This window comes from Mucilaginibacter sp. A5337, from assembly GCF_059690695.1.
In genome coordinates this window covers 1-461,373 of sequence record NZ_JCAWEC010000002.1, presented here as the reverse complement: position 1 = coordinate 461,373, position 461,373 = coordinate 1, and the positions used below count along the sequence as shown (strand labels likewise).

Below are 461,373 nucleotides of genomic sequence, written 5' to 3'. Positions count from 1 at the left end.
ATATCACATCAAACACAATCAGATGTTTTAAGCTACCTTGAAATCCCTAAAAATAAGCTGAACCTTATTCACCAGGCGTTGGATCACAGGTTTGACATTAACAACAGTTTTAAAAATGATGGAGTTGATAAATTTAAGCTTAAAAAAAATGGCTATATACTTTCAGTTGGTAAGCTTTTACCAAGTAAAGGATTTGACGATTTAATTAGGGCATTTAAAATTTTTACTGAACAGTGTTTTGAAGCGGATATAACGCTCGTGATAGCTGGTATGCATATCGGTCAATATATTTTTGAAATAGAAGCGCTAATTGAAACACTTTGTTTAAAGCCCGGTTCAGTTAGGCTTCTTGGATATGTAGATAATGATGATCTTGTTTCTTTATACACCAATTGCAATATAGTTGTATCCCCCAGTCACTACGAAGGTTTTGGATTTACTGTACTTGAAGGAATGAAATTTAAAAAGCCTGTTATTGCACGTAACGCATCCAGTTTAATCGAAGTTGTCGGTGATGCGGGTTTACTTTTTAACTCGGAACAGCAACTGGCACATCAAATGGATAGCTTGCTAACTGACGATAATCTGCGTAATAATTTAATTGAAAAGGGAACTGAAAGGCTAAAGGCTTTTTCTTGGATGGAATCATCGAAAAAAACCTTGAGGGTTTATCATAAAAAGTCATCTTAAAATAATGGTTATGAAACTTAAAGAATGGTTATCAGGATTGTTTAAGTATATTTTTAAAAGTTGGCTAATGAATTGCCCGTCATTTAAGTTTCGGCGTTTTTTTTTAAAACGGGTTTTGAATACCCTGGGGGATCATACTTTTATTGCCATGGGAATAGATATAATGGGAAAAGATGGCAGAATTAGCATCGGACGCAATTGCGTTATCAATAAAAATGTAATATTAGATGCCCGGGGCGGTGATTTAATAATTGGTGATAATGTAGACATAGGCCAGGAAACAAATATCTGGACAACAGAACATGACCCTAACGATGCCAATCATGGCACGAGAGGCGCAGCTGTAATCATCGAAGATCATGTATGGATAGCCACCAGGGTTACTATATTGCCCGGCGTTAAAATTGGTCGGGGCGCTGTTGTTGCTTGTAACAGCGTAGTTACAAGAAATGTAAATGAAAAAGAAATAGTGGGTGGCGTACCTGCTAAGGTAATTGGTTTAAGGAGTAATGAATTAACGTATAATATCAATTACAGGCCTTGGTTTTTATAAAAATATGTATATGAAGTTTATATTGTTATGAGTGTTACGGGAACCGGTATTGTTATAATTCTCCTTGCGTGTTACGCACTGGTATTTCGCAAGGAACTACTTTATGAATTGACAATCTTTTTTGTTCCTTTTTCTGCAACTGCTGTTTTAAATTTTGGAGAAGAAGGTACAGGAAGTGCTGTTCAACCATTTATGTTTTTAGGAGCATTATGGTTAGCAACTTTGTTTTTTTCCAAAGTAAGGGGTATTAAAAATAGTAGTTCCATTAATAAAATTGAATTAAGGTCAATAATGATGCTTATAGGCTTTATTTTAGTTGCTTTTGTATCATTAGCAATACCAATAATTATCGACGGAGATGAAAAAGGTAATGTTACCGGTGGCTTAGGACTAAATGAAGCAATTTCATTTTCACCCAGAAATATTTCACAGTACGTTTATTTATTATTTGGTGCGATTTTTACGATCGGTATATATACCCATAACAGATTAAAAATCAATTATTTACGCACTTTAAAAATATATTCAATTTCTATATTTTTTGTCGTTATTTGGGGATTTTTAGAGTTATACTGTAATGCGGCTAACATTGATTACCCCGCTTTTTTATTTAATAATAGTTATAACGGCAACGCTGCAGGCTATAAATTTTTTGCCGACTCAACAGCAGAGTTAAAAAGAATTTCTTCTGTTGGTATTGAGCCATCGGTTATGGTACAAAGTGTAGTTGTTATTATCCCTATTTATTTGTTCTCGATCATAAAAAGAGCTTACATTTTCAATAAATGGATAGACTTAAGCTTTGTAGTTCTGCTTTATATTTTTACTATAAGAACTACATCTTCCAGTGGCATCTTATGTCTCGCCTTTTTAAGCTTTTTATCGTTATATTTCTATTTTAAAGATTTAAGTATTAAAAGAAAAGCCTTGTTATTTATTTCATCAATTGTCTTGGCGCCTGTTGCTATATTTGGTGTATACAGCTTATTTAAGGACATTATTGATAAAATGCTCTTTGAAAAAGGTGATTCTTATTCCGGGCTCGAAAGACTAAATTCTATATTAGACGCCTGGAATACATTTTTAAATCACCCCATTTTAGGTGCTGGCTGGGCGTCGGTAACATCTTTTGATTTATTTGTTAAAATTTTGTCGAATACCGGCATTGTCGGCTTCTTCTTTTTTACAGGGTTTCTAATAACGATACTTGTAAACAAATCCCGTATAAAGGCTTCAGATAACCAAACTGCGGCAATTAACACAGCTATAACCATTTCTTTTTGCACGATAGTTTTTGGCAATATGATTAACACATTTACTTTCATTTTTGGTACATTTTGGCTTATAAGCGGCCTGGCAATCATAACCACTTACAACGTAAAATCATGAAAGTATTATTAATTAGCGGTACTTTCCCTCCTGAATCCTGTGGTATTGGTGACTATACGGAAAAACTGGCTTTCGCCCTTAAAAAACTATCCGTTGAGGTTGAGGTGCTTGCTAATTTAGACTGGTCAGTCACTCAATATTTTAAAATTGTTCACCGGATTATTAATATCAATCCTGATTTTATACATATTCAATATCCTTCTGTTGGCTATGGAGCAAGCCTTGTTCCTCAATTACTAAGTTTGCGGTTTAAAACTATTGTAACAATTCATGAAGTAATACAGGCGCATATCTTAAGAAAACTTTCGTTGTTCCCTTTTTCAATAAGATCGAGTGTGATTTTTACTAACCAATTTGAAAAGCTTAAGTTCAAGAAACTTTTTCCGTGGAGTAAGTTCGAAAGAGACAATGTCATTCCTATTGGCTCTAACATTGTAAATTCAAACAAAGATTATTTGCAACCCAAAGACATAACGACCATAGTTTCATTTGGTCAAATTAGGCCAAACAAAGGGCTCGAAGATGTTTTAAAGTTGGCTGAACTTATTAAAAAAAACAGGTTGCAATACAAAGTTTTGATTGTTGGCCAGGTTCTTCCAAAGTTTGAATCATATTTTCATTCTTTATCGACCGTTTCAGCAGATTCTTTGGAGTGGCAAATCAATCTACCGGAACATGACATTAGCAATATATTATCGAGTCATTTAATTTCATACATGCCTTTCCCGGATGGTGTATCTGAGCGCAGGGGATCATTATTGGCAGCTCTGGCAAATGACATGTTAGTTTTCACAACAAAAGGGGCGCATACAACTGCCGAAATTTCGGATTTAGTTGTTTTCACGTCGTCACCTGATGAACTTATAAAGGTGCTGGATGAATCATCTAATAATGTTCTTTTACAAAAGTGGCAATCAAAAATCAGCTTATCGAAAAGCTATATAAAAAAATTAAGCTGGAGCAATATCGCAGAATTGCATAAGCACTTCTATTTAACCCACAGCAAAAGACATGATTAGTCTATAAATATATTTATTGTAATTCCCAGTTTTAAATTTACGTAACGACTAATTAATGAAAGTTGCATTAGTACACGAATGGCTTACCGTAATTGGTGGCTCTGAAAATGTTTTCAAAGAAATTGCTGCATTGTATCCCGATGCAGATATTTTCACATTGGTAGCCCGCGACGAAACTATCGCGAAGCTTGGCCTTTCCGGCCATAAAGTTACAACTTCCTTTATTCAGAAATTGCCATTCGCCAAAACCAAATACAGAGCATATTTACCTTTGTTTCCTTTGGCAATCGAACAATTTGATCTGTCGGACTATGATTTGATCATATCATCTTCGCACGCCGTTGTCAAAGGAGCTTTAACCAACTCCAACCAAATCCATGTTTGCTATTGCCATTCGCCGATACGTTATGCATGGGACTTACACCACCAGTATTTGAAAGAATCGGGGTTGGATAAAGGTTTGAAAGGATTCATAGCAAAATATCTACTGCACCGCATCAGGATATGGGATATCATAAGCACCAACCGCGTTGATCATTTCATTGCTAATTCAAATTATATAGCAAAGCGAATTAAAAAGGTTTACGGGCGGCAAAGCAGGGTTATATATCCAAATGTAGCTACTGAAGACTTTTTACCTGTTTATGAGAAAAAAGATTACTATGTTACCTGTTCGAGATTTGTTCCTTACAAAAAAATTGATCTGATTGTACAGGCATTTGCTCAAATGCCTGACAAAAAATTATATGTGATTGGTGAGGGGCCAGATTTCAAAAAGGTGAGCAAATTAGCAGCCCCAAATACAATATTACTTGGTTATCAATCCTTTGATGTGCTTAAAAAATATCTCGCCGAAGCTAAAGCCTTTGTATTTGCCGCCGAAGAAGATTTTGGTATTTTACCTGTTGAAGCCCAGGCTTGTGGCACCCCGGTGATTGCCTTTGGTAAAGGCGGCGCGTTGGAAAGCGTTGTCGAAAACAAAACAGGAATATTCTTTTATGAGCAGTCTGCAGAAGCTATTAAAGAAGCCGTCGAAACTTTCGAGGTTAACATATCATTATTTAATTATAAAGAAATCACCCGACACGCATCTTCTTTTTCAACAAATAGATTTAAAAATGAGCTAATTAGCTACATTAATCAAAAAATACAAAATAAAATATAAAATAATTAGTTTACAACTGTAGCGTTTCAGATGTAGTCCCCGTAATTAAGTTTAACAAACATTGATTTTATTTTAAAAAACAATTCGTTTTAGTAAAATTATTATATTTGCATAACTTAACCCTGATCGCAAATGCGCTACTCAAAATTACTTCAACCATTCACATTTTTATGTGACTTAATACTATTAAATATCGCACTTCAATGTGCTCATTTACTTATATTTACGTTTTATTCGTACGAAATACAGTCAACCGACTTTTTATTATTAGTTAATCTAACCTGGATCACTATTGCTTCGGTGACTAAAAACTACACTATAAAAAGGCCGCTCATATTAAGTGACAATTTAAGCAAATTCATGTCCTCTATAGTGTACCATCTTGTAATGGTTCTGGGCATAGTGTATTTCTTTAAACTTTATGAGGTAAGCAGGATGGTGATGTTTTGCACCTATCTTTTGTTTTTCATCTTCATAGTAGTACAACGATCTTTGATCTTTTTCACACTCGATTATATTCGAAAAAAAGGATATAACATTAAGCACGTTATAATTATTGGGAATGCAGACATCGTTAATAGGGTAAAAAAATCATTTTCACGGCATCCGGAATATGGATACAATTTCATCACCACTATACCTGAAGAAATGATTGAAAGCATGCCTCACGACGTATTATTCGATAAAATACTCGATGCCGGGCCTGATGAAGCATTTATATGCTACAAATTTATGGATCAGCTTTTATTGAATAAGCTGGTAAACCTGGGCGACCAGCATTCCATAAAAATCAAATTGGTATCGGATCTTGTGCTCGATAACAGCTATGCCAGCATTGTCAATTATGAAAACTTGCCGGTAATACAAATTTCTTCATCTATTGAAATCAGCCTTAAAATTATTTTATTTAAACGTTGCTTTGATATTTTGTTCTCGCTTCTTGTAATGATCCCGGGACTTCCCGTGTTCATTGTATTAGCCATAATAACCAAGCTAACTTCAAAAGGCCCGGTTTTTTATCGCCAGGAAAGAATTGGCAGGAATCACAAACCTTTCAGCATGTATAAGTTCAGAAGCATGTACGTGAACTCTGAACAGGCTGTTCCCTTACTATCAAAAGATAAAGACCCAAGGATTACTAAATGGGGCTTGTTTTTACGTAAATCCCGCTTAGATGAATTGCCACAGTTTTGGAATGTTTTAAAAGGAGACATGTCTATTGTTGGGCCAAGGCCGGAGCGGCAGTATTTTATCGAGCAGCTTATAGAAGAATCGCCTAATTATAAAAAGCTATTTAAGCTTAAGCCCGGTCTTACATCCATAGGTCAGGTAAACTACGGCTATGCAGAAAACGTTCAGGAGATGCGGGACAGAATTCGTTATGATCTTATTTATTTAAAGAACATTAACTTTAATAACGATTTAAGCATAATTTTCCAAACCATAAAGGTAATGGTGCAGCTTAAGGGCAAATAAAATACAATCTCAAACAGCTATTACGTAAATTCGGGAAAACGAATCCCGAAAACATACGAGGGTTAAAAATAAAGCAGGACGTTCCATGACATCCTGCTTTATTTTTTTAGATATGGATCAGACCTCACAAGATAAAAACCACATGTTCTATTAGGATTTATCGGAATAATGAAGTCTGCCTAAGCCATATCCCATATCGCCGCAAAACACCGTCTTGTATTACATCAGATGACATCCGCCTCTTACCTCATCACATACACAACGAAAATCCGCTGTTCAACTATTTATAAAAATCATATATTCGATTATAATCAGTGTAATTGAATTTATGACTTTTGATATAGAAATTCTGATCAGGTTTTTGCTGGCCTTGTTGTGGGGCGGACTTGTAGGCGCCGAAAGAGAATATCACGGCAAAGCGGCTGGTTTCCGTACCACCATTATGATATCTTTTGGCGCTTGTTTTTTCACATTGATGTCAACAGCTATTGGTGCGCCCAATAATGCAGACAGGATCGCTTCAAACGTTGTTACCGGTATTGGCTTCCTTGGTGCCGGTGTTATTTTCAGAGGCGAAAACCGGGTTAATGGCATAACCACGGCAGCTACTATATGGGCGGTTGCGGCAGTGGGGATGGGTATTGGCGCCGGTTACTATTTAGCGGCCGCGTGTGCCAGTATAATGATCTTGTTTATACTTGCCGTACTTCCTTTTTTTCAAAAGAAAATAGACTATTATAATCAATCCAAAACGTTTTACATTAAATGCCCGATCCCGGCAAATGGCATCATGTTATGCGAAAATATGATGAAAGCTCATAAATTGAAATTCAAGATGATTAAAAGAGTAAAAGACGGCGACTATATGTTTTTAACGTGGCAGCTTCAAGGACCTTCGGTAAAAATGGACGTATTTGTTAACTCAATTATTGATATTTCTTTTATCGAACATTTTGAGATTTCGTGATACAGTTTCTGTTTGAGGCACCCATCTGAAACCAAAGAACAACCGCATCTATTTTTCATGCTGCTTTAACCACTCCTGATATTTTTCCTTCAGCCATTGGTCCTGGTCGTGCCGGTACGCGGGAGTAGATACGGAAAAATGATCGCCCGGATAATACGCAAAGGCGATGGTGGCATTGATCTTTTTCATCTCATTTTCCAACAGATGCACAGGAAGATTTAAAGAGTAGGTATCCTCGTTACCCACCGATATCCGTATTTTATCCCGCAAGTCGTTCTTCAACCCATACCAGTTTTTTCTGAGATAAAGCGATATATCATACCGTTTCCAGTGTTCCAACACATCCAGTCGCATTTTACCTGTGGTATAGTCATATAAACGTTTTACCTGTCCATTTTTGTCGCGCGGTCCGTAAACCGCATCAAAAGAAATTCCCTGTTCGCCGCGATAAATCACTTCTTCATAATCGTATTTATAATTTTTCGTTGGCTCTCCTGCATACTTATTCACTTTTACGCATGATCGAAAATCGACTGGGTCGGGCGCACTGGCATTGATCCCGGCAAATAACTTAGGGTAATGTATTTGCAACCACAAGTATGCCCACCCGCCACTGCTATGGCCTTTAGCCAGGAAAGCGCCATTACAACGGTATTCTTTTTCGAGCAATGGAATAAATTCGCCTGTCAATGCGTCGGCCCAGGGCCCTGTATTCTCGCTGTTGGCATAAACACTGTGGCCCAAACGGCAATTACCATCCAGAAACACCTTTATGCAGGCGACAGTATCAATTGGGAAAGCAGCAAGCGTGTCGCCATTTTCTTTGGAATAATGGTGGTAATCACTACCGTAACCGTTAATCATAAACACAACAGGAAATTTTCTTTCTTTTTCGCTGAAATATTGCTTAGGCAGAATGACAGCTCCGTCAACAGTCATCGATCTGTGACTGAATTTACTCAGCAACTTAGATGGAGCCTTAAGCTCCTTTACATAAGTGCTGTTCACAAAAACAAGTTGAGGTACCACCTGATCACATACCAAACGGATTATCTGAGTTCCATCATTGTCGAAATTAACCTGCACGCTTTTGCTATACAGATTACCCGGGCTTGTTCCAATATTTCGTCCGCCCAGGTCTCTGTCCCAAACAGCCTGTACATAATAAATACCACGCTCAAGCTTACTTAAGGCACAGGGTGAGCAATAGCTATATCGTCAAAAATAACAGCTGCACCGGGTTTGATATCTTTTACAATCCGCCGGTAACAAGGTTCATATAGCTCATTCTTAGGCTCGGTTGCCTTTTTTGAAAGATACAATATAACACTACCGGTGAACGGTCCCTTGAATGCTGATGAGGAATAGCTCACTTTGAATTGTTGTGCAACTGCAAAACCAATTAGTTGATAAAACAAGAACAGTATGGTGATGATATACTTCATATTAAAATTAGTTTCTTCAAATGTAATTCTCAGAAAAGCGGGAAAATAGAACGAAATTTGCCTTATATAGCCCTGTGCTTAAAGTTTTCGGTAATGCTTTGGTATTAGTCCGGTATAATCTTTAAATTTTCGGATAAAATGGCTTTGATCCGAAAAATTGCAGGAATGTGCGACTTCAGTCAGAGAAATATTCTCATTCTTCATCATTGATAACGCACGTTCTACTCTTAGCTTACGCACATAGTTTCCAAGCGTGCATGCAAAATAATGAGGGAAATGCTTAGATATGGTGACAGGATTTACCCCGGAAATCTCCGACAATTGTTTTAGAGTATTATTTTCGTTCCATTTATCATTTAGCAATTCGTACACTATGGTAACCCATGCGGGTAGTGTCCTGGTATGGCCGGCTATCTGCGAAAGGGAAGCAAATTGTAAGAACAGCATCTTGATTGAGTTGGCTGAAAGATCATCCTGATATAATAACTCCGCATAAATCTTTAGCATCAGAAACTTAGCATCCGGAGATCTTTTGATGATATTTAAAACTGTATTCTCATCAATATTATTTTCCGCGAAAACCTCGGGTTTGATTTCAAGGGAAATATATCGTGTGGGGAAAGCGGTAAAAGTGGTCTCGTGCATCTCACCTGCATGCAAAAATGCTAAATCAGCAGCCCTTCGTTCAAAGCTTTGAAATTGTCTCTTTTCAAGGCATCTCCCCTCAAGTATAAAGACAAGGTTAGTGCACTCATGATAATGTTTTCCCGGGTTGCCGATTGCATCAACCTGTGTGGAAACACGCAGATCGAGATCCACTGCATGACTTGTAAGATCTTTAATATGTAGGGTGCTTTTCAATAATTTCAGCGTCAATATATATTACGTGAATTTAATCGTAACATCCATGCTAAAACTCTATAACATTAATAATGAGCAATATATCTTATCCCGAACGAATAATGGGCTGTTCCGCAAGCGTACACTAATAGTACGATTATGACATACTATGCTATACTACCGTACAAAAACAAACTCATCATTATTTCAAACCAAATTATGGTCCCGGCATGCAGTGGAAATCCGCCGAAAAAATATATTATGCAGGTATTTTAGGTTGGAAGACATAATTATCCATGAGCAAACATGGTATGTTTAAACAAAAACAAGCCCCTTTAAATTACTTTAAAGGGGCTTTTACCTTTTTAGTGCGGAAGAAGGGACTCGAACCCCCACGCCGTGAAGCGCCAGATCCTAAGTCTGGTGCGGCTACCAATTACGCCACTTCCGCGTTTCTGTTTTAACAGGCTGCAAAGATAGCGTTTAATATTATACTTAAAAACATAATTTTCATTTTTTTGCTATCATGCTCATTTAGTAGGGATTAATTTTTTATCACCTCATCCAACAGTTGCTTAAAGTACATTGGTGCATGCAAAAGTCTGCTGCCATACCAGGAAAACATTTCACCATCAACCAAAACCACCCTGGCATCCGGTAGCATTACCTTAAACTCCTCTATATGTTTTTGAACAAATGGATATGGCTCAGATGAAAGAAAAACAAGATCCGGCTTGGTAGCAATCAAGGTATCCGCATCAATTTCCGGATAACGCTCAGCATCGATTACATTATTCAGCCCGCATATTTGCAGCATGCAATCAATGAAGGTTCCTTTGCCGGCAAGCATATAGGGTTTACGCCAGATGAGGTAAGCAACCTTCAGCCTGATTGGAGTAAGCTGTATATCGTTAAAAAGATGACTTATTTCCTTACAGAGATCGTTTGCCAGCTCTGACCTGCCAGTAATGTCGCCAATGCTGCTAATCATTTGTAAGGCCGAATCCAGGTCAAAAATATCGCTGATCCATACCGGGCAAATATTCATTAATTCTTCTACCTGGAAGCGGTCATTCTCTTCCTTATTGGCAATTATTAAATCAGGTTTCAGCAACCGGATTTTTTCAATATCAAGTTGCTTGGTCCCTCCTATTTTGGTAACTGAATTAACCTTTTCTGCAGGATGAATGCAAAACTTAGTAACGCCAATTACCCTGGCATCTAAGCCAAGGTAAAAGAGCAATTCTGTTTGGGAGGGTACAATAGAAATGATCCGCTCAGGCACCCCGCGAAGTTTAACCTCGCGATGTAGCTGATCCCGGAATACCGGCATATTAAAACGCGTTCTTTTCGCCTTTAAACACGTTCCACACGGTTAAGAATATAATTTTCATATCCAACAGGAACGACCAGTTTTCAAGATACCAAACGTCGGCTTCAACGCGTTCAAGCATAGCCTGCGTGGTTTGGGTTTCGCCCCTTAGGCCCGACACCTGCGCCCATCCGGTAATGCCCGGTTTAAGGAAATGCCTTACCATAAAGGTATCAATGAGCTGTGAATACTGTTGAGTGTGGCTTATCATATGCGGCCTTGGCCCAACAATAGACATATTGCCCAATATTACATTAAAAAACTGCGGCAGTTCGTCGATACTGGTTTTGCGGATAAAAGCCCCAGACTTAGTTATACGTGAATCGCCGCGTGTAGCCTGTTTCTTATCCGAATCATGATTAACCCTCATGCTGCGGAATTTATAGCATTTAAAAGGCTTGTTATCCCTGCCAGAACGCTCCTGAACGAAGAATATAGGACCTTTTGATTCAAGTTTTATAATAATGGCCAGAATAGGGAAAAGCCAGCTAAAAATAAACAGAATAACAAATATCGAAAAACAAATGTCAAATAAGCGTTTGATAGAACGGTTAAGCATATTCTCCAAAGGTTCGGGCCTTACGGATATAATGGGAATATGACCAAAACTTTGTATAAACGTTGGCTTTTTAGCATAATCGTAATACTCAGGTACAAACTTGAACCTGATCAGGTTTTTATCAGCATCAAGCATCAACTGCTCTATTTTATCTGCTTCGGAATTGGGAAGAGTACAAAATATTTCGTCAACCTTGTTGTTAAGTACATAGCTTATACAATCATTGGTGCCACCTAAATAAAGATTTTTATCCAAAACAGTATCAATCCCGTCATCAAAAAAACCTACAAGGTTGTAACCACGCTCAGGGTTTTGTTTAAAGAAGCTATAAAGATCCAATCCGATCCGGCCTCCGCCAATAATGATAACCGTACGTGTATCGATAAGTGAAGAACGGTCGCTTTTACGGATGGTAAGGAATATCAACTTCCATAAACCAAGCAAAAAGCCAAACAATGCCAGCGAATAAAAGAGATATTCACGCGTTATAAAATAAGCATTGGTTCCTATTAATATAATGATAGTGAAACAGATAAAGCTTACAAACAGCAAATAGGTTTTAATTACGCCGCGATAAGTTTTTATTGAATCTTTATTAAGTACATGTTCATACAAGCCGGTAATGTTTGCTGACAGCAGCCAGATAAGGTTAAAAACCAATACAATAGGCAGGTATTTCCTGTTGTTTATCCAAAAGATGTATGACCTGTCTTCGATGAAGTAAGAAATTACCATGCTCATATTAAGTATAATATAATCGATGGTAAGGTTCACTGCTTTAATAAAAGTAGCGTATCTGTGAATCATGTATATGTGCTTATGTAGTATGCAACCCTGCTAAAATTACTATAATTATTTATAAATAACAATGTCATAATTAAATGAAGACACCGTTACGAATGTATTATTGCCACAGCCACAAAATTAAAAATTAAGAAATTTATTCAAAATGAATTCTCTGTTAACAGAGAGAAAAATATGAATTTTGTGTGAAAAAATAACTGTAAAAACAACATTTACAACCGTCCATTTACAACATCCTTGTTTAAAATGCCTTTAATGTCATAAATTACGGATGATGGTGTATGCTTTAAACCATTATAGTCGATATTATAAAACTCCTGATGTGCCACAGCCATAACAATAGCATCATAATTACCGCTTAACTCCTGATAGTTTTTCAGCGTAGAAATACCGTATTCCCTTTTTACTTCACTTGGGTCGGCCCATGGATCGTATATTTCACAAACTGCGTCAAAGCCATCAAAACCTCTGATGATATCAATTACTCTTGTGTTGCGAACGTCAGGGCAATTTTCTTTAAAAGTAAACCCGAGTACCAGGATCCTTGAGTTTTTAACCGCGATATCATTCTTTACCATCAGCTTGATAACTTCAAGGGCCACATAACTACCCATACCATCATTAAGCCTTCGCCCTGCCAGGATAATTTCCGGGTGATATCCCATTTGCTGAGCTTTTGCTGCAAGGTAATATGGATCAACTCCTGTACAGTGTCCTCCTACAAGGCCCGGTTTAAAGTTCAGAAAATTCCATTTGGTACCGGCAGCAGCTAATACAGCGTGGGTATCAATATTCATGATATTGAATATTTTAGCCAGTTCATTTACAAAGGCGATATTTATATCACGCTGTGAATTTTCTATCACCTTGCACGCTTCGGCAACTTTAATAGCCGGGGCTTTATGGGTCCCGGCTTTAACAATTGACTGATATAAACCATCAATAAAATCGGCCGCTTCGGGTGTTGAGCCCGAAGTAACTTTTAAAATATTGGTTAGCGTATGAACCTTGTCGCCGGGATTTATACGCTCTGGTGAGTAACCCACGAAAAAATCATTGTTATATTGTAAACCCGATTCTGCCTGCAAAACCGGCACACAAACTTCTTCGGTTACACCAGGGTAAACTGTCGATTCATAAATAACCACATCTCCCCTCTTTAATACACTGGCAATTGATTTACTTGCCTTAATGAGCAGGCTCAGATCAGGTCGGTTGTGCTGATCAGTAGGTGTAGGCACCGAAACGATATAAACGTTGCACGAAGTAATATCGGTCACCTGGGATGTAAAAGTTAATCCCTTACCTTCCTCCTTTAAGCTTAAAACCAACGACAACTCATCGGTACTGGTTTCAAGGGTGCGGTCAAACGCATTGTTCAGTTCATCAACCCTGCTTTGTTTAATATCAAAACCTTTTACAGGATATTTTTTGGCAAACTCAACCGCGAGGGGCAATCCCACATAGCCAAGACCTATTATTGCAATATGAATATTTGCAGGAGCCTGAAATTTATTAGTGATCGGATTTGATTGATCAGACATTTAATTTAACACGGTAGATATGATAGATACCGGTAAAGGTAATCAAATATTACCGAAATCTGATGCTTACAATGCAAACAGCAAGTGATCAAAACTAACTTGAAGCGATTTTAAGCGGTATAAATCTGATAAACTCCTGTTATTGAACGGGTATGTGCAGAACCAACCAGTAAAGTGGTTATTTTCTTTTCAAGCATTAATTGCTCGGCATAACCTACAAATTCATTCTCATCAATAATGACAGGATTAACAGTCATAATTTCGGCTATGGTTAACGTTGAGGTATCCGGGTGTTTGAGCAGGGCCCTGCGAAGATCGCCATCTGTCACTACGCCTTTGATCCGGGATGAATCGCCAACCATAACCATACCCAATCTGCCTTCAGACATGCGCAACAGCAGATCCATAAATGAAGCTTCTTCATTAATAAAAGGCAGCTTTTCAGTACGCATCAGGTCTTTTACCTTTACCAGCAATTTGCGACCGAGGCTTCCCCCGGGATGAAAACGGGCAAAATCATGTTGCTGAAAGTTTCGTGATTCCATTAATGCTATAGCCAGGGCATCGCCCATAACCAGCGCCGCGGTAGTTGACGATGTTGGCGCCAGTTCAAGCGGGCAAGCTTCCCGTTCAACTTTTATATTAAGATGATAGCTGCAATTTTTGGCAACCGTTGATAAAGGATTACCGGTAATGCCTATCATCACATTTTTATTCCATTTTAAATAAGGTATCAGTTTCAGTACCTCATCAGTTTCGCCCGAATAAGAAATCAGCAGCACAACATCATTGGCGCTTACCATACCCAAATCACCGTGAAACGCCTCGCCCGGGTGTAAAAAGAAACTCGGTGTCCCCGTGCTAGCCAGTGTTGCGGCTATCTTTTTACCGATAAGCCCCGATTTACCAATACCGATAACAACCAGCTTACCTGTTGATTTAAGCACGGCATCAACAACCCGCGCAAATTCGTCATCAATTAAACCGGCCACATACTGCAGCGATTCTATTTCAATATCAAAAACCTTTTTTGCAATGTCTTTCATAGATCCCAACACTCGTACAAAAACCTATCCTACCAACGGAGCTAAAACTTTATCCAGTTCATGTAATTTAACCATGTTAGGACCATCGCTCAGGGCATTATCAGGATCGGGATGTGTTTCTAAAAAGTAGCCATCAGCGCCAAAGGCTTTTGCGGCAAGCGCCATCATAGGCACAAATGTGCGGTCGCCACCGGTTTTGCCGCCTGCGCCGCCCGGACGCTGTACAGAATGGGTGCAATCCATACAAACCGGATGACCGAAAGCCTTCATATCGTAAATATTTCTGAAATCAACAGCCAAATTATTGTAACCATACATATTACCGCGTTCGGTTAATATTACCTGGTTATTGCCGGCTTCAATAACCTTTTGAGCAGGATAAAACATATCATGCCCGGAAAGGAACTGGGCCTTTTTTACATTGACAATTTTACCGGTTTGAGCTGCCGCAACCAATAAATCTGTTTGGCGGCATAAAAACGCAGGGATCTGTAATATATCAGCAACCTCGGCTACAATCGCTGCCTGGAAGGGTTCATGAATATCGGTAGTAACCGGCAAACCAAAACGCTGTTTAACATTCATCAGCATTTCCATGCCTTTTTCCAGACCCGGTCCGCGGTACGAGTGAATAGAAGTACGGTTAGCTTTATCAAACGATGATTTAAAAACCACCGGAACATTGTACTTCTGCCCTGCTTCGGCAACTTTTTCGGCAACAGTATATAGCAATTCCTGGTTTTCCATTACACAGGGCCCCAGAATAAAGAACGGCTTTTGGCTTATTTGTTCAAACAGCATATTGTTAGGATATATTTATCAGCCACAAAGATGATGATTTTTTTGAGAATCATGCAGGAGGGCTACTTCTCCCCCCCGGGCAAACGCGTATAAACAGGGGTTAACAGGGTTAACACTTTTCAAATAAGAAACTTGCAATATATTTATAATCAAATGTTTAATTTTAAACGGAGTTAACATTACGCTGATATTTTTGGACACTTGAGCAAGTCTGAATATTTAAATGTATTTGCCCTTCACTTCTCCCCTTCTTTATCTATAAAGAAAATATTCAGAAAAATTTGCGTAAGCGATCACTTACATATAAATTTATAAGCAATTACTTACATATCATATCGATTTAGATGAGACGAGACGTTTTCCAGGCCATTGCCGATCCAACCCGCAGGGATATCATTAACCTGATAGCTTTTAAACCTATGAACCTGAACGCTATCGCGGATAATTTTGATGTAAGCCGTCCTGCTATATCTCAACATATAAAAATCCTGACCGAATGTGGCCTTATCGCCATAAAAAAACAGGGCCGCGAAAGATATTGTGAGCCGCGCCTGAAACAGCTTGACGAAGTAGCACGATGGGTAGAACGCTACCGCAAAGTTTGGGAAGAAAAATTTGAAGCCCTTGATGACCTGCTCGAAGAACTAAAAAACAATGATAAACCTTTAAAATAATCAATTATGACAAAGCAATTCTGGATCAACCTGCCTGTAAAAGATGTAAATGTATCAAAGGAGTTTTTCAGTAAACTCGGCTTCCGGTTTAATTCGCAATTCGGTAATGGCCCAAATTCCGCAGCCATGCAGATTGGCGAAAAGGATGTTACCGTTATGCTTTTTGATGAACCTACCTTTAAAGGCTTTGTTGAAAATTGCGGCCTTGCCGATACAGCCAAAGGAGTTGAGGTATTGTTATCTATAGATGCCGAAAGCAAGGAAGAAGTTGACCAGTTGGCACAAAAAGCTATAGAAGCAGGCGGCAAAAGCAACCATAGCCCCCGCGAAATGGATGGCTGGATGTATGGCTGCCTCTTTACTGACCCTGATGGCCACAGCTGGAATGTGCTGCACATGGATATGAGCAAAATGCCACGTGGATAAAAATCAATTTGTCGCTATCGCCCCCTTATCTCGTCGTTTTTGCACACTATTGGCCATTACCGGCGCTGGTAACTTTGAAATATCAAAAGCAACAAATTTTCACCAATAACAACAGAAACCATGGCAACATTTAAAGCAACCCAGAAAGTGACCCCTTTTTTATGGTTTAACGGAAACCTTGAAGAAGCATTGAAATTTTACACCTCGGTATTTAAAAACTCAGAAAGTGAGGTAAGCTCACTTACCGATCCAGGCAACGGTCGTAAAATGATAGTCGGCACGTTCCGGATAGAAGACCAGCAATTTTTAGCGTTAGATGGCGGACCGATGTTCAATTTTTCGCCCGCTACTTCGTTTTACATTAACTGCAAAACACAGGAAGAAATTGATTACCTATGGGAAGCCTTACCTGCCGGCGGCGGCAAAACCAATCAATGCGGCTGGCTTGACGATAAGTTTGGCGTTACCTGGCAAATTGTTCCTGAAGTTATGAGCGAACTACTTTACAACAATGAGAATCCTGAAAAAGCCAAAAGGGTTATGGCAGCAATGATGCAGATGACCAAAATGAATATCAAACTTTTACAGGAAGCTTACGATAACGATTAACCAATCACCTAAATAAAAAACACCATGATCACCACAAAAAATCAAACCGGCATTAAAGCAGAACCTGGCAAACAGGAGATTTTTATAACCCGCGAATTTGAAGCACCTCGTGAACTTGTTTTCAGAGCTTTTACTGATCCTGAGCTTATTGTTAGATGGCTTGGCCCGCGTGAGCTTAAAATGCGTATAGACAAATATGATTGCCGCAGCGGAGGCTCTTACCGCTATATTCATACCGATCCGGCCGGTAATGATTACGGCTTTCATGGTGTTATCCATGATGTAACCGCACCTGAACGCATCATCCAGACCTTTGAATTTGAAGGATTGCCGGAAAGCGGCCATGTTACACTTGAAACTGCCAGATTTGAGGCGTTACCCAACAACAGAACCAGGGTAACTGTTCAGTCGGTCTTTCAATCTGTGGCCGATCGTGATGGCATGCTACAATCGGGTATGGAGCGGGGCGTAAATGATTCGCACAACCGCTTGGATGAACTATTTGAAGCAGGGAAAATTGCATGAAAGCAAAAAGCATAAAACAAGCTTTTATAATATCTTGTTAATGCTTGCCCTTTTTGATTGCTTCAAGTATCGTTCTCATTTTTTTCTGAGCCGGAGTTGTACTGATCTCCCGTTTCATAACCATCAAACAATTGCGGCAAAGGCAATCAGGGTAGGTTAAACGGATATAGTCACGCTCCTGATCGGTAAAGTTGATACCCTGGCACTGACAAAGTAAAATACTGCCAACCTTGCATTCAAAAGGCATATTACACCGCGGGCAATGTTTATTTTCATGGTTTGCCATAACATATATAAAACTGCTGTGCACTTACAAATAAGGCACAGCAGTTTATTGTTTTAAGCAGTTACATTGTTAACTACGCTTTCGCGGATGGATTTTGCAGCCTCCACCATTTCTATTAAGGCCTTTTTAGTTTCATCCCAACCGCGGGTTTTTAAACCGCAATCGGGATTTACCCAAAGCTGGGCATCAGGAATTACAGCCTGCGCACGTTTAAGCAGATAAATCATCTCCTCCCTGTTGGGTACGCGGGGCGAATGAATATCATACACACCCGGGCCAATTTCATTAGGATATTTAAAATCGGCAAAAACATCCAGTAGTTCCATTTGCGAGCGCGAGGTTTCTATCGTGATAACATCAGCGTCCATATCCGCAATATTTTTAATGATATCATTAAACTCCGAATAGCACATGTGTGTATGGATCTGCGTGCTATCCTGAACGCCGCTTGCCGAAATCCGGAAAGCTTTAACCGCCCAGTCGAGGTAATTTGCCCTGTCATCCCTGCGAAGCGGTAAGCCTTCGCGAATAGCAGGTTCATCTATCTGTATAATCTTGATGCCGGCCTTCTCCAAGTCGCATACTTCATCACGAATAGCCAAAGCTATCTGTGTACAAGTTTCAGAACGTGGCCGATCATTACGTACAAACGACCATTGCAAAATGGTTACCGGGCCGGTTAACATACCCTTCATCCATTGCGAAGTTAATGACTGCGCATAGGCCGACCATTTTACGGTCATTGCCTCTGGCCTTGATACATCGCCATAAATAATAGGCGGCTTAACACAACGGCTACCATAGCTCTGTACCCAGCCGTTTTGCGTAAAAGTAAAACCAGCCAGTTGTTCGCCAAAGTATTCAACCATGTCATTACGTTCAAACTCGCCATGCACCAGTACATCCAAACCTATTTCCTCCTGCCATTTTACCGCCTTTTCAGTTTCCTGTGCTATCAGCTCATCATATTCAACCGCTGTCAACTCTCCCTTTTTTAAACGCGCACGCCAGCTGCGCACCTCGGTTGTTTGCGGGAATGAGCCGATGGTTGTGGTAGCAAAAAGCGGCAGATCAAGCAAAAGCTGCTGTTCTTTTTTCCGATTGGCGAAAGTGCTTATACGCCGTTCGTCGCTCTCGGTAATTGTGCTTACCCTGCGCTTAACAACCTCATCATGAATAAGCGGAGATATCCGCCGGGCCTCGTTTGCCTCCCGGTTTTTAGCGAGCTGGTGCAGGCTGCTGTCGCTGACAACTTCTTCCGATAACCGACTCAGCAGCACCACTTCATTAACTTTTTGACGGGCAAAGGCCAGCCATTGTTTAATTTCGGAGGTAAGTACCCCTTCGTTGGTTTCACTTTGCAGGTCGCATGGCGAATGGATCAATGAACATGAAGGAGCAACCCAAACGCGGTCGGCGCCCAGCTTATCTTTCGCATTGTTTATAATGCCTAGCGAGTTGATAAAGTCGTTCTTCCAGATGTTGCGGCCATCAACTACGCCCAAAGAGAGGATGATTTTTTTAGGAAGATGCGCAATTACATCATCCAACTGCTGTGGGGCACGAACCAGGTCGATATGTAAAGCATCAACCGGTGATGAAGTTGTTAAAGCCGTGTTATCTCCCAATCGTTCAAAATAAGTTGCCAGTACTATCTTCAGAAAAGGAAACTCTTTCCTGAGCTGAGCGTAGGTATCTTTAAATGCCTGCTGTTGTTTTTCGCTTAAATCAAGCGCTAAAAATGGTTCATCAAACTGAACCCATTCAACACCTAAAGCTTTAAGTTTATTCAGAATATCAAAGTAAACAGGCAGTAAATTTTTGACAAGGTCTATCCTGTCAAACCCTGCTTCCTTTTCTTTGCCTAACAACAGGTAAGATACCGGGCCAAGCAATACCGGCTTACTGATGATACCCAATTGCTTAGCCTCATAAAACTCATCAATAACCTTGGTTGAGAAAAGTTTAAACTGCTGATCTTTATAAAATTCGGGCACTATGTAATGGTAATTGGTATCAAACCATTTGGTCATTTCCATAGCCACAATATCCAAACCTTCTTTTTGATAGCCACGCGCCATAGCAAAATACAAATCGAGCTCTGTATTGCCTTTTTGTTGAATTACCTCGTGATAGCGTTTGGGAATAGCACCAAATGTTAAGGAATGATCAAGCACCTGGTCATAAAACGAAAAATCATTTGACGGGATCAGGTCAATCCCGGCTTCCTTTTGCAGCAACCAGTTTTCTTCCCTAATGTATTTACCAACAGTAAGCACATTTTTTAATCCTGTTTTGCCTGCCCAGTAGTTTTCGCAGACTTTTTTTAATTCGCGCCGGCTACCAATACGCGGGTAGCCTAAATTTTGCGTTAGCATTTCTTTTAATTGATTAAATGAATAAATCGGTTAAAAGCCCTTTCAGCTAAGCTTCGCAATGTTTTGTGATATGTAAAAATGGAGAGAATATATGAGTACGCGCCCTTATAACGGGATGATCCCGAACAGGCAAGCAATCATAACCCCGACCAGAGCTTCATACCGCGAAAGCACCGTCAATTCAGTATTAGGCAGGTCTCCTGACTTGTAACATTTTTGCCGCCCTTCCCATCCCGATTTATCGGAACAGTGGGCATTATTGGCAAAAACCTTTTGTGTTACTTACAGTTGCGCGACAGTTCGTGATTTGCACACGATTCCCTATTAATCTACAATTAAGTAAAACCTATACCGGTTGATGAAGTAAAGTAAAGAACTTATCGGGGCAAATATAAGGATATGCCACCTGAATATTCAGGTTATTTTATTTGTTAAAACAGGCTCCTTTAAAAAGCACACTAACTGGCCTTACATTTAGATATTCCTGTTTCGCTATAAGTCACACAACGGTCAATAAACAATTAACCCTTACAAACCGTTGAATTGTACCATTCCCGGTGAAAAGCGTTCCTTAACTTTGGCGGCTTCTATGAGTCAGCAAACACGTACAAATACTCCGGGTTTTGGCTGGGCGGTATTAACTACCAGCCTCGCCTTCGTGGTAGCCCAGCTTGATGTTTCTATTGTTAATATAGCTTTGCCCGAAATTGCAAAAGCGTACCATGCCGGCATCAGCACTCTGCAATGGATAATTGACGCCTACACATTGGCCTTTGCCGTATTGATGCTGTCGGCAGGTAGCCTTAGCGATCTTTTGGGATCAAAAAAGATCTTCCAGATAGGCTTGATCGTTTTCGGCATCGCATCGGCGGGCTGCGGTTTGGCGCCGGATGCGCTTACGCTTATCATTTTCAGGATAGCCCAGGGAGTCGGCGCAGCTATGATGATTCCAAGCTCACTTGCACTGCTCAATCATCAATTTGCGCATACACCACAGCTACGCACACGCGCCGTAGGTTTATGGACTGCAGCCGGAAGCTCGGCCCTGGTAGCAGGTCCTACTATCGGCGGTTTATTAATAGCGTTTAGCAACTGGCGTTATATTTTTATTGTTAACATCCCCATTTGCATTATCGGCTATGTCCTGAGCTTTAAAATGGAGCAAACCGCAAAAACAAACAAAAAAAGCTTTGACGTAGCAGGGCAGCTCATCTGGATGCTATCGGTCACCACATTAATCAGCGTAATTATTGAAGTACCAAGACTCGGGTTCAGTAATGCTTTAATCTGGGGCGGACTCATATTAAGCGTGCTACTATTCGGTATTTTTTTATGGATCGAAAGCAGGGTCGCCCACCCCATGCTGCCATTTCACCTGTTTAAATCCGGGCAATTTAATGCGCTATTGGTATTGGGTGCAGTTTTAAACGGTTCATATTACGGTACTGTTTTTATACTGAGCCTTTATTTGCAAAAGGTACTGAACTATCCCTCCCTTATTGCCGGGTTCGCATTCCTGCCGCTTACAGTAGGTTTTGTTATATCAAATGTAATCAGCAGTCGCATTATTAACCGCTACGGGATTCGCAAACCCATTGTTGCCGGGTTAATTATGTTTGCAGTGGGGTTTGCCGGCTTATTTATAGCCTATGAGCATACACCTTATATTCAGCTATTCCTACCTTTTCTGAGTATTCCGATGGGAATGGGGCTTGCTGTACCGGCCATGACCAACGGAATCTTATCAAGCGTAGATAAAACATTATCGGGCACGGCTTCTGCTATTTTAAATACTTCGAGACAAACAGCCGGCGCCATCGGTGTAGCCGTTTTTGGCGCGATGGCAGCGGGAGGCAGTGTATCTATTTTAGGAGCGGTATCTAAAAGCGCAACTATTTCCATCGGATTAACTGCTTTAGCCTTGTTTTTGGTAACCAGGAGTGTGAAAAAGTAAAACCATGTTACTGCTTCGCTACGGCCTCATTGAGCAGTTGTTCTGCCTGCGCGTTAGCCGGGCCGGGGGCATCAAAGCTCAACATTTTACCTTCTTTATCAATGAGTATATATTTTGGAATAGCATTGGCCACGTACGTCTGAGCCACGGTGCCCTCATTATCGTAAAGTTGCAGCCAATCAGGCTTTTCTTCTTTGAGGGCGTTCCTCCACTCCTTTTCTCCGTCATGTACGGCAATACTTACAAAAGCCACCTGCGGATTGGTTTTAAATTTGTCGCTCAGTTTTTTATATGCGGGCATTTCCTGGCGACATGGGCCGCACCAACTGGCCCAAAGATCAATATAGATAACTTTTCCTTTAAAATCGGCCAGGCTAAAAACCTTGCCCTGATCGCTGGGTAAAGTAAACGCCGGAGCCGGTTTACCAATTTGTACCTGCATTAACTGCTGCTTCTTCTCGATAAAATTATTGGTAAGATTAGTTTTTAAAGCGGCGCTGCTAATGGCATCGATAAATGCCTGCATTTCTTTTTTTACAGCATTTAACTGTTCAACAGAGTTGGAGCCCCCAATTCTCTTTTCAACATAGCGGTTAAGGTAAAAATCCCTGACTTTTCCGGTGAAAAGCTGTTCGATTTTTCCAAGCGTATAACCAGGTTTCTTTACAGCAGCCGAATCACGCAACAAATCCAGGCGTTGCTCATAAATGTAGTAAAGTGGCAATACCCATGATTTATAATCTTCAGATAATAAATACTCATCATGCGATATGCCATTTGAGAATGCAGGCGGCGTGTTTTTCGCCACCAGTTCACGCATCTGAGCAGCATTGTATTTAACCAAATCAAGATGCTGGAGCAGCATGTAAAAGTTTAAACTTTGGTTATCTAAATCAATCATTTTCTTAAACGTATTGGAGTATTTATCCCCCACTGCGGATTTCTTAAACACTACATTTAATACTGAATCTTCCAGCATTTTTGATTTTTTAAGGAACTGTATTAATTCATCTGTCTTCAAATCATACCATGCGGTCTTGTCATTCCGTGCTACCAGGATCGAATCTAATTTCACCCGGTATCGATTGACTTCGCCGCCTACGCCGCTGATCTTTTTAGTTTTTGACAGGCTGATATAATCGGCGGCATCGCCGGTTATATGGAGATCATAACCAGGAGCCACATAGATGCGATTGATCTGCGTATTATTTTGCTGGATACTGGTTCGTTGCGGCCAGGCTATTTTGTATGTTTTTAAATAAAATTCGCCCATATCATTGAGCCTGATCGTATCGATAACAAGTTTTCCGTTAGCGTCCTCAAAAAAGATCTTTAGCATCTTTTCAGCAGAATTGGTAAGCTTTCCCTGTATAATAAAGGGCTGGACAGCGTTTTGGGCTACCCCGTTGCTGATAAAATAAAAACTGAGCAGGAGCAGGATTATTTTTTTCATAGATGTAATTGGCAGGTTTAAACAAATATAACTTTCATGAGGTGATTTCAATAAAACATTAAGATTTAGTTTGTTTTACTATCAAAACCAGGAACAGAGTTACCCTCCGTTAGCTTCAAATAAAAACACAACCACATCAACTCCTTAAACATAAAAAAAGTAAAAATTATAATAAATTGCTAAATCGATTTAATTATATTAGTCGAACCAATTTTTATTATCAAACATAAACAGGAAAAACCAGCCTGGGCCATTACCAAATAACCTATTTAATCTGCATGAAACGTTTTCTACTTTCCATTTTATCGGCAACAATCATCCTTTTAACACAAAACAGTAATGCACGAATCCTTCATCCGCCAGAAGAACGGGCATGGAACGCGCAATGGATCTCTGTACCTGGCATCACCGGGAATGAATACGGCATTTATTATTTTCGCAAAAGCATTCAGCTTGCTAATAAGCCGGCCAGCTTTATTATTAATGTATCGGCCGATAACCGGTATAAGCTCTATGTAAACGGTACATTAGTATCCCTTGGACCAGCGCGGGGCGATACCTTTTATTGGAACTACGAAACAGTAGATCTTGCACCTTACCTCACCGCCGGGAAAAACACTGTAGCCGCATTGGTATGGAACGAGGCCCAATATCGCCCGGAGGCGCAGATTAGCGTGCGTACTGCATTCATTATACAAGGTAACACAACAACCGAAGAAATCCTGAATACCAATAATACCTGGAAAAGCACACAGGACAAAGGGTATCAACCCATCTGGGGCTATTTTGCAGCCAGCACCGGCGAAATGGTAGATATGAATAAAAGCATTATGAACTGGTACTCACCCAATTTTGATGATACCACCTGGCCAAATGCAGCTAATCTTTTCGGTGGGCAATTGAAAGGACAATGGGATGGTTTCGGATGGCAATTGGTGCATTCATCAATTCCGCAACGGGAGTTGATCTATGAACGAATCCCAACCATACGTAAGGCTACCGGAATGGATGTTCCTCCAACCTTTCCGGGCAACAAAGCACCATTGACTATCCCTGCCAACACTACGGTTACCGTGCTGCTCGATCAAACGCATCTCACCAATGCCTACCCTACCATTAATTTCAGCGGCGGAAAAGATGCCGGCATTTCTCTAAGCTATGCAGAGTCTCTTTTTGATAATTTAAGTAAATACGGCATGCGGAAAGGTAACCGCAATGATGTGGCGGGTAAAGATTTTTCGGGCAGAAAGGATAGCCTCATCTCCAATGGTAGTACAGCGCAATCATATACAACACTCAATTTCCGGACTTTTCGTTACATCCGTTTAATTATACATACACAAAATGAGCCATTGGTTATCAACGATTTGTATGGCACCTTTACCGGGTATCCATTTAAACAAAGTGCTGTTTTTAATACCGATAACAAGGAGATAAAACAGATCCTTGACATTGGCTGGCGTACTGCCCGTTTGAATGCATTTGAAACTTATACCGACTGCCCCTATTACGAACAGTTACAATACATTGGCGACACCCGTATCCAGGCAATGATTTCCTATTACTACAGCGGCGATGACCGCCTTGCGCGTAATGCCATCAATCTGATGGACCATTCGCGTTTAGCCGAAGGTGTTACTCAAAGCCGCTATCCTACTCATGATACCCAAATCATTTCAACTTTTTCGTTATGGGATATAGGCATGCTGCATGACTATTGGATGTACCGGGGCGATAGTACTTTTATTAAAGATAAACTGGATGGCGAACGGGCTGTGTTAAAATTCTTCAGCCAATACCAACAAGCCGATGGTTCATTAAAAAACACCCCGTATTGGACATTTGTGGATTGGGCCAGCGGCAAAAACTGGGACGTTGGTTCGCCGCCAAAAGGTACAGATGGCAGTTCGGCCATTATTGATTTGCAGCTACTGTGGGCTTACCAATGGGCCGCCGCAATGGAAGCTAAAATGGGATTACCCGATTATGCAGCTTTGTACAATAGGCAAGCCGCTAAACTAAAACAAACCATTCAACGCAAATATTGGGATCCGGCCAAGATGTTGTATGCCGATACGAAGGATAAAGATCATTTTTCGCAGCATGCCAATTCATTGGCTATACTTACCGGCATGGTAAAAAACGCGGATCTAACTGCGTTATCTAAAAAATTATTAGCCGATACCTCCTTAACCCAATGTACCATCTATTTCAAATACTACCTGCACCAGGCATTGGTAAAGGGTGGTTTAGGAAACGACTATATGAATTGGCTTGGTATTTGGCGCGATAACATCAAAATGGGATTAACTACCTGGGCCGAATACTCCGACCTTAAATATAGCCGGTCGGACTGTCATGCATGGGGAAGCAGTCCCAATATTGAATTTTTCAGAACAGTTTTAGGCATCGACAGTTATGCCCCCGGATTTAGCAAAATAAAGATTGAACCCCGTTTAGGGACATTGACCAAAGCAGGCGGCGAGATTCCTCATCCCAATGGCAAGGTAACGGTGAGTTACGTTTTAGAAAACAACAGGTGGAAAATACGGATCAGTTTACCGCGGCACACATCAGGTGTTTTTGAATGGGAATCAAAAACATATATACTTAAAGGCGGTGAAAATGTTATGGTTATTTAAATACAAGCAGCTGAAGACTTACGAAGTTTTAAAAACTTCGTAAGTCTGGCTTCTATCATTTAAGCTTTTAATTAAGCAAATGCCGTTCGTCCTGCCTTAAAATCATTTGCTCCCGGGCGCTTAGCAGCACCATGATAAACAGTCCGAGCAAAATGCAAACAACAACACCGAAATTGGCAGTAACTATACTCGAACTTACATTTCTTTGTCCGCTTTGAAGCAAGCGGTTACTCTCGCCAACCTGTATTGCTATAAGCTGATCGAGCGATTTAAGGGCCTGGGTAAAAACATATTCGGCGTTGTTTTTGTCCGCCTCCTGTTTCCTAAGATTAGTCAGCTGAGTGCGGAAAGTCTTCCACTTTGCCGATTCTTCTTTCGTTAATTGAGTAGCTTCATATTTCTTTGCCAGTGTTTCTATAGCTGCATAATTACTGCTGATTTTGGCCTGGGCATCCGGACCTGAAGCCGCTGCAGTTAGTTTGTTTTCATAAAGCCTGTTGCTTATTTCATGTACAAAAGTAGCCGGCAGCAGGCGGTCGTTCATGATGGACGTCAGCGTTTTATCCAACGCTTTAACATTGTCCCGCCCATTCCAGTTAGCTAATAATAGCATAGCGGTAAGCACAGCTAAAGCCAAAACCATTCTCGCTTTATTTTTTATAATAAAAGCCCGTGTCATAACAGTAAATTTTTATTAAAGATAATAAAAGGATGCCCCGTTACAGAAAACCTGCCTCTGCAAGTGTATCACTTACGACTGCTAATATATGGTTCTTTTAAAATTAATCAACCTTTAAACCGTACGATGAGCCTCTGATCTGCAGATTGGTTTTAAGAATTATAGAATGCGAAGCTGTGCTAACTCCTTTTGTATTCAATTTTTTGAGCAAAACTGTGATCACATTATCAGCTATTTCATCAACCGGTTGGGCTATAGCCGTTACCGGGGGCGAATACAACTTAAAAACATCGTAATCGTCAAATGATATAACAGCCATGTCTTCCGGCACTTTAATACCAATTGTATTAAATACTTTTAATCCGCAGGTACCTACATGGTTGGTACCAAAAACTACCGCGTCAAGATCTTTATATTTTTTGAAAAAGGCAGTCATCGGTTTAATGATCATTTCTTCATCCTGGTTAAAGACTATTTCTTTAATTACCGGAACAAAACGGCTTTCCTTCAATGCATCTTTGTAGCCCTGTACACGGGCCATCATTTGTGTTTGTGTAGAAGCAAACGTAACAAAGGCAATGTTTTTATAACCTTGCTGTATCAGATGCCGGGTGGCATTATAAGTACTGAAAAGATTATCGACTTCAACATAATCCGTATTTACCTTTGGTAAATGCCTGTCAAACATCACCACCGGTAATCCGGCCTTTAGCAGCTGTTCCACATCATCTTCAATACCTTCGGGCGGAGCGATAATATAACCATCCACGTGCCTGTCGCGGAACATATTGATCAACTCCTTGGTTTTTTGTGTATCATTATCGGTACTGCAATAAATTATCTTGTACCCGTTTTTATAAGCCCTGTCCTCAATAAGCCGGGCAATGCTGGCAAAAAATGGGTTTGAAATATCTTCAACCATTAAACCAATGGTATTTGACTTGCCGGTACGCAAACTCTTAGCCAGTGAGTTAGGTTTATACCCCACCTCTTCAACGTATTTGGTAACGCGCTCCACCAGGTCCTCACCTATCCGCTTTTCCTTGGCCCGGCCATTCAGTATAAATGATACCGTGGTTTTAGAAACCTTTAATTCATTGGCTATATCAACAATCGATAGTTTTTTCACTCGGCTAAAAATTGGCTAAAATCAAATATAAAATATAATAGCTCAATAACCATAGATTATTGAGCTATTATTGGCCAAAATATAAAAATAAATCGATTAAGCTACTTTGATTATATACATTGCTTGTTAAGCTTCGGATAACTGATACCGAATAAAAATATCACCGCATAACAAATGATAGGCAGGTAATAAGCTGTAGCTACATTATGATTAGCGATTAAACCCATAATGGGCGGAAACAAGCCGCCTCCAACAACACCCATTACAATAAACGAGGACGCGTTTTGAGTTTGCGCGCCTAAGTTTTTCAACCCAAGACTAAATATGGTTGGGAACATAATGCTGAAGAAGAAGTTGATAAACAGCAAAGCCACAAACGAAACCACGCCAAAACCTTGCGCCACAATGATACACATCAGGATATTGCCCAGCGCAAATATCGCCAGCAATTTATTAGGGGCTATATAGCGCATCAGGAAGGTGCCGATAAACCGGCCAGCCATCATCATTACCATACTTAAGGAAAAATAATAACCCGCATGTTCATCAGTCAGATGCATAATTTCGTGCCCGTAGTTAATGAAAAACGCCCATGTACCTCCCTGGGCAGCCACATTAAACAACTGAGCTATGGCGGCAAATACAAAATGTTTTTTCCTGAACAGGCTTTCCTCAATATGTCCTTCGGAGGCAACCGCGTATGAATCTGCAGCTACCACGTGCGGATCCTGCAACGGGGGAACCTTTAAAAATGAAAACGCTACACCGACCAAAGCTATCACAGCACCAATTACAATATAAAGATGCTTTACTGATATCAGGTCGTTTGAATGCTCCTGCCCTCCTTTTAAAACAAAGTAACCACCCAACAACGGACCAATAACGCCACCAACTCCGTTGAAGGCCTGCGAAAAATTGATACGCTGGTCGCTGGTACGCTGATCGCCCAGAGAGGCAACGAAAGGATGAGCCACGGTTTCGAGTGTAGCGAGGCCACAGGCAAGAATAAATAATGCAATTCTGAAGAAGTCAAACGATTTAGCATCAGCCGCCGGAACAAACAGGAATGCTCCTGCAGCATAAAGGCCGAGACCTAAAAGTACGCCATTTTTATAGCCGAACTTTTTCATGAACATACCCGCCGGGATGCCCATCACCGCGTAAGCGCCAAATAATGACAGCTGTACATAAGCCGAGCGCGACTTTGATACGTGCAATACATTCTGAAAATGCTTGTTCAAAGTATCGCCAAGCGTCATGGCTATCCCCCAGAGCATAAATAACGAGGTTACAAAAATGAGTACAACAAGGAACTTACGTTCGGTAAATTTAGGTTTGGAATCCATTATGCAGGTTTGTATGTTAATTGGACCGGTAAATTAGTTTAAAACTTCAATGTACCAAAGGCTTATTATTTATTTTCTATCCTAACCGGGTTATTATATGGCTGTACCAATAATTTCAGATGATCTTTACCCAACAATGCCGCATCAAACTCTATCCTGATATCTTTTGTTTCACCTCTCATGAGCGAAAAATAATTGTCATTCATGATGGCCGGTAAGATCTGCTCGCCAGTACTTGCTTTGGTAGCCTGTATGCGAATGGCAAAAGCGGCCGACTTTGATGACGATGGGTTGCTGATCTTAGCATCTATATAGTATTTGCCATTAATTTGTTTTGTAGTTGATAATACTTTCAGGTTAACTTTTGGCAGTTGATTGAGAGCGGTGAAATCTGTGCGTTTATTACCTCTCCAGTAAAAATTATCTGATACCAGTTTCCCGCTTTTATCCACCAACTTCAGTTTAATAAAATGAACATCGGTAAAGCCGCTGCTTTTAGGTGCTCCATCGTACAATTCAAAATCCCAAAGTGAGTAGCCCCAATCCGAGCCGCGCTGCAAACCGTACATACGCACATAGCGTCCTTTTACATCATCGAAAGTGATTTGCTGCACGCCAACATGGCCGTCACGGCTTTCATAAACATCTTTCCAGCTTTTGGCATCATCAGATACCTGAATTTTGAAAGCTTTGCCATAAGCCTCTTCCCAATTCAATTTAGCGCCGTTTATTTCCAGCTCCTTCCCGAGATCAACATAAATCCACTCCGCATCGTTGGAATTACTGGCCCACCTACTGCCCGAATTACCATCAGTTACAGAACCGGCTTCGCCCGTAGTAGTTGATGACGCAAAAGCCGGTTTGTTTAATGCAAGGTTTTCGCGATTATCGGCAAAAGCCATGATAAAGCAATTTAAGGCGGTATTTGATGGTGCATCAATAGTTTTTGAGAGGCTGTATTGCTTTACGATTTGCCCGTCGCTGTTATAAACATCGGCATAAGCTGTCAACCCATTTTCATCGTTACGGGTTGTATTAATGACCTTAATGGCATTGTTTACCGGGTTCCATTGAATGTGCAGCGGCTCGCAAGCTTTTTTAGCTCCCCAGTAAGCACCGGTGAGGTCATAGTAGTAATCATAAGTTTGCCACACCAGTGATGGGTATGCGGATTGGCTCATCCAGGTCATGATGCCGGAAGCATCCTCCCAAATGTTATCTTCCCAGCCCTCGTACATAGCCTTATTGGTTTCGATGTTTAATAGCTGGGCCTTTCGGCAATAATCTTCAATACCCGAAGCCGCACCATATCTGTTTTTAATGCCGTCATCATACCTGTCGGGCCCGGCATTACCTGCCGACGGGCCGAAGAAATGCAGGTTCCACATTTCATTACGGGGCCACCACTTATCCTTCGGCATAAACTTTTTAAAGCTATCAAAATTGGTAAATACCGCTGTGCCAATCTCGCTACGTAAGCCCCAACCCTGGTTTCCGCCAAAACCATTAGGAAAACGGCTAAAATACCAGCGCGGATCAAAGTTAGTCCACGGGCCGCTGCCTGTCAGGTTACCTGCATGCGAATTGGACTGGTAGTATCTATCGTTACCATCATAAGCGCTGATATCCTCCCGAAGCCAGTTATTAAGCGGCGGCAAAGGTTCACCCTCATTATCACCGCACCAAATGGCAATTGAAGGGTGGTTCCTGAACCGTTTTATTTTTTCGATGGCATTAGCGTTAAAAGTATTTACATCATTAGGAAGGTTAGGGATAGAATTAAGCCAGAAATCATCCCAAACCATAATACCATATTTGTCGCAGGCGTCATAAAACTCTTCATCGGTAGTTGATCCAATCCAGTTGCGGATAATGTTAAAATTCATCTCTTTATGCAAACGTACTTTGGTATCATATTCATCTCCCCTGCAACGAAGCATATATTCGGCCATGCCCCAGTTACCGCCTTTCAAAAACACTTTGGTGCCGTTCACATACAAATGCAAAACATGACCAACGGTATCATAACTGTACTTCTTGATGCCAAATTTGATCTGTTTGCTATCAGATACTTCATCGCCGAGCTTCAGGCTTAAGTTACAAGTATACAGATTGGCATCACCGTAGCCATTCGGCCACCAGAGTTTTGGGCCGTTTATTATCAATTGCGAAAAATGTTTAGGATCGATTTTGATCTCGGCATTACTGTTAGCCCCAACAAATACTTTTTGGGTAAACTGAATATTTCCAGGATTAATAATGCCTGTTAACACACCTGTTTGAAAAACATCAGTATTATTTTTCACGCCAAGTGAAACAGATACTTCGGCACGAGCTGTGGTAGGCACGTCTGTACGAATCCAGGGATCATTGATGATAAAGCTTCCGGTATTGGTCAGGTATACATCATCAGTGATGCCGCTATTAAGGCCTGGAACGTAAGGCATCCAATCCCAACTGGCGCTGGGAATATAGGTTGGACTGGCATAATTCACCAATGGGTTTAGCGGGCAATACACCAAAACAGCCAATGTATTGGCACTGGTTTTATTAACCAGTTTAGTTACATCATAAATCCCACGTTGCATAAAACCGTCTAAACTGCCAATCTTTTTCCCGTTAAGGTAGATCTCGGCTTTGCGGTTTATACCCTTAAAGTTGAGCCAGATCTTTTGTTTGGTAAAATTGGCGGGGATATTAAACTCTGTACGATACCAGAAATTGCGGTCGTATTTCTTTTTATCGACTTTATAAATATTATCTCCAAAATTGGGATCCTTTTCTAAACCGGCATCTACATATGATGAGAATACCGTACCAGGAACAATGGCCTTCACCCAATCTGCGGCCGCGTAGCCGTTTTTGTAGATGTCGAGGCTGTCGGCTCCGAGATCTGCCTGTGCCATTACTTTCCAGGTTATTTGTTTGTTGGTGTTGTTCAGGTAAAATATTTCCTGTGCCGATGCCGCATTAAACAACAGTAGCATGGTTGTAATTAGCAGGGCCAGTTTCTTTAATTTGTAAATATTGATCATAAAATCGTTTTAGCGAGTGTATATTTAAAAGACGTCATTGCGAGGAACGAAGCAATCCCAAACTATACAGAGCGGCTCTGCAAATCGGGGATTGCTTCGTTCCTCGCAATGACGATTTTCATTATTCTTCTTATTTCTTTTTACTGAGATTTCGAAAGCGAAAACGGCCTGTCTTCAGGCGCTATCCCGCGGTTTGTAGCCGGCTTATCCCCCATTTCAAAGTGCAATACTCCTCCGTTCATGATATCTGCCTGGGTAATCCAGTTTTGGGTATATGGTTTGCCATTAAGTGTAGCCGATTGAATATACACATTCTCCTTGCTGTTATTATTAGCCTCAATCACGAACTTTTTGCCATTTTCCAAAGCAATAGTCATCTTTTTAAACAGCGGACTACCAATCACATATTGATCGGTGCCGGGGCAAACGCTGTAAAAGCCGGCTGCACTCAATACAAACCATGACGACATCTGACCTTCGTCCTCATCGCCGGGATAGCCGTTTTCGCCCGCGTTGTACATTTTATCCATCACGTTGCGCAGATGTTGCTGGGCTTTCCATGGCTGGCCAGCATAGTTGTACATGTAAAGCAAATGGTGAATAGGCTCGTTGCCTTGGGCGTATTGCCCCATTTTAAATTCGGCCATTTCCGTCATTTCGTGAATTACCTGTCCGTACCCTCCTACTTTGATGGTTCCCGGCTCGGTAAAAACGGAATCTATCTTGGCGGTAAAATTCTTCTCCCCGCCCATCAGGTTGATGAGCCCTTGCGTATCATGAAAAACCGACCATGTCCAGTGCCAGGCATTGCCTTCGGTATAAGGGCCGCCCCAATCCATCGGGTCAAAAGGCTCAATCCAGTTACCCTGTGCATCTTTCGAGCGCATAAAACGCGTTTTTGTGTCGAACAGATTTTTGTAGTTGTACATCTGCCTTTCAAAAACATCCTCATAAAATTTATTGCCGGTAAGCTTAGCTAATTGGTAGCCACAAAAATCGTCGTAAGCAAACTCCAGTGTCCAGGCGGTTGAACCAAGGGTTTGCGGTGTAAACGGCACATAACCATTGGTATAATATTCTTTCCAACCCGGGCGCCCGTTAGCACTACCCCATGGACCTTTGTTCGTTGCTTCGTGATAATAGGCTTCCAGGGCTTTTTTAGGATCGAAGGTGCGGATGCCTTTTACCCATGCGTCTGCCAGCAAGGATATAGAATGGTTCCCCAACATGCCACCGGTTTCAGCCGGGAATGACCACGCGGGAAGCCAGTCACACTGCTGTTGAGCATCAAGCAGCGCCTGTACCAACTGCCCCTCCATTTTAGGATGCAGCACTGTATTCAAAGGAAACTGAGCCCGGAAGGTATCCCAAAAACCATTATCGGTATACATATAACCGTCATGAATTTTACCATCATAAGGGCTGTAATAGTATGGCTTACCATCTTTACCATATTCAAAAAACTGGTGCGAAAACAGGTTAGCATGGTACATACAGGAATAAAATGTAGCCTTTTGATCTTCAGTACCGCCATCAACGGCCATACGGCCAAGCAACTGGTTCCATACCTTGTCTGCTGCTTTATGGGTATCGTCAAATGATTTAAACTTACCCAGTTCGGTATTTAGCGTAAGTTCAGCTTGTTCGGGACTGATATAGGACGAGGCTACTTTAGCCTGCACGGTTTCGCCATCTTTAAATTGGATATAAGCCCCAACACCCTCTCCCTCTACAGTTTGATTTTTTGCGGCAAGGGTATTCTTTTTATTTTCCCAGGTACCGTAATCGGCAAAAGGTTTATCAAAAACTATAACAAAGTAATTCCTGAAATCTTTTGGTGCCCAGCGGCAATTGTTCACATAACCGGTTATTTTACGTTCGGCGGGGATGATCTTCACTTCGCTCATTTTGGTGTAACCATCCAACACAAGGTATGAGGCTTTACCCTTCGGGAACGAAAACCGCAAATGTGCTCCCCTTTCGGTGGGCGACATTTCAGTGATGATATTGTTATCAAGCTTTACCTTGTAGTAACTGGGCTGAGCAATCTCGTTATCGTGACTAAATGATGCCGCTCTTTCATCTTCATTGACAACCAATTTACCGGCGACCGGCATCAGCGAAAACACCGCATAATCATTAACCCATGAGCTACATTGGTGGGATTGCTGAAAACCGCGGATGGTATGCTCAAAATACTGATACTTCCAGCCATCGCCATTTTTACCTGTCTGCGCAGTCCAGGTATTCATGCCGAAAGGTAATGAGGTAGCCGGGTAGGTATTACCGTACGAAAACTCATACTTAGTATTGGTACCCTGCCGGGTGTTCACATACTTTACAAGATTAGTTTCCTGGGCAAACAGGTTTCCGGCATAAATAAGCGCAACAGCGCAAATAAGCGAACGTATTTTCATTGGTTTATAATGGTATCGGTGGCCGATTTGTAGAATAATTAGCCTCTGAACAAAATTAACAATTAAATCGATTTAGCAAAATAACATTTTAAATAAGATTACGGCAGAAAGAATCTCCCTGAAAGTTCATTTAAAATATTGGCTATTCAAACTTTACCCTGATAAACCTTGGCCGGTACAGGTTGGGATATTTCTTCAGGTCGTTTAAAAAGTCAACGGAGTTTATGTTGTAACTGATCAGCAATTCACCGGGCTTTGATAAACTTGGATGTGCCTTGGCATTATAAACTACAAACGTTTTGGCGGTTAAATCCGGTTTGCAATCCCACAATTTAATGATCGGTCCGAATGGACCAACTGGACTTGCTCCTATCCGCATGCCTACAGATGTAGTCATCCCCCCTACCTGGAATATCAAGGCATAACGGCCATCGGGCAACGGGCTGAAGCTTAACTCATTTGATACACTGCTGGTTACATTAGCAACCTGTTCCATATCGCTTACCCAGGCTTTTCCGTCGTAGAAAGTCCACTTACTATAATTTTCAAAATCTTTGGGTAAAACACGGGCAACCATTAAGTGCTTGGCCATTCCTCTCACTCCATAAACATAAATGTAGCCATCGGGCTTGGGCGCGCCGGCCTCTTTAGTATTTACATAGATTCCTGCACCAAACGAACCACTTTCTCCCTTTTTGTCCATCAGGTAAAACGGCGTATCCATTTGCTTGAGGTCTTTGTAAGGCGGTTTGCTGTTTGCCGGAATCTTGATCAACGTATTACCAACCTCTCTGAAACCGAATGCTTCATTGCTTACATTATGAACCCGGTACCCAAAAATGTAGATATTGTTATTCAGCGCCTGGTCAACAAAGCCATCGCCAAGCCAATAGTAATCTGTAAGTCCGGTGTTAGGTGTATGCGGGATAAAAACCGACTCGGGTTCGCCTTTGGCATTCTTATCCCAATAAAATTTCATCTGCTTATCCAGAGGCTCGTTGCCTTTTAATTCGGCTACCGCATTATGGATCATTACAGCTCTGGGCGCTGTAGTATTGTCACGTACAGCGCCAATCATGCTGTCACTAAAAATAAAAAGCACTTTCTCATTGGCTTTTGCGTGGCCGGTCTCCCTGCCATTTAAGGGGATAGTATAAATACCGTCGCCGCCAAACCAGCCCGAATCACGTTTTAACAAAGCCGACCATTCAGGCGCGGCCTCAACTTTAAATTTAATATTGGTTATATCAACTGTATCAGCCTTCTGAGCAAAGGTTTTGTTTGTTAAGGTCAGGCTCAAAAAAGCTAAACAAGCAAGGATATTTTTTTTCATTTCGATATTTATAATACAGGTAAATGTTTGTGCTGATGGGTTCTGTGTTTAATAATCAGGGTAGCAAAACCTGTTAATCCCCCCAATAGCATTAAAAAGCCAATTAAGCCCGCCTGTGTAAACGGCAAGCCTAAAAAATGATACACCGGATTTATGCGGATCTGCTCTACCAAAAAGCGTTCGGTACCATTAAGCACAAGGTACAGGAAAAACATAAAGCCTGGTGTAATTATACGTTTACGAAAAGCCCACATGAGCAAGAACATCCCAATACACAATGTAGCCTCATAAAACGGTGTAGGATAAACAGGATTAGCCAGTTGATTGCAATAATTACCGATACACCCAGGTATCGGCATACCGGAATTTATAGCATTATGCGGATAGCTAAACGACCACATCCAATCGGGTAACCAATTCAACATACTGGGTTTTAAGTGCATATTAACCTTCCCCCAATCGCCATCACCGGAAAGCTGGCAACCAATACGGCCGATACAGTAAGCCAGCATCATGCCAGGCGAACCAATATCTGCAAGATGCACCAGTTTCATACGATGCCGGTAACCGATGTACAGATAAGTCAGCGCACCAAATATCAACCCGCCATAATAAGCAAACCCGTTGGCAGAAAATATAGCACCCAGCGGGTCATATCGCAACCTGCCAAAATGCTCCACAATGTCAAACAACTTAGCCCCAATAAAGCCGAAAAAGCCAACGCTAAAAACAATCAATCCCATTAATTGATAAGGATGTACCATGTACTCTGTTGTTTGCGGTTTGGGCAGCGCGAATTTCTTCCGGTCGTTATATATCCATAAAGCAAACGCTCCGCCGATAAGGATTCCGGCGGTTAAATTTCCCTGCAGCGAAAGAATATAAGCTCTTGGATTGGCTGCAAATGTCTGGTAGTTAAAAACAGCCCCGAAAAGCTTAAAACCAAATAAAAAGCCCGGCAAAAAATTAATGATCATTTCAGCAGCCGAAGCAGGCTTTCCAACAATCACCTTACGCTTAAACGCGTTGATTTTCCCAATGGCTTCATAGCGTTTAAATTCAGAAGTAAAAACCATGTAGGCAAATAAAAAGGCAAGCGCTATAAAAAAACCAAGCGTTTGGATAGGGAACCCGATCCGGATATGGAAGAGGTAAAATATCAAATCGCCGATGGTTGGAAACATATCCTAAATTAAAGTTTATCTGCCAAAACAAAAAGAGAACCGGCACCCGGGGCACCGGCCTCTCTTGTGGTTTATGTATTGGTTATTAAAAGCCTGCCTGGATACCCAGGTTAATTACACGCTGGTTAATGTACGCGTCGCCTGCTGTATTGGTGGCAATCTCCGGGTCCTGCTGGTATTTTTTATAGTTGTCAAACGTAAGCAAATTGTACGCGCTCATATAGATACGGGCATTATTGATCTTGAAAGGCAACAGTTTAGTTGGTAGCTGGTAGCCGATATCAACCGTTTTTAAACGAACGTAATGCGCGTTCAGCAACCAGTAATCAGAGAAATAGGCGGTCGGGCTGTTTACCGAAGTTGGATTGGTAGTTAACCTCGGAAAAGCCGCGTTAACCGGGTTTTCGGGCGTCCAGCGTTCCTGGTGTATCGGCTGAAACTGGCTTTGGAATGGTTCGATACCTGTACCAATAACCGCGAAACTGTAGTTGAATGATCCCTGCAAAAGCACGCTCACACTAAAACCTTTGTAAACTGCCTGTAATGACAGGCCAAGTATAGTGTTTGGCAGGTTGGGATTACCGATTGGTCTTTTATCAAATACGTTGATGACACCATCGCCATTTAAATCCTGGTATTTCAAATCGCCCGGCTGCAACGGGATCCCGTTATCAGGTACGGGAACCGATTTGCTTCCGGAATTGATCGCGGCAATATCAGCAGCGGTATAATATCCCATGAAATGATAACCATATTGCTGACCGATAGAATGGCCTGTTTGTGCCAGCCATGGATAAGCTGGTGTAGCCTCATCTTCAAACAAGATCTTGTTTTTGGCATAAGAAAACACGAAACCCACGTTGTATTGTACTTTGCCAAGGGTACTGTGGTAGCTGATCTGCCCGTCGAAGCCCTGGTTACGGGTTTTACCAATATTTACTGCCGGTAAGCCAACACCTAATATCTCAGGCACACTACCCGGGGTGATCAGCTGATTGTAACGGATATCATGGAAGTAATCGGCAGTGATGGAGATCTTATCGTTAAATAAGTTGGCATCCAAACCAATGTCAATTTTTTTGGCGCGCTCCCAAACAACCGTCGGGTTACCCAATGAACCTTCGTATATGGTAGTGTAGTTTTGGGCAGTTTCTCCAAAATTGTAGCCACCGCCCTGGTTATATACCTGGTTGTATACATAACGGTTACCCGGCGCTGCATCCGAACCAACCAAACCGTAACTTCCTCTCAGTTTCAGGAGACTGAAAACCGGCATAGCTTTTTCAAAAAACGACTCTTTTGCAATATTGTAACCAAAGCTCACAGCCGGGAAAATACCAAAGCGGTGATTGGCGGCAAAGCGGTCGGTACCGTTATAGGCTACGTTAAAATCAAACAGAAACTTCTGCTTAAAATCATAGCCAACCTTGCCCGATACGCCGCGGAATTTCTGCGGAACACCCACCTGCGCACCATCAAGCAGCGGATAGGTAAAATAGGTTTGCGATGTTTGATTGAACAATAACAATCCCGAAAAATGGTGCGAACCACGGAATGTCCTGTCGTAATTAGCGTAAAGCTGAAGGTTATAATTATTAGTGCTGATATCGGTGCTTCCCGTTAGTGCATAAGTTTGATAAACATATGTAGCGCCCGGCCTTAATGCGTATTGGTTAGTTGCAGGGTCGTAATGATAAGCCGGGATCCCGCCGTTAAAAATTTGTTTGGTAAACTGCTCTATGCTGGAATATGCTACCCTACCTGTTACCGAAAGCCCATTGGCCAAATCATCCAATCGTTGAGTAGCGCCAAAAAGCACGTTAAAATCCGTACGGCGTGAGTGCTGATAACCACCTGTAGCCAGCCTTGCATTTAGCGTTGGCAGGTGATCGGGGTTAAATGATGAATAAGCGTATGAATAGCTTCCGTTTGGATTAAGATACGGCGCGGTAAAAGGCGTTTCCTTAGTAAAATTGTATACTTCACTAACAGCGTTCTCATTGTAGGGCTGGTTCAAATCGGAGAAACGGGTGGTGATATCCAAGCGTAAGTCAAGCGTTTTGTTGGCTTTCAAATCGAGGTTTGAGCGAAAATTGTAACGCTTAAAATAGTAATTGGTATTCACCAAACTTTGCGGGTCGGCAAAGTCACGCACTAAACCATTTTGATTTAAGGCACCTCCGGAGATAAAATATTTCACCCCTGTTGTACCACCTGAGATATCAAGGTTTGCATTGGTTTGATAGGTGTACTTTTTGAAGATTTTATTATACCAATCCACATTGGGGTGCCCGTATGGGTCCGATCCGTTTTTAAACAGGTCGAGGTCCTGCTGGGTAAAGCTAAGCGGAATGCCGTCATTGTGCTGCGCCTCGTTAATTAGTACTGCTGTATTATATGAATCTAAAAACTGCGGCGTTTTAGTTGGCTGCTGTATACCGCTTTCAACACGGAGGTTTACTTTAGGTGTACCGGCCTTGCCACGGCGTGTGGTAACCACCAATACACCGTTGGCTCCCTTAATACCGTAAATTGCAGTAGTGGAGGCATCTTTTAGGATAGAAATACTTTCTATCTCATTTACGTTGATTTGTTGTAGCTGGTCATAGCTATATTCGATATCATCCACAATAATAAGCGGCTGGTTGCCTGAAGGGTTCAATGAACTTACACCACGGATATAAAAATCAGATGCATCCTTACCCGGCTGACCGGAAGCCTGTTGTGAAAAGAAACCAGGAAGCTTACCTGTCAACGCGTTTTGCACGTTGGCTGTTGGCACTGTACGAATTTCACTGGCGGAAATAGAACTTACGGCACCTGTATTAGTGATACGTTTTCTTGTTCCGTAAGCCACAACCGCAACCTCGTCCAAACCATTGGTATTGGTTTGCAGGATGATATCCATCCGGCCGGCTTCTGATACCCGGAGTTCTCTTGGAATATAACCGATAAAACGGACTATAATAGTGTTCGATTTTCCTTTAAGTACAAACCTGAATTTACCGCTCTGATCTGTAATGGCGCCGTTATTGGCAACGCTTTTTTCAATAACCGATACCCCCGGCAATACCCCGGTAATATCGCGCACAGTACCTGTTATGGTTCGGCTTTGCGCAAATGACACTGCCGGGAGCAGGATCATTAATATCTGGAAGAAAAGTATTATTTTTCTCATAAAGCTTAATTTTTTTGATTTAACTGACTCGGTTTTGAGATTACCATCCTGGATTTTGTTTCATATTCGGGTTTTTCAAAACCTCATCATAAGGTATCGGGTACAGGTACATCTTGGGCGATTCAAATTTGGTAGTGAGGGCCGTTACCACATTGTAAGTAAGACTTGAACCTATCTTCACAATGCTCATCCCCTTTTGGGCCTGGTTCATCACCGTACCGGCAATTTTCCAGCGGCGGATATCAAAATAGCGGTTCTCTTCAAAAGCCATTTCCACACGGCGCTCATTTTGAATAATGGTGCGCATCTCGTCTTTAGTCATGCCGGCTTTAAGTCCATAATTACCGGTACCCGCATCAATCCCGCCACGTTTCCTGATGCTGATCACCGCGTTATACACATCGGCAGTAGCCCCGGCCGATTCGTTAAGTGCTTCGGCGTAACCTAAAATCACATCGGCATAACGGAGTATCTGCCAGTCGATCACGTGGGCTGCGTAGGCATTGGTATTTTCGAAGTTGCCCATGAACTTGCGCATATAGTAACCGGTTTTGGTTTGCTGTAACGAGCCGTTAGGTTTGCTGATGCCACCTTCAAACAATTGCAGATAGGAGTTAAGCCATCTTGTACCGTTGTAAAGCACAGTGTATGTTAAGCGGGGATCACGGTTTATGTAAGGGTTGTCCGGGTTATAACCTGATGCGGGATCGGTAATTGCCAAACCGTTTTGCATCGGGAAGGCATCAACCAATTGCTGGGTTGGACTGGTTTGTCCCTTACCTACCGCCCCTGTAAAGCCTATCGGTCCGTTGGTGGTTTCTATCGATGATGAATTATCAGTTTGGCGAATAAAGATATTTTCCGAACTATTCTGGGTCAGGAATACATCTTTGAAACTGGGTAGTAACGAATAAACATTCAGATCCATTACTGCTTTTTCAGCAGCGGCGGCCTGCGCCCATCTATCGGCACTGAAATCGGTATAACCAGTCAGCGGATTTGAAACATCAATATTTTGCCCGTTAAACAAAGGGCTTGCCGCGTACAGTAGCACCTTTGCTTTTAAAGCCATAGCCGCGCCTTTGGTTGGGCGGTGATAGTCGGCATTAGGGTTGCTCAGCGGGGCGGTCATCAGTGTGTCTTTGATAGCATCGCATTCGCTTACAATGTATTTGATACAATCGTCAAATGAATTTCGGGGCAGGGATACGTCATCGGTTATGGTAAATACTTTATTGCCCAATAATGGTACGCCGCCATAGCGTTTAACCAGCTCAAAGTAATACAGCGCCCTTAAAAAACGGGCTTCGCCTTTCCATACATATTTCATGGAGTAACCATTGTATTTAGCCATTACCGGCACTACATCTATGTTATTTACAAACTCGTTTGCCTTGCGAATACCGGCGTAATAATATGCCCACAGATTTTCGTCAGTAGGAACAGTATAAGAGTTGTAAGCCGCCGTTGACAGTACGGTAACCTCGTTTGACGCGCCTGCAGCCGATGATATGGCATCGTCACTCGCAGCATCAAGGTAATCACCTCCAATCCTGCTATGGCCATTTTGTAATGATGCGTAAATCCCGTACAGGAACATCTGAGCATTAGTTCCCAGCGAGTCCTTTTTATCAAATACGTAGTTAATGGTCACCTTATCAACCGGGAATTGCTCGTATTTTTTACAGCCTGCCATTACAGAAATGATGCCCGCGGCCGCTAAAATTATTTTGTTGAAATTCTTCATGATCGTCATATTTTATGATGGCCAAAATCAAAGCTTAATGTTAACACCGGCATTTATCACCCTTTGAATCGGGTAAGCAGTGCCATATACTTCCGGATCGAAATCTTTATAGCCATAAAGCGTATACAGGTTTTCGCCGTTTACAAATACCCTCAAGCCAGAGAGCCTGAGTTTGTGCGCCCATTCATAAGGCAGGTTATAGCCGATCTCGGCATTTTTAAGCCTCACATAATTGCCTTTTCGTAAATACAGTGTTGAATTGGCAGTGTTATTGGCATTACCAAGTGATAACCTCGGCGCGGTAGCAGTTGCGGCGGTTTCAGGAGTCCAGCGACCTAAAATGGTTTCGTATCCCTGGCCACTGTAAGTAAGCCCCAGGAAGCCCACCCCGGCAAAACCGTTCACCTGCGAATTATTGAACATCAGCTCGCGGTTGGCCACGCCTTGTAACAGGAAACTCAGACTAAAGCCTTTGTAGTTAAAGCCACTCGATAATCCATAATAAACCAACGGACGGTTACCGCCAATGGCCGAAACATCAAACTGGTTAATGATATGATCGCCGTTAAGGTCTTTATATTTTACGTCACCCGCCTGTGCCCTGTAGCCTGTAGTTGTTGCGCTGGTTGCTGCATCCTGTGCATCTTTGAAATAACCAATAGCAGTGTAGCCGTAAATAGCTGTAGTTGAACGACCAGTATGCCTCATCCAGGGATAAGGATATGGTTCCTCATCGCTAAAAATAATTTTTGACGATTGGATAGAAGCGTTACCTGAGATAAAATAATTAAAGTTTTGAATATGATTTTGATAGGTTAAAGTAAGTTCAGCGCCTTTATAAAGATTAATACCTAAATTTTCGTAAGGATATGAAGTACCTAACAATGCAATACTATTCCCTCTAACCTGTAGCAGATCGTAATACCTGTCCCTGTAAACATCAGCGGTAATATTGAAATGATCATTAAACAGTGAAATATCTGTACCTACATCCAGTTTGCGGGCTTTTTCCCAACGGATGTAAGGGTTGGCCAGCGTATTTTCATAAAATCCTTGTACCGGGCTTTTTGAGGTACCGGTACTATACGAATAGCCGTTTGTAGCACCGTAGGTTTGTAAAAAGTTATAATAGCCGAAATTATCTACATTGTTATTACCTGTTTTACCATAGGTTGCGCGCCATTTCCATGAGTTAATCCAGTTGAAATTATCCTTGATAAAACCTTCTTTCCCCATTTGCCAGCCGATACCACCTGCATAAAACAAGCCGTACTGGTTACCGGGAGGATAACGGTTATAACCACTGCTGTTGGCGGCAGCCTCAATAAAGTACTTACCGTCATAGTTATAACCGGCTTTTAGAGCGCGGTTCGTTGTTACCTGCGAAAGGTCATAGTTTAACACCACCGAGCGCACATCATATAAAGCCATACCTGTAAAATTGCTTTTACCGAAAGTCCTGTCGTAATTAACCGATGCCTGGGCAAATGAATAGCGGGCGCTCGATACGGTACTATATGAATTGCTTTGCGCAACCGATGATCCTACCGCCGAATAAGAGCTATCCGCATTAAACGAGTAAGCATTGTTCTGCAACGAGCGGTTTAAGAAGCTTTGCGATGAAAAAGCAAGATTCCCCTTTGCTTTGGCAGATAAACCCGGAGTAATACTATTCAGGTCATAATTGAGGTCGAGGTTGGCAAGTACGTCATTACTGTTGGTACGCTGATAGCCTGAAAACTCGGTTTGTGAAAGTAAGTTATTGGTATAAGTAGTTGTACCGCCAAATGATTTGTTTGGGTTGTATAATGGATAAGCATTATTTGGCAGGCTATAAAGCGTGTTCAATATGTTTCCATACCCTGCTCCCGGCTGTGTGCTTTGCTGAACGCGGCCAAACAATTGCAGATCAACCGTAAACTTTTTTGTTACGTTAACCGCCAGATCGGAGTTGATAATATACCTGTTAAGATCGTTATTGGTGTTGTAAGGCACAGACGGATCCTGGCGGAACATCCCTGCCTGATCGAGATAATTTAATGAAACACTATAACGCGCTACTTGTGTACCACCATTTACATTAAGCTTGTAACTGGTCATGGGCGAGTTATCGCGCAATATTGTTTTGAACCAGTTGATATCCGGATGCCTTACAAGATCGGTATGGTTGCGGTAAGCATTAAAATCAGCAGCACTATAAAGAGCAGGCTTACCATCGTTCTGCAAAGCTTCGTTATATAAATAAGCATATTGATAAGCGGGCAGCGGGTTGGGTAAACCCAAAGGCTGCTGAATACCGGTTTGTGCCGTGAACGAAATATGAGGCGTACCGGCTTGTCCGCGTTTGGTGGTGATCAGCAATGTTCCGCGCGAGCTATTGATACCCAGCATAATATTTGAAAGCGCATCTTTTAAAACTGAAACGGACTCAATACTTTCAGGATCAAGCGAAGCTATCTCACGTTGAACACCATCAATAATGGTTACCGGCGCCTGTCCTCTTAAAAACAGCCCAAACTCGCTATTATCATTAGCCGAATAGTTATTGTGCTGCACTACCGCGCCAATAAAATCGTTTACGGTCTGTACACCTGTTTGGGGAGCAGCGAAACCGTTATATTGTTGGGTATATAAACCTGGCAATTGTCCGGGTAAGGCGTAAGTATATAAAGTAGAAGGTGTTGTAGTTAGCTGATTGGTATAAATAGTTGATATGGCACCTACACTTTTTGCTGTGCTAACGGTATCATAAAGTACATTGATGGTTTTGGGCTTCTGTATATAAGTATCTAAAAGCCTTACCCTGATACCTGTAGTGTTTTTCACAGCAACCTGGCGGGCGTTATAATTTGCGGCGGTAAATACCAACATATCGCCTTTGGTAGCATTAATAGCGAAAGCGCCGTCTTTACCTGTAGTTTGGGTACTATTATTTCCTTTATTGGTTACCCTAACACCCTGCAGCGGGTTGCCGTACTCGTCAAGTACGATACCGCTTGCCTGACCGGGTTGTGCAGGCACCATGGCGGTAGTATCCTGCTGCGCAACTGCATAACCGGCCGTGGCCAGCATCAGTAACAACAGTGTAATACCTGTTAAGCATCTCTTTATGTAGCAATAAGCCATATTTTTCAGGTTTAAAATTGTTGGCAATAGGTTTAAATATCGTTTTAGCAAATACACATTGGTTAAATGCATTCGCTGTTTTGTTTATCTATGGATTAACCGCATTTAAATGTGTAAGTGAACGGGGCATCGGTATTACCGTAGCCAACTTTCGTTTTACCGGTTTTATCTGTCAAGAAGTACTCCATTCTGGTAATGGTTTGTGCATCTCCTACATTAAAGAATGATCGCGGCCAAAACGTAAGCTGATACTTTTTACTGGTGGCCGTGGTTTGCTTGAGCATAGTTTTAGTGGTTTGCTCACAAACATTTATGGTTTTGCCATCGCTGGTATAAGCCGTTGCGCACAGGTAAACTTCGCTTTCTCCCTTTAAATGAGTGTCGGTAACCGTACCATCAAAGGTGAGGGTCACGAAATCGTTATCCAGTGATTTTGGCGGATCTATGGTTGTAAGTTGCGGGTTGCAAAAGTCAACCAGGTCGCCGCTGCCGCCGGTTACTTCAAAACAATTCATACCGGTCAGCACGCTGTAATAAGTACCGTTACCATCGCTCGTAAAGCCGTTACCGCTATCTGTTATGGTATAGCCCAGTTTTACCAGCATGTTATTATTATCGGCTCCTACTTTTGTTTTGATATTTAAGTCAACAATAAACTCAACTCCGCCGGTATGACTATAGGCTTTATCTGTTTGGTAAGCCACCCATTCTACATCATCAATAAGGTTGCCGCCGTTGCCGAACATTTTTTTCATATAAGCCGGCCAGGTAAGCCCACCACCATTTTTAGGCAAAGTACCGTCAGGGATTAGTGTCATATTGCCATTGCCTTGTTTACTGGTATAAGTTATGGTAGTATTTTGTGCAGCTTTCCAACCTTTAGGTACCAGGAAACCGAAGATCAGGTAGTCTGGACCACCATCGCCCGCTGTTGGGATATCGCAATGCACAGTTATAGGCACTAAAGCGCCTACGGTAGCAGTAGCAGGCTGATCGACGCTGGTGATCTGCTCGCCGCAACAGGCCAGGGCAATGCCCAACACAACCAAAGCGCACAGCTTCCACAAATTTTTACCTTTTATATGTAGTAAATATGATCTCATAATTTATCTGTTACTTTTGGTTTATTAATTGGCTTTTTCAAGCACGTACACATAGGTATTATTGGTGCAGCCGGGGCTAAAGGTTATGCTGAGCTGCCTTTTACCATTTACAATTGGATAGGTAAAAGGAGTTGAAACCGGCTTGTCGCCTGTTGCCGTAAAAGTGATCTTGTAAGGATACTTCGGATCATCAAGTGCAAAAGCGCCATCCTTGCTTACCAGGAAGGGCAGCTTGTTCACCAGCGTATAGCCTTTATCGGTAAAGTTGATCCTGAACTGACTAAAATCAATAATGGATGTCAGATCAGTACCGTTTCGGGTGGCTCTGATTACCCGCCAATTACCTGCGATGTCTTTTGGAGCCTCACTCCCGGGCACTATCTTTTCGGTTTTACATGATGTTGCCGCCAACATAACGACAGCCACAAGCACCAGGTAAATCCATTTTGCTTTGTAATTATATTTCATATCAATATTATTTATGCTGTCGGGTAATTAATAGCCTGGGTTCTGGATCAATTCGGGCGATTTAGCAACCTCACTTTGCGGAAAAGGCCACAGGTACATCGCTTTACGGAAATTGCGTTTGCGCACATCAAACTGTTTGTATGCTACCGCAGCGCCATCACGGTCAACCTCCATGCCTTTAGTAGTTATATTATCTGTTTGATCGGCGATCTTCCAGCGACGCACATCCCAGAAACGGTGCTCTTCAAAAGCCAGTTCAATGCGGCGCTCGTTTTGAATAACCGCACGCATTTCAGCCTGATTTAATCCGGTTGGCAATTGATAAGGATTTAAGCCTGCTCTTTGACGAATAGCTTCGACCGCCGAATAAACCGCTCCCGTAGGACCTTCATATTCATTAGCTGCTTCGGCATAGTTGAGCAGGATCTCGGCGTAGCGGATCAGCGGCAGACAACGATCGGTACGGTGCTCAAAATCATTTGCTACAGCAGCAGGATCAAGCATTTTATTGGTGTAATAGCCGGTAGTAGTGCCAACATGTACGGCATCAGGTCCGGTAGTGTTTCCGTTGTACTTACCTACAAAGATGTTTATTGGCGAAGTACCTGATGCGAGTCTGATTTGTAAAGGCGTTTGATCATGAATAATGCTGTAATTCAACCGTGGGTCGCGGTTGGCATATGGATCGTTGGGATTATAGCCTGATGAGGGATCAGTTATCAGCTTGCCGTTGCTCATGGGGAAGGCATCAACCAAGCCCTGCAAAGGGAATGCACCGTTTTTGCCTGTACGGGTTGGCGGCTGCCATAAGTTTTCAAGGTCAACATTGCCCGTTGGGCGCATCAGTTGAAAAATGTATTCGGTATTTACGCGCTTGGTGAAAAGCTTTTGAAAGCCGAAACCCGGAGCTGTGGCATTGTCCACATTCAAACTATACATCCCTGTTGATATCACAGCGGCAGCGGCCTGCTCCGCAAGTTGCCACCGTTTAGGATCGCTATCCGGATAGCCGGCCAAGCCAACCGTTTTACCCTCACCTATGGACTGACCATTAAATAACGGACTTGCCGCATAAAGCAACACCCTTGATTTTAAAGCCAGACAAGCCCCTTTTGAAGCCCTGCCGTAACTTACGCCCGATTGTACTGTCGGCAGATCTTGCCCGGCTGCATCGCATTCGGCAAGGATATAGTTCACACAATCCGCATAAGTATTACGGGCGGCCGGGATCTTGTCTGTATAAGTATAGATGCTGTCGCCCAATAAATGTACACCACCATAATGCTTTACCAATATGGAATAATACCAGGCACGTAAAAACCGGGCCTCTGCCTTCATTTGTGTTTTAACGAAGCTATTGATCGGTGCCTGGGGCAAGTTTTTAAGTAACTGGTTTACCGACCGGATATTGGTGTAGCAGTTTTTATAAGCATCATCCGTAACTACCGCAGCGTTAATAGTACCGGTTTCAAAAGCCAGTGCGGTTGAACCCGCTGATGCCGATACCTCAGCCTCGTCGGATGCAGCATCGAGGCCTCCATTAGGGGTTGGCGAAAGTATCGGCCCGTAAGTAAACCTGCCCGCGGCTGCACTGAAACCAACGTTGCTGTAAATATTGGCTAAAAATGATACGGTATTGGCACTATCAGTAAATACGGTGTTTTCGGTTAGGTTTGATGTTTGCGTTTGCCCCAGGAAGCCATCCTTTTTACACGAGGTAAAAAAAATAGAGCCCCCCAAAACCGAATAAGCAAGAACCTTGAAGTAAAGTTTTTTCATACTATAGGGTTAGTTAACATCAGGCATCGACAGAGAAAATATAAAATCGTTTTAGCAATTCTACATTATTAACCCGCGGAGCTAAAGTTTAAAAACTGTTTATTAATTGGTTTATAATTCAGATATCGAAATCTGTTACTAATATAGTTCATAAAAACGATTTAGCAAATTTTTTATTCGATTTTTCAATATTTTTCAAAATCGCAATTTCTTTGCTCAGATTTTAACAAATACAACATTTACAATCGGTTGAAAATGCTGTATTTGTAAGGTATGCTTTCTCCCCTATTTAATCCCGTTAAAAAAACGGCTAAAAAAAAGAGCCTGATAATTGATAGAATTGCCCCAGTACTCCCAAGTGTGCGCTCCTGGCCTCACAGTATAATCATGGGGCACCTTGCGCTCAAGCAGCTTTTTATGCAGTTCCTGGTTGGCCTGGTAAAGAAAATCATCATAACCAACATCAAATGTTATAGCAAGCGAGTTTGGTTTTAACAGATAAATCAGGTTTACAACGCTGTTTTGCTCCCATCTGTCGGGATGTTCGCTGTATTTACCCAGCACCCGTTCAATGCCGAAACTATCCGGGAAAGGCCTGATATCAACCGCACCGCTCATGCTGCCCGCCGCCCCAAACCTATCTAAATGCTTAAAAGCTAAATACAAGGCGCCATGCCCCCCCATACTCAAACCGGTTATGGCCCTCCCCTTCCTATCAGTTATAGTTGAGTAATGTTTATCAACCCAATTTACGAGTTCGGTACCCACATAGGTTTCATACTGTGATTCCTTAACGGTTGGACTATCAAAATACCAGCCCGCAAAATCGCCATCGGCACAAACTATAATAAACTGATAGGTGTCGGCAAGGTTGGCAACTGCCGGTACTTTTTTGATCCAATCACTATAATTACCGCTGAAACCGTGCAGCAGATACAATACAGGAAACTTTTTAGTATTCGAGTAGTCGGAAGGCTTAATTACTACTGCCTTGATATCCTTGTTCATCGCGGCGCTATGGGTCAGCACCGTATCAACCGTTGCAGCATTCGCTTTAAAGCAACAGACCGCAAGGCAGGTAAATAACGGAATAAATAATAGTTTTTTAATGTTCATCTGTATATAGTGATTTTATTTTGAGGCTATGATAGTAATACGATGATTCTGTGGTTTGTTTATAGCGTAGATCTGATCGGTAAGTACATCCATTTCCTTTTGCCATGCGTCGCGCAGGCTTTTGTAGCGGGCACGGGTGTAATTATCCTTGTTGCCGTTTACAAAAATGTCTTTTCTGGCATACTTGCTAATGGTATCCATGGCAGCATTGGTATCATGGAATAGCAAACCTTTACCCTTTAAAAAGTCGAACTGCATCCAAACGTACATACGGATGCGCCTTTCAATATCCCAGCGTTCCTCATTCAACTCCCGGATCTGGATAGCCTGCTGATATTGCGGCGTGGTGGTGATCTCGGCAAGGTTGATGCCAGCGCTCAATTGGTCGGCCGACCAGTTGCCCATTTTTTCGCCATCAATAAGCACATCATAATTGGCTGGTTTTAACTCTTTAATAGCAAGCAACTCCTGGTTCATCTCTTTGATAAACGGAATAACCTTAAGGGCATCAGCTTGCTTTTTGCGGTTGCCCCAGCCACGGGGAATAGTATCTATAGGATAAGGCAGTGAGTTTGCAAGATAATTGAACGATACTGAATCCATAGCAGATACTACATTGGTTATCTTGCAATTAACCGCTTTAATTGCCTTTTTACTTTTAGCATCTACAGCAACATCGGCCACCACTTTATTACTGAAACCCTGGGCTTTTAAAAACAGGTAAGCCATTACCAGGTGCCCATCATTATCGGGGTGCACCCTGTCATTAGGGGTTAAACTAAATGTTGAATCTTTGGCCTGTTCGTGCAGGTTGATCTCGGTCATAGGATGAAAAAAATCAACATACCCCCAATTATTCTTTTTAGCAGCATCGCGCTGGAAATCTATCACTTTTGAAAAAGCGGCACTTTTTTTTGGGTAGATATTCTTGGTAGTGAACTTGCTGGTTTCGTCATAAGGCGAACCGAGGATGAAGATCTTACGGATCTCCGGATGTTGCTTAAGTTTGTTTTCCAACAGTGCATAATTATCGTATGAACCCTGGATCTTTTTATCCATAAACTCCTGTGCGTCGGCACGGTACCATTCAAAATACCCTGTATCATTCATGCCCCAGGTAAGTGTTAAAACATTAGGTCTTTTAATGAACACATCATCTTCAAAACGATCGTTGATTTGACCAACTACGTCGCCACCAATCCCTGCGTTGTAACAGGTTATCCGCATGTTTGGGAAACGGGTCATGTAGTAGAGCCAGATGTATGAATGGTAGTGCCCCCCGTCGGTAATGCTGTTGCCAACAAAGACCACCCGGTCTCCGGCGCGAAAAGGCGCAATATTTTGGGCAATTACTGCTCCCCGCGCTGCTATTAGTACTAATAATAAAATCAACTTTTTCATTAACTGTTAATTATAATGTGTTCAGCAAAAAATAAATTCAAACTATAGGCCCACTAAACTATACGGAATCCTCACCGCTTTTACCTGGTAAAAGTTAGGATCCTGGTTATTGTTTACGCAGGTGGTTGTACTGCAACTGCCACCGTCACCATTATAATTTAGGCAATAGGTAACAAGCAGCTCATTATGTCCGTTAACAAATTCCGGGTGAATGGCCGGAGTATAATACTTAGCCAAATGCCCCTGATAAACATCATTAATGGTGAAAATCATTTTAGGCGCAGTGAAAGGCCCTTTCGGGCTATCGGCTGTCGAGATATAAATGTTATGACTTGCCGGGTCGCAAAAATAGCCCAGATCCATCTGCATCATCACGTATTTGTTATTCACTTTTGAGATGATCACATTTTGCTGAGTAGTATTGCCAGCACCCACAGTTATAGCTGCAGCTGAGGCAGTTGTACGGGTTGACGACCATGAAGAGCCCGTCCAAAACAACCAGTTAGCAGGATTACTTACAGGAAAACGGGCGAGGAACACGTTAGATGTATTGAAGTACACGCTCTTGCTTCCGTAAACATATACAGAATCATTGCTTACGTTTTTAACCATGCCGTTTGAAAAACCTGTTTCTGTTTGTCCTGACATGCCCGCAGGTGTGATACGGGCCGCTGTGCCCCAATTTAGTCCTGCTGTATTTTGCGTAAGATCATAAAGTACCTGGTTTTCGGGCGTAGATCCGTTGGCCGATTCAAATGTGTATAAGTAAACATGGTTGCCTGCCTCAATACCGGCTCCAGGCCAGCGGTAAGTTGAATTATGATCGCCGGGGCTTTCGATGATCTCCATACTGTTAACCGGCGAGTTATTGGTAGTGATATTGGGTGTTAGAGATTGGTCCCAACTGTGGCTGGCCGGCTGCAACAAGGCCGAATTATGATATTTAAAAAACTGGCAATATAACTGTCCGTTGCTTTGAAGTTGCGATGACTCATAGGCATCTTCGGTTATCCAAAGCACTTTTCCGTTATTGGCACCGTAGGTAAGCGGGATACTTTTTCCCTCGTCAAAGGCCACGGTGCCATTGGTACGGTGAAAAAAGTTCACCACATCATCATCGCGGTAAGCCTCAGCCGCAAGCCCGTTAAGCAGCCAGGTTTGTGCCGTATTACCGGCTACAAAAGTCTCCTGCGTTATAGGAGTGCCATTAGTGGTAGATGAACCGTGATTGGTAACAGCCAGGCCATTACCTACATTAATAATTTTATATACACCGGTGCTTACAGATTGAATATACCATTGCTGGGCGTTATTGGTATTAGCCTTATCCTGCCATAATCCTGTACCCGGATTAGTTGTTGCCAGCGGCACCTCCAGATACTTGCCACTGGCAACATTCATGATCTTGAATTTAGTGGTACTGGTTATAGCACCACTGCCTTGCTGTACAATTATCCATTTTTGATTAGGCGCTGTGGCAGTACCGCTTCCTGAGTATTGATTTTGCTGCGCGCCGGTACCGTCATTAAGCATGCCGCTGCTATTGATTTCAATAACTTTTCCGCTCAAAACATTGGTGATAAAAAAAGTACCGTAAGAACTTACCGGCGATCCGCTGGCCAATTGAATTGAATCAGTACGAACAAAGGGCTTGGGGTACTTAACGGCAGCCTGTTTGCTGCATGATGCCAGCAAGACCATAGCCGCAAAAGCACAGGTAAAAAGGTTTGTTTTCATAATTTGGTTTGGTTTATAATTTGGTTTGATGTTTGGTTAGTGTTGTAAAATCAATTATTTATAAAATCGATTTAGCAATTAAACATAAAAATCACCCCCCTTACCTTTCTTTTTTTCTTAAATTATCAGATTCCCCAGTTTTTATTCGGCGCTGCGCCCATGCTTAACTCAAGCGTGCCGCCTGCAGCGATATCCTTATAATCGATATAGCATTTGTTATAGGTTTTGCCATTAAGCTTTGCCCCCTGTATGTAAATGTTTTTTGCCGAATTATTATTGGCGATAATGGTAAACATTTTACCCTTTGCATACTTTGGGTCGAGCCTCAAGGTTACTTTATTGAATACAGGACTGGTAATCTCTTGCCTGGTATCGCCCGGACAAACAGGATGCAAACCACTGGCTGCCAATACATACCATGCCGACATCTGCCCTACATCTTCATTGCCCACCAATCCTTCTACAGAGTTTTTATATGCCCGGCGGCAGATCTCGCGGGTCCATTTCTGGGTAAGCCACGGAGCGCCCAACCTGTTATATAAAAATGGAACGTGGTGCACAGGCTCATTGGAATGATTGTAATAATCGTTCCACATCATGTTATCAGGCGTTTTTTCAAAAAGATTGTTCAAATCGGCTATTACTTTTTCGCGCCCGCCCATCAGCTTGGCCATTCCGTTAACATCCTGCGGTACAAACCAGCCTTGCTGATAAGGGTTACTCTCCACACAGCCATACCACTGTTTAATACGTCCTTCTGCAGGCCATGGCAGCCAGTTACCGGTACTATCTTTTGGGCGGAACCAACCTTTATCCGCGTCAAAGATGTTTTTAAAGGCTTCTCCCCTTTCGCCATATTTTTTCACATCTTGTGTTTTATTAAGCGCTTTTGCAAGCTGTGCAACGCACCAATCGTTATAGGCGTACTCAAGCGTATAACTTATGCCACCGCCGCCAGGAGTAAAGCCTTTATCGCCGTTACCAAATTTTTCAACGGTACTCACCGCTAATTTATAAGCATCGGGGATATTATAGTTGCGAATTCCTTTGGCATACGCATCGGCCATAACAGCTACCGCCGGGTTGCCAAGCATACAACCGCTATAAGCATTTAATAACTCCCAGCGTTCCAGGTAATCTTTATTTTTTTCGTTAGCAAGTGTCACCAGCGAATTAACCAGGTCGTTAACCAGCGAAGGATTAATAATGGTTTGTAAAGGCATCTGACTCCTGAAAACATCCCAGCCACTAAAAATAGTACGCTTTTTAAATGTTGTAGTATGATGAACCTTGCCATCGCCGCCCATATATTGCCCGGTAACATCACTAACAATACGCGGATCGATCATGGTGTGATAGAGAGCTGTATAAAACACCGTCTTTTGCTCAGCGGTACCACCCTGGATACTTACTTTTGATAAGGCGCTATTCCACAGGTTAATAGTTTTTTGATGTACTGCGTCGAAATTCCAATCTTTAATTTCGGCTTGTAAATTGGCTTTGGCACCCGCTATGCTCACAAATGAAATACCTGATTTAAGCAATACCTGTTCATTGGCCTTAGTTGCAAATTCGGTATAAAAGCCAAGATGCTTGCCTTGCTTTTCTTTCACGCCTTTCAATATTTCGGCCTTAGCTACGCGTTCCTGGTATTTATCGCTAGTTACATCATCCAGCTTACGGCTCCAGTCGTCGGGGATATCGGCACTCCAAACGCCGTAGTTTTTTAGTGGTTTGTTAAATTGTGCATAGAAATATACTGCATAATCGGCCTTGCCATCACCATTGCCCCAACCACCGCCATCCGGCGTACATTTCATAAAGCCCTCAATGGTATGATCATCAACTACTTTAACATATTGCAGTGTTGAAGTTCCACCTACCCTCCGGGCCAGATCTACCTGGATACGTGATTGTTTATTTTGAGGAAAAGTAAAGCGCAGCATACCGCTGTGAGGAGCGGCTGTAGCCTCGGCTTTGATATTATTATCGGTTAACTGCACACTATAATAACCTGCAGATGCTTTTTCACTGCTTTTATCATAAGCCGAACGGTATCCCAATCCGGTAGTACCTATTTTACCGGCACTTGTTTTTAGCGTGCCCGTTGTCGGCATTACCAAAAAGTTTCCTAAATCGCCATACCAGCCAATGCCGCTCATTTGGGTGAAAGCAAAACCTTCAATGCTTTTATGCTCATAACTGTAACCGGAACCGTTATCACCGCCGGTTATAGTATTAGGACTAAGCTGCACCAGACCATAAGGTGTAGCTGCCCCCGGAAAAGTTTTACCTAAACCATGATAAACGCCTGCCCCATCGGCACTGGTGCTGGCACCTATAAACGGATTAACGTACGACGCCGCACTTTGAGCCTTCAGCAATGTTGCTGAACCAAGTGACAAACCCGCGGTAAATACGGTTATTAAATATTTTTTTAATACTGGAAACGTAGTTGCGTTCATAATAGTAGTACCAGTATCGTTGTTTAAGATCTGGAAGGCCGAAACTGTGATTTATTATCGGGAAAAAACTTTATTTAACGTAAGTTTTTTATGACAGATAAAGCTTCAGAGTTAAAAAACGTGACCGGTATTTGTTAATTGGTTATTACGCAACCAAATTATGTAATAAAATCGATTTAGCAAATTTTTGTTGATTTTTATTTTTTGGAATAAAAAAGGGTTCATTACTCATGCTAACAATTACAATACTATAACTACAGCCACCTGGTAAACCAGTCCAGCGTCATTTCAAAATGTGCGGGTGTAGAGGTATGAAATAGCTTTGGTGTTACATCGCGCATAATCTTATTGGTTGCCCCTTTCGATCTATATGCTTGTATGGCCGAAGCGTAAGCTATATTTGCTCCGGGCAGCGGACAATTAGGGTCATTTTCTGTACCCAAAATCAGCATGGCGCGCGGCGCTATCAATCGCAGCATCGACGGACAGTCGAACTCACCGGTGATACCTGGTAATAGTTTATCCCATACGGCTTGTACATTACACTTATTTAAAACCGAATCGCCAAGATCTTTGGCAGCCTGCAGATGAGCCTCCCGGATAGTGCCTGCCCGTCCCTGCCATTTATCATTATCCAATGACCATTTGAAGCTTTGCACCGCAATATCCAGTACAATTGCTTTTATCCGCTTGTCTACCGATGCCGCAAGCCATGTTTCCATCCCGCCCATAGATATACCGCCCATTCCAAGCCGGTTGGCGTCAATGTCGGGCCTGCTTACCAGGTAATCGGTTACCCTCCACAAATCAAAAGCTGTATCAAACAAAAATGGATGGGTTTGATGGGCCTGATCCATATTTTCCCAGGCAGCTGCAACCGCGGCTACATATTCCTTTGATCCATGCGCCCCTCCGGCAATGCGTTCGCCGTGAAAGCGGGCATCAATAGCCACACCCATGATTCCTCTTTTAACCAATTGGTACAGCATCTTTCTGTTATCTTCTTTTTTACCGCCGGTGCCATGCAAAAAAATTACAGCCGGATACGGTTTTGTGCCGGTAACCGGTTTGTAAATCAGGATAGGTACCCGTTCATCCTTTTCGCTGTAAATAAAACCATGTTCTATAATAACCGAATCTGTTTTAACTATCGTGAAAGAAGGACTTAACGGCACACGGGGCCTTTCCAGCAGCTTTTTAAAATCAGCTGCTACCCTGGCAACAGGTGGATAATTTATTTGCTGCGCAAATGAAAGCATTGAACATAACGACAAGACAATGCTAAAGCAGAGCACTTTGATTTTAAACAACATAATACAAAATAATTGACCAGTACAATTTATGAAACGGCCAGTGTACCTCGTGTAACAATACTGACATGAAATAGCAAACAAGAAGGCCTGATACATTCCGTATCAGGCCTTCTTGTTGCATAGCTCTCACGAACTTATAAAAAGCCTGGTGAGCTTTTCATTAGTTTTCTTCGGTATATTTTTTGAAGTTGTTCAATATAGCCTGCCAGCCGTTTTTTTGCATTTCAAGTGGATTTTGGTCTTCCGGGTCGAACGTCACTTCAACCTCAGTTTGATTGCCATGTGCTTTGAAAGCAACGGAGGCCTGCCTGCCGTTTGGCATGGTGTAGGTAAAATTTTCGCCATCGACAACTTCATCATACGTTGCTTCGAAGTCAAAACCGAAACTTCCGTCTTTAGCCTCCATCCTTGCCGAATACTTGCCCCCTACCCGCATGTCATTTGATGCAGAAGGGCATTGCCATGAAGGATCGGCAAAATTCCATTTTGTAATATGCTCAGGATTGGTATAATAATCCCAAACTTTTTTTACACCGGCTTTTACCGTAGCGATAACCGTGATCTTGTTGCTCATTTTATTTTTTTAAGGTTAGTAATAATTGGTCCAATTTTTCGAGGGTTGCCATCATGCCTTGTTCCATACCCATCTGGATAACCGTTTCCAAATCCGAAAGCGATTTATAGGTAACAATGGTTTCCACCAAAGCGTTTTCTCCTTTATCGGTAAAGTTCACCAACCACTCGGCACGTGGCAAGTCTTTATTAATTTCTCCATCCGCATTACTAAAAGCATCTAATGCTGTATAATAATCAATTGGCTGTATTTTAACATATTCTGTTAAACCCCAGTACTCTGTACCATTGGGTTCAACCATGGCATAGTGCCAGTGACCACCCTCACTAAAATCCATCGATTTTGTTTTAGTGGTTAAAGGTGCAGGTGCAAACCATTGGTCGAGCAATTCACTTTTAGTATAACAGTCCCAAACCAGCGGTCTGTCAGCCAAAAACTCACGCTTAATGGTCAGCGTATTTTTTACCTTGTCGGCAATGAAGTCGAAATAAAGGTTGTTTTTCATTTATGTGTCTTTTTTAAGGTTGCTAAAAGATTATCGAGTTGCACAAACCGGGTTTCCCAAATCTTGCGGAATTGCTCCAGCCATTTGTCTATTTCTTTCATTTTGTCAATCTCCAATAGATAATAAATCTCCCGACCCTGATGCTCCTGTTTTACCAGTTCACATTCGGTTAAAACCTTCAGGTGCTTTGAAATCGCCTGCCGGGTAGTATCAAAATGTTCGGCTATAGCATTGGGCGTCATGGCCTGTAATGCAATTAAGGCAATAATAGCCCTCCGTGTAGGATCGGCAACAGCCTGAAAAATGTCCCTTCTCATGAGGTAGCTTTTACATACCGGTTAAATTTGGTTAACCGGTGTTTTAACAAAAAAATTATTTCCTGATCATGGGTAGGTACTTTTCCCAATTATCAATGATTACCCAAACAACAATTGCGGTCAATACCAATGCAATAGGTAAACCTGATGGGGCCATACTGATATTGGCTAACAGGATCCCCGTTAAAACAGGAACGAGCACAACAGCACCAAGTGCCCTTGTTCTTCCGAAGATCAGCAGCAAGCCACCGACGATTTCCGCGACGCCTACCAACGGCATAATCCATCCTATTTCCATATATGCCTGCATTACTTTCACCATATTTTGAGGCATATCCTTGGGCATCGGCATATAATTCAGGAATTTATTCAGGCCGGCGTTAATGAACATCAGCCCGGTTAACAGGCATAAAACAAAGAGGATTTTATTTTTCATGATTGGTTTATTTAATAATAAGAAACTGATTGGTTGCAAATATATACGCAACCAATCAGTTTCGCAAATTTATTTTGAAAAAACTCAGAATAGTAGCATCATTAAATTCAGGCCGTTAAAAATGTTTGACGGCCGGGGAAAAAGCCAATCATTCACTCCGTAAACTATCAACAGGATTTGCCAACGCTGCTCTTAGGGCCTTATAACCTACGGTGAACCAACCTATCAGGAGAGAAGTTATAATGGCGGCAACAAAAACCCAAACACCCGGCGAAATACGATAAGCGAAAGTTTGCAGCCAACCGTTCATCAGGTACCATGCAAGAGGCGCCCCAATAACGAATGCCACTACGATGAGCACTAAAAACTCCTTCGAAAACAGATATATGATGCTGCCTGTTGATGCGCCTAAAATCTTCCGTATGCCCACCTCCCGGGTACGCTGCACAGCCATAAATGATACCAGGCCGTACAAGCCAAGGCAGGAGATAAAAATCGCGATAAGCGCAAATACTTTATAAATCAGTTCGAGCTGATTCTCCTGTTCATAAAATTTGGCAATACTATCGTCAACAAAAAAGCCGGTGTAAGCATATTCGGGATACTTTTTTTCCCAGGCACTTTGTACCAATGCTGCCGTTTTTGCAAGGTTTCGGCCTTCAATTTTTATCGCTATCTGCTGCTCCGATTGTTTTGAGGGATACATCACCAGCGGCTTAATCTCCTCACGCATGGAATTTGTTTTGAAGTCGGCAACAACACCTACTATAGGCAGGTTTCCGTAACTGTCGAAAGTAAGGGTTTTACCCAAAACATCGTTGGCGTTTTTAATACCGAGTTTGTGTACCATGTTTTCATTAATCACCAGTTCGCGTGCGGTATCACTGGGAGCATAACCTCTGCCTGCTATAAACCTGAGACCAAACGTTTTGAAATAGTCTGCATCGGCTATTTTCATGAAGATATCAAAGCCCGGATCTTTTTCTGAATGATTAAAATAGAAATTGCTTGAATTGTTATGCGATGACGATGGTGCATCAGCCGAAAAACTGGCTGCTTTTACACCCGGCAATACCAGCACTTGCTGTTTAAAGCTGTTCAATCGTGATAAACCAACGCTATCGGCAGGGCATGGTACAGCCAATATGGCTTCTTTATTAAATCCAAGGTCGGCACTGTTTACAAAATCCATTTGCTTAATAGCGATAGCCGTTCCGATAATCAGTAGTTGAGAAATAGCAAACTGGGTAATTACCAGCGCACGGCGGAGCGATATACCGCCGACCGCGGCAGAATTAATTTTGTTTTTGAGCGCCTGAACAGGTTTAAACCCGGATACGATAATTGCCGGGTATATCCCCGAAAGCAGGATCACGACAATTATTACGTAAGCCAGGCAAAGCAATGTACCAGGATTGAACAGACCAATGCTATCCGGAACGCTGGCGATATGTTTGAGTAATGGCAATGCAATTTCGGCCACACATATCGCAAGCCCCGCGGAAAACAATACGATAATGGCCGTCTCGCACATTACCAGACCTATTAATTGCCCACGGCTACTGCCCAGTACTTTGCGGATACCCACCTCTTTGGAGCGACCAACGGATTGAGCAGTAGAAAGATTAATAAAGTTGATGGATGCCATAATGATGATCAGTACAGCGATCAGCGACAGGGTGCGCAGCGTGGCCCTGCTGGTTACGTGATCGCCTAATGTACCGCCAAAGCTGGTATCAAAGTGGATTGTTGATAAGGGTTGTGCTACAGCAAATCTTTTCCTGGCAGTACGTTGATTGTTATTAAATTGTTTTTGGGAAAAACTGAGCATTTGACTTTCTACGGTGCTTTGCAATACATTCGCAGGAAATTTTATATATACCTGCCAGTCACTGCTGGTTTCATCCCAGGTATATGAATAATGATAGCTTTTTGCATTCTGCTTCCAGGTGATGTACGAAATAAGTACTTTAAATGGCAGGTCGGTATTTGGCGGCACATCCTCTATCACACCTGCAACCCTCAGCTTCAGCAGGTTATCCATGCGAAGCATTTTCCCTAACGCCGATTGCCAACTGCCAAAATATTTTATGGCACTGCTCTTATCTATTACCACCGTATTGGGGTCTTTTAAAGCCGATGCACCGCCGACGAGCCAGGTTGCCTGAAAAATATCAAAAAGCTGGGGCTCGGCAAACATGATACCGGTGTTCTCAACAAACTTTTTATCGCCTGCCGGGTTACCATTAGCCGCCGGCGCCAAAATCTGGCTTCCGTAAACGGCATTGATGCCTGTAACAACAGCGTGCGGAAAATAAAGGCGAAAAGCGTCTAAAGCAGGTGTTGAAATCCCGGAACTATACCTGATATTACCTTCCCTCTCCTTTTTTGTTACGATGCGATAGGTACTTTCATAACCGGGTTGATATGTATCAAAGCTCAACTCATATTGAACAACTACAAATATGAGCAAACAGGCCGCAACGCCCACTGCAAGACCGGCTACATTAATGGCCGAATAACTTTGGTGACGGGTGATATTACGCCACGCGATTTTAAAATAATTTTTAAACATATAGCTATGGTTTAATTTCGTGGAAGACCACATGGTTGTGGCTTCATGCTTCGAAATTATCCCTGCAAACTGCGTATGTCGTCTTAAGTTATAACTTGGGAACTCTTTTTTGGGGCCGTTTTTATATTCCGCAGGGCTTTTGCCTGTCATTTGTTTAAAAATGCGATTAAAGGTTGATTTTGAATTAAACCCACACTCCAATGCAATGCCGAGCAGGGTTAAATTGGCGAAAGCAGGGTCCTGCATTTTCCGGATTACATCTGCAACGCGATATTCATTAATAAAATCGTTAAAATTTTTTTTTAGTGCCCCATTGATAATCCGGGATAGCTCATGAACAGTAATCCCAAGTTTTTCTGCAAGTGAGGTCAAATTCAGCTCTGCATCCCGATAGTACCTGTTGGCCTCTGTAGCCTTCCTAAGCCAGGCTCCTTTTTGCCTGAGCTCTGCCGAAACCGGTGTTTTGAAAACCGGAGAGGCCTGCAACATAACTGGGGTTCCCGGTTTTGAATGAACTGTCGCCGCTATCCAAATCATCATTCCGGCTAACAGCAAATACAAGGGGTAGTAAGTGTCAATACCTAAACGGTAATGGAAATAAAAATAATCTACAGCAGTATATGGCAGCCATAATAACCATAAAAGGCTAAAAGCCCTGATCAATCGGCTCAGCCAGCGCATTTGGTTGCGATAGCGGTCATTTATATTATTGAATTTTAACTGCCGGTAATAGTTTTCAATCAGCCTGAAAGAAATATACAGGTAAGCAATCGTAGAAATGAACGCGGCTATATTCAATACCGGGCCCATTTGCCGAAAAATAGGTGTATAAAAAGTTGCCGCGCCAATGCTGGTACTTTGCCAAATCTCCAATACAAAAACGCCCTGTTGCAGCAACAAAGGGATAAAGTGCAGCAAATCCCTACCACTCAATATGTAAGCGGGCCGGGTTATCTTAAGTACGTAAAAATAGATGAGCGGGCCCAGTGCCAACGAAAATTGAAGCGGTAACCAGCTCCAATACTGAAAGTAGGCACCCAAGCCGATATTTTCCCCCAACACACAGGCCATCCATAAAACAATGGTTAGCACAGCAAGGGCAAGAAAACGGTTTGCAGTGATGTTAATGTTTTTGGTAAACCATAACAGCAGGCTAAGCGTAAGGCCGATAAATATCGCAGCCAAAAACGCAAGATCATAGAGGGTGATATGGAAGGTGTATGCGGCCAAGTTGCAATATTAGTTCAAAGGCTATTCCAATTTTATAACTCACTAATATACAACAGTCAAGACTTAACAAACAGAAATCATTGTAATAAAAACGAACATTTGGTTGTACCGATTTGAGTCAATTTCGGGTTTGGTGTGCATTACCCTTTTTGTTACACAATCAAGAGAGGTAAATAATGGAAGTTAGTGAAACGCATGCACTGAATTTGAATGATTCTCGTCACTTATAATCATGTCTGAATTTGTCTAAAACTCCTGTCCATCACATTTTTCAAATTGTTCATCACATTTTACTTTCAGAAGAAAACCAGGCTTTGTACCATTGTAATAGAAAGACATAAATCTTATTTCACTAAAGGCCATGTTAAAACAATTCAATTTAAAATTTAAGGATGATGCCGTCCGGATAGAGTTTTGGATAGCAACCGGTTTTATAGTTGCAGCGGTATTGATATCTATACTGGATCTGGGACATCAAAATCAATTAAGCTCGGAAACACTGATGCCGGTGTTGTTCAGTTACCTGATAACCTTTACAATATATCTTTTACTTTGCTTTTATATGGCGCCGGCTTTTGAAAGCGAAAGCAAAGCGCCCCTGCAGGGGTCCCTGTTCCTGCTCGTTTTCATGGCGCTTGGTTACCTGGTTGGGATCATCAATATTTATTTTACAGCCTTGCTCGCCCTCAAGCTCCTGTACATTTATTTCAACCGTAACCGGCAAAACAGCGATAGTGCTCTTTACAGTGAGGCAACCCTGCTTACCGCATCCTGGATCCTGATTACCGTAGGGCTGCTTTACCTCTCTACCCCACTAATGATGCGGTTTTATGTGCTCTTTGTAGTACCTGTCGCCATCTCCCTATACTTGTACGCTGTACATGTGGTTTTGCCCACTCTTAAATCAGGAAACAGGAATATCTTTTATTATTTCCTCCGCATGTTGGTATTTATTCCGCTGTCTTGCATAGCAGTATTTTTAATCAGTTTATCATTTAAGGGCGCTAACCATGTGTTGGTAAGACCCATGGCCAACGCGGTAATGATCATTGATACCGGGGACGATAACAATACTCAATTTCTGGTGGTCCTAAACTTTTTTACGCAACTGTTATTAGTAATGCCCCTTGCGCTCAGTACCTACAGGCGGCGCAATATGAAGAATCAGGAAGAAATTAAGATGTTGAAAACTGAACTTGGGCAATCAGATGCCAATCTCAATTTTTTAAAGTCGCAGATCAACCCTCACTTTTTGTTTAACGCTTTGAATACGCTGTACGGCACCGCACTGCAGGAACAGGCTGCGCGAACTGGAGAAGGCATCCAAAAATTAGGCGAAATGATGCGCTTTATGTTGGAGGAAAATATCAAAGACACCATTACGCTTTCGCGCGACATTGAATACCTGAAGAATTATATCCTGCTTCAAAAACTGCGTAGTGCTACATCGCCCTCTATAGTGATAGAAACTGATATCGAAGAATATCAGGGGCCACTAATCATCACCCCAATGTTGCTGATCCCATTTGTGGAGAACGCATTTAAACATGGTATCAGCCTGCAAAACTCCTCACACATTAAGGTAGCCCTGCAGGTTGAAGGCACAACAGTTTATTTTGATGTTCATAACAGTATCCACAGCCGCCAGGACAACGATCCTGAAAAAGAGCGGGGCGGCATTGGCCTGGAAAACGTAAAACAAAGGCTCAATTTGCTCTATCCCAACCGTCATGAACTGGTGATGCGCGAAAATGCCAGGGAGTTTTTCGTTCACCTCTCCATACAACTGGCCGCTAATCACTAATTTTAACGTATGATAGCCATCGCCATTGATGATGAACCCATAGCACTCGACGTAGTTAGAGCGCATGCAGCTATGGTACCTTTTATCGAGTTAAGAGAAACTTTTACGAATGCCTTTGAAGCAGCAAGTTATTTACAGAAGAATAAAGCTGATCTGATTTTCCTGGACATTAAAATGCCGGATATCAGCGGCATAGATTTTTTGAACAGTATTAACAATGCACCGATGGTTATTTTTACCACAGCGTATTCCGAACATGCGGTACAAAGCTTCGAGCTGGACGCGGTCGATTATCTGCTGAAACCCTTTTCCCTCCCACGGTTCCTGAAAGCCTGCAATAAAGTATACGAACTCTATAACTTGCGAAACAAATCTCAGGCCGACGAGCTGCATCAGTCCATCTTCATCAAAGACGGCTATGAACAAATCAAAGTAAAGCTTAACGACATCCTATTTATCGAAGCGGCCGGCAACTACGCCAAAATCTTCCTGCAAGACGATACTTCGCTAAGTACACGGATCACCATAACGGATATGCAGCTCATGCTTCCTGCAAATAAATTCATCCGCACTCACCGGGCATTTATAGTTGCACGCGATAAGGTTAGCAAATTTGATAAAACACAAGTTACCATCAATGAGCACATCATTCCTATCGGTGCAACTTATGCTCAATGCATGCAAATGTTATAGATCTGCGTTAAGCGTAACCTCTTAATTTTATTTTATGCACTAACACGCCGTCGATGTTTCTAACCCGCGTTGATAAAAACAAAACCCGATCTACATATGTAAAGAGCGGGCATTGCAGATCGGCCGCTCCATAATGAATTTCTTTAAAATATCAGGAACAAAGTATATACGGGTGTATATTTCATAATTTACTTACTTGTATTTAGCAACCACCTTTGCGGGGGGCATGCTTATAAATTGTTTTACTATCTCGTTCTGCATATTCGCCCGATATTATTGGATATACATACTTGGGCGCATATGATATGCTATGGCTTTTTATAATTATTTTGTCGTTAACTTTCAGGCTATTTAGCTGCTGAGGCTCATCGTCAAACCTAAGAATATAATCATCACCATTAATCCTGGCCATCACTCCGAAACCTAATAATGAGCCTGGCGGAAGAGAAAGAGAGGTTACAACAGCCTCCATATTGGTATAATCCCTAATATACTTCCTTATTTTAGCAGCGCCGGCATACACTTTTTTACCTTCCGGAGACGCTTCCCATTCTTTGTACTTTATACCATCAGGGCTCGCCTCCCATTTTTTCAATGCAGCTCCCCTTTCAGCAGCAGAGAGGGGCTTTGAGGTTGGCTTTTTAGAAGCATCATTTTTAATTTCACGATTTGCAAATACTACTCCGCTTACCACAACCAGCGGTAAGATCAGCACATAAATACCTTTTTTCATACTTTTTGTAGGTTTTAATTAAAATAGAACTGTCTCCTGATAACAGAAGCCTTTTAAGCCCTTTTTTTCATGCCCCTTAAAGTTGGGCGTAGCAAAATTACTTTGATGCCCTTCAGCACAAGGAATTTGGATTGTAAATAAAAATGTAAACTTTGTAAATAAAATACTGACACTATGCATCTTAGCTAAAATCCCCTTTCGGGAAGTACAAAAGGATTAGCAACTGAACGCCGGGAAATAAAAAACTTAACTGAAAGGCTGGAATAACTTAAAGGGTTGCCCCCATACCCTAATGGGTAACATCGGTACCGCCACGTATACAAAATCCACAAGGTTATTTATATTCACAAAATATTTACCAACCTTTTCCCATTAATGAAAAAGCTGTTTATAATAATTACCCTATTTATACTGGCGCAAAGCGTAACAGCACAACAAAATGCGCTCAGACATATTGCTGATAGCATTTATGCAGAGGGGGAAATGCTTTATCGTTCCGAATGGGCATCGGGGCATGGTACACAAATTTTCACCTCCAGATTCGGCGAGAAGAAGCTGTTATCTGGCGGGTATTTTTCTTATGAAACCCCAAAAGGGCTTACTACTATCTTTTTTTCTAAAAATGAGGATCCAGTAGCATTAGCCACAGTTAAATTCGACTATGGCTTAGATTCGTCTAAATACAGTATAGATACAACTACAAGAAAACTTACCGAAGATGAAAAGGGCTTTTATACCATACGGTCAAAAGCCGCACAAGCTGTTTTAGGCGACACGCTTTTTAAATTTTATGAGCATACCAGTTTAAATCTTGTTCCTATTGTAAAAAATGGGGCAAAAAGAGTATATGTCATTACCGCTCAAACCCTACAGGATGAAGTATTATTAGGAAATGATTACCTGATTATCTTTGACAAAGACGATAATATAATTAAAGAAACAAAGCTTCATAACAATCTTATTCCCCTGGGAACTGGCGGTAAAGATCCGATAAAAGCATCTTCCCATCAACATTTAGGTAAAACAAGTCCATTTATAACCGCAACAGATATCTGTGCATTTAAATTATGGAGGGCAAAAACAACTTGGGTGATCAGTTTTGTTGTCTCAGCTGGATATGTATCTGCATGGCACTTTCGCGATGAGTTTTTAGAAATTCTAACCCAAGACCAATGGCAAAAAATAATGAAAAACCAATAGCCTTATCGGGTAAAATGAAGAGCAAAATAATCACAAAAAAAACGGTGGGGAAAGCCTTTCCACTCTGGTTCTTGCGCACATTAAATCTCAAAGTCTCTTTCAGTGCAGAACCCTATATGGCTCGAACCAGAATGGGCTTCAATTCCTTTAAACGTAGCTTGTAAAAAGCTGCAAAACAAAAAAAGGGCCTTTACGATATCGTAAAGGCCCTTCAGTGCGCCCACCTGGGCTCGAACCAGGGACCAAAAGATTATGAGTCTTCTACTCTAACCGACTGAGCTATAGGCGCGGTTATTTGTTTTTGTTTGCGGGTGCAATTTTACATATTTGCGGCCATATCTCAAACTCTTTTTATGGAAAATATTAAAAATATCATCTTTGATTATGGCAATGTTATTTTCAGCCTTAGCTTCGCCAGTGTACAACAAGCATGGAATCAATTAGGTATAAGCAACCCTGAAACATTTTTTGGACACAAAACTCAGGATGAAATTTTTGATAAATTTGATCGCGGAGAGGTTACCGCAGACCAATTCAGGGAGTATGTAAGGGAAAAAACCAACAATCCATCACTCAGCGATGTGCAAATCGACGCTGCATGGAATAGTATTTTAGTTGGAATTGCCGATGGCAACCATGATCTGTTACTCAAATTAAAAGATAAATACCGCACATTTTTGTTGAGTAATATCAACGCAATCCACTATGATTATATCATGAACTACCTTAAAACCGATTTCGGTTTCGACGGGAATGATCATTTGTTCGAAAAAACATATTACTCACACCTTACCGGCAAGCGCAAGCCGGAACGCGCCATCTTTGAACAAGTATTAAAGGAGAATGATCTGAAACCGGAAGAGACTCTATTTATTGACGATAGTCCGCAGCATTTGGAAGCTGCTAAAAAACTGGGCATTCAAACCTTTTTAATGACGGCTCCCGATACTATACAGGCTTTTGCAAAAAGAGCGCATTTAATTTAATAAATGCGCTCTTTTAATAGCTCAATGAATTAAGCGCTTCGGCGCTTTCTTTCTTTTGTAATCAAGCTCAGTTCGCGACTCATTTGACCGGCTATGGCCGTATTTTCCTGTGCACGACGGAACAAGTACGGCAGTACAGCTTTTACCGGCCCGTAAGGCACATATTTGGCTACATTATAATCAGCATCGGCCAGGTTAAAGCTCAAGTTATCGCTCATGCCCAGCAATTGCGAGAAATAAACATGCGGGTGCTTATGATCGATACCTTTATTATCCAGTAACTCGGCCAGTAGGCGGCAACTTTCTTCGTTATGCGTGCCTGCTATAAATGCTATTTGATCAATATGGCTTGTGCAATAATCAAGCGCCGAATCATAATCAAGGTCAGCCGATTTTTTATCAGGCTGAATTGGTGATGGATAACCTTTTTCTTCGGCGCGTCTACGTTCTTTTTCCATGTAAGCGCCGCGCACTATTTTCGCTCCCAGTATAAACCCTTCGCTTTGGGCTATTGCATGATCATTTAACATAGAAGCCAGTTTATCATGCCGGTACATTTGATAGGTATTATATACTATAGGCTTTTGCTTGTTAAACTGCGTCATCATGGTAAGCGCCAAAAGATCAATAGTATCCTGGATCCAGCTCTCTTCTGCATCTATCATTACCGGTACATTATTTTTATATGCCTTATCGCATATGGCCAGCACCCTGGCTTGTACCCTTCTCCACTCCTCCTCTTCAGCATCGTTTAGTTTAAGGCGCGCGTCAAGCTTCTCAAGCAAACCGAAACGGCCTACTCCTGTTATTTTAAATACGGTAAGCGGAATAGCATTATCTTTTGCAGCACGTTCAATGGTACGGATGATCTCATCACGGGTATTATCAAATACCGTTTCTTCTTCTTCACCTTCTACCGAGTAGTCTAAAATAGTACCTACCCTGCCACTATAAAGGTTTTTGATGGTATAATCACATTCGGCAATAGTTTCACCGCCGCAAAAATGTTTAAATATGGTAGCTTTGATGATACTTTTTATCGGTAAGCCTATCTTCATAGCAAAGTTGGTAACCGGCGGACCTATCTTTACTAAAAAGTTGACATTGATCATTCTGAACAGCCAATATGCCCGGTTCAGATCGGCGTTGGATGAATGGCGAAAAGCTATTTCTGTATTTTCGAACGAGGGCGTATTTCGTCCTTGGTTATTGTTAGTTTCAAAAGAGGTCATCTGCAAAATTATAAAATGATAACTCATAATTGCATGAATAGTTTATTTTTGCCATCCCATGATCGAATTTAAGTTAGAAGGGGACTTTATCCCCATGATCCAGCTACTCAAAGCTGCGAACTTAGTACAAACCGGCGGCGAAGCGCAAATAGTTGTAACTGAGGGACTCGTGAAGTATAACGGTGCAGTTGATTACCGTAAACGCCTTAAAGTTAAAAGAGGAGATACGGTTGAGTTCGATGGAAATAAAATTATAGTAATATAATAATGAACACTATTTTAAGCGATAATTACTCGGTTTATTTTGATAATAGCCTTGATGAGTTAGTTGATTTTATCAAAAAAGGCAACTATTCAAAATTTTTTATTTTAACCGACGAAAATACAGGCGAGCATTGCCTGCCCTTACTTACAAGCAAACTTACTGGCTTCAATAATTACGACCTGATCGAGATCTCTTCGGGTGAGGAAAGCAAAAACATTGACTTTTGCGTAGGCGTTTGGAAAATGCTGATTGATTTTGGTGCCGACCGCAAAAGTCTGATGATCAATTTAGGTGGTGGTGTCATAACAGATATGGGAGGCTTTGCTGCATCCACTTATAAAAGAGGGATTGATTTTGTGCAGGTGCCCACCACTCTCCTTTCGCAGGTTGACGCCTCTGTTGGCGGCAAAACAGGTATTGATGTTGATGGCATCAAAAACATTATTGGCACTTTCACCATGCCTAAAGCAGTATTTGTTGCACACGAGTTTTTACAAAGCCTGCCTCCGCGCCAGATCCTTTCAGGTTTGGCCGAAATGCTTAAACATGGTTTAATTGTTGATGCCGCCTACTGGAACAAGCTAAAAAACAGCGACCTTAAAAACCCATCAGTTGAATTGGTACATCGTTCAGTGGAGATCAAAAATGAAATTACCATCGAAGATCCGCACGAGAAAGGCATCCGCAAGGCGCTTAATTTTGGACACACCATTGGTCATGCTGTCGAGACATATTCATTACTTCATGACAAAGACAGCCTTTCGCACGGTGAAGCCGTAGCTATCGGCATGATCTGCGAATCATACCTCGCCCACAAAAAAGCAGGATTGTCTTCAGACGAACTTCATGAAATTGTAACGGTATTAACCGATCTTTACCCGGGATATACCATTAACGAGGACAGTTTTGATGAGCTGTTACTGAACATGAAAAAAGACAAAAAGAACGTAGGTGACGAAATTAATTGCACCTTACTGACACGTATAGGCCAGTTTAGTATTGATAATGTGTGCACTGCCGACGAACTTTGTGAAAGTTTGAGATATTACATTAACCTGTAACATGCTGCAACATTTAGATCCGCGTAATCAGGCTGCCCTTGTATTAATGGGCTTACTGGTTGTTTTAACCCTGGTTGAAATGGCCTTAAGCTATTGGGAAGACCGCAAGTATTATGAAACGCGCGATACACTTACCAATATTTATCTTACTTCGCTGGCAGTTGTTACCAACCTTTGTGTTAAGGTATTTACATTTTTTATACTTGATTACACCTACCAGCATTACAGGCTTTTTGAAATCCGAAATATTTTCTGGTATTGGCTTGTGCTGGTTATAGTTCAGGATTTTTTATATTGGGTATTGCATTATGCCGGGCATTACTGCCGCATGTTTTGGGCAATGCATGTTACTCATCACTCGTCTGAACATTTCAATTTCACAACGGGTTTCAGGTCTACAGTTTTTGAACCGCTTTACAGGGTATTCTTTTATTTACCGCTGGCCGTAATGGGTTTTACTGCTTTAGATATTTTATACGCATATTTAATAACACAGCTTTACGGTAACCTGGTACACACGCAATATAAAATCCCATTGCCCAAATGGTATGGATGGATCTTTGTAACGCCCGCACATCACCGTGTACACCATGCATCAAACATTCCTTATCTCGACAAAAACATGGGCATGGTATTGATCATTTGGGACAGGATATTTGGAACCTTCCGTGATGAAGACTTGCCCGAGCCTGTTAAATATGGTTTAACCAAACAACCTGAAGACATGGGACCGGTAAATGTTTTATTTCATGAATGGAAAGCATTGCTGCATGACGTTAGAAATGCACCCGATCTTAAATCAAAAATCGGGTACTTTATTCACCCACCAGGATGGAGCCATGATGGCAGCACCCAAACTGCACGTGTATTGCAACGGGAATATAGGGAAATGGAAGAGGCACAAAAAAAACACGAAACCGCAGCGTAACAATTCTATATTAGCATCGGTCTTAATAACCTAAGCCGATGCTTCAACTCATATCCAAACTACAACACAATACTTACGAGAAAGGCGAATATTCTGACGAGCAGCCCCGTGATTTGGATGAAACTATTCAACTCATTAAGGATTTCCCATGGGATGCCGAGCGGGCATTAACCGATATCCAGTTAACCGGTCCATCGGTAACTATTGAGGATAATGATCGAAATTCCCTTAAACTCGGGTTGTATTTCAGCGGTAAATTCTGTTTATATTATTTAGATCATTGTGATCATCTGTATGAATATCATGCCCCAACTATTGATGAGGCCTGCAGATTGGTTGATGATTTTTTCAATCAACAAATTGATTTGAAACTATTTGATAGGCATCTGTTCAATATCGGCAATAAACAACACTTTATCACAAACAGTTTTATATACCGAATAAAACCTTTTAAGGTAATTGGTATAGCGGCACTTATATCTTTTTTTGTACTGTCAAGCTTCTACTTCCGCTTATTACCAGATGAAGCTTCATCCCGATATCCCGTTGGTGCTGTTTTTGGGATTGTGGCCGCATTAGGGCTATTTATAGGTGTTATTGTATTCGCTCTCACGATGGGAAAACGTCAGTATCTGCAAATATCACGCGGTAACAGTAAGTTTTCATACGGATATAACGAAAAGCGGATTGTATTATATGACAAGCTCGACATAAAGGAGATTTCCTATTATATCGGCGCCAGGGGCGGCATGTCTCATCCCAAAATAACTTTCAAAAATGGAAGCTATATAGAACCGGAAAATTTGATCAGTGTTTCAACACTGCTTAAAAAGTTTCCTGAAAGTTTAAAAATCACCATCAAACAATATCAGCAAACATCATTAGGAAGTACTGAACGCATAGTGTCGCCAAATTAAATTTGGTTGACTATTCTTTTTTTATAAAAAATAAAATTTTCTATTGACAAACTCTTTTTTTACCGTACATTTACGGCGTAATAAAAAACAACAAATGAAATTAACAGGTGCATACTTTTTTGGTTACTACTTTTACTTTACCAGTGAGAGCCGGGACTAATATGTACTAAACAAAACATATAAAAAACACAAAAAGTCCCGGCCCAACAGCCGGGACTTTTTGCTTTAACAGGGTTTATGAAAATAGAAAGACCAAAAGTTGCAATTCAGGGTATTCGGGCTTCCTTTCACGAGGAAGCTGCAATAAGGTACTTTGGCGAAAACATCGAAACCATTGAGTGCAACTCTTTTAAGCAAACATTCGAAAGCTTAAAAAAACGAGAAGCCGATTACGTAGTAATGGCGATAGAAAACAGTATCGCGGGCAGTATCCTGCCAAACTATACCTTGCTGCTTGATTACGGCTTCCCGGTGGTTGGCGAAATTTATCTGCCTATCCAACTGCACCTGATGGCTTTGCCCGGTGTAAAGTTTGAGGACATTAAATATGTGACCTCCCACCCTATTGCCCTGCGCCAGTGTGTTGATTTTTTTGACGAATACCCGCACCTTAAAATTGTGGAAAGTAGTGATACTGCCGCCTGCGCAAAACGCATTAGGGATGAGCAATTGACCGATACCGTTGCAGTTGCCAATGCGCTGGCAGCCCAGCTTTATGGTCTGGACGTGCTGGAACGCCGTATCGAATCAAACAAAAGGAATTTCACCCGTTTCCTGATCATGACCCAGCATGACAATGTTGAGAAGAAACCGGCTAACAAAGCTTCGTTATGTTTCCAGGTGAGTAACAAAGTTGGTGCATTAGCTAAAGTGCTTAACATATTTGCCGAAGAAGGTGTAAATATGAGCAAAATTCAGTCGATGCCGATTTTGGGTAAACGTAACGAGTACAATTTTTATGTAGATGTTGAATGGGATGAACAAAAGCAATATGATACTTCAATAAGGCAGATCCTGAAGTACACCCATAACTTCAATATTCTTGGCGAATACGAAAGGCATGACGACGAACCTGGCACTACCCCAAAACCGCACCGTGCTGAAAGGAGTATCCGCAAGTATATCAACATCAGGCGCAACGTTTAAGTTGAATGTCACGGATCAAACAGAAACCAAAAAAAATTAACATAATTAAATTTATTAACTAACATTCCCGGCCATCACCGGATAAATACAAAAACAAGATGAAACTAAATTTAAACATACAGCCGCTTAGCACCTGGATTAAAACAGGCAAGGAACCTCTGGTGATTTCAGGCCCTTGCAGCGCTGAAACCGAAGAACAATTAGTAGCCACAGCTCATTTATTAGCTCAAACAGGTAAAATCTCTGCATTGCGTGCAGGTATCTGGAAACCACGTACCCGTCCGGGCGAGTTTGAAGGTATTGGCAGCATCGGTTTGGAGTGGTTAAAACGCGCCAAAGAAGAAACCGGCTTACCAACCGCTGTTGAAGTTGCTACTGCAAAACACGTTGAAGAAGCTTTAAAAGCCGGCGTTGATATCCTTTGGGTTGGCGCACGTTCAACTGCAAATCCGTTCACCGTTCAGGAAATTGCTGATGCTTTAAAAGGTGTTGACGTTCCTGTAATGGTTAAAAACCCTGTAAACCCTGATCTTTCATTATGGGTTGGTGCATTAGAGCGTATCAATAACGCAGGTATTACCAAATTAGCTGCAATTCACCGTGGTTTCTCATCTTACGAAAAATCTGCTTTCCGTAACGAACCAATGTGGGATGTTGCTATCAGCTTAAAAACATTAGCTCCTGAGTTGCCTATCATCAACGATCCAAGCCACATTACAGGTAACCGTGATTTGATCGGCTACATTTCACAAAAAGCGTTAGACCTTGATATGCAAGGCTTAATGATCGAATCACACATCGATCCAAGTGTAGCATGGACAGATGCTAAACAACAAGTTACTCCTGCCGCACTTGCTGATATCATTGATCATTTAGCGTTACGTAAACCAGAAGTTAAAAATGCTGAAGTAAGCGATAAACTGGCTGAGCTACGTAACCAAATCGACAAAATCGATGACCTGGTGATCCAAAAAATTGCTGAGCGTATGCAGATTGCCGAAAAGATCGGTCAGTACAAAAAAGATAACAACATCACCATTTTGCAAGTTGGCCGTTGGGATGAGATCCTGCAAAAACGTACCACATACGGTAAAGCGTTAAAATTAAGCGCCGAATTCACCGAAAAATTGCTTGAACTGGTTCACAACGAATCTATCCGCAGGCAAACAGAAGTAATGAACGCCGATGCCGCTCAGGGCCAGGCCGCAGAAAAACTTACACACGCTTAATTTGATAATGATGCAAAACATCATTCTTAAAAGAAACAACAAGATCGTTAACGGTACGGTTAACCTCACCGGTTCAAAAAGTGAGTGCAACCGTGCCCTGATCATCGAAGCAATAAGCGGAGGCAAGGTACATGTTGAAAACGTATCTGATGCTGCGGATGCTGTTTTACTGGCAGGTGTTTTAAGGAAGAATCAAGAGCCAAAAATCAAGAATCAAGAGATTTTGGCAGGCGATGTTTCTTCTAATTCCGAAATCGAAAATTGCAAATCCGATATCGTTGATATTGGTCCTGCAGGTACGGCTATGCGCTTTTTGACGGCTTACTATGCTATTCAGGAAGATGAAGTGATATTAACTGGTAGCAAACGCATGAAAGAGCGGCCAATAGGTATATTGGTTGATGCATTGCGTGTGCTGGGCGCCAATATTGATTATGAGGAAAATGACGGCTATCCTCCCATCAAACTAAAAGGTGGTTTTAAGCAACAAACAGGCAAAATCAGCATAAAAGGCAATATTAGCAGTCAGTACATTACCGCGCTGTTACTTATTGCCCCTGCCCTGCCTTTAGGCTTAGAGCTACATATTGAAGGTGAGTTAACGTCACGCCCCTATGTTGAAATGACTTTGGCCATGCTGGAAACTTCTGGTATCAAGCATACATGGGAAGAGAATGTTATAGCAATTGCAAACCAGGAATTTACAACAACATCATTGTACGTTGAACCTGACTGGAGCGCCGCCTCATACTGGTATGCCATTGCAGCTCTTGCTGATGAGGCCGAACTGTTTTTAACAGGATTGACACCTTATAGCTTACAGGGTGATAGCGTAATTACCGAGATCATGGCTAACTTTGGTATCACTTCGCAGTTTAAGGACGGCGGTGTTCATTTGAAGAAAGAGAACAAACCAATTTCGCGCCGCGAATTTGATCTGAAAGAATGTCCCGATCTGGCACAAACTGTAATTGTTGTTTGCGCAGCACTTGATCATGAAGCTTCATTCACCGGCTTGGAAACGTTGAAGATCAAGGAAACCGACCGCATCCTGGCACTGCAAACAGAGCTTGGCAAAATGGGTGTTAAGCTGATTGAAAAAGATGAGGTTTATACGCTTGATTGCAGCGGCAAATTCATCCCGGAGAATATCTTCATCAACACCTATCACGACCACCGCATGGCGATGGCCTTTGCGCCGCTTGCCCTCATCCTTCCTCAAATGGAGTTTGAGAACGGACCGGTGGTTGAAAAATCATATCCCGCTTTTTGGAACGATTTAGAAAAGCAAGGATTTGAAGTGGAAGAGGTTTAGGCGAAAGGATAAAGGCGAAAGCTGAAAGGTTTTTCCCGGCACATACTTTTGAAGTGCAAAGCAATCGTTAAGACTTACGAAGTTTTGAAAACTTCGTAAGTCTGGATTTTGCAATGATTTTTATAAATAAACCAATTAAAGATATTCAGATAGGATTTTCTCATATCTCATATCTAACATCTCATATCTAAAACTATGGCAGGCAATTCATTCGGGCAATTATTCAGGATAACCACTTTTGGCGAATCACATGGCGAAGCTATCGGCGTAATTATTGACGGATGCCCGGCAGGTTTACAGGTTGACCTTGATTATATACAGGGCGAACTGGATAAACGCAAACCAGGCCAGTCAAAGATCACCACGCAACGTAAAGAAAGCGATACGGTAAAGATCCTTTCGGGCACGTTTGAAGGTAAAACCACAGGTACCCCTATTGCTATGCTGATCCCCAATGAAGATCAGCGCTCAAAAGATTACAGCCATAACGTGGATGTTTTCCGCCCTTCACATGCCGATTATACTTACCAAACCAAATACGGTATCCGTGACCATCGTGGCGGCGGCCGCTCATCAGCCCGTGAAACTGCTGCCCGCGTTGCTGCAGGCGCTTTAGCAAAACTATTGCTTAAAACCCAGGGCATCGAAATTGTTGCCCATGTAAGCAGTGTAGGCAAAATCAATGCTCCCAATGTATTCATTAGCGATCCGCTTGAGTTTATTGAAGAACGCGAAAAAAACATTGTACGCTGCGCCGATCCGGCAACAGCCGAAGAAATGATCGAGTTTATTGACAGCGTACGTAAAGATGGTGATACCGTTGGTGGTAAGATCAGCTGTTACGTAAAAAACTGCCCGGTTGGTCTTGGTGAACCAGTGTTTGATAAGTTACATGCAGATTTAGGTAAAGCAATGCTAAGCATTAACGCCGTTCACGGTTTTGAGTTTGGTTCCGGCTTTGAAGGCAGTGAAATGCGTGGATCTGAACACAACGACATTTTTGTAAAATCACATTTAGGTGATATACAAACCATCACCAACTTTTCAGGCGGAATCCAGGGTGGCATAAGCAATGGTATGCCTATTGAATTTAAGGTCGCTTTTAAACCGGTAGCTACCATCATGAAAAACCAGGCTACAATTGATAGCGAGGGCAACGCTGCCGAGATCTCGGGCAAAGGCCGTCATGACCCTTGTGTGGTTCCGCGTGCAGTACCTATTGTTGAAGCTATGGCAGCACTTGTTTTAGCCGATCACTGGCTCAGAAACAGAAACGCTAAGCTGATTTAATGATGTGCAAATATGCAGATGTGCAGATTATTATATAATTCGCACATCTGTATTGATTTCATAATTTGCACATTTGCATATCCGCACATTTGCACATCATCCCCATGCTTACCTCAATTATCCAATTATACAAACAAGCCTATAGCGGACTTTCAAAAAACAGCTGGTACCTGAGCATCGTAATGCTTATTAACCGGAGTGGTACCATGGTTGTACCATTTATGACCATTTATACCATCAGGCAGCTGCATTTTACCATCGAGCAGTCGGGTTATATTATGGCCATTTTTGGTGTGGGTGCGGTATCCGGCGGTTTTATTGGCGGTAAGCTGATCAATAAGATAGGCTTTTATGATTTACAGGTTGGTGCACTGCTTACCGGCGGGTTGCTGTTCCTGGTATTAGGCTATCAGCACAGTTTTATCAGCATGGCAATCTTTACTTTTGTACTAAGTATCTGTAACGAATCATTCAGGCCTGCTAACTCAACTGCTATTGCCCATTACAGTACCGAAGAAAATAAAACACGTTCCTATTCATTGAACCGGCTTGCTACCAACCTGGGCTGGGCTTTTGGCGGTGGTTTGGGTGGACTATTGGCCTCTATAAATTATCATTTGCTTTTTTGGGTAGATGGCTGTACCAATATTGCAGCAGGCATATTGTTGCTTACATTAATGCCTCGTTCAAAAGTGGCAAAAACAATTAAAGAAGCAGTGGCCGGTTTTGATGAAGTGGTTTCATCGGCGTATAAGGACGGCGTTTACCTGCTGTTTATCTTGTTAGCTACGCTGTTTGCAACTTGCTTCTTCCAGTTTTTTATTATGCAGCCTGTGTTTTACAAAATACAGTGGCATTTTAATGAGCGCTTTATCGGTTTCCTGCTGGCGTTAAACGGTATACTTATCGTTTTAATTGAAATGATACTGATTAACTGGCTTGAAGGCAAACGCCATGCTTTAACCTATATTATCTCTGGCATTTTAGTTACCGGAGCAGGCTTTGTATTACTTAACCTGATGCCTCATGTGCCTTTGGTAGCAATACTGATTGTATGTATGGTTACTTTGGGCGAAATGCTCTCTATGCCTTTTATGAATACCTTTTGGATTAGCCGCTCCAATGCGCGTAACCGGGGCGAGTATGCCGCTTTATACAGCATGTCGTGGTCGGGCGCACAAATTATCGCCCCATTTTTAGGGAGCCAGGTTATTGCTTATGGAGGATTTGAAATGCTTTGGTGGTTGCTGGGTGGTGTTTGCATGCTTGTTGCCTGCGGTTATTTCATCATGAAGCGATCGATCCACATCAATAAACGAGTGCCTGTTTTACCTTAATTTTTGTTACCATGAAAAAAGCTATCATATTAGATCTTGATAATACCATATATCCGGTTAGTTCCATCGCTGATCATTTGTTTAATGAACTGTTCAACTTTCTTGATCAGCATATTGCTGGTGAGGGTATCGATCATATCAACAAGGCAAAAGAAGATTTAAAACGGATCCCTTATCAAAAGGTAGCAGACAAGTACCAGTTTAGTGAAATCGTAAAAAACAAAGGGCTCGAACTGCTGAATAACATTGAGTATAAACTACCCATGCAGCCTTTCGACGATTACCAGGACATCCGCGAAGCAAACATCACCAAATTCCTGGTTACAACAGGTTTCACCAAGCTGCAATGGAGCAAGGTAAAAATGCTGAATATCGAAGCTGATTTTGAAGCCATCCACATTGTGGATCCCGAGCTTTCGTCACTAACCAAAAAGGACATTTTCACATCGATATTGGAACAATACGATTACAAACCCGAAGAAGTTCTTATTATTGGCGATGATCCAGAATCGGAGATAAAGGCCGCGAGCGAATTAGATATCGACACTTTCCTGTACGATCCCGAAAATAAACACCCTGATGCCAGGGTAACCCATCGTTCGCAAAATTTGAAAGATGCAGCGATTATTGCAAATCAGTAATTAGGAGGTGCCTACGGAGCCTTAATGTTGTTTTTTTTAGGCTCCGTAGGTGCCTCCTTTCTCAAAGAAATTTCTACTATCGCCTGTGCTTAAGCACCTTTACAGTAACAATAAGCTGCCCCAAATGCCGCATGGTATGCTCCGCCGAATGAGTATACAAACCGATCACTGTTGACGGCAATTGCGCCCGTCCCACTCCTCTCCAATCGGTTAAGATAGATTCATCAGTAGCTTTTAGTTGATCAATGGCATTATCCACCTGAACATTAAACGCGTTTACCAAATCAGAAACAGCAATTTTATGCCCGCCCGGTTTGCCTTCCGCCGCCAGGTAACTTAGCTGTTCTTCGCTAAGCCCTTCTCCTTTAGCATAAGTAAAAAGTCTGTCCAATACGCCCGTTAAATGCCGCAAATGAAAACCTGGCGATGCCATCCCGGCAAGTTTTTCCCATAATAATGTTTCAGGAAAATCAGACATCAACTCATTGAGTTCTTCCCTCGCCTGTAAAAGCGCGTGTGCCACCGGTTGCAGCAAAGCGGGAACATCTGCCAGCGGGCCGCGAAGCCAAACTTCGGGTAATTTTGTTTCAGACATTAGTTTTTATTTAACAATGCTTTTACTTGTTCATGATTAAGCGTTTGAGGAAGACTATATATAGTCCTCACCCGCTCATGTGTATTATCAGTCCAAAGCCAGCTTGTCCACACCATAAACCAGGCCCATTCGGGTTGGGCTGCCAGAATTTCGGGTTTTGGCAGTTCACCGGTTTCTGTTAACGCTATGATTTTTCCATTAGCAACCTTAATCAAATCGTTATAATCCCGCTGTTCATAGTCAAAATGATAAATATCAGCTCCTAAAACATCTACATAATCAGCCCCCGGATAAAAATCTTTATAATCGTAGGCTTCATCTAAGGGCAGGTCGCGTAAACCATTAGGTCCCCATACCCAAATCAGGTTGTTTAAATGATGGTAATTAGTATACCGGTCGTACATCATTTTCCAAAGTTTGATGATCCCGTCATTCCCTTTTTTATTTCCCCACCAAAACCATACACCGTTCATTTCATGATAAGGGCGCCATAAAACAGGTACATGTGCATCTCTGAGCTGTTTTAAATAACCTGCTACTACATCAACCTGCGCCAGCCATTTTTTATTCAGTTCGGTATTGGGGGTTGTCAACTCCTTCCATTGCGCATCAGTCAATTTCCCCTGGATGCTTTGCTTCCAATCATAGGGAGGATTATCAATTGGCCGGCCCTGGTGCCACATCAATGTTACGAGATAACCATCCTGCCATTTCTGTTTGGCTTCATTAACCAGGTCCTGCCCCAGGTCCTTATCTCCCCAAAGCATGAAATCTGAACCCCACACAGCGGGGTAATGTCCTGTAATAGCTTTGGCACTGTCTGAAAAAACGTCACGGTCACTGTTGTAATTCTGTTGGCCCGACAAAATTTGTTTGCCTTTTATACTATAAAGGAAAGCAAGCAATTTATTTACCTCAGGCGATGCTTCTTTATTTACTGGTTTAAAACTCTGTGCTAATGCCATGAAAGGCAATGATATGATTAAAGTAAGCGGGAGCAGTTTTTTCATTTTAATTAAAACAGATTATTCGGGTTATTGGTTATAGGGCGCTATGTTCAAAAATAAATAAAAAGCACAGCCCTTTATGGTATGGCTATTGCTATTCATACGCAATATTTAACTATCTTTCGTGTATATGATACCTATCCCCTTTAAAAAACACTTTATCCCAATTATACTTTCCACGTGTTTTATTTTGCTGCTTGCGTTTCAAAGCTGCAAAAAAAAGCACGAAATGATTGCTGAAGATATGTTCAGGATCACCCAAAATGAGATTTTCAAAAAGGCCGATACCGAAGAATACATTCCCGTTTTTAAGAGGGTGTTTGCTAAATACAGATCTAAAACAGCCAACCCGCTTGTTATTGAATCATTTTTTAAGAAGAACGAATACCAGCCTATTTTAGTAATAAACCACTTAAACAACGGCGACCTTGAGGCTTTACCCGAATACCTTGACAGGATCAATGAGCACGGCCTTGACCCTACTGTATACCCTTCAAACGAGATCAAAAGGCTTGTTGCAAAACTGAAGGACAAGACAGCAATAAAAACAATTGATGAGGCGTATGAAACTGTTGCCAAACTTGAAATTTTAACAGCCGGGGCACTGGTAAAATATTCAAATGCATTGCAATATGGGGTCATTAATCCTAAAAAGATCTACTCAAGGTACTTTATGGCGACCCGCCGCCCTGATAGTACAACCATGCTCGCTACTTTAGAAAGGGCCGATTATAAAACATTCCTGGACAGTATCCAACCCAAAAACCCGCAATATTTAGCCTTACAAAAGGCTTACAGGGACAGCGCCACTATAGAAGGGCTATCAAGAGAAGAAAGCAAACGCTATTTATTGGTTAGCCTTGAACGCCTACGCTGGAGAAATAAACCTTACGAGCCCAAATATGTTATCGTAAATATTCCCGATTTCAGGCTTGATGTTATGGATAGCGGCAAATCGGTTTTAAACATGAAGGTGTGTGTTGGCCAGGGACGTAACATGGAAAATCAAAACACATTGGAGCATTTTGACGATACCGCCCGGGCAGATAAACCGTTCCCGCGCGAAACGCCGATATTGAACAGTGTGATTCATAGCGTTGAAGTAAACCCGGTTTGGAACATTCCGCGCAGTATCGCTACCAAAGAAATCATTGTTGAAGCTGCAGAAGACCGTTTTTACCTGGCGAATAAAAATATCGATGTGTTTAAAGATGGCAAAAGGATAGCCGATCCGGAAACGATAGATTGGACACAGGTAACCCCTGATAACCTCGAGTACGAATTTAAACAGCGCCCCGGCGAAGATAACTCATTAGGTAAGATCAAATTCCTGTTCAAAAACCGCAGCAGCGTTTACCTGCACGATACACCTAACAAAGCTGCATTCCGTAAAACGATGAGAGCAGTGAGCCATGGCTGCGTGCGCCTGGGCGATCCCCTCGGCCTGGCAAAGAATTTATTTGGCGAAGGAGCTGATATCGACACCATCGCAAATGATATGATAGTGAATAAACCGGAGCCTACTAATATTGGCCTGCCTAAAAAAACACCTATTTACATTACCTACGTAACTTGCTGGGCCGATGAAAATGGCACTATCCAATATCGCCCTGATGTTTACGGTTTGGATATTGTGCTTTATGCGCACCTTCAAAGTTTTTTGGCAAAATAACAAAAAAATAGCCCGGCGAACTTGATAGTAAGCCGGGCCTCATGATTTGGTTTATAGTTGGGATTGGATTTAAAACTTAGCAAAGTTGAACGAAGTGTCGGCACTCGCCATTAAATTAAGCGGCCCTGCTTCATCCAGATATTTTGAATAATACGAATCGTCGTTTCCGCTAATAAATATAACAGTTTTTCCGGCAATTGTATTAATTACTTTATTAATTACTTTTGGCGATACAGCCGGGCAACCAAAACTTCTTCCTATGTATCCTTGCTCATTAATAGCAGCCGGACCAACATAATTTGCACCGTGCACAACAATGCTACGCATACGGGCATTGCCATTAAAACCTTCATCCATACCATCAAGATATAACGATCGGCCGTGTTTGCCGTTATAAACTTTATCAGTAACATAAAAACCGAGACTGCTTTCATGCGAGTCGTTAGCATCTGAAAAATGGCTGGCCATTTCTTCGCCACTGCCCGAACCATGGGCTACCCAGGTATTGAGTACCAGTTGTTTGCTCAACAAATTAACGATCCACATACGCTTTTCACGGCTCGATTTGCTAAAATCAACCACTGTAAGCACATCGCTGCTTTGGGGCACCATATGCGCGAGCTTTAAATTGGTGTAACCTGTAACAGCTTTTTCAAATACATTAAAAGCTAAACCAGTTTCACTAAGATGCGCTGATTCGTATAAATTATTGACGTATTGCTCAAATAGTTCTTTTGTTGTAAACGCTGCATTTTTTTTTCTTACGCTCACTGATCTGTTTGCACCATCCGATTTCCAGCTTAAGATTGTTGCTGACAGAAAAAAAATCGACATAGTGACCCACAAAAAATGTTTCCTCATACGCTTGCCTGAGTTTAAATTAATTTTAAATAATTAGGGTATAGTAACAGGTTCTGGACGGTGTGTTAACCTGCTGTTAACAGGCCAACACAAAAATATACTTTAAAACGTAAATTCCAAATTAGTAAAACAATAATTTTTTACTTAAATGAAAATAAGTTTAAAACTAAGCAATATTTTAGGCTATTATACGAAGCAAAAAAGGAAAGGTTATGGGTTAATTTTACTTAACCCATTTAATTTTATTTTCAAGCGGAACGGTGCGTTTTCCTTCGGGGTACTGGTCGGCGTAGCCAAGGTACAATACGCCCATCACATTATCCTCATCACGCAGATTCAAAAACTCCTTGAATGCCGGTTTCAGGATAGCCCCACCAGTGCTCCAGAATGAAGCCATGTTTAAGGCGGTAGCGCCCAGCAAAATGTTTTGAATGGCACTTGATACAGCAGCAACCTCCTCAAATGGTGGTATTTTAGGCAGGTCGCCACGTTGCATAACAGCAATGATCACGTGCGAGACTTTGTTGCCAAGCGTTTTCAGGTTATTGTAGGTAGCTTCGTTAAAATCTTCGGCAGATACGCTGTTTTTATAAACTTCGGCATGTTCAGCACAAAACTGATCGGGATTTTCATAAACAATGAAGCGCCATGGTTCAGTAAAACCATGAGTTGGAGCCCAATCGGCAAGTTCAAGTAACGCGGCAATATGCCCGTTTGGTGCTTTATGACCATTCATCATGGCCGGTTTTACAGTACGGCGGGTTTTGATATTTTCGGCGACGGTTAAAAAAGTATTATCCATAGTAGATTAAAAAAACAGTTGGTGAAATTAGCAATTTATGAATTGCTAATTTCACCAGCCTGTAATTATGAGTTATTAATAAATAGCAGGGTATTTTGAAGGATTAGCCTCGTTCATCATGGCATAAACGGTTTCAACTACGTCATCAACAGACGGCTTACTGAAGTAATCGCCATCTGAGCCATAAGGTGGCCTGTGTTCTTTAGCGGTTAGCGTTTTAGGCTGTGCATCGAGTGCGTAATATCCATTTTGTGCTTCCAGTATCTTTTGCAGGATGTAGGCAGATCCGGCACCGGGCAAGTCTTCATCAACAACCAGCAACTTACTGGTTTTCTTTAACGAAGTACCACAAACATTCTCTGTATCAAATGGATACAGCGTTTGAGGATCTATTACTTCGATATGAATCCCCATACTTTCAAGCTCAACCGCAGCCTCTTGCACAACCCTCAATGTTGATCCGTATGAAACCACAGTGATATCGTCGCCTTCTTTTAAAACTTCAGCCTTGCCAAGCGGCACAGTAAAATCACCAACATTGGCCGGCAATTTTTCCTTTAAACGATAGCCATTGAGGCATTCAATTACCAAAGCAGGTTCATCACCCCTTAGCAGCGTATTGTACATACCGGCTGCCTGGGTCATGTTACGGGGCACACAAATATGGAAACCGCGCATCGACCCCAAAATAACACTCATCGGTGAGCCCGAATGCCAGATGCCCTCTAACCTGTGACCACGAGTACGAATAATAAGCGGTGCTTTTTGCCCGCCCATGGTGCGATAACTTAAACTGGCAATGTCATCACTGATGATGGTTATTGCATATATCAGGTAATCGAGATACTGGATCTCTGCAATCGGCCTTAAACCGCGCATGGCCAGCCCCATACCCTGCCCTATAATACTTGTTTCACGGATCCCGGTATCGCTGATACGTATCTCGCCATATTTAGCCTGCAAACCGGCAAATCCCTGGTTAACATCGCCTATAGCACCAAGATCTTCACCAAAGGCAACAATGCTTTTATCCCGGGCAAAGTTAGCATCGAATGCGGCATTCAGCACTTCCCTGCCATCCATTACCTTTGCATCATCACTATAAATAGCAGCTACAACAGGCACATAAAGAGGCGATTCTGGTGTTCCCGTAAACAACTTTGAGTTGTAGCGCTCGGCATTTTTCACGCCTTCCGTTTTCAGCCACGCTGATAATGCTCTTCGCTCAGCATTATCCTCATGAACGGTTAACCGTAACGCTTTACGGATAGCGGTAAAAATCTCGCGCCTGCCAGCGTCAAAACTTGTATGTAAGCTTGCTGATAAGCCCGATATTGCCTCTTTGTGCGAAGGTAATGATTCGGCAAACGCGTCTATCAGATCAGCCGCTTCCTCTATTTCGGCCTTTATAACAATGGCCAGTTCATTGGCCGCTTCCCGCTGGCATTCGCGTACATATCTTTTTGCCTCAGCCTCAAGCTCCTCCAGCTCAATTTCAGTAGTGATAGCGGAGGCAATCATCCATTCGCGCATTTTAAGCAGGCAGTCGTGTTCATCCTCCCAGGTCAGGCGCTCTTTACTTTTATAGCGCTCGTGTGAACCTGAGGTAGAGTGGCCCTGTGGTTGGGTCATTTCGGTAACGTGGATCAATACAGGTACATGTTCTTCACGGCAAATATTGATAGCCCGTTCATAAGTTTCGCAAAGGGCAATATAATCCCAGCCACGAACTTTAAAAATCTCATAACCGTTACTTCCATTTTCACGCTGAAAGCCTTTTAATACTTCCGAGATATCTTCTTTAGTAGTTTGCAAGCTGGCCGGAACCGAGATAGCATAAGCATCATCCCAAATTGAAATAGCCATAGGCACCTGCAGCACGCCTGCGGCATTAAAAGTCTCAAAAAACGATCCTTCGGAAGTTGCACCGTTACCTACGCTGCCAAAAGCTACTTCGTTACCGTTAATTGAAAACTGTTTCAGATAATCAAGTTCTTTATTTTGACGATATAGTTTTGAAGCATAGGCTAAACCTAATAAACGCGGAATCTGACCGGCAGTTGTTGAAATGTCCGACGAACTGTTCATCGTTTCAACCTGGTTAACCCAGCTTCCATCAGTGTTTACAAAACGGGTAGCGTAGTGACAGTTCATTTGCCTGCCGCCAGATGCGGGATCTTTTTCAATATCAGGATTAGCATATAGTTGAGCAAAAAACTCTTTCATATTGCTCATGCCTGTAGCAAACATAAAAGTTTGATCACGATAGTAACCCGCGCGCCAGTCGCCCGCACGAAAAGCTTTGGCCATTGCCAGCTGTGCAACCTCTTTGCCATCGCCAAAAATACCGAACTTTGCCTTGCCCGTTAGTACTTCCCTGCGGCCTATCAAACTGGCCTGGCGACTCTCATAACCAATACGATAATCATCAATAACAATCTTCTTGAAATCATCAAAACTGAGCTCGGCAGTATTAAATTTACTGGTAGCGCGTGTTGTAGTTTCAGGCATATAAAATTTTGTTTAGACGGTAAAAGTATAAAATTCTATTCTGTATTAGGCAAACTAACAGATAAAACCCGGAGTTTGAGTAATAGTTTTGTAATTACATTAAACCTTTTATATTTGTAATAATCAAATATAACGTATGAAAAAGATATTAATGATTTGCGCGGTAATATTAGGCTTTGCCTTCACCGCATCAGCACAAGATAGCGGAAAAGCTGAGTTTAAATTTAACGAAGAAAAGCATGACTTTGGTAAAATACCACAAGGCACTCCCGTTACTACCGTGTTTGAATTTACCAACGTTGGCAAAGAACCGCTTATTTTAACAGAAGTAAGGCCAACCTGCGGCTGTACAATTGCCGATTACACTAAAACTCCTGTAAAAAGCGGCGATAAAGGCACAATCAAAATCACTTACAATGCTGCTGCTGCTGCGCCATTTAACAAAACTATTGTTGTTAAATCAAACGCTGTAACACCCGAAAAATATTTGAACATTGTTGGTGAAGTTGTAGCTAAACCCGCGGCGAGCAAGTAATTATTACATGCTTGATATATCCCGTATATCAACCGGGATATTTAAAATAATATTTAAAAGACCCGAAACCGGGTCTTTTTTCGTTTACAAAGGTTTTACAAACTATAATTTTCATTTTAGTAATTTTGCAGAATGCCAAAAATATCTGAAAAGGGCCAGCGAATGCCCGCGTCACCGATACGTAAATTAACACCTTACGCTGATAAAGCTAAGCAGGATGGGAAAAAGGTGTATCATCTTAACATCGGCCAACCCGATATTGCTACGCCCGATGGCATGCTGAATGCCATTAAAAAAATTGATTTTAAAGTTTGGGCTTATACCCCAAGCGAGGGTACATTGAGCTACCGTAAAAAGCTTACTGAGTACTACAATAAACTGAGCTATAATATAACGCCCGAAGATATTATTGTTACTACCGGAGGTTCGGAAGCTATTAGTATTGCATTAATGGCATGCCTTGACCCCGGCGATGAAGTGATTATCCCGGAACCTTTTTATGCCAACTATAACGGCTTTACCAGCCAAAGCGATATTGTGGTTAAGCCTATATTATCGTACATAGACAATGGTTTTGCACTTCCTCCTATAAGCGAATTCGAAAAACTGATAACGGATAAAACCAAAGCCATCATGATTTGCAATCCAAATAACCCAACCGGGTATTTGTATTCGAAAGAAGAGATGGAGGCGCTGAAACAGTTGGTTTTAAAGCATGACCTGTACCTGTTTTCGGACGAGGCATATCGTGAGTTTTGCTATGATGGCCGTTCGTTTATATCGCCAATGCATATGAACGGACTTGAAGAAAACGTTGTGATAATGGATACGGTAAGCAAGCGCTACAGTGCCTGCGGTGCCCGTTTGGGTTGCATGATCACTAAAAACAAGGAATTACGCAACACAGCCTTGAAGTTTGCCCAGGCCCGTTTAAGTGCAGGTATGGTTGAACAAATTGCCGGCGAAGCAGCCGTTGATACGCCGGACAGCTACTTTGAAGCAGTAAATAAAGAATATACAAGCAGGCGCAATACGCTGGTAAGTGCACTGAATAAAATAGATGGTGTTTATTGTCCTAACCCCGGCGGCGCGTTTTATGTGGTTGCCAAACTGCCTATTGATAATGCCGACAAGTTTTGCCAGTGGATGCTCGAAATTTTTAGCCTCAATAACGAAACAGTAATGATGGCCCCCGCCACCGGCTTTTATAGCACGCCCGGAGCCGGATTAAATGAAGTGCGCATGGCCTATGTTTTAAACAACAACGACCTTACAAAAGCGATGACCTGCCTGGAAGAAGCATTGAAAGTTTATCCGGGCAGGACAGTCGCCAGTGAGCAGTTAGCAGTTGGCAATTAATTCATTTTACTTATTTTATCCAACACAAAGCCCGGTTCAAAAAACGGGCTTTGTTGTTTTACCCAAACTGATCAATCGCCCATAAAAAACCTTAAGTTTATTCAATGAAATTTAGCCAGACTATTAGCCTTCACAAACATCAGAATATTAACTGGATAAATAATTTAAGGCTGATAACTATGTTCGCCGTTGTGGTGCTGCACACAGCGTCTCCATTGTTGTTCCGCGTTAAAGGGGTACCTATTAACGACTGGCTTGCTGCCGATATTTACAATGCTGTGGTGCGATTTTCCGTTCCCGTTTTTGTTATGATAACAGGAGCTTTACTATTACAACGGGAGTATGAACTTAAAGATTTCTTAAAAAAGCGATTTGGCAGACTTATCCCCCCTTTTATTTTTTGGAGTTTGATTTATATCGGTTATAAACTTTACAACGAAGAGATAGAGTTATCAGACAATATATGGCTCAATATAAAACTTGTATTACAGCAACTTCAAACCGGCAGCTACTATCATTTATGGTATGTTTATCTTTTAATGGGGCTTTACCTGTTTATACCCGTAATAAGCAAATTTGTGCGTAACGCAACAGAAAAAGAGATATTGTACTTTTTAGGTATCTGGTTTTTGACAGTAATTTTAAGCCGGCCTTATTTAACTATGCTCGATCCGGGCATTGATCTCCACAACTTTACCGGCTATATTGGGTACCTTGTACTTGGCTATTACCTTGCTTATAGGCCATTAAAATTTAAAAACATAGCTTTAATTGCGGTGTTGGTATTTGTATTATGTACCCTATCAATAACTTTAGGTACGTATTTTATATCACTGAAAACCAAAAACTTAAACACTTTCTTTTACGAACCAATTAGTCCTTTTATAGCTATACTATCGTCGAGCGCGTTTTTAATGGCTAGATTTATTAAAGTCAATTTAAATCCGGTTGTAAATAACATTATAAGCAATATAGGCAAGTATACCTTAGGCTTATACCTTAGTCATGCTTTAATTTTAAACTTCCTTGAACTTAATGATATTACATATAAGATATTCAACCCGGTCTTCAGTATTCCATTAGTCGCGCTATTAACTTTTTCGTTATCCAGTCTTGTGATATTTGTGATGAGCAAACTACCGCTGCTAAAGCATGTTGCCGGATAAAATTTCGGCGCAATGACAATTAAAATCCATGAACTATTCGTCGCAACTGCAAACTAAATCCGTATATTTGTAACCGCTTATAACTGCAAACTGCCCACCGGCAACTGCGAACTCAAAAAATGGGGTCGACCGGAATTGACAGGATGGAGATAAGTAGGTAAGCATGCAGCGCGTTGGGTGAATTAGCGCTTTAATCTGAACGCTCAAACTTACAAATGGCGAAAATAACTACGCCTTAGCTGCCTAATTTAGAATTAGCATAGCTTTTGTCCCGCCGGTTTTCCGTTTCATCGGATCGGCAATCGGGGCATCGAAAGATGAAACTGGCCTGCTTAGGGTGTGATAAGCGGGTAAGATAAAGCACCTAAGGAAGACGGTACAGGTAAGCGACTGACCTTCCCCTTCCCTACAATTAAACAGAAGCTAAGCATGTAGAAAGCTTACCTTATACCATGTTTGGACGAGGGTTCGAATCCCTCCGGCTCCACTTTTACAGCCTCAAAACAGGCCAAAACGCTATAAAACCCGGTTTTATAGCGTTTTTTTTATGTTTTCTCCCTCAAAAGATATCAAAACGGCTCAACGTTCTGGAGACCTATTCGGAGACCTCGCAAGGTTTCTTACCTTAGGTCTCTCGAAATGCTTGAAGCTTCTGTTTTTCAATTGGTTACTAAGAAACAACTCATTGAAAGCAGTAGTGTTAAGGACTAATTTTTTCACCTTTAATAACACTAAAAATGACCAAGTCTTTTGCCCTTTTGTTTCTGATGAAACGAACCAAAGCGTTACCCAATGGAAACGCTCCTATTTATTTAAGAATAACTATTGACAGCGAGCGTGTTGAGCTTGCTACCAAGCGGAATGCAAATCCTGATAAGTGGAACAATGTTGCCCAAAAGGTATTGGGAAACACCGATGAAGCTCGTTCAGTAAACAGTCATTTGAAGACGCTTGAACAAAAAGCTTACGAGGTTTATCGCGAAATGATCGAACGAAAGATACCTATAACTGCACAAAGCTTTAAAGACCGAATGAACGGTATTGAAGAAGAAGTGGCTTGCCGGATGTTGATTCCAATATTTGAAGATCATAACAGGCAAGTAGAAGCATTAATTGGAAAGGAATATGCTCCTGCTACTGCTATTCGCTATCAAACCACGCTTAAACATGTCAAAAACTTTTTGAAATGGAAATATAAAGTTTCCGATATGAATATTCAGGATTTAGACCATGAGTTTGTAACCTCATTGGAGTTCTATTTACGGACTGTTAGGCATTGTAATAATAACTCAGCTGTCAAGTACATTAAAAATTTAAAAAAGATAATTCATATCTGCGTTGCCAATAACTGGCTTGTTCGAAGCCCATTCATAAATTACAAAACAAAAATCAAGGAAGTGGTTAGAGACTTTTTATCAGCAGAAGAATTAGATTGGATCAGTGAAAAATCATTCGTTTCAGAAAGATTAACACAGGTTCGAGACGTCTTTCTGTTTAGTTGTTATACGGGCCTAGCTTATGCGGATGTCAATAAGCTTAAACGCTCTGAAATTAGTACCGGCATCGACAATAAGAAATGGATAATTACAACAAGGCAAAAAACGGATACAGCTTCCAGAATTCCCCTACTGCCAGTCGCCATAAAAATCTTAAAGAAATACGAGGATTATCCGGTATGTATTAATGAAGGAAAATTATTGCCCATATTAACTAATCAAAAAATGAACGCCTATTTGAAAGAAATCGCAGATGTATGTGGTATAGAAAAAGAATTAACTTTCCATATTGCAAGGCATACTTTTGCAACTACCGTTACGCTATCGAACGGGGTCTCGATTGAAAGTGTTTCTAAAATGTTAGGGCATAAAAATATCCGTACTACCCAGCATTATGCGAAGATTTTAGATAGCCAAGTTAGCAAAGACATGGATATGCTAAGGCTAAAAATGGAATCGAGAAAGCCAGCTGTACTTAAAAAAGTTAACAACAGGTAACTTTAAGATTAATAACTTGATGTTCCGTTTTGGAACATCAAGTTCCTTTACAATTCTCAAATCCCTACTTCTTAACTTCTCCGATTATTTTTTTATGTCTAACCATTTTAGGCCTAAATGGGGCTATTATGCCTATTTTTTCTTTGTTTTTCGAATAGTCGTATACAAAAAAACACATCACCTATACCTAAGTGGTGAATTTTATAAATAGATGATTGCCAACTTTGTCAAGCAGTATTGATAAAGAAATTAATAACAAATATTAATGTAATAGTATGGCAACAGAAATAATCACAAAAGAAGATTTGCAGGAGTTCGGAGAACGACTGCTAAGTCAGATGAAAGCTTTAATTAGTGGTGGAATTCCAGAAGAACCTAAAAAATATTTAAAAAGTTACCAGGTAAAGAATCTACTTAAGATATCTGATAACACGCTTCAAAATTTGAGAGAAAATGGGACCATCCCTTTTACGAAGATTGGCGGTATTCTTTACTACAATTACGAGGACATCATCAAGGTTCTACAAGGAGGCATCAAAAGTAAGCGGATAAGTTTAGGTCGTTAGAACGTCCACAATCTTATGCCAGATTGTCACTATTGAAATTGCAATACTCCCAACTGCTGGGACGTGTTAAAGACGTTTACAAGGAAGGTCGTAGCGAAAAATAATCATATCTAGCCAAGACTACACGGAATAAAGACCAAGTAATTTAGGGCAATAAAACACAATCTCCAATTACAGCAAAATGCAATTACAGAAATAAGCAAATACATATATCTATAAATGCAGAAGTACATAATTAAATAGATACAGAATTCTTTTACTACAGACTTATGTATTTACAAACATGCAGATGTCTAAGGTTATGTATTTAAAGATTTACAGCATTATGCAATTACAGCAATATGTATTTATAACAATTTAGAATTACATAACATGGGAAAGATCATCACGGTAGCTCACCAGAAAGGTGGCGTAGGAAAGAGCACACTTGCTATGAATTTAGCAGTGTGTTTTCAGGATCAGCTAAATGTCGCATTGGTTGATACGGATTTGCAAGGCAGCCTTCTTCATATTAAAGGAGAGTTGCCCGATTTAGCAGTTGTTGGTAATGAACACTTGGAAGAAATTAAAAAGTTACAATACGATCTGATTATCGTTGATACGCCGCCTTATTTGTCAAACAAATTGCCGGAACTATTCAGCTTATCAGATTTCATATTAATACCGACCAAAGCAGGCTTTTTTGATGTGATGGCTATCCGGTCAACAATCGCTTTGGTAAAGGATGCGCAGCTTAAAAGACCGGGTATCCAGGCGGGTATCGTCATGAATATGATTAAACCTCGCTCAGGCATTACTAAAGAAGTAAGCGGGCTTTTAGAAAGTATGGAAACACCCGTTTTGACAACAATGATACACGACAGGGTAAGCATTGCCAGGTCATCAATTACCGCAGGAGTTTTGCATGGAAGCGATGCCAAAGCGATAGACGAAATCACAACGTTAGCAGAAGAGATCGTTAACCGCATTAGTGCATAATTACATAAATACAGATTTATGTAATCGTCTAAAATCATTGTGTATAGAAGTTTTAATATATAGGTATTACCATGGCAGATTACAAAGACAAGTTGGGTGGGTTAGCGGACAAGCTTAAGAAGGACACTCCTAAAACGCCCATACAGGAAGTACACCCAATTAAACAAAGTGTAGCAGTTAAAGAGCAAGAGGCGCAGTTAAATGTATGGATTCCCAGGGCGCTTTTAAAGCGCATGAAGTCTTACGGCGTTGAGCATGATCAATCTTTAAAGGACATTAGTATAGATGCTTTAAAATTCTTTTTAGATGCCAAATTGAAGAGTCAACATGATTAAGGTCTTAACTGAATGCTTGCAGGATAAAGAGGTCTTAAGGGATGAGATTGCCTCTTTTCAGCAATCAGCAAGATAAACGTTTGTATTACAAACGAAATCTTGCCCTCCCTTCCGAAGTCAGTCCGGGGCCATGGTAAAATCTTCCAAAGTCAGATTTTTATAAGACAAGAGGTATGGAAAATCAGGATGAAAACAGATCAAAAACTTTACTTACAAGGCTGAAACCTGCCGAGTACAAGTATATATATACATCATTTAAAAAGACACGGTTTAACAAATTAAGTGAGTATTGCAGAAGCATATTATTAAGCAAACCGGTAGTTGTTACATACCGCGATAAGTCGATGGATGAAATGTTAGAGGAACTTTCATTACTCCGAAAAGAGTTAAATGCAATCGGTAATAATCTTAACCAGGCAGTTCGCCAAATTAATAGTTCGCATGGAAATGCGGATAACCGTTTATGGCTAAGTCTGCTTTCCATAATTGGCAGCAGGGTCGATCCCGCAATCCATCAGATCAAAGAACGTATGCAAAGCTTTTCAGAATTATGGTCGCAAAAATTAAAACCGGGAGAAGCATCAGCGGTGCAATAAATTACAACGAACATAAAGTCAGGATTGGCAAAGCGGAGTTAGTTTCAGCCCCAGGCTATCTGAAAGATCCGGCTAATTTAAAGTTCAGTGATAAGCTGCAACGACTTACAGACCTTGCTAATCGAAATGAACGTACGCTCGTAAATGCTTTGCATGTGTCTTTGAATTTTGCAGTCGGCGAAAATCTGGAAAAAGATGTATTACAGCAAATTGCTGACGACTACATGGAGGGTTTGGGTTTTGGTAAACAGCCTTATTTGGTTTACCAACATCATGATGCCGGACACCCCCACCTGCATATTGTAACCACGAATATTGAGCCGGACGGAAAACGTATCAGCTTTCATTTACTGGCAAACAGGACATCTGAAGCTGCAAGGAAACAGGTTGAATTAACGTACAATTTGGTGAAGGCGGAAGATCAGGGTAAACAGCAAAAAATTATTAACAGACCATTAGAGCAGTTAAATTATGGCAAGTCAGAAACTAAAAGATCAATCACTAATGTAGTCAACGAAGTAGTGAAAGCCTACAAATTTACCAGTATTCCTGAACTGAATGCCGTACTAAATCAATACAATGTCACGGCTGATCGCGGCTCTAAAGATTCAAGAATGTATGAAAAGAACGGCTTAGTTTATTGGGTGCTTGATACAAAAGGTAATAAAATTGGCGTGCCGATTAAGGCAAGTAGTATCTACGGCAAGCCAACTTTGAAAGCGCTTGAAGACCGGTTTCGGTTAAATGAGGTTTTACGAAAGCCATTAAAAGAACAGTTAAAATCAAAGGTTGACAAGGTATTATTCTCACCTGTTTCAAAATCTGCGTTTCAAAACAAGTTGAAAGCAGACGGAATTCAGGTCATTTTCAGGCAAAATGAAGAAGGCCGATTGTACGGAATAACATTCGTTGATCACGGGTCTAAATCCGTGTTTAACGGCAGCGACTTAGGTAAAACTTACAGTGCCGCGTCATTAATAAATTGGTTTAAAAACGAGGAAACAACGCATAGTATATCAGTTTTCAAAAATGAAAATAGCAGCTCTCAAGCCCCCCATAACCCTGACAATTTTTCAGGCTCATACTCAACTGGTGGTGACGGTGAATCACTGCTAAACATATTATTTAAGGAAGAACAGCAGGATATGGCTGCTATCAGCAGGCTTCAACAAAATAAGCGTAAGAAGAAAAGAAAAGGTCACTCACTTTAAAATTTACCATTATGCAAACAGGTGAAAACGAACAAGCCCTTAGAAAGATAATAGACTTTACAAGGCTTTTAAGTATTGCTATTTTAATAGTACATTTTTATCTAAGTTGCTTTACAGCCTTTCAGATTATAGGTTTAACAAAACCAGTCTTAAGCCGCATTCTATTGCCCATTTCGCAAATGGGAATTTTTGCTAACGTTCTTTATGCAAAACTGTCTTCGCTTGTTTTGTTAATGATTTCGCTGGTTGGCAGCAAAGGAAAGAAGGATGAATCTATTACGCCAAAAAGGGTTGTCATTTATTGTATTGTAGGGTTATCACTATACTTTATTAGTACAGTGTTCCTTAAAATGCGTTACCCCGCGACCACAATAGCTACTTTGTATATAGGTGCAACAGTAATAGGTTACATGCTGCTTCTTTCCGGGGTTAGTTTGCTTTTCAGAATGTTAAAAATCAATCTGGGCAAAGATATATTCAATAAGGAAAATGAATCCTTCCCGCAAGAGGAAAGGCTTTTAGAAAACGAATACTCCATCAATTTACCGGCGGTATATAATCTGAAAGGAAAAAGCCGAAATAGCTGGATTAACATAATAAATCCGTTCAGAGGAACATTAATTGGTGGTAGCCCAGGTTCAGGTAAGTCGTACTTCGTTATTCGACACATCATCACTCAACATATCCAAAAAGGCTTTACCATGTTGGTGTATGATTTTAAATATGATGATTTAACCAAGATCGTGTACAATGCTTTGCTGAGATATGGCCATCTATATAAAGTACCGCCAACCCAATACATTATTAATCTTGAAAATATCATGCATCGGGCTAATCCTTTAGAACCGCATACAATGATGGATATAACTGACGCAATAGATGCAAGCCGGACGATCATGCTCGGACTTAACCGTGAATGGATAAAAAAACAAGGCGACTTTTTCGTTGAATCTCCAATAAATTTTATTACAGCGATCATGTGGTTTCTAAAGAAATATGAAGGTGGGCGCTATTGCACACTGCCTCATGTTATCGAATTAGCGCAGGTAGAATATAAGGAGTTGTTTGAACTATTGTTGCAAGAACCGGAAATAGAAGTGCTTATTAACCCCTTTGTTTCTGCCTGGCAGAATGAAGCGTACGAGCAGTTGGAAGGTCAAATTGCGAGCGCAAAGATTAGCCTGGCCCGGTTAGCATCCCCACAACTGTATTATGTATTGAGCGGCAATGACTTTTCTATGGACATCAATAATCCAGATGAACCTAAAATCGTATGCCTTGCCAACAATCCGCAAAAATCACAAGTTTACGGAGCGGTATTATCACTTTACATTAATCGGATCAACAAGCTTGTCAACCGGAAAAATCAGCAAAAGTGCAGCATGATTTACGATGAGTTTCCTACGATCTATTTTAATGGGATTGATAACTTGATTGCAACAGCCCGATCAAACAAAGTTGCTGTAACACTGGCTGTGCAGGATTACAGTCAGCTTAAAAAGGATTACGGGCGGGAACAAGCAGAGGTTATATTGAATATAGTTGGCAACATAGTATTCGGACAAGTAACGGGCGATACTGCAAAACAGCTATCGGAGAGATTCGGTAAAATTAATCAGGAGAAGGAAAGTATCTCCATCAACAGCCAGGACACATCCGTAAGTAAATCAACGCAATTGGATTATGCCATCCCTGCATCAAAAATTGCTTCATTATCCTCTGGAGAATTTGTCGGAATGGTTGCCGACGATCCCGACAAAAAGATATCCCTAAAAACATTTCACAACGAAATACAAAACGATCATGAAGCTATCAGGAACGAAGAGCAATCTTATTTAGCTATACCTAAAGTTCGGGACATAGACCAAGAAACAATTTTGAGTAATTATCAGCAAATAAAAGACGATATAAAAATTATCCTTGCCAATGTAATTGCTTATGAGAAATAATTTTTTTCAAGTTCATAAATTCGAAAGGTTGCTGATTATTAACTAAATATTACATTTCTGTTAAGTATGTTGGAACATCATATTCTTAAATTGCGTATAAATATATACCTAATTTGCCAACATCACAGATATGAGAACTTATACCGAACGCCTTTACAGTGCTTTAGAAAATCAATTAAATGAAGTTTCAATCAACGGTGACTCCATAGCCGATCAGTACAAAACGTCTATACAGCTTTGCAAAAAGGCAATGGCAAAGTTGAAAAACTACATTTCAAGTTATGCTTTCGAGAATAAGGAAGAAGAAATATACTTTTTCAAAGTTCTTAAGCCACAATTCTACAGCAAGTACATTTACTTCATAAATGTATATAAGTTCATTATGCAGGCTCCTCCGGGCGGGGAGGGTATTTTAAAAGACTTCATCAATTACGAATTAGCTGACATCAAGCGTTTTTTTGATCACAATCAAACATTTTATCAATATTATCGATCGGGATCAACTCAAATGGATGAATTATACTTCACCCGAGGAGGTTTTGATGTGCATGTTGATCTTGAAGAGTTTGAGGAAGATGAACAATATTCAACCAGCCATGATTATAAGCTATCCAAAATCATTGCCAATGAAAAGTATCAGGACTTCTTAAATCTCGAACTCCAAAAAACCTTGGAACATGACGATACACCACCAGAAATGGGTCTTGAGTTGCCCCTTACATGGACTTTCAATAAAACAGATCTTGTTGAGTTAATCTATGCGTTAGTTGCTGTGGGCGTATTCAATAACGGGAATATGGAAATAAAAACTGTAGTGAGTTTTTTTCAAACTGTCTTTCACGTTGATCTTGGTTCATATTATCATAAATACCTTGATATAGTCAAACGGAAAAAGGAACGTACTGCTTTCTTAGATAAGCTTAAACTGGCGTTATTAAGACGTATTGACGAAAAGTTAAACGAAGAAGCAACGCCGCAACAAAGGCTGAAATTTGGCTGATTACAAATGTCTGTTTATCAGAATATTACAGTCATTTAAATAAAAAAAACACCTAAGTTAGGTATAGGTGGTGAAAAAATAATTTTTTCTACTCCAACCTTTGCTTTCACAATCGCCGCATGGTGCGGTGAGGATTAAAGCAAAGCAATTATGTTGTCCTCTATTTCCTGGCAGCACTATTTCGCAGCCATTGTCATCATTACTATTTCCTATTACCTGTATGTGGTTCTCAGGTATTATCAAAAAGAAATAAGTAATTTATTTAACCGCAAGCCTCAAAAATCTGAAATCTTTTCGGTCGGTCAATCTTCTGTTATTCCTGTGATGGGCCAGGCTAAACCGGATAACGGGGTAACCATTAGCGAAATGCAAAACTTACGATTTACAGAGGTTTTGCCGGACGACCCTAAAGAAGTCGTCTTCGAACAGCCCCAAACTACCTCCATTCAAAATGACCCATCTACAGAGTTGGTAGCTGAAGCTGGTAACCTGATTGACGCTTTTAAAGAAGTGGACAACAAACAGGAGTTCTTAACCCTGGTGGGTATTCTTATTGGCTCTTATAAAAATTTTCAGGAGGACATAGACCTTCCTGCTGCAATAAACCGCGTGGTAGAAATCTCCAAAGACAAATTAAAATTCACAGTTGCCATAACAGACTTCCAGAGTAACTGGGCGTAGGCAAACTATCCATTAACATCAAAATTAAAAAGTTATGAAATCTCAAAAATCACAAATCCGTTCGAGAGCGGTAAATTTTTTAAGGCATTTAGCAGCAACAATCACCTTAATAATTATTAGCCTGAGCCTTTATGCCCAGGATGGTAACTCAGGCATAACAGCAGCCACCACGCAGGTTAAAAGTTACTTCTCTACGGGCACAAGTTTGATGTATGCTATCGGGGCGATTGTTGGACTTGTTGGTGCTATCAAAGTATTTAAAAAATGGAATGATGGTGAACACGATACTGGCAAAGTTGCCTCAAGCTGGTTTGGCAGTTGTATATTTCTGGTAGTAGTTGCGACAGTACTGAAGTCATTTTTCGGAGTATAAAACCTGTATCATGGCATTATATCAGATAAATAAGGGAATTAACAAGCCTATCGAGTTTAAAGGGCTTAAGGCGCAGTACATCGGCTACCTGGCAATTGGATTGGTGTTGTTGCTTATCGGCTTTGCAGTTATGTATATCGTAGGGGTGCCGGTCATTAGTTGCATTATGGTCATTTCTGTTTTAGGCAGCGCATTATTTTATCAGGTATTTAAATTAAGCCATAAATACGGAGAACATGGCCTGATGAAGAAAGCGGCCAAAAGGTATTTGCCCAACCATTTGAAGTTTACTACAAGAAATCTATTCTTAAAATTAAAGAAATAATCATGGCATCACACAGCAAAGCAGAACAGGTATTTCCTGTATATAAGGTGGAGCATAACTCCATGGTTTCCGCTAATGGCGATCTTACCATTGGTTATAAAGTAAACCTCCCTGAAATTTTTACCCTGTCAAATGACGAATATCTGGCCTTTCACGAGGTAATTATTAAGGCTTTAAAGCTGCTACCCAAAAACACGGTATTCCACAAGCAGGACTGGTTCATTAGTGACAGGTATGAAGCTATTTTTGCTCAAGAAGGCCATCAGCAGGTTAAGACGTTTCTTTCTCATTCCAGTGAACGCTACTTTCACGAACGCGAGTTTTTGCACCATCACTGCCATATCTTTTTAACCAAAAAACCTGATAAATTTAAACAGCATTCGAGCGCAGTAAGTTCATTAATGCGTAAACGTATTGTCCCCGTACAAACTACTTGCGACGAATTATTCAGAGACTTTCAGGATAGCGCCGGCCAGTTCGTGCGGGTGTTAGAGGATAGTGGTTTAATCACTTTATCCCGGCTAAATGATGATCAATTAGCCGGGACATTAAAACATGCAGGTGTTTTGGAACAGTATTGCTTTTTGCTTAATCCAAACGAAGCGCCAGTATTAAAGGATATCCATATCCAGGACGAGATAAGGATTGGTGATAACCATTGTCAGCTATATACCCTCAGCGATGCAGAAGACCTGCCAGCATTATGCGGCCCAAGAATCACTTACGATAAATACAGTACAGATAAAACGAAATTCAGTACAGGCTTTGCTACGCCCATTGGTACGTTGCTCAAATGCAACCATTTGTATAACCAGTATATTTTTATAGGCGATAGCCTGCAAACGATCAAAAGACTGGAAGCAAAAAAATTGCGCTTACAATCGCTCTCCGCTTATTCCAGGGAGAATGCCATAGGCCGGGATGCTACGCACGATTTTTTGAACGAAGCGATCAGCCAGCAGCGGTTACCGGTAAAGGCACATTTCAATGTTTTAGCCTGGACTGATAACCCTTCACTTCTTAAGGATCTCAAAAATAAGGTCAGTTCCTCACTGGCTCAAATGGATGCACAGCCGAAACAGGAAACCGATGGAGCTGCCCAAATCTGGTGGTCGGGCTTACCAGGTAATGAAGCCGCCTTTCCAATGAATGACACCTTCGATACATTCGTTGAACAGGCCACCTGTTTCTTAAACCTGGAAACAAATTATCAATCAAGTATCAGCCCTTGTGGTATTCGGTTAGGTGACCGCTTATCGGGCAAGCCGGTACATGTAGATATCAGCGACGACCCTATGACAAAAGGAATAACCACTAATCGCAATAAATTTATCTTAGGTCCATCTGGCAGCGGAAAGTCGTTTTTTACTAACCACCTGCTTCGCAGCTACTTTGAACAAGGCTCCCATGTGGTTTTAGTCGATGTGGGGCATAGTTATCAGGGACTTTGTGACTTCGTTGGTGGTTATTATTTCACTTATACCGAAGACGAGCCGATCAGTTTTAATCCTTTTTACATTGCTGATGGTGATTATCTGGACACTGAGAAAAAGGAAAGTATCAAAGCCATGATTCTCGCTTTATGGAAAAAGGAAGACGAAGGGGTTCAGCGTTCAGAGTATGTAGCTATATCAGACGCCTTGTATCACTACTATGAAAAATTGAAAAAGCAACCTGACATATTCCCATGTTTCGACAGTTTCTACGATTTTTTAAACGGGGACTTTTATGAAGCTATGAAGCAATCAAAAGTTAAAGATGAACGTTTTGATATAGATAACATGCTATTTGTATTGAAACCATACTATAAAGGTGGTGAATACGCTTACCTGCTGAATGCTAAAGAAAATCTTGATCTTTTGCAAAGGCGCTTTATTGTCTTCGAACTGGACAACATCAAAGACCATCCTATCTTATTTCCGGTCGTTACCTTAATTATCATGGAAACCTTCGTCTCCAAAATGCGCAAACTTGGGAAAGATGTTCGTAAAATGATTTTGATAGAAGAAGCTTGGAAAGCTATTGCACGAGAAGGGATGGCGGAATACATTAAATATCTTTTTAAAACCGTCCGCAAATATTTTGGTGAAGCGTTGGTGGTTACCCAGGACATCGAAGATATTATCAGTTCGCCGGTCGTAAAGCAAGCCATCATCAATAACAGTGATTGCAAGATCTTACTTGACCAGCGGAAGTATCAGAATGATTTTCCGAAAATACAGCAGCTATTAGGCATTACGGATAAAGAAACGGCGCTCATCATGAGCATGAACCGCAATAATGACGAGAACTTCAAATATAAGGAAGTATTCATCAGCTTAAACGGCCAGCTTTCAAAGGTATACCGCACGGAAGTAAGCCGGGAGGAATATTGGACTTACACGACTGAATCGTCGGAAAAAGCAAAAGTGCATGCTTACACAAAAAAGTTTGGAAGTGTCAAGCTGGCCATTGCCGCAATTGTTAGAGAAGAATTAGAAAAAGCAGCATAAACTAAATACTATAATTATGAAAGCATTACTGATAATAATAGCCCTTACGATTGTCACATTTATAGGGTGCAAAAGTAACTCTCAAAACAATACCCTTTCCGGAACTTTTACAAATCAGTCGAAAAGCGATTATAGTACAGCTTCAGATACGTTAATTATAACACCGTCATCTGGGACAACAAATAGCTTTCAAATTGAGCGAAGAACAGGTTTTCAGAAAATACGAAATGGTGTAACCCAGGCTAAAGAGTATAAAACGGAAAAATGGCGATCAACCTGGAATGAAGACAAACAGGTTTTAGAAGAAACCGAATATGGCCGTCAGATTATCCCAAATAAAGACGGAAATTCCTTAACGTTGAAAAATACGCAGTACCAAAGAATCAAGTAACATTTCCTATATATCATTAAATAATTCCTGTTATTACACAGGGATATGGGAGGCTTTTATGAAAAATTTACCTGTAAAAATAGCGTCGTTGGTAATGTTAATCATTTTGTTAATGCCCATACAAAAGGCAAAGGCGCAATTCGTAATTGGTGAGGTAATTAAACTTACGGTTACCAAAGTGATTAAAGCTATTGATCTGAAAGTACAGCGCATGCAGAACAAAACAATTTGGTTGCAAAACGCGCAAAAGGTCATCGAAAATCAAATGTCCAAAACGAAGCTAACGGAAATTTCGGGCTGGACGGAGCAGCAAAGACAATTATACAGTAGTTACTATACTGAATTGGGAAACATTAAAGCCACCATAGCTAAATATCAGCGGATAAAGGATATTACTTTAAAACAAGCGGCCCTGGTTAGTGAATATAAAAGAGCTTGGAGTCTTTTTCGGCAGGATAGTCATTTCAACCCTCAGGAATTAAATTATATGCAGCGAGTGTACACTGGGATATTAGATGCAAGTGTCAAAAACCTGGACGAAATTATGCTGGTAGTTAGCCCTGCTAAAACTCAAATGACGGATGAGCAGCGCCTTGAATTGATCAATAAGGCCAGTGATCATTTGGATGAAAATTATAATGACCTCCACCAGTTCAATAATCAGGGAATTCAATTAAGCCTGGCCCGCAGCAAAGATTTGAGCGACACCCAATCAATCAAGAAGCTTTATGGAATCAATTAACCAAATTAAACTCCGGGCAAATGAGCTACGGCGAAAAAGCAAAAAGTTACTGGCATTCACCGTAATGACAGTGGCCGCGTCAGCATTGGCGACTACGGTAAGGGCGCAAACCTTTGCGGAATGGTTCAGGCAAAAAAGTACCCAAAAGAAATATTTGTTACAGCAGATAGCCGCCTTGCAGGTGTATGCTGCTTATTATAAAGCAGGCAACAATATAGCTCATAATGGCCTGGGTTCAATTGCCGGATCTCTCAAATCAGAGAACGGGCTACATACTACTTACTACAACAATCTTAATAATGTTAGCCCGGTAGTAAAGAATAATAAACAGGTTAACGATATACTACAATGGCAACAAGATATTCTAAACCGTATGGCTTCGCTGGATAAAACCGCTAACCTTAACGGCGGCGAAAAAAAATACATCACTCAGGTAAAAACCGCGTTGCTCAAAGATTGTGATCAGCAGATCACCGAGCTGCAAAACGTGGTGACCGATAGCAAACTAAAAATGAGTGATGAAGAACGGTTGAAGCATATCGGGGTGATCCATTCCGCTATGCAAAACAATTACCGTTTTGCTTCAGCCTTTGCCGATCAGGTAAAAGTATTCGCCGTGCAGCGGGTACTGGAAAACAACAATGTGGTTTCTGAAAAAAAGATTTACGGAATTCAATAACATAGTAAAGTATGAAAAAGCATTTAAAGCATATGGTTATTATACCGGTATTGTTCATTTGCCTGGGTTCTGCGAATCATGCAAACGCCCAGGCTCAGGAAATGCAGCAGCTCATACTGGATATTGAAAAGCTTACCCAATTAAAAGGTATTTTAAGTGATATGAAGATGGGCTACCAAATCTATCAGCAAGGCTATGGGAGTATCTCTCAATTGTCAAAGGGTAATTTTGATCTGCACAGTGTTTACCTAAATGGATTGCTATCCATAAATCCGACAGTAAGAAATTATGGGCGGGTGGCTGATATCATTACCCAACAAGCAAGCTTAATAAGCGAATATAAAAGTGCTTACAAGCAGTTTAGACAGAGTGGTTCTTTTAGTGCCGGGGAGTTAAATTATATGAGTAATGTGTATAGTCAACTCGTTAATCAAAGCCTGCAAAATTTGGACGAACTCACTAATGTTCTTACCGCAGGTAAATTGCGGATGTCTGACGATGAACGTATGCGGGCAATCGATCGCATCTACGCCAGCAGTTCTGATAAGCTTCAATTTCTTCGGCATTTTAACCGGCAGGGAATTTTACTGAATATCCAGCGCAGCAAGGATGCAGGCGACACCAGAAAGATGAAACAGCTCTATGGTATAAATAACTAATCCCAATTTTTATGAAAAAGAAAGTTTATTTAACCGCAATTCTTGCGGTAACGGGGATAGCTTTTCCTTTGTTTTCTAAAGCAGATGGACTTGCCACCGATATTCAGGGCTTGCAGGGCACGTTAAATAGCGTTTATAACGATATGCTGCCCATGTGCAGCCAGCTCATAGGAGTTGGTAGAGCAATAGCCGGATTTGGTGCATTATGGTATATCGGCAGCCGGGTTTGGCGGCAAATAGCGAGCGCGGAACCAATAGATTTCTATCCGCTGATGCGGCCATTTGCTTTGGGTTTGGCTATACTCTTATTTCCAACTGTAATCGCTATTATTAACGGAATCATGTCGCCTACCGTAAGTGCCACGGGTGGCATGGTGCAAAATTCAGACGCTGCCATTGCCGCATTACTGAAAGCAAAAGAAGCGGCAGTTGAAAAAACCGACACTTGGCAAATGTATGTTGGTGCTGATGGTGATGGCGACCGGGATAAATGGTATAAATACACCCATCCCGACGATCCCACTGGAGCCAACGAAGGGATGCTTGCAAGCGTAGGTAACGATATGAAATTTGCTATGTCCAAAGCTTCTTACAATTTCCGCAATTCCGTTAAGCAGTGGATGTCCGAAGTATTGCAGGTGCTATATGAAGCAGCAGCATTATGTATCAATACCATCCGCACCTTTTACCTTATCATTCTTGCCATATTGGGGCCAATAGTTTTTGGTTTGGCCGTCTTCGATGGATTTCAGCATACCTTAACCGTCTGGCTGGCAAAATATATCAATGTATTCCTCTGGCTGCCAGTTGCTAATATCTTCGGTGCGATCATCGGCAAGGTACAGGAAAATATGCTGAAACTCGACATCAGCCAGGTTCAAAGTGCAGGAGACACTTTCTTCAGTTCCACCGACACCGCATATCTCATCTTTTTGATTATTGGCATCATCGGCTACTTCACCGTGCCAAGCGTAGCCAACTACATCGTTAATGCAGGCGGTGGGAATGGCTTGCTTCAGAAAGTAACTGCAATGACAAGTTCTGCTACTGTTCAGGCTGGATCTGCTACAGGCGAACGCATGATAAACGGTGCAAATAACATAGTCAATATGCCTAAAAATTTCATGGAAGGTTGGGATAGCGCTGCAAAGAGTCAACCTGCCGCCGCAAGCGGGCAAGCACAAAAAATCGCTGGTAAATAGTCATTAACCATAATTATAAAATCATGTTCACACATCTTAAAAACATCGAAACTGCTTTTAGGCATATCAAGCTATTTAGCTACTTTTTGATAGCTGCTTGCACCATTATATCCTGTTTTGCGCTTTACAAAAGCTACCAGGCAGCGAATATCGCTGGCAGCCATATCTACATATTAGCAAATGGTAAAGCATTGGAAGCTTTTGCGGCAGACCGAAAGGATAATATTCCTGTGGAAGCACGGGATCATATCCGCATGTTCCATCATTATTTTTTTACACTTGATCCTGATGAAAAGGTGATCGATGCTAATATCGGCAAAGCCTTGTACCTGGCTGATGAGAGCGCGAAAAATCAATACAATGACCTGAAGGAAAAGAGTTACTACAACAATCTGATTTCCGGCAATATCAGTCAGCAGATATTGGTTGATAGCATCCAGTTAGATATCAACCAATATCCCTATTACTTCAAATGCTTTGCTACCCAAAAGCTGATTCGTGCTACTTCGACAGCAAACCGCAGCCTGATCACGCAGGGATATTTGAGGAACGTAGCCAGGTCGGATAACAACCCGCATGGTTTTTTAATACAGCATTGGGAAACCATAGCAAATAGAGACACCATCATTCAACATTAGAAGCTATGATTTTTTCAAATAAAAAAACGTCAGCACAAGTGACCGACAAAGTTGCGGCAATGTTGGCAAACGTAATTATCAATATGAAATTTCGATTTTCAAACGGGCTTAACAAGTGGTTTAATACTTACTCTACCCGTCAAAAGAAACAGATAGCTATTGCAATCGGGCTATTAACGGCCATCTTACTGATCAGCACCTCGTTTTGCAGCTTTTATACCCTGCCGAAATTAAAGCAAAACTATCCGTCCGCCCATATCGGGCAGGCATCTGACATTCCCGATCCCCAATTTATTAAACGTCAATTAACAGATTCATTAACTAAAAAAAAGTAAAACATGAATGCAGCATTGAACAGCGGCCAATTGCCGCAGCATACTCCTGAATTTCTAAAGGAGCGTAAATTTTTAGTGGTCATACCACTGCTAATCATCCCATTTTTAACAATGGCCTTTTGGGCATTAGGTGGCGGCAGGCAATCGGCATCTGCCTTTGAAAAGACCAATTCCCACGGACTAAATGCCACGCTACCGCAGGCGCAGTTCAAAGATCAAAAAGCGCAGGATAAAATGGGTGTTTATCAAACTGCCAAAACGGATTCCGCAAGTTCAGCCAATAGCGCTGTTAGCGAAAGTTTTGTTAGATCAATGGGACTGGATGCAGCCAAAGGCGAGCATGTTGATTCTGCTACACAACGCTCTACCGCTAACCTTACTGGTGGTCCCAATATAGCCGATGTCAACGAAGCAAAAATCCAGGCTAAACTTGCAGCTATCAATCAGCAGATCAATCAACCGGAACCGGCAAATTATGGCAGCGGCGCTTCCTTGCCGCAATCCTCTGCCGATCTAAAACGGCTGGAATTAATGATGAAAGCCATGAATGGCAATGGCGGCGGCAATGATCCTGAAATGAAACAGTTAACCCAGATGCTGCAACAAATTAATGACATACAAAACCCCGGCAACGCCAATAACCGGCTGAGAAATCAATCCATGAAAAACCACGGACGCGTGTATGCAGTAACAGCATCCAATGACGATGAAGACGATAATGCCGGAAATGATAAAGCACAGATAAGCTACGCATCTTACAGTGGCGGTGGTAAAGCAAAAAAACACCGTACAACCGCAGCTGAAGCAGGAAATACCATTCAGGCGGTTGTGCATGAAGACCAAACCCTTGTAAGCGGTGCGGTGATCAAATTAAGGTTGTTGGATGGCATTTACGTAAATGGCAAAATGATCCCGAAGGGAAGTTTTGTCTATGGCACCTGCGCGTTAAACAATGAACGCCTCGATATCAAAATTGCCAGTATTCGTTATCTGAATAACATTTTGCCGGTCGCACTTACCGTTTACGACCTTGATGGTATGGAAGGATTATATGTGCCTGGTTCAATTGGCAGAGATGCTGCAAAAAACGGCGTTGGCGACGCGGTTCAATCCATGCAGATGATGTCCATGGATCAGTCTGTTGGTGCACAAGCCGCCAGTGCGGGTGTTGAAGCCGCAAAAGGGTTATTCAACCACAAGGTTAAACAGATCAAAGTCAAAGTAAAGGCCGGTTACGAAGTCCTTTTAAAGGATAGTAATGACCGCGATAATTAAACAAAATGCCATGAAAAAATCATTCATTATCTTCATTCTTGGTGCCTGGGGAACAGTTTCCCATGCACAGGACACGGCTTATGTGAGCCGTGATAAAACCACAGCCTTATTCTTTAAATCCGCGGTTAAACTAATCAGCAAGCCAACATCTGATTTTGATGTAACTCAAAAGGAAGACGCCCTGATCACTATTAAAGCACTTGATGCAAATTTTACCCCTACACGCATTAAAGTGCAGGATGTTAATACTGCCAAAGTTTATCATATCCCGGTCGAATATTCTTATGGACGTGCCGGAAGAAGGATTGATGTTGATGCAGCAACTCCAATGACTATCAGGGTAATCAAAGGTGCTGAATTTAATTACAATACCGTTATCGCACAATTAGCTACCGGAAAACGCAAAGACGTAGTAGACCACGAAAAAACCGGCGGTGTAAAAGCCTGGATCGATAAACTGTCACTTGCGGGTAACAGGATATTTTTCAGGATGGACATACGTAATAAATCCAATCTGCCTTATGAAATTGATTTTGTGCGGTTCTATATCAGGGACTTGAAAGCAGTTGCAAGGATGGCAACACACGAGCAGGAGATTGTGCCATTAATTACCACCCTGCATAAAAAGACTACAATTGGTCATAAACAAGAGATTGCCAAAGTTTTCGGCTTTCACCGCTTCTCGCTTTCGGAAGATCAGGCGCTGAATATTGAATTATACGAGCGGAATGGCAACCGGCATCTTTACCTGCAAGTCAAACAAAAAGATCTGGATGATTTAAAGACAATCACCCCGGCAGCGCAGCAGCCGGTTAATGCAATAGCTGCCAATACACTTTAATTAACCATTTATTTCATTTTTAATCTATAAGTTATGAATACTCAAAATGCTGAATTTCTAAAAAAAAGCCTGTTAAACCTGGGGTTTGGCGAGAAATTGAATACCGAACTGGACAAAGAAATGGCCGCTAAAACACCAGAATTTAAATTAGGCTTGCAACACGAGTTTAACCAAAAAACTGTTGACTATACTTTGCATTTCAAGGCTGGTGATAACCAGGACATGTATTTCTTTAACAAATACGACGCGACCATCAACCACAAGGACGATCCAGCAAAGAACATCGATCAAACCTTTTTTATTAATAAAGGCAGTGGCATTACTGCCAAAGAAGCCTTCAATCTGATGGAGGGCCGCGCGGTGCACAAACAGCTTTACAACTTGGAGGGGCAAAAGTATCAAGCGTGGTTGACGCTGGATGATAAAAATCTCACCGAGAACGGAAATAAGCGGATCAAGCATTACCATGAAAACTACGGCTATGATGTCGAAAAGGTAATTGCCGGTAAGGGTATCAAAGAGCTCGAAGATCCAAAAGCAAAGGAGGAACTACTATATTCACTTAAAAAAGGAAACGTGCAGCAGATCACTGTTAGCGGCAATGACGGTGATAAAAAGTATTTCGTCGCCGCAAACCCTCAATTTAAAACCGTTGACCTTTACGATCATCAGATGAAGAAGATAAAAAGAGAAGAATTGCTGCAGACTGAACAAAAACCGGTAAGGAATCTAAAACAACGCGAGCAGCAAAAGGAGGATGCTCCAGCAAAAAAGCAGTCGCGTAAAGCGAAGGTTCACATTTAATTGTATCATGAGGAACAGGCTATGCATAGCCTGTTCCTTAATAAAATAGACCATGGAAATTAAATTAACTCCCAGGAATCCGCTAATTTATATTGACCATTTACAATGGATAAAATTAGTGGAGCTACTTACCGAAAATGTCTTTGCATTAAATAATAGAAGACTTACACAAGTAGACAATTTATTTACTGAGGGCGGACATTATCCCGCTGTGTATTTTAGACTAACAACCTTGCCTGAAAATTCTGACGATCAAAACAAGGTAGAAGTGTCCGGTTTCGTCTTTGGGTTTAACAATGATTGGGATGATGATGTATACATTCATCCTTTATCGCCCCAGGGGTTTTGGGAGGACTGGCTGGTAAAAAATGGTATTAACACCACATTTAACTACCATGAAGTGGGGATTCGTAAACTTTATTCTTTTATCGACAAAGAAATCAAAATCTGGAGTACGATTGACTTTGCTCAAAAATCAGATATTCCGGTCAACGAATGGAGAATTTTAAAGGCTTACTGATTTATCCTAATCATCGTAAAATAAACGAGATAAGTCATTCCTCATTCTAATCTATTCTTCATTCGGCAAATTATCCAATAGATATTTAGCTCTCGCCTTTGCAAGATTTTTATGCCATTCCCTCATAACATTTCTGATAGCTTTCTCTGTCTTTGATTTGGTTTCAGGTGTACCGATACCGCCTCTTAAATTAGCTTTAACTGCATCATTGATCCGTTCGAGATAAGGTTCATTAAATTCCATTTCTTTTTCATCAAAATTTTCGTCGAGTAACTCCAAGAATAGAAACGTAGGCCATCTGCCTGTTTCATTTATATGACTATAGAAATAAGGAAAAGATATTTTATCCAAAATTGATTGAACAACAGCCGTTGGCTGCACTTGGAAAATATCACATAGTTGCTGAAAATCTTCCGGTAATTCCGATTTATATTCAAATTCCATATTATATTGCTTTAATTAGTTCTTGATAATGTTTTAAGTAAAATTGTTCCATCAACGCGCGATGTTCCTCCAAGTCGCGAACAATAAATAATTCATATTTAATTGTTTGATATTCATCTATAAAATCTTGCTGCGCTTCGCCATTTATAATTGTCGTATCCTCATTGCGTCCTAAACCGAGTGTAACTAATTCAAAAAAAGCTAAAGCAGGATTTTCATTGATTTTGTTTAGTGCGATTCTTGCGTCTCTGTCTGCAAGGGAGATCTTTGACATAAAATATTCTAAAAACTGCTTCGGTGTATATTGAAGCATTTCGCACCTAATTCGGAAGTCGTCGGATAGCTCCAAGACAGTATTTTCATCCAAATAAAATTTCGGTTTTGTTATTTGGTGGTTTAATGACTGATTTAATTGTCTCACTATGGGAATGCACTTTTTTCTTTTTTTTTCTGCGCTTATCCCATTCCTCTTAATTATTTCAATCACGTTTCGAACGCACTTTATCGTGAAATCTCTATTTTCAGCCGTAGCCGGGGAAGCACTATAATTGATATTTTCAAATGAAAATTCTGCCAATGTATTTGTCGCTTCACGATAGCCTCTCAGATAATCTGTACTTAGAGACATAAAAAACGACACGTGGTTAATAAAAGTTTGAAGTACTTTTTCTTGCTTCAAATGATAAATTACACATGCAATTTTAAAATCTAATGGCATGGTTATTCCTTGACTTTGCTCCATATTATTGATTCAATAATTTAATATCTTTCGCTAATTCTGTCTGGCAATTTTGCACTGCTAATCCAATAAACAAATTGCAACGTGATACCAATAATTCGAATTTATCTGCACTTATTGGATTGACTACATGGTATCTGACGTCAGTTATGCTTTTTGATAAAAGATTTAGTAGGTTAACAGATCCCACTTTTGTAGTTGGAAAAAACGGATACGCATCAGGCCAAAAGATTCTACAGATTTTTAGTAAATGCGATAAGCTATATATATTAGGTACATAGCCCATGTAAGTGTATAATAAGGCCAGACAGATTTGTTCGGTGCTTAAAGCAAAAAGCATCGCAGAAGTGTTTGATTCATCATCACGGATCTCGTTTGCTGCCTTGAGTAACGCCAATGAGCGTTTAAGCCGTGATGATGAATAGTAGTATTTGTCTGAAGGCTTTTTTGGGTCGCTGGATTTTAAGGCTATGAGCAATTCATTCTGTTCTGTTTTTTGATAAACCAATTGCCCTTCCGCGATGACTCTTACAAAAAATGGGTTTCCGCGTTCCAGTTTACTTAAAACCTCTTGTTTAGAATGTATTAACAAATTCGCGGTGATATCATTAAGTTTCTCAATAGCATTATTGACATTAGTTGAATGAACATTAGCTTTTGACGTTATAACTAAAAGATCATAATGAAGTATACTGTTATTTACTTCCTCAACTGTAAATAAGTTGCATTTTGTTATGTGGTTAATATTATTACCAAACACATAAATGTAATCTGGGCACAAATATTCAACTACCAGGGATAAAGCATTTTTAAATTTTCCTGATGAACCAAAAAAACGATGATCATTAGTAATATTAATAAACTGGACTTCACCGATATTGATATTACCGCTTGCCTTCGATTCACTCATTAACGCTTTTTCGTGTTCTTTATCCAACAGTTCCAGTATCATATCTATAGTCCATTTCGATATAGTCTGAAGTGTTTCCACGCGTTCAAAGAGTTTGGGAATTATTTTATCATCGACTAAATGGTTCTGCTGATATCTAACCGAAGAATATGCTTTGTTTAACTTTTTTAATATGTCATGTTCTTCGGGGACCTCTTTTTTAAACAATTTCCCCAGCTGAGGGAGGTACTGAAAAACATAATCTTGCAATTCGCCTAAATCATGCGTTTTTTTTTCCTTAATTAACAACGCACTTATTAATGATCGATATGTTAATTCTAAAACCTGATGCAGCATAAATGCAGTCAAATTCGTATCACCTTTATTGTTATAAAAATCAGCTCCAACCAAAAATGATGTGGTCTTATTAGTCCAAGCAGTAAAACGTTCACAAACTGTATGCTTCCAGTCGGTTATCTTTGCCGATAAAATTTCAGGTGTTATTTTTTTTTGAGTGCTGTCATAAATTAGATTGCTTTCAGAACAACTGATGAAAAAATATATATTACCATTCAAAATAGCCTGCCTAACTTCATCTGAACGGTATAACTTAAAAGAGACCGTATACTGATCTACTAAAACCATTTTTATAAAAGGTTCTATTTCAGCAAACTTCCTTCCCTCGCCTGGAGAAGTTAGAATCAGCAAATTTTGATAAGTAATATCGTCCTCAAAATATTCAATGCTGTAAATCTTGTCTATTCCAATCTTTAAAGCCAATTGGTTTACAACCTCTTTTAATTCAATAATTTCCATACTCACATAGATTTATTACCTATTTTGAACACTTTTTCGAAAGTCAAACCGTCCTTACCTTCCTTAGCCTTTAATTTTGGATAGGACTTCTTTTTGCACATGTCAAACAAGATTTCGCGAAGCTCATAGGGCTTCAATTCACCGTCAACAGCTATTTGACACCTATTGAAAATTGAAATAGGCTCTCTTGGTGAAAGGAAATATGTAGAAGAAAAAAGAAGATCGATAAACTTCGTTAACAACATTCGCCTGTCCTCTTGGCCTTGCAAATTTTTATGAGCCTTAACAGGATGGTTAATCTCAAAAAGCCTGAATATCAATTCTGGATCATCTTCATCAGACACTTTAAAAACTTCGTGAATAATCTGTTCAGGATATGTTATTCTAACTAACTTATAAGTTACAATTCCGTTAGCTTCAAAATCATCGAATACAATTCCGTCATTGTCATCCCGGAGTGCTCGGAGATATAAGTTGTTAGTTATAAAATCTAAGCCTAAGTTCATAAGCTCTTCGACAGATTTAATAAAATCGAAAGAATAGCCCATTAAAAAAGAAACATCTAACGAGCTGTACCCCTTCGCTATACGCTTCAACATAAAACTATACAGCAGATTAATATTCAATCTCGTCCTTTCCTCAATGTACACCTCCATTGATGGAAATACATTACTATCCGGTTTAATCATTATCTGTACTACTAATATTTATAGTTGGATTATATTTTCTTTTAAGCTTGGAGCCAAATGATTGAAATTGAACATCGTAACATTCACTTATCTGATTAAGGAATCGCTCTTGAAAATCATTGATGTGATCTTTTAGGATAGTTAATTTATAGCCAAATAATTTCAGCCAGTTGAGCAAAACTTCATCTTGAACAGAATTGACGAGATAAAAGCTGTAGTTATTTTTATCAATTACAAAGAGTGATATTTTATCAAAGTCAGTTAACCGTTCATTATTGACTTTAATTGTCGGCAACAAAGTGTAGTCCTCTTTTCGTTCTCTAAGTAGGAAGCTTATGCAAATTTTGTCGGGTGATAACTTGCATTTGTGCATGTCGGCTTTCTTAGGTTTATCCTGCCAGTATCTTAAACCAAAAAAATTATGGCATGCTACAATATTCTCTTGCTGAAGCAGCTTAGGCATTGCCTTTTGCCATAGAGACAATAAAGGAAATATTACCTCGCTCCAGTTTAGGTTTTTTAAATTACTGTCTGATTTAAAAGCGCTTTTGGATATTTCAAACATATCGAAACATCTTTCATTAAGCATTATCTGCTCATTGGACATATCCACACCATGAACAAAGTGCCTATCTCTGCGCAAATAGCGGTAGTATGATACTATTGATTTTCCGTCTTTGCTCGTCTTAGCTACGAATGGACTAAGAAAAGTATAGTGAGAACTTCGCCTGCCAGCGGACGTATATACAATAGCATAACCAAGAATTTCTTTATTTCCTACTGGTATCGTATCACTTTTCTTATTATCAAATGTTAACACATCATCAGATGAAAACCCTAAACCAATTTTGTAAAGGTTACCATATTTAATTTTAGGGGTGATGTCCACATGATGGTCATAAGCATGAACATCTATATATTTATAACCACCGTCAATTTCCTGTTGTAATTCAGGCCAGTAATAAGGTTTTAAACTCATGTCCTTGTAGTGCATAAGGTAAAAAAGACCGTAGTAGGCATGTTTACAAAGTGCATGTTCCGGCATTCCGCACTCACAAGCAATAAATAAATGAGATCGCTCTATATGTACGTATAAATTATGCTTTTTCTCCTTGGGCAAATCGACCAATAATTTATAAATGTCCTTTTCAAAACTTGCAGTCCTTACCGATGCCCTGTCTGAATACCTTTTGTCTTCCGCTGGAGGGTGGTAATGGCTAAACAACACTGATTTCTTTAATATCATCTCGTCGTTTTCCAAAGGGATTTCGTAGAAAAATGTCTCAGGCGTTATGTCCATGATCTGAAAATATCGTTTAACCCATTTTTATTCAATTAGCAACCCATCACTTCTTCTGGGATTTCTTAGGCAAAGTTCTTCGAGATAAATGGTGTATCGAACCATGAAAGGTTGTATTTTACAAATCATCGGTTGTTTTGTACATTTACCATTATTAATACTTTTGACCATGGAAGAAAGCACCTTACATCTTGGAAAGAAAATCAGTCGTATGCGTGAGCTTCGCGGCATGAAGCAGGAAACACTTGCTGCCGAATTAGGTATTAGTCAACAAGCCGTTTCTAAAATTGAGCAGAGCCCTGATGTAGAGGATGACGCTTTAGAACGAATAGCAAAAATCTTAGGAGTAACGCCAGACGCCGTGCGAAACTTTAGCGAAGAAGCCGTATTTAATTATTTTAATAATTTTAGTGATAACAGTATAAACCAGGGCCCTATCGGGGCACATAATACTTGCAATTTTAATCCTTTGGATAAAGTGGTAGAACTATATGAGCGTTTATTAAAAAGTGAACAGGAAAAACTGGAAATCCTAAAAAATAAGAGCTAATCAGGTATATAACTAATACAACGAAGCAGGTCTGGCAGCAGTCCTGCTTTTTTTGTAAATTAGTTTTGCAATCAGCACTATCAATGTTTACTTATAATGGCTTTTTTTAAAAAACATCTTGTAATGCTTAAGCTGCTATTAAGCGGATACAGCGAAAGCCATCAAAAAGATGAGCTATTTCTGCATGAGGCGCTTAGACATTCAAACTCGGAGGATGATTTCAAAAATATTTGTTTTGTCCTGGGCAAGTCCGGTGGTTTGTTTTGTGTGCCGACTTTGATGGCCTTTGCTAAGGATGAAAATCAAGCCAAAGCACTCGTAGCGATCAATACAATTGCACAAATAAGAGAAAGGGTAAAAGAACGTGATAATCCAGAAATGCAGAATTTCTTCTCCCCGTCCTTTTGGCAACTTCGCTGGAGCGGAAGTAAGGAACGATTTATAAGTTATGCTGCATGTATTGCGGGGATTTTTGATAATGGAAGCCTTTTTAAAGAAAAATTGATAGATGATATTGGTGAAAAGCTGATGCGAGAAATTTATGTTGACATTTTTCCGCACGACAGCTTTAGAGAGTTGCGCTTATGTACTTCGGGCTGGGAAGCAAAAGAAGATTTTGTGCAGGTTTTGTCGGAGATACAGGCTGATACTTTAGTGCAAAGTGTAATGTTAGACGGAACAATTGTTAAGGGTCCGGAAGCTTTGTATGAAGAAAATATGATAAATATGCGTTGCGATTATCTTCTTACAAGGTTAAAGTTCAACGTAGACTACTCAAGTTTTCATTATTTATTAAAAGTAGCAAGTAGGTTAAATGAGCCTGATTGAATCTATATTAAAACTTATCATATTTGATAACTTCAAGCGTCTCAGGATCAGCAGTCAAGTTGTGCATAGGGCAAACTAACAACCCATCTTTTTCTAACATTGAAGTACCAAAATGAGGGCAAAGTCTTCCTTCACATTTTTTTCCAACATAAGAATTATACCAATTATTATATTTTTCGACTTTGGGAATCTGCTTTTCAGTTGGATGATCAGGTATGCGAAGTCCAGTGTTTAATCGCTCGCATTTAACTTTTGTCTGCGAAATTGAAAGAAAGCTGTATGAAGCAGAACTGTTGGGAACAATAACAGCTGCGGTATATCCATCCCAGCAATTGAATTGCTGTTTCATCCGTGGCTCCATTTCAAATCGACCATCTATATGGTAATGTTCATCAGGGAAATCAAACTGCTTATCTGCATGAAGATGGTCGAAAACAGGAATATAATAAATTCTGCCATCCGGAATGATCATTATTTCCGCACATGGCCGCCAATATTCTTTGCCTATTTCAAAATCTTGCTGCATTAAAATTTAACCGTTTGCAGTTCTTGCCAATGATTGAATTGTAATTCTTCAGTATCGACAAAGGTTGTATCTATTGCTGCTAATTCGGGATATTCTAACGGTGTTACTTCGAGTGTTGTTCGATAGTTGCGATCAACGGTGCAAAATTCCAAAAATTTTGATGGAATCTGAGTACGGGCAATTTGTGAAAGACGTTCTTCGCTTGGTTTTTCCATTAGCCATTCCCAGGCCAAATCTTCTGTTAAGATTGACGGCATCCTTTTTTTGGAATTGTGTATTTGTGACATAACAGTATTGGAATCAGTAATTCCGAATGCAACCGTGTTTACAAATTGTCCAGTTTCAGGATCGAGCCACTCATTATACAATCCTGGCAGGTAAAAGTATTCTTGATCTTTTAACGAAACTTGATAAGGATACTTGATCATTTCTTTAAGTTCCTGGCCCTTCTTACCAATCTTCGGAATGTGTCGCGATTCTACTATTCCTGTGGACAGAACGAGACAACGACGGTTTTTGGCAGCATCAGCCCACATAGACCTTTTACCATCTTCCTTAACGAAAAGATTCTCAGATTTAAAATTTAGCGTTGTGTATTTTGCCCGAAAGATATTTGCTTCGGATCTGGTCTTTACGAAACCGGGGACATAGCCCCATTCCGCTTGAACAATATCGAAATCTTTGTTATTCTCTGATGGTACAAGGATGGCACATGGCGCATAATTGAATCCATTGTGTACACCAACATTTAAAAAGGGGTAATTTCTCACCGGCTTTGCCAAACTTTTTAATTCGATATACTCTGCTCTGGTTACTCGTTGACCGTTATAATAACACATACGCTTAATTTTTTTTACTTCTAATATATGCGGCAATTAGCTTGCCAACTTCTTCTGCTTCCTCCTGCCTACCTTCTGGTATAGACGTCCAAAATTTTTCGTCTCCAAGTCCTTTGCCAACGGTTATTGTTAGTACCTTCTTATCGCCTGGAAATTGAATGTAAAATATCCGTCTGTTTTTTATTTCGGCTTCTGTCACTTTAGTAACCTCGCCTTTATATTCAATTTCAAATGGTGGTTCTAATCCCCTCATTTCTTATAAAACTATAAGTTTTTTTTCAATTATAAAATCTGCTTATCAGCACTGTTGATCAGCTCTTTAGTAACCAAAAATATCTGGTTGTAAAATTAATCTAAAAAAGATTTAAAATACTAATATTTTTAGCATTAGTTTTGTACAGATTCTCATACCGGTTTTGTGGGCGTGATCTAAACGCTGGGAACAGACCGACTGAAATATTAAAATTTTATCTGATTAAATGTAATAGCAGCAGACTAACATGAACGCCGACCGCCAAATAATTCACATGGATCAGGATGCATTTTTTGTATCCGTCGAGGTTAGAAAAGACCCTCGGTTGGAAGGCAGGCCGGTAATTATTGGCAGTTTATCCGACCGTGGTGTAGTTGCATCATGCAGTTATGAGGCACGTAAATTCGGGGTGCACTCTGCCATGCCAGCGAGATTAGCGAAACGGCTTTGTCCGCATGGAATCTGGATACGTGGCAATATGGACGAATATACCAAGGCGTCACATGAAATTACCGACATCATTCAGGAAATGGTTCCTGTACTTGAAAAAGCAAGTATCGACGAGCATTATATTGACATGAGCGGAATGGATAAGCATCACGGCACGCTCAAATGCGCGAAGGAGATCAGGGCTAAAGTCATCAGGGAAACGGGATTGCCTATATCTTTTGGTTTGTCCGTCAATAAAACGGTTTCTAAAATGGCGACTAATGAGTGTAAACCTAATGGCGAACTTACTGTGGCGAAGCCAGGAGTACAACCGTTCTTAAATCCTCTGTCTATAAGAAAAATTCCTGGCTTAGGTGAAAAGACCTTTATTAAATTAAGCGATATGGGTATTAAGCGTATCCATACGCTCTCGCAGGTACACCCGGAATACATGACCAGTATTTTAGGCAAAAACGGGATTTGGCTGTTACAAAAAGCCAAAGGAATTGACGATTCGCCTGTAATTCCGCACCACGAAGCAAAAACCATAGGTACACAATCGACATTCAATCAGGATAGTATAGACGTCGAAACAATTAATCACTTGCTTACGGCTATGGTAATGGATCTCGCTTTTGAGTTGAGACAAAGTAAAAAGCAGACCGCTTGTATTACTGTGACTGTGCGTTATTCAACTTTTGAAACGGTTACCAAGCAGGCAAGAATACCCTATACAGCACTTGATGGCGTTTTGATTTCAAAAACGAAAGAACTGTTCAAACAACTTTATCAAAAGCGCCTGTTAATCCGGTTAGTTGGGGTTCGGCTCTCTAATTTGGTTAGCGGCTTTGAACAAATTGATCTTTATTCCGAATCCGAAGAACAATACAGCCTTTGCCAGGCAATGGATAAAATACGTCGACGTTTTGGGCCTGGTTCAATTAAGTTAGCCTCCGGCATTGATCTAAACTTGTAGGCTATGTATTTGAACGTTCACTCACAATACAGCCTTCGGTATGGTACGATGTCAATTCCTAATTTGGTTGAGGAAGCCGCAGCGCGCGGCATTACTCAAATGGTATTGACTGATATTAATAACTCCACTGGTATCATGGAGTTTATGCGGGAATGTGATGAACATGGAATAAAACCAATTGCCGGCATGGAGTTTCGCCGGGAAAAACACCTGCTATTTATAGGCATTGCTCAAAACAAGGAGGGCATGCGGGAACTCAACGAGTTTCTAAGCGAACATAATCTGGAAAAGAAACCATTGCCGGACACCGCACCACCGTTTAAAAATGCGTTTGTTGTTTATCCTAATAGCTATACCGCAAACCTAAAGCAAAATGAATACCTGGGCATTCGCTTTGACGAATTAAATAAGCTTTATGGTAAAGATTTGACTTTATTAAAAGATAAACTGGTGGCCTTGCAACCTGTATTTGTTTTAGATAAAATTGAATACCGTCTGCACGAATATCTGCGAAGCATTGACTTGAACACGGTATTAACTATGGTTAAGCCGGAGGAGAAATGCACGACCACTGATATGTTTTTACCCCCAGGCCAGATGGAGGCAAAATATTCGCGGTACGCTTTTATACTTGATAATACGCGAAACTTGATGAATCGCTGTATTATGGACTATCCGAAAGGCCGGGTAAACTTAAACCGCAAAACGTTTACCGGTAACAAAAAAAATGATAAGGAATTACTGGAAAAGCTCGCTATGAGCGGTCTGGAGTATCGTTATGGCAAAAGCAATAAGGAGGCACTTAAAAAGGTCAAGCATGAACTGAAGGTAATTTATGAACTGGATTTTTGCGCATACTTTTTAATCACCTGGGATATTATTCGCTATTCGTCATCACAAGGATATTATCATGTTGGTCGGGGTTCAGGGGCCAACAGCATTGTTGCTTATTGTTTGAAGATAACAGACGTAGACCCCATTGAACTTAATTTATATTTTGAACGGTTTTTGAATGCTCAGCGTACATCGCCGCCGGATTTTGATATTGATTATTCCTGGGATGAACGTGAGGATGTGCAGGATTACATTTTCAAACGTTATGGCAGCCATCATACCGCTTTGCTTGGAACGATGTCAACTTTTAAAGACAGGAGCATAATTCGTGAAATCGGCAAAGTAATGGGATTACCCAAAGCAGAAATAGACAGTTTTACCGATCCACGAAAAGCCGCTGAAAATCGCAATAACCCAACATTTAAAAAAATTACCGCTATTTACGAGCGCATGTCAAATATGCCAAACCAGCGTTCTATTCATGCAGGTGGTGTACTTATTACGGAAGACCCGATTACCTACTACACAGCTCTTGATATGCCGCCTAAAGGTATGCCCACTGTTCAGTGGGATATGTACGAGGCCGAAAAAATTGGATTTGACAAATACGACATTCTTAGTCAGCGCGGAATTGGTCACATCAAAATGGCCGTAAAGCTCATTGAACAAAACCAGCAGCGCAAAATTGATATACACCAGGTTAAGGTGTTTATGAAAGACCCCAAGGTCAATGCACAACTTAAAACGGGTGATACTATCGGCTGCTTCTATATCGAATCTCCGGCTATGCGCCAGTTGATCCGGAAATTGAATTGTGATAACTATCTCACCTTGGTTGCCGCCAGCTCCATCATTCGTCCCGGCGTGGCCAGTTCCGGCATGATGGGAACTTACATCAAATATCATCATGCGCCTCATACGGTAGATTATCTTCATTCGGTAATGAAAGAACAACTGGAAGAAACCTACGGGGTAATGGTTTATCAGGAAGATGTGATCAAAATATGTATTCACTTCGCCGGTATGGATGGTACAGATGCAGATATTCTAAGACGCGGAATGAGCGGAAAATATCGTTCAAAAAAAGAGTTCGAGCGTCTCGTCGAACGTTTTTTTGAAGAAGCAAAAAAACTGGGCCGACCTGATGACGTAGTAGCCGAAGTTTGGAGACAGGTATCTTCCTTTGCTGGCTACAGCTTCAGCAAGGCACACTCGGCCAGTTTTGCGGTAGAAAGCTATCAAAGTTTGTTTTTAAAAACTTATTACCCCAGGGAATTTATGGTCGCCGTACTCAATAATTACGGTGGTTTTTACGCCCGTTATCTATACCTGCATGAACTAAAAAAAGCCGGAGCAATAATACATCTTCCATGCGTAAACAATAGTGACAGCATTGTCAACATCAACGGCATAGATGTTTATTTAGGTTTTGTTGGAGTGCATGGATTAAATGAAACTTATATTAATCTGATTCCTGAAGAAAGGCGGGAAAATGGCGTATACCAAAGTTTAGAAGATTTAATTAAGCGCACTGGTATAGGCTTAGAACAGGCAATTATCTTGATACGTGTTGGCGCTTTGCGATTCACAGGCAAAAGCAAAAAAGCTTTGCTGTGGGAAGTTCATCTATTAATGGGTGCAAAAGTGAAAGCGACGAACGACGTTGAGCTATTCGCTATAGAAGCAAAAAACTACAGCCTGCCGGTATTAGTGAACACAACTTTGGAAGATACTTACCACGAATTGGAGCTTTTGGGATTTCCCGTTACTATGACCAGCTTCGACTTATTGCAAACTGATTATCGTGGTGAAATTTACGCAAATGACCTTATTAACCATTTAGGCCAGATGGTAAAAATGGTAGGCTGGTATGTTTGTGAAAAAACTGTCCAAACTAAAACGGGAAAATTAATGTGGTTCGGGTCATTCCTTGATGTAGAAGGTAATTTCTTTGATACTGTACATTTCCCAAATACAACAAAAGAATACCCGTTTACTGGCGCAGGCTGTTACTTAATCTATGGAAAAGTTGTAGAAGAATATGGCTTAGCCAATATTGAAGTATTAAAGTTCGCTAAACTCCCTATTCACATTAATCCTGTTATTGACTGATTTTATGGAAAGATTTAAAATTACATGCGAGATTTCACACAAGCAGGTAGAATTGCAGTTTGACATCAAAAAGATGCCAGGTGAAGTAGGGCCTTGCTATATGGTTTCCATTGACGGATTATTTAAAGGATATGTCAAAAGTAAGAAAGCAGGAACCTTTGATCAGTTAATGAGTTCTGATTTTACGGAAGAAGAAATGAGAACAATAAATTTCCATCTAAAGTCCTTTCAAATGAATGATTATAAAAGTTCCATTGATTGATGGTTTCTTAAAACTTACATTTTTTCAGACTTTGATTTTAACCGTGAAAATTCGTGTATTACGGAATTCATAAAATAAGGCAATTGGGGCTTGTCGGGTTTGGCAGACATTACCGATGCAATATATTTAAAATCATCTACCTGTTTTGTATCATAGGAGTGAGTCTTCATAGCTAATTCCTTGTCAACCATATAAAAAGCCAAAATCTCTTTTTGGGCGTGCTTAATTCTTTGCCGACTATCCTTGTCAAGATGCTTTGGATCGTAAACATACATCTCCGTCACGAAAAGCACATGGGTGATGGCATCCGCTTCAATTCGTTTGGCGATCTCGTTGAATTTGCGGTAAACCGTAGTTTTGATCGAGAAACCAAATGTTATCAACTCAAAAGTATCGTCGGCATACACAACCAGGCACGTAGGCAACAATGTCTTTTGCATTTGGAAGAAAACCAAATGCATTAATTCAAATTTGCTAAACAAGTCACCGTTGGGATAAGCCTTGTTCAGATTTTCGATAGGGCTTTTGCTTTGGCCGTGACCACCCCACATGGTAACTCTTGATCCTTTTTCAAAACGGTCTTTTTTAGCAAAAAAAACATAGTCATCTACAAAAAGGAAATCTTTAGGCACCCGGTAGAAATTCATCATCTCGATCTTGTTTTCTAACTCATCAGATAGTTTACAATGCTCATTTATAGATAGTTTTAAGGAAGCCATAAGTAGCCGCATTTGATTAATGCCGAAAATAAAGTTGTCATAAAGGTCTTCGGTCTGGCCTTGTTCATAAAAGAAGTATTCGGCTGAAAACATAACTTCAAGCTGGTGTAGGCTCAATAAGGTTACTCGCAAAGATTCGACGATGGTTGAAATTTCTACATCGTTATCAATCGTAAAAATCAATTCCGGGAACGACAACGTCGTCTCACCAGAATAGATAGTAATAACAATGCGCTTTTCCAGGTCAAACGGTTGTTGTTTTAATACTTCATTACGCTTGTCTTTAAACCATTTACCTACCTGATTAATAAGATACTCATCACGCAGTTTTTCATAGGTAGCCAAAAAGCCGGTGTGTGCCAAAGAATGTTGTAAGACAAACGTAATGTTCCTGTATTCCGAAAAAAAGTTATCCAAGTATCTGATATTATCGAAAAAGTTTGTCCCTTTTTCGAATTTCTCCAAACTACTTAAGGCGCTATAAAATTTATGCAGTGCAGGATATAGTAAGCCCCTTGAGTTGTTCATAATAATTTGCTTAGAAAATTGAATATAAGAAATCATTCTTAAGCATAAACCGCTTGCGGCAGAACCGAATCAAAAATCAAACAGTTTAATATTATTGTTGTTGAAATTAATCATCTACAAATAATTGAATTATGGCAACAAGAGGTACAAAAGTGGAAAGAAACTCCGTATCGGAGCAGCCACATGAATTAGCTTACGAAGCAAAGAAAGAAGGAACTACTGCTAAGACAGTAGAAGCCGCAAAAAAATCTACCGGATCAAATCAGCGCAAAGCGGTTGAAAGCAAACTGACAGGAAAGAAATAATTGCCGAAACGTGATAAATAGCCAAATAGAAGCCCCGATAAGGGGCTTTTTTGTCTACCTATAATATGAAGATTGCAACTTACAATATCAACGGCATTAATGGTCGTTTAGAAATACTGCTGCGCTGGTTAAAAGAAGCGCAGCCTGATATTGTATGCTTGCAGGAATTGAAATCGGAAAATCATAAATTCCCTGAAAGCGCTATTAATGAAGCCGGATACCAGGCGATCTGGCACGGCCAGAAAAGCTGGAATGGTGTAGCCATTCTGTCTAAAACTGAAATCAAGGAATTACGCAACGATTTGCCCGGCGATGATGAGGAATTTACCCATAGCCGATACATTGAAGCATTTGTAAACGGAATGGTGATCGGCTGCATATATCTGCCCAACGGCAATCCATACCCAGGGCCAAAATTTGGTTATAAGTTGCGCTGGTTCGAACGTTTAAGTGCACATGCAAAAGATTTAGTAGACCGTGATTTATCAGTTATCCTAATAGGCGATTACAACGTAATGCCAACGGAACTGGACACCTACAAACCTGAAAAGTATTTGGACAACGCACTCTTTAGACCGGAAAGCCGCAAGGCTTATAAAGACCTGGTAGACCAGGGATGGACAGATGCGATAAGGACAGTATTCCCGAACGAACGGATATACACTTTTTGGGACTACCTGCGGGATGCCTACGGTAGAAATGCAGGCTTAAGACTCGACCACTTTTTATTGAACAAAGCAGTGGCAGGCAGGTTAACTGACGGCGGTGTAGCAAAGCATGTTCGTGGCTGGAAGGGCGCCAGTGATCATGCACCGGTTTGGATTGAACTGGCTGATGAAAACACTAAAAAGCCCAAAACAAAAAAGACAAAGATCATTGAAACGGATACTAAAATAACTAAACAGCAAGGCGAAAAAACGAATTCAGAGCCTGTCGGTCTTATAGAATTATTAAAAAACACACCGGAGGTTTCTATGCCAACTGCTGTTAAACCCATGAAGGCAACGCTGGTGGATACACCCTTTGATCAGCCAGGCTGGATCTATGAAATTAAGTGGGACGGCTACCGCGCTGTTGCCATAGTTAACGAGGGCAAAGCAACATTAACTTCCAGAAGTAACCTGGTGTTTAGTCAATTCGAGCCTATCAATAAAATACTCGAATCATGGAATTTGAATGTTGTCCTGGATGGTGAAATAGTAGCGCTTCACGAAGATGGGACTGCTGATTTTGGGGCATTGCAAAATTGGCGTAATAAAAAAAACGCTCACCTCGCTTATTACGTTTTTGACATTCTATGGTATAATGGACGAGACTTGACAGGTTTGCCATTAACCACAAGGCGGGAAATTTTGGATGCGGTCCTGCCCCGTGACAACGAAATGATCCGTCCAAGCCAAACCTTTGATGTTGACGGGATCAGCTTTTTCGAGGCCGCCAAGAAAATGGGGCTTGAAGGCATTATCGCAAAGCGTGCAGACAGTTTATACACTGCGGATGAACGCTCCCGCGAATGGGTAAAGATCAAAGCCAAACGCAGGCAGGAAGTGGTTATCGCCGGATTCACCAGGAATGAAGGAACAGGCAAGAATTTCAGTGCGTTAGCCATTGGTGTTTATGACCAAAAGGGTGTGCTTCGCTATATCGGAAAGGTTGGGACAGGCTTTAACGATACTAAGCAAAAAGAAATGATAGCGCTTTTTAAGCCGCTAATTACCGATCATAGCCCCTTCGATATTGAGCCTGACGTAGATGAAATCTCACAATTCAGGCCGAGAAGATTAGGCGCGAAGGCAACCTGGCTAAAACCGGAATTGGTTTGTGAGGTGGAGTTTGCCGAGATAACAAGCGATGGAAAGGTTAGACAAGCCTCTTTTAAGGGCATGCGCACGGATAAAACACCGAAAGACGTGATAATGGAGATCGAAGCTGATACAGAGGAGATTGTTAATACAGGTGATTCCAATCCAGTTGTAGATGTAGCCCAAACTAAACCTTCAATTGCAAATAAGAAGATAGTCAAACCTAAAGGCAAGAAAAGTCCGGCTAATCTATTGATCACTTCTACAAAAGAAACGGAAGAAGTAAAAATTGATGGGCATCTGATTAAATTAACACACCTGAACAAATTGTATTGGCCGGAGGATAAGGTGACCAAAAGGGATATGTTCAATTATTACCATCAGGTCGCACCATTTATGGTTCCTTATTTAAAGGATAGGCCAATGTCCCTTAATCGTTTTCCAGGCGGCATACATGGTGAAAGTTTTTATCAGAAGAATGTTAAAGATAAAGCACCCGAATGGGCTGAAACTATGCCTCATAGAAATGGTGAAGGCGTTGATAAAGATTACCTATTGGGCAATAATGAAGCAACCCTACTTTGGATGGCATCTTTAGGTTGTATCGAAATGAACCCGTGGTTTAGCCGGGTTCAGTCGCCAGACCATCCTGACTATTGTATAATCGACCTTGATCCCGATAAACAGCATTTTGACCAGGTTATACATGCTGCGTTAGAAGTTAAAAAAGTCCTTGATTCCATTGATGTACCAAGCTTCCCAAAAACCTCAGGATCAACGGGAATGCATATTTATATTCCGCTCGGTGCCAAATACACATACGATCAAAGCCAGCTTTTTGCCAATATCGTCGTAAAAGAGGTTCAAAAACAAATTCCCGATTTCACCACCCTCGAACGGATGATTTCCAACCGAAAAGGAAAAATGTATCTTGATTTTTTACAGAACAGACCGGGCGCGACTATCGCGGGTGTTTACTCGCTGCGGCCTAAACCAGGCGCTACAGTTTCTATGCCGGTAACCTGGGATGAGGTTCGACCTGGGCTAACAATGCGGGACTTCACGATACACAATGCCACTGATCGCCTCAAAGAAACAGGTGACCTTTTTGCTGGCGTACTGGGTAAAGGTATTGACCTCGCCGTTACCGTGCAAAAAGCGCAAAGTATATTTTTATAATATTTATCGCCATTTTGAATATAATTTCATTTGACCGACCTGCCTAATTCATGCTTCTAAATTCAAGAGGTGTTTGCCCTGTCTTGTTCTTAAACAGCCGGTTAAAGTATTGCGGATACTCAAAACCTAAGCGGTAAGCGATCTCACTTGCAGAAAGTCCCGTAGTTAGCAGCAGCGTTTTCGCTTTCTCGATCACATACGCGTGAATATGCTGCTGCGTGTTCAAGCCGGTCAGGTTACGCAGCAATTCTGCCAGGTAATGGGTAGACATCGCCATTTCAGCGGCAAGGTCGCCAGCGGTAACCATTCTTTTCTGCTCCCTTTCGAAATACTCCCGTAAAACCGACTTAAAGCGTGTCACGACATCTGTCTCAACGCTGAAACGGGTACGAAACTGACGTTTGTAAAAACGTTCCGCATAGTTCAGGATCAGATCGATCTGCGAGACGATAATATCCTGGCTTTGTTCATCGATGTTGTTATTGCATTCCCTTTGCAAGTTGTCCAGCATACTTTCGATCGTTGCCCGTTCTGCATCAGACAGGTGAAGCGCCTCGTTCACCTCATAAGAGAAGAACTTGTATTTAGCGATCTTTTCACCCAGCGGGTATTTGCGGATGAAATCCGGGTGGAACACCAGCAGCCATCCCGAACTCTCGGAAAAATCGTCCGAACCGCCCCATTGCATGATCTGTCCCGGCGCAAAAAAGTTCAGCAATCCTTTGCCGAAATCGTAGGGTCGCCAGCCATAAGTGGAGGTGCAGGTAGCTCCTTTTTTAAAAACGATGGAATACAGGTTCAACTGCGCCGTTTGTTCACCAGCAGGCAGGGTATAATTGACACCTGATAACCGGTTAATACCGATCAGCGGATGGCCGGCGGAAGGAAAGCCAAAATAGGCGTTGTACTGCTCAACGGAATTGATCTGTTTAATATCAGAGCTCGGCATGAGGAAAATATGTTATAGCATGCCGCGATCAAGCGGCACGCTGTTATAAAAGTACTTTTTTTTTTCTTTATGATTTCAAGGTTGCCATATCGATCACGAAGCGGTATTTCACGTCGCCTTTCTCCAGGCGCTCGTAAGCTTCATTGATCTCATCCATGGCAATCATTTCGATATCCGAAACGATACCATGTTCGCCGCAAAAGTCGAGCATTTCCTGGCTGCCTGAACCGCCGCCATATGCGGCAGAAACTGAGCGCCGGAAAACCAAAAGGGTCGGGTCAATAGCCGGCGTCAGTTTATCTAAATAACCCACCATGACGATCGTGCCGTCGATCGCCAGGGTATTTACGTAAGGATTAATATCATGATTATAGGGTACGGTATCGATGATCAGATCAAATTTTAAGGTGGCTTCCTTCATTTGCTGCTCATCAGTAGAGATGATGACCTGGTCCGCACCTAAAGCCAGGGCGTCGTCCGTTTTGGACGGCGTACGTGAAAATAAGGCAACTTCAGCACCCATAGCTTTGGCAAACTTGATCGCGATATGTCCAAGGCCGCCCAAACCGATAACAGCTACTTTGGAACCCTTTCCTATTTTGTGCGTACGAAGTGGTGTCCATACCGTAATGCCCGCGCACAAGATCGGAGCCACGCCTGCCAGGTCCAGATTTTCAGGGACTTTAAATGTGAAATCTTCTGTTACGATGATTTTTTCGGAATAACCGCCATAGGTAGGTTTTCCGGGCATCAATTTGTCCGGAGAATTATAGGTTGCCGTCAGCCCGTTTAAACAGTACACTTCTTCATGGCGCTGACAATTCACGCAATGACCGCAGGAATCGGACAGCGGCCCAACGGCCGCAAATTCACCCGCTTTGAATTTGGTCACTTCACTGCCTACGCGGGTCACGCGGCCTGTAATCTCATGGCCGGGCACGATCGGGTAAACAGAATAACCCCAATGGTTCCTGGCCAGGTGCAGGTCGGTATGACATACCCCGCAGTACAGGATCTCTATTTCTACATCTTTGGGTTGCAGTTCCCTGCGAGGTATACTTAAGGGTGCAAGCGGCGATTCTGCCGAGGTAGCGCCGAAAGCGGCAACTTGATATGCTTCCATAATTTCGTTTGATTTTAATTTGATGCAAATCTACAGGCATTGTTCTGCTGGCGGATTATACAAAACGGGGAATGTATTATACTATACGGACTTGCGCTGATCAAACTAAATTTTTATGCTCAACTTCGTTTTATGAAAGTGATCATAACAGGAACCACCGGCATGATCGGCGAAGGCGTGATGCTGGAAGCGCTGGCAGACCCCCGGATAACAGCAGTGTTAAGTGTCAGCCGTAAACCCACCCTTCATACGCACCCCAAACTGAAAGAATATGTGGTAAAAGACTTTCTGAGTTTGCAGCCGGGGGACGAGCGGTTACAAGGCTATGATGCCTGCTTTTTTTGTGCAGGTGTCAGTTCCGTAGGCATGGACGAAGCCCAATACCGGCGCATCACGTACGACACCACCCTTCACTTTGCCAAAGTCCTGAATCCGAACCCTGCTATGTCATTCGTTTATGTTAGTGGCGGCGGTACGGACAGCAGTGAAAAAGGCCGTTTAGCCTGGGCACGTGTAAAAGGCAAAACCGAAAACGATCTTATGAAGATGCCTTTCAAACAGGCTTTCGGATTTCGAATCGGCTTTGTGAAGCCGGCAGCAGGGCAAAAATATGTAGTGAACTATTACCGGTACGTTTCCTGGCTCTTTCCTGCCATTAAACTACTAATACCCAATATGATCAACAACATGCGGCAGGTCACCGATGCGATGATCAAAGTATCACAACATGGCTATAAAAGCAATGTCATTTATGTAAAAGACATACGGCAACTGGCAACCACACCTCATGAGATATAATGATCATGCAAAAGTACAAGCGGTTAGTCCGATGGCTGACCTATACCTGTGTAACGCTTTTCTTATTATTTATTTCTGGTTGTCTGATCATGAAAACGGAACCTTTTGGCCGTGTGCCCACAGGTAAGCAGTTAGAGAAGATCAAGGCCTTACCAAACTACCGGGAAGGGCAGTTTCAGAATGAAGTGCCCACCCCGCAACTGACCGAAGGCGTCAGCCTGTGGCAGGCGTTATGGGAGTTTACGAAAAAAGAACAACCCATCAATCCACCGGTTCAGTTACCGACCGAGCATACGGATCTGAAAGCACTAAAGCCGGAGCAGAATGCACTGGTCTGGATGGGCCATTCCTCGGTCTTCGTGCAGCTTGCAGGTAAACGCTTGCTGATCGACCCGGTACTAAGTAAGTACGGCTCGCCGGTAAGCTTTATCAATAAAGCTTACCCCGGCACGAGCATCTACCAGCCGGAGGATATGCCGGAGATCGATGTGCTGCTGATCTCCCACGATCACTGGGACCACCTGGATTATCCGACTGTCAAAGCATTGCGCACAAAAGTTAAAAAAGTGGTATGCGGAATAGGCACCGGTGAGCATTTCCGCAGGTGGGGCTATTCAGAGCAGCAGATCGAAGAACGGAACTGGTATGAACAGGTGAACATTGATAGCGCATTTGCCATTACGCTGACACCTGCAAGGCACGATTCAGGCAGGGGGCTCAAACGCAAGCAGGCTCTTTGGGTATCCTTTGTTATTCAAACCCCATCCGTTAAGTTGTTCTATAGCGGCGACACCGGTTACGGAGACCATTTTAAAACCATCGGCCATCGGTATGGGCCGTTTGATCTTGCACTGATGGAATGCGGGCAGTATGATAAAAACTGGGCTTACATCCATATGCAGCCTGAGCAAAGCCTGCAAGCCGGGATTGACGTGTCGGCGAAACGGATACTGCCCGTCCACTGGGCAAAGTTTACCGAAAGCAATCATGCCTGGAACGCCCCAATCAAACGGATCAGTTTAGCTGCCGCCGAAGCCGCCATGCCGCTGGTCACACCGAAGATCGGGCAGCTGGTAGACCTGAACAGCGCGGAAACATTCCCCGCCTGGTGGGAAGAGGTACGCTGACAGTTAAACAGGATAATTATTCACCTATAACATCAATTAAAATACGATCTGCTAAACATGAAAAACAATGATCAAAAACCGATCAGCCGCAGGGCTTTTGTAACCGGTACCATAGCCACAGCCGGGGGCTTGGCAGCAACTTCAATTCTACCCGGTTTTGTTAGTTCTGCATTAGCTGTGCCTATTGCAGCTCCCGCTGTCCTACCTCAACGTAAATTGGGTCAGATCAATGTATCTGCATTGGGGCTTGGATGTATGAATATCGCTGGCGCTTATGGGCCACCGTTAGACAAGCAGCAGGCGATAAAGCTTCTTCGCACCGCTTATGAAAACGGCGTGACGCTGTTTGATACAGCGCAGCTTTACGGCCAGGGACTGAGTGAAGAACTCGTGGGCGAAGCACTGGCACCATTCCGCAAAAACGTAGTGATCGAAACCAAGTTTGGACAGGAAATTGATTTTGTAAACAAGAAATATATAGGATTGAACAGTACTCCGGAGTACATCAAATCTTCGGTTGAGGGTTCTTTAAAACGCTTGCGAACGGATGTGATCGACATCTTTTACCAGCACCGTATAGACCCAAAAGTGCCTATTGAAGACGTGGCCGGAGCCGTGCAGGATCTGATCAAGGCAGGAAAAGTACGTGAACTGGGCTTATCCGAAGCCGGGGCGGCAACCATCAGGCGTGCCCACGCCGTACAGCCGGTGGCTTCGGTACAAAACGAGTATTCTATCTGGACACGTGATCCGGAAGCAGAAGTACTGCCGGTATGTGAGGAGCTGGGCATCGGCTTTGTAGCCTGGAGCCCATTGGGCACAGGTTTCCTGACCGGTAAAGTGACGGAGGCGACAAAGTTTGACCCTAAAACAGACATCCGTGCCACCTATCATTTCCCACGCTTCACACCAGAAGCCCTGCGTGCCAATCTCCCGATCATGGAGACGGTGGCGCGTATAGCGCAGCGGCATAATGCTACACCGGCACAGGTTTCACTGGCCTGGCTGCTTGCATGCAAGCCATGGATCGTTCCTATCCCTGGTACAACGAAGGTGCAGCACTTACAGGAAAATCTGGGTGCAGTGAAAGTTCATTTGGCGAAGGAAGATATGTCCGAAATCGAAAGTGCATTTGCTAAGACCGGCGTACAGGGTGAACGTTTGCCTTTAGCAGTGTTGGAAATGAGTGATACAGGAGCCATTATGGGGACAAGTTCGGCTGGAGGTCATGGTAAATCCCCGTTGCCTCAACATAAGTAAGAACCAAAGTTTTAATGTTGTTTGCATATCGTTAATTTGACTTTATACATCCTATGGATAAAAAAATGTAATGTAAACAGCTCTTGAGCGGAATTGGTCCATCCACTTTCAGCATTTTAACGGATAAAATACATAAGTTAACATGATCAAATTTTTACCTCAACTGTTTAGAATTGTACAATCGCAAGCCCACCTAGGCATTATTTCATAACTTTACTTAATGGAAATAGAAAACCCGCCTATCATTACTTATTCACCCGCAGCAGTTTTAAACCTGTTTAATAATTCTATTTCCATTAATCAAACAAAACGAATTGTACAGCTAAAGGGAATCTACATACAGGGCAAGGGTAATCAATACAGCGGTTATTTTTACGATACCTTTCGGGACGAATCTTCTGACGCGGCTATAACTATCTTGGTGCCGCCATTGATCCGCAATGAATTGCAACCTAACAAAACCATAACAGTAAACGGTTTCGTTACCAGGCGCGTGATCAACAGCTCGGGCAGCATTCAGATACAGCTTACGGTAACTGATCTGGTTGAACAAACGCACAATAAGTATAACGAGGAAGATCTTAAAAAATTAGAATTAATGCAGCGTAAAGCTGTTTCCGGTTACCGCGATGTTTATAGCTGGCTTAAAGAGAAAATTATCCAGGAAGAACCATTTAAAATCGGCATTATCATCGGCAAGGCGGGCATTATTGATAACGATATCAAACACCAGTTACGTGAATCCATCGGCTTTTACGACCTTTCATTTCATCGCATTAACTTAAGCTCCGAAGAAGAGATCATGACAACCCTTGATCGGCTGAATAATGAAAATTATGGGGTCATTGCGGTATCGCGCGGTGGTGGTGATAACTTAGACATCTTTAACCGGTACACGATTGCCGAAAGGGCCGTTGCCTTACAGGCGCTATTCATCACAGCTATCGGCCATAAAGACGATGTGACCTTGCTTCAACGGGTTGCCGATAAATCCTTTATTACTCCTTCAGAGTTAGGCCAGTTTTTAAATGATGTTTATAACCATACCATAGAAGACCTGGAAAACTCTAAGGCTAAACTGATCGAATCGGTTAAATTGCAGCTGACAACAAGTTACCAGAAGCAGATTGACAACCAGAATGAAAAGCTGAAAGCTAACGAAGAACTGCGTTTGAAAACGGCCCGCGACCTGGAGCAGGTTTACAAAGAAAAAATGGAATTGCTTAACGGTCAGTTAGCGGGTGAACAAAAATTACAGACTGAACGCGTAAGTATCTTAAACGAGCAGATCAGCACTTATAAAAAACAAATCGCCGAATTGAATGCGAAAAGCTCCGTTAACTGGACGGTGGTCATTATTGCGATAATCATAGGTGTTATGATAGGCTACCTCCTGAAAGGTCATTGATCTGGCTGTCCCTGCGGCCAGGCTTTACACTATATCTTTTCTTTGGAAAAGGATGCCGTTGCAATCCTTGCCAGTCGGCTTCCTGAAGCTTTTAATACCAACAGATCCACTGCTGCATTTTTGCTGTGCTGCAAAATCATTCGCTTGCACGTCAATTGCCATCACCTCCGATTAAGCGCATTTTTCAGGACTTCACTTGTTTACCCGCTCCGCCGGGAAAAGCTGCGCTCGCCTTCACGCTGCCCTTAATTTACTGCTATAACATCAGATTGCGTTCAGTCGCTATTTTCCAAAGAAAACGGACAAAAGCGGCGTCAAGATCGGTCAGCCCGTTCGTACGAACGCATAATGTCCTCCGCTGCGCTGCGGCCACCCTTCGGGACTTATAGTTCTCCCGCCCGGGCTTTGCGACCGCCTTTTTGACTTTCTTTTTTACCGTTTTTTCTTTTGAAAAATAGCTTTTCAGGGAAAGTCTTCGGGAAAAAAGGGAAGTAAAAAACAAATTTTTAACCCTTTTAAATCATTTAAAAAATGAACACAGTTGAAAAAAATGCAAACGGTGTACAAGGTACAGCAGCAAAATCTGGCCAAACCGCAAACAGAGTTGAAAACCGCCCAAGCCTGACAGGAAAGGAAGCCAAAGAAGATGAAACCGCTAAAAATCAAACACCTGCCAAAACTTCGGAAGTTGAGGCAAACAAAACTGCCGAGGTTAAGACCGGTAGCCCCGCTACAGTGGATAACCAACCCGCTAACATTGCGCCTTACACCACAGGACAGGGAGTAGACAACGCACTAAAAGCCGATCCGGCAAAAAATGAAGAAGCTAAAGCCGAACCTAAAAAATTCGCTTTGAACTTAGAGCAAACTTTAAAATCGGTGGAGGGCTTGCATCGCTTAAGCATTCAGCGCATTGCGCTGTTATCCCGTATTAAAACGTTAGAAGATTTTGAAGTGAAGCTCATTGAAGAAGCCGACGAATTATCTTCTAACCATTTTTCGGGTTGTAAGCTGATTATTGAAGATGATAAGCGCAGGCAATTTGTGACCAACACGCCAAACCTGATCCGCATGGTAACACAATTCATTTTTGATGCCTGCCATGAAAAACTGGCCGAAATTGAAGCTAACATCATTTTCCCAAATGCTTAAACAAATTGTGCTCCCATCCCGAAAGCTAACGGGATGGTGAGCATTATTTATGGTTTCACAAAAACAGCAATTCCTATGTACGAGCAATTTATAGAACTGACTAACCAAATATTTTGGGACGGTTACGCCGAAACGTTGGCAAAGGAAAACCCCGCTCGTTTCCAGTTAGAATTAAGCGATTTTATGAACACTTACCAATTTTAAGACAATGGAGGATAAAGTCTTTTTACTGGTGAAAGTCACCATAAAAACCACGCATAGCAACATACACGAGGCTATACAGGAACTGCAAACCGAAACGGTTTTACAGGTAAGCAGCACCCCGAACGTGAAAGTATTACAAACAAAAATTATTGAACTGAACACTAAAAGTTAAAGTCATGGCACATCAAATAAATTTCAATCAGAAAACAGGCAAAAACAGCTTTATGAGCGTGAAAGAAAAAGCCTGGCACGGGTTAGGGCAAATCATTGACCGCTACCCAACCAGTAGCGAAGCAATACAGCACGCCGGTTTAGATTACATCGTTGAAAAACGTCCCTTATTTACTTATGATACTACCAACTATTTAGCCGAAGGAAGCGACGATATTATGATCCCTGAAATAGAAGTTGCTAATTTCTTTGCTACCGTTCGGGCGGATACCGAGCAGGTTTTAGGGGTAGTCGGCAATGATTATGAAGTCGTACAAAACCGTGATGCGTTTTCATTCTTTGACGCAATTGTAGGCGGTGGAGATGGTATTTTATACGAAACGGCAGGGGCATTAGGTAACGGTGAGCGGGTTTTTATTACCGCTAAATTACCCGACTACCTACGGGTAGGTGTCAAGGACTGGATAGAGCAATATTTGTTTTTAACCACTACTCACGATGGCTTAGGAAGCATTACGGCAGCTTTTACGCCCATTAGGATTGTTTGCAACAACACGCTTAACGCGGCCATAAACAACCATTCAGGGGCAATTAAAATACGTCATACTGCCTCCGCGGCCGAGCGATTGAAACAGGCCCATACGCTTATGGGTATCAGTAAATCGTTAGGCGGTGAAATGGAAGGTTTATTCAACCACTGGGCTAAAATTCGTATAACTGATGCCGAGGTTAAAAAGCTCATACAGATTGCAATGGCGCCTAATAAAGAAGTTTTGGAAAATTTAGCTGATGGTAAACTAGATTTGTTGTCTACCCATTATACTAACATTGTTGACAACGTTTATGAGTACGCATTAGGGAGCCAAACCCAGCAGATGGAAACTACCGCAGGAACAGTATTTGGCGCTTACAACAGCGTAACAGGTTATTTCCAAAATGTTCGCAGTTTCAAAAGTGATGAAGCCAAATTCAAATCTATTATGGACGGGACAGCCAAACAACGGGCGCAAACCGCTTTCAATCTTTGCCGTGATTTTGCGGTTCAGGGAAGCGAAGCATTGAATTATAATTAATTGCTGTTAAGGGGGAGCAATCCCCCTTATTTCTAAAACTCCCCGGCGGCGGGCTATCGCCCGCCCGAGGAACGCCCCCTGTTTTCTTATGGTTTAATGATCTTGGGTGAAAACAGGGGGCGATGAATTATTTACGATCTGTTTATTTGCGATTCTGGAATTTCAACCGCATATCGCATTGACTCCGCATAAAATTTTTCTGTACGCTCCCTTGGCTCCCCCTTCACTAAAGTCTTACCATCTTTGAGGATAAAGTGGAATATTGCACCATCGAAGATAAAAGCCTTAGTTTGAAGGAATCCTTCCGCTTTTTCCATATCAGGAAAATCAGTTCGGCAAACGAAGAAGCCGTCAGGAGAATGATAAAATACAGAATAAGTTGACATAGCCATTGATAGGTTATATGCTAAAATAAAATATTTTGTTAGCTTGCGCAATTCTTAGTCGGTCCTTACTGGCTAATTGTGATAAGGTTTAGGTTAAAAGTCCCTTGCAGCGAGTGTTAAGGGACTTTTTAGTAAACAATTTGCCGATTAAGTCTCTATATTAAACCGTAACACAAATTTAGAATGCAATTCCCAGCATTGCGGATGTCAAAAGGTACGAAGGATACTAAAACGAGCCGGTGAAGAACGATAATACTGAGCACACGTTGTGGATGTAAAAGTGATTAGTGACTGCCATTTCGTATTTTTAAAAAATGCAACCATTAATCACTTTATTAGCCGTTATTGTGGGCGGCGCAATTACGTATTTTGCCAATTACCTGCTTGAGACCCGAAAATTGGCAAATGAAAAATATCAGTATAAACGCGATAAGATTATTTCGGTCGGAGAAGATTTCTATAGGTTCAGCGCCTACGCGCTTTTGCGTTTCCAGACGCTGCTGAATAATTTTGAAACTTTGCTGAATTATGAAACATTGGAGGCCCGTAATATTCTTCAACAAACAGATATCAATCTTCAAGCACTATTAACTAAAATCGGCGAAAATAACATTACCATCACTACAGCGGATATTTTTTATGGTGTTTCTGGTATTGATGAGGCGAATTCATTTAGTCAATCTTTTAAAACAGCCCAAGCTAATCTGGAAGAATTGTTTGCTACTGGTGCACCGAGGCCAGAAATTGTTAATGCGCTTGAAATTGCTAAAAGCATCTTGCGAAAATACATTCAAATTATAGAGCATGACCGATTAACAATTGCTAACCGGATTAAAGAAGTTTTAGAATTGAATGCCAGCCACCGGCTTTGAGTTTAATATTGCGATATTTGGCTGTCAGTTATGAAAGCATTCAACGAAATACCGCTATCTCAGGCTATAGACCAAAAGAAAGAGCAGATCAAGGGCGAAATAACGCGCCAAACAAAAGATTATATTCTCGGTGTGGATGAGACGGCCTATAGAGAATATTTGCGGGAAAAATATGCATGGGAAACATTGGACGTCGATTTGCAAAATGAGCAGGTAGGTGAGCCTCTGAAAAGGAAGGAAAGCAGGGTAAGCCGCCTGCATGATGAGAAATACATGGTTGATGTTTATTATTTCACCGTCAGCTATCATTTTACCGGCTCGGCAGAAGTGTTCAAGTTACACACTAATCCATGGACAATGACCTCCTATGACATCTCCGTCAATGAAGGTAAAGGAGTGGTTTCTTTTGAATTTGGTATTGACAAACAGGATGCGGAGGAATTCAAACGGCGGAAAGCGGAGGCAAAGAACTCCGCATTTGCCAATCTGGAAAACGCAAAAAATAATGTAGCAGCCTGGAACCAAGAGCTGCCTGGGTTTATTGAGAACACATTCAAAAGTCACAAAGCCAGTTTGCTCAAAGAAAATGACTTTTTTGCAGCTATCAATTTGCAAGTAAATAAAGGCGCAGAATCGTTGGTTAGTGTTCCCATCATTCGCAAAAAAATCATTCCGCAACCGGCCGTTAATGCCAAACAAACCTTTTCTACCGTACCTTCAGTTAGCGAGGCACAGTATCAGGACCTGATCAAACTATTATTCGATATCGGCCGTGGAATGGAGCGAAAGCCCTCCCTTTACAAAGGCAAAGATGAAAATGGCATACGAGACTATTTTTTAAGCCACCTGGAATTTCGGTATGAAGGAATAACTGCCTCCGGCGAAACTTTCAATAGCGAGGGTAAAACGGACATTTGTTTGAAGAATGCGCCTGATGGTACGAATTTATTTATCGCGGAATGTAAGTTTTGGACAGGGCACTCTGGGTTTTTGGATACAATTACGCAGTTGTTTGATCGGTATTTAACCTGGCGCGATTCAAAAGTAGCGGTCATGATGTTTGTGACCAACAACGATTTTACTGCGGTTTTGAATAACATCCGTACGGAGATCAGAAATCATCCTTATTATTTACGTCCGAACGGGCAGCATGGCGACAGCTCATTCAGCTATATTTTTTGTTTAAAACAAGATCGTGCTAAAGAAGTTGAATTGGAGGTCATGGCATTTCACTTTCATCGTGGTTAATCGTATCACATCGTTTAAATAAAGAAACAATAAGGTCAAGGACAGTACTACGTATCTTGCCTATACCCGCTTGACTAATTGAAATTTTTTGGAATCCAGGCGGTCAATCGGATCTTTACCGATCATTTTCTCCTGAATCATTTCGACTAATTCTGTATCGGAAAACTCTATAAGTAGTTTGCCTTGGCGGAAAAGCGTTTGCTGCTCTTTTACAGCTGTTTCGTCCAATCCTTTCCGGCAAAATATGATTGCAAAATTACCAACGCCTTTTACGGTGTATTTTGACGTGTTAAAAAGGGTATTGGCATTTAAAGGCCCGGTGTAATTTTTGAAGTCGACGATGATGGCCGCACAATTATATTGATACTTCACCTCCGCCCAAAAGGAGCCGGCTGTACGATAATTGTTGTTAACGATCAGATCGCGCCGGTGGTTTTTTAAATTATTCTCTGATTGTATTTCGGCAAGGTAAGTCCTGAAATTATCGGCAAAAAGAAACTGGAAAACCTGCGCGCCAATTTGCTCAAATGCGGCCCATTCCTGTTCACCGGGAACGCACGCCTTTAATCTTTTAATAAGCCGCTCACCTTCAAAGGTTATCCCCGGCTGGGCGTCCGTACGTTTGATCTCCGGTAATACTGAACGGATATACAAATGGATCAACTGGCTATTTTTTTGTATAAAATGACGGTTAAATAATTCATGCAAAAGAATGGCCTCTACATTATTTTGTTTCAGCAGTTTAAAAACTTCCTCTTCCGGGCGTGAGGTAAAAATAAAAGCTAACTGCCCATTAGGCTGGGTAGCTCTCATTCGCTGGATTTTTTCGGTGACGACTTTAGTCGATCGTGGGTGCCGGTGAAAAAATTCAAAAAATTTCCATTGCGCATCTAACCGCCCCTGCAAATCAAAACGATAACCATCGGCAATAGGTTCATCCTGGATATAATATTGGTCGCATTTTAGCAGGAACTCAATAAATTTTGCAATCTCGTATTCATTACTTATCCGCAAAAAGATTTCTAATAACTCGCGGTGGATAAAGGTAATATCAAACAAGCCGCTTAGTGTGAAGGTGTCCTTTTGCAAACCCATAACTATCGCGGATACTTGCCGGTCAGTAATTTCTTCCAAATTGTAAAAATAGGATGGACAAAAATCATAGTACACGGGGACCACGTGGACACTTCGGTCACCGTCGGTAGGTTCGTAAGCATATAACCGGAATTCATATTCCTTAGCAGACATTGCCTGCGTGACATAACCCCGAACTTTTCGCCGAAAAAAAGAAAATTCGTTGGCGATTTCGGGATAATTTGAAAAAATATAATCTTGGTAGCGGCTTATTACCTGTTTAAGTGAACTTGCAACGGCTGCATAATAGCCCTTTTTCACTTTTGTGGTATCACGCTTAACTGGCCATTGTTTCAGTTGCTCCGACAGCTTTTTTAATTCCGTTAATTTTTGTTCTTCATTAACAATGTTTGTGTCGTGCGGCAAATAATAATCCTGCGGGATTTTGATTTCCGAATTTAACCGAACAATCTCCGCAACGGGTAATTGCAAAAGAATCAATTTCAATTTGAGCATATACTGCATCAATTCACCGCCATAACGCAAGCGTTTGGTATGCAGACAAGTATATAACTCATAATGCAGCTCATTTACTAAGGCTAGTTTTTCGGCTGTGAAGTCGGATAACCTGTCAGAGGATAACGATTTGACGATGTAATCGCTAAAGGTAAGCTCGAAAAGATTAAAGTTTTGGATACGGGTAATCAGATGTTGCAATTCCTGTTTTAACTTCAAATACCGGGGCACTTCATGATTTTGTATCTTAGTAAGGGTACTAAATATATCGATCAACGCCTCGTAATATTCTCTGGTTAGGGTCATGCTTGCTTTAAAGAAACCCGAAGGTAAACACTTCAAATTGAATTATCATCTTAGTTCCTCACGAGTCAGGCAACAATTTCCTTAATTCAAAAAAATAACCTATTTTAGTATTCCTACCTGAAAATCGTGCATTTGTAAAATCGTTAAATTTTAAAATCAATTTGCACATGTCAAATTTCAGAAAGTTTTTTGTGGAGTCTAACCCGCGTAATGCGGTGTCCCTGAGCGGGCGTATGAGTGATGGTTTTTATGCGGGACAACTTATTATTTTAGTTGACCGCTTTACCCGCTATAGGCGGCTGAAACTTGTAGAACGGGTGGTCGATGCCGGTGATGGCAACTGTACGCTCGATTTGAGTTTGTAAACTCAACTTGCGTAAGGCAGGCGGCGAAAGTTGCTTGCCTTTTTTATTTTGGAATTTGCCCTAAAAATAGCAGCTTGGAGTTGTTACGGGATAGGTACGGCGCATTACGGTCAGATCAGCCCACTATTTTTTTAAACTGCTGAACTGGAGCGAGACCGCATTGAATGTTGAACAGGATGGCAAAAGTTACTGTCTGGAACCGCAGGGCAACAGCTGGATCGACACTGATGAGAACGCGGAGCTTGGCCCACAACTGGCCGAAGCGGTTGGTAAGGCGATTGCCCTGCTTTACCGTATATAATTTATCAAAATTTTTATTAAAAAGTATATGGCTATACATACCCATCCTGTTTTTACGCAAATTGAACCTGAGGCCGTCCTTTGGCGTTATATGAGCTTGGAAAAATTTGAGCGCATGCTGAATGACCGTGCGCTGTTTTTTTGTCGGACAGATAAGTTTTCAGATATCTATGAAGGTTCGATACCTCGGCGCGAAGCCGAGAACCGTATCAGGGAAGCACAACGAGCCGCCGAATTTTACCAGCAGCCGTTTGATGAAGAAAATGCCTGGCAGCACATCATTGACCGCAGTGCTTTTCACCAGTCTTTTAAAACCGCGACCATTGTGAATTGCTGGCACATAAACACCAATGAGTCTGATGGAATGTGGCGGTTGTATATGGATAATAACGACGGCGTGGCGATCCAAACTACCGGCTCCAGGATGATCGGCTTAATGGATGCGGTTCCTGAATCCATAGAAATGAGCAAGGTGCGTTATATCGATTATGAAAATGACATTTGGTACCACCGGCAGGAATTTCCGCACCGGTCCTATAATATGTTGACCCCGCTCATACATAAGCGAATCGAGTTTGCGCATGAGCGGGAGTTTCGTTTGTTCCAGGTGATGGAAGAAGCTACGCGGACGGAAAATTACTGGCAGCCCGGCGAAAATGGCCTAAACTTAACTATTGACCTTGACGTGATGATTGAGCGAGTGATTATGCATCCTACAGCAACGGATGCCGCCCGCGACCGGATCATAAAACTGTTGGCGGATGCTGGTTTAAATAAGCCGGTTGATTTTTCAGGCTTAAGCTCACAGCCTTATTATTGAACAATTTTTCCGAGCTTATTAATTTTTACTTTCTTGGGTTTTGGGCAATCGAACGCCTTGAATATGGTTTTTAAGACGGTATGCATTCCCTCTAATCCTTGCGTTGAGCCTTGTCTGAGTTTGTCGCGGAAACGTTGGTGTACCAGCCCCTTATCTGCGAGTTCGCCCTGATACCGCCCGTTTTTGGCATTTAGAGCCGTCCATTGTACGGGCATTAAACCCTGCCCGCCAGTGAGAATATCCTCGCCCAGGTACAATTCAATAGCACAGGCTTTGCCGTTAATGTTCATTCTTTTTTTACCCGATGGCCCGATAGTCGGATAGTTCTTAGCTAATGCGAGATTGGGCAACTTCAACACTTTTTGGTGCAGGCCCAATTTGTTTTGCGTTGCGCGCTCGTATTCCATAACGCCGGTAGCGTCGTTATCAAACAGCGCAATCAAATGATGCCGGATATTGGCTGCGGCAAATGCGGTGATCAGTTTACCCAACATCGAAGCGTTGCTTTCCAATTTGTATTCCTCAAAGTCCATAAAATGATAATACGGATAAAGATGCGGGTACAGGATTTGTAATGACTTGCTAATAAATTCGGAATCAGTCTTACCTTCAGTCAAAATGATGATCTTCTCAGGGTTGACAGATAGTATTTCTTCACGGCTCACCCAATTATCGACAATCCAGGTCATATCATAGGCCACAACGGCATCATCGGGCATGACGCTGAAAAGGCAAGTGAGCATGCTAGCCATGGAAAAGGTTTCATACAGTACCAATTCATATTCAATTAAGTGAGCAGCCACATGATCCTCATTCATATCTTCAGGTTTACGTTTGATCTTATGATGAATGATGGTGCTAATCAGTTCAAGGTAGCGTTCAAATGAAATGTCAAAATAAAAACCCAATTCGCTTTCATCCCGGTCACGTTGTTTAGCCGCTTTGAAATTCTGTTTGGCCCGTTGCAAATTATGTCCATAAATTTCCAGCCGCTCGCGGCAGACCTTGACGGATTGTTTGTAGCCGTGAAACTCTGTGTTATCATTTTCGTCAGGTTCGGTTAAAGTTTCTTCTATGTAATCCTCTTTTAAAAAGATTAGGTCGACTATATCCTGATAGAAACCGTTCTTTGCCGTAAACAGCGGGTAACCTGCGACAATGAAATCCGAAAAAGAACCCATGAGACAAAATTAACCAAAAATAAGTTGGTCACGTTTACTCAATTCTTTTTAAATTTTAGAACCTTAAGTATTCAAAATTCCTAGTTTTTTGCTGGTATTGATGACCCTGCTAAGTAGATTGCTAATAAAGAGCCCACCCCTTCCTATTGGTCGAGGTAGGCATTAAATGTTTATTTTAAACTTAGAATGTTATGTGATTAATGCAGGCAAGTTCTGGGGTGCTACGCACTTCGTCAAAACGTACAGCATGCTCATTCCCAGCATTTTTTAGAGGCCGTTCTAGTCTAAATTTATATCCGAACTCATCCACTTTGAGCACGGTGACCGGTATCGCTTTTTTTCCTTCCCATGAGATCCACGCCTTGTCACCTGATACAAAATTTTCAATTGTTCGTTGACGATAATGAAGCGGCGTTACATTTTTCACGAATACTATCGTTCTTAGGTCGTGTTTTTTTACTTTGGGCTTTGTTAGCCGTATGTTTGAAATTGGCGACTGCTTTCTTTTCAAAAAGCCCTTATAGGCTCGCCAAGCTCTTTCTAAAGCATTCATAGCGCCGAGGGGCGGTCGGTTAGTTATTAAATATTCCTGATACTCTTCGAGGCTTTGGTAATACGGCCAATGCTCACTTTTGTCTGTAAAGCCACGTTTGCTTGCGAGATCCCCAAGCGGCGAATCCCTTTTCTTATGCTTAGCCAACCAATCGGCAAAACTAAGTTCAGGCTCTTGAAGGGACGCGACATCTTCAGCAGTATGAGGCGCACTGATTATCTCATGATACACGTCCCTCATTTTCTTTATAGCAATATCCAAAGTTTCCGCTTCCGTAGATTGGTGTTTTGCTTTCGTATAACCAATAAATCCAGCAACCCTTTTGAGGTTAAATACATCAACGACTCCACGCAACTCATTCCTACCCAACGTAAGTGTGAGTTCAGTAGCAACGTATTCGCGAAAAACTGCAATGGCTACTACGTCATTATGAAATTCTAATTTAACCCCTTGGCTTTGGATTTTCATATCCCTAAAATAAGAGGGCTTTGATCTCCAGTTTTCATCAGCAAGAGCTTTGCCTAATTCTTCAAAGGTTGGCCATATCCTGTGTAAGATCCATTTTTCGTCGTATAGCGGTAGATAAATACCTTCAGCAATATCGTATGGCAGATTTTCCGGTAGTCCATTAAGGCCCGCGCGCCTTTCCTTAATCATTGCAGTAGGCGTTAGCACAAGAAGCTCGGCCTGCCTTAAATTAGTGATTGGGAATTTAGTATCCGCTAACAATGATGCGCGTGAAGAATAGCCCATATAAGCAGCGACAAGTTCGTGCGCATGTGATGATTTTATATGGAGTCCAAAATTTTTTTGAGCAAACGTGCGCAATGAATCTGCGCAACGTTTCGTAATTTCAAGTTGCATAGCAATTTCCTGTTAAGGCTGGACTTATAATTGTTGCCGGGAGTGTTTAAAGACAACTAACGCCAGCATGTTTAACAAAAATTTGCTGTTAGTTAGGCTTGTCGATATCGAGTTAGCCTCGCGTTTCAGTCACTCACAACTGGGGCGCTCGATTCCTGAATCTAAATTAAACTGAAAAAACGTAAAAATCAAGCCCACATGATCTTGTTTTTCATTTTATTTGTATTTAGCGATACTGGCTGATCATTGAAACTTTGTAAGAAAGTCGTTCACCTACATATGTTTGAATGAAACGATGGACAAAATCAAGGTAATGATTGGATGCACCAAGATGCTGTTATGAATTCTAAAGAAAGCACTCAACTGCTAAAAAATAAAATAATTCAATTGGATGTGAATGCGAGTAACGTTATATTTAACCATAACTTTAAATCGTCGCGATAGGCATACTATTTGATATATTTGCGTTTAATTTTGTTTAAATCATGAACCAAGACCTGCTCGTGCGCTTATTCCGGTCGATAGACGGTGAACAATCCGATGATATTGTGCGGGTAGCGGGATCTATTATTGAAGACGAACGTAAAAAAGGTCATGGCAAACTTGCCTTGCGTTTACAGTCAATACTAGAGAAAAACCTTAAAACAAACCAATCATTTAAAGGTGAGTTGCGTAACATTTTTGGTAGTTCTATTTTAATTCCAACTGATAAACGGAGCAATATCCCTCTTGCTGCGCAAATCCCAAACGAACTGTTAAGACATGAAATGGTTTTGTCGGCAGAAGTTGAAGAAAAGATCGCCCGTATAGAAAAAGAGTTTCTTGCGAGAGAGCGTTTAGCACACTATGGCTTAAAACCTCGACGAAGAATATTGTTGCATGGGGCACCGGGTTGTGGTAAAACCATGAGTGCGGAACGCATAGCATGGAATATTGGCCTTCCTTTTTTAAAAGTTAAGTTCGAAGCGGTAGTTTCCTCTTATTTAGGAGAATCAGCCAGTAATCTTACTAACTTATTTGAAGCTATTAAAAATTACCCAAGCGTACTATTACTGGATGAATTTGATTTTATTGCCAAATCACGGGATGGTAAGCATGACGTTGGAGAGATGCACCGAGTTGTCAATATCTTACTTAATGTATTAGAGGATTTCAATGGCCCGGGATTGATCATTGCGACCACCAATCTTGAGGGAACAATTGATAAGGCTATTTTCAGGCGTTTCGATGATATTATCGAATTACCTAAACCTGGGCAAGATGAGATTAAGCGGATATTAAAATCAACTCTAGCGTCTATTAAATCCGATAAAAGTGTGGATTGGAACAAGATCAGTGAACAATTGAAACATTTTTCATCAGCAATGGTGGTAAAGGTCGCTACAGATGCAGCAAAATTTTCAGTTATTCAGGGAAATGGGATCATATGCCAACAGCACTTTGATCTTTCCCTGAAAGAAAATGAACTGTATTACAAAGCCTAATGCCTGAATTTCCACACCTAATCCTTAAAAGAAAAATTAACGGCCCATATCAGTTTACGGGTATCCCGATCGATAAAAAGGTCGACACCCAAACTGCAGCCAATTTAGCGAACAGGGCTGGTCATGGTACCTCCCTTACAGCCTCTGCGTCAGGACTCCAGCAAACCCATCTTCAGCACTTAGCGCAAAGAAAGGAAGAAGGTTTACCGGATGTCTTTTCAGAAAATGTTATTCCTATTTTACTGCAAGTCGATCCCTATGATTTCGATATCGAAGCCTTAAAAGGTTATGGCATTGAGATTGTTGCCGAAGAGGAAAACGGTTTTATCATCGGTGCAAACGCGGATAATTTTAGCTCGCTCGCCAATAAGATCCAGCAGTTTATTGATCAAAAAGGCAAATCGAAAGATCAGGCTGCTAAACTCTGGCAAATCATTCAAGGGGATCAATGGCGTGCAGATTACATTTTATCTCCCAGGCTGAAAGCACTTTTCCCAGACGGTATGCTGGACGGACAACAATTTAACGTTGATATCTCGGTTGCGTGTTATTTGAAGATGCCCCCGAAACCGGTTCGTGTAATGCCTGAAACGGAAGAAGAGTATCAAGAAGCCAAAACAAAATACGCAGAAAAGAACAAAGATAATCCTGAAAAAAAGGATTATCGTTCAATAAGAAAACCTGATAGTGATGAACAATATCAGCGAAAGCTAGATGATTGGGTAAGAAGAACGCAAGAGGCAGAAATTGAGCGGGATAACATTGCATCGGATCGACAGGAGTTTCTAATTAACTTCATTGAAAAAGTGTATGGCGGGGAAGTGCTAAGTACTTTCGTTGATCTGGAAGATAGCTTTGGATTTAAAGCAAAGATGAGCGGGCAGGCGCTAAAAGATCTGATTCGAAATTATGCCTACGTTTTTGAGATTGTCGAAAGCGAAGAAATTCAGATTGAAGAACCTGCAACGGATTTCGCTTTTCAACCTGTGGACATAATTGCTCCTGAAGCTGACTCGCCAGTTATTTGTGTAATCGACAGCGGCATACAGGAAAAACATATTTTCCTTGAACCAGCAATTTTAGACGCCTATTCAAAAAATTATGTCCCTGATGAAAACACTACGGCTGACCATGTTACTGATGGCGGTCATGGAACTAAAGTTGCCGGTGGAATATTATTTGGTAACGCAATACCGGAAGATGGTACTTATCAGCCCCCGTGTTTCATTGTAAATGCCCGCATTTTAGATTCCAACAACAAATTATCAGAACGAGTTTTTCCTGCGGAACTGATGGAAGACATAGCTGATGATTTTGACGGTATCAGATTGTTTAATATGTCGGTAGCAACAGTTGGGCCATGTCGATTAAATCATATTTCCACGTGGGCTGCAAAATTAGACAGCTTAATTCATCAAAGGAAGTTGCTATTTATTTTGGCCGCCGGTAATCTTAATATCAGGACTGGAATTGCGGAAAGGCCGGGGGTTACAGAGCATATCTTGGCAGGACGGGACTATCCCCGTTATTTATTGGAGGCCGCTTGCAGGATTGCTAACCCGGCACAAAGTTTATTAAGCCTAACCGTAGGTTCTGTTTGCAATGCTGATTTCGAGGATAATGACCGAAAATCATTTGGCACCAGAGGGCACATATCTGCATTTTCAAGGGTCGGACCCGGTCTATGGGGCAGCATTAAACCTGATGTAGTTGAATACGGTGGCGATTTGCTTCGTGAGAAGCAGGGCTTTTTAATAACCAGCGATGATTCAGTTTCCGTCAAAGTAATCAAAACCGGCGCAAATGGTGTCGGCTATGCTATTGGAACGTCTTTTGCAGCTCCGAAAGTTGCGCATATTATAGCGCACTTGGCTAAAAGATTTCCCGCAGAGAGTACCTTATTGTATAAAGCTTTAGTGGTTCAATCCGCCAGGTTACCAGAACATGCGTTCCATCAGCCTAACCGAAATACCATGCGTGCATTCGGATATGGCATTCCCGACTTACAGCGTGCGATTGAAAACACGCCTTATCGGATAACCTTTACCACTGAAGGAGCTGTGGCCGCTCACCAAGCCAATTTATATTCGATTAATGTGCCAGCCGAATTAACTCGCGCTGGTAATGACTATGATATTTTATTAGAGGTGACACTGGTTTATACAGCAGAACCGCGTAGGACACGTAAAAAACTCAAATCCTATTTTAGTTCTTGGCTTACCTGGGAATCATCGAAACTGGGCGAAACATTTGATGATTTTTCTGACCGTGTTTTAAAGCGGATGGAAGAGGAACAAGATGACGAAACCCCGGTCCAACAAGACGTCAATAGCATCAAATGGATTCTCTCCACCTCACCAGGATATGGTCAAATCAAAGGATTAAAGCGACAAGACAGTGCTACCCAAAAAGACTGGGCAATATTGAAATCCAACGTTCTGACAGCCGAACTTTCATTTGCAATAGTTGGGCATAAGGGCTGGGACAAAGAAATTGACAACGAAATTCCCTTTGCTTTAGCTATTAGTTTTGAAGCGGTAAGTAAAGAACATGAAATTTATAATATCATAGATGTTGCCAATAGAGTAGAAATAGAGGAAGAAGTTGTTATACCAATAGGTACTTCATAATATCAGATACCTTGAAGAGAGATATGATCACCATTTGAATGCCATCCAAATATTTAATTACTAATAAGTAAATATTCAAAAACTTTAAGGTCATGCATATGATCATTAAATATAACTATTTATTATCGGTTCTTAATAGATTATAAGCCATTTATTTCGTGACGCAGTGCGTCCTGAAATGGGCAGTATACATTATAGGTTTTAATTGTTTCCAACTTTGAACTAATATTGAACTACTCTAATTCTTCGAGGAGTTCGACATTACCGCCTAACGGATGCAGATTCCAAAATAGTTTTACTTAAGTTATTGTGAAGTCAATTGCTTATATTTGAAGTATAAAGCATAGCGTTTTTGGCATCTTTTTTTACCGAGAGACCTATTAAGAGACCTGTAAAAAATCTTTAGTGTAACACACTATATATCAAGTCGTTGAAAGTTTAAAAAAACTCCCTCCGGCTCCACCAGGGGAGATACTAAACTAAAAGTATCTCCTTTTTTTATTTTATCAACCATCTGATTAAAAGCCATTTACCAAAAAATCACACATCCAAAATAAGTATTCGAAAATTTCTTGTTAAACTCCTGCCGGTGTTTGAAAATCGCATCTGAATAATTAGTTCGATGGTCTTGGCATTCAATATCCACTTAAGTGATAAGTAATTTAACAATTTTTGCAACCATTTAGTAAAAAGAAGCTTTGTTTTGGAAAAAGAATGCTTTTAGCAATTTGCGTGATTGTTAGAAATAAAAGCACCAGGTAAAAAGAGGATAATATACGTTTCGCGCGATGTGCAAGTTCGAGTTCTAAACTATCAAATGTCAACACATTAACTTTTATCAAATGATAATTCGATCTTTCAATAACAAAACTTATCCGTATCAATTAACGACAAGCGGGCGTTATTTCTGCCAATGCTGACAATTCTAATGCTATTACTACAGTAGTTATTAAAAGACCGGAACCACAACCCGCAGGAATTTGGCGCTGTACGATACGCACAATGGCGATATCGCAAAAGAAAGATAGAACCCGCTGATCTGCTCTTTTTAACCAATTTATTAACAGTGTTTTTAATGTGGAGATATATCATATAAACCCTCACTTGCTTCACACAAAAGAGCCCCAACCAAAGTTGAGGCTCTTTAAAAACAAGTTACTTTTTCTATTTCTCCAACCAAACCCTTGCGTTCACAAATGCTTCCATCCATGGCGATACTTCGTCTTTACGCCCGGTTGGATAGTTAGCCCAGTGCCATTGGAAAAGGGAGCGCTCAATGTGTGGCATCATCACCAGGTGACGGCCGGTCTTATCGCACATCATGGCAGTGTTGTAGTCTGAGCCATTGGGGTTGGCGGGGTAGCTTTCATAGCCGTATTTGGCTACGATGCCGTACTGGTCTTCGGCATATGGTAACCGGAACTGTCCTTCACCGTGCGAGATCCAAACGCCAAGCGTTGAGCCGGCCAGCGTAGACAGCATCACCGAGTTATTTGGTTGTATGGTTAGCGAAGTAAAGCCGCTTTCGTGTTTATGGCTTTGGTTGTGCAGCATCTTCGGCTTTTCGGCATGGTCAGGGTTGATCATGCCCAACTCAATAAACAGCTGGCAACCGTTACAGATACCTACCGACAGCGTATCGTCGCGTTCAAAGAAGTTTTGAAGGGCTACCCGGGCCTTTTCATTATACATGAAAGCACCGGCCCAGCCTTTGGCTGATCCCAATACATCTGAGTTAGAGAAGCCGCCTACAGCTCCGATAAACCGGATATCTTCCAGTGTTTCCCGGCCCGAGATCAGGTCAGTCATGTGGACATCCTTCACATCGAAACCGGCAAGGTACATAGCATTAGCCAACTCGCGCTCGGAGTTACTGCCTTTCTCGCGGATTATGGCCGCTTTTGGTCGTGGCTTGCCTGCGTCTATAACCGGTTTCTTTCCGGTAAAGCCTGCCGGGAATTTATATTTTAAAACATGGTTCTTGTAATTATCAAAACGCTCCCTGGCTTTCACCGCACCGCTTTGTTTCTGATCAAGCAGGTAAGATGTTTTAGTCCACACGTCCCTCAGGTGATCAATATCAAACGACCAGCTACCGTTAGCGTTTTTCACGGTAAGCGTAGCTGCCGTTTCAACAGTACCAATCTTGCAGAAGGCAACACCATTGCGTTCCAACACCGCTTCCGCTGTTGCATCGGCCTGGAAAACGATTCCGATGTTTTCAGCAAACAGCGTTTCGATGATATCCTGATTGCCTAATGCGGAAAGGTCGATTGTTGCGCCTAAATCGCGGTCAGCGAAGCAAAGTTCTAACAAGGTAGTGATCAAGCCGCCGCTGCCGATATCATGCCCGGCCTGGATGTGGCCTGCTTTGATCAGTTGCTGCAGGGTATTAAACGTATTTTTGAAAGTGCCGGCGTCTAATACGTCAGGTGTTTCAGAACCTATTTTATTTAAAATTTGAGCAAATGATGAACCGCCCAGTTTATAGGTATCGCCCGATAGGTTGATATAATAGATCGCGCCTCCGTCTTTTTGCAGCACAGGCTCTATCACCCCGGTAATATCGTCACAATGCCCGGCTGCCGAAATGATCACAGTACCAGGGGCAATCACCTCGCCATCCTTATACTTTTGCTTCATGGAAAGCGAATCCTTCCCTGTTGGGATATTGATCCCCAGTTCAATTGCAAACTCAGAACAGGCCTTTACAGCGGCATATAAACGCGCATCCTCTCCCGCATTTTTACAAGCCCACATCCAGTTGGCCGAAAGAGACACACTCTGTAAGCCATCCTTCAAGGGAGCCCAAACAATATTAGAAAGCGATTCGGCAATGGCGTTACGACTCCCTGATGCCGGGTTAATCAACGCCGAAAGCGGCGCATGACCAATTGAAGTAGCAATACCATCCTTGCCCTGAAAATCCAGCGCCATAACACCGCAATTGTTAAGCGGTAATTGCAGCGGACCGGCACATTGCTGCTTCGCCACGCGGCCACCTACGCAACGGTCGACCTTGTTAACCAACCAGTCTTTAGACGCTACTGCTTCCAGTTGCAGTACCTGCATGAGGTAAGCCTGTAATTGAGATACGTCATAGGTTACCGGGCTATACTTTCGTTCGATTGTCTTGTCCTGCATCACCACTTTCGGTGAACTGCCAAACATATCACCCATGTCAAGGTCCATTGGCCTGGCACCCGTAGTGGCTGATTCAAATGTGAAACGATGGTCGCCGGTTACTTCGCCCACCGTATACATCGGAGAGCGCTCGCGGTCGGCAATCTTTTGCAGGATCTCTATGTTTTCCTGCCCGATCACCAGCCCCATACGTTCCTGGGATTCGTTTCCGATAATTTCTTTAGCTGAAAGGGTTGGGTCGCCAACAGGCAGTTTATCCAGGTCGATCTTGCCCCCGGTTTCCTCTACCAGTTCCGAAAGGCAATTTAAATGACCGCCTGCACCATGATCGTGAATAGAAACAATCGAATTAACATCACTTTCTACCATCCCGCGCACTGCATTTGATACTCGTTTCTGCATTTCCGGGTTTGAGCGCTGGATAGCATTCAGCTCTATGCCCGAACCTAATGCGCCGGTATCTGCCGACGAAACGGCTGCACCACCCATACCTATCCGGTAATTATCACCACCCAAAATCACCACCTTATCGCTTACCTGCGGACTGTGTTTTTTGGCTTGCGACAGCTTACCATAACCGATACCGCCAGCCTGCATAATTACCTTATCATAACCCAGGGTGCGTGAATCTTCCTCATGCTCGAAAGTGAGCAGCGAACCCGTGATCAGCGGCTGACCGAACTTGTTACCAAAATCCGATGCTCCGTTTGAGGCTTTAATTAAAATATCAACCGGCGATTGATAAAGCCATTTGCGCTCGGCAACGCCATTTTCCCAGGGACGGTCGGCTGCTAAGCGCGAAAGGGCCGTCATGTATACCGCCGTGCCGGCCAACGGAATAGAACCCTGGCCACCGGCCATCCTGTCCCTGATCTCACCACCCGATCCTGTAGCTGCACCGTTAAAAGGCTCAACAGTGGTAGGAAAGTTATGGGTTTCGGCTTTCAGGGAAATTACAGATTCAAAATCTTTGATCTCGTAGAATTCAGGTACATCCGGACGTTTGGGTGCGAATTGCTGAACTACAGGGCCCTTTAAAAAGGCTACGTTATCTTTATAAGCCGAGACAATCCCGTTCGGGTTAGCCTCAGACGTTTTGCGGATTAGCTTAAACAATGAAACAGGTTGCTCTTGTCCATCAATCACAAAAGTGCCGTTAAAAATTTTGTGACGGCAGTGCTCCGAATTCACCTGAGAAAAACCAAATACTTCGGAGTCGGTCAACTTACGACCTAATTTTTCAGAAAGACCGTTTAAGTATTGAATCTCTTCGTCACTTAAAGAGAGTCCCTCCTGCTTGTTATATTGTGCGATATCTTCAATTTCCAGAATCGGTTCCGGTTTTATGTTAATGGTGAAGATTTCCTGATTAAGCGTTGAATATTTTTGAAACAGCATCGGGTCGAAAGCCGAAAAATCAGGATCAACCGCCGCAAATTCCTCGATGCGGATAATACCTTCAATGCCCATGTTCTGTGTAATTTCAACCGCGTTAGTACTCCATGGAGTAACCATCGCCGCCCGGGGACCAACAAAAAAACCGGTCACAATTGTATCCCGGTTTAATTCCGCGCCTGCAAAAAGCCAGCTTAGTTTTGAAATATCTGTCGGATGGAGCGTTTGATTATATTGTACGGCAAACACCGTATTTGCTTTATTAAAGAAAAAGTAAATCATATCCTTGTTTCAAGGTGCAAAGGTAGCTTTTTTAAAAAAAACAGTCAACATTAAAAAAGAACCGTTTCGGATTACAACTATACTAATTACTCAAAAAGGTCACCAGAAGTTAAAAGCGTCCCCACAGTGGTGTTTTTTCGAACCAATTTATTGAAAAATTAAGACGAATTGGAAATATTGGAGAAGATCCTTTAAAAAATATCACTTAAAGATTAAATAATTATGAAATTCAAAATTTCAAACTAAGATGTATAGTTTGGGTGCTCGATAGTGGGCACTTCTCTATATAAATAGGAGAAAGGTGATTCCCTCAGGTTTTCTCTTTCTCTATTCGTCTGATTCAATGAATTGATATGTTCAAAGTGTTGCAGAACTAACGGTTCGCTATTCCGGAAGGGTGAGATCAATTGCCCCGGAATATCCAAAGAGCCACATCTATTTCTTTATCTTCACCCATACCAACTTTACTGGCCCCAACAAACCAGATGACAGCAATTTTGAATTTGCATTATAAAATGGCATGGTAGTATAGGTTACTTTTTGCTTTACATCAGGCTGTTGGTCTCCGATTAACCTGTTTACCCAAAGGTTAGTGACTTTTATTTCCAGCCTATTCTCTCCTGGTTTCAATGCGGAGTTTACATTCACGCTGAAAGGCTTTTTCCAAACAGTACCTAATAACTTTCCGTTCACCACTACCTCAGCCAAATTCTTTACATCCCCCAGATCTAAACGTATCTGGGCACCTTTCACCAATGTATTTGCAGGGATATTAATTGACTTTGTATAGGTGGCTGTACCTGAGAAGTATTTAATGCCAGGATCGGTATGCTCAGTATATGAAACCAAATTTTCAAATGAAGCTTGTAGTGGTGCGCCACGATCCGGCTGGAAAGTAACGTTCCAGGGCCCTTTAACCGTAATTATGTCTTGATCGGTTTTTGCAGGAAGGATAACCATGCTTTTTTTCGCAGGCGACAGAAACACTATAAATAATGCATCATTTGGTGTAAAGTTCAAGGAAACATTTGTATGGTTGTTTTCTATTTTATAAGAAACAGGTTCTGTTTTTCCCGTCTCGGGATGCCAGATCTGCGGAGTCTTTCCAATGACACGAAATGTCGCATCAACAACTTCATTCCGGTCGTTACGGTTATTTACCCAATAAATGTCGCCACCTGCAACTTTGCGGTGTACATAGCGTAACTGTGTATCATCGTATGGTTTGCTATATTCAAAATCAGGCCGGATGCTCAAAGAAGAAAGCACTTCAGCAATTGTCTTTCCCGTGAATACATTTTTTCTATCGGAGTTCCATACCTCATTTACCAGGCGCTGAAATTCCAGAGGGTCATCATTTAAACTTGCTGCCATTTCAGGCTTTATACCAGTGATAACAGCTCCCTCTTTTACAAGCTGAGCTATTTTACGAAGAACAGGTAAGGACATCTTCCGGGCAATACTGTCTATCACTAACATCTTGTATTTAATCCCGGAAGGTGTCACCAGTTTGCCTCCTTGTGTATACAAAAGGTTGATGAGTGCATGAGGATTAATAAAATCATAGCTGTATCCTGTTGGAACATCGGGTAGTTTGTTTCCGAACAATCCGGTAATGTTATTGTCTTCCCCGTAATAATATACAATATCAGCAACAAACTTTCCTTGCTGTAACATATAGGAACTACGGGCCAGGTAATCAGTCCACACCTTTGCCTGATTTGCCCAGGTATCATGACGGTTAAACCATTGGCCAAATACGCTTAGTCCAAGACCAGGGATCTTGTCATCAACCGGCTGATGAACGGAGGTATGGATCACAAAACGATTTACACCGCTGGCCAGCTCCAGATCGGCCGTAGGTTTTAATTTTTCAGGTGAATATGACCAGGCTCCATTAATACCAAAACCGATGGCGGTAAACGATTCAGCAGCGACCAGGTTTTGCCCGTAGATGTGTGCAACCGAAGCAGATTCAAGAATATCGGCCTGGGCCATGTTTGGCGGAGAGCCGCCGAGCCCAGGTGTCCACATAGCCGACATCGGAATAGCTGCTGTACGTTTTACATCCATGCCATCAACAATGAACAACCGACCATTCTCATGCGATTCAGAATAACGCTTCATCCCATAGTCTGTAAGAATACCGGTAAGCTGGTTATAATGATTTTCAGTTATTAATTCTGAAATGGTTTTTCGCCAGTCCCAGAGAAATTGCTCGCTGGCTTCTGCACTTTTGATAACTTGTCCGGTCAGCACCGGCATCCAGGGCAATAAACTATAACCCCGACGCTTTTGGAATTCCTCCATCATACCGGGTGTCCAAGTTTCCTGCCCCGCTTCGTAACTATCAGTTATCATGTATTGCAATCCTTTACTTCCCATCAGGCCACCAGTTGCATCTTTGTATTGGTTCAGGTAAGTCGTAAAATATTCTTTCACTGCCCTTGCGTCCATTTTGTCTACTTCCAATCCTGTTGCTTCCACTGATGCGGGATGGTTCTGTTTCCCGGTTAACGAATAGCCAAACCGTACTATTTTCCATTCTCCGCCGGTGGCTGGAGGTGTCCAGTTCAGGCTGCCCGTTGCATCCATCTTCCAGGTTAAATCAACCACATCGGCTTGTGCAATCACATCCGGGGTATTTGGTGTAGGATATTTCAATAAATCGGCAGAGGCTACAAAACCAGCCTTTTCTTCAAAGTGATTAATACGTGTAGCCGGGTATAAAACCAGTTCTGCAATGTCATTTCCAGCAGGTGGTTTGGAAGTCACTCCACCTCCAAGCATCGTTGCAATAAGGTTGGGATGTGCCTCCGGATTGTTAAATCTTAACCGAAAATACCTGGCAGTGGTTGGCGGAATGGTAATGGTTTGCTGTGAAATAACACTATGCGGAATAAAAGCCACCCTGCGAAAATTAATTCCATCATCACTTACTTCCAGACTGCGCTCTTCAGACGGCCCCGGTAAGCCAAAAGGTGACCTGCTTCCGCCTCCTGTCACGGAAACTGCCTTGATGGTTTGAGCCTGTGCAAATTCATATTGAATCCAGGAATATCCTTTTGCCGGATCAGAAGGTAGCAGGTTAGTTGTCTCCAAATTGCCGTCTGTTAGTTGTTTCAAAGTAAAACTGCCTGCATTGGAAGTGATTTTTGGAGCCAGATCAGTCAATGAAATATCTGCCGCTGGTAAGCGGTACGCTACCACTGCCACATCTTCATAATACTCCGGCGGTGCAGCTGTTTTTAAACGGATGACAGAAGTTTCCTTTGGGATAGCCAGGTTTTGGAAATCCCCTGTCGTGGCAGGCGGCCTGGGCAATGTGCCGGTAAAAGGCTGCCCTCCTTTTAATCGCACCTCGCTCCAAATCAATTTTTTCATCCCGTCTTTAGCAGCTACCCAGGGCCCTCCGCTTTCACTCCAGCCCGGCGAACCGGCAATGGCCATTTCCAATTTTAACGAATCGGCCAGTTTGGTGGCTAACCTGAAAGCATCTTTCCATTCTGGCGTCATATACAATAAGCGCTTCGCAACAACTTGCGGAGTGACAACACCTGCATCAAAATTTTGAAAGCCGCCGATCCCGCTACGCTTCATCCATAACAGATCTTTGCGAATACCATCTTTGGTAATATTGCCATTTATCCAGTGCCACCAGACGCGTGGTTTGGCGGCATTATCCGGATGTACAAAACCTTTGTAAAGGCTACTTACAGGCACTTTACTACTTTGTGCATTTGCAGAAACCGGTACTGAAAGCGCCACGCTTATGCAAACCTTAGCGGCGAGATTCCTGATATTAAATGTCATTTGCCAGTTTATTTATTAATAGTTCGTATTTAAGTGGATTGTATTTCATGGAGCAAGTCATGTTCAGTTATCGCTGCCAATCCAATAAAACTTGTTATGAAGATTATTTTTCTTCAATAATTAGTACATCCCATGGTTCAATTTCAACAACGGCTTCCTGCATTATTACCTTCCCTGTAACTAATTCAATACCAGCCGTGTATGGATAAGTAACATTCAATCTTTGTGAACTATAATTATAATAGTAATGCACTTTTTTACCGGCATCATTATTGCCGCTTTTGGTAACCAGTGGCCAATGCATCTTTTGGTCAATGGTTTTAATTCCGGCCCTATCCATTTCCTGAAGAATTAATTTTTCCTGAATGGCATCCGAGACATTGGTTGCTTCATAAAGCAGTGTTCCCTTACCAAAGGTGTTGATAGTTACCGCGGGATATTTGCCAAAGTATGGATGATCATAAAAAGCCAGCGGTTTAGCCGTTTCGGGTATAAGGTATTCTCCCCAATCATAAACTTTATTCCCGGCTGTATCGACCCGGAACGGATTGTCTTTTAATGACAACGCTTTAAAATTCGTAAATTCCTGATAATAGAATCCGCAGGCTTTACGCAGCGGGCCAGGTGCAAGCATAGGGCGCACCATGGAGTTTTCGTCGCAAAACCCGCTTTTAAACTGCATGATCACATGACCGCCACCAGCGATATAGTTATTGATCTTATCCAGCAGGGTATCACTGGCAATGTACAGGGAGGGAATAATAATCAATTTGTAATCCCCGAAATTAGTACTCTCCGGAAAAATGAAATCTGTACCCACGCTGTTCCTGAAAAGCACCTTGTGGAACTGAGCAACCAGCTCATTCCGATATATATTGGCTGGTTTTCCCGGAATGCTGACCTTCGGATCTTTGAACGGCATCACATTCAGGCCGGTATTGGCATCATGACTAAAAAGGATGGCTACATCATTTTTGATCTTCAGATTGACCAGCTTACTGCCGAATCGTTGCAGCTCGTGGGCCGTTTTTGAATACTCTGCGTAGGCGCGGTTAGGCTGAAGGTCGTGGGAAAGAATTCCTTTCCAATAGGTTTCCTGACCGTAATGAATGGAATGCCAGTGCCAGTATTCCACCATATTAGCGCCTGATCCCATGTGGGCATAAACGTTCATCCTGAGCTGACCATCATAGGGAGGCGCTTGAGACTTTGAATCCCAGCCGGTGGTTTGGGCATTAGTTTCAGTGATAAGGTAATTTTTTCTTTTTACGGACCTGAAATAATCTCCCGCAAAAGCAATCTCTTCACCGGTCAGCTTATCCTGTGAACCATGATAAACGTTAACTGCCAGCACATCCATGTTTTTGGCGCTTTCCACCTGATCAATATCCTGGACCGCCGGCATGAAACAATGGGTCACAAATTGATCAGGCCGTTTATATGCCCTTACAATTTCCGTCTGCCAGTTCAGGTAGTCGGCTACGGCCTTGCGCTTAAAGCGCTCCCATTCCAGTTTATAGCCGGTATTGGTTACACCATCCCTTTCCGGAAATTCTTCCCAGCCATTCATGGTCATTCCCCAATAATTCAATCCCCATATTTTATTAAGCCGCTCTACAGTTCCGAATTTCTTTTTCAGATAGTCAACGAAGCTGATCTGAAAATCATAATTATTGGCATTATAAGAGGTGGTTTCATTATCAACCTGAAAACCAATAATAGCAGGATTTTTGGTGTAATGTTCCATCATCTTCCCGATGACCCGCTCTGCATAAAACAAAAATGCCGGGTTAGTAATATCCATGTTCTGCCGAATGCCATAATAGGCATTAGCACCTTTTTCATACTTCAACAGCACCTCAGGGTGTTTATGCCATAACCAGGCTGGTATAGAATAAGTAGGTGTACCCAAAATTACCTTTATGCCATTTTTGTGTAAACCGTCAATAATCCTGTCCATCCATGCAAAATCAAACTCCCCTTCCCTTGGTTCAAACAGGCTCCAGCTCGATTCACCCAATCTCACAACTGACATTCCTGATGCTTTCATCAGTTTAAGATCTTCCTCCAGGCGGTCTTCCGGCATATATTCCTGGTAATAGGCTGCACCATAAAGAATATTATCCAACTTTTTTGTTTGTGCTGAAACACGTTCAGTAAATGAGCAAACGGCCAGCAGGATAATAATTAATTTTTCACGTTTCATATTTTGTTCAATTCGGGCGATAGAACCAATTTTAATTCGACAAGATAAAGAGCGTCAGATAACCACTGACGCTCCTTAAGGAGGATTAAATTTTGTCATTGGTCAGTTTTTCTACCGCTGGGATTGGAAATACGGTAGATGGCGGCAGCCTCTTGCCTGCGGCAGGAAGCTCTGTTTTATATCTGCCTGTTCTAAGCAAGTCAAACCAACGCTTATCTTCAGCGAAAAACTCATAACCTCTCTCCCTGAATACCAAATCATCAAATGTAGCTTGAGTTAAACCGCCAGGAAGATCAACTGCCGCGTTAGCCGTGTTGATGCTAACGCCGTAACCTCTTCTTCTGACCATATTGACCGCGTTGTAGGCGTCAGAGGTCGGGCCGTTAACCTTATTTTCTGCTTCAGCGAATATTAACAGCACATCTGCATAGCGGTACAGAAAGAAATCGTTACCAGCTGCAGTCTCGGCAGGTGCAAGCGGGTCCCGGAATTTTCCATACAAAAGGTCATTAGGTGCTGCCACATTAATGACTACCGTTGCACCATTGATCACCGTTTTGTTGTAAAGTGTCCAAACTTTCCTTGGATCGTTGTTGTCCCAGTTTTTGATGAACGGCAACGTGCTTGTTGTCCCAAAATTTTCATTTCCAGTCGCGGCGAAACCCTGATATTGTGTAGTGGATGCCGAATATGATGGAAGAAAATTACCCAGTCCTACGGATCTTGTAAATTTCAGCGCAAAGACCTCTTCTGAACTGGTTGCTGAAGTAGGCGAAAAAATATCAGTAAATGATGGCAGCAGCTCATAACCATAGGTAGATTTATTATCCATTACTTCTTTAGCTTTAGTTCGCGCATCACTAAATCTGCCTAACGTTAAATAGACATCAGCAAGGGCCGTTTTTGCTGCGCCGGAGGTTGCTCTCCCGTATTGGGTCGTCGTCGCAGGCAGGTTTGCTTCGGCAAATTGGAAATCACTGATAATCTGGTTATAAATATCAGCAACCTCAGCCAGCGGCTGCCCAGTATTTTGAGCATCGGTGACCGGCACAAGCCTTAAGGGCACTTTTCCAAACGCCCTCACCAGTTGATAATAGGCTATTGCCCGAACAAATCTTGCCTCGGCAATATATTTGTTGCCATTGGCAAAGCTTCCGCTTGTCACTACCTGAATTAAGGTATTTGCCCTGGAAATTGCCTGATAAAATGTCGGCCAGAAATTATCCTGGTAGGTGACCTGGGTGAAATCGTAATTTGCAAAGGCTTCCTGGGGCGCATATCTGGAATGGGAGTAATCTTCCATCAGCGTCAATGCTGTGGTGTAATGTGTTTCCCATAAGCGGCCCCTGCTGCGCGTGAATGGTTCATACACGCCTACCGTTGCTGACTCTATAGAATTCGCGTCAAAATTCCCATAGGTAAGCTGACTTACTGGTTGTTCCGTAAGAAATTTTTTGCATCCCGTGCCAAACACCAGGACGGTGAATATTGTTATCAAAAAAAGCTTTTTCATAATTTAAATTCTAAGTATTTAAAATGTTACGTTAAGGCCGAAAGTCACTGTTTTGGCTGTCGGATAGGAAAAATAATCAACGCCCTGGCGGCTGTTTGTACCGCTGAAACTATTGATCTCCGGATCATAACCTGTGTATTTGGTGAAAGTGATCAGGTTTTGCCCGCTTACGTATAGCGACAGGCCACTTAACTTAGCGGATTTCAAAGGCACTTTATAAGCCAGCTTAATGTTCTTCATCCTAAAAAAAGATGCATTTTCAACAAATTGGTCAGATTCACGCGCTACAAAGCGGTTAGACGGGCTGGGATAATAATTATAAATGGTACTTAGTTTGTTAAAGTCAATGTAAGATGTTGTTAGTGCAAAGGCTGTAAGATTGTCTATTTTAGCACCATACACCCCGGCCCAGTTGGTGGTCAGGCTGAAGTTTTTGTATTTGACATCTATATTGGCACCATAAAAGAAGTTGGGCAGCGCGGATCCGGCAATCTGGTTATCGGCGGCGTTGATTAAACCATCCTTATTCACATCTTGATATACCGGCGCTTTACTGGCATCATAACCCAGGAATTTCGGTGTATAAAATGAAAATAAAGGTTGACCAACACGGATAATCGTTAAAGCGCTTACATTGGCATTTAATGGATCGGTAATAATATCCTGGTTTTTGTTTGTCGCTTTTACCACATTGATGTTCCTTGAAAAGTTAACATCCATGTCAATGGAAAAATCTTTTTTGTTCACAAGCGTTGCGCCAAATGTGAGCTCGAACCCTTTGTTTTGAACCCTGCCCACATTAGCTGAAATGGTGCTGAACCCGGAGGACTGCGGTAACTGAACAGTAGCCAAAAGGTTTTTTGTATCTTTATCATAATAATCCAGTGACAAGCGATACTTATCCTGTTTGATGCCAAAATCAATACCGATATCTACCTGCGATGTAGTTTCCCAGGTCAGATTTCTGTTTGGTAGATTGGGAGCTAAGCCCACCCCAATGCCGCTTCCGCTACCTTGAGCCGTATTAACAACGGTTGCCAGATAAAGCGACTGATAAGGACTAATGGCCTGATTACCGGTCTGCCCCCAGCTTCCTCTTAACTTTAGATTAGAGATGTCCGTGTTCTTAAGAAATTCTTCTTCATTGATGCGCCAGCCCGCAGAAAACGAACTAAAACCTGCCCATTTGTTTAAATCTGAAAAAACCGATGCGCCATCACGTCTATAGCTGGCTGACAATAAATACTTACTGTCATAATCGAGCTGGGTCCTGCCGAAAAAAGAAGCTATTGTCGTTTTATAAGCAGTTGTAAATGGCACTGCTGATATGGTTGCCGCCTGAATGGCATTGTCCAGCAACTGGTCTGACGGAAATCCCGTCCCGGCCAGAGTGATCGAACTGAAATTATCTTGCTGGGCAGAAAAGCCGATTACCGTTTCTGTTCTTAATTTTTTAAATGTCCTGGTGTAACCGACAAAATCTTCAAAAAGATACCCTGTTTTTTTGCTTTCCACTAACTTCGCAGACTGCGGTGTTAAGATCTTTAAAACGGATGGGAAATAAGTATCACCCCTGTTACTGGTATAATTAAAGCCTAACCTGGTTGTATTGGTCAAACCCTTGATAGGATTGGCAATTAAATCAAACCCACCCTGATAATAATAGGAGGTGTTCCGGTTAAGTACCTGCAATATGGCTACCGGATTTTCGCCACCCGCACCGCTGAAACCATAAGGAGCAGCCCTTGAAAAAGAGCCGGTATTATCAAATACCGGGACTGTAGGCACGGCAAGCAAGGTTGCACCCAGCCCGCTGCCGGCCCCGCTGGTACCATTTGATCCGTCTGTATTATCAAAACCATTTTGTTCAGTCCTGCTGGCGGTTGAACGTGTTACCAGCGTCAGCCAGTTGGCTATTTTGGTATTCAGGTTTAGCCTGATGGCATATCTGCCAAAATCTGTTGCTTTGATAATCCCATCCTGTTTATTGAAATTACCCGATATATAGTACTGGTTGCCTTCTGTACCACCTGAAACACTAAGGTTATAACTTTGATTCAGTGCGCTGCGAAGTATTTCGTCTTGCCAGTCGGTGTTGGCATTTCCACCAATAGTAGCAAGCTGATTTAAATATTGGGTTACTGTAGCCGGATTTAGATTAATTGAATTATTCAGGTAACTGGTTACATAACTTTTAAATTCTGGCGCATCCATCACCGGAAGCTTCTTCCTGACGCTCTGAACCCCTAAATAAGTATCAAAAGTTACTTTCGCTGCTCCGGTTTTCCCTTTCCTGGTAGTAATCAAAACCACCCCATTAGCGGCTCTTGAACCATAAATGGAAGTGGCGGCAGCATCTTTCAATACTTCTATCGACTCAATATCATTAGGATTCAGACTGGCCAATCCGTTAGCGTTTCTGACATCTGAATTAAATTGTGGCAATCCGTCAATCACATACAACGGTTCATTTCCTCCGGCTATGGACGCAGCTCCCCTGATCTGAATACTGATACCCGCTCCCGGTTGTCCTGAAGTTTGCTTTACCTGAACACCGGAGAGCCGACCGGCCATCCCCTGTTCCAAAGAAGCAACAGGAGCCTCACCCATTACATCGCCTTTGATCGATGAGATTGCGCCTGTAACAGAAGTTTTCTTTTGCGTGCCGTAACCAATCACAACCACATCATTCAATGATTTAGGTTGCTCAATTAAAGTAACGTCGATAACCGTTTTGTTGTTAACTGCAATTTCTAATGGGTTATAGCCGATGTAAGAGAAAACAAGTGTCCCACTGGGATCAGGCAACTTGATCGTATATTTACCATCTGCTCCTGTTACCGTAGCGGTGGTGGTTCCTTTTAGTTTTACCGTAACACCTATTAATGTTTCGCCCTTAGCGTCTGTTACCATTCCGGTTACCGTGTGAGTAGCCGCAGGCGGCGGATTAGACCTTTCAGGCCCCGGCGTTGGAACTGGAAGAGGTTTAGGAATGATTACTATAGTTTTTTGGTTGATCTTATAACTGAATGGCTGATTAAAAAAGCATTGTTTTAGCGCATCTTCCAGGGATACATCTTTAACATGTAAATTTATATTTATGGCATTTTTAATCAGGTCAGCATCGTAAATGATGCTGTAACCACTTTGGTGATGAATATCGTTCAAAATCTCGCGCAGTGATGTATTATTCTTATTAATATTAATTTTTTGAGCGATGGAAGCCGCGCTCACCTGCATCAGGGAGATAAGACATAAAAATGTTGACAGTCTCATGATCAGTAACAATTTAGGGATACGGGATTGGTGCCCGCATTTCTTTGCAGTATATTTTTTATACATTTGAATGTTGGTTAATCTAAAAATTGGTTATTTGAACAGTGATCGTTTGCGGATATCTAACAACAGTTTCCATACTGTTGCCGGGGGCGGTGGTACGCTTCCGGCTATTTTGTTAGATGACCATTACGTAAGGTAAATTAGTCAGTCAATAAAATCCTCCTTCCTTCTATTTGATAATGAAAACCACCGGATTCACTCATATTATCAAGTAATTCGGTAATATTTTTATAGCGCGATATACTGCCGCCAAACTTTTTATTTTCAACGCTGCCATGGTAGCTCACTTCAACATCATACCAACGGGCTGCTATTTTCATCACATCTTTGATACTCGTATCTTCGAAAGCAAAATAGCCGTTTCTCCAGGCCATAACCTGTTCCATATTTGCTTTTTGCACGGCTATATTTTGTTGATTATTGAAAGCGACTCCTTGTAAACCCGGCGTAAGCATGGCTTTAACGGTGCCCTTATTAAGTTGTACTGAACCTTCTAAAAGTGTTGTTGTAATAGCCGCATCATCGTCGTAGGCCGTAACATTAAAATGGGTGCCTAATACTTTAACATCCAATTTATTGGTAGTGACTACAAATGGCATATGTTTATTTTTTGCAACTTCAAAATAGGCTTCTCCCTGTAGTTTAACAGCCCTGGTTTTACCGGTAAAAGCTGTAGGGTATACTATGGTAGATGCCGAGTTCAGCCAAACGTGTGACCCGTCGGGCAGTATAACCTGAAATTGTCCGCCACGGGGAGTGCTAAGTGTATTGTATTGAACTTTGCCATTACTAATGTTAGCGTCCTCGCGAGATGATTGATAAACAAGCTGGCCATCGGCTGTTTTGGATATACTGATTCCACCTGCTTTAGCCAATACGCCACTACCGGCATCTGTTAAATTAATCTTTTCGCCTCCGGGCAGCGTTAATATTGCCTTATTAGTACCCGGCTTTATAGGCCCTGTTTCTTGTTGCGCGGTCAATTGTGATTTAGCAGAATATCCCAATAGAAAATAACCACCAACAGAGAGTACCAAAAGAATGGAAGCTGCAGCTAACCATACCTTAACACTTACCTTAAATGACTTGATTTGACCACCCGGAACTTCAACCGGTAGAGCCAGACGCTCACGAAGTTCTTCAAACGATCGTTCAGCCGAAGATTTGATTTCCTCGGCATCGTCGTTAAGGTATTTTTTATTACCGGCATCATATTCATCGTACCAGCGTTCTACCTCCTGTTTTTCAGAAGGAGTACACTCGCCTGCTAAATACTTTGCGATAAGATGGCGTGGCTTATCGTTATTCATAATTGGTGCTTATAATTACATATTGCATCAAATTTGTAATCCCCCCATATGCCAAAAAAAAAATTTAATTTCCATAAAAAACCGTTGATTTGCATAACCCAAATTATCAAACTAAGTGCCGCGCTCAACAGGATTTACGGACAATCAGTTGCTCGAAATGATACGAGACGGTGATGCTGTTGCTTTTAAATTGCTTTACCTGCGTTACTTTTCAAAACTCTGTAAATCAGGGTTTCAAAAAATCCAAAATGAAAAGATCGTAGAGGAAATTGTACAGGATATTTTCTTTGATCTTTGGCGAAAGCGGCAGGAACTTGATGCCAATCAGGAAATCGCCGCCTTTTTAAACGCACTTTTGAGAAATAAGATTTTACATGAATGGCGGGCAAACTCGATAAGGACTAAGCATGTAGCATTGTATTCACAATTGAATAATTCAATCATAGATGAGAGCCTATCCGAAATGCATTCCGCACGTGAAATTCAGGAAAAATTAGACGTTGCGATCAGTAATCTATCTCCGCAATGCCGGCAGGCTTTTGAATTGAGCCGTTACGAAGATCTTTCCTACCGTGAGATCAGCGAACGGATGGCAATTTCGGTTAAAACGGTTGAAAAGCATATAGGAAAAGCCTTAAAGATATTGAAACTTCAATTCAAAGAACATAACATTGGGCAAAACACACCGAAAAACCGGTCGGATCCATCGAAGCACATCTACACCGCCCTCCAAACTGATGAATAGCAGCTTTGGCCTTCGTGTCCAACCTCATTAATAATTGGTTCATAGATTCCCTAAAAAAATATTCACCATCAGCGCCAAACGGTTCCGTGCCATATTTCCGGTCGAGTAGCCGGGCATATCCACCAATATGCCCGGCTATAAAGAAGGTGATATACCCGCACAATCTCCACAACTATCGGGTATATACTTTGAACCACTCTATTTATTCTTTTTTATATCAGGAACCTATAACAAAAGCACTTAGCGGAGCATTCCCGGTACCCCTGTAGGTAATCCTTGGGCCAGGTCTACCGAAATTTTATGTTTTCCCAGCTCCGCTTGAATGGTACCTGATGACCTGCTCGTAACGCTGAATATGACATGCTGTGCCTTCAGAAAACCTGTCTTTTTTCCTGAAACCTGAATATCTGCATCCCAGTACACCTTATGTCCATACGATCCGGTAGTTGAGGATTCACTTCCATTCAGAATAGATACACCGTCATCTGTAAAATTGAAGTATTTAATAACGCGGCGCGGCTCCCCGGGTGTTCCCTCCGCAGGTTTTACTGTGCTTATTTCTGCATAGCCCGAAACCAGGCCCTTAATTGTTCCTTGTTCAGGTACAGTCACATCAGGCCACTTAATATCTTTCAGATCGGTTGCCCACTTCATCTCCGGGCTGAATGGCACCAGGGGGATGGTAGGTTTCCTGGAGGTAAATCTGATCATCCGGAGGCGGCCACTTTGTTCTCCCGGTTTTACCTGCTTTGGGTCCTTTTGCTCCCAGAATACACCATGCGTACTGGTAGGGTCCCAGGTTAGGTTTCCAAAATGATTATACAGCGCAAAGTTATCTTTAGCAATGGTTATGTCCTGGCCGGTGTAACCATCCTCCGGCAGCCTTGCCCGGTCGCCATATTGATCAACCATGCTCAGCCCATAAAACCGCCTTGCCGGGTCAAAACCTTCAAATGCCGCATTCCGCAGTTCGGCCACCGCGGGCACCTGAGGTAAACCAGCGATAAGCGGGCGCGGAATTAATCCAAATGCATCCATTCTTGTGGTTTGCCTATGGGTCTGAAATATTACCCATTTGCCATCCGGCGAAGGATAAGTACCCTCCTCGTAGCTGAAATGCTTGGTAAGCCTGGTCACCTCACCTGTTGTAAGATCAATTTTAGCCAGGTCAAAGTTGTTGCCTTCAAATAAGGAACTGCACACAAGAGAACGTCCCCTATCTGCAAAACTTTTAACTTCGCCACTACCATGCAGGAAGGGTCTGAATGGATTAGGGTCCGCCTGATCTCCGGCTATTACTTTGGGATTTTTAAGTTCATAATGGTCGCCTTTTTCGTCAGAAACCCTGGTCAATTCACTTACCAAAACAAGCGCTCCTTTTGTAGTGATAAGCGTACCTGCAACATGAATCCCGTCCGGCGACATGTTTGAAGCTATCCGCATCAAGATACGAGAACCGGGTATGGCCGGATATACCAGTGGCAGGATCTTAGCTTCCTTACAATCCACTACTGATGGCGTGCATTCCAGTATTCCCGAAGGAGTATAAACCCGTTTTCCATCCGGAAGGGGTACCGGCATTTCGCCGCCGATCTCTTCTTTTAAGTCACAGGTCAGGCACTTAAACCCGCTCCCGTCATCCAGCATCACCCCAAGGTCAGTCTTTTTCTTTCCGGCCATGTGAATCTCCATGATCAGGTGCTTTGCATCCGGAAGATAATTGATCAAAACGGCGTCACTGACATTATCCGGAAGAGGTATTGTAGTAACCTTAAATGGTTCCGGCTTCGGAGCCGGAGGAAGTTTTGGTATAATGGAATAATTTTTGTCTTGTGCATATCCCTTAAAGGCTATAAGGAATGCTAAAATTACTACACCCGGTAGTAGCCTTTTTAACTTTTTCATAATGTTATTTTACTGGTTTTTAGTTTATAAATAATAGCCGTTGTGATTGCTTCACGACTCTTCAATTAATTGTATCAGCAGCGCATTGGCCAGGCGATAAAGCTTTGTTACTGACTGGTAATCCCATACTTTTTCATTTGCTTATTGATAAAAGAAGCTGCAGTTTTTGGACTGATCCTGTTAAAAATACCCAGGAACCTCGAATCAGAACCTACATATACCTGGTAATCATTATTTTCTATCCCCCTGACAATGATCTCCGCCGCTTTTGCCGGCGTTAGGACCTTCGATTCCGCGGATACCTGATTACTTTTTTGTGCCATGCTCATATTCATCGTGACGCCTGAATTCGCTGTGATATTGGTAGCCACAGCGCCGGGGAAAACTACAGTCACATGTACATTGGTATGTTGCAGTTCTGAGTGAAGTCCTTCTGTGAGCAACTTAACGGCTGCCTTCGTTGCGCCATAGACAGTTTGACCCGGAACCGGCAAAAATCCGCCCATACTGGAAACGTTGACAATATGTCCCTCAGCTCTGTTCAGTAAGTGTGGTAAAAAAGCCTTGGTGACAAACAGCGTTCCATATAAGTTGACATCAATTACCCTTTTAATGGTCTTATAGTCGAGATCTTTTAAATCAACAAAAGGCTGAATTATCCCGGCGTTATTGATAATAGCATCTACATAGCCATTTTTTTCAATAGCGTTCCCAACCAGTTCACCAACCGCAGCACTGTCGGTAATATCTACCGCGAATAGGCCCAGGTTGGCATCAGACGTTCCGCTAAGCGCTAAGGTTTCCTGCAATGCAGGCAAATTGATATCGACAGCAATTACCTTTGCCCCTTTTGACAGCAGATTCAACACCAGCTCCCGGCCAATGCCGCTACCACCACCGGTAACCAAAACCACCTTTCCTTTTACTTTCATATGCTCGTTATCTTATATTTATACTCAGTTAAAATTATAGGAAAGGCTTAAAAAATATGATCTTGGTTGTGTTGGCCTTGCGCCATATGTTGCGTTAGGATTCGCAGCAACCTGTGCCTTAGTTAAAGCCTCGGGCGATAAGTTACCGGGAAATCCTCCGGGAGCATACCAACCTGTCACACCAATGGAATTAAACACATTATTGATATTGAGATTAGCATAAAGCCTTGACGAAAGCTGATACCCGGCCTGGTAGTTAAATGTACTATATCCGGGTAGGGTAAATGCATTTGCAGCATTTGCAGCAGAGGAACCGACGTACCTCCATCCGAGAGAAGTCATAAATTTATTTAACCGGTACGAAGGGGTGATACTTGTCAGCACGGCAGGCGTCAGGCCTACCTTTCCGCCCCGCGTTTCCACAACCTGGTCATCGTCGGGGCCGGGCTTGCCTACATTCCAGTGCCGTTCTACCACCGAAGTTGCATGTTGCAGGGTAACAGCACCCCGGACGTTAATATGGTTGCCAATGTTAAAAACGCTTTCCATTTCTACCCCAATAGTGCGTTGTTCACTAAATACGGCCTTGGTATAATAGTAAGTATTAACCTGTACGTCCTGTGTATAGTCGAAAGTCGGTTTATTCGAAATATCACTGTAAAATGGTGTAAAATACCCGGTGAAACCTCCTTTCTGAACCTTATACCCAAGTTCGGCCTGCACAACGTGGATCGGGATAAACGATACCGCATCTGCCTGCGCCTGGGAGCTAACCGCGGTGACCGATTGCAGATCGGGCGCTTTGCGGCCTTCAGAGTAGCGTACATAGATTGCCTGTTCTTCCGAAAATTTATAATTCAGCGCTGCCGAATAGGATAAGCTTTTTACTGTTTTGTTAATGTTAAACGGCGTATTGCTTACGTAAACGTTGTTATCATAATAGGTGAGTAAGTTGTTATCATAACCGCCCGCTGCGGTTGCGTTGGCATCAATTACCGCATTATTGGACGAACCTGTAAATTGATTATAGTTATACCTGAATCCATAATCGAGCGTAAGGCGGTCTGTTAACGGGGACGACTGGCCGAAGAAAGCGTCAAACCTGTTGTTCGTAATAGCACTACTGCCGTACCCCGAGCCGTAAGCAGTAAAGCCGTTGGCGTCAGTAACCTTGGTAACCGCGCCCGAAAAGTTAGTATAGGTTAAGCCCAAAGGGTGCGGCTTATCTTCAAGGGTAGTAAAGGACTGACCGGCATAACCTTTTACAAAGCTGATATTGGAATGACCGACATAAACACCGGCATTAAAAGTTGTTTTACCCACCACCTTGCGCACGCTGAACTGCTCCATTACCTCCTTAACTTTATTATGCAGCGCATTGGCTAGTTCAAATAAAACCGGGGCCGATTGCACCTGGCCGTTGGGCAACTGGTTATAAGTCTTGGTGAAATTAATGCCTAAAAACTGGCCCGTCGGCGACAGGTTTGGGGACTGTACTACGGTAAGCATTTTTTGCCCTGTGGTAAGGTCTGTAAAATTATAGGTTCCGAATTTACCGGCTAAGCCCTGCAAGCCATAAAAGAGGATACCATCGGCAGAAAGGATGCCAAGGGGTGCAGCAGCATTCCAGGTTGCTTCCTTGTTGCTGTATTTAAAGTTATTAGTAATTGACCAGTTATTTCCCAGGCTTTGCTGATATTCCAACCCAATTGCCCTATCCAGGTTATGGATGAGGTTTGATGGCTGAAAATGGTTAACTTTTCCATCAGGCGTGTACTTAAAATCCAGCGTTTGGCTTGTCGGACCGGCCAAAGTAACGTTGTTGGAAAAATCGGCTGCCGGTTGTGGATTGATATAACCTGTAAAAGGAAGAAAGTCAAAATAGCCATTCTTATCGTCAAGGAATTTACCATATAACTTGATACGTCCCGTACCGAACTTTTTAACCATGTTAAATTTCAATTGTCCACCTTTATTCAGGGGATAGCCTGCATATCTGGCCCCATCGCTGTAGCGGTAAAATCCACCTATATCATAGGTTAGGTCGCCCGTTTTATTTAAGGGGCCGCCAATATTCAAATCGGCACGATAATAAGGATTAGAATTTCCTTCCAGTCCATATTTAACGATGGCTTCGCCTGCGAATTTAGCCCCGCCCATTTTGGAGGTATAGTTAAAAAGGCCGCCGGGGGCATCAGAGCCTGTAATTGAAGCTGATCCGCCACGTACCGCTTCTACTCTTGCAGTTGTGGCATCTGCGCGCAAAAAATAATCAGGACCATAATTAGCCCCGGTAAAATTGGTAACGGGCAGGCCATCTTCCTGCATGGATACATAGAAATAACCAATTGAGACGTCGTTCGAGGTAGGCGTACCCCTTACGGCAACCTGGTTACGGATTTCGCCGGCAGATGAATTGACATACACACCAGGAACATTCTTCAACAGATCAGCTGCGCTTTGAGGCGTTTGAATTTTTATTTGCTGGGCGCTGATTGTAGAGATGGCTATAGATGCATCGAGTCGTTTTCTTGAATCGAACACACCGGTTACAATAATCTGCTGCAGCTCGCTTACGTTATCTGTAAGCCTTATGGTTACTGAGCTGCCTGCTTTAACGGTTTGTTCGGCAGTCTTATAGCCGACCATTGAGAACATCAACACGGATGAGGGTGATGGAACTGATATGGTAAACTCACCTTTAGAATCTGTCGACGCGCTGCTTTTGCCGTCCTTTACATGGATGGTTACACCTGGCAGCGGATTGCCTTTCTCATCAGTAACTGTACCTTTTACCTGCTGTTGGGCGAAAGCAGGAAGGCAACAAAGTATCGCAAACGCTGCTTGCACAAGCACTTTTTTCGCGAGTTTACACCAAACACGTTTGTGAGTAAGTGTTTTTTTCATAATTTTAGGGAATTTTAATTAATAAAATAATCGGTTATTTGGTTGGTTAAGATATCACCGGTAATGTTTGCAGCATTACCGGTTCTTTTTTTGCGGTATTTATTTATCCATATTATCTGTTTAAGTGAATATTCTGTTACGGTTTTTTTATTATTAGCCTATAGGCTTCGTATGCTGATCTGCTCATCGAGCGCAATGCTCCCCTCATGCGTACAAATACCTCTGATAGCCAAGGCAATGGTATTTAGCAGTAAGTCGTAAGGTGATAAATTAAATGCCTTAAAATGTTCTGCACGAACAACAGCGGTATACAATACAAAAATGCTTTCAAGCACAACTTCGGGTATAATATCCTTTCTAAACAGCCCTTCCTTAATACCCCGGTTAATAACATTTAAGAACTCAGGCGTAAACCTTCCGCTGTTTGTCGCATTACTCCTGGCGGCTAAATCCGGATAATAGTAATACAGGTCATGGAAGAAAACTTTGTTGACCTGATACGAAACGTCAATTGACGTTAACCAAATATCGAAGAAGCGTGCAGCGGCATTTTGGGCCACGTTTAACTTCCTGAAATCCTGATATTGCTGGTTAAAGTACAGGTCCAGAGCATCAGCTAAAAGCTCCTCTTTGTTCTTAAAATATTTATAAAACGTTTTGGTCGAAATACCAAGGCCATCCACAATCTTTTGAACGGAGGTGTCCCGGATTCCGTATTGCAGGAATTGCCGAAGTGAAACTTCAAGAATTTCGGTTTTCATCATTATAATTGGTTGGAAAATATTTTTAGAGAAATATTTTCCATAAAGTAAAAGGAAAATATTTATAAAAACAAATTTTCCGTAGTTTTTCTTTAAAATAATCTGGCTTTTAACCTGAAGGGAATTTAAGTTGCGTCTTTATTTAAAAATACTGGTTTAATTAAAGTGAATCATCTTTTGGCTCGTGCGGCAGACAAAGACTGGTTGAAAACGTATTGACCACTGACTGATCAACCCATTCGAAAATTAAGAACCTAAATCTACTAGGATAAATCTGATTCATCCCCAGTAGATTTATAACTAAAAAAGTTGAGTAGTTTAGAGTACTACTCAACTTTTTCAGCTCCCCAGACTGGGCGGAATTCGAACCAATTAATTGAGCAAATACGCGTTTTAAGTTCATTAGAGCTTTGTTAGCAAACACTTACTGTGCGTTTTTCGAACCGTTCGTTTCAAGTTAGAGTACTGTCGGGTTTATTATTAATTACAGGAGGTTTGTCTACATACAAAAATCTATTAGCGAGCATATAATTCAATTTTATATATTCGGGAAAGACACTGAACTGCTAAAGACGATTGAAGCCATACTTATTCCATATTACCCTCTTTGACCTGGCTTTTCTGGTTGTGATCATCATTGGAATAAATTACTCCCTACTTTTAGGGTTCAGCAAGCGCGTTAATGATTCTGCTAATAAGTATTTAGCGTTAGCCTTGGGGATTATTGTGCTATGGGCAGCCCGCATTCTGGCGATTGACATAGGACTGGCAGCCATTTTTCCCGACGGGACTTATATATCGCCCCAATTCTCGATGGCGTTAGGGCCTCTGATTTACTTTTATGTCCTCAAAATAACCCGCCCGGAATTTAAGTTTGGATCCAAGGACTTTTTGCATTTCAGCTCGTTGTTGCTGGAGCTAAGTGTTCAGTTGGCATTTAAGCAACTGAGTCCGAAATTGCCGGTATTGGCGTTTATATCGGTGATGATCTACCTGTATCTGTCTATTAGATTAATAAAAAGGTATTATCAAGGTCTCAAATTTAATGTAATGAGTGACCGCTACCGGTATCAATTGCGCTGGCTGCATCGCTTGCTGACCGTTTTTGGGCTCTTATGGCTTTTGTGGATACCCTTTACAGTGGTGCATCATTATTATCCATCAGGTATAAGTATTTATTTTCCGCTGTATATCTTATTAATCGGAAACATCATCTGGATTGCGGTAGTAGCCCATTTAAGACCGGAGGCCGCAAAGAAGGAAGACGCACTGATTACGAAACCATCATTACCAATAGATCTGAGGCAAAAAGGGGCCTGGCTAAAGAGCGTAATGATGGAGAACTGCTATTACCAGGATCCGGAATTAAGTTTAGTCTCGCTGGCTGACAAACTTGATCTGACGGCGCATGAACTATCGCGGATTATCAATACCGCTCTCAAAAAAAACTTTAATGATTTCATCAATGAATATCGTGTGGCTGAGGTGGCAAAAAAAATGCAGAACCCTGCTTATAACCATTTAACACTGATGGGGCTCGCCTATGATTCCGGCTTTAACTCGCAAAGCACCTTTCACCGCATATTCAAAGAGTTGAAGGGAAAAACGCCTGCGGAATATAAAAAAGAACTCCCATTTTATAATTTGACATATCAGTCTAAATCTGCGGCGGTAATTTCGAAACATGAGACAATACCACAGTGGTCTCACAACAAGCTAAACCACAGCTATATGTTTAGAAATTATTTAAAGATCGCCTGGCGCAATATTATTCGTCATAAAACTTACTCGGCAACAAACATTGCCGGGTTAACTGTAGGTTTTGCGACATTCCTGCTTATTTTCCTTGTAGTTCATTATGAACAAAGTTTTGACCAGTTTCATGTCCATAAAAACCAGTTATTTCGTTTGATCCGCGTCCCTCGCAGCACCGAACATGAAAGCTACCGGATGGGTGTGCCGTTTCCAGTCGCCCCGAGTTTAAGGAGCAATTTTCCGCAATTGGCCAATGCAGGAGCTATTGTGCCTGATGAATTTGTGCAGGTTATTATAAATGGTAATGGTGCTGTAAAAAGATTCAGAGAAGAACGCGGAATATTTTTCGCTGAGCCACAATTTTTTGAGATGTTTAGTTTTCCGATGGTAGCAGGCGAGTACCGGAACGCTCTCAAAGTACCTGGCAACGTTTTGTTGACGAAGAGCATGGGCGATAAATATTTCGGGCATTGGCAGCAAGCTATGGGGAAATTGTTGAGGATGGATGGCGTACAAATGAGGGTGTGCGGTATTTTAAAAGACATGCCTGCCAATACCGATTTCCCGATTAAAGCGGTACTATCCTACGCTACACATCAAAATTATCCTGAACTGAAAAGGTTCATGAATGACTGGGGCTATATTGAAGAAGACAATTACTGCTTTGTACAATTGAATGAAAGCGATTCACCTGCACAATTTAAACGCCGGCTTAAGGAGTACTCAGATCAATTTATAAGGCCTGTTGACCCACGTTATTTTCTTTCGATACAGCCGCTGAACGAAATGCACTTTGATGCGCGTTACGGGACATTCGATGGCCGCGTTTTCAGCGAAAACCTGATCATTGCACTTAGCACCATCGGCATTTTTTTATTGATTGTAGCATGTGTGAATTTCATTAACCTGAGCACTGCACAAGCCGTAAACCGCGCCAGGGAAGTTGGCGTGCGTAAGGTACTGGGCAGTAGCCGCCGCCAACTGATTTTTCATTTTTTGGGTGAAACTACCCTCGTAAGCTGTTTCGCATTTTTGATGGCATTGGCGGTTACCCTGCTCTTTATGCCAGCTATCAACAGCCTGCTGGATATCCACCTTACTGCTTCCGCCTTGTACAAGGGTAATATGATCTTCTTCCTTCTGTCTGCACTGGTCGCAGTAATTCTTTTAGCCGGGTTTTACCCGGCCTTCCTGCTATCGGGCTTTAACCCGGCGCGGGTATTTAAAGGTACATTTTCCGCAGAGCAAGGCGGTATTTCACTGCGCCGCGGCCTGGTTGTTTTCCAGTTTTTTGTAGCACAGGCCCTTATCATTGTTACACTGGTAATGGTATCGCAAATGACTTATGTTAATACCGCTGATATGGGTTTTAGCAAGGAAGCTATTTTAAACGCCCAACTACCACAGGACAGCGTCGGCCTTGCCAACCAATCCGTTTTACGCAACGAATTGATAAAAATACCGGGTATAGAAAAAGTGAGCTTCGGTACAGGAGCCCCTATCGGCGGTCGTTGGTTCATGGATTTGAGAACGCCTGACAATGCAGGCAAAGCACCCGATATGGCCATTGCTTATAAAATGACCGACACTGGATTTTTTAACCTTTTTCATTTGCAGTTTATCGCGGGCCGCCCGTACGCTAACTCAGATACGAGCCGCGAATTTGTGGTAACCGAAAATGTTACCCGTAAGCTGGGCTACCGTGATCCTCAGCTCGCCATAGGAAAGAGGATTATTGTGAATGGCACTAACCGGCCAATTGTGGGTATTGTGAAAGATTTTCATGTTGCCCCCCTTCGCTTCAGCATGGTCCCCGTGGTATTAACAACCGACAAGCGGGGCTATGGCATGGTCAGCGTTAAGTTGAATTTGGCGCAGGCAAAGACTGCTATAGCCGCAATGGAAAAGCTATGGAGCAAATACTATCCCGATTTCGCGTTCACAAACAGCTTCCTCGACGATGATATCGACGCTTTTTACCGGCAGGAAACTCAAATATCACAGCTTTACAAGCTTTTCGCCTCCGTTGCCATATTCATTTCCTGTTTGGGTTTATATGGGTTAGCAACATTTATGGCCGTGCAGCGAAAAAAGGAAATTGGCGTACGCAAAGTACTCGGCGCACCTGTCAGCGCTATACTGATCCTGTTATCACGTGAGTTTACTTTACTGATCGGGATCTCGTTTCTGATCGCGTCGCCCGTCGCCTGGTATTTAATGCATAATTGGTTACAACAATATGCCTACCGGATCAGTTTAGGCCCTGCGGTGTTTTTAATAACTATAACAGGTTCAATCCTTGTAGCATGGGCAACGGTAGGCTATACGGCCATCAAAGCTGCGCTGGCAAACCCAGTACAAAGTTTGCGAAATGATTAACAATTGACTATAATCGCTTTAACCCGCTAAAAAATTTAGATTCAGAAAAAAAGAGTTCAAAAAGTTCTCAATTGGAGCTAAAGTATAACGCAGTCTAAATAAGAATTGTACTCCGACAAACTTGATCTTAAAATGTCGTCAAAGCCTTCAGATTTTGAATAAAATAGTTCGAGTTTAGTCGGATAGGGCTGAAATTAATAATTCCTGAGGCTGGGCTCGAACCAGCGACCCTCCCGACTAAGGTCGGGATGCACTAACCGAACTAAGTATTCAGAAATTTATTTCATAAAAAAAGCCCCACATTTCTGTAAGGCTTTCTATTTTTTGCTCCCGAAGTTACATATTTTTCTAGAAACCTATTTGATGATTTGAATAGAATTGCAAATTTATGGGATAATGGCTATGACATTTTTGATAATTATCACGATATTATATAATAATTTTAAGAAAATGGCAATCTTTCAAAAAAAACAGCTAATCAAGATAGCAATGTCAATAAAACCAAGCCGTATATACCTGTCTTGGTTTAGATTAAATAGTCTATGAAACGCTTTTAGTTGAACTATAATATGAATTTAAATTTCGGCGATTTAACTGCAAAGCTTTCTTGGCTTGCATTATTGTTTAGGCTCTTTTCTATTTATGAACTCTTTTCTTCTAAGGTTTAAATCATCCAGTTCATTATAGGAATAAACCCCTGAATGACAATGAATCGCCGTATTTCGCAGTGTGAAGAACTCTGCAGCGATTTTATTGCTTTTTTGAAATTGTTCGAAAGAGATTAACCGGGCTTTACCGGCCTTTTTAGATTTGGAAGATATATTTTCAGCAATTACAGTATATCCCGACATTGAGTTGTCGTCACTTTTGGAATGGAGCAGGAAACCTTCCATGATCTGCGGGGCAGCATTGGAGTTGCCTATACAAAATCGCAGATAAACCTCTTTTTTTACCCCTTTTTTCGTTACCAAATCAAAGATCACCTGTTTCCCATCCATCGTTAAACTATAGTTCCCCTCATAATCATCTTGTCTTTCAAGCCCAACCAAAAATTCAGCTTTCTTTCTCGATTTGATATGCAAATATCTAATCCCGACATCCTGCCGCTTCCTGTTAAAGTGTTTGATATGAACAATAATTTTCCAACGATTTCCGTATGGCGTAGAGAAAAAAGTTGGTTCGTCATTACTCGGTTTTCGCAGATCGTTAACGCCTAAGCCAACTATTGTTTTATTATCTACATCAAAATGAACGTGGTATTCGGTTATAATAGCGATAAGCGTTCTTCGAATTAATTTCGTACTAACAGTTGTATCTTTTTTTTCTCCATTGGCCATTGCATTTATTGTAGCTGTCGAAACATCTATCGCAAAGGCGATCTTCTTTTGATTGCAATCATCTAACTGTTCAATAATATACCGTATCACCTCGCTTGACAGATTTAAAAGCAGTTTTTTGTCTGTAATCTTTCTTAAATACTCTACAATCATAAATTTTCGTAAATTTTTGTAAATTACTATTTATTGCTAAATATCAAACACTTATATTTTCAAATATAAATATTGTTGATTAATTTTAACAAAAAACAACAACGTTATTAAAGCCTAATGATACGAGGGCTTTAGATCGATTTATCCGAGAATTAATTGTTAAAGTATTTATAAATGGCAGAATTACCTGAAATAATCAGCAAGACGGTCCGTCGGCCAGGATACACTAACGCTGATAAGCGGCATCTGGTCAGTGATATATCCCATCAGGTATATTGGGATGAGTTTTACTTGCAGTTTTATGAGTCTTATAAATTGACCGAACCTATTGGAAATTTGTCAGATAAGATTAACCCCTATTTTGGTTATTTCGGTTTTAGGTGGCACCCCATAAACTTCCAGCCAAAATACTACCATATCGGCATAGACATCACCGATATGATTGCCTGTCCAATTCAAAGTGTTTATCACGGATTGTTAGAATATTCCGGAGAAGCTAACATAAATGGTAAATACTTGATCATCAAACACCCTGACATTAGGACACGTGATGGATTTACTTTTCAATCATTGTATATGCATTGCCATACGATTGACGTAAAATTTGGATTGGCTCAAAAAATCCTAAGAGAATTTGTATCTAAATCTTTGGAGCCAGCAAATAAAGGTATTGATGCCGGCAGCAACATTGCAACACTCGGGGATACTGGCAACAAATTGGGTGTCGTACCACATTTACATTTACAATTTGAGTTTGTACGCGATAACGAACATGTCGCGATAAACCCTTTGAAATTGTTTAATAAAGCACCCTTGGAAAATTTAACTGCCGATATAAACTCGGAAATGGAGTTTAGAGATTTTTATTTAAAGCACACGAACGACCTTGCCCCATGGAAGAAATTTTGGAAAGATAAAATTTAAACTATTGATCATGAAAATTCAACGATTAGACCTCCTCAGATTTCCACACGATAAGATCAAAGCCTTATTGGCAAAGTATGATCTGGAAAATTTTTATTTAAAGTCCATTAAGTCGAATATAAACATTGATGAATTTCTGGAATTTAAGATAAATAACATCAAAAATCGTGTCAAAAATGGTGGTAAAGTTTGGCAGATCACCGATAATGACGATGATTTATTAGCAATCATCGGTTTACAAAAAAGCGAAGCCAGAAGCAGAAATTTTGGCTTAAATTATTACGAATACAATCCGTTATTCAATTTCACCGAAAAAGCATCAATAGCTCTCGAATATTTTGAAGCAGAGGTTTTGAGAGATGAAATAAAAATCAATGACATAGAATATTTAAAAGCAAAAGTCAACGCTTCGGACTACAACGGAATTTCAGCATTTTGCAAAACCAATTATCAATTTATTGGCACGAGTATGAATTTATTCCTGCAAAGAAATCATTTTAAAGAAATCAATAATTTACCTGATCACCTTGAAGTGATTCCTATGGAGGAAAACATGATTGATAAAATCAAAGAAATCCTTCTACAGCATAACCATAATGAAGATTTCTATGATGTAGAAGTTCCAGATCATAAAACACACGAGAATTTTTACAATTGGTTGGAAACATTTTATTTAACCACATCGGCACGCATAAAAAACAATACAGAAATTATTCTACTATTCGACAAGCAGGACAATGAGATCGTAGGATTTAGTTGTTATACTAAAGAAGGCGGCTTTAGTAAAAGGTTTGAACTTAGATTAATAACACGAGACCTTACTATCATCCCGGCAAAATATCATGGTAAAGGCTATGGAAACATCTTATTTAGCGAAATAATTAAACGGGAACAAAAGAACGTTGAATTAAAATTAATGTCCAATAATTATAAAGCCATACGTTTTAATCACAATAACGGCTTCAAATGCGTGAGCAGTTCACACTTTTTCCGTAAAATCTTTATAAAAGCTCGTGTTAACGCACTCATTTCTGAAGTGGAAATGGCATAAATTTGCTTCGTGTCGTCGAGTTTGAGTCATTACCGTTCCCAATAACGTGGATAGTGGTAGTAATTGAACACATGCAGCAATCCTTTCAACGCAATAAAAGTATTTAATACCTTTTTTTGCAGCGTACTGTATTGTAGAGGTGATCCGAATTAAAGCGAGAAATTGTAAGCGCCTAAGGCAGTTTTTCTATTGCAGATAAAATGTTATATTAGTTTTTATCTAAATCTGTCATAGCCGTGCCTTTTAACTATCATTCTATTTCTTTTAAGAAGCTTATTAGACCTTTTTGCGTCATAATCATAGTATGCTTGGGAGGCTTCAAAGTTTTCGCCCAAAACGACCAAATTGTCGTGCATCTAGGTTCGAAGTCTCCTTATGTGCATGCAAGTGGAGGTACTGTAGTCAAGCTTTTACGAACAAAGAATTATGAGGATGCTGACACGACACAACTTAATCAGGAAAAGAAGTTAAAGATTCATATCCCGGTGAGTATGATGGGTGTCAAAGTGAATACCTATTTTAACTTTCAAGATATTATTCTCCCGCCAACTACTATCCTAAATGTTAACACCTTTAATGAACCCGTAAACTTCAGTAACGCTGAATTTTACGGTGCGCTGCAAATATCAGGCAACACTTTTATTAGATCAGTACATTTTGACCATACACTTTTTCGGTCAAGTTTGCTGACAGATTTGAGTGGGAACAAGTTTTTGGGAGATGTCCATTTCGAATTTGCGGATCTCGGTAGTTTTTTAGACTTATCTTACACCAATTTGGGGGCAAAAAGCAACATGACCTTTATAGGCTGCAAATTGCCTGATACTTTGAATTTCTCTAATGTTAGTTCGTTGAATTCTGTGATCGACCTGACAAAAGCCGAGTTTTACAGGAATGGTGATTATGATTCTGTCAAAAAAACTTTTAAAATCCATTATATCAACCTCCGTAACAGCAATATCGCAAAGATCAGGATGGATTATGTCCATTTCAGACTGGCCTTCAATACTGGCAGGAAAGATGATCTAAGTACGGATGATGATAAGCAGGCTACTTACCGACAGCTTCTAAAAAATTTTGATGAACATGGCCAGGTAGAGAGTTATAAAACTTTGGATATAGAATATCATTTCTTTCTATTCGATAAAGTGCATCTACCATGGATCGGGACATTCTTTTATTATTGGTGGCAATTCGGCTATGCTAAGGAGCGCATATTCTCTTGGACATTCCTCTTCATCTTGATCTTTACGCTCATTGATTTTTTCATCGTAAACTTCCTGAATCAAGAGGTTTACGAAATGGACAATGTGCCAAGACTTAAAGCGATCAATTATTTCTGGAATAGTGAAAAGAGCCCCATTTTGCACAGAGCAGCGCGCTTATATGGGATAAGGAATTCCTTTATCAAATTAATTCATTTGCGAAAGCGACTATGGTACGCTTTTGTTTATACCTGCAGCACGTTTTTCAGACTAACCTTAAAAATGGAAAAGATCAAATTCTCCAATTGGAAAGGGTGTGTTTATCTGATCACCATGTATGTGTTCGGCTTACTTACGCTTGCGTATCTCGCCAATTATATACTCAACAAATAACTCGGGTAAAAAGCGTCTCGATTTGAAAACCACTAAATCAAAGATAGGCGACTATGAATTGACAGAACGGCTAAGAAAATCTTATTTAAATTAAAAACCCCTCCCCTAACTGGGCTCGAATCAATAGCTAATTTGAGCTGCGATCCAATAAGAGACTACTCTTAATTAGCTTTATAAATCGATAGATTTTGGTTTGGCTATTTAATCCCTCAATAATTAGATGTTTTATAAATAGGAAGCGCTTCATCTCACTGAGTCGCAAAAATGTAAGCGCCTGATTTATAAAAAAATTGTAGTGTTCGATAACCAAACACTACGATCACATAAAAGACCATTACTAATTAGCTTCAGAATCAGAATGATAATGGAGCAATCGCACTTTGGCCGTACGGGGTCAAGGTGTTGTGGCTTATCCACTATCAAAACCCGTTTTATAAAATTGCGTGCCCTGGCAAATACGCAAAATAGCGACGCGGTGGGTTATTCTGAAATTGATGTAATTACGGACTAATGATGGAATAAATCAGTAAACTTTTGGCACAACACACCAGATTGCTTTTATTCCAATCGGGTGAAAATACCCCATGTACAAAACACAGAGATATTAGCAGCCTTAGTACCGGATTACCGTAAAATAATCTTGCTGATCTGAATGAAAATGCAGGCTGCATAAAATTATTAACAGATACATCGTTATACCATCTGATACCCCGGCGCCATTTGGGTGCCAGGGTATTGAAGTTTTAACAGGGTATAATTATTTATCCCAAAATACAGGTGTATCCAGGTCATCGGTGCCTATGCTGGCTACGGCTGCCCGGTAATTATCAGCATTAATGGCCGACTCGGTTTGCGGGTAAGTGTACCTGCGAACGAAACTGCCTTTAATTTGCTTGCCGGGATATGTGTTTGGCGATAATGCCGGGAAACCGCTTCTCCTGAAATTAGCCCAGGTTTCAGCACCATTTCCAAATGAAGTTATCCAATACTGGGTATTGATCAGTTTCAAAGCATTGGCATCAGAATATGCAATTGTCGGGTTGTTTAAATAGGCGTTTTGTGCATCGCTGTTAATGACAGCAGTAGCGTCGTAGGTGGTAAATTGATCCATAGCCGCCTTAACACCGTTGTTGTAATAGGTACTTGCCGTACCTGTAATGTATCCCCTGAAAGCAGCCTCGGCCAACAACAACTGCGTTTGTGCATATGTTACGAAAAATTGCGGCGCCGTTATTTTACCAAATACGCTGTAATTCACCTGCGAATATTTGAATCCAGAACCGCTCACGCCGCGAAATCCCGGTGCTGTTGGTAGTGTACCGCTATCGTAGCCTATAGGCAACCCAAACTGGTTGGCTGATACTGTATCAGGCGTAAGGGACAATGCTTTTCCCGGGTCGGCATACATGGCCGAGATGTACTTCAGCCTTGGGTCGCCGGTAGATTTTAATTGTGTAATAAACGGCTCGGCAAGATAGTAGGTGTTGGTTAACTGCTGAATTTGCTGCGTAACCAGGTTAGGATATGCATTGTTGTATTTAAGGTAACAGTTATCCGCGTTAGATTGCATTACCCCCCCGGTAACCGCGGCCTGCACAATAGTTTTTGCCTTGCCTGCATCTATTTTAGAATAACGCATACCTATACGCAGCAACAGTGAATAACCCAGGCGTTTCCATTGCGAAACATCTCCTCCATAAAACACATCTCCCTTAACAAGATCTTTCGCAGGATCTAATGCTGCGGTGGCCGTTGTCAGTTCGTTTACCAGATCAGCATAAATATCCTGTTGCTTATCGTATTTGGGCAGGAAGGCAGAATTGAGGTAAGCCTGCCCCGCCTGGCTGTATGGCACATCGCCATAAGTATCTACCAGCATCATATAATTATAAGCCCGCCATATCCTGGTTTCGTTGTACAAATTAGACCGCGAAGCGTTTCCTTTTAAATCCGGCAAAATGTGTTCAAGTAATTTTATGGTATTTGGATAAGCGTTATTCCACCGCATCACCGTATAGGTTTGATTTAATACGTTGAAGTTAAATGCCGAGGTAACCCCGCCAAAAGGATCAATAAACTGCTGAACAACCGTAGGTTCAGTTTCCATTAATGCTGCATACGTTAAAACTTCCGCATTGGAAAACAAAAACACCGGGTCGAGACTGGTAGTGTTATTGGGATTAACATTTAACTCTCTGAATCCTTTATCGCAACCTGTTGCAGCAAATAGGCAGGCAGCAGACAGTATGATCTTTATATAATTTTTCATGATCGTGCTTTTTTAAAATTTGACGTTTAGGTTAAATCCATAAGTCCGCGTTGTAGGTAGCGAACTTTGCTCGTAACCGGTTAAAATATCACCACTTGAAGAGATGGCCTCCGGATCGATATTTGGTGTATACTTTTTAATGACGAGCACGTTGTGGCATACTGCAGAAAGCACCAGCCCTTTTATAAATTTAGCTTTCATCATCTTCGAAAAGTCATAGCTAACCGAAAGGTTTCTCAACTTGATAAAGTCTGATTTATAAACGAACGGATCCAGGATGCCCTGCGAGCGATAATTGGCATAAAAGTCTTCAGCGTTCACTGCGGTAGTGTTAGGCGTGCCATCGGCATTCACCGCATCAAACTTTACGCCTCCTTCCCTGCCAACCAGCGATTCTTTTGACAAACCTTCGCGCAGGAAATTCAGGTTGGAACTTGACAATATTTTACCACCTTTTTTATAATCAATATGTGCCATCAGGGTAAACCTCTTGTAAGTAAATGTATTTACCCAACCGCCTGTAGCTTTGGGCAATGCACTGCCAAAAAGCGCAGGAGATGTACTTGCCACTGGTTTACCACCCGATACAATGATTTTACCATTGGCATCCCGGCGGTAAGTTGATCCTTGTATCTGATTTAACGGCAGACCAACCTGATCGACAATGGAGCCGAAGAATTCTCCTGCACCCAGTGTCAATTGTTTTTGACCGTTAGCCAGCGCTAAAACTTTAGACGAATTTATGGCTGTATTAAATGCTGAACGCCAGGTAAAATTCGGTCTTCTGATAGGTACTAACTCCAGCAAAAACTCCATACCCCGGTTTTGCAACTCGCCAAGGTTTACAATGGTACCGGTATAGCCCGACGCGTTGGAAATAGCAACGCTTAAGATCTGGTTAGTGGTATGCTTATCATATGCAGCAATGTCCAGGTTCACCCGGCTGTTAAACATGCGCAGTTCGAGCCCGATTTCTTTTTCTTTTACGCTGTATGGTTTGATTGACTGATTTGGCGTGGTTACGTTGCTGATACTCCCCAGCGGAATACCATTGAACGCGTTTTGTGAAAGTGTGAAGGTAAGCGAATTACTGTAAGGGCTAATACCGTTAGCACTACCCACGTTGGCATAGGTCGCCCTGATTTTTCCGAACGTTAGCCATGAAGGTGGATTCTTTAAAAACTCCGAAAAAACAAAACTACCACTTACCGATGGATAAAAATAATGGTTATGTTCAGGGCTTAGCACGGAGAACCAGTCGTTACGGCCGGTTACATTTAAAAACAAATACGATTTATAGCCAAACTCGGCGGTTCCATAAAGCGAGTTTACTGTTGATTTGGAAACCGCAAAGGCCGACGTATTGGTTACACCGTTTCCAAGAGTATAAAAATCCCTGACATAGAAATTTGTGGCGGTAACTGTATATCCTTGCGATGAAGAGGGGAAGGTATTTCCACCCACCGTGGCATCAAAAGAAAATGGCCCCCATTTGTGTCCGCCGCCTAATAAGAAATCGGCATTCAGCGCGCGGTAAGTATTGTCATTTGAGTTATAGCTGCCATTATAGAGGCCAACAGGCGCAGCTGCATTTGCCAGGGTTCCGGTTGGTGCATTTTGCTCATAATATGATGTACTGTATTCCATATTCACCCGGCCCTGCAAGTAAAGCCAATCAAAAAACTGGTAGCGCAGGGTTGCAGTACCTAAAAGGTGGTCTTTAGTTTGCTTTGTAAATTGCTTGTTCATGATCCAGTACGGGTTGGTAAGGGTAGTGAAACGTGATGTGGGCGTTTCGTTCCCATTGGCATCAACCGCAGCTGCCTTCAATACATCCAAACTAACCGAGTTTGAATAACGGTAGATATAATTGGTAACAGATGATCCCTGAATACCAATTACCGGTGGGTTGTTGTTATTCTCATGATCATAATTCACATAGATTTGGGCCGACAGTTTAGGTGTGAAGTTGTAGTTGAGCCCCAGGTTGAAGATCTTTTTGTGATAATCATTATTAGGTATTATGCCTTGGGCATCCTGGTTTGAGTATGAAAACCGGAAGCTGCCCTTATCGTTACCGCCGGAGAACGCGATGGTATTTGTCCACGCGTTGGCAAGCCTGAAAAATTTGCTGATGCGGTTTTTTTCGGGCGCGTAAGGGCGTTGTACTCCATCAAACTGGAAGGTGGGGGCATTATCAAACTTCTCCCCGAAACTCCATGCACCCGAACTTTGTGCCTGACCTTGTGTTTTGGGGCGCACATTATTTTCGCCCTGTCCATATTCGTACTGAAAGTCGGTAAAATCCAGTGCCTGGTTTTGCGTAAAGTTTGAGGTGAACTCAATGCCGATTCCGCTGTTTTTATTACCGCTTTTGGTGGTGATGATCAGCGCGCCGTTACTTGCTCTCGACCCGTAAAGCGCCGCAGCTGTGGCCCCTTTTAATACCGTCATCGATTCAATATCATCGGGGTTTATTTGCTGCATATTATCCCCAAGATCTACCGATTGTGTGTAACCGTTGGTACTTGACGGGCTTTGTGATAATGGAAGACCATTTAATACAATTAATGGCGCGTTATCGCCCTGGAATGCAGACTGTCCGCGCAACCTGATCTTGGTACTGCCTCCTGGACCGCTTGCCGGTGGAGATATATCCAAACCAGCAACCTTTCCCTCGAGCGAATTTACAAAATTGGTTGACCGATTAGTGGTTATTTCGCCCACGCGTACATTTTCCGCCGCATAGCCTAATTTTTTAGATTCACGTTTGATACCTAAGGCAGTTACAACTATCTCGTTGATGGTGGTTGATTTTGGCTCCAGTGTAACATTGAGCGTGCTGCGTCCGTTGAGGGGCTCGGTTTTAGGGTTGTAGCCCACATAGCCGAATAACAAAACCGCGTTATCGGCAGCTACCTGGATCTTGTAATTGCCGTTTGCATCGGTTACTACGCCATTCTTAGTCCCTTTTTCGCTTACGCTAACGCCGGCAAGCGGGCTGCCCTTTTCGTCGAGCACTTTACCGGTAACTGTTTGTACATTAATTTCGACGCTGGTCCGAACACCGACGGCATTTCCTGCCCGTACATCCGCTGCGCACATAAGTGTAAAAAGAACACTTATTACAATGGACAGCATCATCCCAGATGCTTTGATTCTTTTTTCCATGATTTTAGGTTTAATTCAATTGGTTAATCTTAATTCAACTACCTTCTCAATAATTGGTAATGGAGAAAGAGCTTGTTCCAAGCAGCGTTTTACTGCCGTTTTTTTGATTTTAGTATAGTTTTTTCTTCATGTTTACGCAGGTTTTGGGGTTTGAAATTGGTTTATATACATTTAGTAGGTATAATCTATTTAAAGCAAAAATCTAACAGCAAAACACCCGCAAGCCCTATTACAGCTACCAGGCTTTCCATCACAGTCCAGGAGCCGAGCGTTTGCTTTACTGATAACCTGAAATATTCTTTACATAGCCAGAAAGCCGTATCGTTTACGTGTGAGCCAAACAGGCTTCCCGCCCCTATGGCCAGCACCAGCAGATTGGTGTTAATGGCGGCATGATGAGCTATCGGGAATAACACTCCCGCGGCAGTTATACCCGCAACCGTGGCCGAGCCGAGGCAAAGCCGTAAACAAGCCGTGGCAAGCCAGGCAAGTAATAAGGGATGTATAGTGCTATTCATCAGCATGCCGGCAAGGGCATCACTTAAATGGCCATCTACAAATACCTGCTTTAACGCGCCCGCGCTGCCAATAATGAGCAACACCATGGCTATATCTTTTACCGCACACACGTAGCCATCCATTATTTTTGCCAGTGGTTTGCCTTTACGCAACCCAAGCGTATAGGTGCTTATAATGATGGTTACCAACATGGCAATAATTGGCTCTGCAAGCCATGAGGCCACATTTTTCACAAAATGCGCTTCACCAAAAAGCACAGGCAGCAAATAGGCCACGCCAATCAGTACCACAGGCAAAAGGGATGAGAATATGCTGTTAAAAATACCCGGTAGCTCATCGGCAGGCAGGCTTACCAGACTATTGGCAAATTGAAAAACGTTAGGGCCTACTTTTTTTAGGGTAGCCGAAAATATCGGCCCCGCAATTATTATAGCGGGAATAGCAATGATAAGCCCGTAACCAAATGTTTTTATTACATCTGCGTGAAAAACGCTGATGAGTGTCATCGGCGAAGGATGCGGCGGTAAAAAACCATGCATTACCGATAAAGCTGTAAGCATGGGCATTCCAACATACAGCAATGGCAAACGGTAACTGTAAGCAACCGAAAAAATAATGGGCACTAACAATATGAAACCTACGTTATAATACAAAGGAATACCTACAATAAAACCCGTTAGGGCCATGGCGTAGCTTACATACCGGGCACCAAACAAATCATGCATAAAATGGGCTATGCGCTGCGCGGCACCGCTTTCGGCAACCAGTTTACCCAACATAGCTCCCAGTACAATAATGATTGCTACCGATCCTAAAGTATCGCCCAGTCCTTTGTTTATTGACGCAATAACCATTGTAAAAGGCATACCGAAGCAACAGCCTGCCACCAATGCCACAATGATAAAGGCGAGGAAAGCATTCACCTTTACCCACGTTATCAGCGCAACAAGCAGTAAAATACAAAGGATCAATACAAGTATTGTCATCGTTATCAGCTTGATTTAATGCGAATCGCGTGTTACAACAGATCCGGAGTTCCCTACCAGGAAATCGAGATCTGCCCCCTTATCGGCTTGTTGCACGTGGCGCTGGTACATGGATACATAACCCCTGTCGGTATGATAAGCAGGTTGTTTCCATAACTGCCTCCGTTTTTCCAGTTCAGCCTCATCTACAAGCAGGTCTATCCTTCGTGCGGGTACATCAAGGCGTATCAGGTCCCCGTTTTCCACAAGTGCCAGGTTACCGCCAACGGCCGATTCTGGCGACACATGAAGCACAACTGTGCCGTAGGCAGTACCGCTCATGCGTCCGTCCGAGATCCTTACCATATCTGTGATCCCTTTATCCAACAGCTTTTTGGGCAGTACCATGTTACCAACTTCAGGCATGCCGGGATACCCTACCGGGCCAACGTTTTTTAATACCATTACACAGGTTTCGTCAATATCAAGCCCAGGTTCGTCAACCCTTGCGTGGTAATCTTCAATAGTTTCAAAAACCACGGCCCTGCCGGTATGCTGCATCAGCGACGGTGTGGCTGCCGAAGGTTTGATAACCGCACCGTTAACGGCAAGGTTCCCTTTTAAAACGGCTATTCCCCCTTCGGGGATAATTGGGCTATGGTAGCCTGCAATAACCTCATTGTTATAGCAAATCCCGTCATCTTTTATATTTTCTGCATGCGATTTACCGGTTACAGTTATTGCATCCATGTCCAGTTCACTGCTTAGTTCCTTCAAAATAACCGGCATCCCTCCTGCATAGTAAAAATCTTCCATCAGGTATTTTCCCGAAGGCATCAGGTTGAGCAACAAGGGTATTTTGCTACCCAGCCTGTCGAAATCATCCAGGCTTAGGTCTACGCCGATACGCCCGGCAATTGCTGTAAGATGGATAATGAAATTGGTGGAACCTCCTATTGCCGCGTTTACTTTGATAGCGTTTTCGAAGGCGGCACGGGTAAGTATTTTCGATATCGTTAATCCCTCCTTTACCATTTCAACAATACGCCTGCCTGATAGCTGCGCCAATACTTTTTTCCTTGAATCAACCGCCGGGGTGGCCGCGGCCTGCGAAAGACACATCCCCAACGACTCGACCATGCAAGCCATTGTAGAAGCCGTACCCATGGTCATACAATGCCCCGCGCTTCTCGACATGCAGCTTTCTGCAGCAAGATATTCGTCGTTAGTTATTTTACCGATTTTGAGGTCATCAGTCAACTGCCATACTATCGTACCCGATCCGATATCAGCGCCCCGGTACTTACCATTCAGCATCGGACCACCCGGAACCACGATAGTGGGCAAGCCTACGCTTGCGGCCCCCATCAAGGTTGATGGTGTGGTTTTGTCGCATCCGGTTAGCAGCACAACCCCATCTATCGGGTTGCCGCGTATCGATTCCTCGGCATCCATACTGGCCAGGTTGCGGAAAAGCATAGCTGTAGGTTTAAGCAAAGTTTCACCTAAACTCATAATCGGAAATTCCACGGGAAAACCGCCGGCCTCATAAACTCCGCGTTTAACAGATTCCGCAAGATCGCGCAAATGTGCATTACAAGGCGTTAGCTCCGACCATGTATTGCAGATTCCGATAACAGGTCGGCCGTCGAAAAGATCGGTCGGCATGCCCTGATTTTTCATCCAGCTCCTGTATAAAAACCCCATTTTACCTGTTTTTCCAAACCAATCGGCACTTCTGAACTGTGACATTTTATATTTTTTTATATTTAATTTATTTTGTTGCTGTGTTGCAATTACCTGCCCACCTGGTTTGTAAGTGTACCTATGTTACTTATGGAAATGTCTATCACATCGCCGTAGTTAAGTGTGAAGGAATCAGGCGGAACTATGCCGGTACCGGTCATTAGATATGCACCCGCAGGGAATGACATCTCCATAAAAAGGTAATTGGCAAGTTCGTGGTGGGTACGCTTCATCCTGTTGATCAAAATCGCTTCAGCAAACACCTTATCGTCCCCTCTTCTTATTTCAATTTGAATTTCGGTGTCAGGCGAAATAGCCGTATCCGGTACATAAAGACATGGGCCAATCGCTGCCGAGCCATCGTATGATTTAGCCTGGGGAAGGTATAACGGGTTTTCTCCTTCTATATCTCTTGATGACATGTCGTTACCTATCATATATCCTTCAATGGTGCCCCCGCTGCAAATGAATAACACCAACTCCGGCTCGGGAACGTTCCATTTCGAATCTTTCCGGATGCGAACATTACCGCCAGGTCCCACGGCTCGGGAGGCCGAAGACTTGAAAAATATCTCAGGGCGTTCGGCACTGTAAACCCTTGCATAAAAATCGCCGCCGCCGGCATCTTTGGATTCTTCCATTCGGGCGTCCTTACTGCGTAGATAGGTTACGCCCGACGCCCAGATCTCCTGGCTACCAATAGGTGTGCTTATGTGTTCCAGATCGTGAGCCAGCAAAGGGTTGGCCGTAATGTTTTGGAGATCTTTTAAAACCTCGCTGTACAATGCTTCGCGATTTATAAAACTATCCCAGTTCCAATCCGGAGAACTGTAAAGCAGGCCGTTATGTTTTACAATAACTTTGTTGGTGGTTTTAAATATATGCATAGCCATTTTGCGCTACCTGCGTTTGTGCGGTAGTTACTCGTTTATTAAAAAATGTAACAAATAGGTTACTTGGTTATGTACAAAGAATGCTAAACCAAATTGCTTTGTCTTCCAAAAAAACACAGTGTTGATTTTTACACAAAAGCTTGTGGCAAAAACCCGCGCTGCATCAACGCTCAGTTGTGTTTTGCGAAGCAGCCGTTGGGCCGGGTGCCGGCTTTTTTTTATGCCAGTACGAGGCCAATAACGAGCCGGTGATATTCATAAAAGTTGAAAAGATAACCGGTGCCAGGCCCAGCGTAGCAATTTTTCCCATGCCTTTGGCAAGACCTGCGGCCATACCACCGTTTTGCATTCCAACCTCTATGGCAATGGTACGGCAGTCACGCTCTTCCATCCCCAACGCCTTTGCCGACCAAAAGCCCAGTAAATAACCGCCTATATTATGCAGCAATACCAATACAGCCAGCAGCAGGCCAACTTTAAGCAGGCTGTCCCGGCCCGCGGCAGTTATAATAATGATAATGCCAATGATACCGCCCATAGAAATAAAAGGCATTATCCTTTTTAGCCAACCACTACGTTCTTTAGCTACCGAAGAAAACACCACGCCTAAAGCAATAGGGATCATCACCATTTTAAAGATATCTGTTACCATAGCCCAGGGATCTATTTTAATAAGCGGACCGGCGAGTAAATTCATTAAAAACGGCGTTAATAACGGAGAAAGCAGCGTGGAAATACTGGTTATAGTAACCGATAAAGCCAGATTTGCCTTAGCCAGATAGGATATCACATTAGATGCCATACCATTGGGGCAGCAGCCTATCAGTACAATACCGGCTGCTATTTCGGCAGGCATTGCGGTTAATTTCACACTAAGTGTAGCTATGCTGAAGCCCAGTAAAGGCATAATGATAAAATGGCTCACCACCCCTATAATTATTCCCCCGGGCGATTTTAAAACGCCGAGAAAATCGTGATAATGCATAGAAGTGCCCATCCCAAACATAATGAGTTGGATAAGCGGAATAATAAGCGTGGCATATTTAAAATTGCCGTAACTGATAAAAAACGCAGGATAGTAAAGCGCCATGGCGGCTGCTCCAAAAATCAGCGTTGTATATGCAAAGCTTTTGGTTTTTGGCGAAGCGCAAAGACTTATGGCAAGCAGTACAAAAAACGTAAGCACATACGGCCCGGCATGCTCCAAACCCTTAGAAATCATGATCAATACGGCAACAAGCGCGGCAACGGTTAGGGTTGTGGTCACTTTATAAAAAGTTTTCATACCGCGTTGATCAGGCGAAAAATGGAACTCCGGGCATTGCATACTTCTTCAGCCCTTCCTCGTTAATCTCAACACCCACACCAGGCTTATCAGACAGCACCAGGAAGCCTTTCTCGATAAAAGGCTTGTCATATTGCACTATTTCCTTCCATTTTGGCTCGGTGTCACTCAATGTCTGCCACTCCAGGATATGGAAATTGGGTACTGAGGCACAAACGTGCGCAGTTGCCATCGCGCCAAGAAAGGACCCTACCATGTGCGGCGAAAACGGCACGTAGTATAAGTTGGCAAGGTTGGCTATCCGTTGCCCCTCACCCAGCCCACCACATTTTTGAAGATCGGGCATTACAATATCAATGCCAGCTTCCGAAAGCAGCCTGGTATAGCCATAGGCCAGGTAAAAATTCTCGCCGGCGCAAATAGGCGTGCTTGTTTCCTGGGTTATTGTTTTATACACATCAATATTATCCGCAGGAATAGGTTCCTCCAGCCACATCAAATTAAGGGGCTCCATCATTTTTGCAACCCTGCGACCGGTTGTGGCATCATAACGGCCATGCATATCCACACAGATATCAATATTCGGCCCAACCTCCTTCCTAACGGCAGCTATGGCATTATACATTCTGTCGAGCTCGGCGTTGCTGGCAGTCCAGTTATAGCGGTCAAACTTATTCGGGTCGCGGGCATCGTCAATATCAAATTTCACAGCTGTATATCCGCGGTTAACCGCGCCGCGGGCTGCTTTGGCATAATCTTCGGGCACCGGGTTTGTGGCAGTGTATAGTTCCGTATCGCAGTAAACACGACATTTATCGCGAAATTTACCTCCTAATAACTGGTATACAGGCAAGCCCAAAGCCTTGCCTGTCAAATCCCACAGGGCTGCTTCCACTGCTGTAAGCACCGCAACAAACATCCCGGATTGCGCCCCGGCGAAAAAGTTGGCTTTCCTTATCTCCTCAGCTATCCTGTTGGGATTTAAGGGACTCCGGCCTTTCAGCATCCACTCCAGGCGTTTAACCAGGTAATAAGTTCCCGCTATGGCATCAACCCCCTCACCCGAGCCCCAGATACCCTGGTTGGTATATATTTTTACAAAAAGCCCGCCGCCCGCATAGGCACACTTAACTTCGGTAATTTTAAGATCGGACGGGGATGATGCCTGCGGGGTACGCTCTTTGGCATCTATCAGCCCTTGTCCAAATGTTTTATTTAAGGGTGCGGCCAGTACAGCAGCACCGGCTAAAACAGTTTTCGATAGAAAGCTGCGCCTGTTTTGATAGTTTGACATACTTTTTATTTAGATAGATTTATTTACCAGGTTCGGTTTTTCAGGATATTTTGGACCTGCTCTTTGGGTACCGGCAATTCATTGATATGCGCGTTGAGCCATGCCGAAAAATCCTTTTCGATATCGGTGCTCCAGCGGGCATCTATTTGCCCGGCTGTGTATTTGCCTTCCTTTAAGCGCAGGTGGCCAAACATGTCCCTTAACCTCACTATTTCGGAGGTGGTTACTACCTTCTCGGCCAGGTGCGGCGGAATAAATATCACTACCCCATTCTCGCCCAAAACCACATCTCCTGGCATTACGGTAGCCTGCTTTATCCTGGTAGGCTGATTGATGCCGATAATCATGGTATTCAGATCGCCGGGAGGGTTATGGTACGATGGGTCGTAGCTTTCTACAAAGGATGTAAAGCCACCAATCTCTTTTAGTCCGCGCAGGTCTCGTACAGCACCATTATAAACTATGCCGTTGCCGGTTTTCGCGTAGATGGCATTGCCCACATTGTCGCCAATAGTAGGTCCGTTTTTGTGTGCGCCAAACTGATCGGCCACATATACATCACCTTTCACCAGCAAATCCACAGGCCAGGTGTTTTGCCCTTTTTTCCCCTGGGTTTTGCCCCTGTCATCAATTGCCTTCCATACATCTGGGCGGGCGGGCATGAAAACAGCAGTTACGGCGCGGCCTACTAAAACGCTATCCGGATTTATAACCAGCCAGTTCTCGGTTAACTGGTAGCCGTAGCCAGCGTTTTTTAAAACGGCCCAGGCTTCTTCAATACTAACAAGCTTCATCCGGGCCAGAATACCATCAGGCACTTTAGGACGGCCATCGGCAAAGCGTTCGCCCTTCCACTCCGGAGTAAGGAAGATCAATTCATCCCTTGAAATTTGTTGCGCAAACGTGCTATTAAAAAACAAACAACAATGCAGTAATACAATGCCCGCAAAGCGAAAAAAAGGAATCCACTTTTTCATGATAAATTTTAATGAGCACACTATTTAGGGAATTAGCGGCTTTGGTTATTATTATAATTGGTTATGAATGCATACAAAGTATCATAATATTAAAACAGGAAAATACCATTAAAAAACAGCGTTGGTTTTTATACAAATCTTAGTTTTATATTATGTAAACTTGCTTTACATGGATATTCCTTTGGTTATCCTGCATCTGTTGCGGTACGGAGATTGCAGCAACGCATACCAATTATAATCCTGGATGAATCAACTGATACTTCGGCAGGGCATATCTAAAGAACTTGTGCATTTTCCGCATATTCTGGAGTTTGCCCACAGAAAGAATAATACTATCCAACTCAACTCCTTCAACAGCAACGTTACGGACTGCATTTGCATGTATTATATTTTGGAGGGGAAATTTACCTGGATGATTGATTCGCAACAACATACCTTGTATCCGGGTGATTTTGCAGTAATATTACCAGGGCAACGCATCGGTGGTGAAAGCGGGATATTAAATATCGGTGTGTTATTCGGGATAAAGATTTCAACAGAAGATTCCGGAAAGCTTTTACTGGGAAGATGGAGCGGGTTTACCAAAAAAGAAAAATTATCCATTAACCAGATTTTGCTTGTAAATAAGCAAAATCTCGTTTTAAAATTGAAAGAAGCGCAGGTATTAATGCACAATTTACAACTGGAATTGCAAAACGAGGAGGTTGGCTTTTACACCCGCGTAAACCAGTTGCTTGATGAACTTTTTGTACTGATCGGCAGGCAATTGATCAGGCAAAAAAATTCCAGGAGAGATTTCCCCCAAACATTCCTGAAGCTTGAACAAACCTTGCGGCAAAACCTTGCCCACCAATGGACGGTGGAAGAAATGGCAGCACTCACCGGGATGGGAACTACCGCCTTTACCGAAAAAGTAAAAAGCTACTCCGGGTTTTCGCCATTGAATTACTTAATCAACATCAGGATAACCGAGGCTACCAAGCTGCTTAAAAAAACCGAGTTGAATGTTACCGACATAGCACTCAGCACCGGCTTTTATTCGTCACAGCACTTCTCTACAACCTTTAAAAAACTTACAGGGTATACCCCGAGCGAATTCAGAAAAAATAAAACACCAGATTATCAGCATACATCATGAATTGTATCATCATTATAGAAATGGGCACGGCTGCTGTACGGGTCTTTGCCTTTGATCTTTCCGGTAATTTAATCAGTTCTTCAAAGGGGCACTACCCTACCTTTCACGAGCAGCCCGATCATAGCGAGCAGGACCCGGAGCAGATGTTTATTACCATGCTCTATATTCTGAAAAACCTGCTTATTGAAAAAATCTATCCTAAAAAATATACGGTAACCTGTATTTGCTTCGGCTCATCTATGCATAGTTTACTGGCAGTGGATAAAGACGGCATACCATTAGGCAACGCGATTACCTGGGCTGATAACCGGGGTAAAAAAGAAGCTGCTGATCTTAAAAAAAGCAGTCTGGGCGAGGAAATTTATAAAGCTACCGGAACCCCCATCCACCCCATGTCATCGTTGATAAAAATTGCATGGATGAAAAATCACGAACCTGAAAAATTCAGGATGGCAAAGAAATTCATGCCTATAAAAACCTATATAATTCAACAACTTACAGGTGCCTGCGTAATAGATTACAGTATTGCCTCTGCAACCGGGCTGATGAACATCCACAATTTAACCTGGGATGAAGCTGCATTGGAATTTGCTGGGATCACTCCCGGGGAACTTCCGGATCTGCACCCGGTTTTCTACTCGGGCGTAACACTAAAAAAGGAATATCAAAGGGTTTTAAAATTGCTGCCAACAGTTAAAATCCTGATCGGATCAAGTGATGGTTGCCTTGCCACCCTCGGTGCCGGTGTATGGGAAAACAGTATGGCTACCATTACTATTGAAGACAGCGGCGCCTTCCGGATCATCGGCGATAAAATAATAGAAGATCCCAAACAACAAATTTTCAATTACCTGCTTACCGAGAAACATATCATCACTGGCGGCCCCACAAGCAATGGCGGTGTGATATTCAATTGGTTTGCAAAGCAATTCGGTGATTTTCAGGAAGCTTTTGATATTGACCAGTCGATGGATATGCTGATAGAGGAAGCCGCCGGTGTTGAAGTTGGCTCGGGCGGGCTAATCTTCCTCCCATTTTTACATGGCGAACGGGCACCTATCTGGAACCCAAATTCGAGAGGGTGCTATTTTGGCGTCAATATCCGGCACGAGCGCAAGCATTTTATACGTGCCACGATAGAGGGTATCTTATTTGAGATGTACAGCATTGGCCGCACATTAGAGCAACACCGTCACATCGAGAGCCTCTCTATTAACGGCAGTTTTGCATCTATACCGTTTTGCACCCAGATAATTGCCGATATATTTAACAAGCCGGTTAGCACATTGAGCCATGCCGATAGCATTGGCAAAGGCGCATTTCTGTTAAGCGCAACCGAGATGGGCCTTTATCCTTCTTTGGAGGAAGCTTCCAAAACGGTATCCATGCATCAAACTTATTTACCCAACGCCGAAAATCACCGGATCTATGCTCAATACTTTAAAGTATTTGAAAGCCTGATAACGAAGGTCGGTGATGAATTTGATGCGATATCGGATTTGCAGCAGCGTTATAGTCAATGACCGTAGCATTGGGACGGAAGTTCATCTCATTTTATAACAAAAATTTACTTTACCTGATAGGCTAACCCCGAGGTACAGGCAGATTAGCTCTCCTGAATTATTGCTGTTTAAATGCTTTATTCGTTGCTCTAAATGCAGCAGAATATTTTGCAGAAACGCGAAGGGAAGAAATGGTTACTACCCTTATCACCATTGTTCGTCGGCTTATCACTGCAGGTATAAGGCCCGAGAGGTGAATGAAATTTTTATGGCACAGATGCAGCAGTTTGCGGTAAAGCCGGAATATGCCGACCTTTTTTTAACAGGCTATCATCGGTAGATATAATCAGGAAAAGCCTGGCAACTACGGCCGGGCTTTTTTACATAAAGCAAATTTCATTTAATCAAAAACCTGGTTTAAAAAATGATCAATATCATTTTTTAAACTGAATATCGTTATGCCCCGTTTGCCAATAGGAGCTGATATTTGTTTGCCACTTAAAAATCATCCCGGGTTTATATGGAAAGCGCGGCATTGTTGAACGCTATTATTGAAAACGCTATCGATGGAATTATCACTATCGACCACCGCGGACTGATCGAATCGATCAACCCCTCGGCATGCAAGCTGTTTCAATACTCGCCCGCCGAAGTGACCGGTAAAAACGTATCTATATTAATGCCCCCGCCTGATCGGGAACAACATGACGAATACATCAGGAGATATCAGCAAACCGGTCGCAGACATATCGTCGGCATTGGCCGTGAAGTAACCGGTTTGCGAAAAGACGGGACCCTTTTTCCGTTTCGCCTTGCAGTTAACGAAGTAAAATATTCCGGGCGTATAATATATACCGGCTTTATACACGATCTAAGCCGTGAAAAAGAAGCTGAAGACCAGCTGAAAGAGTATGCGGCCCACTTAGAAGATGAAGTGGAAGAGCGCACCCAATCGCTCATGCTATCGGTTAAAGAGCTTGAGAAAGCTAAAGACGAGGTAAGTATCTCGCTCGAAAAAGAAAAAGAACTGGGGCAATTAAAAAGTCGTTTTGTATCAATGGCTTCGCACGAATTTCGCACGCCATTGAGCGCGGTACAGCTTTCTGCCTCGCTTATTGAAAAATATGCCGGGCAATCGCAAACCAAAAATATCAGCAAACATGTGGGTAAAATTAAAAATGCTGTAGGCAATCTTACCACTATCCTTAATGATTTCCTATCGCACGAAAAACTGGAGGCCGGGCGTGTTGAGCCCTCTCCAACAGTTTTTGACCTCGTTAAACTGGCCGAAGAAATAACTGAAGAAATGCAGCTGATTGCCAAGAAAGATCAAAATATTATATACCTGCACACCGGCAGCAACAGCAAGGTTAACCTGGACCTAAACCTATTAAAAAACTGCATCATCAACCTCATTGCCAATGCCATCAAATACTCGGGCGAGAACACTTTTATCGAGTTTAATACTGAGTTAAGCAAAAGCGGATGCACCATCACTGTTAAAGATAACGGTATAGGTATTCCCGACACAGATCAAAAACATCTGTTCGGGGCTTTTTTCAGAGCGCATAACACCGGTAATATTCCAGGTACCGGTTTAGGCCTCCATATAGTAGCCCGCTACGTGCGCCTCATGAACGGCAACGTAACTTTTAAAAGCAGTATTAATAAAGGCACTTTATTCACTATTTCATTTCCCGAACAATGAGCAAAAAAGTTTTGATTATTGAAGATAATAACGACATCCGCGAAAACGTAGTTGAAATACTTGAGCTTGCCGGCTACAAAGTATTTGAAGCCGCCAATGGCCGTGTAGGGGTTGAACTGGCTATAAATAACATTCCTGATGTTATTTTGTGTGATATAATGATGCCCGAGCTTGACGGATACGGTGTATTGTATATGTTGAATAAAAACCCTGTTACGGCAACAATCCCTTTTATATTTCTAACCGCGAAAGCCGAGCGCATTGACTTACGAAAAGGCATGGAAATGGGAGCCGACGATTACCTTACCAAACCATTTGACGACATGGAATTACTGAATGCCGTTGAAAGCAGGTTAAAAAAAAGGGAGGCGCAGCAATCCTTCTACAGCAAATCGCTTGATAATTTGAATTTATTGCTTACTAAAAACAAAGGGCTTACCGAGCTAAAGCGGGTAATTGACGAACGCAAAACCCGGCAGTTAAAAAAAAATCAGGTATTGTATTACGAGGGCGATAAGGGGAATGGTCTTTACCTGGTTGTGAAGGGCCGTATTAAAAGCACCAAAATGGCCGAAGACGGCCGCGAGCTGATGACCGGAATTTACACAAGCGAAGAGTATATCGGCGTCCATTCATTTTTATCTAACGAAACATACAGCGAAACGGCTACCGCGCTTGAAGATAGCTTGCTTTGCCTGATCCCGAAAGATCAGTTGGATGAACTGCTTAATTTATACCCTGACGTTGCGAGGGAATTTATCAGGGTATTGGCCAACAACATCCGCGAAAAAGAAGAACAGCTATTACAATTGGCCTACCATTCGGTACGGAAAAGAATGGCCGAAGCTATGTTGCGCCTTAACAGGCAATATACCTGCAACGCCGAAAGTTTTAAGATCTCGAGGGAAGATCTTGCAGCTATGGCCGGGATGGCTACCGAAACGGTGAGCAGAACACTGTCTGATTTTAAAGATGAGGGATTGATTGATAAAAAAGGCAGTGTGATTACAATTTTAGATCCTGCCCGGCTTTCAAAAATGAGAAACTGATAAACATCACATTTCGGATTGATGAGCCTCATTCGGCAAGCCTGGCACCCGGGCTAACTTTGTTACATTAATATTATTGCAAATGAAAGCGGTAGCCTACAGTATAAAGCCTTTTGAAAAGGAGTTTTTGGCAAAAGCCAATCAAAAGAAACACGACATCACCTTAATATCCAATGCCCTCAGCATCGATACAGCCGTATTTGCAGAGGGAAAAGACGCAGTAATTGTTTTCACCAACGATGATGTATCGGCAGCGGTAATTAAACAACTTGCGAATTATGGTGTAAAACTTATCATAACCCGATCAACCGGTACCGATCATATCGATAAACAGATTGCCGCTACATACGGCATCAACATTGCAAATATCCCCTCCTATTCGCCTCAGGCCATTGCCGAACATGCGGTAGCGCTGGCCTTTGCGCTAAACAGGCAGATTATCAGGGCAGATAAACACAGTCATTATTTCGATTTCAGGAACGATGAACTGATTGGTTTTAATTTTGCCGGCAAAACTGTTGGACTGATAGGTTTGGGCAATACAGGCAAAGCTGCGGCAAAGATATTTAACGGACTTAGCTGCAACGTAATAGCTTACGACCCCGCATTTTCGGCCGATGTTGAACATATTACACCGGTAACTTTAGAAGAACTATTGGCTAATGCCGATATTATATCTCTTCATTTACCGCTTACAGCGGCCACAAAACATCTTATCAAAAACCAAACCATCAGCCAGATGAAAAATGGTGTGATGCTGATTAATACCTCCCGCGGGGCACTCATCAGAACAACCGATGCCATAGCCGCATTAAAGAGTGGCAAAATAGGTTATCTGGGCCTTGATGTTTATGAATTTGAAAAAGGCTTGTTTTTTGAAGATCATGAAAACGATGCCGTTAAAGACCCCATGCTACACAGTTTATTAAACTATCCCAATGTTTTGGTTACGCCGCACCAGGCATATCTAACCAAAGAAGCCTTGCAGGAAATTGCAGACAAAACCATCCGCAACCTGGATCAATGGCAAATAAATAAATACGCGGGCAATAATTGTGCATGCGCTAACAGCTGCCGCGTTGACCTGCCTACTGAAATTAAAATTTAATTTTATGGAACCATCACTAACAGCTAAATATAATGTGGCTGCTCCCCGGTACACCAGCTACCCAACTATGCCTTATTGGGATACCGGGGCTTTTACTAAAGAAGAATGGATAAAAACTGTAAACTGTTCATTTTGCGAGAGCAATACACAGGAAGGTATAAGCATTTACATTCATTTACCTTTTTGCGAAAACCTTTGCACCTATTGCGGCTGCAATACCCGGATCACCAAAAACCACAGGGTTGAGGAGCCTTATATTAAAGCCTTATTGCTGGAGTGGGCCATGTACAAAAATATTTTTGGCAAGAAGCCTGTGATCAGGGAGATACACCTGGGTGGAGGTACGCCTACTTTTTTTAGTCCGGCAAATTTAAAAGCACTTATTAGTGCTATCCTGCTGCATGCAGAAATACACCCGGATGCATCTTTCAGCTTTGAAGCGCATCCGGCCAATACCACCGTTAACCATTTGCAGGTTTTGTATGATCTTGGTTTCAGGCGGCTAAGTCTTGGCATCCAGGATTTCGACCCTAAGGTTCAGTTTATCATTAACCGCCAGCAAAGTATTGATCAGGTGCGTACGGTTACCGGGCAGGCAAGGCGTATAGGTTATACATCCATCAATTATGATCTGATATATGGTTTACCGCTGCAAACCTTAGCCGGCCTGGCTACAACCCTGCAGGAAGTAGCCGCATTAAAACCCGATAGGATAGCTTTTTATAGCTATGCCCACGTGCCATGGTTAAAACCGGGCCAGCGCCGCTTTACAGAACATGATTTGCCGGATGCAAAACTTAAAACTAAACTGTATGATGTTGGCCGCGCACTGCTAAAACAGTACGGCTATCAGGAAGTGGGTATGGATCATTTCGCTTTACCCGGCGACGAATTAATATTGGCTGAACAGGCAGGCAAACTCCATCGCAATTTTATGGGTTATACACATCAGCATACGCAATTGCTGGTTGGCTTGGGAGTATCCTCTATCAGCGATTCGCGATATGCTTTTGCCCAAAATGTAAAATCTGTTGAAGAATACCTTGAACTGGTAAAAAACGGCGAACTACCTGTTTTTAAAGGTCACCTGTTAACCAAGGATGATATCATTATCCGCAGGCATATCCAGGAGATCATGTGCAAAGGCCAAACCATTTGGAATCATCATGCTCAGCCATGTGAAGCATTATTAGATGGGATTGAAAGGTTACAGTTGCTGGCCGATGATGGGTTGATAGAACTTAATTCGTGGGGATTAAAAGTAACACCCGCGGGCAAAAACTTTTTACGAAACATTTGCATGGCGCTCGACGCCCGGCTTTGGGCCAATAAACCGGCAACACAGCTGTTTAGTATGGCGATATAGTACATACGTATCATCGGTCAACATATCAAACAGTTTTTTTCGCAGCAGGCGCTAAGAATAAGGCTTTCTTAGCGCCTGCTTACTTAAACCTATCGGCAAATACCAACAGCCGATGATTGTTTAGCCGGGCTTAGGTATGGAATATCCAAATTCAATCCCCTCAAAACAAACCAAAAACCAAGGCACACCATCAGGTAAGGCACCGCCCTGTTTATACGTCGCCTAACAACAGGCCCTGCAAAGCCCGAACTAATGGTTGCAGCCAGCATCAAAGGAAATGTGCCCGCACCAAACCAAAACATATAACCGGCAGCGTTGACAGGCGATGAAGTATTAATTGCCCCAACCAATGCCAGGTAAACAAAGCCGCAAGGCAAAAAGCCATTAAGCAACCCAACTACCAAATGCCCGGCACGATGCTGCAACGCGTAGTACAATAGTTTGTTAACTGGTTGTAATAAGCGGGGGATAAATGTCATCCCGGCCAACCGTAGTTTAAATAAGCGCGAAAAGCCGGCCATAATGATCAATATACCGCTTAACAAGCTTATGCCCTGCTGTAAACCGTAAAGCCATAGTTGTTTCCCGGCAAAGCCAATAAGCAACCCTAAAAATGTATAGGTAATTACCCTGCCGGTGTTATACTGCAATTTATCAGTTATAACATACCACCATCGGTTTTGCGAAACCGGTACAGCAAAAGCCAGCGGCCCGCACATGCCTATGCAATGTACACTGCCAAACAGGCCGATAAAAAAAGCTATCTGGTTGTTGCTCATTTTATAAATACCTCCTTATGATACAGGTAAGCTTTATGGCAACTCTCCCACTCCAGTATTAATTGCCAGGGGCCCTTGGCCATATCTTTCAAACTGATACTTGCAGTTTTGCCTGCACCATTATTAAATTGAAATGCTTTGTCCTGCGTTTTATCTGAAGGTCTCATAAAACTTATCCGGCCGGTTGCAGGCATGCTAAAAGCGATGCTGAGCCGATCGCCCTGCTGCGTTATTACCGGCTCGGCATGATCTTTAATTACCTGCTCTTCGCGGTTATGATCTTTGTTAAAGCTCATTCCTTTTTCATAGTACTGGTGGTCGTAGTCGTCAACCGGTACATTGAACATATAAATACACATGCTCAGGATGAACAGCATAAATATCGCCATTCCCATTATAATTCCTTTTCCCCAATTCATTTGCTTAATCATTTACGGGTCCTATAAAGTTGGTACTTACTGTCTGGATCACCTGGCAGCTAACTACCAGCTTTAAGCGGATTTTAGTTTTGGCGGCATGAATGTGCGACGCCGGGAGCATAATAAAAAACACAACTTTTTCTGTTGCCCCTTTACCGATAACATCCGGTGCCTGTATATATTTTATTTTAACCGACGGATCATCTGCCAAGATGGTTACTGTTTTCTCTTTATCGGTTTTATTGATGATCTCGGCGTTATAAATATTGCTAATGTAACCGTTGGGCTGTTGCTGGTACAGCATCCCGGCACTGCGCATTACGGTAAGATCCATATCTGTCCTGCTAAGAATAAAATAGCTTAAAACGGCTATTAAAACTGTTATCACCGCTGTGTAAGCCATCATCCGTCCGGTAAAAGTTGGCTTCTCTTTCAGGCGGATCATGTTTTCCGAAAAGTAGCCAATCAGGTTACGGGGCTTGTGTATTTTATCCATCACCTGGTTGCATGCGTCAATACAGGCCGTGCAATTAATGCATTCAATCTGTGTTCCCTTCCGAATATCAATACCGGTTGGGCAAACGGCTACGCACAGGTTGCAGTCTACGCAATCGCCCTTCAGGTTAAAAGGATCAGCCTCCCTGCTAAGCCTTCCCCGTGGCTCGCCGCGTACTTCATCATAAGCAACTACAAGCGTATGCTGATCTATCAAAACACTCTGCAACCGGCCATACGGGCATATGAGTATACAAACCAATTCACGTACCCTACTGTAAACCAGGTAAAACACGGCGGTAAACACCCAAATACTAATAAACCCCACCCAATGAGCAGTAACGGGTTCGGTAATAATGCTAATTAAACTTTCGCTGCCAATGATATAAGCGAGAAAAGTGTTGGCGATGAGGAACGAGATTAAAATAAATATAACGTGCTTGCTTACTTTTTTAATGATTTTTTCCTTATTCCAGCCGGCGGCGTCAAGCTTTTTGCGCTTGGGTGCATCCCCTTCTATCCAAATCTCTACCTTCCGAAAAACCATTTCCATAAAAATGGTTTGCGGACAGATCCACCCGCAAAAAATACGGCCAAACGCAATTGTGAATATCACCACGCAAACCAAAAACACCAAGGATGCCAGCACAAACAGGAAGATATCCTGCGGCCAGAAAACCTGCCCCAATAATACAAACTGCCTGTCTATTACATTAAGCAACAGCAAAGGCCTGCCATTGATCCGTAAAAACGGCCCGCTAAAAAAGAACAACAGGTAAAAATAGCTTAACCAACTGCGCCATTTGTAAAACCTGCCCTTTCGTACCAGCGGGTACATCCATTGCCTTTTCCCACTCTCCTTTCCTGCCAGTAAGCCTTCCATATCGGTTATATCTTAGCTATCGCTTTATCTTTTGCTGCAATACCATCTGTTTCTTTTTCGCCTTGGGGCTCCTTGGCACCGGCTGGATTAGTGCCATGTAATGATTTGATGTAGTTGGCAACATCCGCGATCTGTTTAGGCGATAGTTGCTTCTCCCAGGTTGGCATTCCCTTAGCCGGCACACCATACTTTATGGTTTTAAACACATCGCTTATCTTGCCGCCGTGCAGCCAGTAATCGTCGGTAAGATTAGGCCCAACCACACCCTGTGCATGATCGCCGTGACAGGGAACGCAACTTTGTTTAAATATTGCGTGCCCCGAGTTTAATACAGCCGGATCGCTTAGCTGCTTTACGGTATTTTCATCAACCCTATTGGCAGCCTTGCTCAGATATTGTTGTTTGGCGATATCGGCCTGGGCCATTTCGGTTTTGTATTCGTCATATTGTAACTGCCCGAAGCCAAATACATGATAAGTTAAGATATAACCCACTGCAAAAATGATAGTGATATAAAACAGGTACATAAACCAACCGGGTATAGGATTATCCAATTCCTGAATTCCGTCATAATCATGCGCGATGATCAATTCATTTTCTTCAGATAGTGGCCTTAACGACAGGATTTTGTTCCAGGTTTCGCCTTTGGGTTTCTTAACCTTTTTGACTGGTGTCAATTCGGCAATGATCTGCTCTTCGGTATATCCTTGTGCTTTTAGTGTTATCCTTGTAACTGCTTTAAGCGCACGAAGCAATACCAGCATCGATAAAATAAACAATACAAGCATTACGATAATAGCCCCAAAGCCTATCTCGTTCATTAAGTCAGCCGGAATTAAATTATCATCGGCGGCTAAGGCGGGCTGTACCGATAATATCAGTACAATTAAAATCAACGGGCTCTGGTATTTCATAAGTTACGGGTATTAAAAGTTTCGCCATTACCGTCGTGCAGGGGCAAATCGCGCATGTGGTCAACATGTTGTTTCCTCAATCTGAAAAGCATAACGGTCACTACTATAAAAAATACAAGGAAGATTCCGAGCGAGAACAGCAGGTACGCCTGGGCACCAGACAGGTTCTCTGTAAATTGCTTAAACATGACTTTATTATTTAGCAGCGGTTTTATTTGCCTTGATATCGGTGCCTAAACGTTGCAGATAGGCTATTACCGCAATGATCTCTTTATTATTTTTAACCTTGATATGATCGTTGTTCAGATTATCCGCAATTTCCTTTTCCTGCTTTTGCAGATCGGTGTTGGCCATTTTTTCATAACCTTCGGGATACGGAACGCCAAGAGTGCGCATGGCTTTTATTTTGGCGGCAGTAGTGGCCGTATCAAGGTTTTGAGTTAACAACCAATCATAATTGGGCATAATACTACCCGGCGACATCAGCCTCGGATCCATGAGGTGATTGTAGTGCCAGGCGTTACCATATTTACCGCCTTCGCGGGCCAGATCCGGACCGGTACGCTTCGAGCCCCATAAAAACGGGTGATCGTACACAAACTCTCCGGCTTTGCTGTACTCGCCGTAGCGTTCTGTTTCGGAGCGAAAAGGCCTAACCGTTTGCGAGTGACAATTTGAGCACCCTTCCCTGATATAAATATCGCGTCCCTGCAGTTCAAGTGGGGTGTAGGGCTTTACCGCAGCTATGGTTGGGATATTTGACGATATGGTTAATGTTGGCATCAACTCGATAAAAGTACCTACAAGTATTACCAGCAGCGCGGCAATCATCATTTGTATGGGCTTGCGCTCCAATGCCCTGTGCCATTTTTCCTGTTGGTTGGTTTTACTTAAAACAGGCAGCGGCATAGCCTGGGCCGGTTCATTCGCCACCAGTTTGCCTTGTAAGGCAGTGCGGCATAAGTTGTAAGCCATTACAATAACTCCTAACAGATACAGGGCGCCACCAACCGAACGCATTACATGCATAGGCAATATGCGCATGGTAGTTTCTAAAAACGCAGGATATTTCAGGATACCCTCGGGCGTAAATTCCTTAAGCATCAAACCTTGTGTAAACCCGGCCCAGTACATTGGCACGGCATAAAACAGGATACCCAAAGTACCTATCCAAAAATGGAACGAGGCGAGTTTTTTAGAGAAGAGCTCGGTTTTATAAATGCGGGGAATAAGCCAGTATAGAATGGCAAAAGTTAAAAAGCCATTCCAACCTAAAGCACCAACGTGTACGTGCGCTATAATCCAATCGGTAAAGTGCCCTATTGCGTTTACCTGTTTTAATGAAAGCATCGGGCCCTCAAAGGTAGCCATACCGTAAGCTGTAAGGCCTACTACCATAAATTTCAGGATCACGTCATCACGTACCTTATCCCAGGCCCCCCTAAGCGTTAACAGACCGTTAATCATACCGCCCCAGCTTGGTGCTATCAGCATAATGGAAAAGGCAACCCCTAATGATTGTGCCCAGCCCGGTAAAGTAGTGTACAGCAAATGATGCGGACCGGCCCAGATATAAATAAATATCAGCGCCCAAAAGTGAAGGATACTTAATTTGTACGAATAGATGGGCCTTTTGGCCATTTTAGGCAAAAAGTAATACATCATGCCCAGGTAAGGCGTTGTGAGGAAAAACGCCACCGCATTGTGCCCATACCACCACTGCACCAGAGCATCCTGTACACCTGCATAAACCATGTAGCTTTTAAAGGCTGATACCGGCAACTCGAACGAATTTACAATATGCAACACCGCTATGGTAACAAAGGTGGCAATGTAAAACCAGATAGCCACGTACAAATGCCGTTCGCGGCGTTTAAATATGGTACCGAACATGTTTATGCCAAATACTACCCAAATCAATGTAATGGCGATATCAATAGGCCACTCCAGTTCGGCATACTCGTGCGAGGTGGTTAACCCTAAGGGCAGGGTTATAACCGCCGATAAAATAATGAGCTGCCATCCCCAAAAATGTATTCGGCTGAGCGCATCGCTAAACATACGTGCTTTTAATAATCGTTGCAGCGAATAATAAACGCCCATAAAGATAGCATTGCCCACAAAGGCAAAAATCACTGCATTGGTGTGTAGCGGCCGGATACGGCCAAAGGTGGTGTATTGGTTACCCATGTTCATGGCCGGGCTATACAACTGTATAGCTACAATGAGGCCAACGGTCATCCCAATAATACCCCAGATCACGGTGGCTATACCAAAATTCCGTACAATCCTGTTGTCATAGTAAAATTTTTCGGGCTGCATAAAGTGTTTTTATTATGGTGTAAAACTATTGTCTTGCGCTAATCGGCAGAATGATGAGTGTTTGTGTAAATGATGATGTTGGTCACTTTTCAGGATCAGCATCATCCGGATCGTCCAATAAAATCCTTACTGATGGCGTATAGAGGTCTTCGTTTTGCCCGGTTCTCTGAGCCCAGAAAAAAGCAGTGAGAAATACCAGCGCAAGCAATACACTGCAGGCTATCAAAAAATAGATAATGCTCATGATAGTTTCCTTTTCCGGGCTGCAAAATGCGTAGCCAAACTGGTGAATGAAATAATAGTAACCGTACTTACCGGCATTAATATGGCCGCAAACAACGGTGAAAGCTTACCGCTAACAGCATAACTTAAACCGATAAGGTTATAAGTAAGTGAAATGACGAAAGATGCGTGAATGATACGGACGGTATCCTTCGAGAATTTTAAGAACTCGGGCAGTTTGGCAAATGACCGGCCATCCATAATGGCATCGCTGCCCGGAGAAAAGTTGTTAACATTATCAGTTATGGCTATGCCCAGATCACTTTGTTTAAGTGCACCGGCATCATTTAAGCCATCACCAATCATCATAACCTTGTTTCCCTGCTGCTGTGCCCGGTTAATGAAATCGAGTTTATCCTGGGGCGACTGGTTAAAAAACAACCTGTCCGAATGTTTAAAAAAACGGACGAGTTCGAAGCGCTCATGGTCCTGATCGCCCGATAAAAGGAACATTTCGTAGTCCTTTTCAAGCGCGCTGATGTTTTTTAAACCTTCGCGGTACTGCTGAGTGAGGGTAAAATACCCTTTATAATTTCCATCTATAGAAATGTGAACTTTAGTGCCTGCCGATGGTATATTATTGTAACTGCCAACATATTGTTCACTTCCTATCCGAACGTAGCAGCCGTTAACTAACCCAACTATGCCCCTTCCGGCAATTTCGGCCAGCCCTGTTACAGGAGCCCATTCATGGTTGCCCAGGTAACGGCAAATCATGCGGCTTAACGGGTGACTGGAGTGCATGCAGATATTATAAACAAGTGCTTTTTCATCATCATTAAGTTGCGCGTTAAGTTGAATGCCCTGGTTATTGCCGGTTGTTATGGTGCCGGTTTTATCCATAACAATGGTATCGATGGCTGCAAGTTGTTCAACAACTGCGGTGTTTTTAAGGTAAAACAGGTTGCGATCAAAAATGCTGAGCGCGGCCGACATAGTAAATGGCGTGCTTAATGCCAACGCGCAAGGGCAGGCTACTATAAGCACTGCCGTAAAGGCTGCTATCCCCCTGCTTATATCTGTTGGCAGCCAAAATAATAGCGAGCCGATGGCTATCAACAATAAAGCAACAGTGAAGTATTTGCTAACCTTTTGATTAAAGGTTTGCATGCGGTTATCCTGCTTACGTGTAAAAGCCTCGTTGTTCCAAAGCTGGGTAAGGTAGCTTTGCGACACAGGCTTTAATACCTCCAACTCAATGGCTTCGCCGGTTTGACGGCCTCCGGCATAGATAATCTCTCCCAGGGTTTTGGTAACCGGTACGGCTTCGCCGGTAACAAAACTAAAATCAATCAAAGCCTGCCCTTTCAGCAAAATGGCATCGGCAGGGATGATCTCGTTATTGCGGATCCGGATGCGATGGCCTGTATGCAAATCTGAAAGCGGCACGGGTTTTTCATCTCCTTCAACCATAGTATTTACGGCTACCGGAAAAAAAGAGCGGTAATCACGCTCGAACGAGATATGGTGATAGGTTTTCTTTTGCACAAATTTGCCTACCAATAAAAAAAACACCAACCCGCAAAGTGTATCGGCAAAGCCTGCGCCGGTGTGAGTTAACACTTCAAAAACGGTTCTTGAAAAAAGTACGGCGATGCCCAGGGCCAGCGGAAAATCAATATTCAGCGATTTGCGACGCAGGTTTTGCCAGGCCGAAACAAAGTATTCGCGGCCGCTGTAAAAAACTACCGGAAGGCAGAACAAGACGTTCAACCAACCGAAAAATTGTTTAAATGACTGTTCGTACAATGAAATACCAAAATATTCGGGAAAGCTGAGCAACATTACATTACCGAAACAAAACCCCGCAACGGCTATTTTTTGCACCAGCTGATCTTTACCGGTTGCATTTTGTTCTTTAATAACATCCTGTAAACTGATTAGCGGTTCATAACCAATATCATACAGCAACTCTACCAATTGCTGTAAACTTATCCGGTGATGATTGAAACGGATATTCAACTGTTTCTTTAAAAAATCGACCCGGCAATAATGTATAGCGGGATTGATCCTATTCAGCTTTTCCAGCAGCCACAGGCATGAGCTGCAATGAATATGCGGAATATAAAATGTGACCATGGTAACCCGCTCATCAGTATAATCGATCAGCTTATTTACTATCGATGGTTCGGACAGGTACTCAAACCGCCTGTCGGTTCGGGCACGGGTGGCGCCGGGGTGGTCATTATAATTATAGTAGTTACAAAGCTGGCTGGCTGATAACAACTGATAAACACTTTTACAGCCATGACAGCAGAAATGTTTATCATCAAGTATATAGTTTTTGGTTGTACAATCATCGCCGCAATGGTAACAGCTTATTTTTTCGAGCGTTGGGCTTCCTTTCATACCGGGATAGTTTCAACTTCAAAGCTGCCCCATAAATGCCATATAAATAATGATGAGCAATTGCCCAAAAAGTGATATCCGTCAGTTTTTGAAGTTGGTGCACCATATAGTTTTGCCAACAGGAACACTGGTTCCCTCAAAACAAAAGCTACATGAGCCATACATTTCATATCCCTGTATTAGGATTAGGATATTCTGTTGATACACCACTAAAAGTAGCACGCTACGGTATCTCGTCGGTTATTTCGATTGTTGATGATGAGTTGGTTGAGCGGATGCGGGAATATCACACTTTAAACAGCAGCCAGGCATTTGTGCCTATCCCAAAGTCGGAGCCCGATGCGCGCGCGCGGCGTATTACCGCCTATTTAAACCTGATAGGCCAATTGGTAGATGAGCAATTTGAACGGTTAAAAAATGAACCGTTCGAGCCCGGAACTGATATCACCCGGTACTTTGAACTTCTGCCCGATTCATCACAGCTTAAGCAGGGTTACGATCTGATGCTTGACTATCCGGACAATGAAGGCAGACAAATTTTTCAGGATGTCCTTCGCAAAAAGATCATGCCAGGCGCTATTGACGTAAATATCATGTCGAAAGTAGACAAAATGAATTTTGATGCCGATGGCAATTATCTTGGCGATGAAAATACAGATGCACTGGCTGCGCTACGGGGCTTTGCTGACAGCAACCTGCATTCTTCAATCATACTATCAGCCGGAATGAACCCCAGACTTTATAGTTATCTCGAAACATTTGATGAATTTTTACCAGATAATGAAGGCCATTTTTTAAAACGCATCATCCTTAAGGTAAGCGACTTTCGTTCGGCATTTATACAGGCTAAATTCCTGGCAAAAAAAGGATTATGGGTATCCGAATTCAGGGTTGAATCCGGATTGAATTGTGGCGGGCACGCCTTTGCCACCGAAGGCTTTTTACTGGGGCCGATATTGGAAGAGTTTAAAGAAAAACGGACAGAAATGGTTGATGACCTTTTTCAATTATATCAAGGCGCGTTAGTAACAAAAGGTATCAGTTGCAAAGCCACGCCGCAACAGCGCCTAACTGTTCAGGGTGGCATTGGCACAGCCGAGGAAAATAGTTTTTTAATGGAACACTACCAGTTGGATGCCACAGGTTGGGGAAGCCCGTTTTTACTTGTGCCGGAAGCCACAAATGTTGACGAGCAAACGCTGATACAGCTGGCAGAGGCATCGCCCGATGATTTTCACGTAAGCGGAGCCTCACCTTTAGGAATCCTGTTCAATAACTTCAGGCCCAACAGTATGGAGCAGCTACGATTAAAACGCCTGCACTTAAACCGGCCTGGTAGTCCCTGCACAAAAAAGTACCTCGTTACTAATACCGAGTTTACCGATCAGCCTATTTGCACCGCATCAAGGGAATATCAAAACTTAAAAATTAAACAACTGCTATCGCTTAACCTGCCACAAGCTGAGCTGCAACAACAGATTGATACAGTAACCGAAAAAATTTGCCTTTGTGAAGGTTTATGCACATCAGCCTTTATTAAAAATGGCATCCTCAGGCCTAAAGAAAACTCTGCTGTAGCCGTATGCCCCGGCCCTAACCTTGCTTATTTTAACAGGCTGTATACACTGGACGAAATGGTGAAACATATTTATGGCAAGCTGAACCTGTTGGATAAGGTAAAGCGCCCGCATATATTTATGAAAGAACTTGATCTTTATATCGAATACCTGCAGGCCGATATCAAATTGCACCTATTAAACATTACGGAAAAGAAGAAGAAACAGTTGAGCAAATTTAAAGCACAATTACAGGAGGGCATCGGTTACTACAAGGAGTTGCTTAATAAAGCGGCAGCGGTAACGAGCTTAGATTATCGGAATGAATTACTTGCCTTTGAAAATATTCTGAAGCACGTTCAGGTTCCCTGAGCGATGCAGCAAACCTAAATAACAATATTGAAGGCGAGTCAGTTACTAATTTTTCATATTCCCTCCGGCTCCATTTAATTAAAAGCCCTCAGATAAATCTGAAGGCTTTTTTTGCGCGCATGCGGATCATGCTTTATAAGCTCCGCATAATTACATTTAGCCGGGTTGGTTGACAACACAAATGGGGGTTAACAGGGTTAACACAAATTTGGGTGATTTTCAGTTAAATTATTGATATTCAATTAATTAAGTCAAAAACAGTGTTAACCCCCTCCTGTACTGAATAAATTCAGACCAACAGCAGTTAAATAACTTAAAATCAATAATTTACAAAAACGCAAATAACAAATCGGCATAGTTACTAAAAATATTAGCAATTATACCAGTAATTCACTATCTTTATTTGAAAGATCACTAAACCTCATGAAAGTCGAAAACGCCTTAACAACATCCCCGCCTTCGTATGAAAAGATTAGCAATGTATTAAAGCTGCAAAAGATCACCTTGGCCGATATCGAAGATTTTACCGGTGCCGAACGTGATTACCTCGGGGAAATTACAACCGAAATGCTGCAACAGTTAAAAGGAGAAGAAAGAGACAACTATATCAATAAAATAGCGGCTATCATCCATCCAAGTACCAATGACCAGATCTGGGAACAGAACCACTTTGTAATTGGCCGGGCTATCACCAAACTGATAGGCCAATATGGTGCAATGCCCCCTAAATTTGCAATAGCACGCGAACCGGCCTGAGCCGGCAAACCGTTGCCAAACACCTTGCAGACTATAGAGCACATCCGCAATACCATGCCGAAATGGAGCAGTTTAAATACCTGGCCCCTAACATACTGGCCGGCGTTTGTAAGCGGGCCTGCAACGGCGACGCGAAGGCCGCCCGGCTTTATTTTGAAATGGTTGGCGCATTAAACCAACAACAGCCCAGTACCGTTATAAACGAGCAAAACAACTACATCCAAATAAACAATACCATATTAAGCCAGGAAAACCTGAAACAGCTGAGCAAAGAACAGTTGAACCAGATTGAGCATATTATCAGCGGGATTGGGGGAAAGTGAATTTTGGTAAATGCTGTGTTTTTTGATTTTGGGTATTGACACAATTATTATGCTATACTGAAGGGAAATGGCCTCACGACTGGCTTATAACTGGCGCAAGTATGCAGCGCCGGCAAAGAGGTGGCGTACTTGTGACTTAAAACATCACGAGCACTCTGCCACAACATCCGGCGCTGCATCGCACCCTAAGGAGAAACTTTTATCAAAGCCAATTGATTTTGGAGCAATCAAAAACGTTTTATTTCAAATTGATCATTATCGGGAACTGGATATCGACTATAGCTATCATCTTCTTTCCACCTCCGGTATCAACATTAAATGATATATTGCAATGATGGCAGATTTTTTCATATTAATTAAAGACTGGGTAATTGCTTTAGGCGAAAAACATGAGGTTGACCCCTTATTGCTGGGCTGTCTTTATTTAATCAGTAAAGTATGCTTCGTAATTTTTATTGGCTGGATAATTAAAAACCTAAGGGCAAAGAGGGCCATCATGATGCCGTTGTTGCTGGCCTCTGTTAGTTTCAGCATACCTTACCTTTACCTGGTCATTGCCGGCCGCAATATCCCTGCTTGGGTATATGTGTTTATCGTGCTCATGTTTATGTATGGCGGGTATAACATTTGGAAAAAAATTAAATTGGTTTGAAAGCTAACTGACGCTAACCGCCAAACCAGCGCAAATCTGTAAACCTTTTTCACGACGATACAGATTGGATATACACAAGTGGTAACTCCCGCCCATGACCATATTGATACTTTTAAAATGTATAACGCGGGCAAAACATTTCTTTATTAAAAAAAAATTCCAGTTAGTCGCTTTTGTCGGTTTTTCTTCGTATATTAAGTTATGGGCAAACCAATAGAAACCTTTAGTAAAAAGGAACGGGAAAAGAAAAAGTTTAAAAAGCAACTCGATAATAAAGACAAGGCAGAAGACAGGAAGGCAAACTCAAACAAAGGAAAAAGCCTGGAAGATATGATGGCTTATATTGATGAAAACGGCAATATCACCACAACTCCGCCTGATCCGAACAAAAAGAAAACAATGAATGCCGAAGATATCCAGATCGGCATCCCAAGGCAAGAGTACCTCGCTCCTGCCGATCCGGTACGAAAAGGCATTGTTGCCTTTTACAATGAATCCAAAGGTTATGGATTTATCAAAGATTTGACCACCCAGGAAAGCATCTTCGTACATGCCAATGGTTTAACGGAAGCCATCCAGGAGAATGACAAGGTAACCTTTGAAACCGAGCAGGGAGCTAAAGGCTTAAATGCGATTAAGGTGAAAAAGTAATAAATACCTGGTTAAAGCTATCCGGTTACCGAAAGAACGATTACCAAGTATTATCGCCTTTCCTGCAGCGGGTTATAGGCAACCAGGTATTGTAATTCATTAAGCCGAATATCTTTGAGGCTAAGGGATGCTGTGGCCGGCAACATTAGTTCGGCCTCTACCTGCGCCAGCATGGAAGCAAGTTTTTCGGCACCCGCTTTAACAGAAACGCTGGCATGATACTGCTTTTCAATTGAATTTTTATCAGCCTGGCTGGCCAATTTGACCTGCCATGGCTTTTCGGATTTAAAACCGTTTTCAGCTGCGATATTCCTGAGGTCGAAAAGGTATTCTTTTACTTCTTTACTGATAACTACCTGCATTTTACTTCTTTTTGTTATTCGTTATTAATGACCGCATTTTCTATTAGCCCGGTGCTTTTTTTCGCCTGGTTCCGGGATGTGTAAATAAAAAGCATCCGGCTTTAGGGCCGGATGCTTTTACCAATGTGATATTTGATGATTAGATTACTTTAACATTGATGGCATTAAGACCCTTACGGCCCTCTTCTACATCGTAAGATACCTGATCATTATCACGGATCTCATCAATTAAACCTGTAGCGTGAACGAAAATTTCGCTCCTGTTGTCATTTTGTGAAATGAATCCAAAGCCTTTTGCGGCATTAAAGAATTTCACGGTACCTTCTTTTTGCATTATATCTTTTTTAATAAGTAGCCAAGGTACAAATAAAATTCGTTATTTTACCTAAAATTTAAATTTATTAACAAAAAATTAAATTCATCACAACTGGCGGGTATGCTACGCACCTGCCAAGAGCGTGGCCTACCCGTGACTTTCAACTTTCAAAACGTCACGAGTACGCTGCCCAGAATATCCGGCGACGCATACCTCGCGCCAGTTAGGGGGCTGTCAATACCAACGCTTCCGCAAGCGGCAGCCTGAAGGCAGTGTACATCGCTTTAAGCGGCGAGAGGTATACAGAGCCGGGGATTTGGCTAAGTACTCTTGATTTTCATTTTTAAAACTGTACGGCTTGATAAACGCTTTCTCGCTTTATTCCACTACCGCAATAGTCATGTTTTAAAAGTTTTTATCATTTTTTAATAAAAATAATAAATGTCAATATTATAAGTTATAATTACATTGTTAATAAGCATCGTCACAGAGTTATGCCACATTAAGACATCAATCGGAAAACTGAACCTTACTTCAAAATCACAGATCATCCCTATGCCAAAATTTTTCCTGTTTTTTATCCTGATAAGTTTTTTGTCACCTATCGCCCATGCTCAAATCTTCGATAAAACTGAAACCGGCAGAATAGATACCACAAAAAAAAAGTTGCCTGGCCGATCATTATCCGGTTCTTTTGCACCCAAAATTGATCCGTTAAGGGAGAAAATATATCATCCGGATAGTTCCCATATTCCGCACAAGGCCGTTATGCGTTCCTTGATGATCCCTGGCTGGGGGCAAGTATATAACCATAGATGGTGGAAAGTACCTTTGATTTACGGAGGCTTGGGACTTCTGACCTCGGCAATAATCTACAATCAGCATCAATACAAAGAATATCTCACTATATCCCGATATCGTCAGGGTGATCCGCCAAGCCCTGGTGCCCCCTATTACGACAAATATATTCTTTTTAGAGATTATCAGGTTTCTGATGCCCGATTGAGCGATGTACGGGAGAATTCAAGAAGAAACAGGGATTTGAGTATAATGGGTTTTCTGGCAGTTTGGGGCATCCAGGCAATTGATGCTTACATTGATGCGAAATTTCTGCATTCTTATTCAGTCGATAATAATCTATCATTAAGAGCAACTCCCGGCGTTATAAATCAACAGGCATATGCACAAGATGTGAGCTTCAAATATATTCCAGGTATCAAAATAACCTGTAGCTTTTGATATAAATCTCTTGAAAAGCTTTGATACCCCCTCGAAAGTATAGGAAACAGTACCTTTATTATGAATTCCCATAATAAACAAAGATCCTTGTATTAATTATATTTTTTTGCTTATTTTGAAAATAACTAAACCGAATCATAAATGAAAACCCTACTTGAAATTATTTCCTGCCCTTTGAATTTACTTTTCCTTTTCAATCCAAAACATTTAACGATCATTTCTACCAACTAAGTTTCATTGTAGACCGCCACTTTTTATGGACCGACTTGATTATGGACAATGATTCTTAGATATCTGAAAATTTCCCTTTTTTTAACGCTTATATTTTCACATGTTGTAAAGGCTCAAAACAACCAGGTGCTCAGGGGTAGAATTCTTGACTCGGCCCTTACGCCGTTAAGTGGCGCAAACATATCCCTGATCAGTGGGAGAGATACTTCAAAATCAGTAAGTAATGATTTGGGAGAATTCGTTTTTAGGGAGCGATCAAAAGGAAACTATATACTGAAAATCAGCTATACCGGTTACTATGAGTATAAAGGTACCATCATGTTGTCAGATAGCCTGAAAACTGTTACTGAACTTGATATCAGGCTGAGGACCAATACCCATAAGTTGGCGGAGGTGATCGTGAGGAGCCATACAACTCCTGTGATTTTTAAACGTGACACTACGGAATATGACGTTGATTATTTCAGGGGAGATAACGAAGAACTCATCGAAAGCCTGCTCAGGAGATTGCCCGGGCTGGAAATAGATGCCGATGGTAATCTGATGAGCGAAGGTAAGCCAGTGACGAACCTGCGCGTTGACGGGCAGGATTTCTTTACTGGTAACGTAAGGGAATTTATACAAAAACTACCGACACGTATATTTGATAAGGTCCAGATATTAAATGATTTTGGCCAGGATGCTTCATTTTCAGGCATCAAAACAAATTCTTCAATAAGAACTATAAACCTGGTTACCAAACCGGGGATGAATAAGGGTATTTTTGGAAACATTGATGCTTTAGCGGGTAGCAATAAGCTTGCGGGTGTAGCTGGCTCCGGAAATATTTGGAGTGGCGCAAAACAAATTTCGGCAACAGCCGACTTGAAAACAGCTAAAGATGTTATCGGTTCAAATATTTATAACAGAGCAGGCGTTACCTATGCAGACCGCTTAAGTGATCATTTTAAATTTGGAAGCTCATATAGTTACAACTCCTCCAGGGCAGGGGCGACCAATCAATCTTATTCAGAAACAATCACCTCATCAGGATTAATCAAAAATATAATGGACAATCAATCCGCTTCCCGGGGGGATAATCATACGTTTTCATTTAATTCCAGATATGAACCGGACAAGCAAACCTTTATAAAAATAGAAGGGAATATAAAAACCGCAAAAAATACTGACAGCTCAGGTAGCTTCTCACAACAATCCGGCTTGTTGCATCAGGACCTACGATCAAATATCACAGGTTTTCGTCGAAACCCGTCAGCAAGCGCAGAATTCTCAATTGGCAAAAGGCTTGATAAACATGGGCGCGTATTAACATTGAATACTCATTATTTCCAGGAAAATTCGACGGATGAGCATCAAACAAATCGGTTGATAGGTTATTATCAGTCGATAGGTGGCATTGCCAGTGATTCGATTTTTAATAGCGTTACACAAAGTCATTTAAAACGTACTGGTGTTGACGCTGATCTTTCTTATTTGCAGCCAACAGGGAAGAAAAGTTTTTTTTCAGCAGTTTACGAATTTTCAAAAACCAATCAAAGTTCAAGGTTATTTACCTTTCAGGATATCGGGCCTGACAAAGGCGGACGTCTTATCGACTCGTTGAGCGGAGCTGTCCATAACTTTAATATCAATCATAAGATTGACCTGAGAGAACAATTTGAAAGTGATAAATTCACCATTGCAGGTGGGATGAGTTTTCAACGAAATGCTATATCTGGAATATACCAGGGACGTATTGGCAATATTGGTCGTTCAGTATATAATTATGCGCCGATATTATCATTTACTTATAACCCCAATAAGCATGATAGCTTCGATCTGAAATATGCGGGATCCAGCGAGTCGCCTTCGATTGACCAGTTACAACCTGTAACGGATGCGTCAAATATTCAAAATATCATTATTGGGAATCCGGACCTGAAGCCATCTTTCAATCACCAGGGAGAATTAAATTTCAGGCATTATGGCATCCGTTCCAAACAAATGCTAACATTTACATTGGTCGGATCATTCACACAAAACGAAATCGTAAGCAATACGACAATCATTCGCGACACCCTGAATTCCTACAAACAGATAACGAGCTATGTTAACGCTAACGGAGGGCTTAATTTAAGAGGAAACTATAATTATTCCATGCAGATAAATTTGTCAACCAATTTTGTTCTGAAAATGACGTTTACCGGAAATGCTAATTTTTCAAGGCAGGTTGTATTTGTAGATAATCAGCGAACGTTTAACCATTCGACGAATTTCTTACAGGCGTGGAAGACAAGTTTCCGTAGAAAAAAGATGGAAACTGAAGCAGGTATAAACTATGCAATATCAGGTAATCAATATATTATCGGTAAGGGACTGAAAAACACTATCGAACAATGGAGCTTCTACTTTAGCGAACGTCTTTATATTTTCAAAAATAATACATTAGCAATTGACGCTAAAAAAAGTATCTCAAGCGGGTATTCAAACATAGGAAATACCAATCCATTTGTTGTCAATGGTAGCGTCAGCCAAACATTCTTTAAAAATAATTTAGTGGTAAAATTCCTCGCATCTGACATTTTTGATAAATCAAGCAGGATAAGCCAAACTATTTCGGGCAATACTATTTTCAATAATCGCTCGATGTATGTTACACGCTATTTTACCCTTAGCGCAGGTTTTAGAATGAGCAGATTCCCAGGAAAATAGATTGCTCATCATATGTAGACACATCTACCTAATATGATATATATTATTATCGGGCTATAGTCAGGCCCAGCCAGCGGTAGTTGTAATTAAGCTTTATTTATTGTGGTCATTTTATATGCCCGTAATTCCTGCTATTGCATGGCTTCCAGGCAAAGTTTAGGCGTTGTGGCTGGTTTATTGAAAAACGACTTATACTTACATCGTTAGGTTCTGAATAGGAATTTTAAATATTAGCTATTGGCAGCCCCCGGCAGATTTATGATCATATTACATGATTCTTTAAAACGGAGTTATGCAGGAAATGCCATTTAGCATATAAGATATTCAATTATGTGTTAATCCAAAGAATGTTTTACGTAGCCGTCTTTCTAAACGGGTTTCCATAATTAAATGATGCGATATTTTGGTAAATGCAATAAAAGGTATAGAAATGATTTCTATACCTTTTATTGCATTTAAAATCCTATAGCTAATTTACTGCTACCGGAGTTATCTTTATAAAAGATACTTTGCCGTCTAATCCGTTGTTTGCATGATAGGTTACAGACACATAGTCATCATAAAAGCTTGACTCAAACGTCCAAACATAATATGCCAAACCAGCCGGTATGTCTTTTTTAACGGTAATTTCCACCCAGTCGTCGCTTTTGCTTGCATCGGGGCTATCGTACAGTTCATAATGTAAACCAGCCTGTTTTCCGTAGAAAAGTGCGGAACGTGCCCTGTCGTTGAAAGCCCCGCCGCCGCCCAGGGCACTGTTTGGCCATGTAGGAAACAAGTGATAGATATCTATGTTATTGGCTTGCCCTGAATGTGTGCCTAAAGCCGAATACGGAGTGTGGTAAGATGGTCCATTCTGTTCAATTAAACCAATAACACCGTCTGGGTTCAAAGATCCGTATTGTGTAAGATCTGCGGTGTAACTCACTAAACCGCCATTTGGTGGAAGTGGACCGCCACCGCCACCACCGCTTCCCGGATCATCTGGAGGGGGAGGAGGAGGTAATAATTTTGCGGGTGAGGCTGTCTTGGCGCTTTGGGCGCTCACGATTTGACCAGCGAACAGAGCCGTCGCCAGGCAACAAATTGCAATAAGGTTTTTCATAATATGTATTGATATATATTACAGCCAAGATAACATCTTGGTTTTATACTCGCAATATTAATTTAATTTTTTTTCATAACAATTCAAAATTGGATAATTATTAAGAAAAATAAGTGTATTTATCGAAATATAACGATATATATTTAAGATTATTTCTATTTTTTTTGTTTTAAATAAGAATCTTTTATTTTCATTCAATTAAAATAAATATGCAGGGTATAAATATTAAATTAAAGATGAATTATTTTAATAGCTTGTTTAAATTGTATAGAAACGGGTTGACTATATTTTGTAACAAGAGTTTGTAATTTCTGCATAATCTTCTGTCGTTATCGAACCAAGAAATGCCCGTTCCCCAAACTGTCGCGAGTATAAAGCGCCGACAAAGAGGATAGCATACTAATGACTTTTAACCCCCTAAACCTATTTTAAGACGATACAATTGTACCAAAACTAATTACTGATTGACACCGCAAATACCCAGCTTGCGTCATCAGTTTATTTTATCGTGATGTTTAATCATGCCCCCACGCTAACAGACATAGCCCTTCCAAAAAGGTTATTCCTTTTCAATGAGTATAAACAACCTCCAAAGTTGTCTCACAAAAGAAGACTGGTTAAGAATTGTAACTAAACCGTCTGATATGCTATTTGTAATATTGTCCACAAATTTTACCTATAAACAAAAAAATGAAAAGTAAATCAATTCAATTTGCCCTTTGTGTTGCGGCCTTACTTTGCGGGTGCAGCAAACCTGTATCTGTTAAGGGCGTAACAGTTCCCGGAAAAGACAGTGTTGCCGGCAAAAATTTAACCTCAAATTCGTTGGGCAGCGTAACAACCATTGTTCACCCGGGGATGCTGCATTCGGCAGCGGATTTTGCCCGTATGACGGCCAAAGTAAATGCCGGGGCACAGCCCTGGCTCGATGGCTGGAACAGGCTTGTTGCTAATGGCCACTCATCCCCTACCTATGTTCCCCGGCCGGTAGATACTATTGTACGCGGCAAGGCGGCAAGCGGCAAGGCCGAAAATTACATACTGGCCTGCCAGGACGCTGCGGCGGCTTATCAAAATGCATTACGCTGGAAAATTAAGGGCGATACCGCCTGCGGCAATAACGCGGTAGCTATTATGAATGCATGGGCCGCTAAATGCAAATTCATCGACGGCGACAGTAACAAACAGCTTGCGGCGGGGCTGCAGGGCTACCAATGGGCCAACGCGGCCGAAATCATGCGGGGCTACAGCGGCTGGTCGGCATCTGATTTTACCGCCTTTAAAAACTTTATGCTTAATGTGTATTACCCCGTATCAAGCGATTTCCTGGCGAGGCATAACAATACCTGCGGAACACATTACTGGCTAAACTGGGATATGTCGAATCTTTGTACAGTGCTGGCCATTGGCATTCTTTGTGATGATATCAGCAAAGTTAATTACGCCATCAATTATTACCAGCACAGTGGTGTTGGTACCGCGTATATAGGGCGTGTAACCACGGCTACCTATCCCAACGGAATGGACCAGGCGCAGGAAGCCGGAAGAGACCAGGGGCACGCCACGATGGAAGTCCCCCTCTTTGGCACTTTTTGCCAGATGTTATATAACCAGGGCCAAAACTTTTTCGACTATAACCCCTGGAACCATATTAACCCGCCGCTTTTGGGGGTAAGCGAATATATCGCTGCTTACAATATCAATACAACCAACACGGTTCCGTATACCACTTATAATAACTGTGAAAACTCCAACCAAACCGTTATTTCAAGCGGAGGCCGCGGCAATATTCGCCCGGGCTGGGAACTGGTGTATAACTACTACGTTAAAGTAAAGGGTAAAACAGCTGATTATACCACCCAGTTTGCAACCAAAGTGCGCCCCGAAGGCGGTGGCGGCGATTACGGAGGTAACAGCGGCGGCTATGATCAATTGGGCTTTGGCACATTGACCTTCTCACGGTAAACAAACAAAACAGATCAACAGGCAGGGGCTTCGTTAAACGCCAACGAAGCCCGTGCTTATTAATAAAACCGGCTAACCGGCGGAACACTGATTGCAGTATAGATTACCACAGGTATTCGGAAGATGAAGATCGGTTGAAAATGCTGATTAAAAAAGCCTATCATTGCTGTGAGGAGCGGCATTGGTAAAAGCACCTGGGGCGACGCGGCAATCCCGTAGCTACACAGGGCGGACATGCATTGGCTAAGAGATTGCCGCGCTACGCTCGCAATGACATATTTTTTTTAAAAAAACTGAGATAATTTCATCTTCCGAACACCTGTGTACAAGCCACCCATTACCGCACCATAGGAAGATATTTCTCCCTGTTTTCGATGATCACCCAGATCAGTACCGCCCAGAGCACGAGCACCATCGGTAATCCGGACGATAAAGAAATAACGGTTAACAAAATGCCAACCATTACGGGGAAAAGGATCACCGCCCCTAAAGCCCTGGAACGGGGAATAATCACCAGGATCCCCCCGGTGATCTCGGCAATGCCGATAAGTGGCATCAGCCATTTGATCTGCATAATAGCGCCGAACATAGCCACGGCATTTTTCGGCATGTCTTTAGGTACGGGCATGTAATTAAAAAACTTGTTGAGGCCGGCATTAATAAACATCAGCCCGAATAACAGGCATACAATGAACAGGATTGTCTTTTTCATGATTTATGTGGTTTAATTGTTTTTTTCAAGTTAATAACGGCAGCTTTACACCTTCACTTTTTTCCAGTTCCCTTTTTTGAAATAATACCAGGAAACCAAGGCTAAAAGCGCTTCGGCAGCCGGCACTGCTGTAATTGCACCTGCCGAGTGCATACCGAAGCCTTTGGCGAGTAAATAAGCTAAAGGCACCTGGAAAAGCCAGAAGCAACCGAAATTGATCCAGGTAGGCGTTTTGGTATCCCCGGCCCCGTTTAAGGCCTGGCTCATAACCATGGCGATGGCATAAAATATAAATCCCGAACCGATGATCCGGAGCGCCGTACTCCCGTAGTTCAAAATAACGGGCTCGGTTGTAAATACGCTGATGATGGGCCGGGCAAAGAACAGGAACAACAGCATCACGAAACTCATTAATATGGCATTATAACGCGCCGTAAGCAGCACACTTTGGGCGGCCCTGTCAACACGGCCTGCACCTAAGTTTTGCCCAACTAAAGTAGCGGCAGCATTACTTAATCCCCAGCAGGGTAAAATAAAGAAAACGAAATTCCGGAAGGCAATCTGGTAGCCGGCCGAGGCTGCTGTACCACCGGTTTCCGCAACCAACCTTGTAAGGATGATCCAGCTGCCACTTGCAATGATAAATTGAAAAGTTGCAGGCCAGGCAACAGTGATGATGGTTTTTACAATCGCCGGATCCCAATTAAAGTGAGCCCAACGGAACTTCAAAATACCGCTGCCTTTAAACAGGTGGTACACCTGGAAAGTTACTCCGCAGCTCCTTCCGATGACGGTGGCCATGGCAGCGCCTTTTAACCCGAAAAAGTGAATAAAAACAGGGCAAAGAATAATGTTGATAGCGCTTGCGATCCAAAGACTTTTCATCGCCATAGCGGCATCACCCGCACCCCGAAAAATTCCGTTGATCAGAAACAACAGGATAATCACAAGGCTGCTGCCCAGCATGATCCGCGTAAAAACAGCGCCGTCCCTCACCACTTCTTCGCTTGCCCCCATCAACTTTAAGATTTCCGGTGCATATAAAACTCCAGCCAAGCTAACCAGGATAGTGGTGATCAGGCAAATTACCAGCGACTGGGCGCCGGCATGGGCCGCGGCTTCAGGTTTCTTTTCGCCTATCCTCCGCGCTACGATTGCTGTTGCAGCGGTGCTTAAGCCGATGGCGATGGAATAAACAATGGTAATCACCGACTCGGTTAAACCTACCGTGGCTATAGCGTTTTGCCCGAGTTTACTTACAAAAAACATATCCACTACCGCAAAAACGCTTTCCAGGCTTAACTCCAGGATCATTGGAATAGCCAGTAAAAAGATGGCTTTCGGAATACTGCCTTGCGTATAATCCTGTTGCTCGCCATTAAGGGAAAGCTTAATGGCGTTCCATAGTTTCGAGCTTGTGATCTGTAATGTACTCATCGTTATTTGCTTATTTAAATTTTGTACGGTTGCCGGTTTACTTTGTTGTTTTTCGTAACACGATCCTCATTGATCATAAACTTAATCAACGATACAAAGATGTGATGCATGCCGGTATTTCGCAGCGTGCAAAAGCGACAATCCCGGGGGTATTTCGCGACAAGATTATTTCCGCAGCACGTCTGCTTCGCGCACAACCTCAAACCGGCGCGGGTATCAGCGTCGGTTAATAATAGTATTATCTTGTAAATAAGGTAAGTTACTTATCTTTAGCCAATGAGCAATGATATTTTCTTCCGAAAAATAAAAACTTATGCGCAGCTCTCGCCGCAGGCCGAAGCTGCGTGGGCTGCTCTGCTCCGCGAAAACACCTATAACAAAGGCGACTATTTTGTTACAGAAGGCCAGACACCTAAAAAGGTGGCCTTTATTGTAAATGGCTTAATGTATCAATATTATGCTGCCGAAAACGGCGATATGGTGGTTAAATATTTCTTTCCAGAAAACCGTATTGCCGGCTCAATGACCGCTACGCTCACACAGTCGCCGAGTAATTTTACCATCAAAGCGCTGGAAGATACCGATGTGCTTGAATATAATTTTATAGAGTTTAAAAAATTGGTTGCCATTTATCCCGATATCGCAGCCTTTTATATCCGCTACATGGAACAGCATTGGATAGTGGAAAAGGAACCTTATGAAGTATCGCTGCGGTATGAATCGGCAAAAACTAATTACGATAATTTTCTCCGCAAATATCCTGGCTTGGTAAAACGGCTAAAGAAACAGCACATCGCCGCTTATCTCGGCATCACCCCCACGCAGCTGAGCCGGATATTTTTTGCGAATAAGTGATTTTTTTCGCTTTTCTCAACATATGTAAATTTTTCTGAAAAACGGGTAGTGCAACTTTGTGCCATCAACAACAATAAAAAAATTAAAATCATGGCAACAAAAATTTTCATCAACCTCCCCGTTAAAGACCTGGACAGGTCAAAAACTTTTTTCAGCGGACTTGGCTATAGCTTTAATCCGCAATTTAGCGACGACAAAGCAGCCTGCATGGTGGTAAGCGAGCACATTTATGTAATGATGCTGGTAGAAAGCTATTTTAAAACTTTTACTAAAAAAGAGGTAAGCGATGCACACCGGGCAACTGAAAGTATTGCTGGCCCTGGATGCAACCTCCCGTGAGGAAGTACAACAAACCATAGCAAAAGCAACCGAACTTGGGGGCTCCATTTATGCCGACCCGCAAGACCACGGCTGGATGTATCAGCACAGCTTTGCCGACCCGGACGGCCATCAATGGGAAATTGTTTATATGGACACAACCAATATGCCGGATTTTAGTTGAGGCTGAATGCTGTTTTTACCCTCTGTGGTTAAATTTTTATCACGGAGGGTAACCTGAAGCCAATGCATTATATTCCCCGACATATGATGCCGCTGGACTGCAGGCGCAATTTTGAGCCCGCAGTTATAATTCCGGATCACTGTAATTTATTTTCTTATCACTTCTTACAAACGGACCAACCATCAAAACTTCCACCTTCAGCAAATATTTCCTATCTTCATATCAAATACTCACTAAACCATATGATTAAACCTGTCATTGCCCGATTGATAATCCCATTCGTGATGCTATTTTTTGGGGTTTCAATATTGTTTTCAGGCTGTAAAAAAGATGCGGCCAAAAAACAGGCAGGTCCCGCCTGTTATGATTATATGACGATAGACTCGAACATGAGCTTCCGGGAGGCGGCTTATGCCAATTATTACTATTACAACAGCCAGCACCAACTGATAAGACATGTGGTTACCAGCGGCGGTGCCGTTGCCTGGAGCGATACTTTTGCCTACGATCATGGGCATGTGGTGAAGTCGTGGATGGCGCTGGGCAACAACACTTTCGCCAATTATTACACCCGTAACGAGTATGATTATAACGATACGTTGATGAGCGTCAGCCGGTATTACCTGGGTAATAAACTTATAGTACACAGCGCCTACACTTACGACTCCAAAGGGCGGCTTGCCAGCTACGCTCAATATTCAGACAATACCTCCCTGCAAACCGAAGGCAACTATATTGATAATTTGGTATACGACGACAACGACAATTTAACCAAGCTTACCGACCAATACGGCAATGTAAAAGCGCGCTACGGTAATTACGACGATAAGCCCAACGTAAACTACAGGATGCCCTACGACTGGGCCTATGATATCTTCAATTATTTCAATCCATTCTCTAAGCATAACGTTGGCGTTCAGCATTTCTACACCTATAATACATATAGCGCAAAAACGGATACCAGCAATCATACTTTTACCTATACTTACACCAATGGCAAGGTAGCGACAGAAATTATTGACGGAAGCGTTTTAATGAAGTTGAGTTCGTTATGTAAATAGATTTGTCATGTGTTGGGTATTGGTCAGTTCCAAAACAGGTGTGGAGATGTAGTGCCGGCAAAGAACGTGGCTTACCCGTGCCTTTCATTAAATGGATTCGGGAGAGCGCAACAGAACTCCCCGCTATAAAAGCAGGCGCGCCCGTCAACCTGGATAGCGAGGTAAAAAAGTGATTTTCACCCATATTTTCGCACCTTAAACTGCAAACATCAACGCCAGTCTGATTATATTACGGGATTATTAGGATTGACTGAATGACCCGTACACTTTTACTCTCTTTATTGGCCCTGTTACCCATGGGCGGCTTTGCTCAGCAGTTTACATTGATAGTTGTTAAAGAAAATGCCCAGCCCGCCGATGGTGCCACCGTTAAACTGATACAGGATAACCGGCAGGTAAGCGCGGGTATAAGCAATGCCCGCGGCCAGGCCATGTTCCGGAACATCCCGCAGGGAACATTCAGTTTCTCGGTATCTTATACCGGTTATCAGCCCCAAACTACCCGCAGCTATACTATTGCCGGGCATATAAAGCAGGATACCATTCGCATGCAACCCCTGAGTACCGTACTGAAAGAGGTAAACGTCACCGCAAAAACACCTCCTGTGGAAGTGAAGCAGGGAAAGTTGATCGTCAACGTAGAAGCCTCGGTAACCAATGTGGGCGCTACCGTATTGGAAGTTTTGGAGAAATCGCCTGGTGTGATGGTTGACCGTAATGGCGGCATCTCTTTACAAGGCAAGCCGGGGGTGCTGGTGATGATAGATGGCAAGCCTACCTATCTTTCCGGCGCCGATCTCAATAACCTGCTCAGCAGTATGAGTTCCACCCAGGTAGCGCAGATTGAGCTGATTGCCAACCCCACGGCACGGTATGATGCCAGCGGGAATGCGGGTATCATCAACATCAAAACAAAAAAGAACCGGCAAAAGGGTTTTAACGGATCGGTTTCGGCCACGGTGGCGCAGGGTGTTTACTTCAAAACCAATAATACACTGTCGCTGAATTACCGCGACGGACGCGTCAGCACTTTCTTTAATTATAATATCAGCCGCCAAAAATATCTTACCAACCTGTACGCGCTGCGCAAATACACCGACGCGGGCGGAGCAATCACCTCAACACTGGATCAGCCGTCGCACTTTACCGGCACGTTACTGAATAATACGGCCAAAGCGGGGATTGATTATGATGTTTCGTCCAAAACCACGGTTGGTATTGTGCTTGGCGGAACCATTATCCACCGCGAGGGGAATAACACAGCTTCGGCACGCTGGCTTAACCCAAGTGGCGCGGCAGATTCAGTCATTGCTACTGATAACGCCAATAACAGCCGGTTTAAAAACGGACAGGTGAGCCTGAGCTTTCGCCATGCCATCAGCAAAACCCAGGACATCAGTGCTGATGCCGACTGGCTGCACTACAACATTACCAGCGATCAGAATTTTAACAACCGCCTGCAAACTACCGGCGGTTATAACGAACTTACGCGTGCCAGCATTCCCACAGGCATCACCATACTCTCGGGCAAAGCCGACTATACACTCAAAACCGAAAACGATGGCCAATGGCAACTGGGCTGGAAATCGGTACGGAGCAGTACCGATAACTCCGCAGATTATCAAAACTTCACCTCGGGCCAATGGGCCGACGACCTGACCCGCAGTAACCATTTCCTGTATAACGAGAATATCCATGCGATTTATGCGCTGTTGGAGCGGAAACACAAGGCAATTAGCTACCAGGTTGGCCTGCGTTACGAGCATACCGATTATCATGCGCATCAACTGGGCAACGTGCTTCAAAAAGATTCGGCCTTTTCACGCAACTACGGCAGCTTTTTCCCCAGCGGCTATTTCAGTTACCAGGCTGATACTGCCAATAATTTTACCCTAACCCTGAGCCGTCGCATTGACCGCCCGGTTTACCAAACGCTTAATCCATTCTATTTCATCATCAACAAGTACACTTATCAAACCGGCAACCCTTATATTTTGCCACAATACAGCTGGAACCTGGAGCTGAGCCATCAATACAAAAACCTGCTCACCACTACGCTGTCATACAGCAACATCAACAACTACTTTTCACAGATATTTTTGAGCGATCCTACACAAGCGGGCATCCTGTTGTATACTCAAGGTAATGTGGGGCGCACGTACATCATTGGCGTATCTGAGGCTATCACGGCGTCGCCCACCAACTGGTGGACGCTTACCGCACAGGCGCTGTATAATTACAAAAAACTGAGCGGCTTTAACGGCAATCATTACACATCAGATATTAACCAGCTTAACCTCAACGCCAGCAACCAGTTCACTATTAACAAACGTTTTACGGGCGAGCTATCTGGCTTTTACACCACCCGTGCCCGTAACGATGTGCAGGAACGGCTATACCCTACCGGTCAGCTCTCGGCAGGGCTGGGCATGTCGGTATTTAAAAAGAAAGCTACCCTGAAGTTGAGTATGCGCGATATATTTTATACCAATGCCATGGAAGGTTTAACGCAGTTCCCCAACGCCACCGAGTATTTTAAGATTAAGCGCGATAGCCGCGTAGTAGTGCTTGCGTTCACCTATCGCTTCGGTAAGAGCTACAAAACGGCTAAGCGCGATAATGGTGCTGCCGATGAAATGCAACGGGTGGGGAATGGGTAATGAAGGAGTTATTGCGTTTCCTTAATCTTGCGCTCGTTTGCAACGAGCACTTAATATGGCTTAGCGATTGCATCGCCAATTGCGTTATAAACGCAAATCCAGGTTACGCACCCGTTACAAACCATAGCTGTTGGGAAGATGAGGGATCGCTGGGACTGTTGTTTAAAAAGCCAAGTCATTGCTTCGTCGTTCCTCCTTATAATGACGCAATTGTAAGTTATTGATTATTAATGGTGTTTTTTTCGATCGTTTTTATAAAGTTGGCGTTGCCTGCGGCCCGGGCTGTACGCTCATACTGCACGGGCCTTAGCCACAAGGCCGGTATCCGCTCCCATCCCTAACGCGGCCCACGCGCACCATCGCCAAAATATATTTTATACGTCATGACGGTTTTTTTCAGGATTTCCCTGATGAGTACTCGCAATGACTTGGCTATGCAGATCGGACATGCATTGGCTACGAGATTGCCACGCTGCGCTCGCAATGACATGGCTTTTTTTTGTTTTTCCAGGAAACTTTCATCTTCCCAACACCTGTGGTTACAAACGAGCGCGAACTGGGAAAATGTCATTTCTAACCATTGAAGGGTGGGAAACAGCAAGGCAAGGGTACGAAATCTTATACGATATGCAAATTTACACGATAAAAGCAGGGCGTAGAAGATTTCTCTTCACCTGCCGACACACAAATCCCCTCTATGGTTCGTTCGACATCGTTTTTCAATTAGTAATAATCATTAAAGATGTGTACACTTAGTAGCCTTAAAGAAACATCACCTGCTGGCCTGATTGAGCCCATGCATCAATCCCTCCCACTAAGGGACGGATGCGCTTCAGCCCAACTTTGCGCAATTTATCTGCGTATCTTGCTGCGGTTATTTCATTCGGGCACGAGCAGTAAATAACAATCTCTTTATGCTGTGCATACCGATCGGCAATATCATTAAAACTATTTTCATCTATTGGGACTGAGCCCGGTATAAATCCATTTTTTGTGCGCTGATCTATCGGACGCGCATCAAGTATCACCGGGTTCGATTCTCCATCCAACAATTCAATCAAATCATTTACAGTTACCCTATCCGTTTCAAACTGCCTGATAAGACGATAGCGCCGAAGCCATTTAAACAAAAGATATAAGCCGAATAAAACAACAACGAATAAACCTCCCAACTTACCGTAATGGCTTAATGCTGAGATCAAGCCGCCAACTTCATGTCTAAAAACTGCACCCAATGTTACTGCCGCACCGAGATAGATAAGTGCTGCGATGGACGAAAACAATACAAACAAGGTTACTTGCATGGCATAAACTCCGGCAACAACAGGCGCAAGCGTCGACAGCCCCGGAATAAATTTCACAATAGTTAACGCGGGGGCGCCGTAGCGTTCAAAAATATCGCCGGTGCTGCGAACACAGGTATCCGGTGAAATAGAAATTTTACATAACTTCCCAAGGATGCCCGTTCCGTATCTCTTCCCTGCAAAATATAATACAAGGTCTCCTGTTAATGTACCTAATGATCCGGTTAAAATTAGTATGATGATATTCGCTTCGGTTGGAGGGGTAACAGCTGTAGTTACGATCAGCACGGCAAATGCGGGCAACGGTAACCCTACGCTCTGTAAAAGCGTGATCAGGAATACCAGCCAGAGCCCATAGGTTTGTACTAAGTCAACTAATGTATTCATACTTAAGTTGCAGCTAAGATAAGACACTTAACTTTATTGATCAGTCCGATTTTGCGGATTAACCATTATTTGACATCAAAAGTACGAACGGTTGGAAATAAGTGAATATTAAACAACTTGTGGTAAACTGAATAATATTTCAAACCATTCCAGAACAATCATTTCACATCTTCATGGCCATCGACAATGCCGCAACATTACTGAAATTAAGTTTTTTTAACTGAACCGAAGCGGCCTTCCCGTTTCCTTCTGTAATGCGGTAAAACTGGTTTATCTTCAAATTATGAAACCGCTGAACGGTATGGCTGCCAGCCCATGTAATCTCGAGCTCTTCGATAATGCCGGCATGTCCCACACCTATTTCCGCTTGTATAGGTGATGATCCAAAACTGCCACCAGAGTTAAGGTCCCTGTAAACACTTCTTTTAACTCCGTTATCAGTAAACGTTATTTTTAATTGACTGCCAATGGCGGCTTTATTGCTTTTTATGCCGTATGCCTTGATGTTTATCCAGTTGTTATTGTTTTGACCGGGGTTTACATACAAGGCACTGGTGTAGGCATCTCCTGCATAAGCGCCTCCCATTTCGATAAAGATATCCTGTAAACCACGGTTCCGGAAATCGGCAAACGCTACGCCGTGGCCTTTTTGCAGGTTGCCGGTTCCGGAAATGCTTGTTATGTCTTCAAATTGTTTTCCTTCAACGTTCCTAAACATCTTGTTTGGTATAAGGGAGCCAAAATCCGGGTTTCCTGTACCGAAATAAAGATCAGGAAAGCCATCATTATCAATGTCGCCAAAGTTTGCGCCCATACTGAACACCACCTTATCAAGACCTGTTTGTTTGGACACGTCCGTGAACGTACCATTGTGGTTATTTTTATACAGGTAGATATTTCCGGCGTTAGGTACAGGCTTGCCAAGCGCTTCAGCTGCAGCATAGTAGCCCAGCGGGGCATCGAATTTATAATCTGCAATCAGGATATCCTGCCAGCCATCATTATCGTAATCAAAAAACCAGGTTGTAAAGGTACTATTGGTATTCGCAAGGATCCCCGATTGCTTTGTAACGTCTTCAAAGTCGGGGATATTCCCAATCGTGCCTTTATTTTTTAAAAGATGCTTACGCCCGTCCATTGTCGAAATAAAAATATCCGGCCATCCGTCATGATTAAAATCTGCCGATGTAGCCCCTTTTACGTATGACATGATATCACAATGAGCTTGATGACTAACCTCGGTAAATGTGCCGTTACAGTTGTTCACGTACAGCATACTCTTATGGATATTAACGCTGTCACCGTTATTAAAACCCTCTGTCCCTACAAATACATCGAGCCATCCATCGTTATTAAAATCGGCCCAAACGGCTGCCTGGGTAGGGTGATAAAAAAGCAACCCGGCGGGTATCGTCACATCCGTAAACGTGCCATCGCCATTGTTTCGCAATAACGAAGCCGGCTGATTGCCGAAACCGTTCTTTTTCCAGGCACCACGCAATACAAAAATGTCCATCCTGCCGTCGTTGTTGTAATCGGTTTGCTGGATATTCAATCCTCCGGTAAACTTCTGCAATCCGCTCGTTTCAGATTTGTCGGTAAATGTTCCGTCCTGGTTATTTTGAAAATAATGCATGTGGTCATCGAGCTCCGTTCCAGAGGTTACAATGTCCAAATAACCGTCGTTATTGAAATCGTCTGCTATAGCACCCCCTGCCCTGCTGTTCAGCTTAATACCCGCATCGGCAGCCATATCGGTGAAAGGTTTTATTTTTGCTGTACCCGCTTTGTCCAGACCGGGGATTAAAAACGGTTTAGGAACACTATCCGGGTAGCGGCCCAATGTCATGTAAGCGATATTGAGCATCCACCGCGATTCAAGGTCGGCCGGATGTTTTTTCAAAATTCGTTCATAAACTGCGATAGCATGTCGTGATCCGGTTTGATTCACGTGAATTGCATTATCCCTTATAGGATACGTACATGACATCCGGTTGTGATTCAGCATACAATTAGCCCGTTCACCCAAACGCATGTAGGCCAGGCCCATATCCGGTTCAAACAAATCGCCTTTTGAGCTGTCGGCGCCACTCACCATTTTTTCGTAGATGGCAACTGCCTGTTTTTCGTCGCCCGTTTCCAATAACAGCTTAGCTTTGGTATTTAAAAGAAAAAAATCGTTTTCCCGGCCAGGTTGCTTCAGTAAGCTATCGCATTGCGCCACCTTAGCTTCCGGACAAAACGGGTTACGGCTACTGTAATCCGCCTGGTTCAGGTTTGCTATGATCCTGATCATCTTTTGCTCCGATGATCCTCCACATGATAAAACCAATGCCATTGCGGGCATCAATACAAAAAAGACCGTATAAATATTCCTCCGCATTTTTTTGCTGGGGAAACTCAAGCCGATGAATATATTTTTTAACATCTCTTTGGTAATTATTGACCGAACTCCATCTTCTTAAGCTCTCAGCTGATGTAACGGTATCATCTGTAGCAGTAAATATTACTGCAGCCTGATCTCCCGGGCTTTGCCATTATTGGCAATAATCTTTACTTTTTGCGTACCGGGGCTTACTTTCAGGAACCTTGCCGATTGTGATAAAAAAGATGAGCCGTAATAAAACTCCTGCCGGGTAACCGAACCATCTTTTGCAAATACCTCAGCATACAGATCCTGCGGATCAATCTTTATTGTTTTTGCCGGTGTGTTAAGCTCTAATAACTTCAAATTGCCATTGTGCTCACTGGCCGACAGATAATACCGGTTATCCTTACCCCTGAGTTTTACCAGGGCTTTCCCGTCGCCAGGAAAACAGATCCCGCTTTGCAATATCGAAAGCGGTTTAAAGCCACCCTTGCCATCTCCTTTTAAAAGCAGCCCGTTTAAGGCATCATACCTGCCTACCGACACATTTGTACCGTAATCGTTTCCATTAATAGCGACGTCTAAATTACCGTCGCCATCAAAGTCATCAACCACCATCCCGTTAATGGCAGACACCTGGGCATAATTTGGCAGGGGGTACATGTTAAATTTACCATTACCTAAATTTTCGAGGTAGCATGTCGTAAGCGTATTAGCCTTTAGCCGCAACGCGCTTTTCAATTGCTCAGGCGACAGCAAATCCTGCAATGTTGCATGCCCAAAGGAACGATAGTTCACAAATTTTTTCCGGAGACTGATCATTTGCTTAACGGCATCATCACGAACAAAAGATGGAAATTCGCGTTTCACGCCATCTGTATCCGGAAGGAAGAGCGATGGAAAGGCATCGGTAGTTTTACGCTTGTCAAAGTCGCCGGCTGTAATATATACGGGCTCCTTGTCGGTGGCTTTAAAAAAGCTATTCTTTCCCAAATTGCCAACAATGTAATCGATCTTGCCGCAATGCCTGAAATCACCTGCTACAATAGAATTCCACCAGCCTATCTTATCAGCGATCCCTGAACCCGCTGTTGAGTTAACGAATTTGCCCTGAACATTTTTTATAAATGTGATGGGCATCCATTCACCGGCAATAACAAGGTCGGGCCAGCCATCATTATCATAATCAGTAACCAATGCATCGCAGGTTAATCCAAGGTTTTTCAAACAGGGGGCAACTGATGCCGTCACATCGGTAAATTGCAGTTTCCCGGGCTTGCTGTCATTCCGTAAAATAAAACTGGATACCGGGTTGGGATAATGCCAGGGATCAACGCGACCGGTTACCAGTAAATCCAGCTTACCATCCCTGTTATAGTCAAATGCTCTGACACATAGCTTACTTGTTAAATTACCGGGTAAGGCTCCCTTTTGTTCCCTGAAATGTCCCTGGCCATCATTCAGATAAATCCGGTCTGCATAGTTTTTAGAACCGGGGGCGCTTTCATATCCGCCGCTTGCAATATACAGGTCCGGCTTTCCATCGCCATCGGCATCAAATAATAATAAACTTTCATCTTTATAATTTGTACTGTCAGGCTTATCATCTATTAAGTTTCGCTGAAGAAACTTACCATTAGCCTGCTGCAGGAAAGCCTGGGCAGGAAATTTCTTATTACCGCCAATAGCAATATCATCGAGTCCGTTACCATCAAGATCTCCGGCTGCAAGGGCCGGAGCATATGCAGATAGTTTATGAGGTAATAGTTTTTGGATAGTAAAATCCGGGAAGTCACCTTCCTGATGCCGGTAATGAATACCTGCAGAGCCTGTAATTTCTGTAAACAGGGCTCCGGTATTTTTATGTGGTACTACCCAGTTATAAGGCTGGCTGGCATTACTGATACTTACCCTGAGTGTTTGATTGGCCTTTACATTTTTTAAAACCTGTTTATAATTGTTCGGCCATCTGATCACTACCGAATCTAAAACATTATATTTTCCGAGGCCAAAATGTGCGAGGTTTTGAATGGACGACAAGTATCCGCGATAAGGATTATTTTCGTATACCTGATGTTGCCCGCCAGCGTAATAGATATCTACCCATGCACCTATACCATCCCTGTTAAAGCGGTCGCCACTCAATTTAACCTGCAGGTAATTTGATGGTTTGGGCGTCAACTCCCGGTTATTATTTTTATAAATGAGCGCCTCATCGTTGATGTTATTGATCACCATATCCATCGCGCCGTCATTGTCCAGGTCTGCATAGGCAGCGCCATTTGAAAATGTGGGTAAATCAAGTCCCCATTGGCTTGAGATATCACTAAAGTTTAAATCTCCATTATTTTGAAAGGCATAATTATGGATTTTGACCGTTGGGATCTGATCTATAACGGCCTTTTTTGAGGCTGTAGCATAAGGGTTGTTCCTGAAAACGATAAAGTCATGATCGGTAACATCCTTCGGAAACCCGTTGGTTACAACGATGTCGCGATAGCCATCATTATTGAAATCCGTTATCATTGGCGTCCAGCTCCAATCGGTTTCGGTTATCCCACTCAAAAATCCGGTTTCACTGAATATCGGGCCTTTAATAGAATCATTCTGTCCTAATGCAGGCCCCTGGTTTACCTGCAGGGTGTTACGGGCATATTGGTATTGATAAGCATAATGATTAAACATTTCATACGACTGGTAGCTTTCCGGCATCGACATCATTTTTTTCCGGTAATTATCCGGTGGCGACATATCCAGTTCAAACACATCGGCCAGGCCATCGTTGTTCAAATCTTCAATGTCCTGCCCCATTGCATTCATTGAAGTATGCTTAAAGTATTCTTTTGATCTGTTGGTGAAAGTACCGTCGCCATTATTAATGTAGAGGATATTGGGTGATATAAAATCGTTGGTAACGTAAATATCCTTCCATCCGTCTCTGTTTATATCCACAATGGTTGCAGCATGTCCATAACCTTCAATAGAGATGCCGGCTTTTTTTGAAACATCGATAAAAACCGGGTGCTTAAGTTTATCGTCCCATTTGTTTTCATATAACCTTCCGGTGCTTTTACCGCTGCCATCCGTAATTATAGGGCGAAACTGGTTTGCGTAATAGCCATCCCCCGGCCGGTTAACGGTGAGGTACATATCAAGCCTGCCATCATTATTGTAATCAAAAAAAGCGGCCATGGTAGAGTAGGCATGAATATCGAGGCCGTATTCTTTTCCTTCTTCTTTAAAGTGCGGTATCCCCTCCTTATCGGGGCCCTGATTAATGTAAAGCAGGTTTTGCCTTTTAACACTATCCTGCAACAGCGAATTGCATACATAAATATCCGGCAAGCCATCATTATTAATATCAATAACAGCAACCCCTCTGCCCCATTTCCCCAGGCCATTTACACCAGCCTTATCGGTGATATCATCAAATTTGAAGTTGCCGCGGTTCAGGTACAGCCTGTTTGATACCATGTTACCCGAAAAGTAAATATCCTGCAAGCCATCGTTATTGAAATCGCCAATACCTACGCCGCCGCCGTTATAAACGTTGGCATTATCAATCGGATTGATAGAGTCGTTTTCGGTAATCAAATTATTGAAGGTGACTCCTGAATGTGACGACGGTATCAATTCGAACAACGTTTTCTTCTTTTTAGCGCACGAAAAAAAAACAACCGTAACAAGTAATAAAGCCGGGTAAAATTTCTTCATCTATAAATTGGTTTATATGGAAAAGATAGGCTGTTATGCACAGCCTATCTCTTTTAACAAGTCCGGAAATTGATATTTTTAACCGTTATTGTATAAGCAAGGTAATTATTAATAACCAGGATTTTGATGTCCGTTTACCTTAGGATTATTATCCAGCTCAGCCTGAGGAATTGGTAATAATTCATCCCTTCCCTGTTTGAAATACGGAAGCGGATCGGTGGTAAAGTATTGCTTTTTCCTCCAGCGAAGGATATCAATATTTCTTGTTTCTTCATCGCCCATTTCCACCATTTTTTCGTGCATGATGGCTTTCACAACATCGGCCTTTGAGCCAACCGGATATTGAGCGGTTGGGTAAGGCGGCATAGCAACATCTGCACGTGCACGTATCATGTTAAGATAATTGACCGCGGCAGCAGTATTGCCAAGCTCGTTTTCGCATTCGGCCAGCATCAATAAAACCTCTGCATAACGGATAATGCGCTGGTTATTGCCGCCCGGATGGAAGCTTGCCGCAGGTAAACCTTCTTTGTAAATGATCATGAATTTGCGGAAACTGATCTTCTTGGTAACTCCGTTCATCACAGAAGAATTACCGTTCTGGTCGCCGTCTGTAAGTACTGATGCGCCTTTGTTGTAAGTGTCGCCTGTTTGATAACAGGTGTAATGAAAACGGGGGTCAGATTTTGCAGCTCCGGTAGCGGTGTTCTCAAACTCGTTAATCAACTTATTTGAAGGGATGAGGTTTCTCCAGGCGATAGGATTGTATTCCTGGTTGCGTACGGTTGATTGGGCCTCTGTAGGGCTGTCGCCACCCCAGTTAAAGCCACTGTCACCTTTGTCAACAAATACAATTTCAAAGATGGATTCACTATTAAATTCAGTTTCCTCTTCAAAATTATCAAGGTATCTGCTGGTAAGCGTGTAACCGTTTACTCCGGTTGTAGGGATTTTTAAAAGAGCTGCCTTTGCACCCGCATAGTCGCCGTTTTGCATGAGTACACGGCCCAACATGGCATTAGCCGCCGAGGCGGTTGCGCGTCCTTTATCAGTACCGGACTTTTCGGGCAAAACAGCCGCGGCATCCTGAAGGTCTTTGATAATCAAAGCATAAACTTCAGACTCGGTTGCGCGGGGCTGAAAATCGCTGGCGGTTTTAACCGCCGCAGTATAAAGCGGCACTCCCCCCCATTGCGAAACCAGGTCAAAATAAGCCCAGGCGCGTAAAAATTTAGCCTCTCCAACTAAACGGTCACGCAATGCCGTGTTATCCGTTACGTTGGGGCCATTTGCAATAACCACATTAGCCCTGAAAATAGTGGTGTACCAGGTATTCCAAACAGAACTTATCACCGGGTTTGTAGGGTCGCCGGTACCGTTAAGGATCTGTCCCCTGGGGGCCTCAAGCTGTCCGCCGCCGCTTGCCACATCGTCACTTCTGAGGTCGTGAATAAAAAACCATTCTCGTGATACCAACCCCAGCGAATGGATGGAAACATAAATGGCGTTTACGCCTTTAGTTAGCTGATCGCTGGTTTTATAATATTGGTTGGTTGTTACGTTATTAGGGTCGTTGGTGTTGAGAGAGCCTTTTTTGCAGGAATTAACCGTTGCCGTTACTGTAATTGCTGTAAGGGCCGACCACAGGTATATTTTCTTAATTTTCATCGTTGTAACTTTTTAAATTAATCGTTAAAAGGTTGCCTGTAAACCCAACTGAACTGTTCTTGGCTGCGGATACTGGCCGTAATCAATACCATTTGTGAGGGTACCATTGCGTGAGCCGATTTCGGGATCGAGACCTTTGTATTTAGTGAATGTTAACAAATTGGTTGATGCTACATAGATTCTTAGCCTGTTAAGTGCATTATCGGTTTTTGACCTTAACCATGAAGAAGGAAAGTTATAACCGATCTGCAGGTTTTTAACACGCAGGTATGAGCCGCTTTCAATCCACCTGGTTGAAGGCCGTACGTTGCTGTTCGGGTCGCCGGAAATGGCGCGCGGAATATTTGTACTGGTATTTGTAGGTGTCCATGCCTTTAACACATTGGTACCGGCGTTGAAAAGTCTTGGCATACCTTCAAGGATGATCCTTTCGGCATTGAAGATTTTGTTACCATACACACCCTGGAAAAAGACTATCGCGTCGAAATTTTTATACGAAGCGCTGTAGTTTAACGAATAGGTGAATTTTGGCAGATAACTGCCCAGGAAAGTACGGTCGGCATCGTTGATTACACCATCATGGTTCACATCCCTGAATTTTAAGTCGCCCGGAGCTGCACCTGTTTGTTTAGCTGAATTGGTAACTTCGGCAGCATTTTGGAAAATCCCGTCAACAATATAGCCGTAAAACGATTGAACGGGCTGACCAACAACCGTATTGGTTATAGGGCCGCCGCCGCCGTAATCGGCGTCTCCGCCGGCAGTAATAGAAGCGTTTGCGGTACTAAGCGTTAAAACCTTGTTTCTGTTAAGGGAAAAGTTTCCGGTGATATCGTATTTAAATTCGCCGTGTGTCTTATGATAACCTAAACTAACTTCAAAACCACGGTTCCGCATCGATCCAACGTTAGCTAAGGTCCCGGCACCATTAAAACCAAAACTTGGCGGTGTAGGTACGGTTAATAAAAGGTTATCGGTTTTCCTGGTATAAACCTCAGCAGATAAAGTAAACACATCCTGGAACAAGCCCAGATCCAAACCGATATTGGTTTGCTTGGTTGTTTCCCATGACAGGTCAAGGTTGCTTAAGCCACTATAAAACGAGGCGTTTCCAAGATCGGCCAAAGAACCGTTGAACGGATAAGTAGCAATGTTAGACGAAATAGGCTGCAGGTAAGGATAGTTACCCAGTACAGTACCATTGATACCTGTTACACCATAGCCGGCCCTTAGTTTTAATGAAGAAATAGATTTGCTTCCTTTCATGAAATTTTCCTGGTCTACCTTCCAGCCTAACGATGCCGCGGGGAAGCTTTCATGTTTGTGTCCCGGTGCAAATACAGACAAGCCGTCCCGACGGATAGAGCCGGAAATCAAATATTTACCTTCAAAGTCATACCCTACGCGAGCGACCTCCGAAATGAGCAGGTTTGTACCATAAGTATAATTAGTGTAAAGATTAGTTGCGCCATTTAGCGTTCTTACCGTGTTGGTGTTTTGGTTACCTGAAGATACCTGGTTATCGCCGCGCGAGCTTTGGGCCTCGTAAACTAAAACGGCGTTAACGTGGTGCGGGCCGAAGGTTTTATCGAAGGTAAGCTGTTGAGAGTAGAGCTGGGTTGTGCTTGTGCTCCTGCCGTAATTAATAACCGCTGTTGGTGATTGAGAAGTACCACCATCATTATAAATAGGTGTATACGTGTTGTTTAGATTAGAATTGTAATCAATACCATAAATTGATTTAAAGTTAAGCCATGGGGTAAATTTCAGGGTAGCGTAAGCGTTGCCATGAATAGTGTAACCATGATTGGTGTTATCAATCAGCTTAGCTGCTTCAATAGGATTGGTTGGGTCCGAACCGTCGAAACTGTTTAATGGCCCCATAAATCCGCCTGCATTATTAGGGTTGTAGATTGGCAGGTACGGCTGCATCCTTACCACATTGGTGATAGCAGTACGGTTACCCGCATCAACGCCGTAACGCTGATGATTGATAATGGCGTTAAAGGTCTCACCAAATGACAGAAATTTACTGATCGTATGATCGGCATTTACGCGAAATGCCTTGTGGTAGGCACTTAAACCCTGGGCAATACCCTGCTGGTCGAAGTAGTTTGCGGAAGTGTAAAACCGGGTTACGGCATTGCCGCCGCTTACCGCCACATTGTGTTGCTGTATTGGCGCATTGCTCCTGAAATAAGCGTCCTGCCAGTTAGTATTGGTTTGAGCAAAGGTTTGCGAACTGCCTGCATAAATTGGCTTGTTAAAGTTGTCTGACTGCAGGCGCGGCGGTAAGGCTATGCCGGCTGCACCATTAAGGGCGCGCTCATATTGCAGGTACTGCTGGGTGTTAAGCAGGTCATATTTTTTGATGACGTTTTGTAAGCCATAATAGGAGTCGATAGTTACTTCAGTACGGCTGTTGTTGTTACCTTTTTTTGTAGTGACGATGATAACACCATTTGTACCCCGCGAACCGTAGATCGCCGCAGCACTCGCATCTTTCAACACGTCGATACTTTGAATATCCTTAATATCAACGCCTGTGAGGCTACCCGGATATCCATCTACTATATATAAAGGATCAGATCCAAAATTCACGGAGCTGATACCCCGCAATGAAATAATAGCCCCGGTTCCCGGGCCGCCATTACTGGTCACGGTTAAACCTGCTATACGCCCCTGTAACGCTTCAATACCACCTACAGGTAAAGAAGCCAGGGTTTTACCGCTAACTGATGACACCGCTCCTGTAACTTTAGCACGTTTTTGTGATCCGTAACCCACCACAACTACCTCTTCCAGGTTTTTGGTATCTTTTTTCATTTGCACCTTCAGTTCAGTACTGTTGGTAACCGAGATCTCCTGCTGGGTAAAACCAATTAACTTAAACACGAGCACAGCTGAATTGCCGGGCACTGCTATTTTAAAGTTGCCGCTGGCGTCAGTAGTTACGCCTTGGGTTGTGCCTTTGATGGAAACTGCTACGCCAGGCAGGGGTTGACCATCATCATCGGTAACTTTGCCCGAAACGTTAAACGCGGGCTTCATTTTTAAAGCACCATTTTCATTAATAGTAATACCATTTAATGAACCTGCCAAACTGCCGGTACGTGCAATTGACACCGACGGCATTGCTAACGTGCACCCGGTTAGGATGAGCGTAGCGTAACGCCACCTTTTATTATAAATTTTTTGTAAAGAATACTTCATGTTGTTAAGGTTTAAAATTTTTATTTCGATAGAGAAAGGCGGTACTTCAAATTTGTGCCCAACGTTTTCCGTATCGTTTATATAGCAAATGCCTTAAAATCGCTCTGACTCACTTTTAGACACCGTTACCGGAATTAAAAGATGATATGCAAGTTGCCTGAAGCAGACCCGGGCTTAAGCCGGAATTGAAAATGTGTTTTTGTCTTTCCATAATTTTCGTTTTAAGTGTTTAATAATTAATATTTAGGTTTGATATTATTTAACATCATCGATCCCAAACGCATCACTTTGGCTATCGGCATTCAAATTGACACTGCCGATAATCCTTACAAAACCGTAAGCCGATTATTTCGCATTAAGCGAAAACAACAGATGCCACAATGACCCGCTTTTTATTACACAGTTTATAATTGGTATGCCGGTACACCGTTTTGTTGGCAGTACCTTTGTAATAACCTTCAGTTGATCAAAACAATGAGTGTAAAAGTATCTTTAGAGGTTTGGCCAATGGCGCAATTTTTGTTTAAATCTTACAACATTTGTTTAAGCCAACCTCGCAGATCAAGATTTCCTTTTAGGGTTACAACAGTTGTATGATTAAAAAAATGGAGTAATCGCATTGGACTGTTTTCATTAAAAAACAATCTCAACATATTTATTTACAGATACTTAAAAACAAAAACAAACCCAATATCAGTTAGATTTCCTTATCAAAATCTTGTATTGATTGACGAATTTAAGGGTGAAACACAATCAATAACAATCGATTGCAGAACACTCAAAAACTACCATATTTAAGTGTTGTTAAAACAATAATTTTTACTGATCTGCAACGACAGAAATACTAAATATTTATCTTATGCCGGGCAGTTTAGCTTGTGCGTAAAATGAGCTTTTTACACACTTGTCGCACAACGACTGCCGGCAACTTCATTTAAATAGATGGTGTTGTTAAGCGTTGCTTTATGTCGTCTCTTTGTAAGGGCTGCAAAGGATTAATTTCATTTTCTAAGCTGTGTTTTGCGCTTATAGAAAACAAATAAGGACAGCCTCGCGCTGTCCTTACAACCAATTTTAAAGAAAGAAAAGTAATAAGGAGAGGTAATTTATTCTTGTTTATTATTTATGCTTAATATCCCTTAAACAATATGTAACGATGCATTTGGTTTATCAGATTGATGCGCCTCGATATTATTTATAATATCATTTAATGGTTACCTTAACTGTCTTTAGGTCGTTCTTATCCGAGCTGGTGCCATAAAGCACCTCATATTGGCCCGGTGACACTTTTACCATACCAGTTGCCTGATCAAAGAATTCAAATGTCTTTGGCGGCAAATTAATAGCCGCCAGTGTTGTTTTCCCGGCAGGTACAGTTATGCGCTTAAACGCACGTAAGGTTTTAACAGGCCCTTCTTCATCACCTGTTTTATGAACATATACCTGAATTATTTCTGTACCGTCACGCTTGCCCGTATTGTTTACCGGCACCGACAATTGTATAGATTGGTTAGCAGTAATGATACTTTTATTCAGCGCTGCGTCGCCTATCTGAAAATTGGTGTAACTTAAACCAAAACCAAATGGAAATAAAGGCTCCTGCTCCATAAAGCGGTAGGTACGACCTTTCATTTGATAATCGCTAAAGTCGGGTAACTGGTTAATACTTTTATAAAATGTAACCGGGAGGTGACCGGCCGGGTTATAATCACCAAATAACACATCGGCAACTGCCTGCCCACCTGCTTCTCCCCCATACCATGCTTGTAAAATGGCCTCACAGTTCCCGGTTTCCGGCACCAGGCCTACTGCCGATCCCGAACAGTTTATGAAAACCACCTTTTTACCTGCATTTTTAAGCGCTGCCAGGCAGTTGCGCTGCACAGCCGGCAATTCGATGTCGGTACGGTCACCACCTTTAAAACCGGGTAGTTGAATAGGCATTTCTTCGCCTTCCAGTCGCGGCGAGATGCCGCCCGCGAAGATCACCACATCCGCATCTTTAACTTTGCTAACTAAGGCGTCGTAACTTATAGGCACTTCCTTGCCAAAGTTGAAAAACAGGTTTGCGGCCCAGTTGTTAAGTTGTTTATAACGTAATTCTATTTTATAGCTTTTCCCGGCTTCTGCCTGCAGCACATAACGTCCGGGCAGTAAACGCCAGCTGCCATTGCGCAATACACTCTTCCCGTCAATCAGGAGTTCACCGCCGCCGGTGCATTCCAGTTTAAAAACAATATCGCCTGCAGCAGATGGCTTATAAACGGTTTCGTACCGTGCAGAAAAATCTTCGGTATTAACGCCCTGCGCAAACTGGTGGGCACCAAAGGTAGTAAACGACATCGGCCCTGTTACCCGGGTGGTTATAACCGGGCTGCCCTCCATGTTGCGGTTATTCCAGTAAGTGGCCTTTATGCCGGGCTGGCCGTCTATACTGCTTTCGGCAATACCGGTTTCGGTAACCTTATCGTCCGTCAGGTCGCAGGCCTTGTCATAAATGATCTGGCCGGGACTTAATTTCGACCGGATCCCTTCCAATATATTGACGGTACTTGCCGGCGTACCGTTATAGTTACCCCAAAGCATTGGCGAATCATCGGCATTAGGGCCAATAATAGCTACTTTCTGCAGATTTTTGCTTAAAGGCAGGATGTTATTTTTGTTTTGAAGCAGTGTCATTGTCTCCCGCGCCATGTCAAGGGCCAGTTTCTGATGCGCAGGCGAATTAACTACAGAAAGCGGGATCTTTGTCCAGGGAACTAATTCGTCCTTATCCATCTCGCCCAGTTCAAAGCGCTGGGTCATTAACCGCACCACGCTGGCATCGATGTCTTTTTCCCTGATTAAACCGCGGGCAACGGCATCCGGGATCTTGTCAAAGGCGTAGCCTACGCACTCCACATCTGTGCCCGACAGCACAGCCTTAGCCGATGCGTGCGCTGCATCCGATGAAGATTTATGGGTACGGTAAAAATCGGTAATAGCCCCGCAATCAGATACAACAAGGTATTTAAAGCCCCAGTCCTGTCTTAATATCTGGCCAAGCAGCCTGCTGTTACCACAGCAAGGCTCATCATCAAGGCGCTGATAGGCACACATCACTTCCCTCACATCGGCTTCGGTAACAAGCGATTTGAAGGCCGGCAGATATGTTTCCCATAAATCGCGTGCGCTAACATTATTAATATTTAGTTCGTGCCGGCTCCATTCCGGCCCCGAGTGCACTGCATAATGCTTTGCACAAGCCAATAATTTACGGTACCGGGCATCTGCCGGCCCCTGCAATCCCTTCACAACTGAAACACCCATGCGCGAAGTAAGGTAAGGGTCTTCACCGTAAGTTTCCTGGCCGCGTCCCCAGCGCGGATCACGAAAGATGTTGACATTGGGCGTCCAAACCGACAGGTCATGAAAACGCTGGCTCTCGCCATGCTTTTTGTAATCATTATTTTTAGCCCGCGCTTCGTCAGATACGGCGTCAAAAACATGAAATAGCGCCTCATCGTCAAACGATGCCGCCATACCGATTGGTTCCGGGAACACCGTTACCGGCCCCTGGTTGGCATAGCCATGCAGTGCTTCGCTCCACCAGTTAAACTTTTTGATGCCAAGGCGGGGTACTGCGTCAGAAACGTCTTTCATCAAGCCTACTTTTTCTTTAAGGGTAAGCCTCTTCACCAGGTCCTTCGCCCTCGCCTCCGATGGTAGCTTTGGGTTTTGATAAGGCATTTTCTGCGCATTTGCACAAATAGTATAAAAAAGTAATGTGCTTATCAGTAAACTTTTTTTAAGGTTCATATAATAGTTTGTAGTTAGTCAGCTTCGCTCAGTCAAAAGTATTGAGCGACATAAACTTTATATGACACGCATGTTGAAAAGCTTAACACATTGGTTTACGACTGTTGGAACCATATAAGCGTTTTTAAAGCGTTATTTGTGGGTTACCAGGCTTTCGGTAGGTTATAAACGCTATCAAAGCCATAAGCCGGCGTCAACAACTGTTATAGTACTTTCAACAATTGTTGTAATAGCATATTTGGTTGTTCAGGTACTTTTATTGAGTAGCTGCCGGGCTATTTGCCCGATATAAAACCCTCAAAACATACAATGAATACAAGAGCCTTTTTTTTCACCCTGTTCGTTATCATTTCATTATTTACCGGCACTGCATCAGCCCAAAACAAAAAGTTTTATATCTTTTTGTGCTTCGGCCAGTCGAATATGGAAGGTAACGCCCGTATTCAACCACAGGATACCGTTGTTGACCCGCGCTTACAAGTATTGGAAACAGTTGACTGCCCTAACCTTAAACGAACAAAAGGCAACTGGTATACTGCTGTGCCACCTTTGGCACGCTGCTACACAGGCCTTACACCGGCCGACTACTTCGGTCGCACTTTAATAGCCACCCTGCCCGACGATATAACAGTTGGCATAGTGAATGTATCAGTAGCGGGTTGTAAAATTGATTTGTTCCAGAAAGACACTTATAAGAGTTATGTTGCGACCGCACCCTCCTGGATGGTAAACATGATCAATGAATATGGCGGAGATCCTTACGGCCATTTAGTAGAGATGGCTAAACTCGCTCAAAAAAATGGCGTGATCAAAGGGATCTTGCTGCACCAGGGCGAGTCAAATCCTAATGACACACTTTGGACACAAAAAGTGAAAGGTATTTATGACATGCTGGTAAAGGACCTTCATCTGAAAGCCCGGAAAGTTCCGTTGCTGGCCGGTGAACTGGTTAATGCAGATCAGGACGGCAAATGTGCGGCGATGAACCAAATAATCGATCAGCTCCCGGTTGTTATCCCCAATGCCTATGTGATCAATTCGGGCGGGTGCCCGGCTGCACCTGATAAATTACACTTCACAGCCGAAGGCTACCGGATCTTAGGCACAAGGTACGGATTAAAAATGCTTAATTTACTGGGTTACAAGCCCCAATCCACTGCCGATCCTGTACCGGCACAACCAACCGGGAGCACCGGCAAATAATAGCGTGCTCACTTTTATCCCCAAGAAGTTTTAAAAACATTCATTACCGTTGGTTTTAACCAACAGTAAAAGAGTTGAAAAGTCCAGGCTTTAGCCCAATTATACAGCAGATTTAGGCTGAAGCCCTCCTATCGCTACCCATTATCCCGTTGGTTGAAACCAACGGCAATGAAATTTTATCTATTTGTAAACGATATTCTTCATTTTCTTGCAGTTTCTAAGCAACGCTTTTAACGCTTACTTTTTTCACCCGGTATTCGGATGGTAAGATGTTATATTTTGCTTTGAATGATTTGGTAAAATAATGAGGCGTAGAAAAACCGATAGAATATGCGATCTCGGCAATGGTCAGATCGGTTTTCTCGAGCAATATAGTTGCCTTGTCCAGTTTTATCGAGCGGATGAATTCTACAGGCGGTTCCCCGGTGAGTTCAGTGATCTTGCTATAAAATGATCCCCTGCTCATGCTAAAGTGATGACTGATCTCTTCGACAGAGAATTTGGGATTGTTCATATTTTTCTCAATATACATCACCACATCTTTAATAAACCGCTCTGACGAGGACTCTATATCCATATCCGCAGGGATAACCTTTATTTTTTTTTGGTAAGTTTCCTTAAGCGATTTATTTAAATGAAGCAGGTTTTTGATCTTGATATTCAGGATATCAAAATTGAAAGGCTTGGTAAGGTAATCATTCACACCCAACTCCAGTCCTGCAAGTTGATCCTTTTGGCTTGCCATCGCAGTTAACAAAATAATAGGGATGTGACTGGTTCGCTTATCGGCCCTGAGTTTACAGCTTAATTGGATCCCATCCATATAAGGCATACTGATATCGCTGACTATCAGATCGGGATGTACAGCGAGCGCCTTATGCCAGCCGTCCCGGCCATTAACCGCTTCGGATACTTTATAAGTAGCTCCAAGGTTTTCGGCCAGATAATGCCGCATATCATCATTATCTTCAATGATCAGCACATGCAGCCTGTCAATGCCTGTAGCAATTTCAGGTTGTGGCTTGCTGTCCGTATCTTCGCCGGTAAAGTTGGATGCCGTTTCGGGCTGATTTTGGTGGGCTATTGCTGTTTCGGATAGATCAATTACCGGCAGTGAAATGGTTAAAGAAAACGTTGATCCTTTACCCGGCTCACTTTCCAAGCTAATCTGGCCGCCGTGCAGTTGTACAAGCTCGCGCGTAATGGATAAGCCTATCCCGCTGCCCTGGTTAAGGATAGCGGGCTGGGCATCCGCCTGGTAAAACCTGTCAAAAACGTGACCAACCTGTTCGGCCGAAATGCCCGTACCGGTATCTGCAACTGAAATGCTAAGCTGGTATGAGCTGCCATCCGTCGAAATAACGGGAGCAGTAACTTCCACGGTAATTTGTCCCCCCTGCATAGTAAATTTAAAAGCATTGGATAGCAGGTTAAATAATATCCGCTCAACTTTGTCATGATCAAACTTTGCAAATAACCTTTCTCCGGTAGTCTTAAAAACGGTTGAAATCTTTTTTCTCCTGGCCAGATCGTAAAACGAATCGGCAACTTCACGAACAAAAGAAATGAACTCCCCTTCAACCAAATTCAATTTAAGTTCGTTCTCTTCAAGTTTTCTGAAATCAAGCAACTGATTGACCAGGTTAAGCAACCTGCGCGAATTTCTTTTGATAACGCCTAATTGCTCGGCAACAGGTTCGGTATTAGGCTGCTCCAGAAGTTTATCAACCGGTGCCATTATCAAAGATATCGGTGTGCGGAATTCGTGGCTCAGGTTGGTTAAAAACTTAATCTTCATTTCATCCAATTCATGACGGGCTTCGGCTGCTTTACGCTCCTGCTCATCATGAAGCTTTCTTTTAAGCTTTTTGACACCCTGCCTGCGGATAAGTAATAACACGCCAAAAGCCAGCAGAACATAAAATATATAAGCATATATGGTCATCCAGAAAGGCGGCTTCACTATAATTTTAAGCGATGTACCTATATCATTCCATTTTCCGTCGTTATTGGCAGCTTTTACCCTGAAGGTGTACTCGCCCGGATCAAGATTAGTATAGCTGGCAGTTGTTGAAGTACCTGCATTTTTCCAGGAATTGCTGAATCCCTCTAATATATACGAATAACGATTTTGTTGCGGAAGCGTATAATTAAGCGCAACAAAGTTGATGGAGAAATCCTGCTTATACTTGATAGTGACTTGCTGCATCCCATTAATGTTAACAGGCAATGGATTGTCATGATCGGGCGAGATCCGCTTGTTATCTATACTTAGGGTAGTTAACACCACCGGCGGCAGTTTTTTGTTGAGCCTCACATCAGCGCTTCTAAAATAATTAAACCCATCCACACCACCGAAATAGAGCGTACCATCTGCACCAATAATGCCCGATCCATTTAAAAACACATTGTTTTGAAGGCCATTATCATGACAATAAACGTAAAGCTTCTGGTCTGCCGGATCAATCCGGCCAATGCCCTGATTAGTGCTGAACCAAATATTACCCGTTTTATCCTGTAAAATTTTACAGATCACGCCGTTGGGTAATTGGCTATTATATTTAAAGGCGGTTACCTTTTTATGCCGATAATCGTAACAGAAAAGACCATCACCGTTTGTGCCTATCCACATATTTCCGCCGGCATCCTTTTTTATTGACAAAACTTCTGCTATTGGCAAGCCGGTGTTAGCCGGATTAAGAATATCAAACATTTTTGTACCCGGGTTATAAATAGCGATGCCTGTGCCGTACGAGCCAATCCACATATTGCCGTCGCTATCCTCTTCAAAGGCCCTGATATAGCCGTTTGAAGGAAATTTATAACCTTTTACCGGCGAAATAGCCGGCGAAAATCTGCGGAAAGTATCTGCCTTAGCATCAAAAATATCAATACCGGCTCCGTTAGTTCCAATCCATATGTTACCAAAGTGATCTTCCCTGAAACAAAAAATATTATTTTGACTGATGTTTTGCTTTCCCACGCCACTGGTAAATTGCGTATAGGCGTTTGTCGCTGTGTTTAGTTTAAAAAGCCCGTGCCCGAATGTTCCTACCCATAGTTGCTGTTTATGATCAAGCAACATAGCCAGGATGGGCAAACCTGCCGAATTTATTTTCTCTTTGGGCTTTATGGGGATATGACTGAAACGGTTGGTTTTGTTATTGAAGATACTAAGGCCGCCGCCATCAGTACCTACGTACAGTTCATTATCGTTTTTTTGTGCAAATGACGATACGATAGGCGCGCTAAGACCAAAAGGATCTAACTCGGTTGATTGAACGTAATTAAATAAAGTCAGGTTCTTGTCGTATTTATTGATGCCGCCCATATAGGTCCCCACCCAATAAATACCATCGGGATCGATATAAATACTCCGGATAGATTTGCTGTTAAGGCTGTACGGGTCGCGCGGGTCATGACGGTAACGGACGGATTGTCCGGTATTAATATCCATGATATTAAGGCCCCCCTCTGTACCTACCCAAATATGATCTTTGTCGTCGGCAGCTATGCTGTAAACAATATCGCCGCACAATGAATGTTCGTCCTTATCATTATAACGATAGTTAATAAAGTGTTGACCATCTTTTGTTAAGCGGCTTAAGCCATTTGATGTACCAACCCACACGTCCCCTCTCTTATCTTGCCCAACTGTCATTACTACATCAGATGGCAAGCTGCCAGGATCTTTTTTTTGATGGCGGAAAGCTTTGAAACTCCTATGCGTTTCATCATACAAATACAAGCCCGCACTGGTACATACCCACATCCGGTTGTAGCTATCCTCAAAAATATAGCCCATACTTTTAACCGGTATCTGGCCTGGCTTATCTGCACCCGTTTCAAAATGACCGATATGTTCACGGTCCGGAGCAATCACATCAAGCCCATCCACGGTACCTACCCATATAGCGCCCTTGCTATCCGCGCGTATAGCAGTGATAACGCCCTGGCTTAAATGCTGTCCCTTTAAGGGCGAAGTAAAACTCTTGAAAGCATCCGCCGCCCGATCATAATAATAAAGACCATAACCAATAGTACCTACCCATAATGTACCTGTACGGTCAATGCAAATGCTGCTTATTTCGTTTGAACCGGGCTCAACCTGCCTTTTCATGCCCAGCGGATAAACTTTAAAGCGTTTGCCATCATATCGGTTCAAGCTTTCTGACGTGCCTATCCATATCATTCCATTAACATCCTTTATTATGGTGTTTACGGCGTTGCCCATTAATCCCTGCTTGGTGGTTAATGCTGTGAACTTGATATTAGGTTTTTGTGCATATACCTGGATACAGAATACGGTTAAGACAACCGGCATCAATACAATACGCGCAAAGCCGGTCAGCACGGCATACATCGTTACACGCGTACAGAATTTGGGTAAAGAATGCTTCATAAGTGACAGGTTACAATTTCCGGTGCAGACAAGCCGCAGGAAAAAATTGTTTATGAATTATGGTTTTAAAATTGGTTTGACTGATGCTTTTGAAATACATCACTATCCAAATTTACATTTTATGCCGGCGAAACAGGCAAACTTTTGTTCAAAGAAATAACACACTTGTTCAATTATATCAATAATTATTGTACAAAAGTGAATATAAACAATTTTATAGCGATGATGTCAACATACTTATTAACGACAAACGTTGTAAAATTATGCTAAAAACTGCGTACCCTGTTTTGGCCATAAAAATACCTTTACAATAAAAAAAACAGCCCCAAACAGCAAGATCGCCCTTATAAACTATTTTGAAAGACTTTATTCCTGATCAATGTTTCATTCATAACGAAAACCGGACCGGGTAAAAATTAAACAAAGCAACAATTAAAATATGTGTAATAAATACAATTAATTGCAATTTAATCATTAATCATGTAAAACAACATTTTACCTGATTAAAACAGTCCGGACACTCAGCTAATCCGCAATAAATAAACCTCAATATTCAATCATGAACGCCAAACATTTACTTCCCTTATTGGGCATTACATTTGCCTCCGGCCTCTGCATGGCACAAACGGCTTCAAATTCAATAGCCGACGATTTTAAACCATCCACCTATAATCAGCCGGGGCAAGAGTATCCCCAGGTGAACTCGCAGGGCTACGCTCGTTTTCGTATCAAAGCCCCGCAATCCGACAGTATCAAAGTCAGCCTTGGCCTTGGCGGACGCGGGGGCACTAAGCTCACAAAAGGAGCCGACGGGTTTTGGACCGGCACTACAGAGGGGCCAATGGATGAAGGGTTTCACTACTACCACTTAACCATTGATGGCGGAGTATTTAACGATCCGGGTACATTAAATTTTTATGGTTCTACGCGCTGGGAAAGCGGTATTGAAATACCCGCTCACGATCAGGATTTTTACGCGCTTAAAGATGTTCCGCACGGTAATGTGCAGCAGATCCTTTTCCCCTCCAAAAGCACCAATACTTCACGCAGGGCTTTCGTTTACACTCCGCCCGGATATGAAAAAGATAAATCAAAAAAATACCCGGTATTATACCTGCAGCACGGCTGGGGCGAAGATGAAACTGCCTGGAGCAACCAGGGCCACGCCAACCTGATTATGGATAACTTAATTGCAGGCGGCAAAATAGAGCCATTTATCATTGTAATGACTTACGGCATGACCAATGATGTGAGGCCAGGCCCCGGTGCATTAAAAAGCTTTAAGATAGAGCCGTTTCAAACAGTATTAACTGATGAGCTTATCCCCTACGTTGATGCCAGCTTCCGCACAAAGGCCGACAAGGCCCACCGGGCTATGGCAGGGTTGTCAATGGGTGGGATGGAAACGCATATGATAACGCTAAACAAGCCCGAACTTTTTGCTTATTATGGCCTGCTCAGCGGCGGCATTTATACCCCGGACGAACTTAAAGACAAGGCAAAACCTAAACTAATATTTATAAGCTGCGGCAGTAAGGAACGGCCCGAAAGCGTAAAAAACGCAGTAGCTACCTTAAAGGGTGCCGGATATGATGCTGTATCATACGTATCTGAAAACACCGCCCACGAATTTCTTACCTGGCGCCGAAGTCTTTATGAACTTGCCCCTTTGCTGTTTAAAGAATAAAGCTCTATCGCCCCTATAAATAACACAAAAGCCCTGTCGGTCTCTCTTGACAGGGCTTTTTTATAAATTCACAGAACCGATTTCATTTCTCAAATAATGAAAAATGTCATTTCGACAGAGCAGAGGGCCGGCTGAGTGTTGGCGCGAAAGAGAAATCTTCTACAACATACTGCGCGAAAAAGCAAGGAGCAGAAGATTTCTCCTCACTCCACCGCAGAAACCACCTCTGGTTCGATCGAAATGACATCATGGTTTTATTATCCCGAGCTTACATTAATTATGCTGCCCTAACTGATTAACAGCTCCTGATAAAACCACGTACTGCGCACAGCCGCCTATTGTTACTTCGTTCTCGCCCCAGAAAAACGGCCAGTCTTCCTTATTTTCCGGAAAATCAGGTTTAAGTAACAGGATACCAGGTACCACACCGCCAGGAATAAACCTGAAATCGGCGCGGTTATTACCATAGGTTACTTTTTTTGAACGGCCACCCACTGCTGATACGAAAGAAAGGTTGGAGTAAGGGTGACATCCGAAGATATAATTCAGTCCTTTATAAACATATTCAGGGCCGATGATATTGGGAAAATACTTGTTAGCGTAATAGTTGGTAATGGCGAAATTAATAACCTGCCCGCTACCACCCCATCCACCGGGAGTTACAGGCACACCATACGGGTTCTGCTTATCATACTCATCACACGAGGCTTTGTATTTTTGCATATATCCCGCTATTTTATCCTGGTAATCTTTATCCATATAAGGATAAGCATGTAACGCGCTTATCATAACAAAGCCGGGAAAACGGTCAAGCATGGGCATGATCAGCTTTTTGAAATGATCTGCAAACTGCGGATCTTTTGTTGTGATATATAATTGAAGTGATGCAAGCATTTCATTGCCGGTGGCAAACATATTACGTGCCTTTGCGGCAGAGTCCATATGCATTTTCAGGCTATCATCCTCGTGCCAGAGTTTCCGGGCGCATTGCAGGCTTTGAGCCGACAGCGTATCATTATAACCTTTCAGCGCCCTGCTGGCAGCGGCAAGCGCAGCGGTAGCCTGGTAATCCAGGGCTATATTCCTGTTGGTAAATGCCCACCTGTCATCCATAGTACCACTTGATTTTCCGTCGGTTTGGTAAGGTTTTAACGAGGGGTTGTAAGGCAGGTTATCGGTTTCGTTAACCGCGTCTCCGAGGTGATGGTACTGGTGTAAATTGGGCACAATGATTCCGCGTGCCGCGTGGCCGATGTTCACAATCTGCGCTACCAGCGCAAGCGTACCATGTTCAAGTTGCTGCAAAACATCTGGTTTGCCGTCGGGCCGGTGTATATCTACGTAGCGGGTTGGGTAATCTACATAAGTTTCATCACGGTCGATCTTAAAATTCTCCCAGGCTTCCGCAAAACTCAGCACAACGCTGCAATGCGAGGGTGTTTCGATATCAAAATCGCCGGCATCAAACCAACCGCCAACGTTAAGTCCGGGGATCCGTTCAAGTGGTTTATATTTTGTATCGGTGGTAGGCCCCATTTTGTATGTATCAAAGTGCTGATGATTGGGAGGAGCCTGCAAAGCGTCGTCTAAAAAAGGAGCGCCGTGCCACACGCGGTAGGCCTCATTCACCATCATGTGATCCATCTGTACAGGGAACCAGACATCCATTGTTGGATGCCCGATATTTTCATAAACATTGGCATTGATTGGAAAAGCGTTGGTTTTTTGATCGCCATAGGCAATAACGTATAAACCGGATTTCTTTACGCTGCTGAAATCAAACTTCAAATAATTGTAACGTGTAAATTGCCCCCAGTGCTGCACTTCTGATTTTAATCGCTCAACATATTTTCCATCTGGTGTTACTTCAAAAAGCGTTGCGCTTTTTAGCGGTGTATCGTTTTTATCAAGTTCGATCACGGCAGTCTTTTGCTGCTCCGGGCGATAGCCCACCTGCGAAAACTCAATTACCGGCGCACGTTTCCAACCCGGTACGGCATTAGGCTCGATATACCAGGTTAATACCTTGCCTGTTTTACCTACAGGTAACAAGCTACGCACAATAAACCATCCGTTTTGCGCAAGGCTGCGGCCGTCAAACAACATCAGGTCGGCATCAGTCGATTGGATTTTGATATTGCGTTCGGGATCTTCAGGGGCCATCACCAGCGTTTTGCCGGTGGCAAGCGGTGCAGGGTCAATAAACTCGTTGCGGCCGCGATCATCAAATGTGCTATGCCCCGCAAACTGCGGAATCTTCTGGCTTGAAGGAAGCATTTTGGTTAAACCTGCCGGATACAGCGGAAATTCGCCTGGTTTTCCATCAACCAAAAATGTTTTCTCAAAATAGGCCGATGGTATCACTTCGAGATTAAAACCAGCCCTGCCAGCCAATTTTTCCGGAACCGGCTTGTCGAGATATAAACTCAACTCAACGCCGTTGCCTTTTGGTGTTACACTGATCCTTGAATCAAAATCATAACCTTCATAACGCATGGTTACGTCGATGCGATGGTTAACGCTATCCACTGTACGATTAACCATTGTGGGCACCAGGTCCCACTGCTCTGGTGTATTTTGCAGGCGTACTGCTCCACCTGTAATGGTGCGTACACCATGGTGTATCAGCTCTACCCCTGCTGTTTTCTCGTCCTGAAAAATCCCGTTGTATTGATTACTGAATACCAGGACGTTTACGCCGGGTGTTTCGAAATAGCCCAGCTTGTTTAACTTTAGTTTTTGAGCCGTGACATGGATAGATGACAGGCAACAGATTAATGCCATCACCACCATAACCGGCCTTGATGAGTAAATTTTTAATTTCATGGTTTATAAGATTGATTATAAGCGTTTCTGATCGGGGATACCGATTATCGACCATACGAAAGTATCCGTACAGAAAATGGCCTGCTACCACAATCCAATATTTTGATACCACGAATGTATCTGTGCGCCGCAGCTATATGATTGTTACAATTGATCCGGAGAAACCACTCTGCGGGAGGCCTAATCCAGTCAAATATAATTGAAAATCAGTAACTTAATAAACACACCGACAACATCGGGCGCATAATCGCTGTGTTTACCTTTCGCTCATTGATTTTCGCCAGCCGGTTTATTAATTATTTTTTTTCGGTTAAACATTCGTTCTATCATTATCATAATTTGTGTTAACCGCGGCAAAAGTGCTTCCCCTACTTTCGGGTATTCCTCAAACGAGCAAAAACTAATACAATTTTAACCGCTTTAGCTTCTGTTAATCTGAGGAGAGATCAGTTCCGCAGATTAACAGATAAAAAATTATGAAAAAGATAGCCTACCTTACCGCCATTGGCATTTTGCCTGCCATGATGGCCATATCACAGCCTGCGCTTAAACACTCGCCGGCTGGATTTGACACTTATCGTGCAGGGATAGCACACGGAAAATTAGATACCGTTACTTATAATTCAAAAACAGTCGACTCCAGGCGTCGCGCTGTAGTTTACCTGCCGCCGGGGTATACTGCAAAAAAGACCTACCCTGTTTTGTACTTGCTGCATGGTATTGGCGGCGATGAATTTGAATGGCTTAACCAGGGCACGCCACAGGTGATACTGGATAACCTGTATGCAGATAAAAAACTGGAGCCAATGATTGTGGTACTGCCCAACGGCCGCGCCATGAAAGATGACCGCGCCACCGGCAACATAATGGCACCGGATAAAGTTGCCGCCTTTGCAACTTTCGAACACGACCTGTTGGACGATCTGATCCCATACATCCAGAAAAAGTACCCTGTTTACACTGACCGTGAACACCGGGCACTGGCCGGCTTATCGATGGGTGGCGGACAATCGCTCAATTTTGGGCTGGGTAACCTGGATAAATTTGCCTGGGTTGGGGGCTTTTCATCCGCACCAAACACTAAAAAACCTGAAGAACTGGTACCCGATCCGGAAGCTGCAAAAAGCAAACTTAAACTGCTCTGGATCTCCTGCGGTGATCACGACGGGTTAATGTCGTTCAGTAAACGTACCCACGACTACCTCGAGCAAAAAAATGTACCGCATATTTTCAGCGTTGAGCCGGGGATACATGACTTTAAAGTCTGGAAGAATGATCTTTACCTGTTTTCGCAATTCCTTTTCAAACCTGTTGATATCGATAAATTTAATACGCTGATCCTGGGCGGCCCTGCATCTACCAATATCCGGGGCGCAAAATATCCCTTTATTCTACCCGACCACCGGGTGCAATTCCGTGTTAAAGCACCTGAAGCACAAAAGGTACAGGTTGATCTAGGCAAAAAATATGATATGGTAAAAGACACCGCCGGTTATTGGACAGCCACAACTGATTCTATTGGCGAAGGCTTCCATTATTATTCGTTGATTATAGATGGTGTTGCTACAGCTGATCCTTCAAGCCAAACCTTTTATGGTATGGGTCGTATGGCCAGCGGTATTGAAATACCTTTTGAGGGCGGTGATTATTATGCTGTTAAAAACATTCCGCACGGCGATATCCGCATCAAAACTTATTTTTCAAGCGTCACCAAATCGTGGCGGAGGCTTTTTATTTACACGCCACCGGGTTACGATGCAAGTCAGGTTAAATACCCTACGCTATATATATTACATGGCGGCGGTGAAGATGAAACCGGCTGGGCAACCCAGGGTAAAACCAATATGATCATGGATAACCTGATTGCAGCCAAACAGGCAAAGCCAATGGTTGTAGTAATGCCCGATGCCAATTTTAGCGGTGCAGGCTTTGGTGAAGCCGGGCTCAAAACCTTTGCAAATGAAATAAAACAGAACATCATTCCTTTTATAGAAAAAAACTACCGGGTTGACCGCACCGCACAGGGCCGTGCACTGGCCGGTCTTTCTATGGGTGGGCTTAATACCCTTTATACAGGCATATACAATACCGATATGTTCAGTTACCTGGGCGTATTCAGCTCGGGATGGATTTTGCCGGTACAAAATAGCATCGCCGATGCGCAGTATGATTTTATGAATAAAAACACGGCTAAAATCAATACTAACCTTAAGGCATTTTGGATAGCCATGGGCGGCAAGGAGGATATCGCCTATAAAAACTGCCAGATCATGTTAGCAAAGCTTGACGAGATGAAGATAAAGCATACTTACTATGAATATCCGGGCGGGCATACCTGGCCTGTATGGCGAAATGATCTTTACAAATTTGCTCCTATCCTGTTTAAGTAATCGACGATCAAAAAATCCAACCGGAAATTCAGCACATGAAAAAATTTAAGTTTTGGCTATTATTAGGGTCTTTGATAGGTTTCGCAGAGCTATCGGACGCGCAAAATCCATTAATCAGGGACCAGTTCAGCGCCGATCCTTCGGCCCGTGTTTTTGGCGACAGGGTTTATGTTTACCCCTCGCATGATATTAAGGCAACGCCGGGCCATGGCCGGCCCGGTTGGTTTTGCATGGAAGATTATCACGTTTTTTCATCGGCTAACCTCACCGATTGGACCGATCACGGTATGATCATCAGCCAAACCACGGTACCCTGGGCCGAACCAACATCTTACAGCATGTGGGCGCCCGATTGCATTTTCCGCAACGGGAAATATTATATGTACTTTCCCACTACTGCGAAAGGCAGCGAAAACGGCCGTGGGTTTACCATAGGTGTGGCCATAGCTGATAAACCTTACGGCCCGTTTATACCGCAGCAGGAGCCTATAACAGGCGTGCACGGCATCGATCCTAATGTGTTTATCGATAAAGACGGACAAGCATATCTGTATTGGGCACAGGGTAACCTGTACGCGGCAAAGCTTAAAGAAAACATGCTCGAGCTTGCTTCAGAGCCCATAATTTTAGCTAACCTGCCAGATAAAGGGTTAAAGGAAGGCCCCTACCTGTTTGAACGTAAGGGTATTTACTACCTCACCTATCCGCATGTGGCCAATAAAATTGAAAGGCTGGAATATGCTACCGGCAACAACCCGATGGGGCCCTTTACATTTGCAGGGGTGCTGATGGATGAATCGGCTTCCGGCTGCTGGACCAATCATCAATCCATCATCCAGTTTAAAAATCAGTGGTACCTGTTTTATCATAACGATGATCTGTCGCCGAATTTCGACAAAAACAGGTCGATAAGGTGCGACAGCCTCTTCTTCAATGCCGATGGAACGATTAAAAAAGTTATCCCAACCCTGCGTGGCGTGGGGATAACCAAAGCCTCAGAAAAAATACAGATAGACAGGTACAGCGATAAGGATAGTACTGTGCAGATCTCCTTTCTTGATACAGCAAAAAGATTTGACGGATGGAAAACCACTTTAAAAGACGCCGGCAGTTGGATCCGTTACAATCGGGTTGATTTTAATGGCAAAAAATTTAAAGAAATGCAGGTTATGGCTAACTCGGAAGGCCCGGCAACCATAGAAGTACGGCTTGGCAACACCACCGGGCCATTACTGGCTACCGCGAACATTGGCAAAGGAAGCGACTGGCAGCTTACACAACACCGTCTCACCTCGCTTCCACCCAAAATTGCCGACCTGGTGATCGTATTAAAAAGTGGTACCGGTGCCAATATCGACTGGATAAGTTTTAAATAAATCAAATTACATTAGCCCAACTGTTCCATACCAAAATGAAACTTAAAACTCTGATAAATTTTGTATCTCCGTTGTTGCTGGTGAGCTCCGCCGCTTTTATGTCATTTACAGGCCGGCAGGCATTACATCCAGGAACGGAAGAAGGTCAGGTTTCTCACTCGCCACACAAGCCGGATAAAGGATTGAAGGATTATTACCGAAAATATTTTCCTATTGGCGTAGCGGTTAACATGGCGGCACTTAGCGGGCCTGAGGCAGAACTCGTTGCAAAGGAATTTAACAGTGTTACGCCTGAAAATGACATGAAGATGGGGCCTATCCATCCGCGGGAAAATGAATATAACTGGAAAAACGCCGATGCGATAGTAGCATTTGCACTGCAGCACCACATGAAAATAAGGGGCCATAATTTGCTGTGGCATGCACAGGCACCTGTATGGATGTTTAAAGACAGCACGGGCAAACAGGTAAGTAAGGAAGTTTTACTGAAAAGGCTCAAAGACCATATTACGGCAGTAGTCACTCATTTTAAAGGCAAGATATATGCATGGGACGTAGTTAACGAAGCCATTGATGATAAGCCCGACAACTACCTGCGTAACTCATTATGGTACCAGATCTGCGGCGAGGATTTTATTGCCAAAGCCTTTGAATATGCTCATGAAGCAGCCCCTGATGCCCAGCTTTTTTACAACGATTACAATAGTGAAGTTCCATCCAAACGCGACAAGATCTGTAAATTGCTCAAAAACCTTAAAGATGCCGGCGTGCCGGTAACCGGAGTAGGTTTACAGGGCCACTGGAAATTAACAGACCCAACCATTCAACAAATAACCGAAGCTATAGATAAATACGCGGCACTTGGATTAAAACTACAGATCACCGAACTGGATGTTACGGTACGAACAGCCCAGCCTCGTAAAACAGGAGATCAAACAATGCAGGATTCGTCTTACACGGAAGCCATGGCCGCTCAGCAAGCAGAGAGGTATAAGGCTATCTTTGAGATCTTCAGGAAATACAAAAGGGTAATAACCGGGGTTACTTTTTGGAACGTGTCTGACAAGCACAGCTGGCTCGACTATCGTGGCGGTGGCATTGCCGGCGGCGCTGCTGCAACCCAGGCAACAAGCCGTACGGTTATCAAAGCTTATCCGCTGCTGTTTGATGAAAACCTTCAGCGTAAAAAGGCATATTGGCCGGTAGTTAACTTTTAAATGTTTTGAATGGAATCTTATCAAAAAAAAGGCATCGTACTCCGCAAGCTGATATTAACTTACCTGATATGGCGGATGGCAGTTTTGCCGGGATTTGCACAAACTGCCCAAAACCCTATTATCTATGCCGACGTTCCGGATGTGTCGATGATCAGGGTTGGCGATACTTATTATGCAAGCAGCACCACTATGCATCTTAGTCCGGGGCTGCCGATCATGAAATCAAAAGACCTCGTAAACTGGCGTATAGTAAGCTACGCTTATAGTACGCTTGACGATGGGGATGCCCTTAACCTCTCAAACGGGGCAAACGCCTATGGCCGGGGATCCTGGGCAAGCAGTTTGCGTTACCATAACGGAACATTTTATGTGTCCACCTTTTCGGGTACAACCAATAAAACATACATCTACAGCACAAAAAACATCGAAACAGGCCAATGGAAAGTAAAATCCTTTACGCCGGCGCTGCATGACCATTCATTGTTTTTTGATGACGACGGAAAAGCCTATATGGTTTACGGGAGCGGCAAAATTATGCTGGCCGAATTGAATGAGGACCTATCCGGCGTCAATCCTGATAAAAAACCGCAAATCCTTATCGGGAATGCAAGCGCCGTTGCTGGTCCCAACATTGGTTTGCCTGCTGAAGGATCGCAGCTGTTTAAAGTAAACGGGAAATATTATCTTTTCAACATCAGCTGGCCAAAAGGAGGAATGCGTACTGTTTTAATACACAGGGCAGATCAACTCACCGGGCCCTATGAGGGCCATGTAGGCCTCCAGGATAAAGGTGTGGCGCAGGGCGGGCTTATCAATACCCCTAACGGCATTTGGTATGCCTATTTATTTCGTGATTTTGGCGCCGTTGGCAGGGTGCCGTACCTGGTACCGGTTAAGTGGACTGATGGATGGCCTGAATTGGGTATCGACCATAAAGCACCCGATACGCTGGATTTACCTGTAAGTAAAGGCTTGATTCCGGGTATTGTATCATCTGACGAGTTTGGCCGAAAAAACGGAGAGCCGGCGCTGCCGTTAGTATGGCAATGGAACCATAACCCAGATGATCGGCTGTGGTCGTTCAAAAAGCGGCCCGGCTACCTGCGATTAATCACCGGACGAACAGACAGCACTTTACTATCGGCGCGTAACACATTAACGCAACGCACCATTGGCCCTGAATGTTCGGCAACAACTTTAATTGACGTTTCCAACATGAAAGACGGCGATTTTGCAGGTCTGGAATTACTGCAACAGCGATATGGCTTCGTCGGCGTTAAATCAGACCATGGCTCCAGGCAGATTGTAATGATTAATACCCAGACCGGTGCTGCTGCAGAAGCGGCCAGCATACCTTTAAAACAAACGACTATTTACCTTAAAGCAAGCTGTGATTTTACTAACCGTACCGACAAAGCTCACTTTTTTTATAGTCTCGACGGACAAAAATGGGAGCCTATCGGTACACCCCTGCAAATGGCTTATACAATTCCTCATTTTATGGGGTACCGCTTCGGCCTGTTCAATTACGCAAGCAGACAAACGGGCGGTTATGTCGATTTTGATTTTTTCCACATCAGCAATACACAATAATAGCTATAAACCTAATCGTCTTTTCAGAATAATACAGAGATCATGCTGAATATTCCGGATCGTTGGTTTCCGTCAGACACCTATGAGTTGCTGTCATAGCTGTTGAAAGCATACCAGGACGGGTCGGATTTATGCCAATGAAAGTCTGATTAATATTAATCCTGCTAAGGGTGTTTTATATAATTTCGTGCAACCAGATAACCGTATTACAACCTTTGCTTTGAGTTATTGTAAAAAGCCTTTATAAACGCAAAGATGGTTGTGTTGTCAATTATATAAATAGCTAATTCTGAAACTAAATTATGTTCAAGCAAAAAATAAAAATTATTGCAACCGGGCTTACGTTAACTCTCATGAGTTATTCTTCTGCTGTAAAAAGCCAGGAAATGGGCGATGCAGAAAAAAAATCAATGGAAAAAGGTAAGATTTACCCCTCGTTAAAGGGTGTGGGGCAAGGTGTATCCGGGCCGGGCTCCAATCTTCCGCCCGAAAAGATGCAATGGTGGGAAGATCAAAAATTTGGGATGTTCATACATTGGGGCTTATATGCAATCCCGGCCACGGGTGAATGGACCATGTTTAACCAAAAGATACCGGCCGAGGAATACGCTAAATTAGCAGACCAATTCAATCCGAAGCATTTTAGCGCCGCAGAATGGGCTAAGGTAGCAAAAGAGGCGGGCATGAAGTATATGGTAATGGTGAGCAGGCATCATGATGGTTTTGCCCTTTGGAACAGCCCTTCAAGTTATAAGCATTTTGATAGTTGGGAAACTGCTGCTCACCGCGATTTTGTAAAAGAGTATACAGATGCCTGCCGTAAAGCGGGTCTATACGTCGGTATTTATTATTCTCCTCTGGATTGGCGTTTTCCTGGTTATTTCGACCCTAAGGGGCTTCCTGACAATGCTGCCCTGCTCAAGAAACAAACGTATGGGCAGGTAGAAGAACTAATGAAAAACTATGGCAAAATAGATATTTTGTGGTACGATGGCGGCTGGCTGGCGCATAAAGGTACTGATGCCGATGCGGCATGGTTCTGGGAACCATTAAAACTTAATGCCATGGTACGCAGCTATAACCCCGACGTGGTTATTAATCCAAGATCAGGAATGGTAGGAGATTTCCAAACCGATGAAGGCGGCGCGGATGTTAAAGGCCCTATTATTCCCTTCCCATGGGAAAAATGCCTGAACCTTAACGAAACGAGTTGGGGATATAATAAAGCCCAACGGTTGATGCCGCTGGAAAAAATTATAACTATGCTCGTTAACACGGTTGACCGAGGCGGGAACATGTTATTAAATGTTGGACCCGACCCGGACGGTGTTATTCCTCCAACACATGTGGACCGGCTGAAGGAAGTGGGAAACTGGTTAGCAAAAAATGGTGAAAGTATCTATCAAACTCGTTCCGGGCCTTTTCAACCTGTTGATGATTTTTATGGCGCTACTTACAAAGGCAATAACATATACATCCACCTGCTAAAAATGCCGGAGGGAGAAACTGTTATTAAATTACCGCCAATTAAACAGACTGTTACCGCATGTTCTGTGCTGAAGGGTAAAAAAGTTAAATTCCATCAGGATGTAACCGGTATCAATCTCGACCTAACCGGGGTACAATTAGATCCAATCGTAACCACCCTGGTATTGAAAACTAAAGCTAACTAACAACTTTAATAAATAAACGACCGATTCAACAAGAGCTTACTGGAGAGGTTGTATCATAAATCAAATTGACGCCCCCTGGTGTTGTGTTAACTATAAATTGAAATTTAGTCGATAATATATACAAAGAGGGGTTAACACTTTTTTCGCATAAAAAAAACTCAAACACTTGATTATGAACTATATAATCAAAAATTAGCATTAATTTGTGTTAACCCTGTTAACCCCCATTTTGTTAATAAAGTTAATTAAATAGAAACTATATATCGCTTAAGTATCAGAATAAGCCAAAAAAAGCTGTATCACAACGGGGAAATCGCTTTTAAACTTGTCGTTTATAGCCTCACCTAAATCCTCTCCAAAGGAGAGGATTTAGGTGAGGCTTAGTTTTCGAGCGAAATCGAGTGTACTGGTTTAAACGCGATTTTCCTGCCGTATCACAATTTACGATACAGCCTCTTATTTTCCCCATAACAAAACCCGGCACTTACTCAACCGCCCATTCGAACCCCATTTTGTTATAGATCAGGTAAGGTAAGCCAAACCGATCATCGTTTAGGGGGATTCAATACCAACATCTTTTTATCCCTAACAACCGGTAAAGCCTGATCTAATCGTCCAAAAGTTGTTTTGTTTTGACAAATAGTGGTATTTACCCTTTGCCGGCATATCTATTTTTGGCCTGAAACGCTTTTATAAACCACAGTAAGGATCACATGAATATAAAATACAAAGTGTTGTTGCCCGGCGTATGCCTTGCAATTTTATTGGGGTCGGCAGTGCTTAGCCGTTCTGCTACGCCACGGCATAAAATACACGGCATCACTCAAAGCGATACTACAGTAAGCCTCTCCCCCTACTTCATTCCGGCAACAGCATTAAAAAAGACGCCGGACGACGAAGGGTTTATCAGGCGTTGGCTATTACTGGAGCCAATTAATAAACCCAATCGAAGCAATACCGTATTTACCGACAGTTATCTCAGGTCGGCATTTACTACCAGTTATTTTCAAAACCAGTTTACAGGAGTTCCTAAAAATGGTGAAAAGGTAAAGGTTGAGGGCCAGGAACTAACCTGGCATGCACTGGAGAGCAACAATTTCAATGTTAAACTTTTCAGGTTTGCAACCGGGTTAAAAAAGCCAACCTATGGCGTTTTGTTTTGGGCCGTGACCATTATCAACAGCCCGCGCGAAATTAAAAATGTAAGAATGGCCGTAGGATCAAACTCGGCATCGATGTGGTGGCTAAATGAAAAGGAAGCTATTCTATTATCGGGCGACAGGCGTATGGTAATGGATGATTGTGTATCACCCCGTCTTACAATTAATAAAGGGAAAAATATTATCCGTGGCGCGGTGATCAATGGCCCCGGAATGAGTGATTTCTGCATCCGCTTCCTTGATGAAAAAGGGATGCCCGTAAAAGACCTCACAATTAGTTACGAATAAATTTATTGATCAGCTGACTATGAACTTCATTACTAAAATATCAGGGGCTATTGCCTCGCTTTCAATATGTGCAGCGAGCGCTGTTTTCGCTCAAGTAGGGAAACCATTTATACATGATCCATCAACCATTATGTTATGTGATGGTAAATACTACACATTCGGCACCTTTGGCGGGGGATTGATATCCGATGATGGCTGGACATGGAACAGCGGTGCCGTAAGGCCAGGCGGAGGGGCAGCTCCGGATGTTGTAAAAATCGGCGACCGTTATCTGATAGCATATGGCGCGACAGGCGGAGGCTTGGGAGGCGGCCACAACGGCAGGATCCTTACCATGTGGAATAAAACGCTCGACCCGAAATCGCCCGATTTTAAGTATTCGGAAGCTGTAGTTGTAGCTTCATCCGACGGAAAGGAAGATAATGATGCCATTGATCCGGGGCTTTTGCTTGATCCAACCTCCGGAAAGTTATGGTTATCATACGGTACTTATTTCGGATTTATCCGCCTGGTAGAGCTCGACCCCAAAACCGGCAAACGGATGCCTGGCAACAAACCCATAAACATTGCCATTGATTGCGAAGCCACCGATCTGATGTACCAGGACGGATGGTATTACCTGCTTGGCACACACGGCACATGCTGCGACGGCCCAAATTCAACCTATAATATTGTGGTTGGCCGTTCCAGAAAAATAACCGGCCCCTACCTTGATAACGTGGGGCGGGATATGCTAAAAGGCGGTGGAAAAATGGTGCTTGCGGCAGGCAAAAAACTGATAGGTCCGGGGCACTTCGGGCGTATTATACTTGGCGATGGCGTTCAGAAAATGTCATGCCATTATGAAGCCGATTTAGACAGGAACGCCTATAGCGTATTGGGCATCCGTCCTTTGCTCTGGAAAAAGGGCTGGCCGGTTGCAGGCAATATTTTTAATGAAGGAACTTACGAAATCACCTCAGAAAGAAGAAGATATGCACTCGAATTAGCAGTTGATTTTGTACGAATGCCGGGCGGGATGCGATTTAACCGGAATAATGATGAACCTGTAAAAGCTGTTCCAACACAGGAGCTAACAGACGTGGTCAACACCTGGCCTACCGGAAATATCAGTGTCAGAATAGGCGATTATATGTCCCGGCCACATCAAAAATGGACAATCACGGCAGTACCCGACGCAGGAGGATATCCCGGAAGCCCCTATTATAAAATTGGGATAGCAGGAACCAACAGGGTATTGGCGTCCACAGCCGAAGCTGAAGTAATAACACTACCAGCATTTACCGGCACACCCGAACAATTATGGCGGATAGACCAGCTTACCGATGGCAGCTACCGGATAATGCCTAAGGCTATCCCTAATTCAAAAGAGCAGCTGGCCCTGGTATCTTCAGGAGATAGTACGCCGACACTTGCAAAATTTGATATGCGCAGTGATAATTCAAAGTGGACTTTTAATACTGATTGATGTTTATTTTACAAAGACAGCGCCAGATGTCTGATATTGTTAAAATCAAGAAGCCGCCTCATGTCAATTACGAGACGGCTTTTTTTGAGTTTAAAGTTACTGTTTTTTAACTCTTTACTTCTTGGTGGCCATACTTAACCTGTGTTGCCAACCACGTTACATTATTAGTTCCAATCGCCACTGATATCTTTTGCTATCGCAGAGTTAGCGTTCTTTTCTGCCAATGGTATTGGGAACAGCACATTTTTATCCTGAAAAGGTTGCGTGCCATCTTCAATTTGTCTTTCGGCGTTAATAGTTTGCTTCGCGATGCCCCAGCGGATAAGGTCAAAATAACGGCTTTGTTCGCCTGTTAGTTCTAATTGTCTTTCGCGCATTAATATGCGCATGGCGTCGGTTTGGCTACCTAACGTTGTGTAAAGCGGCGCATTAACGCTTGGCCTGCTACGCACCTGATTAATTAAGGCCAGAGGCTTATCACCAGTATTGCCCTGCTGAATATAACTTTCGGCCAACATCAGCAACACATCTGCATAGCGGATCACCTGTCCGTTGATACCGCTTTGCGGGCCGCCAAAAGTAGCTACCTTGTTATAATATTCGTACTTAAGCCATTCGTAACCTTTTGTAGCGAAAGGATAAGCTATCGGACCTGTTGCGCATTGCTGGCAATACTGCGTCTGCCCGCCGCTTGCGGCATCGCCGTAAAAAGTAAAAGCGGCACGTGAATCAACGTAATTAACTGATGGATTTTGCGGGTTAGGGTAAGTGAACGCTTTAACAGCAGTTGTAGTTACATAAACATTGTTCCAATCGTTAAAGCCATATGATTGTGCGCGAACGGTATGTGTTGCCTTGCCGCCCCAGGTTTCCTGGCCCCCAAACATATAATACTGGTTACCAATCCCCCAGTCTGTCCACTGCTGGTTCATTACCTGGAAAATACTTTCAGGGTTCAAGGCAGGATTATCCTGGTTAGGATCGTCAAACAGGTCATTATAAACCGGTGCCAGTGCATAGGTAAAAGGCTGCTGTGTTAGTTTGGTGAGTTCGGTCTGGGCCTGGCCCCATTTTTTTTCATAAAGGTATGATTTGCCCAACAACGCCACCGCGGCACCTTGCGTAGCACGGCCATAGCTGGTTGCAGGGTAAGATATTGGTAAACCTGCTTCGGCATCCTTCAAATCCTGTTCAATAAATGCCCATATATCTGCAACTGACGATCTCGGCATATTGATATCGGCAGGTGTCGGCAAGGGTAAATATTTAGTACGTAAAGGTACCCGTCCAAAACAATTAACCAGGTTAAAATAAGCATAAGCTCGCAAAAATTTAGCCTCAGCAATATATTGCGCCTGATCGGTTGTTTCTGATGCATTGGCAGGCTTCCACACCTGTGCCCTGTCAATAACTACATTGGCCCGTGCAATTAACTGGTAAAATGCCGACCAGGTATTGTTCATCACGTCGAGGTCCGGGCCAAAATTATACTGGGCCACTTGCAAATAATCACCTAACAGGGGCTGGTTGTTTTTAGCGTCGTACCCAAGAAGGTCGAAAGTAGTGTAATAATCACCAGACCAAAAGCCCGTATGCAGCAAAGCGGCGTAGGTGGCTACAACAGCCTGGTTTATTGCAACATCGCTGTTAAAATAAGTATCGTAAGTATAAGCACTTTTATTTGTCAGATTCAGATCTTTTTTGCACCCTATTGAGAAAGCAAGAAGTGCTGTCATCAAAAGGAATTTTATATATTTTTTCATGTTTTTATTTTTAAAGAATGCCTTTTAAAATGCTGCCTGTATCCCGAATAAAAATGTGCGCGGTTGCGGTACCTGGCCATTATCAATATTGCGGTTAAAAATAGTGTCGTTTGAATTGTTATCGCCATAAACTGTACTTAACTCGGGATCATACCCTTTGTAACCGGTGATCGTAAACAGATTTTCGGCAGCAACATATATGCGCAGTTTGCTTAAAACAGACCCTGAAAACGATTGCAGTGTGGCTTTACTAAAGGTATAACCCAGGGTTACGTTACGTGCACGCAAATAGGAGCCGTTGTCGATAAAAAAGTCTGAAGGCCTTAAATTTCCCGATCCGGTTGCATTTTGTCCGGCTCTCGGCAAAAGGGCATTGTCTCCAGGTTTTTCCCATCTGTTTAATATAGCTGTCGAGGCATTATGCCCTGTTCCAGCAAACTCCAGACTTGACCTCAAATTGTTTCCAATCTGAACTCCCTGCACGCCCGACAATACCATATTAAGGTCAAAATTATGATAACTGGCCCCGAGGTTAATACCATATACGAACTTTGGAATAGGGCTCCCCAAAACCTGTTGGTCTTTGCTGTCAACAACTCCATCGCCATTCAAATCTTTGAATATAAAATCGCCGGGAAGCAAACCTGTTTGATAAACCGCGTTGGGGTCGCCGGTTTTTTGCTGTGCCGTTTTATTCAGGGCATCAATTTCTGCCTGGTCTTTAGCTACATGGCCAACCCTGTAGCCATAAAATGAACCGATTGGATAGCCTGCTTGAGTTAATGTGTAAATCGCCCCTGTTCCACCTACAATGGGTGTTGGCGATTGGGTGCCTAATGATATTGTTTTGTTATTATTGTAAGCACCGTTTACACTTACATTATAACTAAAACCATTTTGGGGTTTTGAACGGTAACCTAACTGAAACTCGAAACCTTTATTTTGTGCATCTGCCGCATTGACAATCTCGTTGCTGTTCGATGTGTTTATACCCACACCTAAACTTGGCGGTAAAGGTATCGCTACTATGAGGCCGCTGCTTTTACGGTTATAATAATCGGCTGAGAAAGTTAACTGGTTATTCAGGAACGCAAGATCAATACCTGCGTCGGTCTGGTCGGTTGTTTCCCAATGCAATAAAGGGTTGGCGATAGTTATTACTGTTGTACCGTTAACAAACTGTTCATTCTGGCCAAACGAATAAACGAGGTTTCCCGGCGGCCCGTTAAAGGTAAATACGCTGGTATTTGTAAGGCCAAATCTGTTATTACCTGTGCGGCCCCATCCTACGCGCAGTTTACCATCACTGATAAACGGCAACGCCGATTTAACAAAATCCTCCTGGGCAAAACGCCATGCAAAACCGCCACCCGGAAAGTTACCATAACGGCTTAACGGTCCAAAGTTTGACGAACCATCGCGCCTGATACTACCCGAAAGAATGTACTTATCATTAAACGAATAGATTAAACGGGCATAATAAGAAATAACGTTGCCAAATTGAGTGTAATAGCCCGATGAATTACCCTGCACAGTAAGCGTAGGCGCTACACCGATATCTCTTACAGCATCGGATAACATCCCGGTGCCCAGCACGCTAAGGTATTTGGTACTGCCTGCATCAATATAACTGGTACCCGCTGTTAATGAAATATTATGTTTTCCGAAGCTGTGATTATATGATAAGTAATTTTCGATGGTATAATTAGAATAGTTATTTGACGCGCGGCCTGCCTGCCTGGTGTATGCCAGGTTGTTGGAGGTAACATATGGTATCTGGTACGAATCGTTCACGCTGTTGCCATATACACCCGATACCTGCGACCGTAACGTCAACCCGTCGATAATTTTCACCTCGCCAAACACCTGCGGAAATAAAACCAGGTCGTGGCTGCTTAAGGTTTGCACACCTAAGGTCTGCAATGGGTTTACTGCATTGCTGTTATCGTCAACGTTGGTAAGGATAGAATAACCACCTGGGATAGACGCATCATAAACAGGCTGATACGGTGCATAACCAAGCGCGTTACCAATACTTGTTACCTGACCTGTAGTTTTTGTGTACCGCAAATTTAAGGTTTGGCCAAAATGGAAACGACCCAATTTTTCGTCTAATACAAACCGGTTATTAAACCTCCTGAAATTATAATCTTTAACCACGGCTTGCTGCGTAACGTATCCTGCCGACATGTTATAGGTAACCTTGTCGCTCCCTCCGCTCACGCTCAGGTCGTTTTGTGTTGATACGGCTGTTTTAAAAATCTCCTTTTGCCAATTGGTTCTGTCAACTAAAACGTATGGCGTGTTAAGTTTTGCCGGTACCGGGTTGTTATTGGTAGCGTCAATATCTTTAAGGAGCTTTACATAGTCGGCGGCACCAAGCAGATCAAGGTTTTTAGTGACGTTTGAAACACCTGCCTGCGAATTAAATGTAATTTGGGTTGACCCTGCCTTGCCTCTTTTAGTGGTGATGATCACAACGCCGTTTGCAGCAGCTACGCCATATATAGCTGTAGAGGCAGCATCCTTTAGTATGGTTATATTTTCAATATCCTGGGGGCTGATGGCGTTGAACAAATTGGCATCGCCCTGGATACCATCAATTACGTAAAGCGGACTAACATCCGTAAATGAACCTGTACCGCGCACAATAATTTGGGCACCCGAACCCGGCACGCCATTTGCCTGCATTACCTGAACACCAGCAGCCTTTCCTATTAACAATTGAGCCGGACTTGTAGATGTGTTTGCCCCTGCATCTTTAGCGGCTACCACATTTACCGAACCTATCAGGTCCTTTTTCCTCGCTGTACCGTAGCCAATTACCACTACTTCGTTAAGAGCTTTACTGTCACTTTGCAAAGTTGCGTCCAGTACAGTTTTTCCGTTTAATTTAACCTCTTGTTTTGTGTAACCTACAAAAGAAAATACAAGGGTGGCATCCCCCGTTACGTTGAGTGAATAAGAACCATCAGTGTGGGTGATAACACCATTTTGCTTTCCCTTCTCTGTCACTGTAACCCCGGGAAGCGGGCTGTTATCATCAGCAGATCTTACAACCCCTTTAATAGTGATTGTTTGTGCCATCACGGGCAATGTACTAATAAACACCAGCAGTAGCAGAAGGTGCCGCAATTTAGCTGCGCTTAGCAGCCTCGTAAAATTTGTAATTTTCATTTTCATAATTGGTTTTTGTTGTTAAGTGAAATTTTTATTCAACCCAGTTAATTGTTAAATAAACACGAATATCAAAATACAATCGATTGCGAACGTTTAGCAAGCATCTTAAACCTGATTGTAAGAAAATATTAAATGGGCTTTATGGTTTATGTAATAAGTAAATTGGGCGTTCAAAAATACTTGGCCGGATAGCGCCATTTGTTAAAAAATAGGTATACAAATGTTTCAATTTGCATATTTTTAATATTCTTACCATGTATCCGGCGATAACCACATATCGATATTTAGCTGTTCCCGGCATTTTGGATATTAGTGTTCAACAAACAATTGTTTGCGTTAAGTGCCTAAGGCGCCCGGGCTATGACCTTCGCATTGGAATAGTTTTGTTATTCAAGTTGTCATCGCCGAGTATGCCTATGCGGTAGAAAGGCGGCATTTTAAGAATCGACAACGTTGCTATGGATTTAGCAAACGCAGTATTTGTTATCCCTAACGGCCCCCTCTGTTTCCGGTAAAAAAAATTTCTAAAAGTTTTACCGGGCAGCCGGGTTCTAAACGCAGGAATAATTTTCAGGTTAAAACTGGGGCTTACTTCCGAAAAGTGCACAAAAAAGGGCCTTTTTGAGGCCCTGAATAGTATTTATATATATAGAATAACATTTTTAGCCGATCCCGTTATCGCAACGTATTGGAACAGATTTAAGCCCTCAATTATTCAAAAGTCTTATTTCATAAACAGGGCCGGCCATCGCCCCTTTATCCGCCTGGAATTTTATCCGGAGGCCCTGATCTGCGTTGTATTTCAAATCTGCCGGCAAATCATATTCAACGGTATAAAAAGCGTCACGTTTACCGTCCTTCAAATCAACTTTCACCAGTTCCTGCTCATTAAGAAAAATGCTGAATTTATGGTTCCTTTCCGTACCAAAATACGTAACACTAATTTTTTTTGCGGCTTTATCTTTATCATTCAGCTTATAACTGAACCAGCCGGTTGCAGCCCTGAAATGTTTGTTAAAATTAACATCAGCAAAAGAATTTTCCTTTTCCATGAAATGATCTGACTCGGGCTGTTGCTCGCCCGGAGTTACCATATCGATGGTATTGGTGGACAGTTTCGCTTCCTTCGCGTCCTCCTCTGCTAACTTAGCCTGCAATTCGTCAAAGCCCTTGGCTGATTCTTTTCGCCAGTATACTACATAACGAGCATCCTGGATCTTATAAAACGGCACCAGCTTCAGGTTTCGGTATTTAACCGGATATATTAGCCGCTTGGCAGTAAAGGACATTGGTTTATTTTTATCACCAACTATCATCGGGGCATCATTAGCAGAATCGCTTACAAAAACCGGCATATCTGTAAGCTTATACAGGTTGCCCGTAGCAACATGGCCCATCCTGCTGTCATCGGCCTCGCGGCCTTTCTGAGCAAGCGTATCAATCACAGAAGCAAGTACAATCGGGCCGTGCAGCACGGATTCATAATTGGAGCCGTCAGGAAGTTTCTCCGTCGTCGTCTGCATAGGCAGCTGAACAGTAATGATATCCCCTTTCCGCCATTTTCTTTTTAACTGCACATATGACGACGGCTGCGACGTAATTTGTACAGGCCGGCCGTTGATGTTAATTTTAAGCGCACCGTTTTTTACCCATGATGGATATCTGATATTTATCCCGAATGCGCTGTCGCCGGCCTTCTGGATCTTCAGTGTTGTTGTTTCCTCATCAGGGAACCCGGTTTCCTGCCTTAGTTGCAAACCATTTTGCTTCCATATAAGTTGAGACGGAATGAACAGATTAACAAACAGCTCATTATCTGAATGGCTATAGATCATTTTGCCATACTTCGAATGATTTTCCATACCAGAGCCAACGCAGCACCACATGCTTGTTTGTGGCTGGGAGTACACCCTGTAATGCCCCGGGCGCATTGGTGTAAAGTAAACAAAACCACCCTTCCCCGGCCGTTGGGTTGTAAGGATATGATTATACAACGCCCGTTCATAATAATCGATATAGGCAATATCCGGATCTGACATGTACAGATCTTCGGTAAGCTTAAGCATATTGTAGGTATTGCATGTTTCGGGGCCTTCCACACTGGAGATCATGGTAGAGAAATCTGCAACAGGGTTAAAATGTTCCCTTACGCTATTGCCACCTGTCGCAACCGAGCGATGATGCACCACGGTTTGCCAAAAGAATGCCGCAGCATGATTGTAGGCGGTATCACCACTGTAATCAGCAATTCGTTTAAAACCTATCACTTTCGGGATCTGTGTATTTGCATGTAAATTGTCCAGTTTATCCTGATCTTTTTCAAGCGGTTGAAGGAGAGCCTGATGAGAGAAACTGTAAGCCGCGTCAAGATATTTCTTTTCGCCGGTAATACCGTATACATCTGCCAGTACTTCATTGACACCTCCATGTTCATTACCGAGCAACTGCTGCATTTGGGGCTGACTGAGTACAGTACTGATGTTATAAAACCAGTCTGCCAGTTTAATCAGCATAGCTTTTGCGGTTTGGTTGTTTTCGTACAACCAGGCATCGCGCAGCCCGGCGAATACTTTATGAATATTATAAAAAGGCACCCATTTCTTATTGAAATCAGTAAAATCCCCCTTCATCACCTGGGGCCAAAGTTCACGGCTTCCGGGCACTCCTCCCAGGTATCCGTCACCATTTTTATCCTGGCACAATTTAAGCTCATTGACCATATAATCAAGGCGATGGCGTACACGGTTATCACCTGTAGAAGCATACATCATAGCCAGAGCAGAAAGATAGTGGCCGCCGATGTGCCCATCCAGGCCGGAATCCTCCCAATTTGTGTAACTTTTAGCTTTTTGCGGTAATCCGGCTTCCCTTTGAAAAGGCGCAAGCAGGCGGTCGGGCTGCAGGGCAAGCATATAATTAAGATCTGTTTGCTCCTGATCCTTAAAAATCCCCGGCAATAGCCTTACATCCTGCAGAGGGAAACTTTTGACAACTTGCTTTTGTTGCGCCCGCAGCAAAAATGGGCTAAGAATTAATAAAAAAGCGATGCGTTTCATAACTGGTTTTCATCGGCAAGATACGTTATTAAGTGTTAAAAAAACAATAAAAAATAACGTTGCGGAAAAAGTCCACCATTTATAAGAGGCTGTTTAAAATCGACGGGGAAGTTTTTTGTAGATACGCATCAATGCGTCTCCCGGCGGACAGGTCGATTTAAAAGGCTAAAGAGAATTGATGAAAAAGCAAAAAGCCTTCAAATCGCTAAATCTGAAGGCTTTTTTGCTTTTCTAAGCTATCAATAGTTCAAAAAAAGACCATAATGGCTACATTATATTTTCACAAAGCCCCATTGCTGATTGCGGCCCCCGGAATAAGTCCATTGCTCAACTGCGGTGCCGTTATTAAGCGAAGCTCCCGTTACGTCCAGCGCCTTCCCGCTATTTGCATTGATAATTTTATAATATCCGTTGTCGGTTAGCTGAATTGACCATTTTTGATTTGCGCCGCCGGTATAATCCCATAACTCTACCTGTCCGCCGTCAGCTCCGCTCCAGCCATAAACTTCAAGGCACTTTCCCGTGGCATGCATAGGGGTTAACCTGTAATAGCCGCCTCCCGCATCTTCCACCTTAAATTGTTGGTTTGCACCTGTAACGTAATCCCACTGATCGGCTTGTGTTTGATTGGCAGTTCCCCAGCCCGCAAATTCCAGGGCTTTGAAACTGTTTCTGCTGTAAATCTGGTAAACCTGTCCAACCTGAATTATTGAAGATGTGTTATTTTGAGCTCCCTGCATAATGGCGGCTAAGCCTTGCTGATCGTAAATGCTGTTGTTCTGCCTGTTAATAATTCTACCCGGGTTGGTTGAGTCCGTACCACCGGAATCAAAATAAAATGGTTTTAACCCATATTGTAATGCCTGGTGGACAAAATAATTAAGGTAATAACCCCGGCTTGCAAGTTGCAGGTTTAGCGCATCGCCGGTAAGGCCTAATCTGCGGTTTACTGCATATTCTCCAAGCATAACAGGAATGCCCTTATCAACAAACTTTGTTTTCATCAACGAAAGTTCTGAAGTCATATACGACTCTTCACCCCAGGTAGCATTTCGTGAAGCATCGGTTGTAGAATGATACCCACTGCCCCAATAATAGAACATATTACCCCAGCTTGCATCCGATGTCAAAAAACAAAACTGAGCCGGATCATAATAATGTACTTCAACCATTAAACGGTTGCTCGCCGGATCAGTTGGAAGCGTATTCATCAAAGTGTTGGTGCCATCAATGTTAGTGCTTGGCCCTTGCACAAGCAGCACCCTGTAACTGTTATGCCCCCCGGTTGACCTCACCGCGTTAACAAACGTTTGATGATATGAAAGCAGCACACTCATTCCTGTGGCATCTGATACAGCTGGTTCATTTGCGCTGGCAAATATCACATGCTCGTCAAAACCGCGCATTTGCGTAGCTATTTGCTCCCAAAAAGCTTTTTGCTTGGCATTAACTGCGGCCTGTGCTGCAGTGGTGCAATTATTTTCCAGCCATCCGCCGTCCCAATGTATATTTAATATTACATACAAACCGTCATTAACGCAATATTGAACAACCTGTTGCACCCTGTTGAGCCATGATTGCTGAATTTGCCCCGTGGTTTGGTTAGAATACTGATCCCAATCGCAGGGGATACGAACTGCGGTAAACCCGGCTTTCTTAACTTCGTCAATAAGTGCCTGGGTTACCAAAGGGTTACCCCAGGCCGTTTCGCTGCCTGTTGCTTCGAGTGTATTACCAATATTCCACCCCAATTGAAACTTTGCTGCAAGCTGGGCCGCTGTACTGGTTACACCGGTTTGATCGGGCGCAAGAGGCGAGGTATTGTAACTTGGATAACTTGTTATAGCCAGTGTTTTAACTGTTTTGGGAACAGGCGGCCTCACTTCCGGGCTGGCAATTTGTTGCTTTTGGCAACGGGTAAACAATAAAATTACGGCTACGCCGAAAAAATAGTTAAGTGTTCTCATATTTAAATATTAATTGGTTTATAGCAAAAAAAGAACAATTAAACAGCGCACATAAACAAACGCCTTTTTAGCGATTGTGCTTTCGCTTCAAAATGTGCAGGGTTGTTTTTGGTTTAAAGCCACTTGTTGGCTATTGGTTTGGGAGCCAAAGATATAGGCCGGTAAGGCCACAAAAGTGAATAAATAGGGTAACAAATGTTTAATTTTTAAGAAATAAGGACATAATAACTTTATTCTTTATACTATAAAGACAACAAAATAGACCATATAACGAAAATTATTATCAACTGAGTTTAAGGCCTTTTTGATTAATGTTATATAAAATGATCTATTTATTCCTTTAAGTTGTAATTAGTGGTAATTTAGTAACGTTATTAATACCTCAACCTGCTTTAAATGATCAACAAAATAGAAAAAACGGCCACAACCATCTCTGTAGGTTCGCCACTGCAAAATTTCGAATTCTATTCATCACTTACTATAATAACAGCAATAGTGATTTTTCAAATCAGGTCGGCAACGAAGAAAAAGAAAACCTAAATATTATTTAAGTACTTGGAAAGTATCTGCAGAGTATAGGAGGATAGTAAATGTTGAAAATCGGTATCCTCCATTTGCCAACTTTAGTGTTGGTTGGATACGTTATTGAGCGAACCGGTGTGCAGGACAAATGGGGATGCAGGCAGCTCACTTTAGGCTATTATATATCAAAACAGTTTAAGAAGTTGTTTTAAATCTGATTGTTTTAAACAACTTCTTAATGAGCAAGCTTAGTTAAGATAACAGAAACTTGATGATTCACCAATAAAATTTGGGTACAAAGTTTCTTATTCAATTAAAATTTATTGAACAGCGGTTTTACCTTCGGGCAAACGCCTCCATTTAAAATAAGCATCCAATACTTTTAACGCTCCCGCGTCCGGAACGGGGCCGGTATGTGCAGTTTGGGAAAAGTGCATGACTGTGGGTTGAGTAGCGCTAAATGCCGGCCAATTAGCTACGCCGGGGCCGTTGGGATCGCTATACTTCGCAAAGTTTGTCCAATAAGTACTCATCGCATCCGAGATATCCAGATCTGCTTTACTTGTTTGCGGATTTGAAGCATCAAGCGTTCCGAATACATAAGCAACTTCCTGCGCATGCGGCGATCCGAAACCTTCTTGAGGGGAACCTACGGGATATTCAGGGTGCTGATCGAAATAATAATAATAAACCTTCGATTTGCCTCTACTTGCCTGTAAGGTAGCCCAGCTCCATGTTTGCCAGCCAAATGCCGCATCACGGGTCAGATCGCGGGCTGTTTTCGCAACTGTACCTGTGCCGGAAGGATAAGCCTTAATTAGTTCATCGGCAAACTTTCCATAGCGGTTCCGTACGGCGGTAATATAATCTTCGGTGGTTTTGGGCGGAGAAAAACTGGCGCCTTCGTCAGAATTGTAACCTATTAATACGGGCGTATCATTATACTTGCCGTCCTCATAAAGTTTATGCTGATCATCGGGAATTACCCAACCATCAACAATAGGCCATGCCAGCCCACGTACTCCCGGAAGCTTATCGGCATCCACTTTTCGCAAATCGGCAATTGACGAAACCCCGGCACCTTTAACATAGGCTTCACCTGCAGCTTCTGCATCATGCAGGGTTTTCATATTTTCGCCCGGGTAAGTCGTAACGCGTGTAGGGCCAAATGAGCCACCGCTTTCGGAAATGGCCCCCACAAATAACCCTTTAGCTAACGGACTTGCACATAGCATGCTAACTGCGATCCCTCCTGCCGATTCACCAAAAATAGTAACCCTGTTGGGGTCGCCGCCAAAAGCAGCTATGTTTTCTTTAATCCATTTAAGAGCAGATATCATATCCAACAGGCCGTAGTTGCCCGATACATGGTTTGGGTTTTCGGCACTTAATTCGGGGTGCGCCAAAAATCCGAGCTGGCCTACGCGATAAGCGATACTTACCAGCACTACACCCTTTTTCGCCAGCTTTTCGCCATTATAACCAGGTTCGGCAGTGCCACCCCAATTAAAAGCTCCGCCGTAAATCCATACAAGTACCGGAACTTTGTCGCCCGGAGACTTAGCCGGCGACCAAACGTTCAGGTACAGGCAATCTTCGCTTTTTCCTGAAAAAGGGGCTGCTCCCTGTATGGGTTCCGGCGCAAATTTATCAGCCATACGGATGCCATCCCATTTTGCAGCAGGCTGTGGGGCACGCCAGCGCAATTCGCCAACCGGCGGCGCAGCAAACGGAATACCTTTATAAATTGAAAGGCCATTTTCAACTGTTCCCTGTAGCAACCCTTCTTTCACCTTAACCGGGGCGGGTTGTGCATTAACAACTGTAATAGCAAGTACTAAAGTAAGTATACAAATCAAATGTCTCATAAAATAATAGTTGACTGACTAAAACTAATTTAAGCCCTTTTGATTCACAACTATCTGAACTAAGGTTGTATAGTTTCGTGAAATAATGTTCAGCACCGGCGACAAAAGCATCAACCATGAGCTTCATATAAATACAAACCCAGTAAATTGAATAGCTGTTAAAGCTTAATCATATTGATCAGGAAAACATCATTTTCCCTGATCTGAAGTTTCTTTGAAAACTTTCCTGAAGTCCCTACTGTGATATCCTCTTTCAGAATTGCAGCACCATTATTCTGCCTTTTAAGCGAATCAACCTGGGCTCTGCTAAGCTGATCCGGTTTATTAAACGAAAGATAGCTGGTGTAAGGATCATTTACTTTATACCCTGTTTGGTAAACCTCTAACCTGTATTTTCCACCGGGCATGCCGGCTATAACCAATTCAACGTCTCCTTTTGACTTAGCGGGCAGATCACGGATGTAATAAGATTGGTTATTAACAGAATCGGGTAAGGTATAAGTATAATCCCATAGCAGCACCTGAACGTCACCTTTTTTGTTTTTACAGGCCCAGGATGAACTGTCCTGGTTAGCTATCTCGGTTTCACCCAATTTATTTAAAAAGGAATAAGCAAAAAAGGCCGGTTTCTTTATTCCCTGCGTGTTTAGCAAACCAAACCCGCCGTGAAAGGGCGTAAACCTTGGCCCTGCCTCTTCAAAAATGTCGGTAAAAGTCCAATACGACATGGAGTTGGCGGCAGCCCCTGTTTGTTTAAGCTTTTCAAGTATGTATGCCGCCTCGTGATAACTATCATGTATCGGATCGGCAGGGGTATATGATGAGCTCCATTCTGTGTAATGTAGTTCGAGGTCGGGAATTGCAGATTCTTTTATTTGTTTGCGTGAATTCCATACGTCGCCGCTAACGCTTTCTTTATTTTTAGCAAGTACAGTGCCGGTTGAACCATATTCATCTAAAAAGCCCTGATTAACGCCGTAGGCATGTGTGCTGACAAAATCAATCGGCACCGAATTTTTGCTACAGAAATTTATCATTTCCGGTACCCACGCTGCTCCTGCTGTAGCAGGGCCGCCAACTTTATAGGCCTGGTTTACACTTTTAATGGCTTGTGCGCTATACTGATAAAGCTTGAAGTAGTCATCCTGAGAACCTGTCCAAAAGCCATCTTTCAGGTTGGGTTCATTCCAAACTTCAAAATACCATGTCTTAACCTCATCAGTTCCATAGCGTTCGGTAAAATGCTGAGTGAGGTTCCTGATCAAGCCTTCCCATTTCTTATAGTCTTTGGGCGGTGTTACATTCCCTCTCCACCAAAAAATGGTTTTATTACCACTTGCCAGCGCGCCAGGCATAAACCCTAACTCAACAAAAGGCTTCATGCCGATACTCAAAATATAATCGTACAGGGCATCAACATATTGATAGTTATATTCCGGATTTCCATTCCTGTCCTCGCGGTAAACAGCCATATCATCCGTCAACAAACCGTGCATCCTGATATATTTGAAACCGCATTCATTTCGTACAGTGGCCAGTTGTTGCTGCCAATCGGCCCGTAAACCCTCATTTGCGCGCCCCGCCCCTACACATTCTTTAAACGAGGTATTAAAACTTCCTTTCTCTTTTTTAAAATCAAGGCTGATTACCCTTTTTGCCTTAGGCGTTTTATTTAGATTGTTATTTTGGGCAAAAACATTGCTAAAAAGCAGGCTACCTAAAATAATCGGTAAAATTTTCTTTTTCATATTGAGCATTGAATACTCCCTATACCAGGAGACAATTGATAGTGAGATCTTTATTCCGGATTTAATCGGTTAACAAGTGATTTAAAGGTTAAAATTTCAGTATTACTTTTTCCCCTTCATATTTTACCTGCTGCACGTCGTTCAATTCAAATTGCAGCGGAACGGCTTTATCCTTGTTAACCCATATTACGTTAAACTTTCTGCTGCTTATCATATTGGCAAAACTTCCTTTCCTGTCGCCAATGGTTAACGTTTTTTTTGCCTCATTATAAGTCAATTGAATCGTACTAAAGGCGCCTTTTTCATAATTATAATTGGTGCCTTCATCCTCATAAAGGGTAAATTCCGCGTCCTTACCCGTGTATACATATAAGGTGACCGGATCGGCCGGTTTTTCACCGGTATATTGTATCTCAGGACCAAAAGGGATAATTGAACCTTCTTTTACATATACCGGGATGCGGTCATAAGGTGCATCTGCCGTTATGGTTTGCCCTCCGGCTGTGTATTTACCATCGTATAAATTATACCAGCCGTTCCCCTTTGGTAAATAAACACCTCTGTTGGTGGCGTGATATTTATAAACCGGGTTAATGAGCAAAGCCGTTCCAAAAAGATACTCATCAGCTATATTTCTTACGTTTTCATCCTGCCCGTAATCCATTATTAAACCGCGCATCAGGGTATAATCACGATGGTATGCCATGCCTGCTAAACTGTAGATATAAGGCATTAAGCGATAGCGTAGCTTATCATAATAAAGCATACTCTGGTAAGCAGGATGGTTTTCGGGAGCTACGTTATAAATTTCGCGGTACGGAAACTGGCCATGCACTCTAAATAAAGGTACAAATGAACCAAACTGGTACCAGCGTGTTATTTGCTCTCGCCATTCGGCCAAATCTTTTTCGTTTGGTTGCTCGTAGCGATGCTCTACCGCAAAACCACCAATATCCATAGTCCAGTAAGGTATACCCGACAAGGCAAAGTTGATCCCGGCCGGGATCTGGTTTTTCATATCGTCCCAACGGGCAGCAATGTCGCCGCTCCAGGTAGCTGTTGCATAGCGCTGCAAGCCTGGATAAGCTGAACGGGTTAGCAGGAATACACGCGTATTTGGATTGGTTCCGCGTTGCCCCTCATAAATACCTTTTGCATTTTGCAGCGGGAAAGCATTAAAATATTGTGTTGACGACCCCAAATAAGTGGGATTCATAAAATCTTTGCGGCTTTGTACATTCAGGTTCGAAGTTACATCCGGCTCTGAAGCATCCATCCACCATGAATCCACTCCTTTGGTATACAGTTTTTCATTCATCAGCCTCCAGAAAGCCTCCCTTGCTTTTGGATTGAAAGTATCATAGAACGTAGAAAAGTACCCCTTACCTACCCAATCCCGTTGGCGGTTTGCTATATTACGCTTATACAGCCAGCCATTTTTATCAAAGTATTTATAATTTTCAATTCCTTCATAAAATTTAGGCCATACAGAAATCATAAAGTGAGTGTGGTACTGATCGTGTAGTGTGCTGATCATTCCTACAGGATTCGGGAACCGGTTTTCGTCAAACTCCTGGCTGCCCCATTGGTCTTCTTTCCAGTATGACCAGTCCTGAACAATGTTATCCAGCGGTATTTTCCTGTCGCGGAATTCCTTTACAGTATTCAGTACATCATCCTGGGTTTTATAGCGCTCACGGCTTTGCCATAAACCCATTGCCCACTGTGGCAAAATCACAGCTTTACCCGTAATGGTGCGATATCCGCTGATAACGTCGTCAGCATTTTTTCCATATACAAAATAGTAATTGAGCTCATTGCCCGATTCTGAGTCGAATGCGTATTTATTTTGCCGCTCCTGGCTTAGTGGACTTAACCACTTTAATGCGATGAATGATTCATCTGCATCGGGTAGCCATTCAATTTTAATGGGGTATTTTTTATTTTTAATCAGATCGACATTTAATACCGCGGTACCCGGGTTCCAGCCCTGCCTCCAGCGATCGGCCAGTAATTTACCATCTATCCATATTTTTACATAACCTGCATATTTGAGCCAAAACTGATGGCTGCCGGTGTATGCTGATGATATGGAGCCCGTCCAGCTCACTTTTCCTTCTCCCAATTTATAATCCTTGGGGAAATTCTTCATATCCTCCAAAAAAGAATAATCGATGTTTGATTCCGGACGCTGCACAAAAACAGCAGTAGAATCTGTCTTTTTAACATAGGTAGCAGTTAGCCAGCCTTCACTCCCATCTGCGGCAAATAGCTTCAACCCCGAAATAGACTGATAATCGCGGATATCGCCAAATTTAGTTAGAGAGTAATTATCCCACAGGATACCATAATTTTTACTTGAAACCAGGAATGGTACAGCTACCTCTGTATTGTTCTGGAACAATTCCAGATGCTGGTTTTTAAAGTTTACGATCCCATTTTGATGCTGACCTAAACCATAAATGGCTTCATCGGCCGGGCTATTAAAGCTTTGAACAATATGATATGAGCTTTCACCATTATTTGATACAGGAAGAAATGTCCGGTCGGCGCTTTCACCTAAAATAAGCTTATTTGCCTTATCGGTAAAGCTCACCGTACCCTGAGGCAACAAAACATGTGTAATGACCGATGATGTTGAAAGCAATAACTGATTACCTTTTTGAACAACACTCCAGGAAACAGGAGATTTGGCACCGTCAATTGCCATTAAGCTTTTACTTGTTGAAAAGGAGCTTTCGGGAGTTGCCGTTACATGAATAATTTTATCAGAAATAACCTGCAACCTGAGCAGGCCGGCATCCTGCGCTGATTTTTTAGGCAGTTTAACAATAATTCCGTCGGTTACTTTTTTATAAACATTCTGGGCAACAGCAGGCGTAAATGAAGCAGCTGAAAAAAAAGTACAAGTACACAGTAGTATACGCTTTAGCATAGTATTAATTAAATAGGTTATAATATTGGTTACACCAATAAACAGGTCCATAATAGCACAAGACGATTACAAAATCTTCTCGTTTTTCGATGGGGCTAAAGGTAAAAGTGGTTACACAATCGATTGTTTACAAATAGGGCCACAAATGTTAATTAACCATTTTTAGTCGATTAACATTTGGATAGCTTCCATAAGAATGAGATAAACAAGCAGACTTCTTTACATATCCCTCAATAACTTAATGTTAAACCAAACGGCTAAGTGACCGAGGCCTTTGATGTGTTTCTATAAAGCTGTTTAAGTTTGATGACAAACATAGGAGACGCATAATTGCGTCTCGCGTATACAAGTCAAGGTAGTTAAACCTCTTGCAAAGCGGCTTTTCCTGTGGAAGACGCAATTATGCGTCTCTGCATAAAAAAACTGTCAAGTTTAAACAGTTCCAATGATGGCATTACAGTTTATTAAAAGACATTGACAACGCCAACCGTATCCTGCGTACTATATTATGTTGCTTTATAAATGATAAGTGTTTCCACACTACTTCATAATAAATTAATTGTCTTTCATGGCAAATCTCTACCAATAAAGTGCCCAATTACTCAAGTTAATCTTGAATTCCTGCTCCTTTTTTAACCCATTTTGTTAATCATTTTGGCTTGTTTTCGTCTGAATTCCAACAAACAATCAGTTTAAAATACTGAAAATCAACACATTAACCAAGATTAACATTTGTATCCCTATTTGTAAACAATCGATTGCGACGAGCCCTCTAATTTTATCTTCTATAAAGCGGCATTTGTTCTATGTCACTGCCGCCTGTCTGATACCAACACAATGGTTAAGACGAGATAACCAATTTTAATAGTAACCTAATTTAAACTAAGCATTATGCTCAAACGCGTACTTATAAGCACCTGTGCTATTCGCACGGTAGATCGTTAAAATCACACTTCAGGAATCATTGTAAATATTTCATTCGCAGTCAGGCTATGCTTGTATTGCATGCGAATTTTAAAAGCATGCATGCGTGATGAACTTGCTTCAAGATGTCATCGATTCCCATCAACAGCTTTAGTGTGAAACATAGCGTAGGTGTATCAAAGCCAAAAACTTAATAAACAAACCAATTAACCAAACAATTATGAACCCCAATTAACATGGAAAAAGATTTACGAAAAAGATTAAGACATGTATTACTCCTGTTTACAGCTTTGCTGCTGTTAAACCTCACAGGTTTCGCACAAAGCGTTAAAATTACAGGTAGAATTACCGGCGCGGACAATAACCAGCCGCTGCCAGGCGTAACCATTAAAGTAAAGGATTCGCCAATAGGCACGCTGTCTGGAGCGGATGGCAGTTACACCATCAATGCCAAAAATGGTGACATCCTGATTTTTAGTTTTATAAGCTATAATTCGCAGCAAATATACGTGGGCTCATCTACGGTTATTAATGTAGCCCTCAAACCTTCAACCAGCGACCTAAACGAAGTTGTTGTAATTGGTTACGGCACACGGAAAAGAAATGATCTTACCGGCGCGATATCGTCGGTGACAGCTGCAGACATTTTAAAAGCGCAACCAACCACATTTGATCAAGCCTTGCAAGGAAGGGTAGCAGGTGTAGTTGTGCAACAGGTGTCGGGCCAGCCTGGTGGTGATGTTAACGTTCAAATCCGTGGTTTAGGCGGCTTTACAGGCGCACCTCCGCTTTATGTAATTGATGGTGTACAGATCCCGCCGAATGGACAATCGGCCATTCCGGGCAATGGCACTAACCCGTTATCCAGCATCAACCCATCAGATATTGCTTCGATAGATGTGTTAAAAGATGCTTCGGCTACGGCCATTTACGGTTCGCAAGCATCTAACGGCGTAATTATTATCACCACTAAAAAAGGGTCTGCAGGTCCCCCGCTTATCAGTTATGACGGCTACCAGGGTTGGCAAAAATTGCCTAAATATTATGACGTAATGGATTTAAGACAGTACGCCACCTTCATGAATGAGAAATCGGCAATTATCGGTTATGACCTGCGACCGCAATATGCAAATCCGCAATATCTTGGACCGGGTACCAACTGGCAAAAAGCGCTTTTCCGTACAGCTCCAATGCAAAACCACAATTTATCCATCAGCGGCGGCGATAATAGAACAAAATACTATATATCAGGAACTTATTTTTCACAAACAGGTATAGCACTGGGTTCGGATTTTAAACGTACTTCGGTTAAAGCAAATATTGATAATAAAACCACCGATTGGTTAAAGGTTGGCATCAACTTGAATATGGCGCATGTAGCCGAAAATGTTACCACTTCCAATACAGGTGTGATCTTGCAGGCGCTTAATCAAACGCCCGATGTGGCTGTAAAAAACCCTGACGGCACATGGGGAGGTAATGATCCTAATATTTATGGTGCCGTGGGCACTAACCCCTTTGCAATAGCAACAATTGTTAAAGATTTTAAAAGCCGCTACCAACTATTTAGCAATGCTTACGCAGAAATTCAATTTACAAGGGATTTAACCCTGCGTAACGAGGTAGCCGGGAACTTCGATTTTGCAACTGAGGATTACTTTAACCCAAGCTATGTTATGGGTGCTTATACCAAGAGCAATAATAGCGGTACGGCTTCAAGCGCACAAAATTTTTATAACTCAATTTCAAATTATTTAACCTATCAGCATACGTTTGCAAAAAAATATTGGGTAAACGTAGTTGCCGGCCATGAAGCCCAATTACTTAAAAATAGCGGCATATCGGCTACACGAACCAATTTTGCAAGTAATAACGTACAAACAATCAGCAGCGGTGACGCAACAACTGCAACTAATACGGGTGTTAAAGGACAGGGCGCTTTAGAAGCCTATTTTGGCAGGGCTAACTTTACTTATGACGACCGCTATTTGTTAACTGCAACCGTACGTCATGACGGTTCATCGAAATTTGCTGAAGCCAACCGGTGGAATACTACCTACTCCGGCGCGCTTGCCTGGAAAGTTAACCACGAAAGCTTTCTTAAAAATGTAAAAGCTATCAATGATCTTAAGCTTAGGCTCGGCTACGGATTGGTAAACAACCAAAATATTGCTGAATATGCTTATGGTTCAACGCTAAGCACAATATCCACCGGTTTATCGGGTAATTCGCAAATAACTACAACAACCGGAAACCCGAACATCAAGTGGGAAACTACAAAATCATATAACGTTGGTTTAGATGCGACTGTGTTAAACGGAAGGATCAGCTTAACCGGCGATGTTTATTACCGCAAAACCAATAACCTTTTGCTTAGTCTTACCCTACCGTATTATTCAGGCACATTTGCTGCCGGCGGATATTCACCCGGCGCGGTGCAGGCCCCATATGTAAACGTTGGCGCAGTGAGCAATAAGGGCTTTGAGTTTTCACTTAACACACAAAATATCCGGTCAAAAAACTTCAACTGGAACACCAACATCAACTTTACCAGAAATATCAATAAAGTACTTGCTTTGGTTGACGGCACCCCTGCTATATACGGAACAGTTTCCAAAACAGTTGTTGGCCGCTCAATCGGCGAATTTTATGGTTACCAGGTACTGGGCATTTATAAAAACGCCGCCGATTTTGCAAAATACCCGGCATTGTCTCAAAATGGTAGCGGCCCTATACCTATAACGCCTGGCTCAGGTGGTGTTTGGGTAGGTGATGTTATTTTTAAAGATATCAATGGTGATGGCAAAATTGACGCCAGCGACCAAACCTTTTTGGGCTCGCCTATGCCTAAATTTCAATTTGGTATCAACAATAGTTTCAACTATAAAAACTTCGACCTGAATATTTTTATGGCCGGCAATTATGGTAATAAAGTTTATAACCAGTTAAAGGTTAACGGCGATAACCCGAATCAAAACTTTGGCTATTTCCCGTCTGTGTTCAACTATGCAAAAATCGGATTGATTGACCCGGCTGGTTCAAGCTCAGATATTAATAACGTATACATTACAAACCCATCTACAAATATTGTCCGTATTAGCCAGGCCAGCGGTAACGATAACCAGCGCTTCTCTGACAAATACATAGAAAACGGCTCATTTTTAAAGTGTAAAAGCATCGCTTTAGGATATAGTTTTTCAAATAACCTTTTAAATAAGATCAAATTAAGATCATTAAGGGTATATGTCAACGTAACCAATGTGTTCACCATTACCAAATATACCGGCTACGATCCTGAGATTGGTTCATGGAACCCATTAGCAGCAGGTATAGATAATGGATATTACGCCCAGCCGCGTGTTTACACATTTGGCCTCAATTTATCCCTAAACAATTAAAATCAAGATTTATGAAACGTATCAAAATAAATATAGCACTGCTGGTTATCGGTATAATTATGATAAGCAGCTGCAAAAAAGATTACCTCACCCGCCCCCCTTTAACCGGTATCACTACCGATAACTTTTACAAAAGCGGTTCGGATTTAAGATTGGCTACGGCTACACTTTACGCGCAGCCCTGGGCTACCTGGAACAACTTCCCATTGCTTGGTATGGGAGATATCATGAGCGGCAACATGTTACAGCCATATAATGGCGACCTTGTTCAGCTCACTACCTTTTCCATCACGCCACAAAACGGAACATTAACATCGGCATGGCAAAGTTTTTACAATGTTATAGGACATTGTAATATCAATCTTAAAGCTATTAATACCAAAATGCCGGATAGTGTATCTGTAAAAAGTAAAACAGGCGCCATTGGCGAAATCAGATTTATCCGTGCTACTTCTTACCTTTATCTTGCCCAATTATGGGGCGCTGTGCCGATTATAGAAGATAATGACAAACTGATTGCCAATCCATTGGTACCTCGCCATAAGCTTGAGGATGTATATAAGTTTATTATTAACGATTTAAGATACGCGGTTGCTAATTTGCCCCGAACTGATCAGCCTGGCCGTGTTACAACCTGGTCGGCACAGGGTATGCTGGCAAAAGTTTATTTAAGCAGGGCCGGTTTAAACCAAAAGGGCTCACGCAATCAATCTGATCTGGACAGCGCCGCGTACTATGCCGGCAATGTTTGCAAAACCAGCGGTTTATCTCTTTTGCCAAATTACTATAATCTTTTCCGGACACAGTATAATGATAATTCTGAATCATTATTTGCCTATCAATGGGCACCCGGAGTAGGTTACGGACAAGGTAATGCCATACAAGCCCAATTTGCACCAAGCGGCAGCCTTGTTACCGGCGGCGGTGGCTGGGGCGGAGCAATTGGCCCAACAATAGATCTTGCAAACCAATATACTACCCAGGACTCCGTACGCCGCAAAGCTACATTTATGCTTACCGGTGATAAGTATCCTGAGCTTAACGCGGCAGGCGGCGGCTACACGGCAACCGGTGTAAACGTTAAAAAACACGTAGTTGGCACCGCGGCAGATAATAATTCGCCCACGATGGACCTTTGGTCATCTATTGAGCATAATGCTGTATTACGCCTTGCAGATGTATATTTAATTTATGCCGAAGCATTATTAGGCAATAATGCATCTACTACCAACGCTGATGCGTTGATGTACTTCAACCAGGTACGCAGCAGGGCAGGTGTTGATGTTGTTACCCAGCTTACTCCTGATATCATCATGAAGGAAAGACGGATTGAGCTGGCGTTTGAAGGCCAGTACTGGTTTGATTTGGTGCGCCTTTCTTATTACGACCCTAACAAGGCAATCTCGATAATTAGTAAGCAAATAACACCTACAAAAGATGCAGTGCCGTATATCCCCCGTTCGCAATTTAGCTATGATCCTGCTACGGGAGTTAAAACAGCGTCAGCCAATAGCCTGATTATAACGCCGCCAAGCATTAATACGTTCACGCTGCCTATACCGGCAAATGAGCAAACGGCGGATCCTAAGTTGTTGGAGGCCCCTGTACCGTATTATTAATTGCAATCAGAATCGTTTAGATAATTCTTAAAATCATGAAAAAATTAAATTATTATATCAAAAGCTGCCTGCTGCTTGCCGTGCTTGCTGCAGTGGTTTTTATGCAGTCTGGCTGCAAAAAGGATGATTCGTCATCATCAAAGGGTACCCCGGTAATTACCTCTATTCGCAATTATGTTGCTCATCCCGGCGATTCACTCTTAAGCAGCGTGGGTACAGGCCAATGGATAGTTATTTCGGGTAAGAACTTAAAAGGTGCGCTTGCTATCAATTTTGATGGTGTAAAAGGATCTTTCAATGATGCCTGGTTTTCCGATACAAGCGCTATCGCGCTGATTCCGGCTGTTATTGCGTTCCCGACCGTACCTTCAGATAAACTGAATACCATACAGTACATTACCAACCATGGCCAAACCACGTTTTCGTTCCCTATAGTCGCCCCTGCCCCCACAATTTCAGGCGTTTCCAACGAGGAGGCCAATCCGGGCGATTCGGTTAGGATCAACGGGCTTAGCTTTTTCTTTGTTAAAAGTGTAGTTTACGGCGGAATTAATATTACCAGCTTTAAATCGTCAAATGACGGTACCAGCATCGCCCTTGCTGTGCCTGCGGGCATCGCGCAAACCGGAGGTATTGTAAGTATTGAAACAAAATCAGGTAAAGCTGCTACCGTTTATTCGGTGCATAATTTCGTAAACGGAGTATTGAATAATTACGATAATATAAACAATTTTTCGTGGGGATCGAATACTTCCAATAGTTCTGCCAGCTATCCCGGCAACACAGGTTATTACGGTATTATGAACGCGTCAAATGTTCCTGCCGGTGACTGGTCATGGTGGAATGGCGGCCGCTCAATTAATATAAATTCGGCACAATGGGTACCTCAAGCTAATTTAAAAGACACCTTGAGCCATTATGCTGTTAAGTTTGAGATATCAGCTACCAAGCCATGGACAAACGGCTCAATCCAAATTTTGAAAGATTACGGTAGTTATGCAGCTCTTTATCGCCCATGGAAAACGGCTTCGGGCGCAACCGCCGCATTTACAACTAAGGGTTGGCAAACGGTTACTATTCCGTTTACAAGCTTTGTTGATAATAAAGGCTTCCCTGCCACAAGTCTTACGGATTTTCTTGGTTCAACCGGTGCAGGCGGCATTGAATTCCAATTTATTAATGATGGCTCAAGTACCGTCCAAAATTTCGAGGCCGCTATTGATAATATCAGGGTAGTAAGAATTAAATAAGCGAGAGAGTTAGTTGATTATAAGTGAATGCGCGGGGGCCCTAACAGGTCCCGGCATTTTTTAACCAAAACTCATAAGAGCAAAAAAAACCGCAATCAGCGCAATTCCGCAAAGAATTTAACTGCTCATAATAAAAGCAGCGGTTATCACAAAAAGTAAAAGTTAGTTGAATATAAGGTGGATGCCTGGGGCTGTAAACCGGCCCCGGCATTTTTTAACAACGACGAGCCAACAGTACTATACACAATAACCTGTGCTGCCTACATCACATGATTATATATCGTAGTTTTTCAAATACGTACCTAACCCAAATCCATATCGCATGCAAAAACAAACAAAAAGTTTATTACCAAGCATTTAAAAAATGAAAAAAACATTTTTCTTAAAACCAGTATTTTTAATAACGGCTGTATTGATATCCTTTCTCTCGTGTAAAAAAACGAATAATGCACCGCCGGAACTTACGGTAAACCAAACAGCAATAACTTTTACACCCGAAGGTGGCACACAGGATTTCTCTATTTCCTGCAATGCAACATGGAATATTGTTAATCCAGGCTCTTCCTGGCTACAGTTAAGCACTACCTCGGGCAATAGCGGCAGTATCGTTATTAATATCAAAACGTTATCAGAAAACGGTACAGGATCAACCCGTTCAAGTACCTTAACCATAAACTCATCAAACGGACAGGCGAGAACGTTAAAAGTATCTCAAACGGCTAATCTCTTTCCTGATTACAATACTTCGCCAATCGCTCCGGATGCAACCGGCATGAGCAGCAACGCAGTTCAGCTTGCCGCGAAGATAAAATTGGGATGGAATATTGGTAATACACTGGAAGCCTCGGGCGGTGAAACAGGTTGGGGCAACCCGCTGATCACTGAAGATTATGTAAAATTTGTAAAACAGCAGGGGTTTAATGCCATACGCCTTCCCTGTGCCTGGAACATGGGGCATTTAAGTAACCCGGCAACCGCGCAAATAGATCCAAACTGGATAAAAAGGGTAAAGGAAGTTGTAGGGTATTGCGTAAATAATGATATGTATGTGTTGCTGAACATACACTGGGATGGCGGCTGGCTTGAAAATAATATTACCCAGGCCAAACAGGATTCTGTTAACGCTAAGCAAAAGGCATTATGGGAACAAATTGCAACGGCCATGCGCGATTTTGACGAACATTTGATGTTTGCCAGCGCCAATGAGCCTGCAGCAGATGATGCCGCAACAACCGCAATACTTTCTACCTATCATCAAACCTTTATTAATGCGGTTAGATCAACCGGTGGTAGAAACGCTTACCGTGTATTGGTACTGCAAGGGCCATCTACTAATATGGAGAAAACAAGCGATTTTATGACCACTCTTCCGCATGATCAGGCTACAGCCAAACTGATGGTTGAAGTGCATTACTACTCACCATTTCAATTCTGCTGCCTGCTTGACAATGATGCAAGCTGGGGTAAAATGTTCTATTATTGGGGCACAGGGCACCACTCGGCTATCGAACCTGAGCGAAACGCCACCTGGGGCGAAGAAGCCGATGTTGACGCCTCATTCAACCTGATGAAGACGAAATTCATTGACAAGGGAATTCCTGTCCTTTTAGGTGAATATGGTGCATACAGGCGCGACAACACAGCGCATGTCCCTTTAGATTTGCCAACACACGAAAGTTCGGTAGACTATTGGATCACTTATGTTACAAAGCAAGCTACAACGATAGGTATGCTGCCATTTTTCTGGGATACAGGCGGCGCGCTTGACAGAAGAAATTATACTGTAAAGGATCAGCGTACAATAACCGCTATCAAACAAGGAGCAAATTAAAAAAATGCCCGGGACTTCAACTGCTCCCGGGCATTTTTACGTTTACAAGTTAACTTGGCGTCCTCAATCTCATCAGCGCCGGATTCAATAGCTGTTTAACTTTTTAGCCAAATTAAAGATCAGCAAGACTCAGCATTGGCGGTAGGTTCAATTACTTTTTCCATCTTTAGCTGGATTTCTTAAATTACAGATCTTCATTGATTGACAGATGATCCGGTTTGATTTTTATAAAAATAAATATGGTAAAGAATTGCTCATTGATTGCTTTAATGTGGCCGAAATAGCCCATCGAAGTTTATCATTGCAAGAGCTCCACGCAACTTCCTTTTATGAGATGTTTTTCTTTAAGGAAGTAGCCGGCCACATTTTACTGGAAGATATCAAACTGGAACTTGCCGGACCGGTAGCTTTACTCTTACCCCCTGCCCAACCGCGACAATGGCACTTACAGGGCTCCGCCGAAGGTATGGTTATAATATTTGAAGGGGAGTTTATGGAAGCTTTTCTTAAAGATAATTATTTTCTGAACCGGCTTTATTACTTTGGCAACTATGAAGCTTCAGCCACTTTACCCTTAAAAGAAGAAGAAACAAATATATTGCTTGAGTTATCGAAAAACATTAAAAATGAAATTGATCTGCTTGCCACTGATAGTTATCACTTATTGAGGGCATATCTTTACCAACTGCTTATCTTGGTTAACAGAAGCTATACAGATCATTACCAATTAAAGGGAAACCTTTATCGAAACATTGAAATTTTAAAATTCAGAGAATTATTGAGGCAGAATATCCGGATGAAGCAAACGGTTAAACAATATGCAGATTTGCTTGGCATTAACCGAAACCGCCTTAATCATTTATGCCAGGAAACCTTTGGAAAAAATGCGCTGGCAATAATCCATGATGAACTGCTGAAATCCTGCAAAAGCGATTTATTAACCACCGGCAAAACCATTTCGGAAATCAGTTATGAACATAACTTTTCCGCGCCATCTAACTTTGTTCGCTTTTTTAAATCATTAACCAAACAATCCCCGGCCAGTTATCGCCAGGAATATGCAAATTGATAACAACTAAAGCATACTGATAGTATTGCCGGTTTTCGCGGTTTTAGTTTTGCATCGTAATATTTAACTCAATAAAACGATGACAAATCAACTTCCAAAAGCAACCAGCTACATAGTAAAAGGCAAAGGCGATGTAAGGGTTCACACGCTGGTGTCTCCGGCACCAATGTTTGCCAACGCAACACATATTATCGAACTGCCTGAAGAATTAATTCTGGTGGATGGACAGTTTTTCGCTCAATATGGCCAGGAATTTCGTGCATTAGCCGACAGTCTTCAAAAGCCTATAACCCGTTTTTATATAACGCATGACCATCCCGATCACTACCTGGGCATGGGCGACGCATTTGCGGACGTACAAGTTTACGCGTTGCCGGAAATTATAGAATCGCTGTTAAAAAACGGCCCGCATGAATTACAGCAAAAACAACAACAAATGGGCAGCCTGATTGCCGGTAAGCTCGCGCTTCCCACAGAAGCTGTTGAGCTGGGAGAAGAAATCATAGGCGGAACCAGGTTCGTTTTTGAACGTGTTTTAAATACCGAATCGCCAAGCGCATTGGTTATCAAGCTTCCTGAGTTAGGAATTGTAATTGCCCAGGACATTCTCTACCACAATGCCCATGCCTTTATTACAGGGCCTGTTAATGGCTGGAAAACAGCATTGAAGGAACTAACGGCAATTGAGGGATATGATATCTTTTTACCGGGGCACGGTACGCCTGCCGACAAAGCTGCCATTGACAATGCGCTGATCTATCTTGACAAAAGCAGCAAAATCTTCTCCGAAGCAAACAACGCAGAAGACTACAAGCAATCCCTGTTAGCTGCATACCCTTCCTACGCTGCTGCAAAGCTGATAGATATTTATAGCCCAATCCTTTTTGGCAGCCAGGAACATTAAAACAAATACCAAAATTGCAGGCAACACTCTTCAAAAAAAGTCAGTCCCTCTGCTTAAACGGGAGGGCCTGACTTTTGATTTATTCATCTTAAGCAGATTTTAGTCAGCGAGATCAATCCTAAAACCTGATACCTTCCAGTCTGGCAAGTTTACAGGCTTTTTGATAACAAGCGCATCTGCTTCCTGCTGCCACTGTATCTTTTCTTTACTGCCCAAGAGTTTCACGGAGCGTATTTTTTTTGTATTTACTGTTGATGATTTACCCAGCGACTTAATTCGAATATCCGCGGTCGGTATGTCAAGCAGAAATGCGTATAACTTGTTGCCATTACTTGTGAAGCGGATATCTTCGGACGTGTATTTCATCCGGTCTTCATTAAAGTTGTCGGTTTTAACTTTTACTGCATTCCCCGGGCGTTCTCCAAATATTTTCCATGGACGTGATCCGTAAATCCCTTCACCATTGGCGGCAGTCCACTTACCTATCTCATCAAGCGTATTTAACATATCGGGCTCCAAATCCCCTTCAGGTGTTTGCACAATATTAATTAACAGGTTTCCATTTTTACTTACTATATCTACCAGCATCCGTATGATATCGGTACCGCTTTTGTAGGTTTGGCCGGTGCGGTAAAACCAGTCGCCTATAGAAGTATCTGTTTGCCATGGGTAAGGGCTGATGGAATCCTGAACACCCCGTTCAAGATCCTCTACCCACATACCCTGCGAAGGTTGCTTACAGTTATACACAGCGGTGAACTGCCCATTGTTGTAGGCCATATTTCCGTTGTAAAAATTGGCTAACATGTCCCTGCCAATATCTCCAAACGGGAACCCACCATCTGAGTAAAGCAGGTCGGGGTGATAAGTATCTACCAGTTCTTTAATAGACTTATACCAGGTTCGCTGCCATTCAGTATCCGTAGTATACCAGCCGCGGTCATCTGCTTTTGCTTTAGGATGGTATAGGTCAGCATAAGCTGGATCGTTCGCATCATATGGAACGCCTTTGTAAGCGCCGGATGTATCGGCATTATGTGCCGGTTGGTACCAGGTATAGCTTGCTCCCAAATGCTCGGAAACGCCGAACTTAAGGCCATTCTTTTTAGCCTCTTTTTGCCAAATGCCAACTACATCTTTATGAGGCCCCATTTGTACAGCATTCCACCGGTGCAGAGAAGAGTTCCATAAAAAGAAATTATCATGATGGGTGCCCATGCTAACAAAGTATTTTGCCCCGGCCTTTTTATATAGCGCCATCAATTTTGCAGGATCCCATTTTTCAGCCTTCCATAAAGGTATGATATCCTTATAACCAAACTTTGACGGGTGCCCGTAATGTGCAACGTGATATTTATTTTGTTCGCTGCCCTGAATGTACATGTTACGGGCATACCAATCACCCTGGCGTGGTACGGCCTGCGGCCCCCAATGCGCCCAAATGCCAAATTTGGCATCTCTGAACCACGCAGGATATTGGTAGTGTTTAAAAGAACTATCAGAAGGCTTGAAGGGGCCGTTATTAATGGATAGTTCTTGTCCGTGCAGCATTAACGTCATCCCGGACAGGACGAAGCTAAGTGCGAAAATCTTTCTAAGGTTAGTTATCATTTTTTCAGGTATTTATATTTAATTGGAAAATCTATCGCAGTTCAATAAACTCGGGCTCATAGGGCGCAAGTGAAAAGTTTCCGGCATAATCTTTATCAAACAATATACTTTTAGATGCATGTTTAGGGTCGATAGTCTGCGGGTTGCCGGTTAAATTTAAATAAAGTATATGCTTGTTATCAATAAATCTCGCCATAACCCCTTCCGGCACTTCAGGGCCTTGCATAAGTGAAAGCGGTTCTTTTAAACTATCAACCAAATTTTCAATCAACGCAGATTTAGCGGGAAGCCCCACATATATAGCGGTCCCCTTGCCATATTTGTTAGTAGTTATAGCCGGGTAGCTTTTATCTAAACTGGTTATATTGCCAAGCACTTTTGCACCCTGCGGATAAATGACATCGAAACGGGTTGATTCAGTTTTAATGTTCTTAGAACCGAAACTAACCTCTATATCCTTGTTTTGGAAGTGTTTTGCCGAGATCTCGTTAAAATTCTCGGTTTCTTCATACCCTGAAACACGGATGCCGAAAACATCGCTTAACAAACCCGGATGAGTTGTAGAAAAAACCTTTCCTGTTTCATTTGTAACCGCCGAATTGGCCGTCATGATGACGGTACCGCCGTTATAAATAAATTCCCTGATCTTTTTAGCGGTTGCTGAGTCCATAACCGTAACGCCAGGGATTACCAGTAATTTATAGTTTAATGAGCTTTTGGTAATTTCAACCACCCGTATATCTATGTTCTTTCTAAAAAAAACATTAAAACATTCGGCTAACTGTGCATCATGCTTCTCAGGGAATGCGTTGCTTGCTATTTGACTTGGGAAAGAAAATGCTAAACCAACATCTGCCTTAACTTTATAAGGAAAAAACTTTTCAATTTTCTTAAACTCGGAAGCTATTTGCTTGTATTCGTCATACTTCCTGTTTACTCCGCCATCCCAGTCCATCATGCCTTCCAGGTATTGCTCCTCTCCACTTGGCATACTTTGCCAGGTCCAGCCGCAAACCATTTGGTTGCCGTACATCAGTGATGCATAAGCGGATTTCCTGATGGAATTTGGAACGGCTGTCATTGTGGTAAACTCCGTGCACCAAAAAGGGTTTGTACTTTCAAACTGGATCCTGGCGATTCCAAATGTGGCATCCATCAATCCATAATTATTTACCAACGAGTTTCCCGGGTAGAAGCCGCAGCCTTCACGGGTCATTTTTCCTGAATAGGCAATTTGCGAATAATCGAAATAACGCTTATCGCTGTAGTACCAAGCGTTTGTATTCACAAATGCTTTGGGAGCATTGGTATTGACTTTATCAATCACTTTTATCAGAAATTCGTTGATCTCATCTGATTCAAACCGGCGGAAATCCAACACTCTTTCAGGCGGTCCGCTGATATTGCCAGATGCAGGTAGGCCAACCTCATCAAACTCATTAATTTTTCGCGACCAACGCTGACCAGCCCATGCAATATTCAACTGCGCTGTGGTTTTATACTTTTGTTTCAACCATTCAATAAACCGTAACCTCGCCTGCTCCGAATAAGATATCGGCCCGTCTCCCGACTCGTTATCGATACCAAAAGCAAGCAAGGCAGGATGGTTACCATATCTCTTTGAAAGTGCATTGGCATATCTTATAGCATACTTTTGATAATCAGGATCCCCGATATCTTCCATATAACGGTGGTTAGGATATAACCTGTTGCCCGAAGGATCGGTGACGTTTATGGAAGAAAATTTATGCTGCAACCAGATCGGGGCCGGACGAATGGCGATATCTAAAATTACTTTAATACCGGCTTTATCCATCAAGTCCATTAGTGTATCGAACCATTTGAAATCAAAGTTCCCCTCGGAAGGCTCGTAGCTATCCCAGGCCAAATGCCCCATCCTTACAACCCTGAAGCCCGCGTTCTTCATCAGTTGGATATCACTTTTCCATTTTTCTATATTCTTATCATCATGTGGGTGATAATTAGTTCCTACAAACAACCGCTGGGCATTTAACCTGAAGCTAATTAACAACAGGATGGTAATAATCGAAATATAGTTCGTTTTTTTCATGTCTGATTTATCGTTCAGGTTCTGCTTTTTAGTTTCTATACTTAACTATTCACAAGCATTAATTCCCAATTGCTTTAATAGCTAAAGTTGCTTCAGAGAGATCTACCGAAGTAACTGTAAGTTTAATATCACCGGCATTATGGGTGCTCCTGATAACAATCATGGCCTGCCCGTGCCATGCTTTGCGTGAGTTGCCTGTATATGGGTCCGTATCTTTAATGTCTGCATTGTCAACACCTGCTATTATGCCCGGCCCCTCAATATTAAAATTCAAACGATTTGCAGCATTCGGCTGAATTACGCCATCCTTATCCGTTACCTCAATTCTTACATAAGATAGATCCTGCCCGTTAGCCAGTATTTCTTTACGATCGGCAATTAGTTTGATCTTTGCGGCCTGGTCGGAAGTTTGCAAAACAGCCGTTTCTGTTTCCTTATCATTTTCGACGGCGACTGCCTTTAGGTTTCCAGAAACATACGGCACTGAGAAAGTAGCTTTATATTCCTGATTTTCTGTTGTGGACTTTTCACCGAGAAGTTTACCATTGAGGTACAGCCTCACTTTGGGATATTTTGAATATACCTCTACGTCAATATTCTTCCCCTCAAAACCTGGCCAGGTCCAGCTTTCCCAGGTAGGCCATACCGACCACCAGGTTTCTTTGATTTCCAATGGCTCCGGTTTGGGTTCGCGGACAGCCATATATAGCTTCTCTTTATTATTGTACAGCAGGCTCCTGTAATGTGATATCGGCTTCCTCCATCCGGTTAAATCTATATCTCCGCAATATGCACCATGCCAGGGGAAAAAATCATTTTCCCAATGCTCTCCGGGCACATCGCCCGAATAATACCAACGGCCAATCCCCGATTCGCCTAAATAATCTATCGCCGTCCATACAAAATCACCTATGATGTAATTGTTGTTTTGTACCAGTTTCCAGTTGGCGAAAGCATCGCGCGGATATGATTCTGTCTGAAAAATAACGCGGGAAGGAACCCTTTCATGATCAGCAGGCGCACTTTTCAGTTGATAATTATAACCGCAAACATCATGAACCGCCATAAGCGAATCCAACGATTCCCAGTCGTTACCCCATTTTACAATTGCCGATGTTACAGGCCTTGTGCTGTCAATGTTTTTAACAGTGCCCGCAAGCATTTTAGCGGTCACAACAGCCTCTGGCTTATTTCGCTCAACCACCTCATTACCGATACTCCACATAAAAATTGATGGATGGTTCCTGTCGCGCAGCACCATTGTTTCCAGATCAAGTTTAGACCATTTATCAAAATATACCGAATAATCGTGCTTGTTTTTACCGATTCTCCAGCCATCAAAAGCCTCATCAATAACTAATAAACCCAACCTGTCACAAGCGTCTAAAAAGGCCTCGGAAGGGGGATTATGAGATGTTCTTACTGCGTTAAACCCGGCAGCTTTTAACAACTCCACCTTACGCTCTTCTGCCCTGTCAAAAGCGGCGGCTCCCAGGCAGCCATTATCATGATGTGCACACCCACCGCTTATCTTGACAGTTTTACCGTTGAGCTGGAAGCCACGTTCGGCTGTAAACTTTAAGGAACGAATACCGAATGTGGTTTTCATTTCATCTGCGAGCTCATTACCTTTCGACACCTGGATCTGTGCCTGGTATAAATTGGGGGTTTCCGGTGTCCACAACAGGGGATTTGATACTTTTATAGTTTGTGTTATTTCCTTTTCGCTATAAGCCGGTAATGTTAACCTCATCATGTTATTCCCCGCATCTTTAAAACGCCCGGATAGCAGCCGGGTGTTTACGGCAATACTTTGTGAAAAGGCCGTTTCGTTTTTTATCGTAGCCTTAACCTGTACAGAGGCCTGTTTTGAAGATACCTGAGGCGTTGTAACCGCAACTCCCCAATCGGCTATGTGTAAAGGATTGGCAATATTCATCCAAACATGGCGGTAAATCCCCGAGCCACTGTACCACCTGCTGTTTATTTGTTGTGAATTATCTACACGAACAGCTATCACGTTTTCTTTACTAAAATCCAGGTAAGGTGACAGATCATACCTAAATGAAGAATAACCATAAGGACGGACTCCGAGTGATTTCCCGTTGATAAACACCTCTGAATTCATGTAGACGCCTTCAAAATAAATGGAAACGCTTTTTCCTTTCCATGCAGGCATGGCATTAAACGTTTTCCTATACCAGCCAATGCCTGCTGGAAAATAACCGCCTGCACCACCTGTTGGGTTTTTAGGGTTTATCTTTCCTTCGATGCTCCAGTCATGTGGCAAGTCAAGACTACGCCAGTCTGTATCGCTAAAATTTTTCAATTTAGCCAAAGAATCATCGCCCAGCTTAAATTTCCAATTGTAATCAAACAGTTGTTTTCGTTCAATACCACCCGGCGTTTGTGCGAAACTTACCATACCGCCGGTCAAGGACAGGATGACTATGATTATTGCTTTCATAAAAATGAAATGTTTAACAAGGTTATTTAACTACAATTTTTGTTGTATGAATAATATTACGGGATGAATTACCTAGCTCAAGAATGTAGTCGCCGGTTTCAGCATTCCATCCCTTCTTTGATTCATCATAAAACGCAAGGTCGGCAACTTTTACCTGCATTTCTACCGTCTTTGATTCACCGGGTTTTAAAAATATCTTTTCAAAAGCTTTAAGCTCTTTTTCTGGACGCAAAACCGAACAAACAGGGTCATTTACATACAATTGTACAACTTCGGCGCCTGATTTGTTGCCTGTATTCTTGATCGTAAAAATCGCATGGATTGTTTCATCCTTTTTATAGCTTGATTTATCTGTGGAAAGTTTGCTGATAGAAAAATCAGTATAGGAAAGACCATAGCCGAAAGGGAATTGAGGCTCTATTTTTTTAGTATCATACCAGCGATATCCAACCAATACACCTTCTTTATAGTCAGCCGTAAGGCCCTCACCAGGATATGTATCCAGGTTAAATGCAGGCGAATCATGTAACGAGACAGGGAAAGTAAACGGCAGCTTGCCCGAAGGATTGATAACTCCCTTTAATACATCGGCCAACGCATTCCCCGCTTCCGATCCGTTAAACCATGACCACACGATAGTGTGATTTGATTTTTTAATTTCACCCAGATCATACGGTGCGCCGGCCATAATGACAATAATAGTGTTAGGGTTAACGGCGCTCACCGCATTAACCAGGGCCTGTTCGCCAAAAGGAAGCTCCAGGGTCTTGCGATCATGGCCCTCGCTCTCATATTCACGGTTTGAGCCTACACACAAAATGGCAACATCGCTGGTTTTTGCAAGCGCTACGGCCTCATCAATCAGGTTCTGATCAGGTTTGTCGTAGCCACGGTTTTGTTCGTCAGTTTTACTTGCCATGTAATTTGCCCTGTAACCCTGCGCAAAACTAATATTGGCGGTTTTACCGAATCTTGATTTTATACCCTCCAGCGCGGTAACCTCATATTTAGCCTTTACACCTGCACCATAACCTCCCAAAGCAAATGTACGTGTGGCATTATCGCCTATAACAGCGATGCTTTTAATTGCACTTGTTTTTAAAGGCAATAGATGGTTGTCGTTTTTTAGCAGAACGATAGATTCCGATGCAATTTCGTACGCGGCTTTGGCGTGTTCAGGCGTGGCTATAGATCCTTTAGGATGATTGGCACTCATGGAGGTATGATACATTAACCATAAAATCCTGCTCACTTTATCGTCAATAGTTTTTACAGAAACCTGGCCTGCTTTAACAGCTGCCAACAAAGGTTTGGCAAAATACCACTGATCATACGGCCCGCTTGATCCCATTTCAATGTCAAGGCCGCTGTTTGCAGCAGCAACCGTATGGTGCGTCCCGGCCCAGTCAGACATGACCACACCTTTAAAGCCCCATTCATTTTTTAATACCTTGTTTAATAAAAAATCATTCTCTGAACACCAGTAACCGTTCAACTTATTGTAGGCCGACATAACCGTGTAAGCATTCCCCTGCTGTACCGCCGCTTTAAATGCCGGGAAATAAATTTCGCGTAAAGCTCTTTCATCAACTAAAGTATTTACGCTATCACGGTTAAGCTCCTGGTTATTTGCGGCAAAATGTTTTATACAGGCTGCTACATGCTGGCTTTGAATCCCTTTTACGGATTGAATAGCCAATTGGCTGTTTAGATATGGATCTTCAGAGTAATATTCATACGTACGACCGCAAAGGGGCATCCTGCAGATGTTAAAGGCTGGCGCAAGCATTATAATCTTTTTACGGGCGTTCGCTTCCTCCCCTATCACTACCCCATATTTATTAGCCATTAAGGGGTTCCATGTAGCCGCTATTGCCGAACCATTGGGCAAAAAAGTAGCGGAGTCAGTTGTCCAGTTAGCCGAAGCCCAGTCAAAACGTTTTATTTCTTCGCGCACACCTAAAGGCCCGTCATCGCATGTGAGTTCAGGAATGCTCAAACGGGGTACACCTGCCGAAGAAAACAAGGCATTTCCATGCAGCATTGCTATCTTCTCCTCAAGTGTCATTTTACTGATGATACCGTTGATCTTAGCTTTAAGGGCCGCCTCGTCTTTACTTTGTGCCGAAACTTTACCGAACAAAAAAAGCGCTATAATACAGGCAATTGTATATTTCATAAATATTATTTCTTTAGAGTTACTTTTTAACATTATTTAGCTACTATCTCAATAGCCGACAGCTTTAGTCCCGGTGAGGTTGCTTTTAAAACTATAGTTCCGGGTTGCCCTGTTGATTGCACGATAACCTGGGCGTACCCGCTAAACAGTTTTCGTTTGTATTGGGCCGCAGGGTAAACCAACTGAATCAGACCGGGATCGGTATTAACGCCTGCCCAGATATTAGCTTTAAGCAACGGCGTGGCCACAATAGCGATGGTGTTGTTACCAGGGTGCAGTAGTGCGGCTTCAAGTTTAAATTCAGTTTTCCCGGCATTCTCTTTGATTTCATGACCTATCTCTTTACCGTTGATATAAATGCTTTGTACCTTGCCTATATTTTTATTAAAAAATGTAGCAGTAGCGGCAGCACCATCGGCAGGCATGACGAAACCCGCCCTGTAAACTATCGCTTTCACCTTTCGGCCAAATTCATCGTCCCGGGTATCTTTAAAAGCACTTTGCCAGCTACTGTCATCGTAGTCGGCTGCAACCTCGGCATTCACATTTAAATCATCTACGAACTTCTCTTTAAAACTGCCTATCTGAACCAGGTTGATCCGTTCTAAGTATTGGTCAGGCTCCAACGAGGTGGGATCTCCGTTACCAACACCGATAATTTTACCCGGCCCTTCAATTGAAAAGCCTATCTCATTATTGGCCGTTGGCACCCTCAGCTTATTTTTATCAGTAGTTTGTACCGTAATTAAAGCGATATCCTTGCTATCGGCTTTGATGACATCCCTGTTAGCCCGTAAATTAATATTGACCGGATCCAGGGTAGTTTTAACAACGTCGCTACCTGCTTTTATACCTTTTTTATAACCTATCGCTTCAAGCGTTCCCGGCTCATATTTCACCTGCCATTCCAGGTGCCCGTTTAAATCCATAGTTTTTTTACCGAGGCTCTTTTTATTCAGAAAAAGCTCTACCTCGTCGCAATTACTATAAGCACACACCCGTATTTCCCGGCCTTCTTTACCGCGCCAGTTCCAGTGCGGCAGCAGATGCACAACAGTTTGATCAGTCCACCATGACTTTAAATAATAGTAATCGTCTTTGGGGAAACCGCAGGCATCAAGCATCCCAAAATATGACCCAACAGAAGGCCATCCGAAAGGTGTGGGTTCACCCCTGTAATCAAAACCTGTCCAAATGAACATTCCTGCCAGGTACGGACGCGCAGCGTAGTATTTCCAGCCCTGTTCCAGGCTGTAGAAAAAATCATTTTGCTTTCTGTCATACGCTACAAGCTGATGCTTGTCCATATCATCCTCATAAATTCCCCTTGAAGCAACTGTTGACCCTTCTTCGGTACCCCAGCTAAATTGGTTAGGGTACTTTTTATGTTGTTCGTCGGTATTTTTAGTAGCAACATAATTATATCCCAGCACGTCTATCACGGTTGATATTCCCGAGCCAATCCCACCGCTTATGGCTGCGGTGATGTAGCGCGTTGAATCAACCGATTTGGCAAAAGCCTGCATCGTAGCAGCTATTCGCGCCCCGGTAATATTACCTTCAATGCCCCACTCCTCGTTCCCTATCGACCAGCTGATAATGCTGGGATGGTTACGGTCGCGCCGGATCATTCTTTTCAGATCATTTAGTTGGGTTGATGCCACACCCATTAAGCGGTTTTCGTCAATAACCAGCATCCCCAACTTGTCACATGCGTCCAGCAGTTGGGGTGTTGGCGGATTATGCGAACAGCGATAGGCATTACAGCCCATTTCTTTTAAGGCACGAATCCTGAATTCCTGCAAAGCATCAGGGATGGCGGCACCTACACCGGCATGGTCCTGGTGATTATTGGTACCTTTAATTTTAACATGCTTTCCATTCAGAAAAAAACCCTCATTGGCGTCAAACCTGATGCTACGGATCCCAAAGGTTGTTCTATAGCTATCTGTAGCTGCTCCGCCTTCTTCAACAGTAGTTACCAGCTTGTACAGGTTTGGACTTTCGATACCCCATAGCCTGGGGTTACTAACGGCTAAAACACTTTTGATATCCTGCGACGCGAAAGGCTTCAAACTAAGCCCGGTAGTTGTTTTTGTTGCGATGGTTTTTCCATTATCATCAATAATAGTTTGGGTTACATTAAAATTCTTTGATTCTTTATCGTCGTTGATGATGGCGGATGTTGCAGTAACATCGGCGATGTTGTTTTTTACCTGGGTTGTAACAAATGTTCCGTCAGAAACGATATGCAGTTGACCTGTTTTATTAAGCCAAACATGGCGATAGATACCTGCACCTTCATAAAACCAGCCTTCTTCCATAGTTACATCGGCTCGTACAGCGATGACGTTATTGCCACCATAGTTTAAGTATTCAGAAATATTATATTCAAAGCTGTTGTACCCACTCGGTTCGGTGCCCAGATAATGGCCGTTTACCCAAACTATACTGTTCCGAAAAACGCCATCAAATGCAATAGATATCCGTTTACCAAGATCATTAGCCGGAACAACAAAACTTTTGCGGTACCAGCCCACACTGGCTTCAGGAAAGTTGCGGCCGATTGCTTTTGATCCGTGACTGAAACTACCCTTGGGGCTAAAAGGTTGCTCAACGGCCCAATCATGCGGAAGATTAATTTTACGCCAGCCCCTGTCATCAAATTCCGCTGATGCGGCGCCATCCCCGTAACCTGTTTTGGCCAAATAAGAGAAGCCACCCGTGCCGTTGTAAAAATCTTTTGAGGGATCATAAGCATGGCCTAAAGCAAACCGCCAGTCATTATCCATAGATAGATGTTGGCGTTTTGAAGCTAATGTTTCGGGAGATTGGGCAGCAGTTTTCTCTGTAACAACGAAAGCTAAAATTAAAAAACACAGTAAACGGATAGGTTTCATTTTGTAAGTATGGATTTGGATGAGGTTATGAATATGAATATCAATGGTGAAAGTGCAAACAAGTACTAAGCAGCGGGTTTATTATCCTTGAATAAGTTTTCAATTAGCACCTGCTACAAGGGCATTAATGGTACGCTGATCAAGTATCTTATTATTTCGCCTGTCTATAGCAACACCTATATCCCAAAAAAATGGCTTAAGTCCGTTTGCAATAGCCTCGCGGGTAGTAAATTTTATCCAATAATCTACTGCATCATTGTGAACAGCTAAATCTTTTGGGGTTGCTCGTCTGTAAGCACCATATTCTCCCATAATAACAGGAATGCCCTTATCAACAAATTTGGCTTTCATAAGCTGAAATGCGCTCTTAACTTCAGACTCTTCTCCATAGGTTGGGTTCCTTGAGGGATCCGACAATGAGTGATGACCGCTTCCCCAATAATAAAACATGTGTCCCCATGATTCGTCTTTCTCCATCAGGCAGAAATTAAAGGGAGAATAATAATGTACTTCCACCATCAACCGGTCTGCCACCTCGTCCTTTGGCAGTGAGCCCATCAGCTTGTTTGTTTTGGCGATATCAGTGCCCGGCCCCTGAACAATCAATATTCTGTAAGCATTTCTGCCGCCTGTTGACCTCACTGCATTAACAAAAGTTTGATGATATGAAAGCAATACCGCCATTTGGGCCACATCGTTTGTACTGGGTTCATTAGCGCTTGCAAACATCAGGTGTTCATCAAAATCACGCATTGTTGTAGCTATTTGTTCCCAAAACGCCTTTTGCCTGGCATTAACCGAATCTTTTTTAGCAGTTGTGCAGTTATTCTCAAGCCAACCGCCATCCCAGTGAATATTGAGCAGCACATACATATCGTTTTTTACACAATATTGTACTACTTGTTTTACGCGGTTTAACCATGCATCCTGTATTTTGGCGCTTTTTGTATCTGAATATTGGTTCCAGGCACAGGGGATGCGAATACCATTAAAACCACTCTGCTTAACCAATTTGATATAATCCTCTGTGATTAAAGGGTTACCCCAGCCGGTTTCGCTGCCGGGCGCTTCCATCGTATTGCCAATGTTCCAGCCTAATTTGATGTGTGCTGCCTGTTGCGCTGCAGTATTACTCATTCCCGTTGTATCGGGAACTTTCGGTGATATATTATATGATGGATAAATTGTACTGAAGACAACGCTTGTATCCTTTATTGCTTTTTGAGGAATATCACAAGAAGCGGCTTTAAACGGTGAAGCAATCGAAAAAATAGCAGAAGTACACCATAGTATACGTTTTAACATCATAGTTAATTAAGCAGGTTTTGTTTAAAAATTGGCTGTAACCAATGCCCACTTTTAATTACGTTTAGTAGCAAAATCGGCATTGGTTTATCCTGCTAAACTAAAAGCCACAGTGCAATCGATTGTTCACAAATAGGGACACAAATGTTAAGGTACCATACCACGCTTATTTACAGAACTTTAAACTAAATATCCTGCTTTAAACCAGTCAGAATTTAGACAGATGTTATCAAAAATTTAACAAAAAGAGTCAAAATCAGAAGTTAAACCCATAGTAAATACCCGGTAAAACGTTTTAAAAACGGTTACGCGACTTCGCGCACAGACTGAAACCTCACTCCAAAGGAGAGAGAGTACTTTTTCTTAAAGTCCTTTTAGAGAAAATTTAGTTGAGGCCGTAAGCGACAAATTTACAAGCGATTTCGTTACCATAAAACTGACCGCAGGTTTATAAAATCTATTTGTTTTTATTGCTGGCATACGCCGACGGGAGGCAATTAAATTCGGCCTTAAAGCATCGTACAAAATACTTTTGGCTTTTAAAGCCTACCTTGTATGAGATTTGTGATATGGTTAATTGTGAGCTTTCAAGTAACTGAGCAGCACGTTTCAGGCGGATGGTACGAATCAGATCGACGGGAGATTTCCCTGTTAAAGTAAGCGCCCTTTTGTATAAGGTAACGCGGCTCACACATAATTCGCTGCTCAATTCCTCAACGGAGAACTCGGCATTATCAATGTTTTTTTCGATTAGCTGTACCGCTTTTTTAATAAACGCCTCATCGAGTGATTCGGTTTCCACTTCTGTTGGTTTAACATCAAGCTGCTTTTGGTAGGCCTTACGCATATCTTGCTGCATGGCCAATATGTTTTTTAATTTAGAAGTGAGGATCTCGAAATTGAAGGGCTTTGTCAGGTAATCATTGGCGCCGGTTTCGAGCCCCTGCAATTGCAACTCTTCATCTGTAGCTGCGGTGAGCAGCACAACGGGTATATGCGATGTTCGTTTATCGTTACGTATTTTACGGCACAAATCGATACCATTCATCTCGGGCATGCTGATATCGCTTACCACAAGGTTAGGATGAAGGGCCAGGGTTTTCTGCCAGCCTTCCTTTCCATTAGCAGCTTCGATAACGGTAAACGTATCATTTAAATTGTCTTTCAGATAGAAACGAAAATCCTCATTGTCTTCAACCAGTAAAACAGACATTTTTTTAATTGTATTGCTGCCTCCTGTCTGCACCCCGTCGGGGATTTCAGTTATTGACGCTTTGCTTAAATCAGGATCACTCAAGCATACTTCTTCCTCTGTTGCTAAATCAACCGGTAGGAGGATTGTAAAATAGCTGCCTTGCCCGGGCTGGCTTTGTACGGATATCTCGCCATTATGCAGCTTTACAAATTCTTTAGTTATTGCCAGCCCTATTCCACTACCCTGGTTAACCATAGATCCGGGCACTTCGTTTTGGAAGAAGCGTTCAAAAATCCGGCCCTGTTTATCTAATGGAATTCCAATACCCGTATCAATAACCTTTATCTCAAGTTGCCGTTCTCCCGACGCATTTTCAATTATCGCCAGTAAAACACTTATATTACCGCCATCGGGCGTAAATTTAAACGCGTTGGAAAGCAGATTGAAGATAATTCGCTCGATCTTATCATGATCAAAATTGATAACCAGACTTTGAATTTCCGAATCGAATACCAGCCTGATGTTTTTTTTCTCGGCCACATCCGAGAACGAATAAACCATTTCGTTAATAAAACTTATAATGTCCCCGCTCCGGGCATGCAGCCTAAGTTCCTGCACCTCCATTTTCCTGAAATCGAGCAACTGGTTTACCATATTGAGTAAACGTTTGGCATTGCGATTGATCATTTGCAACTGGTTCCTCTGCTCTTCAGCCTCAGTTTGCTTTAATATCTTATCAACGGGTGCCATAATCAACGATAAGGGGGTCCTGAACTCATGGCTTACATTGGTAAAGAACTTGATTTTCATCATATCAAGTTCATGCATACGCCGGGCCTCCTGGCGCTCATTTTCGATTAACAATTTAGCCTCGCGTTTCTCCTTTTCGATTTCAAACTGCCTTCTTATTTTTTGAATTCCGCGCCGGCGCATGAAAAATAGGATTCCAAATAAAAGCAATATATAAATAAAATAGGCTATCGTCGATTTCCAGAACGGCGGCAATACCTTAATCTTCAATGTTATATAATCAGGATCCCACCTTCCCTCCTGGCTAATCGCCCGTACTTTAAAAGTATAGTCGCCGCCGTCAAGGTTGGTGTAGGTGGCTTTTCGCGTAGCATTATCGGCATCAATCCAATCCTTATCAAAGCCTTCCAACATATACTGATGTTTTACTTTGTTGGGATTAAAGAAATTAAGCGCGGCAAACTCAATGGTAAATACATTTTCGCTGTGTGTCAGTGTCAGTTGGCGGGTTACCGAAATAGCTTTTGATAATACAACATGCCCGTTAACTTCTTCATTGGCTTTGACACTTTTGTTATACAACAAGAAATCGGTAAAAGTTAGTTTAGGTTTATTGATATTGGCATGTATGGCTAACGGGTCGAAAATATTGAAACCATGACCGCCGCCAAATATAAGTTCGCCCTTGCGGGTTTTGAGCCCTGCCTGGTCATTGAATTCCCTGCCTTGCAAACCATCCGTTTCATCAAAATTCTCAAACCTAAAAGCGTAAGGAGCCTTTTGGGTAATAAGCGTTACCCTGCTTAAACCATTAGCAGTACTTAACCACATCCTTCCGTTGTTGTCTTCCTGTATATCCAGTATGGCATTTTCAGGCAGCCCGTTTTGTTTTGTGAGCGACGTAAACTTATTGGTTTCGGGGTTAAGTATGCTTAACCCGTAGCGTGTTGCTATCCAGATGAGGCCGCGCCTGTCCTGGTTAATACAGTTGATGGTGTTAGCGATTAAACTGTTAGGATCATCTTTGTTTACGCTGTAATGCAAAAACCGCCCCGTACTTTTTAAGATTACATCGATACCAAAGTACCCCCCTGTCCAGATATTGCCTTTGCGGTCCTCAAACAGCGCAGAAACGTAAAGACACCTGATATCTGTTTGTTTAAAGGGAGGGGAAAATTTCTTTTTTTCCCTGTCAAATATCTGCAGCCCCGCCGCAAATGTCCCTATCCATAATCTATGCGAAGAGTCTTCAAAAATGCTCATCACCCGGTTATCAGCAAGGCTCCCGGCTACCTTATCATCATGTTTATAATGGGTAAATGTTTTTCCGTCAAAGCAGTCCAGGCCGCCAAAATAAGTGCCTATCCATAGTTTCTGATCATGATCGATACATAAACTAACAATAATGTCGTTGCTTAGGCTGTTTAAATTTCCTGCTTCGTACTTATATTGTTTGAAACTGCCGGTTTCACGGTTAAAGCAGATCAGGCCCCCTCCGTTTGTGCCAATCCAGATATTACCGTTTTTATCTTCAACAAACTTGTTAGCATCTTCGAAGCCCAAGCTTTTGGGGTCTGAAGCGAAATGCCTGTATAACGGAAAACGGATAATGTTTTTATGATAATAACTTACACCTTCTTTAAATGTACCGGCCCACATAATACCCGCATCGTCTTTATAAAGATTGATAACGCTGTTTTGGCTTAATGACTTGGCATCGTCTTCCCGGTTCAATAAATAGGTAAATTTGGATATTTTTTTATCAAACAAGGTTATGCCGCCATGGTCGGTAGCTATCCATATCAAGCCGTCGTCTGCCTGGATAATGTTGCTGATGATATTAGATTTTAATTTGGATCCGGCCGACTCTTTACCTACAAGTTTTAATGTCCCGTTTGAGGGGCTATAATAATAAGCGTTGGCGTAAAAATTAGGTGCGTAAAACCATAAATCGCTATCCTTGTCGACGGTGATGGCATAATATGCATCTTTGATACTAACAGCTTTGGTAAAAATATCTGTACGGTAGGTAATTTTATTCTGCCCGATATCGAGCTTTTCAACCATGCCGTTACGATAAGTCAGCCAAATATTACCGGTAGCATCCTGTGTTATATCCGAAAGAGAATTTGAATATAATGATGTGCCTGACCGGTCGTGACAATACCGACGGGTTGTTTTACTAATTTCATTATATCTGTAAAGACCCGAATCAGGGCACAAAAACCAAAACTCGCCTTTGCCACCACGCACTATTTTCGATACGTTAGGATATGCCGGAATTTTTAATGAGTTGGTAACTAATGCCATATCACTATCAAACTGTTCCGTTTCCGGGTCGTAAAAGCAATATCCGCCACGCGTTGACACCCATAATTTTTTGCCGGGGCCTTCAAAAATACTGCTTACAAAGTCATCATTAAGCGACTTATTGTTATTAGCATCATGTTTAAATACTTTAAAACTATAACCGTCATAACGGTTGAGGCCCGATGCAGTACCAAACCACATAAAACCTTCAGAATCTTTAAAAATGCAGTTAACCTGGTTGTGAGACAAGCCATTGCTTCTGTTTAGCTGCGAAAACTGGTATTTGCCATTTTGAGCAAAAGCAACATTAAGCATTAACAGTAATATAAGCACGCTTAGTGATAATTTGTATCTCATAGCTTAGGGGTATTCATAAAAATAAGCAATAAAAGATAGAGTTTGGCAAATATCAAATTTTAATATGCAAAGCAAAGCTCATTGATGCCCTGTATTCACGCAAAGTTTTGAGATATTCCTTCTTTATATTGGTTGATTCAAACCTACAGTAAGCCTCCATCTAAAAACTTAATTAAAATGGACTTTTTATTGTAAAAATCCGACTTTACTATATTTTAGATATTGATATGCATTTAGGTATATCAAAGCAATTTGCATATTTGTGGTCCAGATGATCAAAAGAAATTTAAAACATACTTTCTCGCTTCTTAACGTTGACTATGTGAGGCTTAACTGTAAATGGAATTACAGGAATGTGATAAGCCCTTACTACCGTATTTATTATATAGATGATGGCGAAGGTGAAATATCAGATGCAACCAGTTCGTTAAAGCTTGAACCGGGTTATCTGTATATCATCCCAAGTTTCACGCTATGTAACTTGGAGTGTGGTGATTATCTGGGTCAATTTTTTGTTCAGTTTTTTGAGGATTCGATAGACGGGAGCTCGCTGTTTGCCAATAACAGGGCTGTGTTAAAAACCAAAGCTACCGAAATGGATGTAAACCTTTTTAACCGGTTACTTCAAATTAACCCGGGGAGGGGAATCAACCGGTCTGACAATCCCCAGGTGTATGAAAAAGATATTTATTATAAGGAATATCAGGAACTTAACAATCAACAAAACACATCAACATATCTGGAAACCCAGGGTATCCTGATGATGCTAACTGCAAAATTCCTGAACCCTCAATTGTTCAAAAGCCCCGAACATAAACTTATCCCGGTAAAAATTGCAGAAACATTAAATTATATCCTTGTTAATTTACATTTGGATCTTTCAGTTCACCTGCTTGCATCCAGGGCAAATCAAAATGTCGATTATTTTTCAAGGCAATTTAAACAGTACACCGGAACCAGGCCATTAAATTATATCAATGAAAAACGCGTTGAGCGTGCACAGTACCTGATGGCGACAAGCCGCATGTCCTATTCAGAAATCTGTACTCAAACCGGATTTGATAACCTTTCTTATTTTTCAAAAACATTCAAAAAGCTTACCGGCATGTCGCCCAGCGAGTATAGAAAGCAGATGTACCAGGTTGGTTTTAATCATTGATCAATAAGATACAGATATCATGATAGCCGGGAAAAATATGGCTGTTATTAAAAAGCCTGGTCTGAAATAACCATCGCCAATGCATTTATAGACACCAGACCTTAAATAATTAATGTGTAATAGCTCGTACAAGCTATTATCTTTACTTCAGCATCAACAACCACTAAATAAACAAGTTACAATCAGACTCAAAATATACACCTCGATTTAGCAACCTCAATTCTTTTCGATAATTCGCATTTTCCCCCGCGCAAAAAGTCGGTTTTATACAAAAAAAAGTCCCATTAGGCCAATTATTTAGCTATTAATTCAAAGAAATTTGGATGATTATCAATTATTGATCCGATAACGCGAATTGCTGATTAACCAATTATAGATAACCAGGTATAGAAATTTATTTAAAAGTTCCGGCTATTCATCCGCATGGCTGATCGGCGTAGCTACTTTTTCTAACGGTCAAACTTAATTATGAAAAGAAGAACATTAATAAAAGGCTTAGCCACAGGATTCTCATCCTTGTATCTGTCAAGGGCTTTTGGCAGTAGTTTACTGCAACCAAATTTAAATGCTGATATTGCCACCGGCCCGTTTAAACCCGATTGGGATTCATTAGCCCAATACCAGGTACCTGATTGGTTTCGCGATGCCAAGTTTGGCATCTGGGCACACTGGGGACCGCAATGCCAGCCCGAACGTGGAGACTGGTACGCGCGTGGCATGTATCAGGAAGGCAGCGACCAGTATAAATACCATGTTCAAAAATATGGGCACCCTTCAAAATTTGGTTTTAAGGACGTGATCAACGATTGGAAAGCCGAAAACTGGGATCCGGATGAGTTGGTTGGCTTGTACAAACGTGCAGGTGCGCAGTACTTTTTTGCCATGGCCAGCCACCACGATAACCTTGATTTATGGAACAGTAAGTACCAGGCGTGGAACTCTGTTAATGTTGGCCCAAAGAAAGATATTGTTGCAGGTTGGGCAAAAGCCGCAAAAAGCCATGCGCTTCCCTTCGGATTGAGTGTTCATGCCTCACACGCCTGGACATTTTATGAAACCTCCCAGGGGGCCGACAAGAGCGGCGAATTCAAGGACATACCTTACGACGGCAAAATAACTAAAGCCAGTGGCAAAGGAACCTGGTGGGAAAAATTGGATCCTCAGGAATTATATGCTCAAAACCATGAGGTAAGTAAAACCTGGAACTGGGACTGGGTTAATGGCTCAAGCGTACCTGGCAAAGCCTATTGCGATAAATTTTTAAACCGCACTATAGAACTTATTGATAAATACGAGCCTGAACTTATCTACTTTGATGACACTGCGCTACCTCTTTGGCCAATAAGTGATGCCGGCTTAAAAATAGCGGCACATATGTACAATACCAGCATTAAAAAGCATGGTAAACTACAAGCGGCATTATTTGGTAAAGTATTGAACGAGCAGCAGCGAAAATGTATGATATGGGATATTGAACGGGGACAGAGTAATCAGATAGAGCCTTTGCCATGGCAAACAGATACCTGTATAGGTGCCTGGCACTATGATCGCCGCATATTTGATGATAAACATTATAAAAGCGCCAAAACTGTAGTTCATACCCTGGTTGATATTGTAAGTAAAAACGGTAACCTTTTGTTAAATATTCCTGTCCGCGGTAACGGCACCATTGACAGTGAGGAACGAGCTATAGTTGAAGGTGTAGGCGCCTGGATGCAGGTTAACAGCGAGGCAATTTATGGTACCCGCCCCTGGACTGTATTTGGAGAAGGCCCGGCAACGGATTCGGCGGCACCTATTAATGCTCAAGGCTTTAACGAAGGTAAAGGCAAGCCATTTGGCGCCGAAGATATCCGGTTCACCACAAAAGGAAAAACCCTTTATGCTACTATGCTGGGTTGGCCCGCCGGGAACGAAGCGCTTGTTAAAAAGTTAGCAAAAAACAATCAACTGGGTAACGTCAGCAGCGTAAGCCTGCTCGGAAACGACAAGTTGAGCTTTGAGCAGACAGAAGCAGGCCTTAAAGTAAAATTGCCTGAAAACGCTCCGTGTAAAGATGCATTCGTTTTAAAAATAGAAGGCGCTATCTAATCAATGTCATGAACTTAAAAACTTTTTACGTACTGATTACTGCCGCCTCATTCGCAGTTCCGTCATTTGCCCAAACTTTTAAGCTGGTATCGCCCGATAAAAAAAATATTGTGGAGATAAATAACACCAACAGCCTGCAATATGCTGTATCCAGCAATGGTTTAATGATCATCCATCCTTCTTCACTTGGTTTCGAGTTTAAAAATGAACCGGCTATGGGTGCCAATATGGCTGTAACCGGTCATGTAGAGCACTCCGTTAACCAAACCTGGGTACCGGTAGTAAAAACGAAACATAGTACCATAGCCGATCATTACAATGAACTGGAACTGTCGCTGGTAGAAAAATCGGGGCCTATGCGCCGGATGAAGATCTGGTTCAGAGCTTATGATGACGGAATTGCCTTTCGCTACCAGTTATTCGGGGCCGACAACATTGGCGACCGGCAGATAGTAAAGGAACTGACCAGTTTCAACTTACCTTCAAAAGCCAAAACCTGGGTGGCAGACTATGGTAGTTATACCTCCTCTCAGGAGACTGAATTTCAACCGACAAGCCTAAACCATATCACAGAAAAAACAATAGCCGGCTTACCCCTGCTCGTAGTGTTAGATCAGAGCCATTATACAGCAATTACAGAAGCTAATATTGATAACTATCCCGGATTTTATATAGGCTCGCAAAAAACAGATACCAGTGCAACTGATAAAATTGACCTGGTTACCAAATTATCCCCTCTGCCCGGCGAAAATGAGAACGGGGTTAAGGCGCGTTTTGCTAATAACCTGCTTACCCCCTGGCGTGTAGTCATGCTGGCAGCTTCGCCCGGTAAATTAATCGAATCGGAACTAATCCAGAACCTGAATCCGCCCTGCGCATTAAAAGATGCAAGCTGGATAAAGCCTGGCATGAGCGCCTGGGATAACTGGTGGAGCGGCGAGGTAAAAATGGATATGCCTACAATTAAAAAGTATATCGACCTGGCGTCGGCACAGCATTGGCCGTATATGCTTATCGACTGGCAATGGTACGGGGCATTTAACAAACCCGAAGCTGATATTACCCAGCCTGCCCCGCAATTGAACATGCCCGAAATTTTAGCTTATGCCAAAGCCAAAAACGTTAAATGCTGGCTTTGGTTATACAGCTCAGATGTTAACCGGAATGACAATTTTGAAAAGGCTTTCCCAATTTACCAGCAATGGGGCATTGCCGGGGTTAAAATTGATTTTATGGACCGGGACGATCAGCAAATGGTAAACTGGTACCGCCGCATTATTAAAACTGCAGCGCAGTATCACCTGATGGTTGATTTTCATGGCGCTTATAAACCCGATGGTATTGAGCGTACCTATCCCAACATGATAACCCGGGAAGGAGTTTTAGGCGAAGAATATTCCAAGTTTTCGACCAGGATAACAGCAGGGCACAACACCACCCTCCCATTCACGCGTATGCTGGCTGGGCCAATGGATTATACTCCCGGCGGTTTTTTAAATGTAAAAAAGGAAGAGTTCAGAAAAGGCAGCCCTACCCAGGTAATGAACAGCCGCTGTGCCGAACTGGCAAAGTTTGTAATTTACGAAAGCCCCTTTATGGTTTACTGTGACGCACCTGAGCACATTTTGGGTAAGCCGGGAGCCGATTTCTTAAACAATATGCCTACCGTTTGGGACGATACAAAAGTACTTGGCGGATACCCGGGTCAATATGTCATCATTGCCAAAAGAAGCGGAAAGGACTGGTACGTTGGCGCAATGACCAACGACTCGGAAAGGGATATCCAATTAAAATTGGATTTTTTGCCAACCGGTAAATATGCTTTATCGTCATGGGCGGATGTATTATCCTCACCTCAAAGTTTAACCCGGGCTGAAACAAAGGTATCGGCAAATTCGGTTATGAATATCCATTTAGACACCGCAGGCGGATGGGTAGCTAAAATAACTACCAGTAAATAATTGAGAACCTTAACGCAGCAGCAAAATTTAAATACAATGACAAAGAATAAAACTCTTTTTCCATTTATATTAATAACCAGTTTATTCTTTTTATGGGGTTTTGCCCATAACCTCGACCCGATATTAATACCCCATTTAAAAAAGTCGTTTACGCTTACAACAGTCCAGGCTACACTGGTGGATTCGGCGGTATTTATTGCCTATTTTTTAATGGCTTTGCCGGCGGGCTTCATCATGAAAAAATACGGCTACAAAACAGGTATTATTACCGGTCTGCTAATTTTCGCATTTGGTTCCTATTTATTTATACCGGCAGCCAATACCCAACAGTACACATTTTTCCTGGTGGCTTTGTTTATTATTGCTTGCGGCTTAACCATTTTAGAAACCGCCGCCAATCCCTATGCTTCTTCACTAGGAGATCCCGCGACTTCTACACAAAGGCTTAACTTTGCACAATCATTTAACGGACTGGCTGCTACCCTGGCCCCTATAATTGGCGGGCGTATTATACTTACAAAAGGTTACACCCCGGCACAATTAAGCGTAATGACAGAGCAGGGCCGTAAACTGGCGCTTGCCGCCGAAGCGTCATCCGTAAAAATGCCCTATTTTATATTAGGTAGTGTACTGGTGTTCATCGCCATACTTTTTGCATTTACACGTCTGCCCCGGATCCAGCAGCATGAAGGGCATACTGCCAGTAAAAACATTTTCCATGCCCTGAAGCACCGTCATCTGGCCTGGGGTGTTGCCGCACAGTTTTTTTACGTGGGCGCTCAGGTTTGTGTATTCAGTTTATTTATTCTGTATGCTACAAAATCTGCCGGACTTACAGAGATGCAAACGACCTACTATCTCGGTTTGTGCGGCGCTGCATTCCTGATAGGCAGGTTTATTGGTACTTTCCTGATGAGATATTACAGCTCAGCTATTTTACTTGCAGTTTATGCTGGTATCAATATTTTGCTATCCGCAATTGCCATTTTTGGTCATGGCATGATCACAGTATACACAGTAATAGGTATCTGTTTCTTCATGTCCATTATGTTTCCAACAATTTTTGCCCTTGGCATAAAGGACTTAAAAGCCGATACCGAATTTGGCAGCAGCCTGATCATTATGTCCATCGTCGGCGGTGCTGTTTTACCGAGGGTGTTTGGTTATATCAGCGATGTAACCGGTAATATTCAGTATGGCTACCTGGTACCGTTGGTATGCTTTGCGGTGGTGGCCTTTTTTGGATTAAAAGGCCATCGTGTAAAAGTGAAGCCAGAAAATGTACCTGTTTCGGCCATTCTTTAACAATTCCCCATTTTCAATATGCAGGAAATTAATTTACCTAAAGTAATTTTTGGAACCAGCGGATTAGGAAATCTATACGTAGCGCTTTCTGATGAAGTTAAATGTTCAATTGTTGCGGAAAGTATCAGGCATTCGCCTAAACCGGCTGTATTTGATTCTGCCGGTAAATATGGCGCAGGGCTTGCGCTCGAATCGTTAGGAACCGCTCTGGCACAATTGAATGTAAAGCCTTCGGATGTACTCATCAGCAATAAATTAGGCTGGCTGCGTACTGCGTTAACAACCGCGGAACCTACTTTTGAACCTGGTGTCTGGCGCGACCTTAAATATGACGCCGTTCAGCGAATAAGTTATGAAGGCATCCTGGAATGCTACGAACAGGGGAATGAACTGCTGGGCGATTATCATGCACAACTGGTATCTGTGCATGACCCGGATGAATATCTTAACGCCGCAAAAGATGAGCATGAACAGGCAAAGCGCTACCACGATATTTTAGATGCCTACCACGCGCTGAATGAGTTGAAACTGAGTGGTAAAGTAAAAGGTATCGGCGTAGGTTCGAAGGACTGGCGGATCATCAAAAAAATAACTAATGATGTAAAGCTGGATTGGGTGATGATAGCCAATAGCATGACGGTTCACAGCCATCCCCTGGAATTAGTTGAATTTATGCAGCACCTTGAAAAGCAAGGAACTCAGATCATTAACTCCGCTGTTTTTAACGGGGGCTTTTTAACAGGATCTGCTTATTACAATTACCGGTTAACGGATCCGGTAAAAGACAAGCATTTATATCATTGGCGGGAGTTGTTTTATGGTTTATGTGCAGACTATAAAATAAAACCCGCAGATGTATGTGTTGCCTTTGGGCTAAAGGCACCTGGTGTTAAAAGCATTGCCATGAATACAACCAATGCCGAACGGGTGTCCCAAAATGTTGCTTTAGCCTATTTAACAATTCCTGCACAATTTTGGAAAGAAATGAAAGCATGTGGTTTAATTGACGAGTCGTACGCCTCCACCTACTTGTAAAAAATAAAATGTCACTATGAAAAGATACTGTTTGGCCCTTGATTTAAAGGATGATCCGCAATTGATAGCACAATATGAGCACTGGCATAAGGCAGAAAACAGCTGGCCGGAAATACGCAAAAGCATACTGGATGCAGACATCCTCGATATGCAGATCTATCGTACCGGAAACCGGTTATTTATGATCATGGAAACGAGCGATCATTATGACGCAGATAAAAAGGGAGCAATGGACGCGCTAAACCCGAAGGTACAGGAATGGGAACAGCTGATGTGGCTATTTCAGCAGCCCCTTCCCTGGGCTAAAGAGGGAGAGAAATGGGTACCTATGGAACAAATTTTTAAACTTTAAAATAAAGGGCATGCAGATAATAGTTTGCGAGGAACCGGGACGGCTGGCTTTTAAAGAGCAGGAAAAGCCTGAAATTAAAGAAGGCTATGCACAAATCAGGATAAGGAGAATAGGAATTTGCGGGACAGATCTGCATGCATTTGAAGGAACGCAACCATATTTTAGTTACCCGCGTGTTCTGGGCCATGAGCTTTCCGGCGAATTGGTTGAAACAGGCGGCGCACCAGGTTTTCAAAAAGGAGAGGTTGTTACATTCATCCCCTATTTCAACTGTGGCTCTTGTATAGCGTGCAGGTCGGGCAAGCCCAATTGCTGCGCGAAGATCAACGTTTGCGGCGTGCATATTGATGGCGGAATGGCCGAATACCTGAGCGTGCCAACTTACTCGCTTGTACATGGCGAAGGCTTAAGCTATGATGAACTGGCTTTAGTAGAGCCACTTGCTATCGGTGCACATGGTGTAAGACGGGCAGATGTTAAGCCTGGAGAATACGTTTTGGTTATAGGCGCAGGACCAATAGGCCTGGGGATCATGGAATTTGCCCGTATAGCCGGCGGCAGAGTGATCGCGATGGATTTAAATGCCGGGCGGCTTAAATTTTGCAGCGACAAATTAAAGGTTGATCATATCATCAATGTATCTGCTGAAAATGCAATGGAGCGATTAGCCACCATAACACAGGGCGATATGCCCACGGTAGTTATAGACGCAACCGGCAGCTTAAATGCAATTAATAATGGTTTTAATTATATGGCCCATGGGGCGAGATATGTACTTGTTGGCTTGCAAAAGGGGGAGATCAAAGTTAGTCACCCCGAATTTCATAAACGCGAGGCGACGCTGATGAGCAGTCGAAATGCAACCAGGGAAGACTTTGAGCATGTGATTGCATCCATAAAAAAAGGTTTGGTACAGCCTGCAAACTATATTACACACCGGGTACGTTTTGATGAGGTGAAGGATAACTTTGAAAGCTGGCTTGATCCGGCAAACGGGGTTATTAAAGCGATGATAGAGATTTAAGTAAAATTGGGAACAACTGATAATTAGATTTCAGCATAACCTGTTAACATCACATCATCGCTTTTCAAAGCGTCAAAAACGGGATAAGGGGGCTCAATTTGAGCCGGTTTGTGTATATTATCGATTTTGAGCCTCCTGCCCATTTCCGTTATCTCCTTGTTTCAAATCGTCATTGTTTACGCCGCGCCTCTTTTTAGGCATCTGAGGGCCAAAGCTCATTTTACCAAAATTATAAGCAAAGCTCACTCCAAAAGACCTAAACGGTACCGAAAACCTGCTGGTTTGCGTAAGCGGGCCACTGTTGATATTGGAAGTAAAATTTTTGTAATCATTAAAAGGCTGGGTAATGTTCAACCCGATAGTGCCCCGTTTTTTCCATACATCCTGTTTTAAGCCAACAACCCATAAGTTAAACGAAGGGTTGGTTCCCTGGAAAGTTCTTCTTGCCGAGTTCTGGATCAGAAACGTTTCGGCAGAAAGCGTCTTGTTTAATTTTACCGTGCCGCTGATAAAGGCGTTGTATTGTACATAGGTTGACTGGTTTCCTTGCTGCAAACTACTTACAACTTGCGGCTTATAGGTGAACGCATTCACATTTCCTCTTATGGTCAGGATCCTGAACAGTTCTGTTGATCCGAAGAAAGTAACACCCACCGAATTATTGTTACCAACGTTAAGATAGTTGGTGAGCGAAACATCCCTGGTAACCGGGTTGCCGTTATTATCGATGGTAGTGTACGGTACTGTGCTTACATAACTTTCAATTATATCATCCGTTTTACGGTAATAAACCGAGGCATTAATTACGCTGCTTTTGATAAAGGTAGAATAGGTCATTTCTACCGTTTGGGTAATTTCGGGTGATAATTCAGGATTGCCCTGGCTTTGATTAAGCGGATTACTGGTATTCAGGAACGGGTTCAGATATTGCAAACTTGGCCTTTGAATGCGTTTACTGTAGCTAAGCTTCAATGTTTGAGTTGGTGTCAAAGCTTTCGAGATCACGAAACTTGGGATAAAGTTGGTATAGCTATTATGAAAAGGCGACAGGCCAACGCTGGTATTACCCGAGTTTCCATCAATTTTTGTATTCTCCAGCCTGGCGCCTCCCTGAACAGTAAAACCATTTTTTAAGTTTACGGTAAGTAAACCATAGCCCGAATACACATCCTGGTCATAGCTGTAAGTATTAGACGTTGCCGCGTTAAATACATATGCTCCGGAGGCATCGGGGTTAAAGAAATCATATTCGCTGGAAATTCTTCTCAAAATGCTTTTCGCACCTGTTTCAAGCTTAAATACTTTGCTGATTGGCAGTACATAATCGAGCTGATAGGTGTATTCGTTATTGGTACCATTGTTTACCGCACGCTGGTTTTGAGTAAAAGCAGAATATTCAGACAGGTAGTTTACATCAGAGGTACCATGTGTCCACTGAAAGGCAAAGCTCAGCTCTTCGCCCTCCTTTTTAAACTTATGCGTAAAGTCATTGTTCCAGTCAAAATTGGATACTTTAAATTCATTGCTGGTTAAAGCAGTATAATCGATATTTCCTTCGGATGCAGAATTATTGCTGTTAACCGAACTTCCGTTATTCTTAAACGCGCCCCCTCTCAAACTAAAGGTGGAGTTAAAAGTATTTTGATCATCGAAATCATATCCAACCGAAGCCGAACCATTGGTGAAATGGCGGTTGGAAGTACTTTGTCCGTTTGAGGACGACGAGGTACCCAACTCGGTATTCTGACTGCTGAATGATTGATAAGTAGTTTGCGGCCATCCCACGTTATAACCCAGGTTTGCGGTAACGCTCAGTTTGTTTTTATTAAAATTGATGTTTCCGCTTTCATTATTTTGGCGTGTACCCACACCGGCATTGATGGAACCGCTTACTCCGGCCACTTCCTTCTTTTTGGTAATGATATTAATGATCCCTGCCGACCCTTCTGCATCGTACTTGGCCGATGGAGCGGTTATTACCTCAATATTTTTAATCTGATCGGATGGCATAGATTTCAACACATCCGCAGCATTGGTCACCAAAGCACCTGAAGGCTTACCGTTGATCAGGATCCGCACATTTTGGTTTCCGCGCAACGAAACATTGCCATCCATATCAACCGAAACCATTGGCACTTTCCGCAAAATATCAGAGGCGTTGCCGCCTGCACTGGTTACGTCTTTCTCTGCATTAAAAACTACCTTGTCAATCTTATTTTCAATCAAAGCGCGTTGCCCGGTAACCTGCACGTCAGCAAGCATTTTAGCGCCCGGCGAAACAATTAACTGCCCTAAGTTGCGGTCGGGTTTACCTGGTGTTATCACAACCCCTTCAATATTTTTGGTAGTATAACCTATAAAAGCAATCTGAAGGCGGTAAGTGCCTGGTGCTATCCCCGTAATTTTGAAATTACCTTTTGCATCGGTCAGGTTGCCGTTTACCGGGGCAGCTACGCCGGCTTTAAATAAGCTCACGGTTGAATAATCCAGGGGCTTTTTGGTCAGCGAATCGATCACGGTGCCAGAGATGAGGCCATTGCTCTGAAGCATGCCAGAGGGCGGACCGGCCGGCTGCTGGGCCTGAACTATGCCTGGTGATGTCAATAAAAACGCCATCAGTAACAGCGACAATATAATGGTGGTACTTTTAAAGTTTGATTTGTAGTTTTCAGGTTTCATATCCGGAGCTTTGAAACAAAGCAACATAAATCCACCTACCCAAAATTGTCTAATAGACGGTTTGGCGTTAATAATAGACCAAACGACCTTAAAAATCTATGGCTTCAAAATCAGGCATTTTTCAGAACAAAACAACGAATAAGATCATTGATTATCCCGCGCCCTGTCATGTCATAGATTAAAACTGCCATTCTATCTATTAAAAACTGCAAGCCATCTATTACCTCAAAAACTGAAATAAAATATTTTGTCATTTGCATGATCCCGGTGAGATGGGATTTAGTTGATTACTGTATTTGATACGGTAAGGTGCGTTTTGCCTGAGAAACAAAACGCACTATTTTTCTGCTATTTTTACAGTAAAAATCCAATTATGGCGCTTTCTGACTTAAAGAAGATCTTTTTTTCGGTTCACTTATACATAGTGATCAGTTTGCTTGCGCTAATGTTGTTCCCATTATCATGGCCGGTAAAACTGCCTACCGAATTTTGGATAAAGCAAGTGCTGATCCACCTGGTTTGGGCAGCCCTGTTTTATGCCAACCTGTTGTTTTTTACTCCGAAGCTATTATATCGCAATAAAGCTATCCTGTTTGTTCTTCTTTTAATAGCCTCTCTTTTTGCCGTTGTTTATTTAAACCTTTGGCTTGATGAGGTAACCGGATGGAAAGCGGCCTTAGGCAGGCTGTTTAAAAACTGGGGGAAAAAATCGGCAGATGACGGACATAGTTATAATTACTGGATCATTATTTCAACCCTCGTGGTGCTGGGCGTTAGCACCATCATCGCTGTATCCAAAAAGATCAAAGCAGATCAGGATGCTTTAAAGGCAACCGAGCAGGAAAAGATAAGTTCTGAACTCTCCTTTTTAAAGGCGCAGATCAACCCGCATTTCTTTTTCAATATTTTGCATACCATTTATGCCCTGTCTGACAGTAACCCCTCTGCTTCAAAAGACGCCGTTTATACGCTATCCCACATGATGCGCTACGTGATCTACGAAACGAAGAACGATTTAACCGATCTTGAAAAGGAGATTAAATTTGCCGAGGATTACATTAAACTCATGAAGTTAAGGCTGAGCGACGACGTGCAGGTGATTTTTGAAAAGCAAGCCAATTTAAGAAACTGTGAAGTTGCACCTATGCTTTTTTTGCCATTTATCGAAAATGCTTTTAAACATGGTATCAGCGCCGTTCATCCGAGTTATATTTACATCGATATCGGCCAGGAAGCCGGTAAACTAAAGCTGGAAATCAAAAATTCGCTGTTTGAAGAACAGGCGGCTTACCTGGAAGACAGCAACGGCATAGGGATTGCCAATACAAAGAGGCGGCTTGATCTCTTATACCCGGGGCGGTATGCGTTAAAGGTTAACCGCGATTTAACAGCTAAAGAGTTTACTGTAGTTTTAACCTTCCAATTAAATGAAAATTAACTGCATAGCTGTTGATGACGAACCTGTAGCGCTGAGGTTGGTGACATCCTACATTCAACAAACACCTTTCTTAACCTTAACCGGCACTTTTACCAACGCTATCGAGGCGCTGAAAGCAGTTCATGACAGGCCCGAAATTCAGCTTATCTTTTTAGATATTCGGATGGCCGATCTCAGTGGAGTAGAATTGGCGAGGGTGATTGAACAAACCGGGAAAAAGAAAACCCTGCGAATAATTTTTACCACCGCCTACGACCAATACGCTTTGGAGGGTTTTAAGGTAGACGCGCTGGATTACCTGCTGAAACCCTTCAGCTTCGTTGATTTCTCCAAAGCAGCTACTAAAGCCTATGACTACTTTGTGATGCTTCAGAGTAGCAACAGCACCTTGAATCCTGTAACGCCGACCGAAAGAATGGAGAAAAGTTATATTTACCTTAAGGTTGATTATCAGTTGGTAAAAGTTAATATAGCAGATATTTTGTACATAGAAGGCCTGAAGGATTATGTAAAGATTTTTCTCGCCAACCAGGATAAGCCCCTGCTTACGCTTACCAGTTTGAAAAACCTGGAAGAAAAATTGCCATCGGCTGCGTTTATCAGGATTCACCGGTCATTTATAGTTTCAAAGGATGCGGTTAAATCGGTTACTAAAAACTCCGTTCAGATCGATAACACCACTATCCATGTTACAGAGCAATATAAAGAGGTGTTTACTGCTTTTCTGAAGGATTGGAATTGATCATTTGCTTTGAGATTAGCGCCATTTCCAAATTAGCTTAGCTACCCATTTTTCCACTTCGTCTTTTGCTCGTTTCTCTTTTTCTCATTCTATCAAAGCCCCCATAGCCCCTGCCCTTTTAAAAATTTAGCTTTTTAAAAATAACCTGCAACTTATTACCGGATAGCGGCGTCTTATAATTATCAAAACCCGATCATATGCTCAAAAACTACTTAAAGATCACCTGGCGTAACCTTTTGCGTCAAAAAACATTTTCTTTGATCAATATCCTGGGACTGACTATCGGCATGGCAAGTGCCGCGCTGATCTTATTGTGGATCCAGAATGAGCTCAGTTTTGATCAGTTCCATGAAAAGCGTGACCGTCTTTATTCTGTTTATAACCGCTCAAAATTTGACGGAAAATTATGGAGCTGGGAAACCACGCCCAAAATAATGGGCAGGGTAATGAAAGAAGAATTACCTCAACTGGAAAAAGTAGCCAGGGTTACAGATGCCAGTTTCTTATTTACTATCGGCGATAAGCACCTGACCGCCGCAGGTGATTTTACAGATCCGGACTTTCTTTCCATGTTCAGCTTCCCATTGATCAGTGGTGACAAAAAAACCGCTTTGAACGAAGTAAACAATATTGTGATAACGGAGAAATTTTCCAAAAAGCTTTTTGGTCAGGAAAACGCGATTGGCAAAACAGTTAAAATAGACAGCAATTCCTATTTTAAAGTTACCGGCGTAATGAAAGACCTGCCGAATAATACCCGCTTTGATTTTGAATACCTGTTGCCATGGTCATACCTGAAAAAGATAGGCCAGGATGACGAATATTGGGGCAATAATTCCATTCAAACGTTTGTACTTTTAAAACCCGGCGTAACGGAAGCCCATGCTGACGATGCTGTGCTTAATTTTACCAAAAACCACTCCGATACCAAAGACATTCAGCAGTTTTTGCACCCTGCAAGCAAATGGCATTTGTATTCGCATTTTGAGGACGGGAAAATAGTAGGCGGAAGAATTGAACGCGTAAGGGGATTTTCGCTGATCGCCGTGCTGATCCTCGTTATCGCCTGTATCAATTTTATGAATTTAAGTACGGCCAGGAGCGAGAAACGTGCCAGGGAGGTAGGGATCCGCAAAACCGTAGGCGCGTTGAGGGGATCGTTGATCTGGCAATTTTTAGGCGAATCCATATTGATAGCCACTATCGCAGGTATTTTTGCCATTATAATTGTGCAAATCAGTATGTCGGGTTTCAACCAGCTTACGCAAAAGCAGTTATATGTACCCTATAGTAATCCGTACTTCTGGCTTATCGCGCTGGGCTTTATCATAGTCACCGGCATTATTTCAGGAAGTTATCCGGCGTTATACCTGTCTTCGTTTAGGCCGGTAGCCGTATTGAAAGGCACTTTTAAGGCAGCTAACGCTTTGGTTACGCCGCGTAAGTTACTGGTGGTTATTCAATTTACATTTGCTGTAGTACTGATCATTTGCACTATCATTATCCGTCAGCAGTTACAATATGCCCAGGACAGGGACACCGGTTATAAGAAAGATAACCTGGTTTACACTTTTATATCAGGCGATATCGCAAAGCATTACGCATCTATCAGGAACGAATTACTTTCCAGCGGTGCTGCAACCTCTGTATCCAGAACAAATTCGCCTATAACCCAACGATACAGTGATAGCTGGGGTTTCAACTGGAAAGGTTCATTACCTAAAAACAAGGTTGATTTTATTATTTACAGCTCTGACGGGAGCCTGATTAAAACCATGGGGCTTAAACTGGTAGCCGGCAGGGATATCGACCCTGTAACTTACCCTACAGATTCGACCGCCATGCTTGTCAATGAGGCTTCGGTCAAGATCATGAACCTGAAAGACCCCGTTGGACAGTCCATTACCCAGGGAGAAGGAAAAGACATCAAGACCTGGCATATTGTTGGCGTAGTAAAGGACTTTATAATTAGCTCGCCTTATGAACCGGTACAGCACATGCTGATTGAAGGGCCCAGTTCGTGGTTCAATATTATCCACTATAAGCTAAATAATGCGAATTCAACAAAAGAGAACCTGCGTCGTGCTGAGGCCATATTCAAGAAGTATAATCCCGATTATCCGTTTGAGTATAGTTTTGTTGACCAGGAGTATGCCAAGAAATTTGGCGATGAACAAAGAATAGGGACACTGGCCAGCCTTTTTGCCGGTTTAACAATCGTTATATCCTGCCTCGGATTATTTGGACTGGCTGCTTATATGGCGCAGAATCGGATTAAAGAAATTGGCATCAGAAAAGTGCTTGGCGCATCAGTAGCCAACGTAACCACGCTCCTCTCACGGGATTTTTTGAAGCTTGTTCTGATTTCATTTTGCATCGCCGCTCCAATTGCCTGGTATTTGATGTACCAATGGTTAAAAGGGTACAGCTACAGGATCAGCATCAATGTATGGGTATTTGTCATGGCCGCCGGGCTTACCTTGCTAATATCCGTTTTAACGGTAAGCTATCAGGCCATCAAAGCAGCATTGACAAACCCGGTGCAAAGTTTAAAAGGCGAATAAATTTAGATTGTTATCGAACAAGTTTAAGCGTCTTTCGCTTAAATAAATTACAACCAAAATAAGTGTCCACGCTTACGTTTATAACATATTACGGAAGCGTGGGCACTCAATTAAAGCTAACCGCTTAATCGTGCGAGTTTTTGAGCCCCCCAATTTTATTGGGCAACTAAAAATGCTGTCTTTAAACCATCTGCTGAAGCCGAAAGCTGAATTTTGCCGGACTTTGAACCAGCCTTAATCAAAAATGCCGCAACCCCGGCTTCGGCTTTTACTTCTTCCGCTCCAATCACCTCCCCTGCTCCCTTTAGGTTTAGTTTGATCAGGTTGGTTGCGTCCGGGATAACGGTTCCATTTTCATCAGTTACTGAAGCATAAACAAACACTACATCGTTTTTGCCTGCAGCAAGCGGTTTTCCGCTGTAATCAACCCTTAGTTTAACCAGTGATGGCTTTCCCGGTGTTTTGCGTTCGCTGGTAGTTACCACCTGCCCTTTGATGTATCCCTTTGCGGTTAATGTACCGGGGGTATAAGCTGTATTAAACGTAAATGGTGCATGTTTAAGGTTATTGCTCATTGTACCTGTATCCGGCTTTTGCTTTGCTATCGACCTACCATTCAGGAACAATTCTACTTCATCGCAATTACTGTAGATCGTTACAATTTTGGTAGCCCGATTATTCCAGTAATTGGCAATGAATAACACCGGTTTAATTTCGGAAGCGTCCCCCTGGCTTTGGTAAAAGTAATAGGCAAATTTGGGTAGTCTGAAAATATCCATGATACCTGACGATTCAATATCCGGTGCATAGCCGCGCTTATAATCAAACATAAGCCAGTTGGCATCACCCGTAATTTTTCCGTTAAGGTTATCGTTATGCGATTCCTGGAAGTTTAAAGCCTGCTGCAACATCCGTTTTTCGCCATCGCCACGCAACTGGCGTGATGTTTTTTCCTGATCAGTAAGGTCTTTATACTGGGTTTGGTTAAAACCTGCGTTTTGGGCATAGTATTCCCAGTCGCCATATTCGGCAATCAGGATAGGTTTCTGGTTAAACTTTTTCCAGTAATCAGGGGCTTTGGCGTGCTGGCGTGCCGGGATAAACACATCATATACCGCGTTCATCCAGCCGCAGGTGTAGGTATCGGCATAAGGCAGTTCCTGGTGAACAATGGCGTGCGCCTTTTCCATATAATCGCGCTTCATGTCAGTTTCGTTAAGCGAAGCTTCCCACAAAATAATAGATGGATGGTTCCTGTCACGGTGCAGCATATCCGTAATAGCCTGCAAACTGTTTTTCTGAAAAGTTTCATCGCCAAAAAACTGCCAGCCGGGGGTTGAATCCATTACAAAAATCCCCAGTTCATCGCAGGCATTTAAAAACGCAGGCGACGGTGGATAATGCGAGCATCGCACAAAATCAAAACCGGCCTGTTTAATTTTATAAGCATCGCGGTATTGGGCATTATCGCTCAGGGCATAGCCTATATAAGGATATTCCTGGTGGCGGTTGGTACCGCGCAATACGTATTTACTGCCATTAAGGTAAAAACCATCGGCCTTAAAACTGATCTGCCTGATACCTGTTTTTATCGACACCGAATCAAGCAATACACCATTGCCTTCAACCCCTACTACAACTTTATACAAGTACGGATGTGCCGGCGACCACAGTGCTGGTTTTGTTATAGTTATGCTTTTTTCAAAAGTATTGCTGCTGTTCGGTTTGATAGCAATTGCAGGAATGTTAATCAAGCCAACAGATTTACCCGAAGCATCATAAACCGTTGCTTTCAATTTAACAGACTGCTTTGTGGCATGATCATTTTGTACCTGTACCTTAATGTTTAAGCGCGCACTTTTTGATGAGATGTTGTCATAGTGCAGCGATACCCCGCCGCCGTTCACCTGCCCGGCGTTAACAGCATCGGTTATATAAACCTTATTTTTTTTGATGAGCCAGGCATTGCGGTAAATGCCGCTGTAAAAGTTAAAATCCAGGTCTTTAATAGGCTTGCCCGGCGGAATCACCGGGTTGTCCTGATTATTGAGCCTGATGACAAGGCAGTTTTCTTTACCGTATAGAGCCTTATTACTGATATCGATATAAACGGGCAGGTAACCGCCTATGTGTGTTTGCAGGTGTTTCCCATTCAAATAAACATCGGCCAGGTTCATAGCCGCATCTATACGGATGGCGATGTATTTGCCAGCGTCTTTTTTATCCAGCGTAAAAAACTTACGATAAAAACAGATACCCTGCCATTGCTGGGCGGTTTTAATAACCGGCTCAATACTGGCAGTATGCGGCAGACTCACCTGTTGCCATGACGAAGCCCCTGCGTGGCTAAAAAGTGGATCATTGATACTGGTGTCTGCGTTTTTTACAAACTGCCAGTTGTTATTGAAAAGGGTAACAGTTATTTTTTTATCGCCTTTGCTTTGCGCTTGCACGGCTGTAACCGTGCTGGCAGCGGCAAGGGCCAACAGAATAATTTTCTTCATTTAGTGGAACTTACTGGCTAATGTGGTATTGATTTTTGATGCTATCATAGGTAGCCATATGCGCATTGGTGTTTCCCTGTTTATCAACAAAGGTTTCGCCCCAGCTAAAGGGCTCCCAAATAAAAGCGCCTTTAACTTTATTACCGGGTAATGAAAAGGCTATATCATTTACCTCGCGTTTGTGTTGTGAATATTCGGCAACCATCACATCCTGCTTATAGCGGGCCGTTAGGCTGGTCAAATTATTTTTTAAGCTATCGGGCGTTCCATGCCATTCGGGATAATATGATTCGCCAATAATGTCGAATTTCACCCCGCGTTTAAGCATGTTATCAACAAAGTAAATGGACTCGGCATTTTGCCCGCCGCAGGCTATGTGCAGCATTATCCTGATGTTGCCGCTCACCCCTCTCACACCGCTGATACCTGCTTTTAAAAAACCGGCCAGGGTATCCAGGTTTTTCAATCGACCATCGGGCCATAAAATGCCGTGGTTAATTTCGTTGCCTACCTGCACCATATCGGGCAGGGTGCCCTGCTTTTTAAGGGTCAGCAGGGTAAGCCGCGTAAATGCTTTTATAGAATCTTGCAATTGCTGGTTGTTAAGCTTTTTCCAGGCAGCAGGTTTATATTGCTTACCCGGATCGGCCCAGGTATCGCTGTAATGAAAATCAAGTAAAAAGCCCATGCCGGCTTCTTTAATACGCAAAGCCATCTTTTTGGTATCCTCCAAACCACAATAGCCTTTTGCCGAGTAACCGCTATCGGCCTTGGGATTGTTGAAGATGCGGAGCCTTACATAGTTAAAGCCATGATCTTTCAAAATGGTAAAAGGATCTTTGCTTACGCCGTTATCATTAAACTTGCGTCCTTCAGCCTCCAGTTGGGGGATAAAGGAAATATCGGCACCCATAATCTGCTTAAACTTAACCGGAACATTTTTGGCCGGCGAATATTTATAAGCCGATAATGCCCCGATACTTACCAGGCCAATTGCTATTAATACCAGTTTGCGTGTACTGATCTTCGTTTTCATATAAATTGTGTTAATAATCAAAATTACGTAGTAAAATTGGTTGGGTGTATTGAGCTTTTTAATTCCCTCCCTCGGGAGGGGCGTTTGGAATGTGCGGTGGCAGGGAGGGGTTTATACGCTTGCCCTAAAGAATAAGCCTGGCGATGAAACCCCTCCCTACACCCTCCCAGGGGAGGGAATCGCACAATCCCGTGCTTTTTTAGTCTATACACCCAACCAATTAAATTTTAATGCACAAACGCATCCATGGCAACGGTTGGTTTACCGCTGCTATCGAACGCGGCCATGGTGTAGCCTTGCCAGCTGCCATATGACTCCGGTTCCCAGTAAAATACACCCAAGCCTCCCGATACCGATTTGGTTTTAGCTATCAAATCGGTTAAAAATGCTTTACTGGTTGTTGGCGCAGACACATCCATCCCAGCCTCGCATATCATTACTTCCTTGCTGTAACGAGATACCATATCCTGCATGTTAGCCAAAACCTGGCTGTTTATGGTAGACCAGTTACTGGTTGACGGATATACCGAAAACCCGCATACGTCCCAGCTTGCGCCGTTGGCCTTAAGACCGTCGAAGATCCAGCGGGTGGTAGTATTATTAAAGCCATTTGCTACGTGCACAATAACTTTTGCTGATGGGAAAATAGCTTTGGTGGCATTATAGCCGCAATTCACCAACCATGCAAAGTTTTTAAAGTTTGTTGCCGATACCGAAGCGCGGCCATCCTGCCATAACATACCATCGCTGGTTTCGTTGCCTACCTGTACCCATGTTGGGGTTATCCCGTTTGATTTAAGGGTGTTTAAGGTATTATAGGTGTAATTGTACATGGTGGTCATTAAAGAGGTAAAATCAAGACTGGCCCATGCAACAGGCTTGGTTTGGTTACCCGGATCGGCCCAGGTATCACTGTAATGAAAGTCGATAAGGATGCTCATACCCGCGGCCGCAGCCCTTTTGGCCTTCGCTACCACATCAGCAGTTGAATTGTAGGTTGATGAAGGATTTACCCATACCCTTAAACGGATGGCGTTAATACCCTTACCGCCTAAAACAGTAAACAAGTCTTGCTGGGTGCCGCTGCTGTTGTAAAACTTTTTGCCCGATGCTTCCATTTGCGTTACCCAGCTCACATCTGAGCCGTAGGCAAATGAGGAAGTAGCTGCGGTTTTCAACTTACCTGTAGCGGTGCTTTGCGCAGCGGCTTGCTTGTTGGCAACTTCTTTGGTGCAGCTCATGCTTAGGCAAAGCATAACAGCTGACGACAGCGTGATGATTTTTCTCATAATTTAATTGATTTATTGGTATTTGTAAAAAATTGGTTTCGTGCTGAATGGCATGAACTATTTAAATGCATCAAGCGCCACTGTAGGCTTGCCCGATGTGTCAAACGCCCCGAGACCATAACTTTGCCAGTTATAGGCCTCCGGTTCCCAATAAAAAACTCCTAAACCCTGTCCGCCGTTCACCGTGCCAACCTTGCTTAATAAGTCTGTTAAAAAGGCTTTGCAGGTTGTTGCTTCGGCGGCGGGCATTCCCACTTCAACTATCATTACCGGGGAACCATACCTGGTAAACATATCATTCATGTTAGTCAGGCATTGTGCATTATAAGTTTGCCAGTTAGTTGTTGACGGATATAAGGACATGCCTATAATATCCCATTTGCCACCATTGGCTTTCAGGCCATCAAACATCCAGCGGAACAGGTTGTTATCATAACCATTCGCCAGGTGAACAATAACTTTTGTAGTGCTGCTTACTGATTTTACGGCATCATAACCAGTGGCAACCAGCGCCGCAAAATTGGCCATGTTTTTTGAAGCGCGGCCATCTTCCCAAAGCATGCCGTCGTTGGTTTCATTGCCAACCTGCGCCCAGTCGGGCGTAATACCATTTGCTTTCAGGGCATTCATTACGCTTATGGTATAGGTGCTTAGCGTAGCTTTCAGATCGGTAAAACTGAGACTTTGCCATGTAGTAGGCTTTGGCTGTTTACCCGGGTCGGCCCAGCTATCACTGTAATGAAAATCGATCATGATCTTCATGCCCAGCTTTTGCGCGCGCAGGGCTTTGGCAACCACGTCGTCGGTATTACACCAGCCATCTGTTGGGTTAACCCAGGCGCGGAGCCTGATAGCGTTCATGCCCTTATCTTTCAAGATCTGGATCAGGTCCTGCTGGGTGCCATCGCTGTTATAGAATTTATAGCCCGACGCTTCCATTTGGGTAAGCCAGCTCACATCGGCCCCTTTAACAAGGGCCGATGTGGTGGTTTTAGTAGTATCGCCCGTATCAGGCTTTTTTGTGACGGTTGAGCCGCCATCTTTTTTACATCCTGCCGCTACCATTAATAGCATCATCCCGGGCAATACAATATTCCTGATATCCATAGCAATCAATTAATAACCGGGTGTTTGGGTTAATTTGCCTTTGCTGGCGGTAATTTCATAAGTAGGCACCGGGAACAGGTATGGCCCTGCGGCTTTGCCTACCGAGGTTAAAGCGCTTTGCCACTGACCATGCCTTACCAGGTCCATCTTGCGCTCGCCTTCAAAATAAGTTTCCCAGCCTTCTTCTTTTAGCAGCCAGGTATCAAAAGCCTGTTTGGTTGCTGTGGCCGATGAAGGCACGTTGCCTATAGCCGCACCACCATGAGCCAAACGTACCTGGTTAACTAATCCAACAGCCTCGGCAGTGGGGCCGCTGTTTTGGTTGATAGCTTCGGCAAGCTGTAACATTACATCGCCAAGGCGGGCTTTAGGAATGTCATTACCCTGGTAAGCATTTAATGATGCGCCACCAAGGTCAGGGTATTTGGCTATAACCGGACCTGATAAACCGTTAGCCTCATTACGTACTACCCCGCTTTTGTTGGTATAACTGGCAACAAGCAGATCTCTGCGTTTATCGGCCGCGTCAAATGAATGATAAAAAGCCCAGGTTGTTGAAACAGGCGCATCGCCACCGGCAAATGAATCTTTTACACGGTTGCCCGGATAATCTTTGGGATAAGTATAAAACACCCAGGGGTTAAAACTGGCGTGGTTTTCGTTACCATCCTGATCAGGTACGCATGATATGGCCCACATGGTTTCGTTATTCCTTTCAGTTGCTTCCATGAACAGGCTGGCATAATCGGTTACCAATGAATAGCCCATGGTCATGATCTGTCTGCCTATTTTTTCGGCATTAACAAAATCCTTTTCGTTCATATAAGTACGCATCAATACCGTAAGTGCGATAGCCTGATTAAAGCGGCCGTAATCTGATGGTGATTTTGGTAAATTTTCGGCTGCGTAGGTCAGGTCGCCAACTATCGACGCTAAAAATGCTTCGCGGGTTGGGCGGGTCAGGTCAGTTTCAGCAGCAGTGTTGATCTTTGATGCATCCAATATTACCGGCACCGGGCCATACAATTGCAGCAGGTAATACATATTCCATCCGCGCGACATGCGTGCTTCGGCAGTCAGCTCCTTTTTAGCGGCATCGCTGATGGTTGATTTGTTGATATCGTCAATGATCTGGGTAATGCGGGTCACAAACCTGATCTTTTCAAAATGGTTATTGCCCGTGCCCTGGTTTGCTAAAAATGTAAAACTTGCGGTGCTGAACTGGGTAAAAATACCGCCCCATCCTGTCCAGATATTTAGCTGATCGGTAGGATAATCAAACATCATGATATCGCCGTACTCCGGGCTAAACCAATCGTTTTGATAACCGGCCGGATCATTGTATCCCCATTTTGACTGGAAAGGTTTATAAACCTCGGTAACGTAATTCACAAAATCGGCCTCGGTTTTAGGGAAATTGGTGGTTGATAACGAACCGTAAATTTGCGGCTCCAACCCTTTTTTACAACTGCTTACCGTTACAGCAGCAGCCATTAAGCATATGGTTATAATTTTTTTCATGTTGATTGCTGTTTTAAGATTAAAAACCGGCCCTTAAGCCAAATGAAAATGTCCTGAACATTGGGTATGGGGCATAGCCGCCTTTAACATTGGCGTAGCTTACCTCTGGGTCAACACCTCTGTATTTGGTAATGATGAACAGGTTTTGTGCATCGGCAAATACACGTACCGATTTGGTGAACTTATTTAGCCATGGTGAGTTAAAAGTATACCCCAGTGTAAGGTTACGGCAGCGTACAAAATTGGTGCTCACCAGGTTTATGTCCGAGCCCTGTGGCAGGCCGGTAGCGCTTTCTATGTAGTTTACACCCGGCCTTGTACCGCTTTGGTTTACTGATGTCCAGGCGTTCAATGCCTGTATGGTGCCACTTTGGGTACTTGATACTATACTGTTAGGATCGCCCCATGCATTATTATAGTTTATTCCCTTACCGCCAAACTGACCGTAAAAGAAAATGCTCAAATCGAATTGTTTGTAGTGGAAATCGTTACCAAAACCAATGCTGATCTTAGGGTCTGGATTTAATTTGGCAATATCGGCACCGGTTAATTTGCCGTCGCCATCGGCATCAACATAAATTGGCGAGCCGGGCAGGTTAGCGCCGCCAGCGGTTGGCTGCGAAGCCGGTACGGTTTGGCCCGGCTGTAAAAGGCCTTTTGTTTTAAAATAGTAGATCTCATTTACAGGATCGTTAACAGCCTGGTAAGTTACGCCCTGATAGGCAAGCAGGTTATCATACACAAAGCGGCTTTTCCACCTGTAGGTATAGTGAGATACGTTAATGGCCGAGTTCCAGGTGAAATCATGTAATTTCAAATTTTGCGTGCTTAACGAGATATCATAACCCTGCCTGTATTGATGACCACCGTTAACTGGCTGAGTTGACAGGTAGGAAAGCGGAGCGGTTGGCCCGGTTGTGCGAAGCAGGTTGGTGATATCATCTCTGAACACATCTACCGAACCGGTTACACGGTCTTTAAATAAACCGAAATCTAAACCAATATTCTTGTTCTCTGTTTTTTGCCAGGTTAATTCAGGGTGATCAATGGCATAACGGGCTATTGTAGCATAGTTAACGGCGCCATTGGTAAAGAAAATAGTATTGCCATCAGGAGCGTAACCGCCATAACCTGCCGAGCCAATGGTACTACCGGTTGTACCTGCGCTGGCGCGAAGTTTAAGCAGGCTCACAAAGTTTACGTTTTTCATAAAATCTTCGTTGGTGATCTTCCAGCCAATGGAAGCCGAAGGGAACGAAGCGTATTTTGTATTAGGGAAAAATAAGCTGTAACCATCATAACGGTATGACAGTGTCAACAGGTATTTATCTAAAAAGCTGAACGAGCTCCGCGCAAAGTATGAACGCGTTTTGCTGGCCGTTTTTACCGAAGTGATACCGATATTGGCAGTTTCAGCAGATAGGTTGGTCGCGCCAATTACATCGGCACCGCCGGCGCCCTGGCTACCAAAGGCATTATAGGTGTTTTTATATTGACCTGCACCCGCAACGGCATCGATATTTAAAAATTTAGCGATATCTTTTTTAAAGGTTACAGTAGCCTCCAAAGTCTGGTTTTCGCGGTTGTTATAGTTCATAGATGCCCGCGACAGGTTTTGCGAAAAGTAGAAAACCGTGCTCGGCACAAAAAAGGTGCGGTTGGCCGCCTCATAATTATCGCCAAACAACAGGTGCCCGGCCAATACGCCCGGGATTACTTTCAAATCAGCAGATAAATTGGCGTTTAATGAATGATAGCTGGTATTGTCCTGCACATCCAATAATGATACAGGGTTGGCAATAACCCCGTAACGGGTGTAATTACCGCTTGCATCACGTACCGATACGTTTGCAGGATAGCCCAAAGCGGCCTGTATAATACCGAATCCCTGGGTTCCAGAGCCACCTGTTTGCCCGCCTGATGACGAGTTTAAATAGCTATTGGTATTACCGGTGAAGTTTGCATTCAGGGTTAAAAATTTAGCCGGGGTAAATGACAGGTTAGCGCGGCCGGTGTATTTATTGAGGCCCGCTCCTTTTAACGTACCGTCTTCATTATAATATCCACCCGAAAAATAGTAGGTAGCTTTTTCACCGCCGCCGTTGATATTTACCTGATGGTTATTGATAGCACCCGTGCGGAAGATCTGGCCCAGCCAGTCGGTGCCATTACCTGCTGCTGCAATATCGGCAGCGCTGTATTTTGGTGTTGGCAAGCCGGATTGCGGGTTGGGACCGTAAGGCTGCTGTTGTTTGCCGGCCAGGTATTGATCAGTAATAAGCTGATTGTATAATGTTTCGTATTGGTTAGCTTTTAGCGGTTGCAGATAAGGATAATTTTTTTCGAAAGAATAGCTGCCGCTGTAGGTAATGTTCAATCTGCCAGTTTTACCTTTTTTGGTAGTGATGAGGATTACACCGTTGGCTGCATTTACACCGTAGATGGCGGCACTGGCATCTTTCAACACCTCGATAGATTCCACATCATCGGGGTTTAAACCGGCAAGGCCGCCACGGCTTACACCATTGGTTTCACCTGCAATGGTACCGTTACCAGGCTCAAGTCCATCGCCCGGAAATATCACCCCATCAACCACATACAGCGGGTTACCGCGGCCGCGGATAGACAGGTTGATATTACCGCCCGGCTGTGAACTCCCCTGTGATACCTGCAAACCCGAAGCCCGGCCAAACAGCAATTGAGGGATAGAGTTATTGGCCGCCTGCGGGATCTTTTTAGGATCGACCTTGGTTACCGCAGTAGTAATATTTTGGCGGGTAGTAGTACCGTAGCCGATAACCACCACCTCGTTAAGACCGTTCTGTTTGGTATCTAAGGTCACGTTTAAAGTACTGCCGCTTACGGTTACTTCCTTGGCGTCATAACCCAAACCGCGGAACAATAATACTGTACCGCTGGCTGCTTTAATGCTGAATTTCCCGGCAGCATCGGTAGCCGTTCCCTGCGATGTTCCTTTGATACTAACAGAGATACCGGGTACCGTTGTACCATCTTCTTTTGAGGTAACTGTACCGGTTACTGTTTGCTGAGCATAAACACCGGAGACAGACAGCATAGCCAGCGTAAACACCAGCGGGCATAATCTTCTCCAAAATTGAAAAGTAGAGTTTTGCATATTTGATTTTTTAATTGGTTTAAAACAGGCTTTTTCCACATAGCACAGATGCATGCGGCGGCGATATCAGGCGTGCGGATTTAATTGCTGCATCAAATTTTAGCAGCCGCACACATCAGTTCATGAAAGAAAAAGCATTTGGTTTACTGTACAAATGACAGGTTTAAATAATGATCGGCTTTGTGCAGATGTTCATTTTTTTGGTTCAAACTGTTATTTATTGCTATAAAAACAGCCGGAGAGCACTTTTTAGCTGTATTTTTAACATTTATTGTTAATATTGTTCAATACCAATTGAAACCTAATAATTGCGTTTGATTTTTCAGTTTGAATTGCCCGTGTCGCGTAGTAACATATTTAAGCTAAACAGTTGGCTGTACAGCATAGGGATGCTTGCCTGCGGATTGACAATGGGCTTGTTTTGTTTTACGCAACATGTATCGGCACAGGTACCCAAACTAAAGTTCAGCCATATTAACAGCCTGCAGGGATTATCAAACAATACCATTGAAGCTATTTATCAGGATAAGCGCAAGTTTATATGGTTTGGTACCCGCGACGGGCTAAACCGATACGATGGTTACCAGATCACCGTATTTAAAAACAGTGCTACCGATGTAAATACCATCAGCGATAACTTCATCCGTTGTATGTTTGAGGATAGCCGTCATAACTTATGGGTAGGCACCAGTAATGGCTTAAATAGGTTTAATGCTTTCAAAAACACTTTTACCCGTTATAAACACAGCACAGCCAACAACCAAAGCATTTCAAACAATATTGTAAACTGTATTTATAGTGATAAAAAAGGCAACCTGTGGATAGGCACTGCCGATGGCTGCCTCAATAAATACGATACGGCAAATAACAACTTCGGCCATTTTTATTATGATAGCGGCATGGCTAAAAGTGAAGAAAGCAGGCAGATCAACTACCTTTATGAGGATAGCCATAATAACCTTTGGGCAGGTACCGGCAGTGGGTTAAAGATCTTTAACCGGGTTAATAATACATTTAGAAATGCTATAAATGGATTAGGAGAGATCAGCAACCCGGTAAACCGGATCCAGGAAGATAGCCTGCAGAACCTTTGGCTGGGCATAGAAAATGGCGGCCTCATGGTGCTCAACTTTAGGGATAAGACCATTAAACGTTACCAGCATGAGCAGCAGGTTAATGGCAGTCTTGCAAACGACCAGGTGAAAAGCCTGCTGGTTGACCGGAAGGGCAATATCTGGGCGGGCGGCATTAACGGCGGCTTAAGCCTGTTCAACCCGCAAAGCGGAACATTCAGCAATTATCAAAATGTATCCGAAAACTCGAGCAGTTTATCGCAACGCACAGTATCAGCTATTTTTGAAGATGATCAAAGTAACTTGTGGGTGGGCACCCATCGCGGCGGGGTTAATTTGTATACCCCTAAAGCCAATAAGTTCAGGCTATTGCAAAACGAATCCGACAACAACAGTTTGAGCTATAATGACGTGCGTGCTTTTTGCGAGGATGAAGCCCATAACATCTGGATAGGAACAGATGGCGGTGGGCTGAATGTTTATGATCCGCATAGAAACACCTTTAAATATTACCGCTATAACCCGAATAATAATAACAGCCTTGCTGTGGATGCCGTGCTGGATATTTTGGTTGATAAAAACAAGGTATGGGTAAGTACCTGGGGAGGCGGGTTGAATTGCCTTGATAGAACAAGCGGTAATTTCACTCACTTTACCAACAACCCCGCCGATAAAAGCACCATTAGCTCAAATTATGTTCAAAAATCATTTAAGGATAGCGAAGGCAACTTTTGGGTGGCTACTTATTACGGAGGCCTTAACCTGTTTGATCAAACAACACACCGGTTTACCAGGTTCACGGAAACTGCTGATAAAAAAGGCCGTATCCAGGGCAACAACATCGTATCCATCAATGAAGACCGCAACAAAAACCTGTGGATAGGCACCGATGATGGCGGGCTGAATTGTTATAATCTTCTTACAAAAAAAATCAGTCATTATTTTACCAACCTTGAAAAGCTGCCCGACCTGCGGGTGATATTCATTGATCATAAAGGCAGGCTGTGGCTTGGTCAAACCGGGCTCTATTTGTTTAATGCTGCTAAAAACAAGTTCGAAATTTATACCAATAAAGCCGGACTTGGTACAGAATTTATTAAAAGTATAGAAGAAGATGCCACCGGCAATTTTTGGATCTCCGGTTCAAATGGGTTGATGAAGTTTAACCCAACAAATCTGCAGTTCAGCAAATACAATGCTGCCGACGGTCTGCAGGGCCAGGAGTTTGAAGCCAACTCATCATTAAAAGCAAAAAACGGGTACCTGTATTTTGGCGGAGTGGATGGCTTTAATGTTTTTAACCCTTCGGCCATCGTGGCCAATCCCTACATTCCACCGGTTTATATTACGGGGCTGCAGTTATTCAATAAAATAGTTGAACCTAACGCGCCGGGGTCGCCTCTTTCAGGCGATATCAGCTTAACAAAATCGGTTACTTTAAGCCACGGGCAATCAACCATTGCCTTGTACTTTGCCGCGCTCAATTATACCGCTGCCGAAAACAATAAATACAGCTACCGGCTGGAAGGCCTCGACCCCAACTGGTATTACACCGCTGAGCGTAAAGCAGCCTACACTAATTTAGAGCCGGGAACTTACACGTTTACGGTACGGGCAGCCAACAACGACGGCTTATGGAATCGCACCGGTACCTCATTAGTGATTATCATCACCCCGCCATTTTGGGCTACATGGTGGTTCAGAACATTGATGATCGCGGTTATCCTTTTCAGTATTTATGAAATACTGCGTTTTAAAAAGAACCTCGACCTGCGCAAGATCGAAGAAAACAAACGCGAGGAGATGCACCAGTTGCAGCTCCAATTTTTCACCAATATCTCGCATGAGTTCCGTACACCGCTTTCGCTGATATTAGGTCCGCTGGAAACATTGCTTGAAAAAGGCAAATCGGCCACCAGCCAGTATTACGAAGTGATGTACAGGAATGCCAACCGCCTGCTCCTGCTCATTAACGAGCTGATGGATTTCCGGAAAGTAGAATCAGGCGCACTTAGCCTGAAGGTTACACCAGGTAATCTCAATACTTTCATCAATGAATTAGCTGCCGAGTTTAAAGAAGCGGCCATTCAAAAAGACATCAGTTTAAATGTAGTATTAAACAATCCCTTCGATAATACATGGTTTGACAGGCAGGTACTTGAAAAAATTGTGCTCAACCTTATCAACAATTCGCTGAAATATACTCCTGCTAAAGGGATGGTAACGGTTGAGGTGCTACACAATTTAGCAGATTTCAAATCCGGTTTTGAAAATGAGCTGGTATTAAAAAATAATTTCAGGGCGGGCAGGTATGCTTACATCAGGATCTCGGATAACGGCATCGGCATTTCTAAAGATTCCATACAGCATTTGTTTGAACGTTATTACCGCATTACTGAAACTCACCTTGGCTCGGGCATAGGTTTGGCCTTTGTGAAAAGCCTTACCGTATTGCATAAAGGCGACATTTATGTATACAGCCAGCGATATGCCGGTACTGATATCATCATCGGTCTCCCTGTTTCAGAAATTGACTACGGCCAGAAGGAAAAATGGAGTGAGGTCACAGAACCGGGCGGCACCAGATTGGAAAGCATCCAGATGGAGCTCCTCGCCCCTGCCGGACCGCTTTATCCGGTAAAAACACAATCGGCGGCTAACAACGGTCGTAAATACCAGATCCTGATTGTAGAGGATAATGACGAGATCAGGGCGTTTATCAAAAACTCGCTTGAGGGAAATTACATAATAAACGAAGCTATTGACGGGCACGACGGCCTAAGCAAAGCCAAAGAACAACTACCCGACCTGATCATCAGCGATGTGATGATGCCGGGCATGAACGGTATCGACTTTTGTCATGCCATAAAAGAGGATCTGGATACCAGTCATATTCCCTTCATCATGCTTACCGCTAAAACTAACTTACAGGCCGAAATTGAGGGTATTGGCTCGGGAGCCGACCTGTATCTGCCCAAACCCATCAGCATTAATTTGCTTACCCTATCCATCCGCAATATTTTTGAGCAACGGCAAAAGCTGAAAGATCGCTATCTTAAGAACCATCACATTGAGGTGCGGGAGCTGGTGCATTCATCAAAAGACAAAGAATTTATGGATAAGCTCCTGTTGATTATTGATAAGGAGTTAAGCAACCCGGATCTTGATGTAGACCAGCTTTGCAATACCATAGGCATGAGCCGTACCAAGCTTTACCATAAAATCAAGGAAATTTCGGGCCAGGCGCCGAACGAATTTATCAGGAGCATCAGGCTAAAAAAGGCCATCGAGATCATGACCCATGAGGATGTACTGTTAACCGAGGTAATTTATCGGGTAGGTATCCAAACGCAATCGTACTTTACAAAGGCTTTCAAAAAAGAATACGGCAAAACACCAAGCCAGTTTATACAGGATTTGACACGAACAGATAGAAACCAGAGTTGATTATTCGGTCATAAAAGCCCGAACTTAAAAAACTGCAGGTAAACAGCGAGGCCGTATCATAAACTGATTGATACGGCCTCGCTGTTCAGATTAATAATAACAAGTATTAATAACCGGGATTCTGCACCAGTTCAGGCGAATTCCTGTCAATTTCGGGCTGTGGAATCGGCCAGAAATCATAGTTATCGGCATACTTGGTTTTCACAGTCGGGAATAATGGATTTTGAACAAAGCCGTTCAGCTTCTGTGTAGCAATCCCCCATCTCCTCAAATCAAAATAACGGATCCCTTCCAAAGCAAATTCAACCCTCCGTTCATGACGCACCTTTTCTCTGAACTGAGCCTGAGATAGGCCGGCAGCCAGGTCGGGCATATTAACCCTTCTCCTAACCAGGTTAATTGCATTGTAAGCGCTCGCATCTGGGCCTACAGCCTCGTTTTGCGCTTCAGCGTACATCAGTAATACATCTGCATAACGCAATAAAACAAAGTCATTATCGCCTTTTACTCCGTAATCAGGGTCTACAAGCGTTGGATCAAGCCATTTTTTTACGGCATAGTAACCTACTATCCATGAATCTTTTCCAGGCTGAGCCACGGAATATGATCCTGTAAACGGCCATCCCTGCGCTTTGGTATCGCCAGGAAAAAACAGGGTCATCCGCATCCGGGGATCCCGGTTTTCAAATGGTTTTCCCTTTACATAAACAGCAGATGAGGTTGTGTCCTTACCGTCGGCAGCTTCATATTCGTTAACCAAATCCTGGGTTGCCAGTTCTCCCTTCCATCGTTGCAGGGGAACGCTTATACCATTATCCTGGTGCGACAGATTTGGCAACTGGTATTTAACCGAGAACATGATTTCCGGACTGCTGTTTTGAGCAGGCTTATAAAAATTTGAAGGATAAGAAGGGTTCAACGAAAATTTTCCGCCTGTAATAATGGTGCTGGCCAAAGCGGCCGCATCGGCATATTTCTTCTCAAATAACAATGCCCTCACTTTATAACCCTGGGCTGTAGCTTTAACAGCATGCCCGTTACCATAGGCAACGTCCGGTAAACCGGCAATCGCCAGATCAAGATCAGCCTCTACCTGTTTCAAAACATCAGCCCTGGTAGATTTGGCCATGTGTTTTTTATAATCCAGCGTAAAAGGGTCGGCAGTAGTGATGATCACATTTCCGTATAATATAGCAAGCCAGTAATAATTAAAGGCCCGCAGAAAATAGGCTTCAGCTTTGTATTGCTTAAGCTTATCGCCGGTAAGCACTTTATCAACATTCGCCAGGAAATAGTTAATAGATGCTATAGCAGTATAGTTATTGACGTAATAGGACGACTGGTAAAGGTTATAAGTATCAAAAACACCGGGAGACAAACCAGAAGATAGTGCGCTGGTACCGCCACCATAGTTATATTGGCTGTAAGAATTGTCGCTGAAATTATCCCATGCAACTACCTCATACTGAGACGTAGAGTAACTCCCTCCCTGCGCATATAAGAAATTGTAACAACCTGTTAATGCCAGGTCGGCATCACTTTCTGACTTCCAGAAGTTTTGAGTAGAAAGTTTATCCGGCGGATTAAGGTCAAGGGAACTTTTCTTGCAGGACACCAGCATGGCTGCCACCGTCATTAGTATGAATATATACTTGTTATAAAGTTTCATAATCTTTTTCTTTAATAAAATTTAAAGTTTAATGGAAGCTCCAAAGGTTATCGTTCTGTTTTGCGGATATGTAACATAGGTTCCATCCCCTACCCGTTCAGGATCAAGGCCCGGGTATTTGCTGATGGTGAATACGTTATCGGCAGCCACAAAAACCCTCAATGATTTTATCGACACCTTTTTCAGCACAGGCAAGGCGAAGTTATAGCCCAACTGTAAACTTTTAAGACGAACGAACGAGGCATCTTTTAAGAAATATGTAGAAGGATAATTTTGAACGGCAGCATAACCATCGGCAACGTATATCTTAGGCATTGTATTGGTGTGGTTGGTTGGAGTCCAACGATTTAGCCAATCTGTAGTTGGCACAGAACCTTGTCTGAAAGGTTCAATACCCCAGCCATTAACATAAGCCTTTTGCCCCTGTGAACCGTATAATTGAGCGCTGAAATCGAAGCCCTTATAAGCCGCACCGATATTGGCCGAATACTGATAAGAAGGGAATTTGCCGCCTACATAAGTCCTGTCATTGGCATCTATTTTACCGTCGCCGTTAACATCTTTTATTTTCAGGTCGCCTGGTGTAGGTGTAACCGGTTGTTTAGGTGAATTGTCTATCTCCTGCTGACTTTGGAATATTCCATCCCAAACATACATGTAGTAAGCATCCAGCTCATGTCCTTCCTGCCTGATGGTATGATCGCTGATATCCTTTGATCCGTATCTTTCAAGCTTGTTTTTATAGGTTTGAAGATTTACCCCCACTGTGTACGTAAAATCCTTACCAATGCGGTCGTTATATTGCAAAGCAAACTCGAAACCCTTATTACGGAGCGCACCGTCATTGATTGTAGGCGCGTTTAGTCCGATATAGAATGGTACTTGCGAGCTTCTCAAAATATCGAAAGTATATTTATTGAAATAATCGGCCGAAAAAACGAGTTTGTTATTGAAGATCGTCATATCGAGGCCTATATCTGCCACCCTGGTAGTTTCCCAGGTCAGGCTCGGATCAACCAGGGTATTTGCGACAAATCCTGAGGAAACAGAACTTCCGAAGGCATAATTAGCACCGGACAAAGTTGACTGATATGGATAAGTTCCGATATTCTGATTACCTAACTGCCCCCACGAACCGCGGATTTTAAGGTCATTTAACCATAAAACATCCTTCAGGAAATTCTCTTTAGAAACTCGCCAGCCGCCAGAGAATGAATAAAACGTACCATACCTTGAGTTTGAAGGCAAACGGGATGTTCCGTCATATCTGATGTTAGCGCCCAGTAAATATTTATCTGCATAATCGTAATTGGCACTGCCGTAAAACGAGCTGATTGCCCATGCCGATGATGTGCCATTATTGGTTTGCCCGTCTGAAGGGCCTGCATTCAGTTCACGCAGATAATTTGTTACATATTGGGTACGGGATGCGTTTAAATTGCTGGCGTTATTGTTTTCCCGCTGATAACCTGCGAATGCAGAAAAATTATGTAGTCCAAGGCTCTTTTTATAAGTCAGCTGACTATAATATACCGTATAAATATTGTCTGAATTGCCCACATTTAAACCCGGCGCCCCATCATCAAGGTTTCCCGCAGGAGACATATCACTATAATAATATGTAGGAATTACCGGCCTGAAATCATTGAATTTATAGTAGCCATAGTTAAACCCTCCTTTATTTTCCCATCGCAAACCTTTAAAAAGATCGATATCCAGGGATAGGTTGCCTTGCAGATAATAATCGTTGCCCCGGGTTCTGATGTCCTCGCCTACGATAGCTGCTGGATTTTTATTACCCTGCTCGTTGGAGTAAGCTTTTTTTATCCATCGGCCATCAGCACTTTGGGCAGGATATAAAGGTGATTGGGCCAGTGCGGAGAGGAATTGGTCGCTTGCACCATTTTCGGGAGTTAATTTTCTTCCGTACCGCATCTGTATATCCGATCCAAAAGTTATACGTTTATTTAGCTTTGAGCTTAAACCCAATGAAAACGTGTATTTTGAATAGTCAAATCCCCGCATTACACCGGGTTGGTTGGTGATGCCCACGCCAACACTATACGTTGTGCTATCTTTGCCCCCGCTCATGTTCAGGTAGTGGTTTTGCGTATAAGCCGTGCGAAATATATCATTCAACCAGTTATGATTAGGGTACTTTACCCTGTCGGTTGCGTTTTGATACAGATTTATTTGATCCTGGGTATACAAAGGCGCAAGCGAAGAGTTTGTCCGCGCCTCATTTGACAACTGCATATACGTTGCCGAATTAGTGACTATGTCCGGGAGCTTAGTAGCTTTGGAAATACCCAGATTGTATGTATACTGGATAGCCAGGCTACCGGCCTTACCTCTTTTGGTTTTTACTACAATTACGCCGTTAGCACCGCGCGAACCGTAAATTGCGGCCGAAGAAGCATCCTTTAATACAGATATCGATTCGATATCGTTGGCATTCAATACATCAAGGCTCCCCGGAAGGCCATCAACAATGATCAATGGATTTGACCCAGCCCCGCTGAATGTACCAACGCCCCTGATTGTTAACTGAACATTTTCATTTCCGGGCTCTCCGGAACCTTGAACAACCTGTAAACCCGGTAACTTACCCTGCAGCAAAGCCGTAGGTGAAGTAGCTACTCTTTTATTAAGCTCATCGCCCGAAACCGTAACTACAGCACTGGTTAATTTATGCCTGCTTTGTGTGCTGTAACCAACAACAACAACCTCGTTGAGGGCCTTGTTATCTTCCTGCAATTGAATATTGACAACTTTTTGACCATTTATCGCTACCTCACGGGTTACATAGCCTAAATAACTAACAATTAGCGTCGCATTATAATCGGGCGCATTTATGGTATAATTACCCTGGCTATCGGTTGCTACGGCAACAGTAGTTCCCTTTATCTTAATGGTAACCCCCGGCAATGCTGCTCCCTTATCATCGGTAACCTGTCCGGTAACCTTCACTTGCATTACCTCCGGGTCATCGCTTTTATTTTCACTATTTTCAGAACCGGTATCGGCGGTGGTTCGGAGTTTGGTCAGGATGATTTGATTGTTAACGACTTCAAAGCCAATACCATTAGCAAGAAAAACCTGCTCCAATATCGTTTTTAAATCTTTCTGCCCTCCCGCAGTAGTAACCTTTTTTTGATTGTTTAAGGTTTCTTTGAAATAGACAAACTTAACGCCCGCTTTTTTAGAGAGCATATTAAGAAAAGACTTCATATCCATATCTACTGCGGTGATATCAACCTGGCGGGCCAGGGCGCCCTGCGCACGCGTGGTGCCGGCTACTGATACACCCGCAAATATGATGGCCAACAAGATCTGGCAACAGGATAACTTCATAATTTTATACCAGTTGATCGATATTAGTAAATTAATATTCATACATTAGTGTGTTTTATTTGGTAAAAAAATGAGACAAAAACGCCCCCGCACCTCTACGAAAGGTGTGTAATGCTACACGGCCGGGGCCCGAAGAAAGCGTGGTCACGACACGCTTTCTTCATTATACATAAGTGGTGTTTGCTGAGGTTAATCTTTCTTCATAATTTAACTTTAGGGTTAATAATAATTGGTTAATTGGTTGTTAAGGCTCTTTGTAACACAAACTTCTTCCCATCGGTTACATAGCTAACGTTGAGGAGTTTTTCAAGTACTTCCATTATTTCGGGCAGACTTTGATTACTAAAATCAGCCTGTAATTTGGCTTCTGCAAGATCATGGTCTCCTTCAGGCAGCATAATTATCACATCAAATTGCTGTTGAAGTACCCGGACTGCATCCCTAAGGGTCACACCGTTAAAAGACAGGCTTGTTTTTTCCCAGATTTTTAAAGCGGAGTGCTTTTCTACAAGGCTAACTTTAAGTGTATCAGTCTTCTTTGCTGTTACCTGCCAAACTGCTTTTTCCTGAGGATGAAGCATAACATCCATGTTATTTTTATCCCGATCAGCTATTGCAACAGATACCTTCCCGGTAACTACAGCCACTTCGGCACGAAGCGCATGTTCATTATCTTTTACACTAAAGCTGGTTCCCCATACTTTAGTCGACATATGTGCTGTGCGTACAATAAAAGGATGTGCATGATCTTTCTTCACGTCAAAAAAAGATTCGCCGGTAAGCGAAACAGTCCGGAACTGACGATTAAATGCATGGTCGTACGTAACTATTGTGCCCGGGCTAAGCCAGGCCGTACTGCCATCGGGCAGCGCTACTTTTTTTATGTTTTGCCCTGTATTTACTATCCTGATATTGTCACTCCCAACTTTTGATTGATTTGCTGCCGGTTGTTTGTTCCATAAAAGGCCAATTGTAATAAAAATCAAAATACTGGCTGCTATTGCTCCAGCCCGGTAATAATTAAACTTTTTTATAGGAGGTTCGGACAGGCGTATCTTTTCGCGTATTCCTGACATCAACCGGTCCTCTAATGCCTGTTTTGCCTCCGGCGAAAGCTGCTCATAAGCGTCCGGTTCATTTTCAGGTGCGTTAAACCAGTTAAGTACCGTCGCCTCTTCGTCAGCATTACATTTCCCTGCAAGGTATTTTTCAATCAGTTCCGGTGAAATAGGGTGCATGGTGTTAATATTGTCCTTTTAATAACTAAGACAGTTAAAACTCAGGTAACACCCAAAAGAATTTGATTTTTATTTAAAAAAAGTTTTCAGATAGAGTAAAGTGTATATAATAGCAATTGTAAACAATTGATGGAGAGATAATCGCAAAAATCGAAGCGCCCGGTTCATATGATTTTCTACCGTTTTCTCTGTAATACCCAATTCGGCCGCTATTTGCTTGTTTGATTTGTAGTGCTTCCGGCTGAGTTCATAAACCGTCCTGCATTTTTCGGGGAGCAAATGAAGGTTCCGGTCAACTTCCTGCCCTATTTCTTTAACGATCAGGATTTCCTCCGGGGCGGTTTGTAAAACAGGCGTCGCTAAACGTAAAACTTCAGTAGCCCTCTCGTGAAGTAACTGCTTATGGATGTGATTCAATACTAAGTTTCGCAATGCGACATACAAATAGCCACTCAATGTCGACTTTATAAACAACCCTCCTCGCTTAATCCATAAATTCACAAACAGGTCCTGCACCAGTTCCTCTGCTATTTCTGCTTCGCGGCACCTTTTTAGCGCAAATGAGTATAAAGCCCCGTGATAACGGTAAAAAATTTCCGTAAATGCTGCATGGTCAGAAAAATTTAACCGCTCAACCAACTCTTCATCGGTTAATGTTTTCCAATTGTTCATGCTGAAACTAAATTTAAAATTGGTTATTGGGGCAAAAAAGCGCACCGGGATTCAAATCTAAAATAGTATTTTAACTTTTCATTAACATAATCCGACTTTCTTATATACAAATCAGGCATTTTATTAAGGCCTTTATACACTTTTATTTTTTAACTATTTGTATTCAAAAGATATAACACAGCCCCTGGATATTTATCGCCTTATAATTTGTCTACCTAATTCGTTTTTCATACATTCGCCGCCCGCATTTTTTAGCGCATTACTTCACCTGCAATGAACAAGTTTTTATACGGCATTGATTTTGGAACAACCAACTCAGCATTGGTTATTTACAACGAAGAAACAAACGAGATACACAGTACAATTATCATTCCTTCACTCATTTATTTTTACCAGCAGCCGGGCGCGGGAAACAAGCCTAATTACGTAGTAGGCGAAGCCGCCATCTCCGCTTATCTCGCGGATGATATGAAAGGACGATTTATCAAATCTGTTAAACAAATTTTGCCGAGAAGCAGTTTTATAGAAACCCGGATCCAAAACAAAAAATATAATGCTTCGGAGCTTGTAGCGATCATCTTAAAAGAACTGAAGGAACGTGCCGACCAGATCATCGGTGAAGATTGCAGGAAAGCAGTTATTGGCAGGCCTGTTTTTTTTGACGATGATGATGTTAAAAAAGATGCCTTAGCGCAAACACGCCTTACTAAGGCAGCGGATCTTGCCGGTTTTGAAAACATTCGTTTTCAGTTTGAGCCTATCGGGGCGGCTTTTGCATACGAGAAAAGCCTTTCAGGAAAGGAAAATGTACTGGTAGCCGATTTGGGTGGAGGAACTACCGATTTTACATACCTGGTACTGGACCCTGAAAAGGCCGGAATGAAAGACAGAAAGAACGATATCCTCGCCAACGGAGGTATTTACATTGGTGGAGATAGTTTTGATTCGGCTTTTATGTGGGATAAAGGCACCCCCTATTTTGGTAAAAACACCACCTATGAAGCTACTCCGGGTAAAGTACTAACTGTACCCAAATCGCTTTTCGCCAATATTTGCTCCTGGGAGCAAATGAATTTCTTTAACAGCCAGCGTATTCAGCGGGATATTGAAGACTACTTTTACTTTTCGGGTAATGATCCACAATTCAAAAACCTGATCACCCTTATCGAAAACAATCTGGGATATTCGGTATTTCAATCCATCGAAGCAACAAAAATACAACTTACAACCGCCGACAGCGCCGTGTTTAGCTATCAGAAAATGGATATCAGTATTGATGAAGAAATAGCCCTTACCGATTATGAACAGATCATAGCTAAAGATGTAAGCCGGATTGCCAGCTATCTGGACGAATTTATGTTGCAAAACAGCATTGAACCAGGCAACATCGACAGCCTTTTCTTAACAGGCGGTACATCTATGGTAGGAAGTATTCAAAAACTATTTAAAAACCGGTTTCCACATATCAAACTCAACTCCAGCGACAATTTCAGGAGCGTAGCTACAGGCTTGGCATATAGCGGTTATCTGTTTGATGAATAAGGACGTTGCCAGTTTTTATATGATAAAAGAAACTGTTTAAATTTTGTTTGAGGAGTTTTTAGGTAGAGACGCATCACATGCGTCTCCTACATTTTACAACAGTATTAGGTTACCCAGCCCTAAACAGGGCATCAAAAAGCAAATCGCCCCTCATTAATAACGAATGAGGGGCGATTGCTTTTAAACCTTATTTACCGGCAACTAATCACTTAGCGGCAGCCGCTTCAGGAAGCAATTGCATGCGGATATAGTTTTTACCACTTAGGTATTTTTGGGCGGTAGCTTTCACGCTTTCCACAGTTACATTGTTCAGATCCTTGGTATAGGTATCCAATTGGTGCAGGTCTTCTTTATCATTGATCTGCCCGCCGATATAACCCAGCCAAAAGCCGTTAGTGCGTACAGCTGTTTCGCGGCTGCGGATGCTTTCGGCGCGCCATTTGTCGATATTTACCTGCGCAGGGCCGTTGGTTTTGATCTTGTTGATCTCATCAAGGGTTGAAGCAACCAGTTTATCAGCATTTTTAGGATCGCAACCAAAGTAAACGAATATAGAATAGCGTTGGGTTGGGAACTTACTATTATTGGCAAATGCACCCGGTGAATAAACACCACTTTCATCTTCCCTTAAACGTTCAATCAACCTGATCTCTAAACACTCCTTCAAAGCATCCAGCTGAATCTTTTCGGCAGCGCTGTATTCAAACGGGCCCGACCAGATCAAATCAACCGTGGCTTTTGGCTCCGAACCTTTATATACGTTTTTAGCTATCTGCCCTTCGGGGATGTGGATACCTAAATCTTTAGCCTGTTCGCCCAGGTTTTTGGCCGGTAACGAGGCTATGTATTTTTCAAGCAGCGGTTTAATTTTTTCGATGTCTATATTACCAACAAAAGTGAAGGTCATGCCCGATGCATCGGCAAAGCGCTCTTTATAAATAGCATACTCACGATCAAGGCTGATCTGATCTATCTTGGCAATGCTCGGGCCGGTACGGCGAACGTTATGGTTACCCAACACCGCGCTTAAGGTATCCTGGAACACGGCATTAGGATCATTCAGCCTGTTGGCAAGTCCTGCTTTTGAACTGGTAATAATCCCCTGGAATAAATCGGCATCTTTACGTGGCTCGGTTAAATAGCCATAAATAAGCTCAAAAGCCGTTTCCAGGTCTTTTGGCGTCGAACTACCACTAACGCCCTGTGTACGCTCGCTAATGTACGGGCTAACACTTAACTGCTTGCCTGAAAGGTATTTTTCCAATTGTGTAGGGTTATAGTTACCTACGCCAAATGATTCCACCATACCCGACGCGTTTTTAGCCGACTCAAAATCAGCATCGCTATAAAGCGATGTACCACCCGGTGCCGAAGCGCTGAATACAATTTCGTTATCCTTAAAATCGGTAGGTTTAAGTACAACTTTGATGCCGTTACTTAAAGTTAACGTGGTTGTACCTAAAGCAGCATCCTTAGTTTCGGCAGTGATTTTACCGGCTGCAGGTGCGTTGGCCAGCAATGGCTGTTTGCTTACCTCATCATTGTAAGGTTTCAGGTCTTCTGCCTCAACATCTTTTATCCAGGTATTAACCACCGCTTCGGCAGGCAGAGTAGCCTTATCCTTTTCGGGGGCAAGTAACATCACATCGCGGTTAGTGTTTTTGATGGATGTTTTGGTAATGGCATTCACTTCGCTAAGCGCTATACCCGGCAAGTCATTTTTTACCAGGTCATACTCGTAGCTTATACCAGGCGCGGCGGTTCCTTTTAAAAAGTATTGCAGATACTCGTTCACATAACTATCGGAGTTGGTTTTATTCTTTTCCTTCAAAGCAGCTTCCATATCGCTCAGGAAACTTTGTTTGGCACGGTCAAGCTCGGTTTGAGTAAAACCAAACCGTTTGATCCTTTCTGTTTCGCGCCATGCGGTTTTGAAACCTTTTTCAAGCTCTCCGGGCTTGGCTACGGCATATACGCTGTAGGTATCTAATCCACCTAAAAAGCCGCTCAGGTCGGCGCCACCTTGTAAGTATGGCGGATTAGCCTGGCGCATAATTTCGGCATAACGGGCACCCGACATCCTGTTGAATAAACCACGGATAATACTTTGACGGTATTGAGAAGCGGTATGCAGATCAAGCGCCGGTTGTTTCATGAACACCTGGGCCACAGTTACCGTCATTTCCTTATCAGTAATGGCAATGAACTGATTTTGTCCTGTTAATGGTACTGTATATTTGGTGCGCGGCTTTTCCACGGCAGGCTTCTTAAGGTCGCTAAACTTAGCCTTAACGATTTTCTCCATCTCGTTCACATCAATGTCCCCCACTACGATCAAAGCCTGAAGATCCGGGCGGTACCAGTCATGATAAAAACGTTTGATGGTTTCAGGCTTAAAGTTGTTCAGTACTTCATCGGTACCAATAGGCAGGCGTAACGAATAACGCGAGTGGTTCAGGATCACCGGCAGGTAGGCCCTTTGCATCCGCTCCTGCGCACCTTTACCCAAGCGCTTTTCTTCCAATACAACACCGCGCTCTTTATCAATCTCAGTCGGGTCTAAAGTAGCGTCCTGTGCCCAGTCGCGCATGATCTGAATGCCATTCTTCAGAACTTCCGGATTATCTGACGGGATTGGCAACTGATACACCGTTTCATCAAATGAAGTATAAGCATTCAAATCGGCGCCAAAACGTACACCGGATTTTTGCAGATAACTCACCAATTCATTTTTAGGAAAATGTTTGGTTCCGTTAAAGCTCATGTGCTCCATAAAATGCGCAAGGCCACGCTGGCTGTCATCTTCCAATACCGAACCAATTTTGTTGGCCAGGTAAAACGTAACGCGTTTTTTGGGCTCTTCGTTATGGCGGATATAATAAGTAAATCCGTTTGGCAGTTTACCTGTGCGAACGGCAGGGTCAAGCGGTAAATTCTTTTCGACTGCTGCCTTTGTGGTTTTAGGCTGGCTTACCTGCGCCCATGTTGGCGCAGCCTGAAACGACCAGCTAAGCGCAAGGCTTACGCTGGCCAATAAAATAGTACTTTTTATGTTTTTCATATTTTGTTGATCGGGTTAGGATTCAGCGCTAATTTAAAAAAGAGCCGGTATTAAAACCGGCTCTCCGGAAATTAAACTAATTAAACTGATGGAAAACGTCCTACCGGGACTCTCTTTATGATAGCCAATGCTATCCTTTTATAATTTTTTAACTGTTAAAAATTTTTTTAAGCTGTATATCGATATCAGAAGCGGTTGGGTTTATTAAAACCACATTACCCTCAGCATCCACCACAACTGCAAACGGCACCGACTGGATATCTAAAGCATTCATCATCACTGATGCATCTTTACCGTCCTCGTATTTATCTATTCCCTGCTCCCATGGCATTGCTTCTTTAAGCATCGCATTTTTCCAGGCCTTACTATTCTGGTCGATTGAAATGCTAACTATCTCAAATCCTTTAGCGTGGTATTGTTTATATAACGCTTTAAGGTGCGGGATAGCCGCCCTGCATGGCATACACCACGAAGCCCAAAAATCAACCAGTACCACTTTGCCCTTAACCGATGACAATTTGATGAATTTCCCATCGGCAGTTTGTAACTCAAAAACCGGCAACGGTTTTCCAATCATTAAGTTTTGACCTGAGGCAACTGTATCCTGTTTTTGGGATGATAAAGCCTTTCCGTCTGCCTTCCATCCGGTACTTAGCGCAATTGCTACCGGTGTTACCAACAACAACCTTTTAAAATTTATTTTCATTTGGCTGGATTATAAAACCTGTATTTCAATTATTTTTCTTTTTGGCGGGAAACATTTGTTGTTATCACAAACCTGGTAGTAAAGCCCACATTTAATTACCATGCCGGGCTTTAGCGAGGCTGCATTTATTTCCGTTTTAAATGTTGCCTTATCTTCCCAAACAAACATGCCTTCACCTCCGGTAAATGGTACCCCGGCCGATGCCTGCCACTCGCTGCTCGTTATGCCTTTAGGCAGCTCGATAGTGGGCTGCGCGGTAATAAAAGGGCTATCTTTAGGTACATACGCATAAATATGCCAGCCTTGTAAAATATCGGCTTTAACAACTACTTGTTTTTTCCCGTTTGCATCGTCAACCAGGGTGGCGCTCACTATCACCGGATCTGCACGAGTTGGTACTGTTACCGCGTTTACAGTTTTAATGTCGCCGGTTGGTGCGGGTGCGATTGCCGATGTTTCTGTTTTGTAGGTATTCACCATAAATTTGAAACCGCCGGCTTCGGTATAATAAAGGTTGGATTTGTTTTTGGTTAACCATGTACGCCATTCCTGAGCTGATGTGAATTTTTCGGTAGTATATCTTTCCAATACCCTTTGGGCCAGGGCAGGCTCCTCCCCTTTCTCAAGCATACTGATACATTTTTCAAGCAACTCAATTTTACGGTTAGAGATTCCCAGCTTTTTTGCGTCCTCATCAACCTGCAACGAATAAGCATCAACTGGATAAAAATATTCAAGGTTTTCCCGATAATACTTATGATAAGCCTCTACGTTGGTACCAAACATATCATACATGGCGCTGCCGGTCCAGCTTTTAAGGTAATCGTCAAAGCTTTGTACGTCGTCGGATACGGGCATCTTTAGAAACGCTTCGTTACCTTTACCAATATCCTCGCCTTTGGCTTTACGGTCTTTAAGCTCCTGCTGCATTTTAAGCAGGCGGGCGTTGCCTTCTTTCCGGGCTATCAGCGTTTTTTTGTATAAAGCTTTATCACTACGGTAAATCATTTCATTTATCCACTCACGATTCTCTATTTGCACTTTTTTCATGATAGGTGCCCGGTGATCAAACTTTTTGATGTAGCAAACGGTGTTCACAAATACATCCTTTGCCTCATCAGTCATGTGATTGGGCGAAGCAGAAAATCCCCACATAAAATAGTTCCCATGCCTGCCTAACGCAACTGCTTCGGCATTTTTTAAACAAACACCGCCACTTATGGCTTCGGCATCCGGCGAATCATTAAACCCCTCGCCATGCGCCACCATGCCAATAATGTATTTATCCTTAGCTGTGGGATCATTTTTGATCACCTTCCACATAGGCAATTCTTTGGGCGTGGTTGCACCCTGAAAACCATTAAAAAAAGAACCCGGCGTAGGCCTGTTAACCAGTGTTAACTTCACTTTTATAGGTGTATTAAATATGGCGTGAGTGGTTTTGATGTTCAGCGCATCGTTTTCCAAACACTGGCAATACCAATCAAACTTAAGGCCTATCGGCATACCCATATCAGGAGCAAGCTGATGCATCAAAATAATAGGCCGGTCAAAACTGGCAGGTAATTTTATAGGGCCTGCATCGGCAATGGTTACATCAACATTAGCAGACATTGAGGCATCGTAATCTCTCGCATCCACTACGTCAACTTTCTCAAAACGTGTTTCTAAAAATGCTTTAAAATCGGCCATGCGGGTTTTCCAGGCTTCATCTACCGCACCTGCGGCTGTGCTGTAGTATGTAATATGATCAGGCTTGGGTTTGGCCGGATCATAACCTACATATAAAACGTGGAGCGCTATTTTACCCGCTCCATGTTTTATGACATTACCAAAAGTGACCGCGCTAAACATAACGCAAAGCAGCAAAGTCAATGTGACCTTTTTCATATCTGTTTAATTAAAAAGTTCGGCAAGTTTGGTATTCAGGGATTCATCGCGCAGGGTATTGCCGATGATCTTACCGTCTTTGTCAAGCAAAAAACTTTGCGGTACCGCCCTTACACCATATAAACGGCCAACAGCATTGTTCCAGCCTTTTAAATCAGAAACCTGGATCCATGGCAAACCATCTTTGGCAATAGCGTCAACCCATTTTTCCTTTACATTATCAAGCGAAACAGAGATGATCTCGAAACCCTTGTCCTTATAAAGTTCGTATTGCTTTTTCAGGTTAGGATTACCTGCGCGGCAGGGAGCACACCAGCTTGCCCAAAACTCAACCAAAACATATTTGCCTTTTAAATCGCTCAGGGAAACCGGCTTTCCACTCACGTCATTTTGAGTGAAAGCAGGAGCTTGCTTCCCAATAGCGGTGATACCTGCAGCCTGAATGCGTTGCTCAAGCTCCTTACCAACATCGGTGCCGCGCAATGCGGCGTTAAGCGCTTTAAACACAGGGCCAACCTTATCAACATCAACCTTGATACCCGCCGACTCAGACAAGCCAACTAAGCCGAAATATGAGTTGGGATTATTTTTGGCAAAGAGAAATTGCTTTTCATTTCTATCGGCAATGCTTTTGCGATAACGCGCGTCAATAGCTTTTACAAAAGCGGTATCCTTTTGCTGCTCAGGCGTAGCACGTGAAAATTCGGCATTAACGGCTTTAGTTAAATCCATTATGGTACCGCCGATTTGTTTGTTGTAAGCCTGAAACTCATCATACACTTTTGAGCCGGTAACTTTGGCGTTTACTAATGAATCGGCCGAGGTATATACCATATTCTCCTTACCGAAATAAATGTAAACCACATCGGCATTCGGGGCATAAATAGCATGTTGCTTACCCTGACCTGTATGATCAAATGCCATGCGGCTGGTAGTTATACCTGATACATTTCCTGTAAATTTGAATGTACCGTTTACCACCACGCACGAATCTTCGTGGCTGGTGCCATTATCCATATAGTCGATATAGGCTTTGGCAGGTTTATCCAGCTTACCGACATGGCCGGTAATACTGAAGTTGGCTTTCTGAGCGGATGCCGCCAGTGGCAACAAAGCGGCCAGTGTAGCTAATTTTAATTTCATTACTATGAGGTTTTAATTGTGATCGATACGTTTTACTGATACCTTACTTTCGGAAAATCTTTCTGTGCCTGTTTAAACTGAGATTCCCATTCATCGGTCCATCCAAAAGTTTGGGTAGCCCTTTGCTTAAGGTTTACACCTGCAGCCCCGCTCCAGAAATGCACAAATTCGCCCCAGTTCATGTCGCGGGTATATTCGCGTCCGTGCGGGTTTGATTTTTGCGGAAAGTTTGCCGCGAGTAAGGCAAAGTATTTGTTAAGCACTGCTGCCTTACCATAGTCCATATAAATGGGGTAAAACCAATTTTTAAACCACTGCGTTTTTGCACGCGGAAAATCATCATACTGGGTTTGCATTTGCTGATAGATCCTTTCGGCTTCATCCTGCCTGCCAATGTGCAGCATCACATCATAATTAAAGATCTCCATGAATTTGCTATCGCCCCAAAGCACATCCGATGGCGAACCTTTTACATCATGACTTGCGCCGCTTACAATATGCCCCATTTCGTGTACAGGCATATCAATTTGCTCACCAATTGGCTTTTCCCAATTTCCCAGGCCACAGTCGATAGTGTTACGATAATCGTGGCTGTCGTCAAAATAAGGCGAAGGGTGCCCGCCGCCATAAATACCCTGGTGAAAAACCGTATATAACCTTGTTGAATCGCCAAATTTGCCGTAAGTGCTTTTAACATAAGCCCAGGCTGCCGACATGCTTTTGTATGGCCAGGTAACAGACTTATCCATACCCTGATCATAATAAACCGCTACATTTTCATCCTGATAAACCAACGATACCGTTTGGTTATGTTCAAACCAGTGTTCATGCCAGGTGGCGGGCGGAAGCCCCTGCTTATGTTTTGAATTTAATTCGTTAATACTTAAACATTTTCCATAATAAAAGGAAAACGAGGCAATGATGATACTCCCTATAAGGAGCTTAATTGATATACTTTTTTTCATTATTATTTTTAGTCCATGTGTATATGCAGAACCGGGTACGGCACCCCTAATCGCAAAAAAGGCGCCGCCCGGTCTGCAAAAGGCTTTTAGTTTTTGTATTTAATATCAGGAAAATCTATCCGGGCCTGATTAAATTCTGCTTCCCATTCATCGCTCCAGCCAAAAGCTGTTGTAGCCTGATTTTTGAGATTTACTCCGGCAGCACCACTCCAGAAATGAATCCATTCGCCCCAGTTGAGGTCGCGGTTTGAAGGAACATATTTGGCATAAAGCTGAAAATATTTGCTGATAGTTGGCCCTTTACCATAATTATACCAAATAGGATAAAACCAACCCGTAAACCAGTTCGACTCGGGATTCGGGAAACTCTCTCTTGCATCTCTAAGCTCGTAATATTCTCTCGAAGCCTCATCCTGCCTGCCAATGTTCATGAGCACGTCATAAATGAAAATCTCTGCAAACTTGCTATCATGCCAGATATTCTGATCTTCATGCGCATGGCCCCACGACGCATTAGCCACAATATGCCCTATCTCGTGAATAGGCATACCAATCTGTTCGCCGGTAGGATATGTCCAGCTGCCCAGGCCACAATCAATAGTGTTGTGGTAATCATGCGTTGAATCGCGCCATGAAGCCGGGTGACCGCCTCCAAGCTCACCGGTAGTATCTACCGTTGCGTGAAACACGCAGTACAAACGCGGGTCCTTTCCAAAATCGCCATAGTTCTTTTTTACATAAGCCCAGGAATCGGACATGGCTTTAAATGTCCACGTTACCGACGGATCCATGTTGTTATCATAATAAATAGCCACATTATCATCATAATAAACGCGCTTTAGCAACTGGTGATGGAGGCCCCAGTGCTCCTGCCAGGTTTTAGCCGGCGCACCGGGTGGGTCAACCTCTTCCTTAACCGTATTCTTTGTTTTTTTGCACGATGCAATGGTTAATAAAGCCATGAGCAGGCCTATTAAGAATGTTGTGATCCTTATCAATTTCATATCGATTTTAATAAATGGTTAATTCTTAGACACTTCGTCAACCGGGGCTCCCGGTATGCCGGTAACCGTTCGCTTGATAGTTCCGTTAACACCAACACTGATATCCAGAAACATCAGGGCACCATCAACCCCAACAATAAGTTTGTTATCATGATCATCAAGCTTGAGCATGGTAACCTTTTTGCCTCCAAAACTTGCATCAAGCGGGCGCAGATCCTGGTTTATAGGATTATACCTGTAGATTTTGTCGTTGGATGTAAAGTAAAATACATCAAGGTATGATCGTTGCCATTTGGTATCGGCGTTTATTAATGAGGCTCCTTTGAAAATTCGCTTATCATCGGCAGTAATTATACGGGTATTGGAATAGTCGTCCATGTCAACGTTGAATGAAAATTCGTAGATCTGCCCGTCGTTACTTTTAAAGAAAGCATAGTTGCGGCCCGATACCGGCTTCATAAACAGCAGCTCCTTCATTCCTATTTTTTGGGGGTTGAAAGCATTTCCGCTAACGGTATACACTGTATCCAGATAAGTACCTACACTGCTGAATGATACAAAGGCCGACCGCTTTTTATCATATCCAAAAAAGAAATTGCTGGTGTTTGAAAAATATGGCGACAGCTCATAATTACCCGCAACCGGGTTGGCAAACTTGCCCCAGTCTTCGGCAAAGGGCGCTGTGGAAGTAACGCTCAGGTACAGCTTGTCATTAATTACACCCGATACCCAACCCTTGGAAGCCTCAAAAGCCTCGGGCTGCAACACAGGCGGCGGGGAAAAAAACTGCTCAGGAAAATCCCTTTTTTTGATCATGGTACTGCCATCAATGATCACGCTGCTTTTGGTATTATCGGCACAAATTACCCAATAATCCTGCACAGTGCCTGCCTGATAAAACACCGGCCTTGCAAACAATTGCAATGGGTTATTTGGCAAGTTTTCATGATGGAGCGCAAAATATAAGTCGGCTAAAACACCGATAGTATCGGCCTTCACAAAGGATAATTTTGTTACACCATCCTGCACGCTCAAAACCGTCAGGCCCTTTGAAAACTGCGTTTTGCCTGATATCTTAAAATCATAAAAATACTTGATGCCATTGCGCTTATCGGTAACGGTAAGCCTGGCAGCTCGTTCGCCGGGGCTCAGGTTATAAACAATTTTGAGCGGATAGCCTGTATAATCAACAGTGCGGGCTTCTTCCTGTATAGTGATCCTCCAGGCAAAATCAAGGTCTTTGGCCGGATTTGCATCTTTAAAGCTGATATAAGGCTGCAACACTAAAGTATCGCCGATGGTAGCATCAACCGTGGCATTTTGCAGGTTAACGACAATAGGCTCGGTAGGTGGCGAATAATTATAGTTACCGAGGTCCTTTTTACATGAACAAAAGGCCAGGATAAAAAATACACAAATAGTTATATGATTAAATTTCATGATATTCCGTTTTATAAATTACTCCATCGTGATTTTCGCTCCTGTTTCGCTATCAACAAAAAAGGACTTATTTACTTCAGGAAAATACTTGTACAGGAATCGCTTGGTTGGCGAATTGATATAATAAAACTCGTAATCGTTAGTACCAGCTTTTAACGTTATAGCGTAACCTTTTTCGGGATGATCGTGCACCCAGCTTATCGGGTCCCTTAAAAATGTCCGTGTATTTTCTATATAATACAGGCAGCGCGGAATCTGGAAATTAGGATCGCCGTAGTCAAGATAATCGATCAAATCCCGGGTACCTGATGTAATTAAAAAGAGTTGATGCTTGGTTCGGCTATACTCCTTTACTTCCCCTACCCATGAGTTCCACCAAAATGGTTTTTCGAGGCGATTGGAGAAAAGTATAGTTTTGGTCCGCAAGCTATCGGGCATATTATTGGTAAAATCACCGGTACCTGAAACCCGTATAGTTAACAGCACCGATTTATTTTCAAGAGCGGCGTCATTGTTATAAATAATAACCGGAATATGCACCACACCCGAATCGGCCGGCATTGTGTAAGAGTTTTTTAACGCCTCATAATGCAAGGGTGTTGCAGCAGTAGTAGCCGAAGCCACCACACCAAGGCTAAAACTGCGGGCTTGCTGGCTACGTTTACCCGAAACAATTACCGGTACCCAAACGGTATCTTTTATAAGGGTTGGGGCATACGCAAACGAGTAGGTAAGCGTATCCCTGTTGGGATAATTGAGGTAAATATTATTGCTTGAGTTGTAAAAAAACTTAGCATCTTTCTTACATCCAAATAACATGGCGCCTGCAAGCAGTATAAAAAGTATTTGCTTTTTCATCGTCATCATCATTATTAGTTATTTCTGAAAGCTTCTTCATCGGGCGGAAGCGGGAACACAAATATTTTATCAGTTGCCGGGTAACTTATTCCCGAAGCAGCCACAATGGGTATACCCAACCTTTTGTACATATAAAATATCTGGCTTTCGCCGTAAAACTCTTTTCGCGCTTCTTTTATCAGCAGATTAATAAAATCTGTTTTAGCCGGGATATTAACCAAATCGTTCCCTATGCCTCTGTTTCTGCGTGCAGTGTTATAGTAGCCAATAGCCTTTGCAGGGTCGGTATCAAAACTGGCTTCGGCGGCGATATAATACATTTCGCTAAGCCGTAAGGCAGGTGCAACCAGGGGATGAAGATTTTTTACCGGTTTTATGTTGGTAAGGTATTTTTGCAGCAGCGCCCTTTCGGTACTGCTCGAACTTATTTTAGTCTTAAAAAACCATTGTTTATACCGCCAGTCATCGGCACCGTCGGCACCAGATTCATAAATATCATCTATCTGTGCGCTGGTTGGCGAAAAAAACGGCGCATCGCCTGCAAAGGCTCCCAGCAGGTAATCTTTAATAGCCTGGTTGTCATCAATATACCAGCAACTAATGAGCTCTTTATAAAATATCCTGTCTTTTTGGGTGATATCGCTCTGATTAAAATCAGTTCCGTTTGTTGCCGGAAACCGTTTTGAGTTGATCACTTCCTGTGCCATGGCCAAACTGTTTACCATATCACTTTTATACAGGTAAGCCCTTGCCAGTTCGCCGCAGGTTGTAAAATAATTCATTCGCTGACGGCGGTTTTGCATAAACAAATCAGGATCGGAAACTTCGGGAGTGCCGATATCTCCCGGGTAGCCTACTGTATAATTTGAAACAATAGGGTCAGAACTACGCAATAGCAGCCTTGCAGCTTTCAGATCGGTAATGATACTATCAATTGCCTGGCTCACGCTTGAAAACCTGGTGCTTTTTATAGTAACCGTAGTTACATAAGGAATACCACTTGCATTGGGGTTGCTTTTATATGATGGGGCAAACATCCTGAGCATATCAAAGTGCAGATAAGCCCTTACGGCCAATGCTTCGCCCTTGATCAACTCATAATTATGCCCTGTAAAAAGATTTTTCTTTTTATCAATATTGCCCAATATATAATTACAGTTGGCAATAGCACGGTAACCCGAATTCCAGATATCGGTGTTGCGATTAATTAAATCGGGATAAGTGTAATTAAAGGCAGCAACGTTGCTATAACCAACATTGGTAAAATCATAGTTTTGGGCCATGATATCCAGGTAGCCGAATGTGAGGTTATTGCCATACAGTGAAGGCCCTGCACATAAGGTGTACACTCCGTTAAGCGCCTCTTTAAATCCCTGTTCATTTTCAAATAACTGACTTTGATCAATCTGCGACGAGGGCTTTACATCCAGAAACTTTTTGCATGATGTAAAGGCTATCAGCACAGTTAGTATATATAAATATTTTTTCATTGCTGTTTCTGTTAAAGTGTAGCCTGTAATGAACATGTTAAACTGCGGGCAAAAGGATAATCAATACCACGCTCAACCCCGGCACTTGCCGAACGGAAAATATCATTGGCTGTAAGTGCAACCCTGAATGTTTGGAGCCCCAGCCTTCTCGCTGTGTTGCGTTTCAGATCGTATGATAAATAAACTGATTTTAGTTCAACTACGTTATCCTTTTGTACAAAGCGGGATGTGGCGTAAGTAGTGCCCAAATCGGCAATGTTTTTATAAAAGGAAATGTCACCCGGTTTTTTCCAGCGCTCTTCAAGTGCACGGCTATCCACATTAAACCGCGGATCGGCGTTTTCAACCCTGTCTACCAGGGTTTGATTGTAGGTTTGCCCGCCAAACTGATAGTGAAAGTTGAAGCTTAATAAAAACTGCTTATAGGTAACATTACCTCCAAAATAGCCATCGGCTTTAGGGGTGTAATCACCAACCGGCTGGGTATCTTTTACATCATAGTCATAAGTAAGTGTACCATCTCTTTTCACATAAATCTCTTTACCGGTTTCGGGGTCGATACCTAATGATTTTACGGCCCAGATGGTATTTAAGGACAGGCCTTCCCTGTACCTGAGCAAAGGCGTACCCGGCAGATTGTTTTTAGTATTAGCCTGCATGGTATCAACCATGTTATTGTATGATTTCAAGGCGTTTGAAATCTTGACTATAGTATTTTTGTTATGTGCCAGATTGGCCGTTATGTTGATATTAACATCCTTTGCACGGTAAGCATTTACGGTTACTGCAAGCTCGTAACCTTTATTAGTCATATCGCCAAGGTTTGCCTTGTAGGTTGTAAAACCAGTTGAAGGTGCTATATTGATGTCATTAACCAACCCATGCGTTATTTTATAATAGTAATGCGGTAAAAGGTTAACCCTGTCATTAAACAAACCCAAATCAAGCCCCGCATCATAATTGGTAGTTTTTTGCCATTTCAGGGCTTCGTTACCATAATTATTTACAATAGCCCCTATGCCGGTTGAGTACCAGTTTGCTGTTTGATAGCTATAGGTAGTTTTTGATAAATAAGGCGGAAAGTCGACCGAACCAACCATACCGCCGGTTACCGTTAATTTCATCCTGTTAACAACCTTAGCAAGGCTTTTCATAAAGCCCTCGTTGTGAACGTTCCAACCTAAACCTCCCGCATAAAAAGGAGCAAACCTCCTATCGGAACCAAAGGCAGATGAACCATCCAAACGAAATGATGCATCAACCAGGTATTTATTTTTAAACGAGTAGTTTGTTGAGAAAATAGTGCCCACCAATCTTGTAAGTGTTATGTCCCCTCCGGGATGCCCGTCTGGTTCATAAGTACGGGCAAAACCTACGTTGGTAAACTTATCATTTGAGAAGCCTCTTGCAACAAATGCTTTTGAATCATTTCTGTCCGAAGTAATGTTAGCACCTAATACAGCGTTAATGGCATGTTCGCCCATTTGCTTGTTGTAAATAAACCTGGCATTACCATCAATATTAAGCGCATTGCTGCTACTGTAATTGTAGCTGCCGCGGTTTTGAATTTCACTGGCCGGTCCAAAGTAAAAAGTGTTGCTATACGGCGATACAAATTTATCGGCGGTAGCCTTATTATCCGTTAAGCTAACTAAACCGATAAATCTTAAAGCAGGAGTTATTTTCCAATCGATTGAAAAGTTATCCAAAACTTCGAGATAAGCATTCTTATCAAAATTACCCAGACTTGCTTCATATAATGGGTTTAAAACAGGTTCGTTTTTATATTGATCTTCACCTTTTCCATGAGTATCCACCCTCCAGTTGGCTATTTCCCTTATCAGGTTGCCGCTCGCATCCCTGATAGGATAATATGGGTTCATGAACACATAAGTGGTAAAGTCGCCATAGTTGGAGTTGGCGGCATCTACCTGCGTAATGGAAAGCTCATTTCTGAAAATCAAATTGCGGTTAGGATTATAGTTAAATACCATGCCACCACTGTACCGCGTACGCCCCGAGCCTTTCATTACACCCGGAGTGTTTTGATAACGCAAGTCCACACGGTACCTGAAAGTAGAATCACCGCCTTCTGCATTCAATGAATGCTTATGACCAAATGTATTTTGCAAAGGTTGTGATAGCCAGTAAGTGTTTATGCCACTAACTACATTTTTAAGCTTGCTGTAATACATTTCATCGAGCTGGTCCTGCGTATATGCGTTTGAGTTGCCAGTGATATATAATCCGGCTAACTTTTCGTATTCCAGTTTTTGAGCCGCGTTTAGTACGTGGTAATCGGTTAAATCAGGTGCAGTTGCGGTAAGTTCATAATTATAGGTTAACTGCAGTTTACCCGGCTTGGGCGCTTTGGTTGTTATTACAATAACACCATTTGCTGCACGCGAACCGTAAACTGCCGTAGCAGCCGCGTCTTTTAAAATGGTGATACTTGCAATGCGGTTTATATCAAGATCGACTACTTTTTGCAGGTTTGTTTCAAAACCATCCAATATAAAAGCCGGCAGATTGTACGAACTTGAAAGGTTGTTGCGATCAAGCACGCCTCCATTTAAAGATGGCAGCGTGGTTGATCCCCTCACGTTAATTTTAGGCAACAAGTTGGGATCCGATCCCAAAAGATTATTCTGATCTATCCGGAATGAAGGATCAAATGCAGCTAAACTTTCAATTAAATTATTGGGATTTACGCGTTTAAGATCCTCACCTTTAACCACAACAGCGCTACCGGTATAATTATCTTTTTTAATAACCTGGTAACCGGTAACCACCACATCGCTGATATTGTTCATTTTTTGCCCAAGCCTGATCAGCAGCGGTTTACCATCGGTGGCTTTCACTTCTTTGGTGTTATAACCTATGTAACTAAATACAAGTATTTCGCCTTCATCAACAGTTACCCTGAACGAACCATCACTATTGGTTTGCCCCAAAAAGACCTTGTTTTTTTTCAGGGAGATACTTACTCCCGGCAACATATTTTTAGCATTTGCCGAATCGGCCACGGTGCCGCTTACCTCTATTTTTTTTGCACCCGGTTGCACCGGCCCCTCCTCCGGCGTTTTATTCCTGATCACTATAGTTTTATTCACTATGGTGTAGGTAAGCTCATAGCTTTTAAGGCAGCTGTTCAAAGCATCGGCAAGGGATACGTTTTTCAGATCAACATCCTGCTTCCTATCGGTTACATTTATTTTTCCGCTGTAAAAAAACAAAAAACCGGTTTGTTGCTTTATATCCCTGAAAATGGTTTCAAGCGTTGCATTTTTTCTTGAAATAGTAACCGTTTGTGAATAACTCGCCGCCGATAAGTGCAACACGCCAATAAGCAGCAGTATAGTGGTGAGTTTCAATACTAATAAGAATTTGCACTTTACCCCCCGTATTGCACATACGGTGTTGTAAAGAAAAGTTAATTTCATATTTTTGAATAAGATTGGGTTAATAAAATGCAGCTCAGGGCTTCGACATCTTGTGCTGCCTGACCTATTTTAAACCGGAAGCGGTGAGAGGCTTCCGGTTAACTTTTGGTCTGTTAATATGAGATTGGTCTGAGATTTATCGTAGTTGTTTATCCATTAAGTTTTGTTTTAGTGATTAGCATTTAGTTTGTTTAGTTGTAAGTAAGTATAAAGTTTAAGGTTAAGGTTAAATATTATTTGCTGTACGATACCTTCACCGTTTTGCCCTCCACCGCAAATTTCATGTTGTTAAGCTCCAGGATCCTGAAAACATCGGTCAGGTTACTGCTCCTTGAAATTTCACCGAAAAATTTCTCCACTGGCATATCGCCTTCATAAACCACATCAATATCATACCAGCGGCTAACCTGGCGCATCACCTCGCGAATATCCTCATCTGCAAATGAGAATACGCCGTTTTTCCAGGCCACTTCCTTATCAATGTTTACCTGTTGTTTACTGATAGCACCATTACCTGTACGGTTTATTAGCGCCTGCTCGCCCGGAACTATAAGCATTGAGCTTGTTGTCGATGTCACCTTTACCGATCCTTCCAACAACGTAGTTTTAACCTGGGCTTCATCAACGTAAGCATTAATATTAAAATGCGTACCCAATACCTCAATGGTTTGCAAGGCCGATTTTACCCTGAATGGCATTGCTTTGTTTTTTGCTACTTCAAAGTAGCCCTCGCCATTGAGTGTTACCACACGCTCTGCTCCTTTAAACACGGTTGGATAAGTTATTGACGATGCGGCGTTGAGCCACACATTAGTGCCATCGGGCAGGATGATTTTGTACTGACCGCCTTTAGGTGTGGTAACCGTATTTTGAGCAGCTTGATCCTGCCCTGTTGCATCGGCCTGATAAACTATCTGACCATTGGCTGTTTTGCTGATTTTTACACCGGCCTGTTTAGCTATTTGCCCATTGGCAGCATCATCAAGCGATATGGTTGTACCGTTGGCTAAAATGAGCGTTGCCTTGTTAGTGCCGGGCATTATACCTTTATAAGTATTTGCCGCAAAATTATCGGCCCTATGATTGTTATGAATAAAAAAGTAAGCACCAACCGAAATAAACAACAGAATTGAGGCGGCCACGGCATACCTGATCCAGCCAGATCTTGAAGGCATCATAACCGGCTTTTTTTCGTATTGTGCTATCCTTTCATCAACGTTTGCTTTAATGGCATCCTTCAGATACAGGTAGTCGGCCTCATTTTCATCAGTAATGAGGTCATCGTTTAAATCAAACAGGTTATAATACGACTCCAGGAATTTAATCTCTTCCTGAGTAGCCTCGCCAAGCCTGTATTTTGTTAGTATTTGTATAAAATATTGTTTGTTCGCCTCGTCCATTTACATCCTTTATATATACATGAGTCGGCAAAATGAAAATAGCCCATGTTAATTGAAAATATTTTTAATGTTTTCTTTAAAAATAATGTACGTTTAAAGTCAAAACAATGAAACATCGATAAGCAATCGGCATTATTGATAAAAATAATGCATTATCATTAAAGAAAAAACGTTTTATCAACCTCTTTGATAAAAATAAAGCAATACATGGAGTAAGAAAAGTGATTTACGAAGTGTAGCAAGGGCCTTCCCCATCTGATTACGGACTGTTTTGGGTGAGATTTCCAACTGATCGGCAATTTGCTGGCTTGAGAGGCCTTCATTAAAGCGCAAATTGAATATAATGCGCTGCTGAGGTGGTAAAGTATCTATAAGCTCATTAAAGGCTCTCAAAAATTCATCATGAAGTACATTGGCATCAGCGCGACCTAAAGGGCTTTCAATTTCCTGGGCGGTATCGGGCAGCGCTGCATAGCGCGACTCCTTTTCCATGTATTTGAAAACCCCGTTGCGGGCCGCAACCAGCAAATAAGCCGGTAAGTTTTCAATTGGCGATTTGGAGCCCCGCACCCATAACTGCACAAAAACATCCTGGGCTATATCCTGCGCGCGCTCGGCATCATTGAGCCTTTTGTATGCTGCATTATAAACCTGTTTCCAGTACTTGTTATATAAAGCATCAAAAGCGGACTTATTTCCGTTGCTAATTAGGATCAGAAGTTCGGTATCGTCGGCTGATAAATCAAGGGGAGCCATGTGTTATTTAAATTTCCTATATATTCCAGGTTAGTTTACACAAACATCATGGTGGTTTAATGCTTAGTTTATGCGCTAAATCCAAATATAGAAATTATCCGGTAAATAAAACCGGCAGGTTTACGTTAGCTTAATTTTAGTTGCGAAACGTCAAAAACAGAGCGGGCCTGACCGTTTTATCCTGGGTATTTTGGTCAGGGACCCGCAGAAAAAAAACATCTCAATAAGTGAGATCAACCACAAACTTTAATATTACTATGCGCTTTACGAAAAGACAAGGAAAGGCCTTAAAAATTAATGCGCAGCCTTCATCTTTCGATAAAGGTTGCGCATATTTGCCACTTTCCACCGCAAACAAGTTCACTTACTATTTCAAATGCCAGGTAATATGATCTGTTATTAATTTACCATTCCGGTATCCTTCTGCTTTTAACTCATTGGCCCCGGGCTGCAGATGTACATTTTTAAAAACAAGATCATACCGGGTAGTCCCCGTTTCAGGCTGGGCAATTTTATGATTATTAAGATACAGGCTAACATTTTTTAAATTGGAGAACACTTTCACAGTTGTTGTAGCCTCAACCCTTACCGAATCCCGGCGGCCGCTGATGTAAAGTACTGGCTCCTCGCTCCAGTTAGCCTTATACCAGTAAAATGCATCTTTCTTTATTTTACGGTCATAGGTGATCAATCCCTTCATGTTACGGGCAGGTACGCCACCGCCATTTGCCGATGGTACCGAAAAATCAAACATATTCCAAACATATGATGCTACCAGGTAAGAATGTTTGGCTATAATACCCCATTGTATTTCATGAAATTTGGTTTGATAGGTCTCCGGCCAAAATTGAGCACCCGGATCGCCCGTTTCGCCAACATTTTCCTGTTGCTGGTTTACGTTAGCCTCCGTTCCGTACTCGGAGAGCACAACTTTATGATCGGGATAATTTTTCTCCAGTCCGGTAACCCAGTCTTCCAGATCAGGTATTTTACCTTCGTACCAGCCGTAATACCGATTGATACCCTGAATGTCGGCGGCCAGGTTTGAGGGGCGGTCCATTTCCCCGTAGCCACTCACGCTCGCGGTAAAACGACCGGGGTCTTCCGTTTTGGCAATATCATTAAGCTCACGTGTTAAAACCGGCACAAAACCATCTGCCGAGCTGGAATAAACTTCATTGTGCAAACCCCAGTTGTAAATTGACGGGTGATTATAATTCTGCCTTATCAATTCGGTAAGCTGCTGTTTAGCGTTCTCCCCTTCCTGGGTTGATACTGCGTTTACAAATGGAATTTCGGCCCAAATCACAAAGCCCATACTATCGCATTTGGAATAAATATATTCGGCCTGTTGATAGTGTGCAAAACGGATGGAAGTTGCCCCTATCTCATAAATCATATCCAGATCAGCCTTATGCTGCTCATTACTCAGGGCGCTCCCATAATCCTGCCACTCCTGGTGGCGGCAAACACCATATAAACGATAAGGCTGCCCGTTAAGATAAAATCCTTTGCCTGGCACAACTGAAAAATACCTTAGCCCCAGCGGCTGGGTAACTTCATCAATTGTTTTTCCCTGTTTAATAATTGATGTAGTAAGCGAATACAGATAAGGATCTTTTCGGCCGTTCCATAAATGAGGGTTGTTTAATGATAATTGCTGCGCAACTATGTTTATACCTTGCGGCTTCACCAGTTCGCTTTGCTGTACTTCTTTTACTATTTTGCCGCCCCTATCCCTGATTATCGTTTTCACGGTTACCTCCTGTATTTGGGCCTCTTTGTTTTCAATTTTAGCAGTTACGCTCAGGTTAGCTTTTTTGGCATTTACATCCTGTTTAATATAAATACCGGGCGAAGCATAATCAATTGTACTGATATTGATTTTACCCGTTACAATTAAGTTTACCGGGCGATAAATGCCTCCATACACACCAAACAGTTTATTATTAATGGGAATAATGTCCGGCCGTTCTTCATTATTTACTTTTACCAGTATAGTGTTAACCGTATCATACCGCAGCGAGTTACTGATATCAAAGCAAAAAGCAGCATAAGCCCCTTTGTGCTCCCCAATCAGTTTATTATTTACGTATACATCTGCAACTGTACCCACCCCTTCAAAACGAATAAAAACACGTTTGCCTTTCCAGTCGTTATTTGCTTTAAAGTCTTTTTTGTAAAAAGCATCGCCCATATAAAAACCTTTTCCTTTCTGGATATCCTTATTATTCCAGGTATGCGGAACGGAGACGTTTTGCCAGTCGGCAGTAGCTAATGCGATGTTAGTTTTATAGGTAGCCTTTTTAAACTGCCAGTCCTGATTAAAAGGTATAAGCTGGCGGGAAGTTGCTGGAATTTGTTGCGCGGCGCTGCGTTCATTGTTAAAGCAAACGGCTGTAATTAATAACAAAAGGTATTTTACACAATTATATTTCATATTCATTTATAATGCCTGCTTAGGTTTTTGCTTTTTCATAGCCACCGGTTTGGCCTTTTGCCGCTTCACCTGTTTCTAAAACAATAACAAAAGGTTTTTTAGGAGTTGTTTGCTGATTAAGGTGAATAAAATATGTGGATGCGCCTATTTCTTCAGGCGTATAATTGGAAACCGCATTATCCAGGCCATACGCTTTCCGGATCACCGTATGTGATGGAGTGACTACCCTTAACAATCCCGACACAGGTATATTGAATACCAGCATATATATTTTGTTGCTCGCGGTACTCTTTATAAAATAACCCCAATCCTGCTTAATGAAACCAGCATACTCTCCGTTGTAAATAGCCTCTTTATTGACGGCCATCCAATCGCCTATGGCTTTAGCCAGGCTAAGTTCTTCTGCTCTCAGGGTTCCATCAGGCTTAGGGCCAAAATTGAGTACAAAATTACCATCCAGCGAAACACATTTAGCCAGCATCTCCAGCAACTCGTCGGCGGTTTTTATATGCCCCTGCCATGTTTTGGCGTAGCCCCATTGATTTTCGGGAATAGTCATTACGCAATCCCAGTCATTGCCGTGAACGTCCGTTATTTTTTCCGGAATTTTGCGCTCCCAGCCTTGCTCGTAATCACCCATCAGGTTACCGTTCGAGTCGAAATGGCGTTTACCATATTCATCAGCCCGAAAGCGGCTGCCTATGATCAGACCCGGGTGTAGTTTTCGCATTTCGGTTTCCAAAGAGTCGGCAAAAGCCGCTTGTTTAACCCATGATTTATCCCAGGTACCATCAAACCAAAGTCCTTTAGCCGATGGATACCGCGTTAACAGCTCAAGCAGCTGGTTACGGGTAAATTGTTTAAAACGATTAAAGGCGATGCTATCATCACGGGTTTTGATATCATACTGCCAATCGGGATTGTGCCAATCCATAACGGAAAAGTATAATATCACATCTATCCCCTGTTTATCGTAAGCCTTTACCAGCGGACCGATAATATCTTTTTTATAAGGCGAATTAGCTACCGTAAAATCGGTGAATTTACTGGGCCATAAACAAAATCCATCGTGATGTTTGGTGGTAATGGTAACATACTTCACCCCCATTTGCTTAGCCACTGCGGCCCATGAATCCGGGTTGAATTTTGTTGGGTTAAAGCGGTAAATTAACGAGTCATAAGCCTGCGGCGATACTTCTTTCCAGGTCCTGATCCATTCGGCCGCGCCGTTATACATTTTGCCGTTCCATTCACCCGCAGGTATTGAATATAAGCCCCAATGAATAAATTGCCCCAAACCATAAGCCCTCCACCGGGCCATGTCTGCATCATTTCTGCGCCCCAGCCTATGGGCGCCATGTTGCAGTTGGATTATCTTTTTTTCCGGAGATGTTACCTCCTGGGCATGTACACTACTGCCCAGAAAGTAACAACATGCAGTAATTATAATCAATAATATCTTTTTCATCGTACCAGATCTCCTCATCACTAATATCTCTTATGTTTAATTGAACAGGCTATCTTAAACCCGCATTAAGACAGCCTAAATTTTAATATCCCGGGTTTTGTGTTAACGTTGCTCCTTTATTTACGTCAATTTCTGATTGCGGGATAGGCAGCAGCATATTATAATCTTTGATAGAACCGGCGGAGGTTGGGTTGTATTTTTTCACCCTTTCTACCAAAGTCCCGGTCCGCATCAGGGTTATACGCCTGTCTTCCTCTCCTATCAGTTCGCGGGCTCGTTCATCCAAAATAAAATCCATATCAATATCCGATGCCTGTACCTGCGGCGCATTAGCCCTGGTACGGAGCATATTGATATCGGCAGCCGCTCCGGCTGTATTACCTTGCTTAAACTGGGCTTCGGCCAGTAAAAGGTAGGTTTCGCCAAGGCGCATATAAATACGGTCTTTATAGGTGATAGTGCCAAATGGATCGGCGCTGGTGTATGAGTTCCATTTGGTGGTATGTGCGTATATATTTTGAATGGTATCGGTGTTGGAAGTAACCACAACCGGTTTTCCGTAATTAGCTGATGCCGGGTCATTATAGTAATACTTACGCTGAATGTTGTAGCGGGAATTCCGCATATCGTTATTCAAATTCAAGCTATATGTCCACCAGTTGGTAGGCCTGATGCGGCCAATACCACGCCCTCCTAACGAGTCGGCAACCAGCATACCCGGAATGTTTACATAAAACGGTACCCAAACCCTTCGGTGCTGATCTGTCGGGCTGTAACCGCCGGGGATATTAGCCTCTTCCACTACCCAGATTGCTTCGGTATTTCCCTGGCTGCGGCGCATGTTACCATAAATAAACATATCAGAAAAAGCATCGCCTGGCAACAGCGAATTAATGCCATAACGATTGCTTACCAATTTGTAAGCACCGCCGGTAATTATTTTGCTCAATTGGGTTTCTGCAAGGGCTGGTTTATTGGCCCGCAGATAAGTGATAGCCAACAATTGTGCGGCTGCGGCGCTGTTAATGCGGCCTTCGGCAGTAACATGGGCGGCATCGGGCAAATTTGCAGCGGCAAAATTGAGGTCATTGATCTGTAAATTGATGATGGTATCTAAAGGAGCCCTTACATAATCTGTTTTAGGGGCGGTTATTGGCGCAGTTATTAAAGGCACGCCCCCAAATAATGTCGACAAAAAATTGTAGGCATAAGCCCTGAAAAACTTTGCCTCGGCTATGTAGCCATTAGCTTGTGCCGTAGTTAAACTCGTGTTGCCAGACTGTGCCGCCTGTATAATTACGTTTGAGGCATTGATAACCTGGTATCCCCAGCGCCAGAAGCTAAGTGAGGCCGCATCCTGCGAATTTAGCTGCGAATAAGTTTCGTACGGGGCCATGGCCGATGTTGTTTGACCGTTACGGGCCACATCCGTACCGGTTTGCAGCAGGGCTATTATGCCCTGATCGCCCTCATACTGGTCTCTTACTATCTTTTGCAGCCCGGTTACCGCTGCTTCAAAGCTTAAAACATCTTTTAGCGTAGATGGTGTATACTGCGTCCGGATGTCTTCGTCCAAAAAACTTTTTTTACAGGAGTTAAATGCAAGCATTCCTGTTATACCTATGAGAAGCAATGAAAATAATCTTTTCATGATTTAGTTTTTAATTATTGTAAAGTAATGTTGATACCTAAAACCGCAGTGGCTACCAGGGGATAGAACGAGCTGCTTTGATTGCCGGCGTAATTATAAAAATCGGTTTCGGGATCCCAGCCTAACCATTTGGAGAAAGTAGCGATGTTGCGTCCGCTGGCATAAACCTGAAAATTGGCTATTTTTAATCCCTCAAGCATCTGCTTTGGGAAATTATAACTTAGGATAACATCCTTAATACGGGTATAAGAGCCCGAAACCGGATAAGTATACTGCCTTGAATTGGTATAGCTCAATGATGGCCGGGTATTACTTTGGTTAGCTGCAGTCCAGTAACCTATCCCTGCCGGAAGATTGATACGCCCTGCCTGATCCCTGTAATCATAGATAGGATTGGGTTTAAGTGCCCCCTGAAAAGTTTGTATAAACGCGCTTAAAGTGAAGTTTTTATACCTGAACGTATTGGTCATGCCGGCAATGTATTTAGGCAGCCTTGAACCCAGATAAGTACGATCAGCAGTATTGATCTTGCCATCGCCATTTAAATCGGCAAACTTCAGGTCGCCGGGCTTGGCGCTGGGGTCAACAGTAAAATCGTCTCCTTTTTGCCATATGCCTATTAGCTTATAATCATAAACAGCCTGTAATTGCTTGCCGAGGAAAAGATTATTGGTGATATCGTCTTTATTATCGCCGTATAATTGAACCAATTTGTTCCGGTTGGCCGAGAAATTGACGTTGGTTTCCCATGAAAAATTAGTTCCTCTGATGTTCCTGCTGGTGATGGAAAACTCAATACCTTTGTTGGCAGTTTTACCGATATTATCCAATATGGTAGTATATCCGGTGATATAAGGGATTTTACGGGATAGCAGCAGGTTATATGTTTTGGTATCATACGCATCGATAGAACCAGTGATACGATCTCTGAGAATAGAAAAATCAACGCCGATATTAAGGCCTTTGGTACTTTCCCATTTTAAATTGCCATTACCGATAGCGCTTGGGACTAAGCCAACAGTGGTAGTACTGCCGTAAATATATTGAGTTGAGCCCAATGTAGTTAAGGTATTATAGGATGATACCCCCTGGTTACCCGATATACCGTACGAAGCACGTAGCTTTAATTGTGATATAGAAGATATTCCTTTCAGAAATGACTCTTCGTTTACGTTCCAGGCTAAGGCAACAGATGGGAAAGTACCATATTTATGGGCAGCGCTAAACCCCGAAAAACCATCACGACGGGCAGTAGCGGTCAGTAAATATTTACCGGCGTAGCTGTAGTTGATACGCACCATTTGCGATAGTAAAGTGCTTTGTGTATAACTTGATGCAGTTTGCTGAATTTGCGCCGACCCTACATTATAAAAATTGGTTAAATCATTAATGAAGGTATTGGCATTTAACGTATTGGTAAAAGTATAGTCCTTTTGCGAACTGTATAGGCCGGTAAAATCAATAGTGTGTTTGCCGAAGCTCCGGTTATAACTAAAAATATTTTCAATGAGCCAGTGGTTTACCTCTGAATTAGATATAGTAGCATGGCCAATAGCATCGCCAGTGTTTCTGCCTGTATAATCGCCGCTCATACCAGGGTTGTAAGCATAACCCGTATTTAATCTGTATTTAAAGCCCTTAATAAAAGCCGGTTTAACCTCTGCATAAAAGTTACCGTTCCAGGTTCTGTTTCTGTTAATGGTAGGCTGATAAAGCCCCAATAACGGATTGGTATATAATGCCTCCGGATACATCGGGTAGATCTGGTAACCACCTTGTGCATTATATTCCTGTCCATACGGACTCATGGTGGTAGCCATATACAGGTTGGATTTACCGCCATCGTAATTATTGTTATTGAAGAACATGTTGGCCCCTGCACTAAGCCATGATGTTATATTGGCATCAAGATTTGAGCGGATGTTAAAGCGATGAAACTGATAGCCCTTTAAAATGCCCTTTTCCTGGGTATAATCACCCGAAACATAATATTTAACATCGGCAGTACCACCGGATACATTGAGGGAATGATTTTGAATAAAACCCTGCTGCGAAATTGCCTTGATCCAGTCGGTTTCCTTTCCATTCTTATAATTATCCTGTTCATACAAATTAGGTACAGGCGCCGGGGTTTTACCAGCTTGCGCGTCATAATCCAGGTTTTTCTGTACATATTCGGCGCCCCCCATTGGCTTCACTTCATGAGCCATATATTCGGGACCAGCCCATGCGCTATATTGTACGGCCGGCTTGCCTGTTTTACCCCTTTTTGTGGTTACGATGATCACACCATTTGAACCCCTGGTACCATAAATAGCTGTAGCTGAAGCATCCTTTAATACCTGCACCGATTCAACATCATTGGTATTGATATCGTTGTATGAACCATTATAGGGCACTCCATCCAAAACAACCAGCGGCGAATTACTTGCTGTAATAGAATGCAATCCACGTACATAGATAGAGCTTACAGAACCAGGTGCAGATGACCCCGAAGTTATGTTCATTCCGGGAACTGAGCCTTCAATAGATTGCAGGATATTGGTAACCGGTAAATTCTCCAGGCGTTGTTTTGATATAGAGGTGATTGAACCGGTAACATCACTTCTTTTTTGGCTACCATAACCTACCACTACCACCTGCGACAGTTCCTTTGAACTTTCCTTTAACGTGATGGTTAATGTAGTTTGATTAGCAACAGGCACCTGCTGATCCTCGTATCCTATTGATGAAATAACCAGTACACTGGTTGGCGGGATATTTTTCAGTTCAAACTTTCCTTCGGCATCAGTAACCGTGCCCCTGTTTCCGCCCTGTACCCTGATGGTAACACCCGGAAGTACCTGCCCCGCTGCATTAACCACAGTACCTTTTATATTGATATTGGCTACAACACTAATAACGGGGAAAGGCTGAATCACCGGGTTCTCATCCTGCTTTTCGGCGGCTTTGATCACTATGGTTTTTTCGAAGAACGTATAATCAAGCGCTGTGCCCATCAAACATTGTTTAATAACCTCATCTAAAGATGCGTTAACAAATCTGGCATCAATTTTTGATGAAGCGTTCAACTTACCGGCCTGGTACAGTACGTCATAGCCGGTTTGTTTTTTTATTTGTTTAAAAACCTGTTTTAATGTCACATCTTTTTGTGTGAGATTAAGTTTTTGGCCAAAAGATGAAGCACTTACCTGCATCATCGTGACAAATAATAAAAAAATGGTAAGTTTCATCATCAACAGTAATTCTGGTACGCGGCATTGCAGCCAACGTAAAAATTCAGGGTAAAATTTATACATTTGGGTATCTGTTTAAGTTAGAAATGGTATTCGACACACTTGTTCGGTTTAATCAGATGACTTTTCAGGGGTGCTTCCAACACCCCTGTTTTCATGACTGATTACCCGGTCTTTTTAGCTTTTTATGGGAATTTCTGCTTCTTGTTCATTTGGTTAATTGGTTTATGGGTTAATTGGTTATAACTATCACATTATCCTGAACCTTGAAATGGGCTACATTAGTTAGCTCAAGCGTTTTAATAACCTGCGATACATTTTTATACTTTGATACCGTACCGCTAAAATTCAAGGCCTGCAGAGATCTATCTTTAAATTCAACCTTAACATTATACCAGCGGGATACTTTTTTCATGATGCTTTCCAAATTTTCATCACTAAATTGGAAGTATCCGTTTTTCCAGGCAACAGCATCGTCGGTATCCACTTCCTCAACATTCAAAATACGGGTACTAACTGTAGACTGCTGCCCGGGCTTAATAACTATGTTTTGATGATTTGTCGCTGCTGTAACCTTCACCGAGCCTTCAATTAATGTGGTAGCAGTAGCTTTTTCGTCGGTATAAGCGTTAACATTAAAATGTGTGCCTAATACTTCTACCAACTGCTGCCGGGTTTTTACCCTGAACGGAGCCGCTTTATTATGAAACACCTCAAAATAGGCTTCGCCAATTAGCTCTACCAGGCGTTCATTACCTGCAAATGTTACGGGATATTTAAGCGAAGAACCTGCGTTTAACCAAACGTGGGTACCATCGGGCAATACAACCTGGTATTGTTCGCCCATAGCAGTGCTCAGGGTGTTAAATTGCATTACAGAGCCGGTAGGTTTAGCATTGTGACTTGTGGTATAAATAAGCTCACCCTTGCTGTTTTTACTAATGGTGACCCCGGTTTCATTGGCAAGCTGGCCATTAAGCGTTTGACTTAATATCAATTTTTTACCATTTGCCAGCGTGAGGGTAGCCTGATTTTTCCCGGGTGCTACGTCATTACTGGCTAAGCGGCCAGATGTTTCCGACCCTTTTTTATACGATAAGAAATAACCACCAACCAAAACAAATATGGCCAACGAGGCCGCGACAGCCATGCCGTACCATAAATATGATCGGTTATTAGATCCTGGATCCTTTTTTATGCGCTCCCAAACCTCGTCAACATCATTTTCACGTTCTTCATCATCCATTAAAAATGGAGATGCCTCATTATGTTCACGATACCAGCTTTCTAAAAAAGCTTTATCTTCGGGAGTGGCATTACCAGCCCTGTAGCGTGCCAGCAATTCATTTAATTCACGTTCTTCCATCCTCATTAAAGGTTTTTAATGCCTTAATTATTAGTAAGGAAATGTCAGGAACGAGAACAGGTAGAAGAAATTGAAATATTTTTTTGAAGGGAATTAACGATATAATAACATAAGCAGGCAGGCCAGGATACCCAATTTTACTTTCAGGATCCGCAGGGCGTTGGTGATCTGCTTACTTACTGTTTGCTCTGATATCTGCAGCTTCCAGGCAATTTCTTTATGGCTCAGGTGTTCTTTTCGGCTCAGTTCAAATACCTGTTTCATTTTAGGCGGCAACATCGCTATCTCTTTTTCAATATGCGCCTTCAACTGATTTTCCCGCACCCTGTAATCGGCTACCACACATTCACGCAGTGAAAACGATTTCATGGAATTAAGATACTTTTCCTGTACCTGGCCGCGGGTTATTTTATTTAATATGGCATTCCGAACGGCCCCATACAGGTAACCGGGTAAATTTCCTGTAAACTCAATATGCTGCCGCTTTGCCCATAAATAGGTAAAAACCTCCTGGATAATATCCATGGCTTCTTCCCTATCACGAAGTTTGTTTACCGCATGCGCGTGAAGGATATATTTATAACGGTCGTAAATCTGTGCATAGGCTAAATGATCGCTCTCTTTTAGCAGAACGATCAGATCATTATCTGTTAAATTATCATAACCTGTCATTGCCTAATATTTTAAAACACGGTCCGTTTTTAGCAAAAGCGTAGCTTTAATCAGCATTGGCTGGCATAACGCAATACATGATCAAATCATTAACGGCTTGTTATTAAATCTTAAAGAATATTGGAAGTTAGGTTATCGGTTTTCCTTTCTGAAAATTAAAGGGTCACAAACACTCCGCAAACGTTTGTGTTCAAATGGATGCTCCTTGCTCAGCTTTATGGTACAACTACTAAAAATATCGTTATAACATATAAAAACTACCCTCTTAATAAATTCTGTCAACCACATTTAACGGATATTATTAAAAAAAATAAAGCCTGTAAGCTTATTCATGATATCAGATTGTATTTAACTTCAAACAAACGTTTGCATACACAAAAAACAGCATTTTTGAATGCTTTGAACGTATATATTGGAGAGTAAGCGGTGCTCTTCATCAGCCTTTTTGAAGATATTTCATCATCCGGGCTCCTATGTGTAAACCCTGAAAACAACAGAGGATCTTTGTTACCTGTTTATGGAAGTACGTAAATGAATATTCCAATCCGGCTGTATATTGCTTCAGGCTGCTACCGGTATCGTAAACCAGAAAGTGCTGCCGATCCCCTGTTCGCTTTCAACCCCGATTTCACCGCCATGTTGTTTCACAATCTCGGCGCAGATATATAGCCCCAGCCCCAGCCCGGCCTGGGGTGCGCCATTTTCTGAACGGAAATACCGCTTGAAGATATGGGGCAATTGATTAGGCCCAATGCCGGGGCCTCTATCTGTAACGTAAATGCGTACAACATCCGTCAATTGGTGTATCCGGATTAAAATAACCGGGGAATCCGGGGCGTATTTTATCGCATTTTCTACCAAGTTAACCAATACCTGTTCTATTTTTTCCTTGTCAGCGAATATTTGAACGGATAGATCACCTTCAATATCCAGTTCATGTTTGCCGGAAACCTTTACAAAATCGCAACAGTTACTAATAAGCTCTCCTAAATCGAAAAACGTTTTTTCGAGATTATATTTTCGCGCGGCAAGCCGGCTTGTATCAAACAGATCATTCACCAAATACGTAAGTTTTTTCACACTCCTGTTAGCCTGTTCAACCATTGCTTTTTGCAAACCAACGGGGCCATCCTGATGGGTATGTAAAACCTGAATCGCAGCTTTTAAAGCCGTAACCGGAGTGCGCATTTCATGACTGGCTATGGCAATAAATTCGTCCCGTTGCTGTAACAACGAAAGATTATCTAACCTTAGCTGTGTTTGTTCCATCGCCACGTCCGCAAGTTTTTTTAAAAGCTTTTTTTCCTTTTCGGCAAGTGAACGGGGCTCGGTATCAATGAGGCACATCGTACCAATAATATAACCGTCTGGCGTAATTATGGGTGCCCCGGCATAAAACCGGATCCGCAATTTATCAGTCACGTAAGGATGGTTAACAAAAAGTTCGTGTTTATGCGTGTCCTCAACCAGGAGCAATTCAGGCTGAAGTATCGCCACCGAGCAAAAACCCACACTCCGGCTCACATATTGAAGCCCGTTCAGGCCAACCTCTGCTTTAATAAACTCGGTATCCGCATTCAAAAAAGAGATATGACTGATGGGACATGAGAACAATTCACATGCAAGCTCGCATATACTATCAAAGGCTTTCTCCCGGTGTGAATTAAAGATCTGGTAACGTTCTAACGCTGCAATTCGCTCTGTATCATTATCCGGTATCAGGTTAATTCCATAAACATTATTCATAAGGCGGTTGTAGGTTTCACAAAAGCTAATATATAATATTTATTAATTAAATTTTATAAGCAACGCGCAAATACATTGTTACCATAGATTCGTTATTATGTAATTGTTTCCAAATCCTTTAAATGTTCATCAATTAACTACTTATCAGGTTAGAAAAGGCAGGCTAACGATATTCAACGAGATTCTCCCTGAACAGATGTTGTATTAATTTAGTAAAATCTGGGTTTGCTGCAATTAGCTGATATCTATTTTCGCTCTTAATCAAATTGTAAACAATCAGGTTAAACGATAGTAATCGCAAAGCCGCATATCTTTTAATTAATGTTAAAACAACAATCATTATTTTAGTAAATAAATTCAAATCAAAAATTTAATGCAAAAACATTGAAAAAAATCACAAATTAAATTTATAATTGTATTTAAAACAATTATAACATAAATTAAGCCAAACAACAGAAACAGGACTGTGGTGGTGTCTGTAATAAAAATATTTGATCATGAGATTGGTCAGATTTAGTTGAATAATGAACGTTCCAAGGTGAGATTTGGAACGTTTTTTAAAAACATTTATTACCAAAACAACAAGCCAGGAAGACTTCCCGGGCCTGTTGATTCCACCGAACAAAGCTGCTTATATATAAATCCAATATAACCTATTACCATGTTAACTTTTAAAAGATTGCTCTTGCCATTAGGCATTGTATTGAACGGCCTTCTTTCGCCGTCGCTGCTTTATGGACAAACCAAACCAAAACTAACGCTCGACTTAAGCCGTGCCGCCGCTCATGTTAGCCCGCGTCTTTACGGGTTAATGACCGAGGAAATCAATTACTCATATGACGGGGGCATTTACGGGGAACTTGTTCGCAACAGGGCATTTCGCGATCATGCCGACAAAGCTGATCATTGGTTTCTGATTAAAGCAGACGGCGACAGTGCATCGATGAAACTGGATACCAAACACCCGGTAAACCAGGCTTTACCAGTCAGTCTTCATCTCAAAACTACCTCAGCAAATACACCTGCTGGCATTGCGAATGATGGTTTCTGGGGCATCCCGGTAAAACCCACAACAACTTACAAAGGAAGCTTTTACGCTTTTACAGAAAATGCTGCGAAAACAGCTATCAGCGCCAGCATCGAATCAACTGACGGCAAAACAGTTTATGCAAAGGCCGAAATTATGGGCATAGGCAGTTCATGGAAAAAATTCACCTACACGCTTACTACGGCACAAACAGCAAAGCCGGCTGCAGATACAAGGCTTGTGCTCAGGCCTGCAACAGCCGGAAGTTATTTCTTCTCGCTTGTATCCCTGTTCCCTCCTACCTTTAATAACAGAACCAACGGCAACCGCCCGGATATCATGCAGCTACTGGCAGATATGAAACCATCGTTTTTAAGACTCCCGGGCGGGAACTATCTTGAAGGCGGGATGTTTTCAACCCGCTTTGATTGGAAAAAAACCTTAGGACCGATAGATTATCGTCCGGGGCATATGGGCACCTGGGGATACCGCTCCTCTGACGGTATGGGATTGCTGGAATACCTGGAATGGTGTGAGGACCTGCACATGGAACCTTTGTTAGCCGTATTTGCGGGCTATGCACTTAATGGCGACTATCTGGAAAAAGGGCCGCTATTAAAGCCATTTGTTGATGAGGCGCTGGAAGAAATAGAATACGTAACAGGTGATACCACCACCGCTTGGGGTAAAAAAAGGGCACAAGACGGGCATCCGGCCCCCTTCCCCCTTCATTATGTTGAAGTTGGTAATGAGGATGGTTTTGACAAATCCACAAGTTACAATGGCCGTTTTGAGCAATTTGCAGATGCCATTAAAGCAAAATACCCAAACATGCAGGTAGTTGCAACCATGGGCGGTAAAGATTGGCTTGGCACAAGATACCCGTTTGATGCCAGCAAGGCAGATGTTGTTGATGAACATTATTACAGAAATGCATTTGAAATGGAAAGCGATGCCGACCATTATGACAACTATGACCGTAAGGGTCCTAAGGTTTTTGTTGGCGAATGGGCAACAAGAGAGGGCTCTCCAACCCCAAATTTCAACTCGGCATTAGGTGATGCGGCCTGGATGACCGGAATGGAACGTAATTCAGACATCGTTATCATGTCATGCTCCGCACCTTTATTTGTTAACGTAAATCCCGGCGGAATGCAATGGGCATCAGATCTTATCGGGTATAATACACTTAGCAGCTATGGGTCACCATCATATTACGCACAGCAAATGTTCAATACCTACAAAGGTGATGAAATAATAGCCATTCAGGGCGAGGGCATTCCTACCCAGCTTCAGAAACTGAACCACAAAGACTCACTGGCATCTGTAAAGCCTAAAACTTATCCCGGATTGTTTTACGTTGCAACCCGTGATAGTAAAACAGGTACTGTGTATTTAAAAGTTGTGAACTGCCTGGCGACGGCACAAAACATTGATCTTGAGCTAAACGGAGCAACAAAAGTTAAACCGGCTGCTAAGGTAATTACCATGAAGGCGGATAAGCCCGAAGATACCAATACCATTACAGAACCCAAAAAGATTGTACCTGTAAACTCAAAATTCAATGGAGTTAAAAATTCATTTAATTATGCGTTTGAGCCATACTCCATTACCATTCTTCAACTGGAAACAAAGTAACGGCTGAGCATCCCGGACATAGTATTATCTTAACGTAAAAACCCGCGCCTCTATTGAAGTGCGGGTTTTAATATAAATATGTATCAAGCTTATAAAAAAGCGAATGATTTTCAGGCGTGAAACCTATCTCTGTCCATACTGCAACGCGTAAGGAATTGGTGTTATTTTCTTTTTGGCAATATTATCGGGCGTTACATACACCAGTTCAAGCTTACGGCCACCTTCTTTTTGAAAATACTCTATTCGTAAAGGGTAAAATCCTTTTTTCAGAGGGACAATATATGATCGTTCGATATCGCCATCGTGCAAACCATCAAGATCAATCATAAGATTGTTATCCAGGTACACTTTGCAGCCATCATCCGAGCCTAATCCAAATATGTAATAGCCATCCTGTTTAACTTCTATTTGTCCGTCCAAAACTAAACCGAAATTGTTTTGGCGGGGCTGTTTATCGATACTGAAAGTACTATCGGCTACGCCTTCTTTAACAGGTTTCAAAGTCTTAAAATCGGGTAGCTTATCCCATTGTCCCTCATAATAAGCATAATGAAATCCACCTGATTGATAGCCCTTTTTTAGCGATTTTGCAGGCAGGTAATTGCCCTCTTTAAATTCGCCACTGGTAGTTTTGTTGAATTTTGCACGACCGGCTATCTGTCGCATGGTAACTTTAGCCGCGCCTGATAATTCTAACTCGGGCTTTACCACAGGCGATGTTAACAATGGCTCTGAACCATCAAAGGTATAATGCACTTTTGTTGTATCGTCGAAATACCAAATCTTTATTGGTTTGCTTTTTAGCACAATTCCGTTTGAGGGATGAAACTCCAACGGTTTACCGCCATAGTCGCTATAGGCAAATCTCAAACCGTCGTACATGTTTTTAAGCCTTACGGTACCGTGCGACTCTTTGGGATAAGCTTTTACCACCCAATCAAAACCTGCCGGCGCATCTTTTTTCAGGAGGCTATCCATTGCATTAATATTCATTTCCTTCATTCCCTGTCCCTCACGGCCGCCAATATAAAGCGCCTTTCCCTTACCCGCCAGCGAAGGTAATTTTTCTTTAACCTGTTTTAGCATAACGCCATTGTCCCACCAATAGCTGGGGTCTCCGGCAATATAATTACTAAAAAGCTGCGGCTCATTTAACAAGGCATAAGTTACAAACACCCCGCCGAATGAGTGGCCGAACAAGGTATTATCACCATCAGACGGATAGGTTTTATCAATGTAAGGTATCAGCTCATCTTTAAAAAATTTCAAAAATTTATCAGCCCCACCTGATGTTTTATTTCCTCCATTATGCGTAGGTAAAAAATCCTTACTACGGTCAGTATTTAATACGCCAACAATGATCATTGGTGGCATCGTATGCTCATCTGCTATAAAATGCTGAATATCGCGCCCCAGTTTAATATTCCAATCGTCGGTTATATACAATACATCGTATTTAGTTGCTGAACCGGCTTTATAGCCATCGGGCAGTATAACCTGGATAACCCGTTTTTCATTTAATACAACCGAATTGATAGAATCGCGTTTACCGGGCATGTCTTGTGCCACGGCGCGGCCGAACTGGTTAAATATTAATACAACAGCAACGGCAAAAAAAAGGTAAGGCTTAGCATTCATAATGGTGATCATTTTGGTTGCAAGTAAGACAACACATTTATCAAGATAGTTACAGTAAAGCTTCGTAAAAAAAAGAGGCTGAGCCTTTTGAATAGCACAACCTCTTTTAAATTATTAAAAAATCGAGATCTACTTACGAACCTTCATATCCGGGAGCTTTAGACAGCGATACCTCCGTTGTTGATAGCTTATAAATTACCGGCTTATGCCCGATGATTGTAATGCGATATGGCACAGCACCTTTGGAGAAATCTACCTTTTTGCACGGCTTTATGGATCCCCCCGGCAGATCGACAAATAGTGGTTTAAAAAGTCTGGGGTTTGAGCCTGACGCCAACGGCATACGAACCTCCTTTTTAACCGTATCAATTACTAATTGGTCAACAGCCAACCCCTCCCCCTTAATGCTTTGAAGAACCGCGTCCACCGGCATAAACCGGCTAATCAGTTTCTTCATTTCACCTGATGTAACAGGCATAACTGTACCGTGCCGCGGCTTAAAATTCATAGATACCTCTTCATCTATAACCTTAAAGTTTTTCAGGTCGGTAGATTTTGTAAACTGGTAAAGGCCGCTGGTATACATGTCATACATCAAAATAAATCCGGTACCATCGTTCAACTTAAACGTACCCGCCCCTTCAACCGGCCGGGTAGTTTGCTGAACATATTCGTCGCTTTGAAGCTTGTAACCACTGGTTAAGCTTTTGGAAACAGCGATTTTAATGCCCGGTACACGGTCTTCTGTTTTGAAAAACAAATAATATGTATCGTCTTTTTTCTCTATGTCGCCATCAATACAAGCTGCATTATCCGGACTAAAGAATAGTTGCTTAGGTTCACCTTCAAAATCGGTAAACTCATTATTGGCATATATATAGTGTATCTTATCCGGTTGGTTACCGTATTTTAAAGAAAAGTAAACCATATATTTTTTAGCAACATCGTCGTAAATGGTTTGTGGCGCCCACACACGCAAAAGGCTATCCTGACCCGAAAAACGTTTTTGAAAGTTAATATGCGAAGATGACCAGTGGATCAAATCGTTTGACCTAAGCAGCACCAACCCACGATTGGAATTCCAGCCGTTAGCCGAAACCATGTCTGTGGCAACCATATAAAATGTTTTCCCGTCGGCGCATCGCAATATATGAGGGTCCCTGACACCACCGGTTTCGCTGATCGCCGAACTATTTACAACCGGCTCATTATGGTTTAACGCCCAATAATGATATCCATCTGTGCTGATTGCGAAGCGGATGGCTTCCTCGCTTTTTTGATTGCCGGTAAAGTATGTAAACAGGTAGCCTTTGTAGTCTAAATTAGGTTTCCGATCACTTTTTTGCGCCAAAACTGTCAATTGGCTGCTAAACGAGAAGAAAACAAATAAGGCAATATTTATCGTAATTCTTGTGTATTTCATATCAAAATAAAAAATCGTATCGTATTTATTGCAACTGGTCTAAAATAGGTTTACTCAATGCGGATATCTCTTTGTTTCCGGGCTTTAGCAGTTCAAAAATTAAAATTTCGTTTTTCCCGGTATGCAGCCACTCGCGGGGCACATATAAGGTTTGCTGAGGGCCTGTTCTCCAATACCTGCCTAAGTTGTGCCTGTTAATCCACACCACTCCTTTGCCCCAATGAGTCATATTAAGATAAGCATCCCCTAATACAGATAAGGAAAAGGTGCCCTTTTTCATAACAGGCGCATTTAAATCAAGTAAATCTATTTTTGGGGTGTAATGCCCCAATGTATTAAAAGGCAAAGGGAAATTTTGCCAGTTTTTCACTTCGTTATTCTGAAAAATCACTTTGCCCACAATGCCTTTTTTATTCTGTAATAAATATTTACCAAAATTGATGCGACCGAGGTTTTCAACCAAAATATCCAGTGTTACAGTTCCATCGGGCAGCCTGAGGCTCATACTGTCCAGCCCCGTACGGCGATCCAGGTTCCCGACCGTTTTCCCATTAATCATCACTACAGCGAAATCTCTAAGTTCTTTCACCTTTAGGACACCTGATTTTCCGCCTTCAATTTTTGTACGATATAGCATAAAACCATAATCAAGCTTCATATCCTCAAAGGTTAGCGGGCTTTCGCTGCTCTTGCCTTCAGGCTTTAAGTCGTTAAGGCCGGCTACATTTTCAAGCTCAATTTTGGGTATCGAAATGGTTGGCTTTGCCAAAGGAACAGGCGGCAAATTAGTACCAGCTGATAAATGCTTTTGAATTACATTTCTGAAGGCTACAAATTTGGGCGTGGGGTTTCCGGCTTCGTCAAGCGGCGCATCATAATCATAACTGCTGATTTGAGGTTCGAAGGGAGATTGGTCGTTATAATTGGCCCCATTCATAAAGCCTCTTGTCGTACCGCCATGAAACATGTACATATTTATAGAGATCCCGGCTGCGAGTACCGAATCCAGTTTACCGGTATATTGATCTGCCGGTACTGTATGATGTTTTGTGCCCCACCAGTCAAACCAGGCCGGGTACCATTCGGCGATATAATAAGGCCCTTTGCCATTGTGGTTTTGATTGATAAGTTCCTTTACTTTAGCCGGATCATCCAAACCATTAACTGCCGGAAGCAAACCCGGCAAATGGCCTTTTACCAGATCAGTAGCCGGATCACAGGTATATAACAACCCATCAAACCCGGCATCCTTAAACATTTTTTGATTAATGGCCAGGTACTCCTTATCAGCACCATATGATCCGTATTCATTTTCAATTTGCACCATCAGGATGTTACCACCGTGGTTTACCTGGTATGGCGACAATCTTTTGCCCAACTCTTTGATATAACTTTCGTATTCGCTTAAATACTGAGCGTTTTTACTTCTGACAATTAACCCATCTTCATTCTCCAGCCAATAGGGATAGCCACCAAACTCCCATTCGGCACATACGTAAGGACTTGGGCGCAAAATCACCCATAAACCTTCCTCCCGGGCTATTTTAATAAACTCAACGATGTCATTGTTACCCGAAAAGTCAAATTGCCCTTTCTGAGGTTCATGCAGGTTCCAAAAAACATAGGTACCTATGGTATTAAGTCCCATAGCTTTTGCCATTTTCATTCTGTCGCGCCAGGCTTCTCTTGGAATCCGGGGATAATGCAGTTCGCCGGAAATCATCTGGAAAGGCTTTCCATCTAAAAGAAAGTCTTTATCTCCTAAGGTAAATTGATGTTTAGATTGAGCTTTGGCCAGGTTACCAACACACAAAATGGCCGCTATAAAAAAAAGAGTAAATGATCTCATTAAAAAATATGTAAGTGTTATTGATTTACTAATTGGCGCATCACTGAAAATAACATGGTAGCAATTATGCTTACCTGATATTTTGGTTATTAGCTGATGTGCTAAAATGAATGTAAAATCAATTAATAAAAAGGGGGGTAACCAGCCAAATTGAAGGGACAAACCGCTAAAAACAGGCTAAAAAGTTCTTTTTCGAAGTTTTCGGCTAAGCTAAAGAAGATATCTGTATACGACGAGCAATAGATTGCCAACTGAAAAATGTTCTTTTTACATTTTCAGATGGAGGATGACCAAGCGGCTATCTATCGGTTTATTTCCTTTCGGCCCCTTGGTTAACCATGGCATTTTTGAAATTCTTTCTGAACTTTTTGATGTATTCGGAAGGTTTTAAATCAAACACCTTCTTAAACTGTTCGCGAAAATATTTGATGTCTTTTATTCCAACGGCGTAAGCGGTTTCCAATATATTTAAATCGCTGTGAACAAATAACTGCGCGGCTCTTCGCAACCTGATAGCCCTTATGAAGCTATTGGCCGGCTGCCCTGAAATCATTTTAATTTTCTTGTAGATCCCCGAATAAGACATATTTAATTCGGATGCTAAGGATTGCAGGTTAAAATCAGGATCAGTGATATGCTCTTCCACAATCCGGATACAGGAATCCAGGAATCGTTTGTATTCTATAGATATCGTGTGCGGGTTATTGTTCAGCGTAATTTCATTATAAAAATATTGCTGAAGTGTATTTCGGCTTTTAAGCAGTCCGCTAACTCTTGCTTTTAGGATATCTTTGTCAAAAGGTTTTCCGATATAATCATCTGCGCCACCTTCAATGCCCTTTAATTTAACCTCGTTTGATGCACTCGCGGTTAAAAGGATAACAGGGACATGAGAGGTGGTCATATTCTCTTTAATAGCGGCGCAAACTTCTATTCCGGTCATACCCTGCATCATTACGTCGCATATCACTATATCGGGCCATTGCTCATTAATAATTTTGATCCCATCCTCACCGTTTGGAGCTACAAGAACATTGTATTCAAGTTTAAATATCTGGCGGAGGTATTCTCTCATATCCTCGTGGTCATCGATAATTAGCAGCGTCTTGAGTTCAGACACTGATACCTCCTCACCTGGATCTTCCGTGGATATTATATCACTGGCTGTAGTTTCAGAATCTATCAGCTCCTGTAAAAACTCGGAAGTAGTTGTTGGTTGTTCTGAAATAATCTGATCTTTCAGATGTACTTTCCCTTTTTTTAAAGTGATTGTAAAGGCTGTCCCCTTTCCTGCCTCACTGTGATATTCAACGGTTCCGGCCTGACGCTCTACAAAATTTTTAACAAGGTAAAGTCCGAGCCCAAATCCACCGTTTGATGTACTGGCCAAATCAGATACCTGGTAAAACCGGCTAAAAAGCCTGTCGCCCACTTCAGATGGAATTCCGCAGCCCGTATCCTCAACAATTATTGAAACCGCCTTCTCAGATTCTTCTGCATAAATGCGAATTTTTCCGAGTTTTGGGGTGAACTTCATGGCGTTCGAAAGTAAATTAAACAGCACTATCTCTGTTTTTTCCCGGTCTATATAAACATTCAAGCAATCGCTTGATGATGCAAACTCAAGATGGATCTGTTTTCTTTTTGCTTCATGTACAAAACATAAATAAACCTCCTTACACAAATCGACTATATTAACATCATTTATTCTTAGCTGATCAGATTCTGATTCGGCCTTTTTGAAAAGAAGTAACTGATCTACCAGGCCTAATAGCCGGCGCGCGTTTCTGTAAACGATGGTTAAGTTGGAGGTATCCATCGCCTTTTTTTCATTATACAAAAGCTCCTTAATAGGATTAATGATTAACGTTAACGGCGTCCTGAACTCATGCGAAATATTGGTAAAGAAAGCAAGCTTACGTTCGCTGAGTTCCTTTTCCTTTTCGCTTTCATAATGAGCTATCTGGATTTCATATTTTAGTTTGGCCTGGCGGTCCCGGTATAAAAGATACAGATAAACTATCCCGCCAATAAATATAGCGTAAATGGTATAAGCCCACCATGTACGGTACCACGGCGGCGAAATAATGACGATCAGGGATTTAGGTATCCTGTTCCACACGCCATCATTGTTGCTTGCTAGAACTTTAAATATATAAGTTCCGGGATTAAGGTTGGTATAGGTAACCCTTCGCTGGTTACCATTAAAATTCCATTTTTCGTCAAAGCCTTCCAGCTTATACCTGTAACCGTTTTTCTCTGAATGGGTATAGTTGAGCGAAACAAATTCAATAGAAAATACATTTTGATCATAATTCAGGAAAGCGGTATCTGCTGTGCCGACCGGCCTTTTCAATGGCGAATCCGCACCAGGCTTTACAGATTTATTAAACACCTGAAAATCGGTAAAATAAACCTGCGGGATTTTATCGTTCAATTTAATTTTTGACGGATCGAAAACCACGACGCCTGAATTCCCTCCTAAATAAATCTGTCCATCTGCAGATTTGTAAATAAGCGAATGCGAAAACACGCCGTCACCCTCATCAAAATTAGTGATGGCTAACGTTTGGGGGGTAAACTTTGATACCCCGGTAGCAGAATTGATCCAAAGATTTCCCCGGTCATCTTCAACCACATTACTAAACACGTTGCTGGCAAATCCATTTTTACGTGAATAAGTAATAAAAGAATCACGTTCGGGAACGTATTTATTCAACCCATCGGCCGTGCAGATCCAGATATTCTTTTTACTATCCTCAAATACACAATGCACAATATTATTGCTCAGGCTACCTGCAATTTTATCATTATAGGTATAGTGGTGAAAAATCCCGGTTTTAGGGTCAAAACGATCAACCCCGTTTCCGCTTGTTCCAATCCACACATTGCCTTTGCCATCTTTTAAGAGATTATAAATATGGTTGCTCGCAATTGAGTTTGGATTTTTATCATCGTTATAATAATGCTTAAATTGCAGTGTTTCTTCATTGTAGATCTTTAAACCAGCATCTGTGGCGAGCCAATATTCATGCGGCCTTACTTCAAGAATATCCCTGAAAACATCTTCATTAAAGAAATTGCTCAGGGCTGAATGATGAAAGTGGTGTATAAACCTGTTGTTACTGCTGTCAAACTTATCAAACCCATTTTCGGTTGCTGCCCATAACACACCTCTGTTGTCTAAATATATTTTGCCAACCTGATTACTGCTGATACTTGACGGATCATTGGTATGCTGAAACAGCTTTTCTGTCTTTTTTATTAAATCAAACTGATAAAGCCCTTCGTTGGTTGCCAGCCACAACATATTGCCTTGCAATAACATGCTTTTTGCTTCGCGCGGTGCAATTGATAAGGGGATGAAGCGGAATTTGTATTGTGTAAAATCAACTTTTGTTAAAGCGTCTTTACCGCAAAGCCACATGATCCCCGCTCCATCATTATAAATGTAACCATCGGCAGTACTATTAACGTTGCCAATTTTTCGCCATTGGCCATTACCCTTATTTATAAAATAGAAACCGCCGTTACTTCCAACAACCAGGGTGGAGTCATTAGCCTTATCAATGCTAAAGGCCCCTATGTTGATATTATCGTGGCTTGAAAAGCGGGTGTATTGCTGATTTTGAGGATTAAAACAAAAAAGGCCGCTCCAATAGGTACCCACCCAAATGCAGCCGTCTTTTTGATCGTAAAAAAGGCTCCAAATATCGTTAGGGCTCTTCTTAAGCAGAGATTCGGTTTGCGGATAATTACTGAAATGCTTACTAACCTTATCGAATTTATTTAAGCCACCGTTCCAGTTTCCTAACCACAGGTTTTTCTTATCATCCTCAACAATTGCATTTACCGATTTGCCTTTTATGGAAAATCGATCACCCGGATTAGGTTTATAACTAATGAATGATCGCTTATTGGCCACATATTGATTAAAACCATCGTCTGTACCTATCCAGATCGTTCCTCCCCTATCGCAGAAAACAGAGAAAATCTTATTGTTACTTACCGACTCTCTGATCTTATCGCTATGATAAAACCGTTCAAATTTCTCTGTATTGGGATCCAAAACATTTAAGCCGTCCATTGTCCCAACCCATATCTTTCCGTTTTTATCTTCGGCCAGCGCACTGATAAAATTTGAACTTATACTTGATGTGTTTCCGGGAATGTTTACTAAACTTTCAAAAGTATAGCCATCAAACTTACAAAGCCCGTTATCTGTTCCTATCCACATATATCCCCGCCTGTCTTTAAGTGCCACTGTTACATTTTCGGATGGCAGCCCATCATGAGTGGTGTATGATTTTAACGCAAAATTCCTTACATCATTGGTTGAAAAGGTTTCCGGAACCTGCGCGTTCACAGCAGTTACAAACAGGAGGTCAATCAGGAAAAACAAGACAGCTTTATACATAAATCCGTTATCACTTTTAATTAGATAAATACAACACACCGTATTACCACTAACAATTTTTACAGTATAAGTTAGGCTTCACAACCTTTGCTTCGTCAGGTTATTCACTAAATATTGTACTTAATACACTTATAACCTTCGGAATAAAGACAATTCAGCAATATAAGAATGGATCTTGTTAGCTGTACTACAAGTGCCGACGAATAATCTTTTAATGTCGAAGTATTAAATTTTTGTTTGATACATTTTCCTCTTCGGATCATTAATAATCAAGCATCGTTTATTCTTCAATAAATGATCCACAATCCCCTTAAATTTTGGCAGAAGCTCTCGTCTTATCCTGAAGCATTAAGTTTATAAGGCATCCAAATGTAAATAATTATTAATTGTATTTATAACAATAATTTTAAACAAACAGCATTGATGCGCAATTTAAATCAGCTGAGAAAAAAGAGATAAAAAAGCTAAGCTATTGTGTTAAAAACCAATAAAATGCCACTTTATCCCCGCAATATTGAGGCTTTACCCCCTTTTCAGTTTCTGCTTTTTAAAAGAAATTAGGTCAACCATATAAACACGGATTTTCCATTTCCATTATTACTTACAGCCATTTTTATTGGCTAATTAAATTACTGACCGTTACATCCGGCAGTAATTGAGGGTTAGTTATTGGCCAGGGAAAATCTGATTTTTTTCAAGACATCTACCATGAGAATATTTGAACTGTGTCTGAATATGCATTCGGTTAGTTTACAGCTAACCGATATAATCCCCTTCGTGTTAAAACAGGGAAGAGCTCCGCCGTATTTAAAATCAAAACTGATTGACCAAAAGAAGTAATTATTTAACACCTAATATAAACACATGAGAAAAAATTTAACTACCGGGGCACTGAGCTGCCTGTTAGCCCTGGCGATGGGCTGTTCTAAAAATTCTATTCAAAAAAGCGCCGACCTGTCGGGCCAAAAGTTTGGAAAACAATCATTTGCCCTTTCAACTACCAACACAAACGGTTTCAGGGGTATTAACTGGGCCGACCCCAATGGAAACGAGGGTGACGGAAGGGTTGTGCTGCCCAGCGGTATGACGACATCGCTTACTGCAACACAAGCCGCTACTTTGGCAACCAATATATCCAGTGCTGTTAAAACAAGTGGTGGTACCACTATCAGGATGCCAATAAACCCCTGGACCGCCTCAAACTCAACTTATTGGCCGGTTTACCAGGCTGCAATTAACGCAGTTGTGGCCAATGGCTGCAAAGTAATACTTTGTTACTGGCCGGTTGGTGTTCACCACGTGCCTGATACTGCACAATGGCATACCATGTGGACAACGGTAAACAATGTATATAAAAACAACACATCCGTGTTATATGAACCTATCAACGAGCCTGTTGATTATTCAAGTACCGATTTGAATAACCTATATGCAGGCTTTTTAACCACTTACAGCCCGGCCGATGGGAAATGTATTTTTGATGGTACCGGTTATGCCGCCGACGTAACTGCTGTTGGTGCCGATTCAAGGTTAGCCAACCAATATCTTGGTTTACACTGCTACTGGTGGTTCTGGGGTTCATACAACGTTTGGTCAAGCTATTACAATATCATGTCGGCCCGTACAGGCTCATACGCCTCACGTACCATAGTTACCGAGGTTGGTATCGAAACATTCAGGAACATGAGTTTCTGGTGGCAATGGGATACCGGTGTATATGTTGACCAGGCTTTCCTGACCGGATCACTGGCTTATGCCAAAGACAACTCGATGGGAACAATAGCCTGGTCGGGTGTTAATGATATTGATACCTATCGCTGGTATACGGCAAACAATAACCTTACCGAGGTTAGCCCTGGTACGGCAAATATGTTCAGGTGGTCATGGCAACTTTCTGCTTCGCCGGTTTGGATAGGCCCTATTGCCGACGGCCGGTATAAGCTTCAAAACCGCGCATCGGGCCTCATGCTTGACAACCTGGGTAGCACAACCGATGGCGCAGCTGTAGCTCAATGGGCATCAGGAACAAGCAACAACCAAAAATGGAATATAAGCTATACTGCCGGTTACTACACCTTAAGCTGCGTAACTGGTAAAGAATGTCTTGACGTGGGCACCAATACCACCGACGGATCAAATGTTTTGCAATATGTAGTAGGCACAAGTACAAACCAACGCTGGTCGCTCGTTTCAACCGGAGATGGTTATTACAGGGTAATTAACCTTACCACAGGTAAATGCCTTGATACCGGAGGTTTAACTGCCAATGGATCAGCTGTACAGCAATGGTACCAGGGTTCAAGTTACAATCAGCAATGGAAGCTTATTGCTCAATAAAAACACTACGTTAATTGCCGTAAATAAGCAGTTAACTTTAGTTTGCCCCTTAAAAACAACAAAAAATGCTGTCTCAAAATGACAGCATTTTTTGTTGTTTTATAACGTGTGGACATCTCTTTAATGATTTTATTATTAATAGCAATGCGACGTCATTTCGAACGAACCAGCCGAGGTTGCGTTGAGGGGTGAGGGGAAATCTTCTACGCCTTGTTATTAACCGCAATGATCTGCACACTGTATAAGATTTCACATCATTCCTTTCCATTCCCGCCCCTCAAAGGTTCGAAATGACATTTTCTTTTAGTTGAAAAAGGTTTGTAAACACGATAGCGGGGATACAATATCATCGGAGTACATATTTTATAGAAAAAACACATTCTCTAATATTTCGCGAATAGTAACGAGCCTCTCGATTGTAAACAAAAGAGATACAGAATTAAAACAAAGCCCCCGATAGACAAACGCTACCGAGGGCTTTATTGTTAAAACAAATAGGCAGTTACATCAATTAACTATGTAACGCCAGGCATCTTAATATCCAGGATTGTTAGGCAACAATTTATTATTAATATCGATATCAGCCTGAGGTACCGGCCATAACCATCCTTTACCTGCGTCGAATGTTCTGGTATCTAACTTAACCTGGCTAAATTTCCAGGTAGAAGAGCTTGCCGGGTTGCTCAACAATGATTTGTCGTAACCATATACGTCATGAACCAGCGACTGATCCTTCCAGCGTAACATATCGGCGTATCTGGTACCTTCCATAAAAAACTCCACCCTGCGCTCGTGGCGTAAAACGGCACGTAATTGCGTCTGGCTTAAGCCGGAACCTTCTACCGCTTCAACCGTTGGCATACCTACCCTCCCGCGTACCTGGTCAATAAGCGTATAGATCTCTGCCGCAGTGCTACCGGATTCAATTAATGCCTCGGCACGCATCAGCAATACATCGGCATAACGCATTAAAATGGTATTGAGCGAGCAATTATTAGGGTCGGCAATGCCAATTGCTGCATATTTGCGGGGCCGTGCGCCCGACGGCACCACATCATTAGCAGGGATATAAGTGGTTGAACCCCACTGAGAGCCCGGTAACACAACTGAAGCAGCCAACCTTGGATCGCGATTAACATAAGGGGTTTGCGCATTGTATCCTGAAGCCGAATTAGTGATCGGCAAGCCGTTGGTCATGTAGTATGAATTGATCAGATCGGCAGTAACATTTGGTGTTGGCCAAACGCTTAAAGATAGCGCAGATGACGGCCAGGGTTGCGGCTGCGTGGTTGGTATATATTGGATATCAAAAATCACCTCGCTATTGTCTTCATTCGCTTCGTCAAACAACAAACCATAATTAGAATATAAACTGTAAGCTTTAAGATTGATCACATCCTGCGCTGCCTGTGCCGCATCGGCCCACTTTTCATTATACAAAAGCACTTTTGCTTTATAGGCCAGGGCCGCCCCTTTGGTTGCACGGCCAACATCAGAACCAGAATAAGAAGTTGGCAGTGCAGCAGCAGCATCTGTTAGGTCAGTTACGATCTGCGTCAGCACGGTAGCTTTGGCCGTTCTGGAAACATAGGCTTCCGAAAGCGATTGAACTTTGGTAATTAAAGGCACATCTCCAAAATAGGAGATTAGATCGGCATAGGCATAACCACGTAAAAACTTCGCTTCTGCCGCCATCTGGCTTTTTACAGTAGCATCGATATCTGCTGCGGCAACATCCTGCAAAAACTCGTTGGCTCTTGAAATGATGGTATAATCCTGTGTCCATTTGGCATAAGGGGCCCAACTGTTGGTTGTTGTTTGCCAGGCTCCAACTTCTTTTGAGCCCTGCCATGCATCCTGGCAATAAGCATTGTCCGACTCAAATTCAAACTGAAAAAAATGAGCAGGTGTTGCATTGGGCTGTATCGCATTGTAAATGCCAACCAGTGCCATTTTTACCTGGGTTTCGTTTTGGTAGAACGTTGATGGAGACAGACGGTCTTTAGGCGTCTTGTCCAAAAGGTCTTTTTTGCAGCCTGCAAGATTAATAACAGCTAATACGATTAAGACTTTATATATAGTTTTCATGATTTTATCATTTAGAAATTAACATTTACGCCTGCGGTCATCACACGAACCTGCGGATATGCTTCGGCCCTTGTTTGATCTGTGGTTTGTTCCGGGTCGAATCCTTTGAATTTGGTAAACGTGAAAGCGTTTTGCACGTTCGCATAGATCCTGAGCGAGCTTAAGCCAATTTTCTTAATAGCAGCAGGGCTTAAAGTGTATCCCAGTTCAATATTTTTAATCCTCAGATAGGATGCATTTTCCACATAGAAGGAAGAGTGAATATTGTTTCTTACACCATCCAATGTAAGGCGCGGATAAGTATTAGATGGATTTTGCGGCGTCCACCTGTTTAACCACCATGTACCAAGGTTGGCAAAGCCGCTAAAAGGCGAAGCTATTTCATAATAGGTATAACCCTGCATGCCTTGTACGCCCTGCAAAAATGCGCCCAGGTCAAAACCTTTCCAGGCCACATTAAAGTTGAAAGCATAAGTCACGCTTGGAAACTGCTTTCCGATGATTTTGCGGTCATGAGTTTGGTCAACTATGCCATCGCCATTAAGGTCGGCATATTTGATATCTCCGGGTTGCGCGTTGTAATCGCTTACTTTAACTACACCAGGTTTAAGGGTATAAGTACGGTTGGCATAAGGGATGGATGCATCACTGTTGTTTTGCCATGTAAAATCAGAAATCTGATAAATACCTGTCATTTGATAACCGTAGAATGAATTTATAGCAGAACCAACAACAATAGCTTTTGGAGAAGTAAACTGCTGAGGCACATTCATAGCAAGGATCTTGTTGACAATGTGCGATACATTCAACGAAGTCCTTAGCTTAATACCATTATCAAACGCCTTTCTATACGAGATTCCGAGTTCAAAACCCTTGTTTTGCACCTCACCTGCATTTGCCGTTGGCGCCGATTGGGCTATTGTTAACGGAATCGGCTGCGTTAACAGCAGGTTCTTAGTCCTTTTATCAAAATAATCGGCAGTAATTTCAATGTTATTATGCAAAGAGATGTCGAGACCCAAATCAAGCTGTTGAGCTGTTTCCCATGTCAAATCTTTGTTAGTCATTGCTGTAATGGCAACACCAGAGTAAAGGGTTCCGCCAAATGAATAGTTTTGGCCTGAGCTCAGGATATCACTACCATTATAGTAATTACTGATATTTTGATTACCCAAACGCCCCCATGAAGCACGAACCTTTGCAAAGTCAAGCCAGGTCAGACCTTTCATGAAATTTTCCTTCGACAATACCCAGGCTGCTGAGAATGATGGAAATGTACCCCATTGCCTCCCTTGTGCAAACCTGGAAGAACCATCTCTCCTGATATTGGCCTCAAATAAATATTTATCGTCAAAAGCATAACTGAAACGACCAAAAAGCGAGCGGAGGCCAAGATCATAGCTACCTGCATTATTAGTTTGTGTAGCTGCGTCGCCAAGGTTCAATACGCGTTGTGAATTGTTTACAAAATTTGCACGATAGCCGCTTTGCCAGTCATAGGTAAACTCCTCTTCGCTATAACCACCTAATAAATTGAATGAATGATGATTGATCGTCTTATTGTATTTCAACAAACCGGTAAGCAAAGAGTGACCATCAATTTCGCTTGTGGTGGTTAAATTGGAAGCTAATTGCGTAGACGTTCCGTTTTGGTTTTGCAAAGTTACGTTAGCATGAAAAGCATTGCCATTGGTAGAGGTAACATTGTAACCGTAAGTAAGCTGCGCACTTAAGCCGGGTAAAATTTTATATTCCGCTTCGGCCTGGCCACTAAAATTATAGCGTTTTGTAAGGTTAGTGCTGCCTTCTTTAATTTCCCCGTAATAGTTGCGTTCGCCATTAACAGAAACCCAGTTACCGTTGGCATCTTTAAGTGGATGTATTGGTGCAAGTGTTGCGTACCATTCGGCATTCCAAAGATCGGTCGGTTCATTTTTTATCCCTACGTTGCCGGATATATTGCCGGAAACACGAAGTTTTTTATCTTTCAGGTGATAGCTGTCAAGATTAAGACGGAAGTCTGTTTTCTTATAATTAGTCGCAACCAAAATACCGTCCTGGTCCAAATGGCCCAGCATAAAGGAATAGTTTACGTTGTCGCTTCCCCCGGTTGCGCTTACACGGTGATTTTGCATGTAAGCATTACCATAGTATACATCAAAATAATTGATATCCGGGTACATGGGGTTGTTGTGGGCAGCGTACTTTTGAATGGTTGAATCGGCATATAACGGAGCCGAACCTGTATTTACAGCCGCTTCATTGTAAAGCGTTGTATATTGAACAGAATTTAACACCTTGGGCAACCTTGTAGGGCTCTGGATACCAGCATATCCGCTATAGTTAACCTTAACTTTGCCTGCTGATCCACGTTTGGTGGTAATTAATATAACACCATTTGCAGCGCGGCTACCATAGATGGCAGATGATGCAGCATCCTTCAGTACTGAAATTGACTGAACATCATTGGGATTTACGTCTCCAATGGTTCCAGGAAAACCGTCAACCAAAACTAAAGGGGAATTATCTCCAAATGTTCCTACGCCGCGGATGTCTATTACAGTATTGTCATCTCCCGGCTTACCCGAGCTTTGCAGCGCAAACACACCAGAAACAGTACCCTGCAATGCCTGGCTGGTATTGGTTAAAGGCCGGCTTTCCAGGTCCTGCGTATTTACGATACCTACAGATCCTGTCAGATTTTCTTTTTTCTGCGTTCCGTAACCTACGACCACCACATCGCTCAGGGTTTTCATTGATGGTTTAAGTTTTATAGCAATATCAGTTTTCCCGTTAACTGCAATTTCAACTTTTTCATAGGAGATATAAGTTACAACGAGCACAGTATTTTCGGGCACATTACTAAGCTGAAAGTTGCCTTTTACGTCGGTTAGGGCACCTTTATTGGTTCCCTTTACACTGATAGACACCCCTACCAGCGGCAGATCATTAGTGGCATCTACAACAGAACCTTTTACAGTAATTGCAGCCTTATCTGCAGCAGTGTGAGCAATTATCGGCTTGTTGTGGTGAGTTACCAAATTCGGGGCTGATGCGTTAGCACCTATTGGCAGTATCAATAGTGCCAAAGCATTAAATGTGGTGCGGAAACCCCTGGAATACAAATAATTTGAAATAAGTAATTTTCGTTTCATAATTGGGTTATAAATAATTTAAATTGTTGGGTTGGATTGGCGGGGCAATAAGTATGTCAACGCAACCAGCAATAGGCCGCCAACAACCGAAAAGCATAACTTTCACAGTTGCCAAAATCAACCATAACATACAATTGCCCGGAGCCAGGCATATGACCTGGCATTTTGTGGAGTGTTTTTGATTAAGATGCCCGCGGTTTCCCTTTCTCTGGAGCATACGCTACTTTCAGAATTTGTCTCATGTTGGTTTTATTAAAAGAATAATTGGTTAACACGATGATCATTTCGACGCGACCAATCGTGAAGGCAAAGTCTTTTAAAAACACAGAAAACAAAAGGGGCTAAACAGCAAAAAAGGGGGGACAAAGAGGCAATATCAGGTCACGAAACCAATATCGATGATCTCTGATTAAAAGAACATGCAAAAAAGTAACGTATTTCTAAATCAAGGACGTGGTAATAGGCACAGTTGGCACCGTACCTCGGTGCAGGATTTCCAGATAATATAGGAAGATAAAACATTTTCAAGCCGATATCCTGCAGAGAAAAATCGGCCAAAGCTATTTACTGCTTAACCATTTTATAGTGTTTAATCCCGGCTTCTTCAAACTCAGGCCCGGATGCTTCAAAACCTAGTTTTGAATAAAACGGCACCGCGTGTGTTTGTGAGTTGAGATAAACGTAATTGGCGTCAGCGGGTAAATCGGCCAATACAGCTTTTACCAGTTCGGCTCCGATACCAAATCCCCTGAAAGCTTTTAACACGGCAAAACGCTCAAGTTTGTATCCGTTATCTGTTTTACGCCAGCGGCATGCACCGGCTGGTTCGCCATCAACAGTAGCCAAAAAATGATGAGATACATCTTCATGTTCATACTCCAGCTCTGGCGGGCAGTTTTGTTCAATAACAAATACTTCGTGCCTTATAGCGTGCACCTTATCAAGATCAGTTTGTTCCGTTGCTTTTTTTACTGTGATTTTTGCGGGCATTGATATAATGCGGTTTTGTTTTGAAATTATTAAGCTTGGTAGTATGGTTTTCCCTTGCGGCATCTATGGAGTGCGTACAGGTGATATCGTCTTCTTCCTCCGCAAGCCCGGCAAGTTCTACATAAAACTTATGCAGTTGATCGAGTTCCTTTTCAGTGATATCTTCAATATCAACCATGCGGTTACTTGCTCCCTGGTGTGATGCAAGGAGCTCGTTCAGTTTCAAATGTATCGCTTTTGAATCTTTGTTTTGCGATTTCTGGATCAAAAAAACCATCAAAAAAGTAACTACAGTAGTACCCGTATTGATGACCAGCTGCCAGGTATCCGAATAATGAAATAACGGACCTGTTATCCCCCAAACAACAATAACACCACAAGCTGTAATAAATGCGCCTGAGCTTCCGGTAGCTATGGTAGCCCAATTGGCGAAACGTTCAAATAAATTCTTTTTCTTACTATTAATTTTAACCATGGTAGCAGACTTTTATTTTTATGGGGATGTACGCTGCCTGTAAATAACAAAGCGCCTGTACAACAAATGTACAGGCGCTTTTGTTAGTTTTTGATGAATATTATAATTTGCTGTATACGTCGATACAGTTAAGGTCTTCGAAAGCTACAGAAAGCCTTTTTACAAAGTTTTCTTCGCCTTTACGTAACCAAACGCGCGGATCGTAGTATTTTTTGTTTGGAGAATCCTCACCATCCGGGCTGCCGATCTGGCTTTGCAGGTATCCTTCTTTTGATTTGTAGTAATCTTTAATACCTTCCCAGTATGCCCATTGCATATCGGTATCAATATTCATTTTGATAGCACCGTATGAAATAGCCTCGCGGATTTCTTCCTGGCTTGAACCAGAACCACCGTGGAATACAAAGTTGATAGGTTTTTCGGCAGTTAAACCAAATTTTTGTTTAACATACTCCTGTGAGTTATGCAAAATAACCGGTTGTAACTTAACGTTACCTGGTTTGTAAACACCATGTACGTTACCAAAAGCAGCAGCTACGGTAAAACGAGGGCTTACTTTTGAAAGGTGCTCGTATGAGTAAGAAACCTCTTCTGGTTGAGTATACAAACGAGAGCTGTCAACGTCAGAGTTGTCAACACCATCTTCCTCGCCACCGGTAACACCTAATTCAATTTCAAGAGTCATACCCATTTTAGCCATACGCTCAAGGTATTTAGCCGAAATTTCGATATTCTCTTCAATAGGCTCTTCCGAAAGGTCAAGCATGTGTGATGAGAACAAAGGTTTGCCTGTTTCAGCAAAAAATTTCTCGCCATGATCTAACAAGCCATCAATCCAGGGTAATAATTTCTTAGCGGCATGGTCTGTATGCAAAATAACTGCTACGCCATAATGCTCTGCCAAAAGGTGAACGTGCTTTGCAGCAGATACACCACCTAAAATACAAGCCTGAAGTTTTGAATTATCCAATGATTTGCCGGCGTAAAACTGTGCACCGCCATTTGACAGCTGAATAATAACCGGAGAGTTAACAGCTTTAGCTGTTTCCATAACAGCATTGATAGTGTTAGTACCAATAACGTTTACTGCCGGTAAAGCAAACTGATGCTTTTTTGCTGCTTCAAATAGTTCCTGCACCTGATCGCCGTGCAGAACACCTCTATAATTTTTTAAATCCATTAGCGTTTATTTGGGGCTCGAAGTTATAAAATTTATTGAAATCGGTTAAGTAATCTTAAAAGTATATTAAAACGGTAGTAAAAATAGGCTTAATTTGAAAATATGATATAATTCATTAATAATCCAATCCTTTTATTACGAAAATAGCATTTAAAAAGTATTTTAAATTTCGGCAAACAATTTACCCTACCATAACTTTTTATATCCGGCACTACATGTTTAATATTTTTTGTTTCTTTGTACCCAATTGAAAGAGTTAGACACAGATATGGCATGGTTTAAACGAGAGTTGAAAGGGATAATTACGACTACTGAGGAAAAGAAGGAAGCCCCCGATGGCATCTGGAATAAATGCCCTAATTGTAAGAAACCTTTACACTATTCAGAACAGGTAGAAAATCAATATGTGTGCCATTACTGTGGCTTCCACCTGCGCATAGGTTCAAAAGAATATTTTTCGGTACTATTTGATAATAACGAGTTTACAGAACTTTTCCCGGAGCTTACTTCTGGCGATCCGCTACATTTTGAGGACACCAAAAAGTACACCGACAGGCTTAAAGAAACTCAAAAGAAAACTGGTTTAAATGATGCGATCAGAGCCGGCGTAGGTAAAATTGACGGTCAGGACCTGGTAATTGCCTGTATGGATTTTAACTTCATTGGCGGCTCAATGGGATCGGTTGTTGGTGAAAAGATAGCACGTTCTATTGATTACAGTATCGAGCATAAGGTTCCATTTCTGATGATCTCAAAATCGGGTGGTGCACGTATGATGGAAGCCGCGTTTTCATTAATGCAAATGGCTAAAACATCGGCTAAACTGGCTTTACTGGCCCAGGCAAAAGTTCCGTATATTTCTTTACTTACCGACCCAACTACAGGTGGCGTAACTGCGTCATATGCTATGTTAGGCGATATCAATATTGCCGAACCAGGTGCGCTGATAGGCTTTGCAGGCCCGAGGGTAATTAAAGAAACCATCAAAAAAGACCTCCCTAAAGGTTTCCAAACCGCCGAATTTGTGCAGGAACACGGTTTCCTTGACTTTATCGTTGACAGAAGAGAAATGAAAGAGAAATTAGCGTCATTTATTAAGATGATGGCTAATTAACGATATAATCAATCTTATATGGCAAGGGATAAACTTAAATGTTTATCCCTTATTTTTTGTATCAGTTTTTTTTAAAATTGATGTCATTTCGATTGAGCGTGGAATGGCCAGGGCGGGGTGCCAAAGAGAAATCTTATACGCTATGTAAATCCGCTTTGCATGGCGTAGAAGATTTCTCCTCACCCCGGCACACAATCCCTTGGCCGGTTCGTTGGGAATGACATTTTTCTTTGCTCGCAATAGATTAAATAAGCGCCTCTTTCAATCCTCCTGCCATTTTGACAATACATCAACAATTGGAACATACATTGATGATGCAATTCCGACAAACATTAAATCAATCCTATTAAAATATAGTTATGCAAGAAAAAGGCAGCATTTCGATCCACACCGAGAACATTTTCCCGATCATTAAGAAGTTCTTATACTCTGATAATGAGATATTTTTGCGCGAGCTGGTATCAAACGCGGTAGATGCTACCCAAAAAATCAAACGTTTGGCTTCATTAGGCCAATACACCGGCGAACTTGGCGACCTGCGCGTTGAGGTTGCTTTTGATGCCGACAAAAAGACAATCACCATTAGCGATAATGGTATCGGTATGACCGCCGAGGAGATCAAAAAATACATCAACCAGATCGCTTTCTCAGGTGCTACCGAATTCATGGAGAAATTTAAGGAAGCCAAGGATGCCAACGAGATCATCGGTCGCTTTGGTTTAGGTTTTTATTCGGCTTTCATGGTAGCAGATAAGGTAGAGATCCAAACCCTGTCATACCAGGAAGGTGCAGAACCTGCGTTCTGGGTATGCGACGGCAGCACGGAATTTGAAATTGGCGACGGTATTTTAGAAGAACGCGGTACTGAGATCACCCTGTATATTAATGATGAATCGGCCGAGTTTTTAAGCCAGTACAAACTACAGGAGATCCTTGATAAATACTGTAAGTTTTTACCTGTGCCTATTAAATTCGGCACCAAAACCGAATCTGTTGAAGATGGTGTTGATGAGGAAGGCAAACCAAAATATACTTCGGTTGAAGTTGATAATATCATCAACACCACCAACCCTATCTGGACAAAAGCACCATCTGAATTAAAAGACGAGGATTATCTCGACTTTTACAAACAGCTTTATCCATTCAGCGAAGATCCATTATTCTGGATCCACCTTAATGTTGATTATCCTTTCAACCTTACCGGTGTGCTGTACTTCCCTAAGCTGAAGAATGATTTTGAATTCCAGAAAAACAAGATCAAATTATTCAGCCGCCAGGTATTTATTACCGATGAGGTAAAAGACATTGTTCCTGAATTTTTAATGCTGTTACATGGCGTTATCGATTCACCGGATATCCCGCTTAACGTATCACGCAGCTTTTTACAGGCTGATAGCAACGTTAAAAAGATCAACAGCTATATCACTAAAAAAGTAGCTGATAAATTGTCAGACCTCTTCAAAGCCGACCGTAAAGCATACGAAGAAAAATGGACAGACATTGGCCTGTTTGTTAAATACGGTATGGTGAGCGAAGACAAGTTTTATGACAAAGCCAAAGACTTTGTTTTGGTTAGCAATACCGAAAAACAAAACTTTACGCTTGCTGAATACAAAGACAAAGTTGAAGCCAATCAAACAGATAAGGACGGTCAGCTGGTTTATATCTATACTAATGATCCGGCAAAACAGGATTCGTTTATCCAGTCGGCAAATAAAAAAGGTTATGATGTATTGGTGATGAACTCTCCTATTGATAATCACTTCATCAGCCAGTTGGAGCAGAAATTAGAGAAAACATCCTTAAAACGCGTTGACGCTGATGTAGCCGATAAGCTGATCAAAAAAGACGACGCCCCTGAAACTGTATTGACCGAAGAACAAACAACCAAGGTAAAAGGCATTTTTGATAAAGCCATCAACAAACCCGCATACAGTGTTCAAATTGAAAGCCTAAACCCCGATGAGTTACCGGTTACCGTAACTATGGACGAGTTTATGCGCCGTATGAAAGATATGGCTGCTATGGGCGGTGGTATGAGTTTCTACGGCAACATGCCTGATAACTACAAAGTAATTGTGAATGGCAACCACAAACTGGTAAGCCGCATTTTACAGGAAGAAGATGAAAGTGTACAAGCCCAGCTTTCAAAGCAGGCTTTTGATCTGGCCCTGTTATCGCAAGGTTTATTGACTGGTGCTGATTTAACTGAATTTGTTAAACGCAGCGTGAGTTTGATATAATACTTTGTTTTATAAATAGCAATTCCATTATTGTTGAGGCCATCTGTTTTTCAGATGGCCTTTCTTTTATCTTGAAAGTATTTCCGCCAAACTTTCTTTGAGCGGAATAATTTCAAAAGGGTCATGTGTTATTTTACAGATCAGACCATTGCTTTCAATTCCGATAAAATCGCCATCTTCCAGGTCACGAACATGATAAAAAATCCTTTCCTTTAGATTAACCTCGTAAATATCATCCGGGTTTATTAGCTTAATTTCGTCCTCATCTAATATTTCCTTAAGATTTTGATAATCTCTTCGATAATCATCAGGATCATATCGCCTGACGTAAGAAGCTACATCGGCACTGGTTACATCAATCATATTGCCAGCCAATCCTTTTATACTATAACCTGTAATAACCTCTTCGCTAACAAATATGGTATAATCAAACCAGTTGTCCCCATTTATATCCTGTACCTTTATATTTGAAATTTCATAATCTCTTTCGCCCCTACGCCTAAATTCATTGCACTCATCTGAATAAGAGAACGAAACGAAATCAGGATAAGAATCGCTATAGCCAACAAGCGCTGACGTAAATAGATCTGCCTCTATCTGATCATTAAGTTGCTCGAAGTCTGCAGGTAGCTTTTCAATCGTTTTATAGATAAGCACCAATTCCCAATCCTGTACAGGGCGCTTTGATTTTTTCTGTTGAACAGCCGGAACATAATTTTTCCAATATCTTTTTAGTGCTTAAATCTACTGAATTACCGCTGGGCTTTTATTTAAAAGATTGCTTAAATTTGAATGTAATTAAACCTAAATAACCTACTATCGTCTAACCACTTAAACATTTATATCATGAAAATATTCAACAAAATAGCCCTTTTGGCTATATTCATATTTATTGGAACAAACGTAGCCAATGCTCAAGCCAAACAAACCAAAGCCGAAAAAAAGGCAGCTAAGCAGGCTGAAATAAAACAAATGGTAGAGGCTCAGAATTTTGTATTTAAAGCAAACTATGCTTTGCCGATGCGGGGTGGTACCAGGCCGCTTACCTCTGATTATGATATGACAATAAGTAAAGATACCATTGTATCATTTTTACCTTATTTTGGCCGGGCTTATGTAGCCCCGCCCCCAGGGACAACAGATGGCGGTATCAAAGTTAATACTACAAAGTTTACATACTCGTCGACCCCGAAAGGCAAGGGTTGGAATATCACTATTAAACCCAAGGAAAAAAACATAGCCGACTGGCGCGACGTACAAACATTTAACCTGAGTATTTCGCAGGATGGTTACGGCTCCCTGCAAGTGATCAGCAGCAACCGCGACCCAATATCATTTAACGGCTATATTGAAGCGAGGAGGAAATAAGTATTAAGTACGAAGTTTTAAGCATTAAGAAGTCGAAGCCCGGAAGTTGTTTAATGCAACTTTCGGGCTTTTATATGTACTTACCAACTTATAACTTGCAACTCCTAACTTAAGACTCAATCAATCCCGCATTATCCTTTAACTCCACTCCCGACAGTTTCCGTTTAAACGCTTCGTTAATTAAATAAAAAATCTTCTTTGCCGCCTTCTTATGGGTTAAGCCTTTAGGGCGGATATTGGAAACGCAGTTTCGAGATTCGTCGGTTAAACCGGGCCTGGGATTGTAGGTAAGATATGCGCCGAGACTATCTGCCGAACTAAGTCCCGGACGCTCACCAATAAGGATGAGCGAAAGTTTAGCATTCAGGCCGTATCCAATATCATCGCCAATGGCCACCCTGCCCTGCTCAACCAGGCTTATCGGTGCAAGCTTTAAGCCATTGGCAATCAACTGGGGAACAAGCGCATCCAGCAATCCGACAGCATTTTCATTTACGGCTGTTGCCGAAAGTCCGTCAACTATCATGATAGCAACATCGCTTTCTGCGCTATAACCATTCAATTCGCTCAGCGAAGCTTCATTAAGCTTGCGCCCAAGGTCAGGTCTTTGCAAATATTGTCGCCGGTCGATTATCTTACTATGCAGGTGCAAAATGGGCAGCCCGAAATATTTGAACCGATCAGTTAGCTTGCCTAAATCCAATTCAGAATATACAGCATCCCTTGCGTGTGCATGTGCCAGTTTAAACTCCAGTGACTGCTTCAGCGGGATACTTGTCCCCACCCGGCCAATAGCTATCCGAGCAGAAGTAAACTCCTGCAATGCTTTCAACGGTTCAATTTCGTGTGGGATGTTTCGTTTCATTTTTTATATGGCCTTAGTCGCTCGGCTCCAGCCGAGTGACCACTATAAACAGGCCTCTGGCCTGCGTGTTATAAGATCTTACATCGGCCGGAGGCCGTGAGATAGCTGACACTCGGCTGGAGCCGAGCGACGGCATGTGGGGAACCTTTCACCTTTTGCCTTTATCCTTTTACCTCAATCACCTTCAATTAAAATCCTCCCAACAACCCGTGCTCGCTTACCGGCAGCATATTCCCCTTATCATCAATAATCCCCTGCTTTATTAACCATTGCCCAAACTCAGGCGCAGGCTTCAATCCCAGCACTTTACGCAGGTATAACGCATCATGAAATGAGGTTGATTGATAATTCAACATAATATCATCCGAACCGGGAATGCCCATCACAAAGTTGCAGCCGGCCACGCCAAGCAAGGTAAGCAGGTTATCCATATCGTCCTGATCGGCCTCGGCATGATTGGTGTAGCAAACGTCAACCCCCATTGGCAAGCCCAAAAGCTTACCGCAAAAATGATCTTCGAGCGCAGCACGAATAATCTGCTTGCCATCATATAAATACTCCGGACCGATAAAGCCAACAACCGTATTTACCAGTAACGGGTTAAACTTGCGCGCAACAGCATATGCCCTCACCTCGCAGGTTTGCTGGTCGACACCGAAATTGGCATTGGCAGACAAGGCACTACCCTGCCCGGTTTCAAAATACATTACGTTATTACCTATAGTTCCACGTTTTAGTGACAATGTAGCCTGATAGGCTTCCTCAATCAAACTTAAATTAACCCCAAAACTCGCATTAGCCTTTTCTGTGCCTGCTATGGATTGAAAACAAAGATCAACAGGCGCAGCTTCATTAACCAGTTGCAATGTGGTGGTGATATGACTGAGCACGCAGGTTTGCGTCGGGATATCAAACCTATGCCTTAACTCATCCATTAATGAAAGCAAACTACTTACTGCCGCCGGGCTATCCGTAGCCGGGTTAATGCCAATAACCGCATCACCGCTGCCAAATAACAAGCCATCAATAATACTGGCCGCCACTCCCCGCGGATCATCTGTTGGATGATTGGGCTGCAAACGGGTACTGAAATGCCCCTTCAAACCAATGGTATTACGAAAGCGAGTAATCACCTGGCATTTATTGGCCATGGCAATCAGGTCCTGGTTGCGCATCAGTTTGGATACTGCCGCTACCATTTCGGGTGTTAAGCCGGGGGCAATGGTTGTTAATGTAGCACAGTCTGTTTCGTCGCTTAACAGCCAGTCGCGAAGTTCACCAACGGTTAAGTGGCTGATATGGCTGAAAGCCACTTTATCATGATCATCGATAATAAGCCGGGTAATTTCATCGTCCTCATACGGGACCACCGCCTCATTCAAAAAGTTTTTGAGCGGCACATCTGCCAGCGTAATTTGCGCTGCCACACGTTCTTCATACCCACCGGCGCAAAGCCCTGCCAGTTCATCGCCCGAGCGATAAGGAGAAGCCTTTCCAAGCAATGTTTTCAGATCGGGAAACTTGTAAACCCGGTGATGTATGTTGTGGCGGTACATTCTTTTATATCATTATTTCATTGCGTCATTTGGTCATTATTGCATAGAGGTCAAACAAATGACCAAATGACCTAATGATTAATGACTTCTTCAACAGGGGCACTCATCATGTCTTCGGTTAACGCAACTTTATGTTTTCCCATCGCTATAAAAACCAGCAGCACTATGGCCAATCCTCCTGCAAAAATGAGGCTCATATCAGGGTTAAAATATATTGTTGCTATTAAACACACTACGCAAATTATTAAAGCTATCGCCGGGAAAACCGGGTATGCAGGGGCCAAAAACGGCCGACTTAAGCGGGGTTCCTTTTTGCGTAATATAAACAGGCTTACCATACTCATGATATACATTACCACAGCGCCAAGTACTGATAGCATAATGATCTGATCTGTTTTAAATTTATAAATGAAGATAGAGCTTACCACACCACTCACTACAAGCGCCCAGTGCGGCGTTTTAAATCTGTGGTTAATATCGGATAGCATTCGGGGTAAATACCCACTGCGCGCCATGGCAAACACCTGCCTTGATGAAGCAAGGATAATACCATGCAGCGATGCTATCAATCCAAACAAACCTATACTGGCAAATATTTTGGTTAAACCGTTGCCCTTGCCCAATACTATCCCAATAGCCTCTGGCAGTGGATAATCTAAATGACTTAGCTTGCGCCAGTCGGTAAGTCCGCCGGTTATAACCATTACGCCTAAAGCCAGCACTACTAATGTTATAATAGCCGAAATATAACCTCGGGGGATATTTCTTTTGGGGTTTTCCACTTCTTCGGCAACCATGGCCACGCCTTCGATGGCCAGGTAAAACCAAACCGCAAAAGGCAAAGCAGCAAAAACGCCAGCCCAGCCAAAAGGCATGGGATTGGTTAAATAATTATCCATTTTAAAATGAGGCGATACAATGCCGAGGTAAAGCATCAGTTCAACCACCGCGAGGACGGTGATGAATACCGAAAAAGTAGCTGACTCCTTCACCCCAAGCATATTTAAAAGGATAAAAAAGATATTAAACCCCATAGCTGCCCCAGTTATGGGGATAGCCGGGTATAAAAAATGAAGATAACTACCTAAAGAAACAGCAACCGCAGGGGTAGCCACCAGGAAATCAACAAGCGTAGCATAACCGGCAATTAAACCACCAAACGGCCCCATTGCCCGGTAAGCATAAGCAAAAGCGCCACCTGCATGAGGAATTGAGGCAGTAAGCTCGGTATAGCTAAAAATAAATGTGATGTACATTAATGTGATAACCAAAGTGGCTATCAACAAACCTATGGTACCTGATACGGCCCAACCTAAATTCCACCCGAAATATTCACCCGAAATAACAAGGCCTACAGCTATAGCCCATAAATGAATAGGTTTTAAAACGCGTTTTAAATGTTCTGTAGATGTTTCCGCCATACGTCGCCGTTATCAATAATATTTTATCGCCTTAAATTACTCAACCGGCAGGTTAAATCAAAATTACGGCGCATTATGGAATTATTAACCCGCATTTTCTGAAAAAGCACAATAATTTACGTCGTCATTTCTCATAAAAAAGCTTGCAAATAAAAATACAGGCGCCTAAAAACATCAATAGCAAACAAAACAGCCGATAAAATTTAATTTATCGGCTGTAATTCTATTAAAAAACAACTAATAGTTAACGATTCAGGTATCACGCTCCCGTTTTACAACATCAGCTTATCCTTCAAATACCCCATACTTGCCGTAATACTTGCGAAGGCATCTTTAGGCATATCATGCTCAACAAAAAAGTGCTGCATCCCGGCTGATTTTGCTGCCGCAAAAATCGGTTTAAAATCAATTGTGCCGCCGCCTACAGGTTGTATATTTTGTCTGCTGGCATCCAGGTCTTTCACGTGCCAAAGCGGGAAACGCCCCGGATGCTCCTTAAACATTTCCACCGGGTTTTTACCTGCCTTAACAGCCCAGGCCAAATCAAGCTCCATTTTTACATTGTTGGCGTCAGTTTCACTTAATAACAAGTCGTACGGCACCTTACCATCAACCGCATGAAACTCCATATCATGATTATGATAAGCAAACTGGATCCCTGCTTTTTTAGCAGCCTCCCCAGTTTTGTTCAGCACCTCTATGGTCGATTTTATTTCCTCAAGCGTGGCTGTGGGCGAGTTAGCACAAACCAGGTATTTAACGCCGCCCTCGGCAACCTCATCAATTACCTGCTGCATATTATCACGCAAATTAAGCACAGGAGGTAATACGATTTGTTTACCATCGGCACCCGCCGGCATTTTTGCTCCCGGAGGCAATTTAAACGGTGCGCCAAGAACATGATGTGAGGTCCAGCTCATACCCAGCTCGTTCACCATGGCCTTAAACTCTTTAGGCTTCATGCCATAATAGCCGCCTTTTTTACTAAAGGCCGATTCTAATTCCTTATATCCTATAGCTGCAACTTTGCTAAGCGTGCCGTTTACATCTTCGTCAATAACACCGAAAAAGGTAAACAACTGCAGTCCAACAGGGTGATGTTCCATATTACTCAAAAAGCTTGCGGCTTTACCTGATAGGGCCATGCCACCAAGCACCAATGCACCGGTGCCTTTAATAAAATTTCTTCTGCTGTAATTCATGCTTTGATAATGGTTAATAATTAACTGGTACAGTAAAGCTAATTAATTAATAATGAGCAAAGAAATTTATTGTGTCTTTTTTACACAATAGTTTTTTTTCAAGGGCTGAAAGCATAATGCTAAAAGTTTAGGGCTGCATGTCAGGAATAGCGGTATTCGCTTGCGGGAGTCCGTAATAATTAGTTTACTGTACGAAAGTGTTAATCAAAACCCAACAGATTGTGTCAGAGGTGCAAAAGGTTTGTAGAAATAGAAATGAATTGGATTTTTAGTGTGCCAGAGGTACACAACTCCGATGTTCCGTACCTCTGGCACGGTTATTTTCGGTATATTATGTGCTACAAACCTGTTCCCCCTCTGGGGGATTTTCTTAACTTAATGACATTGGCCGGTATCCGCTTCTATTCCTAACGCAAAACATGGATCAAAATAATAAACTATCTATTATAAAAACATTCATCAAACAATCTCGGGCAAACTGTTATGCACCATTGATGATACTATAAAAGCTATAATAGCAATAATCAACCCAAACATAAAAACATTGTAGGCGGCCCTGAGCAGACGGTATTTGCGGCCCAGCACCACGCCTTGCGTATGAATATCTTTGATCAGACTGTCGTATAGGTATTCCTTATCATGCAGTACATTCTTCATACCGGCTGCAAAGTCGTCCAGTTTCATGCGGTAAAAATTACCAAAAAACAGCAGGTTAGCTTTTTTGTCGTCAAGGTCTTTCGTACTAAATTTTCCTCTCGGTATCGAAGGCCGGGTTGATAATATTGCCAGGATCATGGTAGCCAGGCTAACCGTAAGCAACAAATAAGATGGAAGCACTAAAAAAGAATTATCCTTAAGCTTCCGCAGCACCAAACTGATAATAGCCGAAATGATGATAGAATTAACCGTGATCAGGATCTGAGCCTTGTTGTCGGCCATGTCGCTCAGGCGTTGATCGGTACTGGCGGTAACCTTCAACAGGGTTTCGATACCTAAATCTATATCTGCTACTTCCGAAGCCTTTTGTGGTAGCGTTTCCTGGTTATTTACCATTGATTTCATTTTTACAGCTATAAAATTAGGTTATTTTCAAGTTATTGTCTTCGATTATCAATACCAGGAACTCGTAAACACTACTCCATATACAAACAATTGGCTATCAAACCGGTCCAGCCGGTTTGGTGGGCAGCACCCAATCCTAAACCGGTATCCCCATCAAAAAATTCGTAAAACAGGATATGATCCTTAAAATGCGGATCGTTTTGAAGTTTTGGGTTTCTGCCGTAAACAGGTCGTTCGCCGTCTTCGTTTTTCATAAATAACTTCGAAACCCGTGCGTAAAGTTCATTGGCAACCTCCTTCAGGTTCATAAAATTCCCGGAGCCGGTTGGGCATTCTATCTTAAACTCATCGCCATAAAACATGTGGAACCGGTGCAAACTATCAATGATGAGATAGTTGATTGGCATCCAGATGGGGCCCCGCCAGTTGCTGTTGCCACCAAAAAGACCGCTGTCGCTTTCACCCGGCACATAGGTTATACCAAATTCCACCCCATTGACTGAAACGTGATAAGGATGCTTTAAATGATACTTTGAAAGTGACCGGATCCCGTAATCGCTCAAAAACTCGTTTTCATCCAACATATATTTAAGCAATGATTTCATTCTGTAACCACGCAACAAGCTTATCAAATGTTTACCGTTATTCCCCTTCTCGTTCCAGCGGGAAACCAGTGATGCAAGATCGGGCCGGTTTTCGGCAAACCATTTCATACGGTCTTTAAACACAGGGCTTTCCATAATATCCTTTTCATCCAGCACTTCGGTGGCAAACAGGGGGATCAGCCCTACGATGCTCCTAACCCGCATTTTTATAGAACCGTCGTCCGGAAAACGGATCTGATCGTAAAAAAAACCATCTTCATCATCCCAAAGCCCTTCGTTATTCTCGCCCAGATTGGACATAGCGCCGACGATATAAATGAAATGCTCAAAAAACTTGGAAGCAATATCGGCATAGGCCTTATCGGTTTCGGTAAGTTCGGTGGCGATGCGCAGCAGGTTAAGCGAGTACATGGCCATCCAACTGGTGCCATCAGCCTGCTCCAGGTGCTGCCCCGAAGGCAGGTGCATATTGCGGTCAAAAACACCAATGTTATCCATCCCCAGAAACCCGCCCTCAAAAATATTATTCCCCGATTGATCCTTGCGGTTAACCCACCAGGTAAAATTGAGCATCAGTTTATGAAAAACACGTTCCAGGAAATAGGTATCACCTTTGCCGTTGTTATTTTCTTTGTCGGTTTTATAAACGTTCCATACGGCCATGGCATGTACCGGCGGGTTTACATCGCCAAAGTCCCATTCATAAGCCGGCAACTGCCCGTTCGGGTGCATATACCAATCGCGGGTAAGCAAAATCAGCTGATTTTTGGCAAAAGCCATGTCAACGGTTGCCAGCGGGAGGCAATGAAAAGCCAGGTCCCAGGCTGCGAACCAGGGATATTCCCATTTATCGGGCATTGAAATAATATCGCGGGTGTTGAGGTGCGTCCATTTGCTGTTGCGGGCCCTTTGCCTTTGCTCAGGCGGACGCGGCATCCCCTTATCACCGCTAAGCCAGTGGCGAACATCGGTATAAAAAAACTGCTTATTCCAGAGCATGCCCGCAAAAGCCTGCCGTTGAATAAGGCGGCGGTCGGGGTTCATAGTTGCCCCATGGATATCATTATAAAATTGATCGGCTTCTGTTTGGCGGACAGCAAAAACATCGTCAAAATCCTCAAAGCTATAATTGGCATCTTCCGAAAGGCGCAAACGCAGCGTTACGCACTTCCCTGCCGGGATATTTAAATCGTAGTTCACGGCCGCCTTTGTACCCATATTTTTAGGATTCACGGTGTCGGCACCATGTACAATATAATCGTTTATGCCATCTTTATAGTATTTGCGGCCATCATCGTAGTTGTATAATCTACGCGAGTTGGTTTCATTATCGCAAAACAGTAATTGGCCATCACCCTCGGTATGCAACCACATCTGCCCGAGATCTTTATGAAAAACACTGATCACTTTTTCTGCCGAACCGCAAAGGTCGGGCTTGCGCGAGTCATAACCCCAGCCCCAGGTGTTCCGGAACCATAAAGTGGGCATCACGTTAAGCGGCGCGTCTTTATCGCTCCTGTTATGGATAGTTATTTTGATGAGAATGTCCTCCTGCGCGCTTTTAACGTATTCGGTAAAAACGTCAAAATATTCGTTATGATCGAATATCCCGGTATCCATCAGCTCAAATTCCGGATCCTGTCGGCCTCGACGCTTGTTTTCGTTCACCAGCCAGCTGTATGGAAACTCATTTTGAGGATATTTATACAGCGTTTTCATGTACGAATGCGTAGGTGTGCTATCCAAATAGTAGTACAACTCTTTTACGTCCTCGCCGTGATTGCCCTCGGGATTACTCAAACCAAAGTAACGCTCTTTAATGATAGGATCTTTTTTATTCCATAATGCAATTGCAAAACAAAGGTATTGCTGCCTGTCGCAAATGCCGGCTATACCCTCCTCACCCCAGCGGTAAGCTTTGCTACGGGCCATATCATGGGTAATATAGTTCCAGGCATCACCATTTGCACTGTAATCTTCACGTACGGTACCCCACTGACGGTCGCTCACATAGGGTCCCCACTTTTTCCAGCCTGTATCTTTTAACCTTGATTGTTCTGCATTCATAGTATAGATGGCAATTTACACTATCCCTAATTTAGGTAAGCGTTTTGCAAAGTAGATTTAATTAGGTAAAAATACGTTAACACGTGGTTTGTTTTACCGTATTATGAAGAATAGACGGGAATTGAAGATTTTATTTATTGTTTAGTTAAACAAGGGGTACTGTTTTCTGGTCGAAGTTTAGCAATGGCATAACTTCAATCCTAAATTAAGTTAAGCTTTGAGCTTAATTGTAATGTCCAATGACAGTTTGCATCCATTAACTTGTAACCCGGATACGGAAGCAGGATGCTTCCACTGTTTTAGGTCGAAGTTACGCCATCGCTAAACTTCGACCAGCTCAAGGCATTTATCAATAGCATCCAGACTTACGAAGTTTTAAAAACTTCGTAAGTCTTCACTGTTTTATTATTCTCTACGGAAAGACTGCTGCCCACTGCAAACTAAAAACGGCCTACTGAACTTACGCCCAGGCTTTTCTTAAAAACCGCAGCCAGTTACCATGCATCATATTTTGGACATCCTCGTCGGTATAGCCTCGTTTTTTTAACAGGTCAGGAACCTTTTGCAAATCTGCAATAGTTTCCAGGTCGTAAGGACATTGCTCGCGTCCGAAGGCGCCATCCAGGTCAGTACCCATGCCTACATGAAGGGCATTGCCTGCTATCTGGCAAATATGATCTATATGGTCAACCATCACTTCCATATTACAGTTCATTCCCCTTGGTGTTGATACGCCCCTCACCCAGTTTGGCACCATCATCCAGGCATCAAGCGCTGCGCCAATAACCGCACCGCGCTCAATCAGCGCTTTAATCATTTCATCGCTGTACTGGCGGTTGTGGTTTACCAGCGCGCGGCAATTGTTATGACTGGCCCAAACATGACCGTTAAAATGATCAAGCGCCTCCCAAAAGCTATCATCGCATAAATGGGTTGCATCTAAAATGATATTCAGGCGCTCCATTTCTTTTAGTAACTCATGACCTTTTGGCCCCATATAACCGGTTGCATCCGTACCCTGGGCATATCTTCCCGGGCCATAATGCGCCGGACCTACAGCCCTGAGACCATAATTATATGCCCGTTCCAAATGCTTAACAGTCACAATCGAATCGGCACCTTCCAAACTCAAAATATAACCTATTGGCTTCTTTTCTGTTGATCCTCCATCATTCCAAAGCGCTAAATGTTTTTCAAGCGATGGCAAGTCATTTACCTGTACCATTTCGCCGGCATCTTCCATAGCTTTATACCAGGCTACCTGCCCCTGGGTTTGCGCCCAGGCCTGCTCTGGCGAATGCCAGCCCGGTAAAGGATTATCAGGCGCTACATAACGACCTATCTGTGTGGCTACTACAAGACCGATATTACCTTTCCGCAATTCGGGCAGCGTAACAACAGCTTTGGCGCGGTCGGGTTTATCGGTTAAACCCTCCTCGCGTTGATTTACCTCGGCAAGTGGGCGCGTAAGATCTCGGTTCCACTCAAGGGCGTTCATGCTTAAATCTAAATGGGCATCTACAACAAACATGGTATCAGGGGTATTTTTAAATGGTAATTTTACGGTCGCGGGCCTGGTTGAGCCACTCACCGCTTATATTTTCGTTCTCAATAGTATAAACGCGCTCATATAGCGCAACAGTAGGGCAAATATGGTGCGGAATGCCATAAAACACATCGCCAACATTATATTGGTGATTAGCACCTGCCTCAACTACCAAATGTTCTTCACTTTGGCTTACAGGATAAAGCTCGGGTGCATTCAGAAAGTAAATACGTTTACTTAGCTCATTTTCCGCTGATATCGACTTGTGTCCCACATCCAAACAAAGTTTTGTTGGGCCGGGCAGTGAAATTACCCGTGTAACAACCAGTGCAGATGGTAAAAAATCCTGCTCCGGCATCTCCACCTGGTATCCTTTGTCCCAATAAACAAACGTACCAGGACTACATTCTACATATTTACGCTTAGCGTGGATAGGGAAAGTTGGCGAGCCACCTGCTACAATTACAGGTTCGGGGTAGCCCTTACTTTTTATAGTTTGCTGCAACTTAAGTACCGGATCAAATCCAAAGTTGCACCTATCCGCACGTTTTTGAAGATCAATATCATGGATATGGCCATCATAAGCATGCAGGCCAACGGGGCTAATGCCTGGCAAAACACCGCAGTCCATATAAAGCTGCAAAGCTTCAAAACCCGGCGCTATACCTGTGCGGTTCATGCCCACGTTCAGGTCCAGGTATACATCAATATTGGTCTTAAACCTTACAGCGGCATCGGAAATCTCTTTTGCTGATGCGGCGTTATCAACAAGGCACGAAAAATGCGTTTGCGGATAAGCATGGATCAACCTGATGAAGCGGTGGAGTTTGGGCCCTTCGGGCTGATAAGCCAGCAAAACATCAGGTGCTTTACTCATAGCCAATAGCTCTGCTTCGGCAATGGTAGCGCATTTGAACTTGCGGACACCTGCATCCAGCAGCAAACCTGTTATTTCGGCATTTTTATAGGTTTTAACATGCGGGCGCAAACGGGCAGCATCATCAATCATGCCGGTAAGCGTGGTAATGTTTGTTTTTACCCTATCGGGATAAACAACCAGCGCCGGCGTATCCAGCTTATCAATATCCTGTATATTATACCAGTTAGCGGTCATGGTTTAAGTCGGAAGTCTTAAGTTCTAAGTCGTAAGTCAGGCAAAGTTTGTAGAGACGCATGTGATGCGTCTCTACATTAATAATTTATATAAAAGCCTATTCCAATTCAAACAGCGCTTCAATCTCAACCGGGATATTATCTGGTAATGATCCCATGCCTACCGCGCTGCGTACACCTATACCGTTCTCTTCGCCCCAGATTTTCGCAAACAGTTCGCTGGCGCCGTTAATGATAAAAGGGTGTTTCTCAAATTCGGGTGTACAGTTAACCATACCCAACACTTTGATAACACGCTTTATTTTATTAAAACTGCCAATGTTGGCTTTAATAGTAGCCAGCATGGTTAGGCCAACCTGTTGTGCAGCAAGCTTACCATCTTCCTGGCTCACAGTATCACCAATGCGACCGATGATAAGTGATGCATCGTCCTGAACGGGGCCGTGGCCCGACAGATAAAGGTATTTGCCATCAACTAAACATGGTTTATAAACGCCAAGCGGCTTTGGTGCGGGCGGCAGGTTTAAACCCAGCGCTGCAAAGTTTTCTTCGGGAGTGTTCATGGGTATAAAACTATCGTTTTTTATAAAAAAAGTATTACAAAAAATTATTTTACCCGAATAATGACCAATATAGTATCCTTAACTTCCGTGAATTAAATAACAATAACCCAGCCCACGCACTTTCAAAAAAGGGAACAAAATCCCCCTTACCGGATTTCTCCAGTTATACATAAAATTAATGGCTCAGCATTTTCCTACTGTTCATTAATAGTTAATACGGATATACCAGGGTTTTTGGTAATAGTTGTTTTATTTTGATAAGATCTTCAGGGGGATAATTATTTGCCCACAGGTAAAGTGTTGAAAGGGTATTTTTTAGCTTTTGAAAATCAGAAGACAGGGATGAAAGCTGATTATTTCCCAAATCGATCGTTTTAATATTTTGCAGGTTATAGAAATTTGCAGGAAGGGTGCTTATTCTGCATTGCCCAAGTTTTAAATCAGTAAGCGCTGATAAATCACCAATACCGGGTGGCAAAACAGTTAGTTTTGTAAATGAACAATCAAGGTATTGCAGTTTTTTTAAATTCCCAATATCCGCAGGTAAGCTGGTTAAACCGGTTGAACTAAGTATACAATATTTAAGTTTGCTTAGCCTCGTAAAAGAAGCAGGCAAGACAGTAAGAGATCCCGCAAGCGTAAAATCCTCAAGATTGGCCAAATCGCCAAAGTTATCTGATAAAGCTGGCAAGCCCGAACCTGTAATGCGCAACGAACGTATAGGTAACTTTGCAAAAGACGCCGGCAAATCAGGGATATTAGCCTCTAAATCAAGCGTATCAAGTGAAGCCATATTACCAATATCAGCCGGTAACGAAGATGAACTTGCGGTAGAAATCCACCTCAAAAACCTTAGTTTGCTTAGCTTACTTATCGAACCTGAAATGCTGCTTTGTGTTACGATATCAATAAATTGAAGGTTGCTGCAGTTGCCAAGGCTTTCGGGCACATATTTAACATTATTGGCTCCAATATCAAGGCGACGCAACTTCTTAAGCTGCCCAAAGCTATCAGGAAGCCGCTGTATTCCTGAAGCAGCAAGGTTTAAAATCTCCAGGTTTTCGAGTTGGCCAAAGGTCTCCGGAAGATTGCCGATGTAACCGCCATCGTTAAGAAACTCTATATTAAGTTGTTTCAATTTCTTCAGCTGTCCGATATTTTCAGGCACACCATGCAAAATGGTATAATTAAGATCAAGGTATTCTAAATTTTTAAACCGGTCGCCAATGATTTTGGGAAACTCAAATGTAGCAGAACCGGAAAGATCGAGCTTTTTCAGGTAGGTTAATGCCTGTAGAGCAGGGTTTGCTACGGTATCTGCGAAAAGCCATGTGGTACCCTCACTTGACAGGTCCAAACTGGTAATATGCCCACTTTCATAGGTCACCCGGTTAGAGCCCTCATCAATTTGCAAATCGTGCAAAGCTTCACTTTCCAAATAATCACCAGCATTAAGCGTTATGGATGCGGAAACACTTTTGCTTCCATATTTAGTTGTCCAGGTAAGCTTATAATTTTTATGCGCATAAGCTTGAAATTTTATATTGGGAGCATTAATATCAGGTATAACCGTTCCGCCAAAACTTTGATTTTGAAGAGAAGCATAGTTATCACCTTCTATGGTCCACTGTCCGCTGTCATAACTTGTTGCTGTTAAATAAAACTGTGTTTGATTGTTAGGAGCTGCATTAATTATAGTGGCAGTTAACGGCTTGAAAGATATCTTAACGGTAGATTCAGAATTATTGCCGACTTTCCATTTTAGCACATAGTTTTCCCCGGGCATACCATGAAAACGTGTATCCGGCCTGGTGTCATCATCAAAATACACCTTATACTGTTCCTGAAGGCCGCTTACAATTGTCCACTTACCGCCCTGTCCTGTTTGCAGGCTATCGGCATTCAGCTTAACTGAAAACTCCGACACATCGCTTTGATTTGTACCTGCCGTAGAAAATGGATCTGAAGGTTGAACTCGGGTAATAGTTTCCTTTTTACAAGAACTAAAAAATGCCAATAACAACGTTATAGCAAACAGGTGAGTAAGGTTAGATTTTGACATGGATTATTCGTTGTAAATGTAAAAATATTTACCTTTACAACAAAAAATCTAAACCATTCATGCGCCAGCTTTGGTTCTTACTAATCGCCCTTTTTATCCTGTCTTGTACTAAGAAAGAAATTAAAGATATCCAGGCAGATTCTTTCAGGATATCCATTCTTCCGGTCGTTAATCCTGCATTTAACCAGTATAAACTAACAGGCACATTAGATGTACATCAGACTGCAGGCAATATCGAATACGGCCTTGTAGTGGGCAAAACCTTAAACCCTGTAGTAGAACATGAGCAGGTTTTTAAAGTGGGTTCCTCTTCCTCCTCGATAGATTTTACTAAGGTAATAGCCAACCTGGATACTGGTTTCACGTATTATGTGCGTGCTTATGGCAAAAGTAGTACATCAACAGAGTATTCGGCAAATCAAGCTATCGGCAAATTGGCCCCAAAACTATCGTTAAATACCACATCGCTCCAGTATGGTCAGCTTTTTAGTGTATTTACTAATTTCTATATCTCTGATACTGAAAATTTACCTGAAGTACAATTAAATAACACTCCTGTAAAATTGATTGGTGGCGTTGGCTCCGGCGTTAATTCGGCTTCACTCACTTTCATTCCGCCACCAACCCTCTCTCCGGGAACGTACACACTCTCTGTTAAAGTAGGGAATATCAGCATCTCATACCCCACTCAGCTTACTTTACTGGAAGGTACCTGGAGCCAGCTTGAATACCTTTTACCACGAGATTATTCTGGTGTTGCCTCTATACCAGACAGATACGTGATCGACAATTGGATATATACCAATCAATTTGGCAACCCTGTTTCGCCATCATCTTTTAGCAGGTACAATTATAAAACCGGTGAAACTCAAACGCTAAAAGCTTTGCCAGCAGAACTGCTTCCCAGGGGAGCCGCTATTGTTCAGATCGGGAATGACCTGCATTTTATGGGTGGTGAACTGATTGCCACAGGAGCTGCCAACAGGCCTGTAACAAAATCATACCAGGTATATCATATAACCAGTGACACCTGGACACAGGAGCCTGACATTCCGGCGGCCCCACGTAGCAATGCTGCAGTTATGCAGGTAGGAAACCGTCTTTACTATGGCTTGGGTACAGATCCGTCCATTACGTCTGGCGGAGGATATTATACAGGCCTTAATGATATCTGGGTATGTGACCTTAATACCAAAAAATGGACTCAATTGCAGGATTTTCCAGGCAAAGGCGGATTTTCACGTGCTTATTTCATCGTAAACGCTAAACTTTATGTAACAGGTGGCAATGGTGATAATGGCACACAGGTTAAAGAAACGTGGTGCTATGATCCGGGAACCAACCAATGGAGCCGTAAAGCCGATTATCCGGGGCAGGGCTGGATAAATCTGTCAACATTCAGCATAGGAGGCTACGGTTATGTTGGCCTGGGGGAAACTGCCTCTTACAACTCTTATTTCGGACGCAATTTATATCCCAATTTTTATAAATACAATGCAACAACTGATAAGTGGACGGAAGTAAGCAACTTTGGTGGTAACCTGATACAACCGTTTGTAGGTAACGATGGTTCAAACATCCTTATTGGTGCAGGTATGGATGCCTCTTCAGTCCCATCACGTGCACTGTTGGTATTTAAACCATAAAAACTTTGTAGGGTAAAATAAAAAACAAAAAAGCCGGGGATCTCACTCCCGGCTTTATCCAAAATCAACTAATTAGAATATATAATCTCAAAATTTAAACGACACTCCAAAATTGATAGCATAATCGGCAAATGCAGCATCGCCAATAACATAGGTACCGGTGGCTATCGAGTTTTCTTTATCAGTAACACTTTGCGTACGGTCGCGCCTTAGAGCGATTGGTACGCTGGCAAAAATGCTCACCTTTTTAAATGCATAGCTCAGGGAAGGCTCTGCCGAAATGATATAGCCCGGGCGACGGAAGCCGTTGCTTTTGCCAATCAGGTCATGAACAGGGATTCCTTCAATACGGGCACCTGCAGATATGGTAAAAACATGAGCAATAGTATAGTTAACACCCACGCGGGCAAGGTACTGATCAGGTACGCTTGAAATGGCTTCGTTGGCCAGTGTAGCGCTCAAGGTTTCGCGGTAAGTGCGTGTACCGTTGGTATTACGCGGGTTGCTCATGTAGTACAAATTGCTGTAACCGCTAAATCCGCTGCCAAAACCTAAATAGCCGTTTGCCTCCGCAATGATACCCAGACCACCGTCACCTAACTGGATTGACTGGTCAACAGGGCGCTCAGACGGAATAACATTGTAGAAATGTGATTTGTAGTTAAAATCGCCGGTAGGCAGTTTAATACCTAAACCAACCTGGATATTACCGCGGCTTTTACGGCTATCAAACAACCACCTGTTAACTATAATACGCGAATCGCCTATACCTTGCGAATACGAGTTGTGACGTTCTTTACCACCATGCTCATATAATGATGAACGGGTATTAACAAGATAAGGCACACCAACAGATACCGACCAATACTGATTAAAATTACGGGTAAGGTTTATATCGAAGGTATGCTGATGATTGATCACCTCGTTGCCTATTACCTGACGTTGCTTTTGCTCGTCGCTGCCTTTAAAGTGGCGGAACGATTTAAAATAGCGCCAGGAAGCTGTTAGTTCCCAGCCTTTATATGAAGTATCCTGCGTGGTATGCTCCATATTAGTGAAAGGCCCATCTCCTTTTATGGCAACACAACCCTGGGCATGCACGCCGGTATAAGTTAACAGCAGGTATATCGCTGTACAAAAAAGAGATTGTAAAATATGTTTCATAATACGTTATTTAAGTTTAAGTGCATTTTTTAAGATGATCTGTTAAATAAAGCCGGGGATCTCACTCCCGGCTTTTAATCACAACAAACCAATTCTCTATTTAATTCTAAAAGTTACTCCTACGTTAATGGCATAATCCGCAAACGCAGCGTCGCCCTGGGTATAAACGCCGGTTAAATTGGTGGTAATTTTATCCGGTACACTTTGCGTACGGTCACGCTTTAAGGCTACAGGTACAAAGGCGTAAATTGAAAATGATTTAACACGATAGGTAACGCCGGGCTCGGCAGAGATGATATATCCTGGCCTGCGGAAGCCGTTGCTGCCACCTACAAGGTCATGAACCGGCAAACATTCGTAACGTACTCCTGCCGAAAAATCGAACTTACTGATACCATAGCTTGCACCACCACGGATCATTACCTGGTCCGGCACACTCATTACATCACTGCCATTTGCAACTGCTTTGGTACTTGGTACACTACCACGGGCTGATGATACGCCATTTTGTTCCCTGGGGTTGATGAGGTAGTAAAAGCCTCCATATACGCCAAAGCGATGCGTAAAATTGTAATAAGTATTAATCTCAGTGGTGATGCCTGTACCGCCATCACCCAACTGAATAGATTGATCAACAGGCCCGAGCGTTCTGGCATCGTTGGCGGCTGTATGATAAAAATAATCCTGGTAATTGTAGTTGCCGGTTGCCAGCTTGATGCCCAAACCAACCTGGATATTTCCGCGGCGGGCTTTTGCGGGGTTTAACAACCAGGCATAAGCGGTTAAACGCACGTCACCCAAACCAAATGAATGTGTTTGCAGGCGCTCCTTACCGCCATGCTCATATAATGATGAACGGCTGTTATCAACTATCGGCAAATCCACAGCAAACGACCAGCGGTTATTAAATATGCGGGTTAAAGTAAGGTCCTGCGTATAAGAATGGTTAATAACGTTGGTTCCCTGCTCAATACGTTGTTTTTGCTCCTTGGTACCAACAAAGTGTTTATACGAGCGAAAATAACGGTTGTTACTATTTAACAACCAGCTACCGCTGCTGGTAATGCTATCCGGATGCTCGTCCATAGTACACAGGCCGCCTGTACTCCTGATAGCGACACAACCCTGTGCATTTGCTTTGGCAAAGGTTGCAAACATGAAGATTGTGGTAATGTAAGTAAGTTTTAGTAAAAGGTTTTTCATAGAGTTAGCAATAATAGTGGGATGCATTTGCAATTGTTTAGATAATAGATTTATAAGACAGGGTGATTTTTTGCCCTGCACAATAAGATTTTTATATGTTTTGATGATTTAACTTGCTCTTAAATGCGCTGTTTTTTTAAAAAGCCCAAGTATTGATCCAGCCGGTGCTTTTTTAACTGCAAACCATAAGGCCAGCAGTACACCATAGCTCCCGCCACGTTCTATCCACTCAAACATCTCATATTTTGGATAAAAGAGTTCGCTGGATATTTTCCATATGATAAATACAAGCAGGATATTTTTAAAAGGACGAATAAGCACCATTAATGCAGCCAACACCTCAAACAGGCCAACAATCTGTGCCGTTTTGGCTGGGTCGGCAAAACCCAGCGTATGATATTGGTTCAACAAACCCTGTTTCTGAATGAGGTTAAGCCAGCCATGCCCCATCAGCAGCATAAATGCAAATACCCTTAAAAAACTGATAACTTTAGCCAAAGTATCAGCATTGATACTCACGTGATCATCCATACGGGCCAGCCATTGCTTTCTCCCGATTTTGAAACCACCTTGCATCAACAGCAATACAAATGGTGCTCCATAATTGCCGGCCCGTTCAATGAACTCGGCAAAAGGCTCGCCGGATAATGGTCGCATGGATGCTGTAGCCAATCCCCAAACCACCAGCCATGCAGTTATAGCCCGGGTTGGATAAACCAGCATAGAAATCCCCATTAGCAGATCAACGGTACCTACATATGGCATCAGGGTATAGGCCATATCTTTGCCTATGCCAAAAACGCCAAAATAGTTACACCAGATCTGTTTAGTGATAATTCCAAAAGCACCATGCCCTATGAAACACATAGCTACCGCAAGGCGAAGTGTGAAATATATCTTTTGATCGTTTGTTAAGCTGCGCATTGTTTATTCGTCCTCCATTCAACATCCTTTTATTTTGCGTCGGCACCATCAGCTTTGCCCCTGTTAACTGCATACTGGCCAACTTTATTCCCGGTAGTTAAGCCAACTTCGCAATCGCTGCGATAGTGAATAGCTCCGTATAACCTTGACATAGCTGCAGCGTGCGCCATATCGGTAAACTTACTTCCCCTATCCGGCAATAAATAGGTTAACACTGTAGATGCTGCACCGCTAAAGTTAGAGTGGCCCGATGTATATGCAGGGAAGTTTGGCACCCCGGTTAAGGTTTTAATATCCGGATTGGCCTGCGACGGACGTTGGTTAAAGTAAAAATATTTAGTATCCCAGCATACAATAGCAGCATCCATTTCGGCCATGTTCAACAAGGCAAAGTTACGCGCCCAGCGTACCTCGCTGTAGTTTTGTTTTACAAATTCATCGGCAGCAATGGCGTTCCAATGGCCGGCAGGTGTATAAGTACCAACACCATCAGCCCAAAAAGCTACCAGTTCTTCGTGATCACGTGTGCGGTTTTTGCTAAATGAAAGCACCTCCTCTGTTTCCTTTTTAAATTCTGCTGAATTAGTTGCATATGGAGCCGGAGGCCGGATGGAAACTACAGTAGCCGAATCAAACAGGAAAGGTGTAACCTTTGAAAACAATGGTAGCATTGGCGGCCTTTTGGGGGTTTCCAGGCTCACCCAAAATTGTTCGCCTTTGGCTGCTGTAACGGTTTCAAAGTTTTTCCAGATATCCGGTGTTCCGATAGCCTTGCCTGCACGGTCGCCACGGGCTCGGGTTGCAAATAATGCAGCAACCTGCCGGCCTAACGATTCGCCGGCTGTAAACTCGCCACGGGTATTAGCACCTGATGCAATCCTGTATAACCGTTCTTCGTCAACCTTGCTTTGTATGTAAGCTATCTCAGTTGGGAATAACAGCTTCATGATCTCGGATGTAGCACCGGATACTACGGCGTCTTCACTTGGATATGACGGCAGATCCGATGCCGGGATCAGCGCTTTTATACCAGAATCATTTTTATATGGTGCTGTGCGTTTGTAGGTATTTTTAAAATGCCATGCAGCTACTAACGCATCGTATTGTGCAGCACTCACGTAAGCGTAAGCGCGCGCGGCATAAGGCGGGTTGGAGAATGGAAATTCCGGATAATTAAACGGATTGGCAGAGTTTGGCGCCGGGTAAGTACCATCAGGGTTTTGATATGGCGGCACGTTATGTTTGGCTACCAGCTCGCGCAAAATCTCGTTCCATCTTAATACAGAGCCTGCACTCCAGTATTGAATTTTTGCCTGCTGATCACTGCTCAGGTTTTTCTGCAACGCTTTGATCTCATTCAAATCGGCTACATAAGCAGGAGATGTTAGTGCATCCGGCGTAGCTACGTTCAACACGCTGAAATCTTTAACCAGTACCGGATTCCAGGTATCGGCAGTAAGGTCAAGATTTGAGGGTTTAAGTGCGGGATACAGTGAAGTACGGTCTAAAATATCCTTTCGGCAAGAGCTAAAGGTTACTGCCGCCAAAGCTGTGATTGTAAATATATTAAGTATAGTTTTTTTCATTTCATTGATCATTGATTGTCCAACCTCTTATTACTTCTCCTTTTTGGTACTAAATACATAGTACACACCTGCGTATCCCGACCGTGTTTGGCCAACATTACGTCCATCCAAAACATAGTTACCTCCGGCAGTAAACTCAAGCCCGCTTACTGATTGGAGACTGTATTTCAAAATCAATCCAACGGCAGTAGTATTCATACGGTTACTTGGAAACGGCATATCGTTTTTACGGATATCAAAGCCGCTTGTGCTTGTAATTTTCGTAAACGTAGCTTCGGCATTAAATTTAAGGCTGCGGTACCCGCTGCTAAACATAAAATTAGTGGCATTTGGTAATTGCACCTCGTTGGTATAATGCATTTCGGTAGTGTAATACGAATTTCTGTCGATAGTAATATTGTCCTTTCGGATGTACTGGCCAGAGCCAGCTACGAAGAACCTGCCTGTTTGATAATTAAGCAAAGCACGTAAGGCTACGTTTTTGCTGTGCAAACCTACAGACAGTGGCAGATAATCGGCCTCATAATTGGCTAAAGGCAAAGTACCAGAAGCAATAGCATGAACGCTGAATAAGCCGCGGCCTATCTCCTCTTTCACAGCCATCCATTTAACGGAAACAGTAAGGTCCTGAAATGACTTTTCACCGCGTAAGGTGCCGGCAGATGCGTTGGTAGTTACATAAGGAACCATAAACAGCAGGTTGATCCGGTTTGAAAGACCATAATTACCACCCAGGCTGTAAACATTTGTACTCACAGTGCCCAAATTTGGATTATCCCGTTTAAAAGTACCTTCCCAGTAGTGGTCCCAACTCCCATGGGTGTATACTGCGGCAGCACAAAAATAATTTTTAGGGATCATCAATGCATCGGCATCGGTTTGGGCTTTAGCACATTGCGTAACAGCCAACAAAAAAGAAACTACAATACAACATCTGTAAAAATACAGCGACATAAATTTCATTACGTTTAAATAAAGGGTAATAACTAATAATAAAAATGGTAAAACAAAAGCCGGATCAACATTATCAACTAAAATCGCTTAACCATCGATTGTTGATAATATCTCAGCATTAAGGAGCATGATCAAAGCCGTAAAACGAAGCTATTGGCCCTAAATAGGGCGCACAGACGATGTGCAGGTTCAAAAAGCCAAATGATAAAAACGGTTTGTATCCTTAAATTACAGGCACACAAATCAATTTAACTCATAATTTACAGGCAATAATCAGCAGGCAGAGTTTGGCGGTTTGCCGGGTGACTCGATGAAGGGTGAATTTACATGGTAGGCTATAGGGTTCGGTTTTACCTTTAACATCCTTCCATAAGATAAGAATTGGTAATGCATAACCTGGAAGCTGTATTCCCCACCAGCGTTTATTTTCTTTTGCGATGAATCGTGTGCCCCTTTTTTGCTGAGTGGCACATCACTTATTTCTTTGGCAATAATAAGATTGGCGTTAACCAACCGTGTTTTGACACTATTGGCTATACAAATAAATGACATGGTGTCCTGAGTAACCTTGTAACGCAGGTAATTGTAGTAAACACCTTTTAACTGCAGTTGCCCCTGATCACGCACGTAACCGTTCCAACTATGAATTTTGGGAAGATGTACAGGGATCTTGATCTCAACAAGCTTGGTAGCATCAACCTTGTTTTCATAAATTTCTTTTACAATCTGCACTTCCGACCGGTGAATAAAATACTGAAATACCAAATTGTACCCGCCCAAATTGAACAGATGTACATTTAATAATAGTATCGCTATAAGCCTTTTCACCAAAAGAAATTACTGTTAGGGTATAATTGACAGTAAATATATGTAACAATATTGTTAAAACAAATAAAAAGTAAAATTGTACAGATCACAATTAAGCAGCGGTATCATTAAGATTTTGACAAATTACATTCGGTATATTTGCGGGATAATCAACCCGTAAACTATGGATCTGATAACCCAACCCTGGCCCTGGTATGTAGCAGGCCCGCTGATTGGCCTTGTTGTACCAGCCCTGCTCATCATCGGCAATAAAACTTTCGGCATCTCATCATCATTAAGGCATATCTGTGCAGCATGTATCCCAGCCAATATCTCCTTTTTTAAATACGACTGGAAAAAGGAAAGCTGGAACCTGTTTTTTGTTGCCGGCATTGTTTTGGGCGGATTCATAGCTACTCAGTTTCTTTCGGCTAATCACCCGGTAAATATTAATCCGCAAACTCACGCTGTGTTGCAGCAACAGGGCATTAAGGATTTTAATGGTTTATTACCAAAGGATGTTTTCAGCTTTGATCAGCTCCTTACCTTAAGAGGTTTTATTTTTATGGTGATTGGTGGTTTTTTGGTAGGTTTTGGCACCAGGTATGCAGGTGGCTGTACATCAGGCCACGCCATTATGGGCATCTCCAACCTGCAATGGCCATCCCTTGTGGCCACATGCTGCTTTATGGCAGGCGGTTTGATCATGACCTGGTTTATTTTACCCTACCTATTACATTTATAACATGCGTAACATCAAATACTTGTTTACAGGTCTGCTTTTTGGCATAGTACTGGTAAAATCGGAAGTTATCTCCTGGTTCAGGATCCAGGAAATGTTCAGGCTGCAATCGTTTCATATGTACGGTATCATTGGTAGTGCAATTGTTGTAGGGATGATCTCCGTTTTGATCATCAAGCGTTTTAATGTAAAAACAATTCATGGCGAAGCCATCGTCATCCCCAACAAAAAATTTAACTGGGGCAATGTATACGGCGGGCTGATATTTGGCTTAGGATGGGCGATTACGGGTGCATGTCCTGGTCCGCTGTTTGCGCAGATTGGGAGTGGCTTTTTGGTTACTTCGATTACGCTTTTGAGTGCCATTTTAGGCACCTGGGTTTATGGAGCGGTAAGGGATAAGTTGCCTCAATAAACTACAGTTTCACGCAAAAGCGCCGGTAAGCCTGGTACAAATAAATGCTTTTAAATATTATATCATGATCCAATGGAAAAAGATATCGTTATCAAACATAATCAGCATCCTGATTATGGCTTTTTTGCTGATAATTATCTTTAATCCCAATGCAAAAAGCTATGTAATCAAAGGATTAATGTCGATTGGCCTCTTCCAACCTGACCCGGTTGGGTATACCAGGCATCACGAAGAACTTAGTAATATACCCGATATACATTTCAAAGATACTGCCGGCAATATAACCTCATTAAGCGCCTTAAAACCTAAAGTAGTATTCATAAACTACTGGGCAACCTGGTGCCCGCCCTGCATTGCCGAAATGCCCAGGGTAAACGAGCTTTACAAAAAATTCAGGAACGATGACAAAATAGCTTTCCTTTTGGTTGATGTAGATAACGATTTGCCTAAAGCCAAAGCGTTTATGCTTAAGAATGGCTATGACCTTCCTTTATACACACAAATAAGCAACGTACCCGATAGCTTGCTTGATGGCACCATTCCCACTACCCTCGTGTTTAATAAAGATGGTAAGCTCATTTACAAACACTCAGGAGCGGCCGATTACAGCAGTAAGGAGTTTGAAGAGTTTATTAAGAAGAACCGTTGATTTATTTGATTACGTTGATTGCGCTGATGTTTTGAGGATTTTAAAGATTGATTGCGATTAGGCAGTCATTTGAACTCATTAAAAAATCTTTAGCCGACAGGCAGGCATCAGCGAAATCAACGTAATCATCCCTTCAAAATCAGTGGTTATTTTTTATTGTTATTTTAACACTTATTAACAAATTTTTCTTTTCTTTACTGCACAATCAGTTAAATCCTAAGTTTCAATGAAAAAGAACCCGTTTTTACACCTCGGCGTTATCGCTTTGTCTTTATTGAGTTCGGCATCCTTCGGGCAAACCGGTACACTTAACATCAGTACCGACTCAAAAACAACTATCAGCAAGCACATTTACGGTCAATTTGCCGAGCACCTCGGTCACGGCATTTACGGCGGTTTCTGGGTTGATAAAACCCTGCCTGTAAAAAAGCAGGACCGTATCAGGCTCGATATTGTTGATGCGCTCAAAAAAATAAAGATCCCTAACCTGCGCTGGCCCGGCGGTTGCTTTGCCGATGAGTATCACTGGCGTGACGGCATTGGTCCAGCTGCAGAACGCCCACGCATGGTAAATACCAACTGGGGCGGTATTACCGAAGATAACAGTTTTGGCACACACGAGTTTCTTGAACTTTGCGATTTACTGGGCTGCGAGCCTTACATTGCAGGCAACGTTGGCAGCGGTACAGTTGATGAAATGTCGAAATGGATTGAGTACTTAAACTCAAACAGTACCAGCACCGTAGTACAACAGCGTAAAAAAAATGGTCACCCTGCTCCTTATAAGGTAACCTTTTGGGGTGTGGGTAACGAAAGCTGGGGCTGCGGCGGTAACATGACTCCGGAGTATTACACTGATTTGTTTAAACGCTATGCCTCATTTGCCAAGGATTACCCTGGCGCTAAACTTAATAAGATTGCCAGCGGGCCAAATGCCGATGATTACCGCTGGACAGAAGTTTGTATGAAAAATATCTCAAGCGGTATGATGTCGGGCCTATCGTTACATTATTATACTATACCAACCGGTAACTGGGGCAAAAAAGGCTCGGCAACTGATTTTAGCGAGAAAGAATATTTTGGCACTATGGTTAACTGCCTTAAAATGGAAGAGCTGGTTACCAAACACTCGGCCATTATGGACAAATATGATCCGGAGAAAAAAGTGGCCCTTGTTGTTGATGAATGGGGTGTTTGGACCGATGCTGAACCAGGTACTAACCCCGGCTTCCTTTTTCAGCAAAACAGCTTACGCGATGCTTTGATAGCTGGCACAACGCTTAACATTTTCAACAACCATAGCGACCGTGTTAAAATGGCTGCCCTTGCTCAAACCATTAACGTTTTGCAAGCCTTAATTTTAACCGATAAGGAAAAAATGGTGCTTACCCCTACTTACCACATATTTGATATGTATAAAGTTCATCAGGACGCCAAATACCTGCCTATTAAATTAAGCGTACCTGATTATGAGGTTGACGGTAAAAAGATCGAAGCGGTAAATGCATCTGCTTCGCAAGACGCATCGGGCAAGGTACACATCTCCCTGGTAAACCTTGACCCTCATAATACCATTACCATTACAACCGGCCTCAGCGATATTAAATGGCAAACCGTTAGCGGCCAGGTACTAACCTCTGCTAATTTAACTGATGTTAACACATTTAAGGATGCCAATAAAATCCACCTGAATGCATTTAACGGCGCTAAGAAAGACGGCGACAAACTGGTTGTAAGTCTGCCTGCAAAATCTGTAGTAACACTTGAATTAAAATAAAGTCCTTTCCCCTAAGAAAGTAAAACGGCCGGGCAAATTGCCTGGCCGTTTTTTGTTATAACTTCTTGCAATTACCTACTCCTTCGGCAACCCATCCTCAAATCCGCTATCGCCACTACTTCCGGTTATGTCCAGGTTCCAGGCCGAGGTTAGCAAATATGGTGTTGTTCCATCAGCATTATTATTGCGGTAAGTAAATTTAATCACCCTGCTCTCGCCAGGTGCTAATGAAATATAATTATCGCTAAAGATTGCCGGTAAAATATCATCACCACCCTGCCCTTTTAAAGCTCGCAGGTGTACAAAGAAGGCAACTGCGCTGCCGGTGTTTTTGATAGTTACCCTGTATGAAGTACTATCATCTTCAGTTTTGCTGACCTGGCTGACGGTCAATTTGGTTTTAGGGAGCGATTGCAAAGCCGAATAATCAGCATAAGCTGATTGTGGTGTAGTAAACCAGTTTGATTTTTTCCAATTCAATTCGTCGCCTTTTTTGGAGAGCCAATACCAGTTGATGCTTTTAGTTTCACCGGCTTTATCGCTCAGTTCAAGGCGCAACAGGTAAGTATCAGATAAGCCGGTAATGGGAGGAAGGGCGAAGAGCCTTTTAGAAGCATCCGCACCAATATCTACAGCTACCGTTTTACTGAACTTGCTGCTTCCATCCAAATTATAAACATCAGCCTTGACTTTTAAACCTGTAAAGGTTTTCAGATATGAGTTAATTACAGCAACCTCATTGGTTTTGTATGAATACAGCACGTGCAGCGGCTCCATAGCTTTTTTCATGCCGAAATAAGTACCCGCCGGATACAGGTAATAATCATAAGTATGCCAGATGAGCCCCGGCCATGGGTTACTTAACATCCATTGTACTACGCCTGTGGCGGTTTGATACTTGTTTAATCCGTATGCTTCCATCATAGCGCGGTGTGCTTCGTAGTTTTGGGCTTGCGCCTTGGCTGCGTAGTTTTTGATTGAGGAGGTTTCGCCGTAGCGACCATAAAGTGCTTTGGTAAATACTTTAGTTGTGCCGAATGAACCTGTACCACAATGGTAGTTCCAATCAGCCGAAGTAACATTCAGCGAATCTTTTGGAATAAATTTCACCAGGCTTTCATATGGCGGAATTGACGGCCCGGGCGAAATCTCCGTAGCAAAGCTGTAAGTACCTCCAAACTTTTTGGTGGCATCAGTTTCCCAGTAAATCGGCGGCACCCACTCATACGGACCGGCCATTTTAACACCGCTATAGCCCGATACTTTTGATTTACTTTCGTTAGCGGTTGCCAGCAGCGGGTTGGGCCATTTCAGTTGTTTTTCAATTTTCAGGTAATCGCGCTCAACCGAGGTATCGGTAGGTGGCATATCGCTGCCGTTGAGCCAAACAAACAGACTTGCTTTGTTGCGCAACCAGTACATTACGCTACTGTCTGACGCCATGGCAACTTTACGCTCGGCGACGTCCCATTTTTCGGGGTGTTGCCAGGTGCCGCAGCACATCCAGCCGTTCATTACCATCAGGCCGTATTTATCGCACAAGTCATAAAAATTATCATCTTCCATTTTACCCTCCGAACGCACGATATTCATATTCATATCGCGCACCAAACGGATCTCCTGCTCCTGCCTTTCGGCCGAGCGGCGCTGAAAAATATCCGGCGACCAGGCCGCGCCCCGTAACATGATAGGTTTGCCGTTGATAATAAACTCACGCGATTGATTATCGTCAATTATTTTTGATGTAAACTCCCTGATGCCAAAGTTTTCTGATACTGAATTGCTCAGCTTTTTATCAACCACAGCAGATACCTCAATACGGTTCAGGTTTGGCTTACCATACTGCCACGGCCACCAGATAGATGGATTTTTAACATTAAGCTGCTTAAAATCAACGGGCGAGAAATTTACATTCTTTGATTCATTGGCCAGCAAGTGTACTTTTTTCTCGAAGGAAATATTTTCGTTGATCTTTCCTTTTATTACTGCATCCTGTGGTTTATTGGTATAGTTGGTTACCTGTGCATCTACAGTTAGATGTGCGATAGCCAATGATGGCAGATCAAAATCGGTTGTAACCAACGGAAATTTCACACCTACCTTGTTATAAGTTTTCACCTCAACGTTATTGATGATGCCACCGTTATAATCCTGCGGGTACGGGATCCAGTCGGCGTAATCAATGGCAAGGTCGCCGTCACGTTTATTCGGGGTGAATGGTCTTAACACCTCAATAGCCAACGTATTGGCGCCACCATAGTCAATGTTTTTGGTAAGATCGAGATCAATGATCCGGTACGGACCTTTTACTTTAGTTGAATCGGCTATTTTAACACCATTTAACCAAACATTAGCCTTATAATTGATGCCGTGCAGGCGAAGGATCACATTTTTTCCGTTTTCGGCAGCGGGCAAAGTAAATTCTTTTCTGAACCACCAGGGCTTATCCAGTTTGGGGTCAGCCAGCTTTTCGAGGTTCTTACCCATAAACGGGTCGAAATCATATACATGGTTGGCAAGCAAACCCGCAAGGATGGTTGAAGGCACACTTACCCAATACCACCCCTGTGTATCAAATTGCTCTTTAGAGATCTCGGTAGCAGCCGCAGGTGCCGTAACTGTCGATTGCATTTGCCAGTCATCTTTCAATAACAGGTTAAAATTTTCCTGTCGCCCCTGGGCAAAAGTCCCTGCGCTGAATAAGGCCATTGCCAATATCAATAATAGCTTTTTCATGATAGATGAGGTTTACTTTTGGTTATCATAATACAACGCAGCAGCACCGATAATGCCGCTGTTTTGCAGTTCCGAGATCTCGATTTTTATGCGTTCAAGTGTTTTTGAATAGGCGAACGTTTTCACCTGCTGCCACATGGTATCTTTAAAATATTTAAACGCATTGCTTACAGATCCGCCTAAAATGATCAGTTCAGGATCGAAGGCATACATGACCATTTTTATGGCATTGCCTACATGTGTACCTAATTCAGCATACAAACGCAAAGCCTGTTCGCTGCCTGCCTGCGCATCCTTAAATACCTGTACGCCATCCAGTCCATAAACATTATTAAAAAACGAACCGCTGCAATAGAATTCTAAAATATGATCGATATAAGGGAACAAACCAATCTCGCCGGCACCGCAATTATACCCTGCATATAGCTTGCCGTTGGTAATAATGCCGGTACCAAGCCCTGTGCCGAGGGTTACCCCTACCATACTATCGGCACCTGCACCTTTGCCAAAATGCAACTCGCCCACGGCAAAACAGTTAGCATCGTTATTTACATAAACCGGGATATGATAACGCTCCTGCATTAGTTTTTTCAGGTGTACTTCTTTCCAGGAGGGAATGTATTGCACATCATAAACAATACCTTCAGCTACATCAACCACACTTGGCACACCTATTCCAATAGCGCTGGCAGTGTCATTCTTTAAAAGGGCCTCAACAATGGCATAAATATCGTTTAGTACGTCTTCAACACTGCCATCACTCTTAATTCGCTGTGATACGATATTACCGATAGTGTTATTATCAACCACGGCACCGCGAATATTAGTTGCGCCCAGATCAATGCCTATAACTTTTATATTGCTCATGTATGTGTTTATGCTTTGTTATCAAAAAAGGTTTTGTTAGTAACCAGGGGCTTAGCCCAAAAGCCAATACTGAGCATGTAGCCGAATGTGATGTACAGGAAACACATCCCTTGCCGTAAACCCAACCAGCTTCCAAGTCCGCCTATCAGCAATTGAACAACTGCCCCGCCAATGATGCCGGTAACCAGGATCCCCGCAAATGAGCCATGATCTTCAGATACCGAGCTCAATGCAAGCGAAAATATGATCGGGTACATCACCGACATGAAGAACCCTACTATTGAAAATGAATACAACGATGTTTGCGGGTTGCCAAACAGTGCAAGCGTCAGAAATATGAGCGCCAGTATTGTAAAAACCACCAGTAGTTTTCGGCTGTCGATTAATTTAAGCAGAAACAAACCTAAAATGCCACCGGCTGTCATTAATCCCCAGAAATAAGCAACCGCACTGGCGCCTGTAGTTTGCGAATCAAATTTGTGATACCGCAATAAAAACTCCGACATCCACCAACTTACCCCTTGTTCGCTTCCCACATAACAAAATAATGCTATGAAGTAGGCTATCACTACAGGCTTTTTAAAAAGAGCGATATGGGTTTTCCATGGCCCGGCTTTTTCGTCGTTAGCAAGTTCAACCTTCGGAAATTTAGATACCAGCATGATCACAAACATGACCAGGCAGATCACTGCAAAAAACCAGTACAACGAGATCCAGGGCATAGATACGGGTACATGTGCCTCAAGCAATGGAAAAATACCACCTTTATTACTTCCCATATTTTTAACCATATAGGAGTAAACCAGCGGACTAACAAATGATGCCCCGCCAAATATCAATTGCGCTAATACTGATGTAAAAGCATAATTCTCTTCCCCGCCAGATGTGCGGAGCAACGGATTAATCACTACCTGTAACATCGCCATGCCGCAGCCAATTAAAAACAGGGACAATATGGCTGTGAGATAGTTAGGGTAAACGGCAAGTAATAACGAGCCCACAAACGCCACTACAAATGCAGCAACCATGATGGCTTTCTGGTTATACTGTTGAACCAGCATACTCGACGGAATTGACATTACCCCGTAGGCAATAAAAAACGCGAAGGGTAATAAACCTGCCATTGCATCGCTCAGTTTAAAATCCTTAATAAACTCAGGCGATAGCGGTCCTATGATGTTAGTTAAAAACGAAATAACAAAAAACGTAAGCATGATCAGCGTTACGATATAGTAGTTTTTCTTCATCAATTGAGGGTTATGGTTTTTGGGATTCTGTGTTAACTAATATCGTTAAAAATCCGTTGGCGGAATAATTTTACAAAAACTTATTTAAATTGTTACACATTCTTTTTAAAATATTTAAAAAAGTAAAAAACAATCGATATGATATACACTTAACATCTTCTTAATCTTAAATCACAGTTAATCAAAACATTTAGGGTACAATAACGTGTTAATGGAACAAATACCTGCTTTATGACCCCTAAAAAAGAAAAAGAGCTCACCTATATTGAAAAAGTATGGCATACCGTGGCCATTGTAGCTTTGTTAGTTGTAGTAATACTTGTGGCCCGCGTTGCTTTCAATGTGCTACTGATGGTATTATCCGGCGCATTGATAGCTACTTATTTTCATGGCCTGGGCGACATCATTGAGCGTAACACCAAAATGCGCAGAAGATATGCCATGATCATATCCGTAGTTGGTTCATTTCTGATCGTGATTGGATTATTTTATTTGATGGGTACAACCATACAACATCAAATTGCCTTGCTTAAGGATACGCTCCCGCATACGGTTAACAATTTTAAGGCTAAGCTGGCTTCAAATCCAACAGGCCAGCAAATACTTGATTATTTTTCGGGCGACAATGACCCTGATAAAGTTGTGGTTACGGTTCAGCACTTTTTCAGTACGGGCTTTGGCGTGCTCGGCGATATTTATATCATCCTGTTCCTGAGCATATTTTTTACTACCAATCCGGATGTTTACAAGAATGGTATCCTCATGCTCCTATCTGATCAGAAAAAACCTTTAGGACAGGATATTATGGACAGGATCAGTCTTTCATTGAAAGGCTGGCTCAAGGGGATGTTGTTATCAATGGTATTACTGGGCGTACTGCTTACAACGGGCTTGAGTATCATGGGTATTCCGGCAGCATTGATATTAGCCTTATTTGCAGGCATGTTAAAGATCATCCCCAACCTGGGTTCGGTTATAGCTATGATACCAGGGGTGCTACTTGCACTTACCGTGGGCACTAACACGGCCATTATAGTGGCACTGATATACGTTGTATCACAAACTATTGTGAGCAATATTGTGGTGCCAATAGTACAAAACCGTATGATTAACCTGCCGCCAGCCCTCACTATCATCAGCCAGGTAGTAATGGGGACACTTTCGGGTGTGCTGGGTATCATATTAGCTGTACCTATTGTGGCTATTATTGTGATTTTGGTTGATGAACTGTATGTCAAAAAACTTGGCGATGCTGAGGTAATAGCACATTAACCAACATGGCGTCGTCACAAAAATCGATATATAGCGCATTGATTGCCAACCTGCTGATAGCAATAACAAAGTTTATTGCTGGTATTGTTGGTCGCAGCGGATCGATGATCTCCGAGGGGATCCACTCGCTGGTTGATACTGCTAATGAATTCTAGTACGCTTTTTTTTGGTGCAGCCCGAAACATTTTCGGCAGAAATTACTGAAACAGGCGGCCTACTTTAATTGTATATTAGCAATAACGTTATAAACATCCTATCATGCAAGAACAAAAATTTCATTACGCAACGGTAACCGAAGCTATAACCAAGTTAAAAGAACAGGGTTACACCCATGAATTCAGTCTTGAGGGCGATCATCTTAAAGCAGGTGCAGAAACTTTCCCGGTAAACGAATTTGAGATCGTAGACCTGTACCGCTACGAAGGTCCCTCTGATCCCGCCGATGAAGCCATAGTTTATGCCCTTGCATCTACTGATGGGATCAAAGGCACACTGGTAACGGGCTACGGCATTTCTACCGATGAAGCCACTATCGAAACACTTAAGAATTTACATTATAAGTACCAACAAGGCCAGCAGTAATCTGGCCTTTAAAGCTCAGCTTATTCTTCAGTTTCAGGTATTACTGCTGATACTTTTACAGCATTTTATACCGATAAATTTCATGTATTTGGTTTGCAGGCCCTATATTGGTAATCTTGTGACATAATGAAAAACAGGATATTCTTTACCTTTGTCTTACCTATTTTCTGCGTGTTGCAAAGCAATGCAAAACCCAAAGTTGATACCATTTTTGCCGCCAGTTTGCAACCAATTGGGCGTACACTAATTAACAGCCAGCATAACCTTGCCCTCATTACTTCAGGCGCTCATTTTGGTTTTAGTTTTAAGGGAAATGAATGTGCCGTATATGTAAGCATTGCAGATGCCGGAAGCCATAATTACCTGCAGTACGAACTTGACGGCATTTATCAAAAACGGATCAGGATAGACGGAAATTTAAAGGAGCCTATTGTTATTAAAGCCAATAATGCAGGCACCCACCGTATCTGGATCTATAAAGCAACAGAAGCCACCACGGGTGCTTTGATTTTTTCAAAGATTGCTGCCAAAGGCATTAAAAACCTGGCTATTCCCAAACTGCCGCTGATCGAATTTATCGGAAATAGTATTACCTGCGGCGCGGCGGCAGATGATTCAGAAATCCCCTGCGGAACCGGCGATTACCAGGACCATCACAATGCCTACATGGCTTACGGACCAGGTGTTGCAAGGGCCCTAAATGCCAATTTTATTTTATCCAGTGTTAGCGGCATAGGCGTTTACCGTACCTGGAATAAGGATTCTCCGTCAATGCCGCTGGTATATGAAAACACCAACTTCCAGGAAAAAGATTCGCTGAAATGGAATTTTAAAACTTATCAACCTAAAATTGTAAGCATTGCCTTAGGCACCAATGATATGAGCAATGGAGATGGCACAGCAAGGGCTCCGTTTGATACCGTTCGTTTCGTTAATGATTACGTAAAATTTGTCCAACTGATTAAATCAAAATATCCTAAAGCTCAAATAGCCCTGCTTTCCAGCCCAATGATAAAAGGAAATTCGAGGGAGATCTTGCAAAGGTGTCTGAGCCGGGTAAAAACAGCTGTGGATGCAAGTTATCCCGCAGATAAACCTGTTGCTACTTTCTTTTTTGAGCCGATGGAACCTCACGGTTGTACGGGACATCCCAACGTGGCCGATCATCAGATCTTAGCAAATGAACTTAAACCTTTTTTTGAAGGTTTACTAAAGCAATAATTGTTTGGAAAGTGATTGCCATTGGCACAAAAAAAGCCGTTTTCTTTCGAAAACAGCTTGATTCATTATTAAAAAGGGGCTTATATGCTATAATCCTTACTGTAGCGAAAACAGGCTCAATACAGGTCTTAGCTATACATATTCAACACCAAATCTGCTCTTTACATCGGCAACAATTTGTTTTACACTTTGCTCCTGATCGCGCGGGCAAATGAGCAGGGTATCATTAGCTTCAACCACAATATAATTGTTTAAACCCTGCAATATTACCAGCTTATTGCCCGGCATGTTTACCACACAATTTGATGAATTTTGCATGATCACTTTTTCATTTGAGCTTACTGCGTTACCTGCTCTATCTTTTTCAGACAGTTCATATATAGAGGCCCAGGTACCCAGGTCGCTCCAGCCAAAATCAGACGGCAATACATAAACATTGCCTGCTTTTTCCATCACACCATAGTCTATAGATGTATTTATACAATGCTGATAAGCCTGGTTAATATGGGCAACCTCGTGTTCTGTATTATACACCAACCGGGCATCGTCAAAAATGTTATGCAAGTCAGGCATATAAGTTTCAAATGCTTTTACTATCGCTTTGGCCGACCAAACAAAAATGCCCGCGTTCCATAAAAAATCGCCGCTCTGAATAAAGCCTTTGGCAATATCCAGTGTTGGTTTTTCTGTAAAGGTTTTTACTTTATGAAAATCATCATTAATAACAATGTCACTATACTGAATATAGCCATAGCCGGTATCCGGCCTGGATGGTTTAATCCCCAATGTTACCAGGCAATGATGTTCGGCTGCTGTTTTTAATGATTTTTCCAGAGCGCTTATAAACACATCTTCATCAAGGATTTGCTGATCAGACGGCGCTACAACAATTACCGCATCGGGGTTCAGGCTTTCTATTTTAAAACATCCATAAGCTATACAAGGAGCGGTGTTGCGCATTACCGGTTCAGTCACGATTTGCTGATCTGTTACATCCGGTAATTGATCCTTTACCAATTGGGTGTAGCTTTCGTTGGTTAATATGAAGATATTTTCTTTTGGACATATTTTAGAAAGACGCTGATAAGTTTCCTGGATCAGTGTTTTACCGTTTCCAATGATATCGATAAATTGCTTGGGGTGCACCGTGCGACTTATCGGCCAAAAACGGCTTCCTACGCCCCCTGCTAAAATTATTGCGTAATGGTTCTTGTTCATCTGCTGCTTTTAATGGTAATAAACACGATCAAATTTTACTTGATTGACATTGATCTTATTTGAAAAATCGACATAGCCACTTCTCGTATGTCTTATTCAAACTGATTTTTGATGGCATAACCGGAATCTTTTAACAACTTCTCTCTTTTAAACAGTTCTATGTCTGCTGCAACCATTTCGCTTACCAGGCCTTTCAGGTCATATTTAGGCTCCCAGCCCAACAGTGTTTTTGATTTGGCAGGGTCGCCAATCAACAAATCGACCTCGGTAGGGCGAAAATATTTTTCATCAACAGCAACCACTTCCTTACCTGTTTCAGGCTGATATTCCGGATCACTGCAACTTATTACATAACCTTTTTCCTTTAACCCGCTTCCGATAAATTCAATCTCAATACCAAGCTCGGCAAAAGCCATTCTTACAAATTCACGTACCGGGGTTGTAATACCTGTGGCTATTACATAATCTGTCGGGGTATCCTGCTGCAATATCAGGTACATGGCCTCAACATAATCTTTGGCGTGGCCCCAATCACGTTGAGCGTCGAGATTGCCCAGGTATAATTTATCCTGCAGCCCCATAGCTATTTTCGCGGTTGCGCGGGTAATTTTACGCGTTACAAACGTTTCACCACGTAACGGGCTTTCATGATTAAACAGAATGCCATTACAGGCATAAATGCCATAGGCTTCGCGATAGTTTACTGTTATCCAGTATGCATACATTTTTGCCACAGCATATGGTGAGCGGGGATAAAATGGCGTGGTTTCAGATTGAGGTACCGCCTGTACCAAACCATAAAGCTCGGAAGTTGAGGCCTGATATATTTTGGTTTTTTTCTCAAGCCCAAGAATCCTGATAGCTTCCAGCAATCGTAAAGTTCCGATGCCGTCGGCATTTGCGGTATATTCAGGAGTTTCAAAGCTTACCTTAACGTGCGACATTGCACCCAGATTATAGATCTCGTCCGGCTGTACCTGTTGTATAATCCTGATTAAATTGGTCGAATCGCTTAAATCGCCGTAATGTAAAACCAGGTTGATATTCTTTTCGTGCGGATCCTGGTATAAATGGTCAATTCTATCGGTGTTAAACAGCGAGCTTCTTCTTTTTATACCATGAACCTCATACCCTTTTGATAATAAAAGTTCGGTAAGGTAGGCGCCGTCCTGACCGGTTATTCCGGTTATTAATGCTATTTTTTTCATTTGCAAGGTTAAGTTTAAGGTGCAACAATATTTCAATATAGGGTTAATGCCATACCTGTAGCATAAAGCATACCCTTAAAGTTTCGGCTTTCAAAAGCCGTATCAGATACAGGATTTTGTTATCGGCCAGATGGGGCCGTTTCATGAAGAGGCAAAAAGATGGCACAGAGCATCTTAGCAACACACAGGCGGTTAATTATCTCCGCGAAGTATTTTTATAATTTCTTTAAGGTACAGCGATATTAGGATGAACGGGGCATCGCTGTACCTTTATAATTTAAAAATCCTATTTATTGTAATAAGTAAAGTCTTTGTGGTTTATTTTCTGCTCGGGTAATGATTTGAAGTATTCATAAGTGATCTTCAAACCTTCGCTCCTTGATACCTTTGGCTCCCAGCCCAGTATAGCTTTGGCCTTGGTAATATCCGGACGGCGTTGTTTAGGATCATCTGTAGGTAAGGGCAGGCTGATCAGCTTTTGATCCGTACCTGTTAATTTAATGATCTCCTCGCCAAATTGTTTGATCGTGATCTCATCGGGGTTACCGATGTTTACCGGCTGGGCATAATCGCTCAGCAGTAAACGATAAATGCCTTCTATCAAATCATCTACATAACAAAACGAGCGGGTTTGTGAGCCATCGCCAAACATCGTTAACGGTTCGCCACGCAATGCCTGCCCGATAAATGCCGGTAATACCCTGCCATCATTCAATCGCATCCTTGGTCCGTAGGTGTTAAAAATCCTTACAATCCTGGTTTCAACACCATGGAAAGTATGGTAGGCCATCGTAATAGCTTCCTGGAACCTTTTGGCTTCATCATATACCCCTCTCGGACCTACAGGGTTCACATTACCCCAGTACTCCTCCGGCTGAGGGCTGATGTTCGGGTCGCCGTACACTTCTGATGTCGAAGCGATCAGCATCCGGGCCTTCTTGTTCCGCGCCAACCCCAGCAGGTTATGCGTACCCAGTGAGCCTACTTTTAATGTCTGGATCGGGATTTTCAAATAATCAATCGGGCTGGCCGGCGAGGCAAAGTGCAAAATATAATGCAAATCCCCGGGAACATACACAAACGTGGATACGTCATGGTTATAAAACTCAAAGTTTTCCAGTTTGAACAAATGCTCGATATTCCTCAAATCGCCTGTAATCAGGTTGTCCATCCCAATTACGTGGTAATCTTCTTTAATAAACCTGTCGCAAAGGTGCGAACCTAAAAAGCCGGCTGCTCCTGTGATCAGGATCCTTTTTCTTTCTGTCATATTATTAATTGTTTTACGGCTATATTTTATGATTGTTTAGCTGACGTAAGAGCATACGACCACCAATATCGGGGCATGGTTATAATTACCTGGAACGGTAAATTAATTAAAAGAGAAGATGGACTATTTTAAATATTCTTCGTAATATTTTGTAATGAGTACCTGCTCGTGAAATGTTGCTTTGATAATTTCACGGCCATGTTTGCGAATGTGATCTAACTTTTGCTTGCCGAGATAAGCCTCGTTTAATTTTTCAATGATACTGTCAGTATCCAATGTACAGATCCAGCCAAGGTTATTTTCACTGACGAAATCAGAAAGCCCCACATTTTCGGAAATCAAAACTGCCGTACCCATATGCAAGGACTCAATTACGACGTTCGCGAAGTTTTCATTTAATGATGTAAGGATAAACAGATCGGCCTGGTTGAGCTTTTCAAATTTCTCCTGTCGGTTTACCCAACCCATCCATTCAACTTTTGAAGCTATTTTCAACTCATCTGCAAGTTGTTTCAATTGCTGTACGTACACTTCGTCACCATCGCCGGCAATAACCAATTTAAGGTTAAAAGAAAGCTGGCTGATGGCAGCAAACAGTTTTTCAAGCCCCTTTTTGTGGTGAATACGCGACATAAAAACAACAGTGAAACAATCATTATTAATTTCCTTTATTTCAATATCGGGCAACGATAAAATATTAGGCAAAACAAAACCCTCCCAGCCCGGAATCAACTTGCGGCATTCAATATATTCAGATTGGGCGGTAGCATGCAGCACGCATTTCTTTAAAATTCTACGACCTCCAAACTTGTGAATTAGTTTTTTATAACTGCTGTTCCCCGTTTCAAAAACATATTCGCTTAACATACCCCGGGGCGCCAATATTACCTTAGTATTACTAAATAAAGCAATTCGTGCGGCCACTACGCTTAAGATACTCCACCAGGAATGAATGTGGATCACATCGTAATCATTGGCAGTTTTGGCAAGCCTGCGCCATAATGAAGGGCTAACATGAGTATGATCGCCGGTGATGCGTTTAAAGTACGTTACATTAACCCCTTCTACATCCGCAACCATGCCGGATATTACATCCAGTTCTGTTTTGCCGTTGGCAGTGGTTGTATAAACGTCAACATCATGCCCGTTAGCCGCTAATCCCTCGCACAAACGCGATACAGATTCAGTTGGCCCCCCGTATCCGTAAGCAGGTTTATAAGCAGGTATAATGTGCAGTATTTTCATAAGTAGTATTAGCTATAAGGAGAATGCAAATATGCACCTGTTGACGGACTATTTAGCCAGATTAGACTTTAAATCATTTTGAACGACAGTTAAAGCGGGTGTTGGCTCCGGCTTTTCGGCAAGTTTCTCATCTTCAACAAGTCTTATCGCTAACAACATTTCAACCATTGTACGTTGTAGCGTATAATGCCAGCCCACCCATCCGTTAAAAATAAGTCCTTTAACAAAAAGGCAGTAAAAAAATACTGCAAAAGGCGCCAATATCTTTGTTTTTCGAATCTTCCCGCTCAACGGCAACTCCGAATACGGTTCACTAACCAGTTTTTCACTTTCATGAATAGCATAGCTATCCTGGTTGCTTAACCATCTTGACAGGGGTTTCCTGTCGTCATGTAGTATGTACGCTTTGTATTTGCCGGTTGTTCCATTAACTTTCAAGCGTTGCGTGTGCCCATCCGTATAATAAATACATTTATCTATATCAAATAACACAGGACGAGGTGTGGTATTATCACCCAAAAGCCGTTTTCCGAAAACTAAAAATTTAAAGGTGGTTTCGTACGCAGCATTTTGCGGATTGGCAATGATATTTTTGGTTTCCTGTATAAACTCAGGTGTAAGTACATAATCGGCATCAAGTGTCAGCACCCATTTACTTTTGAGCAACGTAAGTCCGTAATTCCACTGATCTCTGTGACAATCAAATTTGCGTTCAAAAATCTCAACATTGGGATAAGAGTTAGCAATATCCAGCGTTGCATCGGTACTATAACTATCCAGAATAACCACCCGCTCGAGCCAGGTTAAACGGTCAAGAACGCGTTTAAGATTCGGCTCCTCGTTTTTGGTTAAAATTAACGCCGTGATTAAAGTTGATGAGGTCAATTCCATCTTACTGTTTTATATGTTTTAATAAGGTAAATACGATTATTAGCTTAAGGTTTTAAAACTGCATCCTTTATTTATAACCCGCTGCCTGCAATTCAAACAGCTCGGCATAGCGGTCGCCTCTTTGTAAAAGTTCCTCATGGCTTCCTATTTCCAAAATCTCACCTTTATCTAATACAATGATCCTATCGGCCATACGTACAGTTGAAAAACGATGAGAAATAAGCACAGCGGTCTTTTTGTCGGTGATATCCGAAAACCGCTTAAAAACTTCGTATTCAGAACGTGCATCTAAAGCGGCAGTAGGTTCATCGAGGATCACAATCTGCGAATCACGCATATAAGCCCTGGCCAGTGCCACCTTTTGCCATTCACCACCCGATAGTTCAACGCCTGTATCAAAATGGGAGCCCAACATCTGCTGATATTTACCAGGCATTCTGTCAATTATCGGGTGTGCAAGACTTTGCTTTGCCGCGCTAATTATTAGTTTTTCTTCATCAACCTCAGCAATGTCACCAATAGCTATATTTATAGATGCAGGCATCTGGTATTTAATAAAATCCTGGAAGATGATACCCATTTGCTTCCTGATATCCTCAATGTTATATTCCTTCAAATCATAACCGTCAAGCGTTATGCGGCCTTCAGTTGGATCATATAACCTTACCAGTAACTTTACCAGCGTAGTTTTGCCGGCTCCGTTTTCGCCAACCAAAGCAAGTTTTTCGCCGGGGCGAAGGGTGAAGTTTAGATGCCTGTTTGCCCATTTATCTGAATTACTGTATTTAAACCCAACATCCTCAAAAGTAAAACCCGAAACTATCGGATCAGGAAATGGTCGCGGATTATTGGGGATTGTAATAGAGGGCATGATCTTGAAGAAATCAAAAAAATCTGTGAGGTAAATGGCACCCTGAGCTACAGCATTAAAGCGCCTCGCGCTGTTTTGCATTAAACCGCCTAACTGCCTTATTGTTCCCAACAATAGTGTTAATCCACCAATTGTTAACGAACCCTGCAACACCCGTTGTACAATAAAAAAGAATACGATATAAAATCCAACCACACCCGGAATGCTTATAAGCGAACTAACGACCAACCGTTTAACACCGAACTTGCGCTTGGCATCATAAAGATTGTGGGAGATATGTTTGAACTTATTTATAAAAAAGCCCGACAGATCAAACAATCTCACTTCTTTAGCTGCTACATCGCTGCTTGCCACCAGGCTTAAATAATCAAGCTCGCGCCGGGCCTGGGTTTGACTGCGCAGCAAAGCGTAATTTTTGTTGTTATAATAAAACTCGCCCAGTAATGAAGGCAGCGCAACCGATAAAAGGATTATGATAACCCATGGATTAAAGGCCACCAACACAACTACGTACGATGTGATGGTAATTAAATCCTGAACCTGGCTAAATACATGCGTTAGTAAAATAGCCCGCCCTGTAGTTTGCTGCCTCGCCCTTTCCAACTTATCATAAAACTGCGAGTTCTCAAACTGTACCAGGTCAAGCATGGCAGCATGTTGCATGATCATGTTTGTGGTATCGTTTGTAAGCCGCTCGCCTAAAAGCTCATCAATAAGCGAAGTAACTTTTCCCAGTATTATCAATAGCAGGATCAGGATAAACTCGATGGCAACTAATTTCCAGAGATAGTTATATGGTAATGCCCTGTTGTGAGTTATAGCGATAGCCTCATCAATGATATATTTACCGACGCTCAATAAACCAAGCGGAATAATTGCCTGCAGAATTCTTATCAGGATATTAACTAAAGTTAATCCAGGGCTAACTTTCCAAACCAGGCTAAAAAACTTTGGAAGATTACGGTATGCAACCAATCTGTCCCGAACTGTTAATCCCATGTTTTTTATTATATCTGTTAACCTAAATAATGTTGTAATATGTCTGAGAACTCCTTTGCATTTAACTCATCAAAAATTGTTGAGTGTTCACCCTTTACCTCATGAATTTTAATTGATTGAGCATAATTTTTCCAGGCGTGTTTGTTTTCGAAATTAACTTCCAGCTCTTTATAAATGATCTTGTTTACCCTGTCAATAAAATAGTATTGTTGCGTGGCATTAAACAAAACTATTTCGCCATTGTAAGGCTTTATCTGATAATTGTCGGCCGCTGTTTTTATTTGCAGGGTAATCCGGTCAAAAATATCCTGATCAATATTTGCCAGCTTTGATTCTGTATTGCTAAACAAAGGCCCTATTTTCCGCACCTTATACATTAAGGCTTGCTTAGGATGCTTCATCAGCAAGAAGAGCTCGAATTTCAATTTTGTAGATATCACCGAAACAGATCTTTTAATTAAAGATGGCAGGTGACCGTTATGCTGTGCCTCATCGGCAACAGCATCAATCAAAGGCTTAGCATCAGCATCAAACATTGCAAGCATTGAAATTTTTTTGCCCATAGCCTGAAGCTGGCTGGCCATTTCAACGGCTATCATACCGCCAAGACAGTGACCGGCTAAAGCATATGGCCCATAAGGATTATCTAACAATATTTCCGTTATGTATCTCTCGGCAATACCCTCAACAGTGTCCGGAAAATCTGTCGGATTGCTGATGTGCAGGGGTTGCTGCAATCCATAAACGGGCTGCTCAGGATCAAGTAGTTTTACAAACTCCTTAAATTTAAATGCAGTACCTCCGGCCCCGCAAACAATATAGAGCGGTGTTTTATTGCCGGAGGTTTTTATGGGAATAAGCGATTGTGTAAGATCGATATTTTGATTTTGCGACCTTCTGTAAAGTTTGGCGATTGTTGGGTGGATAAACAGATCCCTGATAGTAATATTGATTGCCATCTCCTTTTTAACTGCCGCTATCAGCCGCATGGCTAATATCGAATGCCCCCCCAACTCAAAAAAGTTATCGTGGATGCTAACCTTATCAATCCCTAAAAGCCGTTGCCATATCGCAGCAAGCCCCTCTTCTGTTTTATTACGCGGCCCCACATAATTATAAGTTAGCTGTTCTGCGGTATCAGCATCAGGCAGGGCACGCTTGTCTATTTTACCATGAGTAGTTACCGGAAACTTATCCAGCAGTACCCATAATTTGGGCACCATGTATTCGGGCAAATGAGCAGATAGATATGATACCAGTGCTTGCTTATCATAAACCTCTTCGGTTGTTACATAGGCAATTAATCCGTTTACGCCATTAACATCGGGCTTAGCCAATACAATTACCTGTGATACCAGCCCGCTTTGCAGCAAAACATTTTCGATCTCCCCTAATTCGATACGATAGCCCCGGATCTTCACCTGGTCGTCCATGCGGCCAAGATATTCGATATCGCCGTCGGGCAACCAGCGTCCTAAGTCACCTGTACGATATAGCCTCGCGCCATCGACGTCAGAAAACGGATCTTTTATAAACTTCTCATTTGTTAAACCTGGCTGATTCAAATATCCCCGTGCAACCTGGATACCGCCAATACAAATTTCTCCCGTTATTCCTACCGGCCCCATCTGCTTTTCTTTATTCAGGATATAGATTTTCACATTGTCCATAGGTTTACCTATGGTTATAATGCCATCGGGCCTTATTGGGTTGTGCGTTTGCGATGCGCAAACCGTACACTCAGTTGGCCCATACCCATTAAGTACCTTTACCCCTTGCAATTGTATTTGCTTAGCTGCCGCCTCATTCAGTGCCTCACCTGCCGAAATAACAATTTTTAGCGTATCGGGAACATTTTCAATAAACTGCTGAAAAGCCGGCGGCAATATGGCTATTTCTACTTTTTGCTTTATCAAAAGCTGACTGAATTCATCGGCCGATAAAAGCGACTCCTTTGCGCACATAACCAGGCATCCCCCGGTTAGTAATGTGCTGAATATTTCATTACATGACGCATCAAAACCAAATGATGCAAATTGCAGGAACCGCATACCGGGTTTAAGATCCAGGTCGCGTTTATGTGCCAATACAAGATTAACCACGCCGCGATGCTCAATCATAACCCCTTTGGGTTTGCCTGTAGAACCTGATGTATAAATGATATAAGCAAGCTGATTTGCGGCAACCAGGGAGTTCAATTCCGTATGTTCATACTTTTCAATATCTGCCCAATGCCTATCAAGCTCAACTACCTGAATGTTTGCTTTTCCAAATTTGTTACTGCAAGCGCTGCTGCTAACTACCAACCTGGCATCTGTATCTTTCAGCATATACTCGATACGGTCTTGCGGATACTCCGGATCAAAAGGCACATATACGCCGCCGGCTTTCATTGCCCCCAATATGCCAATTACCATTTCGATACTGCGCTCGGTGCAAACAGGTATGATGGTTTCAGTTTTTACACCATTGGCCCGGAGGTATTTGGCAAGGCTGGTTGCCTTGCGATTAAGCTGCTGATAGGTTATTGTTTCATCGTTAAATGTAACAGCCACCGCGTCGGGTGTTTGAGATACCTGTTGCTCAAAAATATCCAGGACGCTTTTGTCCGCCGGATAATCAGCGTCGGTTGCATTAAAAATTTTTAACTGCTCTTCCTCCTCGGCAGCACTTAAAATATTTATGCGCCCGATAACTTCTGTTGGGGTTTGAACAACAGATTGCAGGATAGCTGTAAAGTGGCCGATCATGCGTTCTATAGTTTGAGCCTTAAAAAGATCGGTATTGTAGGTTAATCCTCCTGCGAGGCCATCTACCGTTTCCACTAGATTTAAGCTGATATCGAATTTAGATGTAGTATCCTCTGCTGTTTCGGCACCTAAAGTCACGCCGGTTAATTTAAGCCCGGGTATTTCGGGCGTATTCTGAAGCGTAAACATCACCTGGAACAACGGGCTATGACTCATGTCCCTTTCTTTCACAACGGCTTCAACTACTTTTTCAAAAGGTACTTCCTGATGGTTATAAGCTTCGAGGGTTGTATTTTTTACCTGCTCAAGCAATTTGGTAAATGCCTCGCCCCCTTTTGCATTGTTTCTTAAAACCAATGTATTAATAAAAAAGCCTATTAAACCCTCAATTTCCTGGTGACTGCGGCCTGACACAGGCGTACCGACACTTATATCTTCATGGCCGCTGTAACGGTAAAGAAGCACGATAAATGCCGATAGCAATGTCATATACAGCGTTGTGCCCTGCTTGCGGCTTAATGCATTTAACCCATCAACTAATTGTTTGTTAACAAAAACAGCTTCAGTTAAACCCTGGTTGCTTCTTATTACCGGCCTGCGGTAGTCTGTCGGAAGTTGAATAGTGGAGACGCCTTCCAATTTGTTTTTCCAATAATTGAGTTTTTGCTCCAGCAGATTGCCTTGAAGATGGTTCCGTTGCCAGATAGCGTAATCTGCATATTGTATTGGCAAAGCAGCCAACATCTGATTTTCAACGCCTACATCTGCAGAGGCAAACGCTTTATATAACATACCCAGCTCATGTACAAGGATAGAAGTTGACCAGCCATCGGATGCTATATGGTGCATGGTTAACACCAAAATGTAAACATCCTCGCCGGTTTTAATCAATTCGGCGCGCAGCATATCATCCTGCGACAAATTAAAAGGTTTGTTTATTTGCCGTTGGATATAGTCTTGTAAGTTAATACCAACTGCTTCAATTTCTTCCTGTGATATTTCCCCCAACAGCCAGTCGCCTTCGGGCTTTATGTATTGATAACCGCGACCTTCGTGCTCTCTTATAACTGTACGCAAAACCTCATGACGGTTAACTACTTGGCGGAACGCATTGGTTAATGCCGGGATATTTAATTTACCGGTTAAACGCAATACAGCCGGAACGTGGTATTGAACGCTGCCTTCCAACCTGTCGATAAACCACATGCGCTCCTGGCTGAATGACAGAGGAATATGCTCCGGACGCAATTGCGTTCCTATACTTGCAACTCCCTCTGTGGTTTCGCTGACATTTAAGCGTGAGCTTAACTTGCTTACCGTGGGATAATCAAATACATCGCTAATAGGTAGCTCAGCCATAAAGGCTTTCCGTACTGCCGATATCAGGCGTACAGCCAGCAATGAATGCCCGCCAAGTTCAAAAAAATCATCATGAATACCTATCGAATCTACTTCGAGGATTTCCTGCCAGATAGCTGCCAATTTTAATTCGGTTTCGTTTGCAGCTATATCATCTTTTTTTGCCGATACTTCAATTTCGGGATCGGGCAATAGCTTACGGTTTATTTTGCCTGCGGCCGTTAACGGGATTTCTTTAAGTTCGATCAGGTAAGCGGGTACCATATACTCGGGCAGTTGCTCCTTTACCCAGCTAATAATTACTGAACGATCGAATACGCCGTTTGCTATTACATACCCTACCAATTGACTGTTTCCCTGTTTATCGCGACGGGCCATTACTACCGCCTGGCTTACCAGTTTACTTTGCTCCAGGATCCGGCTAACTTCGCCCGGCTCAACACGATAGCCCCTGATTTTCACCTGGTCGTCTACACGGCCAAGGTATTCAATATTTCCTTCGGCATTATATTGTACGGCATCGCCGGTCTGGTACATCAAAGCACCTGAATCGCCATAAGGATTGGCTATAAATTTTTCCCGGGTAAGCTCATCGTTTCCCTGATATCCCCTTGCCAACCCCGTTCCTCCAATAAATAATTGCCCCGGAACACCCACCGGGCATAATTGCAGGTCTTTATTCAATACATAAGCTTGCGTATTTGAAAATGGGCGGCCTATTGGTATAATGGCAGGGTTTGTATCTGTTACCTCATATAACAATTTGCCTACGGTAGTTTCTGTTGGCCCGTAATGATTGATGATGCGGCAATCACTGTATTGCCTTATTTTAGATACTATTTCTGCTGTTAATGACTCGCCGCCAAAAATCAGCATCCGCGCCGGAACCAGAGGTTCATCTGCCGACAGTGCTTTCCAATGAGATGGCACTATCTTAATACAATCTATTCGGGTTTCGTCAAAATAAGCATGCAGCGCCTCGATATGGCTTAAGGTCTCTTTAGTGAAAACATGCAAGGTACCGCCGTAAAGTAATGAACTAAACAAAACTGTATTGCCCAAATCGGTTGCTATGGTAGACATTAAGCCGAATGTTTTGCAGTCCCCGATATGGATACGGTCATTAAGGCCATAGACATAATCGATTATGTTTCGCTGGGTAATTTGTACGCCTTTAGGTTTTCCTGTTGAGCCTGATGTGTAGATCACATAAGCCAGATTATCCGGCGATATTGTTCTTATAGCGTCGATTTCAGGCTCGGCAGCCAGTTCCCAGTTTTGCTCATCAAGCTCGACAACTTTTAGCCATTCGGAGATATCAGCAAGGCTATCGGCAAATCGGGGGCTACTTACAGCGATTTTTGCATTGGTATCTTCAAGGATATAATTAACCCTTTCGGCCGGGTAATCGGTATCCACCGGTACATAAGCGCCACCGGCTTTAAGGATCCCTATAATACCCACAATCATCGATATTCCACGTTCAATATAAAGTGGTACCAAAGTATCTGCTCCAACGCCGTAGCGCTGCAGGTGATGCGCCAACCGGTTCGAGCGTTTGTTTAACTCTTCAAAACTGATCGACTGCCCTTCAAACGTAACAGCATTTGTAACAGAAGATTTTAATACTACAGCTTCAAAAATATCAGCAATAGTTTGATCGGTTGGATATAAGCAGGCACTTTGGCTCAGGGTTAGCAAATTTTCTGTTTGCAGTTGATTGAGCATCCGCAATTTGCCCACCTGCGTTTCGGGCTGGGCGACAGCCGATGCCAAAAGGGTGCAAAAATGCTCGACCATGGTTTCGATTCGTAAGGCACTGAAAATATCAGTTCTGTATTGTATGGCACACTGAAGACCTTCAGGACTCTCGCTCACAAAAAATGTAAGATCAAATTTTACGGCAGATTGCTCATAATCATACCCATCAAGTTGCAGTCCGCTTAATTTTAGCTCGGGTAAGGTTGACGTATTACCGAGCACCAGCATTACCTGAAACAGCGGACTTACGCCAGCCGTTCTTTCTTTCACTACTGTTTCTACAACTTTTTCAAAAGGCACTTCCTGGTGCTCGTAAGCCTCAAGGGTAGTTTGTTTAACTTGTGTTAACAGTTGTGTAAATGGTTCATCGCTTTTAATTTGATTGCGCAGCGCAAGGGTATTTACAAAAAAACCGATCAAACTTTCCAACTCGGGGTTGGGCCGACCTGCGATTGACGTGCCTACACAAATATCATCCTGGCCGCTGTAACGGTACATCAGTACATTAAATACAGATAGCAGCGTCATATAAAGCGTTACGCCGTATTCCTGGCTTAACAGCTGCAAATTACTACTAAGCTGCCGATCGATATTAAAAGTTAAAGTTGTGCCTTTACTGCTGTTGCCGGTTGGGCGTATATAGTCCACAGGCAATTGTAAAGCAGGAACATCCTGTAATTTCGATTTCCAGTACTGTAGTTTTTCTTCTAATTTTTCTTCCAGCAGGTTACCGCGCTGCCATAAAGCATAGTCAGCAAATTGCAATGCAGGCTCAGGCAAACGGAGTTGCTGACCACTGCTATATGCGCTATACAAAATTGCTATTTCATCGGCTATGATTGGTAACGACCAAGCATCTGATGCAATGTGGTGAATAACCATGACCAACACATATGAATTGTCATCTGTCTGGATCAATTCGGCACGCAACATGTCATCTGCCGACAGATCAAATGGTTTTTCTATTAATCCGGCGACATGCAATTTTAAATTTACAGATGAAGTTTGAACTAATTTCCACTGGCCTGCTGGTTTTATAAATTGATAGCTGCGGCCGTTATGCTCTCTAATTACTGTACGCAATACTTCGTGACGATTCACCACTTCCCGCATTGCCCGCTCTAAAGAAACAACGTCAAGATTACCTTTCAACCTTAAAGTACCAGGTATATGATACTGTATGCTACCCTCCAATCTGTCAATAAACCATAACCGTTCCTGACTGTAGGATAACGGAATATATTCAGGTCGCGGATTTACTTTTTGGATCGTACTGCCTGCTGCTGCTGTTGTTTCTTCTTCCAGTTGTTTTACCAAATCGGCTATAGTCGGGTGCACAAACAGATCACGAATTTTTAATTCCTTGTTCAGTTCCCGTCTAACCTGCGAGATCACCCGCATCGCGAGCAGCGAATGGCCGCCCAGCTCAAAGAAATTATCTTTTGTACCGATCTTTTCTACACCCAGCAACTCTTCCCAGATCTTGGCCAGTTGCTTTTCTGCTCTTGTTTCCGGTGCGGTATAGC

The 461,373-nt window shown here is 42.5% G+C and carries 319 protein-coding genes, 2 tRNA genes, 1 other RNA gene, 1 pseudogene and 1 riboswitch (1 of these 324 only partly in view); of the genes and pseudogenes, 143 read left to right on the top strand and 180 right to left on the bottom strand.

Going from position 1 to position 461,373, the window contains the following annotated elements; translation table 11 throughout:
• The 7 genes from AC59JO_RS06830 to AC59JO_RS06800 form a co-directional block, all read left to right on the top strand.
• Positions 1-690 carry the 3' portion of a glycosyltransferase family 4 protein gene (locus AC59JO_RS06830; RefSeq protein ID WP_497304305.1) on the top strand. 453 nt of this gene lie to the left of the window's left edge, so the window shows 690 of its 1,143 coding nt (coding positions 454-1,143); the start codon falls outside the window, past its left edge; its stop codon occupies positions 688-690.
• Positions 691-700: 10 nt separating this feature from the next.
• A complete protein-coding gene (locus tag AC59JO_RS06825; protein WP_497304303.1) occupies positions 701-1,243 on the top strand; it encodes an acyltransferase in 543 nt (180 codons plus the stop codon).
• Between the two features lie 27 nt (positions 1,244-1,270).
• Positions 1,271-2,632, top strand: a complete 1,362-nt coding sequence (locus tag AC59JO_RS06820) for an O-antigen ligase family protein (RefSeq protein ID WP_497304301.1) — start codon at positions 1,271-1,273, stop codon at positions 2,630-2,632.
• Complete coding sequence (locus tag AC59JO_RS06815; RefSeq protein ID WP_497304299.1) at positions 2,629-3,651, top strand: glycosyltransferase; 1,023 nt, start codon at positions 2,629-2,631, stop codon at positions 3,649-3,651. Before AC59JO_RS06820 ends, AC59JO_RS06815 begins: the two co-directional genes overlap by 4 nt.
• Before the next feature lie 55 nt (positions 3,652-3,706).
• The gene (locus AC59JO_RS06810; protein WP_497304297.1) at positions 3,707-4,816 is read left to right on the top strand and encodes a glycosyltransferase family 4 protein; all 1,110 of its coding nucleotides are present in this window, start codon (positions 3,707-3,709) and stop codon (positions 4,814-4,816) included.
• Between the two features lie 132 nt (positions 4,817-4,948).
• Positions 4,949-6,292: a sugar transferase gene (locus AC59JO_RS06805; protein ID WP_497304295.1), complete on the top strand. Its 1,344-nt coding sequence runs from the start codon at positions 4,949-4,951 to the stop codon at positions 6,290-6,292.
• 328 nt (positions 6,293-6,620) lie between these two features.
• Positions 6,621-7,259 (top strand): MgtC/SapB family protein, encoded by a 639-nt coding sequence (locus AC59JO_RS06800; RefSeq protein ID WP_413668208.1) that lies wholly within the window; start codon positions 6,621-6,623, stop codon positions 7,257-7,259.
• 48 nt (positions 7,260-7,307) lie between these two features.
• Here the strand turns inward: AC59JO_RS06800 and AC59JO_RS06795 are convergent, their stop codons facing one another.
• From AC59JO_RS06795 to kdsA, 9 genes are all read right to left on the bottom strand, one after another.
• Entirely contained in the window at positions 7,308-8,345 is a 1,038-nt protein-coding gene (locus AC59JO_RS06795; protein WP_497304293.1) for an alpha/beta hydrolase-fold protein, read from the bottom strand.
• Positions 8,346-8,446: 101 nt separating this feature from the next.
• Positions 8,447-8,704, bottom strand: a complete 258-nt coding sequence (locus AC59JO_RS06790) for a hypothetical protein (protein ID WP_497304291.1) — start codon at positions 8,702-8,704, stop codon at positions 8,447-8,449.
• A gap of 78 nt (positions 8,705-8,782) precedes the next feature.
• Positions 8,783-9,565, bottom strand: a complete 783-nt coding sequence (locus AC59JO_RS06785; protein WP_497304289.1) for a helix-turn-helix transcriptional regulator — start codon at positions 9,563-9,565, stop codon at positions 8,783-8,785.
• A 348-nt stretch (positions 9,566-9,913) separates the two neighbouring features.
• Positions 9,914-9,995: transfer RNA gene (locus AC59JO_RS06780), tRNA-Leu, on the bottom strand.
• Between the two features lie 93 nt (positions 9,996-10,088).
• Positions 10,089-10,877, bottom strand: a complete 789-nt coding sequence (locus AC59JO_RS06775) for a helical backbone metal receptor (RefSeq protein ID WP_413668211.1) — start codon at positions 10,875-10,877, stop codon at positions 10,089-10,091.
• Between the two features lies 1 nt (position 10,878).
• Positions 10,879-12,282, bottom strand: a complete 1,404-nt coding sequence (locus AC59JO_RS06770; RefSeq protein WP_413668212.1) for an undecaprenyl-phosphate glucose phosphotransferase — start codon at positions 12,280-12,282, stop codon at positions 10,879-10,881.
• Between the two features lie 209 nt (positions 12,283-12,491).
• Positions 12,492-13,823: a nucleotide sugar dehydrogenase gene (locus AC59JO_RS06765; protein ID WP_497304287.1), complete on the bottom strand. Its 1,332-nt coding sequence runs from the start codon at positions 13,821-13,823 to the stop codon at positions 12,492-12,494.
• 110 nt (positions 13,824-13,933) lie between these two features.
• Positions 13,934-14,869 (bottom strand): KpsF/GutQ family sugar-phosphate isomerase, encoded by a 936-nt coding sequence (locus AC59JO_RS06760; protein WP_497304285.1) that lies wholly within the window; start codon positions 14,867-14,869, stop codon positions 13,934-13,936.
• A gap of 24 nt (positions 14,870-14,893) precedes the next feature.
• On the bottom strand, positions 14,894-15,670 hold the full coding sequence (kdsA, locus tag AC59JO_RS06755; protein WP_413668215.1) for a 3-deoxy-8-phosphooctulonate synthase: 777 nt from the start codon (positions 15,668-15,670) through the stop codon (positions 14,894-14,896).
• A gap of 344 nt (positions 15,671-16,014) precedes the next feature.
• Between kdsA and AC59JO_RS06750 the strand changes: the two genes are divergently transcribed.
• The 4 genes from AC59JO_RS06750 to AC59JO_RS06735 all read left to right on the top strand — a co-directional run bounded on the left by AC59JO_RS06750 (position 16,015) and on the right by AC59JO_RS06735 (position 17,904).
• Positions 16,015-16,344 (top strand): ArsR/SmtB family transcription factor, encoded by a 330-nt coding sequence (locus AC59JO_RS06750; protein WP_413668216.1) that lies wholly within the window; start codon positions 16,015-16,017, stop codon positions 16,342-16,344.
• Between the two features lie 6 nt (positions 16,345-16,350).
• The gene (locus AC59JO_RS06745; RefSeq protein ID WP_413668217.1) at positions 16,351-16,770 is read left to right on the top strand and encodes a VOC family protein; all 420 of its coding nucleotides are present in this window, start codon (positions 16,351-16,353) and stop codon (positions 16,768-16,770) included.
• 120 nt (positions 16,771-16,890) lie between these two features.
• Positions 16,891-17,379, top strand: a complete 489-nt coding sequence (locus AC59JO_RS06740; protein ID WP_413668218.1) for a VOC family protein — start codon at positions 16,891-16,893, stop codon at positions 17,377-17,379.
• A gap of 24 nt (positions 17,380-17,403) precedes the next feature.
• Positions 17,404-17,904 (top strand): SRPBCC family protein, encoded by a 501-nt coding sequence (locus AC59JO_RS06735; protein ID WP_413668219.1) that lies wholly within the window; start codon positions 17,404-17,406, stop codon positions 17,902-17,904.
• A 37-nt stretch (positions 17,905-17,941) separates the two neighbouring features.
• Here AC59JO_RS06735 and AC59JO_RS06730 read toward each other — a convergent pair whose 3' ends face one another.
• Both AC59JO_RS06730 and metE read right to left on the bottom strand, forming a co-directional pair.
• Positions 17,942-18,190, bottom strand: a complete 249-nt coding sequence (locus tag AC59JO_RS06730) for a cysteine-rich CWC family protein (RefSeq protein WP_413668220.1) — start codon at positions 18,188-18,190, stop codon at positions 17,942-17,944.
• A gap of 53 nt (positions 18,191-18,243) precedes the next feature.
• Positions 18,244-20,568 (bottom strand): 5-methyltetrahydropteroyltriglutamate--homocysteine S-methyltransferase, encoded by a 2,325-nt coding sequence (metE, locus tag AC59JO_RS06725; RefSeq protein ID WP_497304281.1) that lies wholly within the window; start codon positions 20,566-20,568, stop codon positions 18,244-18,246.
• A 172-nt stretch (positions 20,569-20,740) separates the two neighbouring features.
• Positions 20,741-20,933, bottom strand: a riboswitch (cobalamin riboswitch).
• A gap of 224 nt (positions 20,934-21,157) precedes the next feature.
• Between metE and AC59JO_RS06720 the strand changes: the two genes are divergently transcribed.
• Positions 21,158-22,522: an MFS transporter gene (locus tag AC59JO_RS06720; protein ID WP_497304279.1), complete on the top strand. Its 1,365-nt coding sequence runs from the start codon at positions 21,158-21,160 to the stop codon at positions 22,520-22,522.
• A 7-nt stretch (positions 22,523-22,529) separates the two neighbouring features.
• Here the strand turns inward: AC59JO_RS06720 and AC59JO_RS06715 are convergent, their stop codons facing one another.
• Positions 22,530-23,975, bottom strand: a complete 1,446-nt coding sequence (locus AC59JO_RS06715) for a TlpA family protein disulfide reductase (RefSeq protein WP_497304277.1) — start codon at positions 23,973-23,975, stop codon at positions 22,530-22,532.
• Between the two features lie 278 nt (positions 23,976-24,253).
• Between AC59JO_RS06715 and AC59JO_RS06710 the strand changes: the two genes are divergently transcribed.
• On the top strand, positions 24,254-26,617 hold the full coding sequence (locus AC59JO_RS06710; RefSeq protein ID WP_497304275.1) for an alpha-L-rhamnosidase-related protein: 2,364 nt from the start codon (positions 24,254-24,256) through the stop codon (positions 26,615-26,617).
• Positions 26,618-26,684: 67 nt separating this feature from the next.
• On the opposite strand, the gene AC59JO_RS06705 is transcribed toward AC59JO_RS06710, so the two are convergent.
• The 23 genes from AC59JO_RS06705 to AC59JO_RS06595 all read right to left on the bottom strand — a co-directional run bounded on the left by AC59JO_RS06705 (position 26,685) and on the right by AC59JO_RS06595 (position 62,810).
• Entirely contained in the window at positions 26,685-27,296 is a 612-nt protein-coding gene (locus AC59JO_RS06705) for an MCP four helix bundle domain-containing protein (RefSeq protein WP_413668225.1), read from the bottom strand.
• Between the two features lie 103 nt (positions 27,297-27,399).
• Positions 27,400-28,425, bottom strand: a complete 1,026-nt coding sequence (locus AC59JO_RS06700) for a LacI family DNA-binding transcriptional regulator (protein ID WP_497304273.1) — start codon at positions 28,423-28,425, stop codon at positions 27,400-27,402.
• A 110-nt stretch (positions 28,426-28,535) separates the two neighbouring features.
• Positions 28,536-29,771 (bottom strand): L-fucose:H+ symporter permease, encoded by a 1,236-nt coding sequence (fucP, locus tag AC59JO_RS06695; RefSeq protein ID WP_497304271.1) that lies wholly within the window; start codon positions 29,769-29,771, stop codon positions 28,536-28,538.
• A gap of 65 nt (positions 29,772-29,836) precedes the next feature.
• On the bottom strand, positions 29,837-32,806 hold the full coding sequence (locus AC59JO_RS06690) for a discoidin domain-containing protein (RefSeq protein WP_497304269.1): 2,970 nt from the start codon (positions 32,804-32,806) through the stop codon (positions 29,837-29,839).
• Positions 32,807-32,946: 140 nt separating this feature from the next.
• Positions 32,947-35,223, bottom strand: coding sequence for a GH92 family glycosyl hydrolase (locus AC59JO_RS06685; protein WP_497304267.1), 2,277 nt, complete (start codon positions 35,221-35,223; stop codon positions 32,947-32,949).
• Positions 35,224-35,365: 142 nt separating this feature from the next.
• Entirely contained in the window at positions 35,366-36,556 is a 1,191-nt protein-coding gene (locus tag AC59JO_RS06680; RefSeq protein WP_497304265.1) for a DUF5005 domain-containing protein, read from the bottom strand.
• 8 nt (positions 36,557-36,564) lie between these two features.
• Positions 36,565-37,740, bottom strand: coding sequence for a prolipoprotein diacylglyceryl transferase (locus AC59JO_RS06675; RefSeq protein ID WP_497304263.1), 1,176 nt, complete (start codon positions 37,738-37,740; stop codon positions 36,565-36,567).
• An 85-nt stretch (positions 37,741-37,825) separates the two neighbouring features.
• Complete coding sequence (locus tag AC59JO_RS06670) at positions 37,826-40,918, bottom strand: SusC/RagA family TonB-linked outer membrane protein (protein ID WP_497304261.1); 3,093 nt, start codon at positions 40,916-40,918, stop codon at positions 37,826-37,828.
• 40 nt (positions 40,919-40,958) lie between these two features.
• The gene (locus AC59JO_RS06665; protein ID WP_497304259.1) at positions 40,959-42,665 is read right to left on the bottom strand and encodes a RagB/SusD family nutrient uptake outer membrane protein; all 1,707 of its coding nucleotides are present in this window, start codon (positions 42,663-42,665) and stop codon (positions 40,959-40,961) included.
• Positions 42,666-42,692: 27 nt separating this feature from the next.
• Positions 42,693-45,791, bottom strand: coding sequence for a SusC/RagA family TonB-linked outer membrane protein (locus AC59JO_RS06660; protein ID WP_497304257.1), 3,099 nt, complete (start codon positions 45,789-45,791; stop codon positions 42,693-42,695).
• Positions 45,792-45,886: 95 nt separating this feature from the next.
• Complete coding sequence (locus tag AC59JO_RS06655) at positions 45,887-46,894, bottom strand: DUF4961 domain-containing protein (protein ID WP_413668235.1); 1,008 nt, start codon at positions 46,892-46,894, stop codon at positions 45,887-45,889.
• Positions 46,895-46,918: 24 nt separating this feature from the next.
• Positions 46,919-47,362 carry a DUF5004 domain-containing protein gene (locus AC59JO_RS06650; RefSeq protein ID WP_413668236.1) on the bottom strand — a complete coding sequence of 148 codons (444 nt, stop codon included), beginning with the start codon at positions 47,360-47,362 and terminating at the stop codon, positions 46,919-46,921.
• 27 nt (positions 47,363-47,389) lie between these two features.
• Positions 47,390-49,141 (bottom strand): RagB/SusD family nutrient uptake outer membrane protein, encoded by a 1,752-nt coding sequence (locus tag AC59JO_RS06645; RefSeq protein ID WP_413668237.1) that lies wholly within the window; start codon positions 49,139-49,141, stop codon positions 47,390-47,392.
• A gap of 285 nt (positions 49,142-49,426) precedes the next feature.
• On the bottom strand, positions 49,427-50,257 hold the full coding sequence (locus AC59JO_RS06640; RefSeq protein ID WP_413668238.1) for an alpha/beta hydrolase: 831 nt from the start codon (positions 50,255-50,257) through the stop codon (positions 49,427-49,429).
• Between the two features lie 15 nt (positions 50,258-50,272).
• Positions 50,273-51,658, bottom strand: a complete 1,386-nt coding sequence (locus tag AC59JO_RS06635; RefSeq protein ID WP_497304254.1) for an SGNH/GDSL hydrolase family protein — start codon at positions 51,656-51,658, stop codon at positions 50,273-50,275.
• Between the two features lie 42 nt (positions 51,659-51,700).
• Positions 51,701-53,395: an RICIN domain-containing protein gene (locus AC59JO_RS06630; RefSeq protein WP_413668240.1), complete on the bottom strand. Its 1,695-nt coding sequence runs from the start codon at positions 53,393-53,395 to the stop codon at positions 51,701-51,703.
• A 125-nt stretch (positions 53,396-53,520) separates the two neighbouring features.
• Positions 53,521-55,860, bottom strand: a complete 2,340-nt coding sequence (locus AC59JO_RS06625) for a GH92 family glycosyl hydrolase (RefSeq protein WP_497304252.1) — start codon at positions 55,858-55,860, stop codon at positions 53,521-53,523.
• 254 nt (positions 55,861-56,114) lie between these two features.
• Positions 56,115-57,173: an alpha/beta fold hydrolase gene (locus AC59JO_RS06620; RefSeq protein ID WP_497304250.1), complete on the bottom strand. Its 1,059-nt coding sequence runs from the start codon at positions 57,171-57,173 to the stop codon at positions 56,115-56,117.
• Positions 57,174-57,333: 160 nt separating this feature from the next.
• Positions 57,334-57,747, bottom strand: a complete 414-nt coding sequence (locus AC59JO_RS06615) for an SRPBCC family protein (protein ID WP_413668243.1) — start codon at positions 57,745-57,747, stop codon at positions 57,334-57,336.
• A gap of 1 nt (position 57,748) precedes the next feature.
• On the bottom strand, positions 57,749-58,252 hold the full coding sequence (locus AC59JO_RS06610) for an SRPBCC family protein (RefSeq protein ID WP_497304248.1): 504 nt from the start codon (positions 58,250-58,252) through the stop codon (positions 57,749-57,751).
• A complete protein-coding gene (locus AC59JO_RS06605) occupies positions 58,249-58,569 on the bottom strand; it encodes an ArsR/SmtB family transcription factor (protein WP_413668245.1) in 321 nt (106 codons plus the stop codon). The genes AC59JO_RS06610 and AC59JO_RS06605 overlap by 4 nt, the downstream gene beginning before the upstream one ends.
• A gap of 55 nt (positions 58,570-58,624) precedes the next feature.
• Positions 58,625-59,005, bottom strand: a complete 381-nt coding sequence (locus AC59JO_RS06600; RefSeq protein ID WP_413668246.1) for a DoxX family membrane protein — start codon at positions 59,003-59,005, stop codon at positions 58,625-58,627.
• Between the two features lie 148 nt (positions 59,006-59,153).
• Complete coding sequence (locus AC59JO_RS06595) at positions 59,154-62,810, bottom strand: ABC transporter permease (protein WP_497304246.1); 3,657 nt, start codon at positions 62,808-62,810, stop codon at positions 59,154-59,156.
• 361 nt (positions 62,811-63,171) lie between these two features.
• Here AC59JO_RS06595 and AC59JO_RS06590 point away from each other — a divergent pair, with 361 nt between their 5' ends.
• Positions 63,172-64,614, top strand: a complete 1,443-nt coding sequence (locus AC59JO_RS06590; protein WP_413668248.1) for a sensor histidine kinase — start codon at positions 63,172-63,174, stop codon at positions 64,612-64,614.
• A gap of 9 nt (positions 64,615-64,623) precedes the next feature.
• Positions 64,624-65,307: a LytR/AlgR family response regulator transcription factor gene (locus tag AC59JO_RS06585; RefSeq protein ID WP_413668249.1), complete on the top strand. Its 684-nt coding sequence runs from the start codon at positions 64,624-64,626 to the stop codon at positions 65,305-65,307.
• A gap of 202 nt (positions 65,308-65,509) precedes the next feature.
• Here AC59JO_RS06585 and AC59JO_RS06580 read toward each other — a convergent pair whose 3' ends face one another.
• Positions 65,510-66,040 (bottom strand): hypothetical protein, encoded by a 531-nt coding sequence (locus tag AC59JO_RS06580; protein ID WP_413668250.1) that lies wholly within the window; start codon positions 66,038-66,040, stop codon positions 65,510-65,512.
• A 375-nt stretch (positions 66,041-66,415) separates the two neighbouring features.
• On the opposite strand from AC59JO_RS06580, the gene AC59JO_RS06575 reads away from it, so the two are divergent.
• On the top strand, positions 66,416-67,240 hold the full coding sequence (locus AC59JO_RS06575) for a hypothetical protein (RefSeq protein ID WP_497304243.1): 825 nt from the start codon (positions 66,416-66,418) through the stop codon (positions 67,238-67,240).
• 215 nt (positions 67,241-67,455) lie between these two features.
• Here AC59JO_RS06575 and AC59JO_RS06570 read toward each other — a convergent pair.
• Positions 67,456-67,529: transfer RNA gene (locus AC59JO_RS06570), tRNA-Ile, on the bottom strand.
• Positions 67,530-67,593: 64 nt separating this feature from the next.
• Here AC59JO_RS06570 and AC59JO_RS06565 point away from each other — a divergent pair.
• Positions 67,594-68,226, top strand: a complete 633-nt coding sequence (locus tag AC59JO_RS06565) for an HAD family hydrolase (RefSeq protein ID WP_413668252.1) — start codon at positions 67,594-67,596, stop codon at positions 68,224-68,226.
• Positions 68,227-68,255: 29 nt separating this feature from the next.
• Here the strand turns inward: AC59JO_RS06565 and AC59JO_RS06560 are convergent, their stop codons facing one another.
• Positions 68,256-69,458 carry a proline dehydrogenase family protein gene (locus AC59JO_RS06560; protein WP_497304241.1) on the bottom strand — a complete coding sequence of 401 codons (1,203 nt, stop codon included), beginning with the start codon at positions 69,456-69,458 and terminating at the stop codon, positions 68,256-68,258.
• A gap of 58 nt (positions 69,459-69,516) precedes the next feature.
• On the opposite strand from AC59JO_RS06560, the gene AC59JO_RS06555 reads away from it, so the two are divergent.
• The 10 genes from AC59JO_RS06555 to AC59JO_RS06510 all read left to right on the top strand — a co-directional run bounded on the left by AC59JO_RS06555 (position 69,517) and on the right by AC59JO_RS06510 (position 79,587).
• The gene (locus tag AC59JO_RS06555) at positions 69,517-69,723 is read left to right on the top strand and encodes an RNA-binding S4 domain-containing protein (protein WP_091207471.1); all 207 of its coding nucleotides are present in this window, start codon (positions 69,517-69,519) and stop codon (positions 69,721-69,723) included.
• A 2-nt stretch (positions 69,724-69,725) separates the two neighbouring features.
• Entirely contained in the window at positions 69,726-70,784 is a 1,059-nt protein-coding gene (aroB, locus tag AC59JO_RS06550; RefSeq protein ID WP_497304239.1) for a 3-dehydroquinate synthase, read from the top strand.
• A gap of 1 nt (position 70,785) precedes the next feature.
• On the top strand, positions 70,786-71,712 hold the full coding sequence (locus AC59JO_RS06545; protein ID WP_497304237.1) for a sterol desaturase family protein: 927 nt from the start codon (positions 70,786-70,788) through the stop codon (positions 71,710-71,712).
• Positions 71,713-71,750: 38 nt separating this feature from the next.
• Positions 71,751-72,629 carry a PH domain-containing protein gene (locus AC59JO_RS06540; RefSeq protein ID WP_497304236.1) on the top strand — a complete coding sequence of 293 codons (879 nt, stop codon included), beginning with the start codon at positions 71,751-71,753 and terminating at the stop codon, positions 72,627-72,629.
• Between the two features lie 237 nt (positions 72,630-72,866).
• Positions 72,867-73,775 carry a prephenate dehydratase gene (locus AC59JO_RS06535; RefSeq protein WP_413668257.1) on the top strand — a complete coding sequence of 303 codons (909 nt, stop codon included), beginning with the start codon at positions 72,867-72,869 and terminating at the stop codon, positions 73,773-73,775.
• A gap of 98 nt (positions 73,776-73,873) precedes the next feature.
• Positions 73,874-75,004, top strand: a complete 1,131-nt coding sequence (locus AC59JO_RS06530; RefSeq protein ID WP_413668258.1) for a chorismate mutase — start codon at positions 73,874-73,876, stop codon at positions 75,002-75,004.
• A 7-nt stretch (positions 75,005-75,011) separates the two neighbouring features.
• Positions 75,012-76,319, top strand: a complete 1,308-nt coding sequence (gene aroA / locus AC59JO_RS06525) for a 3-phosphoshikimate 1-carboxyvinyltransferase (protein WP_497304233.1) — start codon at positions 75,012-75,014, stop codon at positions 76,317-76,319.
• Positions 76,320-76,514: 195 nt separating this feature from the next.
• Positions 76,515-77,609 carry a chorismate synthase gene (aroC, locus tag AC59JO_RS06520; RefSeq protein WP_413668260.1) on the top strand — a complete coding sequence of 365 codons (1,095 nt, stop codon included), beginning with the start codon at positions 76,515-76,517 and terminating at the stop codon, positions 77,607-77,609.
• A gap of 104 nt (positions 77,610-77,713) precedes the next feature.
• A complete protein-coding gene (locus AC59JO_RS06515; protein ID WP_413668261.1) occupies positions 77,714-78,946 on the top strand; it encodes an MFS transporter in 1,233 nt (410 codons plus the stop codon).
• 11 nt (positions 78,947-78,957) lie between these two features.
• Positions 78,958-79,587: an HAD family hydrolase gene (locus tag AC59JO_RS06510; RefSeq protein WP_413668262.1), complete on the top strand. Its 630-nt coding sequence runs from the start codon at positions 78,958-78,960 to the stop codon at positions 79,585-79,587.
• 76 nt (positions 79,588-79,663) lie between these two features.
• Here the strand turns inward: AC59JO_RS06510 and AC59JO_RS06505 are convergent, their stop codons facing one another.
• Both AC59JO_RS06505 and AC59JO_RS06500 read right to left on the bottom strand, forming a co-directional pair.
• The gene (locus AC59JO_RS06505) at positions 79,664-80,182 is read right to left on the bottom strand and encodes a DinB family protein (protein ID WP_497304230.1); all 519 of its coding nucleotides are present in this window, start codon (positions 80,180-80,182) and stop codon (positions 79,664-79,666) included.
• Positions 80,182-81,192: a glycosyl hydrolase gene (locus AC59JO_RS06500; protein ID WP_497304228.1), complete on the bottom strand. Its 1,011-nt coding sequence runs from the start codon at positions 81,190-81,192 to the stop codon at positions 80,182-80,184. The genes AC59JO_RS06505 and AC59JO_RS06500 overlap by 1 nt, the downstream gene beginning before the upstream one ends.
• Before the next feature lie 226 nt (positions 81,193-81,418).
• Here AC59JO_RS06500 and AC59JO_RS06495 point away from each other — a divergent pair, with 226 nt between their 5' ends.
• Positions 81,419-82,861 carry a L,D-transpeptidase scaffold domain-containing protein gene (locus AC59JO_RS06495; protein ID WP_413668265.1) on the top strand — a complete coding sequence of 481 codons (1,443 nt, stop codon included), beginning with the start codon at positions 81,419-81,421 and terminating at the stop codon, positions 82,859-82,861.
• 69 nt (positions 82,862-82,930) lie between these two features.
• Here AC59JO_RS06495 and AC59JO_RS06490 read toward each other — a convergent pair whose 3' ends face one another.
• The 3 genes from AC59JO_RS06490 to AC59JO_RS06480 all read right to left on the bottom strand — a co-directional run bounded on the left by AC59JO_RS06490 (position 82,931) and on the right by AC59JO_RS06480 (position 87,035).
• A complete protein-coding gene (locus AC59JO_RS06490) occupies positions 82,931-83,632 on the bottom strand; it encodes a murein L,D-transpeptidase catalytic domain family protein (RefSeq protein WP_413668266.1) in 702 nt (233 codons plus the stop codon).
• Between the two features lie 313 nt (positions 83,633-83,945).
• On the bottom strand, positions 83,946-84,524 hold the full coding sequence (locus AC59JO_RS06485; RefSeq protein WP_497304225.1) for a nitroreductase family protein: 579 nt from the start codon (positions 84,522-84,524) through the stop codon (positions 83,946-83,948).
• A 75-nt stretch (positions 84,525-84,599) separates the two neighbouring features.
• Positions 84,600-87,035 (bottom strand): alpha-ketoacid dehydrogenase subunit alpha/beta, encoded by a 2,436-nt coding sequence (locus tag AC59JO_RS06480; protein WP_413668268.1) that lies wholly within the window; start codon positions 87,033-87,035, stop codon positions 84,600-84,602.
• Positions 87,036-87,171: 136 nt separating this feature from the next.
• Here AC59JO_RS06480 and AC59JO_RS06475 point away from each other — a divergent pair, with 136 nt between their 5' ends.
• From AC59JO_RS06475 to AC59JO_RS06345, 27 genes are all read left to right on the top strand, one after another.
• Positions 87,172-87,570 (top strand): DUF1573 domain-containing protein, encoded by a 399-nt coding sequence (locus AC59JO_RS06475; protein ID WP_091207513.1) that lies wholly within the window; start codon positions 87,172-87,174, stop codon positions 87,568-87,570.
• 132 nt (positions 87,571-87,702) lie between these two features.
• Positions 87,703-88,929, top strand: a complete 1,227-nt coding sequence (locus AC59JO_RS06470) for a pyridoxal phosphate-dependent aminotransferase (protein ID WP_413668269.1) — start codon at positions 87,703-87,705, stop codon at positions 88,927-88,929.
• A 104-nt stretch (positions 88,930-89,033) separates the two neighbouring features.
• Positions 89,034-90,095: an acyltransferase gene (locus AC59JO_RS06465; RefSeq protein ID WP_413668270.1), complete on the top strand. Its 1,062-nt coding sequence runs from the start codon at positions 89,034-89,036 to the stop codon at positions 90,093-90,095.
• A 121-nt stretch (positions 90,096-90,216) separates the two neighbouring features.
• Positions 90,217-90,585, top strand: a transfer-messenger RNA (tmRNA) gene (gene ssrA, locus AC59JO_RS06460).
• A gap of 247 nt (positions 90,586-90,832) precedes the next feature.
• On the top strand, positions 90,833-92,089 hold the full coding sequence (locus AC59JO_RS06455; protein ID WP_497304221.1) for a site-specific integrase: 1,257 nt from the start codon (positions 90,833-90,835) through the stop codon (positions 92,087-92,089).
• Positions 92,090-92,364: 275 nt separating this feature from the next.
• Positions 92,365-92,655, top strand: a complete 291-nt coding sequence (locus tag AC59JO_RS06450; RefSeq protein ID WP_497304219.1) for a helix-turn-helix domain-containing protein — start codon at positions 92,365-92,367, stop codon at positions 92,653-92,655.
• Positions 92,656-93,027: 372 nt separating this feature from the next.
• Positions 93,028-93,633 carry a nucleotide-binding protein gene (locus AC59JO_RS06445; RefSeq protein ID WP_497304217.1) on the top strand — a complete coding sequence of 202 codons (606 nt, stop codon included), beginning with the start codon at positions 93,028-93,030 and terminating at the stop codon, positions 93,631-93,633.
• A gap of 71 nt (positions 93,634-93,704) precedes the next feature.
• Positions 93,705-93,968 (top strand): hypothetical protein, encoded by a 264-nt coding sequence (locus tag AC59JO_RS06440; protein ID WP_497304215.1) that lies wholly within the window; start codon positions 93,705-93,707, stop codon positions 93,966-93,968.
• A gap of 173 nt (positions 93,969-94,141) precedes the next feature.
• Positions 94,142-94,564: a plasmid mobilization protein gene (locus tag AC59JO_RS06435; protein WP_497304213.1), complete on the top strand. Its 423-nt coding sequence runs from the start codon at positions 94,142-94,144 to the stop codon at positions 94,562-94,564.
• Entirely contained in the window at positions 94,519-95,775 is a 1,257-nt protein-coding gene (locus AC59JO_RS06430) for a relaxase/mobilization nuclease domain-containing protein (RefSeq protein WP_497304211.1), read from the top strand. Before AC59JO_RS06435 ends, AC59JO_RS06430 begins: the two co-directional genes overlap by 46 nt.
• 11 nt (positions 95,776-95,786) lie before the next feature.
• Positions 95,787-97,724: a conjugal transfer protein MobC gene (mobC, locus tag AC59JO_RS06425; protein WP_497304209.1), complete on the top strand. Its 1,938-nt coding sequence runs from the start codon at positions 95,787-95,789 to the stop codon at positions 97,722-97,724.
• A gap of 130 nt (positions 97,725-97,854) precedes the next feature.
• Positions 97,855-98,724: an RteC domain-containing protein gene (locus AC59JO_RS06420; RefSeq protein WP_066002125.1), complete on the top strand. Its 870-nt coding sequence runs from the start codon at positions 97,855-97,857 to the stop codon at positions 98,722-98,724.
• Between the two features lie 150 nt (positions 98,725-98,874).
• A complete protein-coding gene (locus AC59JO_RS06415; protein WP_497304207.1) occupies positions 98,875-99,405 on the top strand; it encodes a hypothetical protein in 531 nt (176 codons plus the stop codon).
• A 34-nt stretch (positions 99,406-99,439) separates the two neighbouring features.
• On the top strand, positions 99,440-99,778 hold the full coding sequence (locus AC59JO_RS06410; RefSeq protein ID WP_497304205.1) for a DUF4134 domain-containing protein: 339 nt from the start codon (positions 99,440-99,442) through the stop codon (positions 99,776-99,778).
• Between the two features lie 10 nt (positions 99,779-99,788).
• Positions 99,789-100,103: a DUF4133 domain-containing protein gene (locus tag AC59JO_RS06405; protein WP_066002119.1), complete on the top strand. Its 315-nt coding sequence runs from the start codon at positions 99,789-99,791 to the stop codon at positions 100,101-100,103.
• A 2-nt stretch (positions 100,104-100,105) separates the two neighbouring features.
• Positions 100,106-102,595, top strand: coding sequence for a TraG family conjugative transposon ATPase (locus AC59JO_RS06400; protein ID WP_497304203.1), 2,490 nt, complete (start codon positions 100,106-100,108; stop codon positions 102,593-102,595).
• A gap of 16 nt (positions 102,596-102,611) precedes the next feature.
• Positions 102,612-102,986 carry a hypothetical protein gene (locus AC59JO_RS06395; protein ID WP_497304201.1) on the top strand — a complete coding sequence of 125 codons (375 nt, stop codon included), beginning with the start codon at positions 102,612-102,614 and terminating at the stop codon, positions 102,984-102,986.
• A gap of 178 nt (positions 102,987-103,164) precedes the next feature.
• Entirely contained in the window at positions 103,165-103,728 is a 564-nt protein-coding gene (locus AC59JO_RS06390; RefSeq protein WP_497304199.1) for a conjugal transfer protein TraI, read from the top strand.
• Entirely contained in the window at positions 103,715-104,407 is a 693-nt protein-coding gene (locus AC59JO_RS06385) for a hypothetical protein (protein ID WP_497304197.1), read from the top strand. Before AC59JO_RS06390 ends, AC59JO_RS06385 begins: the two co-directional genes overlap by 14 nt.
• Positions 104,408-104,418: 11 nt before the next feature.
• Positions 104,419-105,066 carry a TerB family tellurite resistance protein gene (locus AC59JO_RS06380; RefSeq protein ID WP_497304195.1) on the top strand — a complete coding sequence of 216 codons (648 nt, stop codon included), beginning with the start codon at positions 104,419-104,421 and terminating at the stop codon, positions 105,064-105,066.
• Between the two features lie 11 nt (positions 105,067-105,077).
• Positions 105,078-106,268: a conjugative transposon protein TraJ gene (gene traJ, locus AC59JO_RS06375; RefSeq protein WP_497304193.1), complete on the top strand. Its 1,191-nt coding sequence runs from the start codon at positions 105,078-105,080 to the stop codon at positions 106,266-106,268.
• A 23-nt stretch (positions 106,269-106,291) separates the two neighbouring features.
• Complete coding sequence (gene traK, locus AC59JO_RS06370) at positions 106,292-106,906, top strand: conjugative transposon protein TraK (RefSeq protein WP_497304191.1); 615 nt, start codon at positions 106,292-106,294, stop codon at positions 106,904-106,906.
• Positions 106,907-106,989: 83 nt separating this feature from the next.
• On the top strand, positions 106,990-107,241 hold the full coding sequence (locus tag AC59JO_RS06365; RefSeq protein WP_497304189.1) for a hypothetical protein: 252 nt from the start codon (positions 106,990-106,992) through the stop codon (positions 107,239-107,241).
• 3 nt (positions 107,242-107,244) lie between these two features.
• The gene (traM, locus tag AC59JO_RS06360; RefSeq protein ID WP_497304187.1) at positions 107,245-108,516 is read left to right on the top strand and encodes a conjugative transposon protein TraM; all 1,272 of its coding nucleotides are present in this window, start codon (positions 107,245-107,247) and stop codon (positions 108,514-108,516) included.
• 10 nt (positions 108,517-108,526) lie between these two features.
• Positions 108,527-109,357 (top strand): DUF4138 domain-containing protein, encoded by an 831-nt coding sequence (locus AC59JO_RS06355; RefSeq protein ID WP_497304185.1) that lies wholly within the window; start codon positions 108,527-108,529, stop codon positions 109,355-109,357.
• A 33-nt stretch (positions 109,358-109,390) separates the two neighbouring features.
• Positions 109,391-110,161 (top strand): hypothetical protein, encoded by a 771-nt coding sequence (locus AC59JO_RS06350; RefSeq protein WP_497304183.1) that lies wholly within the window; start codon positions 109,391-109,393, stop codon positions 110,159-110,161.
• A 52-nt stretch (positions 110,162-110,213) separates the two neighbouring features.
• A complete protein-coding gene (locus AC59JO_RS06345) occupies positions 110,214-110,681 on the top strand; it encodes a hypothetical protein (protein WP_497304181.1) in 468 nt (155 codons plus the stop codon).
• Between the two features lie 51 nt (positions 110,682-110,732).
• Here AC59JO_RS06345 and AC59JO_RS06340 read toward each other — a convergent pair whose 3' ends face one another.
• The 5 genes from AC59JO_RS06340 to AC59JO_RS06320 form a co-directional block, all read right to left on the bottom strand.
• Positions 110,733-111,125 (bottom strand): hypothetical protein, encoded by a 393-nt coding sequence (locus AC59JO_RS06340; RefSeq protein WP_497304179.1) that lies wholly within the window; start codon positions 111,123-111,125, stop codon positions 110,733-110,735.
• A gap of 1 nt (position 111,126) precedes the next feature.
• Entirely contained in the window at positions 111,127-111,867 is a 741-nt protein-coding gene (locus AC59JO_RS06335) for a hypothetical protein (RefSeq protein WP_497304177.1), read from the bottom strand.
• Between the two features lies 1 nt (position 111,868).
• Entirely contained in the window at positions 111,869-113,569 is a 1,701-nt protein-coding gene (locus tag AC59JO_RS06330) for a HEPN domain-containing protein (RefSeq protein ID WP_497304175.1), read from the bottom strand.
• Between the two features lie 2 nt (positions 113,570-113,571).
• On the bottom strand, positions 113,572-114,168 hold the full coding sequence (locus AC59JO_RS06325; RefSeq protein WP_497304173.1) for a hypothetical protein: 597 nt from the start codon (positions 114,166-114,168) through the stop codon (positions 113,572-113,574).
• A gap of 82 nt (positions 114,169-114,250) precedes the next feature.
• Entirely contained in the window at positions 114,251-115,558 is a 1,308-nt protein-coding gene (locus tag AC59JO_RS06320; protein ID WP_497304171.1) for a hypothetical protein, read from the bottom strand.
• A gap of 169 nt (positions 115,559-115,727) precedes the next feature.
• Here AC59JO_RS06320 and AC59JO_RS06315 point away from each other — a divergent pair, with 169 nt between their 5' ends.
• Together AC59JO_RS06315 and AC59JO_RS06310 are read left to right on the top strand one after the other, a co-directional pair.
• Entirely contained in the window at positions 115,728-116,108 is a 381-nt protein-coding gene (locus tag AC59JO_RS06315) for a helix-turn-helix domain-containing protein (protein WP_066002082.1), read from the top strand.
• A 123-nt stretch (positions 116,109-116,231) separates the two neighbouring features.
• The gene (locus tag AC59JO_RS06310; RefSeq protein ID WP_497304169.1) at positions 116,232-116,936 is read left to right on the top strand and encodes a hypothetical protein; all 705 of its coding nucleotides are present in this window, start codon (positions 116,232-116,234) and stop codon (positions 116,934-116,936) included.
• Between the two features lie 7 nt (positions 116,937-116,943).
• On the opposite strand, the gene AC59JO_RS06305 is transcribed toward AC59JO_RS06310, so the two are convergent.
• The 3 genes from AC59JO_RS06305 to AC59JO_RS06295 are packed head-to-tail and all read right to left on the bottom strand — an operon-like array spanning position 116,944 to position 118,554.
• Positions 116,944-117,462 (bottom strand): hypothetical protein, encoded by a 519-nt coding sequence (locus AC59JO_RS06305; RefSeq protein ID WP_497304167.1) that lies wholly within the window; start codon positions 117,460-117,462, stop codon positions 116,944-116,946.
• Positions 117,462-118,301, bottom strand: a complete 840-nt coding sequence (locus AC59JO_RS06300; RefSeq protein WP_497304165.1) for an SOS response-associated peptidase — start codon at positions 118,299-118,301, stop codon at positions 117,462-117,464. The genes AC59JO_RS06305 and AC59JO_RS06300 overlap by 1 nt, the downstream gene beginning before the upstream one ends.
• Before the next feature lie 4 nt (positions 118,302-118,305).
• Positions 118,306-118,554 (bottom strand): hypothetical protein, encoded by a 249-nt coding sequence (locus AC59JO_RS06295; RefSeq protein WP_497304163.1) that lies wholly within the window; start codon positions 118,552-118,554, stop codon positions 118,306-118,308.
• A 247-nt stretch (positions 118,555-118,801) separates the two neighbouring features.
• On the opposite strand from AC59JO_RS06295, the gene dinB reads away from it, so the two are divergent.
• The 3 genes from dinB to AC59JO_RS06280 are packed head-to-tail and all read left to right on the top strand — an operon-like array spanning position 118,802 to position 123,167.
• Positions 118,802-119,959 (top strand): DNA polymerase IV, encoded by a 1,158-nt coding sequence (dinB, locus tag AC59JO_RS06290; RefSeq protein WP_497304161.1) that lies wholly within the window; start codon positions 118,802-118,804, stop codon positions 119,957-119,959.
• A 3-nt stretch (positions 119,960-119,962) separates the two neighbouring features.
• Positions 119,963-122,905 (top strand): DNA polymerase III subunit alpha, encoded by a 2,943-nt coding sequence (locus AC59JO_RS06285; RefSeq protein WP_497304159.1) that lies wholly within the window; start codon positions 119,963-119,965, stop codon positions 122,903-122,905.
• 4 nt (positions 122,906-122,909) lie between these two features.
• A complete protein-coding gene (locus AC59JO_RS06280; protein WP_497304157.1) occupies positions 122,910-123,167 on the top strand; it encodes a hypothetical protein in 258 nt (85 codons plus the stop codon).
• Between the two features lie 14 nt (positions 123,168-123,181).
• On the opposite strand, the gene AC59JO_RS06275 is transcribed toward AC59JO_RS06280, so the two are convergent.
• The gene (locus tag AC59JO_RS06275) at positions 123,182-124,414 is read right to left on the bottom strand and encodes a hypothetical protein (protein WP_497304155.1); all 1,233 of its coding nucleotides are present in this window, start codon (positions 124,412-124,414) and stop codon (positions 123,182-123,184) included.
• Positions 124,415-124,545: 131 nt separating this feature from the next.
• On the opposite strand from AC59JO_RS06275, the gene AC59JO_RS06270 reads away from it, so the two are divergent.
• Together AC59JO_RS06270 and ligD are read left to right on the top strand one after the other, a co-directional pair.
• A complete protein-coding gene (locus tag AC59JO_RS06270) occupies positions 124,546-124,719 on the top strand; it encodes a hypothetical protein (RefSeq protein WP_497304153.1) in 174 nt (57 codons plus the stop codon).
• A gap of 65 nt (positions 124,720-124,784) precedes the next feature.
• On the top strand, positions 124,785-127,700 hold the full coding sequence (gene ligD, locus AC59JO_RS06265; RefSeq protein WP_497304151.1) for a DNA ligase D: 2,916 nt from the start codon (positions 124,785-124,787) through the stop codon (positions 127,698-127,700).
• Positions 127,701-127,743: 43 nt separating this feature from the next.
• On the opposite strand, the gene AC59JO_RS06260 is transcribed toward ligD, so the two are convergent.
• Positions 127,744-128,649 (bottom strand): helix-turn-helix domain-containing protein, encoded by a 906-nt coding sequence (locus AC59JO_RS06260; RefSeq protein ID WP_497304149.1) that lies wholly within the window; start codon positions 128,647-128,649, stop codon positions 127,744-127,746.
• A gap of 67 nt (positions 128,650-128,716) precedes the next feature.
• Positions 128,717-129,772, bottom strand: coding sequence for an NAD(P)-dependent alcohol dehydrogenase (locus tag AC59JO_RS06255; protein WP_497304147.1), 1,056 nt, complete (start codon positions 129,770-129,772; stop codon positions 128,717-128,719).
• 132 nt (positions 129,773-129,904) lie between these two features.
• On the opposite strand from AC59JO_RS06255, the gene AC59JO_RS06250 reads away from it, so the two are divergent.
• The 7 genes from AC59JO_RS06250 to AC59JO_RS06220 all read left to right on the top strand — a co-directional run bounded on the left by AC59JO_RS06250 (position 129,905) and on the right by AC59JO_RS06220 (position 136,965).
• Positions 129,905-130,570: a Rossmann-fold NAD(P)-binding domain-containing protein gene (locus AC59JO_RS06250; protein ID WP_497304145.1), complete on the top strand. Its 666-nt coding sequence runs from the start codon at positions 129,905-129,907 to the stop codon at positions 130,568-130,570.
• Positions 130,571-130,575: 5 nt separating this feature from the next.
• The gene (locus AC59JO_RS06245; RefSeq protein ID WP_497304143.1) at positions 130,576-131,697 is read left to right on the top strand and encodes an MBL fold metallo-hydrolase; all 1,122 of its coding nucleotides are present in this window, start codon (positions 130,576-130,578) and stop codon (positions 131,695-131,697) included.
• Positions 131,698-131,874: 177 nt separating this feature from the next.
• Positions 131,875-132,957, top strand: a complete 1,083-nt coding sequence (locus AC59JO_RS06240; protein WP_497305035.1) for an aldo/keto reductase — start codon at positions 131,875-131,877, stop codon at positions 132,955-132,957.
• Between the two features lie 220 nt (positions 132,958-133,177).
• Positions 133,178-134,365, top strand: coding sequence for an exodeoxyribonuclease VII large subunit (locus AC59JO_RS06235; protein ID WP_497304141.1), 1,188 nt, complete (start codon positions 133,178-133,180; stop codon positions 134,363-134,365).
• Between the two features lie 531 nt (positions 134,366-134,896).
• Positions 134,897-135,517 carry a hypothetical protein gene (locus AC59JO_RS06230; RefSeq protein ID WP_497304139.1) on the top strand — a complete coding sequence of 207 codons (621 nt, stop codon included), beginning with the start codon at positions 134,897-134,899 and terminating at the stop codon, positions 135,515-135,517.
• Between the two features lie 208 nt (positions 135,518-135,725).
• The gene (locus tag AC59JO_RS06225; protein ID WP_497304137.1) at positions 135,726-135,893 is read left to right on the top strand and encodes a hypothetical protein; all 168 of its coding nucleotides are present in this window, start codon (positions 135,726-135,728) and stop codon (positions 135,891-135,893) included.
• 4 nt (positions 135,894-135,897) lie between these two features.
• Positions 135,898-136,965, top strand: a complete 1,068-nt coding sequence (locus AC59JO_RS06220) for a DUF932 domain-containing protein (RefSeq protein WP_497304135.1) — start codon at positions 135,898-135,900, stop codon at positions 136,963-136,965.
• 131 nt (positions 136,966-137,096) lie between these two features.
• Here the strand turns inward: AC59JO_RS06220 and AC59JO_RS06215 are convergent, their stop codons facing one another.
• A complete protein-coding gene (locus AC59JO_RS06215) occupies positions 137,097-137,351 on the bottom strand; it encodes a hypothetical protein (protein WP_497304133.1) in 255 nt (84 codons plus the stop codon).
• 314 nt (positions 137,352-137,665) lie between these two features.
• Here AC59JO_RS06215 and AC59JO_RS06210 point away from each other — a divergent pair, with 314 nt between their 5' ends.
• Complete coding sequence (locus AC59JO_RS06210) at positions 137,666-138,223, top strand: hypothetical protein (protein ID WP_497304131.1); 558 nt, start codon at positions 137,666-137,668, stop codon at positions 138,221-138,223.
• 30 nt (positions 138,224-138,253) lie between these two features.
• Positions 138,254-139,471, top strand: coding sequence for a hypothetical protein (locus tag AC59JO_RS06205; RefSeq protein WP_497304129.1), 1,218 nt, complete (start codon positions 138,254-138,256; stop codon positions 139,469-139,471).
• Between the two features lie 60 nt (positions 139,472-139,531).
• On the opposite strand, the gene AC59JO_RS06200 is transcribed toward AC59JO_RS06205, so the two are convergent.
• The gene (locus AC59JO_RS06200; RefSeq protein WP_497304127.1) at positions 139,532-141,367 is read right to left on the bottom strand and encodes a hypothetical protein; all 1,836 of its coding nucleotides are present in this window, start codon (positions 141,365-141,367) and stop codon (positions 139,532-139,534) included.
• Positions 141,368-141,534: 167 nt separating this feature from the next.
• Here AC59JO_RS06200 and AC59JO_RS06195 point away from each other — a divergent pair, with 167 nt between their 5' ends.
• Positions 141,535-141,732, top strand: a complete 198-nt coding sequence (locus AC59JO_RS06195; protein ID WP_497304125.1) for a hypothetical protein — start codon at positions 141,535-141,537, stop codon at positions 141,730-141,732.
• A 115-nt stretch (positions 141,733-141,847) separates the two neighbouring features.
• Here the strand turns inward: AC59JO_RS06195 and AC59JO_RS06190 are convergent, their stop codons facing one another.
• Complete coding sequence (locus tag AC59JO_RS06190; RefSeq protein ID WP_497304123.1) at positions 141,848-142,072, bottom strand: hypothetical protein; 225 nt, start codon at positions 142,070-142,072, stop codon at positions 141,848-141,850.
• Here AC59JO_RS06190 and AC59JO_RS06185 point away from each other — a divergent pair.
• Positions 142,061-142,852, top strand: a complete 792-nt coding sequence (locus AC59JO_RS06185; protein ID WP_497304121.1) for a DUF2971 domain-containing protein — start codon at positions 142,061-142,063, stop codon at positions 142,850-142,852. The genes AC59JO_RS06190 and AC59JO_RS06185 overlap by 12 nt on opposite strands.
• On the opposite strand, the gene AC59JO_RS06180 is transcribed toward AC59JO_RS06185, so the two are convergent.
• Together AC59JO_RS06180 and AC59JO_RS06175 are read right to left on the bottom strand one after the other, a co-directional pair.
• Entirely contained in the window at positions 142,846-144,033 is a 1,188-nt protein-coding gene (locus AC59JO_RS06180; protein ID WP_497304119.1) for a HEPN/Toprim-associated domain-containing protein, read from the bottom strand. The genes AC59JO_RS06185 and AC59JO_RS06180 overlap by 7 nt on opposite strands.
• Positions 144,034-144,214: 181 nt before the next feature.
• On the bottom strand, positions 144,215-145,450 hold the full coding sequence (locus AC59JO_RS06175) for a hypothetical protein (RefSeq protein ID WP_497304117.1): 1,236 nt from the start codon (positions 145,448-145,450) through the stop codon (positions 144,215-144,217).
• 485 nt (positions 145,451-145,935) lie between these two features.
• On the opposite strand from AC59JO_RS06175, the gene AC59JO_RS06170 reads away from it, so the two are divergent.
• Both AC59JO_RS06170 and AC59JO_RS06165 read left to right on the top strand, forming a co-directional pair.
• Positions 145,936-146,934, top strand: a complete 999-nt coding sequence (locus AC59JO_RS06170; protein WP_497304115.1) for an AAA family ATPase — start codon at positions 145,936-145,938, stop codon at positions 146,932-146,934.
• Positions 146,934-149,564 (top strand): S8 family peptidase, encoded by a 2,631-nt coding sequence (locus AC59JO_RS06165; protein WP_497304113.1) that lies wholly within the window; start codon positions 146,934-146,936, stop codon positions 149,562-149,564. The genes AC59JO_RS06170 and AC59JO_RS06165 overlap by 1 nt, the downstream gene beginning before the upstream one ends.
• A gap of 1,164 nt (positions 149,565-150,728) precedes the next feature.
• On the opposite strand, the gene purL is transcribed toward AC59JO_RS06165, so the two are convergent.
• The 6 genes from purL to AC59JO_RS06135 form a co-directional block, all read right to left on the bottom strand.
• On the bottom strand, positions 150,729-154,385 hold the full coding sequence (gene purL, locus AC59JO_RS06160; RefSeq protein ID WP_497304111.1) for a phosphoribosylformylglycinamidine synthase: 3,657 nt from the start codon (positions 154,383-154,385) through the stop codon (positions 150,729-150,731).
• Positions 154,386-154,820: 435 nt separating this feature from the next.
• Positions 154,821-158,198, bottom strand: a complete 3,378-nt coding sequence (locus AC59JO_RS06155) for a glycosyl hydrolase (RefSeq protein ID WP_497304109.1) — start codon at positions 158,196-158,198, stop codon at positions 154,821-154,823.
• A 103-nt stretch (positions 158,199-158,301) separates the two neighbouring features.
• On the bottom strand, positions 158,302-160,404 hold the full coding sequence (locus tag AC59JO_RS06150) for a beta-galactosidase (protein WP_413668273.1): 2,103 nt from the start codon (positions 160,402-160,404) through the stop codon (positions 158,302-158,304).
• An 85-nt stretch (positions 160,405-160,489) separates the two neighbouring features.
• Positions 160,490-161,917, bottom strand: a complete 1,428-nt coding sequence (locus AC59JO_RS06145; protein WP_413668274.1) for a RagB/SusD family nutrient uptake outer membrane protein — start codon at positions 161,915-161,917, stop codon at positions 160,490-160,492.
• A gap of 18 nt (positions 161,918-161,935) precedes the next feature.
• Complete coding sequence (locus tag AC59JO_RS06140) at positions 161,936-165,259, bottom strand: TonB-dependent receptor (protein WP_413668275.1); 3,324 nt, start codon at positions 165,257-165,259, stop codon at positions 161,936-161,938.
• A gap of 137 nt (positions 165,260-165,396) precedes the next feature.
• Entirely contained in the window at positions 165,397-166,566 is a 1,170-nt protein-coding gene (locus AC59JO_RS06135; protein ID WP_413668276.1) for a FecR domain-containing protein, read from the bottom strand.
• Positions 166,567-166,723: 157 nt separating this feature from the next.
• Here AC59JO_RS06135 and AC59JO_RS06130 point away from each other — a divergent pair, with 157 nt between their 5' ends.
• Entirely contained in the window at positions 166,724-167,311 is a 588-nt protein-coding gene (locus tag AC59JO_RS06130; RefSeq protein ID WP_497304106.1) for an RNA polymerase sigma-70 factor, read from the top strand.
• 240 nt (positions 167,312-167,551) lie between these two features.
• On the opposite strand, the gene AC59JO_RS06125 is transcribed toward AC59JO_RS06130, so the two are convergent.
• From AC59JO_RS06125 to AC59JO_RS06110, 4 genes are all read right to left on the bottom strand, one after another.
• Positions 167,552-169,216, bottom strand: a complete 1,665-nt coding sequence (locus tag AC59JO_RS06125) for a TolB family protein (protein WP_413668278.1) — start codon at positions 169,214-169,216, stop codon at positions 167,552-167,554.
• Positions 169,217-169,323: 107 nt separating this feature from the next.
• The gene (locus AC59JO_RS06120) at positions 169,324-170,148 is read right to left on the bottom strand and encodes an SDR family NAD(P)-dependent oxidoreductase (protein ID WP_413668279.1); all 825 of its coding nucleotides are present in this window, start codon (positions 170,146-170,148) and stop codon (positions 169,324-169,326) included.
• Between the two features lie 24 nt (positions 170,149-170,172).
• On the bottom strand, positions 170,173-173,055 hold the full coding sequence (locus AC59JO_RS06115) for a TonB-dependent receptor (RefSeq protein WP_497304103.1): 2,883 nt from the start codon (positions 173,053-173,055) through the stop codon (positions 170,173-170,175).
• Between the two features lie 158 nt (positions 173,056-173,213).
• Positions 173,214-173,816, bottom strand: coding sequence for a TetR/AcrR family transcriptional regulator (locus tag AC59JO_RS06110; RefSeq protein ID WP_497304101.1), 603 nt, complete (start codon positions 173,814-173,816; stop codon positions 173,214-173,216).
• Positions 173,817-174,392: 576 nt separating this feature from the next.
• On the opposite strand from AC59JO_RS06110, the gene AC59JO_RS06105 reads away from it, so the two are divergent.
• Entirely contained in the window at positions 174,393-177,950 is a 3,558-nt protein-coding gene (locus tag AC59JO_RS06105; protein WP_497304100.1) for an ABC transporter permease, read from the top strand.
• Between the two features lie 617 nt (positions 177,951-178,567).
• Here AC59JO_RS06105 and AC59JO_RS06100 read toward each other — a convergent pair.
• Positions 178,568-179,440: a hypothetical protein gene (locus AC59JO_RS06100; protein ID WP_497304098.1), complete on the bottom strand. Its 873-nt coding sequence runs from the start codon at positions 179,438-179,440 to the stop codon at positions 178,568-178,570.
• Positions 179,441-179,614: 174 nt separating this feature from the next.
• On the opposite strand from AC59JO_RS06100, the gene AC59JO_RS06095 reads away from it, so the two are divergent.
• The 3 genes from AC59JO_RS06095 to AC59JO_RS06085 all read left to right on the top strand — a co-directional run bounded on the left by AC59JO_RS06095 (position 179,615) and on the right by AC59JO_RS06085 (position 183,013).
• Positions 179,615-180,364: a M23 family metallopeptidase gene (locus AC59JO_RS06095; protein ID WP_497304096.1), complete on the top strand. Its 750-nt coding sequence runs from the start codon at positions 179,615-179,617 to the stop codon at positions 180,362-180,364.
• 10 nt (positions 180,365-180,374) lie between these two features.
• Positions 180,375-181,415: a GNAT family N-acetyltransferase gene (locus AC59JO_RS06090; RefSeq protein WP_497304094.1), complete on the top strand. Its 1,041-nt coding sequence runs from the start codon at positions 180,375-180,377 to the stop codon at positions 181,413-181,415.
• A 236-nt stretch (positions 181,416-181,651) separates the two neighbouring features.
• Entirely contained in the window at positions 181,652-183,013 is a 1,362-nt protein-coding gene (locus AC59JO_RS06085) for a hypothetical protein (RefSeq protein ID WP_497304092.1), read from the top strand.
• Positions 183,014-183,770: 757 nt separating this feature from the next.
• Here the strand turns inward: AC59JO_RS06085 and AC59JO_RS06080 are convergent.
• From AC59JO_RS06080 to AC59JO_RS06045, 8 genes are all read right to left on the bottom strand, one after another.
• On the bottom strand, positions 183,771-185,282 hold the full coding sequence (locus AC59JO_RS06080; protein WP_497304090.1) for a SusD/RagB family nutrient-binding outer membrane lipoprotein: 1,512 nt from the start codon (positions 185,280-185,282) through the stop codon (positions 183,771-183,773).
• A 12-nt stretch (positions 185,283-185,294) separates the two neighbouring features.
• Complete coding sequence (locus AC59JO_RS06075; protein WP_497304088.1) at positions 185,295-188,453, bottom strand: SusC/RagA family TonB-linked outer membrane protein; 3,159 nt, start codon at positions 188,451-188,453, stop codon at positions 185,295-185,297.
• A 185-nt stretch (positions 188,454-188,638) separates the two neighbouring features.
• A complete protein-coding gene (locus AC59JO_RS06070) occupies positions 188,639-189,958 on the bottom strand; it encodes a gluconate:H+ symporter (protein WP_497304086.1) in 1,320 nt (439 codons plus the stop codon).
• 15 nt (positions 189,959-189,973) lie between these two features.
• Positions 189,974-191,689, bottom strand: coding sequence for an IlvD/Edd family dehydratase (locus AC59JO_RS06065; protein WP_497304084.1), 1,716 nt, complete (start codon positions 191,687-191,689; stop codon positions 189,974-189,976).
• A gap of 44 nt (positions 191,690-191,733) precedes the next feature.
• Entirely contained in the window at positions 191,734-192,570 is an 837-nt protein-coding gene (locus AC59JO_RS06060; protein WP_497304082.1) for a fumarylacetoacetate hydrolase family protein, read from the bottom strand.
• Positions 192,571-192,739: 169 nt separating this feature from the next.
• Positions 192,740-193,861 (bottom strand): bile acid:sodium symporter family protein, encoded by a 1,122-nt coding sequence (locus tag AC59JO_RS06055; RefSeq protein ID WP_497304080.1) that lies wholly within the window; start codon positions 193,859-193,861, stop codon positions 192,740-192,742.
• A gap of 10 nt (positions 193,862-193,871) precedes the next feature.
• Positions 193,872-195,155, bottom strand: coding sequence for a mandelate racemase/muconate lactonizing enzyme family protein (locus tag AC59JO_RS06050; protein WP_413668288.1), 1,284 nt, complete (start codon positions 195,153-195,155; stop codon positions 193,872-193,874).
• Positions 195,156-195,178: 23 nt separating this feature from the next.
• On the bottom strand, positions 195,179-196,132 hold the full coding sequence (locus AC59JO_RS06045) for an RraA family protein (protein WP_497304078.1): 954 nt from the start codon (positions 196,130-196,132) through the stop codon (positions 195,179-195,181).
• Positions 196,133-196,376: 244 nt separating this feature from the next.
• Here AC59JO_RS06045 and AC59JO_RS06040 point away from each other — a divergent pair, with 244 nt between their 5' ends.
• From AC59JO_RS06040 to hemN, 6 genes are all read left to right on the top strand, one after another.
• Positions 196,377-197,270 (top strand): AraC family transcriptional regulator, encoded by an 894-nt coding sequence (locus AC59JO_RS06040; protein ID WP_413668290.1) that lies wholly within the window; start codon positions 196,377-196,379, stop codon positions 197,268-197,270.
• Positions 197,267-198,793, top strand: coding sequence for a gluconokinase (locus AC59JO_RS06035; protein WP_413668291.1), 1,527 nt, complete (start codon positions 197,267-197,269; stop codon positions 198,791-198,793). The genes AC59JO_RS06040 and AC59JO_RS06035 overlap by 4 nt, the downstream gene beginning before the upstream one ends.
• Positions 198,794-199,292: 499 nt before the next feature.
• The gene (locus AC59JO_RS06030) at positions 199,293-200,480 is read left to right on the top strand and encodes a PAS domain S-box protein (RefSeq protein ID WP_413668292.1); all 1,188 of its coding nucleotides are present in this window, start codon (positions 199,293-199,295) and stop codon (positions 200,478-200,480) included.
• Positions 200,477-201,529, top strand: coding sequence for a response regulator (locus tag AC59JO_RS06025; protein WP_413668293.1), 1,053 nt, complete (start codon positions 200,477-200,479; stop codon positions 201,527-201,529). The genes AC59JO_RS06030 and AC59JO_RS06025 overlap by 4 nt, the downstream gene beginning before the upstream one ends.
• An 82-nt stretch (positions 201,530-201,611) precedes the next feature.
• Positions 201,612-202,637, top strand: a complete 1,026-nt coding sequence (locus AC59JO_RS06020) for a 2-hydroxyacid dehydrogenase (protein ID WP_413668294.1) — start codon at positions 201,612-201,614, stop codon at positions 202,635-202,637.
• A 4-nt stretch (positions 202,638-202,641) separates the two neighbouring features.
• Positions 202,642-204,003, top strand: coding sequence for an oxygen-independent coproporphyrinogen III oxidase (gene hemN, locus AC59JO_RS06015; RefSeq protein WP_413668295.1), 1,362 nt, complete (start codon positions 202,642-202,644; stop codon positions 204,001-204,003).
• 89 nt (positions 204,004-204,092) lie between these two features.
• On the opposite strand, the gene AC59JO_RS06010 is transcribed toward hemN, so the two are convergent.
• The 9 genes from AC59JO_RS06010 to AC59JO_RS05970 all read right to left on the bottom strand — a co-directional run bounded on the left by AC59JO_RS06010 (position 204,093) and on the right by AC59JO_RS05970 (position 212,616).
• Positions 204,093-204,782: a sulfite exporter TauE/SafE family protein gene (locus AC59JO_RS06010; RefSeq protein WP_413668296.1), complete on the bottom strand. Its 690-nt coding sequence runs from the start codon at positions 204,780-204,782 to the stop codon at positions 204,093-204,095.
• Positions 204,779-205,201: a FixH family protein gene (locus tag AC59JO_RS06005; RefSeq protein ID WP_413668297.1), complete on the bottom strand. Its 423-nt coding sequence runs from the start codon at positions 205,199-205,201 to the stop codon at positions 204,779-204,781. Before AC59JO_RS06005 ends, AC59JO_RS06010 begins: the two co-directional genes overlap by 4 nt.
• A gap of 4 nt (positions 205,202-205,205) precedes the next feature.
• Positions 205,206-206,579, bottom strand: a complete 1,374-nt coding sequence (gene ccoG, locus AC59JO_RS06000) for a cytochrome c oxidase accessory protein CcoG (RefSeq protein WP_413668298.1) — start codon at positions 206,577-206,579, stop codon at positions 205,206-205,208.
• Positions 206,580-206,584: 5 nt separating this feature from the next.
• Complete coding sequence (locus AC59JO_RS05995; protein WP_413668299.1) at positions 206,585-207,493, bottom strand: cbb3-type cytochrome c oxidase N-terminal domain-containing protein; 909 nt, start codon at positions 207,491-207,493, stop codon at positions 206,585-206,587.
• Positions 207,490-207,681 carry a hypothetical protein gene (locus tag AC59JO_RS05990; RefSeq protein WP_413668300.1) on the bottom strand — a complete coding sequence of 64 codons (192 nt, stop codon included), beginning with the start codon at positions 207,679-207,681 and terminating at the stop codon, positions 207,490-207,492. Before AC59JO_RS05990 ends, AC59JO_RS05995 begins: the two co-directional genes overlap by 4 nt.
• A gap of 7 nt (positions 207,682-207,688) precedes the next feature.
• Positions 207,689-209,815: a cytochrome-c oxidase, cbb3-type subunit I gene (gene ccoN, locus AC59JO_RS05985; protein WP_413668301.1), complete on the bottom strand. Its 2,127-nt coding sequence runs from the start codon at positions 209,813-209,815 to the stop codon at positions 207,689-207,691.
• Positions 209,816-209,897: 82 nt separating this feature from the next.
• On the bottom strand, positions 209,898-210,059 hold the full coding sequence (gene ccoS, locus AC59JO_RS05980) for a cbb3-type cytochrome oxidase assembly protein CcoS (RefSeq protein ID WP_413668302.1): 162 nt from the start codon (positions 210,057-210,059) through the stop codon (positions 209,898-209,900).
• Positions 210,056-212,446, bottom strand: a complete 2,391-nt coding sequence (locus AC59JO_RS05975; protein ID WP_413668303.1) for a heavy metal translocating P-type ATPase — start codon at positions 212,444-212,446, stop codon at positions 210,056-210,058. The genes ccoS and AC59JO_RS05975 overlap by 4 nt, the downstream gene beginning before the upstream one ends.
• Positions 212,443-212,616, bottom strand: coding sequence for a hypothetical protein (locus tag AC59JO_RS05970; protein WP_497304071.1), 174 nt, complete (start codon positions 212,614-212,616; stop codon positions 212,443-212,445). The genes AC59JO_RS05975 and AC59JO_RS05970 overlap by 4 nt, the downstream gene beginning before the upstream one ends.
• On the opposite strand from AC59JO_RS05970, the gene AC59JO_RS05965 reads away from it, so the two are divergent.
• The 6 genes from AC59JO_RS05965 to AC59JO_RS05940 all read left to right on the top strand — a co-directional run bounded on the left by AC59JO_RS05965 (position 212,599) and on the right by AC59JO_RS05940 (position 216,756).
• A complete protein-coding gene (locus AC59JO_RS05965; protein ID WP_497304069.1) occupies positions 212,599-214,374 on the top strand; it encodes a hypothetical protein in 1,776 nt (591 codons plus the stop codon). The genes AC59JO_RS05970 and AC59JO_RS05965 overlap by 18 nt on opposite strands.
• 423 nt (positions 214,375-214,797) lie before the next feature.
• On the top strand, positions 214,798-215,130 hold the full coding sequence (locus tag AC59JO_RS05960) for a hypothetical protein (RefSeq protein ID WP_497304067.1): 333 nt from the start codon (positions 214,798-214,800) through the stop codon (positions 215,128-215,130).
• Positions 215,131-215,192: 62 nt separating this feature from the next.
• Positions 215,193-215,453 (top strand): hypothetical protein, encoded by a 261-nt coding sequence (locus AC59JO_RS05955; RefSeq protein ID WP_497304065.1) that lies wholly within the window; start codon positions 215,193-215,195, stop codon positions 215,451-215,453.
• A gap of 67 nt (positions 215,454-215,520) precedes the next feature.
• Positions 215,521-215,775: a hypothetical protein gene (locus tag AC59JO_RS05950; protein WP_413668307.1), complete on the top strand. Its 255-nt coding sequence runs from the start codon at positions 215,521-215,523 to the stop codon at positions 215,773-215,775.
• A 12-nt stretch (positions 215,776-215,787) separates the two neighbouring features.
• Positions 215,788-216,105, top strand: a complete 318-nt coding sequence (locus tag AC59JO_RS05945; protein ID WP_497304063.1) for a hypothetical protein — start codon at positions 215,788-215,790, stop codon at positions 216,103-216,105.
• 201 nt (positions 216,106-216,306) lie between these two features.
• On the top strand, positions 216,307-216,756 hold the full coding sequence (locus tag AC59JO_RS05940) for a cold-shock protein (protein WP_497304061.1): 450 nt from the start codon (positions 216,307-216,309) through the stop codon (positions 216,754-216,756).
• 50 nt (positions 216,757-216,806) lie between these two features.
• Here the strand turns inward: AC59JO_RS05940 and AC59JO_RS05935 are convergent, their stop codons facing one another.
• Together AC59JO_RS05935 and AC59JO_RS05930 are read right to left on the bottom strand one after the other, a co-directional pair.
• The gene (locus AC59JO_RS05935) at positions 216,807-217,118 is read right to left on the bottom strand and encodes a hypothetical protein (RefSeq protein WP_413668310.1); all 312 of its coding nucleotides are present in this window, start codon (positions 217,116-217,118) and stop codon (positions 216,807-216,809) included.
• Between the two features lie 139 nt (positions 217,119-217,257).
• Positions 217,258-217,452: a cold-shock protein gene (locus tag AC59JO_RS05930; protein ID WP_377022066.1), complete on the bottom strand. Its 195-nt coding sequence runs from the start codon at positions 217,450-217,452 to the stop codon at positions 217,258-217,260.
• Positions 217,453-217,989: 537 nt separating this feature from the next.
• Between AC59JO_RS05930 and AC59JO_RS05925 the strand changes: the two genes are divergently transcribed.
• The 3 genes and pseudogenes from AC59JO_RS05925 to AC59JO_RS05915 all read left to right on the top strand — a co-directional run bounded on the left by AC59JO_RS05925 (position 217,990) and on the right by AC59JO_RS05915 (position 221,595).
• Positions 217,990-218,673 carry a DUF5683 domain-containing protein gene (locus AC59JO_RS05925; protein ID WP_413668311.1) on the top strand — a complete coding sequence of 228 codons (684 nt, stop codon included), beginning with the start codon at positions 217,990-217,992 and terminating at the stop codon, positions 218,671-218,673.
• A gap of 279 nt (positions 218,674-218,952) precedes the next feature.
• Positions 218,953-219,294: pseudogene (locus AC59JO_RS05920) on the top strand (carboxypeptidase-like regulatory domain-containing protein); the annotation flags it as partial.
• Between the two features lie 153 nt (positions 219,295-219,447).
• The gene (locus tag AC59JO_RS05915; RefSeq protein WP_413671165.1) at positions 219,448-221,595 is read left to right on the top strand and encodes an outer membrane beta-barrel protein; all 2,148 of its coding nucleotides are present in this window, start codon (positions 219,448-219,450) and stop codon (positions 221,593-221,595) included.
• A 469-nt stretch (positions 221,596-222,064) separates the two neighbouring features.
• Here AC59JO_RS05915 and AC59JO_RS05910 read toward each other — a convergent pair whose 3' ends face one another.
• A complete protein-coding gene (locus AC59JO_RS05910) occupies positions 222,065-222,643 on the bottom strand; it encodes a hypothetical protein (RefSeq protein ID WP_413668312.1) in 579 nt (192 codons plus the stop codon).
• A 747-nt stretch (positions 222,644-223,390) separates the two neighbouring features.
• Between AC59JO_RS05910 and AC59JO_RS05905 the strand changes: the two genes are divergently transcribed.
• A complete protein-coding gene (locus AC59JO_RS05905; RefSeq protein WP_497304058.1) occupies positions 223,391-224,665 on the top strand; it encodes an alginate lyase family protein in 1,275 nt (424 codons plus the stop codon).
• Between the two features lie 337 nt (positions 224,666-225,002).
• On the opposite strand, the gene AC59JO_RS05900 is transcribed toward AC59JO_RS05905, so the two are convergent.
• Both AC59JO_RS05900 and AC59JO_RS05895 read right to left on the bottom strand, forming a co-directional pair.
• Positions 225,003-225,377 (bottom strand): DoxX family membrane protein, encoded by a 375-nt coding sequence (locus AC59JO_RS05900; protein WP_413668314.1) that lies wholly within the window; start codon positions 225,375-225,377, stop codon positions 225,003-225,005.
• 45 nt (positions 225,378-225,422) lie between these two features.
• The gene (locus AC59JO_RS05895) at positions 225,423-226,814 is read right to left on the bottom strand and encodes an MATE family efflux transporter (protein ID WP_413668315.1); all 1,392 of its coding nucleotides are present in this window, start codon (positions 226,812-226,814) and stop codon (positions 225,423-225,425) included.
• A gap of 29 nt (positions 226,815-226,843) precedes the next feature.
• Here AC59JO_RS05895 and AC59JO_RS05890 point away from each other — a divergent pair, with 29 nt between their 5' ends.
• The 6 genes from AC59JO_RS05890 to AC59JO_RS05865 all read left to right on the top strand — a co-directional run bounded on the left by AC59JO_RS05890 (position 226,844) and on the right by AC59JO_RS05865 (position 231,892).
• Positions 226,844-227,044: a hypothetical protein gene (locus AC59JO_RS05890; RefSeq protein WP_413668316.1), complete on the top strand. Its 201-nt coding sequence runs from the start codon at positions 226,844-226,846 to the stop codon at positions 227,042-227,044.
• Between the two features lie 46 nt (positions 227,045-227,090).
• Positions 227,091-227,669, top strand: a complete 579-nt coding sequence (locus tag AC59JO_RS05885) for a Crp/Fnr family transcriptional regulator (protein WP_110583641.1) — start codon at positions 227,091-227,093, stop codon at positions 227,667-227,669.
• Between the two features lie 90 nt (positions 227,670-227,759).
• Positions 227,760-228,008, top strand: coding sequence for a VOC family protein (locus AC59JO_RS05880; RefSeq protein ID WP_497304055.1), 249 nt, complete (start codon positions 227,760-227,762; stop codon positions 228,006-228,008).
• The gene (locus AC59JO_RS05875) at positions 227,956-228,171 is read left to right on the top strand and encodes a VOC family protein (RefSeq protein ID WP_497304053.1); all 216 of its coding nucleotides are present in this window, start codon (positions 227,956-227,958) and stop codon (positions 228,169-228,171) included. Before AC59JO_RS05880 ends, AC59JO_RS05875 begins: the two co-directional genes overlap by 53 nt.
• A 242-nt stretch (positions 228,172-228,413) precedes the next feature.
• Positions 228,414-229,232 carry a hypothetical protein gene (locus tag AC59JO_RS05870; RefSeq protein WP_497304051.1) on the top strand — a complete coding sequence of 273 codons (819 nt, stop codon included), beginning with the start codon at positions 228,414-228,416 and terminating at the stop codon, positions 229,230-229,232.
• Positions 229,233-229,486: 254 nt separating this feature from the next.
• The gene (locus tag AC59JO_RS05865) at positions 229,487-231,892 is read left to right on the top strand and encodes an outer membrane beta-barrel protein (protein ID WP_497304049.1); all 2,406 of its coding nucleotides are present in this window, start codon (positions 229,487-229,489) and stop codon (positions 231,890-231,892) included.
• A 761-nt stretch (positions 231,893-232,653) separates the two neighbouring features.
• On the opposite strand, the gene AC59JO_RS05860 is transcribed toward AC59JO_RS05865, so the two are convergent.
• The 6 genes from AC59JO_RS05860 to xyl3A all read right to left on the bottom strand — a co-directional run bounded on the left by AC59JO_RS05860 (position 232,654) and on the right by xyl3A (position 248,344).
• Entirely contained in the window at positions 232,654-233,583 is a 930-nt protein-coding gene (locus tag AC59JO_RS05860; RefSeq protein ID WP_413668321.1) for a rhodanese-like domain-containing protein, read from the bottom strand.
• 163 nt (positions 233,584-233,746) lie between these two features.
• Positions 233,747-236,011: an FG-GAP-like repeat-containing protein gene (locus AC59JO_RS05855; RefSeq protein WP_497304047.1), complete on the bottom strand. Its 2,265-nt coding sequence runs from the start codon at positions 236,009-236,011 to the stop codon at positions 233,747-233,749.
• A gap of 78 nt (positions 236,012-236,089) precedes the next feature.
• Positions 236,090-239,665: a VCBS repeat-containing protein gene (locus tag AC59JO_RS05850; protein WP_497304045.1), complete on the bottom strand. Its 3,576-nt coding sequence runs from the start codon at positions 239,663-239,665 to the stop codon at positions 236,090-236,092.
• 108 nt (positions 239,666-239,773) lie between these two features.
• The gene (locus tag AC59JO_RS05845) at positions 239,774-241,333 is read right to left on the bottom strand and encodes a RagB/SusD family nutrient uptake outer membrane protein (RefSeq protein WP_497304043.1); all 1,560 of its coding nucleotides are present in this window, start codon (positions 241,331-241,333) and stop codon (positions 239,774-239,776) included.
• 24 nt (positions 241,334-241,357) lie between these two features.
• Complete coding sequence (locus AC59JO_RS05840; protein ID WP_497304041.1) at positions 241,358-244,546, bottom strand: SusC/RagA family TonB-linked outer membrane protein; 3,189 nt, start codon at positions 244,544-244,546, stop codon at positions 241,358-241,360.
• 1,203 nt (positions 244,547-245,749) lie between these two features.
• Positions 245,750-248,344 (bottom strand): xylan 1,4-beta-xylosidase, encoded by a 2,595-nt coding sequence (gene xyl3A, locus AC59JO_RS05835; protein WP_497304039.1) that lies wholly within the window; start codon positions 248,342-248,344, stop codon positions 245,750-245,752.
• Positions 248,345-248,653: 309 nt separating this feature from the next.
• On the opposite strand from xyl3A, the gene AC59JO_RS05830 reads away from it, so the two are divergent.
• On the top strand, positions 248,654-249,547 hold the full coding sequence (locus AC59JO_RS05830) for a sialate O-acetylesterase (RefSeq protein WP_497304037.1): 894 nt from the start codon (positions 248,654-248,656) through the stop codon (positions 249,545-249,547).
• 217 nt (positions 249,548-249,764) lie between these two features.
• Here AC59JO_RS05830 and AC59JO_RS05825 read toward each other — a convergent pair whose 3' ends face one another.
• A complete protein-coding gene (locus tag AC59JO_RS05825) occupies positions 249,765-253,949 on the bottom strand; it encodes a hybrid sensor histidine kinase/response regulator transcription factor (protein ID WP_497304035.1) in 4,185 nt (1,394 codons plus the stop codon).
• 559 nt (positions 253,950-254,508) lie between these two features.
• On the opposite strand from AC59JO_RS05825, the gene AC59JO_RS05820 reads away from it, so the two are divergent.
• A complete protein-coding gene (locus AC59JO_RS05820) occupies positions 254,509-255,636 on the top strand; it encodes an alpha/beta hydrolase-fold protein (RefSeq protein ID WP_497304033.1) in 1,128 nt (375 codons plus the stop codon).
• A 273-nt stretch (positions 255,637-255,909) separates the two neighbouring features.
• Here AC59JO_RS05820 and AC59JO_RS05815 read toward each other — a convergent pair whose 3' ends face one another.
• Positions 255,910-258,462, bottom strand: coding sequence for a glycoside hydrolase family 9 protein (locus tag AC59JO_RS05815; protein ID WP_497304031.1), 2,553 nt, complete (start codon positions 258,460-258,462; stop codon positions 255,910-255,912).
• Between the two features lie 476 nt (positions 258,463-258,938).
• Here AC59JO_RS05815 and AC59JO_RS05810 point away from each other — a divergent pair, with 476 nt between their 5' ends.
• The 7 genes from AC59JO_RS05810 to AC59JO_RS05780 all read left to right on the top strand — a co-directional run bounded on the left by AC59JO_RS05810 (position 258,939) and on the right by AC59JO_RS05780 (position 269,627).
• Positions 258,939-260,852, top strand: coding sequence for an alpha/beta hydrolase-fold protein (locus AC59JO_RS05810; protein ID WP_497304029.1), 1,914 nt, complete (start codon positions 258,939-258,941; stop codon positions 260,850-260,852).
• Between the two features lie 35 nt (positions 260,853-260,887).
• Positions 260,888-262,228, top strand: coding sequence for a family 43 glycosylhydrolase (locus AC59JO_RS05805; protein WP_497304027.1), 1,341 nt, complete (start codon positions 260,888-260,890; stop codon positions 262,226-262,228).
• 35 nt (positions 262,229-262,263) lie between these two features.
• Positions 262,264-263,445: an endo-1,4-beta-xylanase gene (locus AC59JO_RS05800; RefSeq protein ID WP_497304025.1), complete on the top strand. Its 1,182-nt coding sequence runs from the start codon at positions 262,264-262,266 to the stop codon at positions 263,443-263,445.
• A 9-nt stretch (positions 263,446-263,454) separates the two neighbouring features.
• On the top strand, positions 263,455-265,038 hold the full coding sequence (locus AC59JO_RS05795; protein ID WP_497304023.1) for a glycoside hydrolase family 43 protein: 1,584 nt from the start codon (positions 263,455-263,457) through the stop codon (positions 265,036-265,038).
• Between the two features lie 302 nt (positions 265,039-265,340).
• Complete coding sequence (locus AC59JO_RS05790) at positions 265,341-266,711, top strand: alpha-L-fucosidase (RefSeq protein WP_497304021.1); 1,371 nt, start codon at positions 265,341-265,343, stop codon at positions 266,709-266,711.
• Between the two features lie 713 nt (positions 266,712-267,424).
• Complete coding sequence (locus tag AC59JO_RS05785; protein WP_497304019.1) at positions 267,425-268,159, top strand: hypothetical protein; 735 nt, start codon at positions 267,425-267,427, stop codon at positions 268,157-268,159.
• Positions 268,160-268,178: 19 nt separating this feature from the next.
• A complete protein-coding gene (locus AC59JO_RS05780) occupies positions 268,179-269,627 on the top strand; it encodes a family 43 glycosylhydrolase (protein WP_497304017.1) in 1,449 nt (482 codons plus the stop codon).
• A gap of 164 nt (positions 269,628-269,791) precedes the next feature.
• On the opposite strand, the gene AC59JO_RS05775 is transcribed toward AC59JO_RS05780, so the two are convergent.
• From AC59JO_RS05775 to AC59JO_RS05745, 7 genes are all read right to left on the bottom strand, one after another.
• The gene (locus tag AC59JO_RS05775) at positions 269,792-271,390 is read right to left on the bottom strand and encodes a RagB/SusD family nutrient uptake outer membrane protein (RefSeq protein ID WP_497304015.1); all 1,599 of its coding nucleotides are present in this window, start codon (positions 271,388-271,390) and stop codon (positions 269,792-269,794) included.
• Positions 271,391-271,414: 24 nt separating this feature from the next.
• Positions 271,415-274,567, bottom strand: a complete 3,153-nt coding sequence (locus AC59JO_RS05770) for a SusC/RagA family TonB-linked outer membrane protein (protein WP_497304013.1) — start codon at positions 274,565-274,567, stop codon at positions 271,415-271,417.
• A 710-nt stretch (positions 274,568-275,277) separates the two neighbouring features.
• Complete coding sequence (locus AC59JO_RS05765) at positions 275,278-277,626, bottom strand: beta-L-arabinofuranosidase domain-containing protein (protein WP_497304011.1); 2,349 nt, start codon at positions 277,624-277,626, stop codon at positions 275,278-275,280.
• 272 nt (positions 277,627-277,898) lie between these two features.
• Positions 277,899-279,593 carry a cellulase family glycosylhydrolase gene (locus AC59JO_RS05760; RefSeq protein ID WP_413668341.1) on the bottom strand — a complete coding sequence of 565 codons (1,695 nt, stop codon included), beginning with the start codon at positions 279,591-279,593 and terminating at the stop codon, positions 277,899-277,901.
• A gap of 842 nt (positions 279,594-280,435) precedes the next feature.
• The gene (locus AC59JO_RS05755; RefSeq protein WP_497304009.1) at positions 280,436-281,983 is read right to left on the bottom strand and encodes a carboxylesterase/lipase family protein; all 1,548 of its coding nucleotides are present in this window, start codon (positions 281,981-281,983) and stop codon (positions 280,436-280,438) included.
• A 158-nt stretch (positions 281,984-282,141) separates the two neighbouring features.
• Positions 282,142-283,731, bottom strand: a complete 1,590-nt coding sequence (locus AC59JO_RS05750; protein WP_497304007.1) for a GH39 family glycosyl hydrolase — start codon at positions 283,729-283,731, stop codon at positions 282,142-282,144.
• An 88-nt stretch (positions 283,732-283,819) separates the two neighbouring features.
• On the bottom strand, positions 283,820-286,666 hold the full coding sequence (locus AC59JO_RS05745; RefSeq protein WP_497304005.1) for a TIM-barrel domain-containing protein: 2,847 nt from the start codon (positions 286,664-286,666) through the stop codon (positions 283,820-283,822).
• A 1,160-nt stretch (positions 286,667-287,826) separates the two neighbouring features.
• Here AC59JO_RS05745 and AC59JO_RS05740 point away from each other — a divergent pair.
• The 6 genes from AC59JO_RS05740 to AC59JO_RS05715 all read left to right on the top strand — a co-directional run bounded on the left by AC59JO_RS05740 (position 287,827) and on the right by AC59JO_RS05715 (position 297,661).
• Complete coding sequence (locus AC59JO_RS05740) at positions 287,827-290,988, top strand: SusC/RagA family TonB-linked outer membrane protein (RefSeq protein ID WP_413668345.1); 3,162 nt, start codon at positions 287,827-287,829, stop codon at positions 290,986-290,988.
• An 11-nt stretch (positions 290,989-290,999) separates the two neighbouring features.
• Positions 291,000-292,607: a RagB/SusD family nutrient uptake outer membrane protein gene (locus tag AC59JO_RS05735; RefSeq protein WP_413668346.1), complete on the top strand. Its 1,608-nt coding sequence runs from the start codon at positions 291,000-291,002 to the stop codon at positions 292,605-292,607.
• 35 nt (positions 292,608-292,642) lie between these two features.
• Positions 292,643-293,857 (top strand): glycan-binding surface protein, encoded by a 1,215-nt coding sequence (locus AC59JO_RS05730; RefSeq protein WP_413668347.1) that lies wholly within the window; start codon positions 292,643-292,645, stop codon positions 293,855-293,857.
• A 364-nt stretch (positions 293,858-294,221) separates the two neighbouring features.
• Entirely contained in the window at positions 294,222-295,688 is a 1,467-nt protein-coding gene (locus AC59JO_RS05725; RefSeq protein WP_497304002.1) for a cellulase family glycosylhydrolase, read from the top strand.
• A 208-nt stretch (positions 295,689-295,896) separates the two neighbouring features.
• Positions 295,897-296,757: a helix-turn-helix domain-containing protein gene (locus tag AC59JO_RS05720; RefSeq protein WP_497304000.1), complete on the top strand. Its 861-nt coding sequence runs from the start codon at positions 295,897-295,899 to the stop codon at positions 296,755-296,757.
• Positions 296,758-296,836: 79 nt separating this feature from the next.
• On the top strand, positions 296,837-297,661 hold the full coding sequence (locus AC59JO_RS05715; RefSeq protein ID WP_413668350.1) for an MBL fold metallo-hydrolase: 825 nt from the start codon (positions 296,837-296,839) through the stop codon (positions 297,659-297,661).
• Between the two features lie 99 nt (positions 297,662-297,760).
• Here AC59JO_RS05715 and AC59JO_RS05710 read toward each other — a convergent pair whose 3' ends face one another.
• The 7 genes from AC59JO_RS05710 to AC59JO_RS05680 form a co-directional block, all read right to left on the bottom strand.
• On the bottom strand, positions 297,761-299,272 hold the full coding sequence (locus AC59JO_RS05710) for an alpha-L-fucosidase (RefSeq protein WP_413668351.1): 1,512 nt from the start codon (positions 299,270-299,272) through the stop codon (positions 297,761-297,763).
• A 31-nt stretch (positions 299,273-299,303) separates the two neighbouring features.
• A complete protein-coding gene (locus AC59JO_RS05705) occupies positions 299,304-301,343 on the bottom strand; it encodes a beta-galactosidase (protein WP_413668352.1) in 2,040 nt (679 codons plus the stop codon).
• 58 nt (positions 301,344-301,401) lie between these two features.
• Entirely contained in the window at positions 301,402-303,810 is a 2,409-nt protein-coding gene (locus AC59JO_RS05700; RefSeq protein ID WP_413668353.1) for a glycoside hydrolase family 2 TIM barrel-domain containing protein, read from the bottom strand.
• A 22-nt stretch (positions 303,811-303,832) separates the two neighbouring features.
• On the bottom strand, positions 303,833-305,989 hold the full coding sequence (locus tag AC59JO_RS05695) for a glycoside hydrolase family 3 C-terminal domain-containing protein (RefSeq protein ID WP_413668354.1): 2,157 nt from the start codon (positions 305,987-305,989) through the stop codon (positions 303,833-303,835).
• Positions 305,990-306,021: 32 nt separating this feature from the next.
• Positions 306,022-308,889: a beta-galactosidase GalA gene (gene galA / locus AC59JO_RS05690; protein WP_413668355.1), complete on the bottom strand. Its 2,868-nt coding sequence runs from the start codon at positions 308,887-308,889 to the stop codon at positions 306,022-306,024.
• 99 nt (positions 308,890-308,988) lie between these two features.
• A complete protein-coding gene (locus tag AC59JO_RS05685; RefSeq protein ID WP_413668356.1) occupies positions 308,989-310,026 on the bottom strand; it encodes a glycoside hydrolase family 5 protein in 1,038 nt (345 codons plus the stop codon).
• Positions 310,027-310,651: 625 nt separating this feature from the next.
• Positions 310,652-314,806 carry a hybrid sensor histidine kinase/response regulator transcription factor gene (locus tag AC59JO_RS05680; RefSeq protein WP_413668357.1) on the bottom strand — a complete coding sequence of 1,385 codons (4,155 nt, stop codon included), beginning with the start codon at positions 314,804-314,806 and terminating at the stop codon, positions 310,652-310,654.
• A 271-nt stretch (positions 314,807-315,077) separates the two neighbouring features.
• Here AC59JO_RS05680 and AC59JO_RS05675 point away from each other — a divergent pair, with 271 nt between their 5' ends.
• From AC59JO_RS05675 to AC59JO_RS05645, 7 genes are all read left to right on the top strand, one after another.
• Positions 315,078-315,965: a helix-turn-helix domain-containing protein gene (locus AC59JO_RS05675; protein WP_413668358.1), complete on the top strand. Its 888-nt coding sequence runs from the start codon at positions 315,078-315,080 to the stop codon at positions 315,963-315,965.
• 468 nt (positions 315,966-316,433) lie between these two features.
• Positions 316,434-318,056 (top strand): alpha-L-fucosidase, encoded by a 1,623-nt coding sequence (locus AC59JO_RS05670; protein ID WP_497303996.1) that lies wholly within the window; start codon positions 316,434-316,436, stop codon positions 318,054-318,056.
• An 8-nt stretch (positions 318,057-318,064) separates the two neighbouring features.
• Positions 318,065-320,017 (top strand): glycoside hydrolase family 97 protein, encoded by a 1,953-nt coding sequence (locus AC59JO_RS05665; RefSeq protein ID WP_497303994.1) that lies wholly within the window; start codon positions 318,065-318,067, stop codon positions 320,015-320,017.
• Positions 320,018-320,053: 36 nt separating this feature from the next.
• A complete protein-coding gene (gene fucP, locus AC59JO_RS05660) occupies positions 320,054-321,322 on the top strand; it encodes an L-fucose:H+ symporter permease (RefSeq protein WP_413668361.1) in 1,269 nt (422 codons plus the stop codon).
• A gap of 18 nt (positions 321,323-321,340) precedes the next feature.
• A complete protein-coding gene (locus tag AC59JO_RS05655) occupies positions 321,341-322,357 on the top strand; it encodes an aldo/keto reductase (RefSeq protein ID WP_413668362.1) in 1,017 nt (338 codons plus the stop codon).
• Between the two features lie 16 nt (positions 322,358-322,373).
• Positions 322,374-322,709: an L-rhamnose mutarotase gene (locus AC59JO_RS05650; RefSeq protein WP_413668363.1), complete on the top strand. Its 336-nt coding sequence runs from the start codon at positions 322,374-322,376 to the stop codon at positions 322,707-322,709.
• 10 nt (positions 322,710-322,719) lie between these two features.
• The gene (locus AC59JO_RS05645) at positions 322,720-323,733 is read left to right on the top strand and encodes a zinc-binding alcohol dehydrogenase family protein (protein ID WP_497303991.1); all 1,014 of its coding nucleotides are present in this window, start codon (positions 322,720-322,722) and stop codon (positions 323,731-323,733) included.
• A gap of 117 nt (positions 323,734-323,850) precedes the next feature.
• On the opposite strand, the gene AC59JO_RS05640 is transcribed toward AC59JO_RS05645, so the two are convergent.
• Complete coding sequence (locus AC59JO_RS05640) at positions 323,851-326,412, bottom strand: TonB-dependent receptor (protein ID WP_413668365.1); 2,562 nt, start codon at positions 326,410-326,412, stop codon at positions 323,851-323,853.
• Positions 326,413-326,785: 373 nt separating this feature from the next.
• Between AC59JO_RS05640 and AC59JO_RS05635 the strand changes: the two genes are divergently transcribed.
• From AC59JO_RS05635 to AC59JO_RS05625, 3 genes are all read left to right on the top strand, one after another.
• Positions 326,786-327,850 (top strand): sensor histidine kinase, encoded by a 1,065-nt coding sequence (locus AC59JO_RS05635; RefSeq protein WP_497303989.1) that lies wholly within the window; start codon positions 326,786-326,788, stop codon positions 327,848-327,850.
• The gene (locus tag AC59JO_RS05630; RefSeq protein ID WP_413668367.1) at positions 327,840-328,592 is read left to right on the top strand and encodes a LytR/AlgR family response regulator transcription factor; all 753 of its coding nucleotides are present in this window, start codon (positions 327,840-327,842) and stop codon (positions 328,590-328,592) included. The genes AC59JO_RS05635 and AC59JO_RS05630 overlap by 11 nt, the downstream gene beginning before the upstream one ends.
• 197 nt (positions 328,593-328,789) lie before the next feature.
• Positions 328,790-331,156, top strand: a complete 2,367-nt coding sequence (locus tag AC59JO_RS05625; RefSeq protein WP_497303986.1) for an ABC transporter permease — start codon at positions 328,790-328,792, stop codon at positions 331,154-331,156.
• A gap of 155 nt (positions 331,157-331,311) precedes the next feature.
• Here the strand turns inward: AC59JO_RS05625 and AC59JO_RS05620 are convergent, their stop codons facing one another.
• From AC59JO_RS05620 to AC59JO_RS05595, 6 genes are all read right to left on the bottom strand, one after another.
• Positions 331,312-333,660 carry a glycoside hydrolase family 2 protein gene (locus tag AC59JO_RS05620; protein WP_497303984.1) on the bottom strand — a complete coding sequence of 783 codons (2,349 nt, stop codon included), beginning with the start codon at positions 333,658-333,660 and terminating at the stop codon, positions 331,312-331,314.
• A 10-nt stretch (positions 333,661-333,670) separates the two neighbouring features.
• Positions 333,671-334,696, bottom strand: coding sequence for a glycoside hydrolase family 53 protein (locus AC59JO_RS05615; RefSeq protein ID WP_497303982.1), 1,026 nt, complete (start codon positions 334,694-334,696; stop codon positions 333,671-333,673).
• A gap of 227 nt (positions 334,697-334,923) precedes the next feature.
• The gene (locus AC59JO_RS05610; RefSeq protein WP_497303980.1) at positions 334,924-335,985 is read right to left on the bottom strand and encodes a glycoside hydrolase family 53 protein; all 1,062 of its coding nucleotides are present in this window, start codon (positions 335,983-335,985) and stop codon (positions 334,924-334,926) included.
• 57 nt (positions 335,986-336,042) lie between these two features.
• Complete coding sequence (locus AC59JO_RS05605; protein WP_497303978.1) at positions 336,043-337,092, bottom strand: glycoside hydrolase family 53 protein; 1,050 nt, start codon at positions 337,090-337,092, stop codon at positions 336,043-336,045.
• Positions 337,093-337,101: 9 nt separating this feature from the next.
• Complete coding sequence (locus AC59JO_RS05600; RefSeq protein WP_497303976.1) at positions 337,102-338,613, bottom strand: RagB/SusD family nutrient uptake outer membrane protein; 1,512 nt, start codon at positions 338,611-338,613, stop codon at positions 337,102-337,104.
• 19 nt (positions 338,614-338,632) lie between these two features.
• On the bottom strand, positions 338,633-341,749 hold the full coding sequence (locus AC59JO_RS05595) for a SusC/RagA family TonB-linked outer membrane protein (protein ID WP_497303974.1): 3,117 nt from the start codon (positions 341,747-341,749) through the stop codon (positions 338,633-338,635).
• A gap of 308 nt (positions 341,750-342,057) precedes the next feature.
• Between AC59JO_RS05595 and AC59JO_RS05590 the strand changes: the two genes are divergently transcribed.
• Positions 342,058-346,269 (top strand): hybrid sensor histidine kinase/response regulator transcription factor, encoded by a 4,212-nt coding sequence (locus AC59JO_RS05590; RefSeq protein ID WP_497303972.1) that lies wholly within the window; start codon positions 342,058-342,060, stop codon positions 346,267-346,269.
• A 106-nt stretch (positions 346,270-346,375) separates the two neighbouring features.
• Here the strand turns inward: AC59JO_RS05590 and AC59JO_RS05585 are convergent, their stop codons facing one another.
• The 4 genes from AC59JO_RS05585 to AC59JO_RS05570 all read right to left on the bottom strand — a co-directional run bounded on the left by AC59JO_RS05585 (position 346,376) and on the right by AC59JO_RS05570 (position 353,202).
• The gene (locus AC59JO_RS05585; protein ID WP_497303970.1) at positions 346,376-347,938 is read right to left on the bottom strand and encodes a RagB/SusD family nutrient uptake outer membrane protein; all 1,563 of its coding nucleotides are present in this window, start codon (positions 347,936-347,938) and stop codon (positions 346,376-346,378) included.
• Between the two features lie 21 nt (positions 347,939-347,959).
• Positions 347,960-351,292 (bottom strand): TonB-dependent receptor, encoded by a 3,333-nt coding sequence (locus tag AC59JO_RS05580; RefSeq protein ID WP_497303968.1) that lies wholly within the window; start codon positions 351,290-351,292, stop codon positions 347,960-347,962.
• Between the two features lie 233 nt (positions 351,293-351,525).
• Positions 351,526-352,530, bottom strand: a complete 1,005-nt coding sequence (locus tag AC59JO_RS05575; protein ID WP_497303966.1) for a FecR family protein — start codon at positions 352,528-352,530, stop codon at positions 351,526-351,528.
• A gap of 69 nt (positions 352,531-352,599) precedes the next feature.
• Positions 352,600-353,202: an RNA polymerase sigma-70 factor gene (locus AC59JO_RS05570; protein WP_413668379.1), complete on the bottom strand. Its 603-nt coding sequence runs from the start codon at positions 353,200-353,202 to the stop codon at positions 352,600-352,602.
• Between the two features lie 273 nt (positions 353,203-353,475).
• Between AC59JO_RS05570 and AC59JO_RS05565 the strand changes: the two genes are divergently transcribed.
• Positions 353,476-354,744, top strand: coding sequence for an Hsp70 family protein (locus AC59JO_RS05565; RefSeq protein ID WP_413668380.1), 1,269 nt, complete (start codon positions 353,476-353,478; stop codon positions 354,742-354,744).
• A 205-nt stretch (positions 354,745-354,949) separates the two neighbouring features.
• Here AC59JO_RS05565 and AC59JO_RS05560 read toward each other — a convergent pair whose 3' ends face one another.
• From AC59JO_RS05560 to AC59JO_RS05470, 19 genes are all read right to left on the bottom strand, one after another.
• Positions 354,950-357,805, bottom strand: coding sequence for a M16 family metallopeptidase (locus AC59JO_RS05560; RefSeq protein ID WP_497303963.1), 2,856 nt, complete (start codon positions 357,803-357,805; stop codon positions 354,950-354,952).
• A gap of 148 nt (positions 357,806-357,953) precedes the next feature.
• Positions 357,954-358,511, bottom strand: a complete 558-nt coding sequence (locus tag AC59JO_RS05555; RefSeq protein ID WP_497303961.1) for a TlpA family protein disulfide reductase — start codon at positions 358,509-358,511, stop codon at positions 357,954-357,956.
• A gap of 9 nt (positions 358,512-358,520) precedes the next feature.
• On the bottom strand, positions 358,521-360,401 hold the full coding sequence (locus AC59JO_RS05550; RefSeq protein ID WP_497303959.1) for a protein-disulfide reductase DsbD domain-containing protein: 1,881 nt from the start codon (positions 360,399-360,401) through the stop codon (positions 358,521-358,523).
• A 6-nt stretch (positions 360,402-360,407) separates the two neighbouring features.
• A complete protein-coding gene (locus AC59JO_RS05545) occupies positions 360,408-361,544 on the bottom strand; it encodes a redoxin family protein (RefSeq protein ID WP_497303957.1) in 1,137 nt (378 codons plus the stop codon).
• A gap of 32 nt (positions 361,545-361,576) precedes the next feature.
• Positions 361,577-362,509 (bottom strand): hypothetical protein, encoded by a 933-nt coding sequence (locus tag AC59JO_RS05540; RefSeq protein ID WP_497303955.1) that lies wholly within the window; start codon positions 362,507-362,509, stop codon positions 361,577-361,579.
• 86 nt (positions 362,510-362,595) lie between these two features.
• The gene (locus AC59JO_RS05535; protein WP_497303953.1) at positions 362,596-363,513 is read right to left on the bottom strand and encodes a hypothetical protein; all 918 of its coding nucleotides are present in this window, start codon (positions 363,511-363,513) and stop codon (positions 362,596-362,598) included.
• An 18-nt stretch (positions 363,514-363,531) separates the two neighbouring features.
• Positions 363,532-364,953, bottom strand: coding sequence for a PKD-like family lipoprotein (locus tag AC59JO_RS05530; protein ID WP_497303951.1), 1,422 nt, complete (start codon positions 364,951-364,953; stop codon positions 363,532-363,534).
• Positions 364,954-364,971: 18 nt separating this feature from the next.
• A complete protein-coding gene (locus tag AC59JO_RS05525; protein WP_497303949.1) occupies positions 364,972-365,811 on the bottom strand; it encodes a DUF4843 domain-containing protein in 840 nt (279 codons plus the stop codon).
• A 14-nt stretch (positions 365,812-365,825) separates the two neighbouring features.
• Positions 365,826-367,301: a RagB/SusD family nutrient uptake outer membrane protein gene (locus AC59JO_RS05520; protein WP_497303947.1), complete on the bottom strand. Its 1,476-nt coding sequence runs from the start codon at positions 367,299-367,301 to the stop codon at positions 365,826-365,828.
• Positions 367,302-367,312: 11 nt separating this feature from the next.
• Complete coding sequence (locus AC59JO_RS05515) at positions 367,313-370,744, bottom strand: SusC/RagA family TonB-linked outer membrane protein (protein WP_497303945.1); 3,432 nt, start codon at positions 370,742-370,744, stop codon at positions 367,313-367,315.
• A gap of 233 nt (positions 370,745-370,977) precedes the next feature.
• Positions 370,978-372,144: a FecR family protein gene (locus AC59JO_RS05510; RefSeq protein ID WP_497303943.1), complete on the bottom strand. Its 1,167-nt coding sequence runs from the start codon at positions 372,142-372,144 to the stop codon at positions 370,978-370,980.
• A 177-nt stretch (positions 372,145-372,321) separates the two neighbouring features.
• Entirely contained in the window at positions 372,322-372,900 is a 579-nt protein-coding gene (locus AC59JO_RS05505; RefSeq protein ID WP_413668391.1) for an RNA polymerase sigma factor, read from the bottom strand.
• A gap of 367 nt (positions 372,901-373,267) precedes the next feature.
• Positions 373,268-375,340 carry a glycoside hydrolase family 2 protein gene (locus AC59JO_RS05500; RefSeq protein WP_413668392.1) on the bottom strand — a complete coding sequence of 691 codons (2,073 nt, stop codon included), beginning with the start codon at positions 375,338-375,340 and terminating at the stop codon, positions 373,268-373,270.
• A 19-nt stretch (positions 375,341-375,359) separates the two neighbouring features.
• On the bottom strand, positions 375,360-376,808 hold the full coding sequence (locus AC59JO_RS05495; RefSeq protein WP_497303940.1) for an alpha-L-fucosidase: 1,449 nt from the start codon (positions 376,806-376,808) through the stop codon (positions 375,360-375,362).
• Positions 376,809-376,890: 82 nt separating this feature from the next.
• The gene (locus AC59JO_RS05490) at positions 376,891-378,459 is read right to left on the bottom strand and encodes a RagB/SusD family nutrient uptake outer membrane protein (RefSeq protein ID WP_413668394.1); all 1,569 of its coding nucleotides are present in this window, start codon (positions 378,457-378,459) and stop codon (positions 376,891-376,893) included.
• Positions 378,460-378,473: 14 nt separating this feature from the next.
• The gene (locus AC59JO_RS05485) at positions 378,474-381,758 is read right to left on the bottom strand and encodes a TonB-dependent receptor (protein ID WP_497303937.1); all 3,285 of its coding nucleotides are present in this window, start codon (positions 381,756-381,758) and stop codon (positions 378,474-378,476) included.
• Positions 381,759-381,927: 169 nt separating this feature from the next.
• Positions 381,928-383,061: a FecR family protein gene (locus AC59JO_RS05480; protein WP_413668396.1), complete on the bottom strand. Its 1,134-nt coding sequence runs from the start codon at positions 383,059-383,061 to the stop codon at positions 381,928-381,930.
• Between the two features lie 93 nt (positions 383,062-383,154).
• Positions 383,155-383,733 (bottom strand): RNA polymerase sigma factor, encoded by a 579-nt coding sequence (locus AC59JO_RS05475; protein WP_497303935.1) that lies wholly within the window; start codon positions 383,731-383,733, stop codon positions 383,155-383,157.
• Positions 383,734-384,294: 561 nt separating this feature from the next.
• Positions 384,295-385,479, bottom strand: a complete 1,185-nt coding sequence (locus AC59JO_RS05470) for a GAF domain-containing sensor histidine kinase (protein ID WP_413668398.1) — start codon at positions 385,477-385,479, stop codon at positions 384,295-384,297.
• A gap of 661 nt (positions 385,480-386,140) precedes the next feature.
• On the opposite strand from AC59JO_RS05470, the gene AC59JO_RS05465 reads away from it, so the two are divergent.
• A complete protein-coding gene (locus tag AC59JO_RS05465; protein ID WP_497303932.1) occupies positions 386,141-388,144 on the top strand; it encodes an alpha-L-arabinofuranosidase family protein in 2,004 nt (667 codons plus the stop codon).
• A 123-nt stretch (positions 388,145-388,267) separates the two neighbouring features.
• Here AC59JO_RS05465 and AC59JO_RS05460 read toward each other — a convergent pair whose 3' ends face one another.
• From AC59JO_RS05460 to AC59JO_RS05445, 4 genes are all read right to left on the bottom strand, one after another.
• A complete protein-coding gene (locus AC59JO_RS05460) occupies positions 388,268-389,782 on the bottom strand; it encodes an alpha/beta hydrolase-fold protein (RefSeq protein WP_497303930.1) in 1,515 nt (504 codons plus the stop codon).
• Between the two features lie 133 nt (positions 389,783-389,915).
• On the bottom strand, positions 389,916-391,205 hold the full coding sequence (locus AC59JO_RS05455; RefSeq protein ID WP_497303928.1) for a glycoside hydrolase family 43 protein: 1,290 nt from the start codon (positions 391,203-391,205) through the stop codon (positions 389,916-389,918).
• 25 nt (positions 391,206-391,230) lie between these two features.
• Positions 391,231-393,054 (bottom strand): glycoside hydrolase family 35 protein, encoded by a 1,824-nt coding sequence (locus AC59JO_RS05450; RefSeq protein ID WP_497303926.1) that lies wholly within the window; start codon positions 393,052-393,054, stop codon positions 391,231-391,233.
• Positions 393,055-393,364: 310 nt separating this feature from the next.
• On the bottom strand, positions 393,365-397,471 hold the full coding sequence (locus AC59JO_RS05445; RefSeq protein WP_497303924.1) for a two-component regulator propeller domain-containing protein: 4,107 nt from the start codon (positions 397,469-397,471) through the stop codon (positions 393,365-393,367).
• Between the two features lie 864 nt (positions 397,472-398,335).
• Here AC59JO_RS05445 and AC59JO_RS05440 point away from each other — a divergent pair.
• A complete protein-coding gene (locus tag AC59JO_RS05440) occupies positions 398,336-399,808 on the top strand; it encodes an RICIN domain-containing protein (protein WP_413668404.1) in 1,473 nt (490 codons plus the stop codon).
• A gap of 534 nt (positions 399,809-400,342) precedes the next feature.
• Here AC59JO_RS05440 and AC59JO_RS05435 read toward each other — a convergent pair.
• From AC59JO_RS05435 to fbaA, 5 genes are all read right to left on the bottom strand, one after another.
• A complete protein-coding gene (locus AC59JO_RS05435) occupies positions 400,343-401,896 on the bottom strand; it encodes a RagB/SusD family nutrient uptake outer membrane protein (RefSeq protein ID WP_413668405.1) in 1,554 nt (517 codons plus the stop codon).
• Positions 401,897-401,907: 11 nt separating this feature from the next.
• Complete coding sequence (locus tag AC59JO_RS05430; protein WP_497303921.1) at positions 401,908-405,051, bottom strand: SusC/RagA family TonB-linked outer membrane protein; 3,144 nt, start codon at positions 405,049-405,051, stop codon at positions 401,908-401,910.
• A 564-nt stretch (positions 405,052-405,615) separates the two neighbouring features.
• The gene (locus AC59JO_RS05425; RefSeq protein WP_413668407.1) at positions 405,616-406,041 is read right to left on the bottom strand and encodes a GNAT family N-acetyltransferase; all 426 of its coding nucleotides are present in this window, start codon (positions 406,039-406,041) and stop codon (positions 405,616-405,618) included.
• A complete protein-coding gene (locus AC59JO_RS05420; RefSeq protein WP_497303919.1) occupies positions 405,998-406,516 on the bottom strand; it encodes a low affinity iron permease family protein in 519 nt (172 codons plus the stop codon). The genes AC59JO_RS05425 and AC59JO_RS05420 overlap by 44 nt, the downstream gene beginning before the upstream one ends.
• Positions 406,517-406,616: 100 nt before the next feature.
• Positions 406,617-407,696, bottom strand: coding sequence for a class II fructose-bisphosphate aldolase (gene fbaA, locus AC59JO_RS05415; RefSeq protein ID WP_112571736.1), 1,080 nt, complete (start codon positions 407,694-407,696; stop codon positions 406,617-406,619).
• 268 nt (positions 407,697-407,964) lie between these two features.
• On the opposite strand from fbaA, the gene accD reads away from it, so the two are divergent.
• Positions 407,965-408,810 (top strand): acetyl-CoA carboxylase, carboxyltransferase subunit beta, encoded by an 846-nt coding sequence (accD, locus tag AC59JO_RS05410; protein ID WP_413671167.1) that lies wholly within the window; start codon positions 407,965-407,967, stop codon positions 408,808-408,810.
• Between the two features lie 359 nt (positions 408,811-409,169).
• Entirely contained in the window at positions 409,170-411,053 is a 1,884-nt protein-coding gene (gene htpG / locus AC59JO_RS05405) for a molecular chaperone HtpG (RefSeq protein WP_413668409.1), read from the top strand.
• A gap of 66 nt (positions 411,054-411,119) precedes the next feature.
• Here the strand turns inward: htpG and AC59JO_RS05400 are convergent, their stop codons facing one another.
• Positions 411,120-411,710, bottom strand: a complete 591-nt coding sequence (locus tag AC59JO_RS05400; RefSeq protein ID WP_497303916.1) for a hypothetical protein — start codon at positions 411,708-411,710, stop codon at positions 411,120-411,122.
• A 189-nt stretch (positions 411,711-411,899) separates the two neighbouring features.
• Here AC59JO_RS05400 and AC59JO_RS05395 point away from each other — a divergent pair, with 189 nt between their 5' ends.
• Positions 411,900-412,421, top strand: a complete 522-nt coding sequence (locus tag AC59JO_RS05395; RefSeq protein ID WP_413668411.1) for a DUF4251 domain-containing protein — start codon at positions 411,900-411,902, stop codon at positions 412,419-412,421.
• 109 nt (positions 412,422-412,530) lie between these two features.
• Here AC59JO_RS05395 and eutC read toward each other — a convergent pair whose 3' ends face one another.
• The 10 genes from eutC to AC59JO_RS05345 form a co-directional block, all read right to left on the bottom strand.
• A complete protein-coding gene (gene eutC, locus AC59JO_RS05390; RefSeq protein ID WP_413668412.1) occupies positions 412,531-413,286 on the bottom strand; it encodes an ethanolamine ammonia-lyase subunit EutC in 756 nt (251 codons plus the stop codon).
• A 188-nt stretch (positions 413,287-413,474) separates the two neighbouring features.
• Positions 413,475-414,842 (bottom strand): ethanolamine ammonia-lyase subunit EutB, encoded by a 1,368-nt coding sequence (locus AC59JO_RS05385; protein WP_497303913.1) that lies wholly within the window; start codon positions 414,840-414,842, stop codon positions 413,475-413,477.
• Positions 414,843-414,913: 71 nt separating this feature from the next.
• On the bottom strand, positions 414,914-416,263 hold the full coding sequence (eat, locus tag AC59JO_RS05380; protein WP_497303911.1) for an ethanolamine permease: 1,350 nt from the start codon (positions 416,261-416,263) through the stop codon (positions 414,914-414,916).
• A gap of 272 nt (positions 416,264-416,535) precedes the next feature.
• Entirely contained in the window at positions 416,536-417,465 is a 930-nt protein-coding gene (locus AC59JO_RS05375) for a sugar phosphate isomerase/epimerase family protein (protein ID WP_497303909.1), read from the bottom strand.
• Positions 417,466-417,924: 459 nt separating this feature from the next.
• A complete protein-coding gene (locus tag AC59JO_RS05370) occupies positions 417,925-418,527 on the bottom strand; it encodes a Pycsar system effector family protein (protein WP_413668416.1) in 603 nt (200 codons plus the stop codon).
• Positions 418,528-418,598: 71 nt separating this feature from the next.
• Positions 418,599-421,199: an MGH1-like glycoside hydrolase domain-containing protein gene (locus AC59JO_RS05365; protein ID WP_497303906.1), complete on the bottom strand. Its 2,601-nt coding sequence runs from the start codon at positions 421,197-421,199 to the stop codon at positions 418,599-418,601.
• Positions 421,200-421,659: 460 nt separating this feature from the next.
• Positions 421,660-422,730 (bottom strand): dipeptidase, encoded by a 1,071-nt coding sequence (locus AC59JO_RS05360; protein WP_413668418.1) that lies wholly within the window; start codon positions 422,728-422,730, stop codon positions 421,660-421,662.
• Between the two features lie 16 nt (positions 422,731-422,746).
• On the bottom strand, positions 422,747-423,859 hold the full coding sequence (locus AC59JO_RS05355; RefSeq protein WP_497303904.1) for a D-TA family PLP-dependent enzyme: 1,113 nt from the start codon (positions 423,857-423,859) through the stop codon (positions 422,747-422,749).
• Between the two features lie 97 nt (positions 423,860-423,956).
• Positions 423,957-424,421, bottom strand: coding sequence for a RidA family protein (locus AC59JO_RS05350; RefSeq protein ID WP_091220757.1), 465 nt, complete (start codon positions 424,419-424,421; stop codon positions 423,957-423,959).
• Between the two features lie 211 nt (positions 424,422-424,632).
• Complete coding sequence (locus AC59JO_RS05345) at positions 424,633-426,483, bottom strand: leucine-rich repeat domain-containing protein (RefSeq protein ID WP_413668421.1); 1,851 nt, start codon at positions 426,481-426,483, stop codon at positions 424,633-424,635.
• A gap of 59 nt (positions 426,484-426,542) precedes the next feature.
• Between AC59JO_RS05345 and AC59JO_RS05340 the strand changes: the two genes are divergently transcribed.
• Positions 426,543-428,129: a Kelch repeat-containing protein gene (locus AC59JO_RS05340; protein ID WP_497303901.1), complete on the top strand. Its 1,587-nt coding sequence runs from the start codon at positions 426,543-426,545 to the stop codon at positions 428,127-428,129.
• Positions 428,130-428,216: 87 nt separating this feature from the next.
• Here the strand turns inward: AC59JO_RS05340 and AC59JO_RS05335 are convergent, their stop codons facing one another.
• The 6 genes from AC59JO_RS05335 to AC59JO_RS05310 all read right to left on the bottom strand — a co-directional run bounded on the left by AC59JO_RS05335 (position 428,217) and on the right by AC59JO_RS05310 (position 434,788).
• Complete coding sequence (locus tag AC59JO_RS05335) at positions 428,217-429,293, bottom strand: hypothetical protein (RefSeq protein ID WP_497303899.1); 1,077 nt, start codon at positions 429,291-429,293, stop codon at positions 428,217-428,219.
• 96 nt (positions 429,294-429,389) lie between these two features.
• Entirely contained in the window at positions 429,390-430,496 is a 1,107-nt protein-coding gene (locus AC59JO_RS05330) for a hypothetical protein (RefSeq protein ID WP_413668424.1), read from the bottom strand.
• Positions 430,497-430,604: 108 nt separating this feature from the next.
• Complete coding sequence (locus AC59JO_RS05325; protein WP_413668425.1) at positions 430,605-431,420, bottom strand: hypothetical protein; 816 nt, start codon at positions 431,418-431,420, stop codon at positions 430,605-430,607.
• A 29-nt stretch (positions 431,421-431,449) separates the two neighbouring features.
• Positions 431,450-433,006, bottom strand: a complete 1,557-nt coding sequence (locus tag AC59JO_RS05320) for a vanadium-dependent haloperoxidase (RefSeq protein ID WP_413668426.1) — start codon at positions 433,004-433,006, stop codon at positions 431,450-431,452.
• A gap of 30 nt (positions 433,007-433,036) precedes the next feature.
• Complete coding sequence (locus tag AC59JO_RS05315) at positions 433,037-433,960, bottom strand: hypothetical protein (protein WP_497303896.1); 924 nt, start codon at positions 433,958-433,960, stop codon at positions 433,037-433,039.
• Positions 433,961-434,233: 273 nt separating this feature from the next.
• Positions 434,234-434,788, bottom strand: a complete 555-nt coding sequence (locus AC59JO_RS05310; protein ID WP_413668428.1) for a hypothetical protein — start codon at positions 434,786-434,788, stop codon at positions 434,234-434,236.
• A gap of 163 nt (positions 434,789-434,951) precedes the next feature.
• On the opposite strand from AC59JO_RS05310, the gene AC59JO_RS05305 reads away from it, so the two are divergent.
• The 4 genes from AC59JO_RS05305 to AC59JO_RS05290 all read left to right on the top strand — a co-directional run bounded on the left by AC59JO_RS05305 (position 434,952) and on the right by AC59JO_RS05290 (position 438,350).
• The gene (locus tag AC59JO_RS05305) at positions 434,952-435,512 is read left to right on the top strand and encodes a YeeE/YedE family protein (protein WP_413668429.1); all 561 of its coding nucleotides are present in this window, start codon (positions 434,952-434,954) and stop codon (positions 435,510-435,512) included.
• A gap of 1 nt (position 435,513) precedes the next feature.
• Positions 435,514-435,924 carry a DUF6691 family protein gene (locus AC59JO_RS05300; protein WP_497303895.1) on the top strand — a complete coding sequence of 137 codons (411 nt, stop codon included), beginning with the start codon at positions 435,514-435,516 and terminating at the stop codon, positions 435,922-435,924.
• A 64-nt stretch (positions 435,925-435,988) separates the two neighbouring features.
• A complete protein-coding gene (locus AC59JO_RS05295; protein ID WP_497303893.1) occupies positions 435,989-436,573 on the top strand; it encodes a TlpA family protein disulfide reductase in 585 nt (194 codons plus the stop codon).
• 226 nt (positions 436,574-436,799) lie between these two features.
• Positions 436,800-438,350, top strand: coding sequence for an alpha-N-arabinofuranosidase (locus tag AC59JO_RS05290; protein WP_497303892.1), 1,551 nt, complete (start codon positions 436,800-436,802; stop codon positions 438,348-438,350).
• Between the two features lie 75 nt (positions 438,351-438,425).
• Here the strand turns inward: AC59JO_RS05290 and AC59JO_RS05285 are convergent, their stop codons facing one another.
• The 3 genes from AC59JO_RS05285 to AC59JO_RS05275 are packed head-to-tail and all read right to left on the bottom strand — an operon-like array spanning position 438,426 to position 443,200.
• Positions 438,426-441,086, bottom strand: coding sequence for a glycoside hydrolase family 2 protein (locus tag AC59JO_RS05285; protein WP_497303890.1), 2,661 nt, complete (start codon positions 441,084-441,086; stop codon positions 438,426-438,428).
• 12 nt (positions 441,087-441,098) lie between these two features.
• Positions 441,099-441,953 (bottom strand): ROK family protein, encoded by an 855-nt coding sequence (locus AC59JO_RS05280; protein ID WP_413668434.1) that lies wholly within the window; start codon positions 441,951-441,953, stop codon positions 441,099-441,101.
• Between the two features lie 8 nt (positions 441,954-441,961).
• A complete protein-coding gene (locus AC59JO_RS05275; RefSeq protein ID WP_413668435.1) occupies positions 441,962-443,200 on the bottom strand; it encodes an MFS transporter in 1,239 nt (412 codons plus the stop codon).
• Between the two features lie 231 nt (positions 443,201-443,431).
• Between AC59JO_RS05275 and AC59JO_RS05270 the strand changes: the two genes are divergently transcribed.
• The 4 genes from AC59JO_RS05270 (at position 443,432) to AC59JO_RS05255 (ending at position 446,275) form a co-directional block, all read left to right on the top strand.
• Entirely contained in the window at positions 443,432-444,472 is a 1,041-nt protein-coding gene (locus AC59JO_RS05270; RefSeq protein WP_413668436.1) for an AI-2E family transporter, read from the top strand.
• 5 nt (positions 444,473-444,477) lie between these two features.
• Positions 444,478-444,627 carry a cation efflux transmembrane domain-containing protein gene (locus AC59JO_RS05265; protein ID WP_413668437.1) on the top strand — a complete coding sequence of 50 codons (150 nt, stop codon included), beginning with the start codon at positions 444,478-444,480 and terminating at the stop codon, positions 444,625-444,627.
• A gap of 103 nt (positions 444,628-444,730) precedes the next feature.
• Entirely contained in the window at positions 444,731-445,054 is a 324-nt protein-coding gene (locus AC59JO_RS05260; RefSeq protein WP_413668438.1) for a phosphoribosylpyrophosphate synthetase, read from the top strand.
• 126 nt (positions 445,055-445,180) lie between these two features.
• Positions 445,181-446,275, top strand: coding sequence for an SGNH/GDSL hydrolase family protein (locus AC59JO_RS05255; protein WP_497303887.1), 1,095 nt, complete (start codon positions 445,181-445,183; stop codon positions 446,273-446,275).
• Positions 446,276-446,407: 132 nt separating this feature from the next.
• Here AC59JO_RS05255 and AC59JO_RS05250 read toward each other — a convergent pair whose 3' ends face one another.
• From AC59JO_RS05250 to AC59JO_RS05220, 7 genes are all read right to left on the bottom strand, one after another.
• Positions 446,408-447,493 carry a mannose-1-phosphate guanylyltransferase gene (locus tag AC59JO_RS05250; RefSeq protein ID WP_497303885.1) on the bottom strand — a complete coding sequence of 362 codons (1,086 nt, stop codon included), beginning with the start codon at positions 447,491-447,493 and terminating at the stop codon, positions 446,408-446,410.
• A 92-nt stretch (positions 447,494-447,585) separates the two neighbouring features.
• Entirely contained in the window at positions 447,586-448,701 is a 1,116-nt protein-coding gene (gene gmd, locus AC59JO_RS05245; protein WP_413668441.1) for a GDP-mannose 4,6-dehydratase, read from the bottom strand.
• A 286-nt stretch (positions 448,702-448,987) separates the two neighbouring features.
• Positions 448,988-449,971 (bottom strand): UDP-glucuronic acid decarboxylase family protein, encoded by a 984-nt coding sequence (locus tag AC59JO_RS05240; RefSeq protein ID WP_497303883.1) that lies wholly within the window; start codon positions 449,969-449,971, stop codon positions 448,988-448,990.
• A 123-nt stretch (positions 449,972-450,094) separates the two neighbouring features.
• The gene (locus AC59JO_RS05235) at positions 450,095-451,216 is read right to left on the bottom strand and encodes an XrtY-associated glycosyltransferase XYAG1 (RefSeq protein ID WP_497303881.1); all 1,122 of its coding nucleotides are present in this window, start codon (positions 451,214-451,216) and stop codon (positions 450,095-450,097) included.
• A gap of 48 nt (positions 451,217-451,264) precedes the next feature.
• Complete coding sequence (locus AC59JO_RS05230) at positions 451,265-452,107, bottom strand: glycosyltransferase family 2 protein (RefSeq protein WP_497303879.1); 843 nt, start codon at positions 452,105-452,107, stop codon at positions 451,265-451,267.
• Between the two features lie 67 nt (positions 452,108-452,174).
• Positions 452,175-453,977, bottom strand: a complete 1,803-nt coding sequence (locus AC59JO_RS05225; protein ID WP_413668445.1) for an ABC transporter ATP-binding protein — start codon at positions 453,975-453,977, stop codon at positions 452,175-452,177.
• 17 nt (positions 453,978-453,994) lie between these two features.
• A partial coding sequence (locus AC59JO_RS05220) for an amino acid adenylation domain-containing protein (protein ID WP_497303877.1) occupies positions 453,995-461,373 on the bottom strand: 7,379 nt, incomplete at its 5' end.

Excerpts from the sequence above, each read along its gene's own strand:
- AC59JO_RS06335 (WP_497304177.1), bottom strand. The coding sequence starts at position 111,867 with ATGGAGCAAAGTCAAGGAATAACCATGCCATTAGATTTTAAAATTGCA.
- AC59JO_RS06280 (WP_497304157.1), top strand. The coding sequence starts at position 122,910 with ATGGAAAGATTTAAAATTACATGCGAGATTTCACACAAGCAGGTAGAA.
- AC59JO_RS06090 (WP_497304094.1), top strand. The coding sequence starts at position 180,375 with ATGAAAATTCAACGATTAGACCTCCTCAGATTTCCACACGATAAGATC.
- AC59JO_RS05300 (WP_497303895.1), top strand. The coding sequence starts at position 435,514 with ATGCGTAACATCAAATACTTGTTTACAGGTCTGCTTTTTGGCATAGTA.
- AC59JO_RS06170 (WP_497304115.1), top strand. The coding sequence starts at position 145,936 with ATGAACCAAGACCTGCTCGTGCGCTTATTCCGGTCGATAGACGGTGAA.
- AC59JO_RS06365 (WP_497304189.1), top strand. The coding sequence starts at position 106,990 with ATGAAATTTCGATTTTCAAACGGGCTTAACAAGTGGTTTAATACTTAC.
- AC59JO_RS05530 (WP_497303951.1), bottom strand. The coding sequence starts at position 364,953 with ATGAAATTTAATCATATAACTATTTGTGTATTTTTTATCCTGGCCTTT.
- AC59JO_RS05735 (WP_413668346.1), top strand. The coding sequence starts at position 291,000 with ATGAAACGTATCAAAATAAATATAGCACTGCTGGTTATCGGTATAATT.
- AC59JO_RS05600 (WP_497303976.1), bottom strand. The coding sequence starts at position 338,613 with ATGAAAAAAATTATAACCATATGCTTAATGGCTGCTGCTGTAACGGTA.
- AC59JO_RS05875 (WP_497304053.1), top strand. The coding sequence starts at position 227,956 with ATGCACACCGGGCAACTGAAAGTATTGCTGGCCCTGGATGCAACCTCC.
- AC59JO_RS05425 (WP_413668407.1), bottom strand. The coding sequence starts at position 406,041 with ATGCCCGCAAAAATCACAGTAAAAAAAGCAACGGAACAAACTGATCTT.
- AC59JO_RS05800 (WP_497304025.1), top strand. The coding sequence starts at position 262,264 with ATGAAACTTAAAACTCTGATAAATTTTGTATCTCCGTTGTTGCTGGTG.
- AC59JO_RS05665 (WP_497303994.1), top strand. The coding sequence starts at position 318,065 with ATGAACTTAAAAACTTTTTACGTACTGATTACTGCCGCCTCATTCGCA.
- traJ (WP_497304193.1), top strand. The coding sequence starts at position 105,078 with ATGAAAAAGAAAGTTTATTTAACCGCAATTCTTGCGGTAACGGGGATA.
- AC59JO_RS06675 (WP_497304263.1), bottom strand. The coding sequence starts at position 37,740 with ATGTTTCCAACCATCGGCGATTTGATATTTTACCTCTTCCATATCCGG.
- AC59JO_RS06215 (WP_497304133.1), bottom strand. The coding sequence starts at position 137,351 with ATGTCAACTTATTCTGTATTTTATCATTCTCCTGACGGCTTCTTCGTT.
- AC59JO_RS06250 (WP_497304145.1), top strand. The coding sequence starts at position 129,905 with ATGAAAGTGATCATAACAGGAACCACCGGCATGATCGGCGAAGGCGTG.
- AC59JO_RS06715 (WP_497304277.1), bottom strand. The coding sequence starts at position 23,975 with ATGAAAAAAATAATCCTGCTCCTGCTCAGTTTTTATTTTATCAGCAAC.
- AC59JO_RS06805 (WP_497304295.1), top strand. The coding sequence starts at position 4,949 with ATGCGCTACTCAAAATTACTTCAACCATTCACATTTTTATGTGACTTA.
- AC59JO_RS06745 (WP_413668217.1), top strand. The coding sequence starts at position 16,351 with ATGACAAAGCAATTCTGGATCAACCTGCCTGTAAAAGATGTAAATGTA.
- AC59JO_RS06545 (WP_497304237.1), top strand. The coding sequence starts at position 70,786 with ATGCTGCAACATTTAGATCCGCGTAATCAGGCTGCCCTTGTATTAATG.
- AC59JO_RS06255 (WP_497304147.1), bottom strand. The coding sequence starts at position 129,772 with ATGGAAGCATATCAAGTTGCCGCTTTCGGCGCTACCTCGGCAGAATCG.
- AC59JO_RS06165 (WP_497304113.1), top strand. The coding sequence starts at position 146,934 with ATGCCTGAATTTCCACACCTAATCCTTAAAAGAAAAATTAACGGCCCA.
- AC59JO_RS06030 (WP_413668292.1), top strand. The coding sequence starts at position 199,293 with ATGGAAAGCGCGGCATTGTTGAACGCTATTATTGAAAACGCTATCGAT.
- AC59JO_RS05825 (WP_497304035.1), bottom strand. The coding sequence starts at position 253,949 with ATGAAGCATTCTTTACCCAAATTCTGTACGCGTGTAACGATGTATGCC.
- AC59JO_RS06815 (WP_497304299.1), top strand. The coding sequence starts at position 2,629 with ATGAAAGTATTATTAATTAGCGGTACTTTCCCTCCTGAATCCTGTGGT.
- AC59JO_RS05510 (WP_497303943.1), bottom strand. The coding sequence starts at position 372,144 with ATGGACGAGGCGAACAAACAATATTTTATACAAATACTAACAAAATAC.
- AC59JO_RS06295 (WP_497304163.1), bottom strand. The coding sequence starts at position 118,554 with ATGAGGGGATTAGAACCACCATTTGAAATTGAATATAAAGGCGAGGTT.
- AC59JO_RS05360 (WP_413668418.1), bottom strand. The coding sequence starts at position 422,730 with ATGTTTGTTGTAGATGCCCATTTAGATTTAAGCATGAACGCCCTTGAG.
- AC59JO_RS05945 (WP_497304063.1), top strand. The coding sequence starts at position 215,788 with ATGGCAGATTTTTTCATATTAATTAAAGACTGGGTAATTGCTTTAGGC.
- AC59JO_RS05355 (WP_497303904.1), bottom strand. The coding sequence starts at position 423,859 with ATGACCGCTAACTGGTATAATATACAGGATATTGATAAGCTGGATACG.
- AC59JO_RS05305 (WP_413668429.1), top strand. The coding sequence starts at position 434,952 with ATGGATCTGATAACCCAACCCTGGCCCTGGTATGTAGCAGGCCCGCTG.
- accD (WP_413671167.1), top strand. The coding sequence starts at position 407,965 with ATGGCATGGTTTAAACGAGAGTTGAAAGGGATAATTACGACTACTGAG.
- AC59JO_RS05935 (WP_413668310.1), bottom strand. The coding sequence starts at position 217,118 with ATGCAGGTAGTTATCAGTAAAGAAGTAAAAGAATACCTTTTCGACCTC.
- AC59JO_RS06245 (WP_497304143.1), top strand. The coding sequence starts at position 130,576 with ATGCAAAAGTACAAGCGGTTAGTCCGATGGCTGACCTATACCTGTGTA.
- AC59JO_RS05295 (WP_497303893.1), top strand. The coding sequence starts at position 435,989 with ATGATCCAATGGAAAAAGATATCGTTATCAAACATAATCAGCATCCTG.
- AC59JO_RS05495 (WP_497303940.1), bottom strand. The coding sequence starts at position 376,808 with ATGAAAAAGATATTATTGATTATAATTACTGCATGTTGTTACTTTCTG.
- AC59JO_RS05925 (WP_413668311.1), top strand. The coding sequence starts at position 217,990 with ATGCCAAAATTTTTCCTGTTTTTTATCCTGATAAGTTTTTTGTCACCT.
- AC59JO_RS05580 (WP_497303968.1), bottom strand. The coding sequence starts at position 351,292 with ATGAAGTTATCCTGTTGCCAGATCTTGTTGGCCATCATATTTGCGGGT.
- AC59JO_RS06750 (WP_413668216.1), top strand. The coding sequence starts at position 16,015 with ATGAGACGAGACGTTTTCCAGGCCATTGCCGATCCAACCCGCAGGGAT.
- AC59JO_RS06130 (WP_497304106.1), top strand. The coding sequence starts at position 166,724 with ATGATACGAGACGGTGATGCTGTTGCTTTTAAATTGCTTTACCTGCGT.
- AC59JO_RS05265 (WP_413668437.1), top strand. The coding sequence starts at position 444,478 with ATGGCGTCGTCACAAAAATCGATATATAGCGCATTGATTGCCAACCTG.
- AC59JO_RS06480 (WP_413668268.1), bottom strand. The coding sequence starts at position 87,035 with ATGCCTGAAACTACAACACGCGCTACCAGTAAATTTAATACTGCCGAG.
- AC59JO_RS05540 (WP_497303955.1), bottom strand. The coding sequence starts at position 362,509 with ATGAAAAAAAGTATATCAATTAAGCTCCTTATAGGGAGTATCATCATT.
- AC59JO_RS06515 (WP_413668261.1), top strand. The coding sequence starts at position 77,714 with ATGCTTACCTCAATTATCCAATTATACAAACAAGCCTATAGCGGACTT.
- AC59JO_RS05505 (WP_413668391.1), bottom strand. The coding sequence starts at position 372,900 with ATGGCTCCCCTTGATTTATCAGCCGACGATACCGAACTTCTGATCCTA.
- fucP (WP_413668361.1), top strand. The coding sequence starts at position 320,054 with ATGACAAAGAATAAAACTCTTTTTCCATTTATATTAATAACCAGTTTA.
- AC59JO_RS06610 (WP_497304248.1), bottom strand. The coding sequence starts at position 58,252 with ATGAAAAACAACCTTTATTTCGACTTCATTGCCGACAAGGTAAAAAAT.
- AC59JO_RS06640 (WP_413668238.1), bottom strand. The coding sequence starts at position 50,257 with ATGAACATTAAAAAACTATTATTTATTCCGTTATTTACCTGCCTTGCG.
- AC59JO_RS05365 (WP_497303906.1), bottom strand. The coding sequence starts at position 421,199 with ATGAATGCAGAACAATCAAGGTTAAAAGATACAGGCTGGAAAAAGTGG.
- AC59JO_RS05535 (WP_497303953.1), bottom strand. The coding sequence starts at position 363,513 with ATGAAATTGATAAGGATCACAACATTCTTAATAGGCCTGCTCATGGCT.
- AC59JO_RS05630 (WP_413668367.1), top strand. The coding sequence starts at position 327,840 with ATGAAAATTAACTGCATAGCTGTTGATGACGAACCTGTAGCGCTGAGG.
- AC59JO_RS06300 (WP_497304165.1), bottom strand. The coding sequence starts at position 118,301 with ATGTGTTATTATAACGGTCAACGAGTAACCAGAGCAGAGTATATCGAA.
- AC59JO_RS06450 (WP_497304219.1), top strand. The coding sequence starts at position 92,365 with ATGGCAACAGAAATAATCACAAAAGAAGATTTGCAGGAGTTCGGAGAA.
- AC59JO_RS05815 (WP_497304031.1), bottom strand. The coding sequence starts at position 258,462 with ATGAAATTAAAAATTTACTCATCAAGGCCGGTTATGGTGGTGATGGCA.
- AC59JO_RS06190 (WP_497304123.1), bottom strand. The coding sequence starts at position 142,072 with ATGTATAGCCATATACTTTTTAATAAAAATTTTGATAAATTATATACG.
- AC59JO_RS06320 (WP_497304171.1), bottom strand. The coding sequence starts at position 115,558 with ATGGACATAACGCCTGAGACATTTTTCTACGAAATCCCTTTGGAAAAC.
- AC59JO_RS06210 (WP_497304131.1), top strand. The coding sequence starts at position 137,666 with ATGCAACCATTAATCACTTTATTAGCCGTTATTGTGGGCGGCGCAATT.
- AC59JO_RS05605 (WP_497303978.1), bottom strand. The coding sequence starts at position 337,092 with ATGGATATCAGGAATATTGTATTGCCCGGGATGATGCTATTAATGGTA.
- AC59JO_RS05335 (WP_497303899.1), bottom strand. The coding sequence starts at position 429,293 with ATGAAACATATTTTACAATCTCTTTTTTGTACAGCGATATACCTGCTG.
- AC59JO_RS05795 (WP_497304023.1), top strand. The coding sequence starts at position 263,455 with ATGGAATCTTATCAAAAAAAAGGCATCGTACTCCGCAAGCTGATATTA.
- AC59JO_RS05730 (WP_413668347.1), top strand. The coding sequence starts at position 292,643 with ATGAAAAAATTAAATTATTATATCAAAAGCTGCCTGCTGCTTGCCGTG.
- AC59JO_RS06325 (WP_497304173.1), bottom strand. The coding sequence starts at position 114,168 with ATGTTGAAGCGTATAGCGAAGGGGTACAGCTCGTTAGATGTTTCTTTT.
- AC59JO_RS05560 (WP_497303963.1), bottom strand. The coding sequence starts at position 357,805 with ATGAAAAACATAAAAAGTACTATTTTATTGGCCAGCGTAAGCCTTGCG.
- AC59JO_RS05940 (WP_497304061.1), top strand. The coding sequence starts at position 216,307 with ATGGGCAAACCAATAGAAACCTTTAGTAAAAAGGAACGGGAAAAGAAA.
- AC59JO_RS05625 (WP_497303986.1), top strand. The coding sequence starts at position 328,790 with ATGCTCAAAAACTACTTAAAGATCACCTGGCGTAACCTTTTGCGTCAA.
- AC59JO_RS05845 (WP_497304043.1), bottom strand. The coding sequence starts at position 241,333 with ATGAAAATTAAGAAAATATACCTGTGGTCGGCCCTTACAGCAATTACA.
- AC59JO_RS06405 (WP_066002119.1), top strand. The coding sequence starts at position 99,789 with ATGGCATTATATCAGATAAATAAGGGAATTAACAAGCCTATCGAGTTT.
- AC59JO_RS05750 (WP_497304007.1), bottom strand. The coding sequence starts at position 283,731 with ATGAAAAAGAAAATTTTACCGATTATTTTAGGTAGCCTGCTTTTTAGC.
- AC59JO_RS06135 (WP_413668276.1), bottom strand. The coding sequence starts at position 166,566 with ATGAATAACGATAAGCCACGCCATCTTATCGCAAAGTATTTAGCAGGC.
- AC59JO_RS06205 (WP_497304129.1), top strand. The coding sequence starts at position 138,254 with ATGAAAGCATTCAACGAAATACCGCTATCTCAGGCTATAGACCAAAAG.
- AC59JO_RS05230 (WP_497303879.1), bottom strand. The coding sequence starts at position 452,107 with ATGGAATTGACCTCATCAACTTTAATCACGGCGTTAATTTTAACCAAA.
- AC59JO_RS05965 (WP_497304069.1), top strand. The coding sequence starts at position 212,599 with ATGAGCCATACATTTCATATCCCTGTATTAGGATTAGGATATTCTGTT.
- AC59JO_RS05615 (WP_497303982.1), bottom strand. The coding sequence starts at position 334,696 with ATGAAAACGAAGATCAGTACACGCAAACTGGTATTAATAGCAATTGGC.
- AC59JO_RS06180 (WP_497304119.1), bottom strand. The coding sequence starts at position 144,033 with ATGGGTTCTTTTTCGGATTTCATTGTCGCAGGTTACCCGCTGTTTACG.
- traK (WP_497304191.1), top strand. The coding sequence starts at position 106,292 with ATGTTCACACATCTTAAAAACATCGAAACTGCTTTTAGGCATATCAAG.
- AC59JO_RS06510 (WP_413668262.1), top strand. The coding sequence starts at position 78,958 with ATGAAAAAAGCTATCATATTAGATCTTGATAATACCATATATCCGGTT.
- AC59JO_RS06630 (WP_413668240.1), bottom strand. The coding sequence starts at position 53,395 with ATGAAAACAAACCTTTTTACCTGTGCTTTTGCGGCTATGGTCTTGCTG.
- AC59JO_RS06435 (WP_497304213.1), top strand. The coding sequence starts at position 94,142 with ATGGAAAATCAGGATGAAAACAGATCAAAAACTTTACTTACAAGGCTG.
- AC59JO_RS05255 (WP_497303887.1), top strand. The coding sequence starts at position 445,181 with ATGAAAAACAGGATATTCTTTACCTTTGTCTTACCTATTTTCTGCGTG.
- AC59JO_RS06025 (WP_413668293.1), top strand. The coding sequence starts at position 200,477 with ATGAGCAAAAAAGTTTTGATTATTGAAGATAATAACGACATCCGCGAA.
- AC59JO_RS06310 (WP_497304169.1), top strand. The coding sequence starts at position 116,232 with ATGCTTAAGCTGCTATTAAGCGGATACAGCGAAAGCCATCAAAAAGAT.
- AC59JO_RS05805 (WP_497304027.1), top strand. The coding sequence starts at position 260,888 with ATGAAAAAATTTAAGTTTTGGCTATTATTAGGGTCTTTGATAGGTTTC.
- AC59JO_RS06670 (WP_497304261.1), bottom strand. The coding sequence starts at position 40,918 with ATGAGAAAAATAATACTTTTCTTCCAGATATTAATGATCCTGCTCCCG.
- AC59JO_RS06230 (WP_497304139.1), top strand. The coding sequence starts at position 134,897 with ATGAACACAGTTGAAAAAAATGCAAACGGTGTACAAGGTACAGCAGCA.
- AC59JO_RS05550 (WP_497303959.1), bottom strand. The coding sequence starts at position 360,401 with ATGAAAAAGGTCACATTGACTTTGCTGCTTTGCGTTATGTTTAGCGCG.
- AC59JO_RS05260 (WP_413668438.1), top strand. The coding sequence starts at position 444,731 with ATGCAAGAACAAAAATTTCATTACGCAACGGTAACCGAAGCTATAACC.
- AC59JO_RS05565 (WP_413668380.1), top strand. The coding sequence starts at position 353,476 with ATGAACAAGTTTTTATACGGCATTGATTTTGGAACAACCAACTCAGCA.
- AC59JO_RS05435 (WP_413668405.1), bottom strand. The coding sequence starts at position 401,896 with ATGAAAACTATATATAAAGTCTTAATCGTATTAGCTGTTATTAATCTT.
- AC59JO_RS06125 (WP_413668278.1), bottom strand. The coding sequence starts at position 169,216 with ATGAAAAAGTTAAAAAGGCTACTACCGGGTGTAGTAATTTTAGCATTC.
- AC59JO_RS06200 (WP_497304127.1), bottom strand. The coding sequence starts at position 141,367 with ATGACCCTAACCAGAGAATATTACGAGGCGTTGATCGATATATTTAGT.
- AC59JO_RS06115 (WP_497304103.1), bottom strand. The coding sequence starts at position 173,055 with ATGAAAAAAACACTTACTCACAAACGTGTTTGGTGTAAACTCGCGAAA.
- AC59JO_RS05475 (WP_497303935.1), bottom strand. The coding sequence starts at position 383,733 with ATGACAGGTTATGATAATTTAACAGATAATGATCTGATCGTTCTGCTA.
- AC59JO_RS05585 (WP_497303970.1), bottom strand. The coding sequence starts at position 347,938 with ATGAAACTTTATAACAAGTATATATTCATACTAATGACGGTGGCAGCC.
- AC59JO_RS06095 (WP_497304096.1), top strand. The coding sequence starts at position 179,615 with ATGGCAGAATTACCTGAAATAATCAGCAAGACGGTCCGTCGGCCAGGA.
- AC59JO_RS05570 (WP_413668379.1), bottom strand. The coding sequence starts at position 353,202 with ATGAACAATTGGAAAACATTAACCGATGAAGAGTTGGTTGAGCGGTTA.
- AC59JO_RS05525 (WP_497303949.1), bottom strand. The coding sequence starts at position 365,811 with ATGAAAAAGCAAATACTTTTTATACTGCTTGCAGGCGCCATGTTATTT.
- AC59JO_RS06775 (WP_413668211.1), bottom strand. The coding sequence starts at position 10,877 with ATGCCGGTATTCCGGGATCAGCTACATCGCGAGGTTAAACTTCGCGGG.
- AC59JO_RS05870 (WP_497304051.1), top strand. The coding sequence starts at position 228,414 with ATGATTAAACCTGTCATTGCCCGATTGATAATCCCATTCGTGATGCTA.
- AC59JO_RS05645 (WP_497303991.1), top strand. The coding sequence starts at position 322,720 with ATGCAGATAATAGTTTGCGAGGAACCGGGACGGCTGGCTTTTAAAGAG.
- AC59JO_RS06285 (WP_497304159.1), top strand. The coding sequence starts at position 119,963 with ATGTATTTGAACGTTCACTCACAATACAGCCTTCGGTATGGTACGATG.
- AC59JO_RS06235 (WP_497304141.1), top strand. The coding sequence starts at position 133,178 with ATGGAAATAGAAAACCCGCCTATCATTACTTATTCACCCGCAGCAGTT.
- AC59JO_RS06330 (WP_497304175.1), bottom strand. The coding sequence starts at position 113,569 with ATGGAAATTATTGAATTAAAAGAGGTTGTAAACCAATTGGCTTTAAAG.
- AC59JO_RS06415 (WP_497304207.1), top strand. The coding sequence starts at position 98,875 with ATGTTGTCCTCTATTTCCTGGCAGCACTATTTCGCAGCCATTGTCATC.
- fbaA (WP_112571736.1), bottom strand. The coding sequence starts at position 407,696 with ATGGATTTAAAAAATTATAGAGGTGTTCTGCACGGCGATCAGGTGCAG.
- AC59JO_RS05780 (WP_497304017.1), top strand. The coding sequence starts at position 268,179 with ATGAACTTCATTACTAAAATATCAGGGGCTATTGCCTCGCTTTCAATA.
- AC59JO_RS05855 (WP_497304047.1), bottom strand. The coding sequence starts at position 236,011 with ATGTTAAAAAATATATTCATCGGCTTGAGTTTCCCCAGCAAAAAAATG.
- AC59JO_RS06500 (WP_497304228.1), bottom strand. The coding sequence starts at position 81,192 with ATGAAAAAACTGCTCCCGCTTACTTTAATCATATCATTGCCTTTCATG.
- AC59JO_RS05455 (WP_497303928.1), bottom strand. The coding sequence starts at position 391,205 with ATGAAATACACAAGAATTACGATAAATATTGCCTTATTTGTTTTCTTC.
- galA (WP_413668355.1), bottom strand. The coding sequence starts at position 308,889 with ATGAAACCTATCCGTTTACTGTGTTTTTTAATTTTAGCTTTCGTTGTT.
- AC59JO_RS06040 (WP_413668290.1), top strand. The coding sequence starts at position 196,377 with ATGAATCAACTGATACTTCGGCAGGGCATATCTAAAGAACTTGTGCAT.
- AC59JO_RS05930 (WP_377022066.1), bottom strand. The coding sequence starts at position 217,452 with ATGCAAAAAGAAGGTACCGTGAAATTCTTTAATGCCGCAAAAGGCTTT.
- ligD (WP_497304151.1), top strand. The coding sequence starts at position 124,785 with ATGAAGATTGCAACTTACAATATCAACGGCATTAATGGTCGTTTAGAA.
- AC59JO_RS06380 (WP_497304195.1), top strand. The coding sequence starts at position 104,419 with ATGAAAAAGCATTTAAAGCATATGGTTATTATACCGGTATTGTTCATT.
- AC59JO_RS05865 (WP_497304049.1), top strand. The coding sequence starts at position 229,487 with ATGACCCGTACACTTTTACTCTCTTTATTGGCCCTGTTACCCATGGGC.
- AC59JO_RS06825 (WP_497304303.1), top strand. The coding sequence starts at position 701 with ATGAAACTTAAAGAATGGTTATCAGGATTGTTTAAGTATATTTTTAAA.
- AC59JO_RS05350 (WP_091220757.1), bottom strand. The coding sequence starts at position 424,421 with ATGAACACTCCCGAAGAAAACTTTGCAGCGCTGGGTTTAAACCTGCCG.
- fucP (WP_497304271.1), bottom strand. The coding sequence starts at position 29,771 with ATGGATTCCAAACCTAAATTTACCGAACGTAAGTTCCTTGTTGTACTC.
- AC59JO_RS05345 (WP_413668421.1), bottom strand. The coding sequence starts at position 426,483 with ATGTCAAAATCTAACCTTACTCACCTGTTTGCTATAACGTTGTTATTG.
- AC59JO_RS05695 (WP_413668354.1), bottom strand. The coding sequence starts at position 305,989 with ATGAAATATACAATTGCCTGTATTATAGCGCTTTTTTTGTTCGGTAAA.
- AC59JO_RS05650 (WP_413668363.1), top strand. The coding sequence starts at position 322,374 with ATGAAAAGATACTGTTTGGCCCTTGATTTAAAGGATGATCCGCAATTG.
- AC59JO_RS06355 (WP_497304185.1), top strand. The coding sequence starts at position 108,527 with ATGAAAAAATCATTCATTATCTTCATTCTTGGTGCCTGGGGAACAGTT.
- ccoN (WP_413668301.1), bottom strand. The coding sequence starts at position 209,815 with ATGCAGCCCGAAAAATTTTACTATGACAACAGGATTGTACGGAATTTT.
- AC59JO_RS06620 (WP_497304250.1), bottom strand. The coding sequence starts at position 57,173 with ATGTTGTTTAAAATCAAAGTGCTCTGCTTTAGCATTGTCTTGTCGTTA.
- AC59JO_RS05500 (WP_413668392.1), bottom strand. The coding sequence starts at position 375,340 with ATGAAATATAATTGTGTAAAATACCTTTTGTTATTAATTACAGCCGTT.
- AC59JO_RS06730 (WP_413668220.1), bottom strand. The coding sequence starts at position 18,190 with ATGGCAAACCATGAAAATAAACATTGCCCGCGGTGTAATATGCCTTTT.
- AC59JO_RS06465 (WP_413668270.1), top strand. The coding sequence starts at position 89,034 with ATGAAATTTAGCCAGACTATTAGCCTTCACAAACATCAGAATATTAAC.
- AC59JO_RS05670 (WP_497303996.1), top strand. The coding sequence starts at position 316,434 with ATGAAAAGAAGAACATTAATAAAAGGCTTAGCCACAGGATTCTCATCC.
- hemN (WP_413668295.1), top strand. The coding sequence starts at position 202,642 with ATGGAACCATCACTAACAGCTAAATATAATGTGGCTGCTCCCCGGTAC.
- AC59JO_RS06540 (WP_497304236.1), top strand. The coding sequence starts at position 71,751 with ATGCTTCAACTCATATCCAAACTACAACACAATACTTACGAGAAAGGC.
- AC59JO_RS05320 (WP_413668426.1), bottom strand. The coding sequence starts at position 433,006 with ATGAAAAAAACTATACTTAATATATTTACAATCACAGCTTTGGCGGCA.
- AC59JO_RS06760 (WP_497304285.1), bottom strand. The coding sequence starts at position 14,869 with ATGAAAGACATTGCAAAAAAGGTTTTTGATATTGAAATAGAATCGCTG.
- AC59JO_RS06350 (WP_497304183.1), top strand. The coding sequence starts at position 109,391 with ATGAATACTCAAAATGCTGAATTTCTAAAAAAAAGCCTGTTAAACCTG.
- AC59JO_RS06615 (WP_413668243.1), bottom strand. The coding sequence starts at position 57,747 with ATGAGCAACAAGATCACGGTTATCGCTACGGTAAAAGCCGGTGTAAAA.
- AC59JO_RS05790 (WP_497304021.1), top strand. The coding sequence starts at position 265,341 with ATGTTCAAGCAAAAAATAAAAATTATTGCAACCGGGCTTACGTTAACT.
- AC59JO_RS06470 (WP_413668269.1), top strand. The coding sequence starts at position 87,703 with ATGCCAAAAATATCTGAAAAGGGCCAGCGAATGCCCGCGTCACCGATA.
- AC59JO_RS05270 (WP_413668436.1), top strand. The coding sequence starts at position 443,432 with ATGACCCCTAAAAAAGAAAAAGAGCTCACCTATATTGAAAAAGTATGG.
- AC59JO_RS06710 (WP_497304275.1), top strand. The coding sequence starts at position 24,254 with ATGAAACGTTTTCTACTTTCCATTTTATCGGCAACAATCATCCTTTTA.
- AC59JO_RS06685 (WP_497304267.1), bottom strand. The coding sequence starts at position 35,223 with ATGAAAATACGTTCGCTTATTTGCGCTGTTGCGCTTATTTATGCCGGA.
- ccoS (WP_413668302.1), bottom strand. The coding sequence starts at position 210,059 with ATGAGCATTATCTATTTTTTGATAGCCTGCAGTGTATTGCTTGCGCTG.
- AC59JO_RS06065 (WP_497304084.1), bottom strand. The coding sequence starts at position 191,689 with ATGTCACAGTTCAGAAGTGCCGATTGGTTTGGAAAAACAGGTAAAATG.
- aroC (WP_413668260.1), top strand. The coding sequence starts at position 76,515 with ATGGCAGGCAATTCATTCGGGCAATTATTCAGGATAACCACTTTTGGC.
- AC59JO_RS06560 (WP_497304241.1), bottom strand. The coding sequence starts at position 69,458 with ATGACCTCTTTTGAAACTAACAATAACCAAGGACGAAATACGCCCTCG.
- eat (WP_497303911.1), bottom strand. The coding sequence starts at position 416,263 with ATGGCGGAAACATCTACAGAACATTTAAAACGCGTTTTAAAACCTATT.
- AC59JO_RS06080 (WP_497304090.1), bottom strand. The coding sequence starts at position 185,282 with ATGAAAAATTATATAAAGATCATACTGTCTGCTGCCTGCCTATTTGCT.
- AC59JO_RS05370 (WP_413668416.1), bottom strand. The coding sequence starts at position 418,527 with ATGAAATCAATGGTAAATAACCAGGAAACGCTACCACAAAAGGCTTCG.
- AC59JO_RS06580 (WP_413668250.1), bottom strand. The coding sequence starts at position 66,040 with ATGAAAAAAGGTATTTATGTGCTGATCTTACCGCTGGTTGTGGTAAGC.
- AC59JO_RS06720 (WP_497304279.1), top strand. The coding sequence starts at position 21,158 with ATGAGTCAGCAAACACGTACAAATACTCCGGGTTTTGGCTGGGCGGTA.
- AC59JO_RS06005 (WP_413668297.1), bottom strand. The coding sequence starts at position 205,201 with ATGAATTGGGGAAAAGGAATTATAATGGGAATGGCGATATTTATGCTG.
- AC59JO_RS05520 (WP_497303947.1), bottom strand. The coding sequence starts at position 367,301 with ATGAAAAAATATTTATATATACTAACTGTGCTGATAGCCTTTACATCA.
- AC59JO_RS06505 (WP_497304230.1), bottom strand. The coding sequence starts at position 80,182 with ATGTCTGAAACAAAATTACCCGAAGTTTGGCTTCGCGGCCCGCTGGCA.
- AC59JO_RS05995 (WP_413668299.1), bottom strand. The coding sequence starts at position 207,493 with ATGAAATACCAGAGCCCGTTGATTTTAATTGTACTGATATTATCGGTA.
- AC59JO_RS05970 (WP_497304071.1), bottom strand. The coding sequence starts at position 212,616 with ATGAAATGTATGGCTCATGTAGCTTTTGTTTTGAGGGAACCAGTGTTC.
- AC59JO_RS05445 (WP_497303924.1), bottom strand. The coding sequence starts at position 397,471 with ATGTATAAAGCTGTCTTGTTTTTCCTGATTGACCTCCTGTTTGTAACT.
- AC59JO_RS05280 (WP_413668434.1), bottom strand. The coding sequence starts at position 441,953 with ATGAGCAATATAAAAGTTATAGGCATTGATCTGGGCGCAACTAATATT.
- AC59JO_RS05755 (WP_497304009.1), bottom strand. The coding sequence starts at position 281,983 with ATGAGACATTTGATTTGTATACTTACTTTAGTACTTGCTATTACAGTT.
- AC59JO_RS05760 (WP_413668341.1), bottom strand. The coding sequence starts at position 279,593 with ATGAGAACACTTAACTATTTTTTCGGCGTAGCCGTAATTTTATTGTTT.
- AC59JO_RS05880 (WP_497304055.1), top strand. The coding sequence starts at position 227,760 with ATGGCAACAAAAATTTTCATCAACCTCCCCGTTAAAGACCTGGACAGG.
- AC59JO_RS06690 (WP_497304269.1), bottom strand. The coding sequence starts at position 32,806 with ATGATCAATATTTACAAATTAAAGAAACTGGCCCTGCTAATTACAACC.
- eutC (WP_413668412.1), bottom strand. The coding sequence starts at position 413,286 with ATGAAACGAAACATCCCACACGAAATTGAACCGTTGAAAGCATTGCAG.
- AC59JO_RS06565 (WP_413668252.1), top strand. The coding sequence starts at position 67,594 with ATGGAAAATATTAAAAATATCATCTTTGATTATGGCAATGTTATTTTC.
- AC59JO_RS06655 (WP_413668235.1), bottom strand. The coding sequence starts at position 46,894 with ATGAGATCATATTTACTACATATAAAAGGTAAAAATTTGTGGAAGCTG.
- AC59JO_RS05685 (WP_413668356.1), bottom strand. The coding sequence starts at position 310,026 with ATGAGTAATACTGCAGCGCAACAGGCAGCACACATCAAATTAGGCTGG.
- AC59JO_RS05490 (WP_413668394.1), bottom strand. The coding sequence starts at position 378,459 with ATGAAAAGATTATTTTCATTGCTTCTCATAGGTATAACAGGAATGCTT.
- AC59JO_RS05485 (WP_497303937.1), bottom strand. The coding sequence starts at position 381,758 with ATGTATAAATTTTACCCTGAATTTTTACGTTGGCTGCAATGCCGCGTA.
- dinB (WP_497304161.1), top strand. The coding sequence starts at position 118,802 with ATGAACGCCGACCGCCAAATAATTCACATGGATCAGGATGCATTTTTT.
- AC59JO_RS05250 (WP_497303885.1), bottom strand. The coding sequence starts at position 447,493 with ATGAACAAGAACCATTACGCAATAATTTTAGCAGGGGGCGTAGGAAGC.
- AC59JO_RS06155 (WP_497304109.1), bottom strand. The coding sequence starts at position 158,198 with ATGACATTTAATATCAGGAATCTCGCCGCTAAGGTTTGCATAAGCGTG.
- AC59JO_RS05655 (WP_413668362.1), top strand. The coding sequence starts at position 321,341 with ATGCAGGAAATTAATTTACCTAAAGTAATTTTTGGAACCAGCGGATTA.
- AC59JO_RS05375 (WP_497303909.1), bottom strand. The coding sequence starts at position 417,465 with ATGAATTACAGCAGAAGAAATTTTATTAAAGGCACCGGTGCATTGGTG.
- AC59JO_RS05700 (WP_413668353.1), bottom strand. The coding sequence starts at position 303,810 with ATGAAAGCAATAATCATAGTCATCCTGTCCTTGACCGGCGGTATGGTA.
- AC59JO_RS05705 (WP_413668352.1), bottom strand. The coding sequence starts at position 301,343 with ATGAAAAAAACGAACTATATTTCGATTATTACCATCCTGTTGTTAATT.
- AC59JO_RS05330 (WP_413668424.1), bottom strand. The coding sequence starts at position 430,496 with ATGAAAAACCTTTTACTAAAACTTACTTACATTACCACAATCTTCATG.
- AC59JO_RS05420 (WP_497303919.1), bottom strand. The coding sequence starts at position 406,516 with ATGGTTAAAATTAATAGTAAGAAAAAGAATTTATTTGAACGTTTCGCC.
- AC59JO_RS05710 (WP_413668351.1), bottom strand. The coding sequence starts at position 299,272 with ATGATAACTAACCTTAGAAAGATTTTCGCACTTAGCTTCGTCCTGTCC.
- xyl3A (WP_497304039.1), bottom strand. The coding sequence starts at position 248,344 with ATGAACCTTAAAAAAAGTTTACTGATAAGCACATTACTTTTTTATACT.
- AC59JO_RS06175 (WP_497304117.1), bottom strand. The coding sequence starts at position 145,450 with ATGCAACTTGAAATTACGAAACGTTGCGCAGATTCATTGCGCACGTTT.
- AC59JO_RS06075 (WP_497304088.1), bottom strand. The coding sequence starts at position 188,453 with ATGGAAAAAAGAATCAAAGCATCTGGGATGATGCTGTCCATTGTAATA.
- AC59JO_RS05440 (WP_413668404.1), top strand. The coding sequence starts at position 398,336 with ATGAGAAAAAATTTAACTACCGGGGCACTGAGCTGCCTGTTAGCCCTG.
- AC59JO_RS06430 (WP_497304211.1), top strand. The coding sequence starts at position 94,519 with ATGGTCGCAAAAATTAAAACCGGGAGAAGCATCAGCGGTGCAATAAAT.
- AC59JO_RS06185 (WP_497304121.1), top strand. The coding sequence starts at position 142,061 with ATGGCTATACATACCCATCCTGTTTTTACGCAAATTGAACCTGAGGCC.
- AC59JO_RS05675 (WP_413668358.1), top strand. The coding sequence starts at position 315,078 with ATGATCAAAAGAAATTTAAAACATACTTTCTCGCTTCTTAACGTTGAC.
- AC59JO_RS05470 (WP_413668398.1), bottom strand. The coding sequence starts at position 385,479 with ATGAATAATGTTTATGGAATTAACCTGATACCGGATAATGATACAGAG.
- AC59JO_RS06475 (WP_091207513.1), top strand. The coding sequence starts at position 87,172 with ATGAAAAAGATATTAATGATTTGCGCGGTAATATTAGGCTTTGCCTTC.
- ccoG (WP_413668298.1), bottom strand. The coding sequence starts at position 206,579 with ATGGAAGGCTTACTGGCAGGAAAGGAGAGTGGGAAAAGGCAATGGATG.
- AC59JO_RS05480 (WP_413668396.1), bottom strand. The coding sequence starts at position 383,061 with ATGGAAGAACGTGAATTAAATGAATTGCTGGCACGCTACAGGGCTGGT.
- AC59JO_RS05285 (WP_497303890.1), bottom strand. The coding sequence starts at position 441,086 with ATGAAAAAGCTATTATTGATATTGGCAATGGCCTTATTCAGCGCAGGG.
- AC59JO_RS06445 (WP_497304217.1), top strand. The coding sequence starts at position 93,028 with ATGGGAAAGATCATCACGGTAGCTCACCAGAAAGGTGGCGTAGGAAAG.
- AC59JO_RS06340 (WP_497304179.1), bottom strand. The coding sequence starts at position 111,125 with ATGGAATTTGAATATAAATCGGAATTACCGGAAGATTTTCAGCAACTA.
- AC59JO_RS05850 (WP_497304045.1), bottom strand. The coding sequence starts at position 239,665 with ATGAAGAAATTTTACCCGGCTTTATTACTTGTTACGGTTGTTTTTTTT.
- AC59JO_RS06765 (WP_497304287.1), bottom strand. The coding sequence starts at position 13,823 with ATGTCTGATCAATCAAATCCGATCACTAATAAATTTCAGGCTCCTGCA.
- AC59JO_RS06820 (WP_497304301.1), top strand. The coding sequence starts at position 1,271 with ATGAGTGTTACGGGAACCGGTATTGTTATAATTCTCCTTGCGTGTTAC.
- htpG (WP_413668409.1), top strand. The coding sequence starts at position 409,170 with ATGCAAGAAAAAGGCAGCATTTCGATCCACACCGAGAACATTTTCCCG.
- aroA (WP_497304233.1), top strand. The coding sequence starts at position 75,012 with ATGATGCAAAACATCATTCTTAAAAGAAACAACAAGATCGTTAACGGT.
- AC59JO_RS06555 (WP_091207471.1), top strand. The coding sequence starts at position 69,517 with ATGATCGAATTTAAGTTAGAAGGGGACTTTATCCCCATGATCCAGCTA.
- AC59JO_RS05235 (WP_497303881.1), bottom strand. The coding sequence starts at position 451,216 with ATGAAAATACTGCACATTATACCTGCTTATAAACCTGCTTACGGATAC.
- AC59JO_RS05575 (WP_497303966.1), bottom strand. The coding sequence starts at position 352,530 with ATGCACCCTATTTCACCGGAACTGATTGAAAAATACCTTGCAGGGAAA.
- AC59JO_RS05725 (WP_497304002.1), top strand. The coding sequence starts at position 294,222 with ATGAAAAAAACATTTTTCTTAAAACCAGTATTTTTAATAACGGCTGTA.
- traM (WP_497304187.1), top strand. The coding sequence starts at position 107,245 with ATGAATGCAGCATTGAACAGCGGCCAATTGCCGCAGCATACTCCTGAA.
- mobC (WP_497304209.1), top strand. The coding sequence starts at position 95,787 with ATGCAAACAGGTGAAAACGAACAAGCCCTTAGAAAGATAATAGACTTT.
- AC59JO_RS05325 (WP_413668425.1), bottom strand. The coding sequence starts at position 431,420 with ATGCGCAGCTTAACAAACGATCAAAAGATATATTTCACACTTCGCCTT.
- AC59JO_RS06020 (WP_413668294.1), top strand. The coding sequence starts at position 201,612 with ATGAAAGCGGTAGCCTACAGTATAAAGCCTTTTGAAAAGGAGTTTTTG.
- AC59JO_RS05640 (WP_413668365.1), bottom strand. The coding sequence starts at position 326,412 with ATGAAACCTGAAAACTACAAATCAAACTTTAAAAGTACCACCATTATA.
- AC59JO_RS06585 (WP_413668249.1), top strand. The coding sequence starts at position 64,624 with ATGATAGCCATCGCCATTGATGATGAACCCATAGCACTCGACGTAGTT.
- AC59JO_RS06410 (WP_497304205.1), top strand. The coding sequence starts at position 99,440 with ATGAAATCTCAAAAATCACAAATCCGTTCGAGAGCGGTAAATTTTTTA.
- AC59JO_RS05610 (WP_497303980.1), bottom strand. The coding sequence starts at position 335,985 with ATGAGAAAAATCATCACGCTGTCGTCAGCTGTTATGCTTTGCCTAAGC.
- AC59JO_RS06050 (WP_413668288.1), bottom strand. The coding sequence starts at position 195,155 with ATGTCAAACTATCAAAACAGGCGCAGCTTTCTATCGAAAACTGTTTTA.
- AC59JO_RS06305 (WP_497304167.1), bottom strand. The coding sequence starts at position 117,462 with ATGCAGCAAGATTTTGAAATAGGCAAAGAATATTGGCGGCCATGTGCG.
- AC59JO_RS06400 (WP_497304203.1), top strand. The coding sequence starts at position 100,106 with ATGGCATCACACAGCAAAGCAGAACAGGTATTTCCTGTATATAAGGTG.
- AC59JO_RS06220 (WP_497304135.1), top strand. The coding sequence starts at position 135,898 with ATGGCACATCAAATAAATTTCAATCAGAAAACAGGCAAAAACAGCTTT.
- AC59JO_RS06495 (WP_413668265.1), top strand. The coding sequence starts at position 81,419 with ATGATTGCTGAAGATATGTTCAGGATCACCCAAAATGAGATTTTCAAA.
- AC59JO_RS06735 (WP_413668219.1), top strand. The coding sequence starts at position 17,404 with ATGATCACCACAAAAAATCAAACCGGCATTAAAGCAGAACCTGGCAAA.
- AC59JO_RS05830 (WP_497304037.1), top strand. The coding sequence starts at position 248,654 with ATGAATACAAGAGCCTTTTTTTTCACCCTGTTCGTTATCATTTCATTA.
- AC59JO_RS06650 (WP_413668236.1), bottom strand. The coding sequence starts at position 47,362 with ATGAAATATAATTACAAAGCAAAATGGATTTACCTGGTGCTTGTGGCT.
- AC59JO_RS06345 (WP_497304181.1), top strand. The coding sequence starts at position 110,214 with ATGGAAATTAAATTAACTCCCAGGAATCCGCTAATTTATATTGACCAT.
- AC59JO_RS05595 (WP_497303974.1), bottom strand. The coding sequence starts at position 341,749 with ATGCAAAACTCTACTTTTCAATTTTGGAGAAGATTATGCCCGCTGGTG.
- AC59JO_RS05450 (WP_497303926.1), bottom strand. The coding sequence starts at position 393,054 with ATGAGATCATTTACTCTTTTTTTTATAGCGGCCATTTTGTGTGTTGGT.
- AC59JO_RS05715 (WP_413668350.1), top strand. The coding sequence starts at position 296,837 with ATGACAAATCAACTTCCAAAAGCAACCAGCTACATAGTAAAAGGCAAA.
- AC59JO_RS06625 (WP_497304252.1), bottom strand. The coding sequence starts at position 55,860 with ATGAACGCAACTACGTTTCCAGTATTAAAAAAATATTTAATAACCGTA.
- AC59JO_RS06140 (WP_413668275.1), bottom strand. The coding sequence starts at position 165,259 with ATGTATAAAAAATATACTGCAAAGAAATGCGGGCACCAATCCCGTATC.
- AC59JO_RS05820 (WP_497304033.1), top strand. The coding sequence starts at position 254,509 with ATGAACGCCAAACATTTACTTCCCTTATTGGGCATTACATTTGCCTCC.
- AC59JO_RS05915 (WP_413671165.1), top strand. The coding sequence starts at position 219,448 with ATGAGCGAAGGTAAGCCAGTGACGAACCTGCGCGTTGACGGGCAGGAT.
- AC59JO_RS06120 (WP_413668279.1), bottom strand. The coding sequence starts at position 170,148 with ATGAAAGTAAAAGGAAAGGTGGTTTTGGTTACCGGTGGTGGTAGCGGC.
- AC59JO_RS06680 (WP_497304265.1), bottom strand. The coding sequence starts at position 36,556 with ATGAAAAAAAATATCCTTGCTTGTTTAGCTTTTTTGAGCCTGACCTTA.
- AC59JO_RS05680 (WP_413668357.1), bottom strand. The coding sequence starts at position 314,806 with ATGAGATACAAATTATCACTAAGCGTGCTTATATTACTGTTAATGCTT.
- AC59JO_RS06385 (WP_497304197.1), top strand. The coding sequence starts at position 103,715 with ATGGAATCAATTAACCAAATTAAACTCCGGGCAAATGAGCTACGGCGA.
- AC59JO_RS05225 (WP_413668445.1), bottom strand. The coding sequence starts at position 453,977 with ATGGGATTAACAGTTCGGGACAGATTGGTTGCATACCGTAATCTTCCA.
- AC59JO_RS05900 (WP_413668314.1), bottom strand. The coding sequence starts at position 225,377 with ATGAAAAAGACAATCCTGTTCATTGTATGCCTGTTATTCGGGCTGATG.
- AC59JO_RS05430 (WP_497303921.1), bottom strand. The coding sequence starts at position 405,051 with ATGAAACGAAAATTACTTATTTCAAATTATTTGTATTCCAGGGGTTTC.
- AC59JO_RS05385 (WP_497303913.1), bottom strand. The coding sequence starts at position 414,842 with ATGTACCGCCACAACATACATCACCGGGTTTACAAGTTTCCCGATCTG.
- AC59JO_RS05765 (WP_497304011.1), bottom strand. The coding sequence starts at position 277,626 with ATGAAACGCATCGCTTTTTTATTAATTCTTAGCCCATTTTTGCTGCGG.
- AC59JO_RS06225 (WP_497304137.1), top strand. The coding sequence starts at position 135,726 with ATGGAGGATAAAGTCTTTTTACTGGTGAAAGTCACCATAAAAACCACG.
- AC59JO_RS05545 (WP_497303957.1), bottom strand. The coding sequence starts at position 361,544 with ATGAAATTAAAATTAGCTACACTGGCCGCTTTGTTGCCACTGGCGGCA.
- AC59JO_RS06060 (WP_497304082.1), bottom strand. The coding sequence starts at position 192,570 with ATGCATATATTTAAAACCACCAACAAAGTTATTGTAAAACATAACGGC.
- AC59JO_RS06600 (WP_413668246.1), bottom strand. The coding sequence starts at position 59,005 with ATGAAAAATAAAATCCTCTTTGTTTTATGCCTGTTAACCGGGCTGATG.
- AC59JO_RS05975 (WP_413668303.1), bottom strand. The coding sequence starts at position 212,446 with ATGAAAGGAAGCCCAACGCTCGAAAAAATAAGCTGTTACCATTGCGGC.
- AC59JO_RS05635 (WP_497303989.1), top strand. The coding sequence starts at position 326,786 with ATGGCGCTTTCTGACTTAAAGAAGATCTTTTTTTCGGTTCACTTATAC.
- AC59JO_RS05460 (WP_497303930.1), bottom strand. The coding sequence starts at position 389,782 with ATGAATGCTAAGCCTTACCTTTTTTTTGCCGTTGCTGTTGTATTAATA.
- AC59JO_RS06575 (WP_497304243.1), top strand. The coding sequence starts at position 66,416 with ATGAAAAAGCTGTTTATAATAATTACCCTATTTATACTGGCGCAAAGC.
- AC59JO_RS05290 (WP_497303892.1), top strand. The coding sequence starts at position 436,800 with ATGAAAAAGAACCCGTTTTTACACCTCGGCGTTATCGCTTTGTCTTTA.
- AC59JO_RS05950 (WP_413668307.1), top strand. The coding sequence starts at position 215,521 with ATGGCCTCACGACTGGCTTATAACTGGCGCAAGTATGCAGCGCCGGCA.
- AC59JO_RS06195 (WP_497304125.1), top strand. The coding sequence starts at position 141,535 with ATGTCAAATTTCAGAAAGTTTTTTGTGGAGTCTAACCCGCGTAATGCG.
- AC59JO_RS06590 (WP_413668248.1), top strand. The coding sequence starts at position 63,172 with ATGTTAAAACAATTCAATTTAAAATTTAAGGATGATGCCGTCCGGATA.
- AC59JO_RS05960 (WP_497304067.1), top strand. The coding sequence starts at position 214,798 with ATGAAAGTCGAAAACGCCTTAACAACATCCCCGCCTTCGTATGAAAAG.
- AC59JO_RS06530 (WP_413668258.1), top strand. The coding sequence starts at position 73,874 with ATGAAACTAAATTTAAACATACAGCCGCTTAGCACCTGGATTAAAACA.
- AC59JO_RS06660 (WP_497304257.1), bottom strand. The coding sequence starts at position 45,791 with ATGGCTTATTGCTACATAAAGAGATGCTTAACAGGTATTACACTGTTG.
- AC59JO_RS05745 (WP_497304005.1), bottom strand. The coding sequence starts at position 286,666 with ATGCTAAAGCGTATACTACTGTGTACTTGTACTTTTTTTTCAGCTGCT.
- AC59JO_RS05720 (WP_497304000.1), top strand. The coding sequence starts at position 295,897 with ATGATCCGGTTTGATTTTTATAAAAATAAATATGGTAAAGAATTGCTC.
- AC59JO_RS06535 (WP_413668257.1), top strand. The coding sequence starts at position 72,867 with ATGAAAATAGAAAGACCAAAAGTTGCAATTCAGGGTATTCGGGCTTCC.
- AC59JO_RS05885 (WP_110583641.1), top strand. The coding sequence starts at position 227,091 with ATGAGCAATGATATTTTCTTCCGAAAAATAAAAACTTATGCGCAGCTC.
- AC59JO_RS06260 (WP_497304149.1), bottom strand. The coding sequence starts at position 128,649 with ATGCCGAGCTCTGATATTAAACAGATCAATTCCGTTGAGCAGTACAAC.
- AC59JO_RS06440 (WP_497304215.1), top strand. The coding sequence starts at position 93,705 with ATGGCAGATTACAAAGACAAGTTGGGTGGGTTAGCGGACAAGCTTAAG.
- AC59JO_RS05895 (WP_413668315.1), bottom strand. The coding sequence starts at position 226,814 with ATGAGTACATTACAGATCACAAGCTCGAAACTATGGAACGCCATTAAG.
- AC59JO_RS06790 (WP_497304291.1), bottom strand. The coding sequence starts at position 8,704 with ATGAAGTATATCATCACCATACTGTTCTTGTTTTATCAACTAATTGGT.
- AC59JO_RS06605 (WP_413668245.1), bottom strand. The coding sequence starts at position 58,569 with ATGAGAAGGGACATTTTTCAGGCTGTTGCCGATCCTACACGGAGGGCT.
- AC59JO_RS05240 (WP_497303883.1), bottom strand. The coding sequence starts at position 449,971 with ATGACAGAAAGAAAAAGGATCCTGATCACAGGAGCAGCCGGCTTTTTA.
- AC59JO_RS06045 (WP_497304078.1), bottom strand. The coding sequence starts at position 196,132 with ATGAAAAAGTGGATTCCTTTTTTTCGCTTTGCGGGCATTGTATTACTG.
- AC59JO_RS06635 (WP_497304254.1), bottom strand. The coding sequence starts at position 51,658 with ATGAAAAAGTTGATTTTATTATTAGTACTAATAGCAGCGCGGGGAGCA.
- AC59JO_RS06055 (WP_497304080.1), bottom strand. The coding sequence starts at position 193,861 with ATGAAAACTTTTTATAAAGTGACCACAACCCTAACCGTTGCCGCGCTT.
- AC59JO_RS05770 (WP_497304013.1), bottom strand. The coding sequence starts at position 274,567 with ATGAAAATTACAAATTTTACGAGGCTGCTAAGCGCAGCTAAATTGCGG.
- AC59JO_RS06800 (WP_413668208.1), top strand. The coding sequence starts at position 6,621 with ATGACTTTTGATATAGAAATTCTGATCAGGTTTTTGCTGGCCTTGTTG.
- gmd (WP_413668441.1), bottom strand. The coding sequence starts at position 448,701 with ATGAAAAAAATAGCATTAATAACCGGAATAACCGGTCAGGACGGCGCC.
- AC59JO_RS05620 (WP_497303984.1), bottom strand. The coding sequence starts at position 333,660 with ATGAAGAAAATTATTCTGTTGGCCCTTGCCGCTGCCAGCACGGTTACA.
- metE (WP_497304281.1), bottom strand. The coding sequence starts at position 20,568 with ATGCTAACGCAAAATTTAGGCTACCCGCGTATTGGTAGCCGGCGCGAA.
- AC59JO_RS05315 (WP_497303896.1), bottom strand. The coding sequence starts at position 433,960 with ATGTCGCTGTATTTTTACAGATGTTGTATTGTAGTTTCTTTTTTGTTG.
- AC59JO_RS05840 (WP_497304041.1), bottom strand. The coding sequence starts at position 244,546 with ATGAAGTATTCTTTACAAAAAATTTATAATAAAAGGTGGCGTTACGCT.
- AC59JO_RS06035 (WP_413668291.1), top strand. The coding sequence starts at position 197,267 with ATGAATTGTATCATCATTATAGAAATGGGCACGGCTGCTGTACGGGTC.
- kdsA (WP_413668215.1), bottom strand. The coding sequence starts at position 15,670 with ATGCTGTTTGAACAAATAAGCCAAAAGCCGTTCTTTATTCTGGGGCCC.
- AC59JO_RS05465 (WP_497303932.1), top strand. The coding sequence starts at position 386,141 with ATGTTAACTTTTAAAAGATTGCTCTTGCCATTAGGCATTGTATTGAAC.
- AC59JO_RS06315 (WP_066002082.1), top strand. The coding sequence starts at position 115,728 with ATGGAAGAAAGCACCTTACATCTTGGAAAGAAAATCAGTCGTATGCGT.
- purL (WP_497304111.1), bottom strand. The coding sequence starts at position 154,385 with ATGATTTACTTTTTCTTTAATAAAGCAAATACGGTGTTTGCCGTACAA.
- AC59JO_RS06100 (WP_497304098.1), bottom strand. The coding sequence starts at position 179,440 with ATGATTGTAGAGTATTTAAGAAAGATTACAGACAAAAAACTGCTTTTA.
- AC59JO_RS06810 (WP_497304297.1), top strand. The coding sequence starts at position 3,707 with ATGAAAGTTGCATTAGTACACGAATGGCTTACCGTAATTGGTGGCTCT.
- AC59JO_RS06420 (WP_066002125.1), top strand. The coding sequence starts at position 97,855 with ATGAGAACTTATACCGAACGCCTTTACAGTGCTTTAGAAAATCAATTA.
- AC59JO_RS06395 (WP_497304201.1), top strand. The coding sequence starts at position 102,612 with ATGAAAGCATTACTGATAATAATAGCCCTTACGATTGTCACATTTATA.
- AC59JO_RS05955 (WP_497304065.1), top strand. The coding sequence starts at position 215,193 with ATGGAGCAGTTTAAATACCTGGCCCCTAACATACTGGCCGGCGTTTGT.
- AC59JO_RS05905 (WP_497304058.1), top strand. The coding sequence starts at position 223,391 with ATGAAAAGTAAATCAATTCAATTTGCCCTTTGTGTTGCGGCCTTACTT.
- AC59JO_RS05515 (WP_497303945.1), bottom strand. The coding sequence starts at position 370,744 with ATGAAATTAACTTTTCTTTACAACACCGTATGTGCAATACGGGGGGTA.
- AC59JO_RS06070 (WP_497304086.1), bottom strand. The coding sequence starts at position 189,958 with ATGACAATACTTGTATTGATCCTTTGTATTTTACTGCTTGTTGCGCTG.
- aroB (WP_497304239.1), top strand. The coding sequence starts at position 69,726 with ATGAACACTATTTTAAGCGATAATTACTCGGTTTATTTTGATAATAGC.
- AC59JO_RS06275 (WP_497304155.1), bottom strand. The coding sequence starts at position 124,414 with ATGAACAACTCAAGGGGCTTACTATATCCTGCACTGCATAAATTTTAT.
- AC59JO_RS06145 (WP_413668274.1), bottom strand. The coding sequence starts at position 161,917 with ATGAAAAAGCTTTTTTTGATAACAATATTCACCGTCCTGGTGTTTGGC.
- AC59JO_RS05275 (WP_413668435.1), bottom strand. The coding sequence starts at position 443,200 with ATGAAGAAAAACTACTATATCGTAACGCTGATCATGCTTACGTTTTTT.
- AC59JO_RS05340 (WP_497303901.1), top strand. The coding sequence starts at position 426,543 with ATGCGCCAGCTTTGGTTCTTACTAATCGCCCTTTTTATCCTGTCTTGT.
- AC59JO_RS05860 (WP_413668321.1), bottom strand. The coding sequence starts at position 233,583 with ATGAATACATTAGTTGACTTAGTACAAACCTATGGGCTCTGGCTGGTA.
- AC59JO_RS06770 (WP_413668212.1), bottom strand. The coding sequence starts at position 12,282 with ATGATTCACAGATACGCTACTTTTATTAAAGCAGTGAACCTTACCATC.
- AC59JO_RS05395 (WP_413668411.1), top strand. The coding sequence starts at position 411,900 with ATGAAAATATTCAACAAAATAGCCCTTTTGGCTATATTCATATTTATT.
- AC59JO_RS06455 (WP_497304221.1), top strand. The coding sequence starts at position 90,833 with ATGACCAAGTCTTTTGCCCTTTTGTTTCTGATGAAACGAACCAAAGCG.
- AC59JO_RS06010 (WP_413668296.1), bottom strand. The coding sequence starts at position 204,782 with ATGAGCAACAACCAGATAGCTTTTTTTATCGGCCTGTTTGGCAGTGTA.
- AC59JO_RS05990 (WP_413668300.1), bottom strand. The coding sequence starts at position 207,681 with ATGTTTAAGCAATTTACAGAGAACCTGTCTGGTGCCCAGGCGTACCTG.
- AC59JO_RS06705 (WP_413668225.1), bottom strand. The coding sequence starts at position 27,296 with ATGACACGGGCTTTTATTATAAAAAATAAAGCGAGAATGGTTTTGGCT.
- AC59JO_RS06110 (WP_497304101.1), bottom strand. The coding sequence starts at position 173,816 with ATGAAAACCGAAATTCTTGAAGTTTCACTTCGGCAATTCCTGCAATAC.
- AC59JO_RS05810 (WP_497304029.1), top strand. The coding sequence starts at position 258,939 with ATGAAAAAGATAGCCTACCTTACCGCCATTGGCATTTTGCCTGCCATG.
- AC59JO_RS05555 (WP_497303961.1), bottom strand. The coding sequence starts at position 358,511 with ATGAAAATAAATTTTAAAAGGTTGTTGTTGGTAACACCGGTAGCAATT.
- AC59JO_RS06740 (WP_413668218.1), top strand. The coding sequence starts at position 16,891 with ATGGCAACATTTAAAGCAACCCAGAAAGTGACCCCTTTTTTATGGTTT.
- AC59JO_RS06645 (WP_413668237.1), bottom strand. The coding sequence starts at position 49,141 with ATGAAAAAACTTTACTTCAAGGTTCTTGCTTATTCGGTTTTGGGGGGC.
- AC59JO_RS06150 (WP_413668273.1), bottom strand. The coding sequence starts at position 160,404 with ATGAAACGTGAAAAATTAATTATTATCCTGCTGGCCGTTTGCTCATTT.
- AC59JO_RS05785 (WP_497304019.1), top strand. The coding sequence starts at position 267,425 with ATGAATATAAAATACAAAGTGTTGTTGCCCGGCGTATGCCTTGCAATT.
- AC59JO_RS06270 (WP_497304153.1), top strand. The coding sequence starts at position 124,546 with ATGGCAACAAGAGGTACAAAAGTGGAAAGAAACTCCGTATCGGAGCAG.
- AC59JO_RS05740 (WP_413668345.1), top strand. The coding sequence starts at position 287,827 with ATGGAAAAAGATTTACGAAAAAGATTAAGACATGTATTACTCCTGTTT.
- AC59JO_RS06485 (WP_497304225.1), bottom strand. The coding sequence starts at position 84,524 with ATGGATAATACTTTTTTAACCGTCGCCGAAAATATCAAAACCCGCCGT.
- AC59JO_RS05775 (WP_497304015.1), bottom strand. The coding sequence starts at position 271,390 with ATGAAAAAATATATAAAATTCCTTTTGATGACAGCACTTCTTGCTTTC.
- AC59JO_RS06665 (WP_497304259.1), bottom strand. The coding sequence starts at position 42,665 with ATGAAGAATTTCAACAAAATAATTTTAGCGGCCGCGGGCATCATTTCT.